The 461,373-nt window shown below is 64.5% G+C and carries 365 protein-coding genes, 1 tRNA gene and 2 pseudogenes (2 of these 368 cut by a window edge); 174 read left to right on the forward strand and 194 right to left on the reverse strand.

Annotated elements, in window-relative coordinates:
* The 6 genes from ABCR88_RS15755 to ABCR88_RS15780 all read left to right on the forward strand — a co-directional run.
* A protein-coding gene (locus ABCR88_RS15755) for an AraC family transcriptional regulator (protein WP_041120647.1) crosses the window boundary here: on the forward strand, positions 1 to 437 show its final stretch. The gene continues 586 nt to the left of window position 1, outside the view; 437 of the gene's 1,023 nt are visible here — the last part of the coding sequence; its start codon lies off the left edge, out of view; the stop codon is at positions 435 to 437.
* 242 nt (positions 438 to 679) lie between these two features.
* Positions 680 to 2,344, forward strand: a complete 1,665-nt coding sequence (locus tag ABCR88_RS15760) for an AMP-binding protein (RefSeq protein WP_041118247.1) — start codon at positions 680 to 682, stop codon at positions 2,342 to 2,344.
* 14 nt (positions 2,345 to 2,358) lie between these two features.
* Positions 2,359 to 3,120 carry an SDR family NAD(P)-dependent oxidoreductase gene (locus tag ABCR88_RS15765; protein ID WP_011061354.1) on the forward strand — a complete coding sequence of 254 codons (762 nt, stop codon included), beginning with the start codon at positions 2,359 to 2,361 and terminating at the stop codon, positions 3,118 to 3,120.
* A 12-nt stretch (positions 3,121 to 3,132) separates the two neighbouring features.
* On the forward strand, positions 3,133 to 4,323 hold the full coding sequence (locus ABCR88_RS15770; RefSeq protein WP_041118245.1) for an acetyl-CoA C-acyltransferase: 1,191 nt from the start codon (positions 3,133 to 3,135) through the stop codon (positions 4,321 to 4,323).
* Between the two features lie 12 nt (positions 4,324 to 4,335).
* A complete protein-coding gene (locus ABCR88_RS15775) occupies positions 4,336 to 5,463 on the forward strand; it encodes an acyl-CoA dehydrogenase (protein WP_011061352.1) in 1,128 nt (375 codons plus the stop codon).
* A 20-nt stretch (positions 5,464 to 5,483) separates the two neighbouring features.
* Positions 5,484 to 6,257 carry an enoyl-CoA hydratase gene (locus tag ABCR88_RS15780; RefSeq protein WP_041118243.1) on the forward strand — a complete coding sequence of 258 codons (774 nt, stop codon included), beginning with the start codon at positions 5,484 to 5,486 and terminating at the stop codon, positions 6,255 to 6,257.
* 160 nt (positions 6,258 to 6,417) lie between these two features.
* Here the strand turns inward: ABCR88_RS15780 and ABCR88_RS15785 are convergent, their stop codons facing one another.
* A complete protein-coding gene (locus tag ABCR88_RS15785) occupies positions 6,418 to 7,569 on the reverse strand; it encodes an acyl-CoA dehydrogenase family protein (protein ID WP_337153187.1) in 1,152 nt (383 codons plus the stop codon).
* A gap of 4 nt (positions 7,570 to 7,573) precedes the next feature.
* On the reverse strand, positions 7,574 to 8,680 hold the full coding sequence (locus tag ABCR88_RS15790) for an enoyl-CoA hydratase/isomerase family protein (protein ID WP_350404853.1): 1,107 nt from the start codon (positions 8,678 to 8,680) through the stop codon (positions 7,574 to 7,576).
* 460 nt (positions 8,681 to 9,140) lie between these two features.
* Here ABCR88_RS15790 and ABCR88_RS15795 point away from each other — a divergent pair, with 460 nt between their 5' ends.
* From ABCR88_RS15795 to ABCR88_RS15830, 8 genes are all read left to right on the forward strand, one after another.
* Positions 9,141 to 9,920, forward strand: a complete 780-nt coding sequence (locus ABCR88_RS15795) for a transporter substrate-binding domain-containing protein (RefSeq protein ID WP_011061348.1) — start codon at positions 9,141 to 9,143, stop codon at positions 9,918 to 9,920.
* Between the two features lie 72 nt (positions 9,921 to 9,992).
* On the forward strand, positions 9,993 to 10,718 hold the full coding sequence (locus ABCR88_RS15800; RefSeq protein ID WP_011061347.1) for an ABC transporter permease subunit: 726 nt from the start codon (positions 9,993 to 9,995) through the stop codon (positions 10,716 to 10,718).
* Positions 10,715 to 11,425 carry an ABC transporter permease gene (locus ABCR88_RS15805; RefSeq protein ID WP_015635652.1) on the forward strand — a complete coding sequence of 237 codons (711 nt, stop codon included), beginning with the start codon at positions 10,715 to 10,717 and terminating at the stop codon, positions 11,423 to 11,425. The genes ABCR88_RS15800 and ABCR88_RS15805 overlap by 4 nt, the downstream gene beginning before the upstream one ends.
* A gap of 64 nt (positions 11,426 to 11,489) precedes the next feature.
* Positions 11,490 to 12,251: an ATP-binding cassette domain-containing protein gene (locus ABCR88_RS15810; RefSeq protein ID WP_053151704.1), complete on the forward strand. Its 762-nt coding sequence runs from the start codon at positions 11,490 to 11,492 to the stop codon at positions 12,249 to 12,251.
* Between the two features lie 12 nt (positions 12,252 to 12,263).
* A complete protein-coding gene (locus ABCR88_RS15815) occupies positions 12,264 to 12,743 on the forward strand; it encodes an Lrp/AsnC family transcriptional regulator (RefSeq protein WP_011061344.1) in 480 nt (159 codons plus the stop codon).
* A gap of 258 nt (positions 12,744 to 13,001) precedes the next feature.
* Complete coding sequence (gene ctlX / locus ABCR88_RS15820; protein WP_011061343.1) at positions 13,002 to 13,940, forward strand: citrulline utilization hydrolase CtlX; 939 nt, start codon at positions 13,002 to 13,004, stop codon at positions 13,938 to 13,940.
* Positions 13,937 to 14,971: an arginine N-succinyltransferase gene (gene astA, locus ABCR88_RS15825; protein WP_015635649.1), complete on the forward strand. Its 1,035-nt coding sequence runs from the start codon at positions 13,937 to 13,939 to the stop codon at positions 14,969 to 14,971. The genes ctlX and astA overlap by 4 nt, the downstream gene beginning before the upstream one ends.
* A gap of 59 nt (positions 14,972 to 15,030) precedes the next feature.
* A complete protein-coding gene (locus ABCR88_RS15830) occupies positions 15,031 to 15,894 on the forward strand; it encodes a LysR family transcriptional regulator (RefSeq protein WP_015635648.1) in 864 nt (287 codons plus the stop codon).
* Positions 15,895 to 15,985: 91 nt separating this feature from the next.
* Here ABCR88_RS15830 and ABCR88_RS15835 read toward each other — a convergent pair whose 3' ends face one another.
* The 11 genes from ABCR88_RS15835 to arnB form a co-directional block, all read right to left on the reverse strand.
* The gene (locus tag ABCR88_RS15835; protein WP_053151700.1) at positions 15,986 to 16,690 is read right to left on the reverse strand and encodes an HPP family protein; all 705 of its coding nucleotides are present in this window, start codon (positions 16,688 to 16,690) and stop codon (positions 15,986 to 15,988) included.
* A 291-nt stretch (positions 16,691 to 16,981) separates the two neighbouring features.
* Positions 16,982 to 17,497, reverse strand: coding sequence for a GNAT family N-acetyltransferase (locus ABCR88_RS15840; protein ID WP_350404858.1), 516 nt, complete (start codon positions 17,495 to 17,497; stop codon positions 16,982 to 16,984).
* A 41-nt stretch (positions 17,498 to 17,538) separates the two neighbouring features.
* A complete protein-coding gene (locus ABCR88_RS15845) occupies positions 17,539 to 19,164 on the reverse strand; it encodes a phospholipid carrier-dependent glycosyltransferase (RefSeq protein WP_350404859.1) in 1,626 nt (541 codons plus the stop codon).
* Positions 19,165 to 20,529 carry a UDP-glucose/GDP-mannose dehydrogenase family protein gene (locus tag ABCR88_RS15850; protein WP_011061338.1) on the reverse strand — a complete coding sequence of 455 codons (1,365 nt, stop codon included), beginning with the start codon at positions 20,527 to 20,529 and terminating at the stop codon, positions 19,165 to 19,167.
* On the reverse strand, positions 20,526 to 20,939 hold the full coding sequence (arnF, locus tag ABCR88_RS15855) for a 4-amino-4-deoxy-L-arabinose-phosphoundecaprenol flippase subunit ArnF (RefSeq protein WP_015635644.1): 414 nt from the start codon (positions 20,937 to 20,939) through the stop codon (positions 20,526 to 20,528). The genes ABCR88_RS15850 and arnF overlap by 4 nt, the downstream gene beginning before the upstream one ends.
* Positions 20,936 to 21,280, reverse strand: a complete 345-nt coding sequence (arnE, locus tag ABCR88_RS15860; protein ID WP_015635643.1) for a 4-amino-4-deoxy-L-arabinose-phosphoundecaprenol flippase subunit ArnE — start codon at positions 21,278 to 21,280, stop codon at positions 20,936 to 20,938. Before arnE ends, arnF begins: the two co-directional genes overlap by 4 nt.
* Positions 21,277 to 22,926, reverse strand: coding sequence for a lipid IV(A) 4-amino-4-deoxy-L-arabinosyltransferase (gene arnT / locus ABCR88_RS15865; protein ID WP_350404860.1), 1,650 nt, complete (start codon positions 22,924 to 22,926; stop codon positions 21,277 to 21,279). The genes arnE and arnT overlap by 4 nt, the downstream gene beginning before the upstream one ends.
* Positions 22,923 to 23,807, reverse strand: a complete 885-nt coding sequence (gene arnD, locus ABCR88_RS15870) for a 4-deoxy-4-formamido-L-arabinose-phosphoundecaprenol deformylase (RefSeq protein ID WP_015635642.1) — start codon at positions 23,805 to 23,807, stop codon at positions 22,923 to 22,925. The genes arnT and arnD overlap by 4 nt, the downstream gene beginning before the upstream one ends.
* Positions 23,807 to 25,813, reverse strand: coding sequence for a bifunctional UDP-4-amino-4-deoxy-L-arabinose formyltransferase/UDP-glucuronic acid oxidase ArnA (arnA, locus tag ABCR88_RS15875; protein WP_350404861.1), 2,007 nt, complete (start codon positions 25,811 to 25,813; stop codon positions 23,807 to 23,809). The genes arnD and arnA overlap by 1 nt, the downstream gene beginning before the upstream one ends.
* Complete coding sequence (arnC, locus tag ABCR88_RS15880) at positions 25,810 to 26,829, reverse strand: undecaprenyl-phosphate 4-deoxy-4-formamido-L-arabinose transferase (RefSeq protein WP_053158563.1); 1,020 nt, start codon at positions 26,827 to 26,829, stop codon at positions 25,810 to 25,812. Before arnC ends, arnA begins: the two co-directional genes overlap by 4 nt.
* A 5-nt stretch (positions 26,830 to 26,834) precedes the next feature.
* The gene (gene arnB / locus ABCR88_RS15885; RefSeq protein WP_350404862.1) at positions 26,835 to 27,974 is read right to left on the reverse strand and encodes a UDP-4-amino-4-deoxy-L-arabinose aminotransferase; all 1,140 of its coding nucleotides are present in this window, start codon (positions 27,972 to 27,974) and stop codon (positions 26,835 to 26,837) included.
* Between the two features lie 462 nt (positions 27,975 to 28,436).
* Between arnB and ABCR88_RS15890 the strand changes: the two genes are divergently transcribed.
* Entirely contained in the window at positions 28,437 to 29,378 is a 942-nt protein-coding gene (locus tag ABCR88_RS15890; RefSeq protein ID WP_011061330.1) for a tyrosine-type recombinase/integrase, read from the forward strand.
* Positions 29,379 to 29,390: 12 nt separating this feature from the next.
* Here ABCR88_RS15890 and ABCR88_RS15895 read toward each other — a convergent pair whose 3' ends face one another.
* From ABCR88_RS15895 to ABCR88_RS15910, 4 genes are all read right to left on the reverse strand, one after another.
* Positions 29,391 to 29,603 (reverse strand): DUF4880 domain-containing protein, encoded by a 213-nt coding sequence (locus tag ABCR88_RS15895; protein ID WP_011061329.1) that lies wholly within the window; start codon positions 29,601 to 29,603, stop codon positions 29,391 to 29,393.
* A gap of 109 nt (positions 29,604 to 29,712) precedes the next feature.
* Positions 29,713 to 30,777 carry an ABC transporter ATP-binding protein gene (locus ABCR88_RS15900; RefSeq protein ID WP_041118227.1) on the reverse strand — a complete coding sequence of 355 codons (1,065 nt, stop codon included), beginning with the start codon at positions 30,775 to 30,777 and terminating at the stop codon, positions 29,713 to 29,715.
* Complete coding sequence (locus ABCR88_RS15905; RefSeq protein ID WP_041118225.1) at positions 30,774 to 32,384, reverse strand: iron ABC transporter permease; 1,611 nt, start codon at positions 32,382 to 32,384, stop codon at positions 30,774 to 30,776. Before ABCR88_RS15905 ends, ABCR88_RS15900 begins: the two co-directional genes overlap by 4 nt.
* 4 nt (positions 32,385 to 32,388) lie before the next feature.
* Entirely contained in the window at positions 32,389 to 33,402 is a 1,014-nt protein-coding gene (locus ABCR88_RS15910) for an iron ABC transporter substrate-binding protein (RefSeq protein ID WP_041118223.1), read from the reverse strand.
* Between the two features lie 302 nt (positions 33,403 to 33,704).
* Here ABCR88_RS15910 and ABCR88_RS15915 point away from each other — a divergent pair, with 302 nt between their 5' ends.
* Together ABCR88_RS15915 and ABCR88_RS15920 are read left to right on the forward strand one after the other, a co-directional pair.
* A complete protein-coding gene (locus tag ABCR88_RS15915) occupies positions 33,705 to 34,160 on the forward strand; it encodes a glucosaminidase domain-containing protein (protein ID WP_015635634.1) in 456 nt (151 codons plus the stop codon).
* Positions 34,154 to 34,624 carry a hypothetical protein gene (locus ABCR88_RS15920; protein ID WP_011061324.1) on the forward strand — a complete coding sequence of 157 codons (471 nt, stop codon included), beginning with the start codon at positions 34,154 to 34,156 and terminating at the stop codon, positions 34,622 to 34,624. Before ABCR88_RS15915 ends, ABCR88_RS15920 begins: the two co-directional genes overlap by 7 nt.
* A gap of 44 nt (positions 34,625 to 34,668) precedes the next feature.
* Here the strand turns inward: ABCR88_RS15920 and ABCR88_RS15925 are convergent, their stop codons facing one another.
* The 4 genes from ABCR88_RS15925 to ABCR88_RS15940 form a co-directional block, all read right to left on the reverse strand.
* Positions 34,669 to 36,159, reverse strand: a complete 1,491-nt coding sequence (locus ABCR88_RS15925; protein ID WP_041118221.1) for an aldehyde dehydrogenase family protein — start codon at positions 36,157 to 36,159, stop codon at positions 34,669 to 34,671.
* Between the two features lie 137 nt (positions 36,160 to 36,296).
* Entirely contained in the window at positions 36,297 to 36,731 is a 435-nt protein-coding gene (locus ABCR88_RS15930) for a hypothetical protein (protein ID WP_041120646.1), read from the reverse strand.
* Between the two features lie 177 nt (positions 36,732 to 36,908).
* Positions 36,909 to 38,381, reverse strand: coding sequence for an alpha/beta hydrolase (locus tag ABCR88_RS15935; protein WP_202945056.1), 1,473 nt, complete (start codon positions 38,379 to 38,381; stop codon positions 36,909 to 36,911).
* The gene (locus ABCR88_RS15940; protein ID WP_041118219.1) at positions 38,381 to 39,157 is read right to left on the reverse strand and encodes a metalloregulator ArsR/SmtB family transcription factor; all 777 of its coding nucleotides are present in this window, start codon (positions 39,155 to 39,157) and stop codon (positions 38,381 to 38,383) included. The genes ABCR88_RS15935 and ABCR88_RS15940 overlap by 1 nt, the downstream gene beginning before the upstream one ends.
* Before the next feature lie 108 nt (positions 39,158 to 39,265).
* Here ABCR88_RS15940 and ABCR88_RS15945 point away from each other — a divergent pair, with 108 nt between their 5' ends.
* The gene (locus ABCR88_RS15945; protein WP_350404863.1) at positions 39,266 to 40,681 is read left to right on the forward strand and encodes an MFS transporter; all 1,416 of its coding nucleotides are present in this window, start codon (positions 39,266 to 39,268) and stop codon (positions 40,679 to 40,681) included.
* Positions 40,682 to 40,729: 48 nt separating this feature from the next.
* Positions 40,730 to 42,046 carry a DUF6687 family protein gene (locus tag ABCR88_RS15950; RefSeq protein WP_123473406.1) on the forward strand — a complete coding sequence of 439 codons (1,317 nt, stop codon included), beginning with the start codon at positions 40,730 to 40,732 and terminating at the stop codon, positions 42,044 to 42,046.
* A gap of 33 nt (positions 42,047 to 42,079) precedes the next feature.
* On the opposite strand, the gene ABCR88_RS15955 is transcribed toward ABCR88_RS15950, so the two are convergent.
* Both ABCR88_RS15955 and ABCR88_RS15960 read right to left on the reverse strand, forming a co-directional pair.
* Positions 42,080 to 45,352: a carboxyl transferase domain-containing protein gene (locus ABCR88_RS15955; RefSeq protein ID WP_350404864.1), complete on the reverse strand. Its 3,273-nt coding sequence runs from the start codon at positions 45,350 to 45,352 to the stop codon at positions 42,080 to 42,082.
* A gap of 31 nt (positions 45,353 to 45,383) precedes the next feature.
* The gene (locus ABCR88_RS15960; RefSeq protein WP_350404865.1) at positions 45,384 to 47,075 is read right to left on the reverse strand and encodes an AMP-binding protein; all 1,692 of its coding nucleotides are present in this window, start codon (positions 47,073 to 47,075) and stop codon (positions 45,384 to 45,386) included.
* Positions 47,076 to 47,237: 162 nt separating this feature from the next.
* Here ABCR88_RS15960 and ABCR88_RS15965 point away from each other — a divergent pair, with 162 nt between their 5' ends.
* Together ABCR88_RS15965 and ABCR88_RS15970 are read left to right on the forward strand one after the other, a co-directional pair.
* A complete protein-coding gene (locus ABCR88_RS15965) occupies positions 47,238 to 48,155 on the forward strand; it encodes a LysR family transcriptional regulator (RefSeq protein ID WP_011061315.1) in 918 nt (305 codons plus the stop codon).
* A gap of 71 nt (positions 48,156 to 48,226) precedes the next feature.
* A complete protein-coding gene (locus ABCR88_RS15970; protein WP_350404866.1) occupies positions 48,227 to 48,844 on the forward strand; it encodes a class I SAM-dependent methyltransferase in 618 nt (205 codons plus the stop codon).
* A gap of 3 nt (positions 48,845 to 48,847) precedes the next feature.
* Here ABCR88_RS15970 and ABCR88_RS15975 read toward each other — a convergent pair whose 3' ends face one another.
* The 7 genes from ABCR88_RS15975 to ABCR88_RS16005 form a co-directional block, all read right to left on the reverse strand.
* The gene (locus ABCR88_RS15975; protein WP_350404867.1) at positions 48,848 to 49,789 is read right to left on the reverse strand and encodes a hypothetical protein; all 942 of its coding nucleotides are present in this window, start codon (positions 49,787 to 49,789) and stop codon (positions 48,848 to 48,850) included.
* Positions 49,776 to 51,641: a hypothetical protein gene (locus ABCR88_RS15980; RefSeq protein WP_325984663.1), complete on the reverse strand. Its 1,866-nt coding sequence runs from the start codon at positions 51,639 to 51,641 to the stop codon at positions 49,776 to 49,778. Before ABCR88_RS15980 ends, ABCR88_RS15975 begins: the two co-directional genes overlap by 14 nt.
* Before the next feature lie 31 nt (positions 51,642 to 51,672).
* Entirely contained in the window at positions 51,673 to 52,152 is a 480-nt protein-coding gene (locus tag ABCR88_RS15985) for a copper chaperone PCu(A)C (protein ID WP_325984662.1), read from the reverse strand.
* Positions 52,152 to 52,757 (reverse strand): SCO family protein, encoded by a 606-nt coding sequence (locus ABCR88_RS15990; RefSeq protein WP_011061312.1) that lies wholly within the window; start codon positions 52,755 to 52,757, stop codon positions 52,152 to 52,154. Before ABCR88_RS15990 ends, ABCR88_RS15985 begins: the two co-directional genes overlap by 1 nt.
* A gap of 135 nt (positions 52,758 to 52,892) precedes the next feature.
* Complete coding sequence (locus ABCR88_RS15995; protein WP_011061311.1) at positions 52,893 to 53,309, reverse strand: NUDIX domain-containing protein; 417 nt, start codon at positions 53,307 to 53,309, stop codon at positions 52,893 to 52,895.
* Positions 53,310 to 53,467: 158 nt separating this feature from the next.
* Positions 53,468 to 54,103: a LysE family translocator gene (locus tag ABCR88_RS16000; RefSeq protein ID WP_350404900.1), complete on the reverse strand. Its 636-nt coding sequence runs from the start codon at positions 54,101 to 54,103 to the stop codon at positions 53,468 to 53,470.
* A gap of 84 nt (positions 54,104 to 54,187) precedes the next feature.
* On the reverse strand, positions 54,188 to 54,994 hold the full coding sequence (locus tag ABCR88_RS16005) for an AraC family transcriptional regulator (RefSeq protein ID WP_350404868.1): 807 nt from the start codon (positions 54,992 to 54,994) through the stop codon (positions 54,188 to 54,190).
* 329 nt (positions 54,995 to 55,323) lie between these two features.
* Between ABCR88_RS16005 and praB (ABCR88_RS16010) the strand changes: the two genes are divergently transcribed.
* A complete protein-coding gene (gene praB / locus ABCR88_RS16010; RefSeq protein ID WP_015635617.1) occupies positions 55,324 to 55,821 on the forward strand; it encodes an alkane oxidation protein activator PraB in 498 nt (165 codons plus the stop codon).
* 80 nt (positions 55,822 to 55,901) lie between these two features.
* On the opposite strand, the gene ABCR88_RS16015 is transcribed toward praB (ABCR88_RS16010), so the two are convergent.
* On the reverse strand, positions 55,902 to 56,975 hold the full coding sequence (locus ABCR88_RS16015) for a linear amide C-N hydrolase (RefSeq protein ID WP_041120644.1): 1,074 nt from the start codon (positions 56,973 to 56,975) through the stop codon (positions 55,902 to 55,904).
* 187 nt (positions 56,976 to 57,162) lie between these two features.
* On the opposite strand from ABCR88_RS16015, the gene ABCR88_RS16020 reads away from it, so the two are divergent.
* Both ABCR88_RS16020 and ABCR88_RS16025 read left to right on the forward strand, forming a co-directional pair.
* A complete protein-coding gene (locus tag ABCR88_RS16020; protein ID WP_015635615.1) occupies positions 57,163 to 57,996 on the forward strand; it encodes an enoyl-CoA hydratase-related protein in 834 nt (277 codons plus the stop codon).
* Positions 57,997 to 58,518: 522 nt separating this feature from the next.
* On the forward strand, positions 58,519 to 59,139 hold the full coding sequence (locus tag ABCR88_RS16025) for a hypothetical protein (RefSeq protein WP_350404869.1): 621 nt from the start codon (positions 58,519 to 58,521) through the stop codon (positions 59,137 to 59,139).
* Between the two features lie 761 nt (positions 59,140 to 59,900).
* Here ABCR88_RS16025 and ABCR88_RS16030 read toward each other — a convergent pair.
* Together ABCR88_RS16030 and ABCR88_RS16035 are read right to left on the reverse strand one after the other, a co-directional pair.
* Positions 59,901 to 60,608 carry a response regulator gene (locus ABCR88_RS16030; RefSeq protein WP_236186040.1) on the reverse strand — a complete coding sequence of 236 codons (708 nt, stop codon included), beginning with the start codon at positions 60,606 to 60,608 and terminating at the stop codon, positions 59,901 to 59,903.
* A gap of 158 nt (positions 60,609 to 60,766) precedes the next feature.
* Positions 60,767 to 60,940, reverse strand: coding sequence for a hypothetical protein (locus ABCR88_RS16035; protein WP_350022684.1), 174 nt, complete (start codon positions 60,938 to 60,940; stop codon positions 60,767 to 60,769).
* 26 nt (positions 60,941 to 60,966) lie between these two features.
* Between ABCR88_RS16035 and ABCR88_RS16040 the strand changes: the two genes are divergently transcribed.
* The 5 genes from ABCR88_RS16040 (at position 60,967) to ABCR88_RS16060 (ending at position 65,604) form a co-directional block, all read left to right on the forward strand.
* Positions 60,967 to 61,800, forward strand: a complete 834-nt coding sequence (locus ABCR88_RS16040; protein ID WP_063430774.1) for a phytanoyl-CoA dioxygenase family protein — start codon at positions 60,967 to 60,969, stop codon at positions 61,798 to 61,800.
* A gap of 20 nt (positions 61,801 to 61,820) precedes the next feature.
* Entirely contained in the window at positions 61,821 to 62,237 is a 417-nt protein-coding gene (locus tag ABCR88_RS16045; protein ID WP_236185890.1) for a RidA family protein, read from the forward strand.
* Between the two features lie 252 nt (positions 62,238 to 62,489).
* The gene (locus ABCR88_RS16050; protein WP_350404870.1) at positions 62,490 to 63,152 is read left to right on the forward strand and encodes a TetR/AcrR family transcriptional regulator; all 663 of its coding nucleotides are present in this window, start codon (positions 62,490 to 62,492) and stop codon (positions 63,150 to 63,152) included.
* A 293-nt stretch (positions 63,153 to 63,445) separates the two neighbouring features.
* Positions 63,446 to 64,933: an FAD-dependent oxidoreductase gene (locus ABCR88_RS16055; protein WP_236185894.1), complete on the forward strand. Its 1,488-nt coding sequence runs from the start codon at positions 63,446 to 63,448 to the stop codon at positions 64,931 to 64,933.
* Positions 64,933 to 65,604: a c-type cytochrome gene (locus ABCR88_RS16060; protein WP_350022682.1), complete on the forward strand. Its 672-nt coding sequence runs from the start codon at positions 64,933 to 64,935 to the stop codon at positions 65,602 to 65,604. Before ABCR88_RS16055 ends, ABCR88_RS16060 begins: the two co-directional genes overlap by 1 nt.
* A gap of 276 nt (positions 65,605 to 65,880) precedes the next feature.
* On the opposite strand, the gene ABCR88_RS16065 is transcribed toward ABCR88_RS16060, so the two are convergent.
* The 12 genes and pseudogenes from ABCR88_RS16065 to ABCR88_RS16120 form a co-directional block, all read right to left on the reverse strand.
* The gene (locus tag ABCR88_RS16065; protein WP_236185897.1) at positions 65,881 to 66,546 is read right to left on the reverse strand and encodes a hypothetical protein; all 666 of its coding nucleotides are present in this window, start codon (positions 66,544 to 66,546) and stop codon (positions 65,881 to 65,883) included.
* Positions 66,547 to 66,589: 43 nt separating this feature from the next.
* Positions 66,590 to 67,240 carry a c-type cytochrome gene (locus tag ABCR88_RS16070; protein ID WP_350022681.1) on the reverse strand — a complete coding sequence of 217 codons (651 nt, stop codon included), beginning with the start codon at positions 67,238 to 67,240 and terminating at the stop codon, positions 66,590 to 66,592.
* A gap of 9 nt (positions 67,241 to 67,249) precedes the next feature.
* Complete coding sequence (locus ABCR88_RS16075) at positions 67,250 to 68,746, reverse strand: FAD-dependent oxidoreductase (RefSeq protein WP_236185901.1); 1,497 nt, start codon at positions 68,744 to 68,746, stop codon at positions 67,250 to 67,252.
* 225 nt (positions 68,747 to 68,971) lie between these two features.
* On the reverse strand, positions 68,972 to 70,342 hold the full coding sequence (locus ABCR88_RS16080) for an FAD-dependent oxidoreductase (RefSeq protein WP_236185903.1): 1,371 nt from the start codon (positions 70,340 to 70,342) through the stop codon (positions 68,972 to 68,974).
* 11 nt (positions 70,343 to 70,353) lie between these two features.
* Positions 70,354 to 71,592, reverse strand: coding sequence for a thiolase family protein (locus ABCR88_RS16085; RefSeq protein WP_350404871.1), 1,239 nt, complete (start codon positions 71,590 to 71,592; stop codon positions 70,354 to 70,356).
* A gap of 17 nt (positions 71,593 to 71,609) precedes the next feature.
* Positions 71,610 to 73,169 (reverse strand): AMP-binding protein, encoded by a 1,560-nt coding sequence (locus ABCR88_RS16090; RefSeq protein ID WP_236185907.1) that lies wholly within the window; start codon positions 73,167 to 73,169, stop codon positions 71,610 to 71,612.
* A 10-nt stretch (positions 73,170 to 73,179) separates the two neighbouring features.
* A complete protein-coding gene (locus tag ABCR88_RS16095) occupies positions 73,180 to 74,313 on the reverse strand; it encodes a DUF5938 domain-containing protein (RefSeq protein WP_009049048.1) in 1,134 nt (377 codons plus the stop codon).
* Positions 74,314 to 74,368: 55 nt separating this feature from the next.
* A complete protein-coding gene (locus ABCR88_RS16100) occupies positions 74,369 to 75,652 on the reverse strand; it encodes an acyl-CoA dehydrogenase family protein (RefSeq protein ID WP_236185909.1) in 1,284 nt (427 codons plus the stop codon).
* Positions 75,653 to 76,084: 432 nt separating this feature from the next.
* Positions 76,085 to 76,830, reverse strand: a pseudogene (locus ABCR88_RS16105) (glycosyl hydrolase).
* A gap of 10 nt (positions 76,831 to 76,840) precedes the next feature.
* Positions 76,841 to 79,255, reverse strand: a complete 2,415-nt coding sequence (locus ABCR88_RS16110) for an efflux RND transporter permease subunit (protein WP_350022678.1) — start codon at positions 79,253 to 79,255, stop codon at positions 76,841 to 76,843.
* 8 nt (positions 79,256 to 79,263) lie between these two features.
* Entirely contained in the window at positions 79,264 to 80,910 is a 1,647-nt protein-coding gene (locus tag ABCR88_RS16115; protein WP_350404872.1) for a DUF1302 domain-containing protein, read from the reverse strand.
* 22 nt (positions 80,911 to 80,932) lie between these two features.
* Positions 80,933 to 82,357, reverse strand: a complete 1,425-nt coding sequence (locus tag ABCR88_RS16120; protein ID WP_350404873.1) for a DUF1329 domain-containing protein — start codon at positions 82,355 to 82,357, stop codon at positions 80,933 to 80,935.
* A gap of 419 nt (positions 82,358 to 82,776) precedes the next feature.
* On the opposite strand from ABCR88_RS16120, the gene ABCR88_RS16125 reads away from it, so the two are divergent.
* Complete coding sequence (locus tag ABCR88_RS16125) at positions 82,777 to 83,358, forward strand: TetR/AcrR family transcriptional regulator (protein ID WP_236185919.1); 582 nt, start codon at positions 82,777 to 82,779, stop codon at positions 83,356 to 83,358.
* A 26-nt stretch (positions 83,359 to 83,384) separates the two neighbouring features.
* On the opposite strand, the gene ABCR88_RS16130 is transcribed toward ABCR88_RS16125, so the two are convergent.
* Both ABCR88_RS16130 and ABCR88_RS16135 read right to left on the reverse strand, forming a co-directional pair.
* On the reverse strand, positions 83,385 to 83,951 hold the full coding sequence (locus ABCR88_RS16130; protein ID WP_350404874.1) for an SDR family oxidoreductase: 567 nt from the start codon (positions 83,949 to 83,951) through the stop codon (positions 83,385 to 83,387).
* A gap of 158 nt (positions 83,952 to 84,109) precedes the next feature.
* Positions 84,110 to 86,209, reverse strand: a complete 2,100-nt coding sequence (locus ABCR88_RS16135) for a 3-hydroxyacyl-CoA dehydrogenase NAD-binding domain-containing protein (RefSeq protein WP_350404875.1) — start codon at positions 86,207 to 86,209, stop codon at positions 84,110 to 84,112.
* 615 nt (positions 86,210 to 86,824) lie between these two features.
* Between ABCR88_RS16135 and ABCR88_RS16140 the strand changes: the two genes are divergently transcribed.
* Complete coding sequence (locus ABCR88_RS16140) at positions 86,825 to 87,397, forward strand: transcriptional regulator (protein WP_236185926.1); 573 nt, start codon at positions 86,825 to 86,827, stop codon at positions 87,395 to 87,397.
* Positions 87,398 to 87,547: 150 nt separating this feature from the next.
* Here the strand turns inward: ABCR88_RS16140 and ABCR88_RS16145 are convergent, their stop codons facing one another.
* From ABCR88_RS16145 to ABCR88_RS16155, 3 genes are read right to left on the reverse strand one after another with little or no spacing between them, the layout of a single operon-like run.
* A complete protein-coding gene (locus ABCR88_RS16145; RefSeq protein ID WP_236185928.1) occupies positions 87,548 to 88,972 on the reverse strand; it encodes an efflux transporter outer membrane subunit in 1,425 nt (474 codons plus the stop codon).
* 4 nt (positions 88,973 to 88,976) lie between these two features.
* Positions 88,977 to 92,108 carry an efflux RND transporter permease subunit gene (locus ABCR88_RS16150; protein ID WP_236185930.1) on the reverse strand — a complete coding sequence of 1,044 codons (3,132 nt, stop codon included), beginning with the start codon at positions 92,106 to 92,108 and terminating at the stop codon, positions 88,977 to 88,979.
* A gap of 27 nt (positions 92,109 to 92,135) precedes the next feature.
* Entirely contained in the window at positions 92,136 to 93,293 is a 1,158-nt protein-coding gene (locus tag ABCR88_RS16155; protein ID WP_236185932.1) for a MexC family multidrug efflux RND transporter periplasmic adaptor subunit, read from the reverse strand.
* Positions 93,294 to 93,448: 155 nt separating this feature from the next.
* Between ABCR88_RS16155 and ABCR88_RS16160 the strand changes: the two genes are divergently transcribed.
* Positions 93,449 to 94,051 carry a transcriptional regulator gene (locus ABCR88_RS16160; RefSeq protein ID WP_236185934.1) on the forward strand — a complete coding sequence of 201 codons (603 nt, stop codon included), beginning with the start codon at positions 93,449 to 93,451 and terminating at the stop codon, positions 94,049 to 94,051.
* A 10-nt stretch (positions 94,052 to 94,061) separates the two neighbouring features.
* On the opposite strand, the gene ABCR88_RS16165 is transcribed toward ABCR88_RS16160, so the two are convergent.
* Entirely contained in the window at positions 94,062 to 94,208 is a 147-nt protein-coding gene (locus ABCR88_RS16165; protein ID WP_236185935.1) for a hypothetical protein, read from the reverse strand.
* Positions 94,209 to 94,422: 214 nt separating this feature from the next.
* On the opposite strand from ABCR88_RS16165, the gene ABCR88_RS16170 reads away from it, so the two are divergent.
* Positions 94,423 to 95,427, forward strand: coding sequence for an AraC family transcriptional regulator (locus ABCR88_RS16170; protein WP_236185937.1), 1,005 nt, complete (start codon positions 94,423 to 94,425; stop codon positions 95,425 to 95,427).
* Between the two features lie 12 nt (positions 95,428 to 95,439).
* Positions 95,440 to 96,501 carry an AraC family transcriptional regulator gene (locus tag ABCR88_RS16175; RefSeq protein WP_236185938.1) on the forward strand — a complete coding sequence of 354 codons (1,062 nt, stop codon included), beginning with the start codon at positions 95,440 to 95,442 and terminating at the stop codon, positions 96,499 to 96,501.
* Between the two features lie 254 nt (positions 96,502 to 96,755).
* Here the strand turns inward: ABCR88_RS16175 and ABCR88_RS16180 are convergent, their stop codons facing one another.
* The 4 genes from ABCR88_RS16180 to ABCR88_RS16195 form a co-directional block, all read right to left on the reverse strand.
* Complete coding sequence (locus tag ABCR88_RS16180; protein ID WP_350404876.1) at positions 96,756 to 97,004, reverse strand: Imm15 family immunity protein; 249 nt, start codon at positions 97,002 to 97,004, stop codon at positions 96,756 to 96,758.
* A 103-nt stretch (positions 97,005 to 97,107) separates the two neighbouring features.
* Positions 97,108 to 97,506 (reverse strand): hypothetical protein, encoded by a 399-nt coding sequence (locus ABCR88_RS16185; protein WP_337153225.1) that lies wholly within the window; start codon positions 97,504 to 97,506, stop codon positions 97,108 to 97,110.
* A gap of 108 nt (positions 97,507 to 97,614) precedes the next feature.
* Complete coding sequence (locus tag ABCR88_RS16190) at positions 97,615 to 98,760, reverse strand: AAA family ATPase (protein ID WP_350404877.1); 1,146 nt, start codon at positions 98,758 to 98,760, stop codon at positions 97,615 to 97,617.
* A 14-nt stretch (positions 98,761 to 98,774) separates the two neighbouring features.
* Positions 98,775 to 99,635: an RNA ligase family protein gene (locus ABCR88_RS16195; protein WP_041118191.1), complete on the reverse strand. Its 861-nt coding sequence runs from the start codon at positions 99,633 to 99,635 to the stop codon at positions 98,775 to 98,777.
* Positions 99,636 to 99,973: 338 nt separating this feature from the next.
* Between ABCR88_RS16195 and ABCR88_RS16200 the strand changes: the two genes are divergently transcribed.
* Complete coding sequence (locus ABCR88_RS16200; protein ID WP_041118190.1) at positions 99,974 to 100,633, forward strand: hypothetical protein; 660 nt, start codon at positions 99,974 to 99,976, stop codon at positions 100,631 to 100,633.
* 72 nt (positions 100,634 to 100,705) lie between these two features.
* Here ABCR88_RS16200 and ABCR88_RS16205 read toward each other — a convergent pair whose 3' ends face one another.
* Positions 100,706 to 102,397, reverse strand: coding sequence for a SulP family inorganic anion transporter (locus ABCR88_RS16205; RefSeq protein ID WP_011061293.1), 1,692 nt, complete (start codon positions 102,395 to 102,397; stop codon positions 100,706 to 100,708).
* Between the two features lie 609 nt (positions 102,398 to 103,006).
* Between ABCR88_RS16205 and tssI the strand changes: the two genes are divergently transcribed.
* The 9 genes from tssI (at position 103,007) to ABCR88_RS16250 (ending at position 113,194) form a co-directional block, all read left to right on the forward strand.
* On the forward strand, positions 103,007 to 105,256 hold the full coding sequence (gene tssI, locus ABCR88_RS16210) for a type VI secretion system tip protein TssI/VgrG (RefSeq protein ID WP_350404878.1): 2,250 nt from the start codon (positions 103,007 to 103,009) through the stop codon (positions 105,254 to 105,256).
* A gap of 11 nt (positions 105,257 to 105,267) precedes the next feature.
* Positions 105,268 to 105,714 (forward strand): DUF6484 domain-containing protein, encoded by a 447-nt coding sequence (locus ABCR88_RS16215; protein WP_041118187.1) that lies wholly within the window; start codon positions 105,268 to 105,270, stop codon positions 105,712 to 105,714.
* 14 nt (positions 105,715 to 105,728) lie between these two features.
* The gene (locus ABCR88_RS16220) at positions 105,729 to 106,841 is read left to right on the forward strand and encodes a DUF2169 domain-containing protein (protein ID WP_350404879.1); all 1,113 of its coding nucleotides are present in this window, start codon (positions 105,729 to 105,731) and stop codon (positions 106,839 to 106,841) included.
* Positions 106,841 to 107,881, forward strand: coding sequence for a 3-oxoacyl-ACP synthase (locus ABCR88_RS16225; RefSeq protein WP_041118185.1), 1,041 nt, complete (start codon positions 106,841 to 106,843; stop codon positions 107,879 to 107,881). The genes ABCR88_RS16220 and ABCR88_RS16225 overlap by 1 nt, the downstream gene beginning before the upstream one ends.
* Complete coding sequence (locus ABCR88_RS16230; RefSeq protein ID WP_080774194.1) at positions 107,881 to 108,993, forward strand: PAAR-like domain-containing protein; 1,113 nt, start codon at positions 107,881 to 107,883, stop codon at positions 108,991 to 108,993. The genes ABCR88_RS16225 and ABCR88_RS16230 overlap by 1 nt, the downstream gene beginning before the upstream one ends.
* Positions 108,994 to 109,020: 27 nt before the next feature.
* Positions 109,021 to 109,902, forward strand: coding sequence for a hypothetical protein (locus ABCR88_RS16235; protein ID WP_041118184.1), 882 nt, complete (start codon positions 109,021 to 109,023; stop codon positions 109,900 to 109,902).
* Between the two features lie 24 nt (positions 109,903 to 109,926).
* On the forward strand, positions 109,927 to 111,177 hold the full coding sequence (locus tag ABCR88_RS16240; protein ID WP_350404880.1) for a TIGR02270 family protein: 1,251 nt from the start codon (positions 109,927 to 109,929) through the stop codon (positions 111,175 to 111,177).
* 98 nt (positions 111,178 to 111,275) lie between these two features.
* Positions 111,276 to 112,256: a response regulator gene (locus ABCR88_RS16245; protein ID WP_325984646.1), complete on the forward strand. Its 981-nt coding sequence runs from the start codon at positions 111,276 to 111,278 to the stop codon at positions 112,254 to 112,256.
* A gap of 20 nt (positions 112,257 to 112,276) precedes the next feature.
* A complete protein-coding gene (locus ABCR88_RS16250; protein ID WP_325984645.1) occupies positions 112,277 to 113,194 on the forward strand; it encodes a LysR family transcriptional regulator in 918 nt (305 codons plus the stop codon).
* On the opposite strand, the gene ABCR88_RS16255 is transcribed toward ABCR88_RS16250, so the two are convergent.
* The 6 genes from ABCR88_RS16255 to ABCR88_RS16280 form a co-directional block, all read right to left on the reverse strand.
* Positions 113,191 to 116,418 carry an ATP-binding protein gene (locus ABCR88_RS16255; RefSeq protein WP_350404901.1) on the reverse strand — a complete coding sequence of 1,076 codons (3,228 nt, stop codon included), beginning with the start codon at positions 116,416 to 116,418 and terminating at the stop codon, positions 113,191 to 113,193. The two genes, ABCR88_RS16250 and ABCR88_RS16255, sit on opposite strands and share 4 nt — an antisense overlap.
* Before the next feature lie 79 nt (positions 116,419 to 116,497).
* Positions 116,498 to 117,967, reverse strand: coding sequence for a TolC family outer membrane protein (locus tag ABCR88_RS16260; protein WP_041118180.1), 1,470 nt, complete (start codon positions 117,965 to 117,967; stop codon positions 116,498 to 116,500).
* Between the two features lie 78 nt (positions 117,968 to 118,045).
* Positions 118,046 to 127,048 carry a TcdA/TcdB pore-forming domain-containing protein gene (locus tag ABCR88_RS16265; protein ID WP_350404881.1) on the reverse strand — a complete coding sequence of 3,001 codons (9,003 nt, stop codon included), beginning with the start codon at positions 127,046 to 127,048 and terminating at the stop codon, positions 118,046 to 118,048.
* A gap of 121 nt (positions 127,049 to 127,169) precedes the next feature.
* Entirely contained in the window at positions 127,170 to 129,329 is a 2,160-nt protein-coding gene (locus tag ABCR88_RS16270; protein ID WP_350404882.1) for a type I secretion system permease/ATPase, read from the reverse strand.
* Positions 129,330 to 129,331: 2 nt separating this feature from the next.
* Complete coding sequence (locus ABCR88_RS16275) at positions 129,332 to 130,720, reverse strand: HlyD family type I secretion periplasmic adaptor subunit (protein ID WP_350404883.1); 1,389 nt, start codon at positions 130,718 to 130,720, stop codon at positions 129,332 to 129,334.
* Complete coding sequence (locus tag ABCR88_RS16280) at positions 130,717 to 132,858, reverse strand: type I secretion system permease/ATPase (protein WP_041118177.1); 2,142 nt, start codon at positions 132,856 to 132,858, stop codon at positions 130,717 to 130,719. Before ABCR88_RS16280 ends, ABCR88_RS16275 begins: the two co-directional genes overlap by 4 nt.
* Positions 132,859 to 133,383: 525 nt before the next feature.
* Here ABCR88_RS16280 and ABCR88_RS16285 point away from each other — a divergent pair.
* Complete coding sequence (locus ABCR88_RS16285; RefSeq protein WP_232642134.1) at positions 133,384 to 134,151, forward strand: transporter substrate-binding domain-containing protein; 768 nt, start codon at positions 133,384 to 133,386, stop codon at positions 134,149 to 134,151.
* Between the two features lie 57 nt (positions 134,152 to 134,208).
* Here ABCR88_RS16285 and pelG read toward each other — a convergent pair whose 3' ends face one another.
* The 9 genes from pelG to ABCR88_RS16330 all read right to left on the reverse strand — a co-directional run bounded on the left by pelG (position 134,209) and on the right by ABCR88_RS16330 (position 148,274).
* Entirely contained in the window at positions 134,209 to 135,579 is a 1,371-nt protein-coding gene (pelG, locus tag ABCR88_RS16290; protein ID WP_011061266.1) for an exopolysaccharide Pel transporter PelG, read from the reverse strand.
* Positions 135,580 to 137,112 (reverse strand): GT4 family glycosyltransferase PelF, encoded by a 1,533-nt coding sequence (gene pelF, locus ABCR88_RS16295; protein WP_350022657.1) that lies wholly within the window; start codon positions 137,110 to 137,112, stop codon positions 135,580 to 135,582.
* The gene (locus ABCR88_RS16300) at positions 137,109 to 138,098 is read right to left on the reverse strand and encodes a HEAT repeat domain-containing protein (RefSeq protein ID WP_011061264.1); all 990 of its coding nucleotides are present in this window, start codon (positions 138,096 to 138,098) and stop codon (positions 137,109 to 137,111) included. The genes pelF and ABCR88_RS16300 overlap by 4 nt, the downstream gene beginning before the upstream one ends.
* Positions 138,076 to 139,446 carry a PelD GGDEF domain-containing protein gene (locus ABCR88_RS16305; RefSeq protein ID WP_015635591.1) on the reverse strand — a complete coding sequence of 457 codons (1,371 nt, stop codon included), beginning with the start codon at positions 139,444 to 139,446 and terminating at the stop codon, positions 138,076 to 138,078. Before ABCR88_RS16305 ends, ABCR88_RS16300 begins: the two co-directional genes overlap by 23 nt.
* Positions 139,447 to 139,451: 5 nt before the next feature.
* On the reverse strand, positions 139,452 to 139,973 hold the full coding sequence (locus ABCR88_RS16310) for a transporter (protein ID WP_011061262.1): 522 nt from the start codon (positions 139,971 to 139,973) through the stop codon (positions 139,452 to 139,454).
* A gap of 28 nt (positions 139,974 to 140,001) precedes the next feature.
* On the reverse strand, positions 140,002 to 143,598 hold the full coding sequence (locus ABCR88_RS16315) for a tetratricopeptide repeat protein (protein WP_350022656.1): 3,597 nt from the start codon (positions 143,596 to 143,598) through the stop codon (positions 140,002 to 140,004).
* The gene (locus tag ABCR88_RS16320; RefSeq protein ID WP_350404884.1) at positions 143,576 to 146,386 is read right to left on the reverse strand and encodes a bifunctional glycoside hydrolase 114/ polysaccharide deacetylase family protein; all 2,811 of its coding nucleotides are present in this window, start codon (positions 146,384 to 146,386) and stop codon (positions 143,576 to 143,578) included. The genes ABCR88_RS16315 and ABCR88_RS16320 overlap by 23 nt, the downstream gene beginning before the upstream one ends.
* Positions 146,387 to 146,466: 80 nt before the next feature.
* The gene (locus ABCR88_RS16325; RefSeq protein ID WP_350022654.1) at positions 146,467 to 147,399 is read right to left on the reverse strand and encodes an NAD-dependent epimerase/dehydratase family protein; all 933 of its coding nucleotides are present in this window, start codon (positions 147,397 to 147,399) and stop codon (positions 146,467 to 146,469) included.
* Between the two features lie 674 nt (positions 147,400 to 148,073).
* The gene (locus tag ABCR88_RS16330; protein WP_232642140.1) at positions 148,074 to 148,274 is read right to left on the reverse strand and encodes a hypothetical protein; all 201 of its coding nucleotides are present in this window, start codon (positions 148,272 to 148,274) and stop codon (positions 148,074 to 148,076) included.
* Between the two features lie 429 nt (positions 148,275 to 148,703).
* On the opposite strand from ABCR88_RS16330, the gene ABCR88_RS16335 reads away from it, so the two are divergent.
* Together ABCR88_RS16335 and ABCR88_RS16340 are read left to right on the forward strand one after the other, a co-directional pair.
* Positions 148,704 to 150,251, forward strand: coding sequence for a cryptochrome/photolyase family protein (locus ABCR88_RS16335; RefSeq protein ID WP_350022653.1), 1,548 nt, complete (start codon positions 148,704 to 148,706; stop codon positions 150,249 to 150,251).
* Complete coding sequence (locus ABCR88_RS16340; RefSeq protein WP_080774193.1) at positions 150,248 to 150,391, forward strand: DUF2256 domain-containing protein; 144 nt, start codon at positions 150,248 to 150,250, stop codon at positions 150,389 to 150,391. Before ABCR88_RS16335 ends, ABCR88_RS16340 begins: the two co-directional genes overlap by 4 nt.
* A gap of 14 nt (positions 150,392 to 150,405) precedes the next feature.
* On the opposite strand, the gene ABCR88_RS16345 is transcribed toward ABCR88_RS16340, so the two are convergent.
* Positions 150,406 to 150,747 (reverse strand): hypothetical protein, encoded by a 342-nt coding sequence (locus ABCR88_RS16345; RefSeq protein ID WP_041118166.1) that lies wholly within the window; start codon positions 150,745 to 150,747, stop codon positions 150,406 to 150,408.
* A 218-nt stretch (positions 150,748 to 150,965) separates the two neighbouring features.
* On the opposite strand from ABCR88_RS16345, the gene ABCR88_RS16350 reads away from it, so the two are divergent.
* A complete protein-coding gene (locus ABCR88_RS16350) occupies positions 150,966 to 151,226 on the forward strand; it encodes a hypothetical protein (RefSeq protein WP_350022652.1) in 261 nt (86 codons plus the stop codon).
* A gap of 9 nt (positions 151,227 to 151,235) precedes the next feature.
* Here the strand turns inward: ABCR88_RS16350 and ABCR88_RS16355 are convergent, their stop codons facing one another.
* Positions 151,236 to 151,679 carry a nuclear transport factor 2 family protein gene (locus ABCR88_RS16355; RefSeq protein WP_350022651.1) on the reverse strand — a complete coding sequence of 148 codons (444 nt, stop codon included), beginning with the start codon at positions 151,677 to 151,679 and terminating at the stop codon, positions 151,236 to 151,238.
* A 137-nt stretch (positions 151,680 to 151,816) separates the two neighbouring features.
* On the opposite strand from ABCR88_RS16355, the gene ABCR88_RS16360 reads away from it, so the two are divergent.
* From ABCR88_RS16360 to ABCR88_RS16390, 7 genes are all read left to right on the forward strand, one after another.
* Positions 151,817 to 152,437, forward strand: coding sequence for a TetR/AcrR family transcriptional regulator (locus ABCR88_RS16360; RefSeq protein ID WP_041118163.1), 621 nt, complete (start codon positions 151,817 to 151,819; stop codon positions 152,435 to 152,437).
* Positions 152,438 to 152,549: 112 nt separating this feature from the next.
* Positions 152,550 to 154,292: an N-6 DNA methylase gene (locus ABCR88_RS16365; RefSeq protein WP_350024112.1), complete on the forward strand. Its 1,743-nt coding sequence runs from the start codon at positions 152,550 to 152,552 to the stop codon at positions 154,290 to 154,292.
* Positions 154,289 to 155,944 (forward strand): restriction endonuclease subunit S, encoded by a 1,656-nt coding sequence (locus tag ABCR88_RS16370; RefSeq protein WP_350024111.1) that lies wholly within the window; start codon positions 154,289 to 154,291, stop codon positions 155,942 to 155,944. Before ABCR88_RS16365 ends, ABCR88_RS16370 begins: the two co-directional genes overlap by 4 nt.
* On the forward strand, positions 155,945 to 157,819 hold the full coding sequence (locus tag ABCR88_RS16375; RefSeq protein ID WP_325984634.1) for a hypothetical protein: 1,875 nt from the start codon (positions 155,945 to 155,947) through the stop codon (positions 157,817 to 157,819).
* A 31-nt stretch (positions 157,820 to 157,850) separates the two neighbouring features.
* Positions 157,851 to 158,951, forward strand: a complete 1,101-nt coding sequence (locus ABCR88_RS16380) for an HNH endonuclease signature motif containing protein (RefSeq protein WP_325984633.1) — start codon at positions 157,851 to 157,853, stop codon at positions 158,949 to 158,951.
* Between the two features lie 59 nt (positions 158,952 to 159,010).
* Complete coding sequence (locus ABCR88_RS16385; RefSeq protein WP_325984632.1) at positions 159,011 to 159,391, forward strand: RidA family protein; 381 nt, start codon at positions 159,011 to 159,013, stop codon at positions 159,389 to 159,391.
* 123 nt (positions 159,392 to 159,514) lie between these two features.
* Positions 159,515 to 161,515: a U32 family peptidase gene (locus tag ABCR88_RS16390; protein WP_236185976.1), complete on the forward strand. Its 2,001-nt coding sequence runs from the start codon at positions 159,515 to 159,517 to the stop codon at positions 161,513 to 161,515.
* Between the two features lie 115 nt (positions 161,516 to 161,630).
* Here the strand turns inward: ABCR88_RS16390 and ABCR88_RS16395 are convergent, their stop codons facing one another.
* Both ABCR88_RS16395 and ABCR88_RS16400 read right to left on the reverse strand, forming a co-directional pair.
* Complete coding sequence (locus ABCR88_RS16395) at positions 161,631 to 162,167, reverse strand: hypothetical protein (RefSeq protein ID WP_011061248.1); 537 nt, start codon at positions 162,165 to 162,167, stop codon at positions 161,631 to 161,633.
* A 38-nt stretch (positions 162,168 to 162,205) separates the two neighbouring features.
* Positions 162,206 to 162,424 (reverse strand): PLDc N-terminal domain-containing protein, encoded by a 219-nt coding sequence (locus ABCR88_RS16400; protein ID WP_015635581.1) that lies wholly within the window; start codon positions 162,422 to 162,424, stop codon positions 162,206 to 162,208.
* Between the two features lie 246 nt (positions 162,425 to 162,670).
* On the opposite strand from ABCR88_RS16400, the gene ABCR88_RS16405 reads away from it, so the two are divergent.
* Complete coding sequence (locus tag ABCR88_RS16405) at positions 162,671 to 163,366, forward strand: peptidoglycan DD-metalloendopeptidase family protein (protein ID WP_026020258.1); 696 nt, start codon at positions 162,671 to 162,673, stop codon at positions 163,364 to 163,366.
* Positions 163,367 to 163,588: 222 nt separating this feature from the next.
* Here the strand turns inward: ABCR88_RS16405 and ABCR88_RS16410 are convergent, their stop codons facing one another.
* On the reverse strand, positions 163,589 to 164,344 hold the full coding sequence (locus ABCR88_RS16410; RefSeq protein WP_236185978.1) for a response regulator transcription factor: 756 nt from the start codon (positions 164,342 to 164,344) through the stop codon (positions 163,589 to 163,591).
* Positions 164,345 to 164,566: 222 nt separating this feature from the next.
* Entirely contained in the window at positions 164,567 to 164,992 is a 426-nt protein-coding gene (locus ABCR88_RS16415) for a response regulator transcription factor (protein ID WP_041118158.1), read from the reverse strand.
* A gap of 435 nt (positions 164,993 to 165,427) precedes the next feature.
* Here ABCR88_RS16415 and ABCR88_RS16420 point away from each other — a divergent pair, with 435 nt between their 5' ends.
* Together ABCR88_RS16420 and ABCR88_RS16425 are read left to right on the forward strand one after the other, a co-directional pair.
* The gene (locus ABCR88_RS16420; RefSeq protein WP_015635577.1) at positions 165,428 to 166,054 is read left to right on the forward strand and encodes a response regulator transcription factor; all 627 of its coding nucleotides are present in this window, start codon (positions 165,428 to 165,430) and stop codon (positions 166,052 to 166,054) included.
* Positions 166,055 to 166,139: 85 nt separating this feature from the next.
* Entirely contained in the window at positions 166,140 to 169,271 is a 3,132-nt protein-coding gene (locus ABCR88_RS16425) for a transporter substrate-binding domain-containing protein (RefSeq protein ID WP_350404885.1), read from the forward strand.
* Between the two features lie 30 nt (positions 169,272 to 169,301).
* Here ABCR88_RS16425 and ABCR88_RS16430 read toward each other — a convergent pair whose 3' ends face one another.
* A complete protein-coding gene (locus ABCR88_RS16430; protein WP_011061242.1) occupies positions 169,302 to 170,216 on the reverse strand; it encodes a helix-turn-helix domain-containing protein in 915 nt (304 codons plus the stop codon).
* A 163-nt stretch (positions 170,217 to 170,379) separates the two neighbouring features.
* Here ABCR88_RS16430 and ABCR88_RS16435 point away from each other — a divergent pair, with 163 nt between their 5' ends.
* From ABCR88_RS16435 to ABCR88_RS16445, 3 genes are read left to right on the forward strand one after another with little or no spacing between them, the layout of a single operon-like run.
* A complete protein-coding gene (locus tag ABCR88_RS16435) occupies positions 170,380 to 171,738 on the forward strand; it encodes a glutamine synthetase family protein (RefSeq protein WP_011061241.1) in 1,359 nt (452 codons plus the stop codon).
* 47 nt (positions 171,739 to 171,785) lie between these two features.
* A complete protein-coding gene (locus tag ABCR88_RS16440; RefSeq protein WP_350404886.1) occupies positions 171,786 to 172,874 on the forward strand; it encodes a polyamine ABC transporter substrate-binding protein in 1,089 nt (362 codons plus the stop codon).
* A complete protein-coding gene (locus ABCR88_RS16445; RefSeq protein WP_350404887.1) occupies positions 172,871 to 174,184 on the forward strand; it encodes an FAD-binding oxidoreductase in 1,314 nt (437 codons plus the stop codon). Before ABCR88_RS16440 ends, ABCR88_RS16445 begins: the two co-directional genes overlap by 4 nt.
* A gap of 118 nt (positions 174,185 to 174,302) precedes the next feature.
* Here the strand turns inward: ABCR88_RS16445 and ABCR88_RS16450 are convergent, their stop codons facing one another.
* Complete coding sequence (locus ABCR88_RS16450) at positions 174,303 to 175,250, reverse strand: alpha/beta hydrolase (RefSeq protein WP_041118150.1); 948 nt, start codon at positions 175,248 to 175,250, stop codon at positions 174,303 to 174,305.
* Between the two features lie 122 nt (positions 175,251 to 175,372).
* Complete coding sequence (locus tag ABCR88_RS16455) at positions 175,373 to 176,116, reverse strand: TetR/AcrR family transcriptional regulator (protein ID WP_011061237.1); 744 nt, start codon at positions 176,114 to 176,116, stop codon at positions 175,373 to 175,375.
* A 355-nt stretch (positions 176,117 to 176,471) separates the two neighbouring features.
* On the opposite strand from ABCR88_RS16455, the gene ABCR88_RS16460 reads away from it, so the two are divergent.
* The 4 genes from ABCR88_RS16460 to ABCR88_RS16475 are packed head-to-tail and all read left to right on the forward strand — an operon-like array spanning position 176,472 to position 181,140.
* Positions 176,472 to 177,176, forward strand: coding sequence for an ABC transporter ATP-binding protein (locus ABCR88_RS16460; RefSeq protein ID WP_041118149.1), 705 nt, complete (start codon positions 176,472 to 176,474; stop codon positions 177,174 to 177,176).
* On the forward strand, positions 177,173 to 178,372 hold the full coding sequence (locus ABCR88_RS16465; RefSeq protein ID WP_053158448.1) for an ABC transporter permease: 1,200 nt from the start codon (positions 177,173 to 177,175) through the stop codon (positions 178,370 to 178,372). Before ABCR88_RS16460 ends, ABCR88_RS16465 begins: the two co-directional genes overlap by 4 nt.
* A complete protein-coding gene (locus tag ABCR88_RS16470) occupies positions 178,365 to 179,855 on the forward strand; it encodes a TolC family protein (protein WP_011061234.1) in 1,491 nt (496 codons plus the stop codon). The genes ABCR88_RS16465 and ABCR88_RS16470 overlap by 8 nt, the downstream gene beginning before the upstream one ends.
* Positions 179,845 to 181,140 (forward strand): efflux RND transporter periplasmic adaptor subunit, encoded by a 1,296-nt coding sequence (locus ABCR88_RS16475; RefSeq protein ID WP_015635570.1) that lies wholly within the window; start codon positions 179,845 to 179,847, stop codon positions 181,138 to 181,140. Before ABCR88_RS16470 ends, ABCR88_RS16475 begins: the two co-directional genes overlap by 11 nt.
* A gap of 81 nt (positions 181,141 to 181,221) precedes the next feature.
* On the opposite strand, the gene ABCR88_RS16480 is transcribed toward ABCR88_RS16475, so the two are convergent.
* From ABCR88_RS16480 to praB (ABCR88_RS16510), 7 genes are all read right to left on the reverse strand, one after another.
* Positions 181,222 to 182,925 (reverse strand): AMP-binding protein, encoded by a 1,704-nt coding sequence (locus ABCR88_RS16480; protein ID WP_350402705.1) that lies wholly within the window; start codon positions 182,923 to 182,925, stop codon positions 181,222 to 181,224.
* Between the two features lie 19 nt (positions 182,926 to 182,944).
* On the reverse strand, positions 182,945 to 184,243 hold the full coding sequence (locus ABCR88_RS16485) for an acetyl-CoA C-acetyltransferase (protein ID WP_350402707.1): 1,299 nt from the start codon (positions 184,241 to 184,243) through the stop codon (positions 182,945 to 182,947).
* Positions 184,243 to 185,133: a MaoC/PaaZ C-terminal domain-containing protein gene (locus ABCR88_RS16490; protein WP_350402709.1), complete on the reverse strand. Its 891-nt coding sequence runs from the start codon at positions 185,131 to 185,133 to the stop codon at positions 184,243 to 184,245. Before ABCR88_RS16490 ends, ABCR88_RS16485 begins: the two co-directional genes overlap by 1 nt.
* A 3-nt stretch (positions 185,134 to 185,136) precedes the next feature.
* Positions 185,137 to 186,489, reverse strand: a complete 1,353-nt coding sequence (locus tag ABCR88_RS16495) for a 3-oxoacyl-ACP reductase (protein ID WP_350402711.1) — start codon at positions 186,487 to 186,489, stop codon at positions 185,137 to 185,139.
* Positions 186,490 to 186,519: 30 nt separating this feature from the next.
* On the reverse strand, positions 186,520 to 189,069 hold the full coding sequence (locus tag ABCR88_RS16500; RefSeq protein ID WP_350402713.1) for an acyl-CoA dehydrogenase: 2,550 nt from the start codon (positions 189,067 to 189,069) through the stop codon (positions 186,520 to 186,522).
* Positions 189,070 to 189,347: 278 nt separating this feature from the next.
* Entirely contained in the window at positions 189,348 to 190,796 is a 1,449-nt protein-coding gene (locus ABCR88_RS16505) for an outer membrane protein transport protein (RefSeq protein ID WP_015635564.1), read from the reverse strand.
* Between the two features lie 122 nt (positions 190,797 to 190,918).
* Positions 190,919 to 191,425 (reverse strand): alkane oxidation protein activator PraB, encoded by a 507-nt coding sequence (gene praB, locus ABCR88_RS16510; RefSeq protein ID WP_011061226.1) that lies wholly within the window; start codon positions 191,423 to 191,425, stop codon positions 190,919 to 190,921.
* Between praB (ABCR88_RS16510) and ABCR88_RS16515 the strand changes: the two genes are divergently transcribed.
* Positions 191,361 to 191,549 carry a hypothetical protein gene (locus ABCR88_RS16515; RefSeq protein WP_350404923.1) on the forward strand — a complete coding sequence of 63 codons (189 nt, stop codon included), beginning with the start codon at positions 191,361 to 191,363 and terminating at the stop codon, positions 191,547 to 191,549. The two genes, praB (ABCR88_RS16510) and ABCR88_RS16515, sit on opposite strands and share 65 nt — an antisense overlap.
* A gap of 8 nt (positions 191,550 to 191,557) precedes the next feature.
* Here the strand turns inward: ABCR88_RS16515 and praA are convergent, their stop codons facing one another.
* The 3 genes from praA to ABCR88_RS16530 form a co-directional block, all read right to left on the reverse strand.
* Complete coding sequence (praA, locus tag ABCR88_RS16520) at positions 191,558 to 192,049, reverse strand: alkane oxidation protein activator PraA (RefSeq protein WP_350402715.1); 492 nt, start codon at positions 192,047 to 192,049, stop codon at positions 191,558 to 191,560.
* Between the two features lie 141 nt (positions 192,050 to 192,190).
* Positions 192,191 to 193,483, reverse strand: a complete 1,293-nt coding sequence (locus tag ABCR88_RS16525) for an alkane 1-monooxygenase (RefSeq protein ID WP_011061224.1) — start codon at positions 193,481 to 193,483, stop codon at positions 192,191 to 192,193.
* 295 nt (positions 193,484 to 193,778) lie between these two features.
* Positions 193,779 to 194,774 carry an alpha/beta hydrolase gene (locus ABCR88_RS16530; protein ID WP_015635560.1) on the reverse strand — a complete coding sequence of 332 codons (996 nt, stop codon included), beginning with the start codon at positions 194,772 to 194,774 and terminating at the stop codon, positions 193,779 to 193,781.
* Positions 194,775 to 195,042: 268 nt separating this feature from the next.
* Here ABCR88_RS16530 and ABCR88_RS16535 point away from each other — a divergent pair, with 268 nt between their 5' ends.
* Genes ABCR88_RS16535 through ABCR88_RS16550 form a run of 4 tightly spaced genes read left to right on the forward strand, consistent with a single transcriptional unit; the run spans position 195,043 to position 198,591 of the window.
* Positions 195,043 to 196,611, forward strand: a complete 1,569-nt coding sequence (locus ABCR88_RS16535; protein ID WP_350402717.1) for an NAD(P)/FAD-dependent oxidoreductase — start codon at positions 195,043 to 195,045, stop codon at positions 196,609 to 196,611.
* The gene (locus ABCR88_RS16540) at positions 196,598 to 197,497 is read left to right on the forward strand and encodes an SDR family NAD(P)-dependent oxidoreductase (RefSeq protein ID WP_011061221.1); all 900 of its coding nucleotides are present in this window, start codon (positions 196,598 to 196,600) and stop codon (positions 197,495 to 197,497) included. The genes ABCR88_RS16535 and ABCR88_RS16540 overlap by 14 nt, the downstream gene beginning before the upstream one ends.
* A gap of 39 nt (positions 197,498 to 197,536) precedes the next feature.
* Positions 197,537 to 198,376: a metal-dependent hydrolase gene (locus ABCR88_RS16545; RefSeq protein ID WP_169891661.1), complete on the forward strand. Its 840-nt coding sequence runs from the start codon at positions 197,537 to 197,539 to the stop codon at positions 198,374 to 198,376.
* Positions 198,373 to 198,591 (forward strand): hypothetical protein, encoded by a 219-nt coding sequence (locus ABCR88_RS16550; RefSeq protein ID WP_350404924.1) that lies wholly within the window; start codon positions 198,373 to 198,375, stop codon positions 198,589 to 198,591. Before ABCR88_RS16545 ends, ABCR88_RS16550 begins: the two co-directional genes overlap by 4 nt.
* On the opposite strand, the gene ABCR88_RS16555 is transcribed toward ABCR88_RS16550, so the two are convergent.
* The 5 genes from ABCR88_RS16555 to ABCR88_RS16575 form a co-directional block, all read right to left on the reverse strand.
* Entirely contained in the window at positions 198,567 to 199,769 is a 1,203-nt protein-coding gene (locus ABCR88_RS16555; RefSeq protein ID WP_065364012.1) for an MFS transporter, read from the reverse strand. The genes ABCR88_RS16550 and ABCR88_RS16555 overlap by 25 nt on opposite strands.
* A 247-nt stretch (positions 199,770 to 200,016) precedes the next feature.
* Positions 200,017 to 200,877, reverse strand: a complete 861-nt coding sequence (locus ABCR88_RS16560) for an NAD(P)-dependent oxidoreductase (protein ID WP_350402720.1) — start codon at positions 200,875 to 200,877, stop codon at positions 200,017 to 200,019.
* 149 nt (positions 200,878 to 201,026) lie between these two features.
* Positions 201,027 to 201,608, reverse strand: a complete 582-nt coding sequence (locus tag ABCR88_RS16565) for a TetR/AcrR family transcriptional regulator (RefSeq protein ID WP_350402722.1) — start codon at positions 201,606 to 201,608, stop codon at positions 201,027 to 201,029.
* Between the two features lie 112 nt (positions 201,609 to 201,720).
* Positions 201,721 to 202,797, reverse strand: a complete 1,077-nt coding sequence (locus ABCR88_RS16570) for a sigma-54 dependent transcriptional regulator (protein WP_011061215.1) — start codon at positions 202,795 to 202,797, stop codon at positions 201,721 to 201,723.
* A 65-nt stretch (positions 202,798 to 202,862) separates the two neighbouring features.
* Complete coding sequence (locus ABCR88_RS16575; RefSeq protein WP_172681997.1) at positions 202,863 to 203,075, reverse strand: hypothetical protein; 213 nt, start codon at positions 203,073 to 203,075, stop codon at positions 202,863 to 202,865.
* Positions 203,076 to 203,247: 172 nt separating this feature from the next.
* On the opposite strand from ABCR88_RS16575, the gene ABCR88_RS16580 reads away from it, so the two are divergent.
* The 7 genes from ABCR88_RS16580 to ABCR88_RS16610 all read left to right on the forward strand — a co-directional run bounded on the left by ABCR88_RS16580 (position 203,248) and on the right by ABCR88_RS16610 (position 213,951).
* Positions 203,248 to 204,321, forward strand: a complete 1,074-nt coding sequence (locus ABCR88_RS16580; protein WP_325984616.1) for an ABC transporter substrate-binding protein — start codon at positions 203,248 to 203,250, stop codon at positions 204,319 to 204,321.
* A gap of 22 nt (positions 204,322 to 204,343) precedes the next feature.
* Positions 204,344 to 205,567: a lipase family protein gene (locus ABCR88_RS16585; RefSeq protein ID WP_041118125.1), complete on the forward strand. Its 1,224-nt coding sequence runs from the start codon at positions 204,344 to 204,346 to the stop codon at positions 205,565 to 205,567.
* Positions 205,568 to 205,582: 15 nt separating this feature from the next.
* Complete coding sequence (locus ABCR88_RS16590; protein ID WP_041118123.1) at positions 205,583 to 206,791, forward strand: LLM class flavin-dependent oxidoreductase; 1,209 nt, start codon at positions 205,583 to 205,585, stop codon at positions 206,789 to 206,791.
* A gap of 4 nt (positions 206,792 to 206,795) precedes the next feature.
* Positions 206,796 to 208,379: an ABC transporter substrate-binding protein gene (locus tag ABCR88_RS16595; protein ID WP_041118121.1), complete on the forward strand. Its 1,584-nt coding sequence runs from the start codon at positions 206,796 to 206,798 to the stop codon at positions 208,377 to 208,379.
* A 133-nt stretch (positions 208,380 to 208,512) separates the two neighbouring features.
* A complete protein-coding gene (locus ABCR88_RS16600) occupies positions 208,513 to 211,092 on the forward strand; it encodes a TonB-dependent receptor plug domain-containing protein (protein WP_325984615.1) in 2,580 nt (859 codons plus the stop codon).
* 36 nt (positions 211,093 to 211,128) lie between these two features.
* Positions 211,129 to 212,211, forward strand: a complete 1,083-nt coding sequence (locus tag ABCR88_RS16605; protein ID WP_325984614.1) for an LLM class flavin-dependent oxidoreductase — start codon at positions 211,129 to 211,131, stop codon at positions 212,209 to 212,211.
* A 486-nt stretch (positions 212,212 to 212,697) separates the two neighbouring features.
* Entirely contained in the window at positions 212,698 to 213,951 is a 1,254-nt protein-coding gene (locus ABCR88_RS16610) for a ferredoxin reductase family protein (protein ID WP_015635548.1), read from the forward strand.
* Here ABCR88_RS16610 and ABCR88_RS16615 read toward each other — a convergent pair whose 3' ends face one another.
* Entirely contained in the window at positions 213,952 to 215,490 is a 1,539-nt protein-coding gene (locus ABCR88_RS16615; protein ID WP_350402727.1) for an MFS transporter, read from the reverse strand.
* A gap of 128 nt (positions 215,491 to 215,618) precedes the next feature.
* On the opposite strand from ABCR88_RS16615, the gene ABCR88_RS16620 reads away from it, so the two are divergent.
* The 4 genes from ABCR88_RS16620 (at position 215,619) to ABCR88_RS16635 (ending at position 221,024) form a co-directional block, all read left to right on the forward strand.
* Positions 215,619 to 216,527, forward strand: a complete 909-nt coding sequence (locus ABCR88_RS16620; RefSeq protein WP_350402729.1) for a LysR family transcriptional regulator — start codon at positions 215,619 to 215,621, stop codon at positions 216,525 to 216,527.
* 292 nt (positions 216,528 to 216,819) lie between these two features.
* Positions 216,820 to 218,301: an APC family permease gene (locus ABCR88_RS16625; RefSeq protein WP_041118111.1), complete on the forward strand. Its 1,482-nt coding sequence runs from the start codon at positions 216,820 to 216,822 to the stop codon at positions 218,299 to 218,301.
* Positions 218,302 to 218,400: 99 nt separating this feature from the next.
* Positions 218,401 to 219,597: an iron-containing alcohol dehydrogenase gene (locus tag ABCR88_RS16630; protein ID WP_053151554.1), complete on the forward strand. Its 1,197-nt coding sequence runs from the start codon at positions 218,401 to 218,403 to the stop codon at positions 219,595 to 219,597.
* Positions 219,594 to 221,024 (forward strand): aldehyde dehydrogenase family protein, encoded by a 1,431-nt coding sequence (locus ABCR88_RS16635; RefSeq protein ID WP_350402732.1) that lies wholly within the window; start codon positions 219,594 to 219,596, stop codon positions 221,022 to 221,024. Before ABCR88_RS16630 ends, ABCR88_RS16635 begins: the two co-directional genes overlap by 4 nt.
* A gap of 9 nt (positions 221,025 to 221,033) precedes the next feature.
* On the opposite strand, the gene ABCR88_RS16640 is transcribed toward ABCR88_RS16635, so the two are convergent.
* Complete coding sequence (locus ABCR88_RS16640) at positions 221,034 to 221,930, reverse strand: LysR family transcriptional regulator (protein ID WP_019093986.1); 897 nt, start codon at positions 221,928 to 221,930, stop codon at positions 221,034 to 221,036.
* 144 nt (positions 221,931 to 222,074) lie between these two features.
* On the opposite strand from ABCR88_RS16640, the gene ABCR88_RS16645 reads away from it, so the two are divergent.
* Entirely contained in the window at positions 222,075 to 222,626 is a 552-nt protein-coding gene (locus tag ABCR88_RS16645; protein WP_350402734.1) for a GNAT family N-acetyltransferase, read from the forward strand.
* Here ABCR88_RS16645 and ABCR88_RS16650 read toward each other — a convergent pair.
* Positions 222,619 to 223,539, reverse strand: coding sequence for a carbon-nitrogen hydrolase family protein (locus ABCR88_RS16650; protein WP_350402736.1), 921 nt, complete (start codon positions 223,537 to 223,539; stop codon positions 222,619 to 222,621). The two genes, ABCR88_RS16645 and ABCR88_RS16650, sit on opposite strands and share 8 nt — an antisense overlap.
* An 84-nt stretch (positions 223,540 to 223,623) precedes the next feature.
* Between ABCR88_RS16650 and ABCR88_RS16655 the strand changes: the two genes are divergently transcribed.
* Complete coding sequence (locus tag ABCR88_RS16655; protein ID WP_015635541.1) at positions 223,624 to 224,559, forward strand: LysR family transcriptional regulator; 936 nt, start codon at positions 223,624 to 223,626, stop codon at positions 224,557 to 224,559.
* Here ABCR88_RS16655 and ABCR88_RS16660 read toward each other — a convergent pair.
* A complete protein-coding gene (locus ABCR88_RS16660; protein ID WP_011061196.1) occupies positions 224,531 to 224,785 on the reverse strand; it encodes a hypothetical protein in 255 nt (84 codons plus the stop codon). The two genes, ABCR88_RS16655 and ABCR88_RS16660, sit on opposite strands and share 29 nt — an antisense overlap.
* Before the next feature lie 197 nt (positions 224,786 to 224,982).
* Here ABCR88_RS16660 and ABCR88_RS16665 point away from each other — a divergent pair, with 197 nt between their 5' ends.
* Positions 224,983 to 225,303, forward strand: a complete 321-nt coding sequence (locus tag ABCR88_RS16665; RefSeq protein ID WP_011061195.1) for a DUF883 family protein — start codon at positions 224,983 to 224,985, stop codon at positions 225,301 to 225,303.
* Between the two features lie 58 nt (positions 225,304 to 225,361).
* Here ABCR88_RS16665 and ABCR88_RS16670 read toward each other — a convergent pair whose 3' ends face one another.
* Both ABCR88_RS16670 and ABCR88_RS16675 read right to left on the reverse strand, forming a co-directional pair.
* A complete protein-coding gene (locus ABCR88_RS16670; protein ID WP_011061194.1) occupies positions 225,362 to 226,399 on the reverse strand; it encodes an Ldh family oxidoreductase in 1,038 nt (345 codons plus the stop codon).
* Between the two features lie 201 nt (positions 226,400 to 226,600).
* On the reverse strand, positions 226,601 to 226,870 hold the full coding sequence (locus tag ABCR88_RS16675; RefSeq protein WP_011061193.1) for a PepSY domain-containing protein: 270 nt from the start codon (positions 226,868 to 226,870) through the stop codon (positions 226,601 to 226,603).
* A gap of 151 nt (positions 226,871 to 227,021) precedes the next feature.
* On the opposite strand from ABCR88_RS16675, the gene ABCR88_RS16680 reads away from it, so the two are divergent.
* Positions 227,022 to 228,035, forward strand: coding sequence for a FecR family protein (locus ABCR88_RS16680; protein WP_011061192.1), 1,014 nt, complete (start codon positions 227,022 to 227,024; stop codon positions 228,033 to 228,035).
* Positions 228,036 to 228,085: 50 nt separating this feature from the next.
* Here the strand turns inward: ABCR88_RS16680 and ABCR88_RS16685 are convergent, their stop codons facing one another.
* Positions 228,086 to 230,419 carry an acylase gene (locus ABCR88_RS16685; protein ID WP_350402741.1) on the reverse strand — a complete coding sequence of 778 codons (2,334 nt, stop codon included), beginning with the start codon at positions 230,417 to 230,419 and terminating at the stop codon, positions 228,086 to 228,088.
* 296 nt (positions 230,420 to 230,715) lie between these two features.
* Here ABCR88_RS16685 and ABCR88_RS16690 point away from each other — a divergent pair, with 296 nt between their 5' ends.
* Positions 230,716 to 231,096, forward strand: coding sequence for a hypothetical protein (locus ABCR88_RS16690; RefSeq protein WP_011061190.1), 381 nt, complete (start codon positions 230,716 to 230,718; stop codon positions 231,094 to 231,096).
* Between the two features lie 17 nt (positions 231,097 to 231,113).
* Here the strand turns inward: ABCR88_RS16690 and ABCR88_RS16695 are convergent, their stop codons facing one another.
* Positions 231,114 to 231,302, reverse strand: coding sequence for a hypothetical protein (locus ABCR88_RS16695; protein ID WP_015635538.1), 189 nt, complete (start codon positions 231,300 to 231,302; stop codon positions 231,114 to 231,116).
* 171 nt (positions 231,303 to 231,473) lie between these two features.
* Between ABCR88_RS16695 and ABCR88_RS16700 the strand changes: the two genes are divergently transcribed.
* On the forward strand, positions 231,474 to 231,602 hold the full coding sequence (locus tag ABCR88_RS16700) for a hypothetical protein (RefSeq protein WP_011061188.1): 129 nt from the start codon (positions 231,474 to 231,476) through the stop codon (positions 231,600 to 231,602).
* Positions 231,603 to 231,696: 94 nt separating this feature from the next.
* On the opposite strand, the gene ABCR88_RS16705 is transcribed toward ABCR88_RS16700, so the two are convergent.
* The gene (locus tag ABCR88_RS16705; protein WP_174394743.1) at positions 231,697 to 232,611 is read right to left on the reverse strand and encodes a LysR family transcriptional regulator; all 915 of its coding nucleotides are present in this window, start codon (positions 232,609 to 232,611) and stop codon (positions 231,697 to 231,699) included.
* A 118-nt stretch (positions 232,612 to 232,729) separates the two neighbouring features.
* Between ABCR88_RS16705 and ABCR88_RS16710 the strand changes: the two genes are divergently transcribed.
* A complete protein-coding gene (locus tag ABCR88_RS16710) occupies positions 232,730 to 233,725 on the forward strand; it encodes an aldo/keto reductase (RefSeq protein WP_011061186.1) in 996 nt (331 codons plus the stop codon).
* A 44-nt stretch (positions 233,726 to 233,769) separates the two neighbouring features.
* Here the strand turns inward: ABCR88_RS16710 and ABCR88_RS16715 are convergent, their stop codons facing one another.
* Positions 233,770 to 234,303, reverse strand: coding sequence for a hypothetical protein (locus ABCR88_RS16715; RefSeq protein WP_015635535.1), 534 nt, complete (start codon positions 234,301 to 234,303; stop codon positions 233,770 to 233,772).
* A 442-nt stretch (positions 234,304 to 234,745) separates the two neighbouring features.
* On the opposite strand from ABCR88_RS16715, the gene ABCR88_RS16720 reads away from it, so the two are divergent.
* From ABCR88_RS16720 to ABCR88_RS16820, 21 genes are all read left to right on the forward strand, one after another.
* Positions 234,746 to 236,740 carry a methyl-accepting chemotaxis protein gene (locus tag ABCR88_RS16720; protein ID WP_350402745.1) on the forward strand — a complete coding sequence of 665 codons (1,995 nt, stop codon included), beginning with the start codon at positions 234,746 to 234,748 and terminating at the stop codon, positions 236,738 to 236,740.
* 79 nt (positions 236,741 to 236,819) lie between these two features.
* Positions 236,820 to 237,275: an SRPBCC family protein gene (locus ABCR88_RS16725; protein WP_232642183.1), complete on the forward strand. Its 456-nt coding sequence runs from the start codon at positions 236,820 to 236,822 to the stop codon at positions 237,273 to 237,275.
* A gap of 85 nt (positions 237,276 to 237,360) precedes the next feature.
* On the forward strand, positions 237,361 to 239,109 hold the full coding sequence (locus ABCR88_RS16730) for a copper resistance system multicopper oxidase (RefSeq protein ID WP_350402747.1): 1,749 nt from the start codon (positions 237,361 to 237,363) through the stop codon (positions 239,107 to 239,109).
* Complete coding sequence (locus ABCR88_RS16735; protein ID WP_350402748.1) at positions 239,099 to 239,998, forward strand: copper resistance protein B; 900 nt, start codon at positions 239,099 to 239,101, stop codon at positions 239,996 to 239,998. Before ABCR88_RS16730 ends, ABCR88_RS16735 begins: the two co-directional genes overlap by 11 nt.
* Positions 239,999 to 240,152: 154 nt before the next feature.
* Positions 240,153 to 240,602 carry a DUF411 domain-containing protein gene (locus ABCR88_RS16740; protein WP_015635530.1) on the forward strand — a complete coding sequence of 150 codons (450 nt, stop codon included), beginning with the start codon at positions 240,153 to 240,155 and terminating at the stop codon, positions 240,600 to 240,602.
* Complete coding sequence (locus ABCR88_RS16745) at positions 240,599 to 241,036, forward strand: YqaA family protein (protein WP_015635529.1); 438 nt, start codon at positions 240,599 to 240,601, stop codon at positions 241,034 to 241,036. Before ABCR88_RS16740 ends, ABCR88_RS16745 begins: the two co-directional genes overlap by 4 nt.
* Before the next feature lie 179 nt (positions 241,037 to 241,215).
* Positions 241,216 to 242,226: an alpha/beta hydrolase gene (locus tag ABCR88_RS16750; protein WP_123430817.1), complete on the forward strand. Its 1,011-nt coding sequence runs from the start codon at positions 241,216 to 241,218 to the stop codon at positions 242,224 to 242,226.
* 15 nt (positions 242,227 to 242,241) lie between these two features.
* On the forward strand, positions 242,242 to 243,195 hold the full coding sequence (locus ABCR88_RS16755) for a D-2-hydroxyacid dehydrogenase family protein (protein ID WP_350024099.1): 954 nt from the start codon (positions 242,242 to 242,244) through the stop codon (positions 243,193 to 243,195).
* 550 nt (positions 243,196 to 243,745) lie between these two features.
* Positions 243,746 to 245,314 carry a glycogen synthase GlgA gene (gene glgA / locus ABCR88_RS16760; protein ID WP_011061176.1) on the forward strand — a complete coding sequence of 523 codons (1,569 nt, stop codon included), beginning with the start codon at positions 243,746 to 243,748 and terminating at the stop codon, positions 245,312 to 245,314.
* Between the two features lie 13 nt (positions 245,315 to 245,327).
* Entirely contained in the window at positions 245,328 to 247,124 is a 1,797-nt protein-coding gene (gene treZ / locus ABCR88_RS16765; protein ID WP_350402750.1) for a malto-oligosyltrehalose trehalohydrolase, read from the forward strand.
* On the forward strand, positions 247,121 to 249,202 hold the full coding sequence (malQ, locus tag ABCR88_RS16770) for a 4-alpha-glucanotransferase (protein ID WP_350402752.1): 2,082 nt from the start codon (positions 247,121 to 247,123) through the stop codon (positions 249,200 to 249,202). The genes treZ and malQ overlap by 4 nt, the downstream gene beginning before the upstream one ends.
* Positions 249,199 to 251,979 (forward strand): malto-oligosyltrehalose synthase, encoded by a 2,781-nt coding sequence (locus ABCR88_RS16775; protein ID WP_350402753.1) that lies wholly within the window; start codon positions 249,199 to 249,201, stop codon positions 251,977 to 251,979. The genes malQ and ABCR88_RS16775 overlap by 4 nt, the downstream gene beginning before the upstream one ends.
* Positions 251,980 to 252,000: 21 nt before the next feature.
* On the forward strand, positions 252,001 to 252,300 hold the full coding sequence (locus ABCR88_RS16780; RefSeq protein WP_015635523.1) for a DUF2934 domain-containing protein: 300 nt from the start codon (positions 252,001 to 252,003) through the stop codon (positions 252,298 to 252,300).
* A gap of 113 nt (positions 252,301 to 252,413) precedes the next feature.
* Positions 252,414 to 254,573: a glycogen debranching protein GlgX gene (glgX, locus tag ABCR88_RS16785; protein WP_350402755.1), complete on the forward strand. Its 2,160-nt coding sequence runs from the start codon at positions 252,414 to 252,416 to the stop codon at positions 254,571 to 254,573.
* 2 nt (positions 254,574 to 254,575) lie between these two features.
* Positions 254,576 to 255,592 carry an acyl-CoA dehydrogenase gene (locus ABCR88_RS16790; RefSeq protein ID WP_041118084.1) on the forward strand — a complete coding sequence of 339 codons (1,017 nt, stop codon included), beginning with the start codon at positions 254,576 to 254,578 and terminating at the stop codon, positions 255,590 to 255,592.
* A complete protein-coding gene (locus tag ABCR88_RS16795) occupies positions 255,589 to 256,347 on the forward strand; it encodes a PIG-L family deacetylase (RefSeq protein ID WP_041118082.1) in 759 nt (252 codons plus the stop codon). Before ABCR88_RS16790 ends, ABCR88_RS16795 begins: the two co-directional genes overlap by 4 nt.
* Positions 256,344 to 256,943: an SAM-dependent methyltransferase gene (locus ABCR88_RS16800; protein ID WP_011061168.1), complete on the forward strand. Its 600-nt coding sequence runs from the start codon at positions 256,344 to 256,346 to the stop codon at positions 256,941 to 256,943. The genes ABCR88_RS16795 and ABCR88_RS16800 overlap by 4 nt, the downstream gene beginning before the upstream one ends.
* Positions 256,940 to 257,605, forward strand: coding sequence for a glycosyltransferase (locus ABCR88_RS16805; protein ID WP_041118080.1), 666 nt, complete (start codon positions 256,940 to 256,942; stop codon positions 257,603 to 257,605). Before ABCR88_RS16800 ends, ABCR88_RS16805 begins: the two co-directional genes overlap by 4 nt.
* A gap of 282 nt (positions 257,606 to 257,887) precedes the next feature.
* Complete coding sequence (locus ABCR88_RS16810) at positions 257,888 to 258,646, forward strand: PIG-L family deacetylase (protein ID WP_011061166.1); 759 nt, start codon at positions 257,888 to 257,890, stop codon at positions 258,644 to 258,646.
* 83 nt (positions 258,647 to 258,729) lie between these two features.
* Positions 258,730 to 259,536: an endonuclease/exonuclease/phosphatase family protein gene (locus ABCR88_RS16815; protein WP_232642193.1), complete on the forward strand. Its 807-nt coding sequence runs from the start codon at positions 258,730 to 258,732 to the stop codon at positions 259,534 to 259,536.
* A gap of 80 nt (positions 259,537 to 259,616) precedes the next feature.
* The gene (locus tag ABCR88_RS16820; RefSeq protein WP_350024096.1) at positions 259,617 to 259,877 is read left to right on the forward strand and encodes an alpha/beta hydrolase; all 261 of its coding nucleotides are present in this window, start codon (positions 259,617 to 259,619) and stop codon (positions 259,875 to 259,877) included.
* Positions 259,878 to 259,995: 118 nt separating this feature from the next.
* Here ABCR88_RS16820 and glgB read toward each other — a convergent pair whose 3' ends face one another.
* The 3 genes from glgB to ABCR88_RS16835 all read right to left on the reverse strand — a co-directional run bounded on the left by glgB (position 259,996) and on the right by ABCR88_RS16835 (position 267,680).
* Positions 259,996 to 262,227 (reverse strand): 1,4-alpha-glucan branching protein GlgB, encoded by a 2,232-nt coding sequence (gene glgB, locus ABCR88_RS16825; RefSeq protein WP_350402758.1) that lies wholly within the window; start codon positions 262,225 to 262,227, stop codon positions 259,996 to 259,998.
* Positions 262,224 to 265,571: a maltose alpha-D-glucosyltransferase gene (gene treS, locus ABCR88_RS16830; RefSeq protein ID WP_350402760.1), complete on the reverse strand. Its 3,348-nt coding sequence runs from the start codon at positions 265,569 to 265,571 to the stop codon at positions 262,224 to 262,226. The genes glgB and treS overlap by 4 nt, the downstream gene beginning before the upstream one ends.
* A gap of 120 nt (positions 265,572 to 265,691) precedes the next feature.
* Positions 265,692 to 267,680: an alpha-1,4-glucan--maltose-1-phosphate maltosyltransferase gene (locus tag ABCR88_RS16835; RefSeq protein ID WP_065363987.1), complete on the reverse strand. Its 1,989-nt coding sequence runs from the start codon at positions 267,678 to 267,680 to the stop codon at positions 265,692 to 265,694.
* A gap of 201 nt (positions 267,681 to 267,881) precedes the next feature.
* Between ABCR88_RS16835 and ABCR88_RS16840 the strand changes: the two genes are divergently transcribed.
* Complete coding sequence (locus ABCR88_RS16840; RefSeq protein ID WP_015635515.1) at positions 267,882 to 268,046, forward strand: hypothetical protein; 165 nt, start codon at positions 267,882 to 267,884, stop codon at positions 268,044 to 268,046.
* 57 nt (positions 268,047 to 268,103) lie between these two features.
* On the opposite strand, the gene ABCR88_RS16845 is transcribed toward ABCR88_RS16840, so the two are convergent.
* On the reverse strand, positions 268,104 to 268,607 hold the full coding sequence (locus ABCR88_RS16845; protein WP_072450474.1) for an MgtC/SapB family protein: 504 nt from the start codon (positions 268,605 to 268,607) through the stop codon (positions 268,104 to 268,106).
* A gap of 276 nt (positions 268,608 to 268,883) precedes the next feature.
* Here ABCR88_RS16845 and ABCR88_RS16850 point away from each other — a divergent pair, with 276 nt between their 5' ends.
* The 6 genes from ABCR88_RS16850 to ABCR88_RS16875 all read left to right on the forward strand — a co-directional run bounded on the left by ABCR88_RS16850 (position 268,884) and on the right by ABCR88_RS16875 (position 275,069).
* Positions 268,884 to 269,117, forward strand: coding sequence for a DUF3203 family protein (locus ABCR88_RS16850; protein ID WP_011061159.1), 234 nt, complete (start codon positions 268,884 to 268,886; stop codon positions 269,115 to 269,117).
* Between the two features lie 208 nt (positions 269,118 to 269,325).
* Complete coding sequence (gene ccoG / locus ABCR88_RS16855) at positions 269,326 to 270,741, forward strand: cytochrome c oxidase accessory protein CcoG (RefSeq protein ID WP_011061158.1); 1,416 nt, start codon at positions 269,326 to 269,328, stop codon at positions 270,739 to 270,741.
* A 157-nt stretch (positions 270,742 to 270,898) separates the two neighbouring features.
* Complete coding sequence (gene mapR / locus ABCR88_RS16860) at positions 270,899 to 272,308, forward strand: GntR family transcriptional regulator MpaR (RefSeq protein WP_011061157.1); 1,410 nt, start codon at positions 270,899 to 270,901, stop codon at positions 272,306 to 272,308.
* A gap of 295 nt (positions 272,309 to 272,603) precedes the next feature.
* Positions 272,604 to 273,659, forward strand: a complete 1,056-nt coding sequence (locus tag ABCR88_RS16865; protein ID WP_325984597.1) for a hypothetical protein — start codon at positions 272,604 to 272,606, stop codon at positions 273,657 to 273,659.
* Positions 273,660 to 273,673: 14 nt separating this feature from the next.
* Positions 273,674 to 274,471 carry a PoNe immunity protein domain-containing protein gene (locus tag ABCR88_RS16870; RefSeq protein ID WP_041118074.1) on the forward strand — a complete coding sequence of 266 codons (798 nt, stop codon included), beginning with the start codon at positions 273,674 to 273,676 and terminating at the stop codon, positions 274,469 to 274,471.
* A gap of 43 nt (positions 274,472 to 274,514) precedes the next feature.
* Positions 274,515 to 275,069 (forward strand): hypothetical protein, encoded by a 555-nt coding sequence (locus tag ABCR88_RS16875; RefSeq protein ID WP_236187278.1) that lies wholly within the window; start codon positions 274,515 to 274,517, stop codon positions 275,067 to 275,069.
* Positions 275,070 to 275,184: 115 nt separating this feature from the next.
* Here the strand turns inward: ABCR88_RS16875 and ABCR88_RS16880 are convergent, their stop codons facing one another.
* The 9 genes from ABCR88_RS16880 to ABCR88_RS16920 form a co-directional block, all read right to left on the reverse strand.
* Positions 275,185 to 275,931: an SDR family oxidoreductase gene (locus ABCR88_RS16880; RefSeq protein WP_015635506.1), complete on the reverse strand. Its 747-nt coding sequence runs from the start codon at positions 275,929 to 275,931 to the stop codon at positions 275,185 to 275,187.
* Positions 275,932 to 276,138: 207 nt separating this feature from the next.
* Positions 276,139 to 278,214 (reverse strand): EAL domain-containing protein, encoded by a 2,076-nt coding sequence (locus ABCR88_RS16885; protein ID WP_232642200.1) that lies wholly within the window; start codon positions 278,212 to 278,214, stop codon positions 276,139 to 276,141.
* 267 nt (positions 278,215 to 278,481) lie between these two features.
* Positions 278,482 to 279,975 (reverse strand): efflux transporter outer membrane subunit, encoded by a 1,494-nt coding sequence (locus ABCR88_RS16890; RefSeq protein ID WP_015635504.1) that lies wholly within the window; start codon positions 279,973 to 279,975, stop codon positions 278,482 to 278,484.
* On the reverse strand, positions 279,972 to 283,079 hold the full coding sequence (locus ABCR88_RS16895; RefSeq protein ID WP_350402764.1) for an efflux RND transporter permease subunit: 3,108 nt from the start codon (positions 283,077 to 283,079) through the stop codon (positions 279,972 to 279,974). Before ABCR88_RS16895 ends, ABCR88_RS16890 begins: the two co-directional genes overlap by 4 nt.
* Before the next feature lie 37 nt (positions 283,080 to 283,116).
* Positions 283,117 to 286,215 (reverse strand): MdtB/MuxB family multidrug efflux RND transporter permease subunit, encoded by a 3,099-nt coding sequence (locus tag ABCR88_RS16900; protein ID WP_350402766.1) that lies wholly within the window; start codon positions 286,213 to 286,215, stop codon positions 283,117 to 283,119.
* Positions 286,212 to 287,531 (reverse strand): MdtA/MuxA family multidrug efflux RND transporter periplasmic adaptor subunit, encoded by a 1,320-nt coding sequence (locus ABCR88_RS16905; protein WP_350402768.1) that lies wholly within the window; start codon positions 287,529 to 287,531, stop codon positions 286,212 to 286,214. The genes ABCR88_RS16900 and ABCR88_RS16905 overlap by 4 nt, the downstream gene beginning before the upstream one ends.
* A 177-nt stretch (positions 287,532 to 287,708) precedes the next feature.
* Positions 287,709 to 288,209 carry a thiol peroxidase gene (gene tpx / locus ABCR88_RS16910; RefSeq protein ID WP_011061148.1) on the reverse strand — a complete coding sequence of 167 codons (501 nt, stop codon included), beginning with the start codon at positions 288,207 to 288,209 and terminating at the stop codon, positions 287,709 to 287,711.
* A 333-nt stretch (positions 288,210 to 288,542) separates the two neighbouring features.
* Positions 288,543 to 289,226: a type 1 glutamine amidotransferase domain-containing protein gene (locus ABCR88_RS16915; protein ID WP_019095224.1), complete on the reverse strand. Its 684-nt coding sequence runs from the start codon at positions 289,224 to 289,226 to the stop codon at positions 288,543 to 288,545.
* A 43-nt stretch (positions 289,227 to 289,269) separates the two neighbouring features.
* Positions 289,270 to 289,713 (reverse strand): polyketide cyclase, encoded by a 444-nt coding sequence (locus tag ABCR88_RS16920; RefSeq protein ID WP_350024091.1) that lies wholly within the window; start codon positions 289,711 to 289,713, stop codon positions 289,270 to 289,272.
* A gap of 369 nt (positions 289,714 to 290,082) precedes the next feature.
* Between ABCR88_RS16920 and ABCR88_RS16925 the strand changes: the two genes are divergently transcribed.
* Both ABCR88_RS16925 and ABCR88_RS16930 read left to right on the forward strand, forming a co-directional pair.
* A complete protein-coding gene (locus ABCR88_RS16925) occupies positions 290,083 to 291,720 on the forward strand; it encodes a molecular chaperone DnaJ (protein WP_350402770.1) in 1,638 nt (545 codons plus the stop codon).
* Complete coding sequence (locus tag ABCR88_RS16930) at positions 291,717 to 292,694, forward strand: DUF3829 domain-containing protein (protein WP_350024089.1); 978 nt, start codon at positions 291,717 to 291,719, stop codon at positions 292,692 to 292,694. Before ABCR88_RS16925 ends, ABCR88_RS16930 begins: the two co-directional genes overlap by 4 nt.
* Positions 292,695 to 292,745: 51 nt before the next feature.
* Here the strand turns inward: ABCR88_RS16930 and ABCR88_RS16935 are convergent, their stop codons facing one another.
* The gene (locus tag ABCR88_RS16935; protein ID WP_015635495.1) at positions 292,746 to 293,417 is read right to left on the reverse strand and encodes a DUF3313 domain-containing protein; all 672 of its coding nucleotides are present in this window, start codon (positions 293,415 to 293,417) and stop codon (positions 292,746 to 292,748) included.
* A gap of 212 nt (positions 293,418 to 293,629) precedes the next feature.
* Here ABCR88_RS16935 and ABCR88_RS16940 point away from each other — a divergent pair, with 212 nt between their 5' ends.
* Positions 293,630 to 293,995 (forward strand): hypothetical protein, encoded by a 366-nt coding sequence (locus ABCR88_RS16940; RefSeq protein WP_350402772.1) that lies wholly within the window; start codon positions 293,630 to 293,632, stop codon positions 293,993 to 293,995.
* Positions 293,996 to 294,060: 65 nt separating this feature from the next.
* On the opposite strand, the gene ABCR88_RS16945 is transcribed toward ABCR88_RS16940, so the two are convergent.
* Positions 294,061 to 294,555 carry a DUF934 domain-containing protein gene (locus tag ABCR88_RS16945; protein WP_025127516.1) on the reverse strand — a complete coding sequence of 165 codons (495 nt, stop codon included), beginning with the start codon at positions 294,553 to 294,555 and terminating at the stop codon, positions 294,061 to 294,063.
* The gene (locus ABCR88_RS16950) at positions 294,552 to 296,225 is read right to left on the reverse strand and encodes a nitrite/sulfite reductase (protein WP_350402775.1); all 1,674 of its coding nucleotides are present in this window, start codon (positions 296,223 to 296,225) and stop codon (positions 294,552 to 294,554) included. The genes ABCR88_RS16945 and ABCR88_RS16950 overlap by 4 nt, the downstream gene beginning before the upstream one ends.
* Positions 296,226 to 296,492: 267 nt before the next feature.
* Here ABCR88_RS16950 and ccoN point away from each other — a divergent pair, with 267 nt between their 5' ends.
* Together ccoN and ABCR88_RS16960 are read left to right on the forward strand one after the other, a co-directional pair.
* Positions 296,493 to 297,920 carry a cytochrome-c oxidase, cbb3-type subunit I gene (ccoN, locus tag ABCR88_RS16955; RefSeq protein WP_011061125.1) on the forward strand — a complete coding sequence of 476 codons (1,428 nt, stop codon included), beginning with the start codon at positions 296,493 to 296,495 and terminating at the stop codon, positions 297,918 to 297,920.
* Between the two features lie 62 nt (positions 297,921 to 297,982).
* Positions 297,983 to 298,201 (forward strand): hypothetical protein, encoded by a 219-nt coding sequence (locus tag ABCR88_RS16960; RefSeq protein WP_011061124.1) that lies wholly within the window; start codon positions 297,983 to 297,985, stop codon positions 298,199 to 298,201.
* Between the two features lie 126 nt (positions 298,202 to 298,327).
* Here ABCR88_RS16960 and ABCR88_RS16965 read toward each other — a convergent pair whose 3' ends face one another.
* Both ABCR88_RS16965 and ABCR88_RS16970 read right to left on the reverse strand, forming a co-directional pair.
* The gene (locus tag ABCR88_RS16965; RefSeq protein ID WP_350402778.1) at positions 298,328 to 298,819 is read right to left on the reverse strand and encodes a hypothetical protein; all 492 of its coding nucleotides are present in this window, start codon (positions 298,817 to 298,819) and stop codon (positions 298,328 to 298,330) included.
* A gap of 155 nt (positions 298,820 to 298,974) precedes the next feature.
* Complete coding sequence (locus ABCR88_RS16970; RefSeq protein ID WP_350402780.1) at positions 298,975 to 299,775, reverse strand: helix-turn-helix transcriptional regulator; 801 nt, start codon at positions 299,773 to 299,775, stop codon at positions 298,975 to 298,977.
* A gap of 78 nt (positions 299,776 to 299,853) precedes the next feature.
* Here ABCR88_RS16970 and ABCR88_RS16975 point away from each other — a divergent pair, with 78 nt between their 5' ends.
* Positions 299,854 to 300,546, forward strand: coding sequence for an aspartate/glutamate racemase family protein (locus tag ABCR88_RS16975; RefSeq protein ID WP_325984587.1), 693 nt, complete (start codon positions 299,854 to 299,856; stop codon positions 300,544 to 300,546).
* Positions 300,547 to 300,645: 99 nt separating this feature from the next.
* On the opposite strand, the gene ABCR88_RS16980 is transcribed toward ABCR88_RS16975, so the two are convergent.
* The 11 genes from ABCR88_RS16980 to ABCR88_RS17030 all read right to left on the reverse strand — a co-directional run bounded on the left by ABCR88_RS16980 (position 300,646) and on the right by ABCR88_RS17030 (position 311,756).
* Positions 300,646 to 301,158, reverse strand: coding sequence for a GNAT family N-acetyltransferase (locus tag ABCR88_RS16980; RefSeq protein ID WP_325984586.1), 513 nt, complete (start codon positions 301,156 to 301,158; stop codon positions 300,646 to 300,648).
* Positions 301,159 to 301,526: 368 nt separating this feature from the next.
* Positions 301,527 to 302,504, reverse strand: a complete 978-nt coding sequence (locus ABCR88_RS16985) for a LysR family transcriptional regulator (protein ID WP_350402782.1) — start codon at positions 302,502 to 302,504, stop codon at positions 301,527 to 301,529.
* Positions 302,505 to 302,589: 85 nt separating this feature from the next.
* Positions 302,590 to 303,546: a peptidylprolyl isomerase gene (locus ABCR88_RS16990; RefSeq protein WP_350402783.1), complete on the reverse strand. Its 957-nt coding sequence runs from the start codon at positions 303,544 to 303,546 to the stop codon at positions 302,590 to 302,592.
* Positions 303,543 to 304,028: a YbjN domain-containing protein gene (locus ABCR88_RS16995; protein WP_011061117.1), complete on the reverse strand. Its 486-nt coding sequence runs from the start codon at positions 304,026 to 304,028 to the stop codon at positions 303,543 to 303,545. Before ABCR88_RS16995 ends, ABCR88_RS16990 begins: the two co-directional genes overlap by 4 nt.
* A gap of 20 nt (positions 304,029 to 304,048) precedes the next feature.
* Positions 304,049 to 304,696, reverse strand: a complete 648-nt coding sequence (locus tag ABCR88_RS17000) for a hypothetical protein (RefSeq protein ID WP_041118048.1) — start codon at positions 304,694 to 304,696, stop codon at positions 304,049 to 304,051.
* A 17-nt stretch (positions 304,697 to 304,713) separates the two neighbouring features.
* On the reverse strand, positions 304,714 to 306,408 hold the full coding sequence (locus tag ABCR88_RS17005) for a putative porin (RefSeq protein ID WP_041118046.1): 1,695 nt from the start codon (positions 306,406 to 306,408) through the stop codon (positions 304,714 to 304,716).
* 40 nt (positions 306,409 to 306,448) lie between these two features.
* Positions 306,449 to 307,165 carry an energy transducer TonB gene (locus ABCR88_RS17010; RefSeq protein WP_011061114.1) on the reverse strand — a complete coding sequence of 239 codons (717 nt, stop codon included), beginning with the start codon at positions 307,163 to 307,165 and terminating at the stop codon, positions 306,449 to 306,451.
* A gap of 3 nt (positions 307,166 to 307,168) precedes the next feature.
* Complete coding sequence (locus ABCR88_RS17015) at positions 307,169 to 307,594, reverse strand: biopolymer transporter ExbD (RefSeq protein WP_011061113.1); 426 nt, start codon at positions 307,592 to 307,594, stop codon at positions 307,169 to 307,171.
* 11 nt (positions 307,595 to 307,605) lie between these two features.
* Positions 307,606 to 309,423 (reverse strand): DUF2341 domain-containing protein, encoded by a 1,818-nt coding sequence (locus ABCR88_RS17020; protein WP_350402786.1) that lies wholly within the window; start codon positions 309,421 to 309,423, stop codon positions 307,606 to 307,608.
* A gap of 21 nt (positions 309,424 to 309,444) precedes the next feature.
* Positions 309,445 to 311,157, reverse strand: coding sequence for a ShlB/FhaC/HecB family hemolysin secretion/activation protein (locus ABCR88_RS17025; protein WP_350402787.1), 1,713 nt, complete (start codon positions 311,155 to 311,157; stop codon positions 309,445 to 309,447).
* Positions 311,154 to 311,756 (reverse strand): transposase, encoded by a 603-nt coding sequence (locus tag ABCR88_RS17030; protein ID WP_047286332.1) that lies wholly within the window; start codon positions 311,754 to 311,756, stop codon positions 311,154 to 311,156. Before ABCR88_RS17030 ends, ABCR88_RS17025 begins: the two co-directional genes overlap by 4 nt.
* A gap of 321 nt (positions 311,757 to 312,077) precedes the next feature.
* On the opposite strand from ABCR88_RS17030, the gene ABCR88_RS17035 reads away from it, so the two are divergent.
* Positions 312,078 to 312,284, forward strand: a complete 207-nt coding sequence (locus tag ABCR88_RS17035) for a hypothetical protein (RefSeq protein WP_053151374.1) — start codon at positions 312,078 to 312,080, stop codon at positions 312,282 to 312,284.
* Between the two features lie 177 nt (positions 312,285 to 312,461).
* On the opposite strand, the gene ABCR88_RS17040 is transcribed toward ABCR88_RS17035, so the two are convergent.
* On the reverse strand, positions 312,462 to 313,673 hold the full coding sequence (locus ABCR88_RS17040) for an MFS transporter (RefSeq protein ID WP_041118036.1): 1,212 nt from the start codon (positions 313,671 to 313,673) through the stop codon (positions 312,462 to 312,464).
* 14 nt (positions 313,674 to 313,687) lie between these two features.
* Positions 313,688 to 314,005 carry a hypothetical protein gene (locus ABCR88_RS17045; RefSeq protein ID WP_350402789.1) on the reverse strand — a complete coding sequence of 106 codons (318 nt, stop codon included), beginning with the start codon at positions 314,003 to 314,005 and terminating at the stop codon, positions 313,688 to 313,690.
* A 99-nt stretch (positions 314,006 to 314,104) separates the two neighbouring features.
* Between ABCR88_RS17045 and ABCR88_RS17050 the strand changes: the two genes are divergently transcribed.
* Entirely contained in the window at positions 314,105 to 314,998 is an 894-nt protein-coding gene (locus ABCR88_RS17050) for a LysR family transcriptional regulator (protein ID WP_325984579.1), read from the forward strand.
* A 123-nt stretch (positions 314,999 to 315,121) separates the two neighbouring features.
* Here ABCR88_RS17050 and ABCR88_RS17055 read toward each other — a convergent pair whose 3' ends face one another.
* The 6 genes from ABCR88_RS17055 to ABCR88_RS17080 form a co-directional block, all read right to left on the reverse strand.
* Positions 315,122 to 315,661 carry an AAA family ATPase gene (locus ABCR88_RS17055; RefSeq protein ID WP_325984578.1) on the reverse strand — a complete coding sequence of 180 codons (540 nt, stop codon included), beginning with the start codon at positions 315,659 to 315,661 and terminating at the stop codon, positions 315,122 to 315,124.
* Between the two features lie 265 nt (positions 315,662 to 315,926).
* Positions 315,927 to 317,300: an IS1182 family transposase gene (locus ABCR88_RS17060; protein WP_350402792.1), complete on the reverse strand. Its 1,374-nt coding sequence runs from the start codon at positions 317,298 to 317,300 to the stop codon at positions 315,927 to 315,929.
* A gap of 87 nt (positions 317,301 to 317,387) precedes the next feature.
* Positions 317,388 to 317,798 (reverse strand): VOC family protein, encoded by a 411-nt coding sequence (locus ABCR88_RS17065; protein ID WP_350402793.1) that lies wholly within the window; start codon positions 317,796 to 317,798, stop codon positions 317,388 to 317,390.
* Positions 317,799 to 318,092: 294 nt separating this feature from the next.
* Complete coding sequence (locus ABCR88_RS17070) at positions 318,093 to 318,689, reverse strand: hypothetical protein (protein ID WP_325984577.1); 597 nt, start codon at positions 318,687 to 318,689, stop codon at positions 318,093 to 318,095.
* A gap of 55 nt (positions 318,690 to 318,744) precedes the next feature.
* Positions 318,745 to 319,416, reverse strand: coding sequence for a DUF998 domain-containing protein (locus tag ABCR88_RS17075; RefSeq protein ID WP_350402794.1), 672 nt, complete (start codon positions 319,414 to 319,416; stop codon positions 318,745 to 318,747).
* Between the two features lie 77 nt (positions 319,417 to 319,493).
* Positions 319,494 to 320,288, reverse strand: coding sequence for an NYN domain-containing protein (locus tag ABCR88_RS17080; protein WP_041118028.1), 795 nt, complete (start codon positions 320,286 to 320,288; stop codon positions 319,494 to 319,496).
* Positions 320,289 to 320,813: 525 nt separating this feature from the next.
* Between ABCR88_RS17080 and ABCR88_RS17085 the strand changes: the two genes are divergently transcribed.
* Together ABCR88_RS17085 and ABCR88_RS17090 are read left to right on the forward strand one after the other, a co-directional pair.
* The gene (locus ABCR88_RS17085) at positions 320,814 to 321,284 is read left to right on the forward strand and encodes a hypothetical protein (RefSeq protein ID WP_350402795.1); all 471 of its coding nucleotides are present in this window, start codon (positions 320,814 to 320,816) and stop codon (positions 321,282 to 321,284) included.
* Positions 321,281 to 321,712, forward strand: coding sequence for a hypothetical protein (locus ABCR88_RS17090; RefSeq protein ID WP_350402796.1), 432 nt, complete (start codon positions 321,281 to 321,283; stop codon positions 321,710 to 321,712). The genes ABCR88_RS17085 and ABCR88_RS17090 overlap by 4 nt, the downstream gene beginning before the upstream one ends.
* 123 nt (positions 321,713 to 321,835) lie before the next feature.
* On the opposite strand, the gene ABCR88_RS17095 is transcribed toward ABCR88_RS17090, so the two are convergent.
* Both ABCR88_RS17095 and ABCR88_RS17100 read right to left on the reverse strand, forming a co-directional pair.
* Positions 321,836 to 323,020 (reverse strand): contractile injection system protein, VgrG/Pvc8 family, encoded by a 1,185-nt coding sequence (locus ABCR88_RS17095; protein WP_350404902.1) that lies wholly within the window; start codon positions 323,018 to 323,020, stop codon positions 321,836 to 321,838.
* A 164-nt stretch (positions 323,021 to 323,184) separates the two neighbouring features.
* Positions 323,185 to 324,288: a polyamine ABC transporter substrate-binding protein gene (locus ABCR88_RS17100; RefSeq protein WP_350402797.1), complete on the reverse strand. Its 1,104-nt coding sequence runs from the start codon at positions 324,286 to 324,288 to the stop codon at positions 323,185 to 323,187.
* A gap of 139 nt (positions 324,289 to 324,427) precedes the next feature.
* Here ABCR88_RS17100 and ABCR88_RS17105 point away from each other — a divergent pair, with 139 nt between their 5' ends.
* On the forward strand, positions 324,428 to 325,219 hold the full coding sequence (locus ABCR88_RS17105) for a helix-turn-helix transcriptional regulator (protein WP_232642237.1): 792 nt from the start codon (positions 324,428 to 324,430) through the stop codon (positions 325,217 to 325,219).
* 120 nt (positions 325,220 to 325,339) lie between these two features.
* Positions 325,340 to 326,122, forward strand: a complete 783-nt coding sequence (locus ABCR88_RS17110; protein WP_350402799.1) for a hypothetical protein — start codon at positions 325,340 to 325,342, stop codon at positions 326,120 to 326,122.
* Between the two features lie 30 nt (positions 326,123 to 326,152).
* Here the strand turns inward: ABCR88_RS17110 and ABCR88_RS17115 are convergent, their stop codons facing one another.
* Positions 326,153 to 326,740, reverse strand: a complete 588-nt coding sequence (locus ABCR88_RS17115) for a TetR family transcriptional regulator (RefSeq protein ID WP_350402801.1) — start codon at positions 326,738 to 326,740, stop codon at positions 326,153 to 326,155.
* Between the two features lie 149 nt (positions 326,741 to 326,889).
* Between ABCR88_RS17115 and ABCR88_RS17120 the strand changes: the two genes are divergently transcribed.
* The 5 genes from ABCR88_RS17120 to ABCR88_RS17140 all read left to right on the forward strand — a co-directional run bounded on the left by ABCR88_RS17120 (position 326,890) and on the right by ABCR88_RS17140 (position 331,378).
* Positions 326,890 to 327,990 carry an alkene reductase gene (locus tag ABCR88_RS17120; protein WP_350402803.1) on the forward strand — a complete coding sequence of 367 codons (1,101 nt, stop codon included), beginning with the start codon at positions 326,890 to 326,892 and terminating at the stop codon, positions 327,988 to 327,990.
* A 54-nt stretch (positions 327,991 to 328,044) separates the two neighbouring features.
* Complete coding sequence (locus ABCR88_RS17125; RefSeq protein WP_232642241.1) at positions 328,045 to 328,833, forward strand: SDR family oxidoreductase; 789 nt, start codon at positions 328,045 to 328,047, stop codon at positions 328,831 to 328,833.
* 75 nt (positions 328,834 to 328,908) lie between these two features.
* Complete coding sequence (locus ABCR88_RS17130; protein ID WP_350024068.1) at positions 328,909 to 329,778, forward strand: alpha/beta hydrolase; 870 nt, start codon at positions 328,909 to 328,911, stop codon at positions 329,776 to 329,778.
* Positions 329,779 to 329,846: 68 nt separating this feature from the next.
* Complete coding sequence (locus ABCR88_RS17135; RefSeq protein ID WP_350402806.1) at positions 329,847 to 330,845, forward strand: NADP-dependent oxidoreductase; 999 nt, start codon at positions 329,847 to 329,849, stop codon at positions 330,843 to 330,845.
* A 338-nt stretch (positions 330,846 to 331,183) separates the two neighbouring features.
* Positions 331,184 to 331,378: a hypothetical protein gene (locus ABCR88_RS17140; RefSeq protein WP_350402808.1), complete on the forward strand. Its 195-nt coding sequence runs from the start codon at positions 331,184 to 331,186 to the stop codon at positions 331,376 to 331,378.
* Between the two features lie 116 nt (positions 331,379 to 331,494).
* Here ABCR88_RS17140 and ABCR88_RS17145 read toward each other — a convergent pair whose 3' ends face one another.
* From ABCR88_RS17145 to ABCR88_RS17170, 6 genes are all read right to left on the reverse strand, one after another.
* A complete protein-coding gene (locus tag ABCR88_RS17145; protein ID WP_171820709.1) occupies positions 331,495 to 332,094 on the reverse strand; it encodes a LysE family transporter in 600 nt (199 codons plus the stop codon).
* Positions 332,095 to 332,165: 71 nt separating this feature from the next.
* Complete coding sequence (locus tag ABCR88_RS17150; RefSeq protein ID WP_350402811.1) at positions 332,166 to 333,674, reverse strand: efflux transporter outer membrane subunit; 1,509 nt, start codon at positions 333,672 to 333,674, stop codon at positions 332,166 to 332,168.
* An 11-nt stretch (positions 333,675 to 333,685) separates the two neighbouring features.
* Complete coding sequence (locus ABCR88_RS17155) at positions 333,686 to 334,804, reverse strand: ABC transporter permease (protein WP_011061090.1); 1,119 nt, start codon at positions 334,802 to 334,804, stop codon at positions 333,686 to 333,688.
* A 4-nt stretch (positions 334,805 to 334,808) separates the two neighbouring features.
* Complete coding sequence (locus ABCR88_RS17160; RefSeq protein WP_019093651.1) at positions 334,809 to 335,957, reverse strand: ABC transporter permease; 1,149 nt, start codon at positions 335,955 to 335,957, stop codon at positions 334,809 to 334,811.
* A 3-nt stretch (positions 335,958 to 335,960) separates the two neighbouring features.
* Positions 335,961 to 337,730: an ATP-binding cassette domain-containing protein gene (locus tag ABCR88_RS17165; protein WP_041117996.1), complete on the reverse strand. Its 1,770-nt coding sequence runs from the start codon at positions 337,728 to 337,730 to the stop codon at positions 335,961 to 335,963.
* Positions 337,727 to 338,740, reverse strand: a complete 1,014-nt coding sequence (locus ABCR88_RS17170; protein ID WP_123473307.1) for an HlyD family efflux transporter periplasmic adaptor subunit — start codon at positions 338,738 to 338,740, stop codon at positions 337,727 to 337,729. The genes ABCR88_RS17165 and ABCR88_RS17170 overlap by 4 nt, the downstream gene beginning before the upstream one ends.
* A gap of 111 nt (positions 338,741 to 338,851) precedes the next feature.
* On the opposite strand from ABCR88_RS17170, the gene ABCR88_RS17175 reads away from it, so the two are divergent.
* Positions 338,852 to 339,487: a TetR/AcrR family transcriptional regulator gene (locus ABCR88_RS17175; protein ID WP_026020031.1), complete on the forward strand. Its 636-nt coding sequence runs from the start codon at positions 338,852 to 338,854 to the stop codon at positions 339,485 to 339,487.
* A gap of 5 nt (positions 339,488 to 339,492) precedes the next feature.
* Here ABCR88_RS17175 and ABCR88_RS17180 read toward each other — a convergent pair whose 3' ends face one another.
* Genes ABCR88_RS17180 through ABCR88_RS17215 form a run of 8 tightly spaced genes read right to left on the reverse strand, consistent with a single transcriptional unit; the run spans position 339,493 to position 359,012 of the window.
* Positions 339,493 to 340,275: an alpha/beta fold hydrolase gene (locus ABCR88_RS17180; RefSeq protein ID WP_053151325.1), complete on the reverse strand. Its 783-nt coding sequence runs from the start codon at positions 340,273 to 340,275 to the stop codon at positions 339,493 to 339,495.
* A gap of 3 nt (positions 340,276 to 340,278) precedes the next feature.
* Positions 340,279 to 341,775: an L-proline--[L-prolyl-carrier protein] ligase gene (pltF, locus tag ABCR88_RS17185; RefSeq protein ID WP_350402816.1), complete on the reverse strand. Its 1,497-nt coding sequence runs from the start codon at positions 341,773 to 341,775 to the stop codon at positions 340,279 to 340,281.
* Positions 341,772 to 342,914: an L-prolyl-[peptidyl-carrier protein] dehydrogenase gene (pltE, locus tag ABCR88_RS17190; RefSeq protein WP_236186695.1), complete on the reverse strand. Its 1,143-nt coding sequence runs from the start codon at positions 342,912 to 342,914 to the stop codon at positions 341,772 to 341,774. Before pltE ends, pltF begins: the two co-directional genes overlap by 4 nt.
* A gap of 1 nt (position 342,915) precedes the next feature.
* Positions 342,916 to 344,550, reverse strand: coding sequence for a hypothetical protein (locus tag ABCR88_RS17195; protein ID WP_015635459.1), 1,635 nt, complete (start codon positions 344,548 to 344,550; stop codon positions 342,916 to 342,918).
* Between the two features lie 50 nt (positions 344,551 to 344,600).
* On the reverse strand, positions 344,601 to 349,925 hold the full coding sequence (locus tag ABCR88_RS17200; protein WP_350402819.1) for a type I polyketide synthase: 5,325 nt from the start codon (positions 349,923 to 349,925) through the stop codon (positions 344,601 to 344,603).
* A 48-nt stretch (positions 349,926 to 349,973) separates the two neighbouring features.
* Complete coding sequence (locus ABCR88_RS17205; protein ID WP_350402821.1) at positions 349,974 to 357,350, reverse strand: beta-ketoacyl synthase N-terminal-like domain-containing protein; 7,377 nt, start codon at positions 357,348 to 357,350, stop codon at positions 349,974 to 349,976.
* A 32-nt stretch (positions 357,351 to 357,382) separates the two neighbouring features.
* Positions 357,383 to 358,732: a tryptophan 7-halogenase gene (locus tag ABCR88_RS17210; RefSeq protein ID WP_011061079.1), complete on the reverse strand. Its 1,350-nt coding sequence runs from the start codon at positions 358,730 to 358,732 to the stop codon at positions 357,383 to 357,385.
* Between the two features lie 13 nt (positions 358,733 to 358,745).
* Positions 358,746 to 359,012, reverse strand: coding sequence for a phosphopantetheine-binding protein (locus ABCR88_RS17215; protein ID WP_011061078.1), 267 nt, complete (start codon positions 359,010 to 359,012; stop codon positions 358,746 to 358,748).
* 485 nt (positions 359,013 to 359,497) lie between these two features.
* Between ABCR88_RS17215 and ABCR88_RS17220 the strand changes: the two genes are divergently transcribed.
* From ABCR88_RS17220 to ABCR88_RS17230, 3 genes are all read left to right on the forward strand, one after another.
* The gene (locus ABCR88_RS17220; protein ID WP_041117978.1) at positions 359,498 to 360,529 is read left to right on the forward strand and encodes a LysR family transcriptional regulator; all 1,032 of its coding nucleotides are present in this window, start codon (positions 359,498 to 359,500) and stop codon (positions 360,527 to 360,529) included.
* The gene (locus ABCR88_RS17225; protein ID WP_350402824.1) at positions 360,526 to 362,034 is read left to right on the forward strand and encodes a tryptophan 7-halogenase; all 1,509 of its coding nucleotides are present in this window, start codon (positions 360,526 to 360,528) and stop codon (positions 362,032 to 362,034) included. The genes ABCR88_RS17220 and ABCR88_RS17225 overlap by 4 nt, the downstream gene beginning before the upstream one ends.
* A gap of 150 nt (positions 362,035 to 362,184) precedes the next feature.
* Positions 362,185 to 364,404 carry an OsmC domain/YcaO domain-containing protein gene (locus ABCR88_RS17230; protein ID WP_350402826.1) on the forward strand — a complete coding sequence of 740 codons (2,220 nt, stop codon included), beginning with the start codon at positions 362,185 to 362,187 and terminating at the stop codon, positions 364,402 to 364,404.
* Between the two features lie 108 nt (positions 364,405 to 364,512).
* Here the strand turns inward: ABCR88_RS17230 and ABCR88_RS17235 are convergent, their stop codons facing one another.
* Together ABCR88_RS17235 and ABCR88_RS17240 are read right to left on the reverse strand one after the other, a co-directional pair.
* Complete coding sequence (locus tag ABCR88_RS17235) at positions 364,513 to 364,950, reverse strand: HIT domain-containing protein (protein WP_011061074.1); 438 nt, start codon at positions 364,948 to 364,950, stop codon at positions 364,513 to 364,515.
* 74 nt (positions 364,951 to 365,024) lie between these two features.
* The gene (locus tag ABCR88_RS17240) at positions 365,025 to 365,384 is read right to left on the reverse strand and encodes a hypothetical protein (protein WP_041117973.1); all 360 of its coding nucleotides are present in this window, start codon (positions 365,382 to 365,384) and stop codon (positions 365,025 to 365,027) included.
* Positions 365,385 to 365,454: 70 nt separating this feature from the next.
* Between ABCR88_RS17240 and ABCR88_RS17245 the strand changes: the two genes are divergently transcribed.
* The 5 genes from ABCR88_RS17245 to ABCR88_RS17265 all read left to right on the forward strand — a co-directional run bounded on the left by ABCR88_RS17245 (position 365,455) and on the right by ABCR88_RS17265 (position 369,735).
* Complete coding sequence (locus ABCR88_RS17245) at positions 365,455 to 366,420, forward strand: suppressor of fused domain protein (protein ID WP_232642258.1); 966 nt, start codon at positions 365,455 to 365,457, stop codon at positions 366,418 to 366,420.
* A gap of 20 nt (positions 366,421 to 366,440) precedes the next feature.
* Positions 366,441 to 366,908: a hypothetical protein gene (locus tag ABCR88_RS17250; RefSeq protein ID WP_350402830.1), complete on the forward strand. Its 468-nt coding sequence runs from the start codon at positions 366,441 to 366,443 to the stop codon at positions 366,906 to 366,908.
* Positions 366,909 to 367,086: 178 nt separating this feature from the next.
* Entirely contained in the window at positions 367,087 to 368,799 is a 1,713-nt protein-coding gene (locus ABCR88_RS17255) for an amidase (RefSeq protein WP_350402832.1), read from the forward strand.
* 166 nt (positions 368,800 to 368,965) lie between these two features.
* Entirely contained in the window at positions 368,966 to 369,136 is a 171-nt protein-coding gene (locus tag ABCR88_RS17260; RefSeq protein WP_144404858.1) for a YhfG family protein, read from the forward strand.
* The gene (locus ABCR88_RS17265; RefSeq protein WP_041117964.1) at positions 369,136 to 369,735 is read left to right on the forward strand and encodes a putative adenosine monophosphate-protein transferase Fic; all 600 of its coding nucleotides are present in this window, start codon (positions 369,136 to 369,138) and stop codon (positions 369,733 to 369,735) included. Before ABCR88_RS17260 ends, ABCR88_RS17265 begins: the two co-directional genes overlap by 1 nt.
* A 69-nt stretch (positions 369,736 to 369,804) precedes the next feature.
* Here the strand turns inward: ABCR88_RS17265 and ABCR88_RS17270 are convergent, their stop codons facing one another.
* The gene (locus ABCR88_RS17270; RefSeq protein WP_350402835.1) at positions 369,805 to 370,335 is read right to left on the reverse strand and encodes a hypothetical protein; all 531 of its coding nucleotides are present in this window, start codon (positions 370,333 to 370,335) and stop codon (positions 369,805 to 369,807) included.
* Positions 370,336 to 370,471: 136 nt separating this feature from the next.
* Between ABCR88_RS17270 and ABCR88_RS17275 the strand changes: the two genes are divergently transcribed.
* Both ABCR88_RS17275 and ABCR88_RS17280 read left to right on the forward strand, forming a co-directional pair.
* On the forward strand, positions 370,472 to 371,371 hold the full coding sequence (locus ABCR88_RS17275; protein ID WP_350404903.1) for a serine hydrolase domain-containing protein: 900 nt from the start codon (positions 370,472 to 370,474) through the stop codon (positions 371,369 to 371,371).
* A 132-nt stretch (positions 371,372 to 371,503) separates the two neighbouring features.
* The gene (locus tag ABCR88_RS17280) at positions 371,504 to 372,001 is read left to right on the forward strand and encodes a hypothetical protein (RefSeq protein WP_019094881.1); all 498 of its coding nucleotides are present in this window, start codon (positions 371,504 to 371,506) and stop codon (positions 371,999 to 372,001) included.
* 32 nt (positions 372,002 to 372,033) lie between these two features.
* Here the strand turns inward: ABCR88_RS17280 and ABCR88_RS17285 are convergent, their stop codons facing one another.
* The 4 genes from ABCR88_RS17285 to ABCR88_RS17300 form a co-directional block, all read right to left on the reverse strand.
* Positions 372,034 to 374,160: a TonB-dependent receptor gene (locus ABCR88_RS17285; protein ID WP_350402837.1), complete on the reverse strand. Its 2,127-nt coding sequence runs from the start codon at positions 374,158 to 374,160 to the stop codon at positions 372,034 to 372,036.
* 229 nt (positions 374,161 to 374,389) lie between these two features.
* Complete coding sequence (locus ABCR88_RS17290) at positions 374,390 to 375,964, reverse strand: FGGY-family carbohydrate kinase (RefSeq protein ID WP_011061061.1); 1,575 nt, start codon at positions 375,962 to 375,964, stop codon at positions 374,390 to 374,392.
* A gap of 23 nt (positions 375,965 to 375,987) precedes the next feature.
* Positions 375,988 to 377,577 carry a glycerol-3-phosphate dehydrogenase/oxidase gene (locus tag ABCR88_RS17295; RefSeq protein ID WP_065363926.1) on the reverse strand — a complete coding sequence of 530 codons (1,590 nt, stop codon included), beginning with the start codon at positions 377,575 to 377,577 and terminating at the stop codon, positions 375,988 to 375,990.
* Positions 377,574 to 379,178, reverse strand: coding sequence for an FAD-binding oxidoreductase (locus ABCR88_RS17300; protein ID WP_011061059.1), 1,605 nt, complete (start codon positions 379,176 to 379,178; stop codon positions 377,574 to 377,576). The genes ABCR88_RS17295 and ABCR88_RS17300 overlap by 4 nt, the downstream gene beginning before the upstream one ends.
* Before the next feature lie 179 nt (positions 379,179 to 379,357).
* Between ABCR88_RS17300 and ABCR88_RS17305 the strand changes: the two genes are divergently transcribed.
* Both ABCR88_RS17305 and ABCR88_RS17310 read left to right on the forward strand, forming a co-directional pair.
* Complete coding sequence (locus tag ABCR88_RS17305) at positions 379,358 to 380,062, forward strand: hypothetical protein (protein ID WP_350402840.1); 705 nt, start codon at positions 379,358 to 379,360, stop codon at positions 380,060 to 380,062.
* A gap of 169 nt (positions 380,063 to 380,231) precedes the next feature.
* Positions 380,232 to 380,306, forward strand: a tRNA-Gln gene (locus ABCR88_RS17310).
* 13 nt (positions 380,307 to 380,319) lie between these two features.
* Here ABCR88_RS17310 and ABCR88_RS17315 read toward each other — a convergent pair.
* A complete protein-coding gene (locus tag ABCR88_RS17315) occupies positions 380,320 to 381,228 on the reverse strand; it encodes a LysR family transcriptional regulator (protein WP_015635442.1) in 909 nt (302 codons plus the stop codon).
* Between the two features lie 124 nt (positions 381,229 to 381,352).
* On the opposite strand from ABCR88_RS17315, the gene ABCR88_RS17320 reads away from it, so the two are divergent.
* Entirely contained in the window at positions 381,353 to 382,558 is a 1,206-nt protein-coding gene (locus ABCR88_RS17320) for an MFS transporter (RefSeq protein ID WP_350402842.1), read from the forward strand.
* Positions 382,559 to 382,767: 209 nt separating this feature from the next.
* On the opposite strand, the gene ABCR88_RS17325 is transcribed toward ABCR88_RS17320, so the two are convergent.
* The 11 genes from ABCR88_RS17325 to gspG form a co-directional block, all read right to left on the reverse strand.
* The gene (locus ABCR88_RS17325; RefSeq protein ID WP_053158213.1) at positions 382,768 to 383,484 is read right to left on the reverse strand and encodes a class I SAM-dependent methyltransferase; all 717 of its coding nucleotides are present in this window, start codon (positions 383,482 to 383,484) and stop codon (positions 382,768 to 382,770) included.
* Positions 383,485 to 383,648: 164 nt separating this feature from the next.
* Positions 383,649 to 396,212, reverse strand: coding sequence for a filamentous haemagglutinin family protein (locus tag ABCR88_RS17330; protein ID WP_350402845.1), 12,564 nt, complete (start codon positions 396,210 to 396,212; stop codon positions 383,649 to 383,651).
* 200 nt (positions 396,213 to 396,412) lie between these two features.
* A complete protein-coding gene (locus ABCR88_RS17335; RefSeq protein WP_077934022.1) occupies positions 396,413 to 397,591 on the reverse strand; it encodes a substrate-binding domain-containing protein in 1,179 nt (392 codons plus the stop codon).
* 125 nt (positions 397,592 to 397,716) lie between these two features.
* The gene (locus tag ABCR88_RS17340; protein ID WP_015635437.1) at positions 397,717 to 398,895 is read right to left on the reverse strand and encodes a substrate-binding domain-containing protein; all 1,179 of its coding nucleotides are present in this window, start codon (positions 398,893 to 398,895) and stop codon (positions 397,717 to 397,719) included.
* A gap of 542 nt (positions 398,896 to 399,437) precedes the next feature.
* A complete protein-coding gene (gene gspF, locus ABCR88_RS17345) occupies positions 399,438 to 400,649 on the reverse strand; it encodes a type II secretion system inner membrane protein GspF (RefSeq protein WP_011061051.1) in 1,212 nt (403 codons plus the stop codon).
* Positions 400,649 to 402,070: a type II secretion system ATPase GspE gene (gene gspE / locus ABCR88_RS17350; protein ID WP_015635436.1), complete on the reverse strand. Its 1,422-nt coding sequence runs from the start codon at positions 402,068 to 402,070 to the stop codon at positions 400,649 to 400,651. The genes gspF and gspE overlap by 1 nt, the downstream gene beginning before the upstream one ends.
* Positions 402,071 to 402,293: 223 nt before the next feature.
* Positions 402,294 to 404,672, reverse strand: a complete 2,379-nt coding sequence (gene gspD, locus ABCR88_RS17355) for a type II secretion system secretin GspD (RefSeq protein ID WP_350402849.1) — start codon at positions 404,670 to 404,672, stop codon at positions 402,294 to 402,296.
* A complete protein-coding gene (gene gspM / locus ABCR88_RS17360) occupies positions 404,669 to 405,235 on the reverse strand; it encodes a type II secretion system protein GspM (RefSeq protein ID WP_350024056.1) in 567 nt (188 codons plus the stop codon). Before gspM ends, gspD begins: the two co-directional genes overlap by 4 nt.
* Complete coding sequence (gspL, locus tag ABCR88_RS17365; RefSeq protein WP_350402852.1) at positions 405,228 to 406,442, reverse strand: type II secretion system protein GspL; 1,215 nt, start codon at positions 406,440 to 406,442, stop codon at positions 405,228 to 405,230. The genes gspM and gspL overlap by 8 nt, the downstream gene beginning before the upstream one ends.
* Entirely contained in the window at positions 406,439 to 407,419 is a 981-nt protein-coding gene (gene gspK, locus ABCR88_RS17370) for a type II secretion system minor pseudopilin GspK (RefSeq protein WP_236186657.1), read from the reverse strand. Before gspK ends, gspL begins: the two co-directional genes overlap by 4 nt.
* Before the next feature lie 8 nt (positions 407,420 to 407,427).
* A complete protein-coding gene (gene gspG, locus ABCR88_RS17375; protein ID WP_011061045.1) occupies positions 407,428 to 407,877 on the reverse strand; it encodes a type II secretion system major pseudopilin GspG in 450 nt (149 codons plus the stop codon).
* Positions 407,878 to 408,025: 148 nt separating this feature from the next.
* On the opposite strand from gspG, the gene gspI reads away from it, so the two are divergent.
* A complete protein-coding gene (gspI, locus tag ABCR88_RS17380) occupies positions 408,026 to 408,412 on the forward strand; it encodes a type II secretion system minor pseudopilin GspI (protein ID WP_011061044.1) in 387 nt (128 codons plus the stop codon).
* A gap of 3 nt (positions 408,413 to 408,415) precedes the next feature.
* Here the strand turns inward: gspI and ABCR88_RS17385 are convergent, their stop codons facing one another.
* Positions 408,416 to 408,856: a type II secretion system protein N gene (locus ABCR88_RS17385; protein WP_015635431.1), complete on the reverse strand. Its 441-nt coding sequence runs from the start codon at positions 408,854 to 408,856 to the stop codon at positions 408,416 to 408,418.
* 118 nt (positions 408,857 to 408,974) lie between these two features.
* On the opposite strand from ABCR88_RS17385, the gene ABCR88_RS17390 reads away from it, so the two are divergent.
* Positions 408,975 to 409,436 carry a GspH/FimT family pseudopilin gene (locus tag ABCR88_RS17390; RefSeq protein ID WP_011061042.1) on the forward strand — a complete coding sequence of 154 codons (462 nt, stop codon included), beginning with the start codon at positions 408,975 to 408,977 and terminating at the stop codon, positions 409,434 to 409,436.
* On the forward strand, positions 409,433 to 410,044 hold the full coding sequence (gspJ, locus tag ABCR88_RS17395; RefSeq protein ID WP_015635429.1) for a type II secretion system minor pseudopilin GspJ: 612 nt from the start codon (positions 409,433 to 409,435) through the stop codon (positions 410,042 to 410,044). Before ABCR88_RS17390 ends, gspJ begins: the two co-directional genes overlap by 4 nt.
* Positions 410,045 to 410,170: 126 nt before the next feature.
* Here gspJ and ABCR88_RS17400 read toward each other — a convergent pair whose 3' ends face one another.
* The 3 genes from ABCR88_RS17400 to ABCR88_RS17410 are packed head-to-tail and all read right to left on the reverse strand — an operon-like array spanning position 410,171 to position 412,357.
* Positions 410,171 to 411,121, reverse strand: coding sequence for a FecR domain-containing protein (locus ABCR88_RS17400; RefSeq protein ID WP_015635428.1), 951 nt, complete (start codon positions 411,119 to 411,121; stop codon positions 410,171 to 410,173).
* A gap of 37 nt (positions 411,122 to 411,158) precedes the next feature.
* Positions 411,159 to 411,704, reverse strand: a complete 546-nt coding sequence (locus tag ABCR88_RS17405) for an RNA polymerase sigma factor (protein ID WP_011061039.1) — start codon at positions 411,702 to 411,704, stop codon at positions 411,159 to 411,161.
* Entirely contained in the window at positions 411,701 to 412,357 is a 657-nt protein-coding gene (locus ABCR88_RS17410) for an STN domain-containing protein (protein ID WP_077935012.1), read from the reverse strand. Before ABCR88_RS17410 ends, ABCR88_RS17405 begins: the two co-directional genes overlap by 4 nt.
* A gap of 244 nt (positions 412,358 to 412,601) precedes the next feature.
* Between ABCR88_RS17410 and ABCR88_RS17415 the strand changes: the two genes are divergently transcribed.
* From ABCR88_RS17415 to ABCR88_RS17425, 3 genes are all read left to right on the forward strand, one after another.
* Positions 412,602 to 412,916 (forward strand): hypothetical protein, encoded by a 315-nt coding sequence (locus tag ABCR88_RS17415; protein ID WP_011061037.1) that lies wholly within the window; start codon positions 412,602 to 412,604, stop codon positions 412,914 to 412,916.
* A gap of 286 nt (positions 412,917 to 413,202) precedes the next feature.
* Positions 413,203 to 414,567, forward strand: a complete 1,365-nt coding sequence (locus ABCR88_RS17420; RefSeq protein WP_350402857.1) for a hypothetical protein — start codon at positions 413,203 to 413,205, stop codon at positions 414,565 to 414,567.
* A 366-nt stretch (positions 414,568 to 414,933) separates the two neighbouring features.
* On the forward strand, positions 414,934 to 415,656 hold the full coding sequence (locus tag ABCR88_RS17425) for an META and DUF4377 domain-containing protein (protein ID WP_350402859.1): 723 nt from the start codon (positions 414,934 to 414,936) through the stop codon (positions 415,654 to 415,656).
* A 97-nt stretch (positions 415,657 to 415,753) separates the two neighbouring features.
* Here ABCR88_RS17425 and ABCR88_RS17430 read toward each other — a convergent pair whose 3' ends face one another.
* Positions 415,754 to 420,613 (reverse strand): NAD-glutamate dehydrogenase, encoded by a 4,860-nt coding sequence (locus ABCR88_RS17430; RefSeq protein WP_077934015.1) that lies wholly within the window; start codon positions 420,611 to 420,613, stop codon positions 415,754 to 415,756.
* A gap of 547 nt (positions 420,614 to 421,160) precedes the next feature.
* On the opposite strand from ABCR88_RS17430, the gene ABCR88_RS17435 reads away from it, so the two are divergent.
* The 21 genes from ABCR88_RS17435 to ABCR88_RS17535 all read left to right on the forward strand — a co-directional run bounded on the left by ABCR88_RS17435 (position 421,161) and on the right by ABCR88_RS17535 (position 446,677).
* Positions 421,161 to 421,517, forward strand: a complete 357-nt coding sequence (locus tag ABCR88_RS17435) for a hypothetical protein (protein ID WP_236186651.1) — start codon at positions 421,161 to 421,163, stop codon at positions 421,515 to 421,517.
* Positions 421,518 to 421,914: 397 nt separating this feature from the next.
* Positions 421,915 to 422,874, forward strand: a complete 960-nt coding sequence (locus ABCR88_RS17440; RefSeq protein ID WP_003218556.1) for a MoxR family ATPase — start codon at positions 421,915 to 421,917, stop codon at positions 422,872 to 422,874.
* A 5-nt stretch (positions 422,875 to 422,879) separates the two neighbouring features.
* Positions 422,880 to 423,821, forward strand: a complete 942-nt coding sequence (locus tag ABCR88_RS17445; protein ID WP_011061032.1) for a DUF58 domain-containing protein — start codon at positions 422,880 to 422,882, stop codon at positions 423,819 to 423,821.
* Positions 423,818 to 424,312: a DUF4381 domain-containing protein gene (locus ABCR88_RS17450; protein ID WP_232642285.1), complete on the forward strand. Its 495-nt coding sequence runs from the start codon at positions 423,818 to 423,820 to the stop codon at positions 424,310 to 424,312. Before ABCR88_RS17445 ends, ABCR88_RS17450 begins: the two co-directional genes overlap by 4 nt.
* A complete protein-coding gene (locus ABCR88_RS17455) occupies positions 424,305 to 425,381 on the forward strand; it encodes a VWA domain-containing protein (RefSeq protein WP_015635422.1) in 1,077 nt (358 codons plus the stop codon). The genes ABCR88_RS17450 and ABCR88_RS17455 overlap by 8 nt, the downstream gene beginning before the upstream one ends.
* A complete protein-coding gene (locus ABCR88_RS17460) occupies positions 425,378 to 427,123 on the forward strand; it encodes a tetratricopeptide repeat protein (protein WP_350402866.1) in 1,746 nt (581 codons plus the stop codon). The genes ABCR88_RS17455 and ABCR88_RS17460 overlap by 4 nt, the downstream gene beginning before the upstream one ends.
* Positions 427,120 to 428,754, forward strand: coding sequence for a BatD family protein (locus ABCR88_RS17465; protein ID WP_053151237.1), 1,635 nt, complete (start codon positions 427,120 to 427,122; stop codon positions 428,752 to 428,754). Before ABCR88_RS17460 ends, ABCR88_RS17465 begins: the two co-directional genes overlap by 4 nt.
* Before the next feature lie 256 nt (positions 428,755 to 429,010).
* The gene (locus tag ABCR88_RS17470) at positions 429,011 to 430,255 is read left to right on the forward strand and encodes an exonuclease SbcCD subunit D C-terminal domain-containing protein (RefSeq protein WP_350402869.1); all 1,245 of its coding nucleotides are present in this window, start codon (positions 429,011 to 429,013) and stop codon (positions 430,253 to 430,255) included.
* A complete protein-coding gene (locus tag ABCR88_RS17475) occupies positions 430,252 to 433,896 on the forward strand; it encodes an AAA family ATPase (protein ID WP_350402871.1) in 3,645 nt (1,214 codons plus the stop codon). Before ABCR88_RS17470 ends, ABCR88_RS17475 begins: the two co-directional genes overlap by 4 nt.
* Complete coding sequence (locus ABCR88_RS17480) at positions 433,893 to 434,513, forward strand: glutathione S-transferase (RefSeq protein WP_041117907.1); 621 nt, start codon at positions 433,893 to 433,895, stop codon at positions 434,511 to 434,513. The genes ABCR88_RS17475 and ABCR88_RS17480 overlap by 4 nt, the downstream gene beginning before the upstream one ends.
* 356 nt (positions 434,514 to 434,869) lie before the next feature.
* The gene (locus ABCR88_RS17485) at positions 434,870 to 436,828 is read left to right on the forward strand and encodes an HAF repeat-containing protein (RefSeq protein ID WP_350402874.1); all 1,959 of its coding nucleotides are present in this window, start codon (positions 434,870 to 434,872) and stop codon (positions 436,826 to 436,828) included.
* A 137-nt stretch (positions 436,829 to 436,965) separates the two neighbouring features.
* The gene (locus tag ABCR88_RS17490; RefSeq protein ID WP_041117903.1) at positions 436,966 to 437,607 is read left to right on the forward strand and encodes a DUF1345 domain-containing protein; all 642 of its coding nucleotides are present in this window, start codon (positions 436,966 to 436,968) and stop codon (positions 437,605 to 437,607) included.
* An 80-nt stretch (positions 437,608 to 437,687) separates the two neighbouring features.
* Positions 437,688 to 438,527 (forward strand): AraC family transcriptional regulator, encoded by an 840-nt coding sequence (locus tag ABCR88_RS17495; protein ID WP_041117902.1) that lies wholly within the window; start codon positions 437,688 to 437,690, stop codon positions 438,525 to 438,527.
* A 50-nt stretch (positions 438,528 to 438,577) separates the two neighbouring features.
* On the forward strand, positions 438,578 to 439,189 hold the full coding sequence (locus tag ABCR88_RS17500; protein WP_350402876.1) for a LysE family translocator: 612 nt from the start codon (positions 438,578 to 438,580) through the stop codon (positions 439,187 to 439,189).
* 126 nt (positions 439,190 to 439,315) lie between these two features.
* On the forward strand, positions 439,316 to 440,257 hold the full coding sequence (locus ABCR88_RS17505) for a choline ABC transporter substrate-binding protein (protein WP_065363901.1): 942 nt from the start codon (positions 439,316 to 439,318) through the stop codon (positions 440,255 to 440,257).
* A gap of 86 nt (positions 440,258 to 440,343) precedes the next feature.
* On the forward strand, positions 440,344 to 441,276 hold the full coding sequence (locus ABCR88_RS17510; protein WP_350402879.1) for an alpha/beta hydrolase: 933 nt from the start codon (positions 440,344 to 440,346) through the stop codon (positions 441,274 to 441,276).
* 142 nt (positions 441,277 to 441,418) lie between these two features.
* Positions 441,419 to 442,435, forward strand: coding sequence for a LacI family DNA-binding transcriptional regulator (locus tag ABCR88_RS17515; protein ID WP_350402881.1), 1,017 nt, complete (start codon positions 441,419 to 441,421; stop codon positions 442,433 to 442,435).
* 66 nt (positions 442,436 to 442,501) lie between these two features.
* Positions 442,502 to 443,284 (forward strand): TIM barrel protein, encoded by a 783-nt coding sequence (locus tag ABCR88_RS17520; protein ID WP_015635409.1) that lies wholly within the window; start codon positions 442,502 to 442,504, stop codon positions 443,282 to 443,284.
* Positions 443,277 to 444,239 carry a sugar kinase gene (locus ABCR88_RS17525; RefSeq protein WP_053151199.1) on the forward strand — a complete coding sequence of 321 codons (963 nt, stop codon included), beginning with the start codon at positions 443,277 to 443,279 and terminating at the stop codon, positions 444,237 to 444,239. Before ABCR88_RS17520 ends, ABCR88_RS17525 begins: the two co-directional genes overlap by 8 nt.
* Positions 444,240 to 444,376: 137 nt before the next feature.
* Positions 444,377 to 445,672 (forward strand): MFS transporter, encoded by a 1,296-nt coding sequence (locus tag ABCR88_RS17530; RefSeq protein WP_041117890.1) that lies wholly within the window; start codon positions 444,377 to 444,379, stop codon positions 445,670 to 445,672.
* 18 nt (positions 445,673 to 445,690) lie between these two features.
* The gene (locus ABCR88_RS17535; RefSeq protein ID WP_041117888.1) at positions 445,691 to 446,677 is read left to right on the forward strand and encodes a D-glycerate dehydrogenase; all 987 of its coding nucleotides are present in this window, start codon (positions 445,691 to 445,693) and stop codon (positions 446,675 to 446,677) included.
* Between the two features lie 163 nt (positions 446,678 to 446,840).
* Here ABCR88_RS17535 and ABCR88_RS17540 read toward each other — a convergent pair whose 3' ends face one another.
* From ABCR88_RS17540 to ABCR88_RS17590, 11 genes and pseudogenes are all read right to left on the reverse strand, one after another.
* A complete protein-coding gene (locus ABCR88_RS17540; RefSeq protein WP_350402884.1) occupies positions 446,841 to 447,545 on the reverse strand; it encodes an NAD(P)H-dependent oxidoreductase in 705 nt (234 codons plus the stop codon).
* Positions 447,546 to 447,554: 9 nt separating this feature from the next.
* Complete coding sequence (locus ABCR88_RS17545; protein ID WP_350402886.1) at positions 447,555 to 448,763, reverse strand: pyridoxal phosphate-dependent aminotransferase; 1,209 nt, start codon at positions 448,761 to 448,763, stop codon at positions 447,555 to 447,557.
* Between the two features lie 26 nt (positions 448,764 to 448,789).
* Positions 448,790 to 450,397: a 5-guanidino-2-oxopentanoate decarboxylase gene (locus tag ABCR88_RS17550; RefSeq protein ID WP_350402887.1), complete on the reverse strand. Its 1,608-nt coding sequence runs from the start codon at positions 450,395 to 450,397 to the stop codon at positions 448,790 to 448,792.
* 10 nt (positions 450,398 to 450,407) lie between these two features.
* A complete protein-coding gene (locus ABCR88_RS17555) occupies positions 450,408 to 452,507 on the reverse strand; it encodes an acetate--CoA ligase family protein (protein WP_350402889.1) in 2,100 nt (699 codons plus the stop codon).
* Between the two features lie 21 nt (positions 452,508 to 452,528).
* Complete coding sequence (locus ABCR88_RS17560; RefSeq protein WP_011061007.1) at positions 452,529 to 453,689, reverse strand: acyl-CoA dehydrogenase family protein; 1,161 nt, start codon at positions 453,687 to 453,689, stop codon at positions 452,529 to 452,531.
* Positions 453,690 to 453,906: 217 nt separating this feature from the next.
* Complete coding sequence (locus tag ABCR88_RS17565) at positions 453,907 to 454,698, reverse strand: enoyl-CoA hydratase-related protein (RefSeq protein ID WP_011061006.1); 792 nt, start codon at positions 454,696 to 454,698, stop codon at positions 453,907 to 453,909.
* 593 nt (positions 454,699 to 455,291) lie between these two features.
* A complete protein-coding gene (locus ABCR88_RS17570) occupies positions 455,292 to 456,695 on the reverse strand; it encodes an amino acid permease (RefSeq protein WP_350402892.1) in 1,404 nt (467 codons plus the stop codon).
* Between the two features lie 208 nt (positions 456,696 to 456,903).
* Positions 456,904 to 459,159: pseudogene (locus tag ABCR88_RS17575) on the reverse strand (ATP-binding protein).
* The gene (locus tag ABCR88_RS17580) at positions 459,156 to 459,941 is read right to left on the reverse strand and encodes a transporter substrate-binding domain-containing protein (protein ID WP_350402894.1); all 786 of its coding nucleotides are present in this window, start codon (positions 459,939 to 459,941) and stop codon (positions 459,156 to 459,158) included. The pseudogene ABCR88_RS17575 and the gene ABCR88_RS17580 overlap by 4 nt, the downstream one beginning before the upstream one ends.
* Before the next feature lies 1 nt (position 459,942).
* On the reverse strand, positions 459,943 to 460,659 hold the full coding sequence (locus ABCR88_RS17585) for a response regulator (RefSeq protein WP_011061002.1): 717 nt from the start codon (positions 460,657 to 460,659) through the stop codon (positions 459,943 to 459,945).
* Between the two features lie 74 nt (positions 460,660 to 460,733).
* Positions 460,734 to 461,373 carry the 3' portion of a TetR family transcriptional regulator C-terminal domain-containing protein gene (locus ABCR88_RS17590; protein ID WP_350024041.1) on the reverse strand. Its footprint extends 8 nt past the window's final position, so only the last 640 of its 648 coding nucleotides appear in the window; its start codon lies off the right edge, out of view — the gene reads right to left on this strand; the stop codon is at positions 460,734 to 460,736.

A 461,373-nucleotide genomic window follows, 5' to 3' on the forward strand; every position in this document is an offset into this window, starting at 1 on the left:
CCGCCGACTGCCTGGACCTGCCGATCAAGCGCAGCGAGGAAGAGCTCAAGCGCTTCCTGGCCCATGCCCCGGCCAACATCCTGGTCAAGTACCGCGACCCCGAGAGCCTGGCCAGCCGCATCAAACAGCAGTTGCGGCAACTGCCAGGGGAGCAGTGGCCCGAGAGCGAAAGCCTGGCCCAGAGCCTGTGCATGTCCGCCTCGACCCTGCGCCGGCGCCTGGCCGAAGAGGGCCAGAGCTACCAGGCGCTCAAGGACAGCGTGCGCAAGGAACTGGCGATTGTCTGGCTGGCCGAGCCGCAGATCAGCTTTGCCGAGATTGCCGGGCGCCTGGGGTTTGCCGACACCAGCTCGTTCTACAAGGCCTTTCGCAAATGGTCCGGTTCCAACCCCGGGCATTACCGCAGCCTGATCCTCAACGACCCGCACCTCTCGTAGGCGCCGGCTTGCCGGCGAAGAGGCCCGCAAGTCTTGCACCGCCCGGGCCGATGCCTTCGCTGGCAAGCCAGCGCCTACGGCAATTTCAGGTGCCGCCGCCAACCGTGGCGGGGCGTGCTCTTGGCCAAACCGGTCACGCAACTTGATAGCTTTGACCATTGTTCCGCGAGGGCTCTGGCGCCAGTATTTCCCTGATTTTCATGAGGTTCCCATCCTAATAAGAACAGTGAGGGATTCTGGCAATGCGCAACTACCTGTCTGCTATCAAGGAATTCGATTATCAGCACACCATGGAGTCGGCCCTGGCGGGCTCGCTCTCAGCCCTCAATGCCTGTGTCGAGTGCTGCGACCGGCATGCCTTGCCCGGGCGCATCGCGCTGTTCTGGGAAGGCCGGGACGGCAGCAGCGCCAGCTACACCTTCACTGAACTGCAGGACAAGGCCGGGCGCCTGGCCAACTTCTTCCTGGCCCAGGGGGTCGGCAAGGGCGATAAGGTCGCCGGGCTGCTGCCACGCAATGTCGAACTCTTGATCACGGTGCTGGCCACCTGGCGCATTGGCGCGGTGTACCAGCCGCTGTTCACCGCCTTCGGCCCCAAGGCCATCGAGCACCGTCTCAACAGCTCCAAGGCCAAGCTGGTGGTCAGCGACGCGGTGAACCGACCCAAGCTGGCGGAAGTCGCCGAATGCCCGACCATCGTCACGGTCGCAGGCGCCAAGGGCCAGGGCATCGTGCGCGGTGACTTCAGCTTCTGGGCCGAGCTGGAACAGTACCCGGCCCAGTGCGAGCCCGTGCTGCTGACCGGCGAAGACCCATTCCTGCTGATGTTCACCTCGGGCACCACCGGCCCCTCGAAAGCCCTGGAAGTACCGCTCAAAGCGATTGTCGCGTTCCAGGCCTACACCCGCGACGCCGTGGACCTGCGCCCGGAAGACGCCTTCTGGAACGTCGCCGACCCGGGCTGGGCCTACGGCATCTACTTCGGCGTCACCGGCCCCTTGGGCCTGGGCCACCCGATCACCTTCTACGATGGCCCCTTCACCCTGGAAAGCACCTGCCGGGTGATCAACAAGTACGGCATCACCAACCTCACCGGTTCGCCCACTGCCTACCGCCTGCTGATCGCTGGCGGCGACCAGTTCGCCCGTTCGATCAAGGGCCGCCTACGTATCGTCAGCAGCGCCGGCGAGCCGCTCAACCCCGAAGTCATCCGCTGGTTCGCCGAACAACTGGGCGTGGTTATCCACGACCACTACGGTCAGACCGAGCTGGGCATGGTGCTGTGCAACCACCACGGCCTGGAGCACCCGGTGCATGTCGGCGCCGCCGGTTTCGCCTCGCCGGGCCACCGCATCGTGGTGCTGGATGAGCACTACCAGGAACTGGGCGTCGGCCAGCCGGGGATTCTGGCCATCGACCGCAGCCGGTCGCCCATGTGCTGGTTCGCCGGTTACGCCGGGGTGCCGACCAAGGCCTTCGTCGGCCACTACTACTTAAGCGGCGACACCGTGGAGCTGAACCAGGACGGCAGCATCAGCTTCGTGGGCCGCAGTGACGATGTCATCACCACCTCCGGCTACCGGGTCGGCCCGTTCGACGTGGAAAGCGCGCTGATCGAACACCCGGCCGTGGTGGAAGCGGCGGTGGTCGGCAAGCCCGATCCGGAGCGCACCGAACTGGTCAAGGCCTTCGTGGTGCTCAGCGAGCAGTACCGCGCCACCGATGAGCTGGCAGAGGAGTTGCGCCAGCACGTGCGCAAGCGCCTGGCGGCTCATTCCTACCCCCGTGAAATCGAATTTGTCAGCGAATTGCCGAAGACCCCAAGCGGCAAATTGCAGCGCTTTATCTTGCGCAACCAGGAAATCGCCAAGGCTCAAGAGGCCGCGGCGTCAACAGCTACCGCATGAACAGGATTTGAATGATGGACATTGCAAACCAGGTGTTTCTCGTCAGTGGCGGCGCTTCCGGCCTGGGAGCCGCCAGCGCCGAAATGCTGGTCGCCGCCGGCGCCAGGGTGATGCTGGTGGACCTCAATGCCGAGGCCGTGGCGGCCAAGGCCCAGCAGCTGGGCTGCCAGAGCGTGGTGGCCGACATTAGCCAGGAAGCCGCGGCCGAAGCGGCGGTGCAGGCCACGGTCAAGGCCTTTGGCGGGCTCAACGGCCTGGTCAACTGCGCCGGCATTGTGCGTGGCGAGAAAATCCTCGGCAAGAACGGCCCCCACGCCCTGGCCAGCTTCAGCCAGGTGATCAACGTCAACCTGATCGGCAGCTTCAACCTGCTGCGCCTGGCAGCAGCAGCCATTGCCGAAAGCCCGGCCAATGCCGACGGCGAGCGCGGGGTGATCATCAACACGGCGTCCATCGCCGCCTTCGACGGGCAGATCGGCCAGGCGGCCTACGCCGCCTCCAAGGGTGCCATCGCCAGCCTGACCCTGCCGGTGGCCCGGGAGCTGGCACGCTTCGGCATCCGGGTGATGACCATCGCCCCGGGTATTTTCGAAACCCCGATGATGGCCGGCATGAGCGACGAAGTGCGGGCCGGCCTGGCCGCCGGCGTGCCATTCCCGCCACGCCTGGGCAAGCCCGCCGAGTACGCCGCGCTGGTGCGGCACATCATTGAAAACAGCATGCTCAACGGCGAGGTGATCCGTCTCGACGGCGCCTTGCGCATGGCCGCCAAATAAGGAGGATTCATCATGTCCATTGCCCAAGATCCGATTGTCATCGTCAGCGCCGTCCGTACCCCCATGGGCGGTTTCCAGGGGGACCTCAAAGGCCTCAGCGCGCCGCAACTGGGGAGCGAAGCCATTCGCGCCGCAGTCCAGCGCGCCGGCATTGCACCGCAGGCGGTCGAAGAAGTGCTGTTCGGCTGCGTGCTGTCCGCCGGCCTCGGCCAGGCCCCGGCCCGTCAGGCCGCCCTGGGCGCCGGCCTGGACAAGGGCACCCGCTGCACCACCCTGAACAAGATGTGCGGTTCCGGCATGGAGGCCACCATCCTGGCCCACGACATGCTGTTGGCCGGCAGTGCCGAGGTGGTGATCGCCGGTGGCATGGAAAGCATGTCCAACGCCCCGTACCTGCTGGACCGTGCTCGCAGCGGCTACCGCATGGGCCACGGCAAGGTGCTGGACCACATGTTCCTCGACGGCCTGGAAGACGCCTACGACAAGGGCCGCCTGATGGGCACCTTCGCCGAGGATTGCGCCGAGGCCAACGGCTTTACCCGCCAGGCCCAGGACGATTTCGCCGTGGCTTCCCTGACCCGTGCCCAGCAGGCGATCAAGGACGGCCTGTTCAAGGACGAGATCGTTCCCCTGCAGGTGATGGTCGGCAAGGAGTCGAAGCTGATCAGCGACGACGAGCAGCCGCCCAAGGCCAAGCTGGACAAGATCCCCACCTTGAAACCGGCGTTCCGCGACGGTGGCACCGTGACTGCGGCCAACTCCAGCTCGATCTCCGACGGCGCCGCGGCCCTGGTGCTGATGCGCCGCTCCGAAGCTGACAAGCGCGGCCTCAAGCCCCTGGCAGTGATCCACGGCCACGCGGCCTTCGCCGATACCCCCGGGCTGTTCCCGGTGGCCCCGGTGGGTGCCATCGAGCGGCTGATGAAGAAGACCGGCTGGTCGTTGAACGAGGTCGACCTGTTCGAGATCAACGAAGCCTTCGCCGTGGTCAGCCTGGTCACCATGAGCAAGCTGGAAATCCCCCACGCCAAGGTCAACGTGCACGGCGGCGCTTGCGCCCTGGGCCACCCGATCGGCGCTTCCGGTGCGCGGATCCTGGTGACCCTGCTGTCGGCCCTGCGCCAGCAAAGCCTCAAGCGTGGCGTGGCCGCGATCTGCATCGGCGGTGGTGAAGCCACGGCCATGGCCGTTGAATGCCTGTAACGAGGAATCCCGATGTTGCCCAATGACGAACAACTGCAGATCAGCGACGCGGCCCGGCAATTCGCCCAGGAGCGCCTCAAGCCTTTCGCCGCCGACTGGGACCGCGAGCACCGCTTTCCCAAGGAAGCCATTGCCGAGATGGCCGAGCTGGGTTTCTTCGGCATGCTGGTGCCCGAGCAGTGGGGCGGGTGCGACACCGGCTACCTGGCCTATGTCATGGCCCTGGAGGAAGTCGCCGCCGGTGATGGCGCCTGTTCCACCATCATGAGCGTGCACAACTCGGTGGGCTGCGTGCCGATCCTCAAATTCGGCAACGATGACCAGAAGGAGCGCTTCCTCAAGCCCCTGGCCAGTGGCGCCATGCTCGGCGCCTTCGCCCTGACCGAACCCCAGGCCGGCTCCGATGCCAGCAGCCTGAAAACCCGGGCCCGCCGCGACGGCGACCACTATGTGCTCAACGGCTGCAAACAGTTCATCACCTCCGGGCAGAACGCCGGGGTGGTGATCGTGTTCGCGGTCACCGACCCGGCGGCCGGCAAGCGCGGCATCAGTGCCTTTATCGTGCCCACCGACTCGCCGGGCTATAAGGTCGCGCGCATCGAGGACAAGCTCGGCCAGCACGCCTCCGACACCTGCCAGATCCTCTTCGAGGATGTGAAGGTGCCGCTGGCCAACCGCCTGGGCGAGGAGGGCGAGGGCTACAAGATCGCCCTGGCCAACCTTGAAGGCGGGCGCGTGGGCATTGCCTCGCAATCGGTGGGCATGGCCCGGGCCGCATTCGAAGCGGCACGGGATTACGCCCGCGAGCGCGAAACCTTCGGCAAGCCGATCATCGAGCACCAGGCCGTGGCCTTCCGCCTGGCGGACATGGCCACCCAGATCGCCGTGGCGCGGCAGATGGTGCACTACGCCGCGGCCCTGCGCGACAGTGGCAAGCCGGCGCTGGTGGAGGCCTCGATGGCCAAGCTGTTCGCCTCGGAAATGGCCGAGAAGGTCTGTTCCGCGGCCTTGCAAACCCTGGGTGGCTATGGCTATTTGAGCGACTTCCCGGTGGAGCGGATCTACCGCGATGTGCGCATCTGCCAGATCTACGAAGGCACCAGCGACATTCAGCGCATGGTCATTTCGCGCAATCTCTGACTTTTAGCAGGAGCTGATTCATGAGCTACGAAACCATTCTGTTGGACATCAAGGGCCGGGTCGGCCTGATCACTCTCAACCGCCCCCAGGCGCTGAACGCCCTCAATGCACAGATCGTCGGCGAGGTGAACCAGGCCCTGGATCGCCTGGAAGCCGACCCGCAGATCGGCTGCATCGTCATCACCGGTTCCAAGAAAGCCTTCGCCGCCGGTGCCGACATCAAGGAAATGGCCGAGCTGAGCTACCCGCAGATCTACCTCGACGACCTGTTCAGCGACAGCGACCGCGTGGCCAACCGGCGCAAGCCGATCATCGCCGCGGTCAACGGCTTCGCCCTGGGCGGCGGTTGCGAACTGGCGCTGATGTGCGACTTCATCCTGGCCGGCGACAACGCCAAGTTCGGCCAACCGGAAATCAACCTCGGCGTGCTGCCGGGCATGGGCGGCACCCAGCGCCTGACCCGCGCGGTAGGCAAGGCCAAGGCCATGGAAATGTGCCTGACCGGGCGTTTTATCGACGCCGTGGAAGCTGAGCGCTGCGGCATCGTCGCACGCATCGTGCCGGCCGATGAACTGGTGGAAGAAGCCCTGAAAGTAGCAACGGTGATTGCCGGCAAATCGATCCCGGTGAGCATGATGATCAAGGAAAGCGTGAACCGCGCCTTTGAAGTCAGCCTGTCCGAGGGCGTGCGCTTCGAGCGCCGGGTATTCCACGCCGCCTTCGCCACCCAGGACCAGAAAGAAGGCATGGCCGCCTTCATCGCCAAGCGTGACCCGCAGTTCAAGGACCAGTAACCGCAGCGTCCTAGCCACGTAGGAGCTGGCTTGCCAGCGAAGGCGTCCCCGAGGGCAGCGCATGACTCAGGGGCCTGTTCGCCGGCAAGCCGGCTCCTACGAGGGAATAGCCAAAAAAATCGCAGCCCCGGCTGCGATTTTTTGTTTTCGGCGTCAATGCCTACAACTGGTAATGCTTCAACTCGCGAGCAATCAGCAGGCGCTGGATCTCGCTGGAGCCTTCGTAGATCTGGGTAATTCGCGCATCGCGGTAGTAGCGCTCTACCGGATAGTCCTCCAGATACCCATAACCACCATGGATCTGCATGGCCGAGGAGCAGACCTTCTCGGCCATTTCCGAGGCGAACAGCTTGGCCTGGGAAGCCTCCGACAGGCACGGCTGGCCCGCGCTGCGCAGGCGCGCGGCGTGGAGGATCAGCAGGCGGGCGGCATTCAGGCGGGTGTGCATGTCGGCCAGCAGGTTGGCGATGCTCTGGTGTTCGATGATCGGCTTGTCGAACTGCACCCGCTCCCGGGCGTAGGCCAGGGCGGCTTCAAAGGCAGCGCGGGCGATGCCCAGGGCCTGGGCGGCGATGCCGATGCGCCCGCCTTCGAGGTTGGACAGGGCGATGGCCAGGCCCTTGCCCCGTTCACCCAGCAGGTTGGCCTCGGGGATGGTGCATTGGTTGAGGGTCACGGCGCAGGTGTCGGAGGCGCGGATGCCCATCTTGTGTTCGGTGCGGTCGACGATGAAGCCCGGGGTGTCGGTGGGCACCAGGAACGCCGACAGGCCTTTCTTGCCCAGTTCCGGGTCGGTCACTGCAAAAACGATGGCTAGCTGGGCGCGCTTGCCGTTGCTGACGAACTGCTTGGCGCCGTTGATTACCCAGTGGCCGTCCCGCAGTTCGGCGCGGGTGCGCAGGTTGTGGGCTTCGGAGCCGGCCTGGGGTTCGGTCAGGCAGAAGCAGCCGATGGCTTCGCCAGCGGCCAGGCGCGGCAGCCATTGCTGCTTTTGTTCCTGGCTGCCGTAGTTGAGGATCGGCCCGCAGCCCACCGAGTTGTGGATGCTCATCAGGGCACCGGTGGCGCCGTCGCCGGCGGCGATTTCTTCCACTGCCAGGGCATAGGCCACGTAGTCCAGGTAGCTGCCGCCCCATTCCTCGGGAACCACCATGCCCAGCAGGCCCAGTTCGCCCATCTTGCGCACCAGGCCATCGTCGATCCAGCCGGCCTTTTCCCAGGCCTGGGCATGGGGGGCGATCTCGCCTCGGGCGAAGTCCCGGGCCATGTCGCGGATCATCACTTGCTCTTCGGTCAGTTCAATGTCGTGCATGAGTTCAGCTCCCGCTGCCGTCAAAACCGCTGAAGAAGCTCGCCACCCGATCGGCGTCGAGGGCCGCCAGGGTGGGCGGATTCCAGTGCGGAGTCTTGTCTTTGTCGATGATCAGGGCGCGTACGCCTTCCATCAGGTCGCCACGCTCGAACCACTGCCGGTCCAGGTGCAGTTCCAGGGCGAAGCATTGTTCCAGGCTCAACTGGCGGCCGTGGCGCAGCATTTCCAGGGTCACGGCCATGGCCAGGGGAGAGCGGGTTTCCAGCAGGTCGGCGGTGCTGCGCGCCCATTCATGGCTGTCGGCAATGGTGACGGTACGCAGTTGCTCGACGATGCTGGGTACGTCCGCCTGGGCGAAGAAGTGGTCGATGACCGGGCGCAAGGCTTGCAGGGGCGCATCGGGCAGGGTCTGCACCGCGAGCCTGGCCAGCAGGCCTTGCAGGTCCTTGAGGGGCGAGTCGCTCCAGTGCAGGCGGTCCAGGCGCTGGTTCAGCAGGTCCAGCTTGCTGCTGTCCAGGTGCCAGTCGGCCAGGCCGCAGTACAGGGCATCGGCGGCGCGGATCTGCACGCCGCTGACTCCGAGATAGATCCCCAGCTCACCGGGTATGCGCGACAGGAAGTAACTGCCGCCAACATCCGGGAAGTAACCGATGGCCACCTCCGGCATCGCCAGGCGGCTGCGCTCGGTGACTACCCGCAGGTCGGCGCCTTGCACCAGGCCCATGCCGCCACCCAGGACAAAACCGTCCATCAGCGCCAGCACCGGCTTGCGGTAATGGTGGATGGTCAGGTCAAGGGCATATTCCTCGACGAAGAAGTCTTGGTGCAGGCTGTCGCCGCTGTGGTAGCTGTCGTACAGCGAGCGGATATCGCCGCCGGCGCAGAAAGCCTTGTCCCCCGCGCCACGCAGGACGACGGCGTGGATCAACGGATCCTGGGCCCAGTGGTCCAGGTGCTGCTGCAAGGTGCGGACCATCGACAGGGTGATGGCGTTGAGGCCGTCGGGGCGGTTTAGGGTCAGGTAGCCGATGTGGTTGCGCACCTCGACCAACACTTCGTCCGGGGTGGCGTCGGGGGCCCGGCTCGCCTGGGATGAAACCTGAGCAGTCATCACTAACTCCCTGCTTTTATTGTTTTTTATATGAGGCTCGCGCGCGAGCATCGGCGGATCGTAGCAGTGCAAATTTGCCAATTACAACCCGGAAAGCTGCAGGTCGACTGTGCATTTTTGCATGACAAAAAAACACCCCCTGGCCTTGCGCAACCGCTCTGGACCAAGGTGTAGAGCCTTGACGACAGAATCGGCTGTGAAATAGCCGTGATCAGCCGATCCCGGCTGTTTCAGGCGCCCCTTACGACACCTGGGCCACTTCGGCAGTTGGCATTCTGGCGCTCCGTTGCAGCGTAGACCGCGGCGACCAGGAACGGGTTCGGCTCTGCGCGCCAAACCCGGCCAATAACAACAAGAACCCGACTGCGGCGACCCCGCATCCACTCTCTGCCCCTGTCACAAGTGGGGCCTGGCATTGCTGCCGGGCCGCTATAAATCCAAATAATCCGGGACTCTGAAGATGACTAAACACTGGCTGGCTGTGCCGTTACTGGCAATTGCGTGCGTTTCCATGGGCGCCAGCGCCAAGGAATGGAAAGAACTGCGCTTTGGCGTCAACCCGAGCTATCCGCCCTTTGAATCCACCACGGCAGGCGGCGGCGTGCAGGGCTTCGGTGTCGACCTGGGCAACGCCATCTGCGCCGAGCTCAAGCTCAAGTGCGTGTGGGTCAGCAACGACTTCGACGGCCTGATCCCGGCACTCAAGGCCGGCAAGTTCGACGCCATCGAGTCCTCCATGACCGTTACCGATGCGCGGCGCAAGCAGATCGACTTCAGCGACCGGCTGTACGCCGGCCCCACGGCCATCGTCACGCGCAAGGGCTCGGGCCTCGAACCCACCGGCGAATCGCTGAAGGGCAAGACCCTGGGCTACATGCAGGGCACCGTCCAGGAAACCTACGCCAGGGCCAAGCTGGGCCCGGCGGGGGTCAAGCTGCGGGCCTACCAGAACCAGGACCAGGTCTATGCCGACCTGGTCTACGGCCGGCTGGACGCCTCGATCCAGGACAAGCTGCAAGCGCAGATGAGTTTCCTCGCATCACCCCAGGGCGCCGACTTCGAGAACAGCGTCGGCATCAGCGACCCTCTGGTGCCGTCGGAGATCGCCATTGGCCTGCGCAAGGACCAGGACGAGCTCAAGGCCATGCTCAATGGCGCCATCCAGGCGCTGCATGAGAAGGGCATCTACGCCCAGATCCAGCGCAAGTACTTCGGCGACCTCGACCTCTACAACAACTGATCGCCCACGGCGGGCCCCGGGACTGTTACCCAGTATCCCGGGCCCGGCCGTGGCCCGAGCAAGGTGATTGGCGTGAATACCTTTCTGACTCTGTTGGGCCTGGACCTCGAGGTCCTGCAAGGCTATGGGCCGCTGTTGCTGCACGGCGCCTGGATGACCCTGAAACTCTCCGCCCTGGCGCTGCTGGTGAGCATGCTCCTGGGGTTGCTGGGGGCGGCGGCCAAGCTTTCGCCGCTGCGCCTGCTGCAGATCCCGGCGACCTGCTACACCACCTTGATCCGCGGCGTACCGGACCTGGTGCTGATGCTGCTGATCTTCTACAGCCTGCAGGGCTGGCTCACGGCCCTGACCGAACTGCTGGACTGGCCCTATATGGAGATCGACCCCTTCGTGGCCGGGATCGTGACCCTGGGCTTCATCTACGGCGCCTATTTCACCGAGACCTTTCGCGGGGCAATCCTCAGCGTGCCCCGGGGCCAGCAGGAAGCCGCGGCGGCCTTCGGCCTGAGCCGCATGCAGCGCTTTCGCCACGTGGTGTTCCCGCAGATGATGCGCTTCGCCTTGCCGAGCCTGGGCAATAACTGGCTGGTGCTGCTCAAGGCTACGGCGCTGGTGTCGATCATCGGCCTCACCGACCTGGTCAAGGTGGCCCAGGAAGCCGGCAAGAGCACCTTCAACATGCTGGATTTCCTGCTCCTGGCGGCGGCCCTGTACCTGCTGATCACCAGCGCTTCGAACCAGCTGCTGCGGCGCCTGGAACGGCACTACAACCAGGGCGTGCGAGGGCTGTCGCGATGATCGAACTGATCCAGGAATACTGGCGGCCGTTTCTGTTCACTGACGGCGAGAGCCTTACCGGGCTGGCCATGACCCTGTGGCTGCTGGTGGCCAGCCTGGCCATGGGGTTTGTCCTGTCGCTGCCCCTGGCCATTGCGCGCACCTCGCACTGGGCGCTGCTGCGCTGGCCGGTGCAGTTGTTCACCTATGTGTTTCGCGGCACGCCTTTGTACATCCAGCTGCTGATCTGCTACAGCGGCCTGTACGGCATCGCCGCGATACGCCAGCAGCCGTTGCTCGAAGCCTTCTTCCGCGATGCCATGAACTGCACCTTGCTGGCCTTCACCCTGAACACCTGCGCCTACACCGTGGAGATCTTCGCCGGGGCCATCCGCAGCATTCCCTATGGCGAGATCGAGGCAGCCCACGCCTATGGCCTGAGCGGCTGGCGCCTGTACTGGCGGCTGATCCTGCCTTCGGCCCTGCGCCGGGCGCTGCCGTACTACAGCAACGAGGTGATCCTCATGCTGCACGCCACCTCGGTGGCCTTCACCGCCACCATCCCGGACATCCTCAAGGTGGCCCGGGACGCCAATGCCGCCACCTTCATGACCTTCCAGGCCTTCGGCATCGCCGGCCTGTTGTACCTGGGGCTGTCCTTCGGCCTGGTGGCGGCCTTCCGCCTGGCGGAGCGGCGCTGGCTGAGCTTCCTCGGCCCGGCTCACTGACGCTCCTTTCCTCTTTTTCCTATCCAGAACCTTGCTGCCAGCGGCGGGGTTCCAGGAGTCTGCGATGTACAAATTGACCGTTGAAAATCTCTACAAGCGTTTTGGTGACAACGAGGTGCTCAAGGGCGTCTCGTTGAAGGCCCGGGCCGGAGACGTGGTGAGCATGATCGGCGCCAGTGGCTCGGGCAAGAGCACCATGCTGCGCTGCATCAACTTCCTGGAGCGGGCCGATGCCGGGGCCATTGCCCTGGACGGCGAGGCGATTGTCACCCGCGAGGCCCCTGGCGGCATGCAGGTGGCCAGCCCGGCCCAGTTGCAGCGCCTGCGCACGCGCCTGGCCATGGTGTTCCAGCACTTTAACCTGTGGAGCCACCTCAGCGTGCTGGAGAACATCATGCTGGCGCCGTGCCGGGTGCTGGGCATTGGCCGCAAGGAGGCCGAAGCCAGTGCCCGGGCCTACCTGGACAAGGTGGGCTTGGCGCAACGGGTGGCCGAGCAGTACCCGGCGTTCCTGTCCGGTGGCCAGCAACAGCGGGTGGCGATCGCCCGGGCCCTGGCGGTGGAGCCGCAGATCCTGCTGTTCGACGAGCCGACCTCGGCGCTGGACCCGGAACTGGTGGGGGAGGTGCTGAAGGTGATCCAGGCCCTGGCCGAAGAGGGGCGGACCATGCTCATGGTCACCCATGAAATGAGCTTTGCCCGACAAGTGTCGAGCCAGGTGTTGTTCTTGCATCAAGGGCGGGTCGAGGAGCAGGGTAGCCCGGCGATTCTCGACCAGCCGCAGAGTGAACGTTTGCAGCAGTTTCTATCCGGCCGTTTGAAGTGAGGGAAGACATCCATGGCGGACATCCGCGACCTGTCGATCGTGCTTGATCGAATCGACCAGGCGATCATCGAGGTTCTGCGCCACGAAGGGCGCATCACCTACCAGAAACTCTCCGAGCGCGTGCACCTGACCCCCCGGCCGTGCCTGGAACGGGTGCGCAAGCTGGAGCAGCTCGGGGTCATCCGTGGCTACGGGGCCATCCTCGACGAAAAGAAACTCACCCCGGGGCTGTCGCTGCTGGTGCTGGTGGCCTTGTCCAACCAGAGCGGGCGGGCGGCGCAGAAAGCCTTCGAGGCCAAGGTCCGGGCCTGCCCCCAGGTGCTGGAATGCCGGCTGATCAGCGGCGCCTTCGACTACAGCCTGCGCATGCGCTGCCGGGACATGGAGCACTACCGGGTGCTGACCGAAGTCTGGTTCGACGACCCGGATCTGCACATCGACAAACTGGTCAGCCACCCTGAACTGGCGATGGTCAAGACCGGCATGGAATAACCCCCTGTACGCCCCCCGCCGCAGGAGCCGGCTTGCCGGCGAACAGGCCCGCAAGCCTTGCACCGCTCGCAAGATCGCCTTCGCTGGCAAGCCTGCTCCTGCAGGTCGCATATCGATGTTTTTCAGGGGGGGCGAAATCGGCTGGGGCAACCCGTGCTTTCAGCCATTTCCTGCCGTGCAGGCCCGCCGTTCAGCCGGGTTTTGTCCCGACAAAAAAACACAATGGGCCCCTCTGAAACCTCATTGATTGCGTGCCCCATGCAGACTACCCATAGCGTTTTGATGATTCGCCCCACGCGTTTTTCGTTCAACCAGGACACTGCCGGCAACAACCATTTCCAGCGCCCGCCCGGTGCCGCCGAAGACGTGCAGGCCAAGGCCCTGCAGGAGTTCGACGGCTACGTCGCGACGCTGCGCGAGCATGGGGTCCGGGTGCTGGTCCATGAAGACGGCGCCGCACCCCATACCCCGGATTCGATCTTTCCCAACAACTGCTGGAGCAGCCACCCCGACGGCACCCTGGTGCTGTACCCGATGCAGGGCCGCAACCGCCGCCTGGAGCGCTACAAGGGGGTACTGGCGCACCTGCACGAGCAGTACCAGGTGAACCGCACCCTGGATCTCACCTCCCTGGAGCAGGAGGAACTGTTCCTCGAAGGCACCGGCAGCATGGTCCTGGATCGCCAGCAGCGCATCTGCTACGCCGGCTACTCGACCCGCACCCACGCCCGGGCCCTGGACCAGCTGGTGGCGCACCTGGGTTACGAGCTGTGTGCCTTTCATGCCCGGGACCGCCAGGGTGAGCCGATCTATCACACCAACGTGATGATGAGCGTCGGCAGCCAGCTGGCGGTGGCCTGCCTGCTGGCCCTGGACGATGCACAGGAGCGGGCGGCCCTGCGCCAGCGCCTGGAAAGCAGCGGCAAACAACTGCTGCCCTTGACCTGGGCCCAGCTGGAGTCCTTCGCCGGCAATATGCTGGAAGTCCACAACAGTGCCGGCGAGCCGCTGCTGGTGATGTCCCGCAGTGCCTGGCGCTCCCTGGATGCCGAGCAGCGCCGGCTGATCGAACGCCATGTGCAGCCGGTGCCGGTGAACATCGACACCATTGAACGCATCGGCGGCGGCAGCGCCCGCTGCATGCTGGCGGAAATCTACCTGCCCGAACGTCAACCTCAGCTGGAGCTCTCGCGATGATCGTCCGTCCCGCCACCCTGGCCGATTTGCCGGCGCTGCTGGCCCTGGCCCACAGTGCCGGTGCCGGCCTGACCACCTTGCCGGCGGACGCCGGGCGCCTGCGGTCACGCCTGCAATGGGCCGAGCAGACCTTCGCCGGCCAGGCCTCGCGCGCCGATGCCGACTACCTGTTCGTGCTGCAAAGCGCGCAGGGCGAGGTGGTCGGCATCTGTGCCCTGGCCGGCGCCGTTGGCCTGCGCGAGCCCTGGTACAACTATCGGGTCGGGCTGTTTGTCGCGGCCTCGAAAAACCTGGGGATCAACCAGCAACTGCCGACCCTGTTCCTGGGCAACGACATGACCGGCCATTCGGAACTGTGCTCGCTGTTCCTGCATGCCGACCACCGCCAGGGGCTCAACGGGCGCCTGCTGTCCAAGGCGCGCTTCCTGTTCCTGGCCGAGTTCCGCGAGCTGTTCGGCGACAAGGTGATCGCCGAGATGCGTGGCTATTCCGACGAGCAGGGTGTGTCGCCGTTCTGGGAAGGCCTGGGGCGGCACTTTTTCAAGATGGATTTCGCCGACGCCGACTACCTCACCGGCCTTGGCAACAAGACCTTTATCGCCGAGCTGATGCCCAAGTTTCCCTTGCCCACCTGCCTGCTGCCAGAGCCGGCACGGGCAGTGATCGGCCGGGTGCACCCCAATACCGAACCGGCCCTGGGCATGCTCAAGGCCGAGGGTTTTGCCTTCAAGGATTACATCGACATCTTCGACGGCGGGCCCCTGATCGAATGCGCCACCGGCGACATCCGCGCAGTGCGCGACAGCCAGGTGCTGCAACTGAGCATCGGCACCCCGGGGGAACAGGCCCAGCCCTACCTGGTCCACAACCGCCAGTTCGCCGACTGCCGGATCAGCGTGGCGGCAGCGCGGGTCGCCGCCGGCACCCTGATTGTCAGCCGTGACAGCGCCCGGGCCCTGGGGTTGCCGGCCGGGGCCTCGGTGCGGGCGGTGAGCCTGGCGGTGCCGGCGCGGCAAATGTCCGCAGCCTAGAAGCGTCGTGGCGCGAGCGCCGCTACAATGGCGCTCGAATTTTCTGCCGGCGAGGCACCATGGACATCGATCTGGCCCGCACCTTCCTGGAAATCGTCCGCAGCGGCAGCCTGATCGCTGCTGCCGAGCGCCTGCACCTGACCCAGACCGCCATCAGCGCCAGGGTGCAGAACCTGGAAGGCCAGCTCAACTGCAAGCTGCTGGTGCGCAACCGCGCTGGCGCCCGGCCCACCGCCGACGGCGAGGCCTTCATCAGCTACGCCAACCAACTGGTGCAGACCTGGGAAGCAGCCCAGCGCGACCTGCCGCTGCTGGCCGGCTACCGCAATGTGCTGCACATCGGCGGCGAGCTGAGCCTGTGCAACCCGCTGATGCTCAACTGGGTGCGGCGCCTGCGCCAGGCGTTGCCCAACCACGCCGTGCGCACTCAGATCGGCGAAGGTGCCAGCTTGCAACGGCAACTGGAGTTGGGCGTGCTGGACGCCGCGCTGGTGTTCCAGCCGCTGTACTCGCCGGGCTTGCAGGTGGAGCAGTTACTGGAGGAAAAGCTGATCCAGGTGCGCTTGGCGGGGCGCCCCGAGCCCTATGTGTACATCGATTGGGGCGAGGACTTTCGCCGCCAGCACGACGCCGCGCTACCTGCGCAGGCCAAGGCGGCAGTGGGCTTCAACCTCGGGCCGCTGGCCCTGCAGTTCATCCTCGATGCCGGTGGCAGCGGCTATTTCCGCACACGGGTGGTGCAGAGCTACCTGGACAGCGGTGTGCTGGAGCGGGTGGAAAAAGCCCCGGAGTTCAACTTCCCCACCTACCTGCTGTACGCCCGCGAGCGCGATACCCCAGAGCTGCAACAGGCGTTCGCGGTACTGCGGGAAGTGATCGAAAGCGACACCGACTGGTCCCAGCGCTGGTCGCCGATGGTCTGAAACCCGGCAACCTGGCAGGCGAGGAGGCCCTTGAGTGATGGGTTGTCCTTGAGGGCGCCTTGGCGGGCAAGCCGGCTCCTGGCGCTGGCTGTCAGCGGCGTGAGGCGAGCACCTGGCCGATGCTGCGGCGCCGGGCGTGGGCTTCGCTGGCATGAATCAGCTGTTCGAGGTCTTCGGGGGTGACGTCGAAGAACTCCTCCATCTCCGCCAGGGCCAGTTTCAGGTCCTGGGCCGTGATCGCCAGGCTGTCGCCGGCAGCGGTTGCTGGCAGGAGCGCCGGAGCTTCGCTGGGGCCCTTGGGGTAACGGGTGCGCGTCAGGTTGTTGTAGGCCAGGGCGCTGAGCAACAGGCTGGCAGCGGCCAGCATCACCGGCCCCAGCTCGTACCAGTCCAAGGCCACGCTGGCCGGGTCCGCCAGTACCAGGGTCAGGGCCAGGGCGCCGGCCGGCGGGTGCAGGCAGCGCAACCAGCACATCAGCACCAGGGCCATGCCCGCCGCCAGGCAGGCACTGCCCAAGGTACGGCCCAGTACATGGGCCACCGCCAAGGCCATGACGGCGGCACAGAGGTAGCCGCCAAGAATCGACCAGGGCTGGGCCAGGGCGCCTGAAGACACCGCGAACAGCAGCACCGCCGACGCGCCCAGAGGGCCGATCAGGTGCAGGGCCACCGGCATGCCGAAGACCTGGGCACAGAGCCAAACACTGAACAGGGTGCCCAGGGCCATGCCGATGGCGGCGCGGCTCCATTCCAGTGGGCGGGTATTGATGGCGGCGGGTTTCCAGCGGGCGAACATCGGTAAACGCTTTCCAATCCAGAACGACAGGCAAAAAGAAGGGCTTGCCTGGATGACCAGAAAGCCCTTGAACGTTCCAACATTTGGGGGAGGAACCGGCACAGTGTGCCGAGGAATCTTGCGCCTGACAAATTCATAATAATGCTGCTTCAGTGCATTTATTTTGCACTGAAGTACGACGGCCCTTGTAGGAGCCGGCTTGCTGGCGAAGAGGCCTCTGGATTTTGTGGTGCACTTGAGGGCGCCTTCGCTGGCAAGCCAGCTCCTACAGCCAGCTCCGCAACCGGCTTTTTACAGGGGCAGGCGCATGGCGCAGCGGCGCGCCGCGGGCAGGCCGTACCGGGCTTCATCGGCCAGCACCTGGCACAGCCGTGGGCCCAGTTGCGCCTGTTCGAGGGTGACAAAGCCCTGGCGCTGGTAGAAGGGTTCGTTCCAGGGCAGTTCGCGGAAGGTGCTCAGGGTCAGGGCTTCAAGCTGCTGCTCCAGAGCGTATTGCCGCGCCGCCTGCAGCAGGCGCTTGCCGATGCCCTGGCCCTGGTGGCCGCGGGCGACGGAAATCTCCCACACATGCAGTTCCCGGTCGCAGGCTTCGGCGTTGAGAAAGGCGCAAGGGATGTCATCCGCCGTCACCGCCACCCAGACCGGGTGGCGCTGGATATTGGCACGGTGGCTCGGTGCGTCGGCCACTGCGGCGTCTGCCAGCCAGGCCAGTTGCGCATCGGAGCGAAACAGTTCGGCAGCGCAGGTTTCAATGGCGGGAAGAAAGTCGGCGTCGGTCACCCGCGCCCGGCGGATCTCAATAGTCATGGGCGCGAGTGTAGGCAGCGGGCAGGGGCCGTGCAACGCTTTCAGCGGGGCGCGGCGGTTGGCCCGGGCAGGTGCAGGAGGACGAAGTCGTTCTTGTCGAAACGCCCGCTCAGCACTGGCTCAAGTGCCACCAGCGGCGTGCCTTGCAGGCTGGCCAGGTCGCTCTGATCGAGGATGACCCAGGCCGGGCCGGGTACCTGGGCCAGGGCGCCTGGGCTTTCGGTGAACTGCGGTTGCAGATCCCGGTCCAGGTTGACCATGAACTTGATGGCCTTGGCGTCCTTGCCCATGCGGTGCAGGACCACCGGTGCCGGGTCGGCCTCGATCAGTTGCATGGCGCTGTGGCTGAAGGTGCGCGTGTCATAGAGACGGTGCTCCACCGGTTCGAAGACTCCGATGTAACAGGCCCAGACTGCCAGCACTGCGCTGTAGGCCAGGCCCACGGCGCGCCACTGGCGCTTGAACAGCAGCCCCAGGGACAACAGCTGCAACAGGCCGAGCACCAGCAGCATCGGCGTCAACGAGTCGAGTTGCTCGGGGAATTTGCGCCGCAGCACCAGCAAGCCGATGATCAGCAGCCCCGGCAGCAGCAGCCACAGGCCCTGGATCGCCCCGCGCAGCCAGGCCAGCAGCCGTCCGCGGCCGGCCTGGAACGGATAGGCGGCAATGATCGCCGCCATGGGCAGCATCGGCAGCAGGTAGCGAGCCTTTTTCGCCTGGGGAATCGACAGGCCGATCATCACGATCAACCCGGCCGCGGTGCACAGGCGCAACAGTTTCAGGCCCGGGCCCTGTTCCGTGGCGCGGGTCAGCAGCACGGCCAGCCACGCCAGGATCGCCAGGGGGTAGGCCAGGGCGTAGTTGCCCAGGGAACTGGTGAAGTAATAGAAGACATCGCTGGAGCCTTCGCTGCCGTCCATGCGCCCCATGAACTGCATGCGGATGACATCGTCGACGAAGGCCTGGCCGCCACTGAGCTTGGCCAGCCACAGCAGCAGGCCGACGCAGGCCACCAGCAGCGCCAGGGCGCTGAAACCGACGCTGAACAGCCGCCGCCACTGGCCATTGAGCAGGTAGTAGCTGCACAGCATGCCGGTGGGAATCACCAGGCCGATGGGCCCGCGAATGGCAAAGCCCAGCACCAGCAGGAGGAAGATCCAGCCCAGGCGCCGGTGGGTACCGAAATGGTCATGGGCGTAGCCCAGGTAGAACACGGCCAGGGACACCGCAGCCAGCATCTGGTCCAGGGACACGGCGCGGGTTTCACTGATAAAGGTGTTGCTGAGCAACAGCAGGGCAACGCTAAGCAGGGCCCAGGTGCGGGAATAGGGCGCCAACAGGCGATAGATCAGGCTGACGATCAAGGCCGAGGCGATGGCCGTGGGCAACCAGGCGGTGAGGCTGGTGACTTGCCCCCCTGGCAGGGAGAACAGCCAGACCAGCAGGGTCGAGGCGCTGGAGTAGTCGGCGTAGGGCTGGCCGTAGGTGGTGGGGAAGAACCCCGGCCCGTGGCGCAGCATTTCCTTGGCAAACAGCACGAAGCGCGAATCGAAGCCGATCGCCGACTGGTGGTCGGCGCCGACGCAGAACAGCAGCAGGGCCAGCAACCCCAGCCCCAACGATTGCCAAAGAAGAGTGTTCGAAGGGGAGGAGTGACTGGTGTTCATTCAGGCCTCAGCAGACCACTGCTGGTGGGGGATCGGCAGGTTGCGCGATTCACCGCGGCCAATCGGGAAGTAGGTGAAGCCGTTGCGCGCCAGGCGCTCGGCGTCGTACAGGTTGCGCCCGTCGAAGATCACCGGCGCCTTGAGACGCTGCTGGATCAGGTCGAAATCCGGTGCCTTGAACTGCTGCCACTCGGTGCAGATGACCAGGGCGTCGGCGCCCACCAGTACCGATTCCGGGGTGCCCATGAGCATCAGGCGCGACTCGTCCGGGTACAGGCGCTGGGTTTCCTGCATGGCTTCCGGGTCGAAGGCCCGCACCTGGGCACCGGCGGCGAACAGCGCATCGAGCAGCACCCGGCTCGGGGCGTCGCGCATGTCGTCGGTGTTGGGCTTGAATGCCAGGCCCCACAGGGCAAAGGTCTTGCCTTTGAGGTCGCCCTTGTAGAACGCCTTGATGCGTTCGAACAGCTTGTGCTTCTGCCGCTCGTTGATGGCTTCCACGGCTTGCAACAGGTCGCTGGAGCAGTGGGCTTGCTGGGCACTGTGGATCAGCGCACGCATGTCCTTGGGGAAGCACGAGCCGCCGTAGCCGCAGCCCGGGTAGATGAAGTGGTAGCCAATGCGGGTGTCGGCGCCGATGCCCAGGCGCACCGCTTCGATGTCGGCCCCCAGGTGCTCGGCCAGTTCGGCGATCTGATTGATGAAGCTGATCTTGGTCGCCAGCATGCAGTTGGCGGCGTACTTGGTCAGCTCGGCGCTGCGCAGGTCCATGAACATGATGCGGTCATGGTTGCGGTTGAACGGTGCGTACAGGTCGCGCATCACATCGCGCACTTCTTCGCGCTCGCAGCCGATGATGATCCGGTCCGGCCGGCGGCAGTCGGTGACCGCCGAGCCTTCCTTGAGGAATTCCGGGTTGGAGACGATATCGAATTGCAGCGCACGGCCATCCAGGACCTTCTCGATGTGGGCCTTCAAGGTGTCGCCCGTGCCCACCGGTACGGTGGATTTTTCCACCAGGATTACCGGCTGCTCACGGTGGCGGGCCACCGCGTCGCCCACTGACAGCACGTAGCGCAGGTCCGCCGAGCCGTCTTCGCTGGAAGGCGTGCCCACGGCGATGAACAGCACCTGGCCATGCTGCACCGCGAGTTTTTCATCGTGGGTGAAGTGCAGGCGCTTGGCTTCGAGGTTTTCCTTGACCAGGCTGGCCAGCCCCGGCTCGAAGATGCTCACGTGTCCCTGTTGCAGCTGTTTGACCTTTTGCTCGTCGATGTCCATGCAGATGACATCGTGGCCGACTTCAGCCAACACGGCAGCCTGTACGAGGCCGACGTAACCACTTCCAAATACACTGATTTTCATGGGGTATTCCTGGGACTTGTCGCGGGTGCAGATCGAGAGTTGATGGTGATGACCCCGAGGATGACCAGGGCCACCCCGAGGGTTTTGGAAAGCGTGAAAGGTTCGTTGAACAACGGCAGGCTGGCGGCCAGCAGGTAGACCAGGGCGTAGCTGATGCTGAGCAGCGAATAGGCCCGGCCCAGCGGCAGGTCGCGCAAGGCCAGCAGCCAGCAGAGCATCGACAGCGCATAGGCGGCGATGGCCGCGGCCACCACCGCCAGGGCGGCCAGGTCGACGCTGCCGGCACTCAACGCCGGCAACCACTGATCCGGAGCGGGCAGGCGGGTCATGCTCCAGCGCATGCCCAGCTGGGCGCCGCTGACCAGGGCCACGCTACCCAGGGCGAAGGCAAACCCCTTGGCCCGGCTCATGCGTGGCGACTCAACAGCAGCACGCCGCCGATCACCAGGGCCACGCCGAACCAGTGGCGCCGGTCGATGTGCTCACGGAACACGAAGTGGGCAATCAGGGTAATGAAGACGAAGTTCAGGCTGAGCATCGGGTAGGCCACGCCCACCTCCATGCGTTGCAGCACCAGGAGCCACACCAGCAGGCCCAGGCCGAGGCTGAACAGAGCCAGCCACAGCCAGCCCGAGCGCAGTTTCTGCAGGGCGCTGGAAGGCCGGCCGCGCCAGCTTTCCACGGCGAACTTCTGCGCCACCTGGCCCAGGCAGGTCAGCCCGCAGGCCAGCAACAAAAGCAGCAGGCTCATGGCTGGCCCTGGGGAATGATGAAGATCACGATATTGCCTTGCTCGTAGCGCTTGGCATCCTTGGGCAGCAGCTCGACTTCATGTTCCTCGTCGCTGCTCTTGACCCGCATCACCACGCCGATCGAGCCCTGCTTGCGGGCCTCGGCGATCCACGGCTGGACCTGATTGAGGTCGACCTTGCGCGCGGCAGCGTCTTCGTAGCCCAGGCCGTATTTCACTTCGCCTTCGGTGTTGTACAGGGTCACGTCGGGGCGACGCAGGCGCCAGGCCAGGGCGGAAGCAGCTCCCAGGTCGTTGCTCAGCAGGGCCTTGGCCTGGCCCAGCTCGGCCACGTGATCGATGATGAACTGGTCGGGGATCTTGTTGTAGACCACCGAGTTGGGCAGCGCTGCCGGGGCCAGGGCCACCAGCAGGAAGCTGCCCAGGGCCGGCGCCGCCCACAGGGTCAGGGGGCGCATGGCTTGCAGCAGGTTGCTGAGGATCCAGCCCAGCAGCAACACATACACCAGCACCAGGTGCTGCGGCTCGTCCACATACACCGGCTTTTTCATCTGGAAGTACACCAGGGCCAGCAGCCCCAGCAGGCCGGCCACCAGGTTGAGCACGCCGTTGAATGCCAGCAGCCGGGTCTTGCCGGCAGCCAGGCGGTCCACCAGGGTGTTGCCCATCAACAACGCCAGGGGCAACAGGCACGGCAGGATATAGGCCGGCAGCTTGCCCTTGCTCAGGCTGAAGAAGGCCAGGGGCAGCACCAGCCACAGCAGCAGGAAGCCGCTGCTGTTCTGGCGCCGCTGTTGCCAGGCCTGCTTCAGGCCGGCCGGCAGCAGCAGCACCCAGGGCACGCTGAACCCCACCAGCAACGGCAGGTAGTACCACCAGGGCGAGGCGTGCTGGGCATCATCACCGGCAAAACGGCGGATGTGCTCGTGCCAGAAGAAGAAACGCCAGTAGTCCGGTTCCTGGGAGTGCACCGCCAGGGCCCAGGGCAGGCTGATGAGAATGGCCACCAGCACACCGATGCCGCCATAGATCAGCAGCGAGCGCAGGCGCTTCTGCCAGATGGCGTAGGGCAGGGCCACCAGCACCGGCAGCAGCCAGGCCAGAAAGCCCTTGGTCATGAAGCCCATGCCGCAGGCCAGGCCCAGCGCCACCCAGGCCAGCACCTGGCCGCGGGTTGTCCGGCAGTCGAAGGTGAACCACAGCGCCACCAGGCTCAGGTTGACCCAGAAGGTGAATTGCGGATCGAGGTTGGCGTAGCCGGCCTGCAGCGCGACCACGGTAAAGCTCATGTAGAGCAGGGCGCTGGCCAGGCTCTTGCGCGGATCGTTCCACAGGCGCCGGGCCAGCAGGTAGGCCAGGACCACGCTCAGGCCGGTGCTCAGGGCCGAGGCCCCGCGCACGCCGAACAGGTTGTCGCCAAACAGCGCCTGGCCGATGGCGATCATCCAGTAGCCGGCCACCGGTTTCTCAAAATAGCGGATGCCCATGAAGTGCGGCGACGCCCATTTGCCGGTCAGGAGCATTTCCTGGCTGATCTGCGCGTAGCGGGTTTCATCGGGAATCCACAGGCCGTGGGTGGCCAGGGGCAGCAGGTAGAACAGGCCGAACGCGATCAGCAGCAGCGGCAGAGCCCAACGTCTGGTCATGCGCCTTGCACTCCCAGCCAGCCTTCACGGCCTTCCAGCGCACCGCGCACCACCTTGCCCGCGGGCAGGCTGGCCAGATCCGCCGGGAGCATGTCGCCCAGGGGTTGGAAGTGGATGTCGCGCTGCCTGGCGCTGGCCAGCAGCTGGCGAAAATCGTTGGCCATGAGAATCCCTTCTACTTCTGCATGCACGGTATAGACGTTGAGTTTGTCCGGGCTGAACCGGTCGAGGATGTAACTGTTGAAATCCTTGGCGGCCACCACCGGCCCGACCACTTCGTCGAAGGTCGGCAGGTCCACCGGAATCTGTGGTGCGCCCAGGCTGCCGTCCGCCAGGCGTGGCAGGAACAGGCTCTGGCCGCGGCAGTCGCTGTTGTAGCGAAAGCCGAATTGCTGTTTGGCTTCGATGACGCGTTCGTCGGCGCGCCAACCGGCGGACGCCGAGCAGCTCACCGCTTGCCCGAGAATATCGTTGAGGCTGTCGACGCCACGGCGGATCTGTTCGACCAGCTGTGCCTGGCTCCAGCGCCCGGTATTGGCCTGCCAGCCGTGGTGATCCCAGGCGTGCAGGCCGACTTCATGACCGGCGGCCAGGGTCTGGCGCATCAAGTGCCCCAGGTCCCGGCCAATGGGTTTACCCGGCCAGGCCGTGCCGGCCAGGAGAATGTCCCAGCCGTACAGGCCCGCGGCATTGGACCGCAGCATTTTCCAGAGGAACTGCGGACGGATCAGGCGCCACAGGTGGCGCCCCATGTTGTCCGGCCCGACGCTGAAGAAGAAGGTGGCCTTGACCCCGGCTTCATCCAGCGATTCGAGCAGCCGTGGCACCCCCTCCCGGGTGCCGCGGTAGGTATCGACATCAATGCGCAGACCTGCCTGCATCAGCGTGCTTCTTGCTTGGCGCGGTCGGCGATTTCCAGCATCGCTTCACGCAGGAAGAAGTCCAGGGTATTGCCGATGGTTTCGCTCATTTCCACGGTCGGCTCCCAGTTCAGCAGGCGCTTGGCGTTGTCGATGCTTGGCTTGCGGTGTTCCACGTCCTGGTAGCCGGCACCGTAGAACGCCTTGCTCTCCACATCGCGGAAACCGGCGAACGGCGGGAAGTTGCCGCGCAGCGGGTGAGCTTCGAACTGGCGCAGCAGCTCTTCGCCCAGCTGACGGATGCTGGCTTCGTTGTCCGGGTTGCCGATGTTGATGATCTGGCCGTTGCAGCAGTCGTTTTCGTTGTCGACGATGCGTGCCAGGGCTTCGATGCCGTCGGCGATGTCGGTGAAGCAGCGCTTCTGCTCGCCACCGTCGAACAGACGGATCGGGGTGCCTTCCACCAGGTTGAGGATCAACTGGGTGATGGCCCGGGAGCTGCCGATGCGTGCCGAGTCCAGGCGGTCCAGGCGCGGGCCCATCCAGTTGAAGGGACGGAACAGGGTGAAGTTCAGGCCCTTGGCGCCGTAGGCCCAGATCACCCGGTCCAGCAGCTGCTTGGAGACCGAGTAGATCCAGCGCTGCTTGTTGATCGGGCCGACGATCAGGTTGGAGGTGTCTTCGTCGAAGTTCTTGTCCTGGCACATGCCATAGACTTCCGAAGTCGACGGGAAGATCACGCGCTTGTTGTACTTGACGCAGTAGCGAACCAGCTTGAGGTTCTCTTCGAAGTCCAGCTCGAACACGCGCAGCGGGTTGCGGGTGTACTCGATCGGGGTGGCGATGGCCACCAGTGGCAGGACCACGTCGCACTTCTTGATGTGATATTCGATCCACTCGGAGTGAATGCTGATATCGCCTTCGACGAAGTGGAAGTTCGGATGGCTGCGCAGGCGCTCGATGGCGTCGGAGCCGATGTCCAGGCCATAGACGTCGTACTTGTCGTCACGCAACAGGCGCTCGGACAGGTGGTTACCGATAAAGCCGTTGACGCCCAGGATCAGTACGCGGGTGCGACGTGGCTTGCGCCCCGATTCGGCGCCGCGCAGCAGGGAACCGTCCACCAGGCCCAGTTCGTTGGCCAGTTGCGGGCCACCCAGGAACAGGCCGTTGGCGTTGCGCTGGCCGGAGGTGATCACCAGGGAGTCCTGGCCACAGGCGATGCGCAGCGGGTCGACGCTGATGACCCGGCCCGGGGCCTGGCCTTCGTTGCCCTTGGCGACTTCGGCGCTCCAGACGATCAGCTTGTGCTCGCCCACGGCGCAGAAGGCGCCCGGGTAGGGTTGAGTCACGGCGCGCACCAGGTTGAACAGCTCTTCGGCCGGGCGCTGCCAGTCGATCTTGCCGTCCGCCGCGGTGCGACGACCGAAGTAGCTGGCCTTGGACTCGTCCTGGGCGGTTTCGGTGATCTTGCCCTGGGCCAGTGCCGGCAGGGTGTCGCGCAGCAGGCTGGCGGCCGCGTCACGCAGTTTGTGGTGCAGGCTCAGCGCGGTGTCGCTGCGCTCGATGGCCACACGCTCCTGGGCAATGATGGCGCCGGCATCGGCAGGCTTGACCATGCGATGCAGGGTCACGCCGGTTTCGGTTTCGCCCTTGACCAGCACCCAGTTGGCCGGCGCGCGGCCACGGTAGCGCGGCAGCAGCGAGCCGTGCAGGTTGAACGCGCCCTTGCTGGCAGTGGCCAGCAGCGGCTCGCTCAGCAGGTTGCGGTAATAGAAGGAGAACAGGTAGTCGGGGTTGAGCTTGGCGATGCGCTCGATCCACAGCGGGTGGTTGGCATCTTCCGGGGCATGCACGGCAATGCCCTTGCGGGCGCAGAGCTGGGCCACCGAGCCGTAGAAGGTGTTTTCCTTGGGGTCGTCGGCGTGGGTGAACACGGCGGCGATCTCGTAACCTGCGTTGAGCAGGGCTTCGATGCCAGCACAGCCAATATCGTGGTAGGCGAAGACAACAGCTTTATTGCTCATGGCGAAACCTGATCAGTATGAGTGGAAGTTAAACCGTCGACAGTCACAGCAGGGGCCGGGGCCGCAGGCTGGCTGCGCAAGACTTTTTCGATGAAGAAACGCGGGCGGGCCCGCACGTCGCTGTACATGCGTCCCAGGTATTCACCCAAAAGACCCATGCCGATGAACTGGCCACCGGTGAACACGAACAGCACCGCGAACAGCACGAAGGTGCCGTCGCCGGCCCAGGTGGCGCCGAAGATCAGGCGCAGCACGATCAGCATCAGGGCAAACAGCGCGCCGAGGCCGGCCATGCCGAAACCGATGATGCTCAACAGTCGCAGGGGCGTGGTGGTCATGCAGGTGATCAAGTCGAACATCAGGTTGATCAGGCGCATCGGGCTGTACTTGGAGTCGCCGTGCTCGCGCTCGGCGTGCTCCACCAGCACCTCGGTGGTGTGCCGGGCAAAGCTGTTGGCCAGGATCGGGATAAAGGTGCTGCGCTCGGTGCAGGCCAGCATCGCGTCGATGATGGTGCGGCGATAGGCCCGCAGCATGCAGCCGTAGTCGCTCATGGCAACCCCGGTGGAACGCTGCACGGCCAGGTTGATCAGTTTTGACGGCCAGCGGCGGAACGCCGAGTCCTGGCGGTTGTTGCGCACGGTGCCGACCACGTCGTAGCCCAGCTCGGCCTGAGCCACCAGGCGCGGGATTTCCTCGGGCGGGTTCTGCAGGTCGGCGTCGAGGGTGATCACCACATCGCCACGGCACTGCTCGAAGCCGGCCATGATCGCCGCATGCTGGCCGTAGTTGCGGTTGAGGATCACCGCCACTACCGGGCTGCCTTCGCGCTCGGCGGCAGCTTGCAGGATGTTCGCCGACTCGTCACGGCTGCCGTCGTCCACCAGGACAATTTCAAACTCGTGCTTGAGCTGGCGGCAGGCCGCTTCGGTGCGCCGCAACAGCTCGGGGAGGCTCTGTTCTTCGTTGTAGACCGGGATCACGATCGACACGAACTGAATCGGATAAGGTTTCAAAGGCTTCAGTCCAAAAGGTTTGCAATGGCACCGGTCACCCGCTCGACATCGTCGAGGGTCATGTCCGGAAACAGTGGAATCGAGCATAGCCGCGCCGAATTCCATTCGGTATGGGGCAGCTGCACTTCAGGGAAGCGCTGTCGGTAATAGGTATGCAGGTGCGTCGCAATGAAGTGGATACCGGTGCCGATACTCTGTTCCTGCAGGCCTTTCATGAAGGCTTCGCGGTCCAGGCCGCAGCGTTCGGCGTCGATGCGCAGGATGAACAGGTGCCAGGCATGCTGCTGCGGGTACTGGGGCAGGAGCAGGGGCTGTACCGGCAAGCCTTCCAGGCGCTGCAGGTAGGCCTTGGCCAGCACTTCACGCTTGGCGTTGATCTCGTCCAGGCGTTGCAGTTGCACCAGGGCAATGGCCGCGTTCATGTCCGCCAAGTTGTACTTGAAGCCGGGCTCGATGACCTGGGCCTGTGGCTTGCGGCCATGGGTCAGGCGGTCGTAGGCGTCCACTCCCAGGCCGTGGAACTTGAGCATGCGCACGCGGTTGGCCAGGGCTTCGTCATCGCTGACGAACATCGCGCCTTCGGCGCACGTCATGTTCTTGATCGCGTGGAAGGAAAAGATCGCCGTGCCCCGGGCGCCGATGGCGCGGCCGCGGTAGGTGGTACCGGCGGCGTGGGCGGCATCTTCGATCACCGCGATGCCGTGCTTGTCGGCCAGGGCATAGAGCGGGTCGAGGTCGAAGGCTGCGCCGGCGTAGTGCACCGGGATGATCGCCTTGGTCCGCGGGGTGATGGCGGCTTCGATGGTGGCGGCGTCGCTCATCAGGGTGTCGGGGTCGACATCGACGAACACCGGGGTGGCACCCAGCAGGCAGATCATGTTGGCGGTGGAGACCCAGGTCTGCGACGGGGTGATCACTTCATCCCCGGGGCCGATGCCCAGGGCCAGCAGGGTGATGTGCATGGCGCCGGTGGCGGAGGACAGTGCCACGGCGTGGCGGGCGCCGACGCGTTCGGCGAACTGCTGTTCCAGTTCCTGGTTTTTCGGGCCGGTGGTGATCCAGCCGGAGCGCAGAACCTGCTCCACTGCAGCAATCTCTTCTTCGCCAATACTCGGGCGCGAGAAAGGAAGGAAAGCCTGGTTCATGGTTACCTCGGGTTTACACAATGCGAATTACTGGAATACGGGTTGCTGCGGGTGAACGGACAGTTCATGGAAAGCGGGGAGGTCTTGCAGTCATCAAGGCGCATCCAGTTATTGAGCCAACAGGGCATTCCATGCAGCGAATCAGTAAAGACTAGGTTTGTGAAAAGTAAAGGTGGATCAAGGTGTTATCTTTACAACCTGAGAACAAACTGCACTCGGACGGTTGTCTGTCGGGGGCTGAGATTAAGCCGAAAATTGTGAAACGAATATGAAAAATAAGGTAAAAGTCCGTTTTTCTGCGAGCCAGACAGCTAGTGTTCAGTTTGTTTCCAAAGTTATCGAAGTGCGCAGGCCTGGCGGCTTTTGTAACCAGTTTTCAATGGGTATTGAAGGGGCCTGCGGGAGTGTTTTTTTCACCTCGCCAAGGTGCTACCCGGTACAACCTTGCCCAGCGGAGCATCCATGAACCCGCCGGGCCATGACCGCGCCGCCGGCCTTGACGCGCCCAACCCCTTGAGCCTGTACCTGAAGCGCTTGGCCCCCTCCAGCCAGTCGACCCTGCGTTATGTGCTGCAGGACGCCGCCGACCGCCTGGGCTACGCCGAGCAGAACCTGGAGGAAATCCCCTGGCACCTGCTGCAACCCGAGCATGTCACGGCTCTGGTGGCCACCTTGCGCGAAGACGGCTATGCGCCCAATACCTCATCGCTGTACGTCAATGCCCTGCGCGGGGTGATGAACGAGGCGTGGCGGGCCAGCCTGATCAGCCAGGACCACCTGCTGAAGATGCGTTCGGTCAAGGCCATCAGCGGCACGCGCCTGGCCCGCGGACGCAACCTCAAGCGCGGCCTGATCCATGAACTGATGGCCGTGTGCGCTTCCGACCCGCGCCCCCAGGGCGTGCGCGATGCAGCGCTGATTGCGCTGCTCTATGGCTCGGGCATGCGCAAGTCCGAGTCGGTCAACCTGGACCTGGCCCAGGTGGATTTCAGCGAGCGCAGCCTGCAGGTGCTGGCCAAGGGCAATCGTCAGTTGATCAAGTACGCACCCACCTGGGCTTTCGACAAGCTGCAGGCCTGGCTGGAGCTGCGCCGCCGGCATCTGCCCGCGGGCCTGGTAGACGACCCGTTTCTGTTCAACCGCATCCGCCGGGGCGGGCACATCACTCGCGAGCGCATCACCAAGCACGCCATCTACTACATTGCCCGGCAACGCGGGGCCCAGGTGGGCGTGCGGATCATGCCCCATGATTTCCGGCGCTCGTTCATCACCCGGGTGATCGAGGAACACGACCTGTCGCTGGCGCAGAAACTGGCTCACCACAGCAACATCCAGACCACCGCCAGCTATGACCTGCGCGATGACAACGAGCGGCGCCGGGCCATCGACCGCTTCGATCTGTAGGCCGTGGCAGGGTCAGAGCGAGGGCAGGGTGGGCGACAACTGCCCGGTGAGGTCCCAGGCTTCCAGCATCTTCGCGTACTCGAAGGCATGGCTCGGGTCGCTCTGCAGCCAGTCCTCGAATGCCCGGCGCTCGGCCAGGCTGCAATCGGCCTCGCGCAGGCGCATGCACCAGTGCGCGGCCTGCATCATCAGGTATTCCTCTGCTTGGCTGGCAGAATCAGTCATGGTTCATTCCTTGTTCAAGGTGGAGCCGGTAGCCACGCTGTACAGCGGCATGGCTGAAGTATCGGAGCGATTGCCGCGCGTGACCATGATCAAGGGCAGCATCCTTCACTCAAGCACCAGGGGCCGCCCCCAGCACATGGGCATGCCCCAGGGTGCGGATGCGCACCCGGCTGCCGACCGGTAGCGCATGCAGGCCGGAACTGCGGACCGGCACCAGCTGTTCATGGCCCCCGGCACCGGCCACGCCGATGCTCAGGGTGCAGGTGTTGCCGGCAAAGTCGCAGTCCCTGACCACTCCCGGGCAACTGCCGGCGCCATCGCCGTCGTCTGCCAGCACCTGCAGCTGCTCGGGGCGCAGCATGATCCGCGCCGAGCCCTTGAGCGAGCGATCGCGGATCGGCACCTGCCCCAGGTCACATTGGGCCAGCCCCTGGTCCAGCTGCGCCGGCAGCAGCACGGCCTCGCCGAGAAACAGCGCAGTCTGGGCATCCCGCGGGTGCTGGTACAGCTCCAGCGGCGCACCGGCCTGCACCAGCCGGCCCTGGCGCATCACTGCCAACTGGTCGGCAAAGGACAAGGCCTCGGCCTGGTCATGGGTGACCAGAATAGTGGTCACCCCGGCCTCAGCCAGGAGCCGCGCCACGGCCTTGCGCATCGAGGCCCGCAGGCCGGTATCGAGGGCGGAAAAGGGCTCGTCCAGGAGCATCAGCCGCGGGCGCTGCGCCAGGGCCCGGGCCAGGGCAACCCGCTGCTGCTGGCCGCCGGAAAGCTCGTGGGGCCAACGGGCGGCCAGGCTGCTATCCAGAGCCACCATGTCCAGCAGCTCGGCAATGCGCTGCTGCCTCTGCGGGTTCTTGCCCGTCAGGCCGAAGCCGATATTGGCCGCCACGTTGAGGTGCGGAAACAGTGCGCCGTCCTGGGGTACATAGCCAATCAGCCGCTGATGGGCCGGCACCGCGCCCTGAGCGTCCGCCAGCACCTGGCCATTGAGGCTGATGCGCCCGCGATCGGGAAACTCGAAGCCGGCGATCATTCGCAGCAAGGTGGTCTTGCCCGAGCCCGAAGGGCCGACGATAGCCGTGCGGCTGCCGGCGGGCACGCTGAGGCTGATGTCCTGCACCGCCGGCACGCCGCCGAAGGATTTGTGCACTGCGTGGAGTTCGAGAGCGTTCATCGGCCCGCCGTACGTCTGGATTGATGGTAGAGGAGGCCGGTCAACGGCAGGGACAGCAGGATCATGATCAGGGCATAGGGCGCCGCGGCGGCGTAGTCGATCTCGCTGGTCCTGGCCCAGAAGCCGGTGGCCAGGGTGCGGGTGCCGTTGGGCGCCAGCAGCAGGGTCGCGGTCAGTTCATTGCTGATGGCCAGGAATACCAGCGCCGCGCCGGCTGCGGCTCCCGGTGCCGCCAGGCGCAGGGTGACCCGCCACAGCGCCTGGAGCGGCGAGCGGCCCAGGCTGCGGGCGATGTTTTCCAGCTCCACCGGTGCCTGGGCGATACCCGCCCGCAGGCTGACCAGGGCCCGGGGCAGGAACATCAGCAGGTAGGCCAGGAGCACGGTGAAGCTGGTCTGGTAGATCGGCCTGGCAAATTTCACCGTGACCGTCACCAGGGCCAGGGCCACCACGATGCCGGGCAGGGAACTGGTGATGTAGTTGCAGCTTTCCAGTAGCCGCAGCAGGCGCCCCGGGGCACGGATCGACAGCCAGGCCACGGGGATCGCCGCACAGGTGGTCAACAGCGCCCCCAGGCTGGCCAGCATCAGGGTCTGGCGCAGGCTGGGCAGCAGCTCCGGCACCTGCCAGACCTCTAGGCCGCCGGCCAGCAGCCAGTTGCCCAGGGTCAGCAGGGGTACGCCCAGGGCCAGAGCACTGGTCAGCACCGCCAGCAACAGCCCGGCGGACCGGGCCACGCCGCACAAGGCCTGGATGCGCTGGGGCCGCGGGCTGCCCGAGCCGACCCGGGCATAGCGCGCCTGGCCACGGCTGGCGGACTCCCCCCCCAGCAGCACCAGGCAGCACAGCACCAGGATGCCCGCCAGCATGTTCGCCGCCGGGCCGTTGTAGGTGGATTGGAACTGGTCGTAGATGGCGGTGGTAAAGGTGTCGAAGCGGATCATTGCGTATAGGCCGTACTCGGCCAGCAAATGCAGGCCCACCAGTAATGCGCCGCCGCCCACGGCCAGGCGCAACTGTGGCAGCACCACCCGCAGGAACAGGGCCCAGGGTTCGAGCCCCAGGGCCTCGGCCACGTCTTCCAGGGCCGGATCCAGCCGCCGCAGGGTGGCCGCCGCCGGCAGGTAGACAAAGGGGAAGTAAGCAATCACCGACACCAGCACCGCCGCCGGCAAGCCGTGCAGCGCGGGCGCCAGGCTGACCCAGGCATAGCTGTGGACGAACGCCGGCACGGCCAGGGGCGCCACGGCCAGCAGCGACCAGATGCGCCGCCCGGGCAGGTCGCTGCGTTCTGTCAGCCAGGCCAGCGCAATCCCCAGCAGCACGCACAGCGGCAGGGTCAGCACCAGCAGCAACAAGGTATTGCCCAGCAGCTGTGCGACTCGCGGGCGCAGCACCAGCTCGGCGATGGTCGACCAACCGGTCTGGATCGAGATGCCGACGACAAATCCCAGGGGCAGCAGCGCCCACAGCGACACCAGCAGCGCCGCGCCCAACAGCCAGGGAGCGGCCCGCCGCCCCGGCCCGTGGCGGCGATAGCCGGTGTGGGTCGCCGCAGCGACCCGGGTCGTGTCCCCGGCGGGCAAGCGTGAGAGGTCGTCGGCCATGGCTTTACAGGAGGCCGGCCTGGGTCATCAGGTCCACGGCTTTCTTGCTGTTGAGCCTGGCGGCGTCAACCTTGGGCGCGTCCAGCTCGGCCAGGGGCACCAGCTTGGGATTGGACTGCGCGCCCAGGCCGACCGCGTATTCGAAGGACTTGCCGCTACCGAGCACTGCCTGGCCCTTGGCGCTGGTGATCCACTTGAGGAAAGCCTGGGCCTGCTCCTGGTGCTTGCTGGAAGCCAGCACCGCACCGCCGGAAAGGCTGACAAACGCCCCTGGATCCTGGTGCTTGAAGTAGTGCAGGGCGGTGTTCTTGCTGTTTTCCCCCGTCTTGGCCTGGTCGACGAAGCTGTAGTAGTGATAGATCACACCACTGTCCACCTGGCCGGCGTTGACCGCCTTGAGCACCGCGCTGTTGCCCCGGTAGAGGCTGGCGTTGCTCTTCATCCCCTTGAGCCATTCCAGGGTGGCGGCTTCGCCCTTGAGTTCCAGCACTGCGCTGACAATGGCCTGGAAGTCGGCTCCGGCAGGGGATGCGGCCCAGCGGCCTTTCCAGGCTGGGTTCGCCAGGTCGAGCAGGGACTTGGGCAGGTTGGCCTGCTGCAGCTTGGCCGGGTTGTAGACGAACACCGTGGAGCGCGCGGCGATGCCCACCCAGTTGCCGTGGGTTGGACGATAGGCAGCGGCCACTTGCTCCAGGGTGGTCGGCGCCACTTTGGCGAACAGCCCGGCGTTGTCCACCAGGGCCATGGCCGGCGAGTTCTCGGTGAGGAACACGTCCGCCGGCGAAGCCTGGCCTTCCTGCACCAGCTGGTTGCCCATTTCGCTGTCATCACCGTTACGCAGGGTGACCTTGATCCCGGTGTCCCGGGTGAAGCCTTCGACCCAGGCCTTGGTCAGGCTTTCGTGCTGGGCGTTGTACACCAGCAGGCCGTCGGCATCGGCCGCATAGGCATGGCCGGCAGTCAGCAAGGCACCGACCAGCAGGCCGGCTTTCAAGCGTGAGGGGATACGTGGGGTCATGGAGAAGGCAGCTCCTGCGGTGGTTTTTGGATGCATCAAGCCGGAAGAATCGAGCCGTCGGGCAGCTCGAACAATAGGAATCATTTGCAAATGAAAACTGCGCGCAATGTAGAGCGGCAAACAAGAAAAAATCGTCAAATTTATGGTGAATTCCCGTGATGCCAGGAGGTTCTCGCAGTAGCCGGTCAACGCGTCTGCCTTCAGGCTGTGACGCACTCGACAGCGTGGGCCCCGGGTTGCTTTATAATCACGCGGCGAAAACCGCAGTAAATGGAATTGACCGGTCAACCGAGGGAACAAACGTGAGCGCCAGACTCTGCAACAACATCAGTGCCGTGACCTTTGTCAGCAAGTACAAGGCGGTGTGCCAGCCGATTGCCGACCAGCTGGACCTGCCGGTGGAAAACCTGCTGGGCCTGGCCGCCCAGGAAAGCCAGTACGGCACCGGGCGCATTGCCCGGGAACTGAACAACTACTTTTCCATGCACGCACCGGCCCCCCTGCAGATCGGCGCCGAGGCGCCCCTGGGCAACGCCAGCATCAAGGTGGCCAAGTTCGACTCCTTCCAGAAGTCCGCCCAGTCCTTTGCTTCGAGCTTTGGCACGGCAGTACGTGGCCAGCGTGACCCCATGGCATTCGCCCAGGCGCTGGTACGCAGCGGCTACAACACCGGCAACGCCAAGACCGGCGGCCGGGATGGCTTCGCCCGCTACCTGGCGGACATCATCATCGCGGTCAGAGGGCGCATGGCGTGCTGAAACTCAAGAGTCCTTCCTGGGTGCTTGGCCTGTCCCTGGCCTGCACCACACTGGTGGCCTGCGCCACCGATAGCCTGCAGCCGGCGCGGATCAAGGACAGCGGCCTGACCCGCGAACAGGCGGAGCAGGTCCTGCGGGTGGCCCTCAAGCACCAGGACTATCAGTTGCAGCGCCCCGGGGTGTTCATCGACGGCGACCTGCAGGACGAAAACGGCAAGCCGCCCCATCCCGGGTACTACGACTTCAGCCTCGGCTACAACGACCCCAAGGCCGGGGCCACCGAGTACTGGGGCCTGTTCTCGGTCAGCCTGAACACGGGCGATACCTGGGAAATCAACAGCTGCAAGCGCCTTGATGGCGCCGAGCTGCGAGCCTTGCAGCGGCGGGTCATGGCCCGCACCGGCAAGAGCCTGGCGGATGAAAAAAGCCAGCGCGAGGGCCTGGGCTGCGAAGACCAACAATAAGCCTAGGAGCACCGTCGCCGCGTGCTCTTCCAACCTCTGGCTCATCACTCGGGCAGCCCTGCGGCAAAGGCTTGCACCGGCGCCTGCTGCGTGGCCGGGGCCGCTGCAGCACCGAGCAATAGGCGCTTGGGCCGCCGAAAAGCATCCAGGGCCCTGGGAGACAGGTCGCCGGCCAATTGCGACAGGGTCCAGTGGTGCTCGCTGTCGGGGTGGTTCGGCACGGGCGGCGGGTTGATCCGCACCCGGGCGCTCAGTAAGCGTTGGGCCAGCTGCACCGCGTGCGCCGGATCTTTACTGAACAGGGTCACCTCAAAGCTTGCCGGGCAATCGTTGGCCAGTTGCGCGGCTGCGCCAAGGTCACTCACCCGTCGGATGACAGCCACCGGGCCCAGGCACTCTTCCTGGGTGATGACCATGTCGTCGTCGATCTCGGTGAGGATCACCGGCGGTTGCAGGCTGCCGGGCAGCGGGTTTTCGAGTGCCTGTTCTCCGGCCAGCAGTGCGGCGCCCTTGGCCAGGGCGTCACGCACCAGCCGCCGGACTTTGTGCCGTGCGGCCTGGCTGATCAGCGGCCGCACAGCGCTGCTGGAGTCGTGGCCCGGGTGGCGGGTGTGCTCGATGAAGTGCCGGACGAACTGGTCATGAACCTGCGCCTCGACGAAAAAATGCTGGATCGACAGGCAACTCTGGCCACCGCGGCTGAAGGCGGCGCGAGCTCCGTAGGCGGCGGCGAGCGCGACGTCGGCGTCCTGGGCAACGATCATCGCGCCGCGGCCGGTGCTCTCGATCGCACAGGGCTTGAGCAGTTCGGCGCAGGTCACCGCCACCGCGCTGGCAGCGCCGACACTGCCGGTGAAGGCTACGGCATGGGTGCCGCTGGACTGCAGCAGCCATTGCCCGGTGGCGGCGTCCCCGGGAATGCACGAGACCAGCCCCGCCGGCAGGCCAGCGAAGTGCTGCATGAAGGCCAGGGTGGACAGGCTGGCGTTCTGCGCCGGCTTGACCAGGCAACTGTTACCGGCCGCCAGGGCCGCGGCCAACGTGCGCCCCAGCAGGGCAATGCCCAGGGTGAACGGCAGGATATGCACGCTGACGCCATAGGGCTCGTACCGTAGCCGGCACTGCGCTGCACCGCTCGGGCTCGGGGCCGGGACATCGCTGTCGGCCAGTGCCCCGTAATAGCGGAACACGGCTGCGCAGTGATCCAGCTCGGCCCGGGCTTCGGCCACGCAAAGCGCCAGTTCCCGAGTCATCTGCCGGATGATCTGCCGGTTCAGTTCGCTGTCGGCGGCCATGCTGTCCGCTAGTTGCAGCAACAGCGCCTGACGCTGATCCGTATCCAGCAGGCGCCACAGGGTGTGGGCAACGTTGGCCGCCGCCACCGCGGTGTGCACATCGTCCTTGGTACAACTGGGGTTGAGCCCGATGGGCTCGCGGGTGTCCGGGTTGAACACCTGGTGCGGGGCATCGCCGGAAGCCGGCAGGTACAGCGGGTTGATATAGAACTGCGGGTTCCAGGGTTGAAAACCGTGCATTGGAAGATCCCTTTCCAAGTGTGCCGGGACTGGCAACGATGGCAACGCCGGGCCACCGCGGCGCGGTGGTCATTCAGCGGGGAGTCTAGGAAGGGGAGTGCAGAGGCGTCTTGTACGATTGTGCGAGGGCCGGGTGCTCAGAGGCGGTAGCCGACGTTGACCATCACCGCCGCGGCCCCCAGCACCACCAGCTCTGCGCCCAACGGGCCGTAATGGGTGCCGATGGCCGGGATCAGCACCGGCGCCACGCCAAAGTGGTTCAGCGGGATCTTGTCCTTGTAGTCGCCCTTGTAGCCCTGGATCAGGCCGCCACTGAGCTTGGCGTAAACCGGCCAGTCGGCATTTTCCCAGGCCTTGCCGACATAGGCGTAGTAGGAACGCTGGGAGAAGGAGTTGCGAAAGGTGCTCACGCCCCACAGTTCACCGTCGGCGTAGTTGCGCTCCAGGCCGATCAGGTCCTGGTGGTTGTTGTGGTCGGGGTCGTTGCTCCAGTGGTTGGTGTACACGCTGGTCTGTACGTACCAGAAGTCCTGTTGCTGGTCGGCCTGGGCACTGGCGGCCGCGCCCAGCATCAGCAGGGCCACAGCGGCGGCTTTCAGGGTGCGGTGCTTGGGCGTTGGCAGGCCCAGGGCCGGAGATTGAAGCATGTAGATCATGGGCTTTCCCTGCCATGGCGGCAGTTGCGCCCCCTCGGAAATCAAGGAGGGTAGGGGGCGGCGAAACTACCACTCGGGCATTCACGGGATCAATCAATGAACTGTTGCTTTATCTATCTGCGCCTCGATGCGCTGGATCAGGTAGGGGTAGAACGGGTTCGCGCTCAGGCGCATCAGCTCATCCATGGGCACCACCAGCACACCCCGTTCGCCACGGGCGGCAATGGTGCCCAGGTGCACGCCAAAATCCTCATCGGGGCTGGGCTGGGTGCCGTACAGGCCGTCATCGACGGGGAAGGGCAATGCCACATGGGACAAGGAAAACACCCCCGGCGGGTAGGCCAGGCCAAGGGGCCGCCGGCTGCTGTCCGGGCTCAGGGCGGGGGTGCTCACTTCTTCCAGTGCCGCGCTGCCCGTGCCTTCGTTGCTGAGGATGCGGGTGGTGTAGTTGCGTGGCGCGGGCGGTAGCAGGCTGGCCAGGGAGGTGACGCTGGCCGGGTCCAGCAGCCCTTCGAAATCGCGCTCGCGGTTGAGGTCGAAGATCACCAGTTCACTGCCGTTGGCCGGCAGCTGCCGGTACAGCCCACTGACCAGGGCCGGGGTGCTGACGGTGGCATCGGTCAACGACTGGAAGCTGAGGATAGGTGGCAACCGGGCCAGCCGTGGATCGCCCACCAGGGCCAGCAGCTGCTTTTGCAGGGTGTCGGTCAGCAGCCAGGACTGGCGCGCGGCATTGGCTGGAAACGAGTTGTACTTGAACGGGTTGTATTCGGGCCGCAGGTTGAGCCACGCCGCCTTGCTGAAGGCCGGGAACACTGCAGGCAAGGCGGCCAGCCCGGCAAAACGGGCGGACGAGGCGACGCCGATCATCGGGGAAATCAGTACCAGGCGCTGGGCCTGGGGCAACTGCGGGTCGCTCAAGGCATCCAGGGTGTACTTGACCGCCAGTGCGGCGCCGTTGGAGTAGCCCACCAGGTGCAGCGGAGCCGGCGCCGGCACTTCGGCCCGGGCGGTACGCAGGGCCAGGCGGGTGGCGGCCAGCCAGTCCTGCCACTGGGCATCGGTCAGCCCCGCCGGCACCGTGCCATGGCCGGGCAGGCGCAAGCCGATGGCCAGGTAGCCGTGCTCGACGTAGCGCTGGGCGACATGCCGCAGGCTGTAGGGCGAATCGGTCAGGCCGTGCAGCAGCACCACCACGCCCCGGGGCGTACCCGCCGGGCGCAACAGGTAGGAACGGTTCCAGTTCGTGGCAAAGCGTGGCGGGTAGGCCCGGCTGTCCTGGCGGTAGCGGTTGAAGGGCGGTACCTGCCCGGGGTCCAGGCGCTCGCTGACCTGCTGCCGGACCTCGGTGAATACCCGGTCCTCGGCCTGCAGCCAGGCGCCCCAGTCGGCGTGGTCCAACTGCTCCACGCTCAGTTCATGGGGCACCTTCAGGTGCCAGGGCTGCAGCGCCGGGCCGCGCTCGCTGTCGTAAGCCCGCCAGGCCAGCAGGGTCAGGGTGGCGACGCCGAGGATCAGCGCGCCCTGTTTGAGCAGGCGGGACAGGACTGGCAGGGGCACGGGCATCAACTCACTGGGGTGGCACGGATGCGATAGACGCAGCGTCGATCGCCGGTAATCAGGTGTTCCACGCGCTGTACCTGGCCCAACTCGCCGATGGCGGCCTGGAACACTTGCAACTCGGAACGGCAGAAGCCCTGGCACTGCTGGGCCGCGACGCAGATCGGGCAATGGCTCTCGATCAGCAGCCAGGCATCGCCGTCGGCTTCGACACTGGCCATGTAGCCGGCCACTTCACGGATCTGCGCCAGGGCCCGGACCCGCTGCTCCAGGGTCGGCAACGGCGCGCAGACGCTGAGGTACTCGGCGCTGTTGGCCCGCTCCATATCGCTGACGATGCGCTCCACGCCGTCGGCGCCATACACCGCGCGGATCGAATCGATCAACTGCAGGGTCAGGTTGGCGTGGGTGTCGGGAAAGCGCGCCTGGGCCAGCTCGGTGAGCACCCATTTCTGTGAGGGCCGCCCGGCGCCCTGGGCCGGCATCAGTTGGCCGACGATCAGTTCGCTGTCCACCAGCTTCTGCAATTGCTGGCGCGCGGCTTCCTGGGACACCTTGAGCAGCGGCGCCAGATCGGCGGTTTTCAACGGGCCGCGGGTTTTCAGCAGAAACAGGATCCGCTCGGCGGTAGCCCCGGGGCTTTTCTTCTCTGTGGAGGGGGAAATCAAAGACATCTGGGCCATTAACCAATGCACAGGTGGGGTATCAGGAGCGTCCATGACGCCGGCAACCACGCAAGCATAACAGGCTCGGGCGCAGGGGCTCGCAGCTTGTCGATCCAATGCCTGCTGTTGGGGGGAATTGCCGGAACGGCTGGAAAAAACAATTATCAAAGTATTTGCTTGTGTATTACATTCGCCCAACAGCGAACAACACACATGGAGAACGGCATGGCATCGACAAGCGGATGGTCGGCACTGTTACTGGGCAAGAACGGGCTGCGTTCTGCGGCCCTGGCTGGTGGCGTGGCCCTGCATGCAATCAACGTCTACCTGGTAACCACCCTGTTGCCCTCGGTGGTCAAGGACATTGGCGGCCTGGACTACTACGCCTGGAACACCACCTTGTTCGTGGTGGCCTCGATCATCGGCTCGGTGCTCTCCACCCGGGCCCTGGCGCTCCTGGGGCCCAAAGCCGCGTACGGCCTGGCGGGCCTGGTGTTCATGCTCGGTTGCAGCCTGTGCGCCCTGGCGGCGGACATGGGCGGGCTGATCCTCGGGCGCAGCGTCCAGGGGCTGGGGGGCGGCCTGCTGTTCGCGTTGCCCTACGCCATGATCCGCCTGGTGTTCGACGAGCCGCTGTGGCCCCGGGCGATGGCGTTGATTTCCGCCATGTGGGGCGCAGCGACCCTGATCGGCCCGGCGGTCGGCGGAATTTTCGCCGAACATGGGGCCTGGCGCGCGGCGTTCTGGGTGCTGCTGCCCTGCACCTTGCTGTTCATGCTGCTGGCCGTTGCACTGTTGCCGGGCAAGAGTCGGGAAAGCGCGCTCCGTAGCCCGATTCCCGCCCTGCAACTGCTGTTGCTGACCGCCGTGGTACTGGCCATTTCCATCGGCAGCATCACCCCATCGCCGCTGTACAACGCCCTGGGGCTGGGAGCCGGGCTGGTTCTGCTGGTGCCGGTATTCGCTCTGGAGAACCGCGACGGCGCGCGCTTGTTGCCGCGCAATAGCCTGAAGGCCGGGAGTGCCTTGCTGGCGCTGTACATTTCCATGGCCCTGCTGGTGGTGGGCATGACCAGCGAGGTCTTCGTACCGTTGTTTCTGCAGGTGCTGCATCAGCAGACGCCGTTGCTGGCAGGTTATATCGCCGCGCTGATGGCCGCCGGCTGGACCCTGGGGGCGATCTTCAGCTCAGGCCTTGGCCCGCGGGGCGCGGCCCGGGCGATTGCCATCGGACCGTTCCTGGTGGTGGCCGGGCTGCTCCTGGCCTGCCTGTTCATGCCTGCCACCGCCACCCCGGCCCTGAGCCTGGGGGCGGTGTGCCTGGCCATGCTGCTGGTGGGCGTCGGTATCGGCCTGGCCTGGCCGCACCTGCTGTCCCGGGTTCTGGAACAGGCCCCGCAGGATCAGAAGGAACTGGCCGGCGCCTCGATTACCACGGTGCAACTGGTGGCCACTGCCCTGGGGGCGGCGCTGGCGGGAATGATCGTCAACCTGGCAGGCCTGACCTCCACGGGCGGGACTGCTGGCGCGGCCCAGGCTGCGGCCTGGCTGTTCGGCCTGTACGCCGGGCTGTCGGCGCTGCTGTTTGTCTCGGTGCGCCAGGTACGGCGCAACGGTTCACCGCACCTGGCCCAAGCCTGAACCCTGTCGGGCGTGCGCCTGGCGTCATTGACCTGTAAGGAAACCACGATGAACAGCCTTGCCACTGATGCGCCGCAACCGGCCTTGATCCTCGATCCGGGGCTGGCCCCGCACTTGCACCACCTGCAGCTCAGGCAGTTGGGAGGAAGGGTGATCGGCATTGCCGACAACCGCTTCACTGACTTGCTCAGCGTTGTCGGCGGGCCCGGCTGCGCGGTGCGCAACGGCAACCCCTGGGACCTGCGCCGGGAGAATATCTGCCAGCTCGGCTATCGCCTGGGCGGGCAGGGCGAATTGACCCGTGCAACCGCGCCTGCGCCGGCGGCGCCCCCAGGGCCGGTGGCAACGCCGGCCCCGCCCCTGGAGCTGGATTTGCCAGCCCTGCGCCTGGGCCGGCAAAGCCGCTATGGCTTCCTGCCCCTTGGCCAGAGCACACACCGCGAGAACATCTCCCTGGATTCCATCGATACCCCGGCGACCCTGTTGACCCTGTCCCATTGGCCGGCGAACAAGACGCCTGTCGAGCACAAGGCCAATCTCTCCACCACCAGTGCCCTGGGCTTTCTCCAGCAGGGGTTGACGGTGGACCGGGCGCAGGTGATCACCAGCGATCATTTCGACCTCGACGGGCTGGCCTCGGTGTATGCCTTCCTGACGCCGGAGCATGCCCTGGGGCACCGCCAGTTGCTGATCGACATTGCCCGCCTCGGTGATTTCTCCCGGGGCACTTCGGCCCAGGCCCTGCACTGCGCCTTTGCCCTGCATGCCCTGGCGGCCCGGGTGCGCGTCGACCCACAGGCCAGCAACGACCGGCAATTGCTGACACGCTTCGCCGCGCTGCTGCCGCAGATGGCCGATGTACTCGACAACACCCGGCGCTATGCGCCCCTGTACGCTCCCGCCATGCTCGCGCTGCAACGCAGCGAGGCGCTGCTGGCCGATCCGGGCACGGTGATCGAGGAGTACCCGGCCATTGATCTGGCGGTGTTTGTCCTGCCCGAGCAGGGCTGGGACGGTTTGGGCGAGTATTGCGGCCTGTCGCCGGTGGCGGTGCACAACCGCAGCCGTTGCGGGGTGCTGGCCATGGTCCGTCAGGGGCGGGTGGAGATTCGCCAGCGCTACGAGAGCTGGGTCGAGCGCATCAGCGGCATTGCCCGGCCCCGGCGCGACCTGGCGATCTTCGCCCGGGCCCTGCAGGAAGCCGAACGCACCCCGGGGCAATGGCACTACGACGGCGTGCAGGAAATCATGCCGGCCCTGAGGTTTGTCGCCAGCCGGCCCAGCAGCCACGCCAGCAGCACCCTGCTGGCCGAACTGCGCCAGTTCCTCGAACAAGCCCCTGTCGCCTGGGATGCCAACGCCTGAGCAGCGGCCTGCTCCTACGATGGAGAGGCAGGGCTACCAGGTATCGACAAAACCCTGGGCGCGCTCGGCCCAGGGCACCGGGCGCGGTGCGGCCTGCAGGCCACGCAGCAGCCACGCTCGGCTTTCCAGGGGGTCGATCACCGCGTCTATCTCCAGGTAGCTGGCCATGTTCAGCGCCTTGCCCCGGGCGTAGGCCTTGGCCACCAGTTTGTCGAACAGCGCCTGTTGCGACTGCGGGTCGGGCTGGGCCGCCAGTTCCTTGGAGAAGCCCAGGCGCACCGCACCTTCCAGGCCCATGGCGCCGAATTCGGCGCTGGGCCAGGCGACGGTGAACAACGGGCTGTGAAAACTGCCCGCCGCCATGGCCTGCGCGCCCAGGCCATAGCCCTTGCGCAGCACCAGGGTGAAGAACGGCACCGTGAGGCTGGCGGCACTGACAAACATCCGTGACACATGGCGCACCGTGGCCTGCTGCTCCGATTCCGGCCCTACCATGAACCCCGGGGTGTCGCACAGGGACACCAGCGGCAGGCCGAAGGCTTCGCACAGGCGCATGAAACGTGCGGCCTTGTCCCCGGCCGCGGCGTCGATGGCGCCGCCCAGCACCGCCGGGTTGTTGGCCAGCAGGCCGAAGGCCCGGCCTTCGACGCGGATCAGCGCGGTAATCAGCCCCGGGGCGAATTGCCGGCGCAACTCCAGCACGCTGTCGCGGTCGGCCAGGGTCTCGATGACCCGGCGGATGTCGTAGACCCGCAGGCGGTTTTCCGGAATCAAATGCCGCAGCTCACGCTGGTCGGCGCAGCGCCAGTCCTTGAGCGGCCCCTGGAAATAGCTCAGGTACTGCTTGGCCACCTGCACGGCCTCGGCTTCGTCGGCCACCAGCACGTCGATCACTCCGTTGGGGCCTTGTACCGACACCGGTCCCACCTGTTCCGGGGTGAAGCTGCCCAGGCCGCCGCCTTCGATCATCGCCGGGCCTGCCATGCCGATGCTGGCGTTCCGGGTGGCGATGATCAGGTTGCAGCAGCCGAGCAGGGCGGCATTGCCGGCAAAGCAGCGCCCCGAGGCGATGCCCACCGTGGGCACCCAGCCGGACAGCCGGGCCATGGCGGCGAAGGTATGGCAATCCAGGCCGGCGACCCCGACAAAGTCGCTGTCGCCGGGCCGGCCACCGCCGCCTTCGGCAAACAGCACCACCGGCAGCCGCCACTCCTGGGCCAGGCTCAGCAGGCGGTCGGTCTTCTTGTGGTTCATCACCCCCTGGGTGCCGGCGAACACCGTGTAGTCGTAGGCCAGGGCCAGGCAACGGGCGTCCTGGCCGTCGAACAGCCCGGCATTCACCGTACCTATGCCTCCCACCAGCCCATCCGCCGGGCTCAGGGCCTGCAACTCCTCGACGCTGCGCCGACGCCTTTGGGCGGCCAGGGCCATGGCGCCGTACTCCATGAAACTGCCCGGGTCCAGCAGGTGCTCGAGGTTCTCCCGGGCGGTGCGCTGGCCGTTGCGGCGACGCTTGGCCAGCGCCTCCGGACGCTGGGCATCCTCCAGCAAGGCATGGCGTTCGCGGACTTCGGCCAGGTCGGCGCGAATCAGTGCCAGGTCCAGTTGCTCTTCGCTGTGCTGGCCCTGGTCGGCAAACTCCGCCGGCTCCAGAAAGAGCAGGGGCTGGCCTTCGCCCAGTGCCTCGCCAACCTGGACGGCCAAGGCCCGGACGATACCGCTGCTCTGCGCCTTGACCTCGAACTCCATCTTCATCGCTTCCAGCACCGCAACCCGCTGGCCAATCCGCAACTCATCACCCACGGCCACTTCCAGGCTCACCAGCACCCCGGTGCTCGGGGCGTTCAGCGCCGCCGTGCCCGGGGGCGCCTGGACATCGCTGCGAGTGCTCTGCGCAGTGGCGGCCTGCCGGGCAAAGAACATCGGCCGGTGTTGCCCGGCGCAATCTTGCAGCAACTGGGCCCAATGGGCTTCGACGAACCTGGTGTCCACCTGATAGTCCAGCACCGCCGGATGGCGCAACAGGTTCAACAACAGCCCCAGGTTGCTCGGCACGCCCTCCAGGCGAAACTCGCAAAGCCCACGATAGGCCCGGCCCAGGGCCGCGGGAAAATCCGTACCCTGGGCGATCAGCTTGGCCAGCAGCGAGTCATAGCCGGGGTTCACCGGGTAACCGGCATAGCCGTAGCCGTCGACCCGCAGCCCGGGCCCGCTGGGGGCTTCATAGGCACTGAGGGTGCCGGCCACCGGTCCCATGCCGCCATCGGCCAGGGGCTGTTCCAGGTTGATCCGCGCCTGCACGGCAAAGCCTTGGGGCTCTGGTGGCCGGCTCAGGCCCAGGCTGGCCAGGGAGGCGCCCGCGCCAAGGCGCAGTTGGGTGTGCAGCAGGTCGACGCCGGTGATGGCCTCGGTCACCGTGTGCTCCACCTGGATCCTTGGGTTGGCCTCCATGAAATAGAAGCGCTCCGGGTGTTCCTGGTCGAGAAGGAATTCGAAGGTGCCAATGCCCTGGTAACGCACTCGCGCGGCCAGGGCCAGGGCGGCGTCGATCAACTGCTGGCGCAACGGCGGGGCAAGGTCCGGGCTGGGGGCGATTTCCACCAGCTTCTGGTGCCGGCGCTGCAGGCTGCAATCGCGCTCCCACAAGTGGCTGACCGCGCCGCTGCCGTCTCCCAGCACCTGGATCTCGATGTGCCGCGCCCGCTGCAGCAGTTGTTCGACATACAGCGCGCCATTGCCGAAGGCCGCCTGGGCTTCGGACTGGCAACGGATGAACGCCTGCTGCAGTTGCCCGGCCTCGGTGACTGCGCGCATGCCCCGGCCACCGCCACCGGCCAGGGCCTTGAGCATCACCGCGCCATGGCGTTCGAGAAAGGCTGCGGCCTGTTCCAGGCTGACTGCTCGGTTGATGCCCTCCAGCAAGGGCACCCCACAATCTTCGGCCAGGGCACGGGCCGCGGCCTTGTCGCCAAACAGTTGCAGCACCTCGGGGCCGGGGCCGATCAGGGTCAGCCCGGCTTCCAGGCAGCCCCGGGCAAAGTCGGGGTTTTCCGCGAGAAAGCCGTAGCCCGGGTGAATCGCCTGGCAGCCCTGTGCCAGGGCCAGGGCGATCAGTTGCTGGCGGTCGAGGTAGGCCGCCACCCCGCGGCCCTTGAGGGGCAGGGCCAGATCGGCCTTGCGCGTGTGCAGGCTGGCGGCGTCGTCCTCGGCGAATACCGCGACGCTGCGAACGCCCAGGTCGGCGCAGGCCCGGGCGATACGGATGGCGATCTCGCCGCGATTGGCGATCAACAGACTCTGGAACATGGCAATTCTCGCAATGCTGAAAAGGAAGGGCTCAGAGCTGTTGTTCCAGCTCGTTCTTCTTGACCTTGCCGGTGGCGGTCATGGGCAGGCTGGCCACCAGGCGGATCTGCGGCACCTTGTAGGCGGCCATCACCTCCTGGCACCAGGCTGCCAGGGCATGCGGGTCCTGGGGCGCATCGGGCTTGAGCACAACGAAGGCCACCGGCTGCTGGCCCCGACGTTCATCGGCGCGGCCGATCACTGCGCTGGCCAGCACCTGCGGGTGCTGGCCGAACAGCGCCTCCAGCTCGCTGGGAAACACGCTCATGCCATTGACCTTGAGCATTTCCTTGCGCCGGCCCAGGTAGCGGATAAACCCTTGTCCGGTGATCTGCCCCAGGTCACCGGTGTGCAGCCAGCCGTCGCGCAGGGCCGCCGCGGACGCCTCCGGGCGCTGCCAGTAACCCTGCAGCAGGGAAGGGCTGCGCACGCACAACTCGCCCTCGGAGCCCAGGGGCAGCAGGGCGCCGCTGTCGAAGTCGCAGACCTTGAACTCGGTGCCCGGCACCGGCAGGCCGACGAAGGTTGGCGCGCTTTTGAGGTCGAAGTCGTCGGTCTGCAGGCCGGCGGTAAAGGTGTCGCAGGTGTGGGTTTCGGTCATGCCGAAGCTGAACTCGAACAGGGTGCAGCCGGTTTGCGCGCGCCAGCGCTGGCGATAGTCCGGGGTGAGCTTCTTGACGAAGGAGATGCAGCCGGTGGCCTTCAGGGAGCTCAGGTCGTAGTCGGTGACGCTTGGGTGCTCCAGCACTTCGGCGGCGCTGTCCACCAGCAGCCCGCAATGGCTGACCCGGTAGTGCGCCACCGCCGCCATGAAACCCAGGGCGTCCCAGCGCGCCAGCAGCACCAGGCGGCAGCCGGCGTAGATGGGAAACAGCAGGCCGGCGTTTTCCCCGGCGATCCAGAACTCGGGAAGGAAATTGAGCAGCACGCTGTCCTGCCTCAGGCCCAAGGCCACCGGCACGAAGCTGGCGCAGGTGTAGAGCATGTCGCCGTGGCTATGAATGCAGCCCTTGGGCATGCCGGTGGTGCCACCGGTGTAGTTCAGTGCGGCCATATCGCCCAGGGCAGGACGGTGGGCCGGGGTGGCGGCGCGACAGGCCTCCAGGGCGGGGAAAAAGTCGGTCACCCCCGGGGCCAGGCGCTTGGGCGTCCGCAGCAGGTCCGGCAGGGGAATGCTCGGGGTGGCCGGGCACAACTCGCTGAGGCTGGTGGCCAGGATCGCGCTCAACTCGCAGGCGTCGCTGACCGCCTGCACCACATCCAGCAGTTGGTCGAAGCACAGGATCACCCGGGCGCCGCTGTCCTTGAGCTGATACTCCAGCTCCAGGGTGCGCGCCAGGGGGCTGACCGGCGCGTACACGGCGCCGCACTTGAGAATGCCCCAGAAGCCGATATGCAATTGCGGGCAGTTGGGCAGGTACACCGCCACCCGGTCCCCGGGGCCGATTCCCAGCTCGCCGAGCAAGGCGGCGCACCGGTCGGACAGCCGGTCCAGCTCGGCAAAGCTCAACTGATAGCCATAGAAGTCCAGGGCCACGGCACTGGCTTGCGACTGCGCCCAGGCCCGCAGGTATTCGGTAAGGGGCTGCTGGCCCAGGGGGTACTGCGGAGTACGCGGCGCGCCTTCGGGCCAGGCGGCCTGCTGCAGGGCGTGAAGGTGCTGCTGATAGGCCGCAAGGTCCATGGTGCCTCCTGAATTGTTGTTATCGGCACGGCCATCTTAGGCAGCGCCCGGGGCACCACAGAACCGACGGTTATTCATCGAGATTCATGAATGCGCTACATGGTTCTGCCGGCGCCGGCCCGCTGCTAGCCTGCTGCGGGTCGAGACTGCGAGGGCACAACCATGAACTCACCGCATGAATGGTCAGGGCTGAGCCGCCTGGACCTGAACCTGTTCCGGGTCTTCGAGGTGGTGTACCAGGAGCGCAACCTGACCCGCGCCGCCTCGGTGCTGCACCTCAGCCAGTCGGCCATCAGCCACGCCCTGGCGCGCCTGCGCGCCCAGCTGGACGACCCGCTGTTCGTCCGCGAGGGCTATGGCGTGGCCCCCACGCCGCTGGCCAAGCAACTGGCCCCGGGGATCCAGGACGCCCTCAGCGGTCTGCGCCGCAGCCTCAACCCGGCCCAGGCCTTCGACCCGTTGCGGGACCGCCGGCGTTTCACCCTGAACATGCCCGAGCAACTGGAACCGGTGATCCTGCCCTTGATCCTGGCGCACCTGAACCGTGTTGCCCCGCACCTGGAAGTGCGTAGTACCAGCGTGCACTGGGCCGACCTGAAGCTGGAGATGATTGCCGGGCGCATTGACCTGGCCATCGAACTGTCGCGGCTCACCGACCCGCAACTGCAACAGCAACTGCTGCTGCAGGATTCCTTCTGCGTGATGGCCGGCCCCGGCTTCAGCGGCGAACTGACCGTGGAACGCTACCTGGCGGCCGAGCATGTGGCGGTGACCTCCAGGCGCCGGGGCATCTGCGTCGAAGACCTGGCCCTGGGGCACCTGGGGGTGGTACGGCGCATCCGCCAGCACTGCCAGCACTTTCTCACCGCCGCGCAACTGGTGGCCCAGGGCGATGGCCTGCTGACCCTGACCCGCAACAATGCGCAGTTGATCAACGCCGGGCTGGGCAACCGGATTCTCGACATGCCCCTGACCCTGCCTGAGGTCTGCCTCAACCTGTACTGGAGCAAGCAAGTGCAGAACGAGTCGGCCAACCGCTGGCTGCGCGGGCAGTTGCTGGAGCTGGCAGGGCGCAGTTGAACGGTTTGGCGCCCGGTCCAAGCGCCGTTGTGCTGTAATTCGCGGCCACACACGCACAAGGAAACCTGTGGATGCACGAGTCCGCCCGTCATATCGTCGATCTGTACCAGCGTCATGCTCGGGCCTGGGACCAGCGTCGCAGGGCCAACCCCGAGGCCTTCGAGGGAGAGCAAGTATGGCTGGAGCGCTTTTGCCGGGTCATGGGGCAGGGCGGCCAGGTGCTGGACCTGGGTTGCGGAGGTGGCGAGCCGATTGCGCGCAACCTGATCGAACACCAATGTGCAGTCACCGGCGTCGACAGCTCTGCCACCTTGCTGGACCAGTGCCGCCAGCGCTTTGCCGGGCAGCAATGGATCCACGCTGACATGCGCAGCCTCGCCCTGGACCAGGATTTTGCCGGCATCCTCGCCTGGAACAGCTTGTTCCACCTGAGCCCGGATGATCAGCGCGCCATGTTCGCCGTTTTCGAACGCCACGCCGGCCCGGGTTGTGCCCTGATGTTCACCAGCGGCCCCGAGGCAGGGGAGGCCATCGGCGAATTCGAGGGCGAAGCCCTGTACCACGCCAGCCTCTCCCCGGGGGAATACTGCACCTTGCTCGACACCCATGGTTTCGAGGTGGTGCAGCACATCAGCGAAGACCCGGACTGCTGCGGGTTCACCGTTTGGCTGGCGCGGGCGATATATTGAGGCTCAGAGCACCTTCAGGTTTTTGGCGATGTCCCGCAGGCAGATGCCCAGGGCACGTTTTTCGAAGTCGTGCGGGGCAAACCCAAGGATGAAATTCGCACGTATCAACGACTGAACCACCGCATCGCTCTCATCCCGAAACTGCTTGCGCTTGAGCATGTCGGTCACCTCCGGGGCGTACCACTGGTAGCGCTCCTGCAGGTGGAAGAATGTGGTGAACTCGCCCCAGGCCCCGTTACCAGTGACGGTCAGCTCAAGTTCTTCCTCGGTGATTCCAGAGACCCCAAGCGCCGACCCCTTGAGGGTAAAACTCATGTCCAGGGGGGCGGTGGGGTCAAAAGGATGGGGGATTGTATGGGCGGGGTCGTCATCCCCCTTGATCGAGGAGTTGCACGGGTGACAAGAGGGCACCAGGTTGTACAGTGACACCGCCAGATAGGGGTAGATCGACTTGGGCAAGAAGTGATCAAGGGGAGGCCGCATTTCCAGTTTCCTGGGGGTGCCGACACTCTGGCCGTGGTAATTCACATGGTGCAGGTGGCAGTAAGGGCAGATGCGCAGTGCATAACTGGCTACCAGCTTGTAGGCGTTCCAGCCGACGCCCTTGTAGATGAAATTGCTGTAGTCGAAGATTTCGCCCAGCTTGGTGATCAACTTCTCCATATCGGCCTGCCGAGCGCCGGACTTTGCGCTGGGTCGATTTCGCAAGTAATGATCAAGGGGCCCAGCTTTGTGTTTGACCTGTTGGATCACCCCGTGTAGCCGGCTGACATCGCCGATAAGTATGAAATCGCGCTCGCTCTGCAACACCTTCTTCAAGTCTGATGTGAAGGGCGGATAACCGGCGAAGGGTGACTTCCAGGCACTCATGGCCTTGTCAAAACGCTCGCCCAAGGTTTGCAGGTGCCGCTGTTTAGCGGTCGGATCCACCTTAAGCTTGAGCATGCGGGCCTCCGATCAGCACGCTCAACTGTTGTTGTACATGGTGCCTGAGCTCATCGTTGGCCAGTGTGTCGGCGATCTGCCAGGCGTGCCTGATGCTTTCCAAGTCTTGATCCTTGCGGTTCAACACATCTGAGAGTTTGGTAAGCAGGTTCAGGTTGAACTCGCCCGTGAAATCTCCCACCGCGAATACCGAGTTCAAGGTTTGCTTGGGGGTGTAGCCGAAGGCATTGGTCAGTTGCTGGTTGTCCAGGTCGAACAGGCGGCCGGCGGGTGTATCGGCGGCGACGATCAGTGAATGGGTGGAAATGAACACGTGGGTTCTTTTCGCCAGGGAACCGAATTGCCCGATGAATTTCAGCAGGCTGTCGATGTACATGCGTTGCCACTTGGGGTGCATGAACATCTCGCCTTCATCGATGCACAGCAGCATCAACCTATCCTGCGACTCGCGCTCGAACTCGCCGAAGGCCCGGGCGGTGGAGCAGTACAGCGACATCATGCTGGCCTGGCCGGAGCTCAGTTGCTTGAAGGAGAACTTGAGCAAACCGAGTGCAGCCACTTCGGAAAACACACCTTCATGTTGACGGATCTGGTGACCGGCTTGCTCATCCAAATAGGCCAAAGAGGCCAGTCGCCTCCAAGTATTGACGTTTTTGAACAAGGGACGGACTACATCCAGCGCGTTGCGGGCCTTGAGCAATTGCTCGGCCAAGAAATCGTTTCCTGCCAGCAGAAGCAGTTGAGGGAAGTCAACCAACAGCAAGTCGTTGAGCCACGGGCCGTGAACTTTGATCATTGCCAGCAACGTATCAATCAACAGATGAAGCTGTTCATCAGTTACTCTGTCCAGGCATTCCAGGACGGCAAAGGAGCAGATAAACCTCGTCTGTACTGATGAGCGCCTGTCGATCTCATGAAGCCGGGTCTTCATTTCCGGCTCCAGGGCCTTGTAGGTTCTGGCTCCGTCCGCGGAATATGACTTCACCAAGTCAACCAATGAAGCCGGCTTGAGTTTTATTTCCGCCGTCGCCTCGGAGACGAAGGTGGCTTTGTCCTTGAGAAAGGGATAGGCATTAAATGCCGCAACCATCTCCGACTCCACGACCAGACCAAACCTTGGGCTGACATCTTTTACTTTTCTACGACGCAAGAGTGCGCGTCTGACCTTTTCAAACGGAGAGGTCGAGTAGAAAACTGCCGAAAATTCGGGCGGTACGCAAAACTTGTCTTGAGTGATCTGCAGGCTGGAGAGCAGCCTGGTCTTGTTAAGCGAAAGACCTTTCGATAGGTACAGCCCCTGTTCCGTTTCCCAAAGAATGCTGACTTTGGATTTAGACTCCCAATCAGCCAGTCCTTCGCACACCCCCAGCAACATCTCGGTCTTGCCACTGCCATTCTCGCCGTAAAGGGTAGTGAACGAGGCTACGTCCAACTGCTGTCGGCTGGAGGTGCTCGATGAAGGGGCTATTTCCAGAGTGAAAGGGGGGATGTCAGGCGGTCCCTCGGAGGGATAGACCACCACCTCATAAGCATCGGTTAATGGCAATACGGTGGGCTGTCCCGATTTTCCGACGAAAAAAAGAACATGGATCACAGTGCGGTCTGGCGACATATCGAATCCTTGATAATTGTTTTTCAGCTCTTGCTTTGAATCCTGGCTAGCAGGCCAGCGCACCGGCAAAAAATAGCTATGTGCCATTAGTAAAAAATGGTGCGTAGATTCGCACATGAGTCGGTTGCGGGAAATAGTCGGCCAAGCATTCAAGAGATTGGCGACTGTCGGGTTTTCCAGATCGGGACGTTTGCCTCGGACAAAAAAAAGCCGCGTCCTACGAGAACGCGGCTTTTTCAACTGGCCCTGGGGCCATTTGCGCTACTTGTTTTCAGTGTTTCATCATGCTGTGGTCCGGCGCATTCAGCGCTCGGGCCTCGGCTTCGACCTTGATGGTTTCCTTCTCGCCCTTGGCGTTTTCCACGGTCAGGGTCAGGGGCACTTTGTCGCCGGCCTTGATCTGGCCGGTGAGCTCCATGAGCATCACGTGGTAGCCGTGGGTGTCCAGGCTGACTTTCTGCCCGGCTGGCAGGGCCACGGCGTCCACTTGCTGCATGCTCATCACGTCGTTGTGCATGCTCGACTGGTGGATCTGCACGTTCTTGGCCACTGGCGATTGCACCTCAACCAGCTTGCTGTCGCTGCTGGCGGTGAGGTCCATGAAGGCGCCGCTGGCGTGCTGGCCGGCTACGGTGGCGCGGACCCAGGCGTTGTCCACTTGGGTCGCGGCGCTGGCGGTGCCGCCCAGGCCCAGCAGGGAAACCAGCAGCAGGGCAGTGTTGAGACGGGATGGGCGCTGTAGGGAATGCATTAACAAACCTCCATGACGGTGAGCAGGTCTTCCGCGCACTCTTGGGCGGTAAGGGACTGGGAAAGCCCCAGGCGCAAGGTGCCCCGGGAGTCGAAGACGAAACTGGTGGCGGTGTGGGACAGGGTGTAGGTCGAGCCGCTGGGGATCTTTTCGTAGAACACGCCGAATTCCTTGGCGGTGGCAGCGGTCTGCTCCAGGGTGCCGTACAGCGCCTCGAAGCTGGGGTCGAAGGACTTGACGTAGGCGTCCAGCACTTCGGGTGTGTCGCGCTCCGGGTCCAGGGTGATGAACACCACTTGCAGGCGGTCGCCATCACGACCCATCAGCTTCTTGGCCTGGGCCGCGCGGGCCAGGGTGGTGGGGCACACGGCCGGGCACTGGGTGAAGCCGAAGAAAATCATCGGCATCAGGCCGCGGTAGCTGGACAGCGACTTGGTTTCGCCCTGGGAATCGGTGAGTTTGAAGGTGCGGCCAAGAATCTGATTGCTCAGGTCCTTGCCGTATTTGAAGGACAGTCGGGGACTGTTGTCGCAACCGGCGAGCAGGCCCAGGCCGAGCACTCCGGCGCTGGTGAGCAGGGTGCGGCGAGTCAGCAGAACACTCATGAAATAACGCCCTTTGAACAGCCAGACAGGCAAAAACCCGCGCATGGTAACAAACAGACGAAAGCGGCGGCGGGCTAATTAGACCAATGCCTGCGGCCATCGGTCGCAGGTCGGGAAGGGCCGGGGCGTGGCTGCTCAGCTTTCCAGGGCGGCCATCTGCACCAGGGCGCGCACGGCGCTTCGGGTGGCCTGGGTCAGGGGTTGGGGCAGGCGGTCGAGCTCGAACCAGGCCACATCGCTGTGCTTGTGCGGCTCGCAATTGCGCGCCGGCATGGCCGGGGCCGAGGCCAGGTACACCGGTGATACCCAGTGCTCCTGGCGCTGCGGGTCGATCTGGTCGACCACGCACAACAGGCTCACGCCTTGCAGGGTCAGCCCCAGTTCTTCGTGGATTTCCCGGCGCATGGCCTGTTCCACCGGTTCCAGCCAGTCGACCTTGCCTCCGGGCAGGCCCCAGCAACCGGCTTCCGGGTCGCGCAGGCGCTTGACCAGCAGCAGCTGGCCGTCCCGGACAATCGCGACACCGCACCCCAGGCGTGGCTGTTGTTGCATGGCAGGTCCTCCTTGCACTGTTTCGGCGGGGCAGATACCGGGCAATGCCCGGCAGGCCCGTTCACCGTTGCGACAATATCGGCAGCGGCGCTTTCGGCAGATTATTGCTTTGTTGTTTATTTGTAATGACAGTCGGAAGTCACTGCCCGGGGCGTGGTTCAGTGACGCCACACAGTGGCGCCGATCACCAGCAGCGCCAGCAGGATCAGCACCACCCCGGTGCCCCGTTCCAGCCAGGGCAGGGCCCGGGCAAAGCGCTCGCGCACCCGGCGGTTGCCAATGGCCAGGGCCACCAGCACGTCCCACAACAGCACGGCGCTGAACATCCACAAGCCATAGACCAGCTTCCAGCCGGCACTGGTCTGGGCCCCCACCAGGGACGCCAGGCTGACATAGAACAGAGCGTTCTTAGGGTTGAGGATGCCGGAGAGAAAGCCCATGCCCAGGCCACGCCACCAGGTGGCCCGGCCCAGCGGCCGGGCTTCGTCGTTGCCGTACACCGCGGCCAGGGAACTGGCACCGGCATGACGGATAAACAGCCAGCCCATATAAAGCAGGTAGCCGCACCCGGCCAACTGGATCGCCAGGAACAGCGGGCTGCCTGCCCGAAACACCGAGACCCCGGCAAACGCCAGGACGATAAAGGCACCATTGGCCAGGGCGATGCCCAGGCAGGCGCCGGTGGCCGATTGCCACCCCGCGGCCATGGACATGCGTGCTACCAGGAAGAAATCCGGGCCGGGGGAGAGCAGGGCGAGAAAGTGCGCGGCGGCGACCAGCAGGAACTGTTGAATCATGTGTAGAGCCTTCCAGTGACGTGAAAGCCTGGAAGTCTGCGGCGCCGAGAGAGCCGGGGTATTGAAGAAAATTGCGCGGCCTCAGGCCTTGTACAGGCCCGGGGTTACGCCGACATGAGCCTTGAACACTCGCTGAAAATGCGCCTGATCGGCAAAGCCCAGGCGCTGGGCCAGAGCTGCCGACGCTTCCCCGGCCTGCAGCGAAGCGCGGGCCTGGATGATCCGCTGGTTCAACTGGTAGGCATGGGGCGTCATCCCGGTGGCCGCGCGAAAGGCGCGGATCAACTGGTAGCGGCTGATTCCCGCCAGTTCCGCCAAGTGCTCCAGAGGCCCAGCCTGCTGCGGATCACACTGGAGGAAATCCACGACCCGGCGCACACCTGCGCTGGCCCGGGCCGGATCGGCCGCCAGGGCAATCACCGGTTGCTCCCGGGTGGCCAAGCCACCGATGAACTCGATCAGCGCGGCCTCCTTGTGCTGCCAACCGGCGCTGGAAAACAACAACTGGTTGAGCCGGCAAAAAGCCTGGTAGAGGCCACTGTCGTGGCTCAGCACGACCTGGGAAAGCGCCGCCCCATGCTGCTGAGCTTCCTCGCGCACAGCGTCCACCCAGCGCGGGTCCAGGTGCAGCATCTGGTAGCTCCAGGCGCTGCCTTGCAGGGGATTGCAGGCATGGGCGCAATCGGCCGGGACAAACACCACGCTTCCAGCCTGGATCCGGGTCGGACCCTGGGCGCCGCCGCTGAACACACTGACACCCCGGTCCACGGCACCGATGGACACCGTCGGATGGCTGTGGGCCTTGTAGTTGGCGCGGCTGTCACAGGCCCGGCGGCTTTCGACGTAAGGCAGGTTCGGGTCGCGCCAGAATTGGGCGGTGGAGGACATGGTGCGGTTCCGCGAAGGGCTGTAGAGACCGCGGCGACGCGGTGGGCGGGTTAGCCTAACAGGCCCCCTGGCAGGCTTGCCACAGGGTTGAAGGCCGATGGGGAGCCTTGACCGATCGGAGATTGCCAGCTATTTGATTCAAAAAAATATTTCAATGCTGTTTTTGAATTTCGCCCAGGGCGGAGGACTTTCCTTGGCGCCTTGGCCGCTCCCGTGAAATGCAACCGACCTGAAGCTTGGCTGGAAAGGGACGTCCTGCCGTTTTCATGACCTCTCGATCATGGCCATTACCCCGGCGAAACACTTCGCCCTATGCGTGAGGAACAACAATGAAAAGCTTGAATAGCCTGATGATCGCAAGTGCGCTTGTCATAGGGTTGTGCTCCACGACCCTGGTGGCCGCTGCACCACACTTTTCACCCCAGGGCCCGTTCTACGGCAACAATGGCACCCTCTCGATAAAACTGCCGTCGTCGTTTCAGGCACAGGTCACCTGTGGCATCAGCCTGAGCGGTTCGATCAACACTCAGGATGAAGCCAAGATCCACAGTGTGTTCATCAGCGGTAGCGGAATCTGCAAGTCCTTGCAGGCAAAGAATCTGCCCTGGATCTTGAAACCGGAAAACGTATTTTCCTTGAAGCTGGAGGGCGTCAGCTTTGTCGTCTCCAATTTCGTACCTGCCAGCAATTGCGGGGCCAATGACATATTCGTGACCTGGAACGGTCCCCTTCAAAAGTTGAGTGCCTTCAACCAGGCCCTCACTGGCAATTGCACACTGGCCACGCTGGATATCACCCTGCAGCCGCCACTGACCCTGGTCCCGTAGCCCCCTCGCGATACCCCGAGCTCCCGGGCCTTGTGGCCTCGGGCGCTCGGGGCACATTGCCTCGGCAGCGTAGAAACCGCTCAGGCACCTTGAAACTTGAAGGCGGGGGTGACCTTGAAGTCGCCGGAGACTTCGCCGGAATAGGTGGTGGATTGGTCCTTGCCCAAGTCGAGCTTCTTCACCTGGCCCGTAGTGCTTGCGAAGTCGATCTTCTTCAGGTCGACCCAAAAGGTATTGGGGGTCAGTGCCGACTCGAAAAAGTACAGCTTGCGTTGATGGTCCACTACAGTGCGCCAGCGAGTGGAGGAGATATTCGGTTCACCCGGGGTGGAGATGCCGTAAGGCACAGAGACGTTTCTGATCACGCTGAACACGCTGGCCAGGGAGACCTGCGGGCTCTCGTCCTTGGGAATAGCGTTGACATAGAAGGAGGCCCGGGCGAATCGATCCGCGGCGCGGTTGGTGCCCGGCAACATGACAGTGCCGCCAATGGATTTCCAGTAGGCATTGAGGGCCAGCTGTTCATCAAAGGTCGGGGAATTGGTCATGACCTGGAATTCCCGGCCATGGTGAATCACCGGTTTGCCCTTGATGTACTCGATGATCGCGCTGTCCCCCGTGGCGTCGGAAATCGACAGGTGCAGGGTCGCCAGGCGCGTGTCCCCGGGGACATTGGCCGTCACCAGGGTAAAGGGCTCTTTCTTCAGCGCGTCCACGGCCTCCGCCACGGTGGCGTAGTTGTCCAGCACATACTGGGCCCAGGCGGCGATGCTGAGGCCCGGCTTGCCGTTGTCGGGTACCGGGTACTGGGACTCCACCAGCCACAGCAGGTTGGTCACCAGGCCTGCCTGGTTGACGCCGTCGGTAGTCGCGATGTCATAGCCCGAGGCAATCACACTGCCGTAGCGCGAGGTCCACTTGATCGAGTTGGCTCCCACCTCACCATTACGCTGCATGCCCTGCGGGAAGATCCACAGATGGGTCGCCACGTCGGTTTTCCAGTCCATGGAACGGGCGGTGATCACGCTCTGGTTGCTTCCCAGGTAGGTCAGCCGGGTGCAGGCCTGGGCGAGGGGCAGGGACAGGATGATACTGCTGAGGGCCAGGACTAAGGCCCTAGGCACGGCTTTCCTGGGCAGTGGCAATACCTTCATTACCTTCATGGTGCTGATTCCTGTTTTATTCGGTCGAGAAGGCGCGGGTCTCTGAATTCATACCAGTCTTTTTCCTTGTCAAGAAAGCCCGGAGTGACCTGAAAATCGCCATAACCTCACTTTTAGCACTGCCTATACTGGATTGCGCAGCCGTTTCACCGCAGGACACACATAAACAGGAGCGTTTATGACTTTCAGCGAAATAGCCTATGAGCAGTCCGGGCCCGTGGTGATCATCCGCTTCAATCGTCCCGAGCAGCGCAACTGCATCGGCCCGGTGACCCACCGCGAGCTGATCGAGGCCTGGACGCGTTTTCGCGAGGATGACAACGCCCTGGTGGCAATCATCACCGGCACCGGCGACCGAGCCTTCTGCGCCGGCGGCGATCTCAAGGCGGCCGCGCAACTGGTGCCCAGCAGCGCCGAGGAAATGGCAGCCCACGACCGTGGCGAACGCCCGGGCATCATCGGCCCCAGCCGCTGGACCGAGATCTACAAGCCGATCATTGCCGCGGTCAACGGCGTGGCCTATGCCGGTGGCCTGGAGTGGGCCTGTTTTGCCGACATCCGCATCGCTGAAGAACACGCCTCGTTCGGCGTTACCTGCCGGCGCTGGAATATCGGCCTGGCGGATGGCGGCACCCAGCGCCTGCCACGGATTATCGGCATGGGCCGGGCCATGGAGCTGATTCTCACGGGCAAGGTGATCGACGCCCAGGAGGCGTACCGCATCGGCCTGGTCAACGAAATAGTGCCCAGTGGGCGCTCTCTGAAACGGGCACTGGAGCTGGCCCATGTCCTGGCCGGCCTGCCGCAACCGGCGATGCGTTCGGACAAGGAAGCAGCCGTGCGCGGCTATGGCTTGCCGTTGGCGGAGGGCTTGAAGATCGAAGCGCAGTGCTTCAACCGCTCGATCCATCAACCGGAAACTCAGGAAGGGTTGCGGCGGTTCATCGAGCGCGATCATCCGGATCGGGCCAGCCAGCAGTCGCCCGGGACGCCGGGTATTGTCAGGAACTAACCCCCCAGGACGTGGCGGCCTGATGCTTCCAGAAGCGTTCGTTCTGCCCTAGGTAACGTGAGCCGCTGGCAGAGCTGGCCTTTATATAAGGCGGTGAGGGAGGGCGGTTCGGTCTGGAAGACGGTGACACTGATGGCGTCGCGATAAATAGTGGCCAACTTGCGGTCCAGTGCCGCGAGACCAGGGTTCTGGCAGATCAGTGCGGCTATCGACCCGGTCATCTTCTCACTGCAGTTGAATGAAGGACCTTGTTCGGCCGTTGCCAGAGAAGTGGCCAGTAGGGCCGATAAAGCGACACTGCTCACCATTGTTCGAAGGGGAAAGGTCATGAGTAACTTCTGACATCCAATATAACTAAACTAAATATTCATTCCGCGAGCCATATCTCGACACCCGGCAGCACTCGGCAAGACCCGCGGCGAGGTGTATTTGATAAAGGGCAGATCGAAGCTATCCTCACCAGGGGCAGCAATACCGATTATTTAAAATACATATTGAACAACCGGGCAGGAGCCAAGAAACATGACAGGGGAAGATCTGGTCAAGGCAATAGAAAACAACGCAACACTCATGGGGCTGAAGGATTGTCCTTCCGTGCCCATTCAAATGAGCTGCGCTGTCTACGGGAAGGTGCAAAATGATGTTGGAAACGATGTCATTACAAATAACGGAAGCATGAAGTACCAAATCGATCAGGCTCTTTTATTTCGCGGCCTGCACTCGGAGACAGCTGTTTGGCACTTTAGTACGGGACCAGTGGTTCATCATTTTGTCGTGATCCCTTGGTACAGGCAGTCAGCCCCTCAAGGGACCGTGTATACGGTATTTATGGCCTACGAAGGAAAGTACCTGCTGGTTAATTATGTAAAACATAACAGCCCGGCCCCTGGTGAGGTTAAAGGCTACAAGACAGCCTGGACGGAAAACGATTTGAGAACCATGCTCTCTGACTTGCTCACCAAGAGTAATGCCTGGGAAGAATACTTCGGCAATGTCGGACCGGCCCAGGCGAATATAATCCACTACTACAAATACAAAACAACAACGCTAGACTCTGCAGTTTCCAACGTGAATCGATACAGAGAGCTCTGTCGGCAGATTTCTTGGCCGTCCCGGCAATTACCCAAAGCCCACCTTCAATAGTTTGATATGCAGGTGGGCCACAGTCAGCAACCACCTGAGTTTGAAATTCTCCCGCTCGAACTTTGACAGGCGTTACGAATCTCGAAAGACACACACCACGTGTTCATCCGCAGTCGGAATCCGCGAGAGTCACGCAGCTGGAAATTTTTCGGCCCTGGGCCGGTGAAGTCCTGGGTTGGCTACAAGGAGCAAAGGAATCAGGATTCGTTTGTCCAGGATGTCATTGCGAAGGCCCAGACGCGAGCGACAGCAGAGTGATCGAAGCCTGGCTTCAGAAGCTGTCCTGAGGGTAGGAAGCGTTGCAGTTGAGCCTGGGTAATTCTTGGGTAGCGTGACCCACATGAATATGTCATATCTACGCATAATGTATATTATGTTAAATTAAAGACTACGTCATATCCTCGCTCCCCATCTTTCCGAGCACTGCAGAAGCCGATTATGCATGGATGCTTGTCAACCAGGCGAATGCCCGGTCTGGTGGAAAAGTGCCTCGACCATGACCGTGCTGTGTACATGACAAAGCCGGTGATCATTGATGAGGTTCTGGGACACAACATACCGAACTCTGCTGCTTCAGTCCTACTCCCTGCATCGAACAACTATCCGCCATTTTCCAGCAGTAAAGCGAATACACAGATGTCGGAATCCAGACAAAAAACAGCAAAAATAAAAAAACCTTTTTCATGTCCTACCTTGCATCTATTAATGGTTGAGCCAAGTCTCTCTCGCCAAGCCAATAGCCATGATTGGCGTAGCGCTATCTAGACTTCCCACGCAAACGGATTAAAAACGTAGCCCTTGCCCCAGATAGTCTTGATGCATACCGGGTCCCGGGGGTTGTCATTGAGTTTGCCGCGCAACTTGCTGATGTAGACATCGACACTACGGTTGAACCCATCGAACGGGATCCCGCGAATACGGTTGAGGATGTCGTCGCGAGAAAGAAGCTTGCCCTCCGCACTGGCCAGCACCCACAGCAATTCGAACTCCATGGTGGTCAGGTTGATTTTTTCATCGGCCAGGCTGACCACCCGGCAACCGCGGTCGATCGATAACCGTCCGAACTCCAGGACATCGAGTGTCGTTGAGTTTTGTGCCAACCGGCGTTGCAAGGCGCGTAGCCGAGCCAGCAACACAGAGGGTTTGAAAGGCTTGATCATATAATCGTCGGCACCGGACTCCAGGCCGAGAACATGGTCTTGGTCATCCCCTTTTGCGGTCAGGATGACGATGGGAGTATCGGACAGGTTGCGAATCTCGCGGCACACTTGCAGCCCACTCTGGCCTGGGAGCATCTGATCAAGCAGCACGACGTTCGGCTTGAACTCGATAAATGCCGCCAGCGCCTGGTCGCCCCGGTGGACCACCCGCACCTCAAAACCGTGCCGGAGCAAAAACTCTGCGATCAGCGCCGCCAGCTTCCGATCGTCTTCAACGAGCAAGACATTAACGAGATCTAAATTGTCCATAAAAACCGGGTAAGAGTCCTGATTAAAATACGGTTGTCCGCCTGGGCTATCGCTTCCATCCAGTGCATGCATCCCAGTGCCCTCGGCTACCCGCTCCGAATTCGCGACATCTTCGGCACCTTGCAGCCGAACCCGCCTTCCCTCTGACAGCGTTTGCGTTACCGCTCAGAATCGCAGCAGGTTTCGTACTCCGAGCCGCCGAAGGTCAGCGGGCCGATGAACTCGACAAGCATTAGCCAGGCCTGGGAATCTGCTCTTGTCGACGCCTTTTTCAAATTATAATAACACTCGTTGCGCAAAATAAAGCGGCTTGCTAGGATCCAGAACGCCAAGTGGCATTTCCTAGGAGGAAGCTCTCATGCAAGACTCTGTGCGCAAGGCGTTCCTGGAAGACGGGGCCGTCCTGATCAAAGGTTTTCTGAACGAAGAACAGTTGGCCCAGTGCCGGGCCGCCTACGACTGGGCTGTCGAGAATCACGGCCCGCATGCTTTCAGGATGTTCGACGGGACCGAGCAGCAATCGCATGTCGACAATGCCAACCCCAAGGCCAAGGCCCGGCTCGAGGAACTGGTCGCTTCCCTGCCCTTCGGCAAGCTGTTTGCGCAGCTCTGGGGCTCTGAACATGTCTGGTATTTCGCCGAGGAAGTGTTTCTCAAGGCGGGCGGCCGCGGCTCCCGTACGCTCTGGCACCAGGACACGTCCTATCTGCCTTGGGCTGGCCTGCATTGGGGCAATGCCTGGATCAGCTTCGAGTCGGTGCCCAAGCGCAATGCCCTGGAGATCGTTCGCGGCTCGCACAAAGGGCCACGTTACGACGGCACCACCTTCCTCGATCCGAACGACCCGACCCAGCCCCTGCATGGCGGCAACGCACTGCCTCGGCTTCCCGATGTCGAGGCCCAGCGCAAGCAGGATCCCGATGCTTACGAAATCCTCTCCTGGGCGACCGAGCCTGGAGACATAGTCGTGCTCCATCCCGGCGCGCTGCACGGTGGCGCTCCGGTCGATGAGACCTTCCCGGATCGTCACACCTTTGTCTTCCGCTTCTTCGGCGACGACGCAACCTTCCGCCCGCTGCCGGAACACAGCGCAGCCGGTTATCCGCAGCAAGGCGTGCTCTTCACCCAGGAACTGGCAGACCTGAAGGCTGGGGATTCCTTTCGCCACACCACGTTCCGGCAAATCGCCTAAGCCTAATAAGGAGATCGTCCATGATCACCCAAGACTTGCGTCGACAGTCCATCAACCCTGGCCATACCCAGGCCATTTACGACAACTTTCACTTCTCCCAGGCGACCCGCGTGGGGAACATGATCTGGGTGTCCGGCCAGGTTGGCGTCGACGCAACCATGACTCCGGCCGAAGGCATCGAGGCACAAACGCACCTGGCGTTCCAGGCCTTGAGCGGCATTCTCGAGGAAGCGGGTGCAAGCCTGGCCGACGTGGTCGAGCTGATGACCTTCCATATCGATCTGCAGGGCGAGATCCATACGTTCGGACAGATCAAGGACAAGTATTTCCCCGATCGTTACCCATCCTGGAGCGCGGTTGGCGTCACGCAACTGGCCCTTCCCGCATTGCGCGTGGAAATACGCGCGGTGGCGGTCATCGGCTGCGGGCAGGATTGATCCGAGGGCGTCGATGCCTCAAGAGACCAAGGGGCGGCGAAGTATCTTCGCGCCCTTTCGAGTTCACCGATATCACCCCGACGATCTTCCGCGCGGATGACGAATAGTCGTCGGACTCCAGCCCTGGCCGCTGCGCTGCTTTCCCGTGTGCTTTCTGCGAGCAAATTCCCTATGCTGCTCCACAGCCAGAAGGCACCATTTTCAAACCGATGGTGCTCCAGATAATCGAGCCAGCGAAGTTACCCATTTCCCATGCATGATTCTCACCTCTCCCCACCCAAGCCTGCCGTACGGCGCGGGCGCCCTGTTGGCAACCGCGACGAGAAAAGAACCGAGTTGCTCACAGCGGCGATCGCCGTGATCGCCCAGGAAGGCTACGCCGGCGCTTCGATGCGCAAAGTGGCGCAGCACGCCGGATGCACCACGGGTGCGGTGACCTACTACTTCGCCAACAAGGAAGAGATGGTCACGGCTGTCGCCCAGAGCTTGTTCGACCAGATCGACACCTTGCTGGAAGGCAGCCAGGAACAGGTCGACATCAAGTCGCTCATCGAACAATGGCTGAACTGGATGCGCCTCGATGAACCAAATGGCTGGCTCGCCTGGTTCCAATTGCTGGCCCATGCCAGGCACGAACAAGCGTTCGCGAGCATCATCAAGCAACGCTACGCACTGTTTCGCCAGGTACTCACGTCGATGCTGGAGAAGGGACAGAAACAAGGCAAGATCCGCAGCGACATCGAAGCGGATCTGCTCGCCGATCAGATCAGCGCCATGAGCGACGGCTGGATGATGATGTTGCCGATCGAGCCCGAAAGGTTCACCCCCGCCAGAAGCCAGGCCCTGCTCGATGCGGTCATCACCCTGATCTCACCGGCGGTGCCATCGAACGGCAAGAACGCCCGGAAGCAATGAGGCCGTAACCTTGCCGGAATCGCTCACGGAGCTTCCTCAGAACCAGCACAAGGCCGGCACGCTTCCGGCCTTGTGCAGGCTTTGCGCCTCGAAATAGCGCTGCCATCCAGGTCGTTGCGGCCCCTCCTCCCCCCTTGCTCCATCACGCCTACTCAGTCAAGGCTTCAATAGCTCGACGCCCCTTGCCCTGTCCCTGATTCGCGGCGATTTTCCCCTTTGTCCGGATCAGATTATGCGCTATTTTGCATAACACCTGTTTTTAATAATAAAACTCAGATCTGGCAGGGACAAACATGCATTCGACCGACAATGAATCACCCCTTCAATCACCGCAGCGGCGCTTGCTGCTGCAAGCGCTTGGCAGCGCGGCAGTGGTTGGAGGCCTTGCGCTGAGCACGCGTGCCGCGGCGCAGGCGCTACAAGACAATCGCGACGGCATAGTGGACGTAGCGATCATCGGTGGCGGCCTGGCGGGCCTGACTTCGGCACGGGACCTGCTCAGCGCCGGCTGCGAGTCTTTCGCCGTGCTTGAGGCCCGCGATCGCGTCGGCGGACGTACCTACAACCATGACCTCGGCCATGGCGTGGTCTCTGAAGCGGGCGGCCAGTGGATCGGGCCAGGACAAACAGCCATCGCCGACCTGGCACGCCAGCTTGAGGTCGGCACCTTCCCCACCTATTACCAAGGCAAAACCGTCTATCTGCTGGATGACACCAAGGTGGAAGAGGACGTGACCGACGGCCCGAACTCCAACACCGAGCTGGTCGGCAAGCTAAACGAGCTGGCCAGGGGCGTCCCCAGCAAAGCACCCTGGAAGGCAGCGGATGCCGCCGCCCTCGACAAGCTTTCGGTTGGCGAGTGGCTGGTCAGGCAAGGCATCAGCAACCAGGACCAGATCGGATTCAACATGTCCGTGAGCCTGACCTTCGGCACCACTCCAGCCGGTATGGGACTGTTGCACTACCTGTCGATGATCAACTCTTCCGATTGCAGCCTGGAGAAACTCGAGGGGATAAAGGGCGGCGCCCAGGAGACACGTTTTGTTGGCGGCTCCCAGGTACTCAGCCTCAAGATGGCGCAAGCCCTGGGGGACAAACTCAAGCTGTCTTGCCCGGTGCGCAAGATCGTCGGTTGGGACCGCGACGTCGTCGAACTGCATACGGACCGCGGCATCATCCGCGCCCGGCAGGTCATTGCGGCAGTCAACCCGGCCCTGTGCAACCAGATCACCTTCGACCCGCCCCTCCCCACCGGGCGTGCACAGCTGCAGCGACTCTGGCCGGCCCACGCGCCCATGCGCAAGACCGTGCATGTCTATGAACGCCCCTTCTGGAGAGACAAGGGCCTGAACGGCCAGATCATCCAGGTCGAAGGGCCGCTGATCCTGGCCTATGACAATTCGCCTCCGGATGGCAGCCTCGGGGTCCTCAGCGGTTTCGTCAGGACCGGGCAACTGCCCAATGATCCGCAAGCCGCGCAGAGCACCTTGTCGGCGATCTACGCCCAGGCCCTGGGGGGCGAAGCCTTGCACCCAGTCCAGTTCCACGACCAGGACTGGGGCAAGGTCGACCCCTGGACCCTCACCTGTATCTCGCCAATGCCGCCCGGTTTCTGGACGCAATGGGGCGAGCATCTGAACCCCGCGACCGGTCGCTTGATTTGGTCCGGCACTGAAACCGCGGATCTCTGGGCCGGCTCGATGGACGGCGCGGTCCGTGCCGGCCACCGGGCCGCGCTGGAAGCGCTCCAGGCCCTGGTCCAAGACCGGAGGAGCGCCTGATGAAACGAACAATAGTGATCGGCACGGTGGTGGTGGCCACGGCGCTGGCTGGGGCTGGTGCACTCTACGGCCCGGAGTTGGTGGCCGGCTACCGCTTCATGAATACCCTCGACGAGCATAATGCCAGGTACCTGGCCAACGGCGGCGCCTGGCCGCAGCTTCAGGACACCTGCGCCCTGTGCCATGGCGCGAGGGGTCAGCCGGCAAACACCCGATATGCCTCCCTGGCGGGACAATCCGCAGCCTATATCGAGGCGCAGTTGCAGGCCTTCGCGCAAGGGCGCCGGCACAGTGCGCAAATGAGCCCGCTTGCGGCGAATCTGACGCAAGAGCAGATCAAGTTCCTGGCGGATTATTTCTCCCGGCAGACAGCCGGCCAGACCGAGGCCGCGGCAAGCGACCAGCTCCTCGAGCAACGGGGAAAGGCCAAGGTTGCCACCACTGGCTGCGTGGCCTGTCATGGTGAAAGCCTCTCGGGCGGTCCGTCGGCGCCGCGGATCGCCGGCCAGGGGCAGCTCTACCTGACGGATCAGCTTACCGCCTTCAAACAGGGCCAGCGCAAGGACCCCACCCAGGCCATGAACGCCCTGGCCAGTACGTTGTCGGAGGACGACATCAAGGCAGTGGCCCACTACCTGGGCACCCTGGCACCCGCACCAGGGGCCAAGTAGTCCGCTGTGGGTGAGCGTGGGCAAGGATGCTCACCTCTCCTTGCCTTCCTCCCTGCCTTCCCTCCTCGACTTCCGCCCTGCCCTGACGTTCCTGCGGGCACAAAACATCATGGATATCCGCGCCCCACGTTGCCCCGAGCTCAGGCTCAGGTGGCTGCATGCGGACAGACGCGACCAGCTTCACATCCAACATGCTCGCGCCCCACGTGCCGCGGTGGGTCTGTCACACCGCGGCACGTGGGGCGCCAGCAGGCCCGTTCTTGAAAAAACGACCCGTCAGCGTGGCTGCAGAAGCGGCATCGATTCCTTGGTGCGCTCCAGGGCGCTATAGGCGTAGTACATCAGGACCAACAGGCAGGCCCAGCTAAGCAGCGCCAGCACATAGAAGTTGAGCAGCACGTTGGTCTCGTCCCCCGGGATCTTGTAGAAATCGTAGATGCAGGCAATCGTCTGCGCCGCCAGCATGCCGAGGAACAGGCCCAGCGCCAGGATGTGTTCCCCGGCACTCAGCAGACGCAGGACCAGGTAAACGAGATAGAGGGAGAAGGCAGTCCACATGACGACGTAGAAGTACGCCAGCAACCCGCCCAGGGCATGGGCAGAGAGGACAAGAGCAAGGGTGACCAGCATACCGCCCGCGAACAGCATGACATCCTTGAAGACCGACGGTTTGTAATCATGGGTGACCGCCATGAAGCCAATGATGGTGATGACTGGAATTCCGACGCCCCTGGAAAACGCATCGCAGAAATACGAAAACAAATAAGCCGTTTCCGATCCCAATGAGAAGTACAGCAAAGCATTGGTCGCCGAGAACGCAACGACCAGCCATTCCAGGCCAAGCAGATAGTTACGCTTGCGCAGGAGCTTGAGCCCATAAACCAGTCCCGCCGAAACCAATATGAAACAAGCGGCGCATATAACAATATTCCTGAGTTCCATGACACATACTCTCAATGTTTTTATTGATGTTCGATTCGTTGTCTTATTGCGCAGGCAAACTTGTGAGATAGCTGGCAATAGCCTTGCGCTCGTCTGCTGACAAGGTCGAGGCAATGGCCCCCATTGCCCCGGTCAGGTCCTTTCGCCGGCCGTCGGCGAAGGCATCGAGCTGCACCCGGAGGTAGTCGAACCCTTGCCCGGCAAGACGCGGGAACTGTTCGCGGCCCATCAGGCGCTCGCCATGGCAGGCCACGCAGCCGCCTGTGGCGACCAGTTTCTGCCCCTTGTCCCGCAGGCCTGGCTCGGGCTGAAAGGACGAGTCGCGGCTCAAAGGCTGTTTGGCGTAGTAGTTGGCCAGTCGGTCGATCTCCTCCCGGCTCAGGGTCATCGCCAGCGGCGCCATGTTCGGGTTGATCCGCTGCCCGCTGGCGAAGTTGTGCAACTGCGCCGCCAGGTACGGGGCCGGCTGCCCCGCGAGGCTGGGGTAGCGCTGATGTTGCGAGCTGCCTTTGGTTCCATGGCAACCGGTACAGACGTCGGTCAGTTGCGGCCATGGGCCTCCGTCGGCCTCGTAGGTCTCGGTCGAGGCGCTGATGTAGTTCTGCAAACGATAGAGGTCGAGCAAATCCCGGCCATACAGGCCCAGCAAGACGGCAACGACGGCGACAACCCCCAGCACAATCTTTCTTTTCATCTTCGCCTCCTACGCCCGACGCAGGGCATTGAGCACCTGCAAGGCACTCTGATGGCCTGAGCGCACGGCCCCGTCCATGTAGCCCGCCCAGATATCGGCGGTCTCCGTACCCGACCAGAAGAGATTGCCGCAGGGAGGACGCAGGGCCTCGCCATGGGTACTCCAGAAACCAGGCGGAATGGGGGAAACGCAGGTGAGGGTCCAGGGGTCGGCCTGACCCCAGTCATGCTCGCGATACGACACCGGCTTCAACGCCTCGTCGCCCAGTGCTCTGGCGTAAATCTGGGCCAGCACGCGCTGTGCTTCCTTCAGGTCGGAGGACACCATGGCGTTGGTGACAAAGGCATTGATCACGCCGATTTCGCCCCCCGGCGGGGAATTATCGTAGGCCCAGATGACGGGGCCGCCCGCCTGTATGACATGTCCGTTCAAGCCTTTTTCCCGCCAGAATGGACGGGAATAGACCATGGACGTCTTGCGCGCCGGGGAGTGGGCGGGCCAGGCGCGTTGCAGCGCCGCGCGCCCTTCGGGCAGCGGCGGATCGAACCGCAGCTGATGGCACAATGCGGGGTGGATGGCCATGATCACCCGGCGAGCACGGATCTCCCCCTGGTCCGTTTGCAACCGGACGACTTCGCGGTCCCAGTCGCAAACCTGCCGGACCGGGCACGACAAGCGCAGCCGGTCACCCAGTTGCTGCGCCATCTTGATGCAGAGAATCTGCGAACCACCGACAAACCGGGTGCCCTGGGCGCTGTCCTTGATCGAGTCGAGCTGCATGTACTCACAGTTGGCCGAGTTGATCATCGACAGGAAATGCAGGAACCCCATCTTCGCTGGCGCCACGCCGCAAGTCAGGAGGAAGCTGGCATTCCACCCCGCCCGGTCCTCGGGCTTGATGGCCTGCCTGGACAGCCAATCGCCTGCAGAAAGCTTGTCCAGCTCGGCCACCTTCGAAGACTTCCAGGGCGCGCCGCAAGGCACGTCGCGTGACAGTTCGCTGAGCTTCGCAGCGAGCGTCTCATCGGTGCCGAAGGTACCTTTCAGGTCGATCTCGACCCGCCCGTCGCCGCCAAGAATGACCGTGCTGCCCTCGTAATAGGTGGGGAAGGTACCCACCTCCAGTTCGCGGGCAAGGTCCGCCACGGCGGTCTGTCCAGGCCCGATCCACTGGCCGCCGGCTTCGGACACATAACCCGAGCCCAGGTCGTGATTGAGGGTTCGGCCCCCTACCCGATCCCTGGCCTCGAGGACCGCGAATGAGCGGCAACCTGCCTGTTGCAGGTCGCGGGCGGCGGTCAGGCCGGCCAGCCCGGCGCCGATGATGACGACGTCCAGAACATCTCCCCTGTCAGTGGCGGAGTCTGTTTTTCCTGGCCCTTCAGCGGCATTTGCCAGCCCCGCTTTCAGGCCGAGGCTTCCTACCGCTGCCGAGGCGCCGACAAACTTGAGCAGTTGCCTTCGTCTTAAATCGAGCGGAGTGTCAGGGGTGGGCTTCTTGTTCATCCAGGGTGCCTCACGTATTTTTTATTAAAGTGATCACTCTTTGATGAGTGTCATTTCGGCAATAGAAGAGTGACAGTGGCGTTGTACCCGACAGCAACTTTCAGTTCGCCAGAACACAACAGGCGAAGTCATCAAGTTAAAAACCAGGGTGCGCAGCCAAGTGCATCAAGTAGTTGTTATATGTCCAGCCATCTGTCGAATCTTGAACATCGACAAGTCTGTTAGTTACTGATTGGAAACACGGCGTGCTTTGCGATTGACGTGCTCGTCCATCCTTTGCACCAGGCCCAGAGCCAGGTTGATGGCGCACCACTGCAACGGCTCGGGCAGCGTCGAGGGGGTCTTGTGGCGCAGGGCCGCGAGCAACGGATGCTCGATGCCGCCAATTCGCTCGGCCAGCAGGTGGCCCATGAGTGATTGGGTGGCGACGCCATGCCCGGAGCACCCGGCGGTGTAGAGAATATTGCCCTGTTCTCCCGTTTCACCGACTACCGGCAGTGCGTCGTAGGCAAGGCTGATGTAGCCACTCCAGCATGACTGGATACCCAGGCCGCGCAAGGTTGGGAAGCGGTCTTCGAGTGCTGTTGCCAGTGCGTGATAAGCAACACTGTCCGGCACATTCGGTGTCTGGGATCCATACACATAGCTGAGTCGCTTGGTCGTGACAACCAGCGTATTGCGAGCGGTCAGACGATGACTTTCCATGGTCCAGTGAGGCGTCACCAGACCTTCGCGGCCTGGCCAGCCCAACGAGGCCAGCTGCGTGGGAGACAGCGGCTGGGTCTCGATCGCCGATACCCGCAACGGCACCACCTTGTCACGCAGCAGGCCAAGCTGCGGTGTATAGGCATTGGTGGCGAGCACCAGATACGGGGCGCTGGCACTGCCCCGCGCGGTGTTGCACTGGATGATCGGGCCTTCGCTGTAGGACAGCAGCTCAGTGTTCTCATAAATCTTCACACCGGCCTGAAGCGCCTCGCGACGCAGTCCCATCACGTACTTGCCGGGATCCAGCGTACCGCCGTGTCGCTGCAGGCAGCCGAAGAGAAACGCCGGGGGTATGCCACGAGCGCGCATCTCGGCCTGGTCGAGGAAGCACGCGGACGAGCCCAGCTCGAGACCGATCTGCATGCTCTCGCGCAACTTCTTTTCCTGTGAGGGATGAACCGCCGCCCGAATGATCCCGGAGGCGTTGTAGTCGCAGTCGATACCGAGTTCGCGCAGCCTTCTTTCCACGTAGGCAACGCCCTCGTCATAGAAGGCGACGACTTTCTTCGCCTTCTCATGACCTACGCGCTTGAGGAACATCTCGAACTCGATCCCCAGGCTACCGGCGAGATAACCCGCATTACGGCCACTGGCGCCAAAACCGGCGCACTCTCGCTCGAGAACGATCACCCTGGCGCCAAGGGCGGTAAGCTCCAGCGCGGTGGACAGGCCGGCGAAGCCGGCGCCGACCACGATGACGTCGGCGCTGACATTACCCTCCAGTTCCGGTTGCAGATCGTCCGGTCGCTCCATCCACCCGCCGAGACTGCGAAACTGCCCCGGGCCAGAGGTGGCCTTGATTTCATCGCCCCGACGGGTCGTGGACATGGACTGTTCTCCTATCGACTCAAGATGTGAATGGCGACGGCAGCTTCTTCGACCCCCAGAAGCCCGCCACCGTTTTCCTGGATTGCATGACGCGCGCCCTCGACCTGACGCGCACCCGCCTCGCCCCGCAACTGGGTAGTCAGCTCATACAACTGGCCGATGCCCGTGGCGCCCAGTGGGTGGCCCTTGGATTCCAGCCCGCCAGAGGGATTGATCGGGATCCGCCCACCTACGGTGAAATCGCCGCGCTCGGCGCACACACCACCCTGCCCCAGGGGCGCCAGTCCAAGGTTTTCCGACTGGATGATCTCGCCCATCGCCGAGGCGTCATGCACCTCGGCCACGTGCATGTCCTGCGGCCCCAGGCCGGCGATCTCATAAGCCTGGCGGGCGGCAAGGAGGCTGACATGCTTCTCCGGTTCGCTCAGGTCTCGCAGGGTGAAGCTGCGGATCACGCTGGCGGTGATCCGCACGCAGCGCTTGGGATCGGCACCGATGCGCTTGAGGCCCGCCTCCGTGCAGAGGATGGCGGCGGCCGCGCCGTCGGACAGCGGCGCGCACATCGGCAAGGTGATCGGATACGTGATGGGCGGCGCGGCCAGCACCTCCTCGATGCTGAAGGTCTTGCGGAACTGGGAATAAGGGTTGTGTACCGAATGCTGGTGGTTCTTGGCGCACACCGCTGCGATCTGCCGCTGAGTGGTGCCGTAAGTCTTCATGTGCCAACGGCACATGGCCGCATAGATGGCCATGAACTTGCTGTATGGACGATCGGATTCCGACCCTGCCGGGGGCACGATGCCCTCTCCCATTTTCACCAGGATCTCGTAGTTCTCCTTGGCGGTGGAAACGTCCCAGCCCGTCTCGAACAGTGACAGGGCCTTGAGCTTGTCCGGTACGTTCATCTTTTCGACGCCCAGCGCCAGCGCCACATCGGTGGCGCCGGCGCGCAGGCTCTGCACCGCCAGGTGCACCGCGGTACTGCCGGAAGCGCAGGCGTTCTCGACGTTATAGACCGGCACCCCTTCGATGCCGATCTTGCTGCATACCACCTGCCCCGGGATGGAAAACTGGCCTTGCAACGGGCCGTTGGTGATGCCGGCGTAGAAAACGGCGCCGATGTCCGAGCGCTGTGCGTTGGCATCCGCCAGCGCGCCCTGCAGAGCTTCCAGGGCCAGGTTCTGCAGGCTGCGTTCCGGATGCCGCCCGAACTGGGTCATAGCGATACCGGCAATGTAAATGGGTTCCATCAGATAACTCCTCGACTTCAGATCTGACGATCGACGCTTTGCCAGTAACGGGTACGCAGATCCTTCTTCAATACCTTGCCGACCGGACTCCGTGGCAGCGCATCGATGAAATCCACGCTCTTGGGAGCCTTGACCGAACCGAGCCTGGCCTTGCACAGGCTGATCAGTTCTTCGGCGCTGACGCTTTGGCCTGAACTCAACTCGACCACCGCCTTGACGCTCTCGCCCCAGGTTTCGTCCGGCACGCCGATCACCGCGCAGTCCTGCACCGCCGGGTGGCCCCAGAGCACCTGCTCGACCTCACTCGGATAGACGTTGAAACCACCCGAGATGATCATGTCCTTCTTGCGATCGGTGATGTGCAGGTAGCCATTGGCGTCGAGGTGGCCGATATCGCCGGTGTGCAGCCAGCCATCGATGATGGTTTCGGCGGTCTTTTCCGGGGCCTTGTAGTACCCCTTCATCACCAGGTCGCCGCGCACGCAGATCTCGCCGGTTTCGCCCTGGGCCAGGATCTTGCCCGCGTCGTCGATGATCTCGACCCGGATCAGCGGATTGGGACGCCCCACCGAAGAAAGCCGCTCGTCCGACGCCAACTGGCCGCCATGCAGGTGCTCGCTCGGCGGCAGGTTGGAAATCGACGCCGGCGCTTCAGTCTGGCCGTAGCCACCCGCCATCACCGGACCGAAGGTCTCGATCGCTTGCTTGAGCTTCTCCACCGACATCGGCGCCGCGCCGTAGAGGAAGTATTTCAGCGAGCTGAAATCGACCTTCTGCGCCAGATCGGGCACATCCAGCAGGCGATAGATGACCGTGGGCGGCAGGAAGGTCTCGGTGACCTTGTACTTGGGAATCATCGCCAGCATCAGCGCCGGGTCCGGCTTGGTGATCACCACCACGGTGCCGCCCCGCGCGGAACACGGCAGAGACAGCGTGCCGGCGGTATGGGTCATCGGCGCCGCCGCCAGGTTGATGGGACGATGCTCGTCTTCATAAGGGAAGTTGATCATGAAGTGGGCACAGAACGTCTGCACGCTCCGATGGGTGTTCATCACCCCCTTCGGCATCCCCGTGGTTCCCCCCGTGGGCGAGATCGCCACCACGTCGTCCATCTCATAGTCGACCTGGGGCACGCTGCTCGCCTGGGCATCGCTCCAGGCCGAAAGAGAAGTCGCGCCGGGCAGGTCGCCGTCGAGGCAGATCCACAACCTGATCTTCGGCAGGCTCGCGCGCAGCGAGTCGATGACCGCGGCAAACTCTTTCTGGAAGAACAACACCTCACAGTCGAACGCATCGAGCACGTAGCGATTCTCTTCGGCGCTGTTGCGCGCGCCGACGGGAATCCAGCACAGGTTGGCGCGCCAGAGTCCCAGCGTGCAGGTCCAGCCCACCACATCGTTGGTTGACCAGATCGCCCCCTTGGTGCCCTTGGGCAAACCCTCGGCCAACAGGGCGTTGGCGATACGGCATGACCGATCGCGGACTTCGGTGAACGTGAACACACGATCGTCCTGGATATAAGCCGCGCCCTGCGGATTGATCCGCCAGCCACGGTCGAAGAAATCAATAATCGCCATGTCTGTCACTTCAGAGTTGGGTGATGGTTGCGCGGGCCAGGCCACGCTGCTCGAGGAAACCCAGCAGGTAGCGATGGCCGAAAGCCTTCGAGGCCGAGGCAAAACCAACCTTGGCGGTGTCGTTGTCCAGCAGCTTGGTCACTGCCGCGGCATGCAGGGCGCCGGTGGCGATGTAGGGGGTGATGCCGTGCACGGTGGCACGCACCGCCGTCAACTGACCGCGGCCGATGGCGAAGTCCACGGTGCGCTGCAAGGTGCCGCGTTCACGAGGGGGCATGCTCGGCGTTGTCGAACTCACCAGGCTCTGGATGACGGCGTCCTGTTGTTCCTTGGGCAAGTGTTTGTATTCGGCATCCCACTTCTCGTTCAGTCCATGGACTACTTTCATCACCGGGTTGTCGTAGAAACCGACACAGGACATGCAGCTGCGAACGCGTGCGTCGCGCTCGAAGTACACGGGCAGCGAAGTGCCGCCCCAGGGCAGGCAGAACACCGACTCCATGAGGTCGGGCGAAACGACATTGAAGCTGGCATTGGGGGCGTACATGACCAGCTCTTTCTCCCACAGGTAAAAGGAGTCATGGCGGCAGCCCTCGAAAATCGTGGCGGTCGATCCCACGGTGACACCGGCGCCACGGCCACGAGGCCCGCGGGTCAGGGTCGCGGTTTCCAGGGAGTCGACCCCCGGGGTTTCCAGCGCCAGTTCGGCGGCAATTTCAGCGAAGGTGTACATGTAGGCAAGAGAGGGAGAAAGCAGCAGCCCGGCCTGACGGAATTTTTCGCCAAACTGATCGCGCAGGGCAAGGATATGCTGCTGCTCGCCGGCGGGATCCAGGTAGTGGCAGCCGGCATTCAACGCCGCCTCGACGGCCGTCAACCCGAAATTGACGAATGGGCCGACCGTGTTGCAGACCACGCGCGCGCCCTTGAACACGGCGCTCAGAGCCTGGACTTCGTGCGGGCACTCGAGGATTTCGTAAGTGGCCGACTCCAGTCCGACTACACGTTGCGCCATCATTTCCTGGGCACGGCTGGCGTTACGTGCGACCGCGGTAAACGGAATGTTCTGGTCGATCAACCAGTCCATCATCAACATGCCGGTGTAACCACTGGCGCCATAGACAACGACAGGATATTTAGCCATTGGAGTGTTCCTCATTGTTGTTATTGGATGAGTGTTGCCGGGTGATCCTTCAGGATCAGTTGTTCGCCCAGCCTTCGGCGTAGAGCTGCTGGGCCAGCAGCCCCAGGCGCATGGTCAGGACACGGTTCTCGCCGTCCTCGATCAGCGCGGACTGTGTGTCGCGCAACAATTTCTCGATCGGGTATTCCCGGGTGGTGCCGTTACCGCCGAACAGGCGGAAGGTTTCCTCGACCACGGCCATCGCTTCTTCGGTCACCGTGACTTTGGCGGAGGCAGTGGCGTAAGGATGGGTCTGCGGTGACAGGCGCGCGAAGCTCAGCGAACGCCGGGCGACTGCGCGGGCGATTTCGACCCTGCGCAGCATTTCGCCGAGGCGCAGGCGGGTCATCTGGTGGTCGATCAACATCCGCCCGCCCTGCCGGCGCTCGTGGCAGTACTGCAGCGCATATTCGAAGGCCGCCCGGGCGACGCCGGTGAACACCTGGCTCATGTGCGTACCGGCATAGGACCAGGAGGAGCTGACGGCACCGTAATAAGCATCGCGCTCGGCGATGGCATAGCGCCGGGGCACCCGTACGCTGTCGAAATAGATCTCGCCCTGGGGCAGAGAGCGCTGACCGATCTTGTCCAGCGGCTTCCCCTTGGACACGCCTTTGAGATCCAGCGGGATGATGACGGCAATGCCATGGGGCAAGCCGTCACGGTCGTAGAAACCATCCCCGTAATCGGCGCACATCAAGCCGAAAGCCACCTGCGCCACCGCACCGTTGGAGACCCAGGCCGAACTCTGGCCGTTGATGATGATCTCGTCGCCGACCACCTTGGCGGTGAGGTTGCCGATGTTGGCCTGCTGCCCCGCGGGCCAGTCGCGCGCTATATCGAAGAGTTGGTTGTCACTGCCGCGATCGGGCTGGGTGGCCATCCAGCAGCCGATCCGCCCCTGGCAAAGCTCTATCAGTTCGGTATTACCGGCGGCGAGGGCCATCTGCAGCGGAAAGCCGGCGCAGCCGAGAGAAACCGCCAGGCCGGCATCGCCCCAGCCGAGTTCTTCGCCGATCAGCGACTCGATCCGCACCGCCATCTCCGGCGGCAGCTCCGCCAGCAATGCCGGGTCGAGCCCCAGCTTGGCGAACTCGCCGAACAACGAATAGTAAGGCGAGCCTGGGGCGACGACTTCCTCGGAACTCATGCGATCGAGCTCGCGACCCAGCGGCCGCAAGACGTCCTTGGCAAAACGATGCACGGAAGCCTGGATCGCAGCTTCTTCCTCGCTCAGCGGGGTTTCGAAACCGGACAGCCCGGCAGCGGGCAAGGTCAGGGTGGGCTTGAGCGAGATCATCAGAGCACCTCCAGCGAGAACGTGTTGCGAGCCGCCGCGCGACGCGCGCCGGGACGATTGAAGCCGAGCGATCCGCCGGGGAGTGCTCCCGAGCGCGATCCAGTGATGCGAGCTTTCATGTGCAACCTCCTGCGTCTTGTTATTTGAGATCGACTCTAACAAGGTGATTTATTTAACGCAACATGTGTTACGTGAATTAATCGCGGGTGCATTTACGGGCAATCTACAAGCGCGAAATGCCCGCGAAATCAGACCGGAAAAAGAGCCTGGGCCCTCGTCGACACAGGCAGAAAAGCCCTACCTGGCAAGGTTTAAAAAGAAGGGGACACGCCTGCAGTGGAGTACTGCACGGGCCCCTTGAAGGATGAAGATCAGGACCTGGCTCGACGCCTGAAGCGCCGCGCCGGTCCACCTGGAACAGGTACCGCGGAGTCACTCACTCGGGTGTATCGCCCTCTCCTCCTGGCCTTGCATGGACACCACCCCCCGTCGCGAAAACAGGATGGGCGAGCCGTTGCCGTTCAACAGCGCAGCCGTCAGCGAAACACCCTCGGCACTCTGCTGTTCCTGGAAGTTCAGCCCGCCGTCGCTGCTGCTCACCATCAGCCCATCAAGGCCGACCACGACGACCTGCTGCCCCGCTACCGCGATGCCGGTTATCGAGCTCTTGCTCTTCAGGGGCACGCGCTTCCAGTTCAGTCCGTCCGCGGAGCCCTGCAGCAGCGTACCCCGCTGGCCGCCGACCAGCAGCGACCCATCGGCCAGCACCGCTCCCGTCCAGAGGGTGCCGGCATAACCGCTATCCAGGTAACGCCAGTGCTTGCCCTGGTCATCGGAGCGCAGCACCTGGCCGCGCTCGGCGGTGGCGTACAGGCGCCCCAGTGGCCGACCGCCCATCCCTGCCTGGCATCGACGAACGAGACACCGGTCAGGGGCGTGGACAGCGGCACGGCCGCCGCCTGATGAAAGCTGTGGCCCTTGTCGTCGGACAGCAACACCGTGCCATGGTCGCCAACGGCGACCAGGCGTTCCTGGGCCCAGCTGGCACCCAGCATGGTGGCCGCCGTGGCGTTGGCTGTCCGGGTCGCCGGCTCTGGCTGTACCGGTGCGGCTTGCACTGTGGCCAGCGGTAGCGCGCTGGCGAACAGGGTCGCCATGAGGCAAATCAGGTTTCGCATAGTGCTCTCCTCAGTGCGCCAGGGCGCCGATCATGCGCACGGGGCGCCGGCGCGGAAATACCCGCTCGAGCCAGACGGCGAACGCTGGCAGCACGGTCATGGCCATGACCATGTTGACCAGGAACATGAAGGCCAGCAGCTTGCCCATGTCGGCCTGGAACTTGAGGTCGGAAAACGCCCAGGTCGCCACCCCCACTGCCAGGGTGATCGCAGTGAAGATGGTCGCCACCCCGACCTCCAGCAACGCATGCTCGACCGCCTTGGTGATCGGCTGGCCGAGGGCCTGGTGCAGTTGCAGGCGGTTGTAGATGTAGAAGGCGTAATCCACGCCGATGCCGACGGCCAATACCATCACCGGCAAGGTCGCGATGGTCAGGCCGATCTGCAGCTCCTTCATGAACCAGTAGCCGATGAAGGTGCCCAGGGTCAGGGGCAGGCAGCACACCAGGACCGCGCGCCAGTCGCGGTAGACGACAAACACCAGCAGAGCGATGGCGCCATAGACGTACAGCATCATCGGCAGCTCGCTGTGCTCCACTTCCTCGTTGATCGCGGCAATCACCCCGGCGTTGCCGGACGCCAGGCGCACGCTCACGCCGGGCTGCTTGAACTCGGCACGGAATGCTTTGGCGGCGGCGATCACCCGGTGGATGGTCGTGGCCTTGTGGTCCGCCAGGAACAGGTGCACGGCGGTCATGCTGCAATCGGGGCGCATCATCCCGGGGACACGGGCCACCTCGGCCGCCATCGATGAGTAGTTCGCCGGGTCGATGGGCACCGCGTTCATTTTCGGATTGCCCTCGTTATAGCCCTCGTTGAACTGGCGCATGCTGTTGGAGAACGAGGTCACTGACAGCACCCCGGGCACGCCCTGCATGGCCCAGACAAAACGATCCTGATATTGGCCCAGGGCAACGTCTTCGCAGGCGTCCGCCGGACTTGCGCCGGACGTGTCGGGAACGACCTCGAAGACCACGCTGAGCCAGTCCAGGCCGATGTCGTAATTGCTGGCGATAGCCACCGCATCGCGGTTGAAGCGGGCTTCCTCGCGTAACTCCGGGGCCCCGGCCTGCAGGGAGCCGACGACCCGGTCATGGCTCTGCCAGGCTGCCGTGAGAAAGATCAGCAAGGCCATGCCCAACACCCAGCGCACGTTGTGCCATTCGGACAGTCGGGCAAAGCCTCGCAACCAGCGGGCCCGGCGCTGGCGGGAAAGCTCCTCGGCGGCGGCATAACCGCCGTCGACCCGCAACATCGAGGCCACCACTGGCAGCATCACCAGGTTGGTGATGATCTTGTAGGCCACCCCAAGCGACGCAGTGATCGCCAGCTCGCGGACCATCGGGATCGGGATGAGCAGCAGGGTCACGAAGGACACGAATGCCGTCACCAGGGCCAGCGTGCCAGGGATCAGCAAACCGCGGAAGCTGGCACGCGCCGCGCTCTCAATGGACTTGCCGCAGGCGATTTCGCGGACGATGAAGTTGATCTGCTGCACGCCATGGGACACGCCGATGGCGAATACCAGGAACGGCACCAGCACCGCCAGCGGGTCAAGACCGTAACCGAGCAGGCGCAGGCTGCCGAATTGCCAGACCAGCGACACCAGCGAACAGCCCAGGGCCAACAGGGTGAAACGCAGCGAGTGGCAGTACCAGTAGACCGCGAGTGCCGTCAGCAGCAGGGCCAGCAGACAGAACTCCAGTACCGCCGAAGCCCCGTCGGCGATATCGCCGATTTGCTTGGCGAAACCGATGATCTGGATGTCGAAGTTGCCGTCCTCGAATTTCTCACGGATCTGCTGCTCCAGCACCCGGTTGTAGGCCACATAGTCCAGGCGCTCGCCGTTGGCATCGAACTCATTGAGATCGACGGTGATCATCGCGCTGCTCTGGTCACGGGCGACCAGGGTACCGATGAAGCCGCCCTGGGCCGCTGAGTCGGCGATCATCGCAATGCTCGCCTCATCGAGGTTTTCCGGGGTTACCGTGCCTGGCACCAGCGGATCGGCACGGAAACCTTCCTCGGTGATCTCGTTGACGAAGGCATTGGGTGTCCACAACGAACGCACGCTGCTGCGCGAGACATTGGGCAGGAAGATCAGCGCCTGGGTGACGTCGTACAGGCGCTTGAGTCCCTCCTTGCTCCAGATCGTGCCCTGGCGTGCCTTGACCACCACCGTCAGGCGATTGGCCCCCAGCAGGTCGTTGCGATAGGCCTCGAAGGTCTCGATGTATTCGTGACCGATCGGCAGCTGCTTCTCGAAGCCGGCCTCCATGCGCAACTGCACGGCGAACCAGGCCATGGCCAGGGTGAAGACACCCAGGCTCACCAGCGTCAGCAGCCGATGGGTAAACAACCACTGTTCGATGCGTGGCAGCACGCCACGCACCTTTTTCTCCGACATCTTTACGGAATTGTTCACTGCACGCCTCACAGAGTTCGGGAAACCACAAGACCGACGTAGTCACGGTCACGCAACAGTTGGTCGTAGGGAGTCTTGCCCCCCGAGAACTTCGCGTAGTTGAAGGAAACCTGCCAACTCGCCGGGTTGCGCACAAAGTTGAGGTACAGGTTCATGCTGCTGGCATCCTCGGTGAAAGTCGCCGACAGGTTGGGCGTGCGGCCCTTGAGCGACTGCGAATAGAACACCCCCGGCGTGACCTGCCAGCCCGGGATCAGCGTGTTGTCGTAGGTCAGGCTGAAGTCGAGGCTTATCCCCGAAGAGGTCTTGTTGCCCTTGGCCGTCGGCGCCGTGGCCGGATCCAGCTGCCAGGTGTTCAAGCCGGCGGAGATCGGTTCGCCGTTGTAGTTGTCATGCAAGCCCGGGTATTTGACGACGACCAGTTCGGTCAGCAGCGTGCCGGTGCTGGCGCCGCTGAAGTCGAGCAGTCTCGGCGAGTTGGAGGGGGTCAGGCTGTAGATACCGGTCAGGTGCCACTGGAACTTCTTCTCATCCTTCCAGCATTTGCCACCGTTGCTGGTGCAGGCATCGATCACAGGGTTGAGCGGTACCGCATCCTTGGGGCGGTACGACAGCTCGGTGCCCACGGCCCAGTCGCCGATCGGCATGTTGGCGCTGATGCCATAGAGCATGCGGTCTTCCGGGTACTCCCACTTCTGCGCCAGGGCGAAGGTGTCCGGGTCCAGCACCTGCATGGTCAGGGACGGCAGCTTGTCGTGATAACGCATCACATAGAGGCCGAGGTTCAGGTCGCTGTCCTGGGGCTGCCAGCGCAGCGAGATACCCCACTGGCCGCTGTCGCGGGCGTCCTTTTCGTCGTACCCATAAGCCCCCCTGCCCTCGCCCAGCGCATGGGTGGTGGACCAGTAGCTGCCCACTGGCGGCATCTCGCTCTTATTCCAGCCGAACTGCCAGTAAGCCTCGATGTTGACGCCAGCTCCCAGGCCCGAAGCGAGGCTCAGCATCGGCGCTGGCAACAAGGCTTCCTTGAGCTGGGTGCCCGGCCGCGACAGGGCCATGACATCGTAGGAGTTGGTGTTGTTGATGCCGCCGGCGGCAAACAGGCTCTCGCCCCAGTTGATCACCTGGTTGCCGAGCCTGGCCCGGACGTGCTGCTTGCCGACGTCGAAACTCTTGCTCACCCACAGGTCCAGCAGGCGCGCCTTGAACTTGAGATCGTCGCGGGCGCTGCTGGTGAGGCCGTCGCTGCCCACGCTCTCCGGGCTGGTGGCCGACAACGCACCACTGGTGTCGGTCGCGGCGAAGTCACGGATCCAGCTTCCGCGCGCCATGAAGGTGTAGTCCTCGGGAAACTTCAGCAGCAGCTCATGGGTGCCCTTGAGGTAGTTGGTGAACAGGTCGCCCTTGTCGTAGTTCATGTTGCCCTGGTCGCCGATGCCCGCGCTGGGCGACAGGCAGCCGCTGGGCGGATGGTGTCCGCTGGCGCCACTGGTGATCAGGTTGCAGCCTGGGGACTCGGTACGCAGGCCCATGCCCATGGCGATGGTGGAGTCGAACGAGCCCCGGATGTTTTCGGTTTCAAACGTGAACCCCATGGCCAGAGGGGTTGCACACGCAATGACAAGACCTGAGACTTTGGTAATTATTCTTTTCATGTCAGTTCTCGATAGGCCGCGGTTAGCGTTCGCTGGTGGCGCGCAGATTGTCGGAGGTATAGAAGTCACGCTTGAGTCGCGGGTTGCCGGTACTTTCGGTGAGCCAGCGGTGGTCGTTCTTGCCCACGCCTATGGAGGTCATGTCGTACAGGTAGCGACCGTCGACCAGGTTGTATTGCGCCTGAGCTTCCATGTCGCAGGTACCGGTCTCGTAGACAGGAATGGTGTAGCCTTCACGGACTTTCCATATTTGCCCCTGTTTGTCGTAATCGACCGCCATCAGGGCGTTCCAGCTGTCCTCATCGATATAGAACAGGCGCTTCGGTGCCTGGTGGCGCATGCCCGGACGCACGGTGGCCTCGACCACCCAGACGCGATGCAATTCATAGCGACGGGATTCGGGGGCGATGTAATCGCGCTTGGCCACATCCTCGATTTTCGCCAAATTGTCGTAGGGGCCGAAGGCGTTGTAAGGCACCAGCAACTCCTGCTTGCCGACCAGCTTCCAGTCGAAGCGATCCATCGGCCCGAAGAACACGTTCGACTCATCGATGGTGTACTGGTTGTCCAGGCCGATTTGCGGCGCGTCATAGGAATAGGCCGGCATGCGACGCACACGGCGCTGACCGGGGAAGTAATAGAAGGTGCTGGCCTGCTCGCCGGCCTTGGTCGTCACCACGCCGGCCTGCCCGGCAAGGGCGGCGGGATCGTAGTAGGAGAAGTAGGTGGCGACTTCCAGGCGATCGACCGAAGAGAACAACGCGCTGCCCTTTTCTCCCCACGGCGTATACATGAACCAGTCGGTCGAGGTACGCAGCCAGTCCTCACTGCCTTTGCGCGGCGAGATGCCGGAAACGGTCTTGGACATTTCAAAGCCAACGCCGCGGTAACGCATCTTCATGTTCCACATCACCTCGGCGCCGTTGCTCGGGAACGGGAACGGAATGCCGGGTACGTAGGCTTCCTGCAGTGCCAGGCCATCGGCGTCCAGCTTGGCGAAGCCGACATTCTTCTTGGTGTTGTCCGCGACGAAATCCGGTACGCCGCAGCTGCGACGGGTCGGGTACACGTCCATGCGATAACCCAGGATCTTTTTGAACAGCTCCACCTGGCCCGGAGAGAGCTTGCTCGCGTATTTCGCGACATTGCCCGAATCGATGCTGAAGAGTGGCTTGTCGCCCTTGAACTTCCAGTGTTGGCCCCGCGGCTGGCCATGGCTCCAGCCAACCGCCTGCGGGCCCGGTGCCGTCCAGGCCGGAATCACCCCATCGGCGCTGGCCGCGACCTCCCCACCCAAGGGCGTCAGCTTGCTGCCCAGTGACGCCGGATCCTTGTCCGCTGCCTGAGCGCTGCACATGACAGCCGATACGGCCAATGCCAGGATCAATTGCCTGGTTCCACCACCGATGGAAATCCCGGCACCCGGGTACTCAATCACGTCTTTCATTGGAAGATCCTCATGGGCCTCGAGCGGCAGCGTGCGCTCCGGGAAAGCCGCAACACGTTGCCGGGGCTAATCTAGTCAACCGACTTGATCAAATGACCAAGTCCATTGATCAAGAGGCAAACCTGATGCCAAGATTCCATGGCTTTGGATTCCTCTTTTCGTATCAAGTGTTTAAGTTCGGGTAATGGAGACGGCGGACGAAATGCTGTCCTGCCCTGCCACGGTTTGTTTCGTCGGATCGCACCATAATGGGAATTCACGAAACACTTGTTACCTAAATTGGTTCAAACAGGCATACACATCACTGTGATGCTCCGCAGGCCCTGACGCGCCCGGAGCGCTTGCTGTAGCATCCGCCAGCACTGACACCGCCAAAGCCGCAGGTACGGCGCGAGCGAACGAGGGGAGATTGCTGATCCATGACCAGAATGGGCGCTGAATTACGCAGGCAGGATTTCGTCGAGGCGACGGTCAAGGTGATTGCCGAACACGGCGTCGCCAATGCAACCACGCGGCGCATCGCCGCTGCCGCCGGCTGCCCGCTGGCGTCGCTGCACTACGTGTTCCATACCAAGGACGACCTCTTCTATGCGGTCTATGAGTCGCTTTTCGATCTGCCCCATCAAGCCCTAGAACACGTACCCACGGGTACCACGGCCGCGGAAAAGGCTGCCGAGGTGCTTCGCCAATTGATCGCCTGGCTTACCAGCCACCCCGACGTGGCCAGGGCGCAAACCGAGCTGTTTTTCTGGGCCATGCGCAACAATCCCGAGCTGGCGAACAAGATCTACTCGGTTGCCATAGACGCGACGGAGCAGGCCCTGGAGCGCGCCATGGGGGCGCAGCTCGAAAAGCCCTTTCTACAGGCCGTAAGCCGCCTGCTCATTCACCTGGTCGATGGCATGATCATTGCCTGGTCCGCCCATGACGACCTGGCGCGCTTGGAGAGCGAAACCGAGACAGCCTGCAAGGCGCTGGCACTGTTGGTGGCCAGTCACTGAGTCCTGTTCGAACATCAACAGGCCTATCAAATGCTGCTGACCAGATGGCCTCCATCCACGGTCAGTACGCTCCCGGTCATGAACCCACCGGCATCGCTGGCGAGCAGCAGGAACGGTCCCTCCAGCTCATGAAGCTGGCCCAGGCGGCGCATGGGAATCAGGTCACGGATGTAGCTCTTGGCCTTGTCACTCTCGAAGAACGCGGCATTCATCTCGGTCTTGAAGTAGCCCGGGGCAATGGCGTTGACCCGGATCCGGTAGCGCGCGAGCTCCAGCGGGCGCTGGCCGTTACCGATGCCAGCGTTGTTGAGCACCACATCGACCACTCCGAAACGCGCCTCGGCAGCGTCGAAAGCTGCCTCGACGCTGGCCCGATCGGTGACGTCGAGAGCGACCGACAGCACCTGGGCGCACTCCCACTCGACATCCCTGGCCACTTGCTCGAGCCGATCGACGCGCCGCGCCGCCAGTACCACGCGGGCACCGGCGCGAGCGGCTATCCGCGCCAGGTGCGCACCGATACCGCTCGATGCGCCGGTGATCAGCACGGTTCGGTCAGCGAGAGAAAAGTTCTGGGCGAAATCGTGACTCATCGGTACACCTCGATAAAGAATGGCGGCACGTCTTGCGCAGACAATGCGCAGGGTGCTGTGCAGGCAGGTTGGACCCTCTTCCTTCGGGATCGGGCCAGGCTGAGGTTGATGCGTGGTCGCCCCCAGGCCTCACCCTCCCCCGGAGAAAGGGGGAATCTTCAGATTCGTTCGATGCGGGTCTTGCCAGCGGCGACCAGGCGCTCCAGCAGCGCCGCCGGGCGGAACCACATCTGGCCGTACTCACCGAGAGCCTGGCAATAGTGGAGGATGCCGGAAAGTACCTGGTCCAGCCCCAGTTGCTCGGCGTAATGCAGTGGGCCGCCAAGATGGGCGGGAAAACCGTAGCCGTTGATCCACACCAGGTCGATGTCGCTGGCCCGCAGGGCGATACCCTCGTCCAGTAGCTGGATGCCCTCGTTGATCAGCATTAACAGGCAGCGATCATGTATTTCCAGGTCTCCGATGGCGCGCCGGGGAACGTCAAGCTCACCGGCAAGCTGTTCTGCCAGCGCGGTTACCTCGTAGTCTTCCTGGCGGTTCTGGCCCTCGTAGAGGTAGAAGCCCCGCCCGGTCTTCTGCCCGTAGCGCCCCAGGGCGCACAGTTCCTGCGCGATACAGCAGTAGCTCTGATCTTGGGCCGTGGCGGCGCGCGTCAGGAAGCCCACGTCGATGCCGGCCAGGTCCAGCATGCTGAACACTCCCATGTTCAGGTCTAGGCCGGTGAGTACGCTATCGACCTGCGCCGGCGTTGCGCCTTCCAGTACCAGGCGATGGGCTTCGCGGGCATAGGGCTCGAACATGCGCTCGCCGATAGCACCCTGGCCGGCGCCGGAGATCACCGGCAGTTTGCCGATCCGCTTGGCGATCTGCATGGCGCTGGCCAGCACCTCTGGCGCGGTGGCCTTGCCGCGCACGACTTCCACCAGGCGCATGACATTGACCGGGCTGAAGAAATGCAGGCCGATCACATCCTGCGGGCGATCGAGGCTCGCCGCGATGGCATCGATATCCAGCGACGACGTGCCGGTTGCGAGAATCGCGCCTGGCTTGCAGACCTGTTCCAGGCTGAGGAACACCTGCTGCTTGACGTCCGGCTTCTCGCACAGCGCTTCGATAACCAGGTCGGCGTCGGCCAGATCTTCGTAGTCAAGGGTGCCGAACAGCAGGTCCATGCGTTGCTGCAGCTGTGCGGCGCTCATTTTTCCGTGCTTGACGCTGGCCTGGTAGAGCTTGCGGATCTGCATCAGGCCGCGATCCAGCGCGCCACCCTCGGGGTCCAGCAAGGCCACGGGGATACCGACGTTGGCAAAGCTCATGGCAATGCCGGCACCCAGGGGGCCGGCGCCGATGACCGCAACCTTGTCCAGCTTGCGCGGGGTAATGTCCGGCCCGATACCTGGAACGCGCCCGGCCTCGCGCTCAGCGAAGAATACATGGCGTAGCGCCTTCGACTGGCGGGACGCTTCGGCCTGCTTGAACAGCGCCAACTCGCGGGCGAGCCCCTCTTCCAGTGGCAACAGGCAGGCGGCCTCCAGCGCCGAGAGCACCAGGCGCGGGGCCAGGCGGCTTTTCCAGCGAGGTTCGTGCTCGGCGCGGTAGCGCGCGAGGAAGTCGTCCGGCAGGTCCTCGGCCGGCTTCGGCCAGGCCTCCGCCGGTCGCGCCGGTGCACCGCACTCGATCAACTCTTTGGCATAAGCGCATGCCTCATCCAGCAACTGCTCGGCGCTGCTGGCGATGCGGTCAAGGATACCCAGCATGCGGGCGCGTTCGGCGTCTATCTGTTCACCCGAAAGAATCAGGTTCAGCGCCGACTCGGCACCGATCAGCCTGGGCAGGCGCTGGGTCCCGCCGGCCCCGGGCAGCAGGCCCAGGTTAATTTCCGACAGGCCCACCCGGGTGCCCGGCTCCCCCATCCGGTATCCGCAGGCCAGGGCCAGCTCCAGGGCGCCGCCCAGCGCCAGCTTGCCCATGGCGGCAACCAGGGGCTTGGGGATTTCGGTCAGGCGGACCAGGGTGCTGGGCAGGTCCGGCTCGGCAAAACAGGCCTCGGTGCCGAATTCGCCGATGTCGGCACCGGCACTGAACAGGCCATGCTCGCCATAAAGAATGATGGCCTGCACCCTGATGTCAGCCGCCGCGCGCTCGCACGCCTCAATGATGGCGGCGCGCAGCGGTTGGCTGAGTGCATTGACCGGCGGACGGGACAGGCCGATCAAGGCCAGGCTACCTTCGAGACGGAAGTGGATCAGGTCGCACATGGGAGATCCTTAATTGGCGTTACCAGGATTGCGAACGGGTGTTGTGCATTTCATCGGGGCTATCGCCGCGCATGCGCTCGTGGGCTCATGGGGCCCTGGTCGTCAAAAGTTCCTGAAGACTTCGCCGATGCTGGCAACGGGGTAATTCTGCGGGGAGCCGGCGGCGGCCCCCGAAGCCACAGAGCCAAAGGAAGCCAGCGAGTAAGACGAGTGAATGGAGTAGACGGCGAGTGAAACCAGCATCACGACCAGGCAGGAAAAAAGGAATGGGCGCATCGAAAACCTCCGTCATTCGGCCGGGGCCAAATGCAGTGTCTTTTGTTATTGAGGGTTTCGATTCTGGGGGCTGGTACAGGCAAAAGCTTTGCAGATCACGCCACAGAATATGCAGATCATGACGCTCAAAAAAACTGACCATGGCAATTGTCCAGCCGCGGCGAAACCGCGCCCTGGAGGTCAGTGCGCGGTTACGGGTACGGGAACGAGAGGAGAGATTTCCTTATGGATGGTCTGAGGAAATAATGTCTCAGATGAAGTATCTTCATCGCTTTTGGTTGAAGCAATGAGCTTTTCCTGCACAATACCAGCCATTGAAATTTGATCCGAGACCGACTGATGTCCCTGACTCCTCAAGACGAACGACTCATCAAGGCGCTGGCGCTGGCCATTGTCGACCACCCTCGGGCGACGCTCAAGGAACTGGCTGAATCCGCCGGGGTGAGCAAGGCCACCCTGCACCGCTTCTGCGGCACTCGCGACAATCTGGTGCAGATCCTTGAAAACCACGGCGATACGGTGCTCAATCGGATCATCGCTGCCACCAATCTGCAGCAGGATGAACCTCAGGAAGCACTGCGTGGCCTGATAAACGAACACCTGGCCCCGGCGCACCGCGAAATGCTGGTATTCCTGCTGTTCCAGTATCGCCCCGACACCTTCGGCATAAGTGGTGAAGCTACAGGCTTGCAACCCTATATCGATGCCCTGGATGCGTTCTTCCTGCGTGGCCAGCAAACGGGCGCCTTTCGCATCGACATCACCGCTGCGGTCTTCAGCGAACTGTTCCTGACCATGGTCTTCGGCATGATCGATGCCGAACGACGCGGCCGCGCGGCCAGCGCCAACTCAGCCAACGTACTGGAGCAGATGTTCCTGCATGGCGCAGCCGCGGCGGTGAGTCCCAAGTAGCCTGCTCCAGGCTTATCAATCGACATCGCTGCCCCGCTCTACTGCGCCATTCTCCAGCCATGGCGCAGGCAAAAAAAAGCCCCGCGACCTGAAGGTCCACGGGGCTAAAGCTCGGTTGGATGCGCCAACCGAGGAAATTATTGCCGACCCTTATCTGCTGGCCTGCTCGGCCTGGTGTTGTGCAGACGGCCAGCCCCCGCCCAGGGAGCGGAACAGGTCGACCAGGGCAATCTGCCGCTGAGTGCTGGCTTCAATGAACAGCGTCTCGTTGACGAAGCTGCTGCGCTGGGCATCCAGATAACGCAGGTGACTGTCCACGCCCCCTTCATACCGGGCCTTGGCCAGCTTCAGCGACTCGCTGCTGGTGTCGGCCAGGGCACGTCGGGCCGCCTCTTCCCGACGCAGGGTATCGGTGGCCGCCAGGGCGTCCGCCACTTCGCGAAACGCCGTCTGGATGGTGCCTTCGTACGCCGCCACGGCGGAGTCCTTGCGGGCTTCGGCGAGGCTCAGGCCGGCGCTGTTGCGACCGGCGTCGAACAGCGGCAGGGACAGGTTCGGCACAAAGCTCCAGGAGCGCGAACCGCCATCAAACAGACCGGACATCTGCGCGCTGGAGGTGCCGAAGCTACCGGTCAGGCTGATACGCGGAAAGAACGCCGCGCGCGCCGCGCCGATATCGGCGTTACGCGCCTGCAGGCGGTGCTCGGCAGCGAGGATGTCCGGGCGCCGCTCGATTAGCGCCGAGGGGGTGCCCGGCGCGATGTCCTGGACCAGCATCGGTTCCTTGCGCACGCCTTGAGGTATCGACTTCGCGGCGTCCGCGGTGCCGAGCAGCAGAACCAGCGCGTTGAACGCCTGCTGCTTCTGCCGTTGATTGCTTTCCTCTTCGGCGCGGGACTGCTCCACCAGACCCAAGGCCTCCTGGTAGTCCAGCGCGGTCGCGGTACCGGCCGAGCGACGCTGGCTGATCAGGGCGAAAGAATACTCGCGGCTGACCAGGGTCTGTTGCGTCAGGTCCAGGCGGCGCAGGGCGCCATCATGAATCAGGTAAGCCTGGCTGACCTCGGCGATCAGGGCGATCTGCGCAGCGCGCGCGGCTTCTTCGGTGGCAAGGTATTCCTGCAACGCGGCATCGCTGAGGCTCTTCACCCGACCGAACAGGTCCAGCTCGTATTCAGGCAGCGACAAGCCCACCTGATAGCTGCTGACCACGCCCGACCTGCCGTTGTTGGACAGGTCGGCCGGTACTCTCTGGCGATTGCCCGAAGCACCCGCGTTCAGCCCCGGCACCCGGTCGGCACGCTGGATCCGGTACTGCGCCCGGGCCTGCTCGATGTCCAGCAGCGTCTGGCGCAGCGAGCGGTTGTTGTCCAGCGCGGTCGTGACCAGGCGGCGCAGGTCGGGGTCGACGATAAAGGTCTGCCAGACCATCTCGTTGACTGCACTGCCCCGCTGATGGGCCTGGCCGCTCCAACTGTCGGCCACCGGCGCGACAGGACGTTCATAGGTGGGCGCCAGCGAACACCCGCCCAGCGCCATGGCAATCAGAAGCGTAGAAAAGGCTGATATACGCATGGAATCACTCCTGGGCCAGGGCCGGTTGTTCGATGGGGGCCGGTTTGCTTCGCAGCAATGACAGCACCCAGACAAAGCAGATCGGTACGAAGAGCACACCCAGCAAGGTCGCGCTGAGCATGCCGCCGATCACCCCGGTACCGATCGCGCGCTGACTCGCCGCGCCGGCACCGGTGGCCAGCGCCAGGGGCACCACGCCGAGAATGAAGGCCATGGAGGTCATGATGATTGGCCGGAAACGCAGGCGAGCCGCCTCGATCGCCGCGTCGCGCAGGCTGTAGCCCTGCTCCCACAGTTCCTTGGCGAACTCGACGATGAGGATCGCGTTCTTCGCCGCCAGGCCGATGATGGTGATCAGGCCGACCTTGAAGTACACATCGTTGGGCAGGCCGACCACCATGACCGCGAGCACCGAGCCGATCGCGCCGATCGGTACGATCAGCATCACCGTCAGGGGGATCGCCCAGCTCTCGTAAAGAGCCACCAGCAACAGGAACACCACCAGGATGGCGAGGGCGAACAGTTGCGTCGCCTGGCCGCTGGAAACCTTCTCCTGGTAGGACAGGCCGGTCCATTCGTAGCCGATACCGGCCGGCAACTGCGAGGCCAGGCGCTCGATTTCTTCCATGGCCTGGCCGGTACTGAAACCGGGCCCGGCGTCGCCAACGATGCGGATCGACGGATAGCCGTTGTAGCGCACCAGTTGGACCGGCCCCTCCTCCCACTTCATGGTCACGAAGGCGCTGAGCGGTACCAGGTCGCCCTTGGCGTTGGGCACATACAGCTTGAGCACGCTCTCCGGAGTCATCCGTGCGTCCTGCTCGGCCTGGATCACCACGCGCTGCTGACGCCCGGCGTTGGTGAAGTCATTGATCACGTCCGAGCCGAAAGCCGAGGACAGCGTGCCGCTGATGGTCTCGAAGTTCACACCCAGGGTGCGCGCCTTCTCGCGGTCGATCACCAGGCGCAGCTGTGGCGCCTCGGCCAGGCCTTCCATCATTGCGTAGAGGAACTTGGGGTTGCCATAGACCTGGCTGAGCAGCGTATCCCGGGCTTGCAGCAACGCCTCGCGGCCAAGGCCGCCGCGATCCATCAAGCGCAGCGCGAAACCGCCGGAGTTGCCCAGGCCATCGATGGGCGGTGGCGACACGGCCATGATGGAGCCATCGCCAGGCACTGCGAAATGTTCGTTGACCGCCGCGATTTCCGCCTCGGCCGACTGTTGCGCACTGCGTTGCGACCAGTCCTTGAAGGTCGGGAAGGCCAGCGCAGCGTTGTCACCCTGGCCGGAGAAGCTGAAGCCCGAGACCAGGAACATCGAGGCCACCGCCTCGCGGGACTTGAGGAAACGCTCGAGTTCTTCACCGGTGGCGTCGGTACGGGAGCGGGCTGCGCCGGGCGGCAGTTGCACGTCGACCACCATGTAGCCCAGGTCTTCCGAAGGCACGAAGGCTTCCGGCAGGCGCAGGTAGAAGTAGCCGAGTACGGCGATGATGCCGACGTACACCAGCATGAAGCGCGAGGTACGCGCCACCAGCTTCGTGTTCAGGAACGAGTAGCGTTCGGTGGCGCGGGCGAAACCCCGGTTGAAGGCGCCGAAGAAGCCGCGCTTCTCGTGGTGCCCCTCGGGAATCGGCTTGAGCAGCGTGGCGCACAGCGCCGGGGTGAAGGTCAGGGCAAGGAAACCGGAGAACAGGATCGATACCGACAGCGATACCGAAAACTGCTGGTAGATGACGCCCACCGAACCGGCCATGAACGCCAGCGGCAGGAACACCGCCGACAGCACCAGGGTAATGCCGATGATGGCCCCGGAGACCTGCTGCATCGCCTTGATCGTGGCCTCGGCCGGAGAGAGCCCCTCTTCCGCCATGATCCGTTCGACGTTCTCCACCACCACGATGGCGTCGTCCACCAGGATACCGATGGCCAGGACCATGCCGAACATGGTCATCATGTTCACCGAGAAGCCCAGCAGGTACATCACCAGCAGCGTACCCAGCAGGCACACCGGCACCACGATCGATGGAATCAGCGTATAGCGCACGTTCTGCAGGAACAGGAACATCACCAGGAACACCAGGACCATCGCCTCGATCAGGGTGTGGATCACCTTCTCGATGGCCACGTCGACGAAGCGCGAGGTGTCGTAAGGTACGGAATACTCCATGTCGTCGGGGAAGAAGGCCGACAGCTCGGCGAGGCGCGCCTTGACCAGGGTGGCGGTCTCGATGGCGTTGGCGCCAGGCGACAGCTGGATCGCGCCGCCCACGGTCGGCTTGCCGTTCAGGCGCGAGGAAAGGTTGTAGCTCTCCTTGCCGACTTCCAGGCGCGCGACATCGGCCAGCTTCAGCAGGGAGCCGTCTTCGTTGGCGCGCAGCACGATCTGGCCGAACTCATCCGGATTGTCCAGGGTCCCCTTGACCGCCAGCGTCGCGGTCAGCTCCTGCTGGGAGCTGCCCGGAGCGGCGCCGAAGGCACCGGCCGGCACCTGGACGTTCTGGCCACGAATGGCATTGCTCACGTCGTCGATGGACAGCCCGTAGCCCACCAGTTTCTGCGGGTCGATCCAGACGCGCATCGCCGCTTCGGAGGAAAAGAACTGCAACTTGCCGACGCCGGGCAGGCGCCGCAGCTCGTTGTTGATGTTGCGCGCGGCGTAGTCACCCAGCGCCGTGGTATCGCTCCGCTCCGCATCTTCCTTGTAGCTGAGCGCGTAGATCAGCAGGAAGCCGGCACTGGACTGCTCGACCTGCAAGCCCTGGGTCAGCACGGCTTGCGGCATGCGCGCCTCGGCCTTCTTCAGGCGGTTTTGCACGTCCACCTGGGCCAGGTCCGGGTCGGTCCCGGGCTGGAACGTGACCACGATCTCGGCCACGCCGTTGGAGTTGTTGGTCGACTCGAAGTAGAGCAGGCCCTTGGCACCGTTGAGCGACTCCTCGAGCACGGTTGTGACCGAGTCCACCAACACCTTCGCCGAGGCGCCGGGATAGGTGGCAGTGATGGTGATCTGCGGCGGCGCGACGCTGGGGTACTGCGCCACCGGCAGCTTGGAAATGACCAGCAGGCCCGCCAGTGAAATGAACAGCGCCACGACCCAGGCGAAGTTCGGGCGCTTGATGAAGAATTGAGACATCGGAAAATCCTCGCGGCGAACTCGGCCTTACTGTTTCGACTCAGGCAACTGAGCGTGGGCCTGCGACTGGCTAGGCGTGACCTTGGCACCCGGTTGCAGGCCGGCCAGACCACCGACAATGACCTGGTCCCCCGCCTTCAACCCTTCACTGATCTGCCAACGAGAACCCTGCATGGTGCCGGTACGCACCGCGCGCGCCTCGACCCGCTCGTCCGCGCCGACCACCAGCACCTGGGCGCTGCCATCGCTGGTGCGTTGCACCGCGCGCTGCGGCACGAGGATCGCCTGGTTATCCGTTCCCTGGGGTGTGCTCACCCGCACGTACATGCCCGGCAGCAGAGTGCCGTCGGCGTTGTCGAATTTGCCGCGCAGGACAATCTGCCCGGTGCCGCGATCCACGGCCACATCGGTGAATAGCAGTGAGCCCTGGCGCTCGAAAGGCGTGCCTTCAACGCGGATCGACAGCACCTTGTTGTCGTCGCCGGAGAGTTTTCCGTCCTTGAGCAACTCCCGCAGGCGCAGCGCATCCGCCGCCGACTGAGTGAAATCGACATACACCGGGTCGAGCTGCTGAACCCGCGCCATCAGCGTGGCGTCACCCTGGCCGACCAGAGCGCCTTCGGTTACCAGTGCGCGGCCGACACGGCCGGAAATCGGCGCGGTGACCGAGGCATAACCCAGGTTCAGCCGGGCGCTTTCCAGATCGGCCTGGGCCGAACGGGTCGCGGCCTGGGCACTGCGCAGGTCGGCGGTGGCACTGTCGAAGTCCTGCTGGCTGACCGCCTCGATCTTCACTAGCGGCTCGTAGCGCTTGACTCGCGCCTGCGCCTCCTGCACCGCGGACTGGGCACGCGCCAGCTCGCCTTCGGCCCGCGATACCGCCGCCTTGAGCGGCGCCGGATCGATCTGGAACAGCAGGTCGCCGGCCTTTACATCAGCTCCCTCCTCGAAACGTTTTTTCATGACGATCCCCGCCACCCGTGCACGCACTTCCGCCACACGCATGGGCTCGACCCTGCCCGGCAGCTCCGAGGTCAGGGCCAGGGGTTCGGTCACCGCCGCTACCACGTCTACCGGACGCGCCACTTCGGCCACGCTCTCTTGTTCATTCGCCGGACCGCATCCGGCCAGCGCAATGGCTGCTGCCAACGAGCCAGCCATCCCTATTGCACGCAAATTGCCCATAAATCACCCGAGGCTTGATTGAAAACGACTCGAATGCTACTTTCCAAATCCTAATGAGTCAATAATGACTCATATGGATTGTATTTGTCATATTTCAGAACCTGGATAGTGACCTGCGCAGGTGCCCATCCGGAAAATCCATCCGAGGCTTGGTGATGACCCCGACTTCCCATGATGAACATCTGCTCAAGACGCTGACCTTGGCGGTGGTCAATCGACCGCGTGCCACCATGAAGGAGCTGGCGCAATTGGCGGGGGTAAGCAAGGCGACACTGCATCGCTACTGCGGCACACGGGAAAACCTGGAACACCAGTTGGAGGCGTACGCCGAGGGCGCGCTCGAGCGGATCATCAAGAGCGCCAGGTTGCAGCACGCCGAGCCGCTGGAGGCACTGCGCCGCTTGATCAGAGAACACCTGGCCCATCGTGAGCTGCTGGCGTTCCTGATGGTGCAATACCGCCCCGACTTCCTCGACTTCGAACGCGGCGACGCGCGCTGGCGGCCTTACATCGAAGCGCTGGACGCGTTTTTCCTGCGCGGCCAGCAAAAAGGCGTGTTTCGTATCGACATTACCGCGGCGATCTTCAGCGAGCTGTTCATCACCCTGATCTACGGCATGGTCGATGCCGAACAACGCGGCCGCGCGGCCAATGCCAATTCAGCCCGCACACTGGAGCAGATGTTTTTGCATGGAGCCCTGTGTTCCGGCGTGTCGAACGAGTGTACGCCCACGTCGGAAACGGCTCTTTGGGTCTGAGTGCGCGCCCTCAGAAATGGCCGAGCGCTTCGCTGATGCTGGCAACCGGAGGGTGCTTGGATTGATGGTGAATCGTCTTGTTCGAAGGCTGAAACTGAAAATAGACGGCGCCCGAGATCAGGGCGGCAACCAGGAAAGCGGACAGGAACCGGCGCATCGAATACCTCCATCATCCAGCCTCGGGCTGAACGCAGGTCTTTTGTTATTGGTGATTCGAGTCTGGTCGCCGGCAGGGGTAAAAGCTTTGCAGATCGCGCCAGTTATTGTGCAAATCCTGCCAGGTGCTCGGGTCGCGCGCTTTGGCAACAGACGGGAGTCGGGCCGGCAACCGCGCGCCTGGCCACGCTCCATGGCTCATACGAGGGCTTGAGATGACATCTACTGTCCGTGGCACCGCCCTGCTTGGGTTCACTGAGTTTGTCAGCAGCCTGGGGCTCGATCCGGCCCGGGCCCTGGCTGAGGTCAAGCTGCCCGCAGACCCACTACCCGGGCAGCTTTCCGGCGTGCAGTTCAATGCCTTGATCGAGTTGTGCGCACAGCGTGCGAACAATCCCCTGTTCGGCCTGCAGTTCGGCCTGCGCCAAGGGCCGCAAGGGCTGGGGCCGCTGCTGTATGCAATGCGCAGCACCGGCAGCCTGGGGGAAGCGCTGACGTTGCTGACGCGTTATTTCCATGTCCATAGCGATGGCGCGGAAGTGCGTCTCGAACGACAGGCCGGCAGTGCCCTGCTGTTGTACGACATCACCGACGGCGATCTGACCTCGGTGCGGCAGACCGTGGAGCTGGCCATGGGCGTGGCCGCGCACTTGCTGCATGACTTGCTGGGGCACACCTGGAAGCCGCGAGCCTTGATGTTGCGCCATTCTGCCGCCGCGGACCGTGGAGCCTACCGGGCCCTGCTGGGTGTGCTTCCGCGCTTCAACAGCCCAGTCAATGCCTGGGTGTTCGATGAGTCGCTGCTGGCGACCCCACTGGGCCCGACGGATGCCAGATGCCAGCAACTGGTCCAGCAGCATATCGACGAGCTGGCCCGGGTGACGCTGCAGGAGCTGCCGTCCTACGTGCAGAAACTGTTGCGCAGCCGGCTTGCCGGCGGCCAGGTGACGATACGCCAGGTCGCCGAGTACATGATGATCAGCCCGCGTACCCTGCAGCGCTATCTTCAGGCCCAAGGCACTGGCTTTCAGGAGCTGCTGGACAAGACGCGCCAGGCAATGGCCGCGCGCTATATCTGCGACTCGTCGATCAGCCTGACGCAGCTGGCCAGCCTGCTCGGCTACGCGGACCTGAGCGCCTTCTCCCGGGCCTTCCACCGCTGGAACGGCATGAGCCCGCAAAAGTGGAAGCAGCGTCTACAACACCCTTATCGGCAATAGAAGTGGCGGAACATGGCGATCAATCCTTTCATTCGCGCACTCGGCCTTGCGGGTTTCGACAAATTCGCCGCCCGCCAGGGGCTGGATCCGACCCATATGTTGCGCTGCGCTTCCCTGCCGCCGGCATCCCTGCGCCGTCCGGAAGATATCTTGTCCTTCCGTCGCTACTGCGCGTTGCTGGAACTCTGCCAACAGAGCTCCAGCAACGCGTTGTTCGGCCTGGAGTATGGGCTCTACCAGGGGATCGATGTCTTTGGCGATATTTTCTACCTGATCCACAACACCAGGACCGTCGGTGATGCGCTGTTCGAACTGCGGACCCACTACGGGGTTTACAACGGCGCGGCGCAAATCGGCCTGGATGTCGTCGACGGTATGGCACTCCTCAGCTATCGGGCCGGTGAACAGACCGTACCCGGGCTGCCCCAGGCAGAAGAGCTGGCCTGTGGTGTCGGCCTGCGGCTGATGCGTACCTTGGCAGGTGGAGACTGGCAACCCAAGGCCGTGTTGCTTCGCCACCCTCCCCTTGGCGATGAGTCGGCCTATCGGCGGGCGCTGGGTATTACGCCAACCTTCGCCGCGGCCCACACCGGGCTGCTATTCGACGCCTCGGTGCTGACGCTGCCACTGAGTCTTGCCGATGAAACCCTGCACCAACTGATGGCTGAACATCTGAGCGGCATGGAGCGCCTGGCCGCGGACGAAATGCCGGGCTACGTCAGGCAATTACTGCGCAACCTGTTGCCCAGCGGTAGGGCCACGATCGAGCGGGTTGCCGACTGCATGGCGATAAACCCACGCACACTGCAACGCCGCCTGGCCCAGGAAGGCACCTCCTTCCAGCGACTGCTGGATGAAACCCGCCAGGGAATGGTGCACAACTACCTGAAAATCCCCTCGATCAGCATGACCCACGTGGCGCAACTGCTCGGCTACGCCGACGTCAGTACCTTTTCCCGAGCATTCAATCGCTGGTTCGGCATGTCCCCGTTGGAATGCCAGAAGCAGTTGGGGTTACGCAGACAGCCATTTCTGCTTCAGAGCCGGTTGAATGATCGTCAAAGCCGACTGTGAACTGGGTACAGCAAAGACCCTTACAATTTCTTCAGCGCAAGCTGCGTCATAAGATCGACTTTCATAAAAATCAAAAGCAGTTTCTGCCCCACAGGTGGAAAAATGTTTTTTCACTTCCTTCATCTCCTTTGACGAAAGTCCTCTATCATGTTCTCGTACTTTTTCCAAAAAGCTGACTGAGGCTGGCTTTGCGTAAATAAAAATATTGGGTATGAGAACACCTTGTTGCTCCAGTCCTTCAAAGTCTGTAAAAGTCACGGCGAAAAAATATCTTTACCTGTTGAGGTCTCCAAGACTTTTAAAGTATTTAAAACAAACAAAGCGAGCCCTGTCAGGAAGTCAGATACCCCATCGTTGCTCATTTCATCCATCAAGTGCTTTAAGCGACCATACCTTGATACGAGCGGAATCTCCTCAAAGCTTTCATAGCTCTCGAAGAACACGTCCATATCATTATACGGTTCTTTACTGATTACCTTGTTATAGAGATCGGTAAGCTTCATTTCCAGGGGATACTCCATCCGTTGCAGGATGTCCGGGTGGAACGTCAGGAAGTTCAATCAACGAGGGTACGTTCTTGGCTACAACCACTTTCACTGGGATCGCCTAGCCCTCAAGCTCATAAACCTCAATATCACGACCAATAACATATAGACCCCCTTCTTGGCGCACTTCATCAATAGATGCTGGATCGGCATCCAACGCGTAATTCCCATCAATATCGACACACCAGTACTCGTCAAATTTCAACAACCGAACCCCCGAGCAAATTGAATTGAATTGATGACCGCTAACTTTCGCACTCAGCTCTTCGACGCCACGGACAACCACTCTGACTCTCTTCCAAACATTCCCATCAATACGATGATCTCTGGCATGAAATACAACCTGTGCTGCGAGTCGCTCGCCTGGCGCATAATTAAACTCGAACGACAATAGCAAGCCATCTTCAAAACTGTGAAAAGCTTGTAATACCTCACTTATTTTTTCTGCAGTTTCTGACATTTTTATTTACCTGGTGATTTCTGGCGGTAACTTTCAAGTTTGTTGTTTTTCAAGCGGATAGGGTTTGAAACGCTTCATGTCTCGCGTCGCCATGTCCCCCTGGACCACTCACCCCGTCACCGCCTGATAAACAACCCGATGCGCCTCGGTCGGCAGCGGCACTTCCCACTTGAACAGCATGCGACGGATATCATCGTTGCGCAGCGAGGTGTCGCGCTGCTGGTTGCGCCGCATGATCTCGCCCTCGGGGCGCTCCAGGTAAAGAATCTCCACTTGCGCGCCGTAGCCGTAGAGTAAGTCCAGGGTGCGGTTGCGCATCTGCGCCGACAGGTGCGTCGAGTTCCACACAAAGGGTTTGTGCTCTCGCAGCAAGACCTTGGCCCGGTCGATGGCGTAATGCGCAGCGGCGCCTTCATTCTGTCCATGGCGCAGGCCCAGGGCCTGGCGGGCGTCGTCGAACGACACCACCGGCAGCTCCGGGTGATGCTGTGCGGTCCAGGTGTCCTTGCCACTGGCCGGTAGGCCCGAGAGCATCACCACCGACGAACCCTGGGGCGCGTGCAACGGGTAGTCGGGATGTACCCGGGCGCCACGCAGGTACTGAATGCGTGTGTAGTCGTCGGCAAAGGCCCGCGGTCCGTGCAGGCAGCCCTCCTCCTGCGCCAGTTCGCGCCACAGTTCGATGGCGTCCAGTACATCGGCCTTGCCGGCGTAGTTGCGGCCCTGCATATCGGCCTCGGCGATGGCACAGAGCATCCACAGCGGCAGTTCCCAGGACAGTTTGTGCAACAGGAACTCAGGGCTGCGGCCGCTGCGATCACCCTGCAGGGCGAAGAACGGCACTTGGTGCACGGCGATGATGCGGCAGATCTGCTCGCGCAGCTCGAACGGCACACCGGCGCGCCACAACAGCAGCCGCGCATCCACCGCCCCCCGGCGTGAATGACCGGGCTGGCCGATACGCCCGGTATCTGGGTCGATCACCGTGGTGTCGGGCTTGGCGATGTCGTGCAACAGGGCCGCGAAGAACAGCACAAAGCGTTGTTCGGCGCTGGCCTGCTGGTAGGCGGGTTGGGCCAGTAATGCTTCGACCACCAGGCAGGTATGAATCCATACATCGCCCTCGGCGTGGTAGATCGGGTCTTGCGGTGTGTCGGCCAGGCGCGCCAGGGCCGGAATGGCCGACAGGCAGGCGGCGGTGTCCATATCGCGCCCCGGCTCAGGCACCAGTTGTCGCAGTTGTTGAATATCCATTTCGGGATGCTCCTTCAGTAGCCGTGGCGTGGGCCCTGCCAGTCCATGGACAGGCGCGGGGCATAGAGATCGACGCCGGCGGCCAGTTGATTGGGGATAAAGGGTTGGTTGGCATGGTGCTGGTCGGCATCGAGGATGGCCTGGACGAAGTCCTGGCGTACCCACTTGAGCCGGCCGAGGGTCTGCTGCTCGTCCTCGAGCTTCAGGTACAGGCCCTCCATGCGGCTGGAGCGGTCGCACTGGCGCCAGGCACGGGCCAGGTCGAGGCCTTCGCGGTGCACCACCTGCTCGAACACCTGGCGCCAGTGCGCGGTCTTGGCCAGCGAATCGCCCACCAGCGCTAGCAGCTCGGCATGCCGGCGCGGTGCCGGGCCTTCGTACAGCACAGGCACCGACAGCACCGGCCCACCTTCTAGCAGGCGCCGGCGCGCCGCGGTGGAGAGGAACAGCCCTGTGGCGCGGTCCCACACATCGAACTCGCAGAAGTAATGTGGCAAGTGGTCGTAGAACACCGAGTGCTTCTTGTGCAGCCACTCGCCATACAGCACGAAGCGATCTTCCAGGCGTTCCAGCAACCAGTGCTCATGGGCCGAGGCCCACTGCTTGAACAGATTGAACTGGCGCTCGCGCCCACCGCCGGTGAGGTAGTGACCGCGAGATTGCAGGAGCAACTCGCCGCCTGCGCCAAAGCTGATGCCCGCGTTGGCACCATCGAGTTTTTCTTCCACCACCAGCCACTGTCCGGCCAGAGCGCCATAGCGCACCTGGCCAGTGTCAGTGTCGCCATCTTGCAGGCGCGAGCCTTGCAGGTGGGGCGTACGGGGGTATTTGAGCAGTTCCAGGTTGTGCGCGGTGGCACGAATATCCGTGTGCATGGGTTTGTCCTCGAAAATAGAGAAAAACCAACGACAGGATCAGGCAGGCATGGCAATGAAGCGCCGCCGTGCATAGGCACGGGCAGCCATCAGGCAGGATGGACCGTCGTCGGTATCAGGCGTGTTGGCTGGCGTAGGGCACTGGCTTCACCACTTGGAGAAAAGGTTGCAGAGGCTTCAGGGCGCGCATTCAACAGCAGATAGCGGCATCAGGTCAAGCCCCGAAAGGACAAAACCCCAGCGCCCCTGCTTGCGCGAAACACCCGAGCTTTTGTCATGAAAAAAACCGCCTGGGACTCATAGGGTGCAGCCAGTCATAACCCGATAAGGAATCGATCATGAAACGTTCAAGCGTGCTGATGGCTGCAGTCATTGGCCTGGCACTTGCACCTTTGGCCCAGGCCTCGTCCATGGCTGAGAGCGAAGAAAAAGCCCAGTTGCGCAAACTCTTCTGCGAGTCGAAGGGCGGCGCCGATATCACTGCGCTGGGTGAGTTGAAGAAGTCCGACGACGTCGGCGCCGTGGTGGTGTGCAAGCTCCCGCCGTCCCCCACCACGGTGGTGGAAAACCAGGCGGCATCGAGCCTTGCCGCGCTGCCATTGACGCCTGTCACGGCAACGCTTGCGCCACCGTCGGGGGTCTACAAGCTCGCCCCGGGAGCCAGCAGCGTCAACACTTCATGCTCGGCCAACCTGGCCATCGCCAAATGGGCGGGCTTTCCCAATACCAGCAACGGCAACGCCACCTTGAACTGTCGTGGATACAATGCCGGCGCAGCAGGCGGTACGCTGGGTTGCAAGATCGAATGGACCGGGCCGACCCAGGTCGCCATCGGAGTCACTCCTTACGGCGGCCAGGTCGCGGTGAACTTCAATTGCCAGGCCCTGTACTTCGGTTCCGTCGGCACGGTGATGGATTTCAGCTACGCCGACCCGACGTATCCGCGCATCCGCTATGGTTCGGTCCAGGCCACCAGCAGCATGACCATCACCCAGTGATGCCGTGCCAGCCTGGCTGAGCCTCGATCAAGCGCCGGCAGGGCCGCTCCCTGCCGGTCACCCTCCTCTGCTTCATTGCTTGCCGCGCATGCTGTTGCGCCATATGCGGTAGGTCCTGATGCCCGAACGTACCGAACCGAACAGCAACTGGCTGTCCATTTCCCGGGTCATCCCCGAACGTTCCAGCATCGCCAGGAAAGTACCGCGGGCACGGGCGATAGCGAAGTAGATGCCCTGGGCGGCCAGGGTCTCGCGGATTTCCCGCAGCACCGCGATGCCGCTGACATCGATATCGGTCACCGCCTCGGCATCGAATAGCACCACCTCGGGTTGGCTCTCGCGCTGCACGGTGTCCAGCAGGCGCATCTTGAAGTAGTCGGCGTTGAAGAACAGGATCGCGTCGTCGAAGCGATACACCACCAGGCCGGGCACAGTGCGGGCTTGCGGGTACTGGCGGATGTCCACCTGGCCTTCGATGCCCGGCATCCAGCCCAGCACCGCATCGGTGGGTTGGTAGATGCTGTACAGCAGGCGCAGGATGGCCAGGGTCACGGCGAACATGATGCCCGGCAGCACGCCCAGCCCCAGCACACTGACGGTGGTCAGCAGGCACAGCCAGAACTCGAAGCGGCTGAGTCGGTAGATTTGCTTCAGGGACTTGACGTCGAGCAAGCCCCAGCCCGCCATCAACAGCACCGCGCCCAGAGCCGGCTGCGGAATCCACGCCATGGGCGCGGTGAAAAACAGCAGAATCAGCGCAATCGCCAGGGCGGCGATGATGCCCACCAGTTGGCTCTTGCCTCCGGCCATGTCATTGACCGCGGTACGCGAATCCGCACCGCTGATGGCAAAGCCCTGGGAGGCACCGGCGGCCAGGTTGCTCAGGCCCAGGGCGATGAATTCATGGTTGGCGTTGATCGCGTAGCCATGGCGCGCGGCGAAGCTGCGGGCAGTGAGCATGGCGCTGCAGAAACTCACGGTAGCGATGCCCAGTGCGTCGCGCAGCAGGCTCTTGCTTTCCTCCAGGGTGGTCTTGGGCCAGGACAACTCCGGCATCCCGGCCGGCACATGACCGAGGATCGCCACTCCGAGGCGGTCGAAGCCCAATAGCCCGGCCAGTAAGGTGAACAGCGCCACCGTCAGCAGCGCCGCAGGTACGCGCGGATAGCGTCGCGGCAGCCAGATCAAAAGGCCCAGGCTGGCCAGGCCGACGGCCAGGGTCAGGCCATGGATCTCCCCCAGGCGCTGGAGAAAGTCCGCCAGCCCCAGGATGAAGCCGTCGCCTTCGATCTTGAAACCCACCACCTTGCCCATTTGCCCGGCGATCAGGCTCAGACCGATGCCGTTGAGGTAGCCGATGAGGATCGGCCGCGAGAAGAAGCTGGCGATAAAACCCGCCCGGGCGATCCCGGCGGCAATCAGCATCAGGCCCACCAGCACGGTGACGATCATCGACAATTCGACGGTACGCTGCAGGTCGCCCATGGCCAAAGGCGCCACGGCCCCGCCGAGCATGGCGCAAGTGGCGGCATCGGGGCCGACCATCAGTTGCCTCGAGCTGCCGATCAAGGCATAGACGATCATCGGCAGCACACAGGCGTAAAGCCCGTACTGCGGTGGCAGGCCGACAATCTGCGCATAGGCGATGGCGATCGGGATCTGGATAGCCGCCACGGACAACCCGGCCCGCAGGTCGGCGCGCAACCATTCGCGGCGGTAGTGCAGCAAGTTGGACAGGCCAGATAGACAGCGGGATAACGACATGCCGGGTCCTTTCGAAATATTCCGTTTTATTCTTTGGCTGCGCACTTGTTTGGCAAGGCGACGCGGGGCGTTATTCAAGCGAATCGGGCAACTTAGCGCCATGAGCTGGAGCAGCTTTTGCTTCGATTCACCCAGGTGCTTGGCCATGGGCAACCCGCTGAGGCGCAGATGGTGGTGAGCTTGGGCCGCTATAGATGAACAACCCCTCCCATTCATGGGCCGCCAAGCCAGCTATAACGGCGAGTTGCCTTGATGACGCGCCACCTCCCGGTGCATGTCGTCGCGCTCGTAGCCAGGTAAAAAATGACCGTCGGTCACCTATCTTGAAACGGCTCGGTGTTCGCTCCATTGGTCGGAGAGTTTCTTGACTAGGATTAAACCGCGCTAAGACTTTAACCGGAATTGTTAGAGGTGATGCCCAAGTGGCTCTGGACAGAAGGTTAATCCGCAGGAGCCGGATTGACTCGTACGTTCGCTTTGACTGAGTGCCTATGAGGCCGATATGGAGATCATCTCTGTGGTGGATGTACCGCGATGGATGGACACGATTTCCCCTGACCCCGCGAGACGGACGACTGACGCCCGAACACGAGCCAGAGGAAGTCGTTTATGGCAATAACGCAAAACAACCGTTTGGTGCAGGTCGACAGTCCCCTCGGCGGCGATGTCCTGTTGCTGCAGAGCATGGAAGGCAACGAAGAGCTGGGGCGGTTGTTCCACTACGAATTGGACCTCACCTCCGAAAACCGAGCGATCACATTCGACCAGTTGCTGGGCAAGCCGATGGGCCTGACCCTGGAGCTGCACGACGGCAGCAAACGCTATTTCCACGGCATTGTCTGCAGCTGCCGGCAAGTGAACGGCCACGGTCAGTTCGCCGGCTACCGCGTCAACCTACGGCCCTGGTTATGGCTGCTCACGCGCACTTCGGACTGCCGGATTTTCCAGAACAAAACGGTGCCGGAGATCATCAAGCAGGTGTTCCGCGACCTCGGCTTCTCCGATTTCGAAGACAGCCTGAGCGGCAGCTACCGCGAATGGGAATATTGCGTGCAGTACCGTGAAACCAGCTTTGACTTCGTCAGCCGGTTGATGGAGCACGAAGGCATCTATTACTACTTTCGCCATGAGCAGGCGCGTCATGTACTGGTGCTTGCCGACGCCTATGGCGCCCACTCCACGGTGGCCGACTATGACTCGGTGCCCTTCTACCCGCCCGATCGGCAAATGCGCGAGCGCGACCATTTCTACGATTGGCAACTGGAGCGGGAAGTCCAACCCGGTTCTCTGGAGCTAAACGACTACGACTTCAAGCGCCCCCGCGCCAGACTGGAGGTGCGCTCCAGTGTGTCGCGCAGTCACAGCAACGGCGACCACCCGCTCTACGACTACCCCGGTGAATATGTTCAGAGCAACGATGGCGAGCACTACGCGCGTACCCGCATCGAAGCCATTCACAGCCAGTTCGAGCGCGTGCAGCTGCGCGGCCGCGCCCGCGGGCTGGGCTGCGGCCATTTGTTCAAGCTGACCGGCTACGAGCGCGAGGACCAGAACCGCGAATACCTGGTAGTGTTCGCACGCTATCAGATCCGCCAGGAACTCTATGAAAATGCGCAGCTGGACCTGTCCGAGCAGTTCACCAGCGAGCTGGACTGCATGGATGCCAGCCAGGCCTTCCGCCCTCTTCCCCTGACCCCCATGCCCATTGTTCGCGGACCGCAGACCGCCGTGGTGGTCGGCCCCGATGGCGAGGAGATCTGGACCGACCAGTATGGCCGGGTCAAAGTGCATTTCTACTGGGACCGCCACGACCAGTCCAATGCCAATAGCTCCTGCTGGATGCGCGTGTCCCAGGCCTGGGCCGGCAAGAACTGGGGGGCGGTGCAGATCCCGCGGATCGGTCAGGAAGTGATCGTCAGTTTCATCGAAGGCAACCCGGATCGGCCGATCATCACTGGCCGCGTCTACAACGCCGAACAGACCGTGCCCTACACGCTACCGGCCAATGCCACTCAGAGCGGGGTGAAAAGCCGTTCGAGCAAGGACGGCTCACCGGCCAACTTCAATGAAATCCGCATGGAGGACAAGAAAGGTGCGGAGCAACTGTTTATCCATGCCGAGAAGAACCAGGACATCGAGGTCGAGAACGACGAGACCCACTGGGTCGGCCACGACCGCAGCAAGACCATCGATAACGACGAGACTGTGCATGTCAAACACGACCGCACCGAAACCGTCGATCACAACGAGACCATCACCATCGGCGTCAACCGCACTGAAAGCGTGGGCAACAACGAGGACATCAGCATTGGCGTCAACCGTACCGAAAGCGTCGGCAGTAACGAGACGATCAGCATAGGCCTCAACCGCACCATCAGCGTGGGCGCCAGCGAAACCGCGACCGTGGCCCTGCAACGCACCCATGCGGTAGGTATCAACGAGACGATCGCCATCGGCGCCGCGCAGGAAGTTGTCATCGGCGCCTTTCAAACGGTGAATGTCGGGGCCTACCAAAACGTCAACGTGGGCCTCTACCAGTCGACCAATGTGGGCACCAACCGCTCGGTGGACGTCGGAGCCAATCTTTCAACGACGGTAAAAGACAACGAATCGCGCCAGGTCGGCGCAGGACGCACGACCGATATCGGCAAGGACGATGAGCTGAGGGTGGGCAAGAACCTTGTCATCGATGCCGGTGACTCGGTGACCATCATGACCGGCAAAGCCAGCATCGTCATGAAGAAGGACGGCACCATCAGCATCAGCGGCAAGGACATCACCATAGACGGCTCTGGCGCGATCAACATCAAGGCCAACAAGAACGTGGTGATCAAGGGACGCAAGATCCTGCAAAACTAGGAGTAACGCGTATGACGGTTCAATACTCACTGCCCACGCAGGCCCGTATCGATGGCGTAGTCGTCGGTGTACTGCTCGACCTGCCACAGGCCAGTGCGCCCTGGGTGACCTACCCCGGCTGCTCCGAGCAACAGAGCATCGCCGCCCGCAGCACCACCCTGCTCTCCCCTGAAGACATCGGCAGCCAAGTGGCGCTGATGTTCGAAGATGGCGACCCTTCCCGCCCGCTAGTGATCGGCCGCCTGCTGAGCCAGGCCATGGTGCCCGAACCGGTTGCCAGCGTGCAACTGGACGACCAGCGCCTGGAACTGCGCGCCGAACGCGAGATCGTGCTGCGTTGCGGCAAGGCCAGCATCACCTTGACCCGCGCGGGCAAAGTGATCATCCAGGGCGCTTACCTGTCCAGTCGCTCCAGCGGGGTCAACCGCATCAAGGGTGGTTCGGTGCAGATCAACTAGACAGGTAGTCGCCTATGGAACTGCTCAACGCCAGCAAACTGCTTGCTGCCTATACCCAGGGCATGGAGCCCGATGGCCGCGAATCCCTGGTGGTGGTGGCCAAAGGCACGTTTAATCTGCCGCTGGACGGCCGCACGGCGACCCTCGCCGAGACCCAGCAACCGCTGCTGATGGCCGATACATTCCTCGGCGAACCCGGTCTCAGCGCCCCGCTGCAGGAAATGGACTTCGCACCGGTCAAGCCGTTCTGCGACGTGCTGGTGCGCGGCAAGGCCTATGCCCCAGGCGGGCGACCCGTTAGGCAGCTGGCAGCGGGCATTCGCGTCGGTCAGATGAGCAAGGCCTTTTCCGTCCTCGGCCCCCGACAATGGCAATTGGGGCTACTGGGCGTTTCTCCCGGCTTGCCGCAGCCCTTCAGCGAGCAGGACATCTCTTATGCCCAGGCCTTTGGCGGCAGCCATCCGATGGCGAAAGACTCCGAATTGCGTCACTGCTACCTGGACAATCCGACCGGTTGTGGCTGGTTCCCAAGTAGCATGGGGAGTGCTGCCATCGTCGGCATGCCGATGCCGAGCACCGAGGAATTGGGCAAGGCGATCGACAGTCCCTCTGGCGACTTCCGTCCTATGGCCCTTGGCCCCATCGGCCGCAGTTGGCCGCAACGTGCTCGCTTCGCTGGCACTTACGACGATGCCTGGCTGGCCGACCGCTTTCCGTTTCTGCCGGGAGATTTCGACCGTCGCTACTTTCAGGCGGCCCCTGACGATCAGCAGATTCCTTACCTGCGTGGCGGCGAGGATGTGTTGCTGCTCAACCTCACACGCCAGGAGCGCGCGGGCTTTCGCATCCCCGAAATGGACGTGCCGGTGACCTTCTTTCTGAAAAAAGGCGGTCACGAGACTGTGCAAGCGGTGATCGACACCCTGCTGATCGACACAGATGCACTCCAGGTGCAGCTGACCTGGCGTGTCTCCCGTGCGCTACGACACAACATGTTCGAGATCGCTCAGGTGCTGGTCGGCACTGTGTCCACTGGCTGGTGGCGCGCCCACGAACTGGGCAAGGATTACTACCCGTCGCTCTCCTCCCTGGTAAAAGCCAGGCACGCCCCCGAGGAGACAGACTGATGACTACTGCACTTTGCATCATCGGTTCCGGCATGGTCAGCGCCGTTGGCCTCAGCGCACCCGCGAGCTGCGCGGCGATTCGCTGCGCTATCGATAACTTCCAGGAAACCCGCTTCATCGACTGCGGCGGCGAATGGCTGATCGCTGCCAGCGTGCCTCTGGAACAGCCCTGGCGTGGGCGCAGCAAGCTGATCAAGATGGCCGCCTGTGCCATCGCCGAGGCGCTGCAAAGCACCCCTAACGTCGACCCGGAAAAGACCCCGCTGCTGCTGGGGGTGGCGGAAGTCGAGCGCCCCGGCCGCCTCGACGGCCTCGATAAGGGGCTGCTGCACGCCATCGAAACCGAATTGGGCCTGCGCTTTCATCCCAGTTCCAACGTCATCGCCTATGGGCGGGTCAGCGCTGCCGTGGCCCTGCTTGATGCGCGTACGCTGATCTACCAGGGCGGCCATCGCCACGTGCTGATTGCCGGCGTCGACTCCTTCTTGAATGGACCGACGCTGGCCGCTTTCGAAGCACGCGAACGCCTGCTCACTAGCCAGAACTCCAACGGATTTATCCCCGGCGAAGGCGCCGCCGCCGTGGTGCTGGCCGCCCCCGTTGCCAGCGAAGAACCGCAATTGGCCTGCCTCAGCCTGGGGTTCGGCGTGGAGAAGGCCACCGTGGAGGCCGAAGGTACTCCCCTGCGTGCTGAAGGCCTGACTCAAGCCGTACGCGCTGCCCTGAGCGAGGTTGGCTGTGGGTTGGAGCAAATGGATTATCGGCTCACCGACATCTCCGGCGAGCAGTACTACTTCAAGGAAGCCTCCCTGGCCCTGAGCCGTACCCTGCGGGTGCGCAAGGAGTTCTTCCACCTCTGGCACCCGGCCGACTGCATTGGCGAAGTCGGCGCCGCCATTGGCCCGACGATGCTGGCCGTGGCCTTGGCCGCCAGCCGCAAGGGCTACGGTGACGGCCCGAATATCCTCTGCCACCTCGGCAACGACGCCGGCCAACGCGCCGCCGCCCTGCTCAGCTACCAGACCGTGAGGGCTGCCTGATGGCCAACGAGGTGTATGCCAACAATATGGAGATTTCCTGCAAGGCGGCCGATGGCAAGTCCGTCGCCTGCTTTCCGGATGTCTGCTTCACCCCGCCTGTGGCTCCGCCGACACCGATAGGGGTACCCATTCCCTACCCCAATACGGGTATGTCCAAGGACACCACCCGGGGCACACGAACGGTCAAGATCACCCGCAAAGAGGTGATGCTCAAGGACAAGAGTTACTTCAAGACAAGTTATGGGGATGAGGCTGGGAATGCGCCCAAGAAGGGGGTCATCACTAGCAAGATCAAGGGGAAGGTGTACTTCACTTCCTGGTCGATGAATGTGAAGTTCGAAGGTCAAAACGTAGTACGGCACCTTGACATGACGACGCATAACCATGCTTCACAGCCAGGTAATACCCCTCCCTGGCCTCACCTTTCCAAGATGTCGCCGAGCACCCAGGGAAAATGCAAAAGGGAGAAAAAAAGAGAAAGAAAATCCTGCCAGGAATACAAACCGTACGGTGAAAAGAATGTTTGTAAAGAGGCCGAGCTGAGCGGTGCAATGGTCAATGAAAGCGCTTGGGCCAGCAAAGCAGCGACAAGAGCCAAAGCAAACAAATGCTTGTCGGCTCGCCGCTGTCAGTTAGTACCCTACCGCCCTAAGGACGAAGCAGGTATAGCCGGATGCTGTCCAGCACAAACACCTGACCATGTCATACCGAAAAGCTCATTTTCTGTAGGAGCGTTCAGTAACAACAAGCGCCAGCCCGGCTGGGAAGAGTATTCGAAAGATACAGCGCCTTGTATGTGCGTTGAGGGCTGGGGGAACACTCATGGGAGCCATGGTGTACGACACAGCGAGCATAAAGCTCTGGGGGTTATCGCTGGGGTCAAGAAAGGTGATATGCGCGAATTCAGTAAAGAGGCCTCCATGGCGGCCCAAAGTACTCGTGGCGCGTTTCCCGAGTCAAACTGTAGCGAACGCTGCCTCACGGCACAGTTGGCCGACGGGCATAAAAAAATGCTACCGCCAAATACGCAGCCCCCTAAAGTAAAACATTCACCAAGCGGAAGAAGTAAACCAGCGGTATTGAACCGTACCGCGAGAAGACCCTCCCCTTGAGCCACCACCCAATAAACGGATATTCATATGGCTGACGAATGGCTGGAAGATTATTACTACGCTTATGTTGCCGCCGTAGACGCACAGAAATCTTTTTTCGCTTTTCGGGAAATCGGACTAGAAGCCCAGGACGTTTCGCACACTATTTTCCTGGAGTACAACTCTGGAAAGTGGCGAGAAGTTGGCGAGGCGACTTGGGATACCGTTGCCATGACCACCGACCGGTCACAACAGATGCTGGCAATATCCGAAGAGGGTGAAATTGGGGAAGGCTATCTCGGCTCGACCCTCAGCTTGTCGGAAATGGATCCGCCACCGCTAATGCTCAGAGGGATAAGCTCGATAGGCGAATATACCTACTTGTGCGGAGTGTCCCGAGAAGTGTATGTACGCCATGGATCTTCTGCTTGGCAGCCTATACATGCCCCAAAGCCTACAAGTAAAGACAGTGTTTTTGGCTTCGAAGCACTGGGCGGTTTCTCCAATGATGAAATCTATGCCGCCGGCTGGAAGGGAGAAATATGGCTGCGGGAGCAAGGCAACTGGCGGCAAGTCGACAGTCCAACCAACTTTAAAATAACTGCATTGATATGCGCCTCTGATGGTTATTGTTATTTATGTGGCCGCCAAGGCACTTTGCTGCGTGGTAGAGCGGATACATGGGAAATCATCGATCTCGACGAGTTCACCGATGATTTCTGGAGCATTGCTGAACACCAAGGAAAAATATATTTAGCCACCTTGTTCGAAGTATACGTTCTCGATGAAAGTTCTTTGCGGCCAGTCAACTGGAACATGCCAAAGCCCAATACTTGCTACTGTCTTTCCGCTAAAAACGGGGCGCTTTGGTCTGTTGGCCAAAAGGATATCTTGGTACATGACGGGCAGAGCTGGAGGAAACTTGCTTAACGCACTATTTCTCAAGACCTTGAAATGTACTCGAACTTGATTCCGCTGATTTTGGATCAACATGTCGAAGAAGCCAGCTTCCTCGCCGTCCTGCGGGACTATGCCCTGGGCGCACCGCACTACGACTTCGACCACCTCAGCCAACTCGACGAGCGCATCGACGCCCACCTTGACGGCCTTCGCGTCGCCGGCACCTGCGGCCTGGAAACCCTGTTGGCTCAACTTGGGCCACACGCCATTGGCGAGCTGTTCGCCAGTGTGGTGCTGGCCTTCGAGGCGGGTAACGCACAGGTGTTGTCACGGCTCAGCGAGCATTTGCGAAGTGCCGTAGAAACGGAGAGCGGCTACCTGATGGCCTTGGGTTGGCTCGACTGGAAGTGGGTATCGCCCTGGGTCGATCGCCTGCTCGCCTCCCCCGACCCCCTGTTTCTGCGCCTCGGCCTGGCCGCCTGTGGCATGCACCGCCACGACCCCGGCCCAGCCCTGCTTACCGGACTTTCCCACGCCGACCCAAGCGTGCTGGCACGTGCCGCCCGCACTGCCGGCGAGCTGCGCCGTCGTGACCTGATGCCGACCATTCGAAGCCATCGGCAACACCAAGACACCGCCACGCGCTTTTGGGCCAATTGGGCCACCGCGCAGATGGGCGACGAGGAAGCGCTGGAGCCGCTGCGGCAGTTCGCCGAGCAACAGGGCCAGTTCCAGTACCGCGCGCTCTGTGTACTGCTGGCCTGGCAAAGGCGTGAGCACAGCATCGCCTGGATACGTCAGTTGATACAGAACCCTGAGCAACAGCGCGTCGGCATCCAGGCCGTTGGGCTGCTGGGCGACCCGGTCAGCGTGCCCTGGCTGATCCAGCAGATGAGCGACCTGCCGCATGCCCGCGTCGCCGGCGAGGCCTTCAGCCAGATTACTGGGGCAGACCTGGCGTTACTCGATCTGGAATTGCAGGACCTGCCGGATTTCGATGCAGGCCCGAACGACGACCCTGAGGATGCCAATGTCGCCATGGACCCCGATGAGAATCTACCCTGGCCCGACCCGCAGTTGATCGCAGCCTGGTGGCAGGCCCATGGAGGTGATTTCCAGACGGGCGTGGGCTATGTGCTGGGGCTGGCGCAGCGCGAAAGCAGTTTTCAGCAAGCGCTTGTCCGGGGCCAGCAACGCCAGCGTATTGCCGCTGCCTGCGGCATCGCCCGCTTCCGGCCGAGCGAAGTGCTTTTTCCCACCAGCGCACCGGCCTGGCGGCAAAAACGGTTGTTGTTCGGAGGATGAGCAGGCGATTCATTCTCTTCGACTGCGGCAGCTGGACGCTAGGTGCCCATAAACCAAATACGCTAGACTGCCGGCCTATTTTGTTCAGGCCCCTCGTCATGCCCGCAGAGCATGTTCCCAAGCCCTATACGCTCCTGGCCATCGACGATGATCCGCAATCGTTGATCGTGCTGTCGAAAACCCTGACCACCGAGTATGAAGTGCTGCTGGCGAAGAACAGCGAGCGCGGCCTGGCCCTGGCTCGCAGTGCCAGCCCCGATCTGATCATTCTCGACATCCTGATGCCCGAGATGGATGGCTTCCAGGTGCTCAGCGAGCTCAAGAGTCACCCGGCGACTGCAGCCATTCCGGTCATTTTCCTGACCTCGCGCAGCAGCGTCGAAGACGAACGCCTGGGGCTGCTGCTGGGCGCCGCCGATTACATCGCCAAGCCGATTTCGCCACCGGTGGTACTGGCCCGGGTGGCAACGCAACTGGGCTACCGCAACAAACCCCTGCATGGCCTGCAAGCCGTTGCCGGACCTTGCGCCGGCAGCGACATGCGCGACGGTTTTGTCAGTGCATTGACCCTGCAACTGGCCGGCAATCCGCAGATTCGCCTCCAGGCCCTGCTCGATACCCTGTCGATTCTGCTGCGCAGCAGCCCGAGCCGGCGTGACCCCGCGGCCTTGCGTAGCGCTGCCTGCCTGGCGCTGATGGGCCTCAATCAGCCGGGCAGCCGTATCGATCAGGCCCTGGGTCACAGCAGGCTGCTGATTGAGGAGATTCTCGCCCACGCCGAGCCGGAAGACCCGATCCTCAACCTTGCCTGGAAAATCACCCACGCCGATGCCTTGCTCAAGGGCCCTGGCGAGCTGCACACCTGCGAGCAGTTGTCCCTGTCGGCCCGTCTGTTCGCCCTGGCGCTGAACTACCACCTGAGCCTGCTCCAGGCCAGCACCGAGGACCTCCACAGTCGACATGCGCAAGCCGTGGGCCAGATGTATCGCCAGCCCGGGTTCGAGCAATGCATCGCCGGCGACCCGGAGCTACTGTCGGCGGCCTTGCTGAGTTCGTCACAGAGTTTTCTCGGCCGGTGAACGGATGGTGAGCCTGGCCAATGCCTAACTTCGCAGATCTGGAGCTGTTCATTCTGATCGCCGAGCTTCAGGGCCTGTCCCCCGCCGCTCGCGTCATGTCGATCACCCCGGCTGCCGCCAGCCTGGGGCTCAAGCGCCTGGAAAACCGCCTCGGCGTGCGGCTGTTCACCCGCTCCACCCGCACCATGAAGCTCACCCCCGAAGGCGCACGCTACCTGGAAAGTGCCCAGCACGCCTTGAAGATCCTGGCCAACGGCAAGCGCTCGTTGCGCCACGATGACGGCATGCTGGAACTCACGGTGTCTTCCGACCTGGGCCGCAACCTGCTGCTGGACATGCTCGCCCGGCTCAAGCAGGAACGGCCGCGCATGTACATCAAGCTGGCGCTGAGCGACAAGGAAGAGGACCTGCTCAAGGGCCGCTTCGATGCGGCGTTGCGCTACGGCAAGAACCAGGCCCTGGATCTGGTCGAGCTGCCGGTGCTCAAGCAGCATTACTTCATCGCCTGCGCCGCGCCCGATTACCTGGCCGAGCATGGCCAGCCTGAGTCGCCGGAACAGCTGAGCGAACATGAATGCATCATCTGCCACAGCATTGGCCGCCCGGAGAGCCGCTGGCGTTTCCATGGGGCCGGCAAGGTCGAGGACGTGCCGGTGCAAGGGCATTTTTGCTGTGATGATGGCGATGCAGCGCGGCGCTGGGCCGTGGCTGGCCATGGCGTGGTCAACCTGCCGCTGCTCAATGTCGTGGAGGACCTGCTCGCCGGGCGCCTGTTGCCGCTGCTGCCCGGTTGGCAGTCCGACGCGGCGCCGCTGAATCTGGTGGTCTCGCACCGCTCGCAGATCACTTCGTCGTTGCGCGCCTTGCATCAATGCCTGGTCGAGCACTGCACCGACCGCATGGCCCGCTATCAGGCCCTGACCCAGGACACCCGCTAGCCCTGGAAGTCGACAAGCAGGTCATGGGCCTGCTGGAACTCCAACCGGTAGATCCGCTCTTGAATGGCCCGCAGAGGACCACAGGGGTATTGCTCGTACAATTCATCGATCAGCGCCAGGGCCTGGGCATTATGACTGCGCAGCAGCTTGGCCAAGCGCTCCAGTGCCAACACCTGCTCAGCGTCCAGCCCCAGCTGCTGCGTTGCCAGATCCCCGCCAGCTGCCACTGGCAGGGACGCCAGGCCGGCCAGCACCGGTTCCAGGCACCGCGCCAGCTGCTCGATCAGCGGCCCCAGCGCTGCCGGCCCGCCCGCCTGTTCCTCCAGTTGTCCAGCGGCCTCTTTGACCGCCGTGGCACCGATGCTCCCAGCGTTGCCCTGCAGGCTGTGGGCCAGAAAGCCGATGGCGGCCAAGTCGCCTGCGGCATGGGCTTGCCACAAGCGCTCGATGACCTGCTGCTGGCTGTCACGAAAGTCGGCCAGGAGTTTGCGGTGCAGGGCCAGGTCCTGGTTCACCACCGCCAGCCCGCGCGCGGTGTCGATGCCTTCATAAATCGAGTTCAAGACGCTGGTACCCGCAGGCGCCGGAACTTGCGCTAGCGGCATGTCCGTCGCTTTGATCCAGCGCACCAGGGTCCGATAGAACGCCGCGACCTCCAGGGGCTTGCTCAGCAGATCGCTCATGCCGGCCGCCACCGCCCTGCCCTGCACATCGGTCTGGTTACTGGCGGTCACGGCAATGATCGGCAGCCACCGCAGGTGCGGATACCCGCGAATCTTGCGGGTCGTGGCGAAGCCGTCCATGACCGGCATCTGACAATCCATCAGCACAGCGTCAAAGCGCCCCTCCTCAAGCAACAAACGCAGGGCCTGCGCACCGTTCGCCGCCAGCACCACCTGGACCCCAACGCGCTGCAGCAGGCCCTGCAACACTTCCTGGTTGAGCCCGTTGTCCTCGACCACCAGCACCCGCGTCCCCGCCAGCCAGCGTACCGGGTCATTGATAGCGCCCTGCCCCGCTGCGGCGCCGTTCGCTGGCGCCGTAGGCGCGGTGCAGTTTTCCTCAAGCGGTAACGGCGGCAGGCTCAACCGCACGCTGAACTTGAATGTTGCGCCCTGCCCTGGCTGGCTTTTCACCCAGATATCACCTTGCATCAGTTGCACGATTTTCTTCGAGATGGTCAGCCCCAGGCCGCTGCCGCCGTAACGCCGGCTGATGGACCGATCGGCCTGGACAAAGACATTGAACAAGCAGGCCTGCTGCTCGTCGCTGATGCCCACCCCCGTGTCGGTGACGCTGAAGCACAGCAGGACCTGATGATCCCACTGCCGCACCAGGCATACCCCAATACAGACATGGCCGGCCTCGGTGAACTTGATCGAGTTGTCCACCAGGTTGGTCAGCACCTGGGCCAGGCGCAGTGGATCACCGACATAACGGCACGGCAGTGAAGCGGGAATATCCAGTTGCAGGCGCAGCGCCTTTTCTTCCGCGCGCTGGCGGACCAGCAGCAACACATCGTCCACCAGTTCCCGCAGATCGAAGCCCACTTGTTCCATGCTCAGCTTGCCGGCTTCGATCTTCGACAAGTCGAGCACGCCGTTGATGGTGCCCACCAGGTGTTTGGCCGCACGGTCGATCTTTTCGATGTAGTCGCGCTGCACCGGCTCCAGCGGCAGGTCCAGTGCCAGGTGGGCCATGCCGATGATCGCGTTCAGCGGCGTGCGGATCTCATGGGACATGCAGTCGAGAAACTCCGACTTGGCCTGGGTGGCCCGCTCGGCATCCCGTCGTGACTGCTGGATTTGCGCTTCCACCGCCTTGCGCTCGCTGATGTCTTGCAGCACCCCGGTGACCCGCGTCGGCGCCCCATTGGCGTCGCGCTGCATGACCTTGCCGATGTCTAGCACCCACAGCCATTGCCCTGCCTTGTTGCGCATGCGGTATTCGGCGCGGTACTCGCCGACTTCATCGTTCAGGTGCGCCTTGAGCCGGGCCATGACCGGCTCGTAGTCGTCCGGATGCACCAGAGCGGTCCAGCGCTCCAGGCCATGGCCGAAAGCCTGTTCCATCTGCTGTTTGCTGTAGCCAAGAATCTGCAGCCAGACATCGTTGTTGATGACCGTTCCCAGGCTGAGGTTCCAGTCCCACAGCCCCAGGGCCCCGCTTTGCAGGGCCATGTCCAGGCGCTGTTCGCTCTGCTCGATCTGCGCCACGTCGCGCTTGTGCCGCCGGGCATCGGCCAGACGCCGCAGGCCGCCCCACAGCAACAGCAAGAACACCAGGGCACTCAGCCCCTCGATCAGCAGCACCTGTTCCCCCGGCAACAGCGTATCCAGGTCGCCCAGGGTGATCAGGGTCCAGGGACCGCTGGGGTCATTCCAGTCGAAATCCACCCGGGACAGGCTATAGCGCCGGCCGTCCAGCTCGATCACCGACTGATGGGCATCGAAGGGCAAGCGTTCGGGCACCCCGTTGGCAAACGGATAGTCGCTGAACTGGCGGCGGATCTCCCCCGTGAACCGGTTCCAGGGCCAGGCCCGATCGGACTTGAGGATAAAGGCCGGGGAACTGGCGGCCAGCACCACGCCGCTGGGGGACAGAATCATCTTCAGATCGTCGCTGTACGGCTTGCTCAGGCTGGCATCGAGCCTGTCGGCATCAAAACGCGCCACCAGCACCCCGATCACCTTGTCCTGGCGCGTACGCGACTCGAAGATCGGTACCGCCATGTAGAACATGCGAGTGCCGGTGGTGGCGCTGATGGCACCGTAGACACTGCTGCCGCCATCGAGGGCCACCTTGAAGTAGGGGCGGAAGGCGACGTTCAGCCCCAGGGGCGTCTGCCCCTGCTGGTCATGGGCCGCTACCACCACCCCTTCCCGGTTGAGAACAAACGCATGGTTGGCGTCCACCACCAGGGACAGGGTCTTGAGGGGAATAGTGGCCCGCTCCATCAGATCCGCAGAGGGCTTGGGCTCCAGGACAATGCGCTTGAGCGAGGGGTTGTGACGCCCGAGGATCGACAGTGCGCCAATGGCAAAACCGTTGGATTTCCATTGTTCCAGGTCCTGGGCCTGCTCCCGGGTCTGCATCTGGATGCTCGCGCGGTAGACGTCTTCGACCTGCACTCGGTAGTAGTTGCCCAGCGCCACTGCGGCGCCGACCGCGATCACCACGCCCAGGGCATAACAGCAGCGCCTGTGACTGTCGAAGAAGTCCAAAAAACCGTACAACCGTTTGCCCCTTTGCCTTAAAAAAACCGTGCCCGCCAACCCTTGCCTGGGGCGTTGCCAGGTCCTGTCAGCGCTTAGCCAGCCGGCGTGGAAACTCCGGCGGCAGAAAATCGCGGTCCGGATCGTAGTCGGCCTTGAGGTAATCACAAAGCGCCTTGAGGTCCTGGGGCGACAATGTCCCCACCGCCTGCTTGAGCCGCAGGGTGTCGAGAATGTAGTCATAGCGGCTGTTGTTGTACTGGCGCACGGCGTTATAGAGCTGACGCTGCGCCTCCAGCACATCGACGATATTGCGGGTTCCGACCTGAAAGCCCATCTGCGAGGCCAGCACGGCGCCCTGGTTGGAGATGATCGACTGGCGCCGCGCCTGCACCTGATCGACACCACTGTTGAGACCGCGATGCAGGTTGCGGGTCTGCTCCACGACTTGACGCCGCAAGCCGTCGTTGAGGTACTCGCGCTGGTTCATCCGCTGGTGGGCTTCGCGCACCTGGGAGCGGGTCTGGCCGCCACTGAACAGCGGAATGTTCAACTGCAGAGCGACCGTGCGCTGCTCGACATTGCCACCGTAGCCATTGCCACGGATATCGCTGTTGCCGTAGCCCAGGGCGTCGTTGTCCCCGGTCTGGTAGCGCAGCACCGCGTCCAGGGTCGGCGCGTGCCCGGCCTTGCGTGCGCTTAGGGTCTGCTGTGTCGCCTCCAGGGCAAACTGGCTGGCCTGCAGGGTCAGGTTCTGGCGCACCGCCGTGTCCACCCAGCGCCGGGCGTCGTTGGGTTCGGGCAGCAGCACCGGCATGTCGTGGCGCAGCCCCTGGACTGCCTGGTACTGCTGATGCGTCAGGGTGTCCAGGGCTTCGAAGGCATCGTCGGTCTGCTTCTGCGCCACGATGCGGTTGGCCCGCGCCGTGTCATGCCCGGCCTGGGCCTGCAGCACATCGGTGCGGTCCGACAGGCCCAGCTGCAAGCCCCGTTCGGCCAGTTGCTGCTGGCGCTTGAGCGCCGCTTCTTCGGCCTTGGCCGCCGCCAGGGCGTCCTGGGCCTTGAGCAGGCCGAAGTAGGCCTGGGCGCTGTCGAACATGAGTTTCTGCTCGGCGGCGGCCAGCTCCAGTTGGGCCTGCTGGTCTTGTGCTTGCGCGGCCTTGAGGGTGAACCAGCGATCGGCGCGAAATATCGGCTGGTTCAGCACGGCCTGATAACTGGTGGCACTGCGTCGGGTGTCCTGCCGCGGCTGCTGCAGGGAGGTGCTGGTGGCATTGAGATCGGCACTGGCGGACAGCGTGGGCAGCAGGCCGGCCCGGGCCTGGGGCACCGCCTCGGCACGGGCCGCCTGATCGGCCTGGGCGGCTGCCAGCTCGCTGTTGTTCTGCCGGGCATCCAGGTACACCCGCCACAGGTCGCTGGGCAGTGCCTCGGGTCGGGGTTGTGACAGGTGTTGCAGGTGCTGTGAGGTCGCCTGCGCCAGAGGCGCCACCAGCAGCGGGACGGCAAGCAGCCAGCCGGCAAGGGCTCGCTGCCGCGAAATCATGGGTTTGCTCATGGTTGGATCTAACACCGGGAAAAGAGGGCGCCGCAGACAGGAGGGGCTTTGCGCCCCTCCCGTGTTTCTCCTGCGAGGTCAGGTCAGTGAAGGCACCAGCACCGCCTGCGCGGCCTGATGGTTTTTCGGCAGCTGTTCGCGAGCGCCGCCGGTGTCAGCGAAGGCCGCCATGGCCCCGCTGAGTTTTGCCAGGCTGGGGCCCCGACCATCCGTCGCCGAGTCCGGCACATCCGCCGCCGAGCTCAGAGCGTTCGCCGCCGGCAGCGTCTCGCGCTGGCTCCAGGCCAGTTCGAACACGCTGTCCCCGGCCGATCCACTCGGGCCAAAGCCCTTGAGCAGTTGCTCGACGCTGAGCATCGACGAGTCGCCTTTGAGCTCGATCAGCAAATGCCCATGGGCGGCCGCCTGGCTGCCCAGCACCTGGCGCAGCACCAGGGCGGTGCCATTGCCCGTGTCGGTCAGTTGCACATCCTCGCCCCGACGGCTGACGAGGATATTCTTGCCATCGGCCACCGGCAGGATCACCCGATCCAGGGCCAGGCCCGGATCATCGTTGTCGATGACCACCGAGCGGTAATGCGCCCACATCGCCGGGCTGAAACGATAGGTGTCATCCCCGGCGCCGCCGTGCAGCACCACGCTGTCGACCCCGGCAATCAACGGCGGCGCCAGGTCATCCTGACGAGCATTGCCGCTGGCTCCCTGAAGCAGCAGCGAGGAGCCGATGCGCTCGACATTTGCGTAATGGCCCAGCTGCAGCGCCTTGCCGTCCTTGACCTGATACAGCGCCTGCGCCGTCGGGCTGTAGACATAGGCCGAGTTCGGCGTCCCGGCAGCGACGCCGATAAAGCGCAGGTCGCTGCCACCAGGGATGCCGTTGCTGGCGAACATCTGCCCACTGGCAATATCGAACCAGCCGCGGGTGTCGCCGTCCTGCAAGCTCAACACGCCTTTGGCGCCCCACTGGCCAGCCACCGTTGCCAGGGCCTGGGGCAGATTGCCCAGATGTGCCTGTTGCCAACCCTTGTCCACGGCCACCAGTTGCACATCGCCGTTGTTGCTGCGCAGCAGCACTTCGCCTTGCACCGTGGTCAGGCGCAACCCGGCATCGACCTGGACTGCCGAACGCAGTGGCTGCTTGGGCATCCAGTCAATGGCGGCCGGCAATTGCGCCGAGGCCTCAAGCACCTCGTCGCTGCCAAACGCGGTGGCCAGTGCTTGCGCTGTCAGCGGCGGCTGCAGATAGAGCTTGCCGCTCTCGGGCTCGAACAGCCGGGCACTGGCGCTGGCACTGTCGAAGCCGAGAAACTGCAGCGGCTTGCCTTGCAGCGCGGACGATGCCACCACCACCTGACCGTTGTGGTACCACACCGGCAGCGCACTCTTGCCGTCGGCGGCCTTGACCCCGAATACCGCCAGGGTGGCATTGCTGCCGGCGACCTCGGCGAGGTTTTTCCACCAGTTACTGTGGGCCTTGAGCCAATGCTCGTTGACCGCCTCATAGCTCAGCCGTCCCGTCGCCTCGATCCGGGCCATGCGCCCGTCGTTGGTCACGGCCAGCAGATGGCCATTGAGATTGAGCACATTGGCCAGGGGCGGCGTGCTCAGCCGCAAGGCGCTTGGCTGGCCGGCATCGAGCACCTTCTGCCCCGGCCCTTCCTGGCGGAACAGCACCTGCTGCGCCTTGCTGTAGAAGTAAAACACTTCCTGGCCACCGGGCTGCGCCTGGCTGCCCGCCAACACCAGGTCGGCCGGAATCTGCCAGGCGCTTTGCACCTGCCCCGGGGCATCGGCACGTGGCGCCTGCCCGGCCGGTGGCGCCAGGTTCGGCTTGATCACGATGCCGTCGCTGCTGCGCACCCAGTAGCGGTGCGCGACCTTGGCGTTATCCAGACCAAACACCGTGATCAGTTCTGCCGCAGTCGGTTCCAGCATGGGGGCACCCAGGCTGTACAGCGGGGTATCGCGCTCGGTGGCCTGCGTCTCGTAGCCCTTGAGCAGGGTCTTGAGGCCGTCGCCATGCTGGTCGGTGCGCGCCGACAGCTGCAGCAGCGACTCATCGCCGACCACCCCCACCAGCTCCATCCGGTCACCGAGGATACGGAAGCTCAGTTCGGCTTCCCGCTCCTTGAGTTGATAACGACGGGCCAGATACACCGCATCGCCCTCTTGCCAGAACCGGCTGATCTGGCCGGCGCTCTGGTTGAACGAAGGGGCGAACTGCGCATCGACCTTGCCGCTGGCAATATCGACCCGCCACGCGGCGGCGTTCTCGGCATCGACGAAGTAGGCATGCTCGCCGATGACCGCCCCCAACTGGGCGTTGCGAGCCTGTTGCACATCGGTGTCGGTGAACAGCATGCGGTCCTTGGCGACGTCGTAGTACGCCCGACCGACATTGCGCTCACCGTGCTTGTAGTTCTCCACCAGCACGTATTGGCCGTGCAACTGATGGGCCTGGGCCAGCTCCTTGAGGTGCTGTTCGATGCACTGCCCGGGTACCTGCCATTGGCTGGCGTCTTCCTTCACCACGTAAGTGGTCTGGCCGGCAAAATCGGCTGCCCGTACTTCGCCCTTGGCGTTGACCAGCAGCACCTGCCCGCTCTGGGCCGGATCGAGCTTGACCTTGACCCCACCCACCAGCAAGTGGTCCTTCGCCACGGTGATGCTGTCGCTTTCAAGCTGGCTGCTGTCGATGATCCAGCGTGACGGCTGAGTGCCGGCCTCGTTGCTGAGCCTGACCTCGGTGCCTTCGTTGAGGCCGATCAGGTATTCGCCGCCTGCGCCCTGGATGTCGTAGCGCAGGTAGCCGTACAGCTCCTTGGGCAGCTGCGGTATCACCAATTGCCGGCTGTGCCCATCGAGCAGCACTTCTACCGGCGTCTCGACGTACTCCTGGTGAATGCGCCGGATCGTCTCCTCGCTCGGGAAGATGTAGAAGTCGTAGTCGAAGCGCCGGTCCTGCTCGAGCTTGCGAATCACATCGAAACCCGTGTCATGCCGGGTGGTGGCCCCCGGCAGGATCATGTACTCGTAGCTGATGTAGGACTTGGGCGTGCCCGGCAGTATCACCGTCCTGTTGTCGCCGTGTTCGAGTTTCGGCGGCTTGGCGCCGTGGCCAATGCCGCTGCGCACCTCGATCGCCTGGGCGCGGTCGTGGATCATCCGCGGAAAGTCCCCGACCCAGAAGAAGTAGTTGATCGCCCCGGAACCGGTGGAGCCGTGGTGGGTGCGGTAAATGTACTGGCTGTCGAAACCGACCTCGTTGGTCCGCAGATCGAGGCGCTTGACCACCGCCCCGGGCAGCGGCACCAGCACCTGCTGTTTCTCGTCATAACGGTAGCCGTTGCCCTGGTAGGCCTTGTCCAGGGTGTCGAAGTAACGTCCCACCGCCTTGGCGTCTTCGGCCACCGCGCCAAAGGCCTGGGCCAGTGCCGTGAAGCCTACCGCCAGGCCACCGAGGATCACCCCAGCGCCCCCCAGCACCGCGGCCGTTGTCGAGGCACCGATCAGCCCGGCACCGATACCCGCCGCGCCACTGACAAAACTCGCCGAGTCGAACGCCAGCTGGGTGCCGAATACGGCTTTCTGCACATCGTTCTCGGCATGGGCCAGCTCATAGGCATCCAGGCCGACCATGGCCCCGCCAAACAGCACGCCTGCGCCCTCGTTGACCGTGTGCCCCAGGGTCGAGGCAAAGTCCTTGAGCGAGGACTCGGCGGCCAGGGCTTCGCCGCGCAACGCGGTTTGCACCAGTTGGGTGACCTTGGCCACATCTTGCAAGGTGCCATGGCCAATCTGCGCCAGGCCCAGGTAGCTATGGATCTTCAGGGCGGTGGCCAGGTCCGGTGAAACCACGCCTTGGGCCGCATCCTTGCGGTTCTTGTCGGCAAACCACTGGATCAGCGTCTGGACCGCAAAGCCCGCGTTCAGGCCGTCCACATGCGCCACTTCGCCGACACCGCCGCGGGGCCGGATCTGCCCATGCTCCAGGGTGAAGTGCTCGTTGAGCACGCTCATGTGCTCATCGACGAAACGACGGAATTCGACAAAGGTGCCATCGTCGGTGCTCAGCCAGCGGGTCTGATCGGGCTGGTCGCGGTTGATGAACTGCACCCGATAGCCGCCCTCCGGCTGTGGCTCGGTGTTGGCGATGATCGGTATCCACTGGCTGCTCAGCTGGTGTTCCCGGGCCAGCCGGGTGCTGGCGGCGTCGAAGCGAGCCCCCCATTGCTCGGCGTCGAACGTGGTCAGCGCCGCGCCCAGGCGCAGGTCCTGGCTGACGCGCTGCTGGGCACCCACCGCCTGCTCCACCTGGCGGCGTTGGCCGATGACGCCGGCCAACTCCTCGGGACGGGACAGATCGGCAACGTTCAGCCCGCTGCCCACCGGCACCTCGGCCATCTTGTGGGTGTCGATCTCGATCAGGTTGAAGGCCGGCTGCGACTGGCTGCCGAACGAGCCGTAGTGCGCCGCCAGTTTGCGGCGTACCAGGTGCTGCTCCATGGCCTTGGCCAAGCCCTTGCTGGAGTCGAAAGCGAAGATCCCCACATTCGGGTCATAGAAGTAGTAGCGACGGCCTTCGGGGCCCTGGGTACTGCCCACCATCATCGAGTGATTCTGGGTGTTGAGGGCAAACATCGAGTCGCTGCTGCTGTTGGCCAACCGTGCCACCACGTCGGACAACTGGAACTGCCCCAGCGCCTTGGAGGCCTGGACCGCGTCGACATTGGAATGCAGCCGGATCAGGCTGTTCTTGAGCAAGGTCGAGCTGCCCGCCTGGGGATCGGCCGAGGCCAGGAACAGCTTCTGCACCAGGCTGTTGACCCCCGCCTCACCACCCCTGGCCAGGGCGACGGCCATGGCCCTGACCAGCGGGTAGCAGCGGCCTCCGGAGCGGTCCCCCACCAGCGACAGGTAGAAGTCCTGGGGCGCCAACTGGCCGAAGACACTGCCGGCGCCCCGGAAGTCCTCACTGAGGGTCGCGGTCTGGCGCAGCACTTTGTCGATGTATTCGGCCAGGCTGGTCTCGCTGATGCGGGCACTCAGGGCGCCACGCTGCCCAGGCGTGAGCTGGCCGTCGAGAAACAGGCGCTTCATCTCCAGGGCCGACTTCTTGTCGTCCAGCCCGGGGATCTTGATCTCGCGAAAATCCCGCACGCCGTCACTGAATGCCGTGCCCCGGGCCCCGCGCTGATAGGCCTCGGCAATGGCGTAGCGCTCGCCCACGCTGGTGCTGCGCTCATCGCCCCCGCCCTGGATCGCCGTGTCGTCGGTGCGCACCACCGCAGCACTGCCCTGCTTGGCCTGGATCTGCTGCCAGAGCCAGGTCTTTTCCACCGAAGCGGCCTCACGCAACACCGGTTCGTACTGCGCCCGATAGAAATCCTGCGTGAGGTTGAGCTGCTTGATCTGCTGGTCGATCAGGCGCTTGTCGCTGGCCTCGCGCCGCTGCTCCTGGAGTTGATAACGCTGGTTGCCGAGCTGTTCGATGTCGGCGCTGACCTTGGCCTGGACCGCATCGCGCAGCCGATTCCAGGCGGCAATGGCCGGGTGCTCGGGAGAAAAGTCGCCGCCGCTGTAGACGCCATCGGCCACCCCTTCAGTGGACACGCCGAACTGGGTCGCCACCTTCTTCAGGTTCTGGTGCACCTGTTCGCGGTACTCGGCGAACTGGGTCCGGTTGCGTTCCTGCACCTGGCTGTCGGCGGTCTGGATGGAAAGAGGCTCTGCACCCTCGCGCAACTTCAGCCAGACCATCTGCCCTTCGCGCTGGTACTCCTGGCGCTGGAACACCAACTGCCACTGGCCGTCGACGACCTGCATGTACGCCGCAGCCAGGCCCTCGGCGGTGCCGGCCACTTGGTAGTCCTTGTAGTCGACCGCCATCACCACGTTGTCGTACAGCAGCGAACTGTTGACCCGACCGTCGTGATAGACCCGATAGGTAGTGGCGTCCAGGCTGGTCACCACCAGCGAGCAGCCCGACAAGGTGCCGGTAAAGAGGAAGCTGCCCGCGCGCGCCTGCTTGGGAATGTCCACATAGGCCGGCGCGGCGTTGGCCTGGTTCGGCCCGTTGTAGCCGAGGAAATACGCCGGCACGCTGTCCGGGCTCCCGGCGCTCACGGAGTTGGCGCTGTGCTCGGTGTATTCGAGCTCATACAGCCTGGGCGCGACTTCCACCAACTGCACGTTGCCCTGGGCCGGCAAGCGCCCCGCCTTGACCAGGGCCTCGGCACTGAGGGTGTGAGTCTGGGCGAACTGCACCGGGTCGGCGGCAAACTGATGAATGTCGGCGCTGCCCTGGCGCGGTTCGAAGCCTGCCCCGTGCCCTGCCAGTCCACTCTTGAGTTGCTGGTCCCTGGCGGCCTGCCCCAACAGCGCGGGCAGCGGACCCAGGTCGGTGAAGCGCGGTGGATGGAACTCCTCGCTCGGCGCCAAGCCTTGATTGACGATAGGCAACACTCGGGCCATCACGGCGTCGTACAGCTCCCCATGCAAAGCCTCCCGGCGCCCTTGGGCACGGTAGCGGTCGAAGGTCTGCAGCAGGTCCTTGCCGATGCTGTCCGGCCCTTGTGGTTCATAGCGGGCGGCGACATACAGGGTTTCGAAGAACGAGTGATAGCCGTTGCGGATCATGAAGGCCGCGTTGGCCATCTGGAACTGCCAGTACTGCTTGACGCTCGGCGCACTGCCGAACAACTCCGGCAAGGCATTGCTGACGGTCTGGGTGGTCCCGGAGATGCCCCCCACGAACGGGGTGTCCAGGTCGTTCATGTAGCGCGTGGCTTCATTGTTCGGATCGGGACGGAACTGGCTGTAGCTGCGGTACTTGTCGTCCTGGATCAGCAACGCGGCATCGGTCCGGGCCTGCTCCGGGTGGGTATTGAGGATCAGGTAAGGGTCGGGCTGGTTCAGCCGGTTGTTGATCATGACCTTGTCGGCGCCGGTTTTTGGCGCAAGCGCGACATGGGCATTGACAGGCACCGCGGCCTTGGAAAAGCTGTCGGCCACGGGGCGCAGGGCATGGAACAACGCCTGTTTGCGCAGGCTGCGGCCCTGGTCGCCGGACAACAGCGCCTCGACCGTCGGCCGCAAGGCACCGTCGGCCGGCGCCAGGCCCTGGGGGCCGCTCAACAACAGGTTCAGCAGTTTGCTGTCCAGGCCGCGCTCCACTGCCACCTGATCGAAGACATGCACCTTCGGGTTGCCTGGATGCTGCCCGGCGTTGGCGCTGGCCACTCGCTGTGTTTCCACCTCGATCGCCTGGGCACGCCACTGTTCGTACAGAGGGGCCAGCAGCAGTTTGGCCTGGGCAATGTCGCTCTGCAGATAACCGCCCTGCAGGACCTTGTCCAGTGCCTGGTTCTTCAGCAGATTCTGCCCCAGGCCGAACAGCAGCTCATCGTTGTCGTGGCTCTGCCACACCGACGCGGCGAAGGCCTGTTCCCACAGCACCTTGTTCAGGTTGTTGCCCTTGATATCCCGCAGGCTCGGGCGGCTATGTTGCGCCAGCAGCACCCCGGCCGGGGTGATGTGGTTGCGTTCGAGCAGGCGCGTCAACTGTTGCACGAAGGTGGCGCGCTCGCTGCTGCCTTCGAACAGCCGGCTGGCCTTGAAGCCCTCGCCGCGCAGTTGTTCCAGGCGCTCGAAAAACGCCGCGTTGTATTGATACAGAATCTCGGTCTGGGCCTTGCTCAGGTGGCTGCTGCTGACCTTGTCGCCCTCGACGGTCATCACGGCAAAAGGCGTCGCCGAACGGTAAGCGTCACCCTGGGGCATTTCCAGCAGGTACTGGTGCTCGGCAAAGCCGACCGAGCGCTCCAGCTCGTGAATATTGACGAACAGGCCGTCGCGGTCCGGGTGGTAGCTGTTCTGCCGATAGTCTTCCACACCCAGGGTCTGGAAGCTGGTGATGTCCGCGTTCTGATTGATCAGCTCGCTCAAGGCGCCGGCCAAGGGCACTTCGCGACTCACGCTGGTGCCGGGCGACTGGCCCGAGACCTGGATACCGACCTGGTTGGGCACTTTGCGATCGACGTTGGTCAACAGCAGCTTGCGGCCGTTGCTCAGCACCTGGGCCTTGAAGCCTTCGCGCAGGGAGCTTTCCGACACCAGGTGGTTGGCGAAGTACTGCTCGACGAACCCGGTCTTGACCAGCACCGAGCGAATCGGTGCATAGGTCGGCGAGCGCATGGACGGTGGCTCGCTCTTGAGCCGGTACTGTTGCTGCCAGGCCAGGGAACGGGCAGCGGTGCCAAAGGAAAAATTCAGCACGCCGTCGGTGGGCACCACCAGCCGACCGTGCTCCAGGTAGAAGTCCTTGAAGCGGCCATCGGTGCTGGCATTGACCAGCGCCACGTTCATGCGGATATAGCCCGGGCGTTCTTCCATCATCAAGAGTGAAAGGTTCACCGGCAGCTCGTCGGAGGCCCGGGGCGCCTTGGCCAGTGCGTCCAGGCTCGCGGTCTGCTGCTGCGGGGCGGCCTTGAGCCAGGCGTTGTAGCGGGTACTCACCTCCTTGTAGGCCTGCAGCTCGGAGAACAGGGTCACATAGGTCTGGCTGAAGGTGGAGTCGGCCACCTGCAGGCTCAGGTGCTTCTCCAGGCGATTGATTCGGCCCTTGAGCTCTTTCTGCTTGGCCGGCGCATCGGCTTGCAGGACCTCGGCCTTGGCGCCACCGGGACTGAGCAGTCGCAGGGCCTTGTTCCAGGTGCTGTCATAGTGGCTGATCGCCGTGTGCTGGCGGCTGTACAGCGCAATGTCACGGTCCAGTTGCTGCTTGTAGGCAATGGTGGCCGGCGTGTCGGCGATGGTGTTCATTTCTTTGCGGCGTTGTTGCAGCACCTGCAACTGGTCGCCCACCGAGACCGGGTTGTCCTGCATCTGGTAGTGCTGGGCGGCCAGCACGCTCAGGGTGCTCTGCTGCATGTCCAGCAAGCGGTCGCCGACCTGGCCGATGTACGCGGCACGCTCGTCGGCGCTCATGTTGAACCATTCGGTTTGCCGCCCTGCCGTCTTGATCTGTTGGTCGATCAGGGAATTGAGCAGGCGCGTGAAGTCCTTGGACATAAAAGCCATTGCAATGATCCTTTGTCTGTTTTGAGCCAAGCCCTGCGTCTCGCGAAGGGCTGCCTATGGGTATGGAACTGCGGGGTGGGGAGACATGACGGGTGGGCGAGTCCTCCTGCCGTCGGTGGGGTCAATCCTTCATCTGCAGCGCCCACTGCCGGGCATACAACCCGTCCAGGGCGAGCAGCTGTTGGTGTGTGCCTTGTTCGAGCACCCGGCCCTGATCGATGACCAGAATCCGGTCCGCATGGCGCAGGGTATTGAGGCGATGGGCGACGCTGATCACCGTGCGGCCGCGGACGATGCCCTGCAGGTTGGCCATCACCGCCGCCTCCGACTCGTAGTCCAGGGCACTGGTGGCTTCGTCCAGCAACAGGATGCCGGGGTTGGTCAACAGGGCCCGGGCCAGGGCAATGCGTTGACGCTGGCCGCCGGAGAGCTGGCCGCCACGCTCGCCCACCTCGGTCTCGTAGCCCTGGGCCAGGGCCTCGATAAAGGACGTCGCCCCGGCCAGACTGGCGGCGTGCCGCACCTCGGCGTCGGTGGCTTGAGGCCGGCACAGGCGGATGTTCTCGGCAACGCTGCCGGCGAACAGCACGCTTTCCTGGAGCACCACGCTCATGTTGCGGCGCAGGGCCACCGGGTCGGCGATGGCCAGGTCGATGCCGTCCACCAGCACCCGGCCGTGCTGGGGCACATATAGGCGCTGCAGCAGGCGGGTCAGAGTCGATTTGCCGGAACCGGAGGGCCCGGTAATGCCGACGAACTCGCCCGGCCGGATCTCCAGATCCAGCTGGCGCAGCACTTCCTGGCCGTCTTCCTCGTAGCGAAAACGCACCCCCTGGAAGCTCACCCCGCCCTGCAACGCCGGCACCGAAGCCAGACCGCCGCTGCCGCTTTCACAGTCGCTGTCGAGAATGTCCCCCAGGCGGCGCAGGGAAATCAGCGTGTGCTGGAAGTCCTGCCAGACCTGGGCCAGACGCAGGATCGGCTCCACCACATGCCCGGCCAGCATGTTGAAGGCCACCAGTTGGCCGGGGCTCAACTGGCCATCCAGCACCAGCATCACGCCCCACCACAGCAACAGCGCCGCGGTCAGCTTCTGGATCAGGCCGATGCCCTGACCGGCCCAGATCCCGACGATGCGGGTGTGGAACGCCGCACGCACATAAGCCGCCAACTGGCGCTGCCACTGCTGCTGGAAGGCGCTTTCGATGGCCCCGGTCTTGATAGTCTCGATGCCGGTCACGGTCTCGGTGAGAAACGCCGTGTTGGCCGCATTCAACTCGTATTCGCGCAAGGCCCGGCTGCGCAGCAAGGGGCCCACACACAGCCAGAAGAGGAAATACAGGGCCAGGGAGCCCACCACCACCCAGGTCAGCAGCGGTGCGTAGCTGTACATCACGGCGATGAACAACCCGCAGAACGCCAGGTCCAGCACCAGGGTCAAGGCCGAGCCGGTAAGAAACTGGCGGATCTGTTGCATCTCACCGACCCGGGCGATGATCTCGCCGCTCTGGCGCCGCTGGAAATAACCCAGCGGCAACTGGATCAGATGCTGGTACAGGCGCGCGGACAGCTCGGCGTTGATCTTGCTCGCCACATTGCTGAACAGCCAGGACCGCAACAGGCCGAACAAGGGCTCGAACAGCGCCAGGGCCAGCATGGCGATCCCCAGCACTTGCAGGCTCGACAGGCCGCGACTGACCAGGACCCGGTCGATGATGTTCTCGAACAGCAGCGGCGTGACCAGCGCTACGCCTTGCAGCATCAGCGACACCAGCAGCACGCTGCGAAACTGGCGCCCATGCTTGAGGATCGACGGCAGGAACCAGGAGACGCCGAAACCACCCGTCTTCAGCTGCACATGCCGCTCCGCCAGCAGCAACACCTCTCCCTGTCCCTGATCATGGCCTTGCCAGAGCGTCGCCAGCTCCTGGCGCGACAGGGTCTGGCATTGCCCCTGCAGCGGCCAGAACACCCGGACCCGGTCGCCCTCCACCGCGTCCAGCACCGCCCAGCCCCGAGTGGTGTCCAGCAGCGCCGGCAGCGGCAGGTGATGCAAGCGCTGCACCCGGCTCTGCACTGCCCGTGCGCGCAGGCCGATCCAGCCGGCGCAGCGCCGCAGGTCAAGGCTGTCGGCCGGACCTTCAACCCGTCCCAGGCGGTGAGTCAGTTGCGCCACGCTGATGCTCAGGTCGAAGCGCCGGGCGGCCCAGGCCAGGGCGTGCAGGCCGGTGTCGAGCATTGTCGGTGAGGGTTCAGAAGCGGCATCGAAAGCGCGGGTCATGCTCAACGCTCCCGCAACGCTTCGGACTGATACTCGCGAATCGGGCTCAGCAGGTAATTGATCACCCGCCGCTCGCCGGTGCGAATCTCGCCGGTCACGCTCATCCCCGCCTGCAAGGGCATCCAGCCCTGCCCTGCGGCAATGGCCGCACGCTCCAGGCGAATCCGCGTGGGGAACACCAGCCCCAGCTGTTCGTCCTTGATGGCGTCACCGGAGACATGGGCCACGGTGCCGCGCAAGGTGCCGTAGCGGGTATAGGGAAACGCATCCACCTTGATCTCCACGGGCTGGCCGGCCCTGACGAAACCGACGTCCTTGTTCAGCACCATGACCTCGGCATCCAGCTCGGCCCCCTCGGGCACGATCACCAGTAACTGCTGCGCCGCTTGCACGGCGCCGCCCAGGGTATGCACCGCCAGTTGCTGGACCACACCGTCCACCGGCGCCAGCAGGGTTTGCAGGCGCTGCCGGTCGCGGCCACGGATCAGTTGCTGCTCGAGCACGGCGATCTCCTGTTGGCTGCGGTTGAGCAATTCATGCTGTTCGCGCTGGGTCCTGGCCATGAAGCTGTCGCGCTGCTCCCGACGGTTCTGCGCCTGGGCCTTGAGCACCTGCAGTTCGGCCTGCTGCTGGGCCAGCGAACGCTCGACGTCCAGTTGCTCCTTTTCCTGCTCAAGCAATTCCACCAGGGGCATCAGCTGTTCGGCGGCCATCGCCCGGCGTGCATGGAGCCGTTTGCGCACATTGCTGGCCAGCTTGCCCAGGGCGCTGATCTCGCTGCCCCGAGCCCTTTGATTGGCCTGGTTGATGGCGATTTCGGCGTTGAGGCTGTCCAGGTTGGCGCTGATTTCCTTCCAGGTACTGAGCAGTTGCTCCCGGGCCGCCGCGACCTGCTGTGCATCCAGGCCAGCAGGCGTCTGGTAGCTGTGCAAGGGGTCCGGGGTCAGCAGTGCACGGGCCCGGGCCAGTTCCAGACGCTTGAAGTCCAGTTGCGTGCGCAACTCGCTCAACTCGGCGTCGATGCCGATCGGGTTCAGCGCCACCAGCACCTCGCCGGCCTTGACCCGCTGCCCGTCACGCACATGGATGGCCCGAACTTCACCCGCCTCGTGCGCCTGGATCACCTTGGTGTAGCTGGAGACCATGAGGCGCCCGGCGGCACTGGCATGAATGTCGAGAAAGCCGAGGATCGCCCAGCCCAGGGCCAGCAGGATCGCCAGGATCAGCAGCAGTGCCGTGCCACGTGCCCAGGGCGCGGGTGGCCGCTCGACAATTTCCAGGTAGCCGGGTTGGAACTCGTATTCGTCGCGGCTGCGCTTGAGCAGCGTCCGCGCGTCACCCAGGCGCTGCCAGGCGCGGCGCCAGCGAGACAACAGTGCACCGTACCTCATGACGCCTCCTTGCACAGCGCCTGTTGCAGCGCCCACAGGCGCGAGTAGCAACCGCCGTTGGCCAAGAGTTGCTGGTGGCTGCCCGATTCACTGATACGCCCCTGTTCCAGGGCGATGATGCGTTGGCAATGCCGTACCGCAGACAGGCGATGGGCAATGATGATCACCGTGCGTCCCTGGGCGATGCTCGCCATGTTGTCCTGGATCAGCGCCTGGGATTCGTCATCCAGGGCGCTGGTGGCTTCGTCGAAAATCAGGATGCGCGGGTCGCCCATCAGTGCGCGGGCTATGGCGATGCGTTGCCGCTGGCCGCCGGACAAGGAGCTGCCGGCTTCGGCCAGCACCGTGTCGTAGCCCAGGGGCAGGCGCAGGATGAAATCATGGGCACCGGCCAGGCGCGCCGCGGCGATCACGCTTTCCAGGGAGGCGGTGGGATGGCGCAGGGCGATGTTGTGGCGCACGCTGCGGTTGAACAGGTAGTTTTCCTGGAGCACCACGCCAATCTGGCTGCGCAACCAGGCCGGCTGCAACTGATCCAGGGGCAAGCCGTCGATCAGGATGCGCCCGCCATCGGGGGTGTAGAGTTTCTGCAGCAAGCGGGTCAGCGTGCTCTTGCCGGACCCGGACGGCCCGACGATGCCCAGGGTCTGCCCCGCGGCGATCTGCAAGTCCAGGCCGCGCAGCACCCACTCAAGTTCCGGACGGTAGCGGAACACCAACTGTTCGATGCGCACTTCGCCACGCAACGCCTGTGCCGGGCGCAGATCCCCCTCGGCCTGCTCCACCGGCAGGTTGAGCATGTCGCCCAGCTTGTCTACCGACACCCGCACCCGGACGAACTGCTGCCAGACCTCGATCAGCTTGGCTACGGGCTGGCTGACGTGGGACAGCATCATGTTGAAGGCAATCAACTGGCCGATGCTCATTTGCAGGTCGATGACCCGGCTAGCGCCCCAGCAGATCACCGCCACCGCAGTGACTTTCTGCAACAGCATCACGGTCTGGCTGATGGCACTGCCCAGGGTCTGGCTGGCAAACCCGGCCTCGACCATCTGCGCCGTCTGCGACTCCCAGCGACGCTGCATGCGCGGCTCCACCGCCAGGCTCTTGATGGTTTCGCTGCTGCTGACGCTTTCGTTGAGAAAGGCGGTGTTGCGCGCCGCGCTGTAGAACTGGCGCTCGATGCGCTTCTCCAGCGGGCCGGTGCTGAACCAGGCCAGCAGCGCATACAGGGGCAAGGTCAGCAGCACCAGCAGGGTCAACGGCCAGGAAATCCAGGCCATGACCGCAAAAAACACCAGGGTGAAGGCCACGTCGACACACAGGGTCAGCAGCGAGCCGGTGAGGAACTCGCGGATGCTGTCCAGCTCCTGGACCCGGGTGATGATCGCCCCCACCTGGCGTTGCTTGAAGTACAGCAGCGGCAGGCCCAGCAGATGGCGCAAGAGCTTGACCCCAAGGCCGATGTCGATGCGATTGGCGGTGTGCGCCGCCAGGTATTCGCGCAAGCCCTTGAGCAGCACCTCGAACAGGCCCACCACCACCAGGGTCATCACCAGCACGTCGAGGGTCGACAGCGCCCGGTGCACCATGACCTTGTCCATCACCGCCTGGAAGAACAACGGCGTCGCCAGGGCCAGCACCTGCAGCAACAGCGAGCACAGCAGCACTTCGCCGAGTATCCGCCGATGGCGCAGCAGCTCCGGTACGAACCAGGACAGATCGAAGCGCAAACCACTCTGGCGCAGGCGAATCACCTCCCCGCTCCACTGCTCGGCCAACTGCAGGCGATCGAGCATGTCCGGGGTCGGCATCAAAGGTCGCTGCACCAGCGCCTGGGTGTCCGAGAGCCGCGCCAGCAACATGAATTCGCCGCTCTGGTTGCGCCAGACAAGGGGCAGCATCTTCGGGGTCAGCCGGGTCAGTGCCAGGCGTTCAAGGCGCAGATCGACACCGGCGTTGCGTGCATAGTCCCTGACCGCCTGGCGCAGGTCCCGCGAAGGGTCAGGGTCCAGGGATTGCGGGGCCGCGGCTTGCGGTACGCGTTCCTGGGTCAGTTGCAGCAGCAGATGGCAGCAGGCCAAGGCTGAGTGAACGGCCGTATCGGCCGCGGATGATGGGGCAGACAGCGCCGTCATAGCGGAACATCCGCTGAGGACAGGCTGCGGGTTGTTGCAGTATTGACTGGCATAGACCGCTCGTTGCTTGCTCCAGGGGGCGTGGAGACACGAACGCAGTCTGAGTCAGCCAATTACGAATGATAATCAGCAGTTTGATTGAAGCGTTTTAACTAAAACTTAAGGCTGTCCCGTAAAACCCCTGCATGCGCATCAGGCGCATGCGCAGAGCCTGACCCCTGACCCCTGGCTGGCGAGGTGGCGAGGTGGCGAGGTGGCGAGGTGGCGAGGCTACTGATACAGCGCTGCCCACGGCTGTTCAACCTGAGTATCAGCGCACCAGTCAATGCCCTCACCGGTTGTGCGCGCCCTGAACCGTGATGGCTATCAGAGGTCAAAAAATCCGTCGACCCCATCCATCTCTGCGCATAACCCTCTAATCTTGGCGGCACGTTTTGCAGGTCGTTGCGGGTTGGTCTCTGTACGTGTCGAATACGCAGCGTTAATCCGAGAGCATGAAATGCCACTGTTTGTTGAGTTACTGCCATGAGTCATAGGAGTCAATCGTTGCGCCAGCGGGGGGCGCTGATCCTGACGACGCTGCTCGTTCTGACGGCCTGGGTGCCCTCAGTGTCTGGCGCCGAGTCCCGTAGCTTCGACCTGTACATCGCCGAAGCGCCGCCTTTATCGATGCTGGACCCGTCCGGCCTGCATGGCATCCTCGGCGACGCGACGCTGGAAGCGGCGACCCGAGCCGGATATACGCTGCACTTTATAGAAGTGCCTTGGGCACGAGCCCAGCAAAGCGTACGCAAAGGCGTCGACAAGCTGATCATTCCCCTGTCGCGCACGCCAGAAAGAGAGGCTGATTACACCTGGATCGCGCCCATCATGACCATGGACAGAGCGTTTTTCAGCCTCGATAAACGCGTCCAGAGCATGCAGCAAGCGCGGGAAACCTTTGCCCGTATCGCCGTTGGCCGCGGCAGCGCCCAAGAGCAAAAACTGCGGGCAGAGGGCTTTAGCGATACCCAGATTTATCCGTTTGAGATTGGTGAGAATCCGGCGCAGTTGCTGCTGATGGGGCGTGTCGATGCCTGGTTCAATGGCATTCCTGAAACGCAAGCTATCTGGCGCAAGGTGTCAAGCAGGAAGTTACAGGTCAGTCCATCGTTGATGAAGACCGATCTGTATCTGGCCTGCTCCAAACAGTGCAGCGCGGTGTTGGTGCGCCAGTTGAAGGCGGCAGTCGAGACGCTGCGCAAGGACGGCACGCTGGAGCGAATAAAAGACGCTTACCTGAAACAGCCGTGACCCGTTGCCCCGGCGCAGGTCCATCAACGCGAGCCTGGATGGGTGATCGTGCACGCCTCAACGCGAGAGCATGAACGTCTCGTACTCCAGGTCATCCAGCGCCGTCGACAGCCGCGTCAGCCCCAGCAGCACGCAGATCAGCAGCGACAGGGTAAAGCCATAGCCGAAGAAGCTCGGCCCCAGGTGCAGGCTGAGCAGGGTCAGGGCGGCATTGAGGGCCACGAACAGCAGGCACAGCTCCAGCACGATGGCGCGTTTGTCGAGGTAGAAGAACACGTTGAGAATCGCCATGAACACCACCTGGATGCTCACCCCGATCAGGTCGATGTAGAACAGCGGCAGGTAGTAGCTGGACATCCCCAGCCACTCCAGCAGGCGCGGGCCGAAGAGGAACAGCAGGACCACCGTCAGCCCCTGGACCTTGCAGATTTCCAGCAGGCCCTGGCGGATAGAGAAGGTCATCTCGGCCTTCAGCGAACCGATGTGCTGCAAGGTCTCGCCATCGCGCACGGCACGGAACAGGCGGTCGTACCATTCGGCGAAATCGGTTTCGATGCGCACCAGGAACACCGCCATCCCGGGAATGATCGCCAGGTAAGCGAGGAAGATCGGCAGGTCGTAGAGAATTGACGCGCGCATCGGCCCGATCACCTGGCTCGAAGTTTCCGGGTTGAACCAGAAGATGAACTTGTCGATCCAGATCCCCAGGTTGTAGCAAAGCCCGGTCAGCAGCAGGCTGACAAACACCTGGCGGCGGTCGAGAAAGTCGAAGGCCACCAGCTTCTCGGCCCGGTACTCGCGCAGGATGTCGTAGAGAAACAGGAACAGCAGCGTGCTGTGCCCCAGCAGCAGCGCCAGCAACAGCCCTTCCATGCCCATGTAGCGCAGGTAGAAGGCGCTGCCGACCATCAAGCCATACCCCACCAGCATCACCAGGAGGATGCGGTTATAGGCCTTCATCCCCGAGAGGAAGATGATCACCAGCCACAGGTTGCACAGCACCACGAAGTTGGCCAGGGTCAGCAGGCGGTAGATCAGCGCCTGGTCGAACAGCGTCACCAGCAGCAGGATGCCCAGCGCCCCGGAGCCCAGGGTCACCAGCAATAGTACGCCCACCAGGTTCGGCAGGATCTGCTCGTACTTGCGCTCGAACAGGCGGTCGGACACGAAACGGGTGAAAAACAGCTGCAGGCCGCCGGTCAGGATCAGCGACGTGGCCATCAGGTAGGTGACGGTGATCAGGAACTGGCGGATCAGGACCTCCGGCACCACCAGCCCGAGGCTGATCACCCCCACCAGCATCACGCTGAGGATCGACAGCACCCAGGGCCCGGAACTGATCAGGCCGGCATAGACATAGGCGTGCAGGGTCGCCGTGTAGGAGTCGCGGGAGAGAATCTTGCGCAGTTCGAAACCGATGCCGGCCATTTACACAGCCTCCTTGTGTGGGGTGCCCATGGCCGTGTGATAGAGCGTGCGATAGCGGTCGAGCATCAAGCGCTCGCTGTAGTAGCGATGTACCCGCAACAGGCCCGCCGCCTGGGCCGATTGCCAGCGTTCGGGGCTGCGCAGCAGGTCGATGATCGCCTGGGAGGTGGCCTGCGGATCGGCGATCGCCACCACTTCCCCGGCCCGCCCCAGGTCCCGGTCGGCCGCCTCGCCGCCCTCGATCAGCTCGCGGCAGGAGCCCACGTCACTGCTGACCACCGGCGTGCCGGCAGCCCAGGCTTCGAGAATCACCAGGGGCTGGGCCTCGCTGATGGAGGTCAGCACCATCAGGCCCAGTTGCGGCAGGATGTCCTGGATTTTCTGGAAGCCCATGAACAGTACCTTCTGCTCCAGCCCCAGGCTCGCCACCAGGCTGCGGCACTCGGCGACGTACTCCGGGTCTTCCTCTTCCGGCCCGACGATCCAGCCTTCGACCTCGGGCATCACGCTGACCACCCCGCGCATGGCCCGCAGGAAGGTCTTGACGTCCTTGATCGGCACCACCCGGCCGATCAGCCCGACCACCGGCGCAATGCCTTCGGCCCGGGCCTCCAGGGCCTGGGTCCAGAGCTGCAGGTCGATGCCGTTGGGGATCACCTGGGTGCGCTCGGGGGGCGCGCCGTCCTTGATCTGGCGTTGGCGGTTGCCGTCGTACAGGGCAATGATCTGGTCGGCGCTTTCATAGACCAGATGCCCGATGCGTTCGAAGAAACGCACCCAGAGCATGCGGATATAGCCGGAGCCGGAATCCATGCTGTCGTTCAGCGCCTGGTTGCTGCTTTCGGCGATCCAGCTGGCCTGGGCCAGGTCGATCTTGCGCTCCTTGGTGTAGATCCCGTGCTCGCTGAGCAGGAACTGGCAGCCCCACAACTGCTTGAGAATGCAGCCCACCAGCCCGGCGTAGCCGGTGGAAATCGAGTGCAGCACCCGGGCCCGCGGCATGTGCCGGGCGGCATTGGCCAGCATCAGCAAGGGCGACTGCATGGTGCGCAGGGTCCAGAAGTAGTTGACGAAGGACGGATCGGCGCAGTGCTGCTCGTAGCCTTCGGTCAGCGCTTCCCAGCTGGGCCGGCTGTAGAGCACGTCATCCAGGGTGATGCGCCCCTGGGCCAGGGATGCCAGCACTTCGATGCCCAGCTCGGCGGCGGGCTTCTGCGGGTTGTGCAGGTAGCGGTACAGGTTGCTCAGTTCCTCCAGGGACGCGCTGTGGGCCTCGCGCTTGTGCCTGGGGTTGCGCCAGGCCTCTTCCAGGTACACCTCTTCGATATGCACGACGTTGGCCGGAATCTCATAGCGGCGCTGACCATAGGCCTCGCGCTGGCCACCAATGAACAGCACCGAAAACTGCAGCTGCGGCAGGCCGAGGATCATCTGGTGGATCCAGCTGGACACGCCACCACGCACATAGGGCCAGGTGCCCTCGAGCAGCAGGCAGACATCGGCGATGGGGGTAGAGTCGGGGGTTTTCTTCATGTCCAGGTCCTTACCAGCCCGGCAAAGGGCGGACGTTGCTGCATTTGCGCCGGCAGGCTTCGCAGCAGCCCGGGAATCTCGGCATAGCGGCCGGTTTCAAAGGCGATTTCGGCGCGGAACGGCAGGACCTTGGCCGGGTCCATGCCCGCCTCCTCGGCCTGGTGCATGTGCAGGCGCGCCTTGCCGACGTCACCGCGTTCAAGGGCGATGCGCCCGGCCAGCAACAGCAGCTCGCCGCCCTCCCCCAGCTTCAGCGCCTGTTCGGCATGCTCGCCGGCCTGGCCCAGCACGTGCTGCTGCACACTGCCCTGGGCCAGGCCCAGGTAGGCCAGTTCCCAGTACCAGCGGGCCAGCGTCGCGTGCAAGGCTCCGGCCTTCTGCGGCGCCGCGCCAGGCAGTTGTTCCAGGGAGGACTGGATCCGCTGGTTGATGTCGGTTTCCTGCTTGTCGAGCATCGAATACGCCAACAGCCGCACATCGTCGCTCGGGTCGCCCAGGGCCAGCTTGAGGATCGGCACCGCTTCCTTGCCCGGCATCCGCCGGGTGGCGAGCAATGCCGCCAGGCGCTGGTCGGGGTCCGGCGCATGACGCAAGACATCCTGCAGCCCGCTGTCACCGAAGGTGGGCGAATGCAGTTGAGTCTGAGCGCGAAACGGCAGGTCGGGAATGCCCACCGCCTGCCACGTCTGCGCCTCGCGCTTGCGCGGCAGGTACAGCGCCGGAAAGATCGCGGCAATCACCCCGACGGCCCCGATCAGCGGCACAAAGAACGCCAGGCTGAAGATGAACAGCGGGCTCCATGGCAACGGCCGGCGATAACGCGCCGGCAGCAGCAGCCAGACCGCCGCGGTCAGCAGGCCACAGGCGATGCCATGGGTCATTGCATACAGCAGCGCGGTCTGCAGGTCGGGCAACTGCGCCGTCAGGCTGGCCCAGCTGCCGATCTCGAAAAACAGCGCTCCGCTAAACAGCCACTTGCTGATCATTCAGGCCACACTCGTTGTACAGGAAGTTACGCAGCCCATCGCGTTGCCGGGCCGACTCCAGGTCGTAGGGCAGTACCTTGACCCCCAGGCCGGCCAGCTCCACGCTCATGCCGAAGTGTTCGTGGACCAGCTTGCCCAGGCGTGCCAGGTAGCCCTGGGCGCCCTCGGCGCTGGTCAGCGGCAACAGCACCAGCAACAGTTCGTGCCCGCGTGCATTGGCCAGGCTCAGGTGCAGGTCCAGGCCACGCTGGCTACGCTCGAACAGCCGCGCCAGTTCATCATTGGGCTGGGTCAGCTCGAAGGCATAGAGGCAACCGGACAGGCCGTGGCGCTCGACATCCACCAGTGAACGCTTGAGTTGGCGGGTGAAGTGCTGGGCATCGGCGCTCTGCAGTTGCAAAACCTGCGGGTCCGGGTGCAACAGGTCGGCGATATGTCCGGCCAGCAGGGCCAGCAGGCTGAGGGTGCGTTCCTGGAAGGCAAAGAACGGCATCTGCCGCACCGCCAGAATCGCCAGCACCTGGCCCTGGGTGTCCACCAGCGGAACACAGGCCTGCAAGGACGACACCGAGGCCTGGGCGCCGCTATCCAGCAGCTCCTCACGCACACTCACCAGCTCCTCGCGCTCCAGGCACATACGCACCAGCAGGTCCTGGCTGTCCAGGGGCCCCATGGTGCCGATCGAGGCCAAGAGGCTCAGCTGTGGCGCCGCACTGGCGCCCTGCTCCACCCGGTACAGCCCGGCCACCCGCAGCGAGCCGTACTGGCCGAGCAGGGTCAGCACCGGCTCGGCCAGCAGGCTCAGCGGGTCGCCGCCATTGGGCGCCGCACGCAGCCGATCACGCAAGCCCAGCAGGGAACTGCGCAAGCTCTGGTCGCTGCCCGCCAGGCGCTGCTCCAGGCGGTCATGGGAGACCCGCAGAATCTGGTGCGCCCGGGTGAAATCATCGAGCCGGTACTGGCGGTACTCGTTGGCCATCTGCAAGCGCAGCAAACGCCGCTCCCAGAGGTCGCGCACCTCGCCCACCAGCATGCCGCAGACCAGTACGCCGACAATGTAGGACGGCGCGACCTGGGCGTAGCTCGCCAGCCCCGAATGACGCAGGGCAAAGAACGCCGCTACCAGCAGGCTGGCACTGATCAGGCCGCGGACAAACCCGTAGCGCACCCCCAGCAGCAGCGGCGCCAGCACCGACCAGGGAAACTCGCCCTGCACCTGCAAGGGGTCCTCGGGGGCCAGCCACAGGCCGACGCCGATGACCAGGGCGGTCACCAGAAAGGTTTCCAGCCAGGACGCCGGACCGCTGGCGCGGGGCGCCAGCGCATAGTCCATGTGTGGAGAGTTCATGGCAGTCACTCGATCCGAAGGCCACCGACAAGCTTGTCGAGAACCTTCTGGGCGGCCCCGGCCAGGCTTTCCCGGGACCAGCCGGCGCGGGCCCCGCTATTGCTCCACAGCACCTTGCCGGTACCGGCCTCGACCACCCGCAGGCTGATGCCCACCGCCGGTTCGCCATCCAGGCCGTTCTTGTACTGCCACTCCTCGACGCTGCCGGACACCACATAGTCGAGCTTCTGCTCCCGGGCCCAGTCCATGGCCCCGGCCAGGCGCTCGTTGTCGTCGAGCAGGGCCTGTTCGCCCTGCCCCGCCGTACCGGTGTAGACCTGGGGTTGCAGGCCGCGGCTGCTCAGCACGCTGAGCAGAATCTGCTCACTGCGCTCGCCGGCCTGGGGTGTCTGGGAATAGTTGACCAGCGGCAGCACGCCCCAGCGCGCACTCTTGGACAACTCGGGGCTGCTTTGCCCGGTGAAGCTGCTGCACCCGGCCATCAGCAAGGCGACCATTGCCAGACTCACGCAACGAATGGATTGCATAAGGTTTACTCCTCTTTGAATTCCATGATCAGCGTCCGAAACGCACGCTGTAGCTGACACCTGCAGTGCCCCCGGACTTGCCTGCCCCGCCTTGCGGCGCGGACTGGTAGCCAAGGGTCACTGCCAATTCGTCATCCCCTATCACCTCGGTGCCGACACCGGTACTGATGGCGTAGTTGATGGTGTTGTCGGTCCACTGCCAGCCGGTGCTGACATCCACCAGCCAGGTGTATTGCCCCCGCGTGCGGTTCAGCGCCCCCGGGAAACCGCGCCGCCAGGAACTGCCGAAGAACAGCTGGCCGTAGCGCTTCTGCAGCAGGGTCTGGCTGGTGATCTGCTCCGGATTGTCGAGATCGGCCCCGGCCAGATCGATGCCTCCGCCCAGGGTATTGGCCAGGTCGGGTAGCGAGCGGTTGTTCAGGCTGTTCTGCTGGTAGTCGATACCGCTGCGCAATTCCCAGTTCGGCCCTTCGAACTGCAAGGTGTGGTCGAACTCGATCTTCAACGCCTGGCCGCTGCCCAGGTCATCGCCGCCGCGGGTCGAGAACCAGCGCTGGGCCAGGCTCCAGGACAACTGGTCACGGGCCGAATAGCGATGCCGGCCGCCCACCCAGACATCATCCTGCTGGCCGAAGGTGCGCATGTATCCGCTGTCCTCGTTCTTGCGGTGCCAGTCGGCACCGACGTCCAGCTCGTTGCCGCTGTCCAGTTGCCAGGTGCGGCTGGCACCCAGGCCGTTGCGGTCATCGTCCTTGCGCAGGCTGCTGTCGAAGATCAGCTTGTAGTTGCCGTTCTCCAGCTGGCGCTGCAAGGTCAGTTCGGTGTTGGTCTCATTGCCCAGGCGCGACTCATCCAGCACATCGCCGCTGTAGCGGCCCTGCTCCAGGACCAGCTTGGCGTACCAGTTGTCGTTCAGATAGCGCGCCGCGGTCAGGCGCGGGCCGTTGAACACCAGGCCGCCGTAGTCCTGGCGCTCCCAGGCGATTTGCATACCCTGGGGCGTGCGCTCCGTCATCTCGATGGCCTGGCGGCGCAGTTGCTCGCGCAGCGCCGCCGGTTGCTCGTCACCCAGTGCCGAAAGGCCCACCGCCAGCGCTTCGCCGCTGCGGCCCAGGCTGTTCAAGGCCTCGACCTGCTGCGCCGGGTCCAGATCGCCGCTGGCCACCAGGCGCTCCAGGGCCTGGCGATTGCTGCCGCGCAGGGCTTCCTGGATCTGCTCGTAGCGGCTGACCTTCAGGCCGCGGCTGCGGGCCCAGGCCAGCCACTCATCCTTTTGCGCCGACTGATTGAGGTCATCCAGGCGCGCGAGGAACTGATCGAACCACAGCTGCAGCATCGGCTTGGAGCCGTCCTGCCATTGCATGGCCTTGTTCTGCGCCTTGCGTGACGAATAGCTGCTGGCCAGCAGGCGCAGCCAGGTGGCATAGCCCTGGGGCGTGGCGCGGATCTGCTCCGGGCTGACCTGGCGATCGAGCCGCAGGCGCAAGCGCTGGGCCGAGTCGGCATAACCGGCGCCCTCCAGGGCATCGGCATAGGCGGCCTGGACCATCCAGTCCCGGGGGTTGGCCTGCAAGTACAGGCGATACCAGGCCAGGGCCTCGGTATTGCGCCCGAGTAACTGGCTGGCGGCGGCGAACGGCAGCCACAGGCTGCTGTCACTGCGGGCCAGGGAGCGCCATTGCTGCAACAGCGGCTTGATCTCGCCCGTGCGGCCCAGATCGACATACAGCCACAGCAGCCGCTCACGGAAGGTGTTGTCGTCCGGGAAGCGGCTCAAGCCCTGTTGATACAGGTGCAGGGCCAGATCGGTCTGGCCCTGCTGCACCGCCAGCGCGGCGCGGGCGGCCAGCACCTGGGACTGGTCGCTGGCACCTGGGTACTGCTCGGCTTCCTTGAGCAAATCGGCCACCAGAGGCCAGTCCTGGAGTTCCTGGGCCAGTTGCAGGGCGGCCACCAGGCGCTGCGGGCTGTGGCCCTGGCGCCAGCTGTCGACGGTCAATTGCAGGGCCTTGCGCGGATCGCGGGTGCGATACAGGGCAATCAGCTCGCTTTCGTCGCCTGTATTGAGTGAGCCCTTGATCGCCAGCATCTTCTCCAGCGCCAGCTGCAGCTCGTCGTCCAGTTCCAGGTCCCAGGCCAGGGCGGCGCGGGACTGCCAGTAGTTGAAGTCCTTGATCTTGTTGCCATCCACCGCGGTGATGACTTTCCAGGCCCCCTGGCTATCGAACAGCTTGAGGTGGTTGTTGGCCCAGTCCACACGTTCGGTGCTGGTCAGCCGATAGCGCTTGGCGAACTGGTTCCAGACCACCAGGCGCTGCGGGTACTGCTCGGTGTTTTCCAGGTTCTGCAACAGGCGCACCCAGGCCAGACGCTGTTTCGGGTATTTGGCGACATAGCGGCGCAGCCACTTTTCTGCCTCCTCGGGTGTCCCCCTGGACTCTTGCGCGTAGACCAGGGCATCGAGCTCGACGTTGGTCAGGGCGCGGCTGTCCATGATCCCCGCCAGCAGTGGGATGCCCCGGTCGAAGTCGTAGGTCTGCATCGCCAGGCGCCAGGTGTGCTCGAACTGCGCCGGGTCCTTGCTTAGCGTGCTCAGGCTGATCCAGTAGCCCAGGGCGGCGGCCGAGTCGCCCTGCCATTCGGCGAGATGGGCCATCTGCTCCAGCAACTGCGGGTCATCCGGCCGCTGTTCGAGCAGTTGCAGGCCCACCGCATGGGCGCCGGCCAGGTCACCGAAGGCCAGGCGCTGCTTGAATTCCTTGGCGAGGATTTCCGGGCTGTCGGGCTGCACCTTGCGCCAGGCACTGAAGAACTGTTCCGCCAGGTCCACGCGGTTGTGCGCCACGGCCACATCCACGCCGCGGTCCAGCAGCGCCGGTTCGAATTCCACGTCCGGCTGTGCGGCCAGCTCTCGGGCCAGCAGCTCCACTGCCTGATCGCCGCGATCGGCCGCCACCAGGGTGGTGAAGGCCTGTTGCAGAAACTGCCGACGCGCCTCGGGGGTCTGGCTGGCATCGAGCAACTGCACATAGAGATCGGCCGCGCGCCCCGGCTGTTCGCTGGCCTGGTACCACTTGGCGGCTTCAGGCAGCCACTGCTCGCGCCGTGTCGGGTCGCGCCGCGCCAGCTCGGCATAGGCATCCGCCGCCAGCCCCGGGGCCTGGGCGCTCAGGGCCAAAGTGGCCAGGCGCTCCAGTTGCGGCGATGGCAGCGGCTTGTAGTCAAAGGCCTTGAAACGTTCGGCCAGGGCCTGCAGGGCCGCGCTGTCGGTGCTGTTGTTCAGCGCCAGGGCATCGAGCTGCAAGCGGTAGTAGGCCTTGAGCGCCGGATCGGGCCGCTGCCACTGGGCCAGGTGTTTTTCCGCCTTGGGGTAGTCCCCCAGCTGAATCAGCAGGTCGAGCAGCTGGGTGCGCAGCTCATTGTTTTCCGGGTGTGCGGCCAGCAGCACCTCGGCGTAGCTGGCCGACACTTCGTCCGGCTGCCCGCCCTTGGGGCGGAACGCCTCTTCATTGCGAAAGGTTGCCCACAGCAGCACGCCGACGGCGATTGCCACCAGCAGCAAGGCCCAGGGGTTGAGCAGCCGCGCGCTGGGCGCCTTGGCCTTAGTTGCAGAGGAGTTGGGCATCACTCACCTGCTTCATGGGAAGTTGGAAATGCCACAGGCCCTGTTCGGACTTGCCGGCGTAGCGTTGGCCCTGGACCTCGACCCGACAGGCGCTGGCCGAACGCACCGAGAATTCCAGGTTGAACTGGCCGGCAAAGGAGAAGCTCACCTGCCGGTCATTGACATAGCGCCAGTCGCGCAGGGGAATATTGGCCAGCTCCAGTGCCGGGCGCGGATCGCGCTCGGGGCGCAGGGCCAACAGCGCATGATCGCTGCTCAAGGCTACATAGCGCCCCTGGGGCAAGTCGCGCACCCCGGCCACCCCCACCGAGCGGCCGAGGTCCGGCCAACCCAGCGCCGGGTCCAGGCGCAAGGTACGCAGGCCGTCCATGCCGCGTACCTGCCAGTCGCCATTGGCGGTCCGCGCCAGGCTTGCCTGGTACAGGCCGTGGACCCGGTCCAGGTAGTCACTCATCCACAATGACAGCGGCTGCTGGCCACGCATGAACTGGTAGATGTCAGTCATGGCCTTGATCGACGCCTGCTTGGTGCCCGAATAGAAGTGGTAGTACAGGTGGATGCCGCGCAGGCGCCGTGGGCTGTCGGTCAGCTCGAAGGTGTCGATCACATCGCGAAAGCCGTAGTACGGGCCTTTCCAGAGGTTGGTGTACATGTTCTCGTTGATCACCGGAGCGTAGTACTGCAAGCCGCCCGAGGTCGGCCGCAACAGCGGGTACAGGCCGGTGAGCGATGAGTTGGCCTTGGTCAGGATGGTCTGCCCGCCGTTGACGTTTTTCAGCCCGGCGTCGTAGGCCAGCTTGATGGTCTCGGCGCTGGGCAGCGCATCCCCCGGCCAGAAGACCAGCTTCACCGGTTTCTGCGCGGTGGTCAGGCGGCTGTTGATGTAGTCCCGCGAGCCGAGGATCTCGCGCTTGTAATCCAGGGTCTTGTACCCCGGGATATTCAGGCGCAGGCCGTATTCGGCGTGGAAATCCTCGTCCTTCTTGGCCTTCTCCGGCTGCATGTAGAACGGGTGGCTGTAGGTGTGGGTGGCCACTTCGACCTTGGGGTCGGCGAAGATCTCCTGGGCGATGGGCTCCAGCTCTCGCGCCAGGAACGGCGACATGCCCTTGGGCCCGACTTCGCCTTCGATGATCGAGACCGAGGTCAGGAACGGGTTAGGACGAATGTAGTCGTCCAGCACCTGGCGCCCGGAATACGGGGTGCCACGCACTTCGGCATGGGACGGGAAACCGTCACCGTCGATATGCACCGTGGCGATCCGCCGCCCGTTCTCGGTGGTGGTGTCCGGGCGTGGCTGGGACGGCAGGCGCAGGGCCTTCTGGATAAAGGCGAACGGGTCGAGGATCCAGCGGCTGCGCTCCACATTGGCCTCCACCACATAGGGGGCCAGGGCCATGCCGCCCCAGGCGGCGGTGGCCACCGGGACGTACTTGCCGCCCTTGTCATCGCCCAGCACCATGGCTGGTTTCGGCCCGTCGGGCAGCAGGCTCACGCGGGTCAGTTCGCGGCTGCGCGCCACCACCGGGGCCTCGAAGGCGCCGATCAGGCTCTTGTCCTGGCTCAGCACATGCAGGGCATCGCGAGCCCCCGGCGCCGCCAGGTTCAGCCCCAGGCGCTTGAGCAGCGCCCGGTCCTCGATCGGCAGGCCGGCCATGATCGCCAGGGGCACCTGCTCATCCAGGCGCTGGCCGACCCAGCTATAGAAGGCACGGCTGTCCTCGGGCGGGCCGCTGGTCATCCACAGCAGCACCCCGGCGTAAAGGCCGGCAAAGCTGTAGGCAGGCAGGCTGTCGTCCACCGGGAAGTAGTCCACCCGGTAACCCAGGTATTCCAGCAGGCCACCGAGCATGCGGTGCCCAGCGTGATCGTAGAGTTCCCCTTCGCGCGGGTCATAGAGCATCGCGATGCGCCGCGGCTGGACTTCCACGGTGCTCATGCTCAGGGCGTTGAGGTCCGGGGTGGTGACCACCGGGATAAAGCCTTCCTGGCTCAATTGCCGGACCAGCTTGCGTGCCTCTTCCCGACGGTTGGCCGGCAGGTAATCGATGGCCACCAGCGGGATGTTGCGTGCGCGCAGCGGCTTGAGTTCGCCTTCAAGCCAGGTGCGGTCGGCTTCGGAAACCGGGCGGTAACGCTTGGCCGAGGCATCCCAGCCGGCGTGGATGGATTCCACCGCCACGGCCGAGGCGACGCCATCGAGCTCGCCCAGTACCTCGAAGCCCCGGTTGAAGAACAGCTTGAGGTTGGGCAGCCGGCTGTGCAGTTCCCGCAGGAACGAGGCCAGGGCCTTGCGTTGCGGTTCGCGATCGGCCTCGGGGAGCAACTGGAAACTGTCCAGGGTGTCCAGGAACAGGCCGGCGTAGCCCTGGTCCTGCAGCGCCTTGGCACGCTTGAACAGGTGTTCGCGCCAGGCCGGGGTGGCGATGTCCATCACCTGGCTGTCCCAGGCCTTGTTGCGCACGGGGCTCGCGCCCTGGGCCAGGGCCTGCTTGGCCAGGGCAGCGCGGTTGCCGTCGAACTCCCCTACCGACAGGTAGGCGAACGGCTGGCTGCCGAGCTTGCGCAAGGTGGCGACATCGGCGCTGGCCATATGGCCGGGCTCGACCACTGCCCATTCGAACTGCGCCAGCTCCTGCAAGGGTGGCTGCTCGGCGTACCAGAACCCGACGCTGGCGGGCGCCGTGGGCGCGGCCTGCACCAGGGTGTTGGTGGCACACAGGGCCAATGCGGTAAACAGGCGTCGAACCACTTTGCAGACATGCCCCCTGCGAAACTCGATATCCATAACTCACTCTTCAGTAGATCAATCTGCACAACATCAGGCTCTAGGGCAGCCGCCATGGCGGGCGCCCCGAAGGCAACGAACTAAAGGCTGCGGTAAAGCCGTTCCAGGCCTTCGGCCAGGCTGCTGGGCGTGCCCAGGTCGAAGCGCTCGCGCAAGCGGCGGTTGTCGGCCTTGGAATGGCGGATATCCCCGGAGCGGGTCGCGCCGTGGCTCACCTGCAACGGCTTGCCGCTGATCTGCTGCAGGGCGCCAATCAGATCGTTGAGGGTGGTCACCCCGCCGAGCCCGACATTGGTGGCATCGGCTGCCGGCGTGGGGCATTTCAGGCCCTGCACCAGGATCTTCACCAGGTCCGCGACATAGACGAAGTCGCGGGTCTGCCCGCCATCGCCGAACAGGGTGATGGGCCGCCCGGCCTTGGCCCGCTCGCTGAAAATGCTGATCACCCCGGAGTACGGCGATGAAGGGTCCTGGCGCGGGCCGAAGATATTGAAAAAGCGCAGGATCACCGGTTCCAGCCCATGCTGGCGGCGGTAGAAGTCCAGGTAGTACTCGCTGGCGAGCTTGTCCGCCGCGTAGGGTGTGAGGGGAGATTTAGGGGTGTCTTCGGCAATCGGCGTGCCCTCGCCGTTATTGCCATAGACCGCCGCACTGGAGGCGAACACGACTCGGCGGATACCGGCAGCGACCATGGCCTCGCACACCCGCAGTGTGCCGATGAAGTTGCTCTGGTGAGTACGCACCGGGTCTTCGACCGAAGCCTGGACCGATGCAACAGCTGCCAAATGCACCACCGCACCACAGCCCTGCATGGCTTCAGCCAGGGTCGCGACCTCGGCGACGTCGCCGACGACGAGCTCCAAAGCCGCATTGTCCATCGGCAAATTGCTGACCTTGCCGGTGGAAAGGTCATCCAGAACCCGGACCCCATAGCCTTTGGCCAATAGCGCATCGACCAGGTGGGAACCGATAAAGCCCGCGCCCCCTGTCACCAGTATCCGTTCAGTAGACATAGATCATCCCGAAGAAAAATATCGCTGCTGCGCCGTTTGAGGCTAGCGCACCCACTGAATACGCCATGGCTATTAGCCTCTATGGCCAATATCTCCCTGGGTACTTGCTCTATTTCAAAGGCTAAACCGCCTTTTTGGCAGAACTTTCGAAACGTTGACGTCAAAAAAACATCAATGAAATCAAGCGCTCAGGGCCGGGATACTGGGATAAAAATGCCATTTCGTCAATATTACGTCGATTTACTGTTGTTCAGTTACACAGCCAAAAATAGGCCAATATATTGACGACTAGGGGTTTCAAGGCTCTGGATCAAGGCGATCAGCCCTGAGGGTGATGGCCCAGGCGAGCACCACAACGGGTATGGGGGGGGAATAAATCACTCACCAGGGGCAGAATCACCAGGAAGCGACTGCCAGCGCCGGACGCTCCGGCGTCGCATCACTTCACCAAAAAACAGTGCCTCGGCCGCCTTTGCCCAATGATTACCGACTTCAGGGCCGCCAGGTTCAACTCGCCCTGGAGCCCGTCATAGAGGCTGGCCAAGCGCGGTTGCGCCGAGGTACACAAATGAAGACTGCGGCAGTAAAGAGCAGCCCCCCCTGCTCGCCGATGATCGGCGTGAGGGCTATATCCGCGTATAGAAGCGCTATTGGCTGCGGCCCCGTTCCGGCCCTTACAAACAGGGCTCCGAGGCCCGACTTTCGAGAAACAGCGTCCACGCCTCATAAGCCTGCTGATGCCTGCGGGTTGCGTTCGCCCACTCAGGTCCGCAGGCCTGTCGTGCGGAAACCAGCATCATCATGCTCGTCGTTGCGGCATCCAGCTCAAGTAGCAGCTTGTACGCTTCAAGCCGGAAATCGTCGTCGGACTTCATGGTTTTTCCCTGGTGGCGACCCATCTGCACGAAGAAATCTTGTCCCTTCTGCCGTTGAGTGCCTGCAAAACCACTAGTTCAAATCGATGCTGTTCGGTGACCCGGTGTCAACGGCAGCACCTCCAGATCCTTCACTGCCATCATTGACACTCTCAACATCCTGGTTGAGTAACCCGGAGCCGACTACAGCGGCGACCTCACCCTGGAAAGTTTCCAACAGAAAATCGCTCAAAAACCTGTACAAAATGAGATCTTATGTACAAATATAAATCATGAATTTTGCCTGCAAGCGCAAGGAATCAGACCCGCTGTGGCGGGTGCCTGCGAGAACAACACAATGAGCGACTACCTGAACATGAACGTCCTGAGCGATGGCCTGACGCCGGCCGACAGCGGCCGGCTGTTTGCCTGTGATAGCGAGCGTCTGCCGTGGTAGCCGTTTCCTCTGCCGGGCGGCTGGGCCTGGTGCTCGGCGACCAGTTGTCGTTCGACCTGGCTTTGTTCGAGGCGCTTGACCCAGCCCGCGACGCCCTGCTGATGGCCGAGGTCGACAGCGAAGCGCGTTATGTCCGTCATCATCCGCAGAAAATCGTGCTGATCTTCAGTGCCATGCGCCACTTCGCCGAGCGCTTGCGCGAGCAAGGCTGGCGGGTGATCTACGTGAAGCTGGACGATCCCGACAACAGTGGCAGTCTCCCGGGCGAGCTGCGGCGCTGGCAGGCAGCCCTTGGCCTGGATCAGGTGCATGTCACCGAGTGCGGCGAATGGCGGCTCGAACAGGCGCTGCGCGATTGCGGCCTGCCCATGACCTGGCATGTGGACCGACGTTTCCTCTGCTCACGGGAGCAGTTCCGCCACTGGGCCGCCGCTCGCCCGTCGTTGCGCATGGAGTTCTTCTACCGCGAGATGCGCAAGCAAAGCCGCCTGTTGCTGGAACCCGATGGCCGCCCCTGCGGCGGCACCTGGAATCTCGACGCCGACAACCGCAAGGCCCTGCCTCGCGGCCTGCGCGGGCCCTTTCAGGCCCGCTTCGCCCACGACCGGATCACCCGCGAGGTGCTGCAGCTGGTGGGCCAACGCTTCAGCGATCACTACGGCGACGTGGAGCAGTTCGACTATCCGGTGACTCACGAGCAGGCACAGGAACTCTGGCGGCATTTCCTCGACTTCTCCCTGGCCGCCTTCGGCGATTACCAGGACGCCATGGCCGAGGGCGAGCCCTTTCTGTTCCACGCGCGCATCAGTGCGGCGCTGAATATCGGGCTGCTGGATGTGCGCCTGCTGTGTCGTGATGTCGAACGCGCGTACCGCGAGAAACGGGTTGCCCTGAATGCCGCGGAAGGGTTTATCCGCCAGTTGATCGGTTGGCGCGAATATGTGCGGGGGATCTACTGGCTGCGCATGCCTGAATACGCCGAACTCAACGGTTTGGGCAATACCCGGGCGCTGCCGGAGTTCTATTGGAGTGGCGCCACCGACATGCGCTGCATGTCCCAGGTCATCGGGCAGACCCTGGAACTGGGCTATGCCCACCATATCCAGCGGCTGATGGTCACCGGCAACTTCGCGCTGCTGGCCGGGATTGCGCCCAAAGCCATCTGCGACTGGTACCTGGCGGTCTACCTGGATGCGTTTGATTGGGTCGAACTGCCCAATACCCTGGGCATGGTGATGCACGCCGACGGCGGCTACCTGGGCTCCAAGCCCTACTGCGCCAGCGGTCGCTACATCCAGCGGATGTCCGATTACTGCGGCGGCTGCCGCTACCGGGTGGACCAGGCCACCGGCAACGATGCCTGCCCGTTCAACGCCCTGTACTGGCACTTCCTGATGCGTCACGAAACACAACTGGGCGGCAATCCACGCTTGGCCATCAGCTATCGCAACCTGCAGCGCATGGACGAGCCACGCCGGGAAGCCATCTGGCAACGCGGCGAGGAGTTGCTGGCGCGTCTGGATGCAGGGCAAGCCCTATGAAGAAGTCCGAACTGCCAAGAAAGGACTGCGCCGCGTGCGGCCGGCCCTTCACTTGGCGAAAACGCTGGGCCCGTTGCTGGGACCAGGTGCGTTGGTGTTCCGAACGCTGTCGGCGGACCGCCCGCGCCAGGACGCAATGAGCCCCAGGGGCGGCTTACAGACAGTCTTGTGCGGTCTGTTCGAAGCTCGACGGGGCGAAGCTGGAGGCCAGCAAATGCCGCTCGTAGAGGAACACCTTGCCGCCATTGGGCGCCTTGTAGGCTTCCAGTACGTTGTCTGCCGCCACCTTGCTGGCAACGACGATGCGAAAACCGCGCTGGGTCTGGGAAACCGTCGGGCTCTGGGCGTTGCCTTGCAGCTTGGGCACCACGCACTCGGCATATTCGGCCGGGGTTTTCCGGGTCTGCATGACCAGGGTCGGGTCGTTGGGCGCGGTGGCGCAACCGGCCAGCAGCAAGGTGGCCAGGGTCATGGCGGGAGCAAATAGAGGGCGCATCGGTAAGTCCTGAAAATGTACAGCCTGGTTCGGTGCGCAACGGTGCAGCGTCACGGGCGCTGCCGTTGCGGTCATGGTTTTGGGTCGGGGGCGATTGTCCATGGTTAGCGCCCAAAGCAGAACTTGCGTTGCTTGATTGTCACTATTACTTGAACCGATAGTTGCCCCCCGGGCAGACTGCCTGACAGCCCGACTACAACTAAAAAAAGGAATTCCCCATGCGCACCTTTGACTTGATTCGCGACGCCGTCCTCCCGGAATTCCGTGAGCGGGTGGCGGACTACCTGGTGGAGTACGAACAGGTGCTGGGTGACAGCAGCGCCGAACCGCAAAGCCTGCGGATCGCCGCCTATCAATTGCGTGGCTACCTGCGTGGCCTGAACACCACCCGGGTCCTGGGCATGGCCGACTGGGAAGAGCTGGACCGGCGGGTGCTGGCGACATGGCTGACCCTGGACGCCGGTGAAACACTCGAATAACCCGCAGTATCAGGGCGCCGGCAGCGCGCCCTTGCTGACGGCAAGATAGCTGGACAAACGCTTGCCCATTTCCTCTCCCAGGGCCTGCAATCCGCTCATGGGGCGCACCATGACTTCGAATTCGACAATCTTGCCGCCCTCGTCAAAGCGGATCATGTCGATGCCCTTGACCTGTTTGTCGCCGACTCGAGCACTGAACTCCAGCACCACGTTCAGGCCATCGGTGCTGGCCAGCTCGCGGTGATAGGCGAATGCCTCGAAGACATTGAGCACCGTGCCAAGGATGGTCGCCACGACCTGGGCTCCCGGGTAGGCGGTATGAGCCATGGGCGAGCGAAACACCACCTTGGGGTCCAGCAGTTCGGGCAAGTCACGCAGGTCTTGCGCGGCAACCATGGCGTGCCAGCGTTGCAAGGAGGCGTGGGCATGAGGCTGAAGCTTGAGTTCGGGCATGGGGTTGATCCTGGGGTTGTCTTGTTGTTGTGGCGCCCAGCCTACGAGCCAATCTTAGCATCGTCAAGATTGTTACCTATGATAGGATTCCGGCGTTTTTCCGCCATCCAGTCGAAGCCATTCGGGGCCCTCCAGACATGACCAAGCACTCCCCGCGGTCGCGGGACGCCTACCACGTGGGTAATCTGGCACCGCAACTGCTCGATGCGGCCCGGGACATGCTCGAGGAAGTTGGCCCGAACAAGCTGTCGTTGCGGGCGGTTTCCGAACGGGTCGGGGTCAGCGCCACGGCGGCCTACCACCACTACGCCAATCGCGCGGAACTCATTGGCCACTTGGCGGCTCAAGGGTTTCGCGAGCTGGCCCAGGTGCTGCCCAGGCACGGCTGCGAGAGCGGCTTGCAGGTATTGCGCAGCACCTGCCTGGCCTATTTCAGCTTCGCCCGCGCCAACCCGGCGTTGTACCAGCTGATGTTCGGCCCCGAGTTTGCCGAGGGCCAAATGCCCCTTGAACTGCATGGTGCCCGCGACCAGGCTTTCGGCGAACTGCGCCGGATTATCGCGGACATCCTCGAGCTGGACATGGAACAACCCGAGGTCCGTCGAGCCGCCCTGGCCGGCTGGTCCTATACCCACGGCCTGGCGTCGCTGGTAATCCATGGCGTCCTGAGTTTTCCCGCCGGCACCACCGACCAGCGCTTCGTCGACAGCACCCTGCAAGGCTTACTGCAACTGTTCCAGGTCGAAAAAGGGAAATAGACTGCCCTGGGCCTGGTACGAAACACCCACAACTTACCCCGCTCATTGCATTGCCCCCTCTTATACTTGTCGCCGTTTTGCTGCACAGCAGCCCCTATCGCAAAGGACTACGATGCTGCCTCTTGAGATCAAGAATAAAGTTGCCTCGCTCTGGGACCTGGTTTCCGGGGCCGGATTGGCCTCCTCGCCCTACGTGGCGCTGGAACAGATTGCCTGCCTGATATTTCTCAAGCACCTGGATGGCATTGCCTCTGCGGACAATGAAGATGGACGGTCGTCGGTCTTCCAACGGCTCATACCTGATGAGATAGCTCCCCCGAACAAGCACCGCTCGTTCTGGAAAGCCTTGCTGCTGCACCCAGACCCTGGCACTTACTTGAATGACCAGATTTTTCCGTGGCTACGCAGCCTGGAAATGCGAATCGGCAAATACTCATCACTGGCCGAGCGTCTGGGTTTGAATGGCATGCTGAGTGACGCCTACTTTCAGCTCGACCCGAGCAAAAGCCAGGCTCTCACGGGCTTGGTGCACGCCATTGACGAGCTATTCCCCTACCCTGGGCAAGAGCGCCCGGAAGGGTTTTTATCCGGGGAAGTGTTCGAGTATCTGTTTACCCAAGGCTCGACCAGCAGCAACATCGGCCCTCTTGTAACCGCGCGACATATCACCCGGTTCATGGTAGCCCTGCTGGATCCCAGGCCCGGACACCGGATTATCGACCCGGCTGCTGGCACCGCCGGTTTTTTGGTAAGTGCCCAGCAATACATGCTGTCCAGGCATGCCAGGCTAACGGCCGCCACCCAAAAAAAGATCCATGACGGCCATTCCCTGGTGGGCATCGACCTCAGCCACTCCCTGGCTCGGATTGGCTGGGTCAATCTTCTGCTGCATGACATCGAGTCGCCACAGTGCATGCAAGGCAACAGCCTGATCATCGGTGGCTCTCAAGGGGCGGCGGAGCCCTGGTTGAACGAGCGTTACGACTTTGTCCTGAGCGACCTGCCATTTGGCGGCCGGATCGACCCGCAGGAAGCTGCTGGCGCGAACTACTTGCCCTTTTACGCCAGGGACGATCAGGGCAAGCGTTCCGATAAGGTTGAGCTGCTGTTTGTCTGGCGCGCCTTGAACCTGTTGCAGGTTGGCGGCAGCACGGCGCTGATCATTCCTCAGAACCTGTTGGTTGGCCGTTCGCAAGCCCAGATCGACCTGCGCCGCGAACTGCTTTCCAGGCATTCAGTGGAAGCCGTGATTCTATTGCCGGGAGCGATTTTCAATCCTTACACCGGGATCAAGGCGGCAATACTGGTGGTGCGCAAGGTGGCCGACCATCAAGCGCTGGCCACGCCACACGTTGCACCACCACAAACTGACGCTGTCTGGTTTTATGAAGTGACTCAGGATGGGTATTCGATAGACCACAAGCGCAAGGAGCTGCCCGCTGACGCGGACAATGACTTGTTCGATGCCTTCGTGCATTTCCGAAGACGTCAAAAGGACACTAGGCTCTGGGAGCTCAGCAAGGAGCGATATTTCCAGGCCAGTACCGAACAAGATCCTTATTGGGCGTCCCTCCAAAACGTAATCGAGCGCAGCAGCACCCAGGTCAAACAGTGGCTGGTTCCTGTACGTCGCAAGTTAAGAGGTTCCGAAGCTCTACTTCCCAATACGCTGGACCCGGACTGCATCGAGGCCAAGGACTGGAGCCTGGACATTGATGATTACAAGGTCATTGAACAACCCAAATCCGCCGGTGAGAACACAGCCTTGCAGTTGATCGATGAGCTAGAGCAGTTGGAACTTAAAGTCATCGAACAACTGCGCCAGTTGCGAGACGAGATCGGAGAGGTGCAATGACCCTGCCCCCCTCCTGGAAAGAAGTCGGGCTACTGGACGTTTGCGAGCTGAATCCGCGCATACAGCGCCCGGAGCCAGAGACCCCAGTGACCTTCTTTCCCAAGTCACTCATCACCGAGTTGACTGGTCCCAGCCTGAATTCCAGCATTCAGGCCTATGGCGAGACTTCCCGCCAGGGCGTGCTGTTCAAAAATGGGGATGTGTTGATCGCCACCCGTGGCCGAGACGCCATGCAAGCGACAATAGTCTCGGGGCTGGTCACCGAACTGGGCCTTGCTCAATACTTCCTGGCCCTGCGCGCCGGTCCGCAGATACGCCCTGCCTTCTTGCTGCACTTCATCCAGCAGCCTTGGGTCCAGAAAGCAGCGGTGAACACCAATAGAGGCACGCAAAGCCAACTGAGCATTCCGCTCAGTTTTTTCAAGAACCTGTCCATTCCAGTCCCCCCGCTGCATGAGCAGGACTATCTTGTCCAACTGCTGCAGAAAGCCTCGCTGGAGCCTTATCAGGACGCACTGAACAAAGTCATTGACCTATCCGATGCTCTGGCCTTGCAACTGTTGGTTTCAGGAGAAAAGGCTCAGGCCTGGCCCAGGGTCAAGTTATCTTCCATCTGCGGGTTCAGTCCTCCTGGCGCCCATCCCAAGAAGTACCAGGGGCCTTCCAGGACAGAACTGTTTTCCCCGCGAAGCCTTGACCACATAACCGGTCAGATAGAGTCACAAAGGCTCCGGCTCGAAGAACTGCCCCCCACCTGTGCCGAAGTCCAGGCCGATGACGTGCTGTTTACACTCACTCAGAGCTTCAGGTCGCAGGGCATTGCCTTCGCAGTCCCCCCTGATGAGTACACAACGCCTCTCGCCACGGCGTCCTTCCAGGTGCTGCGCCCTAATACCAAGGTTCTACGGCCAGACTATCTGGCCTGCTTCATGAGGTTGTCGTGGCTGCGCCAGCACGTGCCGGCATCAGTACTCAGAAGCATCCCCGGACGGATCTCCCGCTCTTTCTTTGAGCGCCTTGAGCTGCCATTGCCACCGCTCGACCAGCAACAGCTGATCGTCAACCTGCTGTGTAAAGTCCCGATCGAGCGGATCAACGATGCCCTGGAAACGGCTCGGCGGCTTGGCGAGGCCATGCTGACGGAGGCCTTTTCCTCCAGTCTTTCGGCTAAATGGCGGGCTCAGCAGCGAACCCGGAACGTTGCGCAGCCATTGTCGCCAAGCCAGGCGCGCCCTGTGCTACTCGAGGCTCTTGAGCCCGTGAGCACTGTCTCGCGCGGTGCACGCTCGACCGTCGCTGCCCAGCTCTCGGGCTTCCAGGGCCAGGTGTGGAAGGCGTTGGGTGAAATGCCGTTCCCCTTGGTGATCGATGATCAGGATGCGGTCGAGGCCTTTTGCCACAGCCTAGCGTCTGCGCAACATCAATCAGGGCTATCGACGGTGTCCCTGCACCGAACCCTGGAGCAGATCGCAGCGCTGGGGCTGATCCGCAAAATGAGCATTCCGGGAGCAGGTACAGGCACCGAGGGTGAGTTCATGACGGCATTCAGGAGCTATCGGATCAACGACTCGGGGCGCGTCGAGGAAGACAGCGCCATGCAGGATGCAAAGCGCTTTCGCGACAGCGTCAGCCGTTCGAACAAGGGACAATAAATGCGTTTGCGTTATTTGAATCTGAACCTCTACGCCCCCCTGAGCCAGCTCAAGGTGTGTTTCGCTCAGGACGCGCCCTGGGAAGCCCTGGTCCAGGATCAGCCACAACCTTGCGCCATCCATTTCGTGGTGGGCCTCAATGGCAGTGGTAAAAGCCATCTGCTGCGCGCCATCGCCTCGATCTATATCGCCCTGGCCGATGGCCGGCTGCCTGGCTTCGCCTTCACCTTGGTCTATGAACTGGGCACGGCCACCAGCGGCAAGCTGCGCAGCGTGATTTTCAAGAGTTCAGGAACTGCTGCGTCCACCAGCCTGTGGCAGTCAGAAGGCGAGCCCATTGCAAAAAACGCAGGAAGCGCAGATTTCGAGGCACTCATCGAACATCTAGGTACAGAGCGGTTGCCACTGTTCACGCCACGAATCAAGGAAGGGGATTATCCGCAAACCGTGACGGACCTGCTGCCCAAGGTGCTGGCCTACACCTCCGGCTCCTGGAGGCCATGGCAGGACATCTGGCGCCCGCCCCTGGAGCAGGTGGCTAGCGCCTTGCGCTTCAAGCCCGATGAGCAATACCCCTTCGAACTGGAACGTCCTGTTGGCTGGACCTACCAGGACGAGGCGTCATTGAATGGCACCGAGTCTGCACCGCAGGATCAGTCTCCCCTGCCCCATGGCAACGACGAGGCCAGTGACCAGCTCGATCGTCCGATCCTGCTGAGTGACGGCCGTCCGGATGCCGCGCTGCTGGCCGTGGTCCTGCAGGACCTAATGCAGCAACGCCCGCAGGAAGGTGACGATCGCGGGCTAAGCGGGTTATTCGCAAAGGCCGGCTGGCATCGGCTCGTCAGTGTGCGCTTGCGATTGAACCTGCACCGGGCCCTGGCGGCACCGCGGGCCTTGCAAAGCAAAATGCACGACCTGCTGCTGGTGGCCGGCGAGGTGCTTGCCCTACCCGATCCCGGCGATCGCCTGCGGGTATTGCACTTTGATGTGGACGCCCCGGTTCCAGCCGTAGATAAAAGCCAGTACCTGAACCCGCAACTGTCGCAGGCGGCCACTCAGGATCAGGCCCTGACCCTGATGCTGGGAGAGGCAAACCAGAGTGCGTTCAGCCGTTTCAACGAGTTGTCCCGGTGGCTGGCCGTTGGCCTGATCGACGACATCGAAATGTCGTTGCGGCGTAATGAAAAGCCTGAGGACGAGTTCGCCAACGACAGTGGGGTCATGAGCTACTCCGACCTTTCCGATGGCGAGCAGATGGTGCTACGACGCTGGGCGCTGTTCCATCTGCTGGCGGGCCAGCAGGATGCCCTGCTGCTGCTCGATGAGCCGGAAACCCACTTCAACGACGCCTGGAAGCGCGAGATTGTCAGCAATATCGAGCAAGCCATGGGCGAGGATGCCAGCAGTGTGCTGATTGCCAGCCATTCGGCCATCGTGCTGTCGGATGTGTTCGATGAAGAAATCATCTTTATCAAGAAGGGAGCGGACGGCAGTTCTTCAGCCAATCAGGTTGGCACCCGCACCTTCGCCACCGATCCCGGGGCGCTGATGATGAATCTGTTTCACACGCAAGACAGTATCGGTAGCCGTGCGCAGCGGCGTATCGAGGCCTTTCTCGAGTATGTCAAACAGGTGCAGACCCCCACCGACCAGGACGTGGAACAGCTCAAAGCGGTGATCAATCGGCTGGGCACCGGTTTCTATCGCTCCGAACTACGCACCCGGCTCAACCGCTGGGAAGAGAATCAGGATACTCGGACCATCCATGCTCTGATCGAAAAGGTCGGGGCATCCGACCTGAAAGCGGGTTTGCAGGATCTGATCGACAAACACAAACTCAGCAAATCCAACCCGGATGGTGCCCTTGATTAAGCCGATATCTCCCATCGATTGCTCCAGGGCCTTGAGCGCCTGCCAGGTCCTGATTCAGGAGTTCGCCTTGTGGCTGTGCCGGCCCACCACTGGGGTGACAGATCTGACCCAGGCACAGCTGGAAGCAGAGATGCCCAGTAGAGAAGAAGGCCTGTGGCTCTGGGGCTTTCTGAACAAGAAGCTCAAGGAGCGCAAGCTTCTGGAGCGCGCCGAACATCTGGCTGGACTCGACACCACTCAAAAGGCTCGCTTGCAGGAATGGATTCATGCGACTACCCGGATCGGAGCATATTTCGAGTCGCCACCCATCACCGCGACCATTCCCTTGGAGTACCCCTTTACCGGCGATCCCCAAGGCGATGCCCACAAGAAAAATCTCCAGGACCTGATGGAGGCCTTTTACAACAAGGGGCTGAAGGACGGGCTGCCCTATCTGTCCAACGGCACGCCGACCAGCGACAAGAAGCAGTTACTGAAATATGAAGATTTCCGCGATGAGTTTCTCAAGTTTCACAAGGGCGACAAGCACTTGGACGCCCGGCATGTCTGCGTGATGTGTGGTGGCGAACTGCGCAATATCTCGGTCGATCACTGGATTCCCAAGAGCGCCTACCCTTTGCTTTCGGTGTGCGCGGAAAACCTGGTGCCCATCTGCGGCGAGTGCAACGGGCCGCAGAACAAGGCTGCACGTGCGGTACACAGCGCTGGTTCGTTCCAGGAGTGGTTCCACCCCTACAAGCGCAACCCTGCCGGAACCTTGAAGCTGGAATTCGATGACGACAAACTTGGCATCACCCTCAGCAGCACTCGCACCGCCGACACACAAAGAGTGGCCAACCTGAACACCCTCCTGAACCTCGAAGATCGCTGGACCCGAGAGCTCAAGGGCGAGAACCGCAAGCTGTTCAAGTCCATCCTGACCCGGCAGCGAAAAAACGATGCCCCAACGACGATCCAAGGTATCTATCAACAGGTGAAGGACTGGACCGACGGGCTCAGTGAAACCGAGCCCAACTATGAAGTGCACCAGGCCTTGGCCAAGGCTTTGTGTGACCCACGACGAATTGCCGCCTGGAAGCGAGACCTGGACGATGCATGGAATGAGGACCGCAAAAAGCCCCTCACAACTTGAACTTCAGTCGACACCCACTCATCCTTGCGAACCTTTTTCCCCTCGAACAAGAGACCCCCATGGCCAACCAAGACCTCGTCTTCACCCCCGACCCGGACGCCGATTCCATTTCCTCCGACGTGGTCGGTTTCAACGGCATCCTGGTCTCCACCCAGATCCCCACCCGCGCCGACGGCAGCCTGGAACTGGGGGACATCACCCTGCAGAGCGAATGCACGCTGCAGGCGCTGAAAGTGGCCCTGGAGCGCGCCGGCAGTTCCATGGACCGGGTCATGCACCTGACCATCTACCTCACCGACATGGCCGATCGTGCGGCATTCAATGCGGTCTACCAGCGTTTCTTCGCCAAGCCCTGGCCGGTACGTGCCGCGGTGGGCGTGGCCGCCCTGGCGGTGGAAGGCATGCGCGTGGAAGTCACGGCAATGGCCGCAAAGGCCTGAGGCAGCGCTTCAATCGGCGGCCACGCGCAAGGCGTGGCCGCCACCTGGCAGCACACGGGTGCCGGGCAAGCGTTTCGCCGCTACAATGCGCGCCTTGACCCTGATAAGCCTGACTAAAAAAACATGTCCTTGCCCAAACATCACCTGGAACTGCTCAGCCCTGCCCGCGATGTGAGCATCGCCCGCGAAGCCATCCTGCATGGCGCCGATGCGGTGTACATCGGCGGCCCGAGCTTCGGCGCCCGCCACAACGCCAGCAACGAGGTGGGCGAGATCGCCCAGTTGGTGGAGTTCGCCCGCCGCTATCACGCCCGGGTGTTCACCACCCTCAACACCATCCTCCACGACAACGAGCTGGAACCGGCGCGCAAGCTGATCCATCAGCTGTATGACGCGGGGGTCGATGCGCTGATCGTCCAGGACCTGGGGGTGATGGAGTTGGATATCCCGCCCATCGAGCTGCACGCCAGCACCCAGACCGACATCCGCACCCTGGAGCGGGCGAAGTTCCTCGACCAGGCTGGTTTCTCCCAGCTGGTACTGGCCCGCGAGCTGAACCTCAAGGAAATCAGTGCCATCGCCGCTGAAACCGATGCCGCCATCGAGTTCTTCATTCACGGCGCTTTGTGCGTGGCCTTCTCCGGCCAATGCAACATTTCCCACGCCCAGACCGGCCGCAGCGCCAACCGTGGCGACTGCTCCCAGGCCTGCCGCCTGCCCTACACCCTCAAGGACGAGCACGGCGGCGTGATCGCCTATGAAAAGCACCTGCTGTCGATGAAGGACAACAACCAGAGCGCCAACATCCGCGCCCTGGTGGAAGCCGGCGTGCGCTCGTTCAAGATCGAGGGGCGCTACAAGGACATGGCCTATGTGAAGAACATCACGGCCTACTACCGTCAGCGCCTGGATGACGTTCTCGAAGACCGTCCGGACCTGGCCCGCGCTTCCAGCGGCCGCACCGCGCACTTCTTCGTCCCCGATCCGGACAAGACTTTCCACCGCGGCAGCACCGACTACTTTGTCAGCGAGCGCAAGATCGACATCGGCGCCTTCGACTCGCCGACTTTCACCGGGCTGCCGGTAGGCACCGTGGAAAAGGTCGGCAAGCGCGACCTGCAGGTGGTGACCTTCGAGCCGTTGTCCAATGGCGATGGCCTGAACCTGCTGGTCAAGCGTGAGGTGGTGGGTTTCCGCGCCAACATCGCCGAGGCCCGTGGCGAGTTCGAAGAAGATGGCGAGAAACGCTACCGCTATCGGGTCGAACCCAACGAGATGCCCGAAGCCCTGAGCCGTCTGCGGCCCAACCACCCGCTGAGCCGCAACCTCGACCACAACTGGCAGCAAGCCTTGACCCGCACTTCCGCCGAGCGGCGCATCGGCCTGTCCTGGCTGGCCCGCCTGAGCGAAGCACGGCTGGAACTGACCGCCACCAGCGAGGAAGGCATCAGCGCCAGCGTCGCCCTGGATGGCCCGTTCGGCGTGGCCAACAAGCCGGAACAGGCCCTGGGGCAACTGCAGGATCTGCTGGGCCAGCTGGGCACCACCCATTACCATGCCACGAGCATCAAGCTGGACGTGCCCCAGGCTTACTTCATCCCCAACTCCCAGCTCAAGGCCCTGCGCCGGGAAGTCATCGAAGCCCTGGACGCCGCACGCATCGCTGCCCACCCACGGGGCTCGCGCAAGGCCGAAAGCAGCCCGCCGCCGGTCTACCCGGAATCGCACCTGTCATTCCTGGCCAACGTCTACAACCAGAAGGCCCGGGATTTCTACCACCGTCACGGGGTGCAACTGATCGACGCGGCCTTCGAGGCCCATGAAGAGCACGGCGACGTGCCGGTGATGATCACCAAGCACTGCCTGCGCTTCTCCTTCAACCTGTGCCCCAAGCAAGCCAAGGGCGTGACTGGCGTGCGCACCAAGGTGGCACCGATGCAACTGGTACACGGCGATGAAGTGCTGACCCTGAAATTCGACTGCAAGCCGTGCGAAATGCATGTGGTGGGCAAGATCAAGGGTCATATCCTCGACCTGCCGCTACCGGGCAGCGCCGCCGAGGCCGTGGTCGGCCATATCAGCCCCGAAGATCTGCTCAAGACCATTCCCCGCGCTCCGCACTGAGTGACCGGCGAGCGTGGCACCCAGGTGCCGCGTTCGCTTGCGCGGCACACCGGCCAGCTGGCGCCCATAAGCCGGTAGCGTTGTGTCCCGCAGCGCAGGCAGCGAGCCTGCGCCCTCAGGAGCCCGGATTGGTCACCTGGATATACACCGCCCAAATCCCCAGCAGCAGCCAGAACGCCGCGAACAACCAGGGCGAACGCATGGAGAACAGCAACGACTTGCGATAGCCCTTGTGGCTCGACTCGCTTTCGCAGAACAGCGGCGATTCGTCATAGGCCAGGCCCATCACCGGTTCGCTGTGCAGCAGGTGACTCTGCTTGAAATGCCAGTGATCGATGATCTCGTAGGCGGCCCTGATGCCAGGCCAGGCATTGAGAGAGCTGAGGATCCCCAGCAACGCCAGGAAAGGCGGCACGGACAGGGTAAACAGCTTGCCCCATTCCGGATTGAGATTGGCCATGCACGAAGCGAAGGCGATTACCAGGAATGCCTGGGCCGTCAGGTAGGCATCGGTGCGGTTGGCCAGGATGCTGGTTTCGTATTGGATCTCCCGGCGATAGAAGTCCAGCCGTTCCTTGGGCGAGCCGAACATCTTGGCGTTGTGCTCGGTGAGCTCGGCTTCGTCCACATGGGATGTAAGAATTCTTGGCATGTCGTGATCAACCCTTGCGCGGGTTTGCTCCCCCGTTTTCAGCTTCTGCCGCGCTCGGCCGGCGCGTCCCGGTTCAGGGCCTTGGGGCCGACCATCAGCCATAGCAACAGCCCCAGCAGCGGCACGAAGATGATCACCACGATCCACAGCCCCTTGTTTTCTGCCCGCGCGCCGCTGCGCAGCAGGCTTCTGATGGCCCAGATCTCGGCCAGCAGCACGATCACGGCCAGTACGATCAACAGGTATTGCACTTGCATAAGATTCCTCCCGGTCTGTACTGCCTTAGTGCGGTGCAGGCGACGAGGGTTCACAAAGATTGCCGTGGGCGTTCATGGCGCAGGAAAGATCAGCGTCCTGTGACATCCGGATTGAATTTAACCGCTGTGGCAGCGGTCTATAACGCGCCTCTTCATCGGCAAACAGGTATAGTTGCCGGCTTTATCGGCCTGGCTAACGCCGAAGTTTCGGGCCCCTTGGCCCCGTCAAGACATAGTGGATGTCGCGTGTTCGCAAGATTGCTTTTCATCGCATTGCTCCTGACCCTGTCAGCCTGCAGCTCCAGCCCTTCCAACTCCGGCCCCCTCAAGGCCGGCGAGTACCGGGTCAAGCGCGGCGACACGCTGTATTCCATTGCCAGCCGCAACGGCACCAACTGGAAGGAGGTGGCGCGGCTCAACGGCCTCAAGGCGCCTTATACCGTGGAGGTCGGCCAGGTGCTGCGGGTGGGCGGCGCGGCCAGGACCACCCGGGTGGTCAGCAGCAAGTCGCGAACCACCGCCAGCAAGGGCCGAACAGCGCCCCCGGCCCCTGCCCCCATGCCCAAGGTCACCCTCAAGGGCTGGAGCTGGCCGTTGCGCGGAGTGCTGATCGGGCGCTTCTCCCCCACCGGCAAGCTCAACCAGGGCATCCGCATCGCCACCACCCAGGGCCAGCCGATCCACGCCACCCTGGGCGGCAAGGTGGCGTTCGCCGGCTACATGCGCGGTTACGGCAACCTGATGATTCTCCAGCACGGCCCCTCCTACACCAGCACCTACGCCTACAACAGCCGGCTGCTGGTCAAGGAAGGGCAGATGGTGATCAAGGGCCAGAAGATCGCCGAAGCCGGTTCCCAGGACACCGACCGCGCGCAGCTTTACTTCGAGATCCGTGCCAACGGCGTGCCGGTGGATCCGCTGCGCTTGCTGCCGCCGGGCTGAGTGAGTGACTGGCCCCGCAGCGCTCCTGCCCTCGATGTGCTCGAAAACCGCGGTCGCGCTGAATGCTGGGGTTTGAAGCAGGACGGTGAGCGCAACCTTCTTGATGCTTGCCGTCGCGGCTCTGTAGTGGACGATGAGTTCGGCGCAAGCAAGGGACACGGGGCGCCTCAATAGCTCAAGGCCAGGAAACGAGCATCAGTGCTCACGCCTGTCGCTGCCACTCTAGAGGGTGCTGCGGGTGGGCGGCAGCGTCGGCTCGCTGGCCTCATCATGAAAGGCGTCCTGCGCCGGCTCGCGGGAAGCAATATGCAGGTCCAGCTTGCGCTGCACCTTGAACAGCTCGGCGTCGGTGCGGATCCCCAGCTTTCTGAATGCGGCCTGCTTCTGCCCGCTGATGGTCTTGATGCTGCGGGAAAACTTGCTGGCAATCTGCGAGATCCGCAGGCCATCCAGAAAGCAGCGCAAGACTTCGTTCTCCTTGGGGGACAGGGTCTCAAGGCTGGTCAATGGCGGACTGCCCGGCTCGGCGGCGGGACCGATTGGCGGGTGTTGCAGGGCGAAAGCCAGCAACGGCGACAGATAGAGCCGCTTGCTGGCTACCGTGCGGATGGCCGGAATCAGATCATCCAGGGACTGTGATTTTCCGAGAAAGCCATTGGCTCCGATATCGATGATCTGCTTGACGAAAAACGGCGTCTCGGTGGCTGAGGACACCAGGATCAGCAAGTGCGGGTATTTATTGCGCAACAGGCGGATCAGGCGCAGGCCATCCAAGTCGCATTCCTGCAGCTGGTAATCGAGCACCAGCAGGTCCAGTTCGGTATCACGCAGAGCCGATATCAGCTCGCCGCTGCTGGCATACAAACCCACCAACTGGAAATCCGCCACGCTCTGCAGCTGTAGCTGCATCGCCATGCGAATCAATGCGTGATCGTCCAGCACTGCGATGCGCAAGGGTTTGTTGACGGCAAGTGACATAGCGCCTCCAGAACGTTCGATGGTGGTCTTCAGAACTGGATATTCCATCCGCTCAAGTCTCTAGTCCGAGTGGACCTTGCCCACCGACTGTCACGGCCTTGCGACAGTCTTTCAGGTCACCAGTGCCGGGTACTCTAGAGCGCCGGCCGCCTCGCCATAACAAGAAACGTCTTGAAGTTTTCCAAAGAAAATCTTGAATCGTGGGCTACGCAGTCTGTTCGGCTAGTCGTCGTTGGAGGGCTTTTCCATGCTTGCCTGGCCATCGCTGAGCATGGCATAGCGCTCGCCACGGGCCAGGCTTCGCAGCGCATCAGCATAGTCCGGCAAAGATTGCGTCTTGGCCATCACCCCATGCGCGCCCACGGCCTGTAGCTGCGAGGCAATTACAGGGTCGGGACGGTTCAGCAGCACGAGAATTTTCAGATTGGGGTAGCGGGTGATCAAGTTTCGTACCAGATGAACCGGGTCGCGATCCATCAGGTGGCCGATCATCAGCACGTCCAGTTGGTTTTGTTCCAGGGCCTCCAACATGTCGGCGAAATTGAAGAACTCGCTCAGGCACAGAACCGACTGCCCGGACAGATGCTTGAACAGGCCGTGGCGGACAATATTATGTTGCTCCAGTACCCCTACCCTTAACTTCAACATCGCTTGGTTCGACCTCAGGAAAATAGTGGGCCATCACACTGCTGGCACAGTGCACTAGAATGCCGCCCGCCACTCAGGCTCGCCCTGTGCCTGGCTGAATGCCAGGGCAAGATAGGCTCTGCGTTGTGGATGGGCTTTAGGAATAGTCTTGAATTGCATTTACCCAATCGAGATCGGCGCCAAGAGCCCGTCAACCCGAAGCAATGGATTCGAAAACAGGAATTTTCTTGGCAGTACTCAGGTTGCTTCCTGCTAGCCTGCCAGTGACATTCTGATGACCCTGAAGGGCTTATTCGGCATCATTTTCTTATTTGAACTTTCCGCAAATCCGCCCTAGGTCAGAGAAAATTCTCAACCAGCCTCAGATTTCATCAAGGCGCTGACCGTTATTGGCTCACTTAATTACCTAGATATTTTGATTCTGGATAACCTGGCATGAGTAAAAGTGTACTGATCGTCGATGATCACCCGGTCGTCTGTGAGGCGATTCGCAAAACCCTGGAGACCCAGGGCTACACCATTGTTGGCGAAACGGCCGACGGTATCAGCGCTCTGAACATGATCCTGTCGCTGAGGCCCGACATCGTGATCCTGGATGTCAGCCTGGAGAAAATGGACGGCCTTACGGTGCTCAAGCGCATCGCCCAGGCGAACCTGGATGTGCGAGTGCTGGTGTTCACCGCCCAGTCCGTCGACACCTATGCCATGCGCTGCCTGCAGGCCGGAGCCAGTGGTTTCGTGAGCAAGAACGAACCCCTGACCAAACTGCTCAAGGCAGTGGACACCATCGTCGAGGGCTATGTTTTCTTCCCAAAGAAGTCGATGCCGTTCAGCGATGGCGGCCGCGGCAAACACAGCAGCGACGTCCTGGCGGCGCTGACCAATCGCGAACTGGAAGTCCTCAAGCTGCTCGCTGAGGGTCTGACCAATCTTGAGATCGCCGAGAAACTGCACCTGAGCAACAAGACCGTCAGCGGCCACAAGATCAATATCTTGAGCAAGCTTGGGGTCACTTCGGTGGTGGATCTGGTGAACATCGCCAGGCAGAACGAACTGGTCTGAGTAACCTGATGTGAGGTTACTGCCACGTCCGCTGTTTTTCATACTGATATTGTGGTTGGCCCTGCCGGTATTCGCGCAGGACAGGGTGAAGATCCGTGCCCGCCAGCCGCTGGACTTCCTCGATATTCGCCCCAGCATCGATGAACAGACCTGGCTGCGTAACAAAGAGGCCCTGTTGGTCGGCATCGTCAGTGGCGACCTGCCCCCCTACCGGGAAATCAATCAGCGCCATGAACTCGAAGGCATAGGAGCGGACTATCTGGGGGCATTGCAGCGCGAGCTGGCGATCCCCGTGGAAGTCCGCACCTACCCCAATACGGATGCCGCCTATCACGCCTTGCGCAGGGGCGAGGTCGATCTGGTAGACAGCGCTACCCAGGTGGAAGCAGAGGATTACCAGGTCCGGCTGAGCCCGAGCTACGCGGTCACCGAACTGGCCCTGTATGCCGAGAGCGGTGACCTGCGGGACTACCGCGCGAACATCTCCAGAACACGGATCGCCGCCACCCGCGGCATGGCCCTGGAGCTCTATCTGCGCACCGGCGGACGGGGCCTGATCCAGCTGTACGATTCCCCCCGCGCCGCCATGGGCTCGGTACTCGATGGCGACGCAGATATCTACCTGGGGGACTCGCTGTCTACCGGCTATCTATCCAGCCAATTGTTCAGCGACCAGTTGGTGATCAGCCACAGTGCACGGTTGCCGGAAATCCGGGTCGGGTTTGCCGTGGCCCGTGACAATACCCACCTGCAACAGTTGCTCGAGCGAGCCCTGGGCGGCATCAAGCGCTGCCAGGTGATATCGGCGCTGCAGATGTGGGGCGGTACGGGTAACTGCGACTCCAACAGTTTTCGCGAACGCCTGGACGCCGATCAGCGTCTCTGGCTGGAGCATGCACCGCCGGTGCGGCTGGTGATCAGCGACGACCTGGCGCCCTATGCGTTTTTCAACAGCCGCGGGCTGTTCAACGGCATCGCTTCGGACCTTCTGGACCTCATCCGGCGCAAGAGCGGGCTGCGCTTCGAGGTCTCCCGGGTCGGCTCGCTCAAGCAGGTCGACACCCGCCTGCGCGAAGGCCGTGCGGACCTCAGCATACTGGCCCGCGCCAACCCCAGGCGTGCGTCCTACCTGTACACCCGGCCCATCGTCACTACGCCCTATGTGATTGTGCGCAAGACCGACGCACCGCCCCTGGCACCGCTGAACCGCGACTCCATCGGCTCCGTGGCGCTCGCCTCCGGCTACCTGCAGAGCGAGGACCTGCGCGAGCGCTATCCACGGCTATGGGTCCAGCAGACATCCACCGTTGCCGAGGCCCTCAACCGGGTGCGCCAAGGCAAGGCGGACTTCACCCTGGCACCAGCCAACCTGGCCAACTACTACCTGTCCTTCAGGCTCCAGAACAGCCTGAAGATTCACGGCATGATGCAAGGCCAGGAAGCCCGGATCGCCTTCGCCGCACCGCAAAGCCAGCAGCAACTGATCGCCATCATCGACCAGGCCATGGCCGAGATCAGCCCTCAGGAATACCTGCAGATCCTGGGTCGCTGGCGCGCCAGCGGCAGCACCGACGACAGCTACTGGAAAGGTGTGACGGCCTTCACCTGGAAAATCCTGGGCAGCCTGGGCCTGATGCTGGTGCTGGCGGCCTGGTGGATTCTGAGCCAGCGACGACGGATCATTCGCAAGCGCCTGGACCTGCTGCAGCGCCAGTTGATCCTCGACCAGTTGCGCGATGCCAAAGAAGCCGCCGAGCATGCCAGCCGCAGCAAGACCGTGTTCCTGACCACCATGAGCCACGAGATCCGTACCCCCCTGAGCGCCATCGTCGGCATGCTGGAGCTGGTGCTGACCCGTGACAACGACCGCGAACTCAATACCCGTTCCGTGCATATCGCCTACGAGTCGGCGCAGAACCTGCTGGCGCTGATCGGCCATATCCTGGATATCTCGCGGATCGAATCCGGGCGCCTGACCCTGCGCCCGGAAGCCGCCAGCCTCAAGGACCTGATCGAATCGGTGGCCAATGTCTTCGATGGCCTGGCCCGCCAGAAGCACCTGGACATCCACCTGCAGTTCGATGCCTGGGCCACCGCGCAAGTGTGGATCGATGGCCTGAAGTTCAAGCAGATCATCTCCAACCTGCTGAGTAACGCGATCAAGTTCACCGAACAGGGCGAGATCCATATCCGTTGCGTGGGCCAGGTGAAAGATCAACACTTTCTCGACTTCCATGTCGAAGTGATCGACACCGGCCCGGGCATTCCGGCTTCGCAGATCCAGAAGATCTTCACCCCGTTCTTCGAGGTCGACAGCGTGGTCAGCAACCCCAACGCCGGGTCGGGGCTGGGCCTGTCCATCAGTCATTCGCTGACCCAGTTGATGAACGGCAGCCTGCAGGTCCAGAGCGAACTTGGCGTAGGTACCCGCATGACCTTCAAGGCCTGTTTTCAGCGCGTTGCCGACGAGCGCAGCAGCGCCACCGACAGCGCGGAACAAGCGGTGCTCAACAGCACCGACCAGCCCCTGTGCGTGTTGATCGTCGAAGACCACCTGCCCAGCCAGTACCTGCTCAACCAGCAGATCAACTACCTGGGACACGAGGCCCTGATCGCCTACAACGGCCTGGAAGGCCTGGCCATGTGGCAGGAGCATGACGTGGATATCATCATCACCGACTGCAACATGCCGCAGATGAGCGGCCATGAGATGAGCCAGGCGATCCGGCGCATGGAGGGCCAGATGGGGGTGCGCCCCTGCACCATCATCGGCCTGACCGCCAGCGCCCAGCTTGAGGAACTGGAACGCTGCCTGGCTTCGGGCATGGACAGTGCCCTGACCAAGCCGATCAGCCTTGCCGGGCTGAACCGCCTGATCCCCAAGCTGAGCCTGACGCCCCCCCAGGCGCAGAGCGCGGTGCCGTCGTTGAACGGCGACATCCACGCCGCTCTGGCCGAACACGTGATCAACAGCAACAACGAGGAACTGCAGGCCTTGAGCAAGGCCCTGGCCAGTGGCAATCGCCAGGCCCTGAAAGCCATCGCCCACAAGCTCAAGGGCACGGCCTACCTGCTCAATACCCAAGGTTTGCTGGAGCTGTGCGTCAGCCTGGAAGAGCTGGTGGCCGAGGCGGCCCAGGAGCAGCAATTGTCCACCGCCGTGGCCCGGCTGGATCAGGCCCTGCGCGACCTCAACCAGTCATTGCAAGTGTACTGAGGGCTTGCCCGCAAGGCCCGGGCGCACGCCCTAGCGACGCGCCACGGCACTGCGTTTCAAGGTCTGGCTCGGCAGCTCCTTGAACAGCGCCCGGTAACTGCTGGAAAACCGCCCCAGGTGCCAGAACGACCAGTGCATCGCTACCTCGGCCACCGTGGTCTCAGTCGGCCCTCGGCTGAGCAGTTCGCGGTGCGCGCTGTTGAGCCGGCGCAGGCGCAGCCATTGGCTGGGGGCCATCCCGGTAAAGGCCTTGAACGCACTCTGCAACTGGCGCAGGGACACTCCGGCTACCTGGGACAGCTCCAGCAGGTTGAGGGTTTCCTCGGGCACGTCGGCGGCCCACTGCGCTACCCGTTGCATGATCCCCCGCTCCTCGCTGCGCCGTTGCAGGCCGCCGCGGTCCAGGCGCACGCAGGCGTTGTCGAGGATGTACAGGCAGTCCTCCAGGAGTTGCTGGGTCAGGGCTTCGCGGCTGGGCGGGTCGAGTGTCTGGGACAGGCGGGTCAGGGTCGAACTCAGCCAGCGGCAGAACAAGGCGTTCTGCTGGCTGTTGAGGGGCGCCATGAACAGCCCGTCGAGGCGCTCCACACCCAGGCCGTGGCCGCGGACGAACTCGGGGCCGAACACCACCGCCACTTCCTGGTAGTTCTCGGGGGTGATCCAGATGTTGCGGCTCTCGCCGTTGAGCACGTACAGCGCGTTGTCGCTGCGGTCGAAACAGAACGCCAGGGCGCCTTGGGGGGCACTGAAATTCTGCTCGACCCGGGTGTTCATGCATTCCTCGTAGATCTCCACGCCCTGCAGATCCAGGTAGCGCACCAGGCCGTTGAAATGGCCAGGGGACATCTGCTGGTAATGCTGGACCCAACCCGGGGTGGCACGGATCTGATCGGCGACATCGAAGGTGTTGAACGCTTGGACCTGAAGCGGATTGGACGCTGTCATCGGGGGACCTTACGCACTCGTTTGGTGCGTTTTGGTTCTGCTTAAAGTGGATAGATGGAACAACAAGGCTCGCCCAAGATAGTCGCCAATGCGCCGCAGGGGAAGCCTTGCCGGGATACTCCCGCTCACCTCGGAGCAGATAAAACCAATAATCGAGGTCTTTATGAACGCCCCTTTCGATCAGCTTTCCTCCTGGCTGAAAGATCACAAGATTACCGAAGTAGAGTGCGTGGTCAGCGACCTGACCGGCATTGCCCGCGGCAAGATCGCACCCACCAACAAGTTCCTGCATGAGCGAGGCATGCGCCTGCCGGAAAGTGTCCTGCTGCAAACGGTAACCGGGGATTTTGTCGACGACGACCTGTACTACGAACTGCTGGACCCGGCCGATATCGACATGGTCTGCCGCCCCGACTCGTCATCGATCTACCTGGTGCCCTGGGCCATCGAACCCACCGCCATCGTCATCCACGACACTTTCGACAAATTCGGCAACCCCATCGAACTGTCGCCGCGCAACGTGTTGAAGAAAGTGCTGCAGCTGTACACCGACAAGGGCTGGAAGCCGATCGTCGCCCCGGAAATGGAGTTCTACCTGACCCAGCGCTGCGAAGACCCGGACCTGCCGCTCAAGGCTCCCCTGGGCCGCTCCGGCCGCGCGGAAAGCGGTCGCCAGTCGTTCTCCATCGATGCCGCCAACGAATTCGACCCGCTGTTCGAAGATGTCTACGACTGGTGCGAAGCCCAGGGCCTGGACCTGGACACGCTGATCCACGAAGACGGCCCGGCGCAGATGGAAATCAACTTCCGCCACGGCGACGCCCTGGACCTGGCGGACCAGATCACCGTGTTCAAGCGCACCCTGCGCGAGGCGGCGCTCAAGCACAACGTCACCGCCACCTTCATGGCCAAGCCGGTGGCCGACGAGCCCGGCAGCGCCATGCACCTGCACCAGAGCGTGGTGGACATCGACACCGGCAAGCCGATCTTCGTCGATGCCAACGGTGAGAAAAGCAAGCTGTTCCTGCACCACATCGGCGGCCTGCAGAAGTACATCCCCAAATTGCTGCCGATGTTCGCCCCCAACGTCAACTCGTTCCGCCGCTTCCTGCCGGACACCTCGGCCCCGGTGAACGTCGAATGGGGTGAGGAAAACCGCACCGTGGGCCTGCGGGTTCCGACCGCAAGCCCCGACGCCATGCGCGTGGAAAACCGCCTGCCCGGCGCCGACGCCAACCCCTACCTGGCCATTGCCGCCAGCCTGCTGTGCGGCTACCTGGGCATGGTCGAGGGCATCGAGCCCAGCGCCGCGGTGGAAGGCCGGGCCTACGAGCGGCGCAACCTGCGCCTGCCGATCACCATCGAGGACGCCCTGGCACACATGGAGGACTGCCCGACCATCGAGCAGTACCTGGGGCGCAAGTTCGTGCGCGGCTACGTGGCGGTCAAGCGTGCCGAACACGAGAACTTCAAGCGCGTGATCAGCTCCTGGGAACGCGAGTTCCTGCTGCTCAGCGTCTGACAACCCGCATTCTGCAATCAACAAAAACAACCCGAAGAGGTGTCGATATGCGTCTTTTGAAAGCAGTGATCCCGGCAGCATTGGCGGTCTTGTGCAGCACCGCCGTCCAGGCACAACCCAGTGTCAGCGTGTACAACTGGACCGACTACATCGGCCAGACCACCCTCGCCGACTTCCAGGGCAAGACCGGGGTCAAGGTGATCTACGACGTCTTCGACTCCAACGAAACCCTGGAGGGCAAACTGCTGGCCGGGCGCACCGGCTACGACGTGGTAGTGCCCTCCAACCACTTCCTGGCGCGCCAGGTGAAGGCCGGCGCGTTCCTCAAGCTCGACCGCTCGCAGTTGCCCAACTGGAAGAACCTGGACCCCAAGCTGCTGGCCCTGCTGGAGCAGAACGACCCCGGCAACCAGTACTCGGTGCCCTACCTCTGGGGCACCAACGGCATCGGCTACAACGTCGACAAGGTCAAGCAGGTACTGGGCATCGACCACATCGACTCCTGGGCGGTGCTGCTGGAGCCTGAGAACCTCAAGAAGCTGCAGCAGTGCGGGGTGTCGATGATGGACTCGCCGGATGAAGTGTTCCCGGCGGTGCTCAACTACCTGGGCCTGGACCCGCGCAGCGAGAACCCCGAGGACTACAAGAAGGCCGAGGCCAAGCTGCTGACCCTGCGCCCCTACATCACCTACTTCCACTCCTCCAAGTACGTTTCGGACCTGGCCAACGGTGATATCTGCATCGCCTTCGGTTACTCCGGCGACGTGTTCCAGGCCGCCAACCGGGCCAAGGAAGCCAAGAACGGGGTGAACATCGCCTATTCGATTCCCAAGGAAGGCAGCAACCTGTGGTTCGACCTGCTGGCGATTCCCGCCGATGCCGGCAACGTCAAGGAAGCCCACGCCTTCATCAACTACCTGCTGGACCCGCAAGTGATCGCCAAGGTCAGCGCCTATGTCGGCTACGCCAACCCCAACCCGGCTTCCCAGCAGTACATGGAGGCCGACCTGGTGAACAACCCCGAGGTCTATCCACCTCAGGCCGTGCTCGACAAGCTGTACATCTCCACCACCCAGTCGCCGGCCATCATGCGCTTGATGACCCGCTCCTGGAGCAAAGTGAAGTCCAACAAATGATCCAGCCAAACCTTTCGGGCAGCGCCAACGGGCATGCCCGCTCCTACTACGCCGCCTCGGGCGGCAGCCTGCCCGGCTACCCATCGCTGGAGGGCCAACCGAGCGCCGACGTCTGCGTGATCGGCGGCGGTTTCACCGGGGTCAACACCGCCATCGAGCTGGCCCGGCGCGGGCTCTCGGTGATCCTCCTGGAAGCCCGGCGCATCGGCTGGGGCGCCAGCGGGCGCAACGGCGGCCAACTGATCCGCGGCATTGGCCACGAGGTCACAGGCTTTGCCCGCTACGTCGGCCAGGAAGGGGTGAAATACCTCGAGCAGGCCGGCATCGACTCGGTGGAGGTGGTACGCCAGCGCATCAGCGAACATGCCATCGACTGCGACCTGCGCTGGGGCTTCTGTGAGCTGGCCAACACCCCGGCCCAGTTCGCCGCCTTCCAGGCCGAGCAGGACAGCCTGGTCAGGCTGGGCTACCGCCACCCCACTCGGCTGGTGGCGCCCCAGGACATGCAGCAGGTGGTGGCTTCCTCGGTGTATGCCGGGGGGCTGGTGGACATGGGCTCTGGGCACTTGCACCCGCTCAAGCTGGTGCTGGGCGAAGCGCGGCTGGCAGCGTCCCTGGGGGTAAGGATCTTCGAGCAGAGCCCGGTGCTGGAACTGACCCACGGCGAGAGTGTGAAGGTGCGCTGCGCAACCGGCACTGTCACCGCCGGGCACCTGGTGCTGGCCTGCAATGCCCACCTGGAAGACCTCGAGCCGCGGCTCAGTGGCAAGGTACTGCCGGCGGGCAGCTACATCATCACCACCGAGCCGCTGGCCGAGGCCCGGGCCAGGCAACTGATCCCGGACAACCTGGCGCTGTGCGACCAGAAAGTCGGCCTGGACTACTACCGACTGACCGCGGACCGGCGCTTGCTGTTCGGCGGTGCCTGCCACTATTCGGGGCGTGATCCGGCGGATATTGCCGGCTACATGCGACCCAAGATGCTCAAGGTCTTCCCGCAGTTGCAGGATGTGGCGATCGACTTCCAGTGGGGCGGCAAGATCGGCATCAGCGCCAATCGCTTCCCCCAGGTCGGGCGCCTGTCGCAGTACCCCAATGTGTACTACGCCCAGGGCTATTCCGGGCATGGCCTGAACGTCACCCACTGGACTGCGCGGCTACTGGCCGAAGCCATCCATGCCGGCCACAGTCGCGGCCTGGACGTGTTCAGCGGCGTGCCGCACATGACCTTCCCCGGCGGCCCGGCCCTACGGGCACCACTGCTGGCCCTGGGCATGCTCTGGCACCGGATGCGGGAAATGCTCGGTTGATCGGCCCCCTTCGCTGGCACCACCCGGCCTCGTAGCAGCCGGCTTGCCGGCGAACACCTTGCGCCGCACCTGCTGGCGCGTTCGCTGGCACGCCAGCTCCTGCGGGGCGGCGGGCTCCCTAGGTGAACCGGCGCTGCAGGAAATCCAGCAACAGGGTATTGACCTGCTGCGGCCGTTCGTTCTGGATCCAGTGCCCGCAGTCCGCCAGCAGGTGCTGCTCAAGGTCCGCCACCTTGCCCGGCATGCGCTTGAGGGTATGGGCTTCCAGTACACCAACCGGGTCCTGGTCGCCCAGCAGGAACAAGGTCGGTTGCTGGATCCGGGCATCGGCCAGGAACTCGGTGCGCTTCCAGGTTCGCTCGAAATTGCGGTACCAGTTCAGGGCACCGCGAAAGCCGCGCCCGGCGAAGGTCTGGCGATAGGCCTGGAAATCCTCCTCGCTGCACCACTGCGGCAACCCTGCGGGCACCGTCACCCCGTCGAACAACCGGGCATCGGCCGGCTTGGGTTGCAGCAATGCACCGACATTGCCCATGAACAGCCGCAGGCTGGCGTCTATATCGGCGTCCAGTTCCGCCTCGGCCACTCCCGGCTGCTGGAAGTAGAGGATGTAGTTGAAATGCTCGCCGTGCACCTGGCGCATGATCTCGCTGGCCGGGCGCTTCGGCCGCCCGGCAAAGGGCACCGACAGGGTCACCAGCGCCGCCACCCGCTGCGGCTCCAGCAGCGCCAGGTGCCAGGCCACGGGGGCGCCCCAGTCGTGGCCGACGATGCACACCCGCTGCTGGCCGAAGGCGTGCATGGCCTGCTGGATATCGGCGCACAGGGTCAGCAGGTCGTAGGCCTGCACCGCCTCGGGAGCCGAGCTGCGGCCATAGCCACGCATTTCCGGGACGAACACCCGGAATCCCGCTGCCACCAGGGCCGGCACTTGATGGCGCCAGGAATGCCAGCACTCGGGAAAACCGTGCAGCAGCCATACCGGCTGCCCGTGTTCCGGGCCGCTGACCCGCACACTGAGTTCGATGCCGTTGACGGCCAGAACATGCTGTTGGGAGGAACTCATGGCGAATGCTCCAAGGCAGATGCAAGGAGCAGAACCTAGCAGATGTGGGCACCTGCCCCGAGAATCATTGACGCTCCGAATGATCCTGCTGCGCTGTCGGGGCCGGGCGGCTCAGCCGGGAATCAGCCGGCCAGGGAATGGGATTGCTGACGGATCAGGCGCTGGGTATCGAGGACTTTCTCCAGGGCCTGCTCGGAATCGGGGTCCTGCATGGGGGCGCGAATCGCCGCCGACACCAGGCTGATGAGCTTGGCCATGACTTCAGCATCGGTGGCCGGGCGTCCAAGGCTCATGGCCTGCATCAGCAGGCGCAGCTCGGTGCCGGCCATGACGCCGGAAATTGCCTTGAGGGCAAATTGCAGGCGCACCCCCAGCTCGTTGCGCGGCAGATCCGGCAAAGCCAGGGCAAAGGCCTTGAAGAAGCGCTCGAACACCGGCTGGTAATGCTCCTTGAGGTATTCCTGGATAAAGGGCGAAGTATCGCTGTAGACCCGACCAAGGAAGCGGATGAACGAGCGCCCTTCCACGCCGCCACTCTCGTCGCTGCGCTCGAGGCCCATGGCCGGGGCGAACAGCACCCCCAGCAGGGTTTCGCAGTCCAGCGGGCCCTCGGCCTGCTCCTCGCACTTGGCCAGCAGTTCCAGGCGCTGATCATTGAGTGGCCCCAGGCGCTGCATCAACAGGGCCTTCATCAGCGAATCCTTGTCGCCGAAGTGGTAGTTCACCGCCGCCAGGTTGACCTTGGCCCGCTCGGTAATCTGACGCAGCAGCACCGCGTCGTAGCCGTACTTGATAAATAATGCCTCGGTCGCTTCCAGCAGTCGGGTCTTGGTGACATTGGGGGCACTGAGTTTCTTGGCGACCATGGAGGACTAACCTTTGCTGGGATGAAAAACTGACCGTTCGAACAGTGTTTTAAAAAAAAATTTGATTTTTTATACCTGCGAGAAGCCCTAAAAGCAAGCGCCCGAGGGACCGTCACGGTGGCCACCGGCCTTTTTGTGACCCACGGGTTTCTCCGCAAAAAAACCTGGAAAAAGCCCTCAATTACCCGGTTCAGACGGCTGGCGTGGCAGGATGAACGCAGTTACTATTCAAACAATGTTTTTAAAATAATAAATAAAACCAGAGCTTGGCCCTGCCCCTGAATACCCCTGTTGCGTGATCCCTGCGCCCCGTGGTTGTTCAAGCAGCCAGTCGAGCCAGCCGGCGCGGTAAGCGATGACAGAGACGATAATCGACCAAGGTTTTATCTCCCTGCAGGGCATAGGCAAGAGCTATCGGCTGGCGGAGCAACCGCTCCACATTCTCAAGAACGTCTCCCTTTGCATCGACGCCGGTGAAAGCTGCGCCATCCTGGGTGCCTCCGGTTCCGGCAAGAGCACCCTGCTGAACATTCTCGGCCTGCTGGATCTGCCCGACAGCGGCGACTATCACTTTGCCGGCCACGATATCTTCCGCGCCAGCCCCGACCAGTTGGCGGCGATCCGCAACCAGCAGATCGGCTTCGTGTTCCAGAGCTTCAACCTGCTGCCGCGTCTCAGCGCCCTGGACAACGTCGCCCTGCCCCTGAGCTACCGCGGCGTGGCCCGGCGTGATTCCCTGGAGCGGGCCATGCACATGCTCGACCAGGTAGGCCTCGGGCAACGCGCCGACCACCGCCCGGCGGACCTTTCCGGCGGCCAGCGCCAGCGGGTGGCGATCGCCCGGGCACTGGTGGGCGAACCCTCGGTGATCCTCGCCGACGAACCCACCGGCAACCTCGACAGCCACACCGCCCAGGACATCATGGACCTGCTGCTGGCGCTGAACCGCGAGCGCCGGGTGACCCTGATCATCGTCACCCACGACCCCAATATCGCCCAGCGCCTGGAACGGCAGATCCGTGTCACCAATGGCGTGGTGCAGGAGGTCTGCCCGGCATGAGCCTCAAGGTCGAGCAAAGCGCCAGCCAGCTGCTGCACGAAGCCTTCGTCAGCCTGCGCACCCTGGGCAAGCGTTCGATCCTGGCCCTGCTGGGCATCGTCATCGGCAGTTCCTCGGTGGTGGCACTGATCAACATCGGCCACAACGCCGCCGAGGACGCCGCGGCGATCTTCCAGAACATGGGCACCGACACCCTGGTGGCCCGCTTTCCCGCCAGCGCCGACAGCCGCACGCCGCTGCCCGCGGCCCTGGACACCCGGGCGCTGAGCCAGGCGGTGCCGAGCCTGATCAACATTGCCCCGACGGTGTTGCTCAGCGCCACGCTGATCCGCAATGGCCGCTCCGCCAACGCCAGTGTGGTGGGCGCGACCGCCGAGCTGGCGCCGGCCATGCGCCTGCAGTTGCGTGAGGGGCGTTTTCTCTCGGACTTCGATCAGAACGAAATCTATGCGGTGATCGGCCATCAGGTGGCTCAGACCCTGGGCGCCGCCGGGGCCCCGCTGCAACTGGGGGACCGGGTGCGGATCAACGACTACCTGTTCCTGGTCATCGGTATCCTGCAGAACCAGCCCAGCGCGGTGCTGGTGCCAATCCAGGCCAATGACTCGGTGTTCCTGCCCCAGGGCAGCATGCGGCGGATTTTCCCTTCGCCACAGATCGACAATGTGGTGACCCGGGTCGCCGGTGGCCAGAACATGGAGCAGGTCGCCGCGGCCATGACCCAGGCCTTGAAAAAGATCCTGCGCGGACGTGAGGTGGAAGTGCAGGTACCGCAGCAGATCATCGACGGCATGACCCGGCAGAGCCGCACCTTTGGCTACCTGCTGATGGCCCTGGGCGGCATTTCCCTGGTGGGGGGTGGCGTGGGGGTGATGAACGTGATGCTGATGAATGTCTCGGAGCGCCGCCGCGAGATCGGCATCCGCATGGCCCTGGGCGCCCGGCAAAAGGACATCCGCAACCTGTTCCTGCTGGAGGCGGTCAGCCTGACCGCAGTTGGCGCCCTATCGGGGGCGATACTGGGGGTCGCCTCGGCCTTTATCTACGCCCGGATGTCCGGCTGGCACTTCTCACTGGCGGGAGCCGCACTGCCGCTGGGGATCGGGAGCACCCTGCTGGTGGGCCTGTTTTTCGGCCTGTACCCGGCCATTTCGGCATCCAGACTGCAACCGGTGGAGGCGTTGCGCGATGAATGACTGGCGCCTGCGAACACTCGCCTGCCTGTGCCTTTTGTACTTGCCGGCGCTCAGCGCCGATGAGCGGGTGGATCGCCCTTCCGCTCCCACCATGCGCAGCGACTATTCGCGCAGCGCCCTGCTCAGCCAGCAGGTCACCGACCTGACCCTGGGAGACGCGGTCTACCTGGGCTTGCGCAACAACCGCAGCATCCGCAGTTCGTACCTGCAGCGGGTGGCGCAGAAGTTCGACCTGCGGGTGGCCGAGGATGTGTTCAACCCCAAGCTGCTGATCACCGGCAACTACCGCACCACCCGGGGCAGCAGCGACACCACGCAGAACCTCAACATGGCCCCGGCCACCAGCCTGTTGAGCGAGTACGGCACACGCCTGAGCATGGCCTGGATCCAGGACCTGAACAAAGCCGATCGGGCCGGCCGCCAGCGCAGCGACGGCCTGGACCTGGCGATCATCCAGCCATTGCTGCGCGGCGCCGGCTGGGACGTGACCACCGCGCCCTTGCGCCTGGCGCGCATCACCGAACAAAGCAATCGCCTCAACCTCAAGGCCGGGGTCGCCCAGACCATCACCGCGATCATTACCACCTACCGCGAGCTGCTGCGTTCCCAGGAACAGCTGACCATCGCCCAGGAAGCCCTCAAGCGCGCCAATGCCCTGCTGGAAGTCAACCGCGCGCTGATCAGCGCCGGGCGCATGGCCGAGTTCGAGATCGTGCAGACCGAAGCCGACATCGCCAGCCAGGAGCTGGGGGTGGAGGAAGCGCGCAACCAGGTGGACGTCAACCGCCTGTCGCTGCTGCGTCTGCTGGCCCTGGACATGTCCAGCCGGATCCACGCCAGCGAGGCCCTGCAGGCGGCCAAGATCAGCATCGACCAGCGCGAGGCCCTGCGCCTTGCGCAGATCCAGCAACCCGAATACCTGGCTACCCTGCTGGGCAGCCAGCAGGCCGACCTGAACCTGGTGATCGCCAAGGACCAGTCGCGCTGGGACGTATCCCTGGTGGCCGGGGCCAACCAGACCCGCAGCCGCTATGACAATGACACCAGCAACGGTTCGGACCGGCGCTGGGACAGCTACGCCGGGGTCCAGGTGCAGATTCCCATTGGCGACCTGAGTACCCGCCAGGCCGAGGTCCACGCCCGGGTCAATGTGGAGAACCAGGAAATCCTCCTGGCCGATGCCCGCCAGGTGCTGGAGCGTGACGTCAACAACGTGGTGCGCGACCTGGGCACCCGCTGGCGCCAGTACGAGATTGCCCAGCGCGCCAGCGAACTGTCCAAGCGCAAGCTGGACATCGAACGGGAAAAGCTCAGTGCCGGCCGTTCCAGCAACTTCCAGGTGCTGAGTTTCGAGGGTGACCTGCGCAACGCCGAGAATGCCCGGCTCAATGCGCTGATCGCCTACCTGAACGCCCAGACGCAACTGGACCTGACCCTGGGCATGACTTTGGAGAGCTGGGACATTGCGCTCAATGACTTCTGACAAGCCGCAGGCGAGCAAGCGCCGTCGCCATACCCTGCAAGCGCTGGCCCTGGCCGTCGCCCTCGCCGTGGGCGCCGCGGCCCTGGTCACACTGCAGTCCCCCGCCAGCACTCCGGCCAGCGAGGCCCGCTGGGTCAGCGTGCAAGGCACGGTACTGACTCACCAGATCGGCCTGGTGGGCAAGATCGAACCCCAAAAGACCGTGGTCCTCACCGCCCCGTTCGAAGGCAATGTGCAGGCCAGCCTGGTGGAACAGGGCCAGCGCGTAGAGGCCGGCCAGGTCCTTTTGCAGATGGACCCGGGGCTGGTGGAGATCCAGTCGCGCGAAGCCCTTTCCACCTTGCTCAAGGCCCGCCGCACCGTCCAGGAGCTGCAGGACTGGAACAACGGCGCCGTGGTCACCCGGGCCCGCCGTACCCTGCGCAACTCGCAGATGTCCCTGGCCAATACCGAACGCAAGCTGCGGGAAAGCCAGAACCTGTTCCAGCGCGGAATCATTCCGCGCAACGAGCTCAACGACCAGGAGCAACAGGCACAGATGCAGCGCCTGGACCTGGCCGCCGCCCAGAGTGAATTGCAGCAGGCGCTGAACCAGGGCACGGGGGAATACCGGCAGATTGCCGAAATGGAGTTGACCAACGCCACGGTCAAGTACGACGCCCTGCGCAAACTGCTGGAGCACAAGAACGTGGTCGCCCCCTTTGCCGGCATCGTGGTGCCGCCACCCAATGGCGGCGCGGGCCCGAACACCGCCGGTGCCGCCAACGGTCCGGTGCAGACCGGTTCACGCCTGAGCCCGGGGCAAGTGCTGTTCGGCCTGGCCAACATCGAACAGCTGAAGATCGTCAGCAAGGTGTCGGAGCTGGACATCAACCAACTGCACCAGGGGCAGCGCGTGGAAATTCTCGGTGACGGCTTTGATGGTGAACGCCTGGAGGGCGTGGTGGATATCGTCAGCAGCCTGGCCCTGCCCAACGAAACCGCAGGTGCCGGAGCGCAATTCCCGGTGACCCTGTCGGTGCCCAAACTGAGCCGCGAACAACTGCAACGGGTGCGCCTGGGCATGAGCGCGCGGCTGACCATCGTCACCTACCGCAACGACCAGGCCATCGTGCTGCCGCCTGCGGCGATCCAGCGCGACGCCGACGGCATGAGCGTGGAATACCGGGCAACGGCCGATCAACCAGGCCAGCGGGTGCCGGTGACCGTGGGCCAATCGACCCCGGAGGGCGTGGAAGTGTTCGGCCTGCAACCGGGCCAGGTTCGCCTGCCCAACGCCTTGTAGGCGCTGGCCTGCCAGCGAAGGCGCCCTCGGGAACGGCGCAAGGCCCAGGGGTTTCTTCGCCGGCAAGCCGGCTCCTGCGGGTCAGCGCAGGGCGCGGCGCAGGACTTTGCCCACGGTGGTCTTGGGCAGCTCTTGGGTACGGAACTCTACATAGCGCGGCACTTTGTAGCCGGTGAGGTATTCCCGGCAGTGGGCCAGCAACTGGTCCTGGGTCAGCGCCGGGTCCTTGCGCACGACGAAGATCTTCACTTTCTCGCCGGTCACATCATCCTCGACGCCAATCGCCGCCACTTCCGCCACCCCGGGGTGCAGGGCCACCACATCCTCGATCTCGTTGGGGTACACGTTGAAACCGGAGACCAGGATCATGTCCTTCTTGCGGTCCACCAGGCGAATGAAGCCCTGCTCGTTCATCACCCCGACATCCCCGGTGGACAGCCAGCCATGGCGGTCCAGAACCTTGGCGGTTTCCTCCGGGCGCTGCCAGTAGCCCTTCATCACCTGCGGCCCGCGTACCTGCAGCTCGCCCTCCTCGCCCAGCTCGGCCAGTTGGCCGTCCTCGCGCACGAAGCGCACCCAGGTCGAAGGCAGCGGTACGCCGATGGTCCCGGTGAAATCGCCTTCGCGCATGCGCGCAATGTCGATCGGGCTGATGCTCACCACCGGCGAGCACTCGGTCAGGCCGTAGCCTTCGATGATCGGCACCCCGGTGACTTCCTTCCAGCGCCGGGCCACCGAGGTGTGGGTGGCCATGCCGCCCGCAATCGCCAACTTCAGGTCGGAGAAATCCCGGCCGCGAAACTCCTCGTTTTCCAGCAGGCCGTTGAACAGGGTGTTGACCCCGACGATGCCGCTGAACTTTTCCTTGCGCAGGATCATCTGCACCCGCTTCACGTCCCGCGGGTTGGCGATCAGGATGTTGCGCCCGCCCAGGCACATGAACATCAGGCAGTTCACCGTCAGCGACAGCACGTGGTACAGCGGCAACAGGGTGACGTTGGTTTCCTGCTGGTTCTCGTCCAGCTGGTCACCGACCCAGGCCTTGGCCTGCATCAGGTTGGCGAGGATGTTGCGGTGCGTGAGCATGGCGCCCTTGGCATCGCCGGTGGTGCCGCCGGTGTATTGCAGGAAGGCGATGTCGTCCTGCTTGAGTTCCACCGGGCGGTGCTCCAGTACGCTGGCCAGCTTCATCATCGCCGGAAAGCGGATGGCCCCCGGCAGGTTGAATTTCGGCACCTGCTTTTGCACATGGCGCAAGGCGAAGTTCAGGGCTGCGCCCTTGAAGGTGCCCAGCAGGTCACCGATGGCGGCCACCACGATGTTCTTCAATTGGCTGCCCGGCATCGCCTGTTCCAGGGTGTGGGCGAAATTCTCGAAGATCACCACGGTCTCGGCGCCGCTGTCTTTGAGCAGGTGCCGCAGTTCGTGAGCCGTGTACAGCGGGTTGACGTTGACCACCACGGCCCCCACCAGCAGGGTGCCGAACAGGCAGATCGGGTACTGCAGGCAGTTGGGCATCATCAACGCCACCCGGTCGCCCTTCTTCACCCCCTTGGACTGCAACCAGGCGGCGAAAGCCAATACCCGCTTCTCCCACAGGTCGTAGCCCATCTCGGTGCCGATGCTCACATAGGCCACCCGTTGGCGATACTTTTCCACGTGTTCGAGGAACACTTCCCGCAGCGACGGGTAACGGTCGATCTCGGCTTCGATATCGCTGGGCACTCCCGGCAGGTAAGCGTTCAGCCAGATACGCTCGACGGGTTGCAGGCTCACGACACTCATTGGCAGTCTCCTTGTTATTTTATTTTTCGACGATGGCGGTTACGCCCAGCCCGCCTGCTGCACAGATGGAAATCAGCCCGCGGCCGCCGCCGCGCTCATGGATCGCCTTGGCCAGGGTCGCCAGTTGCCGCCCACCGGTGGCGGCGAACGGATGCCCGCAGCCCAGGGAGCCACCGTTGACGTTGAGCTTGCTGCGCTCGATGCTGCCCAGCGGTCCGTCTAGGCCGAGCTTGTCCCGGCAGTAATCAGCGTCCTCCCAGGCCTTGAGGGTGCACAGTACCTGGGCGGCAAAGGCTTCGTGGATCTCGTAGAAGTCGAAATCCTCCAGGCTCAGGCCCTCCCGGGCGAGCATGCGCGGCACGGCATAGGCCGGGGCCATGAGCAGCCCTTCACTGCCGTCGACAAAGTTCACCGCGGCGGTTTCCCCGGTACGCAGGTAGGCCAGCACCGGCAGGTTGTTGGCCGCCGCCCAGTCTTCGCTGGCCAGCAGCACCACCGAGGCGCCATCGGTGAGCGGGGTCGAGTTGCCGGCGGTCAGGGTGCCGTTGTGGCGGTGGTAGGCCGGGCCCAGGCCGGCGAGCTTCTCCAGGCTGGCGTCGGCCCGCAGGTTGTTATCGCGTTTCAGGCCGCGGTACGGGGTGATCAGGTCATCAAAGAAGCCGCGCTGGTAGGCCGCATTCAACTGGTGGTGGCTGGTGAGGGCCAGTTCATCCTGGGCCAGGCGCTTGATCTGCCAGCGCTTGGCCATTTCTTCGCAGTGTTCGCCCATGGACAGCCCGGTGCGCGGCTCGCCGTTGCGTGGCAGCAACGGCTTGAAGAACATCCCCGGGCGCACCTTGAGCAGGCTGCGCAGCTTGTTGCCGGTGCCCTTGGCGCGATTGGCCTGGAGCAAGGTGCGGCGCAGGCCTTCGTTAATACCTATGGGCGCGTCGGAGGTGGTGTCGGCGCCCCCGGCAATGCCCACTTCGATCTGCCCCAGGGCGATCTTGTTGGCCACCAGCAGCGCCGCCTCAAGCCCGGTGCCGCAGGCCTGCTGCAGGTCATAGGCCGGGGTCTGCGGCGACAGGGTGGTGGACAAGAGACTTTCCCGGGCCAGGTTGAAATCCCGCGAATGCTTGATCACCGCCCCCGCGGCGAACTCCCCCAGGCGCTGGCCCGACAGGCCGTAGCGATCCACCAGGCCCTGCAACGCCGCCACCAGCAGGTCCTGGTTGCTGTCATTGGCATATACCGTGTTGGAACGGGCGAATGGAATCCGGTTACCGCCCAGGATCGCCACCCGGCGTACCGGCGCCGGATTGAAACTGTACTCAGCCATCAACGAGCTCCCCAGATAAATAGACCGCGCATGTGGGGCTTGTCCCCCGCGTTGTTGCGCACTTCAAACTCATGGCGCGGGCCGTCCGGCAGGCGATTCCACAGGGTCACCGCCGCCGGCAGGAAGATCGGCAGCTTGAACTCACAGTCCAGTTGGGCCGCCGCCAGTGGATGGGGCGGTTGCTGGGCCGCCAGGGCCCGGCCCAGGGTCCACATGCCGTGGGCAATGGGCCGGCGGAAGCCGAAAAGCCGGGCGCCCAGCCATGAGGTATGGATCGGGTTGAAGTCGCCGCTGACCGTTGCAAAACGCCGTCCCAGGTCGCCCCCCAGGCTCCAGCGCTGAGTGCGCACCAAGGCCTGCTCATCCCATTGCAACAAGCCCTCCCAGGGCTCGCCGATGGGCCCGGCTACACCGCGGCGCAGGTACAGGCTGTCGCTTTCCCAGACTAGGCTGCCGCCACTGTGGGCCCGGGTGGCAATCGACAGCGCCTGGCCCTTGGGATGGGCCAGCCAGCGCTCGGCGAACACTTCCAGGCGCAGGGCCTGGCCCTCCTCCAGCCGTTGGTACTGGCGGATGCGGTTGGCCAGGTGGACCATGCCGCTGGCCGGGTAGGGAAACGTCGGGCGGGTCAGCAGCAACAGGTGCAGCGGGAACGCCAGGGTGTGGGGAAACGCCAGCGGCACCCCATGTTCCCGGCGAAAGCCGCAGGCCTGGGCGTAGCGGGCTATTTCGTCGGCCTTGAGCTCTACCGCCGGGCGCACCAGGCGCTCGCTGGGCAGCTTGGGGGCAGCGTCTGGTTTGGGCTTGCGCAGGCTGCGGATGCCGTCGTAGAGCAACTGTCCCCGGGACGGAGGCGGCTCGATGATGCGAATGGCAGAGTCGGCATTCATGCTTCAGGCCCCCAGCAGGCTTTGCCCGCAGACGCGGACCACCTGTCCATTGATCCCGCCGGAGGCCGGATGGGCCAGCCAGGCGATGGTTTGCGCCACATCCACGGCCTGCCCGCCCTGGTTCATGGAGTTCATGCGCCGTCCGGCCTCGCGGATCATCAGCGGGATCTTCGCGGTCATCTGGGTTTCGATAAAACCCGGGGCCACGCCATTGACGGTGATCTGCTGGCGCGCCGCCAAAGGGGCGAGGTTCTGCACCAGGCCGATGACCCCGGCCTTGGAGGTGGCGTAGTTGCTCTGCCCGAGGTTGCCGGCGATCCCGGAAATCGACGAGACGCAGACGATGCGCCCGCCGGGATTCAGGCCCTGGCCTTCCAGCAGCGCCTGGCTGAGCAGCAGCGGCGCTTCCAGGTTGACCGCCATGACCTTGCGCCACGCTGCCTCGGTCATCTTCGCCAGGGTCTTGTCCTGGGTGATGCCGGCGTTGTGCACCACGATATCGAAGGCGCCGTGCTCGCCGACGAACTCCAGCAGGCGTTGCCCGGCGTTGGCCGCGGTGATGTCCAGGGCCAGGGCGCAGCCCTTGATCCCGGCAGCCGCCTGCTGCAGCTCGGCCTCGCTCTGGGGAATGTCCAGGCACACCACCTGGGCGCCCTCCCGGGCCAGGACCTTGGCAATGGCCAGGCCGATGCCGCGGCAGGCCCCGGTGACCAGTGCCCGGCGCCCGCCCAGGGGCTGTTGCCAATCGATGTGCCGGGGCACTTCCACCGGCTCGCCGATGCGCACCACCTGCCCCGATACATAGGCCGAGCGGCGCGACAGGAAGAACCGCAGGCTGCTGTCCAGCTCGGCTTCGGCGCCGGGCTCGACGTACAGCAACTGCACCGTGATGGCCCGACGCAGCTCCTTGCCCAGGGAACGCACGAAGCCTTCCAGGGCCCGTTGCGCCACCGCCTGGGCTAGTTCCTTGCAGTGCTCCGGCGGCGTACCCAGCACCAGCACCCGGCCGTGGGCAGTCAGGCGCCGCACATTGGCGTGGAAGAAGCGGTACAGCTCGTCCAGCTGGGCGATGTCGGCCACCCCACTGGCATCGAACACCAGGCCCTGGACCTTCACCGTGGAAGGCGCGGTGATGCTTGCGGCCTGGGCCGCCACGGTGTCGGTGGCGGCGAAGATCCGTTGCAGCTCGCCCAGCAGGCGCCCCTCGGGCGCTGCGGCGAGGACCACCGGGTTGAGCAGGTTGCCGCCCTGCCCCTCGCGGTGCCGTTGCAGCGGCACCGGTTGCGGCAGGCCGGTGCGCTGGGCCAGCCAGCGGCCCCAGCCGGAATTGACGAACGAAAGATAACCGTCAGACATAAAGAGATCCCGATCCAATCCTGTAGAGGGTCAATAGGCCGAATCGCTGGCGGCCACTGCGTCTTCGCTGCTGGCCGCGCGTTTGCGCGAGGCCGGCTTGGCGCTTTGCTCGAAGTGCGCCTGACGCTGTTGCAGGGCTTCGAGCAGACCGAAGTCCTGGGGGAAGTCGTCGACCTGGATCGCGTGGTCGCCGTATTCCACATAGCGCCCCAGCAGTTCGTCCTCGTCCGGGCTGATCAGCTGCAGCTCCAGGGCCTTGACCCGCCAGATCACGAAGGCCTCGCGGGAGATCGGCAACGGCGCCAGGCTGCCCTGCTTGATCGCCGGCTTGAGCCGCGCTTCGATCAGGTCCACCTGTGGCTGCAGGCGGAACGCCAGTTCGCCATAGGCCAGCTTGTCGATGTCCGGCTGCGGGATGTAGGAGTCGGCCAGCAGGCGGTCGCGGGTCGGGCCCGGGGTCTGCACCAGTTCGGCGACTTGCGCCAGCAGGCGGTCCGACGGCTTGCGCTGGGGAATGCCCAGGGGAAAGCTCAGGCCACGGATGATCCGCGCGGCAGCCTTGGACGGATAGTTGTCCAGCACTTCGGCCAGGGCTTCATGGGCCCGCAGCAGGCAGTCCTGGGCGGCCCAGTGCACCAGCGGCAGGTCGGCCTGCGGCCGGCCATCGTCCTCGAAGCGCTTCAGTACGCAGGACAGGATGTACAGCTGGGACAGAATGTCCCCCAGGCGCCCGGTGATGCTTTCCTTGCGCTTGAGGGCACCGCCCAGCACGCCCATGGAAATGTCCGAGGCCAGGGCCAGCACCACCGACAGACGCTGGATCTGCCGGTAATAGGCGGCCAGGGCCTTGTCAGTGTTGCCCGGGGCCTTGATCAGGCGCCCGCCAGTGACCGCATGCACCGCGGCGCGCACGGTGTTGGCGAAGACGAAGCTGATATGGCCGAACATCGCGCTGTCGAACGCTTCCAGGCCCTTGCGCCCGGTATCCCGGGCCGCTTCCATCTCGCGAAAGACGTAGGGATGGCAACGGATCAGCCCCTGGCCGTAGATGATCAGGCAGCGGGTCATGATGTTCGCACCTTCCACGGTAATGGCGATCGGGCTTTGCTGGTAGGCCCGGGCCAGGAAGTTGTTGGGCCCCATGCAGATCCCCTTGCCGGCAACGATGTCCATGCCGTCATTGACCATGGCCCGGGCGCGCTCGGTAACGTGGTACTTGGCGATGGCCGAGATCACCGAGGGCTTCTCGCCGGCATCCAGGGACGCCACCGAGACCTTGCGCACCGCGTCGCAGGCATACAGGTGCCCGGCCATGCGGGCCAGGGGCGCCTGCACCCCTTCGAACTTGCCGATGGGCAGGCCGAACTGCTTGCGCATCGCCGCATAGGCCGTGGTGCCGCGCACCGCCACCTTGCCCAGGCCGACGTTGGCCGAGGGCAGGGAAATGGCGCGCCCGGCGGCCAGGCATTCCATCAGCATGCGCCAGCCGTTGCCCACCTGGTCGCCACCGCCGATCACCCATTCCAGGGGGATGAACACATCCTTGCCGGTGGTCGGGCCATTCTGGAACACCGCGTTCAGCGGCCAGTGGCGCCGCCCGGTATTGACCCCGGGATGAGTGGTGGGAATCAGCGCGCAGGTGATCCCCAGGCTGCCCTTGGTGCCCAGCAGGCCGTCCGGGTCCTCGGCGCGAAACGCCAGGCCCAGCACCGTGGCGATCGGGCCCAGGGTGATGTAGCGCTTGTCCCAGGTAACCCGGAAGCCCAGCACTTCCTGGCCCTCGAACTGGCCCTTGCAGACCACCCCGACATCGGGGATCGCCCCAGCGTCGGAACCGGCATAAGGGCTGGTCAGGGCAAAGCAGGGAATGTCTTCGCCCCGGGCCAGGCGCGGCAGGTAATGCTGGCGCTGGGCCTCGGTGCCGTAGTGCAGCAGCAGTTCGGCCGGGCCCAGGGAGTTGGGCACCATCACCGAGATTGCCGCCGCCGAGCAGCGGGTGGAGAGCTTCATCACCACCTGGGAATGGGCATAGTGGGAGAAACCTTTGCCGCCGTACTGCTTGGGAATGATCATCCCCAGGAAGCCGGCGTCCTTGGTGTATTGCCAGGCCTTGGGCGACAGGTCCTGCCAGACCTGGGTGGTCTCCCAGTCGTTGGCCATATCGCACAGGGTTTCCACTTCGTTGTCCATGAACGCCTGCTCTTCGGCGCTCAGGCTGGCCGGCGCGGCGCCTATCAGGCGCGACCAGTCGGGCTTGCCGCTGAACAGCTCGGCATCCCACCAGACCGTGCCGGATTCGATGGCCGCGCGCTCGGTGTCGGACATGGCCGGCATGATCTTGCGGAACATGGCCAGGGCACGACGGGTGAGCAAGGCCCGACGCAGCGGCTTGACGCTCAGCAGCGCTGCCGGCAGCACCACCAGCAGCGCCGCGAGGGTGATGCCCAGCGAGCCCACCAGGCCCAACCAGTGCCCTGCCCCCAGCCAGACCAGGGCCGAGCCCAGCCACCAGGATGCCGGGGCCTGCCGATAGGCCAGTGCGAACGCAGCGGCGAGTCCCACCAATAACCAGACAATCATGGAATACCTCTCTTGTTCTATGCAGACAACCACTTGGAGCCTGGGCGTTGTGCCGGCCCCTCGAAGATCACCCTACAAAGGAAATTGCCGCGTTTCAAATTTTATTTTTAAATATTGTTTTGAGTGATTTCAGCAACGCACAACGGCCGAACGATGTCAGCCAGGGCTTGGGGAAATGGCAGGTCAAGACGGGTCCTGGGGTGACCCGTCCCGCCGACGGCAGTAGCACAATCCCTTTGTACTGCCGTTATCTCGAGGCGTGGGTAAAGCCTTTACCCTCAGAAGTGATAGGTCGCGGAGAGACTCACCACCTCGCCCTTGGCGTCGACCTTGCCATCCAGGCGCGAAGCACCGAGACGGTCCACGTTCTGGGTCTTGATCTTGGCTTCCTTGACGAATTGCCGGGAATAGGCGCCGTCGATGGTCAGGCCGGGGATCGCCCTGATGTCATAGCCGAAGCCCAGGGAAGTGAACCAGCGATCGTTGTCGGGAATCCGCGGGTCACGTGTGCTGTTGCGGGTTGGTGTCTGGTCGTACGCCACACCGGCCCGCAGGGTCAGCTGGTCGGTGAAGCGGTAGTCGCCACCCAGGGAATACATCATGGTGTCTTTGTACTTGTACGGGATGGAGACCAGGGTATTGCCATCGGACTTCAGGGTCAGGTCCTTGAACGACGACCATTGGGTCCACAGCATGCTGGCACCCAGGGTGAAGCGGTCATCGAACACATGCACCCAGTCCAGCCCGGCGGAGGCTGGAATGTCCAGCTGGGCACTGGCGTTGGCGCCATCCGGGTTCAGCTTCAGGCCGGGATAGGCCAGTTCCACCAGGCTTTCACCATTGGGCCCGGCCGGTTGGGTCATGTACTGGCGGCCTACCGCGTCGGCACGCACGTTGTACTTGCCGTCCATCTTGTTCTTGATCTTGGCGTGGTAGTTCAGGCCCAGGGTGTCGCGGTCGGTGGGTTTCCAGACCACGCCGGTGAACCAGCCTACCGAGGTATTGTCCACCTTGACCCGCATCAGGTTCGCCCCGACGCCGGATGGCAGCGGAATCCCGCCCAGGCCGGGAGATACCGCCGCGGCACCGGTCAGGTTGAGGTTCTGGCTGACAAAGCCCTTGCTGTGCTGGACGATGACCCCGGCACCCAGGGAGAAGTCGTCATTGACCTTGAACGACAGCGAGCCGGTCAGGCCCACGGTCTCGATCTTGGTATCCACCGAAAAGTCGCGGATCTTGGAATTGTCGTTGTCCCAGGTGCTGCGCATGCCCATGGGCACGACCTGGCTCAGGCCGAAGGCAAACTGATCGTTGATCGGCATTACCATGAAGCCGGTCGGCAACCAGGCGGTGAAGCCGCCCTGGCCACCATTGCCCTCCAGGGGCACCGGGCCACCGGTGGGGACGCCGGACGCATCCACCGGCAAGGTGGTGGCCGGATTCCCTTGATAATCGTAGGCATCGCCTTTGTATTTCATCTTGATGCGGGCGTAGTCGACCGTCATCTGTGCCACGTTCTGATCGATAAACGCCATGGCCGCCGGGTTGTTGTAAGCCGCACTGGGGTCGTTCTTGAACAATGAACCACCACCGAAGGCCCGGCCCCATCCGGGAGCGCCGTAGGTAGGCGTGGTGAAGCCGCCTGCCTGAACAGTGCCGATCGCACCAAAGCCCCCCAACAGGGCGAGTGCCACCGCGATCTGCAACTGTTGTTTCTTATTATTCATGCCCCACTCCTTATTATTATCGATAGCAACCGACACTACAGGGCCCTCCTGATCTGCAGATCACCGCCTCTTGCGAGGCGGTGTCCTTCAGCGGGTGATCAGCCCTTGGTTCCAGATAACGCTTAAATCACGCTGACCTGTGGCGACGGCTTGGCGTTCAGTACATCCACGGAGCAGCCACCGCTCAGGGTCTGAGGCGTGCTCAGGCTCAGCGAGTGAGTCACGTTGCTCCAGGCCACGTTGATGGTGGTCGGACCGCAGTTGGTGGCAGGGAAGAAGGAAATGGTGTAACCCACATTGGTCACGGTACCGGCGGTGGTGCTGGAGGCACTCAGGGTCCATGGCAAGCCAGTGATCTTCGGCAGGTTGCACAGCGCGTTGCTGCCGCTGACGGTGGCGCCGGTGATGCTGGCCACGCCGCCGGCGATGTTGCCGCTGAAGTTGATGTTGCAGGTCACGGGCTGGTTGAACGAGGACGGCGAGCGCACGGTGATGGTGCCGCCTGGGGTAGTGAACGGACCATCCGGGTTCGCACCATCAATGGCGATGGATGCAGCGCTGGCCATGGAAGCAGCTCCCAAGCAGGCAACGATGGCGGTGGCGGACACGAGAGTTTTGATGCCTTTCATTGTTGTTTTTCCTCACATGTATGGCGATTCATTTCGCCGGGGTAATGGCCTTGAGCGAGACAACACGGAGAACAGCGACCGAGCTTCCCTTTCCAGCCAAATCTTCAATTCGATAAAGGTGTGACGTGCGCGTCAGGGTGCAACCCGGAACGTGGGTGGCATCTGGATCGATACGGTCTTGATGGTGCAGCCACCGTCGAGGCTGACCTGGGCCGCTTCGAGTTTTCCGGTGCTGTTGTTCCAACTGCCTTCGGCGGTGGACGGCCCGCAGTCGCCGCCCACCAGGGGCGCGTGCACGGTGACCTGGATACCCGACATGGCGCCGCTGGTTTCGTCCTTGGCGATCAGCTTCCAGGGCAGGTGCGTGGCTTCCACCTGGCCGCACTTGAGGCCACCGCTGAAGTCGACTTTCTCGACGCTGGCGAAGCTGCCGTCGGGGCTGACCTTGCCGCTGACCTGGATGGTGCAGTCGGCATTGATGATGCTCTTGGCAAAGCTGATGGGGCCCTTGGCGGTGAACTCGGTATTGGCCGGTTCAATGCGCGCGGCTTCGACGGCGCCCATCAGGGAGATCCCCACCAGGACCACGAACAACTGGGCAGTGAATAGCGGTGAAATAGACATCCGTGACTTCCTTACAGTTGCTTATTGTTGTTGTCGGTCAACTTGCTTAAGGACTGCCTACTGCGTTGCTCACCCTTCAAGCGGGCACATCACAGGCGAACACGACCGGTTCACCAGCACTTGAAGGGGTGAGCGGTACAACTAAAGAGCGGTGTCTGAATCGGTGTTGCTGAAGCCGTAGCGCTTGAGCAGCTCGTCACGCTTGGCCGGGTGCATGTTGGCCAGGCGTACATCACCCGAGTAGTGCGCCAGCACCCGGTGGTCCATCAGGCGCCGCCAGAGGGCCGGCACATAGGCCCAGACGATCATGGTGGCGTAGCCATAGGGCAGCTGTGGCGACTCGTCGAAGTGACGCAAGGCCTGATACGCACGGGTCGGGTTGGCGTGGTGGTCGGAGTGGCGCTGCAACTGGAACAGGAAGATGTTGGTGACGATCCGGTTGCTGTTCCAGGAGTGGCGCGGCGAGCAGCGTTCATAGCGGCCGTTGGGCTGTTTCTGGCGCAGCAGACCGTAGTGCTCGACGTAGTTGACCACCTCCAGCAGAGAGAAACCGTAGATCCCCTGGATCACCAGGAAGGGAATCACCGCCGCCCCCAGCCAGGCGATCAGCACGCCCCACAGCACCACGCTGTACAACCAGGCGCTGAGCACGCCGTTCTTCCAGTGCAGGGTCGGCAGGCCGAGTTTTTCCAGGCGCTGGCTTTCCAGATGCCAGGCCGAACTCAGGCTGAACCACACGGTGCGCGGCAGGAAACTCCAGAAGGATTCGCCCAGGCGCGAACTGGCCGGGTCCTCCGGGGTGGCCACCCGCACATGGTGGCCGCGGTTGTGCTCGACGAAGAAGTGCCCGTAGAAGGTCGAAGCCAGGGCCAGCTTGGCCAGGAACTTGGCCATCCCGCGGTTCTTGTGCCCCAGCTCATGAGCGATGTTGATGGCAATGCCGGTGGCCGCGCCAGTGGACATCGCCATGCCCAGGTAGGTGAACCAGCCGATACTGCCGTGCAGTTGCGCACGCTCGGTGAGGAAGGCGGCGAAACTCGCCAGGCTGCCTTGCAGGTGCAGTTGTTCACTCAGTTGCAGCAGGCCGCCGGCGATGATCCAGTCCACCCCGCTGATGGCCATCCAGGCGGTCACCACCAAAGACAGTACCGAGAGCACGGCACAGCTGTAGACGATAAAGCGGTAGTAGGGTTGTTTTTCCAGATCGGGAACGGCGGATTCAGGCGGGTTGCTGGCATCTTCCCCCATCAGGCCGTCAATCAGCGGGATCAGGCCGAAGATCACCAGGACCCCGCTCCACCAGAACACTTGCACCCCGGTGGTGAGGGCGAAGATCCCCGACAGCAGAGGGGTGATCATGGGCAAGGTGCCCAGCCACCACAGGTGACGCTTGCTATCGGTCCAGACGCCGGGTGCCGCCACGGAAACAGTCATGGCAGCCTCCGCAGGGTGGCAGTCGAAACAGGTGCTATAAAGGACAGCGCGGCTGCGCTGTGCAGAGCGTGAAGGGATGAAAAAACAAAAGCGTGAAATGGCGTTATTTTCATTATTTTTAATCGCTCAATTGCACTTTCAAAAAAAACATTCAAAACATTTTTTTAAAAAAATAGCTCGGGTTCGTTAGCTCGTCAACTATTTTTTCGGCTTGTTTCGAATGTCGCCCGTGAAGCATTTACAGCTGCTGTCGACGCCGCGGCAGGGGCGCTCGAAACCGCCCCCCACCACGCCCTCAACTTGCTCTTGAAGCCGCGAACGGCGGGTGCAGGATGGTTGCGCTGCGTTGTGGCGCAGCCTGGGAAGCGACGTGCTGGACCATGGCCACCACCCGCTCGACTGCGCTGATGGGCAACATGTGGCCCCTGCCCTGGACGATCTCCAGGGACAGCCCCGGCACCTTGCCGACCATTGACTCACCGTGCCGGCGGTAACTGAGCACCGGGTCCGCCGAGCCATAGATCAGCCCTACCGGCAGCTTCAGGCTGGGGTAATGCTTGACCATGCCCGGTAGCGAACGGTTGACCACGGCGATTTCGCTGGAGGCGTTGTAGAAGCTGTCCGAACGCATCCCCAGCAACCCGCCGCCACGCTCGGCGAAATCCTCGGGCACCGGGTCCGGGGCGAACACCGACTTGACCAGGCCACGGCGCCCGAGCATGGCCATGGGCGCCGCCAGGGTCAGGGACATCCAGCGCCGCAGGAAAGCCGGGCGCACTGCCAGGGACAGGAACACCAGCGGCAACATGCGCTGCGGATGGGTCAAGGGGGCCACCAGGATCAGTCCGGACACCGATTGCCGATGGTCCAGGGCCAGGGACAGCGCCACCGCACCGCCCAGGGAATGCCCCAGCACCAGCGGCTGGCCCAGGTCCAGGGTGCGAATGAACCTGGCCACCAGGCTGGCCTGGGCCGGCAGGTCTGCCGCGGCGCCCCGGGCCCGGGTGGAATAGCCCGAACCGGGACGATCGATGGTGATCACTCGGAAGCGTTCGCGCAGCTGCGGGGCCAGGGAGTGGGTCAGGTTGCGCCCGCAGCCGGTCAGGCCATGGATCATCAATAGCGCCGGGCCCCTGCCCTCATCGGTGTAGTGAATGCGCTCGCCACCGACTTCGAGAAAGCGTCCGTTGATCGGAACCTGGCTTTCAATCCGGCGGTTGATACGAAAACTCACCACCCAGAGCACCGCACTGACCGCCAGGAATACCGCTGCCGCTACCAACCACTCCATAACCCGCCCCCTCAGCTTCCCTGCGCCGTTCGCCCGTGATCGGAATGACCTGGCGGTGTGGCGTGTCGCCCTGGCCTGGTGCCGCCTGTGACGCCTCACCCATGGCCTGGATGAGCCCCGCAAAATCCACAGGCGACCAGCGCAGGTGACATTTTCAGGCAATTTATTTAAATTAATTTTTAAAACATTATTTTAAATTGTGCAATCCTGAGTTTTCACCCACTGACGAAAGTCACCCAGCAGCATCATTACAATCGAGGTACACACCATGAATGCGTACTCGCCACCCAACGACCCCGAGGTCGTTGACATCGCCATCATCGGCGCCGGCTTCGCCGGGCTGTGCATGGCGATCAAGCTCAAGCAAGCGGGGATAGAGGATTTCTTCGTCGCCGAACACGCCGCGTCCCTGGGGGGCACCTGGCGCGACAATCACTACCCCGGCTGCGCCTGCGACGTGCAATCCCACGTTTATTCCTTCTCTTTTGCGCCCAACCCGAACTGGACCCGGCAGTTCGCGCCCCAGCCGGAAATCCGCGAATACCTGGAAAACTGCGCCCGGGATTTCGCCCTGGCGCCCTACCTGCACTTCAACATGGGCCTGCAACAGGCGGTCTTCGATGAAGCCCGGGAGCGCTGGCACCTGCGCTTCAGCAATGGTCGGGAAGTCAGTGCGCGGGTACTGATCTCCGGCATGGGTGGCCTGTCGCGCCCGGCGATACCGGACATCCCCGGGCTCGACACTTTCACCGGCAAGCGGTTTCACTCCCAGCAGTGGGATCACCGCTACGCCCTGCAAGGCAAGCGGGTGGCGGTGATCGGCACCGGCGCCAGCGCCATCCAGTTCGTGCCGAAAATCGCCCCGCGGGTAGCTCAACTCAAGCTGTTCCAGCGCACCCCGCCGTGGATCATGCCCAAGCCCGACCGCGAGCTCAGCGCGGTGGAACGCTGGGCCTTCAAGCACCTGCCCTTCACCCAGCGGCTGGTGCGCTCGGCGCTGTACTGGGCCCTGGAAAGCCGGGTGATCGCCTTCGCCCGCCGGCCCAGACTGATGAAGGTGGTGCAGCGCGTGGCCCTGCGTCATCTGCGCAAACAGGTGCCCGACCCGGTGCTGCGCCAGCGCCTGACCCCGGACTACACCATCGGCTGCAAGCGCATCCTGATCTCCAACGACTACTACCCGGCCCTGACCCGGGGCAACGTGCGGCTGATCACTGATGACATCCAGCGCATCGACGGCGACGCGGTGATCACTGCAGACGGCAACCGCCACCCCGTGGACTGCATCATCTTCGGCACCGGTTTCCAGGCCACCGACCCGATTCCCCGAGGCCTGCTGTTCGGCCGTCATGGCCAGGACCTGATGGACAGCTGGGCCCGGGGCGCCCACGCCTACCTGGGCACCTGCCTGCCGGGCTTTCCGAATTTCTTCATGATCGTCGGCCCCAACACCGGCCTGGGGCACAACTCGATGATCCTGATGATCGAGGCCCAGGTGGACTACATCCTCAAGGCCCTGGGCCAGATGCAGCGCGAACGTATCGCCAGCATCGAAGTCCGGCCCCAGGTCGAAAGCCAGTACAACCAGCGCCTGCAGCAGCGCCTGGCCGGGGCCATCTGGTCCACTGGCGGCTGCCGCAGCTGGTACCTGGACCCGCGCAGCGGGCAGAACACCACCCTCTGGCCGGGCTCCACCTGGAGCTTCAAGAAGACCTTGCAGCACTTCGAGCTGCAGGACTACCAGGCCAGCCACCTGCCCCACGCCCAGCCCGCCGCCGCACCGGCCGCCGCGCGTCCCCTGCACCTTGAAGAGGCCGCTCTCAATGAAAAACTTTAACGGTAAAGTCGCCGCCATCACCGGCGCCGCCTCCGGCATGGGCCGCGCCCTCGCCGTCGCCCTGGCCCGTGAGGGCTGTCACCTGGCCCTGGCCGACAAGAACCCCCAGGGCCTGGCACAGACCGTGGCCCAGGCCCGGGCCGCGACCCTGTTGCCGCTGCGCATCAGCAGCCAGGAACTGGACGTCGGCGACCGCGAGGCGATGTTCGCCTGGGCCGCCGCCAGCGCCGCCGAACACGGCCAGATCAACCTGATCTTCAACAACGCCGGGGTGGCGCTGTCGAGCACCGTGGAAGGTTCGAGCCTGGCGGACCTGGAGTGGATAGTGGACGTCAACTTCTGGGGCGTGGTCCACGGCACCCAGGCCTTCCTGCCCTACCTCAGGCAATCCGGCGACGGCCATATCATCAACACCTCCAGCGTCTTCGGGCTGTTCTCCCAGCCCGGCATGAGCGGCTACAACGCCACCAAGTTCGCCGTGCGCGGCTTTACCGAATCCCTGCGCCAGGAGCTCGATCTGCAAGGCCACGGGGTCTCCGCCACCTGCGTGCATCCGGGGGGCATCCGCACCGATATCGCCCGCACCAGCCGCATCAGCGACAACGTCAAGGGTTTCCTGATCGACAACGAACAGCAGGCCCGGGACGACTTCGAAAAACTCTTCATCACCTCCGCCGAAACCGCCGCCAAGGTGATCCTGCTGGGGGTGCGCAAGAACAAGCGCCGGGTGCTGATCGGCCGCGACGCGCACTTGCTCGACCTGTTCATCCGCTTGCTGCCCAGCGCCTACCAGGCCCTGGTGGTATGGGCCAGCCGGCGCATGGCGCCCAAGCCGGGCAAGACGCGGCCGGCGGTCTACGAGCCCCAGGACGAACGCGGCCTGTAGCGCCGCCCACCCTTTTTCATGTCTAGAGGAGCGACAGCCATGCTGCCCATCCGCCGCGACATCAAGGTCGAACTGCCTGCCGAACGCGCCTGCGACTGGCACGAGCAAGGCAGCCACGTGACCCACTTCTTCAATGCGTTGTCCCTGCTGTTTCCTTCCGGCGAGCTGTTCTTCATGGACAGCGTGCGCCACTACCGCGAACAGATTCACGACCCCGAACTCAAGCGCCAGATCCAGGGTTTCATCGGCCAGGAAGCCATGCACAGCCGCGAGCACCTGCGCTACAACGACCTGCTGCAGGACGCCGGGCTGCCGGCCCATCTGCTGGACCGGCGGTTGCGCTTCTTCCTCGATTTCCAGAAGAAGCACTTCCCGCCGGCCTTCAACCTCGCGATCACCGTAGCCCTGGAACACTACACGGCAATCCTCGCCGACCTGCTGCTGCGCGACCCCAGCCGTTTCGGCAATTCGGTGGCGGGCTACCGGCAGATGTGGCTGTGGCACGCCCTCGAGGAAACCGAGCACAAGGCCGTGTCCTACGACGTCTGGAACAGCGTGATCAAGCCCGGGCCCAAGCGTTACCTGATCCGCACCGCGAGCATGCTGTTCACCACCCTGGGCTTCTGGCTGGTGGTGTTCGACTTCCATGTGCGCATGCTGATCGCCGACCGCCGTCGCGGCGGCCACTGGCGCGGGTTGTGGCAGGTGGTCAAGTACCTCTACGGCCCCAAGGGGGTGTTCCCGCGGATCGCCCTGCCCTGGCTGCAGTTCTTCAAGCCGGGCTTTCACCCCTGGGACCACGACAACCGCGAGCAACTGCAACGCATCGACGGCCTGGTGCAGGACATCGAACGCACCCGCGCCGCCGCGGCCAAGTGACAAATGCCGGCACGGCGCAACAGCGGCGTGCCGGCATCCCCTGGCTGCCCCGCCGGGATTCGGCAGAGCACCCCGAGCGCGGTTTTGTGGTCCGCGACCGCAATCTGCTGACCGCACGCTGGCCCGGGGACTGCCACCGCTTCGCCAATGAATGGGCGAGCCTGCTGCAACAGGCTCGCGACGCCCAACCTCAGGCGCAGCAGGCAGAGCGCTGACCCGGCTTGAAGGCGTGGCTGCGCGCGCCCCAGACCAGCATCAGGCCCACCAGCGCCAGGGCGGCCATGGCCCAGGGAAAAGACGCCGCGCCATAGCGTTGCAAGAGCAGGCCGCCGACCATACCCCCGCAGGCAATGCCCAGGTTGAAGATGGTCACCAGCATCGATTGCGCGACATCCGCCCCCTCCCCGGCCACATCCGCCACGGCGGTCTGGAGCAAGGTCGGGGCGCCACCGAAGGTCAGGCCCCAGGCGCCAATGCCGAGCCAGGCCAGCCAGGGCTGGCTGGCAGCGATCCCCAGCAGCAGGCACGCCAGGGCGAAACCGGCGAGGCTGCACAGGGTCAGCCCGCGCAGCCAGCGGTCGACCCCGAGCCCGGTGAACCAGATCCCCACCAGGGAGGCCAGGCCGAACACCAGCAGCGCCCGGTCGAGAGAGGCCGCCAGGCCCAGGGACGCGAGGAACGGCGCGATATAGGTGTAGAGGATGTTGTGGGCCAGGATCCACACGAAGATCACCAGCAGCGCCTGGGGCAGGCCCCGGGTGAGAAAGATCCGCGCGATCGGCTGGCGCTGGTGGGCCGGCTGGCCGGGGTAGTCCGGCACTGCCAGGCGCACCCAGAACCACAGCAGCAGAGCCAGTAGCGACAGCCCCCAGAAGATCTGCGGCCAATCCATGCGGGTGCCCAGCCAGGCCCCCAGGGGCACCCCCAGGCACAGCGCGATCGGCTGGCCAACGCCCACCACCGCCAGGGCCCGGCCCTGCAACTCGGGCACCACCAGACGCCGGGCATAGCCGGCCAGCAGGCCCCAGACCAGCCCCGCCGCCATGCCCGCGGCAAAGCGCGCGGCCAGGGTCAGCAGGTAGTGGGTCGACAACGCGGTCAGGCTGTTGAACAGCAACAGGCCGCCGATGGCCAGCAACAGCAAGGGCCTACGGCGCCAACTGCGAGTGGCGGCGATCAGCGGAATCGCCGCCGCCACCGAGCCCAGGGCATACAGGCTGATCAACTGCCCGGCCATGGCCTCGCTGATGCCCAGGCCCTGGCTGATCTGCGGCAACAGCCCGGCAGGCAGCGTCTCAGTGACGATGGCGATGAAACCGGCCAGGGTAAAGGCCAGCAGGCGCCAGACCGGCAACCTGCTGGAGGCGGTCGGCAAAGGTACGCAAATGTTCATGAAAGAATGCTCACACAAGAAAACCAGAGATCACCGCAGGAACCGGCTTGCCGGCGAATGGGCCTCAGACCCTGCGCCCGACTCACGGGCGCCTTCGCTGGCAAGCCAGCTCCTACAGCAGGCAGATACACCGCGCAGGCTCCCGTAGGAGCCGGCTTGCCGGCGAAAAGGCCCTCAGACCCTGCGCCCGACCCACGGGCGCCTTCGCTGGCAAGCCAGCGCCTGCATCAGCGCTAGAAGAAACCGCTCAGCCGAGGTAGGAGGCCGCCATGTCCTTGTCGCCATGGCCCTGCTCCAGGGCGCGCTGGAAACGCTGGATTCCGGCCTCGGCCAGATCCAGCCGGACCCCGACTCTGGCGGCCGCCGCCACCATCAATTCGGCGTCTTTCAGGGCGTTGGCCAGGGTAAAGCTCGGGCTGTAGTCGCCACTGAGCATGGCCCGGGTCTTGGCCTGGAAATAGCCGCTGTCCAGGGGCCCGCCGCTGACCAGTTCCACCACCAGCGCCGGGTCCAGCCCCAGCCCCTTGGCCAGGGCCAGGCTTTCCGCGGCGCCGTGGGTCAGGGCCAGCACCCAGCTGTTGAGGGCCAGCTTCAGGCGGCTGCCGGCTCCCGGCTGTTCGGCAACCCAGAGCACACGCTTGGCGATGGCCTCCAGCAGCGACTGCAACGCCGGCCGATGAGCCTCGGGGCCCGCGCCCAATACCACCAACTGGCCCTGCTCCGCAGGCTGGCGCGTGCCCAGCACCGGGGCATCGTAGAAGACCAGCCCGCCATCCCGGGCAAAGCCTTGCAGTTCGTCGTTGGCCTCGATCCCCACGGTGGCCATCTGCAGCCAGAGCGCCCCAGGCTCGAAACCGTCCCGTGCCTGCTGCATGGCTTGCAGCACGGCGGCGCCGTCCTTGCCCAGGGTGATGATCACTTGCGCCCCGCGTACCGCCTCGGCGGGCTCGGCAAATACCTGGATATCGTCCGCGATCAGCGCCTGGGCCCGTTGCAGCGTGCGGTTCCAGGCCCGTACCGCAAAGCCCTTGCGCCGCAGATTGCGCGCCACTGCGGCGCCCATGATGCCGATGCCTAATACCGCAATGGATCCTGGTTGCTTGGCCATCTGTGTCTCTCCCGTGTTCAATTAATTATGGAATGATCATTCCAATAAAAGGCAAAAAAAAGCCCAGCCCTTTAGGAGCTGGCTTGCCAGCGAAGACGCCCTCGAACCTGATGCAGATTGTGAGGGGCCCTTCGCCGGCACGCCGGCTGCTACAGGCTGGCCAGGACCACCTCGACCACATCCAGCAGGCGCTGGCGTCGTTGCTCCGCCAGGCTGCCCTTGGCCAGCACCCGCAAGCCCTGCACGGTGCACACCACAAAGCTGGCCAGGGCCCGGGGATTCTTCTGCGGATCGATCTCCCCCTGCTCCTGGCCGCGACGCAGCACCTGCTCCAGGGCCGCCTCGATACGCTGGAAATTCTGCGCCACGAGCTGACCCACCGCCGCGTCCTGCCCGGCCATTTCCAGGGAGGCATTGGCCGCCAGGCAGCCCAGGCGCCGGGTGTCTTCCAGCTCGTTGTCGACGATGCGCATCAGCAATCGCCGGACCAGTTCCCTGGCGGGTGCGTCGGCGCCCAGCAGCTCGATATTGGCGCTGGTCATCTGCTGGTAGCGCTTGAGGGCACAGGTGTACAGGCCGTGCTTGCTGTCGAAGGCGTTGTACAGGCTGCTGCGGCTCAGGCCGGTGCCTTCCACCAGGTCCTGAATGGACGTGGCGGCGTAACCGCGCTGCCAGAACACCTGCATGGCCGCATCGGCAATCTGCTCGGGGTCGAACTCCTTGGGACGCACGGCTATTACCTTTCTGGAATGATCGTTCCAAAGACTAAAGATCAAGCCGGCAGGCGTCAACCGGGCCGTGCAAAAAAAGCCCCGGGCCGGTTCTCGGGTCCAGGAAGCGGATCTAGGAAGCGGAAGTCGCCAGGGGCTTGTTCAACTCGCCGATCTTTTCCAGCCGGGCGCGCACGATGTTGCGGCTGATGTTGAGCAGGCGCCCGGTCTGCAACTGGTTGCCATGGCAGTAGCGATAGGCCTCGCGAAAGATCGTTTCCTCGATGTGCTCGTACAGGTCGGGAATGTTCTGCTCGAACAGCGCCTGCAAGGCCCGGCCCAGGTCTGCCGGCGCCTGAGGCCCCGGGACGGCCAGGGGCGCCTGTTCCTGGCGGATGCCGGAGGAGCGCATGTCCACCAGGTGCAGATCCCCCGGTGCCACCCGTTGCTGGCGGCACACCAGCAAGGCGTGGTGGATGGCATTTTCCAGTTCGCGAATGTTGCCCGGCCAGCTGTGCTCCAGCAGCTTGCGTTCAGCCTCTTCGGTCAGCGAGGCACGGTTGTAGCCCAGGCGCTGGCAGTGTTCCTCAAGGAAGAATTCGGCCAGGGGCAGGATGTCCCCCGGGCGCTCGCGCAGCGGCGGCAGGCGGATGGTGGCCACGTGCAGGCGGTAGAACAGGTCTTCACGAAAATGCCCGGCCACCACCGCATCGGCGAGGTTGACGTTGGTGGCCGCCACCAGCCGCACATTGATCGGGATCGGCGTGCGCGAGCCCAGGCGCACCACTTCTCGCTCCTGCAGCACCCGCAGCAGCTTGACCTGCATGTTCAGCGGCAAGTCGCCGATCTCGTCGAGAAACAGCGTGCCGCCGTTGGCCGCTTCGAACCAGCCGGCCTTGTGGGTGGTGGCACCGGTAAAGGCGCCTTTCTCATGGCCGAAGAGTTCGCTTTCCACCAGGGTTTCGGCAAAGGCCCCGCAGTTCACCGCGACAAAGGGCTCGCGCCCGCGGCGGCTCAGGTGATGGATGTGGCGCGCCACCAGTTCCTTGCCGGTGCCGGTCTCGCCAATGATCAGGGTATTGGCCTCACTGGGGGCCAGGCGCTCGATGCGACTGAGCAATTCCTGGGAGCGCGGGTCCTTGAACACCAGAACGGTGGCCCGTACCGACTTGGTCAATTCACGGGCGTTTGGATGAGTGATCAGCGACATGGTGCATTCCTGGCAGTAAAAGCGCGGGCTCAATAGTGCACGAAGATATTTAGACTAAATAATTATTAATTAATCTTTAGATATTCCTTTTGTGAATATGTCTGGAGGGTGCTCCCCACCTGCTGCTGGAGCAGCAATCGGCCAGCACCTGCCTGTTCGCAGATCAGCAGCGGCGGCTTGGGCCAGGGCCTGTCGATCTGCCTGAAGCCCTTGCCAGGCAAGGCCTGCAGCGCTTTGTAGCGGCCCTGGCATGCAATCTGCTCTATCCCTTCCGACACCAGTACCCACCACCGCCCTTCGTAGGAGCTGGCTTGCCAGCGAAGGCGCTCGCAAGGGCGAGGCAAGGCTCAAGGGCCCTCTTCGCCGGCAAGCCGGCTCCTACAGGAGAACACCGCGATATCTGTCGCAGGGCTGGCGGGGCTGAGGGCTTATTTTTTGAGGGAGAGTGCAATGCAAGGTTTATGGCGCAATACCCTGGCCGTTATGGCCGGGCTGCTGATCAGTGTCACGGCCCTGGCCAACCCGGCCCCCGAGTCGGTGAAGATTGCCATCGTCGCCTTCACCCAGGGCGGCAAGCCGGTGTTCGGCGGCATCGCCGGGCGGGTGATCGAGGATGGCTGGCTGGAACAGCAACTGAGCCAGCGCGGCATCAAACTGCAGTGGATCGCCCTGCCCCACGCCGGCGCCGGGCCGCAGATCAACGAAGGCTTCAGCAACAACAGCATCGACTTCGCCGTGCGTGGCGACCTGCCGTCGGTGATCGCCGGCGCCGGCGGTGTGCCCGGCAAGCTGATCGTGCCCGGCGGCAGCGGCAACAATATCTACCTGGTGGTGCCCACCCAGTCCACGGCCGAGAGCATCGAGGACCTCAAGGGCCAGCGCCTGGCCCTGCATCGCGGCCGGCCCTGGGAGTTTGCCTTCAGCAACTTCCTGGCCAGCAAGGGCTTGAAGCTCGACGACTTCAAGATCGCCAACCTCAACCCCCAGGTCGGCGCGGCGGCGGTGTCCGCCGGCAAGGTCGACGCGGCGGTGCTGCTCAGTGAGGCCTATGCCCTGGAAGACAAGGGCGTGGGCCGGATCATCTGGTCCACCAAGCAAGGGGCCAACGACTGGCGCCTGGTCTCCGACCTCTGGGGCACCGACAGCTTCATCGAACAGCACCCGGAAGTTACCCAACTGCTGGCCACCGCCTGGGTCAAGGCGGCCTGGTGGATTTCCCAGGAACAGAACCAGGACGCCTATTACCAGCTGTCCTCCCGGGCCGGCACTGCCGAGAGCGTGCTGCGCCGCGACGACCAGGGCGACCCGGTGGCCTGGAAGGAGCGCTGGGCGCCCAAGAGCGACCAGCAGCTCAAGGCCCACTATCAGGCACTGAGCGACTACGCCCTGACCAACCAGCTGATCCGCACGCCCTACGACATCACCCCGGCCCTGGCCACCGGTTTCACCAACCAGGCACTGATCGATCTGCACCTGAGTGATTACTGGCCCGCCCTGCGCGGCCAGGTCGCCACCCATCCCTGAACCCTGAGCACGAGTCTTCTTGATGAAACTGTCCGCAAAATTCACCTTTGGCCTGAGCCTCCTGGCGCTCTCCCTGTCGGCCCTGGCCGGCCCGACCTACGCGCCCAAGCCCGATCCGTTGCAAGGCGACGGCCGGGTCTCGGCCTTCTACACCTGGCAGGACGCGATTCCCCCGACCCCGGGCAAGCTGCTGCGCAGCGAACCCCTGGAAGCCACCCTGAGCCTGCCCAACGCCGCCAGCGCGCAACGGATTCTCTACAGCTCCACCGACGGCATCGACGGCAAGACCCCGGTGGTGGTCTCCGGCACCTTGTTCCTGCCCAAGGGCAAGGCCCCGGCCGGCGGCTGGCCGGTGGCCTCCTGGGGCCATGGCACGGTGGGCGTGGCGGATGTCTGCGCGCCGTCCTGGCAAGGCCGTTCCTACCGTGACGTGCAGTACCTGAGCCGCTGGCTGGACGAAGGCTTTGCCATTGTCGCCACCGACTACCAGGGCCTGGGCGTGCCCGGCGGCCATCCGCTGCTGAACAACCGCATGGCCGCCTACGGCATTCTCGACGCCGCCAAAGCCGTGGTCGCCGGGGTGCCCGGGCTGGCCAACAAGGTACTGATCGTCGGCCAGTCCCAGGGCGGCGCCGGAGCCTTCGCCTCGGCCGCCTACGCCTCCACCTACGCACCGGACCTGGGGGTCAAGGGCAGCATCGGCACCGGGGTGATCTACACCATCGGCGCGAAGAATGTCGGCGAGCAGGACCCGAACAAGGTCGATGCCTCCCTGGCCTACGGTTTCTACACCCTGTTGGCCGCCCAGCAGTACGACCCGAGCATCAACCCCAAGGACTTCTACACCGACAAGGCCCTGCCGCTGTTCGAACAGGCCCGTACCAGTTGCCTGGCGTCCCTGGTCAGCGACGTGGTGGGGGTCGGCCTGACCCCGGCCAACGCCAAGAAGGACTATCAGGGCAGCCAACTGGCGGCCTGGCAGAAACAAGTGTCCTACCCGACCCTGAAAACCGCCCAGCCGGTGTTCATCGGCACCGGCGCCGAGGACAAGACCCCGGCCGCCGCCACCCAGGTGGCCCTGATGCAGGACGCCTGCAAGGCCGGCTCGGTGGTCGAGGGCCACTTGTACAAGGGCCTGGGCCACAGTGAAACGGTCAATGCCTCCCTCAAGGACTCGGTGCCGTTCGCCCACAAGGTGATCAACGGCCAAGCCATTACCCCCATCTGCAACCCCAGCGTGCAATAGCCAGGAGGCCCTGCCATGAGCATCGAATTCTTCACCCGCCTGCCCCTGCATGGCGAAACCCAGTTCCTCCCCGGCGACCCGCGCAACCGCGGCGACTGGCACCGCGGCGGGCCCAGCACCGGTGCCGTCTCAGGCTTCAGCGTCGGCGACCACTTCACCTACATCGACTACCTGGGGCAGATCGCCCGGGCCGCGGAAATCAACGGCTTCGGCGGCGCACTGATGGTCAACGCGCCCTCCGGCGAAGAGCCCTGGACCGTGTGCTCGCTGCTGGCCCGGGAAACCCGCACCCTGAAGTTCGTCACCGCCTTCCAGCCCTATCACTACACGCCCTGGGTTGCGGTGCAGCAGGCCGCCACCTACCAGCGCGCCACCGGCAACCGCCTGGTGTGGAACATCATCAACGGCGGCTCGGACGCCATTCAGCGCCAGGTCGGCGACTTCAGCGACCACGATGAACGCTATGCCCGCGCCACCGAGTTCATGGACGTGGTCAAGGGCTACTGGCACAACGAGAACTTCCACTACCAGGGCCAGTTCTACCGCGCCGAAGGCGGCGGCCTGCGCGGCCCCTTGAAGAAGGCCGAGCTGCCGCTGATCTGCACCGCGGGATCGTCCATCGCCGCTCGGGAATTTGCCGCCAAGCATGCCGACTTCTACCTGATGCGCGCCGAGCACCCGGACGAGATCGCCGCGTTGATCGCCGATATTCGTGAGCGCGCCTTGCAGTACGGCCGCAGCGATATCCGCTTCGGCCTGTCGATCGACGTCATCACCCGGGAAACCGAGGAACTGGCGCGCACCGAGGCCAAGCGTTTCTTCGACGAGGGCATCGCCAAGGGCGCGGTCAAGGCCGTGGCCGCCCATGCCGGGCTGCGCACCGCGCGCAAGCTCAGCTACGAGAACGGCTTCGCACAGAAGAACGAGACCCAGGGCTTCGACGACTTCTTCATCCACCCCAATGTCTGGACCGGCTTCGGCTACATCGGCATACCGCCGGGCTGCGCCCTGGTGGGCAGCTACGAAAACGTCGTGGCGCGTATCCGCGAGTACCACGCCATCGGCATCGACCTGTTCTTCCTCGCCGGCTACCCGCACCTGGAGGAAGCCTACCGCCTGGGCGAGCACATCCTGCCGCACTTTCGCGCCGAGCGCGCCGCCTTGAGTCGTCAGCCGCAAGCGCCGCTGGAACTGCGCAGCGCCAACGGCCCGGCTGGAGCCTGATGTCATGAGCCAGGATTACTCGGGTTTCAGTCGCCGCCGCTTTCTGAGCCACAGCGCGCTGTTCGGCGGTGGCCTGCTGCTGGGCAGCGGCCTGCTGGCCGGTTGCGACGCGGACAATGCCAGCGCCCCGGGCACGCTCGCCAGCGATCAACCACGCTACGGTGGGCGCCTGCGCCTGGGCATTCTCGACGGCAACCAGAGCGGCAACCTGGATGCCCACAAGCCCATCGGCAGCGGCATCGTCCGAGGCTTTGCGCTGTACAGCAAACTCTGGGAATGGGACGAGCAGATGCAACCGCGCCTGGCCCTGGCCGAGTTCGCCGAACCCAATGCCGATGCCAGCAGCTGGACCCTGCGCCTGCGCCAGGGCCTGGAATTCCACCACGGCAAAAGCATCGACGCCGATGACCTGATCTTCTCCATCCGCCGCCTCACCGACCCGCAACTGGCCTCACCCTACGCGGCGCTGCTGCACTGGGTCGATCGCGACAACCTGCAAAAGCTCGACGAGCGCACCGTGCGCCTGAGCTTTCGCGAGGGCCGCAGCTACATGCCGCTGGCGGAAACCTGGGTCAACTTCGGCGGCATCGTCCCGGTGGACTATCACCCGGTGACCAACCCGGTGGGTGCCGGCCCCTACAAGCTGAAAAGCTTCACCCCCGGCCAGCGCTCGCTGTTCACCCGCTTCGACAACTACTACAAGGACGGCCAGCCCTACGCCGACGAACTGGAGATCATCGACTTCAAGGATCAGGTGGCGCGCCTGGCGGCCCTGCGTTCCGGGCAGATCGACATGGCCAACGTGATGCCCACCGAGCAGTTGCAAGTCCTGCAGCGCGACCCGCGGGTGCGGCTGTTGAAATCGGTGACCGGCAACTGGCTGTCCTTCGACATGAACCTGGACAAGCCGCCGTTCAACGACCCCAGGGTGCGCCAGGCCTTCCGCCTGCTGGCGGATCGCGAGGAGCTGGTGCGCCGCGCCCTGAACGGCCAGGGCCGGGTGGCCAACGACCTCTATGCCCCCAGCGACCCGACCTTCAACCACAGCCTGGGGCCCCGCCCCCACGACCCGCAGCGTGCGGCGCAACTGCTCAAGGAGGCCGGCCAGGAAAACCTCGAGCTGGAGCTGGTGACCACCCCGGGGCCGGCCCTGACCTCGGCCCTGGTGCTGGCGGAACAGGCCAAGCGCATTGGCGTGACCCTCAAAGTCCGCCAGGTGGACCTGGCGACCTTCCAGGGCCCGCAACGCAACGACTGGACCCTGAGCACCGGCGGCAGCATCGGCGCGCCGTTCCTGGCCAGCGCGATCCACACCGACGCGCCCTTTGCCGTGTCCAACAAGACCCACTTCAACGACCCACAGTTCAGCGAGGTGTTTCTCGCGGCCATGGCCCAACCCGACCTGCAACGACGCACGGCCCTGGTGCACCAGGCCCAGCAGATCCAGTACGAACGGGGCGGCATGCTGATCTGGGGCTACGCCGACCTGCTGGACAGCGTCTCCACCCGTGTGGGCGGCGCCCGGGAAGAACAGTCGCTGTTCAGCACCTGGCGTTTCGAAAGGTTGTGGCTCAACAACAGCGCCTGACCCACCGCCCGACCGTAGGAGCTGGCTTGCCAGCGAAAGCGCCCGCAAGAGCACCGCGAGCCTCCAGGCCCTCTTCGCCGGCAAGCCGGCTCCTACAGAACATTCATGCGATTCAATATGAGGCTCATGTGCCATGCCCTCCAACGCCTTCGCTCGCCCCGCATTCGGCCCGGCCCTGGCCGTAGTGGTGTTTTCTTCCCCGGCGCCGCCGCTCTTCGCCGCCGATACCCAGTTGCAAACCGTCACCGTCCAGGCCAGCAGCCAGGCCGATGACGATGCCCTGCCCACCCGGCCACCGACCTCGGTGTATGGCGGCACCGAAACCAAGGTCCTGGACACCCCGCGCTCGGTCACCCAGGTCAACGCCGAACAACTGGCCAACGACCCGATCCGCAGCGCCGACGACCTGGTCAAGTACGCCCCGGGCATCACCCGCGGTGGCGGGCAGAACGCCGGTATCGCCCCGCAGTTCCGCGCCCAGGGCTCGGAAGTGTTCCAGGACGGCCAGCGCGCCTATGGCGTGCGCCATCCGGCCAACTTCAACGCCTACGAGGGCGCGGACATCGTCGCCGGGCCTTCTTCGGTGACCTACGGTTCGGTGTCCGGCAGCGGCGGCTACGTCAACTACCTGAGCAAGAAACCCAACTTCAGCGAATTCAAGACCCGTCTGAGCGGCGAGCTCGGTGCCTGGGTGCCGGACGGCCAGTCCCGGGACTCGCGCAAGTTCAGCATCGACAACACCGGCCCCCTGAGCGACCAGCTGGCCTACCGGGTGAGCATCACCCAGCAGCGCCAGCAGGACTACTACGACAACGTCGACAACAATTTCGATGCCTTCTACGGGGCCCTGGCCTGGCGCAACGACAACCTGCGAGTGGACTGGAACGCCAGCTACGACAACTACTACGACTACAACATCACCCACGGCTGGAACCGCGCCACCCAGCAACTGGTGGACAGCGGCAAGTACTATGCCGGCCGCGCCACGCCGATTATCCAGAACGGCAACAGCCTGTGGTCGCCGGTGCTGGCCTCCGGTGCCGCCAATGCCCCGACCCTGGGCTGGGTGCAGCGCCAGCGCAACGCCCAGGGCCAGTACAGCGTCGTGGATGGCAGCTTCCAGGCGGCCTCGCCCAACACCCAGGCCAGCCCCGGCACCCTGCGCGGCTGGGTCTATGACCCGAGCCTGGCGGGCAACGGCTTGACCTCCCTGTCGCCACAGGCCGGCCAGCGCGGCGAAGACCAGAGCAGTTCACGGCGCTTCACCACCCAACTGCGCATCGAGGGCGACCTGTCCCCCAGCGTGACCCTGGCCAACAGCACCTTCTACCAGCGCTCCCGGGACCTCACCGACGCGGTCGGGGCGTTCCAGGTGCAATCCCGGGACAACCTGCTGGACAACCGCTTCGAGCTGCGCTCGGGCAATGAAACCCGGATCGGCGGCCTGGCCCTGCGGGACGACAGCAACAGCGGGCTGATCTACCGCCGCGAGTTCAACCAGTCGATCGCCGCCAACAATCATTTCGGCTCCACCATCAACGCCTACGACCTGACCCTGGACCCTTCGGGCAAGAACCCCGGCGACCTGCTGGGGCTCACCGGCAGCAACCCGGCCGGCGGCAACGGCGCCTGGATCGGCCAACCCGGGGTGCCGCAATACTCCAACTACTACGGCTGGCTCAACCTGGCGGCCATGTACCCCGCCGGCCACGGCCTGTACGCCGAACCCCTGGCGCCCTACACCGCCGAAAGCACCTGGACCACCAAGACCCTGTTCAGCCAGCACAACCTGCGCCTGGGCGAGCGGGTGGGCCTGAACATCGGTGCCAGCCGCAGCTGGATCGACGCCCGGATCGACAACCCCTTCGTCCTTGCAGGTGGCAGCGACCGGCGCGACAGCCACAATTACCGGCTGTTCGCGTTCCAGGTCAGCCCCTACGTCAAACCCAGCGAGAACAGCACGCTGTACTACACCTTCGACCGCTCCCTGGCGGTCAACACCGGGTTCTTCTCCAACGGCCTGGGCTGGGGCAGCGGCAGTGGCGCCAACCAGCTCAACCCCCTGGCGTTCCAGAGCCTGAGCGTGCTGCATGAACTGGGGCTGAAGGTCGAAGCCATCCCCGACCAGCTGTTCATGACCCTGGCCACCTTCAAGCAGGCCCGGGACCAGTCCCCGGACAGCAACAACAACATCGCCCGGCTGATCATCAAGGGCACCGAGGCGACCCTGCGCTACCAGCCAGACCCGCACCTGCGCAGCGGCCTCAACCTGTCCCGGCTCAGCGCCTACAACGAATTCACCTCCCAGGCCGGCTTCGCCTCCGCCGGGTTCATCCCCGACAACGGCACCGTGTTCGGCGACAACAACAGCCTCAACCAGCGGCCCTCCGGGCGCTTCGACGCGGTGCAGATCCCCGAGTACACCGCCAGCGGCTACCTCGACTACCGCTTCGACTCGGGCTTTGGCGCCGAGCTCTCCGGCTGGTGGACCAGCAGCTGGTACCTGAACCTGAGCAAGACGGTGAAGGTCCCCGACGAATACAACCTCGACCTGGCCCTGTACTACCGCCAGCCCCAGTGGAGCACCACCCTGCGGGTGCTCAACCTGACCAACGAACTGAACTTCGTCAGCGGCCTGGCCGGCTCCACCAATACCTTCCTGCAGCCCATGCCCGGACGCACCGTGCTGGCCCAGGTGGACTACCGCTTCTAGGCACTTTCCTTCTTCTGCGACCTCAGGACACTCCCCATGAGCATTGAATTCGTCGGCATGATCTTTCCCCGCCAATGGTCCGAAACCCGCGGCGTGCGCAGCCCGGACTTCGACCTGGCATTCATCCGCGAGCACGCGCGCGCCCACGAACACGCGGGCTTTGACCGAGTGCTGATCGCCAGCGGCCCGGGCAGCGCCGACAGCCTGCAGATTGCCGCCTACGCCGCGGCCCACACCGAGCGCCTGGGCTTCATGATTGCCCACCGCCCGGCCCTCAGCGCCCCCACCGTGGCGGCCCGGGCCTTCGCCACCCTGGACCACACCACCGGCGGAGGGCGCATCCGCCTGCATGCCATTACCGGCATCACTGCCGAGCCCCAGGAAGGCGACACCCTGCTGGACAAGACCGAGCGCTATCGACGCACCGACGAGTACCTGGAGATCGTGCGCCGCACCTGGACCGCCGAAGAACCCTTCGACTTCGAAGGCCGCTACTTCAACCTCAAGGGCGCGTTTTCCCCGGTCAAGCCGCTGCAGCAGCCGCACATCCCCATCTCTTTTGGCGGCTCCTCGGACATCGCCTACCAGATCGCGGTCAAGCACGCCGATCTCTACGCCCTGTGGGGCGAGCCCCTGGAGGGGGTAGCCGAACAGATCGGCAAACTCAAGGCCGCGGCCAGCGCCGCGGGGGTGGCCGCGCCCCGGGTCAGCCTCTCGGTGCGACTGATCCTGGGGGCCACCGAGAAATTGGCCTGGCAACGGGCCGAACAGATCCTGGCGCAGATCCGCGCCAACCCGCAGTTCGCCGCCGGCAGCCCCTGGCAGAAGCGCCTCAAGGGCACCGGCTCCGAACGCCTACTGGCGGCCGCAGCCCGCGGCGACCGCCATGACCGCGCCCTGTGGATGCCCACCGCCAGCGCCGTTGGCGCCTACGGCGACACCACGGCCCTGGTGGGCACGCCGGAGACCGTGGCCCAGGCCCTGCTGGACTACGTCGACCTGGGCGTGACCACCTTCCTCAACCGTGGCTACGACCCTTATTACGACACCATCGACTATGGGCGCTGGATCATCCCCGCCGTCCGCGAAGCCGCCACCCGCCGCAAGCAACACCTGTAGAAGGCGTTTACGAGGCTGGCATCCGGCTTGGAGGCCCTTTCGCCGGCAAGCCGGCTCCTACAACTGCGTTGACCTTTCCCACAATCCTGTAGGAGCTGGCTTGCCAACGAAGGCGGTTAAGAGGCTGACGCCCGGCTCAGGGGGACTTTCGCCGGCAAGCCGGCTCCTACAAGCGCGTTGACCTTTCCCACAACCCTGTAGGAGCTGGCTTGCCAGCGAAGGCGCCCGCAAGAGCACTGCCCGGTTCAGGGGCCCTTGGCCGCCTGCCAGCGCCTGCGCAAGCGGTGGCCGGGGAATCGGAATGCGAGTGATAGTCGATCATTTTCAACACTTTATCGGCGCCAGGCCGATGACCCAGATCACCACGAATACTCGCCAAAGCGTTAACATTCCACCCAGCCTTTGGCTTTGAACCTGTCATATCCACTTTATGCATCGCGCCCTTTGCTGCGCCATGACGGCATTTCCTCACCGGAGTCATGCACTTTGAAAACCTGGCACACACTTGTCGGCATCCTGCTGATCACCACGGTCACCCTGCTGCTGGAGATCCCTTCCGCCACCTGGCTGACCTCGGCCACCCTGAGCATGATCCTGGGCACCGCAGCCCTGGCCTACATGGCGATGTCCTGCCTGCTGGCAAGCCGCTGGGGCTGGGTCGAACGGCTGTTCGGCGGCCTTGACCGGGTCTACGAGGCGCACAAATGGCTGGGCATCTGGGCCCTGGCATTCGCCAGCTACCACCTGGTGTTCAAGGCCAACCTGGATGAATGGAACAGCGTGCCGATCCTCGAACTGTCCAAATACTGGACGCGCCTGGTCCGCCAGCTGAGCTACGTGGCCCTGGGCCTGATCGTGCTGCTGGCACTGAACCGCAACATTCCCTACAGCCAGTGGCGCTGGTGGCACAAGCTCTCCGGCCCGCTGTTCCTGATCGTCATCCTGCACTGGCTGAGCTTCAAATCGCCCATCACCCTGGATTCGCCCTCGGGTATCTGGCTGGCTCTGCTCTGCGTCCTCGGCGTGCTCGGCGCCCTGTACAAGCTGCTGCTCTACCCCCTGGTGGCCAAGGCCGGCGAATACCAGGTGACGGCGGTCCGGGTGGAGAAGAACTCCCTGCACCTGGAGCTGATTCCCCAGGGCCGGGGCTTTCCTTTCAAGGCCGGGCAGTTCGCCTTCCTCTCGATGCAGGAAAAAGGCCTGCGCGAACCCCATCCGTTCACCATCGCCAGCGCCCAGGCCCATGACGGGCGCATCGAATTCGTGATCCGCGCCCTGGGGGACTACACCCAACGCCTGCGCCGCCAGGTCAAGGTCGGCATGCGTGCGGACATCTACGCGCCCTATGGGCGTTTCAAGCGGCCGCAGGCGGCTGCCCGGGAAATCTGGATCGGCGGTGGCGTGGGCATCTCGCCATTTATTTCCTGGCTGCAGGATGAAGCTGCCGGGCAGTTCGACAAGGCCACCCTGGTGTACTGCTACAACCCGTCCCGGGCCTTCCCCAGTGTCGACACCCTGCAGGGCATGGCCCAGGCCCGGGGAGTGAACTTCGTGGCCAACTGCGGCGGCACCGAGCCCCTGGCCCAGACCCTCAAGCGCACCGCGGCCGAAACCGATCCGCAGCAGATCCAGGTCAGCTTCTGCGGGCCCAAGGGCTTGCTGGGCCAGGTCCGGGAACTGATGAGCGAGTGCCGGATTCCCCAAGGCAACCTGCACTACGAATTCTTCGAGTTCCGCTGATCAAGCCGCTGGCGGCCCTGGCTGGCGCGGCTGGCGCAGCGTCACCCAGACCACCAGCGCCGCTAGCAGGGTCATCAGGGTCAGCACCTGCAACAACTGGCTGAAAGCCTGCCCGTACAGGGCCAGCAACCCCTCCCGGCCCAGCGCCGGCAAGGCCGCCAGAGTACCGGGCAGGTCACCCCCGGCCAGTTGCCGGGCAGCCCCCATCAACGTCTCGGCGGGCAGCGCCTGATCCGCCAGGGCGTGCTGCAGCAGCCCCGCCAGCAGCGCCACCACCAGGGCCAGGGCAATGCCCTCGCCGGCCACCCGGGTGGTGCTGAAGATGCCGCTGGCCATGCCCGCGCGCTCCTTGGGCACCACACTCACCGACAAGCCGTCCATCAGCCCCCAGGGCAGCCCGCTGCCGAGGCCGATCAGCAGCAGCGGCCAGATCCGATCAGCCGGCGCCTGGCCCGCAGCGATCCGGCTCAGCCACCACAGCCCGGCGGCAGCCAGCAACAGGCCCAGGCTCGACAGGTTGCCGGCGCTGCACCAGCGGCTGAGCCAGCCCGCAGCGAACGGCACCACCAGCATCGGCGCCGACAGGGCAAGCATCAGCAGCCCGGCATCGATGGCGCTGTAGCCTTCGACGCCGATAAAGCGGATCGGCAACAGGATCAGCAGCACCACGTAGCAATAGCAGGTGGCGATGGGCAGCACCTGCACCCCGACAAAACGCGGATAGCGAAACAGCGACAGATCCAGCATCGGCCGCGCTGCACGCCGCTCGACGACGATGAACAGCCACAGCGCCAGCAGCGCCCCCGCCAGCAACAGCAGAACCCAAGGGTTGCTCCAGCCGTTTTGCGGGGCCTGCAGGATGCCCCAGGTCAGCAGCACCAGCGCCAGGGTGAAACTCAGGGTGCCCGGCCAGTCCACGCCCTGGGCGTCGGGGTCGCGGGACTCTTGCATGCGCGGCACGCCAAAGGCCAGGGACAGGCCGCCGATCAGCGCCCCGGAGACAAAGATCCCGCGCCAGCCGGCCTGTTCCACCAGGATCCCGGCGAGGATCGGACCAAACGCCAGGCCGACACCAAAGGTGGTGCCCAGCAGGCTGAAGGCACGGGTTCGCGCCGGGCCGTCGAAGGCCTGGGCCAGGGCCGCCGAACCACCGGCCAGGGCGGCGGCACCGGCCAGCCCCTGGACCCCGCGCAGGAGGTTCAGCCACAGCAGCGACGGTACGAACACCAGGGCCAGGGAGCTCAGGCCGAACAGCGCCACGCCAAGGCTGAACAGGCGCTTGCGGCCAAATTCGTCGGCCAGGGTGCCGGCGGCCATCAGCACGCTGCCAAAAGTCAGCATGAAGGCATTGGTGGTCCAGCTCAGGGCCAGCGGGCTGCCCCCCAGTTCATGGCCGATGGCCGGGGTCGCCACCGCTACCCCGACAAAGGTCAGGGGCAGCATCAGGGCCGCCAGGCACACCGCGGCCAGCACGCCATGGGCGGACTGCCGGCGACTTTGGGCGGCCTGCCCCAGGGGTAATTCGAGTTCGGGATTCACACGGACCTCTCAAGCCCTGGCAACCAGGGGTGGGCTAAGAAAAATCCATGGTAGGTATGCCGCAATCACTGAAAAACAGGGCACTCTTCCGCTCTTTACGGACAAAAACGCTGCAATCGAGGTGAACGATGGACAACCTAAACGGCTTGCAGGTGTTTGTCAGCGTGGTCCAGAGCGGCAGCCTGGTGGGCGCCGGCGAGCGCCTGGGGCTGTCTGCCTCCGCGGTGGGCAAGGCCCTGGCGCGCCTGGAGCAGCGCCTTGGCGTGCGCCTGCTGAACCGCAGCACCCGGCGCATCAGCCTGACCGATGAAGGCGCGCTGTTCTATGAGCGCGGCCAGCGCATCGTCGCCGAAGTCCAGGAGGCCGAGGCCGAACTGGCGCGGATCAGCGACAAGCCCCGGGGCCGGCTGCGGGTCAGCCTGCCGGCCATCGGCTATCGGATGCTGCTGCCGATCCTCCCGGAGTTTTCCGCGCGCTACCCGGACATCGAGCTGGACCTGGACTTCAACGACCGGCTGATCGACGTGATCGCCGAAGGCGTGGACGCGGTGATCCGCAGTGGCGAGCTGCCGGACTCGCAATTCAAGTCCAGGAACCTGGGGCCCTTCGGCTTCGTGCTGGTCGGCGCCCCCGGCTACTTCGCCCGGCGCGGCACCCCGCGCACGCCCCGGGACCTGGAGCAGCACGCCTGCCTGCGCTACAAGTTCCCCGGCGGCAGCTTGCTGCAGCAATGGAGCCTGCGCCTGCCCGACGGAGCCCCGCCGCTGGTGCTGGGCAGTGCCCTGACCAGCAACAACCTGGAATCGCTGATCCACGCCGCCACCCAGGGCCTGGGCATCGCCTACGTGCCCGAGTTCGTGGTCTGCGGGGCCCTGGCCGATGGCAGCCTGGTCGCGGTGCTGGACGACTACCAGCAAGAGCGCGGCAAGTTCTCCATCCTCTGGCCCAGCAGCCGTCACCTGCTGCCCAAGCTGCGGGTGTTCGTCGACTTTCTCGGTGAACGGCTGGAGCTGGGCAAGCACCACGCTTCCCGCTGATATCCCCTCGATGCCTGGCGCTGGCCGGGCAGTCGCCGGCCCCTGCAAAACATCAGCAAATGCAGATGCCAGCTTACCAATCCATGTATTCATCTTGATGTTTGCCCGCCGTAAGCTCGTCCTGGCCTGCTGCTGCAGGCCAGGCAATGTCGGTACGCCAAAAACAACAGCTAAAGGCCATCCCAATAACAATCTGATCTGCCGACTCCAGGAACCGCTATGTCAACTACCCCATCACGCCGCCCTTGCGTCGGCCTGCATCGTGGCGCCCGCCCCTTGAACGAGGTGCGCCATGACTGACTTCCTGCCCGCTCCGGGCACCGATGAACACTTGCTGCACCACCAGGGCTATCGCCAGGAGCTGCACCGCGGCCTGTCCCTGTGGTCGTCGTTCTCCGTGGGCTTTGCCACGGTCTCGCCAGTGGTGGGGATCTATTCGGTGATGGCCCTGGGCGCCATGAGCACCGGCCCGTCCTGGGTCTGGATCGTGCCCCTGTGCCTGGCCTTGCAGATGCTGGTGGCGCTGGTCTATGCCGAACTCGCCTCGCAGTACCCCCTGGCCGGCGGTTGCTATCAATGGGTCAAGCGCCTGGCTGGAGACCGCTGGGCCTGGTTCACCGGCTTCATGTACCTGGCCTCGGCCCTGGCTTCCCTGACCACCGTGGCCTACCTGGGCGGGTTCTGGCTGTGGCTGTTCGTCACCGGCACGCCGCCTTCGGCCAATGCCCAGGTGGCCAGCGGCGCCGTGCTGCTGGCGTTGGGGCTGGGGGTCAACCTGTTGGGGATCAACCCGCTGAAGTACTTCGTCAACGCCGGGATCATCGCCGAAGCCATCGCCTCCATCGGCATCGGCGTGCTGTTGCTGCTGTTCTTTCGCAACCACTCCTGGTCGCTGCTGCTGGAAGGCCTGGGCAACAGCGTCAGCGGCGATGGCACCTACCTGAGTGGCTTCGTCACCGCCATGGCAGTGGGCGGCTGGGCCTTTCTCGGCTTCGATGCCTGCTCCCAGGTGTCCGAGGAAACCGCCGATGCCCGCACCTCCACGCCGCGGGCCATCCTGCGCTCGATGCTGCTGGTGGGGCTGACGGTGATGCTCACCGCCTTTGCCGTGACCCTGTCGTTCACCGACACCGCGGGCCTGGTGGCCGGCCAGGTGGTGGACCCGGTCACCCCGGCGGTGGTGGATGCCTTTGGCGCCTGGGCCGAGCGGCCCTTCGTCGGCGTGGTGCTGGTGGCGTTCATTGCCTGCGTGGTCTCGGTACAGACCTATATCGGCCGCGCGGTATTCGGCATGGCCCGGGACTCGATCCTGCCCGCCTCGGCGTTCCTGCGCCGGGTGGATGGGCGCAAGGTACCCTTCGCCGCCATGCTCGTTTGCACCCTGTTCGCCAGTTTCGGCCTGGCCCTGGGCCTGAACGCCACGGCCGTGGGCACCCTGATCGCCTTCGGCAGCGGGGGCTTCTTCATGGTGTTCCTGATCGTGATCGGTTGCGCCCTGGTCCATCGCCTGCGTGGCCGCTGGCGGCCCGACGCCGGGGTCTTCAACCTCGGCCGCTGGGGCCTGCCGGTGAACCTCGCGGCCTTTGTCTGGCTGCTGTTCGAGAGCGTCAACGTGGCCTGGCCGCGGGAATCCCTGGCGCCGCCCGGAGCGCCCTGGTTCCAGGTCTGGGCAGTGGTGCTGGTGTTCTCGACCCTGGCCGTGCTGGGCCTGATCTACATGGTCCTGGCCAAGCCCTACCTGCGCCGCGACAGCAGCGCATCCGACCGCGGCTGAATCCTCATGCGCTGTCAGCGACAGCGCATTCCCTCCCCGCTACTGGCCCGGCGCCTGCTGCGCCGGCCGCTTCACGCCTGATGTTTCTGGAGACCATCGATGCCCCCGTCCATCCACTACTGGAACTACCCCACCGAGATCTTCTGCGGCGCCGAGGCCCTGCACGGCCTGGCCCAGCGCTGCGCCCTGCTGGGCATGGCCAGGCCCTTGCTGGTCACCGACCCGGGCATGCTCGAACTGGAACCCTTTGGCCTGTTGACCGCACACCTGGAGCAGAGCCGCCAGGGCTTTGCGGTATTTGCCGAACTGGCCAGCAACCCGAGCCTGGACGATGTGCAGCGCGGCGTCCAAGCCTTCAGGGCCGGCGGCCACGACTCGCTGATCGCCCTGGGCGGCGGCAGCGCCATGGATGCCGCCAAGGGCATCGCCCTGGCCGCCGTGGACCCGCAAGGGCTGCAGCGTTTCGAGTGGTCCCGGGTGATCGAGCATTACCCGAGCCTCAGTGACTTTCCGCGCCTGGGCCTGCCGCCCCTGATCGCCCTGCCCACCACTGCCGGCACCGGCTCCGAACTGGGCCGCGAAGCGGTACTGACCGACAGCCAGCAGCAGGTCAAGCGGGTCATCAGCCACCCCGAACTGCTGCCCGCCTGCGTGATCCTCGACCCGCTGCTGACCCGCGGCCTGCCGCCCGCGCTGACCGCCGCCACCGGCATGGATGCCCTGACCCACCATATAGAGGCGTTCTGCTCGCCCCTGTACCACCCGATGTCCAGCGCGATTGCCGTGGAAGGCATGCGCCTGGTGCAGCAGCACCTGCGCCGGGCAGTGAGCCACGGCCAGGACCTGGACGCCCGGGAAGGCATGCTGGTGGCCTCGGCGATGGCTGCGGTGGCCTTCCAGAAGGGCCTGGGTGGCGTCCACGCCCTGGCCCACCCGCTGGGCGCCCGCTATCACCGTCACCACGGCCTGCTCAATGCCGTCCTCCTGCCCTATGTGCTGGTGGCCAACCAGCCGGTGATTGCCGAGGAGATCGGGCGCCTGGCCCGTTACCTGGACTTGCCCCGGGGGGATTTCCAGGGGTTCCTGGACTGGATCCTGGCCCTGCGCGCCGAGCTGGGCATCCCCCACTGCCTGGCGGATATCGGCCTGGACAGCCATGAAGCCGAGTGGGTCGGGGCCCAGGCCCTGGCGGATATTTCGTCCTCCGACACCAATGCCCGACCGCTGAGCGCCGCCGACTACAGCCAGATCTTCCGCAACGCCGTGCACGGCGTCCTGCCAGGAGCCCGCCCATGAAACCGGCCCTGTTTATCGACGGCCACTGGGTCGATGGCGACGGTGCGCCGATGCCGGTGCATGACCCGTCCCTGGGCCAAATCATGGCCCAGGTACCGGCGGCCACCGCCCATCAGGTGAACCTGGCGGTGCAGGCCGCGCGCCGGGCCCTGCCCGGGTGGCGTAGCCTCAGCGGCGCCCGGCGTGCCGAGTACCTGCAAGGCTTCGCCCGGCACCTGCAGCAACGCCGCGAAGGGCTGATCGCCCTGCAGATGCGCAATAACGGCAAGCCGCGGCACGAAGCCGAACTGGACCTGGACGACGCCATCGCCACCTTCGACTACTACGCCGGCCTCGCTGCCCAGCTGGACGCCCGCCAGGATCAACCGGTGCCCTTGCAGGCTCCGGGCTTCAGTGCCCACTGCAGGTTCGAGGCCCTGGGCGTTGTGGGGCTGATCGTGCCCTGGAACTTCCCCCTGGTCACCAGTGCCTGGAAGCTGGCCCCGGCCCTGGCCGCGGGCTGCACGTTGGTGCTCAAGCCCTCGGAAGTGACGCCTCTGATCGAACAGGTCTACGGCGAAATCGCCGACGCCCTGGGCTTGCCGGCGGGCGTGTTGAACCTGGTGGCCGGCGCCGGAGAAACCGGCGCAGCCCTGAGCCAGCATCCGGGGCTGGACAAGCTGTCGTTCACCGGCAGCACTGCCACCGGTCAGCGAGTGATGGCCAGCTCCGCCGCCTTCTGCCGGCCACTGACGCTGGAGCTGGGGGGCAAGTCGCCGATCCTGGTGTTCGCCGACGCCGACCTGGACCAGGCAGTGCACTGGATCATCGGCGGCTTTTGCTGGAACGCCGGGCAGATGTGCTCGGCCACCTCGCGGCTGCTGGTCCACGAGTCGATTGCCGATGCTTTGCTGCAGCGGTTGCGCAGTGCCCTGCTGGCCCTGCGGGTCGGCAACCCCCTGGAGCAGGAAGTGGACATGGGCCCCCTGAGTTGCCAGGCCCAGTGGCGTACGGTGTGCACCTACCTGGAACAGGCCAGGAACGAGGGCCTGGAATGCCTGGTGGGCGGCCATGCCCTGCCCGGGCCGGGCTGGTTCGTGGCGCCCACGGTGTACACCGATGTGCCCACCAGCAGCAGGTTGTGGCAAGAGGAGATCTTCGGCCCGGTGCTGTGCATGCGCCGTTTCAGTGACGAAGCACAGGCCCTGGCCCTGGCCAACGACAGCGCATTCGGCCTGGTGGCCACTGTGATCAGCGCCGATCTGCCGCGCGCCGAACGGGTCGCCGCCGCTCTGGACGTGGGCCACGTGTGGATCAATTCACTACAGGCGGTGTTCGTCGAAACCTCCTGGGGCGGCACCAAGGGCAGCGGCATCGGGCGGGAACTGGGCCCCTGGGGGCTGGCTGCCTATCAGTCGATCAAGCACCTGACCCGCTGCCTGGGCTGAAGCGCGGGATCAGCCGCCATGCTCTGCCAGCAGGTCGGCGATAAAGGCCTTCAGCGCTTCGCCACGGGCATGCCCGGCGTGGGTGATCATGCTGTGCTGCACCTCGTAGCGCAGCGTCTCGGGGTGCAGCACGCGCATCTGCCCGGCCGCGACCCAGGGCTGGGCATAGTGGCTGGGCAGGTAGCCCAGGTGGGTGCCCGCCAGTACCCCGTGGACCACCGCCTCCATGTGGTAGGCGGTGGCCGAGGCGCGCTGGGGCGTTACCGGCAGCACCTGGTTGGCGGGCAGGAAACCGTGCTTGATCCAGTCACAGGCCTTGATGTGCGCAAGCTCTGGCTCCAGGACAGGGAACAGCGGGTGCGAGGCGCCGCAGAACAGGGCGATTTCCTCGGCGTACAGTGGCTGATAGTCGAGGGTCGGCAGGCTGCGGCTGAAATAGGAAATGGCCAGGTCCAACTGGCCGTCGATCACCGCCCGCTCAAGCTCGGTGGGCGAATTGATGAACACATGCAGGTGCAGGTCGTGCTCGCGGCGATAGAAGCGCGCGATGGCCGCGTCGATGCGTGCCGCGGGCAAGGTGGCGATGTTGTCCGCCAGCCCCAGGTACAGATCCCCCACCAAACGCCCGGACAACTCCTGGGCTTCGCTCTTGAACGCCTCCACCGCGCCGAACAGCGCCTGGGCCGCCGCCAGGATCCGCTGGCCCTTCTCGGTCAGGCGAAAGCCGCCCTTGCCGCGCTCGCACAGCCGATAGCCGAGGCGTTTTTCCAGGCTGGAGATGTGCATGCTGATATTGGACTGGCTCATGTTCAGTTCGGCCTGGGCCGCGGTGAAACCGCCGCACTTGACCACTACGGAGAAAATCCGCAGCAGGCGCAGGTCCATGTCGGTGACGTTTCTAAGCACAGAGGGTTTCCAGGAGTCGCGGGGCTGAACCAGGGGGCTATTCAACGGCAGCGCCCGGGCCGCGTCAAATCCATCACGGCTTGCGTGATCGATGACATTGCAGGGACTATGCAACGCCTTCTTGCCACCTTGGATCGCTTGCCAATGGACTCACACCCCACGCCCGCGCTGTGCACCGAACGCTTGCTGCTGCGCCCCCTGGAACTGGCGGACGCCGACGCCATCCAGCAGCTATTCCCCCAGTGGGAGGTGGTGCGCTACCTCAACGCCCTGGTGCCCTGGCCCTACCCGGCCGACGGCGCCCTGAGCTTCCTGCGGGACATGGCGCTGCCGGCGATGGCCCTGGGTACGCAATGGCACTGGACGCTGCGCCTGCGCAGCAACCCCGGGCAGATGATCGGCAGCATCAGCCTGATGGACGAAGCCGACAACAACCGCGGCTTCTGGCTGGCCCCGCCGTGGCAGGGCCAGGGCTACATGAGCGAGGCCTGCAAGGTGGTGGACCACTATTGGTTCGAGGTACTGCAACGGCCCTTGATGCGGGTGCCCAAGGCCGCGCCGAACCAGGGCTCGCGGCGGATTTCCGAACGCGCGGGCATGCGCCTGATCCGCTCCGAGGACGGTGAGTTCGTCAGTGGGCGATTCCCCGTGGACATCTGGGAAATCACCCGCGAGCAATGGCGCCGGCTCAGGTAAAGCGCACCCCGGGACGGGGGCGCTGGTCCACCGTCAGTTCGAACACATCCGGGCGAGCGTAGTGGCCGACCACGTCGTAGTCATAGCGCGCCCGCACCAGGTCGGCGGTATCGATCTGCGCGCTGATCAGCCCGGCCCGGCCCACCAGGGGGCCGGCCAGTACGTCCCCCGTGGGCCCGACGATCACGCTGCCGCCGGCAATCAACGGCCGTTGGGCCGGCCAGTTGGCAATCTCCAGCCCCAGTTCTTCGGGCGAGGCCTGCACCTGACAGGCGCTGACCACGAAGCAGCGCCCCTCGTGAGCGATATGGCGCATGCTCACCTGCCACATTTCCCGCTCGTCCACCGTGGGCGCACACCAGACTTCGATGCCCTGGGCGTACATCGCGGTACGCAGCAGCGGCATCATGTTTTCCCAGCAGATCACCGCGCCCACCCGGCCGACCTGGGTGTCCAGTACCGGCAGGGTCGAGCCGTCGCCCTTGCCCCAGATCAAGCGTTCGGTCCCAGTGGGCATCAGTTTGCGGTGCTTGCCCGAAAGCCCCTGCTGCGGGTCGAAATACAGCGCAGTGCAGTACAGGGTGCTGCCACTGCGCTCGATGACACCCAGCACCAGGTTGGCGCCGGTACGGGCGGACAGCGCGGCCAGGGCATCGGTTTCCACCCCAGGCACCTCGATGGCATTGGCGAAGTAGCGGGCAAAGGCTTCGCGGCCCTCAGGCAGGCGATAGCCCAGCTGGGTGCCGAAGCCTTCGCCCTTGGGGTAGCCCCCCAGCAGCGCTTCGGGCATCACCACCAACTGCGCGCCGGCTTCGATGATGGCGGCCTCGTACGAGAGGATCTGTTCCAGGGTGGCGGCCTTGCCTTCAGGCAAGGCCCCGATCTGCAGGGCAGCGACAACGGACTTGGGCATGGGATGACTCCTTGAGCAATCAGGTGTTGCCCATTCTGCTGCGGCCCCTGATCATCGATAAACCCCACTCCAGTGCTTAATGATATGAACCAGATGAATATCGCCAGTGTCGACCTCAACCTGCTCAAGGCTTTCGAGGCGCTGCATGACGAGTCCAGCGCCAGCCGCGCCGCCTTGCGCCTGGGGGTGACCCAGTCAGCCATGAGCGCTGCCCTGCGCCGGCTGCGCGAGCTGTATGGCGACCCGCTGTTCGTGCGTACCGGGCGCGGGCTGGCGCCGACCCTCAAGGCCAATCAGTTGAAGCCCGTGGTCAGCGAAGCCTTGAACAAATGCCGCCAGAGCCTGGCCATGGTCGCCCCCGACACCGCCGACTATCAGGGCCGTTCGGTAACGCTGGGGCTGTCGGATGATTTCGAGATTGCCTATGGCCGGCAGATGATCGAGGCCGTGGCCCGGCGGGCGCCGAAGCTGCGGCTGATCTTTCGCCAGAGCCACAGCCAGATCGTCGCCGAGGCGCTGTTGCAGCGCAGCGTCGACCTGGCCATCAGTGCCGGCGGCTTTGCCGAACGCCTGCTCAGCCGCCAGGTGCTGGGGGAAGGCCATTACCTGTGCCTGGCAGACCCGGCCAGCCTGGCCCCCGGGCAACAGCAGATCAGTCTTGAGGAGTTTGTCGCACGGGAACACCTGCTGGTGTCGTCCCAGGGGTTTATCGGGATTACCGATGAAGGCTTGGCCAACCTGGGGCTGAGCCGCCAGGTGTGCGCCTCGACCACGCACTTTGCCGCCTTGCCCTTTCTGCTCAAGGGCAGCCAGGCGGTGGCGACCATTCCGGCCCATGCCGCCCGGCGCATCGCCGAACTCACCGGGCTGCAGTTGCTGCCCTGCCCCCTGGCCCTGCCGCGCTACCCGATCGAGCTGGGCTGGCGCACCAGCCCGCAGACCGACCCGCTGCTGGTGAAGGTACGCGAGGCGATTGTCGAGAGTTTTGCCCTTACTTGTTCGCCGCCATCAGGCGATTGACTTCACTGCGCACCATGTTCGAGTACTCCGGCGGCGACATGCCGTCGAGCTCGGCGCGGACCCACTCGGCCCACTTGCCCTTGCGCTTGCCACGCTCGCCGAACAGCCGCGCGGCCTCGCCCTTGGCCTTGCCCAGGTTGCTCTGCCACAGGTCGAACAGACGGGACTTCTCGTCCTCGATGGCGGCGCGCTCGGCCAGGGTCTTGTTAGCCAGATTGAAACTCATGGGAAATTCCTGCTGCGTAAAATAGGCGCCATCTTACACTGTAGGGGCTACGGGTTTTACCCCGGGGTCGCCAACGGGGCGTAAAACAACTGCAACTTTTGCCCCCGCGCCGGACTCCATTGCTTGCTACCCATTCACCTGTAGCCGCTGGCGGATGTGTTGTGCACCAGCGGCGATATTTCCAAGGAAAAAACTTCATGGCTCGTAAATCTGCCGCGCAAGCGGAAAACGATCAAATCAAGGACCAGGCCTTCAGCGAACTGCAGGCGCTGATCGAAGAATCGGAAAAGCTGCTCAAGGGCAGCGCCAGCCTGGTGGGCGAAGAAGGTGAGAGCCTGCGCCAGCAAGTCAGCCTCAAGCTCAAGCAGGCGCTGGATTCGGTCAGCAATGTGCGCGAGCGCAGCAAGCCGGTGGTGGATGCCACCGAGCAGTACATCGGTGGCCACCCGTGGCAGACCGTGGCCATCTCCGCCGGTTTCGGCCTGGTGGTAGGCCTGTTGCTGGGCCGTCGTTCCTAAGCCCCCGCGCAACGTTGAGGCCAGGTACGCCAATGGCGGCCTGGCCTTTTTCATGCCTTCAGTCCTGGGCCAGCGCCCGCAATTGCTGCAGCTGCTCGGCGGGAATGGCGATGCCCGCGTGCTGCGAACGCTCGCGCTGCTGATGCCGGCGATCCCCCGGCAGGCGCTTGAGCCCCACCGCATGCATCTGCCGCACCAGCTCCTGGCTGCGCTCGGCAAAACTCTGCCCGGCAGCCTTGCTTGGGTCGATGACGATCAGCAACTGGCCGGTCCAGGGCGTCTTGGCCCCCGGGTGGCCGGACCAGTCGAATTCGAAGGAGAAGTTGCCCCCGGTCAGGGCTGCCGCCAGCAGCTCCACCATCATCGACAGAGCCGAGCCCTTGTGCCCGCCAAACGGCAGCAAGGCGCCACCTTCAAGAATCGCCCTGGGGTCCTGGGTCGGCTGGCCCAGGCTGTCGACACCGATGCCCGGCGGCAGGCGCTCACCCTTGCGCGCGGCGATCTGCACGTCGCCATGGGCAATGGCGCTGGTGGCCAGATCGAAGACGATCGGCTGGCCCTGGGCCTGGGGTGCGGCGAAGGCGATCGGGTTGGTGCCGAACAATGGCCTGTCGGCGCCGTGGGGCACGACGCAGGTCATGCTGTTGACCACGCTCAGGGCCACCAATCCTTCCTCGGCGAAGGGTTCGACATCCGGCCAGAGTGCGGCGAAGTGGTGCGAATTGCGGATAGCCAGCACGGCGATACCGGCGCTGCGGGCCTTGCTCACCAGCAGCTCGCGGGCGGCAGCCAGGGCCGGCTGGGCAAAGCCGTTGCCGGCGTCGACCCGGACAAAGGCCGCCGCCACATCCTCCACCACCGGCACGGCCTGGCCGTCGACCCAGCCACTGGCCAGGGTCGAGACATAACCGGGAATGCGGAACACGCCATGGCTGTGGGCTCCGTCGCGCTCGGCGCCGGCACAGTTCTCGGCCAGGCAGCGGGCCACTTCGGCGCGGCAGCCGTGGCGTTGGAAAATCGTTTCCAGCAACTGCACCAGGGCCGGTAAAGAAAGGTATTGGGGCGGTGTTTCAACAACCACGGACGATGCAGACATCTGAAGCTCCAGAGTAATTATTGGAGGGGGCGACAGCGTGTGAACCTGGCGATTAAACAACGCCGCACTCCAACCCTGTCAACCACTGCCGGCGCCTTGCAGGGAAGGTGCCAGGATGGCCGGAACAACCATCCCCCTGGAGCAAGAAAAAGCCCCCTGTGCGCTGCCGTGGCAAGGCACAGGGGGCTGTATCAGCCTGGCTCAGTCCTTCTGGTCGCGCAGCACATTGCCCGAGGCGCCGTCGATGCGAAACTCATAGACACTGCCATCGGACTTGCGCCCTTCGCCTTCCCAATAGCCATCGTTGTCCGCTTCGATCTTGTAGATCTCCACGTAGCCGGCTTTGGTCTTTGCGGTTTCAATGGCTTTTTCAATGGTGATCCAACCGGCCCCCGGACGGTCGGCCAGGGCCGCTCCAGCGCCCAGCAGGCTGGCGGTGGCAAGCAATGCGGCAAGCGTCTTCTTCAACATGGTCCATCTCCTTGTGTATTCACTTTCGATACAGAGCCTGGTTTTAGGGCGTGCCAGATGAAAATAAGTTCACTTTGATGCTCATTAGCCATGACGGTTGTTCTCCAAGACTTGCCGCGGAGGGTAGAATGCGGGAAATCAGGAAGAGTCAATGAGCGAACAGATCCTCTCAGAAGCCGAATACGACGCCATCACCCAAGCGGCAGCCCAATGGTGCATGCGCCTGCATGAACCCGACTGCAGCGACGCGGAGCGTCTGGCCTTTCAGCAATGGCATGATGCCGACCCCCTGCACGCCTTCGAATACGAGGCGATGCGGGAAATTTGGGAAGTGGCCGATCAACTGCCCCCTTCCACCCTCACTGCCGCACCAGCCCCCGCACCGGTCAAGCTCGTTCCCCGGCGCACCTGGCAGCAGTATGGCGTGGCGGCGGCCATCGCCCTGTGCGCCCTGCCCCTGGCCGCCTACAGCGGCTGGGAACTGGGTTGGGTGCCGTCCTCCTACCAGCGATTCGAAGCCGGCGACAGCCTGCGCAGCGTGACCCTGGCCGATGGCAGCCAGGTGCAACTGAACCTAGGCAGCACCCTGACCTACAGCAACTACAAGGACCAGCGCCGGGTCACCCTGAAAAAAGGCGAAGCCTTCTTCAAGGTCAGCCACGACGCCAGCCACCCGTTCGTGGTCAAGGCCGCCAATGGCCAGGTCAAGGTCACCGGCACCCAGTTCAATGTGTGGATGTACGAGGACCAGGTGCGGGTCACCCTGCTCCAGGGCTCGGTCCTGGTGAGCAGCAACACCGCCCTGCCCGGCGAAGGTTTCCGCCTGGAGCCGGGCATGCAGGCCAGCTACAAGGCCGGCGACTACCAGCCGCAGATCAGCCAGACCTACAGCAACGACAGCTCCCTGGCCTGGCGCGAAGGCAAGCTGGTGCTGGACAACCTGGCCCTCACCGACGCCCTGCCGCTGATCAACCGCTACCTGGACACTCCGGTGCAGGTCGCCGACGCCAACACCGGCAAGATCCGCGTCGGCGGCATCTACAACACCCGGGAAATCAAGAGCCTGCTGACCTCGCTGCCCAAGGTGCTGCCGGTCTACCTGACGCGCAATCGCGATGGCAACCCGGTAATCAACTCACTGCCCCAGTCCCCGCCAAAAAGCTGAAGGCCGCCCCGTTGCCGGGGCGGCCTCCTCTTGATGCTCACGCTCAATCGTTACTGGCGCGCCAGTACCGCCTCCTTGCGCGGCTCTTCGATCACCTGCAACTGATACTGGCCATCGGCACGGATCTGCGCTTCGGTAAAGGGCAGCACGCTCCACTGGTTGCGGGCGAAAGCAGCCGTCTGGTCGCGAAAATGCGCTGAGGCCGGGTCGCTGGACAGGGAGAACGCCAGCAGCCCCAGGGCGCGCGGCCCCTGCTCGTCGAAGCTGACCACGTTCAGGTAGCTGGTACCGCTGACCACTTCACGCTTGCCATCGGCCGCCGGCACGCTCTGGATGGCGTTGTACACCCCCAGGCTTTCAGGGCCGCCGGGCACCGGGGTCGGCTGGCCGCCCTGGCTGACTTGCTGGATATCGCCCCAACGAACGTCACTCCCCAGCCCGGCCTCGGCGACCTGCTGCGCCGAAGCCAGCATCGACTCGCGCAGTGCCCGGGCCACCGCTGGCCGGCCAATGGCCAGGCCCCGTGGGGTGTGCTGGGGATCTTTCGGGTCAAAGGCCACGCGCCACACGCTGGGGTCCTGCAACAGCGGCTGCATGATGCCCTGGAAGTGCACGAAGCCCAGGCCGGCCTGCAACCCTGCGCTGCGGTCCCAGACTTTCAGGCTGGCGCACACCGGTCCCAGGCGCTGGGCATCCGCCCCCAGGTCCTGCTCACAGAACTGCAGCAGATCGGGCATCACCTGGCCGGCCAGGTACACCTGATCGTCCGTGACCAGGTGTTGCAGGTCACTGACCTGGGCCTTGTGCATCCGGCTCAGGCGATCCAGAGCAAAGCGCGCGCGCATCTTCAGCGGCACGTCCTGCTCGCTGATCACCGGCGAAAAGCCTTGCAGCGGCGCCGCCGGGTTGACCATCCAGGCCGAATCGTTGGAATGCTGCAGGTAGTCGTTGCGCGCCAGTTGCGGCAACTGGCTGGCGGCGAAGATCCCCGGTTGCGCCGCTGCCGGGTCGATATCCCAGGCGCAGGCACTGCGCGAGCCATCCAGAACGATGACCCGGGTGCCGGCCCGCGGATCACTGCACTGCGCCAGCTTGGCCTGGGTGACGTTGGGCACCACCGACTGGTTCATGTACAGCGCCCGGCCCTGGTCGTCCACCGCCAGGGTGTTGACCCAGGGAATGCCCTGCAACTGGTGCACGCTGTCTTGCAGGCCGGCCACGCTGCTGGCCTGGTTCATCGCGTACCACTGGGCCAGCACCCGGCTGTTGTCCAGGTTGGCGTCGCGCAGGCTGTAGGCATATTGATGATCCCAGTCCAGTTCCCCCGGCCACTGCACGATCGGGCCGAAGACCGAGCTGTAGAGCGTGCGCGTACGCGGCTGCAACTGGCCGTCCGGGCCCTTGCTCTGCACGGTCAGGGTCTGGCGCTCCAGGGGCAGCGAACGGCCGTCCAGCAGGTAGCGGGTCGGGTCCTTGGGGTCCAGTTGCAAGCGGTACAGGGTGAAGTGCTTGGAGGCGTCCACGGTGTGGGTCCAGGCCAGGTGCTGGTTGAAGCCGATATTGATCAGCGGCAGGCCGGGCAAGGCCGCGCCCATCACATCCAGTTGCCCGGGAATGGTCAGGTGCATCTGGTAGAAGCGCATGCCGCCGACCCAGGGGAAATGCGGGTTGGCCAGCAGCAGCCCACGGCCGTTGAACGAACGCTCGCTACCGATGGCCACCGCGTTGCTGCCACGGTCCAGGGCGAAACGCTGCTGGCGTGCCGCCGCCAGTTGCCAGTGCTCGGCCGGCAGCCCGGCCTGGGCCGTGGCTCCAGGTGGCGTGGCCCCGGCCAGGGCCTCGGCGAACTGCCCGGCACCGCCTTCCACCAACAGGCGTCGGGTCAGTTTCACCAGGTCCGAGGTGGCCAGCGGCCGCACCCAGTCACCCCGGCATTGCTCGGGCAGGCCCTGGGCCTGGCGCTCCGCCAGCTGGCGGTTGTAGCCCTCCACGTAACCCTGCATGCGCTCGCGCATCGCCGGGGTCTGGGCCTGCCAGAAGGCCGCCACGGTCTGGGGAGTGTTGAGCCAGCTGAAGAACAGGTCGCTGCTGAGGTTGTCGCGCTGTTCCAGGGTCTGGCCCTCGGCGCCGAAGTATTGCGAGCGCTGGGCGTTGACCGTCAGCACCTCATTGGCCATCAGGCACAGGTTGTCCTGGGCGTAGGCGTAGCCGATGCCGTAGCCCAGGCCGCGCTCGTCGTCGGCATGGATGTGCGGCACACCAAAACTGGTGCGGCGAATCTCGGCGCGGGTCTGCTCGGGCTGCGCCAAGGCATGGGCGCCACCGCTGAAGCTTAGAAACAGGGCTGCAAGGCAAAAACTCGGTAACTGCCTGGAAATGATCACGCCGACTCCTGATGCAAAAATACAGAACCAGGACTGGTGTGCAGGAGCGGTTGGCAACGCCGCCAGTCTGGGAATCCAGCCGCGCACGGATCACCCGACGCCTGCCTGCCCATAAAGACGAAATGCTTGAAAAAAATTTAATCCGCAAAGGCCAAAAGCCCCGCCATCACATGTCAGCGACCTGATACCGACAAATTTTCTACATTCAGGACTTCATGATTTGCCGTGCTCGTTCGTCTAGTTACTAGAGCATCCATCATTCTTTTCCTGATCAGGCTCTGATAAGGAGTTTTTGCATGTACAACCCGCAACTGCCAATGGACGGCAACACCGTGAACAGCACGCCTTCCCTGAATGCCGGCGCCGGTGTCTTCGGCAAGAACGCCGAGCGCAACAGTAATGAACGAATCAAGCACCTGCTCAAAAGCTTCGGCCTGCGTACCAGCCTGATTCGCCTGAAAGTCATCGACGCCCTGCTCACCGCGGCCCAGAGCGACCGCTCCCTGGGGGTGCGCGGCATCCACAGCCAACTGCTGGAACTGGATATTCCCCTGTCCTTTCTCAGTGTGCGGGAGGTGCTCAAGCGGCTGTGCAGCGAGGGTGTACTGACCCTCAATGCAGACAAGAGCTACAGCCTGCACCAGCAGGCCGCAGCGGTGCTCGACGGTCTCTCCTGAGGCCGTCGAGCCCGGGCTCAGGGCTTGACCTTGCGGCGCATCACGCCGTTGATCACCACCACGACCACCGCCACGCCAATGGCGATGTACTGGAACAGCTTCTCGCTGATGATGCCGTTGTTCTGCAGGTAGGAAAGGCCAAGCATGATTCCCAGTACCACCAGGGAAATCAGAATCGAGTAGATCAAGCGTTGTTTCTGAGTCATTGCCGGGTCCTGAAGCTGAAATTGTATCTGCCGTGTATCAAGATCGATGCCAAGCACATACCCGGATTCGGGGATGTGCCGGGCAAATCGGGGTCACATGGTACAGGCGCGAAGGAGTTTTTTCTTCCTTGTCGTCCTGCCGTGTTCCCCGTGCCCTTTGAGGATTGATCCATGTTTCGTCGAATCACGCTGCTGATTCCCCTGCTGGCCATGCTGACCCTGTCGGGCTGCATCATCATGCCCCACGATGGCGGGCACCACCGCTACTACGACGGCGGCCCGGGCTACTATCACCGCTGAGTCATCCGGACAGCCCATCGGCCCCATGAGCCGCCCGATCTCGCCACCAGCGCCCGCCTTGTCGCGGGCGTTTTGCTGTCTGGCGCCCGACCATTCAGGGGCAAGAAATGTGATTGCCCGGGCGGGCGAACAGCTCCACCAGCCAATCGATGAATACCCGCAGGCGGGTCGACAGGTGCCGCTGGGGCGGGTACAGCGCGGTCAGCGGCAATGCAGGCAGCGGGTAGTCCTCCAGCACCCGCTGCAGGGTCGCGTCCTGCAACTGCCGGGCAACGTGGTAGTACGGGGTCTGGATCAGCCCGTAGCCGGCTTCGCAGGCCGCCAGGTAGCCATCGGCGCTGTTCACCGCCACCCGCTTGGGCAACTGCACCGGCTGCAACTGGCCGGCGAAGAAGAATTCCAGGCCATAACGCTTGCCGCTGACATTGGAGAAATACTCCACCATCTGATGCCCTTGCAGCTCTTGCGGAGTACGGGGAACCCCCCGCTGGCGCAGGTACCCGGGGCTGGCACAGGTGACTTGCTGCAACTGCGCCAGCGGCCGCGCCACCAGGCTCTCGTCCAGGGCCGGGCCGCCGCGCAGCGCACAGTCCACGCCCTCGCGGATCAGGTCCACCGGGCGGTCATTGAGGCCGATCTCCAGTTCGATCTGCCGATAGCGCGCGGAAAACTCCGGCAGCGCCGGTATCACCAGCAACCGGCCGATGCCCACCGGCATATCGACACGCAACAGGCCACGGGGGTTGTGCCGGGCCAGGGAGAACGCCGCCTCACTCTCCTCCAGGTCCGCCAGCAAGCGTACGCAACGCTGGTAATAGGCGGCTCCGTCCAGGGTCGGGCTGACCTGGCGGGTGGTGCGGTGCAACAACTGCACCCCCAGATGGGCCTCCAGTTGCTTGATCAGAATGGTCACCGAAGCCGGCGGCATCTGCAGACTGTCGGCAGCCTTGGCAAAGCCGCCCAGCTCGACGATACGGGTAAAGACGCGCATGGCGTTGAAACGATCCATGGAGCAAACCTGCCGATTATTTAGAATTTAATAATAGTGATAGCGCTTTTAGCCTGTTTATCGGTTTTTTGTCGAGTAGCACACTGCAGGCTCTTTCCCCTTACCGGAGCATTCATCGATGCGCACTCGACAACTGGGCCAGGACGGCCCGCAGGTTTCCGCCATTGGCCTGGGCTGCATGGGCATGAGCGATTTCTACACCACCGGCAACGATCCCCGGGAAGCCGTCGCCACCTTGCATCGGGCCCTGGAACTGGGCGTCAACCTGCTCGATACCGCCGACATCTACGGCCCCCACAGCAACGAAGAGCTGATCGGCCGGGCCATTCGCGGCAAGCGCGAACAGGTGTTCCTGGCCAGCAAGTTCGGCATTGTCCGCGACCCGGCCAACCCGGCGGCCCGCGGGGTCGACGGCCGGCCGGAATACATCCGCGCCGCCATCGACGGCAGCCTGCGGCGCCTGGGGGTGGACACCCTGGACCTGTACTACCAGCACCGGGTCGACCCGGACGTTGCTATCGAGGAAACCGTCGGCGCCATGGCCGAGCTGGTCCAGGCCGGCAAGGTGCGCTACCTGGGCCTGAGCGAAGCCTCGGCGGCAACCCTGGAGCGGGCGCACAAGGTGCATCCGATCAGCGCCCTGCAAAGTGAATATTCGCTATGGAGCCGGGATCAGGAAGACAACGGCTGCCTCGCCGCCTGCCAGCGCCTGGGCATCGCCTTCGTGCCCTACAGCCCGCTGGGCCGGGGGTTTCTCACCGGGGCCCTGAAAAGCCCGGAAGACTTCGCCGCCGACGACTACCGGCGTTTCAACCCACGTTTCCAGGGCGAAAACTTCCAGCACAACCTGCGCCTGGTGCAACAGGTGCAGCAGTTGGCGGCGGACAAGGGGGTGAGCAGCGGACAACTGGCCCTGGCCTGGGTGCTGGCCCAGGGCGATTACCTGATTCCGATTCCCGGAACCAAACAACGGCGGTATCTGGAAGAGAACGTGGCGGCGCTGGAGGTGAGGCTGAGCGCCGAGGAACTGGCGTCACTGGAGCAGATCTTCAGCCCGCAGACCACCGCCGGAACCCGGTATGCCGAAGAGGTAATGGGCTTGCTGGGGCGTTGAAGGCAGCTATGGCGCGCACCGGCAGGCAGTGCGCGCCATGGGGATCAGGCCTTGGTGGAGACGTTCTTGTCAGTCACCGTGGTGCCGTTGCCCTTGCCATAGTTCTGCAGCCCCTGAAGTACATAGATGGCTTTCTTGTACTCGGGGATCAGGTAGTTGGCGTACTTGTTGCCCTTGAGGTTGTTGTTCTGGATGTCATCGAGCTTCATGGCGAAATACTCGAGGGCATTGAACGGCTGATCGGGGTTCTTCGGAATCCCGAAACGGTCGAACTGATCGCCCGCGTTGATCAGGTTCAGCGCCGTGACATCGGAAATCAGGCCATTGTTCTTGAGAAAGGTACTCATGCCGCCCAGGGACTTGGCGGTGACGTTGGTCGGATCGAAACCCTTGATCTGCTTGTGCAGCTTCAACTGATCCATCTTGCGGATGTCGAGCACGGTAGGGTTCTGGCCTACCAGGCTGAGCATCTGCCGTACCTTGGCGCTTTGGGAAACCGGCTTGGACGAGCTGCCCGGGCTTTCCTGCACCAGCAGCCCAGCCTTGCTGGTCCATCCGCCGACGTATCCGATTGCCATGCTGTAACTCCTGTAGTCCGGCCTTCCAATCACCTTTTTCAGCACCATGAAACTTCTGACAAGGTGCCTGTACAAGGATGTAAGCCGTGTTGAAACATCTGAATGGGCGCAAGTATCAACGCCGTGGCAAGCACCAACAACGCTTTATTTCCTGAATTTACAATTTTTGTACAAACTCGACACAATTACCGCAAAGGCCCTGTTTAAAAGGCCCGGGAAGTTTTCCCGCACATCAAGGCGTCATCTTTTCATGCCTGGCCTTGCCCTTGACCGGGCGCCTTTGCCCTACCCCACCATCCCTGGGCGCAGTTTTTTTTCCAGGGCATGCCTTTTTTTGGACGATCGTACTAAAGAGCGGAAAAACCGCGCCGACATCCTGTGGATGCCCTGACAAGGCATCGCATTCCCGAATAATAAAAATCGCTCGGTAAGGACAGGTCCCATGCCCGCTTTGCGCACGATTCAAGCCCGCTACACGCTGTTTCTGGTCCTGTTCATTGTCTTGATGCTGATACTCACGGTGGTGGGCATCAGCCAACTGGTAGCGCCCAAGCTGCGTCATACCGAAGAACAGGTAGCCCTCAACCGCATCGCCGAAGTGGCGCAGCGCATCCAGGGCGAACTGAACAAGGTCCAGGCCCAGCAACGCAGCATCACCCAGACCATTCCCCTGCTCGACAGCGACAGCATCGACAAGGTCCTGCCGGGCCTGGTGGACCAGTACGGTGAACAGAAAGTCTTCGGCGGCGGCATCTGGCCCCTGCCCGGCCAGCGCACCCCGGGGCGCAACAAACACAGCACCTTCTGGCACCGTGACGCCTCCGGCAAGCTGGTGGTCAACACCTTCTGGAACAGCGACCCGGCGCCCAACTACTACGAGCAGCCCTGGTACCTGGGCGGCATGCAGACCGCCCCCGGCCAGTGCGCCTGGGCTGCGGCCTACAAGGACGATGCCAGCGCCGAGCCGCGCACCAACTGCGCCATGGCCATCCGCCGCGACGGCCAGCCCTGGGGCGTGGCCACCATCGACGTGACCCTGGGTTTCTTCAACGACCTGGTGGCACGCCAGGAACAGGCACTCAAGGCCGAGATGCTGATCGTCGAAGCCGACGGCAAGATCATCAGCAACAGCTCGCGGATCAACGGCCCGATCGTGCTCAAGAACATCCGCGACCTGAGCCCCGGCTCCCCCTTCGCCGCCCAAGTCCAGGCCGCCCTGCAGCAGCGTGACCAGGGGGCACAGCGCGTCGAGTTCGACAACGCCGGGGTGCCCAGCACCTTCTTCATGCGCGCCATCGAAGGCACGCCCTGGTTTCTCGCCAGCGCCCTGCCGACCCAGCTGATCACCGCCCAGCGCGACGACGTGCTGAGCACCCTGAGCCTGTTGCAGATCCCCATGGTGATCCTGCTGGTGTTGCTGCAGGTCTATGCGATCCGCCAGCTGGTGCAGCGTATGAAGATCCTCAAGGGCAATATCGACGCCCTGGCCACCGGCGACGCCGACCTGACCCGGCGCATCGTGATCCGCGCCGAGGACGAACTGGGGGCCATCGGCCACTCGGTGAACCGCTTTATCCAGTACCTGCAGCAGATGATCGGCGAGGTCACCCAGGCCACCGAGGCCATGGCCGGGAGCCTGGGGCAGTTGCAGCAGAGCTCGGCCCACAGCCAGCAGATCCTGTTGCGCCATGCCTCGGAAACCGATCAGACGGTGACCGCCATTACCGAAATGAGCAGCACCGCCGACAGCGTTGCCGCCAACGCCGCCCAGACCGCAGACTTCACCCGCCGCGCCAACGAACACGCAGAACGTTCCCGGGTGGTGGTGGGCGAAGCTTCCGGCAGCGTCATCGCCTTGATCGACGAAGTCGCCGATGCCACCCACAAGGTCGAGGCCATGCAAGCCGACGCCCAGCGCATCACCGAGGTCCTCGGGGTGATCGGCGCCATCGCCGGGCAGACCAACCTGCTGGCCCTGAACGCCGCGATCGAGGCCGCCCGGGCCGGAGAACAGGGCCGCGGCTTCGCCGTGGTCGCCGATGAAGTGCGGGCCCTGGCCGCGCGGACCCAGGACAGCACCTCGCAGATCAACGAAATGCTCGCGCGCCTGACCCAGGGCGTGAGTTCCTCGGTCAGCGCCATGGAAAACACCCAGGCCAGCTGCCAGTCAGCGGCGGACGCCACAGCGCGGGTCAACAGCGGGCTCGACGAAATGGCCGACTCGGTGAGCCAGATCAACAGCCTGAGCACCCAGATCGCCACCGCCGCCGAACAGCAGAGCGCTGTGACCGAGGAGATCAACCGCAGCATGGTGAGCATCCGACACATGGTCGAGGAGCTGGTGGACAGCGCCCGGGCCGGGGAAAGTAACACCCAGAGCCTGTTGCAGGCCAATGCCCAGGTCAGCCACCTGATGAGCCGCTTCAAAGTCCGCTGAACGGTCTGCCCCCGCCCCTGGCAGCCCGCCGGGGCGGGGCTATATTTCAGGCTCCGGTCACAAGGACGTGAGGTGCCTCATGGGGCAGCGCCAGACACATCTGTTGCATGAACAGATCAGCCACGAACTGTTTATCCAGGCCAGTATCGACACCGTCTACTACTACGTGACGCAGCCGGACCGCTGGCCGGAGTGGCAACCTTCCAGCCTGCGTGCCGATACCGGCCTGTGCGGTTCATTGCCCGCCGGCCACCGCTTCAGTGAAACCATGGACTTGCTGGGGGTGCAGTTGCCCATCAGCTACCGGGTGCTGGTGGCGGTGTTTCCCAAGGAGTTCAAGACCCTATTCAGTTCCGCCGCGCTGGACGGTTCGATCCACTACCAGTTGAGCAAGCAGGGCGACGGCACACTGTTCCGGCGCACCCTGGAATACGCCACCGACCTGCAGCTCAGTGGCCTGCGAGCACGCATGGAGCAGCTTTCGAGCCAGGCCCTGGGCAACCTCAAGCAGCGTCTGGAACAGCCCGACGACTGACAAATCTGTAATGCCCACCTCAGTTTCCTGACAGCCAGCGCCGATTAGAGTCCGCTCCAATCCGCTGACTGACTGGAAGCCTCCGATGCCGCGCCCCTCCTCGTTCCACAGCCCCTCCCGCCGCACCTTCGTCAAGGCCCTGGCTGCCGGTGGTGTACTCGCCGGCTTCGGCCTGTGGCGCAACCCGGTCTGGGCCGTCAGCAGCCCGGGCCAGCCCGAGGTCCTGGCCGGCAGCGACTTCGACCTGTGCATCCAGCAGTTGTCGGTGAACTTCAGCGGCCGGCCACGCAAGGCCATGGCCATCAACGGCAGCCTGCCCGGGCCCCTGCTGCGCTGGCGCGAAGGCGACCGGGTGACTGTGCGGGTGCGCAACCGCCTGGACCAGCCCAGTTCCATCCACTGGCACGGGATCATCCTGCCGGCCGACATGGACGGCGTGCCCGGCCTGAGCTTCGAGGGCATCGAGCCCGGCGGGCTCTACCGCTACAGCTTCCCGGTCAAGCAGCACGGCACCTACTGGTACCACAGCCATTCCGGGCTGCAGGAGCAACTGGGGGTGTATGGCCCGCTGGTGATCGACGCCCGGGAACCGGAGCCCTTCAGCTACGAACGCGACTACGTGGTGCTGCTCTCGGACTGGAGCGACGAGGAGCCGGGGCAGATCCTGCGCACCCTGAAGAAACAGTCCGACTACTACAACCAGCACAAGCGCACCCTGGGCGACTTCATCGAGGACGTCGGCCGCGACGGCTGGGCGGCCACGCTGGCCGAACGCAGCATGTGGGCGCAGATGAACATGACCCCCACCGACCTCGCCGATGTCAGCGGCGCCACCTATACCTTCCTGCTCAACGGCCAGGCCCCGGGCCAGCCATGGTGCGGGCTGTTCCGCCCCGGCGAACGCCTGCGCCTGCGAGTGATCAATGCCTCGGCCATGAGCTATTTCGACCTGCGCATTCCCGGGGTGCAGATGACCGTGGTCGCCGCCGACGGCCAGCACGTGGTGCCCGTGACCGTAGATGAACTGCGCATTGCCGTGGCCGAAACCTTCGACGTGCTGGTGCAACCCGGTGCCGGAGCCCACGCCTTGTTCGCCCAGGCCATGGACCGCAGCGGCTATGCCCTGGGCACCCTGGCCAGTGCCCCCGGGCTCGTGGCCGAGGCACCAGCCATGGACCCGCGACCGCTGCTGAGCATGACGGACATGGCCATGGGTGCCATGGATCACGGGGCAATGCCGGGCATGGACCATGGCGCCATGGCCGCCATGGATCACGGCGCGATGAACGCCACGATCAGCCACCCGACCTCGGAAACCAACAACCCCCTGGTGGACATGCAGGCGGTGAACCCCATGCCGCGCCTGAACGATCCGGGCATCGGCCTGCGCGACAACGGCCGCCGGGTGCTGCGCTACGCCGACCTGAAAAGCACCTTCGCCGACCCCGACGGCCGCGAACCGAGCCGGACCCTGACCCTGCACCTGACCGGGCACATGGAAAAGTTCGCCTGGTCCTTCGACGGCATTCCCTTTGCCGAAGCCGAACCCCTGCGCCTGCGGTATGGCGAGCGGCTGCGCATCGAACTGGTGAACGACAGCATGATGGCCCACCCCATCCACCTGCACGGGCTGTGGAGCGACCTGGAGGACGAACATGGCCGCTTCCAGGTGCGCAAGCACACCATCGACATGCCGCCGGGCACCCGCCGCAGCTACCGGGTCACCGCCGATGCCCTGGGGCGCTGGGCCTATCACTGCCACCTGCTGTACCACATGGAAAGCGGCATGTTCCGCGAAGTCCGGGTCGAGGAGGAACGCCACCATGAAGCTTGATTACCTCCGCTTCACCCGGCAGCCCGGCGTTGGCCTGGCCCTGCTCCTGCTGGCCTGGCCCTGGGCACCGGCACAGGGCGAATCGATGCCGGGCATGGACCATTCCAGCGTGCCCGGGATCGCCATGGGCGTCATGGACCACTCACAGATGCCCGGCATGCAGGCGCCAGCCCCCACACGAAGCCGCACACCGATCCCGGTGCTGACCGATGCCGACCGGGCGGCGGTCTACCAGGGCCCCGGTGGCCACATCCACGGCCCGTCGCTGAACACTTTCCTGCTGGTGGACCAGTTGGAATGGCAGGACGCCGACCCGGGTGGCAGCGTCGCCTGGGAGGTCGAGGGCTGGGTCGGTGGCGACCGCGACCGGCTCTGGCTGCGCAGTGAAGGCGAACGCACCCGGGGCGTCACCGAGCACGCCGAGCTGCAAGCCCTGTGGGGCCATGCCATTGGCCCCTGGTGGGACCTGGTGGGCGGCCTGCGCCAGGACTTCAAGCCCGGCACGCCGCAGACCTGGGCCGCCCTGGGGCTGCAAGGCATGGCCCTGTACAACTTTGAAAGCCAGGTCACCGCCTACCTCGGCGAGGACGGCCAGGCCGCCTTGCGCCTCAAGGGTGACTACGACCTGCTGCTGACCCAGCGCCTGATCCTCCAGCCCTCCGCCGAGGTCAACCTCTATAGCCGCAATGACCGGCAACGGGGCCTGGGCGCAGGCCTGGCGGACAGCGAGATCGGCCTGCGCCTGCGCTACGAGATCCGCCGCGAGTTCGCTCCCTATATAGGGGTGACCTGGAACCGCAGCTACGGCCGCAGCGCCGACTACGCCCGGGACGAGGCCGAGCTGGACAACGACCCGCGCCTGGTCCTGGGCCTGCGCCTGTGGTTCTGAAGGCCACAACCGCTGGCCGGCCTTGGTATCACCTTGAAACAAAAGCCAGCGGCGGCCAGCGAAAAAAACCGCAAAATGCACCACCCCGAGCGTGCAACCGCGGGTGGCCGGCCATGCCACCCTTCCTTATTGATCAGCGACAAAGAGACTTTCGATGAACACCTCACTGCGTCTGGCGGCCCTGTCCGCCCTGCTGATCAGCTCCCTGGCCCAGGCTGGAGAACTGATTCCCATCGACGTGCACCGCGACGCCAACTGCGGCTGCTGCAAAAAGTGGATCGAGCACCTGCAGGACAACGGCTTTGCCGTGACCGACCACGTGGAAAGCAACATGAGCGCGGTCAAGCAGCGGCTCGGCGTCGCCCCGCGCCTGGGCTCCTGCCATACCGCGGTGATCGACGGCAAGTTCGTCGAGGGCCACGTGCCGGCCGAACAGGTGCTGGCCCTGCGCAAGCGCGATGACCTGCTGGGCATCGCCGCCCCGGGCATGCCCATGGGCTCCCCCGGGATGGAAATGGACGGCATGGGCGCCGATGCCTTCCAGGTCATCGGCCTGACCCGCGAGGGCAAGGACGTGGTCGTCGCGGACTACCCGGCCCGTTGATCTTCGGCGCCTACTTCGGCCTGTTCCTGGCGGCGTTCGGCGCCGCCACCCTGCTGCCCCTGCAATCGGAAGCGCTGCTGGTGGGGTTGCTGCACAACAGCCAACTGGCAGTGCTCGGGCTGTGGCTGGTGGCGACCCTGGGCAATGTCCTGGGCTCGCTGGTCAACTGGTGGCTGGGCCAGCGCCTGGAACACTACAAGGAGCGCCGCTGGTTTCCGGTCAGCTCGCGTCACCTGGAGCGGGCCCGGGGGCCTTACCAACGCTATGGCCACTGGACGCTCCTGCTGAGCTGGATGCCGCTGATCGGCGATCCGCTGACCCTGGTGGCCGGCGTCATGGGCGAACCCCTCAAGCGCTTCCTGCTGCTGGTCACCCTGGCCAAGGGCGCGCGCTACGCCGTGCTGGCGTGGCTGACCCTGGGCTGGATCGGCTGAGCGCCCGCAGCTCCCCATCACCGCGCAGGAGCTGGCTTGCCAGCGAAAGTGCCCGCCCCCGCAACCACCTGCCTCAAGGCCTTCCTTGTCGGCAAGCCGACGCCCAGGGTTTGCCTGTGGCTTAACGTCGCCCTAATCCGGCGGCTACAGCATCGCCCGCAACCTTGCGGAGTGTCCTTATGCCCCTTGCTACCCCTCGCTGGCTCAGTGCCTTGCTGCTGCCCCTGGCCCTGCCTGCCCTCGCCGCCCAGGGGCCGGTCTACGGTCCCGAACTGCAGGGCTTCGACTACCCCTATCCCTTGCAGCATTTCAGCTTTGTGTCCCAGGGCCAGGCACTGCAGATGGGCTATATGGATGTACCGCCCCAGAGCCCGGCCAACGGGCGCAGCCTGGTACTGATGCATGGCAAGAACTTCTGCGGCGCCACCTGGGAGGGCTCGATCAAGGCCCTGAGCGCCGCAGGCTACCGGGTGATAGTCCCGGACCAGATCGGCTTCTGTACCTCCAGCAAGCCCGAACACTACCAGTACAGCTTCCAGCAACTGGCGCAGAACACCCATCAACTGCTGGCCAAACTTGGCGTCAGCCAGGCCAGCCTGCTGGGCCATTCCACCGGTGGCATGCTGGCCACCCGCTACGCCCTGCAATACCCCGATCAGGTACGGCAACTGGCCCTGGTCAACCCCATCGGCCTGGAAGACTGGAAAGCCCTGGGCGTGCCCTGGCGCAGCGTCGACCAGTGGTACCAGCGCGAGCTGAAGCAGACCGCCGAGGGTATCCGCCGCTACGAGCAGCAGACCTATTACGCCGGCCGCTGGAAGGCCGAGTACCAGCGCTGGGTGGACATGCTCGCCGGCCTCAACCAGGGCCCCGGCAAGCGCCTGGTGGCGTGGAACTCGGCGCTGATCTACGACATGATCTTCAGCCAGCCGGTGTACTACGAATTCCAGGACCTGAAGATGCCGACCCTGCTGCTGATCGGCACCGCCGACACCACCGCCATCGGCAGCGATATCGCGCCGCCCGAGGTCAAGGCGCGCATCGGCCACTACCAGGACCTGGGCAAGCAGGTGGCGCAGCGCATCCCCCATTCGACCCTGGTGCAGTTCCCGGGGCTGGGCCACGCACCGCAAATGGAACAACCCGAGCCTTTCCACCAGGCCCTGCTGGACTGGTTGAAGCAACCCTGAGCCAGGAGCCCGAACATGGCACTAGAGATTGCGGTAATCGATGATTGGCAGGACGTAGCGCGCGAGGTAGTGGACTGGTCGGTGCTCGATAGCATCGGCCGGGTCAGCTTCCTTCACGACTACCCGGCAGACCCCGCCACCCTGGCCCGGCGCCTGCAACCGTTCCAGGTGATCTGCGTGATGCGCGAGCGCACCCGGTTCGATGAAACCCTGCTACGCAGCCTGCCGCAGCTCAAGCTGCTGCTCACCGGCGGCATGCGCAACGCCGCCATCGACCTCAAGGCGGCCAGCGCCCTGGGGATCCAGGTGTGCGGCACCGACAGCTACAAGCACGCCGCGCCGGAGCTGACCTGGGCCCTGCTCATGGCCCTGAGCCGCAACCTGCTGAGCGAAGCCTGCGCCCTGCGCGCAGGCGATTGGCAACAGGGCCTGGGGGGTGATCTGCACGGCAAGACCCTGGGCATTCTCGGCCTGGGCAGCATCGGCCAACGGGTGGCGCAATTCGGCCAGGTGTTCGGCATGCGGGTGATTGCCTGGAGCGAGAACCTCACCGCTGAACGCGCGACCGCCGCCGGCGTGACCTATGTCGACAAGCAGCAACTGTTCGAACAGGCCGATGTGCTCTCGGTGCACCTGGTGCTCAGCGAGCGCAGCCGTGGCCTGGTGGACGCCCAGGCCCTGGCGTGGATGAAGCCCGGGGCGCTGCTGGTCAATACCGCCCGCGGGCCGATTGTCGATGAAGCCGCGCTGATTGCCGCCCTGGAACAGGGCCGGCTGGCGGGGGCCGCACTGGATGTATTCGAGCAGGAACCCTTGCCTGCCAACCACCCCTTGCGGCGCTTGCCCAATGTTCTGGCCACGCCCCATGTCGGCTATGTCAGCCGGCAGAACTACCAGCAGTTCTTCGGCCAGATGATCGAAGACCTGCAAGCCTGGCACGCCGGCCAGCCGATCCGCCTGCTCAACTGAAAGCCCCCCGTGGCGATCGCCAGGCAAGGTCCTGCGCAGCTTTTCGCAGGCTTGGCGGCGACCAGGCTCGCAGGGACGCTGGGCGCAGGAGCCCGCCTGTGCCCGTTCTTTGGGCGGCGCCGCACCACAACGGCACCGGCCCCCGGCAGCCCCTCCCCATTTTCGCCCCCGGGCCGCAACGGCCCCGCTCCCGGGCAGTGCATGGCCGACCTTTCGTCGGGACGCATTCGCCACCCGCCCTGCCAACCCCGGGAAACGCCCACCTCCCCCGGCACCGCTCTAGGTTCTGTCCTAGACTGAATTTCGCACTGTGACCGGGCAGTCACACTCACCGAGAAAAAGTCGAAACTTTTCGCTTCGGCCCAAGGTCAGGTTAAAGGTAGGGTCGCTGCCACTGGTGCATTCCTTGCAACGGCTCCTCCACCCTTTCTGCTTCCACGCTCGAGCAGCGCAGGCTGATCGACGTGTGGCGCGTTTGCGCCCGGCCACAGGAATTGGCCACGCGCGGCGCTCGAGACACCAGAACAGATCAATAAAACGGGAGAGACACATGATCAGCGCCGTATTGGACACTCAGGGAGATCACCCTCAACAGCAGGCCGGCGACCGCGCCGCCCCCTCGGTTCCGGTCCCTGGGAACAAGACGGTGCTGCCGCTGGCGCGGCCCAATCCCAACCGCAAGCGAGTGCTGTTCGTCACCTCGGAAATCGCCGACCTGGTGAAGACCGGCGGCCTGGGCGACGTCTCTGCCGCCCTGCCCAGGGCCATGGCCCACCTGCACGATGTGCGGGTACTGATCCCCGGCTACCCCCAGGTGCTGCATAGCGAGAACCCGATCCACATCATCGGGGAGCTGGGTGGCCACGCGGCACTGCCGGCCTGCAAGATCGGGCGCATGGACATGCCCGACGGCCTGGTGATCTACGTGCTGATCTGCCCGGAACTCTACGAGCGCGAAGGCACGCCCTACGGCGCCAACAACGGCCGCGACTGGCCGGACAACCATATCCGCTTCGCCCGCCTGGGGCTGGCCGCCGCCGACATCGCGGCCAACCTGGCGCAGATCCACTGGTGCCCCGACCTGGTGCACGCCCATGACTGGCCCGCCGGGCTGGCGCCGGCCTACATGCACTGGCGCGGGCAACGCACGCCGACCCTGTTCACCATTCATAACCTGGCCTATCAGGGCGTGGTCAGCCTGGCCTCGTGCCCGGAACTGGGCATCCCCGAGCATGCCCTGCAACAGGAAGGCATGGAGTTCTACGGCAAGCTGTCGTTCCTCAAGGCCGGCATGGCCTACGCCAGCCACATCACCACGGTGAGCGCCACCTATGCCCAGGAAATCACCACCCCGGCCTTCGGTTGCGGGCTCGACGGCTTCCTCGCCAGCAAGACCCAGCAGGGCCTGCTCAGCGGCATCCCCAACGGCATCGATGAAAGCTGGGACGCCGCCACCGACGCGCACCTGCTCACGCCTTTCAGCATCGGCGACTGGGACGGCAAGGCAGCCAACGCCGCCCATGTGCGGCAGATGTTCGGCCTCGACGCCTCCAGCGGCCCACTGTTTGCCGTGGTCTCGCGGCTGGTCTACCAGAAAGGCCTGGACCTGACCGAAGCGGTGGCCGAGTTCATCGTGCAGTCCGGCGGCCAGATCGCCATCATCGGCCGCGGCGAGCCGGAGGAAGAACAGTCCATGCGCGCCCTGGCCCGGCGCTTCCCCGGCCGCATCGGGGTGCACATCGGCTTCAACGAGACCGACGCCCGGCGCATGTTCGCCGGCAGCGATTTCCTGCTCATGCCCTCGCGCTACGAGCCCTGCGGCCTGAGCCAGATGTATGCCCAGCGCTTCGGCTCGCTGCCGGTGGCGCGCAACACCGGCGGCCTGGCAGACACCATCGAGAATGGCGTCACCGGTTTCCTCTTCGACGAATCCACCGTGGCCAGCTACCAGGAAGCCCTGACCCGGGCCTTCAAGGTGTTCGCCTACCCGGCGCTGCTCAATGCCATGCGCTGCCGGGCCATGGCCGCGCCCTTCAACTGGTGCAAGGCGGTGGAACCCTACGCCGAACTCTACGAGCAACTGGTGGCCAAGGCCCTGGGACAGGCCGCCCGACAGTAAGAGGCAAGGACCGATGCCCTCAAGCACGCTGCACACCTGGACTCATGGCGCGCGGCTGCTGGATGCCGAGCACACCCGGTTCGCCCTGTGGGCGCCGGATGCGCGCTGCGTCAGCGTCGAACTGGCGGACGGCCAGTCGCTGCCCATGCAGCCCCAGCCCGAAGGCTGGTTCATGACCCAGGCGCGCTGCCCCGCGGGCAGCGCCTACCGTTTCAATATCGACGAGCGGATCCAGGTCCCCGACCCGGCATCCCGGGCCCAGCTCGGTGATGTCCACGGGCCAAGCCTGGTGGTGGACCCCGAGCGCTATCAATGGCAGCACCCGCAGTGGCGCGGCCGGCCCTGGCACGAGGCGGTGATCTACGAACTCCACGTGGGGGTCATGGGCGGCTATCAGGCGGTGCAGCAAGCCCTGCCGGCCCTGGTGGAACTGGGGGTGACCGCCATCGAGCTGATGCCCCTGGCGGAGTTTCCCGGCGAACGCAACTGGGGCTACGACGGCGTGTTGCCCTACGCCCCGGAAGCCTCCTATGGTTCGCCCGACGAGCTGCGCGCGCTGATCGATACCGCCCATGGCCTGGGCCTGGCAGTGATCCTCGATGTGGTCTACAACCACTTCGGCCCCGACGGCAACTACCTGCAGGAGTACGCCCAGGGCTTCTTTCGCCAGGACCTGCACACCCCCTGGGGCGCTGCCATCGACTTTCGCCGCCCGCAGGTCAGCGAGTTCTTTATCGACAACGCCCTGATGTGGCTACTGGAGTACCGTTTCGACGGCCTGCGCCTGGACGCGGTGCACGCCATCGACGATCCGGATTTCCTGCGGCAACTGGCGCAGCGGGTCCGCCAGGCAGTGCCATCCGATCGCCATGTGTGGCTCAACCTGGAGAACGAGTTCAATCAGGCCAGCCTGCTGCAACAAGGCTTCGACGCACAGTGGAACGACGACGGCCACAACGCCCTGCATGTGCTGCTGACCGGCGAAACCGACGCCTACTACGCCGACTTCGCCGAGCAGCCCACTGAGCAACTGGCCCGCTGCCTGAGCCAGGGTTTCGCCTTCCAGGGCCATGCCAACCGCCATGGCGAGGCCCGCGGCGAACCCAGCGGGCACCTGCCGCCCAGCGCCTTTGTGCTGTTTCTGCAGAACCATGACCAGATCGGCAACCGGGCCTTTGGCGAACGCCTCAACCAACTGGCGCCGACCCAGGCCCTGCACGCGGCCACGGTGCTGTTGCTGCTGTCACCGATGATTCCGCTGCTGTTCATGGGCGACGAAGTAGCCGCCCAGGAACCATTCCTGTTCTTCACCAGCCATCAGGGCCAGTTGGCCGAAGCGGTGCGCGAGGGCCGGCGCAACGAATTCGCCGCCTTCAGTGCCTTCGCCGACGCCGGGCAGCGCCAGCGCATTCCCGACCCCAACGCCGCCTCGACCTTCCAGGCCTCGCGCCCACGGGCCCAGTCCCGACAGGCCGAGGCCACCCGCGAGCTGTACCGCAGCCTGTTGCAGATCCGCCACCGCGAGCTGGTTCCGCGCCTGCCCGGCGCCCATGCCCTGGGCTGCCAGGTACTGGCCGAGGGCGCCCTGAGTGCGCGCTGGCGCCTGGGGGACGGCAGCCTGTTGCGCATCGACCTCAACCTCGGCCCGCACCAGGTCGAACTGGCCGCCGAGGCCGCGCCGCAGCTGTGCTTCGAATACCCGCCGCACACCCTCAACTACTGGTGCCAGGGCCAACTGCCCGCCTACAGCGTGCTGGTGCTGCTGGCCCCCACCTCTTCCCCGACCGACCCAGATGGAGAATGCCTATGAGCGATGCGCAACTGAAACTGCTTGCCAGCCGCGCCGGCCTGGCAGTGGACTGGATCGATGCCAACGGCCGTGCCCAGAAGGTCGAGGACCGGGTCCTGCGGGCTGTCCTGGCCGGCCTGGGGCATCCGGCCGAAGACCCGCAGCAGGTCGAACAGAGCCTGCTGCAATTGCAAGGGGTGCAACAGAGCCGGCACCTGCCACCGCTGCTGACCGCCGACCACGGCCAGAGCCTGGACCTGGCGCGCTACTTCCCCCCGCACACGGCCTGTGTCCTGCGGCTGGAGGATGGCAGCCCGCTGCACCTGGACCTGGATGCCGAGAGCCGGCTGCCGGGCTCGATTCCGGTGGGCTACCACGCCGTGAGTATCGACGACGAACACTTTGTCCTGGCAGTGGCCCCCGAACGCTGCTTCAGCGTGGCCGACGCCGTGCACCAGCCCACCCCGCGGGCCTGGGGCCTCAGCGTGCAACTGTACGCCCTGCGCCGCCCCGGCGATGATGGCTTCGGCGATACCCAGGCCCTTGAAGAACTGGCGCGCCAGGCCGCCGAACGCGGCGCCGATGCCCTGGCCATCAGCCCGCTGCACGCCATGTTCAGCAGCGACCCACTGCGCTACAGCCCCTATTCGCCTTCCAGCCGGCTGTTCCTCAACAGCCTGTATGCCGCCCCTGGCGCGATCCTCGGCGACCGCGCCTGGCGCACCGCGATCGAAGCCTGTGGCCTGGGCGAACAACTGCAGGACCTGGAACAGTTGCCGCTGATCGACTGGCCCATGGCGGCCCAGGCCAAGTTGCGGGCACTGCGGGCGCTGTATGAAGGCTTCTGCCAGGGCGAGCACCCGCTGCACGAGGACTTCGCCAGCTACCGCCGGGCAGCCGGCGAGGCCCTGGAAAACCACTGCCGCTTCGAAGCCATCCAGGCCCAGCGCGCCGCCCGTGGCGAGGACCTGGACTGGCGTCACTGGCCGCCGCAGTGGCGTGATCCAGCCAGCCCGGCCCTGGCTCATTTCGCCGAGGAACAGGCCGACGAAATCGGCTTCCATGCCTTTTGCCAGTGGCTGATCGCCCGCAGCCTGGAGCGAGCGCAAAGCGCGGCCCGCAGCGGCGGCATGGGCATCGGCCTGATCGCCGACCTGGCGGTGGGCGCCGACGGCGGCGGCAGCCAGGCCTGGAGCCGGCAGGAGCAGTTACTGGCCAACCTGACGGTGGGCGCGCCACCGGACATCCTCAACCGCCAGGGCCAGAGCTGGGGGATATCGGCCTTTTCCCCGGAAGGCCTGCAACGCCACGGTTTCCGCGCCTTCATCGAAATGCTCAGGGCCAACTTCGCCCATGCCGGGGGCCTGCGCATCGACCATGTGATGGGCCTGCAACGGCTGTGGGTGATTCCCCTGGGCGCGCCTCCCAGCGATGGCGCCTACCTCTATTACCCGGTGGACGACCTGCTGCGCCTGCTGACCCTGGAATCCCATCGCCACCAGGCCATAGTGCTGGGCGAAGACCTGGGCACAGTGCCCGACGGGCTGCGGGAAAAACTTGCCGCCCGGGCCATGCTCGGCATGCGTGTGCTTTTGTTCGAACAGGACCACGGCTGCCACTTCAAGCCCATCCTCGACTGGCCGGACAATGCCCTGGCCACCACCAGCACCCATGACCTGCCGACCCTCAACGGCTGGTGGCATGGCCGCGATATCGACTGGAACCAGCGCCTGGGCCTGGTGGACGAAGCGGCGGCGCGGCACTGGCGCGAACACCGCCAGCACGAACGCAACGGCCTGCGCCACGCCCTGGCCCAGGACCCGCAGAACTTTCGCGAGGAAAGCCACGAGGCCGACCAGGTGGTAGACGCCAGCGTGCGTTTCCTCGGCCACACCCGGGCGCCCCTGGTGCTGCTGCCCCTGGAGGACGCCCTGGGCATCGACGAACAGGCCAACCTGCCCGGCACCCTCGACAGCCACCCCAACTGGCGCCGGCGCCTGGCCACTGCCAGCCGGCGCCTGCTGGACGACAGCGACGCGGCGCGGCGCCTGGAGCTGCTGGCCTGTGCCCGGCAGCAGGCCCTGGAGCGTGACCGATGAGCCCGCCAGCCACACCAATGCCACGGGCCACCCTGCGCCTGCAATTTCACCAGGGCTTCACCCTGGATCATGCGCTGCCCCTGGTGCCCTACTTCGCCGGCCTGGGCCTCAGCCACCTCTACGCCTCGCCACTGCTCTGCGCGCGGGCCGGTTCCATGCACGGCTACGACGTGGTGGACCCCACCCGGGTCAACCCCGAGCTGGGGGGCGAGGCGGCCCTGGTACGGCTGGTGGATGCCCTGCGCCAGCACGGCATGGGCCTGATCCTGGATATCGTCTCCAACCACATGGCGGTGGGCGGCAATGACAACCCCTGGTGGCTGGACCTGCTGCAATGGGGGCGTCTGAGCCCGTACGGTGAGTTCTTCGATATCCAGTGGCATTCCCCGGACCCGCTGATGGAAGGCCAGTTGTTGCTGCCCTTCCTCGGCAGCGACTATGGGCAGGCCTTGCAGGAAGGCAGCCTGCAACTGCAGCTGGACGACGATCGCTGCGGTTTCCATGTTCGCCACTATGAACACTGTTTCCCCATCTGCCCCGCCGACTTCGGGGAACTGCTGCGCCTCGCCGGCCCGCCGGATGCCGCCCAGGCCCTCAAGCCCCTGGCCGACAGCTTTGCCGCCCTGCGTTTCAGCGGCGACGCCCACGCCCAGGCACAACCGCTGCAGCAGGCCCTGGGCCAACTGTTGCAGCAACCGGCGCTGCACCAGGCCGTCACCGCCCACCTGCAAGGCTACGACTCACGCCACGACGAAGGTTTCCAGCGCCTGCACCATCTGCTGGAGCAACAGAGCTATCGCCTGGCCAGCTGGCGCACCGCCGCCGACGACATCAACTGGCGACGCTTCTTCGACGTCAACGAGCTGGGCGGGCTGCGGGTCGAGCGCCCGGCGGTGTTCGAAGCCACCCACGGCAAGATCTTCGAGCTGATCCAGCGTGGCCTGGTGGACGGCCTGCGCATCGACCATATCGACGGTCTGGCCGACCCTCGCAGCTATTGCCGCAAGCTGCGGCGCCGGATCGACCGCCTGCGCCCGGGCCAGCACCTGCCGATCTACGTCGAGAAGATCCTCGGCGCCGGGGAAACCCTGCACCGCGACTGGGGCGTGGATGGCAGCACCGGCTATGAGTTCATGAACCAACTGTCGCTGCTGCAGCAGGCCCCTGCAGGCCAGCCGGTGCTGGCCGAACTGTGGAGCCGGCACAGCCAGCGCCCCGCGGCGTTCGCCGAAGAGGCACTGCTGGCCCGTCAGCAGATTCTCAACGGCTCCCTGGCCAGCGATTTTGAAAGCGTGGCCCAGGCCCTGTTGCAGGTGGCGCGCCTGGACCTGATGAGCCGCGACCTGACCCTGGGGGCCATCCGCCGCGCCTTGCAGGAACTGATCGTGCACTTCCCGGTGTACCGCACCTATATCAGCGCCTGTGGCCGCGGGCAGCAGGACCAGCAGTTGTTCCAGCAGGCCCTGGACGGCGCGCGACAGAGCCTGGGCGAGGCCGACAGGCCGGTGCTCGACTGCCTGGAGCGCTGGCTCGGCGGCCAGGGCTGGCGCCAGCAGCCACCGGGCCGTGGGCGCAAGCTGCTGCGCCACGCCTGCGTGCGTTTCCAGCAACTGACTTCGCCCGCCGCGGCCAAGGCCGTGGAAGACACCGCCTTCTACCGCTCGGCGGTACTGCTGGCGCGCAACGACGTGGGCTTCAACAGCGAACAGTTCAGTGCGCCGATCGCCGCCTTCCACACGGCCTGCCAGCAACGCCTGGCCAGCTTCCCCGACAACCTGCTGACCAGCGCCACCCACGACCACAAACGGGGCGAGGACAGCCGCGCGCGCCTGGCAGTGCTCAGCGAGCGGGCCCCCTGGTATGCCGCCCAGGTGGAGCACTGGCGCACCCTGGCCGCGCCCCTGCGCCAGCAGGCGGATGCGCCTTCGGCGGGGGACGAACTGATCCTTTACCAGACCCTGCTGGGTAGTTGGCCCCTGGAACTGGCTGCCGAGGATCAGGCGGCCCTGCAAGACTATGGACAAAGGATCTGGCAATGGCAGCTCAAGGCCCTGCGCGAGGCCAAGCTGCAAAGCAGCTGGGCGGCGCCCAACGCAGAATACGAAGAGGCCGTGCAGGCCTTTGTCCAGGCCCTGCTGCTGGCGCCCCAGGGCCTGGCATTGCGCCAGTCGATTGCCGCGGCGGCCCGGGCCATTGCCCCGGCGGGCGCCCTCAACAGCCTGGCGCAAACCTTGCTGCGCATGACCGTGCCTGGGGTCCCCGACCTGTACCAGGGCAACGAGTTCTGGGATTTCAGCCTGGTGGACCCGGATAACCGCCGGCCGGTGGATTACCCGGCCCGGCAGGCGGCCCTGGAGCGCGGCGGCGAACCACGCCAGTGGCTGGCCCAGTGGCACGACGGACGCATCAAGCAAGCCTTGATCGCCCGCACCCTGAACCTGCGTGGCCAGTACCCGGAGCTGTTTCGCCGGGGCCGCTACCAGCCGCTGCCGGTGCTTGGCCAACATGCCGGGCGGGTCCTGGCGTTCATGCGCGAGCACGGTGCACAACGGGGAGTGGTGATAGTGCCGGTGCAGGTCGCCGGCCTGCTGGGGGATCGCGCAATGCCCTTGATCGAGGCGCCGCTGTGGGGCGATACCCGGGTGCAGCTACCGTTCGACGCCTCGGGGCAAAAGCTGAATGGACTTTTTTCCACGGTGGCAGTCACACCCCACAGGGAGCTGATGCTTAGCGCCGCACTGCAAGACTTTGCGCTCAACCTTTTGATTCAACCTTGAATTCAGTCCAGGAGCATTGCGATGAGTACCGACGACAAACGCATTCGTGAATTCGCTTATCAGATCTGGGAGTCGGAAGGTAAGCCAGAGGGCCAGGAAGCCCGGCACTGGGACATGGCCCGCAAGCTCGCCGAGGCCGAAGCCCTGGCTCCAAGCACGCCACCCAAGGCCGGCAAGGCCAAGCCTGCGACCGGAAAGCCCGCCGCCAAGAGCGCGGCCAAGCCCAAGGCCAAGTCGGCCGCCGCCGTGGTAGTGCCCCCGGGAGAAAAACCCGCGGCGGCGAAGAAGCCCCGGGCGCCGCGCAAACCGCCGGCCAACTGACACCCGCCGGCCATCTCGTCCTCGTCAACCCGTGGCGCGCCCACGCGCCATAAGGGTCGCGTTCGCCCTGAAGAAAGGGCCCGGCCCGTCACCGTCTCACTGCAGGAGCAACCATGAGCAGATCCAAGCAGCCCGCCGCCACTCCCGAGAGCGAACCCTCGCGCATTCGTGAAGGCCTGCCCTTCCCCCTCGGCGCCACCTGGGACGGCCTGGGGGTCAACTTCGCGCTGTTCTCGGCCAATGCCACCAAGGTCGAGCTCTGTGTGTTCGATGATGCCGGCGAAGTGGAACTCGAACGCATCGAACTTCCGGAATACACCGACGAAATCTTCCACGGCTACCTGCCCGACGCTCACCCGGGGCTGATCTACGGCTACCGCGTGCACGGCCCCTACGACCCGGCCAACGGGCACCGTTTCAACCCCAACAAACTGCTGATCGACCCCTATGCCAAGCAATTGGTGGGCGAGCTGAAATGGTCCGAGGCGCTGTTCGGCTACACCATCGGCCACCCGGATGCCGACCTCAGTTTCGACGAGCGCGACAGCGCGCCCTTCGTGCCCAAGTGCAAGGTCATCGACCCGGCCCACACCTGGGGCAACGACCAGCGGGTCAGCGTGCCCTGGGACAAGACCATCATCTACGAGACTCATGTGCGTGGCTTCACCATGCGCCACCCTTCGGTGCCCGAGAACCTGCGGGGCAGCTTCGCCGGTCTGATGGTGGACGACGTGCTGGAGCACATCCGCAAGCTCGGGGTGTCGTCGGTGGAGCTGCTGCCGATCCACGCCTTCGTCAACGACCAGCACCTGCTGCACAAGGGCATGACCAACTACTGGGGCTACAACAGCATCGCATTCTTCGCCCCCGACCCGCGCTACCTGGCCAGCGGCAAGATCGCCGAATTCAAGGAAATGGTCGCCCACCTGCACGAAGCCGGGCTGGAGGTGATCCTGGACGTGGTCTACAACCACACCGCCGAAGGCAACGAGCAAGGCCCGACCCTGTCCATGCGCGGCATCGACAACGCCTCCTACTACCGCCTAATGCCTGACGACAAGCGCTTCTACATCAACGATTCGGGCACCGGCAACACCCTGGACCTGAGCCACCCCTGCGTGTTGCAGATGGTCACCGACTCGCTGCGCTACTGGGCCACGGAAATGCACGTGGACGGCTTCCGCTTCGACCTGGCGACCATTCTCGGGCGTTACCACGACGGTTTCGACGAGCGCCACAGCTTCCTCGTGGCCTGCCGACAGGACCCGGTGCTGCGCCAGGTGAAGATGATCGCCGAACCCTGGGACTGCGGCCCCGGCGGCTATCAGGTGGGCAACTTCCCACCGGGCTGGGTGGAATGGAACGATCGCTTTCGCGACACCGTGCGCGCCTTCTGGAAGGGCGATGACGGCCAGCTGGCGGATTTTGCCGGGCGCATGACCGCCTCCGGCGAGATGTTCAACCAGCGCGGCCGCCGGCCCTACGCCTCGGTCAACTTCGTCACTGCCCACGACGGTTTCACCCTGCACGACCTGGTGTCCTACAACGACAAGCACAACGAAGCCAACGACGAGAACAACCAGGACGGCAGCAACAACAACCTGTCCTGGAACCACGGCGTCGAAGGCCCCAGCGACGACCCCGAGATCAACGCCCTGCGCCTGCGCCAGATGCGCAACTTCTTCGCCACCCTGCTACTGGCCCAGGGCACGCCGATGGTGGTGGCCGGCGACGAATTCGCCCGCACCCAGCACGGCAACAACAACGCCTACTGCCAGGACAGCGAGATCGGCTGGGTCAACTGGGAGCTGGATAACGACGGCAAGTCCCTGCTCAAGTTCGTCAAGCGCCTGATCAAGCTGCGCCTGAGCTACCCGATCCTGCGGCGCGGGCGCTTCCTGGTGGGCAGCTACAACGAGGACATCGGGGTCAAGGACGTCACCTGGCTGGCCCCCGGCGGCAGCGAGATGACCACCGAGCACTGGCAGGACCCCCATGGTCGCTGCCTGGGCATGCTGCTGGACGGCCGCGCCCAGGAAACCGGGATCCGCCGCCCCGGGGCCGACGCCACCCTGCTGCTGGTGGTCAACGCCCACCACGACATCGTCAACTTCCGCCTGCCTGAGGTGCCCGCCGGGGAGTTCTGGACCTGCATGCTCGACACCAACCAGCCGGCGGTGCGCGGCCAGGAACGCTTTGCCTTCGGCCACGAGTATTCGGTGACCGGGCGCTCCCTGCTGCTGTTCGAACTGCAACATGAGGAAGAAGACTGAACATGGACCTGCAAGGCTTCCTGCATCACGCCCCCGACCTGGGGCACGCCGACACCCGCGCCCTGGGCCTGTGCCTGGACGCCCTGGTGGGCGCCGGGCTCGACCGCCTGCCACTGCCCGCCGGGGGCGCCACCCTGCAACGCTGGCAGGCCCTGGCCAGGGTCGCCGGCCATGACCTGGGCCTGTGCAAGCTCTACGAGGGGCACACCGACGCCCTGGCGATCATGGCGGAACTGGGCTGCCCCGGGCCACCCGGCACCACCTGGGGTACCTGGGCCGCGGAGCCGCCCCAGGCCCGGGTGCACGCCGTTGCCAATGGCCCGCACTGCCGGCTCAGCGGCACCAAGGCCTGGTGCTCGGGGGCCGAGGTGCTCAGCCATGCCCTGCTCACCGCCTGGGACGCCGATGGCCACCAACGCCTGGTGGCGGTGGCCCTGGACCAGCCCGGGGTGCAGGTCGAGAGCGGCAGCTGGCAAGCGGTGGGCATGGCCAGTACCGGCAGCCAGCGGGTTGACTTCCACGAGGCTCGTGGCCAATGGGTCGGCGGGCCGGATGACTACCTGCAGCGCCCAGGCTTCTGGCAAGGCGCCATCGGCATCGCCGCCTGCTGGCTGGGGGCCGCCCAGGCCATCGCACGCCCCCTGCGCGAACACTGCGCCAAACGCGACGAGCCCCATGCCCTGGCCCACCTAGGGGCAGTGGACAGCGCCCTGCATCAGGCCGCCTGTGTGCTGCGCCACAGTGCCCGGCAGTTGGATCAGGCGCCCCAGGCTGAGTGCCAGTTGCTGGCCCGGCGCGCCCGGGCGGTGACCGAGGCCAGCGTCGACAGCGTGCTGCACCACGTCGGCCGGGCGCTGGGCGCCGGCCCCTATTGCCTGGACCGGCACTTCGCCCGGCTGCTGGCGGACCTGCCGGTGTTCATCCGCCAGAGCCATGCCGAGCGTGACCTGGCCATTCTCGGGCAACAGCTCGCCAACGCCGCCCACGCTGCAGCGGACCCGGGAGGATGGCAACTGTGAAAGCCAATCCGATTGTCGGTCGCGGCACCTCGCTGCGGGCCTGGCAGGCTTCCTCGCAACTGCAGGCCATGGCCGCGGTGGATATTCGAACCCTGGTCCCGCAAGGAGCGCGGGCGGTGATTGTGGCCCCGCACCCGGACGATGAAATCCTCGGCTGTGGCGGCCTCCTGCAACTGCTGGCGGCCGAAGGGCGCGAGCTGCTGCTGATTTCGGTCACCGATGGTTGCGCCAGCCATCCCGGCTCCCTGCGCTGGCCGGTACAGCGCCTGAGCCAGGTACGGCCCCAGGAGTCCGCCGAAGGCTTGCGCCGCCTGGGCCTGCCGCTGCAGCGCTTCACCTGGCTGCGCGCGGGCTTCGAGGACAGCCGCGTCGCCCGGGACGAAGCCGCCCTGACGCAGTTCATCCAGGGTTGCCTGCGCGCCGGTGACGTGCTGTTCAGCACCTGGTGCGAGGACGGCCACTGCGACCACGAAGCCGTGGGCCGGGCCAGCGCCCTGGCCGCCCGGGCCGCGGGTGCGAGCCTCAAGGAACTGCCGATCTGGACCTGGCACTGGGCCGATCCCGAGGGCCGGCAGCTGCCCTGGGAGCGGGCCCGCAAGGTGCTGCTCAGCCCTGCCCAGGTGGCCCGCAAGCGCCATGCCATCCACGCCTTTGCCAGCCAACTGGAGGGCGACCCGCAGATCGGCCTGGCGCCCGTGTTGGCACCGCACATCATCGAGCGTCTGCTGCAACCTTTTGAGGTGGTGTTCCTATGAGTGTCGACAGTCGCTATTTCGAAGGGCTGTTCGCCCGGGACCAGGACCCCTGGGCCTTTCGCCAGCGCTGGTATGAACAGCGCAAACGTGCAATCACCCTGGCCAGCCTGCCGCGCCGCCACTACCGGAGCATTTTCGAACCCGGCTGTGCCAACGGCGAACTCAGCGCCGAACTGGCCAGCCGCTGCGACAGCCTGCTGGCCTACGACACCGCGCGCAACGCGGTGGACCTGGCCCGGCAGCGCTTGCGCTCCTTCCCCCACGCCCGGGTGGAACACGGCCGCCTGCCCCAGGACTGGCCCAAGGGGCCCTTCGATCTGATCGTCATCAGCGAGATCGGCTATTACCTGGACGCCGCCGACCTGGCGCAACTGGTGGCACGGGCCCTGGGCTCCCTGGCCGCGGATGGCCAGCTACTGGCCTGCCACTGGCGCCCGCCCATTGCCGAGTGCCCCCTGGATGCCGGACAAGTGCACGAACTGCTCCATCGCCATTTGCAACTGCCACGCTTGCTGGAGCACCAGGAAGCGGACTTTCTCCTCGACCTCTGGGGCCGCGAAGCGGATTCGGTCGCGACCCTGGAGGGCCTGCGATGATCGGAGTGGTGATACCCGCCCATAACGAGGAGCAACTGCTGGCCGAGTGCCTGCGCTGCGCCCTGAAAGCCGCCAGCCACCCCGAACTCAATGAGGACGTGGCGATCCTGGTGGTGCTCGACAGCTGCTCCGACGGTTCTTTGGACATTGCCCGCCAGTTCGCCGTGCAACACCTGCAGTTGCAGGTGCGCAATGTCGGACGGGCACGGGCCGCGGGCGCGCAGTTGCTGCTGCAGGCCGGCGCCCGCTGGCTGTCTTGTACCGATGCCGACAGCCGCGTACCCGAAGACTGGCTGGTGGCCCAACTGGCCCTGGGCGCCGACGCCGTCTGCGGCACCGTCACCGTCGACCGCTGGAGCGAAGGCTTCGAACCCCAGGCCCGGATCCGCTATCACGACGCCTACCAGGACAGCGATGGCCACCGGCACATCCATGGCGCCAACCTCGGCATCAGCGCTGCAGCCTATGTCCGCGCCGGCGGCTTCGAGGCCCTGACCTGCCACGAGGATGTGCAGCTGGTGCGACAGTTGCAGCGCTGCGGCGCCAGCATCGCCTGGAGCCGGCATCCGCAAGTGATTACCAGCGGGCGCCTGGATTCGCGGGCCAAAGGTGGGTTCGGCGATTACCTCAAGCGCCTGAGTGAACCTTGCGCAGGGCTGTGAAGTACGGCATGGCATTGGTCGGTGCGCCTCCCCGGGGGGAGAATTGCCGTCTACCCTGTGACGGGCTTGGTAATCAGCAAATAAGCCTGGGCTGGCACTGCGTGGAAAGCTCCAGGCTGTGTATGATTACCCCCGAATCGCGGTGCTCCAAAGGTATGGGGCACCGGTACTTCACGCTGAGGCAGGTGCCAAGGAATCAGCGTGCGTGCAAACCCAGGGTCGCGACTGAACGGAGGTTCAACCGCTCTTGCCGTGGCCCGGAAAACAGGGATGTGACACCCCATGAAAGCCATACCCGCAATCGACAGCAACTGGCCCAGCCAAGTCTGGAACAGTGCCCGCAGCCTGGCCGAGGTGCCGGCCATCAATCTGGCCAACCTGGTTCCGGCCGGCTCCCGGGCAGTGATAGTCGCCCCTCACCCCGGTGACGAAGTGGTCGCCAGCGGCGGCCTGCTGCAAGTGCTGGCCCACCACGGCCACCCTCTGCAACTGATTTCCATCAGCGACGGCAGCGCCAGCCATCCCGGGTCGGAGCTGTGGCCCAAGCGCCGCCTGAGCGTGTTCCGGCCCCAGGAAAGCGCCGAAGCTCTGCGTCGCCTGGGCCTGCCCCTGCACAGCCTGAAGTGGATCCGCGGCGGCTTTGCCGACAGCGCCTTGAGCGAACGGGAACAGCAGTTGGTGCCCTTCATCTGCCGCTACCTGCGCGACACCGACGTGGTGTTCAGCACTTGGCGCGCCGATGGCAACCTCGACCACGAAGCCGTGGGCCGGGCCACGGCCAAGGCCGCGAGCCTGGTGGGTGCGCGTTTTCATGAGATTCCGATCTGGGCCTGGCACTGGGCGGCCCGCGAGGAGCACCAGATCCCCTGGCAGCGTGCGCGCAAGCTGCGCCTGGACACCTGGACCGTGGCCCGCAAGCGCCACGCCGCCCACGCCTATGCCAGCCAGTTGCAGGGCGAGCCGGAGATCGGCCTGGAGCCGTCGCTGTCGCCGGTGCTGCTGGAGCGCCTGCGCCTGCCCTACGAGATCATCCTGATGTAGGCCTGCGCGGGTGGAAAATAAGCTGAACGCACGCACCGGTCGCCAGTCCCATCTGTAACCGCCACTGATTCCAAGGAGCCCGCGTGAGCAGCGATTCCACCCGCCAGCCCAACCCCGAGGCGGTCCAGCGGTTACGCGTTCTGACCGTCAACACTCACAAGGGCTTCACCGCCCTGAACCGCCGCTTCATTCTTCCGGAACTGCGCGAGGCCGTGCGCAGCACCCAGGCCGACCTGGTGTTTCTCCAGGAAGTACTGGGCGAGCACGAGCGCCATGCCTCGCGCCTGGACAACTGGCCTCAGCAGTCACAGTACGAGTTTCTCGCCGACAGCATGTGGAGCGACTACGCCTACGGGCGCAACGCGGTGTACCCCGACGGCCATCACGGCAACGCCCTGTTGTCGAAGTTTCCGATCCGCCAGTACCGCAACCTCGATGTTTCGATCACCGGCCCGGAGCGCCGGGGCCTGCTGCACTGCGTGCTGGATGTGCCCGGCCATGCCGAGGTCCACGCCATCTGCGTGCACCTGAGCCTGTTGGAAAGCCATCGCCAGTTGCAGCTGGCGCTGCTGGGCCAGTTGCTCGAATCCCTGCCCGAGGAGGCGCCGGTGATCATCGCCGGCGACTTCAATGACTGGCAGATGCACGGCAACGCCACCCTGGGCCGGCGCAACGACCTGCACGAAGCCTTCGAACGCCATCATGGCCGCCCGGCCAAGACCTACCCGGCCCGCTGGCCACTGCTGCGCCTGGATCGGGTCTACCTGCGCAACGCCCACAGCCACCGCCCGCAGATCCTCGGCAACAAGCCCTGGACCCATCTCTCCGATCACCTGCCACTGGCGGTGGAAGTGCACCTGCCGCCTGGGGCCGCACATCAGAGTTCATGAATAAATAGCCGTATTCCCGCCAGAGTCGACCACGCTTTTCCCCGAACCCGAGCCTGGGGGCGCCCGCCTGCGGCCCAACCTTGCGCCCAGAGAAGGAATCAAGCGATGAGCGAGCAACCCACGATTGTCCTGGTCCCCGGTTTCTGGGGCGGTGCCGCCCACTGGAACCGGGGCCGGTGCTGCTGGTGGGGCACTCCTACGGCGGCGCGGTGATCAGCCAGGTCGGGCATGCGCCAAACGTCGCGGGCCTGGTGTACATCGCCGCCTTCGCCCCGGACCAGGGTGAAAGCCCCGGTGGCCTGACCCAGGCGTTCCCGCCTGAGGCCGCCGACTCCCTGTAACGGGTTGACTGGGCGATCTCCAGACGAGCCGTTGGCGTCCTCGCCCCCCCCTCGCCCCAGCGACAAACTGCCGCCCAGACCGTTCGCAACCTTCGGCAGCGGCTACAGGACGCCTGGGTCAACTGTCAGGGCGCAGGATCAGTACGGCCAGCGGCGGCAGGTTGAGTACCAGGGACAGGGCCTGGCCATGGCTGCTCTGCTCTTCGCTGAAGGCCTCGCCACCGTTGCCGTAGTTGGAGCCGGCATACAGTTGCGAATCGCTGTTGAGCAACTCGCTCCAGCGCCCCGCCACCGGTACGCCGACGCGATAGCCCTGGCGTGGCACCGGGGTGAAGTTGGCCACCACCAGCAGCGGTTCGCCGCTCTTGCTCCAGCGCAACCAGGCATAGACGCTGTTGATCGCATCGTCGCCGATCAGCCATTGGAAACCCTGGGGCACGTCGTCCTGGTCGTGCAGCGCCGGGTACTGGCGATACAGGCGGTTGAGGTCCCCCACCAGTTGCTGCACCCCGCGGTGCTCGGGGTACTGCAGCAGGTACCAGTCCAGTTGCTGGTCGTGGTTCCACTCGCGCCATTGGCCGAACTCGCAGCCCATGAACAGCAGCTTCTTGCCCGGATGGGCCCACATGAAGCTCAGGTAGGCCCGCAGGTTGGCGAACTTCTGCCAACGATCGCCGGGCATCTTGTCGATCAACGAGTGCTTGCCGTGCACCACTTCGTCGTGGGAGATCGGCAGGATGAAACGCTCGGACCAGGCGTACACCAGGCCAAAGCTCAGTTCGTTGTGATGGTGGGCGCGGTACACCGGGTCCTGCTGGATGTAATGCAGGGAATCATGCATCCAGCCCATGTTCCATTTATAGGCAAAGCCCAGGCCGCCCTGGTCGGTGCGCTGGCTGACCCCGGGCCAGGCGGTGGACTCCTCGGCGATCACCAGGGCGCCCGGGGCCTCCAGGGCCACGACGTCGTTGAGGTGACGCAGAAAATCGATGGCTTCGAGGTTTTCCCGGCCGCCGTGGCGGTTCGGCACCCATTCCCCGGCCTTGCGCGAATAGTCGCGGTAGAGCATCGAGGCCACGGCATCTACCCGCAGGCCGTCGACGTGGAAATGCTTGAGCCAGTGCAGCGCCGAAGCCAGCATGAAACCGTGCACTTCGGTACGCCCCAGGTTGTAGATCAGGGTGTCCCAGTCCTGGTGGAAGCCTTCCAGGGGGTTGCCGTACTCATACAGTGCAGTGCCGTCGAACTGCGCCAGGCCGTGGTTATCAGTGGGAAAGTGCGCCGGCACCCAATCGAGAATCACCCCGATGCCCGCCTGATGGCAGGCGTCGACGAAGGCTGCAAAATCCTGCGGGCTGCCGTAGCGGGCGCTGGGGGCGAACTGCGACAGCGGCTGGTAGCCCCAGGAGCCGCCAAACGGGTGCTCCATGATCGGCATCAGTTCGATATGGGTAAACCCCAGGTCCTTGACGTAGGGAATCAGCCGTTCGGCCAGTTCGGCCCAGCTGTACTGGCGGGCCACTTCTCCAAGGTCGTCCACTTCGCACTGCCAGGAACCGGCATGCAGCTCATAGATCGACAGCGGCGCGTCCACCCGCTGGCGCTCGCCTCGGGCCAGCATCCACTCCTGGTCCCGCCACTCGATGGTCAGGGGCGGCGCGACTCTGGAGGCGGTGTCCGGCGGCAACTGGGTGGCCAGGGCCATGGGGTCGGCCTTGAGCGGCAGGATGCCCTGGGGCCCGAGGATCTCGTATTTGTAGGCCTCGCCCGCTTGCAGGCGCGGGATGAACAGCTCCCAGATCCCGGAGGGATGGCGCAGGCGCATCGGGTGCCGGCGCCCGTCCCAGATATTGAAGTCGCCCACCACCGAGACCCGCCGGGCATTCGGTGCCCAGACCGCAAAACGCACGCCGTCGATGCCGTCCACGGTGGTCAGTTGCGCCCCCAGGCAGGAACTGAGGTCGCGGTGATTGCCTTCGGCAAACAGGTACAGGTCCATCTCCCCTAGCAGGGGGCCGAAGCTGTAGGGGTCTTCACTGACCTGTTCGCCCCCGGCCCATTGAATGCGCAAGAGATAGGGCCGGGCCTCGGGAAAGTGCCCGACAAACAGCCCCGGCACCTCACCGGCTTGCAGGCTGCCGAGCACCTGCTGCTGGTCGCGGTCGAGCACCTGCACACTCAGCGCCCCGGGCAGGAAAGCGCGGATGAATTGCCCGCCGGCGCCATCGCCGTGGGGCCCGAGAATGGCGAATGGATCGCGGTGTTCGGCCCGTACCAGGGCGTCGATGGCCTTGGCCGAAGGAAGCAATGCCGGTTGCTGCTTTCCCTGTTCCTTGTTCGAGAAACTCATGACTGCTCTCCACCACTCTCAATATCGGAAAAGGGTTTCAGTTCACGTAACAGCCCCACCAGGCCGTGCAATGGCACAGGCAACCAGGCGGGACGGTTCTCCGCTTCATAGGCCAGCTCGTAGGCGGCCTTCTCCAGGCTGAACAGTGCCAGGGCGGCATCCGCGGCCGCCGGGTCCTGCCAGCCATGGGCAAGATTAGCCGTCGCCAGCCGATACGCCTGGACAAAGGCGTGGCGCGCCTCGGTCAGGTAGCGCGTGACCACTTTGCGCCGCCCCGCCGCCGCGCCTTGCGCGCCGTCCACCGCCGGTGCCTCCAGGGCCATGGCCGCCGCGTAGTCGAAGGAACGCAGGACCCCACTGACATCCTTGTACGGGCTGTGCTTGCCGCGGCGCTCGGCCAGGGGCCGGGCCGGCTCGCCCTCGAAGTCGATCAGGTAGGCATCGCCCTTGATCACCAGTACCTGCCCCAGGTGCAGGTCGCCGTGGACACGAATCCGCACGCCCCCCACCAACTGTTTGGCCAGTTGCTGGATGTGACCCAGGATCAGCGCCTTATGCTGCAACAATTTGCCGAGCAATTTCTGTTCCCCTGCCGCGAGTTCGGCCTGGCGCTGTTGAAGCAGTTGCAACCCGCGCTCCAGTTGCTCGGCAACCTGCTGGTTCCAGGCCTGGGCATCCTTGGCGGTGGCGTGCTCGGGAGCGAAATCCGGATTGTCGCTGGGGGCCGCCAGCAGCAGGTGCATTTCCCCCAGGCGCTGGCCCAGCAGGCCGGCGAAATCCTGGAGCTCGCCCAGGGCGTTGTAGTGCTGCTCCTGCTCGGACATGGCCTCGGCCAGCTCGTCGCGGATCGCCCGCTCGAGGTTGTTCTGGGTCCACTCCCAGGCATCGCCCTGATTGTTCAGATAGCCCTGGGCGATCATCAGCAGATGGTCTTCGCCCTGGGCATCGCGGCGCAGCACCGAGCCCAGCAGCGGCGAGATGTGGGCAAAGCCGGCAGCGGTGAGGAAGGCACCCATTTCCAGTTCCGGGTGAATGCCCCCCGCCACCTTGCGGATCAGCTTGAGCACCAGGCTGCCGCCCACCACCACCGAGCTGTTGGATTGCTCCGCCGACAGGTAGCGCACCTCGGCGTCGGCCCCCAGGCCCAGCGCCGCCAGCTGCGCGGTGGCCTCGAAACGGATCTGGCCCTGCTCGCTGTCCAGGCAGGTGGCGCCCTGCAGTGCCAGCAGCACGTTGCGCACGAAACTGTCGAGGGCGAAGGCGTCGGTGATCAGCCCCACCTGGCGCCCGCGACGCACCCGGGCCATGGCCAGTTGCTGGGGCAAGGCGCTGTTGATCTGCTCTTCGGCCAACAGGCCGAACGGCAACTGGTAGCGCTCGCTGCGCCCGGCGCTGGTGACTTCGATCTCGCTGAGCAGCACCGGGTGCTGCGGGTCGCCAAAGCGTACGCCGTAGGCGATCCGCGCCTGGTCGATGGCGCTGTCCTTGCCGGCGAACCAGCGCCGCTTGGGCAGCCAGTTGGGCAGTACTTCCTGCTCCAGGGTGGTGCGCGATGGCGCTTCGAGCAATTCTTCGAGGCGTTTCTTCAGCACCAGGGTGGTGAAGTCCGGCAGGCTCTGGGCCGGTTCCACGTGCCAGCTGGGCATCTGGTTTTCCGCCGCCAGGACGAACCAGTAGAAACCGTAGGGCGCCAGGGTCAGGAGGAAATTCAGCTGGCCGATGGGCGGAAAGGCGTTCCCGCCGAGCATCTCCACCGGCACCATGCCCGCGAACGCCGAGAGGTCCAGCTCCGCGGCCTGGGCGCTGCGCGAGACGTTGGCCACGCACAGGATGATCTCCTGCTTGCCGTCAGGCCCGGTGTATTCCCGGGTATAGGCCAGGATCCGTCGGTTGCTCGGCGACAGCATCTTCAGCGTGCCGCGGCCAAAGGCCTTGGACTGCTTGCGCACCGCCAGCATGCGCCGGGTCCAGTTGAGCAGCGAATGGGGATCGCCGGACTGGGTCTCGACGTTGACTGACGGGTAGCCATACAGCGAATCCATGATCGGCGGCAGCACCAGGCTGGCCGGGTCGGCCCGGGAGAAACCGCCGTTGCGATCGATGGACCATTGCATCGGCGTACGCACGCCATCCCGGTCCCCCAGATAGATGTTGTCGCCCATGCCGATCTCGTCGCCGTAGTACAGGGTCGGGGTACCGGGCATCGACAGCAGCAGGCTGTTGAGCAGCTCGATGCGCCGCCGGTCACGCTCCATCAGCGGCGCCAGGCGCCGGCGGATCCCCAGGTTGATCCGCGCCCGGCGGTCGGCGGCGTAGTAGTTCCACAGGTAGTCGCGCTCGCGGTCGGTGACCATTTCCAGGGTCAGTTCATCGTGGTTGCGCAGGAAGATCGCCCACTGGCAGTTGGCCGGGATCTCCGGGGTCTGGCGCAGGATGTCAGTGATGGGGAAGCGGTCCTCCTGGGCCAGGGCCATGTACATGCGCGGCATCAGCGGAAAGTGGAAGGCCATGTGGCACTCGTCGCCGTCGCTGCCTGTGACATCGCCAAAGTACAGCTGGGTGTCTTCCGGCCATTGGTTGGCCTCGGCCAGGAGCATGCGGTCCGGATAGTTGGCGTCGATTTCAGCGCGGATCTGCTTGAGCACCTGGTGGGTTTCCGGCAGGTTCTCGTTGTTGGTGCCATCGCGCTCGATCAGGTAGGGAATGGCGTCCAGGCGCAGGCCGTCGATGCCCATGTCGAGCCAGTAGCGCATCACCGAGAGCACGGCCTTCATCACCTGGGGGTTGTCGAAGTTGAGGTCTGGCTGGTGGGAGTAGAAGCGGTGCCAGAAGTACTGGCCGGCCACCGGGTCCCAGGTCCAGTTGGACTTCTCGGTGTCGAGAAAGATGATCCGCGTGCCGTCGTATTTCTGGTCGTCGTCGGACCAGACGTAGAAATTGCGCGCCGCCGAACCCGGCTTGGCCTTGCGTGCCCGCTGGAACCAGGGGTGCTGGTCGGAGGTGTGGTTGATCACCAGTTCTGTGATCACCCGTAGTTCGCGCTTGTGGGCCTCGGCGATAAAACGCCGGGCGTCAGCCAGGGTGCCGTAGTCGGGGCTGACCCCGCGGTACTCGGCGATGTCGTAGCCATCGTCACGCCGCGGCGAGGGGTAGAACGGCAACAGCCAGATGGTGTTGACCCCCAGGTCCTTGATGTAGTCGAGTTTGGCGATCAGCCCGGGAAAATCGCCGATTCCGTCGTTGTTGGAATCGAAGTAGGACTTCACATGTACCTGATAGATCACCGCGTCCTTGTACCAGAGCGGGTCCTTGATAAAGGTCGTGGGGCGAGGTTTCTTGGCCATGTCGGGCTCCTGAAAAAATTGAATTCGCAGCTGCCACAAACCACGCCCCACCGTGGGAGCTGGCTTGCCGGCGAAGGCGTCGGCCGGGCCTGCACAAGGCCCATGGGCCCAAGCCGGCTCCTACGTGGCGGTGATGCGCCAGATGCCGAAGGGCTGCGCCGGTTCGATGCGCATGAACTGGGTCTTGCCGTACCAGGTCCAGCGGTGGCCGTTCATCAGGTCCTCGCCCTGGGTCTGGGCGTCATCGGCCAGGCCCATTTCCCACAGCGGCAATTCGAAATGCGCCTCCTGGGGGTTGAACGGGTCGAGGCTGACCGCCACCAGCACGAAGTTGTCGCCGCTGCGCTTGCCGAAATACAGGATGTGGTCATTCCAGGCGTTGTACAGCTTGAGCCCCAGGTGGCTGTGCAGCGCCGGGTTCTGCCGGCGGATGCGGTTGAGCTGGGCGATCTCGGCAATGATGTTGCCCGGCGCCGAGAAGTCCCGGGGGCGGATCTGGTATTTCTCCGAATCCAGGTACTCCTCCTTGCCCGGCACCGGCGCCGATTCGCACAGCTCGAACCCGGAGTACATGCCCCACAGCCCGGATCCCATGGTGGCCAGCACCGCGCGGATCAGAAACCCCGGGCGCCCCGAGTCATGCAGGAACTGCGGGTTGATGTCCGGGGTGTTGACGAAGAAGTTGGGACGGAAGCAGTCGCGCCACGGCGGCTGGTTGAGTTCGGCCAGGTAGCTGGACAACTCGCTCTTGGTGTTGCGCCAGGTGAAGTAGGTGTAGCTCTGGGTGTAACCGACCTTGCCCAGGCGCGCCATCATCGCCGGGGTGGTGAAGGCTTCGGCGAGGAAGATCACCTCCGGGTACTGGCGGCGCACTTCGCCGATCAGCCACTGCCAGAACGGCAGCGGCTTGGTGTGGGGGTTGTCCACGCGAAAGGTCTTGACCCCCTCCTCGACCCAGCCGATGACGATGTCCCGCAGTTCCAGCCACAGGCTGGGAATGGCCTCGGCGGCATAGAAGTCGACATTGACGATGTCCTGGTACTTCTTCGGCGGGTTCTCGGCGTATTTGATGGTGCCGTCCGGGCGCCAGTTGAACCAGCCCGGGTGCTGCTTAAGCCAGGGGTGGTCCTGGGAGCACTGGATGGCGAAGTCCAGGGCGATCTCCAGGCCGTGGTCGGCGGCCGCCGCCAGCAGCCGGCGGAAGTCCTCCCGGCTGCCCAGTTGCGGGTGGATGGCCTCGTGGCCGCCCTCCTCGCTGCCGATTGCATAGGGGCTGCCGGGATCGTCCGGGCCTGCGCTCAGCGAGTTGTTGGGCCCCTTGCGGTGGCTGCGGCCGATGGGGTGGATCGGCGGGAAATACAGCACGTCAAAGCCCATGTCGTGAATCATCGGCAGCCGCGAATGAACGTCGTTGAACGTGCCGTGGCGGGCCGGATCGTCGGTGATCGAGCGGGGAAACAGCTCGTACCAACTGGCGAACTGCGCCTGTAGCCGCTCCACATCCAGCGGGTACTCGGGGCTCAGGCTCAGGTAGGGCCGGTGATCGGCCTCGGCCATCAGGCGCGCGCTGGACTCGCTGAGAAACAGCGCCACCTGCTCGGCCTCCAGCAACCCGGACAGCTCGCGCTGCAACGCCAGCAACTGCTCGCGCAGCGGCCCTTCGCTGCGCTCGGCGGCCTGTTGCACATGGCTGCGGCCCTCCTGCAGCTCCAGGCTGACCGCAACCCCAGCCAGGTGCTTTTTCTCCAGCTCGTAGCAGAAGCTGGCGAACTGATCGATCCAGGCTTCGATGCAGAAGCGGTAGCGCCCCACTTCGGGCACCGTGAAACGCCCCTGCCAACCGTCGTTGCCCTGGTCTTCCAGGGCCTGGCTGGCCCAGCTGTCCTGTTGCTCGTTGTGCCAGCGCACCCGCACCGCCAGTTTGTCGTGGCCGTCGGCGAATACCTTGCACGCCACCTCTACCTCCTGGCCGGCCACTGCCTTGACCGCGAACTGGCCGCCGTCGAGCACCGGGCGGATGCTCTCGATGGCAATGCGCGGCAGCAGCAGGGCCTGGGACAACGGCAGGTGCGCCTGGTATTGCTGTTCGGTCGGTTTTTCTACAGTCATCGAGCATCACCCCTTTTTCACGTCTTCGACGCTCTGGTGGCGGGGCCGCGGCCCCGGTGAATCAATGCACTTAGGTTCCGAGCCAAAGCCTGCGGCGAAAGTTCACCGCGATTGGTCGGCCAAGCGGCGGGAATCAAATCCGCGCCGCTGCGGTCCACCAGAAGAGCCCGTGCATCTGCAAGCACAAAGGAGGCCAGCGCGATGAATATCCCGATCCCGGCAGAAACCCCCGACCCCAACATCGACCAACCGACCCTGCCCCCCAGCGAGCCTGAACCGATCCCGGAGCAGGAACCGCCGGAAACCACCCCGCCACCCAAGGGCGACCCGCCCACTACCATGCCGCCGGTGGTGGTCAGCGCCTGAGCCCGGGCGCCCGCCCAGTCAGCAAGCATAGACAGCCGCGTGGAGAGGCCCGGAGCATCAGCTGTCCTGGCGCTTTTCCAGGCGCCGGACAATCAGCGGCATCAGGCTGAAGACCATCAGCGCCAGCAAGGTACTGAGCACCGCCGTGGCCTCGCGGCCCATGCCGGCGGCCACACCGATGGCTGCGGTCATCCACAGCCCGGCGGCGGTGGTCAGGCCCTTGACGTGCTGGCCCTGGTCTTCTTCACGGCCCTTGAGGATGGTCCCGGCGCCGAGAAAACCGATCCCGGCGATGACCCCCTGGAGCACCCGGCTCATGGCATCGGCCTGGGCCCCGGACAGGCTCGGCACCAGCACGAACAAGGCCGCGCCCATGGCCACCAGCATATGGGTGCGAACCCCGGCAGCCTTGCCCTGGTGCTCGCGTTCAAAGCCCAGAATGCCCCCCAGCAGGGCCGCCACCAGCAGCCGCAGGGTGATCTGGGTCAGTTGCCGGGCATCGCCGATATCGGCGAATTCGTCTTGCAGGGTCAGCCAGACTTCTTGCCACCAGGTGTTCATGCGATCGCTCCTCGTCCCTTCGCGGGTTCCTGAGCGATGGACCGCGCCCGCCAGCAAAAGGTGCCGCCATCACCACCACCGCAGGAACCGCTTGCCGGAGAAGAGGCCCAAGAGCCGGCTGCCAACCCCACGGACGCCTTCGCTGGCCAGCCAGTTCCTGCACAAGCCTGCGCCCCCACCCGCCAACGTCTGCCCAGCCACCGTTGATCGCCGTGGTCGAACCCTGGCCAGCCCCTGCGCCCTAACCTGTATAGCCATTGCCTTGAGGTAACCACCATGAGCCTGCGCATCGAAAACCAGACCTGCTATTTCGACACCGAAACCCTGCACCAGCACCTCCCGGCCAGCGCCGTGACCATCATCACCGACAGCGCCAAGTCGATGTCGGCGGTGGACCTGGGTGGCGAGCGGGTCTACATCACCGAAGCAGAAGCCGACGCATTGACCGTAGCAGGCGCCACCGACGGCCGGCGCCATCTGAAAGCCAGTGAAGGTGATTCGGTGATTTGACTGACCTGGATCAGGGCCCGCCCCGCGGCCCTGTGCCGGCACGGCCTGCAGCCCTCCCTGGTGGCACCTGAGGGGGTACGGCAAGTTGTCGCAGGGGCGCTGCAAAGGGCCATCTGATCCGGTTTTTTATCAAATACCTGAGTCTGTTATGCAAACAGATCCGTGGTCATAGTTGCCCGGCCTGATGGAGGCTGATGAGCGAACGACCATGAGCGAAAGAATCCCCGTCCGATTAGTAGAAACCTTCGAACCTTCACGCCCTACACAGATGAAGACGAAGACCACTGACAAACACGTCTACACCCGCAGTTTCAGCGGCCTGTTCCGCACCCTGCGCATGAGCGGCGCAGGTTTCCTGTTCCTGCTGTTCTTCGGCACCGTGTGGCTCAACTGGGGTGGCCGCCAGGCCGTGCTCTGGGACCTGGCCGAAAGCAAGTTCCACATTTTCGGCGCAACCTTCTGGCCCCAGGACTTCATCCTCCTCTCGGCGCTGCTGATCATCTGCGCCTTCGGCCTGTTCGCCATCACCGTGTTCGCCGGCCGCGTCTGGTGCGGCTACACCTGCCCGCAAAGCTCGTGGACCTGGCTGTTCATGTGGTGCGAAAAGGTCACCGAGGGCGAGCGCAACCAGCGGATCAAGCTGCAGGCCGCGCCCTGGGGCCTGAACAAGCTGGCCCGCCGGGCCATGAAGCACACCCTGTGGCTGGGCATCAGCCTGCTCACCGGCCTGACCTTCGTCGGCTACTTCACCCCCATCCGCCCCCTGGCCCAGGAACTGCTGACCCTGCAGATCGGCGGCCTGAGCCTGTTCTGGGTGCTGTTCTTCGCCGCGGCCACCTACATCAACGCCGGCTGGCTGCGCGAGGCGGTGTGCATGCACATGTGCCCTTATGCGCGCTTCCAGAGCGTGATGTTCGACAAGGACACCCTGACCATTTCCTACAACCCGGTGCGCGGCGAAAGCCGTGGCCCGCGCAAGCGTGATGTGAAGCCTGCCGATGTCGGCCTCGGCGACTGCATCGACTGCCAGCTGTGCGTACAGGTCTGCCCTACCGGTATCGACATCCGCGACGGCCTGCAGATGGAGTGCATCGGCTGCGCAGCCTGCATCGACGCCTGCGACTCGATCATGGACAAGATGGGCTACGCCCGCGGCCTGATCGCCTACACCTCGGAACACGAGTTGCAAGGCGGCAAGACCCACCTACTGCGTCCTCGCCTGGTGGGCTATAGCCTGGTGCTGCTGGTGATGATCGGCGCCCTGGCCCTGGCCCTGGTGCAGCGGCCGATGGTGTCCCTGGACGTGAGCAAGGACCGCGGCCTGTTCCGCGAGAACGCCCTGGGCCAGATCGAGAACATCTACAGCCTGAAGATCATCAACAAGACCCAGGAACGCCAGCAGTACCACCTGGCCCTGGTGGATGGCGAAGGCTTCGAGCTGCAGGGCAAGACCGAGCTGAGCCTGGCCCCCGGTGAAATCACCGACCTGCCGGTGTCCGTGGCGATGACCCAGGACAAGGCGCAGAGCAGCTCCCAGGCCATCAGTTTCAAGGTCAGCGACAGCGATGACCCGGGCGTCTACGCCGTGGCCAAGAGTCGTTTTGTCGCGCCGATGAACCGCTGAGCCTCTAGAATGCCCTGGCGAGGGAGCCGGCTCCCTCCGGGGCCGGCCCCGGAGCCAATGAACCGGACACCCGCCGCCAGCCCGCTGGCGGCGCTCGTCACTCCCTCGCCACCGCAGATATGTCGACCCGATGACCAGACTGGATCCTCAACCGCAGATGAAACGCTACGAAAAATTCGCCGATGACATCGCCGAACTGATCCGCTCCGGGGTCCTGGGGCCGGGCCAGCGTGTGCCTTCGGTGCGCTACGCCAGCCAGACCTACGGGGTCAGCCCGTCGACGGTGTTCCAGGCCTATTACCTGCTGGAGCGTCGCGGCCTGATCCGCGCCCGCCCGCGCTCCGGCTACTTCGTCAATGCCCACGCGCCGAGCCCGTTCTCGGAACCGGTGATCAGCAGCGAAGTCAATGAATCCACCGAAGTCGATGTCAGCGAACTGGTGTTCTCGGTGCTCGATTCGATCAAGGACCCGAGCACCGTGCCTTTCGGCTCGGCGTTCCCCAGCCCGACCCTGTTCCCCCTGCAGCGCCTGTCGCGCTCCCTGGCCAGCGCCAGCCGCGAGATGGACCCGCGGGTGGTGGTCACCGACATGTCGCCGGGCAATCCGCAGCTGCGTCGGCAGATCGCCCTGCGCTACATGGTGGCCGGGCTGATGCTGCCCATGGAGGAGTTGCTGATCACCAACGGCGCCCTGGAGGCGCTGAACCTGTGCCTGCAAGCGGTGACCGAGCCCGGCGACCTGGTGGCCATCGAGGCTCCGGCCTTCTACGCCAGCCTGCAAGTGCTGGAGCGGCTCAAGCTCAAGGCGGTGGAAATCCCCGTGCACCCGCGCGACGGCATCGACCTCGGGGTGCTGGCCCAGACCCTGGAGCGGCACCCGATCAAGGCCTGCTGGTGCATGACCAACTTCCAGAACCCCATGGGCGCGAGCATGCCCGAGGCGAAGAAACAGGAGCTGGTGGAGCTGCTGCGCCAGCACCAGGTGCCGCTGATCGAAGACGACGTCTACGCCGAGCTGTACTACGGCCAGCAGGCGCCGAAACCGGCCAAGGCCTTCGACACCGAGGGCCTGGTGATGCACTGCGGCTCCTTCGCCAAGAGCCTGGCGCCGGGCTACCGCATCGGCTGGGTCGCGGCGGGGCGCTATGCGCAGAAGATCGAACGGCTGAAACTGATGACCTCGCTGTGTGCCTCGATGCCGGCCCAGGCGGCGATTGCCGACTACCTGCAACACGGTGGCTACGACCGCCACCTGCGCAAGCTGCGCTATGCCCTGGAAGAACAGCAGAGCGCCATGCTGGCGGCGATCGCCCGCTACTTCCCGGCCCAGACCCGGGTCAGCCAGCCGGCAGGCGGCTACTTCCTGTGGCTGGAGCTGCCGCCGCAGATGGACTCGCTGAAACTGTTCCAGATGGCCCTGGCCCAAGGCATCAGCATTGCCCCGGGGCCGATCTTTTCCCCGACCCAGCGCTTTCGCAACTGCATCCGCCTGAACTACGGCAGCCCGTGGAACGAAGCCGCGGAAAAGGCCATGGAAACCCTGGGACGGATCATTCGGTCCTTTTAAGCACAACCGCCCCATCCACACCTGTAGGAGCCGGCTTGCCGGCGAAGAGGCCCGTGAGCCATGCAGCGCCTGAGCGGACGCCTTCGCGGGCAAGCCAGCTCCTACGGGGCGCTGCACACCACCCAATCTCCAGGCCGAGTGAGTCGATGCAAGAGCGGAACCGCAAGTAGCCGCACCCGCCGGAATGGATAGGTACCCCATCCCACGCGCCCCATGAAAGAACCAAATCCCCTTGCCACCTCCCCTCAACTCATTCAGCATCCGCGCTCCAATTTTCCAGGGAAAGGAACACGTCATGGTCGAAGACCTGTATTACGACGACTACCCAGAGGCCAAGGCCGAACTGCTCAAGGCGATCGAACGCGGCCGTCTGCCACTGCTGACCCAGGAACTCAACGCCTACGACTGCATCCAGGCGATCTTCGAGCTGGACGCCATCAACAACCCCAAGGACGAGGAAGACGCCTTCTTCGACCTGGCCCTGGCCCTGATCGGCTGGATCCCCGGCCCGGGACAAGGCCTGAAGACCCTTCTGCGCCTGATCAACCGCGCACCCCAGCGCCACGCCGAAAAGCTCTTCGACATGATCCGCTACACCCTGCTGGCCTGCCGCCTGAAAACCAGCCCCGAACAGCTGCTGGAAAAGTGCCTGGACCCCGTGCGCCTGGCCGAAGAACTGCCCGAGATCATCCGCGGCGTGAGCGCCTCCAGCACCTTCAACGGCCTGACGCCCCAGCAGCAGCGCCTGGTGCTGCACAACCTCAACGAAGCCTGCGAACACACCGAGTTCCTCATGGTGTCGGTGCAAGAACGCATAGCCCCCTGGATCGCCGAGCAACGCAACAACTCGGCCGCCGCCCACAGCCGCGGCCCGGCCCTGGCACCCAAGCCGCAGTCCTCCCTGGAACCGCGCCCAACGACCCTCACCGCCGCGCCACAACCCGGCGCCCACGACGCCGCGAGCATCGCCCAGGACATCAACCAGGGCCTGGAACACCTCACCGGTGAGGGCCACTGGCTGGAGCTGAACCTGCACTACCCCAACCTGGAACCAGTGTCCGGCGCCGCCTACCGAGCAGTGTTCAGTGATGGCTCGCAAGCCGAGGGCAACCTCGACGAAGAGGGTTTTGCCCGCCTGGAAGGCATCCCCGAGGGCCCGGTGAAGATCTACTACGGCGAAGACCCGCGGCCCTACCTGCGCCTGCCGATCGTTGCCCTGCCCGCCGATGCGCAGCAACTGGTAGAAGAGCTGGAGCAGCTTGACCTGGAGCCCGCCGAAGTCGACCTGGCGACCCTGCTGCTGGAAGCCTCGCAGCGCAAGGCGCCCTTCACCCTGATTCCCGTGTACTGAGACAAGGCACCGACATGAACCGCAGACAGGTGTTTCTCAGCCACAAGCAGTACCACGACTTCCTCGAAAGCCTGGCCGGCGAAGAGGCCCACTGGCAGACCCACTCGATGATGGCCGACAGCCCCGAGCAGGAAGCCTCCCTCAAGGCTTCCAGTGTGCGCAGCGCGCGCCTGCACCACCTGATCCTGGGCTACACCGGCGGTGCGCCCATGGAGCAACTGGCCCGGGAGCTGGATGGGGTGATCGAAGGCTACGAAGATTACCAGCGCAAGATGGAGGTTTATGAAGAACGACCGGATATCGCGCCGCTGAACATCGAAGACTACCCCGACGAGTACGAGGAATATGTCCAGGTCATCAGCCTGTGCATCCTGCTGCAGCGCAGCGACCTGCTGCCGCGCATGGCACTGCTGCAGGACCGCGCCGGCTTTAACGGCCAGGACACCCTGATCGAGGATCTGCTCAAGGCCTACCTGCCGGACCGTGAAAACGTTGATGAGTGGTTCCACCCCGTCTACACGCCCCTGATCTGGGCGATCTACAGCGAAGACCCGAACGAGCCTCGGGAGCTGCTGGTGGAGTACTGCAACCAGTGGTACGAAGCGTTCGAACAGGCCCCCTGGCACGACTCTCACATGCAAGGCGACGAGGGTTCCTACTTCGGCTACTGGGCCTTCGAGGCTGCGGCGGTGGCCTACCTGTTCGGCCTGGACGACAGCGCGGTGAAACACATGATCTTCCCCCGGGAGATGCTCGAATACGCCCGGCGCTTTACCCCGCCGCCGATACCCGAGCTGGCCGCGCAGGACTGATGCGCACACTTTGCCTCCCCCTCACTAGAACGATGAAGTCGCCATGAAATCCTGGATCAAGACCCTGCTGATCACCCTGCTCGCGGCCGCCCTGTGCCTGCTGTTCGCCCGCGCTGTGCTGCCCCCGCTGCTGGTGCAGTTAATACCGCCGAGCTGGGAAGGCGGCCCGTGGTTCTGGGTCAATCTGCTGCTGGCGGGTTTCCTGGCCGGGCTAGTGGTAGCGCCCCTGCTGCGGACCCGGCGTTATTACCCGGTGCCGCTGCTACTTCTGCTGTCCGCCCTGGTGGTGGTCGGCAATTGGGCGCAGAACCGCTGCAACGACGCCCAGTTGCAGGCCATCGAACAGCTGGAAAGGCGCAGCGCGAGCCATTCGAACCTGGGGATTTCCAATGAGGAACCTGCACCTTCGGCGCCCGTGGACGTGAGCGCCACACCGGGCGTCTGGGCCCATGAACAAGGCGATGGATATGGCTACAGCTGCAACCGCCCGGGGGAAACCCTGGGGTTCCTGATGCCACAGTTGATGAGCTTTGGCATCAGCGTACTGGGGCTATTGCTGGCCCTGCTGATCGGCCCCGGCCGCCGCCGCGCCCGTTGAGGAAACCTTAGGAGCTGGCTTGCCAGCGAAGGCGTCCGCAAGCGCGGCACAAGACTCAAGGGCCTCTTCGCCGGCAAGCCGGCTCCAACGGGATAGGCCGCGGACTTGCGAGGGCTCAGCGCCCGCCGCCCAGGTCGACGAAGGTGCCAGTGGCGTAGGAGGCCTTGTCCGACAGCAGCCAGACAATCGCCTCGGCCACTTCGTCAGGACGCCCGCCGCGGCCCATGGGGATTGCCGATTCCAGCTTGCTGACCCGGTCGGCATCGCCACTCAGGGCATGAAAGTCGGTGTAGATATAGCCCGGGCGCACCGCGTTGACGCGGATGCCCTCGCCCGCCACTTCCTTGGACAGGCCGATGGTGAAGGTGTCCAGGGCGCCCTTGGAGGCGGCGTAGTCGACGTATTCCCCCGGCGAACCCAGGCGCGCCGCCACAGAGGAGACGTTGACGATGCTGCCGCCCTGCCCGCCATGGCGCGGCGACATGCGCAGCACCGCGTGCTTGGCGCAGAGGATCGGCCCCATGACATTGGTCTTCATGATCTTCTGGATGCGAAATTCGGACATTTCATCCAGCCGCGACTTGTGGCCCACGGTCCCGGCATTGTTGACCAGGGCCGTGACCCGCCCCAGTTCGCTGTCGACCCGCTGAAACAGACCGATCACTTCATCCTCGATGCTGACGTCGGCGCGCACCGCGATGGCCTGCACGCCCAGGGCGCGAACCTGTTCGAGCACCTGCAGGGCGGACTGCTCATCGGCCTGGTAGTTGATGCACACCTTGAATCCCTGCTGCGCGGCCAACACTGCCGTGGCGGCGCCTATACCCCGTCCGCCACCGGTGATGACGATGACTTTATCCATGCTGCCGACTCCCTCACTGAACATTTCAACGCGAGCCATTAAACACCGCGCGGGCGGCGATGAAAACTGCGCAAATGTGCCACATCAAGCCAGTAGAAGTGCACGGTACCCCGCGCACCGACGGCGCAAACCGGCTGGAGCCTCGGCGGCGGCCATATCCCTGCGAACTGCCGCCAGATCGCGACCGCAACCGGCAAGGCGAGAGGCTCAGGCTTTTTCTTCGCCCCGGTGGATGCCCTGCATGAAACCTTCGGGCGGCAGCGGATGGCCAAGGAAATAGCCTTGCAGGGAATCACAGCCCAGTTGGGTGAGGAAGGTCTGCTGCACCCCGGTTTCCACGCCCTCGGCGACGATCCGCAGGCCCAGTGCCTGGCCCAGGGCGACAATGGCCGAGACGATGGCGGCATCGTCGCTGTCGTGCTCCAGGTCGCGGACGAAGCCGCGGTCGATCTTCAGCTCGTTGGCTGGCAGGCGCTTGAGGTACATCAGGCTGGAATAGCCGGTGCCGAAATCGTCGATGGACAGGTCCACCCCCATGTCCGCCAGCTGTTGCAGGACAAGCATGCTGACATCGGCGTCGTTCATCGCCGTGGTTTCGGTGATTTCCAGGGTCAGGTTGTTGGCCGGCAGGTGATAGCGTTCCAGGGCACTGGCCACGCTCCTGACCAGCCCGGCATGGCAGAACTGCAAGGCCGAGAGGTTTACCGCGATGCGCCAGTCGGTGTAGCCCTGGACGTACCACTCGCGCATCTGCCGGCAGGCCTCGTTGAGCACCCACTCGCCGATGGCAATGATCAGCCCGGTCTTCTCCGCCAGTTCGATGAACTTGTCCGGCAGCAACAGACCATGCTGGGGATGCTCCCAGCGCAGCAGCGCCTCGGCCCCCACCGGCAGGCCATTGGCAGCGTCGAACTTGGGTTGGTAGTGCAGGCGGAACTGATGATGCTCCAGGGCATTGCGCAGATCCTGCAGCAATTGCAGCTGGCGCCGGGCATTGCTGTTCATCGAGGCATCGAAAAAGCTGTAGCCATTCTTGCCGGTGCCCTTGGCGTGGTACATCGCCGCATCGGCGTTCATCAGCAGTTCCTGGGCACTCAGGCCATTGCCCGGGTACACCGCAATGCCGATGCTGGCGGAAATCTGCAGGTCGTGCTCGGCCACCCGGAACGAGCGCGATACCAGCCCCACCTGGCGTGCCGCCAGGCGCAGGGCATCGTCCGGCTCGGCCAGTTGCACCAGCAGCACGAACTCATCGCCGCCGATCCGCGCCAGGGTGTCTTCGCTGCGCAAATCCTCGCGCAGGCGCTGGGCCACTTCGCGCAGCAACTGGTCGCCCATGTGGTGGCCAAAGGCGTCGTTGACCGGCTTGAAACCGTCCAGATCGATGAACATCAGCGCAAAACAGCCCCCATGGGCAGTGACCCGGTGCATCGCCTGGTCAATGCGATCGGCCAGCAGAATGCGGTTCGGCAGCCCGGTCAGGGTGTCGTGCAACGCCAGTTGGGTCAGTTCCTTGTTGGCTTCGGTCAACGATTGCGCCAGCACCGCGGTGCGGGCTTCCAGCCGCGCATCCAGCACCGAGGTCAGCAAGGCGATGATCAACACCGCCAGGGTGGTGATCAGCACCAGGTTGTCCAGGCCCTTGCCGCTCAGGCCGTTGCCCAGGGCGCCGCAGAAACTGCCATCGGCGAAACGCGCCGCGGCCATGCCGGTGTAATGCATGCCGACGATGGCAAAGCCCATGACAATCGCCGCGCCGGTCCGGGCCAGACGTACGTAAGGGGTGTTCTGGCGCAGGCGAAAGGCAATCCACAGCGCCGCCAGCGACGCGCCGAAGGCAATCAGCAGCGAGGCGCCGAACAGGCTCGGGTCGTAGTCGATGCCCGGCTGCATGCGCATGGCCGCCATGCCGGTGTAGTGCATGCCACTGATGCCCGAGCCCATGACCAGTGCGCCGAACAGCAACTGCCACAGCGGCAGCCGCGGCTGGCTCACCAGCCACAGGGCAAAGCCGCAGGACAGGATGGAGATCAGCAACGACAAGGCGGTGAGCTGGATGTCGTAGCCCAGATCGATGGGCAGGCTGAAGGCCAGCATGCCGATAAAGTGCATGGACCACACACCGACGCCCATGGCCAGGGCTCCGCCCATCATCCATAGATAAGCGGCACGGCCGGTGGTGATGGCAATGCGCCCGGTCAGGTCAAGGGCAGTATAGGAAGCGAGGATCGCCACGAAAATGGAGATCAGGACCAGTGCGGAGGAGTAGCTACCGATGAGCATGAGGCGTCTCTTGGCCGTTGTGCCGACATCCCTGCGCGGCGGGCAAAACCGCAGATTGTACTGATTGCGTGGAAGAACGCATCTACAAAGTTAGCAAAAAGCCATTAGTCGGACAGAACGCCGTTTTCGGCTGTCTCATATCCCTACAAGCCCTGTGGGTATGGGCTTTGCGGAAAGTCGTGAGCAGTTGCAAACGGCTCCGGATGCACTCTGCCTGCGGCTGTCGAGCAGGCCTTGCAGCCACCTTGCTGCAAGGCCTTCAAGGGCCTATTTCTGCTCGCTGGCCTGCAGTTGGCCATCCCAGCCACCGCCCATGGCGGCGATCAACTGCACGCTGGCGATCAGCCGGCTCTGCAACAGGCTGAGCACGCTGCGCTCGTTGCTCAGGGCTGTGGTCTGGCTGGTGACCACATCCAGGTAGGCGATCAGCCCGGCCTTGTACTGGTTCTCGGTCAGGCGCAGGGCCTCGCGGGCCGAATCCAGGGCCTGCTGGCGCACCCCCGCCTCGTCCTCCAAGACCTTGAGCTGGACCATGTAGTTCTCCACCTCGCGGAAACCGTCGAGCACGGTCTGCCGGTACTTGGCCACAGTCTGGTCGTACACCGCCTCGGTGCGGTCCACTTCCGCCGAACGCTGGCCGCCGTCGAACAGGGTCATGGCCAGTTTCGGCCCTACCGACCAGAAGCGGTTGGGCAGGCTGATCCAGTCGGCGTAGGTGCTGCTGCTGTAGCCGCCGGCCAGGCTCAGGGTCAGGTCCGGGTAATAGGCGGCCTTGGCCACGCCGATCTTGGCGTTGGCGGCAATCACCGAACGCTCCGCCGAGGCGATGTCCGGGCGCCGCTCCAGCAGTTGCGACGGCACGCCCAACGGCACCTGGGGCAGCACGGGGATGGTCTTGCTCTCGGCCAGGTTGAACTCTGCCGGCGGCACGCCGATCAGCACGGCGATGGCGTTCTCGAACTGCGCCCGCTGCCAGATCAGGTCGATCAGGTCGGCCTGGGTGCTTTTGAGCTGGGTCTGGGCCTGGGCCACCGCGTCCTTGCCGGAGACCCCGGCCTGGTACTGGTTCTGGGTCATGGTCAGGGAGCGCTGATAGGCCGCCACCGTGGCCTCCAGCAGGCGCTTCTGCTCATCGATCACCCGCAGTTGCAGGTAGTTCTGCGCCAGCTCGGACTGCTGGCTCAGGCGCATGGCCGCCAGGTCGGCGAAGCTGGCCTCGGCGCTGGCCTCGTTGGCTTCCAGGTCACGGCGCAACTTGCCCCACACGTCCGCTTCCCAGCTCACCCCCAACTGGGTGTTGTAGGTGTCGCGAATGCCGCTGCTGGAACTGCTCAGGGCCGAACTGCTGCTGCCGGTGCCCTGGCTGGCGCGGGTCTTGCCGGCGCTCAGGTCGACACTGGGAAAGAACGAACCCCGGGAGCTGCGCACCAGAGCCCGGGCCTGACGGAACTGCGCCTCGGCCTGGGCCACGCTCTGGTTGGAACTGTTGAGCTTGTCGATCAGGCCATTGAGCTGGGCATCGCCGTACAGCTCCCACCAGGCGCCACGGGCCAGGGCGTCGCTGGGGTTGGCCTGGCGCCAGCCTTCGGCTTCCTTGTAGTGCACCGGCTCGGCCACCTGGGGCCGCTGGTAGTCGGGACCGATGGCGCAGGCGCTGAGCAGCAGCACGCACAGGCCCAGGCTCAAGGCCCGCGAGCCCCGGGCCATGGCCAGGCGCTGGGCGGACAGCAGAGTAACGGGACGGGACGATTGGTCGGTCATAGCGGCGTTTCCAGAGCAGCATCGGTACGGACCCCACGCCAGTGGTTGAACTTGTGGCGCAGGCGATCGAGATAGAGGTAGACCACCGGGGTGGTGTAGAGGGTCAGGACCTGGCTGAAGACCAGGCCGCCAATGATGGTCAGGCCCAGGGGCTGGCGCATTTCCGAGCCTTCGGCACCGCCCAGCAGCAACGGCAAGGCGCCGAGGATCGCCGCCAGGGTGGTCATCAGGATCGGCCGCAGGCGTTGCAGGCAGGCGCTGCGGATCGACTGCAGCGGGTCCAGGCCCTGGTGACGCTCCAGTTGCAGCGCCAGGTCGATCATCAGGATCGCGTTCTTCTTCACCACCCCGATCAGCAGGAACAGCCCCAGCAGCGAGATCAGGCTGAACTCACCGCCCAGCACATAGATCGAGAGCAAGGCGCCAACCCCGGCCGAGGGCAAGGTGGAGAGGATGGTCAGCGGGTGAATGTAGCTTTCATAGAGCACCCCGAGCACCAGGTACACCGCCAGCAGCGCGCCGAGGATCATGAACGGCTGGCTCTTCTGGGTGGCGGCGAAGGCATCGGCGGTGCCGGCCATCTTGACGATCACGTCTTCGGGCATGCCCAGCTTGGCGATCGCCCGTTCGATGGCGGCGGTGCCCTGCTCCACCGTCACGCCCTCGGCCATGTCGAAGGAAATGCTTTCCGAGGCGAACTGCCCTTCATGGCTGACCCGGTCGTCTTCCAGGCTGTTTTCATAGTGGGCGATGGCCGACAGCGGAATCCGCGCGCCGTCGGCGGTGATCACCTGCACTTGATTCAGGGTAATCGGGTCCTGGGCGTATTTCGGGTTGACCTCCATCACCACCTGATACTGGTTGAGGCTGTCGTAGATGGTGGAGATCTGCCGCTGGCTGTAGGCGTTGTTGAGCACCGCGGTGACCATGTCCATGTCCACCCCCAGGCGCTTGGCCTGGTCGCGGTCCACCATCAGGGTCACTTGCTGGGCACCGCGGCCTTCCCGGGCGTCGATGGCGGTCAGCTCAGGCAAGGCGCGCAGCGCCGTCACCACTTTCGGGTACCACTGGCGCAACTCGCCCAGGTCACCGCTTTGCAGGATGTAGGAATACTGCGAGGTGGTCTGCTCGCGGCCGCCGCCGAACTGCAGGTCCTGGTCGGCCATCAGCATCAGTTGCGCGCCGGGCACCTTGGGCATTTCCTTGCGCAGGCGCTCGATGACCTTCTGCGCCGAGATATTGCGTTCCTTGATCGGCTTCAGGCGTACCAGCATGAAGGCGTTGTTGGTGCCGTTGTTGCCACCGATGAAGCCGGCCACGCTTTCCACTGCCGTATCCTTGAGCACGGCGCGGCGGAAGATTTCCATCTTCGGCTGCATCACGCTGAAGGACAGGCCGTCGTCGCCGCGGACAAAACCGATCAACTGGCCGGTGTCCTGCTGGGGCATGAAGGTCTTGGGCACCACCACGTACAGGGCCACGTTGACGCCAATGGTCAGCAGCAGGCTGAGCAGGGTCAGGCGCCTGTGCCGCAGCACCCAGTCCAGGCTGGTGGCGTACTTGCCCATCATCCAGTCGTTGCTGCGCCGGCTCCAGCGTTGCAGGCGGTTCTCCTGGCCCGGGGTGTGGGGCTTGAGCCAGCGCGCGCAGAGCATCGGGGTCAGGGTCAGGGACACCACCAGCGATACCACGATGGCCGCGGCCAGGGTGATGGAGAATTCGCGGAACAGGCTCTCGATGATCCCGCCCATGAACAGGATCGAGAGAAACACCGCCACCAACGACACGTTCATCGACAGCAGGGTGAAGCCCACCTCCTTGGCCCCCAGGTACGCCGCTTTCATCGGCGCGATACCTTCGTCGATATGCCGGGAGATGTTCTCCAGCACCACGATGGCATCGTCCACCACCAGCCCGGTGGCAAGGATCAGCGCCATCAGCGACAGGTTGTTCAGGGAAAAACCGTAGAGGTACATGATGGCAAAAGTGCCCACCAGGGATACCGGTACCGCCAGGGTCGGGATCAGCGAGGCGCGGAAATTGCCGAGGAACAGGTACACCACCAGGATCACCAGGGCCACGGCGATCAGCAGGGTCATCTCGGCCTCGTGCAGGGTGGCCTTGATCACCGGTGAGCGGTCCATGGCCAGGTTGAGCTTGACGCTGGCCGGCAGCACCGCCTGCAACGCCGGCAACTGAGCCTTGATCTCGTTCACCGTCTCGATGATGTTGGCCCCGGCCTGGCGGTTGATCACCAGCAGCACCGCCGCGTCGTCATTGAAGAAGCCGCTGTTGTAGCGGTCCTCGACGCCGTCGCTGACCTTGGCCACGTCCTTCAGGCGCAGGGCCGCGCCGTTGTTGTAGTGGATGATCAGCGGCTCGTAGTCACGGGCCTTTTCCAACTGGTCGTTGGCCTGGATCTGCCACAGCCGCTGGTCATCCTCCACCGAGCCCTTGGGCCGGCGCTGGTTGGCATTGGCGATGGCATTGCGCACATCGTCCAGGGCCACGCCGTACTGGTTGAGCAACTGCGGCTCCAGCTCGATGCGCACCGCCGGCAAGGAGCTGCCACCGACCTGCACTTCGCCCACGCCCTGCACCTGGGACAGGCTCTGGGACAGGATGGTCGAGGCCAGGTCGTAGAGCTGGCCCTTCTCCAGCACATCGGAGGTCAGCGACAGCACCATGATCGGCGCCTGGGACGGGTTGACCTTCTTGTAGGTGGGCATGCTGCGCATGCCGCTGGGCAGCAGGTTGCGCGAGGCGTTGATGGCTGCCTGCACCTCCCGTGCCGCGCCGTTGATGTCGCGGTCCAGGTCGAACTGCAGGATCACCCGGGTCGAGCCCTGGCTGGAACGGCTGCTCATGGTGTTGACCCCGGCGATGGCGCCGAAGGAACGCTCCAGGGGCGTGGCCACGGTGGAGGCCATGACCTCGGGGCTGGCCCCGGGCAGGCTGGCCTGGACCACGATCACCGGGAAATCCATCTGCGGCAGCGGCGCCACCGGCAGCAGGCCGAAGCTCACGCCGCCCAGCAGCATGATCGCCAGCGACAACAGCATGGTCGCCACCGGGCGCTTGATGAAGGGGCCGGAGAGGTTCATGCCGACACGCTCCAGGCTTGAGGCAGGCTGCGGCCCTTCATGCCTCCACCTCTTGGGCGTCTTCACGCTTGCCGAAGCGCCGGCCCAGGCGGTCGAAGTACAGGTAGATCACGGGCGTGGTGAACAGGGTCAGCACCTGGCTCACCAGCAGGCCGCCGACCATCACCAGGCCCAGGGGCTGGCGCAGCTCGGCGCCGGAACCGGTGGCCAGCATCAGCGGCACGGCGCCGAACAGCGCCGCCAGGGTGGTCATCAGGATCGGCCGGAAACGCAGCAGCGCCGCCTGGTAGATAGCCTGTTCCGGGGCCATGCCCTGGTGGCGTTCGGCGTCGAGGGCGAAGTCGATCATCATGATCGCGTTCTTCTTGACGATGCCGATCAGCAGGATGATGCCGATGATGGCGATCATGCCCAGGTCGTTGCCACTGAGGATCAGCGCCAGCAAGGCCCCTACCGCCGCCGAGGGCAAGGTGGAGAGGATGGTAATCGGGTGGATATAGCTCTCATAGAGCACGCCGAGCACGATGTACATGGTCACCACCGCCGCCAGGATCAGCAGCAAAGTGCTCGACAGCGAGGCCTGGAAGGCCTCCGCCGCGCCCTGGAAGCGGGTCTGCACCCCTACCGGCATGCCGATCTCCTGCTGCACCTGCTCGATGACATTCACCGCCTCCCCCAGGGCTACACCGGGCGCCAGGTTGAAGGACATCATTACCGCCGGGAACTGGCCGATATGGGCGATGGCCAGTTGCGCCTGGCGCTCCTCGACATGGGCCAGGCTCGACAGCCGCACTTGGCCGCCGTCGGTGGTCTTGACGTGGATCTGCTCCAGGGCCTGGGGCCCGATGCGCTCGCCGGCCTGGGCCTGGAGCACCACCCGGTACTGGCTGGCCTGGGTGTAGATGGTGGAGATCTGGCGCTGGCCGAAGGCGTCGTACAGGGCGTCGGTGATGTTCGACACCGAAACCCCGACCCGGGACGCGGCGTCACGGTCGATCACCATGAACACCTGCAGGCCCTTGTCCTGCAGGTCGCTGGCCACGTCGGTGAGCTCCGGGCGCTGGGCCAGGGCCTGCACCAGGCGATTGCTCCACAGGCTCAGCAGCTCGGCATCCGGCGACGACAGGCTGAACTGGTACTGGGTGCGGCTGACCCGGTCCTCGATGGTCAGGTCCTGTACCGGCTGCATGAACAGGCGGATGCCCAGCAGCTTGTCCACCTCGGGCTGGATCCGCGCGATCACCTGGGCTGCGCTCAGGTCGCGCTCGCTGTGGGGCTTGAGGTTGATCAGCAGGCGGCCGCTGTTGAGGGTGGCGTTGTCGCCGTCCACCCCGATGTAGGACGACAGGCTTTCCACGGCCGGATCCTGCAGGATGATCTTGGCCAGGTCTTGCTGGCGTTGGCTCATGGCGGCGAAGGACACCGACTGCGGCGCCTCGGAAATGCCCTGGATGACCCCGGTGTCCTGCACCGGGAAGAAGCCCTTGGGCACCACCATATAAAGGAACACGGTCAGGCCCAGGGTGCCGATGGCCACCATCAGGGTCAGGAACTGGTGCTTGAGTACCCACTGCAACTTGCGCCCGTAGCTTTCGATCAGCCAGTCGATCCAGGCCCCGCTGGCGCGGTAGAAGCGCCCCTGCTCTTCAGGCTTGGGCTCACGCTTGAGCAGCCGCGCGCACATCATCGGGGTCAGGGTCAGGGACACCACCAGGGAAATCAGGATCGCCACCGCCAGGGTGATGGCGAACTCGCGGAACAGCCGCCCCACCACGTCCGCCATGAACAGCAGCGGGATCAGCACCGCGATCAGCGACAGGGTCAGGGAGATCAGGGTGAAGCCGATCTGCCTGGCGCCCTTGAGCGCTGCCTGCATCGGGCTGTCGCCCTCCTCGATGAAGCGCGAGATGTTCTCCAGCATGACGATGGCATCGTCCACCACGAAGCCGGTGGCGATGGTCAGGGCCATCAGGGTCAGGTTGTTCACCGAAAAACCGGCCAGGTACATCACGCCGAAGGTGCCGATCAGCGACAGCGGCACGGCAATCGAAGGAATGATGGTGGCGCTGGCCCGGCGCAGAAAGAGGAAGGTCACCATCACCACCAGGGCAATGGCGATGAACAGTTCGTGCTGCACATCGGTGACCGAGGCGCGAATGGTCTGGGTGCGGTCGGTGAGCACGGTGACGTCCAGGCCCGCCGGCAGGTTGTCGGTGATGCTCGGCAGCAGCGCCTTGATCCGGTCCACCACCTCGATCACGTTGGCCCCGGGCTGGCGCTGGATATTGAGCAGCACCGCCTGGTTCTCGTTGGCCCAGGCCGCCAGGCGCTCGTTCTCCGCGCCATCGACGATCTCGGCCACATCCTTCAGGCGCAGCGGCGCGCCATTGTTGTAGGCCAGGATCAGCTCGGCGTAGTCCTTGGGCGAGGTCAACTGGTCGTTGGCGTCGAGCATCGAGACCCGGGTCGGGCCGTCGAAGTTGCCCTTGGGCTGGTTGACATTGGAGGCACCGATCAGGGCACGCACGTCCGCCAGGTTCAGACCGTTGGCCGCCAGGGCCTCGGGGTTGACCTTGATCCGCACCGCCTGGCGCTGGCCACCGGCAATGCTGACCATGCCCACGCCGCTGATCTGGGCGATCTTCTGCGCCATGCGCGTATCCACCAGGTCATTGAGCTTGGGCAGCAGCATGGTCTTGGAGGTAATGGCCAGGGTCAGCACCGGGGTATCCGCCGGGTTGACCTTGTTGTACACCGGCGGCGCCGGCAGGTCCTTGGGCAACAGGTTGGTGGCAGCGTTGATCGCCGCCTGCACCTGCTGCTCGGCCACGTCCATATTGATATCGAGGCTGAAACGCAGGGTCAGCACCGAGGCCCCGCCGGAACTGGTGGAGGCCATCTGGGTCAGGCCGGGCATCTGCCCGAACTGGCGCTCCAGGGGCGCGGTGACCGCGCTGGTCATCACGTCCGGGCTGGCCCCGGGGTACAGGGTCATGACCCGGATGGTCGGGTAGTCCACCTGGGGCAAGGCCGACACCGGCAGCAGGCGATAGGCGATCAGGCCGGCCAGGACAATGGCCAGCATGCTCAGGGTGGTGGCTACCGGACGGAGGATGAACAGCCGCGAGAAATTCATGCGCCGACCTTTTGCGCCTTGCCATCAACCGGCTTGCCGTCTGCGGCCGGTGCCCCGGCGGGCTGCCCTTGCAGGTGTTCGGTGGGGGTGGTGGGCACGTCGATGCTGTCGTTGACCACTTCCACTTCGCTGCCGTCCTTGAGGCGGTCGGTGCCTTCCATCACCACCCGGTCACCGGCCTTGAGGCCGTCCTGGATCACCGTCGAGTCGCCGTTGCTGGCGCCCACCTTGAGCTGGCGGATCTTCACCTTGTTGTCGCCATCCAGGGCGTAGACGAAGGTGCCGTTGGTGCCGAACTGAATCGCCGCCGAGGGCGCCAGCACCACGTTCTTCAGGGTATCGGCCAGCAGCCGCACATTGACGAACTGGTTGGGGAACAGGCCCTGGTTGCGGTTATCGAAGCGCGCCTTGAACTTCAGGGTGCCGGTGGTGGTGTCGATCTGGTTGTCCAGGCTCTGCAGCACGCCTGTGGCTTGCAGCTTCAGGTCACCGCGGTCCCAGGCTTCCACCGCCAGCCTGGCGCCGCTGTGGTAGCGAGCGAGCACGGTTTCCAGGCTGTTTTCCGGCAGGGTGAAGGCCACGCTGATGGGCTGGGTCTGGGTGATGATCACCAGCGCGGTGGTGTCGTTGGCCGCCACCAGGTTGCCCACGTCCAGCTGGCGCAGGCCCAGGCGGCCGGCGATCGGCGCGCGGATGTTGGTGAACTCCAGGTTGAGCTTGGCGTCGTTGACCGCCGCCTGGTTGGTCTTGACCGTACCCTGGTACTGCCCCACCAGCGCCGCGGCGGTGTCCAGGGTCTGTTTGGCGATGCTGTCCTGGGCGTACAGCCCGCGGTAACGCTCAAGGTCGACTTGGGCGTTCTTCAGTTGGGCCTGGTTCTGCAGCAAGGTGCCTTCGGCCTGGAGCAAGGCGTTCTGGTACGGACGCGGATCGATCTGTGCCAGCAGGTCGCCGGCCTTGACCATCTGCCCTTCCTCGAAGTTGACCTTGACCAGTTCCCCCGCGACCCGGCTGCGCACATTGATGGTGTTCAGAGCCGTCACCGTGCCCAGGGCCTTGTAGTACACCGCGAAATCCCCCTGGGTCACCGGTGACACCCGCACCGGGATTGGCCCGCTGGCGCCGCCGAAACCGGGGCGCATGCTACCGCTGCGCCCGGTATGCCCGGCCGCGGCTTTCTGCCCGGCGGCCTCCTGGTGGGTACTGGCCGGCCAGAATTTCCAGCACAGGCCAACGACCAGCAGCAGGACGAACAGGCCGAACAGCCAGCGACGGGAGTTGCGGGAGACAGAGGATTGCATGGAGTGATCAACCATTGGGCGCGTGGGAGGCTTCTTTGAGAAGGCTGAAAGATAAGCACTGGAACCGTTTTAGCAAAGCGCCTTTACCGGCAATTTACCTTTGACTGACGTTTCAAGGAGCGGTGCTAAGCCACTGAAGCACAAATAAAAACGGCCTGGACAGAGCCAGGCCGTGAATAATTGTAAAACCTGTTACTTGAGCACGGCCAGGGCCGCGTCGTAGTTCGGCTCTTCGGCGATTTCCTTGACCAGCTCGCTGTGCAGCACCTTGTCGTTTTCGTCCAGCACCACCACGGCGCGGGCAGTCAGGCCGGCCAGCGGGCCGTCGGCGATGGCCACGCCGTAGTTCTCGATGAACTCGCGGCCACGCAGGGTCGACAGGTTCTGCACGTTTTCCAGGCCTTCTGCGCCGCAGAAGCGTGCCTGGGCGAATGGCAGGTCGGCAGAGATGCACAGCACCACGGTGTTGGCCAGTTCGTTGGCCTGGGCGTTGAACTTGCGCACCGAGGTGGCACAGGTCGGGGTGTCGACGCTTGGGAAGATGTTCAGCACCTTGCGCTTGCCGGCGAGGCTGCTCAGGGAAACATCGGCCAGGCCTGCGCCCACCAGGGTGAACGCTGGGGCTTTGGAACCGACTTGCGGCAGTTGGCCATTAACCTGCACCGGGTTGCCTTTGAGAGTGACTTGAGCCATGAACGGAGTCCTTATTGAACAGTGATGATGGAACAGCAATGAGAAATTCCTGAGAGGCCGAAGTTAAGCATGAAACGGCCCGGGCACCTATGCCCCACGGGCAAATTGTCCAACAACCCGCCCCGACACCGGCATTACCGGATGCAGGGGCTGGCTTGCCAGCGAAGGCGCTTTCAAACCTTGCGCAAGCCTCAAGGGCCCCTTCGCCGGCAAGCCGGCTCCTACAGGGGTGAATTTGGGTGTTTCGGTGTAGGAGCTGGCTTGCCAGCGAAAGCGATTTCGAGACTTGCGCAAGCCTCAAGGCCGCCTTCGCCGGCAAGCCGGCTCCTACGGTTATTTGTTGAGGTGCGCCAGGAGCAGATCGGCCACCGGGCCACCGGACGCCGGGTTCTGCCCGGTGATCACCCGCTGATCCTCCACCGCGAACGGCGCCCAGGGTGCGGCGGCCTTCTGGTAAAGGGCACCGCGCTTGACCAGTTCGGTTTCCGTCAGGTAGGGCACGTACTGGTCCAGTTCGGCGAGTTTCTCCTCTTCATTGGAGAAACCGGTGACCTGCTTGCCGGCGATCAGCAGCCTACCGTCGCCCAGCTTGATGTTGAGCAAGCCCACCGCGCCATGGCACACCGAGCTGACATAGCCCCCCTGCTCATAGATCTCCCGGCTCAGGGCCTGCAGTTCCGGGTTATCGGGAAAATCCCAGACCACGCCGTGGCCACCGGCGTAATAGATCGCCACATAGTCCCCGGCCCTGACCTGGGAAGGCTTGAGGGTCGAGCCCAGGCGGCTCATGAAGGCACTGTCCTGGTACCACTGCCAGTCGGTGTCGTCGGCCATGGCCAGGCTATGGGGGTCGATGGGTACGTAGCCACCCTTGGGGCTCACGTAGTCCACCTCGAAGCCCGCCGCCTCGACCTTCTTCACGAAATGCACCGCCTCACCCAGCCACAGGCCAGTGGCGCGGGCCAGGTTGGGGTATTTGGCCACGCTGGTCAGGACCACCAGTATCTTCTTGCTCATGGGCATGCTCCTTGGCATTGGAAAACAGGGCAAGGCACGGCAATCAACTGAGCAACCGCAGCATGTTGCGGTGCCGGACATCGAAAATCCGCGCCATGTAGGCATTGACCATCAACCACTCCAAAGGTGCACCACCGATGGCCCTGTAGGTCACCCGGTCGGTGTACAGGGTGCCCCCTTCGGCGGCCTCGACCCGGTGCTCATGGCGAAAGGCCCGCAGCGTCCCCTTGAGCATCTCGTCGACAAAATGCCGGTCGCCGACCTCACGTATAACCACCGTCCATTTCGCCGGTATGACACCGAACATCCAGTGCAAGAAGCTGAACTGGCGCCCGACACTGATGCGCAGGTCATTGATATCGAGCCCCCCCAAGGGCGTGACACGCTCGGGGAAAATCTTTGGAAAGTTGGCGCCTTCGAGGCAGAAATCCAGTACCTGAGCCGGGCTGTAGCCGGCGAAAGAAGTCGTACGCTCTACTACGGGCATTCGGGGCATTCCTCCCTGACATCAGTGCAAGAAGCTCATAAGAAACAATAAATAACTTCATTTCTTAACTGTATCTATATGTTTTATATAGTTTTTTAAAATCAATAAATCACACAATCTTAACCACTTAAACTTTGCGGAAATAATCATAAGTAACATTAACTGACAGCCCATCCCCAAATGCGCCGGCCTCGCCCGCTCTAAACCAATGGTAGTTCTCTACTGACTCCACCGGTGCGCCGACCACAGAGACGAAGCCGAGCCGGGCCTCATCCGGCCTGGGACTTTTTTTCAGGAAACCGGTAGGGTGCGCAGTTTCAGCGCGCCACTGCCCGGGCGCGGCGGTCTTTCATGGAGTCGTACCGCACAATGAGTTGCTGGACCCTGCTCGGCCTGCCGGCCACTGCCGATACCCGCACCATCAAACGCCACTACGCCAGGCTGCTCAAGCAGACCCGCCCGGATGAAGACCCGGTGGCGTTCCAGCGCCTGCGCGAAGCCTATGAATCGGCGCTGGAGCAGGCCCGGTGGTTGGGCATGCAGGAGCAGGATCCACACCCGGACGAAGACCCGGCGCCGCTGGCCGGGCAGGCGCCGCGGGGCCCAAAGCCGCTGTCGCCGGCGCAGCGAGTCGCCCCGTTGCTGGAGGGCATCCGCATCGAGCAACTGGACCTGCTCTATCAGCAGGCGATCCAGAGCGACTGCCTGCTGGAGTTCGAGCTGGGCCTGTTGCGCCACTGCGTGGAACGCCCGGACCAGTCGCAACAGCTGCTGGCCTGGGCCTTTGCCACATTCCACTGGCTCAGCGCCTGGCAGCGCCTGGAACTGCCGGAGTACCTGATCGATGCATTGCTGGAACAGTGCCAGGAAAAGCTCTTGCAGCCCCTGCAGGACGCCCTGACCCAGCGCGACGACCAGGCTCTGCTCCAGGCCTACGCGCAACGCCAGCAGCAGCCCTGGCTGAACAGCCTGGACCAGGGCCAGTGGTTCAACCTGCAACTGGTGGAGCTGCTGCTCAACAGCCCCTACTGGTCCAGCCCGGGATTCGCCGCGGTGTGTGCCGGCCAGGGCTGGCACAACGGTGCGGACAACTCCTGTCCGGCGCTGGAATGGGAGCGCCTCAAAGCCCGTGACGAAGCACCGGTATTCATTGCCCGCCAGCAAGCCCTGGCCACCCAGGCGCCGGCCAGCCCGCAACAGCGCGCCGCCTACCTGCTGCTGGCGCCCATCAGTTTCACCCGCCGGCGCAACTTCGCCCGGCGCCTGCGCCCCGATGACTGGGCCTGCTGCCGCCAACTGAGCTCGCGGCTGCACGCCAATCACCCCGAGGTTTCGGCCGGCATGCCCGGCGGCACGCCGTTCTTCTGGCGCGAGTGGGAGTTCGCCTTCAACGCCTGGCCCAGGTACCTGGGCATTGTCTTCGCCTGCCTGGCGGGGGCCGTGGCCCGCTATGCGCCGCAAGCCGGCAGCCTGGGGGAAATCATTGGCGTGACGCTGTTCTGGAGCACCTGTTTTGCCGGTGCCGGGGCCCTGCTGGGGTGGCTCTGGCAGCCTCTGGCTCACCGCCTCTGGGTACGCGACCAGGCACTCGGCGCGCGCCTGCCGCACTGGCTCGACCCGGACCGTGAGGTGCTGATCCTGCGCGACCTGCTGCCGGCCCTGCTGATCAGCAGTGCCCTGGGATATTTCTGCGGCCCGGTCAGCGCCGCCACTTACCTGGCCGTGCTGCTGGGGGTGGCGAGCCTGCGGCGCCGCGAACTCAAGGCCCAGGCTTCCTGGGAAAAACCCGCTCCCTGGCGCCGGCGGCTGTTGATCGGCCTGGGCTGCATGGTGCTGGTGGCAGGCCTGGGCAGCCTCCAGCTGTTCACCAGCCAGCGCACGCTCAACCCCAACCAGGGCCTGCAGCAATGGAGCGAACGCCTGTGCGCGCGCATGCCCGCCAATGCCGAGGGCTGCGCGGCCCCGGCCACCGCCCGTCAGTGGTACGGCCAGGAGGGGCCGCCATGAACCCCAATTGGTTGCTGCCCATCAGCCTGGTTCTGGGGTTGACGCTGGTCGGCCTGGCCGGGGCCAGCAAGCCCCTGGGGCGCCTCGACCTGTGGCTGGACCACCAGGACAGCCCGAGCACCGCCCAGGCCAATGCCCTGGCGCCGATCGTCAATTGCATGAACCAAGTGGATGTGCCCTGGCGCCTGGCCCACCAGGCCTTCATGGCCGAGGGTGCGCCCCGGGCCAAGGCGCCCGAAGCCTACGACCTGTATCACTACAGCCACCAGGACATCGACGCGCTGTACCGCCTCAACTGCCCCGGCAGAATCATCGACAAGCTGCAGGTCCTGGCCCCGGACAGCCCTTTGCTCCCCGCCACCGTGCGCTATGTGCAAGTGCTCGGGCCCTTCGCGGCCCTGACCAAGGATTCCTTCGTGCGCAAAATGGGCATCGGGCGCCCCCTGACCGAGGCGCAACTGGATGAGTTTGCCCGCCAACTGGCGCAACAGAGCGAGGCTTACCTGGAAGCTTCCAATGCCGTGCGCCGGCTGCTCCCGGCCCTGGATATCGAACCGCGCAGCCAGCAACTGCTGCGCCTGGAGCAACGCCTGGGGCGCAATGCCCACTGGGCATTGCTCGATTACATGATCCAGGCCCGCAGCACCGTGGAATTTGTCGAGGCTGGCGTACGCCAGCAAAGCCTGACCCCGGACCAACTGGCGCAGGTCACCCGGCAGTTGCGCCAGACCTGGGACGCTCGGCAGCAGTACCTGAAAACAGGCCAGCCGGACAAGAACACCGAGCAGGTGCTGTACCTCTGGCAACTGATCGCCCAGCCCGGCGAACAGTACCTCAAAGCGCTGGACACCCTGCACCGCGACTGGCAGCAACATGCTGAGCCGCAACGCCTGAGCGACGACTACCACGCAGTGACCCAGGGGTATGACCAGATGCTCTACCACTACAACAAACTGGCGCGCAGCCAGTACTGAAACCGAACGACGGCCACGGCACTTTCAAGAGCCGCGGCCATCAACGGTCGGTCACTTTTTCTTCAGTTGCAGGTAGGACTGGTGCATGTCATAGGCCCAGCCGTCGATGACGTTCTTCACGTCGCTGGCCTGCATCACCTGGGTGTCGTTTTCCAGGGGCTTGCCGGTGCCTTTGCGGACCACTTCGGCAATCACCGCGTGGGTGCTGCCATCCAGGAACGCCGCCTCGGTGGCCAGGGTGGTTTCCTGGTCGCGGATGCCACTGGCGGTGCTCACCGCCGCCGCCACCAGGGCCACGGGAATGATTTCATAGGGCTTCAGGCCCTCGGTCTTGCTGGTGACTGCGGTAATCGCCGCGCGCACCACGATCACCCCCGGGCCCGGGCCGGTGGCCAGTGGCAGGGATTTGCTCACCTCGCGCTGCAGTGCCTGGTCGTAGTAACGGGTGATGGCGGTCAGGGTGCTCTGGGGGATCTTCGCCGTCGGCTGCGGCTGCGGGTAGAACTGGGTCGGTTCGATGTACACGCTGCTGTAGTTGCTCAACTTGAGCTTGGGATCGATCCAGCGCATCACCTCCACGCCGGAGGGCGACTTGGCTTCCTTGAGCTGGCTGTAGTCGCTGAGAAACCCGGAGTACTCGTCAGGCTGGGGCACTTTGCTGGAACAGCCCACCATCCCGAGGGTGGCAAGGCACAGCATGCTGAGGGTCAGAGCAAGCTTCATGTGTAACTCCTGTAGGTGCAGCAGCCAGGGACTGGCTAGGGGAAATTAAGGTATAGCCAAAAGCCGGCGCTTTGCCCCGCCGGCGCGGGTTGTTTGTCACGGCTTGCGGGCTGATTCACAGCCCGGATTTGACAGACCGGCAGCTGCCGTTAAAGCTCCATCGAGCCTGAGAGTGCCGATCAAGGCACCGCATTCTGGATACGGACGTCGCAATGCCCAAGCCGAAGAAGAATAACCCACGCTCGACACCCCCTGCTTCAACTGCACCTTCGCCCCACCGCTACCTGTTCCCCTTCGGCGCCCTGCTGTTGCTGCTGGTGCTCGGCGGGCTCGCCTGGTTCCTGCTGGCCGAACCGCCCCGGCTGGCGGCCGCCCAGGCGTTGCAGGAACAACTGCAGCGCAGCGATCTGCCACCGATCCGGCGTACCGGCCAACTATCCCAGCGCCCAGGCACTGATACAGCAATGGAAGCAACTCAACCCCGGGGACCCGGCGTTGCAATAGGCAGGATGGCGAGGAGGGCTCGGTTACCCAAGCCCCACCAAAACCAATCAAACAGGATTAACTATCAATTTTAATCTATTGATTTTAAACGACTATTTATTCTAGAAATTACATTAACCAGCGCAACCGCGCGCCACCTTCAGCGCCGACGGAACAGCGGCCGCGGCTCGATCACCGAGCGCCCATACAGCACGCTCATCCCTGCCAACCCTTTGAGTGCGTCCAGCGCGCACTTGTCTTCACGCACGGCAAAACTGTCGAAACCGCATTGGCGCATATGGCTCAACTGGTCACGCAGTACATCGCCAATCGCTCGCAGTTCGCCCATCCAGCCCAGGCGAGTGCGCAGCAGGTAGGCCTGGCTGTAGCCACGGCCATCGCGAAAGCTCGGGAAGTCCACGGCGATCAGCGGGATCAGCTTGAGCCAGGGCTTGAGGCTTTCCACCTCGTCGTCCGGGCCGATCCACACCCCGTCCCGGGCCGGGTGATGCTCGATGCGGCGCATCAGCCACAGGGCCAGGGGCAGAATCAGCGGCCCACCCGGCAAGGCGTCGTCGACCCCGCGCACCAGGCTCCAGGCATCGTCTTCCACCAGTTGGGCCTCGCCTTCGTGCAAACGCAGCAGGTTGTTCATGCCAGCGCCTCCAGGGCCTTGGGGTAGACCCGCTCCTTGAACGGCTCCAGGCCGATGCGCTGCAGGGTCTCGACGAAGGGTTCGTCGCTTTCCCGGTAGCGTACGAAGGTGGCGATGATGCGTTCGATCACCTCGGGGATTTCCTCGGCGCTGAAGGACGGGCCGATCACCTTGCCCAGGGCGCTGTCACGGCCCTTGGCCCCGCCCAGGGTGACCTGGAACCACTCGCTGCCGTTCTTGTCGACGCCGAGGATGCCGATATTGCCGATGTGGTGGTGGCCACAGGCGTTCATGCAGCCGGAAATGTTCAGGCTGATGTCCCCCAGGTCGTGGAGGTAGTCCAGGTCGTCGAAGCGCTGCTGGATGGCCAGGGTAATGGGGATCGAGCGGGCGTTGGCCAAGGCGCAGAAGTCACCGCCCGGGCAGGCGATGATATCGGTCAGCAACCCGGCGTTGGCGGTGCCCAGGCCGTGCTCGCAGGCCCGCTGCCACAGCTCGAACAGGCGCGACTTGGGTACATCCGGCAGGACGATGTTCTGTTCGTGGGCAATGCGGATCTCGCCAAAGCCGTAGTCCTCGGACCATTCGGCCACCGCGTCCATCTGCTGGCCGGTGACGTCCCCCGGTGGCGAAGCCGGGCCCGGTTTGGTCGACAGCACCACGCAGGTGTAGCCCGGCACCTTGTGCGGGTGCACGTTGCGCGCCACCCAGCGGGCAAAGGCCGGGGACTCGGCCAGGTGGCTGCCGTACTCCAGGTCGGTGTCCGCCAGGCGCTCGTAGATCGGCGGCACAAAGGCGCTGGCCACCCGCTGGAATTCGTCCTCGGTGAGCTGCGCCGGGCCGTCCCTGAGGTGCTGCCACTCCTCCTCCACTTCCCTGGCGAAGGCCTCGATGCCCAGGGCCTTGACCAGGATCTTGATCCGCGCCTTGTACTTGTTGTCCCGCCGGCCGTAGCGGTTGTAGACCCGCAGCACCGCTTCGACATAGGACAGCAAGTGCTGCCAGGGCAGCCCGTCGCGGATCTGCAGGCCGAGGATCGGCGTGCGCCCCAGGCCGCCGCCGACTATCACCCGCAGGAGCATCTCGCCGTTGCGGGCACGGTAAAGATAGAGGCCGATGTCATGCATCATGATCGCCGCGCGGTCCTGCTTGGCCGAGCAGATGGCGATCTTGAACTTGCGCGGCAGGAACAGGAATTCCGGGTTGATGGTGGACCACTGCCGAAGGATCTCCGCCAGCGGGCGCGGGTCCAGGTATTCGTCGGCGGCGACCCCGGCGAAGGCCTCGGTGGTGATGTTGCGCACGCAGTTGCCGGAGGTCTGGATGGCGTGCATCTCCACTTCGGCCAGGCGCTGCAGGATATCCGGCACCTGGGCCAGCTCGATCCAGTTGAACTGCAGGTTCTGCCGGGTGGTGAAGTGGCCGTAGCCGCGGTCGAAGTCCCGGGCGATGCTGGCCAGGGTACGCATCTGCCGGGCACTGAGGGTGCCGTAGGGAATCGCCACCCGCAGCATGTAGGCGTGCTTCTGCATATACAGGCCGTTCTGCAGGCGCAGGGGCAGGAACTCCTCCTCGCTCAGTTGGCCGCCCATGAAGCGCTCGACCTGGTCGCGAAACTGCGCCACCCGCTCAAGCACCAGGGCCCGGTCATAGTCGTCGTACTGATACATGTCCCTACCTCATCGAAGCTAATCGTGCTCTAAACGGCGCGTGTTGTGAGGGGGCGACTATGCGCGTACGGCGCAGAACGTTACAGATTCAGGTAAAAACTAAAAAACCATATCAGCCAAGGCTGCACCACCGTAGGCATGAGGAAAATCTGATCCGTATTAATGTGGTTTTTCTGAGCCTGTTTTGTTTCCCCGCTGATTCCTACAGTGCACCCCGTGCCAGACCGGGTGGCCTGGCAAGACTTTGCAACCGTGGAAGCATTGACCATGAACTCAGCAACAATCGGACAGGCCTACAACTACAAGGTGGTTCGCCAATTCGTCGTCGCAACAGTGGTATGGGGCGTGATCGGCATGGCCATGGGGGTGTGGATTGCCTCGCAGCTGGTGTGGCCGGAGATGAACCTCGACCTGCCCTGGAGCACCTTCGGCCGGCTGCGGCCGCTGCACACCAGCCTGGTGATCTTCGGTTTCGCCGGCAGCGCGCAATTCGCCGCCAGCTACTACGCGGTACAACGCACCTGCCAGGTGCGGCTGTACTCCGACACCCTGGCCGCCTTCACCTTCTGGGGCTGGCAGTCGGTGATCGTGATCATGCTGATCACCCTGCCCCTGGGCTACACCACCACCAAGGAATACGCCGAGATCGAATTCGCCGGCGCCGTGTGGATGGCGGTGGTCTGGGTCGCCTACGCGATTGTGTTCTTCACCACCGTGGTGCGGCGCAAGAGCCAGCACATCTACGTCGGCAACTGGTTCTTCGGCGCCTTCATCCTGGTGATCGCCATGCTCCACGTGGTCAACCACCTGTCGATCCCGGTGGACTGGTTCAAGTCCTATCCGGTGTATTCCGGGGCCACCGACGCCATGGTCCAGTGGTGGTACGGGCACAACGCCGTAGGCTTTTTCCTGACCACGGGCTTTCTCGGGATGATGTACTACTTCGTGCCCAAGCAAGTCGGGCGCCCGGTGTACTCCTATCGCCTGTCCATCGTGCACTTCTGGGCGCTGATCACCCTGTACATCTGGGCCGGCCCGCACCACCTGCACTACACCGCGCTGCCCGACTGGGCCCAGTCCCTGGGCATGGCCATGTCGCTGATCCTCCTGGCCCCCAGCTGGGGCGGCATGATCAACGGCATGATGACCCTCTCCGGGGCCTGGCATAAGCTGCGCACCGACCCGATCCTGCGCTTCCTGGTGCTGTCCCTGGCGTTCTACGGCATGTCCACCTTCGAGGGCCCGATGATGGCGATCAAGACCGTCAACGCCCTGTCCCACTACACCGACTGGACCATCGGCCACGTTCACGCCGGGGCCCTGGGCTGGGTGGCAATGATCACCTTCGGGGCCATCTACCACATGGTGCCCAAGGTCTTCGGCCGCGAGCAGATGTACAGCGTGCCGCTGATCAACCTGCACTTCTGGCTCGCCACCATCGGCACCGTGCTGTACATCGCCTCGATGTGGGTCAATGGCATCACCCAGGGCCTGATGTGGCGCGCGGTGAACGAAGACGGCACCCTCACCTACTCCTTCGTCGAGGCCCTGGTGGCCAGCCATCCGGGGTTCGTGGTGCGTTTCGCCGGCGGCGTGTTCTTCCTCAGCGGCATGCTGCTGATGGCCTACAACACCTGGCGCACCGTGCGCGTTGCCGATGAGCGCCTGGCGCTGAGCGACGCCCGGATCGCCTGACCCACCTGCCCCACGCCGGCCCCCGTGGCCGGCGTGTGGCGTTTCAGGGAGCCTGAAAACCCATGGATATACTGCTCAACCTGCTGGGGGTGGCGTTTCTCTACCTCTGCATCGAGTACTGCCTGCGTCACCAGAGTGCCAAGAGCCTGGACGACGCCAGCCTGATCCCCTTCGCCGACGACCCCGACGTAGCCCGCCGGGTGGAGCTGGCCACGGGCAAGAAAATCAACGCCGTGGCACCGGAGGAAGCCAAGCCGGGTTGGATCAACCTGGACATGTAACCCACTTTCTCCTGCAGGCTGCCGCCGGTAGGAGCCGGCTTGCCGGCGAAGAAGCCCGCACGCTTTGCACCCCCTCAACCAACGCCGACGCTGGCCAGCCAGCACCGGCCCCGGAGCCATGCCGGGTCAGGCGCGCTCGCGGGGGATCAGGCTCTGCAACTGAGCGGCGAGGAAATTGCCATCAAAGGAAAAAACGTCAGGGTCCTTCAAGCCATTGGTCTTGCGCCATTGCCAGCCGCCCGAAGCCTCGCCGACCAGGGACACGCTGCCCAGGCGCGCAGCAGTCAGGCCGATCACCGCCAGGGAAATCTGCCCTTGGGGGCCCATCACATCCGGCACGAACTCCACCGGTTTGCCGGCGATATGGATGGTCAGCTTCTCGCTCTTGAAGGTCGAGACCTCCAGCGGCACCGCCGGGCTGAAGGCCACATAGGGCTCGCGTTGCAACGCCAGCAGGTCCGGCAGCAACACCGGCGCCAGCCAGTCTTCGATCTGCCCGAACAATTGATGAATGCGACGCGCCCAGACCACCGACTGGCTGTCGAACAGCTGCTTCTTGTGGGCTTCACAGGCCGCGTAGTGGCGCAGCATCTCGCCCAGTTGCTGGATATCGTCCATTGTGCTGTGTCCCAGGCTTCGACCTTTGCGAACAGCAGGTCGCCGGCCCTGAGCATGGCAGATGCCGGTGTCGGGCGTTGAGTTGTTTGCCCGCCGGCTCGCCGAGCCCTGTAGCTGCGCCCACCGATGATGATCCTGCGGGAGGCTGGCGACGATCACCGGCGAGGCGTTACCAGGGTATCCGCCGCTCGGCACTGAAACTGCAGCCGGTACTGACGCGGCGTCAGGCCGGTGGCTTGGCGCAAGGCGCTGCCCAGGTGGGACTGATGGGCAAAACCACAGTCCTGGGCAACCGCCGCCAGGGACAGGTCCGTGTGCTCCAGCAGCCGCCGGGCCGCTTGCAGCCGCACCTCGGTGATCCAGGCATGGGGCGTGATGCCTACAGCACGACGAAAGTCGCGCAGCAGGCGCAGTTCGTTGTGGCCGTAGGTCAGGGCCAGTTGCGCCAGTGACAGGGGCCGGGCGTATTCATCGGCCATCTGTTGCAGCACCTGCCCCAGATCCGGGGCCGGGGCTGGCGCCGCCCGACCGGGCTGCCCCAACCCCAGAAACGCCAGCGCGCATTGCTCCAGAGCCAGCTCATCGGCCTCGGGCGCCAGCAGCAGGCGCCTGGCTTCGCGCCCCAGGGCCAGGGCGCAGGCATGCCCCGGGCTCTGCATCCGGCGCTGGCCAGGAACCAGCGGCGTCGCGCCCTGCCAGCGCAGCAGCAGGTATTCGCCGCCCATGGCGGATTCGGAAAACACCTCAATGCCTGCGGGCGTCAGGGCCAGGGTGCCGGGCCAGGTATCGAAATCCTCGCGGCGGTCGGAGTCGATGGCATGCACCCCGCGCTGACGTTCCAGGGTCACCCCCAAGGTCTGCCACTGGGCCGGATCGCGGGCGCTGTAGGCCGCGGCCGGCAGCAGTTGCAACAGCAGGCGGCCGTCCAGCAGGCGATGTTCGAGCACCTGGGGCATGTGAAATTTCCTGATAGATCGCCACCCGTGGCGGCGTGAAACTGGGGCTTACCCAACCGCACCACAGAGGAGTTGCCCATGCGCACCATCGGCCTGATCGGCGGCATGAGCTGGGAGTCCAGCGCCGAATACTATCGCCTGATCAATCAGCAGGTTCGCGATCGACTGGGGCCGCTGCGTTCAGCACGGCTGTTAATGTACAGCGTCGACTTCGGGCCTGTCGAACAGGCCCAGCATGCCGGGCGCTGGGACGACGCGGCGGCGATCCTGGTGGAGGCAGCCCGGCGCCTGGAAGCCGGCGGCGCCGAATGCGTGGTGCTCTGCACCAACACCATGCACAAGGTCGCCGGGCAGATAGAGGCCGCCATTGGAGTGCCCTTTGTGCATATTGCCGACCCCGTGGTGCAGGCCGCCCAGGCAGCCGGCACCCTGAGCGTGGGGCTGCTGGGCACAGCCTTCACCATGGAGCAGGCGTTCCTCAAAGGCCGCCTGGAAGACCAGGGCCTGAAGGTACTGGTGCCCGATGCAACGCAGCGCCAGGCGGTGCACCGCATCATCTATGAGGAACTGTGCGTGGGCGTTGTCAGCGAGAGCTCGCGGCGGCTATACCAACACGTGATCGACGGGCTCCAGGCCCGTGGTGCCGAGGCGATCATCCTCGGCTGCACGGAAATCGGACTGCTGCTCAAGCCCGAGCACAGCGCCCTGCCCCTGTTGGACACCACCGAATTGCATGCCCGGGCGGCGGTGGATTTCGCTTTGCTGGAGTGAACGTCAGGGCCCGCAGGGCCTTGCATGGCGATCGCCTGGATCCCTGCCTCTGCTGCGGAGCCGGTCGCAGCCTGCGGCAGCGGCTACACGAACCCGGCCTCAACGACGCAAGCGCGCCATGCTCAGCACATCGACATAACCGCCGTCGCGTACGGCGTAGTCGCGCAGTTGGCCTTCGGCTTCGAAGCCGAACTTGCGGTACAGGCCGATGGCGGCCTGGTTGTCGGCATACACCGTCAACTCCACCCGGCGCAGGTTCATCCAGTTGTCGGCCACCTCCAGCACGGCCGCCAGCAGGCGGCTGCCGATGCCCTGGCGTTGCCAGGCCGGGGATACGCCTATGCCGATATCGGCGCAATGGGCCCGGCGCACCCGCGCCACCTGCAGCAGGCTGCAACTGCCGATCACCGCACCCTGGTGCAGGGCAACCAGGGCCACCAGCCCCTCGTTTTCCTGCCCCAGCCCGACACGTTTGCGCCACAACTCGCGGGACTGATAAGGCAGTTGCAGGGTCTGGGCCGCCACACTGGGTTCGCTGTACAGCGCCGTCAGGCCGTCGATATGAGCTTCGTTGCACCGCTCGATGACGATGGTGGGATGGGCGTTGGGCATGGCGAGGTCATCCTTGAAGTCGAAGTGGCCATCGAGTGTACGGGCATGCGCCTCTGGATGACGAGGGCAATGGTGCTCGTTCGCCGCCAAGGAACCGTCGCGCAGGCACACCCGTAGGAGCTGGCTTGCCAGCGAAGGCGTTTCCGGAACCGGCGCAGGGCTTGCGGCCCCCTTCGCCGGCAAGCCGGCTCCTACATGGAATAGCGGTGGGTGCCCCTGGTAGGGGCTGGCTTGCCAGCGAAGGCGTATCTGGAGCCTGCGCAGGGCTTGCGGCCCCCTTCGCCGGCAAGCCGGCTCCTACATGGAATAGCGGTGGGTGCCCGCTCGTGGGCGCGGGGGTGAATCTCTGCAAGAGCGGGCGGGTCCGTTCAGACGAACCAGTCCTGGCGTTCGCTGAAGGTGTTGAGGATCAGTTCCACCAGTTGCTGTACCTGCTCTTCATGCTCCACCTGGGCATTGACCGCCAGCCAGGCGCGGCGTTGCATGCTTTCCTCGAACAGGCCCGGCAAAGCGGTGAGGCCGCGGTCGAAGCGGCTTATGTACTGCGGCAGCAGGCCAATGCAGGCGCTGCAGCGGATCATCTCCAGCATCAGTTCATAGGAATGCACCTGCACCACCCCGGCCAGGCGCTGTTCCACCAGGCTGTTCCAGGGCCGGAACGGCTCGATATGACGGTCGTGCTGCCACTGCACCAGCATGTAGTCCGCCAGGTCGTCCAGGCTGTCGGGGCGGGCCGCGACCCGGGAGTAGCGCTTGGCGATGTGCGGCAGGTAGTCGATGCGCGCCAGGGGCATGGGCTCGCGGGTGGCGAAGCTGGGGCCCGGCAGGGGTGAATCCTCGGCCGCCAGCCACAGCACCAGGTCGGCGCTCAGGGCCTGCAGGGACAGGTCGCTGTCGATGGAGATGATTTCCAGCCGGGCGCTGGCGTTGCGCCGCAGCAAGGCGATCAGGTCACGGCCAAGGATGTCGTGGAGGAGGGTTTCCGCCACGGCCACGCGGATCAGGGGTTGCTCGATCACCGGCAGCCGCCGCTGGTGGGCCAGGGCAATCAGCTGGGCCTGCAGTTGCAGGCCTTCGCGGCTCAGGCTCAAGGCATTGCCCTGGTAGCAGAACAGCGAACGACGCAGGTGCTCCTCCAACTGCGCCAGTTGCTTGCGCAGCAGCGTGGCCTTGATGTTCAGGCTGCGGGCCGCCTGCATGAAGCAGCCGCAACGGGCGCTGACCAGAAAATACTGGGCCACCGCAGGTTCGATGCCGGCGGCCAGGGCCAGCCAGGCTTCCCGGGGTTCCTGGGGCGCGGTGTATGGCGCAAAGCCCTGGAGTGGAGCTGGTTCGAGAAATGACATCGGTGACTCCCTGTCTTGTTGAATGTTGCTTCCTTGGCGGGCGGACGGCGAGGCCGTGGGATCGCCTTCGCTGGCAAGCCAGCTCCTACAGCTTGTCCTCCAGGACCTGGTTCAACACCGCGCCATCGATGCTCAGGGTCGCAGTGTTGAGCATGCCTTCCAGGTAGGCCTTGGCGATCTGCTCCTGGCGCTGGGCGCGCAGGGCCTGGGTCAGGCGATCACGCAGTTCGTCCAGGCTGGCGGTCCGTGCCGGCTGCTGTTCGGTGAGCTTGAGCACGTGGAAACCCGCCGCACTCTGCACCACCTCGGACACCCCGCCCACCTTGAGCCGGGCCACCGCGCTGCGCGCCTCCGGCAGCAGTTGCTGCAAGGGCTGCAGGCCGGAGTCGCCACCGCGCTGGGCGCTGTCCCGGTCCTGAGAGTACTGCGCCGCCAAGGCGGCAAACTCCCCCGGCGCGGCCTGGGCCTTGCGGCTCAGCTCCTGGGCCTGGCGGCGTACCGGCTCGACGGCCTGCGGGTCGGTGACGCCAAGGAAGATCTGGCTGACCCGGTACAACGGCGGTGTCATCCACGCCGACTTGCCGCTGTCATAGGCCTGCTGCAACTCCGCCGGGCTGGGGTAGTCCGCCGGCACCTGGCTGACCGACTGCAGATAGTCGCGAAACACGATCTGTTCGGTGGCGGCGCGGGTCTGCTGCTCCACCTCCGGGCGCTGGCGCCAGCCCTGGGCATCGGCCTGTTCCAGCACGGCCTTTTCCGCCAGCCGTGAACGAATCCAGGCTTCCAGCGCCGGGCGATTGCCGCGCAATTGCCCCCGGGATTCCTCGGGCAGGCTGGCGAACAGGCTCTTGAGCTCCTCGGCCGCCACCTGCTGATTGCCCAGGCGCGCCACAGCGGGCGTAGACGCCACTTGTTGTTGCAGCAGGGTCGGGGCCGGCTGCTGCGCCGCCACCGGCTCGTTGCCCGGGCGCAGGGCCAGGCCCAGCGCCAGGCCGAGCAAGGTCAGTGCCCCGGCACCGACCACCAGGGTGGGCTTTTTCACAGGGTGGCCGCCTCTTCCCGGGGTTGGCTTTGCGCCGCCTGGGGCGCTTCGGCCTGGGCCTGCAACTGGGCCGCCTGCTGGCTGTATTCACGCAAGTAGACGATGAACTCCTGCAGCAACCGATCCCACAGCTCCAGCTGGCTGCGCAGGTGGGTCTCGCCGACGCCGGCCACCACCACGTCCATCTCCATCACCAGGAATTCGCCCTGCAGCGACAGCCGGGCAAAGCGCCGCGAGGCGTTCCACAGCTCCGCCAGCCCGGCCGGCAATTCGCCCTGCACCCGCAGCGCGCAGCTGTAGGTGAAGTCCACGTAGTGCCCGGCTTCGCTGCCCGGGTTACCGAAGCGCACGGCGTAGCCGATGCCCTGGCTGGCGCTGAGCAGTTGCACGATGCCGTTCTGTTCAGTCTGGTTGACCCGGTAGCCGGCGCCCTGCAGCAGGTCGGTGAGGCTTTCGGTGGTGACGCTGTTAATCAAGGTCATGGTCATCTCTTCCCTGGTGATCAGTGGGTGCTCGCCGCCCGCGGGGCGTCGAACTGGGTCTGGTAAAGCTCGTCGCCAAAGCCCTGGGCCAGTTCCTCGAACTTGACCCGGGCGCTGCCGGCGAAGGGCTGGCGGATTTTCACCACCTCGGCCACGTCGATGTTTTCGTAGGCCGCCAGGATCTGCTTGGCGATGCCGTACATCTGCTGATTCTTGACCGCACATTGCTGCACTTGTGTGTCACGCTCGCTCAATTGCGCCTGCAATCTGGCCCGTTCGGCTTCCTTGCCCCGGGCCAGCACCAGCAGGTCCTCATAGGCCTTCTTGAACTTGCCCAGTTGCTCGCTGCTGGCGGCCGCCTGGGCCTGGGCCTGGTTGTGCAGGTTCTGCTGCTGGCCGGCCAACTGCTCTGCCACACCGCGCGTCTTGGCCAGCTCGGCCGTCAGTTGCTTGACCTGGGCCTGGGCCTCCCTGGCCGCGTTCTCGGCGGCAACCCGCGCCGCCGCGGCCTGGGCCTGCTCGCTTTGCAGGGCCTGCAGCTGCTGGGTGGTGCTGCGCAACTGGGTGCGCAGACGCTCCTCCATGCCTTCGGCGCTGGCGCCGACACTGGCCAGCACGCCCCAGACCAGCAACAGGCTGACCGCCCCTGCCCTCGCTCGGCTGTTCATAACCTTCCTCCTGACGCTTAGAAGCGCGTGTTGAGTTCAAGCTGCATCACGTCCACCTCGTAGCGCGGCCCGTAGACTTCCGAGGCGCTCATGTAGCGGGCCGTGGCATAGATGTTCTTGTCGATGCCGTAGTTGCCGCCCAGGAAATAGCCCTTGGCGTTGGTGCCCCCCAGGTGGAACGAGGAGTCGTTGAAGCCGTCGGGCAAGGCGTCGGGCTGGATGTACTTGTAGCCAGCCAGCAGGTTCCAGTCGCCGGACTTCTTCATCTCCAGGGCGTTGCCCAGGGTGAACTGCACCATCAGCGCGTTGCCGCCGCTTTCGAACTGGCCCTGGCTGTTGATGTTGTTGACGATCTCGCCTTCGCTGCGCTTGAGCATCTCGCCCTTGTCGTAGGCCAGGTTGCGAATGAAGTTGGTCTGGCTGCGCAGGCGCAGGTCGTCCGGCAATTCGGTGTCCCAGGCCAGGTTCAGGTCGAGCACGTCGAACTTCGAGGCCAGGCCCACGAACTGCGGCTGCGGGGTCAGGCCCGGCGTGGCCGGGTTGGGGGTGATGTCGCGCAGCAGGAACACGCTGTTGCCCTTCTGCATGAAGGCGACCCGCGAGCCATCGGTGTCGCAGCCCGGGGCCCCAGCCCAGGGCGCGCAGGGGCTTGAGCGCTGGCCCTCGATGTCGTCGAAGCGGTAGTAGGCCAAGGCACCTTTGAGGCTGTTGCTGCGGTTGATCTTCCAGTTGGCGCCGACCTGCCCGCCGAACAGCCACTTGGTGTCGCTCTCGTTCTTGTCGAAACCGTTGCTGGTGGCGGTGTCGTTGGTGTACTCCACCGGGAAGGCGCCGAGGGTGCCGAACAGGCCCCAGTCGCTGCTCAGCTTGTGGTTGAAGATCGCCGCCACGCCGTCGAAGTTGAGGTCGTTGGAATACAGCATGTCGGTGGAATAGAACGGATTGGCGATCCGCCCGCCGGTCAGGGTCAGGTCCTGGGTGGCCTTCCAGGTCAGGTAGCCCTGGTCGAGCCAGATGTCCTTCTTGCCAAAGCCGCCGCCCAGGGTCTGGGTGGTGGACACCGGGTTGTTGTCCGAGCCGGTGCCGATGCGGATGCCGGCGGTCCATTCCGGCGAGATCACCGCCTTCATCCCCAGGCGTGCCCGCAGGCGGAACAGGTTGTCACGGTCCTCGCGGGTGTTGAGCAGCGGCGGCAGCTTGCTGTTGGTGTCCTTGTTGACGTCGTAGGGGCCACTGTCGTTGAGCTTGGCGTAGTCGACGATCTCGTTGCTGTTGTTGTCGGCGAAGAACCGCGACTCGTCGCGCAGGCGGATGTCACCGTCGAAGCTGATGCGCGAGATCCAGTCCGGGAAGGTGTTGGGCTGGGCCCAGTTTTCCTGCTTGGCAGTGGCCATGACCTCGGCCTTGACCTGATCACGGATCTGGTCGCGGACGATGGCCGGCACGTATTGCACCCGCACATCACCGGGCGCCGCAGCCGCGCCGGTTGCCGCCACGGCGGTGGCCGCGCGGGCCTGCTGGGCTTCTTTCTCGGCCTGGGCGATCAGCCCGTCGGCCTGCTCCTGCTTCAATACCCCCTGCTGCACCAACAGACGGATCAGGTTGATCGTGGCGTTCTCCGAGGGCGCGGCCGCGGCGGCCGTGGCCTGTCCGGCCAGGGTCAGGGCGACCATGCCGAGCGCCAGGGTCAATCGATTCACGGTGGAAATCATCTGCACACAACTCCTGTAGAAACTGCAAATAGGGGTTCGCTCATTCCGGTCGCCGGCCCTTGAGGGACAGGCGCACCGGCAAGGTCAGGGAGGCCGGCATGCGCTCTTTCAGGCGCGGCGTGGCCCGCAGCGCCGCCAGCACTTGCTGGTCGGTCTCGGGGTTGCCACTGGAGCCGGCCAGCTCGGCGCGGGTCACCTGCCCGTCGGCGCCCAGCCACAGGTCCACCTGCAAGGCATAGGCTTTCTTGCGCAACTCCGGGTCTTCGCGCAGCGCGCGCTGGAAGGTCGCCGCCAGGTACTGCTTGTAGGTCCCGGTGCCCAGCCCGCCGCCACCGGCGCCGGCCATGCCGCCGCCCTTGCCGGCACCGACGTTGAAGCCGTCGTTGCCGGACTGGGCGTCGCCATCGATCTGCATCGGGTTGGCCAGATCGTCCGCCGGCGATGGTGGTGCTTCCTCCTCCGGCTTGACCTCCTCGGGGGTGGGCGTGGGTTCGGGCTCCGGGATCTTTTCTTCCACCGGCTCCGGCTCCTTGGGTTTCTCCGGCGGCGGTGGGGGTGGAGGCGGCGGAGGCGGCAGCGGGATGATGGTCGGCACCTTCGGCGCTTCCCGGCGCACCCCGGCCATGTCATTGGCCCACTGCCACAGCAGCCAGGCCGCCACGGCACCCAGCAGCAGCCCCGCGCCCCACTTGAGCAGGCGCAGGGCGCGCGGCTTGTTCTGTACCGGCGGCAGCTCGAACGGTTGATGTGCGCTCATGGCTCAGCCCTGGCTCGGTTTGCCGGTGACCAGGCCGACCTGGGACAACTCCAGGCGGCGCAGCAGGTCGAGGACTTCGATGACCTTCTGGTACTGCACCGTGGCATCGCCGCGGACGATGATGGGGAAGTCCGGGTTCTGCGCTTTCTCGATGCGCAGGCGCTCTTCCAGCTCGCCCAGGGTCACCGGGTAGGCGTCGAGGAACACCTGGCCGCCATCGTTCACCGAAATGGCCTTGGTCTTGGCCTCGGAGAGCGACACCGAGGCGCTGGCCTTGGGCAAGTGGATCTGGATGCCCGAGACCTGGGCGGTGGCGGTGAGGATGAACATCACCAGCACCACCATCAGCACGTCCACCAGGGGCGTGATGTTGATGCTGTCGACGGCGGCATCGTCTTCGTCGTCATGGGAGGCATTCACGGAAGCCATGGCAGTTCTCCTCAGGCCGGAACCGACGCGTTGCTGTGGCTGACCCGCCAGTGGGCGTTCTCGCTGTGCTGGCTCTCGCCATGCAGCTCCGCCAGCCGGGTGATGAACTCGTCGACGAACACCCGCATGTCGGCGCCGACTTCCTTGTTGCGGGTGATCAGGCGGTTGTAGCCAAACAGCGCCGGAATCGCGACGAACAGGCCCATGGCGGTGGCCAGCAGGGCCGCGGCCATGCCCGGGGCGATGGCGTTGATGTTGACGTCACCGGCCATGGCGGTGCCGAGGAACACCACCATGATCCCCAGCACCGTGCCCAACAGGCCGATGTAGGGGCCGCCGGCAATGGCGTTGGACAGGGTCGAGAGCTTGGAACTCAGCTGCTGGTTTTCCCGGGTGCGCACGCCATCCATGGAGCAGCGGATGGCTTCGATGGTGGCCGCCGACACCGACGAGGTATCGGCGCCCTGCTCGCGCCGGGTGCGAATTTCTTTCACCGCCACCAGGTACAGGCGCCACAGCGAGGAATGCTCCAGGCGGCTGGCCAGCACCTGGTCGTCGGCGAACATCTCCAGGCGGGTGCCGACCTTGGCGAACTGCTCGCGAAACAGCGCATTGGCAGCGCTGACCCGGCTGACCATGCGGTTCTTGCGCAGCATGATCACCCAGGACTGGATCATCATCCCCACCAGCACCAGGATGATCACCCAGGCATCCACCGGCACCGCCTTGAGCAGGAAGCCCAGGCTGCCGAAACCAAAACCCGACTGTTCTTCATCGACGCCATAGGCCACCAGCTTCGACTCCGCGCCCTGGGCGCTGGCATCGGCCAGGATCAGCGCCGCCGGACGCGCCACCTTGGACAGGCGCAGCTCGTCCAGGGCCCCGGTGAGGGGCTGGAAGTGACTGGCCTCGGTCCCGGCGGCCGCTGGCAAGTCGGCGCCGATGGCCAACGGTGAATTGAAGGTTGGAATGGCTTGGGCCAGGCTCGCGGTTTCGCGGCCATTGACATACAGCGCCAGTCGGCTGCCCTCGCCGCTCAGGGCCAGGTGCTGCCACTGCCCCGGGTTCAGCGGTTGGGTGGAGGCGGCGCGCTGGCCGTCCACTTCAACGAAGGGCATGCCCTGGTTGATACCGATCAGCAGGCTGCCGGCACCTTCGCGGCGAGCCAGCAGCAATTGTTCGCCGCTGGCCTGGTCCAGGCGCACCCAGGCACTGAAGGTGAAGGCGCCGCCGGCGTTGTGCTGCAGCGACGGGCTGGCCGGCAGCAGCAGCGGCTGGCCGCTGAACTGCAGGGCGCGGCCGATCACCCCGTCGATCGCCGCGCCGGTGGCGTTCTGCGCGGTGTTGCCGTAGGCGGTGGTGTCTTTGGCCGGCGTACCGTTGCTGCCGTCGAAGTGGTAGATCGCGGTGTAGCTGGGGTCGAAGGTCAGTTGGCCATTGGCGGTGCTCGGGGCCTTCTGGTTGCCGTAGTACATCCAGATGTCCTGGCGCTGGCCGCCCTCGACCTTGGGCACATCGACCCAGATCAGCGCCATGCCCATCAGTGGGTCGAAGCTTTCGATCTGGTGGTTGAGCACGGTCTTGTCATCGGCGGCGACAAAGCGCAGGTCGGCGCCGTCTTCCTTGACCCCGTCGAAGGTGAAGTTGCCGGTGTGCAGGCGCACCAGCAGCGCGGTGCGGCCCAAGGCCTCGTTGATGGCCGCGCCTTGCGGGGTGGTGTCCACGCTGATCTGCTTGCGGTAATGCCAGTCGTCCTGCCACCAGGCATGGGCCGTGGCCGGGAGCACGAAGCCCAGGCAGATCAACAGGCTCAGGAATAAGCGTTGCATGTGAAGGGTCTCCGTAAAAAGTCAGAACGTCGCTTGCACGCTGAAGTGCAGGCGCGGGTCGTATTTCTGGGTGTTGGGGCCGTCCTTGAGCGGGTAGCCCCAGTCCAGGCTGCCGGACAGCCACTTGCTCAAACTGACGCGGGTGCCCAGGCCGACACTGGCCAGGCTGTATTCGTCCTCCTGCTCGGGCAGCGGGTCGTGCAGCGACAGGTGCGCGCCTTCGGCAAAGGCATAGAAGCGCCACTCCTGCACGTAGCTGCCGAGGAACTTGGCCAAAGACGGCGTGCGCAGCTCCTGGGAAAACAGGTAGCCCTCGTCCCCGGTGCGTTCGGCGGCCAGGTAGCCGCGCACCGAGGTGGCGCCGCCGGCGGAATACTGCTCGTTGGACACCAGCGGCCCCGAGGCCAGCTGGAACGCCGCCTTGGACGCCGACTGCCAATCGTTGGCGAAGGTGTAGGTGAAATTCAGGTCGCCCTTGAGCACCGAGAAGCTGGCGCTGGCCTCGTCGCGCTTGTAGTGAAACTCCTCGGCGTCGCTGCCGTAGCCGAAGAAGCGCCGGGTGCCGACGATCAGGTTCAGGCCCAGGCCCAGCTGGGCTTTCTCGCTATAGCGATAGCCGTTGTAGCCAAAGGTCACTGGGGCGTACTTCAACGGAATCTGGTCGCTGCTGCGGCCAAAGCGCATCTCTTCGTCGAAGTCCTTGAAATCCACACCCACCGACAGCGAGTTGGCCCAGTTGCCCGCGGCGGGCAAGGTGTAGATCGCCGACACCCCGTAGGAATGGCCCTTGCCCAGCACGTTGCTGCCGCCGATGGTGGCGATGTTGCTGTCGGACTGGTAGCCGGAGAACTGCAAGGCCCAGCGATCGCTCAGCGGCGCGGTGTAGGAACCAGACCAGACCTTGGCGTTGTCGGTGTCCTGGGGCGCGGTGAAATAGGTCAGGGAAATGCTGTGGCCCAGCTGCCAGAGGTTGTCGTAGCCGACGTTGACCACCGTGCGCAGCTTCTCGGTGTCGGCGCTGTAGTCGTTGTTCAGGCCGACACTGGCGTGCCAGGGGTTCTGGTCTTCCACTTGCAGGTCCACATCCATGGTCCCCGGGCGCTGGCCTTCGCGCACCAGCGGCATGACCTGGCGCCCGGCGCCGCGGTTGAGCCCGGCCAGCTGGCTTTGCACCGTGGCAAAGTCCGGTACCTCGCCTTCTTTCAGCGCCGGCACCTGGTCGCGGATCTCCACCGGCGAATAATGCTTGGCCCCCACCACCCGCACCCGGCCGACCTTGGTTTCACTGACCTGCAGGTAGACGATGCCGTCCTCGACCTTCTGCTCCGGCAGCTCGACGAACACCGACTGGTAGCCGCGCTCCTGATAGACCTTCTGCAGCGCATCCCGGGCGCCTTCGATATCGGCCAGGGCCTTCTGCGGGCCAAGGAAGGGATACACCGCCTCCTCGATGGCCCGGGCATCGAGCACCGTATTGCCACGCACGAAGTACTCATTGACGTCCACCAACCGCGCCGCGGCCGAGGCTTCGACCGGGGCCGGCTCGCCCTCCTCGGCCTGCACCGCCGGCACCAGCGCCGCCAGTGCCAACCAACCGCACAACGGCCACCAGCGCCCGCCACTGCCCGGTCGCCCTGATTTGCCCAGATGCTCCACACCGCCCCCTAAAAAACTGAAAATTGGCGCGCGCACGCGCATTGCCGTCGCCGTCTGCACAGCGTTTGGCCGCTTCAATTGCTGGTGATCGAGGTGTTTTCGTGGCGAGCCAGCCAGGTGTGCAACAGCGCGAAGTTCAACGAGAACTCGGGCATTTGCAGCAAGGCACCGCAGAACACTTCACCGATGATTTTCTGGATCAACTGCACCGCCCGCGGGTTGTTCAACAGCGTGGCGATATCGCGACTGAGGACGCCGAAGCTCCAGACCTTCTGATTCAGGTCCAGGCCGACGAACCAGCGAAACAGCAGGTTGTAGCTGAGCTGCTCATAGAGTTGCTGCTCGCTGGGCACCGAATACAGCAACTGCAACAACAGAATGTGCATCACCGTGCGCGGCGCAATCAGCATCCCCGGCTCGGCGTTGAGGCCCTGGAGCAGGTCGCGGTGCTGATCCAGCAACTCATCGATCTGCGGGCGCAGCAGCACCAGCGAATGCCCCGGCGGGATATAGCTGGCCACCTCCTTCAAGGCGCCCTGCCAATCATCCTGGGAGACGATCCAGACCCACGGCGCGCCGTAGCGATAGACCGACACCGGCTTCTTGCGCGCGGCCTCGACAATCTTCGATAGCCGTTGATCCAGCTCCTGCATGCCCACTTTCGAGTAGCGTTCCATAGTCCCCATAGCCTCACTCCCGGCGTCCCGCCTCGGCTTAAAAAAGTGGCCTGGCGGCCCCCTCAAGCGCGTTACATACCCAAGACGCGCGTGGCCATGTGCTACCGAACTTTTGTCATAAAAGCTTCATTCACGAGGGAAGCGCGCGAGCGTTGTAGGAGCTGGCTTGCCGGCGAAGACAGCCGCCAGTGCAGCGCTGGGCTGTCGTTATTCCGCGCACGACCAGACCGCCCTCTTCGCCGGCAAGCCGACTCCTGCGGGAGGGAATTGTTGTAATGGGGAAGGCTTGAAAATGCGCCGCCCGGACGGGGGCTCTGTTTCATAAGCAAGAGCGCACCATTGGACGTGCTCCATGCCAAGGGTGCGGCACCTTTACTGGCCGTGACTCAACTGCTGGAAAGCCTCTCCCGCGCAGAGCCGAGGAATGCTGACGACGCCAATCTGCAACAGATCTCCAACGTAGCGGCAATCGTGCTGCGTGATAGTTGCGCCCTGTTGGGTGTGATGAGCTGGCGGCTGCAAGCCTGATGCGTTGCACTCCGTACTGCTGGGCGGCGCGGAGCGCTTCAAATGGGCGCGATGATTTGTTTTTTAGGGGGAAAGAAGTCTTTTAAAAGTGGTTGAAAACGGCCAATAGCGGATGTTGGATCAAATTCGATCTTACAAATTGTGGACAGTTGCCTGCCTTACTCAATCTGCCTTCTATTAAACCTGGTTTCGCGATGTGAAAAAGGCCATCACTGCCGCGAGTACCAGCAAGACAGAGCTTGCGAGAAATGTCATGCGATAACCGCTGCCGTCGAACAGCAGCCCACCGAGGGTAGAGCCCAGCGCAATGGATAGCTGAATGACTGCCACCATCAAGCCGCCACCGGCTTCAGCATCCTTGGGCAACGCCTTGGCCAACCACGACCACCACCCCACAGGTGCCGCCGTCGCGATCAGGCCCCACAGCCCAAGCAGTACAAAAGCTGCCACGACTCCGCCGCCAAGGACAATCAAAGAAAGTGCAATCGCGGCCATCAAGAGTGGAATGCAGACCAGGACGCGGTACATTCCGGTTTTCAGGAAAGTGCCGATCAGCATAGTCCCGACAAAACCCGCCACGCCGATGACCAGCAGGACCATCGACAACAGGGATACATCTACACCTGTGACGGTTTCCAGGAACGGGCGCAGATAGGTGAACAATACAAACTGCCCCATGAAGAAAATGCCCACACTCAACATGCCGAAACTGACCAATGGGCTCTTAAACAATCGGAAGACATTGCCAGCGCCCGGTTTGCGCGGCGCCGGCGCCATGGCTGGCAGGCTGATCCACTGCCAGATCAACGCGATAATCGCCACCGGAATAAGGCAGAAAAAAGCACCCCGCCAACCGATGACACTCCCCAGATAGCTTCCCAGCGGAGCGGCCACTACGGTTGCCAAAGCATTGCCGCCGTTGAAGATTGCCAGAGCCTTGGTCACGCTATGGGCAGGTACCAGGCGCATGGCCATTGCCGCCGACATCGACCAGAATCCACCGATCACCACGCCGATCAGCGCACGACCAATCATGTATACCGTATAGTTCGGCGCCAGACCGACCACCAGCCCCGACACACACATAATCCCGGTCAGTACAAGCAACAGCGTCTTGCGGTCCATTGAACCCACTAGCCTGGAAATCGCAAGGCTTGTCAGCACCGCGAAGGCGCCGGAGATGGCGATCCCATACCCGGCCAGTCCTTCACTGATTTGCAGATCCGATGCAATCGGCGTGAGCAAACTGACAGGCATGAACTCCGAGGCGATCAACGCGAATACGCACAGTGTCATCGCAAAGATGCCACTCCAGTAAGCCGGCAGTTCACCAGTCCCCGGCGTGCCGAGGGCCTCACCTGCCGGGGTGTCGAATACTTGAGCCGTCATTCAAAAACCTCTCATCAAACAATTGCAGGCGCTTTAGCGTTTCTATCCAGATTTTTGGGCGTTACAAGATTGACCACAATTTGAAGACTGTATGAGCTCTTGAAGGTCACCTTTTGCACAGTGACCTTGTCACTTTTGTAAAAATTGTTGGCGCCTTCCGGCGGGCTGACAGCGCTTTTCGAGTCAGTTGCTAAGGCAGCACCGCCTGCGGCTGAAAGGACGCCCAGGGCCGCAATGCTGACGCCGCCGGCCTTTACGAATGCGCGCCGATCAAGCCCTGGAGAGTTCAAGGCTTCTGCAGCTTCGAGGAGGGTTACAGGTGTCTCGCTCATCATCAGTACTCCGTTCCAGATATGTGACAGAGCTTGACGGATTCGAAATATCTTGATTAGTAGGCGTAATCTTCATGTGGTTTTGAGAAAAACTCAGCAATGGCCAGTACTAAAGTCAACGATCTCCAAGCTTTTCTTGCGGTGGCGCGGGATCAAAGCTTTACGAAAGCCGCCGCTAAACTGGGCATTACTCCCTCTGCGCTGAGTCATACGATCCGGGCACTTGAACAAAGACTGGGGATAAGACTGCTGGCCCGCACGACACGCAATGTGTCGCCCACAGAGGCGGGAGAAAGATTGATGCGCTCGATCGCTCCGCTTTTTGATCAGATCACCGCCGAGCTTGAAGCGCTGGGCGAGCTGCGGGACAAGCCCAGTGGCACGATTCGTATTTCCTGTACTGATGATCAGATTGAGTTGTGCATTCGGCCGATGCTTGCAAGCTTCCTGAAGAGCTACCCGGATATCACACTGGAGTTCTACATCGACTATGGATTCACCAACGTGGTCGAGGAACGATTCGATGCTGGCATTCGCATGGGCGAATCGATCAGCAAAGACATGATCGCCGTTCGCATAGGCCCAGATTGGCGGTTGGCTGTAGTGGGCTCTCCAGAATATTTCGAACGCAACCCGGCACCAACAACCCCCCATGAGCTGACCGGGCATGACTGCGTGAATATCCGACACAGACCATCAGGGGCGATCTACGCATGGGAATTTGAAAGTAATGGCCAGGCTTTTACCGTCAAGGCAGATGGACAACTTGTTTTCAACAGCATCATGCACGTACTCAATGCCGCCGTGGATGGCGTTGGCTTGGCCTACGTACCAGAGGAATTGGTAGCACCCTATCTGGCTGACGGCCGGCTCAAAGAAGTCTTGGCCGACTGGTGCCCTGAGTTTCAGGGTTACCATTTGTATTACCCGAACAGGCGACAAACGTCTCCCGCCTTTTCTGCATTGGTGGAGGCGCTGAAATATAGAAGCTGAGCCCTCTGCATTCGACGCGCGAAAACGTCTGCTATGGATCGATTGCGGCCGATCGTGACAGGTAACAATCGGCCAGGAGCTGCCGCTCGTAAGCGGCAGTTTCCGCAGTCAGTCAACCGTCGATCAATCCTGCAGAGCTTGGACAGTCGAACTTCCCATACTCGCGAGAAAAATGCCGATGTCCCGATTAGACCGCAGACAAACCACGCGGCAAGCTGATGGCGCTGTTGCTACAAGATGCTGCATTTTTTCTCGCGCTGATTTTTTCGTCCGCCACATGAATCTAAAAAACTCCGGCAGGTTCGCCAGCAGCTCGGGACAGTTCTCCGGCAAGTCGGGCCGAGACTGACCGCGTTGGAACAGCGTTCTGCGCAGTACGCGCAAGAATCGAAGCGTCGCCGAACGATCAATCCATATCAAAAGATCGGCACGGGCCACCCGGTTGTCCCAAGTGGCTGAATGGCCGCCTTCGAATATCCAGCGATCTCGAGCCTCTACATCGAGACAAAGCCGCGTCTTTTCGTCCGGGCTTCGTTCGATCCACCCTGGCTGCCAGTGGATAGTGTCGATATGAACGACCGGCAAGCCCGTGCGCTGACCAAGCTCACGCGCCAAAGTGCTTTTGCCTGATCCAGGTTGACCAACAATCATCACCCGTTGCATCGAAGCTCCTTCTCGCTATGCAAGCTGATTTTTTGGGGCGGCGATTTTACGTCAATGCTTACCTCGGTCAACAACAGGCGGTCAGCACGACAGGCAACTTCTGACCGATTCTGTTGAAAAAGTCGGATTTTCAGATCGCCTGAATTCAGGCTCGACCACCACTGGAGAACCTACTCACCACATTGAGTGGTTTTTCGGACCTTCGGTGACCTTTGCTGCTCTGTTATTGGGTTATTTTGAGGTTTTTTGCTTGGTGCAGGCGCACCTATCCCGTGACTGGTGGCCCTTGAGATGAAAATTTGGCCAGCCGTCGCAGGTTCTGCACCGCAGCGGCCAGCGTGAATTCATCCGTCGCGCCACTCATGCCACGTAGTCGCAAGCGATCCAATTTCAGGATGCGCTTGAGGTGGGCAAACAACATTTCGACCTTTTTACGTTCGTGGCGAGAGCGCTGATACGCCGGTGTTGCTGCAATGCGCCGAGCCACATCGCGAGCAGCTTCATGGACGCTGCGGGCGATCTTGCGAAACGCAGTGTTCGGGCAGCACTTGGCTTTCATCGGACACGTAGCGCAGTCGGTCTGTCTGGATCGGAAGATGATGGTGTTGGCTTTGGTGACGTGTGAACGCTCATTTTTGAAGGCTCGCCATTCGCTGCGCAATGGGTTGCCGGCCGGGCAGCGGTATTCCTCAGCCTCTTCATTCCAGTGGAAATCGGTGCTCGAAAAACTGTCGTTCTTGCGCTCGGTTTTGTCCCACACCGGCACATGCGGCTCGATGTCTTTTTCCTCCACCATCCAGGCCAGCATCGGCGCCGTACCGTAAGCAGTGTCGCCGATGAGGCGATCTGGCTTAATGTCGAATTGTTCTTCGACCCGATCAATCATCGTCTTGGTACTTTCGACCTCGGCCGTTCGATTGGCAGGTGTTGGTTCCACATCCATGATCACGCCATGCTCAGTGTCGATCATGTAGTTCGTGGAGTATGCAAAGAAGGCGGGGCCACCCGGAGCAGCCGTCCATCGGGCTAGAGGATCAGTCAGCGATAAGCGCTTGGGAGGTGCTTCAGCCAGCGCCTCTTCATCAAGTGCTTCGAGGTATTCACGTACGGCACGCGTACTGAGCGTTGGATCGCTCCAGTTGACCTCTCCATCGCCTGGTACACCACGCTGCCGACTCGCGTCCGCCTTGATGATGCTGGCGTCCACTGCAAAGCCTTCGCCCTTGACCAGACCTGCGTCCATGCAGCGACGCAGCACCTCATTAAACAGCCACCGAAACAAACCGCTGTCCCGGAAACGGCCGTGTCGATTCTTGGAAAACGTCGAGTGATTGGGGACTTCATCCTCAAGGCTCAACCGGCAGAACCAGCGATACGCCAGGTTCAAATGGGCCTCTTCGCACAACCGCCGCTCGGAGCGAATGCCATAGCAGTAACCCACGACCAGCATGCGAATCATCAGTTCAGGATCAATTGAAGGGCGCCCAATCGGGCTATAGAAATCGGTGAGATAATGGCGCAGGTCGCCCAGATAGAGACACCGATCAATGCTGCGCAGAAGATGATTTGCTGGGATGTGATCTTCAAGGTTGAACGAGTAAAACAGTCGATCCTGCCCACTCGATAACTGTCCCATCATGCTGCGTACGCTCCCGCTGGCCGATGTGTATATTTTGCCGCAAGCCCGGTAGGAGAGCTACTTGCTCAATAAATCGATCGAAAACTGTCAGTCAAAGAACTCCATACCTGCGTATGGATGGCGCCGACATTGCTCAAGCCGCGAAGCCAGACTGCCGACATGCACTTCCAGTCGGTGCCCGTCGGGGTCTGAGAAATAAAACGAGTCACCCTCGCTCGAATTGGTTTTCCACTCGATAACGTTCCGTAACCGCAAGCAAACAGTTACTCCTTCAAAATCGTCCTGCCCCACCGAAAACGCATAGTGAGTGTAATCAGGGTGTTTTTCCGATGCATAGTTCTCATCGAAAGACAAACAAAGCCAGAGATAGCCAAGGGTAAGATAGGCCCCCGTTTCCCAGCGAGCAGCCAGCCTAAAACCGAGTAGCCCCACATAAAATTCGATACTGCGAGGAAGGTTCGCAGTCGCCAACGTAAGGTGATTCAAGCCAGTCAACATGAGCACCTATCCAAAACAAGTCGATGAGAGGGGGTGAGCATACCAACGTCGATTTTTTCAACACAATCGACCAAAAGCGGTCAGCCCAAACGACAAAGCATCGACACAGGTGAGTCCAAACGGTTAGCCGCCAAGGGCCACAGATACTTAGGTCAGGCCCCGACCAAGGGATAGAGCATTGGCCCTCTCCGTCGATCTAGAAGCATCTCATCGAGCAGCGCCCGTTCACGCAGTCAAACGCCCTTTCAGCGAAAATCGCTGGCCTGGCCGTTGCTTTCGATAGCGCCATCTCCCCTACCCCAACTGCAAAAAAAACCGACCAATCCCCGCGCCTATCCGCTCTGAAAAATCCTCATCCAGAAACAGATACCCCATGCCATCCGAAAGCACGCCTTTGTGCTCAGGCAGCGCTCTATCCAGATCGCCCCCATAAATGGATACCCTTCTGCGCCCTGCCTCCGCTGAAACAGGCGCCTGCAGCCAAGCGTCCACGCCATCCAACTTCGAGGCCAGGTTCTCGTCATCGTCCACGTCGCAGTTCACCCCCAGCCGTACCGCCCCGCGATCTGAAATCGGCTGAAGAGCGTCATTCCGCTCGGAACCGGCTCGAACATAGCCCATGACAACCGCTTGCGAGCGTCCCTGGACGGCACGCAACTTTCGATAGTGGCCGACCTCGCCCGGCAAGTACGGTACAAAAACCGAAACCCAATAACTCCTATCGATCAGGGCCTCTGAAAACCAACGTCCAGGAAAGGCCACCAGGTGTGTCAGCGGCACTCCATCAGGCGAACAGGGCCAAGCCAGCTCCTTGGGCAGGCAGGCCCCACCACCGGCATAGGCATCATCTTTTGCAGGCGTTTTACCGGTAAATATCAGCTCGTCAAACATCCGTTTCTTTCCGCGTAGTTAATGATTCCAACATGTGACTTTCCAACTGAAAAGTCTATTTAAATGGATGAGTCCTCTCGTCGACCGCAGAAATGACCGGAAGCAACTTACTGGCGGTCAACCAGGATATGCCGAATGCGATCAGACCGACCCGCTCACAATAAAAAGTAAGCCTCGAGTTAAAGCCAGACAACGCTTCATTAAAAACATGATCAACAACCATCACCAGCATTGACAAAACTATTGCGACGCCACAGAAAGTATAAATCACCGATCGCCGCCTTGCCTCAACATGCCCCTTGGACTCAGCACGCCCACGAAACAAGTAACAAAAATAAGCCAATATGGAAAACATCACAGCAGCAGAAACATAGTGCACATGAGGTATGGTTTCTATATATCCATTACACCCGCATGGAAATGTTGCAACACCAAATGCGGCAACGGCCGCCACTTTACTAAGCAACATCTCTTTTCGCGAAAAGCCATTGTACGCGAGCATAAAAGCAGATATCGCAAAAAGCAATCCAACAAACAAATTGCGCCCCCATTCACTCTCATGATACGAAGCACTTATAGAAGTTATGTCCCCTCCCGAAAGAAAGTCCGTTACATTCGCAAGCACCATAGCTATTATGCCCACTTGCAACTTTATCGTATTGTTATCTATTTCAGGACTCTGAGGCGTTGAAAACATAACCTGTCCCTCACATAGTTTGATATTCATCAGAGCTTTTCAGGTATACCGTTGCCCCAGCGTGGACTCCATTGACAAACCTGGGCGCCGGGGCATTTAAAATACATCTACAGGTATTCCATTAGTCTTGTCGACACTGCGGAAATTACATCTTTGTCAGACCAATACTCACCATGGCTCGCGACGTTCCATGACGAAAGTATGCCACCGGCATTAATCGAATGATCATGAACAATATTGTAATTCTTTCCAAGTTGGCGTAATGGCCAGCCTAATACGTCATCCTGATCATAGTAGTTATCCCAGGTAAAATTGGGGCTTGGCGGATCAAAGCAAACCCTTGCGTCCAGACCTGAAACGAAGATGGGGATATTGCACCCCGTTGTAATTAGATTATTGAGCGACTTCAGCTTAAGAAAATTCGCCTCCGGACCGGTATTGGGCGATGAAAATATATACCTTCCATTTTGGGCATCCCATAGATAATTCGATATGACTTGGCAGCCCAAAGACTGAGCAATCAAGACTATTGGCGTATTCGGATCACTACCGCACTCTTTGAATGCAGACAGCAAAACATTTTGGATTTCTTTTTGGACATCAAGATATTTTCGAGGGTCCTTTTGCGCACTGTATTCCAAAGAGCCGGCATCCCCAAAACCAAACAGAAAAAACTGTCGTATTTTCAGTGCATCAAGCTCATTGGTTTTCTCCTTCAACATGGCATCCCATAATTTATCCTGAGGGCCTTGTAAAATAGGGGCATACTGTATGTTCTTGAAGGATACTTTATCCCACCGCTTACTCCCGAGCTTCTCGATGACCCCCTCTTCAAGATCTCGAAAATACCCCGGTTTAATTTTCCCCATGCCATGAATCGTTATCAGTGCGACGCTTTTCATGAATGACTCCTTTCTTCGGAAGGTACATCTGACGCTTGGCCACATAGCTGCAAGAGTGACCTACATATAAATCAGATTGAGCATACATCACCCGTAAAGTAATATTCCTGACTAGCCATTATGTAATCAGGGAGCATATCGCCGACTAGTATTTGATCTACTATGGCTGCCGGGGAAAGCATGGCGGTTAGAACAGAACAACCGAAAAGTTCAATTTGATATGGCGAAATGTTGAAACTCGGGATTGTCGACGTAGTGCTACTCATTGGTAGATCCCTCTAAAACACTCTCCATTGAGATGTTTATAGCTCAGATAATGGCAATGTGCTCCGAGCCCACCAATGAACCAAAAAACTCATCACTGAAAGATGCAACCCATAGATAGAGGCCAGGCACCCCAAGGTCGATTCTCAGGGTATGTCAAAATTGGCTGCGCTGCCGGTACTACAACGTGATGCAGGAACTGATCAAGCGCTTCTGGGGAAAACCAGGCTCCCCGCCCCTTCAACCTCGACGGGAATGCCCATGAACCCGCACCTCGCCCATCTTGTTTCCGACTACCAAGCCAGCATCCGCACGGCTGTCGAACTGATGCAACAATCCGCCATTCCCCTCCCTGCCAGCAACGCCGATTGGGTGGGAACCGATATCCCGGATCAAGGAGAACTGGCTGGCGGTATTCGTTACTTCAAGCACGGCTATGGCTGCGCCGTTCACCTGCCAACGGCAACGGTGAGCTTTGACTTTGGCGAGCAGGGCGAAATCGACGGCGTAACCCTATCGAGGCTGGCCGGCTTTGCCGAGAACAGGCTCGTGGAATACGGTTTTACGGATGAGGATGAACTAAAGCAGTGCTTCGACAACGAAGTGGCAGCAGGCTCGCTGGTGTATTCGGGCTATATCCTTTACTACGTCGCAACCGTTAGATCCCAAGCGCGCACGCTCGAAGATAGCGACAGTCCTTCACCCCCCGAGCCCCCCGGAAGCCCATCATGAAGTTCACCTCAGCCGGCCAAATCATCGACCCACAAACCGTCGGCTATCGCAACCTGGGCTTCGGTGAGGCACTGACGATCCCGGTAACACCCTATGAACTGCGCATCCACCACGGCGATCTGCCGCAACGCTTTCTTGACGGCGCGGACACCTTTGCCGCCGAATGCAAAACCGACGATATCGACCAGGGTTTTGTCGACATCCCGGAGCTTGCAGCGCTGGGCTACCCAAGCTTCAGGACGCTGTTGAAGGACCATCCCGATCTGGCGGCGCGCCTGGTCCAGGACTACCTGTATTTCGAGTTGCTGTTTTCGCTGTTCCCGCATTCCAGCGGCCTTAACGTCGTGATCAACAGCATCACCCGCGTCTGCTCAACAGAAGGCGTCATGCTGCTGACGGGCGATACCTACGCGGCCAGACACTCATGAGAAAGCCCTGCCGTCAGGACCGAGGCCTGGGATCAGCCCACTGATGGCAACCGACGATTCACTATCGAGCGCGGTTCGGGAATGCTCCCTGGCGGCTTGATGCGCGCTCAGGGCAATGGTGTATCAGCCGCAACACAGGCAACCGCTGATCAGCGGTTGATCGGGGTCGTTTTCAAGAAATGCGACTTTGACCTCCACACCGGGTCGCAGCGGCGTCACTTCACAACGCCAATTGGCAGTACCAGCCAGCCAACAACTGCTTTTGTCGTCGAACCGACCTTCGCGGTCCCAGGGAAACTTGACCTTGACCCTTTCGAAGCGCTGACCACGCGAGTTCGCCTGGTCTTCCAGGGCAATGACCAGCGCCGTCTGGTTGCCTGGCGCCAGAGGCTTCTCATGAGCCAAAGGCGGGCGATAGCAAAGGTCCAATGCAAGCGCAGTGAAACGGTTGCGATACCCCTGACGCAGTTGATCCTGGTTGTCAGGGCTGACATTGGCGACGCTCTCACCCGCAACCTGTGGTTGCTTGCCCTCATGAATGACCTGAGTCAGTAGCCAGAGGTCGCTGCCCTGGCCCGAGGTTTCCAGGACATGACCACTGAGCAGCCCGCTCTGCGTACCTTGTCCTTCAACCTGGCGCGACTCCCTGGCACGCAGGCTTGTCGGCGTGCCGTGACCGACCGGTAACAGGGTGGCGAGCCCATCGTGCCCGGGGGCAAAAGCCGTGGTCGGCCCGATCGGAGGGAATACTGCCTGCTGATCGCCAAAGACCAGTACGTGGCCTTGAGTGCTGTGCTGGAAGTGGAAGTGAATTCCCTCTTCCTCGCACAGGCGCTGAATAAAATGCAGATCAGTTTCATCGTACTGGGTGCAGCAGTCACGCTCGGGGTAACTCGCCCCGAGCTCAAAGCGGTAGGCATCCCCCAGAATCCCATGCTCCTCCAGGACCAGGGCGACGATAGCGGGCACCGAGAACTGCTGATAGATCCTCTTGTTGATACGGTGACGCAAGTAGGACAGGTGCGGCACCAGGGCCAGGTTGTAGTGCGTCAAGCCTTGAGCGTCTGGACCTCGCGCAATGTGATAGATGCGCCCATGAATGCCATTGCCCCAAGTGTCGAATGCCAGAAAAGCCGGCACATCGAAGAGGCATTGCAGATCCAGATCCGGTCGCTCGCTCACACACTCCACATTGAAGAAATAAGGCTTGCTGATCGCCTCTTCTCCGGTGAATGCGCGCACCTTGAAGTCGTGCGCAAAACCGTCGATTGTCAGGCTGAACCGGGGTGCATTGGCTGGGCTGAACATCCACTGTTCTCTTATTGCATAACCTGTTGAATGGGCACGGTCGTGCAGCGCCTTGCGCAAAAGTTCATCTTGCACAAGACGCGTACATGTCTCCGAGTGTTTGAACAATACGCTCACACACAATGAAGATGTGCATGAAGCAGCAAGCGAAGAGTCAACTCAGATCAGATACTGCTCTTCACCTTGGTCCAGACCCGAGTACGGATTCTTTCCAGTTTCAAAGGTAGCGGCTCAAGCGGAACCAATGTGGCGATGGTTTGCTTGTCTGGATAAATCCAGGGGTTATCGCGCAACTTCTGCTCGACAAACTCGGTGGCATCTTTATTGCCATTAGGATAAAGCGTGTGATTCGAGGTCTTGGCAATCACTTCCGGGCGCAACATATAGTTGATGAAGGCCAGCCCTTCCTTGGGGTGAGGAGCATCTTTCAACAGCACCAGGTTTTCCGACCAGACCAGCGCACCTTCACGAGGAAGGCTGTAGTTGATCCTGCGCCCGGTATTGGCACTTTCATTGGCGGCTTGCGCAGCCAGGGCGCCATTGGCCCAGCCCACAACGACACAGATGTTGCCGCCCGCCAAGTCGGTGTCGATTCTGGAAGAGTCGAAATAAAGGATATAGGGGCGAATCTTCAACAGCAGCGCTTGCGCCTTCTGGTAATCATCCGGGTTCTTGCTATTGCTGGACAGCCCGAGGTAATTCAAGGCAATCGAGATGATCTCGCTGGGCGAGTCGAGCATGGCCACACCACAAGACTGCAGCTTGCTGATGTTCTCTTCCTTGAAGATCAGGTCCCAACTGTTGACCGGGGCATTGTCGCCCAGGGCCGCCTTGACTTTATCAACGTCATAACCAATGCCGGTGGTGCCCCACAAGTAGGGCACGGCGTAGCGATTGCCCGGGTCATTGACCGCCAGTTGCGCCAGGATAGCGGGATCGACATGGGACAGGTTACTGAGTTGACCTGAATCAAGTGGCTGCAGGACTCCAGCCTGGATCAGGCTGGGCAGTACATTGGAGGTCGCCACCACCACGTCATACCCCGTATGCCCGGCCATGACCTTGCTCTGCATGATATCGGCGCTGTCGAAGGCATCCATGTGGATACGGGTGCCGGTGGCCTGTTCGAACTCCTTTGGAGTCTCTGGTGCGAGTAGCCCGAACCAGTTGTAGAGGTACATGGCAGGCTCTGCGGCACCCGCCGTTGTGCTTATTCCGGCATAGAGAAACGCAGCCGAAAAAATGGTTCGCAAACGTGACTTTCTCATGCAACATCCTTGTCCAGACGACGTGCCCTCATGGCGGTCGTAAACCTGTGCCAGCGAATATACCGGGCATCAGCCAATAGTAAATACCTACGATTACTTAGCTCCGGCCGACCATTCCCTAACCCTAAAGGGGTAGAAAATGCCACTCGATCTTCATAGCCTGGCCTGGCACCGTTCGATTGGAAAACTGATTCTGCAGTTGAATCGCCCAGAGTTCTGGAGCTCACTTATCCGCACACTCAATGAATATGTGCAGATTGATAACTGGGTGGTTTTGATCTTCAGCAATCAACAAGTGCAAGTTGTCAGCCTACCCGAGGTGGCAGATGCAGAAGAAGTGGATGCGTTCATTCACCTCTATGTAAAAGGCCTGTATTTGCTGGACCCCTTCTATATCGCCAATCGAGAAAACCCGCAGAGCGGCTTCTTTCATCTACTGGATATAGCGCCGGAGTACTTTGTTGAAACCGAGTACTACCACAAGTACTTTGCACAATATATTTGCGTAGATGAAGTGCAATACAACATCCAGCTCGATGCTGACAGAACACTGTGCATTTCCATTGGCAGCAACGCCCATTTCAGCCAGGAACACATCACCATGCTGGACATCATCAAGCCGTGGGTCACGGCACTCATGCATCAGCGTATGTGCTTCGAAGTCGATGTGGAAAAAAGCCTCAGCGAACCGCCGCAATGGCCGGAGACGATCACCCAGTTTGGTACCCAGATAACCACGCGGGAACGTGATGTGCTCAGGCTGCTGCTCAGTGGCTTTTCCAACAAGGAAATCGCAGGAAAGCTCTCCCTCTCCACAGAGACGATCAAAGTGCACCGCCGCAACATCTACGCCAAGTTGAACATCAAATCACAGTCCGAACTCTTTGCACGCTTCTTCATGCCCAGGCAGGATGTGCTCTCTTTAAGCTAGGCCCCGGGCTTGAAATGAACTCACAGGCCTGGCACGAACAGCGAGAGCAGCAGGCTCACGTACGTTCGACCGAGCGTTGCTCATTCGCCTGAACACCCACATGGAGCCGGTAGCCATTCGATGGATATCCAATTTCGCGGTAACGCAATGCCTGGCAACCCCGCCGCTGGCACCTGCGATGAATACAGCCTGAGCGCCATTTCCAGCCTGGATGAGCTGATCGACGCCTACCGCAAGATCGCTGGCGACCACCCGGGTTTCCAGCCCCTTCTCTCGCTGGATGATCTGCCCCAGGCCCGCTACACCTCCGGGCATGCCCGCAACAACCTGGGGCTGGACGATGCCTCGGAGCAGGAGATCGCCCAGCTACCTGCAGAGTGCTTCGAACAGGGTGAATACCTGGGCTACCCCACCACCAAGGCCGAGTTCGCGATCTGCTTGCGCAACTTCACTGACCTGGTGGCAGGCAGCTCGTTCGAAGACGCTTGCGCCCACGGCCTGACCCTTGATGAGCCAGCCCTGCGCGAATGGGTGGACTATCAGCAAAACCCTGTATCACTGCTCGACCAGCCCCTCTCGGCACTCCTGGTGCCCGTCGAGCAGTCCTATCAGGCGCTCGCCGCTTTTCCCAACGGCTACTTCAGTTGCGACCTGGGCCCCGCGCAAAACTTTGCGGTGGCCCGCCATTTCGCCCAGGCCCATGGCTATGAGTTGATCGGGGTGGGCGCGTCTTACCTCGGCTTCCTGCGTGCAGGGCCTGCCGACCTTTGCGTAGCCAGCGCGGTGGCGAGCGATTTTTGTGCGCTCTACAACACTACCGAGGAGGACCGGCAAGCCGTGGTTTCAACGGTTGTCGAGGCTGTTCACGGTCGCACCCATTTGTGGCTGCGCTACGTGGAATGACGTTCGGAGAAAAGACGTGTGCGGCCCCCTTTATGCCGGCTTGCCTTTATCAACCGGCAACGACGCCAACATCTCAGCGCGGCACACCTCAAGAATCTCATCCGCCAGCGCTGAATCATCCGGGCAGGCACGCGACAACATAATCGCACCCACCGCACGGGACAGCAGGTCGATCATTTTCCGTCTGCCCTCCTCCGCAGCGGCATCCGGCCGGGCCGGGTATTTGTCCCCCAGGGTTTGCAGGGTGTGCTCGACCCCTTCGGCAAATGTCGCTTTCACATCCTCCGATTGGCGCGCCGCATCGCCACACAACGCGGCCATGGTGCAACCGCTGCCACGTCCGTCGCGATGTTCTCTGGTCACATAGACGTCGATGAAGCCAGGCACATCCAGCGCCTGCACGCCTGCCAGCGACTTGGCAAGGCTGCAGGCCGAGGCCTCGGCCATGAGGTCGGCCTTCGAGCCGAAATGCTTGTAGAAGCCGCCATGGGTGAAACCGGCCGCCGCCATCAGATCCGACACACCCACACCGTCAAAGCCGCGCTCACGGAACAACTCTGAGGCCGTTTCAACGATGTGCTCTCGATTGGCCTGCGCCTGGGCCTTGCTCACTCTCACGTGCAATACCTCATGTTCATTGGGAAATCATGGGGCCAATGATACATAGATGTCGATCATAATCAAAACCGTTGACAGTTTAGATTTCGATCATCATCATAATTGCACGCACCACCGACCTCCACCCACGGGCACGGAAGAGACACCAGATGACCGATCAGAATCTGTTCACCCCTTACACCCTTGGCGCCCTCACGCTGTCGAACCGCATCGTCCTCGCGCCACTGACCCGCAACCGCGCGGGCGCAGGCTTTGTTCCCAGCGAATTCGCGGCGATCTATTACAGCCAACGCGCTAGCGCAGGCTTGCTGATCAGCGAAGCTACGCAGATTTCCCAACAGGGCCAGGGCTATCAGGACACCCCCGGGATCTACACCCAGGCGCAGATTGATGGCTGGCGCACGGTGACCGACGCCGTCCACGCCAAGGGCGCAAAGATCTTTGTGCAACTGTGGCATGTCGGCCGCGTGTCCCACGTTGATCTGCAAGAATACGGCGCCGCCCCCGTGGCCCCTTCCGCGCTGCGTGCGGCCACCAAGGTGTTCGTCAATAACCGCTTTGAAGACGCCTGCGAGCCCCGCGCACTGGACATCAACGAACTGCCGGGGATCGTCGCCGATTTCCGCCAAGCCGCGGCAAACGCTATCGCTGCCGGGTTCGATGGCGTGGAAATTCACGGCGCGAATGGCTATTTGCTGGATCAGTTCCTCAAGGACAGCGCCAACGTGCGCACCGATGCTTACGGTGGCTCGATTGAAAATCGCGCCCGTCTGTTGCTTGAGGTGACGGCAGCCGTGATCGACGAAATCGGCGCGGATCGCACTGGGGTACGCCTGTCACCGGTGTCGCCAGCCAACGACGTTTCCAGCCGCGATCCGCAGGCGCAGTTCAATTACCTCGTCGATCAACTTGATGCCCTGGGTGTGGTGTACCTGCATGTGGTCGAAGGGGCGACCGGCGGTCCGCGCGAGGTGGCGCCATTCGACTTCAGCGCCCTGCGCCAGCGCTTCAAAAACACCTACATCGCCAACAACGGCTATGACCTGGAGTTGGCGACGTCGAGGCTGGCCGAAGACCAGGCCGATCTGATCGCCTTCGGTCGCCCGTTCATTGCCAACCCGGATCTGGTGGAGCGCCTGCAAAGCGGCGCGCTGCTGTCCGCCTTCAATCCCGCCACGCTCTATGGTGGCGGCGCGACGGGCTATATCGACTACCCGACCTTGGCTGAATCGAGCGCCAGCGCAAGCTGAGCAAGCAGAAACCGAGCTGTCCGTTTTCACCCATTCTGAAAGAGAGATGATCCCATGAACACTCGCCCTACCGTTCTCATCACTGGCGCCTCCACTGGCATCGGAGCCATCTACGCCGAGCGCTTCGCGCAACGTGGCCATGATCTGGTCCTGGTTGCCCGCGACCGGGCACGCCTGGACGCACTTGCCGCCCGCTTGCACAGCGAACACGGGGTCGCCGTCGATGTCATGACGGCGGACTTGACCCAACTCAGCGATCTGACAACCGTTGAAAGCCGCCTGCGCGACGACGCCCGTATCGGCATCCTCATCAATAACGCCGGCGCCGCGCTGTCCGGCAACTTCGTCGAGCAAAGCACCGACAGCGTTGCGCAACTGGTTGCCCTCAACACCACGGCACTGGTGCGGCTGGCCAGTGCCATTGCCCCGCGCCTGGCCAAAGCCGGTGACGGCGCGATCATCAACATCGGTTCGGTGGTCGGCCTGGCGCCGGAGTTCGGCATGACGGTCTATGGTGCAACCAAGGCTTTCGTGCTGTTCCTGTCCCAGGGCCTGAGCCTGGAACTGTCGCCCCGGGGCGTGTACGTGCAGGCCGTGCTGCCGGCCGCCACCCGCACGGAAATCTGGGACCGCTCCGGCGTCGATATCAATACCCTGGACGAAATCATGGAAGTGGGCGATCTGGTGGATGCCGCACTGGTCGGTTTCGATCGGCGCGAACCGGTGACCATCCCGCCACTGCAACAGGCTGAACGCTGGGATGACCTGCAGAGCGCACGTCAGGGCCTGCTGGGGCACATCCGTCAATCCGAGGTTGCCCAGCGTTACCAGACCCAAGAGTGATCTTCAGGTAGCGAGCATTCGCGGCGGATTCGCGGCAGGCACTGCGACGAATCCGGCCCGCTGTTCGGAGTAGCAATGAATCCAACACAGACAACCTTCCCCCCGGCTTTGCAGACGTCGTTCATCAACGCGACGAACCAGTCGATCATGGTCAGGGGCATTCCCTTCGCCTATCGCGATACCGGTCCCGCGGGCGGCGTGCCCCTAGTGCTGTTTAACCACTGGGGCGCGGTGCTGGACAACTTCGACCCGGCAATAATCGATGGGCTGGCACAGACCCGGCGAGTCATCACCACCGACTATCGCGGCATCGGCGGCTCGGGTGGAACCGCCCCCCTGACGGTCGGCGACATGGCGCAAGACGCCATTGACCTGATACAGGCCCTGGGGTTCAAGAGCGTCGATATCCTGGGCTTCTCACTCGGCGGTTTCGTCGCTCAGGACATCGCCCTGCAAGCCCCCCAATTGGTGCGCCGCTTGATTCTCACCAGCACCGGACCGGCCGGCGGCACCGGCATCGACAAGGTCGGCTCGGTGACCTGGCCCTTGATGCTCAAAGGCTTGCTGACCTTGCGCGATCCCAAGTACTACCTGTTCTTTACCTCGACGCCCAATGGTCGTCGAGCCGCCTCGGAATATCTGCAACGCCTGAAAGCCCGCAGCAAGCATCGCGACAAGGGCCCAACGCCCGGCGCCTTCCTGCGCCAGTTGCAAGCCATCACCGCGTGGGGCAGACAGGCGCCGCAGAATCTCGGGCGCTTGCGTGCGCCGACGCTGATCGTCAATGGCGACAACGACATCATGGTGCCCAGCGTCAACTCCCATGCCCTGGCCAAGCGTGTCCCCAACGCACAGCTAGTGATGTATGAGGAGGCCGGGCACGGCGGCATTTTCCAGTACCACGCGGACTTCGTGGCCAAGGTCCGGGTGTTCCTTGACGACTGAGCCCCCATGACAGCAACCCCACCCAAGCACCGCCCACACCTATTCCAACTGACAAGAGCCGCACCACGATGAAAGCCTTTCTGATTGATCGCTATGGCCAGCACAGCGGGCGCATTGGCGAAGTGCCCACGCCCGCGGTGGGTGCCCACGACGTGTTGATCGAGATCCACGCCAGCAGCGTCAACGTGCTGGACTCGAAGATCCGCAACGGAGAATTCAAGCTGATCCTGCCCTATGCATTGCCGCTGATACTGGGTAATGACCTGGCGGGCGTCGTGGTTGAGGTGGGTCCTCAAGTACAACGCTTCAAGCCGGGAGACGAAGTCTATGCGCGCCCGCCTGAAACACGGATCGGGACGTTCGCCCAATGGATCGCCGTGAACGAACAGGCAGTCGCCCTGAAACCTGCCAACACCAGCATGATCGAGGCCGCGTCGATCCCCTTGGTCGCGCTCACCGCCTGGCAGGTGCTGGTGCAAACCGCCCAGCTGAAAAAGGGCCAGAAAGTGTTGATCCACGCCGGTGCAGGCGGAGTCGGCAGCATTGCCATCCAGCTGGCCAAACACCTCGGCGCCTTCGTCGCGACCACCACCAGCACGGCGAATGTCGAATGGGTCAAAGCCCTGGGCGCCGATCAGGTGATCGACTACAAGCAGCAGAATTTCGAAAGCCTCTTGCATGACTACGACCTGGTGTTGAACAGCCTCGGTGCCGACGTACTGGAAAAATCCCTCAAGGTCCTCAAGCCCGGCGGCCAGCTGATTTCCATCTCTGGGCCACCCACTGTGCAGTTCGCCCAGCAGCAAGGGCTGGCCTGGCCGTTGCAGCAGGTCATGCGCCTCTTGAGCTTGGGTATCCGGCGCAAGGCGCGCCAGCGGGACATCCGCTACGCCTTTGTGTTCATGCGGGCCGATGGCGCCCAGCTGCAACAGATCACCGCGCTGATCGAGGCCGGAATCATCAAACCTGTGGTTGACCGCAGCTTCGCCTTTGATGCAACGGCAGAAGCACTGCAGTACGTCGAGCAGGGACGAACCAAGGGCAAGGTGGTGGTCAGGATCCAATGACCACACCACCTACCGATGACCCGGCTGAGTCGACAAGAGCGCCTGGGCCCAGCGAGGCAACGCCAGCCCAGGCACCGGAAAAGCTGGAGCCGCAAGCGCCGGCCGATGCTGTCGCGCCGCCGATTCTTTGGCGCCGCTTGATGCTGGAGCCGTAGCGAAACCGCGTGGGTTCGCCGGCGGTTCTGGCCGCGACCCAGGCCGGCTAAACCTCGGCCGACGCCCCCTCATCGGCTGCGCGCAGAATCCGTTCAAGCGCCGGCCGCGTCCACTTTTCCCAAGGCCATTCATCTTGCCCATCCCCCGGGTGACGATACTCTCCGGCATCAAACGCGAGGTAGATGGAAAAGGCCGGCTCGGGCATGTCAGCGTTCAAGGACACATCAACAATGTCACTGAACAGGGTAGCCAGCGCGGTGGAGAGCGATTTTTGTGCGCTCTGCAACACCCCCGAGGAAGATCGGCAAGCCGTGGTTTCAACGGTTGTCGAGGCTGTTAGCGGTCGCACCCATGTGTGGTTGCGCTACGTGGAATGAGCCCCCCGGGTGCTGGCGACAACAGAGCGGTGCTGGAACACGGGGGTACAAGGGCCTCTCTCAACAGCGCCATTGCCCTAGCCTCACTTGGGCGCTGAAAGCCGCGGCAAAAACACCTACACCGCACGAACCACGGTGTAAGTGAGGGTGGCGGAAAACAGCGCCAGAACGACGGCGGTGCCCCGGGAAAACAGCGGTCCAGAAACCCGCCCCAGGTATTGGGCTCGAATACCCGCCCCCAGCGAGACCCAGAGCAAGGCTATTGGCGCCAGTGCCAGGAAGAAAGCGCTTAATGACGGCAGGAAATCCCCCAGGCTGGCGAACGAGCTGGCCGGGAAGATCACACTGGCGAAGATCAGCCCCTTGGGGTTGAGCAAGGTCGCAATCAACAGGTGCCGTGGCCAGCTCTCAAAGCGCTCGGTGTGCTGGGCTCCGATGGTGGAGGTCTTCCAGGTCTTCAAGGCCAGCGCCGCGATGTACAAGGCGCACAGCAGCTTGATCAGGTGGATCAGCCACGGGTAGTCGTGGGACAGCAGTACAAGCCCCCAGCCCCAGGTGCAGATCGAAACGGTGTAGCCGAGCATTTCGATCAACACCAGTGGCAGCGAGCGCAACACGCCGAACTTGAAGCCCGAGGCCAGCAGCAAGGTGTTTGAGGGCCCCGGCACTACCAGTATCAGGGACGAAAAAAGCGCGATCTTGTAGAGGTCATCCATTTGCATGGCTTCCTATTCCGTTAGGAAAGTGGGTCTGTGGGGAGTGCTGCCAGAGGCAGCGTTTCAGGGGCTCAGGTGGAATGCCCACCCATGGATTTGTAAATGCTGATCAGGTGAGTACGCAGTTGACTGTCGCTATTGACCAGGTCGCGCTGCGCCTCCAGCACGGTGCGCTGCGCTTCCAGTTCCTCCAGGTAGCTGGCCTCCCCGGCCGCGTACCGGACGCGGGTCCACTCATAGGTGCGGGCCTTGCTGTCATAGCTGTCCTTGAGGTGCGCGGCACGCTGGTATTCGTTGTGGTAGCGGCTCATCGCATCGTCCACTTCCTGCCAGGCTGCCAGTACGGTCCGGTGAAATGCCACGGCCGCCTCTTGCTGTTCGAGTGTGCGCAGGACCACGGTCTTGCTGCGCCGCCCACGGTCGAACAGCGGCAGGTCCAGGCGCGGCCCTACCGACCAGGTGCGGCTGCTCCAGTCGGCAAACTGGCCGCTCTTGTAGGATTCGAAGCCGAAGTCGGCCCCCAGCATCACGCTCGGGTACAGTTCGGCCTCGGCCACTCCGATGCCCGCCGTCGCCCGGTGCAAGCGGGCCTGGGCCGCACGGATGTCCGGACGCTCCCGGGCCAGGTCGCCAGGCAGGCCCAACTGCAGGTTGGGCAGCGGGCGGCTCAAGGCATTATCAGGCCGCTCCGCGAGCAAGGTTTCCAGGGCTCCGGGATGCTCCCCCAGCAACAGCGCAATACGGTTGCCCGCCTGGGTGTGCAGCGCCTTCCAAGCCGGTATCTGTGCATGCAGCGAGGCCAGCCGTGCCTCTTGGCGTTCCACCGCGAACCCGTCTTCCTCGCCCTCCCGGGCCTGGACGGCAATCACTTGCAGGTGCGCGGCCAGGATCTGTGCCTCCTGCTCCAGAAGACGGGTCTGGCGCTGTGCGGTACGCACTTCGAAGTAGTTTCGCGCCAGCTCGCTGGAGACACTGAGCAACACGTCGTCCAGGGTCGCGGCCGCACCATCGACCTCGGCCTGGGCGGCTTCACCCAGGCGTGACACCCGCCCCCAGAGATCCAGCTCCCATGAAACGTCGAACCCGGCCTGGTACAGGCTATAAGGGTCGGTCAGCACCTTTTCCAGGGCATCACTGTCGCTGCCCAAGGCTTCAAGCATTCGATTGTTCGGCGCATACCGGCTTTGCCGGTTTCGCGAAGCCGCCGCGGAAAAGGACACTTCGGGCGTTTCCAGGGAAGCGACTATCTGGCGTTGCAACCGCACCTGGGCAAACCGCAGCAAGGCCGTGTGCAGGTCCGGGCTGCCTTCGCGCACCTGGGCCTGCAGCTGGTCCAGCACCGGGTCGCCAAACACCTGCCACCAGTTGCCGTCTGCGGTTTGCGAGGTGGTCGCCGGGGCTTTGCCCGGCACCGAAGACGATGGCGGGCCACTGTGCCAATCCGTCCAGCGTTCCGGGCTGGGAACTGCCGGTGCCTTGAAATCGGGCCCGACGGTGCAGGCGGTGATGGCCAGCAGCATGGCCAGCAGCATGGCCAGCGTCAGCCCATTACGCAGGTATCCATAGTGAGTAGTTTTCATGACGTTCCTTATCACACCAATCGATTGCGAAACAGCCACGCAGCCAGCGGCAGGGTCACCAGCGCAACGGCAAGCATGGGCACCAGGTTCCAGGACACATCCGCCAGCGTTGCCCCCTCCAGGTAGATCCTCCTGACCAGGTCGATGGCAAAGCGCAGCGGATCGAGATAGGTCAGCAGTTGCAGGGCCTCGGGCATGCTGTGCACCGGGGTGATCAGGCCGGAGAGCAGGATCAGCGGCATCATCAGCACGAAGGTGTACACCATGGCCTGCTGCATGTTGGCCGACAGCGCCGAGATCGACAGCCCGATGCCCACGCAGGCGCTGGTGAAGACGAACAGCCCCAGGTACAGGTCCAGCACGGAGCCGATCATGGGGATCTTGAACCAGAACAGGCCGATGAGGAGGATCAGGCTGGACTGCAAGAGACCGATCAGTACCGACGGCAGGGCCTTGCCCAGCAGGATCACGAAAGGCGTCAGCGGAGTCACCAGCAGTTGGTCGAAGGTGCCCTGCTCGCGCTCCCTGGCTACCGACAACGCCGCCAGCATCAGGGTCTGGATCATGCTCAGCGCGGCGATCAGGCCCGGCACTATGTTCCAGCGGGTTTGCAGGTTGGGGTTGAACCAGGCACGGGTCTCCAGGCGTACCGGCGCGTTGTCCACCGCCAGGAACTGCTGGTTGAAGTCAGCCACCAGGTTGGCGATATGCCCGGCCGCCATTCCCGCGGTCGTCGAGTTGCGCCCATCCAGGATCAACTGCAAGCCGGCGTTTTCATGCCGGCTCAGGCGCTCGTCGAAGTCTGCGGCGATATGCAGCACCAGCAAGGCACTGCCCCGGTCGATCACCGGGGCGATCTCATCGACGCTGGTCAGGGTCGACACTCGGGCAAATACCCCGGAGGCATCGAAGCGTGCCAAAAGCTCTGTCGAAGCGCGCCCCTGGCTCTGATCCAGCACGGCATAGGGCACGTAGTTCAGGTCGTAGGTGGCGCCGTAGCCGAACAGCAATGACTGGACGATCGCCGGGGCAATCAGGATCACCCGGTTGGCCGGGTCCTTGACGATGGCCAGGAACTCCTTCTGAAACAGGAACAGCAACTCGCGTAGGAAATTCATCAGCTTGTCCATGGCTTCAATCCAGCTTCTTGCGGGTGCACAGGCGTGCAGCGTTCAACAGGAACACGGCGTAGGCCGCGAGGATTGCGAGGTTCTTGGCAATCAATGGCCAGTTGTTGCCAGCCAGGAACAGGGTCTTGACCAGCTCCATGAAGTAAGTCGCCGGCAGGATCGAGCCCACCACGCGGATGAACGTCGGCACATTGCGCAGATCGAAGAGGAACCCCGAGAGCATCAGCGCCGGCAGGAAGCTGAAGATGATCGCGATCTGGCTGGCCAGGAACTGGTTGCGTGTCTTCGCCGAAATCAGCAGGCCAATGCCCAGGGTGACCAGCAGGTAGAGCATGGAGCTCAACAGCAGGAGCACCAGCGAACCCTGGATCGGTACCTCGAACAGCAACCGCGCCGAAACCAGGCACATCACCAGGCCCAGCAGGCCCACCAGGAAATAGGGAATGATCTTGGCCAGGAGTATTTCGATCGACCTGACCGGGGTGACGAACAGTGATTCGAGCGTGCCCCGCTCCCACTCCCGGGCCAGTACCAGAGAGGTCAGGAAGGCACCCACCAGGGTCATGATCAGGGCGATGAGCCCGGGCACCAGGTACCAGGTACTGCTGTTGGCGGCGTTGAACCACATGCGTTCGACGACCAGCACCCGACCGGCCGACTGGGGCTGCCGGGAGCGGTCGAACTGCTGCTGTTGCCAGACATTCAGCGCGCCCCTGACATAGCGTCCAAGGGTCGCCGCGCTGTTGGCATCGGCGCCATGCAGGAGCAATTGCAAGCGCGCATCCTGCTGTTCGAGGCGCCTGGAAAAATCCGCCGGCACGCGCACGATGCCGTCGACCCGACGCTTGTCCATCAGCGCTTGGGCCTCGGCCATGCTGGTCACCTGGACCACCGAGAAGTAGTCCGAACTCGCAAGCTTCGCCACCACGCTGCGGGCGCTGGGGGAGCTGTCTTCCAGGACCACGGCCAGCGGCGTGTTGCGAATGTCCAGGGACAGGCCGTAGCCAAATATCAGGATCAGCACGATGGGCAGGACAATGCCTATCGCCAGGTTGCTCTTGTCACGCATCAATTGGCGCAACTCCTTTCGGGTGAGCGCAATGAGCCTGCGCCTGAACCCTGAGGCGGATCGATTGGAGTCAGTCATGGTCATTCCTCACTGCACCGGGGCGCTGGCCTGGGCCCGAGCACGCTCGACCACGGCAATGAAGGCGCTGTTCATGTCGGCAAGCGACTCGCTGCCCTGGTGGCGTACCTGTTCCGGAGTGCCCAGGGCCAGCAGCCGTCCGGCATCCTGGATGACGATACGGTCGCAGTACTCGGCCTCTTCCATGAAGTGGGTGGTGATCACGATCGTCGTGCCGCTTTGCGCCAGGGCGGTGATACGGCGCCAGAATGCCCGGCGGGCCAAGGGGTCGATACCGCTGGTGGGTTCGTCGAGAAACAGGATCTGCGGCTCGTGCAGCAACGCGACCGCCATGGCCAGGCGCTGCTTGTAGCCACCGGGCAGCTCGCCGCTGCGCAGGTGCTTGTGTTCGTCGAGGTCGAACTGTTCGAGCATCAACGCCACCCGCGCTTTCAGCTTCGCGCCGTGCAGGCCATAGGCGCCGCCGAAGAAGCGCAGGTTCTCCAGGGCCGACAGGTTCGCGTACAGGGCGAACTTCTGCGAGACGTAGCCGATCTTGCGCCGCGCCGCCGCACGTGCGGTGCGCAGGTTGACGCCAGCCACCTCAAGGTGCCCGCTGGAGGCGGGAAGCAAACCGCAAAGCATGCGAAACGTGGTGGTCTTGCCGGCTCCGTTGGGGCCCAGCAAGCCGAATATCTCGCCCTTCAACACCTCGAACGAGGTGCTGGCAACCGCGGTGAAGTCCCCGAACTTGCGCACCAGGTCGCGGACCTCGATGACCACCGCACGCCCAGAGGCAGCGTCGCCCTGGCCGTCGCTGGCGGGCGCCTGCGCCGGCTCGTCCAGGCTTGCAACGCTGCCAACCTGTTGCCGGAGCAACACCATGAAGCCATCTTCGAGGCGGGCCTCCAGCGCCTGGGGAGAGGCCTGGCCAGCCAGGGATGGAATGGCCTGCAGAGGCACCTGGGCGCTGCGGATAAAGCGAACCATGCCGCCTTCGGGCACGGCATCGATGATGTGTTCATTGTCGTCAAGCAAGCGCGCCTGCAACAGCCTGGCCGGGGTGCCGGCCTCGGGGCCGACGCCATAGCACAGGCCCTGCGCCAGATGGCACAACTGCGCCGGTGGCCCCTGGGCGATCAGCCGCCCCTGGTACAGCACAAAGACCTGGGCGCAACGCTGGGCCTCGTCCATGTAGGCAGTGCTGATCAGCACCGTGAGGTTTTCCTGCTCGATCAGTTGTTCGATGATGCTCCACAGTTCCCGCCGCGACAGCGGATCCACCCCCACGGTGGGCTCGTCCAGCAGCAACAGTTGCGGTGAACGGACCAGGGTACAGGCCAGCCCCAGTTTCTGTTTCATGCCGCCGGAAAGCTGTCCGGCCAGCCGGTCGCGAAAACGCGTCAGGTCCATCATCTGCAGCAACCGGGAAAAGCGCTCCTCGCGCTGCTGGGCGCGCACGCCATGCAGGTCGGCGTAGAGTTCGAGGTTTTCCTGGATCGTCAGGTCTTCGTACAGGCCGAACTTCTGGGGCATGTAGCTGATAAGGTCCTGCACCTGCTGCGGATCTGCGGCGACGTCCAGCCCCAGCACCTTCAACAGCCCTTCGTCGGCCTTGAGCAAGCCGGCAATCATCCGCAACAGGGTGGTTTTTCCGGCCCCGTCCGGCCCCACCAGGGCACTCAACTTGCCACTGGGCACCTCCAGAGAAACCTGCTCCAGAGCCAACTGTTCTCGCGTTCCACTGCGAAAGCGCTTGACCAGTTCAACAGCCTGAACCGTTACCGCTGGCGCACTCATGGCGTGGCCCCGGCCACCGGTGCCTGGTCAAGGTAGACGGTCGCCGGCATACCGAGCCGCAGGCGATCGTCAGGGTCCTTGACCAGCACCCGGATCTCGTAGACCAGGCTGGTGCGCAGGTCTTCCGTTTCCACCGACTTGGGGGTGAATTCGGCAACCGAGGAGATGTAGCCGACTTTGCCGTCGATCGCCTGGTCAGGAAAGCTGTCGGTGTAGACCCGCGCCATCTGGTCCGCACGTATGTGGCCCAACTGGCGCTCGTTGACATAGGCCCGTACCCACTTGGGGTCGGTCAGGGCCAGGGCAAACACCGGGCGCTGCGGCGAGGCCATATCCCCCGGCTCCAGCAGGCGCGTGCGGATCCGGGCCTGGGTCGGCGCCTTGAGCTGAGCGCGCGCCAGGTAATGTTCCAGCAGGTCCAGGTCGGCCCTGGAGGCTTGCAGGTCGGCCGTGGCCTGCTCGATGTCTTCATTGCGTGGGCCGATCTTGGCCAGGGTCCAGGATTCGCGCTGCTCCTGCGACTGGGCCTTGGCCACTTGCAAGCGGGCGGCTGCCTGGTCCAGGCGTTGCTGGCTGACGCCCTTGCCCTGGGTGTCGTCGGCGATCCTGCGCAGGCGCTGCATGTGCAGTTGAGCCAGCTGCATTTGCGCCTGGGCGGCATCAAAACGTGCCTTGGACTGCTCGACCTCTTGAGGCCGTGTGCCATTTTTCAAGCGCAGCAGCGCCTGTTCCTGGGCGCCGATCCTGGCCTTGGAGCGATTTATTTCCAGGCGCAGTGTGCGTGTGTCGAGTTCCGCCAGGACCTGGCCTGGCTGCACCAGGTCGCCCTCTTCGGCATACAGCGCGGCGATTCGCTCACTGCCGTCGAACGCCAGTGACACCTGGCGAATGTCGACGTTGCCATGGAGCTTGAGGTGGTCGTTCTGCTTCTCGGGGCGAAGGAGAAACCAGGAAACACCCGCTGTGGCCACCAGCAGTACGGCAACCCCTACAATCAACTGCTTCTTCATCCATGAGTCCTTTGTTTGCCAAGGCCTAATTAAAATTCAATTTGAATTTAAATTAGAAAATAACAGATACTGGCCATGAAGCAACCCCCCGCTCAGACCACGAGGAACATCATGAACACGCGACGCAGAACCAGCAGAAGCGACGGCGAACACACTAAAATCCGCATTCTCGAAGTGGCTGCCCGCCTGTTTGCCCAGCATGGCTATGCCAACACCGCGAGCAAGCTCATCTGTGAAGAAGCCGGCGCCGACCTCGCCGCCATCAACTACCACTTCGGTAGCCGGGAAGCCCTGTACAAGGCGGTGCTGATCGAGGGACACAAGCAGCTGGTGAGCTTCGAAGCCCTGTCGCAGCTGGCGCAAAGCGAAGAGCCGGCGCTGATCAAGCTCGATAGCTTCATCGATGCCATCGTCACCCGGGTGCTCGATGAGCAGAGCTGGCAAAGCAAAGTCTGTGCACGGGAAATACTGGCGCCCACTGTCCATTTCACCAGCCTTGTGCAAGAAGAAGTGATGCCCAAATTCCGTCTGCTGGAAGCGCTCATCAGCGAGATCACCGGCTTTCCGATCGGTGACCCGGCGCTGGCGCGTTGCACCATCAGCATCATCGCGCCCTGCCTGATGCTGGCGGTGATAGATCGCCAGCAGCCCAGCCCGCTGCAAGCCGTCCTGCAACACGACGCCAACGCCCTGAAAGCCCACTTCAAGCTGTTCGCCAGGTCCGGCCTCGCGGCCATTGCCCAATAGTCGGCTCACACCGCCAGACTGCCAGGCTGATTGTGCAGGGCGCTGCCCAGCACTGTTTTGACCCGCGACATGACCTGGGCGTCGAGAAAGAAATGGCCACCGGCAAACACGAACTGCTCGAAGCCGCACTGGGTGTAGCGCTGCCACTGCTGCATCTGCGCAGGCGGCGCAATCAGGTCCTGGGCGCCGCTCAGGCAGATCATGCGGGTGTCCAGCGGCTGCGGCTGGGCACCGGCGTAGGAGTAGACCATCTGTATGTCGGCCTGAATGATAGGCAGGTACATCTGCATCAGGTCCTCCTCGGCCAGCACCACCGCCGGCACGCCCCCCATGGCCTGCAGCGCGGCGATGGCCTGCTCTGCCGGCAGCTGGTGCAGCGGTGCTACCCGTTGCCGCACATGGGGCGCAACCATGCCCGAGAGCATCAGTTGCTGCGGCATCGGCAACCGCCGCTCCTGCAGCACACCGGCGACCGCAAAGGCCAGCAAGGCGCCCATGCTGTGGCCGAAAAAACAGCAGGGGATGTCATCGCCAAACTGCTCCAGGCAGTCGGCCACGTCGTTGGCCGCCGCCTGCATGTCGCTGTAGCAGGCCTCCTGGCTGCGACCTTCGCGGCCCGGCAACTGCAAGGCATACAGGTCGACCTGGTCGTACAGGGGCAGGAACCAGCGATGAAAGACCGAGGCCCCGCTCCCGGCATAGGGAAAGGTGAACAGGCGCATCTTGCCCCGAGGCCGGCTGGCATAGGGAAACCAGGCGTCCTTGGCCACGCGTGATGGAGTTCCCATGGGTCAGCCCTCCACCTGCCTGGCCAGGGCGAAGCGATCGACCTTGCCATTGGCGTTGCGTGGCAGTGCGTCCAGGCACAGCACCTTGTCGATGATCATGTAGCGAGGCAGGCGCTGGGCGCAGTGGCGCTTGAGGTCGATCAGCGAAAGAGCGTCCCGGGTGTGAGCGACCAGCACGCCCCACAACTGCGCGTTCATCCCCTCCCCGACCACCAGCACGGCGGCCTCGCTGACCTGGGGATGGGCCAGCAGCGCGGCTTCGACTTCCCCGCGCTCGATCCGGTTGCCACGCACCTTGAGCATGTCGTCACGACGCCCCAGGTATTCGTAGTTGCCGTCCGGCCGCTGCCTGACCATATCGCCGGTCTTGTAGGGCCCCTCCTGAGCCGGCTTGGCGAAATAGCCCAGCATGACCGTAGGTCCCTGCACCACTAGCTCACCTTCTTCACCCACTGCGCAGCGGCTGCCGTCAGGCTTTTGCGCCCACACCTGGTTGCCGGAGGCGGCCGTGCCGATGGGCACCGGGAGCACGCGCTCGGGATCGATGGCGCCGACCTCGAATGCGGTGCACACATTGGTTTCCGTGGGGCCGAAGAGATTGGCCAGACGCACATCGGCATAGGCCGCGCGCAGGTCACGCAGGTGCTTGATCGGAAAAGGCTCGCCGGCGAACAACAGTACCCGCAGGGTGTCCTGGATATCGCTGAGCAAGTCGCCGTCTTGCATCATCATCATGAGTACCGAGGGCACCGAGTACCAGATGCTGATTTCGTGCTGGCGGATGAAGTCGGTCAGCAGCCGCGGCGAGAACGCGATCGACTCGGGAACCAGGCACACCGTCGCGCCCACATTGAGCGCGCAGTAGATGTCCAGGACCGACAGGTCGAAATGCAGGGGGGCATGGTTGGCGAAACGCTCGCCAGGCTGGAAGCAATAGCGCTCGCACGCCCAGTCGACGAAGGCCAGGGCATTGCCGTGGCTGAGCGCAACCCCTTTGGGCACGCCGGTGGACCCGGAGGTGTAGAGGATGTAGGCCAGATCGTCCGGCTGGATGTCCAGCATCGGCACTACGCTGGAGCCGGTATCGATGTTGCGCCAGTAGCCGGCGCTGGCCGGGTCGTCCAGAACCACGCTGCGCACCTGGGCAAGCGCGGAGCCGGCGAGTTCTTCCTGGCGTGCTGCGGTGCAGAGAACCAGCACGGCCTGGGAATCCCCGGCGATCTTTTCCAGGCGCGACACCGGGCTCAGAGGGTCCACCGGCACATACACCACCCCCAGCCGCAGGGCTGCCTGCATGACCGCCACCAGGTCCACCGACTTGTGCGCCCAGAGCAGGATCCGCTGCCCCTGGCCGACCCCCAGGGCACAGAGCATTGCCACGAATTCCCGGGTCCTGAGCTCCAGCGCCTCGTAGCTCAAGGCATCCTGCTCGTCCACCACCGCCGTCTGCCGCGGGTAGCGGGCAAGGCTGTGCATCATCCGTTCATGGAGCAGCTTCATAGCTTCAGCTCCCGGGCAATGATCTCGTGCTGCATGTCGCTGGTGCCGGAAAAGATCGTAGTGCCGATGGAATCGCGCAGCATCGCCTCGATCCCGAAAGACTCCAGGCAGCCCCGGCCGCCGAAAATCCTCACCGCATCGATGCTCGATGCCAGCGCCCCTTCACTGATGGCCAGTTTCGACAGGGCAATGTTGAGCTGCCCCGGATCGCCCTGGTCCATGCCCCAGCACGCCCGGAACAGCAGCAACCGCGCCGACTCCAGGCGCAGCTTCATTTGCGCGATACGGTGCGAAACCGCCTGGTTGTCGCCAATCGGCTTGCCAAACTGGCGCCGGGTGCGCGCATGCTCGATGGTCTGTTCCAGTTGCCGCTCCATCATCCCCAGGAACGCTGCGAACAGGCAGGCACGCTCCCAGCCCATGGAACTCTGGAACACCTGCCGGCCCTGCCCTTCCTCACCCAGGCGGTTGACCTCAGGAACCCTGCAATCGTCAAAGAACACTTCACCCGCGGGGCAGCTTCTCAGGCATACCTTGTCCAGGGGCTCACTGACCCTGAGCCCCGTACTGCTGCGGTGGACGATAAAACCGCTGACCCCCAGGGCACCGTACTCGGGCTGGGTGGTGGCATAGGTCACGAAGATGTCGGCAATCGGCGCATTGCCGGCAAAGCTCTTGTGGCCGTCAAGGCGATAACTGCCATCGGCCTGGGGCCAGGCACGGCTCTTCAAATTGCTGGAGTCGGAGCCGGCCTCGGGTTCGGTGATCGCGTTGGAGCCGATGAATTCACCGCTGGCGAGTTTGGGCAATACATCGCGTTTGGTTTCCGCTGTTGCGAACTCGACGATCGGCATCGCACAGGCAAACTGGTGGGCCGCCGCCGCGAACACCAGGCCCATGTCTGTGCAACCCAGGCCAAAGGCGTGCATGGCAATGGCCGTCGACAGCGCACCCAGGCCCTGGCCACCGTATTCCCGGGGAATCGACAGCCCCAGCAATCCGGCCTCGCCGCAGATCGCCCATTGCCGGGCGGTGAAATACCGCGAGTGTTCATTGCCACAGGCCGCCAGTTGCTCGGCACACACCTGGGCGATCATGGCCGCATGTTTTTTCTGGGTATCGTCGTAGTTGAAGTCCATTTCAACTCTCCTTGCGCAGGGAAGGTTTTCTGAAGGATCGATAGAAAATCAGCCGTCCGACCTCTGAGGGCACTTGCATCAGGCCCCACCAGAGCGCCTTGAGCTTTCTCAAGGTGGTCAGTTGATAGACACGAGCGTGAGGATTAGCAAAATCAAAAATAGGCGGAACAAAACTGGCGTTGGCAAGCTCCGCAAAGATGCTGCTCGCCGCGTGCGCAGCAGAGACCTTGGCGCTTTTGACGTCATCACAAAGGCCCAGCGTAGTGTTGAGAATATCCTTGTACCCCTGATACAGAGGCATCCAGAAACCGTCCTCTGCGAGCTGGTCGATTTCATCGAACACTCGCGGGTCCAGGTCCTTGGCAAAGGCATCGTTGATCTTGCGCGCGGTGATGGTGGCGGCAATCGACTGCAGCAGCCAGACACGGGCGAAGGCATTCCACAGCTCGGGGTCGCGAAACGACACATAAGCCGCTGAGGCGATCCGGTCACTCAAGCTGATGATGCTGTCCTGGGTCAGGACAAAATCATTCAGGGCCGGGCTGCGGTAGTCACCGCTGTGCGCCGCCTTGATCAGCCGGTGCGCCAGGGCCAGAACCAGTTCCGCAGCATTGGACAGCTTGCGCGAGAACAACAGATCGTTGCTCGCGGCGCCCTCATCGAACATCAGGCAGCGGCGTTCGAGCGCCGTGCGATAGACCTGCCGGGGCGGCTGGCGCAACGCCCACTCGCGCACCCGCCGGGCGCCGGACAGGTGCCGCCCCAGGCCGGGGTACAGCTCGATCAGGCCGGCCAGGACCTGGTCGCCGTCCATGCTCGGGCAGAGGTCCTCACGCAGTGAAACCAGTACGCTGACCAAAGGGTTGCGCGAGTGCTGATGGTTGTTGAACGGGATGACCCCCACCCAGCCCCCGTCGAACACGTGATGCAGAGTGCCGCCATGCCACTGGCCGGGAAAGTCGCCCTGCACGCACTCATCGAACGGCACCACCCCGAGCATATGAGTGGAGAATTCCAGGGTCCGGGTCTTCTGCGTCGAAGCCTGGCTGACCAGGCCCGCCTGCCGCGCCAGCACCTGGCCGCCCTGGCTGCCATCAACCATGAAATCGGCAGTGACCCAGCGCCCCAGTGCCGTAGCTACCTTGACCCCGCTGTCCTCGACCAGCACCTCGGGGCTGTTGTCGATCTCCACCAGCTGCGCGCCATAACCGATGGCCGCCGCCAGCAGATAGGCATCGATATCGGGCCTGAACAGATGATTCTCGCCATGCTCGGAGGGCACGTTGAATTGCAGCGCCTGGCCCAGGTCCACCGCCCGGCTGCGCTGGTGATAGATGAACCCGAGGTTCTTCTTGACCCCGGAAGACGGCATCACCTTCTGCTGGATATCCCGGGTGCGGGCGATATTCTTTATTTCCGGCACGCCATAGCGGTCGGCAATCAGCTCGAAAATCATCGAGGTATAGGGAATCGTCGCCTCACCGGTAAGGTCGGGGGGCATCTGCCGGTTGCGCAACAAACCGACCCGGACCTTGTTCCGGGCCAGGCAGGCGGCGAGCATGATCACGCTGATGCTGTTGCCCGCCAAGAGAATGTCGTAATGCTCTGGCGCCTTGCCAGACTGCACATCGTTCATAACCACCTCAATCACAGATCATGGGTCTGGGTTGCACTGCCCGCGGCCCGTCAGGCCTCGGCCACGCAGCCCTGTTCCTTTATCGAACGGGCCAGGAAGTCCGGCCACATCAGGCCCGGACACTCAAGAAACTCGCGGGCCTTGATCTCCAGCTTCAGATCGCGCCGGCAGCGGGCGACCATGTCCATCACCAGCAGCGAGTCCAGGCCGTAGTCCATCAGGCTGCCGCCATCCTCGAGCTTGGCCCGCACCTGTTCGGTCTTGACCCCGAGCAACTGCGCGTACTGCTCCCACACGTAGTCATCCAGCAATGCCAGGGCAGCGGCTTCGTCGGCGCCCGCCAGTTGCTGCAGGATCTCCACGTTGCTGCTGTCGCCGGCCCTGGCGGTCGGAGCCTGGCTGCGGATGTACTGCAGCAGCGGTTGCGGGCCGCGGGATTCGAGCAGTGGCTTGAAGCGATTCCAGTCCACCCCTGACACCACCATCTGGGGCAGCTCGCTGGCCAGAATCCGCGACAGCAGGCCGACGTTCTGTACCGGGGCGATCTGTTTCAAGCCAACGCTGGTGAGGAAATTCAGCACCTGCTCGTCGAACAGGTGACTGCCGCCGGCCCATAGCCCCCAGTCGATCACCAGGGCACTCAGGCCCATGGCCCGACGCTGCCACGCCAGGCTGTCGAGGAACTGATTGGCGGCTGCGTAGCTGGCGACATGCTGCGAACCCCAGACACTGGCGATGCTCGAACACAGGACAAAGAAGTCCAGGTCCAGCCCCAGGGACAGTTCGTGCAACAACCAGGTGCCCTCGACCTTGGGCCGCATCACCTGGTCGAAACTGTCACGGTCGACGTCCTTGAGATCCTGCGGAATTGAAATCCCGGCGGCATGAAAGATGCCCTTCAGGCTCGCGCCCGACGCCTCCAGACCGCAGAACAGCCGCTGCATGTCCTGGGGCGAGGTGATGTCGGCCTGGACGTAACTCACCCGCGATGCCGCAGCGCCGAAGCGCTCCAGGCCCGTGGCGACATCCTCCAGTGGCCGCCGGCCGGTGATCAGCACAGCGCCCGCGCCTTTATCCAGAAGCCACTGGGCCATGGCCAGGCCAATTCCACCCATGCCGCCGGTAATCAGGTAACTGCCCTGCGGGCAAGGTGCATAGGCCTGTGCTGGCAACTGCGCAGCGCTGAAATGGTTCAGGCGCTGGACATAACGCTTGCCCGGGCGCAGGCAGATCTTGTCCTCGCCATCGGGGTCGCTGACTTCTTCGGCCAGCGCCCTTGCCCAGTGAGGATCGTCGGGGGCCAGGTCGATCAGCCCGCACCAGTGTTCGGGGTGCTCCAGGGCGAGCGTCTTGCCCAGCCCCCACAACGGCCCGGTCGCCACTTGCAAGGGCTGGTCGCGATCCAGGCCAACGGCGTTTGCCCCTTGGGTCACCAGCCACAACCGGCCACCGCGCGGGCCCAGTTCGATGAGCGCCTGGACCATCTCCAGCAACGGGTGGAACAGCGTCGCCTGCAGGCTCGACAGGCTCTGCAGCGTGGTCGAGCCGGCATCCTCGATGTCTTTGCCATCGAGCACGATGATATCGGCGGCCAAGGCCTCGCCTTCATCGGTCAAGGGCTGGCTCGGGTCCTGGGCCAGCACCCTCCGCGCGCTATCGAGCAACTGCTGCGGGCACAGGACCCGGGCACGATGCCCGCCACGCTGCAGGTGTTCGACCAGGGGAGCGGCGGTTTCCGGCGAGCGGCTGACCAGGGTGAACAAGCGGCCCTGCTGCGGCACTTCGGCGCGCTGGCGAGGGCGTTCGAGCCAATCCAGGCTGTAGAGCACGTCGGGCTGGTAAAGCATGCCACGCAGCGCCTCCTCACTCGGGGCGGCAGCCAGGGTCAGCCCTTCCAGGCTGCCTACACACTGGCCGTGCGCATCGTACAAGGCGCAGTCGAACTGCTGCGGATGTGCCTGGCTCGTGGCAATCACCAGGCTTTGTGCCCGGGGCGAAGCGGACCGGCTGGCGACCCAGCGGCGGATGCCGCTTATCGAGCCCGGCACATCGCCCGGCACCGCCTGCCCCAGGTACTCGAGGACCTGCCCAAGGCGATTGCCGTGCGGATCGGGTTCTGCCGGCAACTGCATGTGGTAGACAAAGCCTGCGTCCTGGGTGGCGGCATGGCCCGGGTCCGGCAGGCCGCCCCGGACAGCCGCCGGCAGGCCTTCCAGGGTCAGCGACAGGACCGGCTGCCAATTGGCACCGGCAACCTTGGCCGCTGCGGTCAGGGCCGAGCAGTTGACCTCCCAGGCCGCCCCGGACAGCGGCTTGAGTTCGGTGAACAGATGCAACTGGTCATCGACATGGAACGCCAGGGCCGGGGTGATACTGGCGAGGCTCACCCCATAGGTGTCCAGCTGCAAGTGGCCGGCCAGCTCATCGCTCAGGGCTGCCAGCAACCGGTCAGGACGCAGCAGCGCCAGGTCATCGCGGATCTCGCCGCCCACGGCCTGCAGGAGCGCGCTATCGAGCGTCGACTCGAATGCCGGAGTGGGTGCGTTGACCGAGTGCCCCAGCAGCCGGCCGACCGCTCCCGCAGCGACCTGTTGCAGGGGCGAGCCGCTAGCGTTGTCGAACCAGTAGCGCTGGCGCTGAAACGCATACCCGGGCAAGGCCTGGCGCAAGGCCCCGTCATGCTCGTGCAGCCGGGCCCAGTCGAGGTTATGGCCGCCCACGTAGAGCTGCGCGGCGGCCAGGCGCAGGTCCCTGGGCGGATCGCCGGCCCGGCGCAGGCTGGCCAGGACCAGGCTGTCGTCCGCCAGGGGGTGACGGCCGATCAGCGGCGTCAACACAGCATCGGAGGCCACTTCAAGGAAGGTTTTCACCCCCAGCTCTGCGATCAGGGTGTTGACCCCTTCGCTGAACCTCACGGCCTGGCGGGTGTGCGTACACCAGTAATCGGGCGAGCTCAGGCTGGAGAGCGTATGCACCCGGCCAGTGACACTGCTGATGACCGGCAAGCGCGGCTCGCTGAAGGTGATCTGCGCCACCGTCTGGCGGAACGCTTCAAGCATCGGCTCGGTGGCTGCGGTATGGAAGGCATGGGAAACCGCAAGCTTCTTGACCTTGCAACCGCTGGCGAGCGCCGCTTCGGCCAGCGCCTGGACCTCGGCCTGCGGCCCGGCCACCACCACGTCCTGCGGGCTGTTGACCGCCGCCAGTTCGATCGCGCTGCCGGGCCGGTCCTTGAGCAGCTCCAGCAGTTGCGCCTCGCTCATGCCCAGTGCGTACATCACGCCGCCGGCCGTCATCAGTTGCTGGGCCAGGCGCCCACGCGCCTCCACCATACGCAGCGCGTCAGCCAGGGATACCGCCCCGGCCACACAGATTGCACTGATCTCGCCGAAACTGTGTCCGAACAGCGCATCGGCAGCGACCCCCCAATGCATCCACAACCGCGCCAGGGCATATTCGACCGCGAATATCGCCGGCTGGGCATAACGGGTCTGTTGCAGGTAGCTGTCACTGGCCGCACCCGCGTCCAGCACCAGGGTCAGCAGGTCCACATCCATCAGCGGCTGCAACAGGGCGCGGCATTCATCGATCTGCGCCTTGAAGAATGGTTCGCTGTCATACAGTGCCTGGGCCATCGCCCGGTACTGGCAGCCCTGCCCCGGAAAGAGCATCACCAGCGGCGCCGCCGCTCCCTGGCAGGGCCCTTCGAATACATGGCCCACCACCTTGCGTGACGCATAGGCTGCCAGTTGCTCGCGCAGCCCCTCACGGCTATCGGCCACGGCCGCGAAACGATGGCCAAAGTGCGCCCGCCCGACGTTCGCCGTGTAGCACAGGTCCTTGAGTTCGAGCTGGCTGTTGTCGGCGATAAAACGTTCATAGCGTCCGGCAATCTGGCGCCGGGGCGTCTCGCCCTTGGCCGACAGAGTGATCAGCTGCCAGGGGTTGTCGCGCCCCTGGGCACGTTCGCGCAGCGGCGCGTCGCCCACTAGCACATGGGCGTTGGTGCCGGTGACACCAAACGAACTGACACCGGCGTGCCGCGCCTTGCCCTGGCGTGGCCAGGGCGTGGGTTCGGTGACCACCTTCAGGGCCAGGCGATCCCATTCGATCCGCGGGTTGGGCGTGTTGAAGTGCACCTGGGGCACCAGGGCCTCTTGTTGCAGGCACAGCAGGACCTTGGCCAGCCCGGTCACCCCGGCGACCGGTTCGAGATGCCCCATGTTGGCCTTGATCGAGCCCACCAGCAGCGGCGCATCCACGGGCCGCTGCTTGCCCAGTACCGCATGCAGGGCGTGCAGTTCGATCGGGTCGCCCAAAGCGGTGCCGGTGCCATGGGCCTCGACATAGTCGACCTCGCTGCCCTGGAGCCCGGCCTGGCCGAGCGCCAGCCTGATCACCTCTTCCTGGGCGTGGATGTTGGGCACGGTGATGCCGCTGCTGGCACCGTCGTTATTGACCGCACTACCCTCGATCACGGCCAGCACCGGGTCCTGATCGCGTACCGCATCGCTCAGCCGCTTGAGCGCAAGGATCACGCAGCCTTCGGCGCGCCCGTAGCCATCGGCCGCCGCGTCGAAGGTCTTGCAGCGGCCATCGGGGGCCACGGCCCGCAGCTTGCTGACCAGGATGAAACCGTAGGGCGACAGGATCAGGTTGACCCCACCGGCCAGCGCCAGCTCGCTCTCGCGGCTGCGCAGGCTGTTGCAGGCCTGGTGCAGGGCCACCAGGGATGAGGAGCAGGAGGTGTCGAGCACCACCGCCGGGCCCCTGGAGCCCAGGGTGTAGGCAATGCGCCCGGCCACGAAGCTGGTTTCGCCATAGAACTGGTAGGCGTTGACGTCCTCGACCGCGCCCAACTGCTGGCGCAGACGCACGTAATCATTGGTACTGACCCCCATGAACACGCCGAGCTTCTTGCCATGCAGGCTGTCGGGGGCAATCGCGGCGTTCTCCAGGGCCTCCCAGGCAACCTCCAGGGCCAGGCGCTGCTGGGGGTCCATGCCTTCGGCTTCCTTGGGCGAAATGCCGAAGAAGCCCGGGTCGAACTGATCCACCCCCTCGATGAAGCCACCGCGCATGACGTAGGCCTTGCCGGGTGCCTGGGGATCAGGATGGTAATAGTCGGTGCCGTACAGACGATCGCGGGGCATGTCGCCCACCGCATCGGTGGCATTTTTCAGCAGGCTCCACAGCCGCTTCGGTGTGTCGGCACTGCCCGGCAGCCGGCACCCCAGGCCCACTACGGCGATCGGTTCGACAGGCGCCGAGCTCTTGCCGGCCACCTTTTCCTTGAGCGCACGGATGGTGGTGATTGCCTGAGCAAGACTCTCTTGCAGCTGTTCCTTGCTTACATCGCGGACATCGTTATCCATAAAGGCCTCGATCAGTGATTCTCTGGCAGTTGTCATCCAGCCCCAGGGCTAGTAATTGGCGATATCGCGCAGCTCGTCTTCGAGAGCACCAATCAGCTCGGCCCGCGACAGTTCATGCAGGTCCTGATGCCGCGACGCTGGCGACACAGGTTCGGGCGCCGCCACCGGCTCCCGGGTTTCAGGCACCAGGAGCTGGCCCATGAGGTAGTCCGTGACCTGTTCGATGGAGGTGTATTCGAAGCCGAAGGTCGAAGGCAGGTCGATGCTCAACGCCCGGCCCAGCCGTGAGCGCAGGTCCAGCGACATGACCGAGGACATGCCCATGTCGAAGAAGCCCTTCCTGACATCGAGCTCCAGGCCATCGGCAACGCCGAACACTTGCCCCACTACCTCGCAGACCAGCGCCTGCATGGCCCGGCGCTGCTGCAGCGGTGGCAGGCCAATCAGCTCGGCCAGACGCTGATCCACTGCGCTATCCGCTACACCCAGGTGTTCGAGCAAGGGCCAGGGCAGCACGCTCAAGTACAGCCCTCTGAGTTGTTGCCAGTCGACATTGAGCAGCCCGCACTGGCCCTGGCCACCCAGCACGCGGGCTATGGCTTGCACTATCTGCGAGCGCTGCAAAGGCTGCAGGCCGCTGCCTTGCATGGCCGTGCGGGCTGCGGCGTCCTGCTCAAGCTCCTGTTCGCTCTGCGTCAGGTGCAGCAGCTGGCAGTTCAACCCCTGACGCCGGCGCTGTGCATGCACCCACGAGGCATACGCATCGGCAATCGCCGAGCGGGCGAAGCCGGCCCCGCCAAGCAGGGAAGACACGCTGCCCAGGATCAGGAAGAACGCTTCGGGGTCTTCGATCAGCTGGTGAACCTGCTGCAAGACCTCAAGCGGCCGAACGCCTTCCTGCATTCGCACGACAAACTCTGGCTCCTTGAGCGCAACCGTGCGCCAGTCAAGATCGAGGTGGATAAAGCCGGCGATGCGGTCTTGCGCTCGCAGCGTCGCGAAGGTGTCAGCCAGGCTTTCCCGGCTCAGGTCCGAGAGGCTGCTGATCGCCATCGCTTCGGGCATCCGCTCAGGCATGTGCAGTTGCCCGGGGGCCTCGCAGAGCAGCAGCAGACGCTGCACACCCCGCTGCCCGAGCGCCGTCAGCACAGGCTCCAGGTCAGATCCCGGGACGGCATGCAGCACAACGGTTCCGTTCAGCGCCGGCGGCTCCAGGCGCTGTAGCGGGTCGGCTTGATCCTCCACCAGGTATTGCACCTCGACCCGGGCGCCGCTGATCGCAAAGTGATCATGGCCAGGTTGGCCGTGCAACAGCCGGCAGAGGCTGGCGTAGCTTCTTCTGTCGCGGCCCTGCAAAGTCACCAGGCCGCCCCACCAGGCAGGATGCTCCAGGGCGAAGATATGCGCGGCGCCCTGCCAGGTGGCCTGGACAGCGGCCATGGCCGGCAATGCAGCATCCCTGGCATGAAGGGCGAACCAGACCGGCTTTGCCGGTGTTCCGACGCTGGCAATAGCACCGGCGAAGGCCTGTACCAGCGCCGCAGAGGCCACCAGGGATATACCGAGGCCGTCGGCCTCCTGAGCATCAACGCCGGCAACGATCACCCCCAGGCAGGACGGATCGGCCACTGCCCCGCGCAACGCCGAGGACAGTTTGCGGGCCAGAGGTTGTTGCCCGGCGTGCAGCTCGATGACTTCGACCGGACGCTGTTCAGCCGCAAACGCCGCAGCCAGTGGCTGGACCTCGGCGGTGCTCCAGGCCAGCACCATCCAGTAGCCCTCGCGTTGCCGAGCGCCCTCGCCCGGCATCGGATAGTCCTGCCATTGGCGAGCGATCATCGGCAGGTCGAGGGGTGCGGTCTGGAGGTCGGGCAAGTACCACGAACCAGGATGGCCAAACTGCGGACCTTCGAACAGTGCCAGCTGGCAACCCCGGGCATCCACTACCTGCAGGCTGTCGGGTTTGTCGAGGTCATGGCCGGCCAGCACAATCCATACCTGCGCCGGCAGGTCTGCCCATACCTGGAGCCCGGAGAACCCGACCAGCGCGGCGGCGTGGGCGCCTTCAAACAGCTCGACCACACTGGCCAGCAACTGGGTCTGGCGCTCGGCCGCCGTCAGGGAGTGGGCAAAGCGGTACAAGGCCCGCTGCCCGCCCGTGGCCGCACACCCGGACCATGGGCACAGGCCAACGTCCGGCGCCGGCGGTGAAGGCTCATCGAGCATCGACACCCCGCGCAGGGTTTGCTCCTGCAACTGCGCTGTACAGTCAACCAGGGTTCCGCTCATGCAGACCTGGCGGCGCTCGTCGCCGGCCCCTTGCAAGGCCAGTTCGAAGCAGGCGTCAGGGGCCTGGGTGAGGTGGATGCTCAGGTGCGAAGTGAGGTGCTGTTCGCCGCGCAGACGCAGCTGGGCAATCTGCAAGTCGCGGATCTGCTGCACGCCCCGCGGTGTTTCCCGCACCGCCTGGAGCACGGCATCCAGCAACAGGTGAGTCTTGACCCTGTACCCCTGTTCGCCCAGCGGGTCGTAATGCCCGGCCTGGGGAGCCAGAGCCCCCGACCAGTACCAGAGCTGCCCGGCCGGCCGTACCAGCCTCTGCAGGCAAGGATGGCCCGAGGCTGCCCGGGCGGGCTGCACCGCCGTAGCCGGCTGGCCAGCATCGATCCAGTAGTCGTTGAGCTGCCAGGGATAGGTGGGCAACACGATGGCCTGACAGCCATCCGGCAAGCGCTCGGGACCCGGCGACTGGGCGCCGCGGCCAAAGGCCTCGGCCAGGGTTGCCCAGGGTTCGCCGGCCGCGGGTTTGCGGTCATTGGCGATGGGGCTGCCGGCCAGCCAGGCCCGTAGCGCCTGAGCCAGCTCGCGGCAATCCTGGCCGTGGACGACCAGGCGTTCCTTGAACGCCGTGCGCCGCATCAGCGCGTTGTAGCAGATGGTCTGTGGGCAGTGCTCGGTAGCGCCCAGGAAGGACACATAGCGCTGGGCCAGCTCCGCCAATGCCGCCGGGGTGGCCGCGGACAGGCACAAGGCCACTGGCGCTGTGGCGGGTGGCAAAGGCGCTGTCGCGGGCGCCGTATAGCCCTTGAGCAGCACATGCACGTTGGTCCCGGTGAAACCAAAGGCACTGACCCCGGCCACCCGCGACTCCGGCCGGCCCGGCCAGTCCATGGCCTGATGCGCCAGCTTGAGGTTCATGGCCGCCCAGTCGACACGGGTGTTGGCCCGCTGCAGATGGGCTTGCGGGGCAATCCGGCCGTGCTCCACCACCAGGCAGGCCTTGATCAGCGAAGCGATGCCCGCTGCCGCCTCGAGGTGCCCGATATTGGCCTTGACCGAGGCCACCGTCAGCGGCGGACTGTCGGGGCCGGCCTGGCGATAGGCGTTGTGCAGGGCGTTGAGCTCGATGGGGTCACCCAGCACCGTGCCGGTGCCATGGGCCTCGACGTAGCTGACTTGCCCCGGATGCACGCCGGCGTTGGCCAGTGCTTCGCTGATCAGCGCCTCTTGCGCCGGACCATTGGGCACTGTCAGCCCGGCACAGGCACCGTCGTGATTGACCGCCGAACCTAGAATCGTCGCGACAATCGGGTCACGCTCCCGCTCGGCCTGGGCCTGGCGCTTGAGAATGACCACGCCGCAGCCCTCCCCTCGACCGTAACCGTCGGCACTGTCGTCGAAGGCCTTGCTGATGCCGTCCGGGGCCAATGCGCCGGCCTGCCCCATGGATTGAAAGATCGACGCCGAGGCGATGACATTCACCCCACCCACAATCGCGATGTCGCACTCCGCGGCACGCAAGCTGTTGCACGCCAGATGGATGGCCGTGAGCGATGACGAGCATGCGGTGTCCACCGTCAGGCTCGGCCCACGCACGCCGAGAAAATGCGAGAGGCGCCCGCAGATCGCCGAAAACGAACTGCCAGTGCCGTAGTGGGCATCCACGCCTTGCGCGCTACCCAGGACCCGGGTTTCGTAGTCGTGGGAGTTGGCCCCGACAAACACCCCGACCCTCTGTTCCAGCAGCTTCTCCTGAGGGATACCGGCCCGTTCCAGAGCCTCCCAGGCCACCATCAGCAACAGCCGTTGCTGGGGGTCCATGCTCCGGGCTTCCTTGGGGGAAATGCGGAAGAACGCTTCGTCGAACCCTTCGGGGCGCTGGATAAGGCTGGCAAACCGCGGGAATGTTTCCTCCGGCTTGGCGCCGGCGAGCCGGGACGGCGGTACCGGCCCCACGGTGTCCGTCTGTTCCAGTATCAGCTTCCAGAGTGCCTCGGGGCTGTCGGCCTGGGGAAACCGGCACGCCATGGCCACCACGGCGACGCTCCCCGCGGCGTCGGTCGCCCCGGCATCGACCGTTACCGGGGTGCTGGCCGGCTCCCGGGACAGCAGCCCTTCCAGGTACTGGCCCAGCCGGTTGATGGTGGGATAGTCGAAGCCCACGGTCGCCGACAGCTTGAGGGCGAACTGGCGCTCCAGCATGCGCTTGAATTCAACCAGGGAAATCGAGCTCAGGCCCAGTTCGAAGAAGCCTCGATCCGGGTCCGGGTCGGCACAGGCCACGCCGATGATCTGCGTCAGCAGTGCACCAATCTGCGCCCGCACATCCCCCACCGGCTGCGCCGCTGCGGGCACCTTGGCCGGTGCCGGCACAGCGATTTGTGCCAGCTGCGGCACGCTCAGCGCCACATCGTTGGCCTGGGCGCAGAGATTGCCCTGGGCGTCATACACCAGTACCTGCGCCCGCAGCTGGGACACGAGCCCTGCCGGCTGCGGCCGCGGCGCCGGGGCAAACCAGAAACGCTCCTGCTGCCAGGGATAGGCCGGCAGCTCCAGCGCCGCCTCCCTGGGTTGGAAGGCTTGCCAGTCGGGACCCGCGCCCCACTCGTACAAGCGGGCAACAATACTGGCCAGCTCCAGGGCGGCGTCGCCCTGCTTGTGCAAGGCGCCGCACACCAGCCCCTGGGTTCCCTTGTCGGCCAGGGCCTGGTTGATCGACGCCGCCAGCACGGTGTGCGGGCCGATCTCGACGAACAGCCGGTGCCCCTGCTCGATCAACTGTTCGATGGCGCGATCGAAGCGCACAATGCCACGGGCATTCCTCGCCCAGTAGTCGGCATCTGCCAGGATCGGCTCCTCGGGCATCGCGCTGGTGGAAACCCAGGGCGTGTGCGCGGCAACCACCGGCAAATCCTCCAGTCCCGCGCGGATCTGCGTCAGGCACTCATCCATCTGGCAGGAGTGGAAGGCATATTCCGCCGGCATCAGGTAAGTGAAGATGCCTTCGTCACGCAGTTGCTGATCCAGAGCCTGTACAGCCTGTGGGCTGCCGGACACCACACAGCTGTTTCGACTGTTGACCACCGACAGTTCCAGTTGCGGGTTGTTCGCCAGACGCGACTGGAGCGTCGGCGCGGGCAAGCCCACCACCAGCATCCGCCCCTGCCCCAAGGTGTCCTTCATGGCCTGGGCCCGATGGTGGATGACCCGCACCGCCGACTCCAGGTCCAGTGCTCCGGCGCAATAGGCCGCGGCCACTTCCCCCATGGAGTGGCCGACCACCGCCGCCGGGATCACACCCCACTGGCGCAGGCATTCACTGATCGCCACCTGGATGGCAAAGATGCAGGGCTGGGCAAATTCGGTCAGGTGCAGGCGGGACCCACTGGCGTCGCTGCGCAGCTCGGCCTCCACCGACCAGCTTGCCCACTGGGCCAGCGCCTGGTCGCAACGCCGGATCATCGCCAGGAAGGCCGGTTCCCGTTCAAGCAGGTCGCGGCCCATTCCCACCCACTGGGCGCCCTGCCCGGTAAACACCAGCACGGGCCCGCGCCGATCCTCTTCGTCCGTCGTGCAGGCCAAGGTCGGGGCCGGCAACTGCTCCAGCTGGCTCTTCAATTGCGCGGCGTTCGCACCCACCACGGCCGACCGGTAGGCAAAGTGATCACGACGATGAATGGCGCTGGCGACAAAGGCTTGCAATTGCCCATCGTCTTGCTGCGGCAGATGAACGGCATAGGCCCTGGCTTGCTCCACCACGGCCTGCGCGGACCTGGCCGATACCGGCAGGACCCAGGGCCGGCCCTGTGCCGAAGGTTCCTGCTGCGGCTGTGCCTGCCGATAGGCGCTGGCATCTTCGAGAATCATGTGGACGTTGGTGCCACTGAGCCCGAAACCGCTGATTCCAGCCAGGCGCGGCCGGTCGGGCAACGACTCGATCGCCGTGGGCACCGCCAGCCGGGAACGCTTCCAGTCCACCAGTGGGTTCAACTGTGCGAGATGCAGTTGCGCAGGCACCTCGGCGTGCTTGAGAACCATCATGGTCTTGATCACGCTGGCCATTCCGGCGGCCGCATCCAGATGGCCCATGTTGGCCTTGACCGAGCCCACCCACAGCGGCCGCCCACGCCCCTGGAAGGCACTGTCCAGCGAAGAGAGTTCGATCGGATCGCCCAGGGGCGTACCGGTGCCGTGGGCCTCGACATAGTCGATGTCGTCCACGCTCAAGCCGGCCACTTTCAGGGCCTGGCTGATCACCGCAGCCTGGGCATTGGCGTTGGGCACGGTCTGGCCGGCACTGGCGCCATCCTGGTTGATCGCCGAGCCCCTGATCACCGCCTGGATCGGATCGCCATCGCGCAGGGCATCTGCCAGGCGCTTGAGCACCGTGACCCCGCAGCCTTCGCCTCGGACGATCCCGTCGGCCGCCGCATCGAATACCCGGCAGCGGCCACTGGGCGAGATCGCCCTGATCTGGCTCATGTAGATCGTCAGGTCCGGCGCCAGCATCAGGTTCACCCCTCCGGCCAGGGCCATGTCCGCCTCCCCTGCCTGCAAGGCGCGACAGGCCAGGTGCATGGCCACCAGGGAAGAAGAGCATGCAGTGGTCACGGTCATTGCCGGCCCATGAACACCCAGGTGGTAGGCAATACGCCCGGCGGCGAAGCTGAATTCCTTGCCGGCGGCATAGTAGGGATTGATCTGTTCGATGCCGGCCTCGCGGGAATGCAGTGCCAGGTAATCCATGCCCAGCATGCCGACATAGACCGCGGTCCTGCTGCCTTTGAGCTGCTCGCGGGTCAGGCCGGCACGGGCCACGCTTTCACAGGCGACCTCCAGCAGCAGGCGCTGCTGGGGGTCCATTTCCTTGGCTTCAGAGGCCGAGATGCCAAAGTAATGCGCATCGAAGCGGTCGATGTGCTCGAGGAACGCCCCCACCTTGCAGTAGGTCGTACCGGTTTCAGCAGCGCTCTCATCGTAGATCGCCGCTGTGTCCCAGCGCTCTGCGGGAACCGGTCCGACAAAATCGGTCCCAGCACGAAGGAGCTCCCAGAATGCCTCGGGGGTCGATGCACCTTTGGCAAAGCGGCATCCACTCCCGATGATTGCAATGGGTTCAAAATCCATGGGCGCACGAGCATCCATTCAGTCATCTCCTTCGACTGGGTGTTTAGTGTTTAGAACGCGGGTTTGGCGGTAGGAACCTGCATGTCGCCCAGGTACTTGTGCCAGAGGTGTTCCGGGTCGCTTTCAACGGCAGCGATGATTTCGCGCATCTTGTCCAGCACTTCCAGGCGCTTGCCGCTGTAGACGTCCCCTTGCAGCAATTGCAGGATGTCCAGGCGGTAGCGTGGGTCTTGAACGAACGCGGTGAAGAGGATGTTCAGGCGGTAGTAGAGCGTGATGAACTCATACCAGTTCTTGATGCCATTCCTGATCATGCCTTCGTAGTGAGTGAAACTGGACTTGCTAAAGTCGTTGTTCTTCACCGCCTCGATGATGTCGCCGCTGGCGATGCGCGCACTGTTGAGTGCAACGCTGACGCCGCTGGAGAAGATCGGGTCGACGAACCGCGCGGCATCGCCGATCAGCACGAAGCTGTCGCCACAGACTTCTTTCATGCCGTAGCTGTAGTCCGCCTCTTTCTTGAACGGGCGGACCTGCTCCGATGCCTTCAGCGCGTCATGCAGGTTTTCCCGGGTCTTCACCGCTTCCCAGAAGAACTCTTCATAGGTGAGGTCGGAGTTGGTGTAGTTCTGCTTCTGCGTAACCACGCCCACGCTGGTAATGGTTTCGGTGATCGGGATCTGCCAGACCCAGGTATTGGTCATCGGCAGGAAGTGAATGAAGATGTAGTCGACCTTGTCCGGGCTTTGCGTCGCCGACTTGCGGTCGAAGTTGTCGAACCAGGAGTGAATCGCGAACTGGTTGAAGACCGGGTCCTTTTCTCGCAAGCCCAGCCGGCGCCCCAGCAGCACGTTGCGACCGCTGGCATCCACCACCATCTTCGCCTTGATCTCGACGCTGCGCTTGCCCAGCTTGGCATTGACAATGACATTGCCCGGGCTGAGAAACTCGACGTCAGCGATCTCCACGCCCTGGAAGACCTTGGCCCCCAGCGAACCTGCGTGCTCCAGAAGAATGCGGTCGAACTTGCCGCGGTCGACGTGGAACGTGAAGTCGCGATCGACCCCTTCCTGCTTGCGCTCGTTGAAGAGGATTTCCGCCGAACGGAAATCGTGGTCCAGTCCCTGGAAGCCCATCTTGTCTTCGGGGCCGGAATCTGCCGAGGTCCAGGCAGCGCCGAACTTCTTCGGGAAGTTGGCTTTCTCGATCTTTTCCATCACCCCGATTTCCAGCAGCACCGGAGTGGTGGCCGGTACCAGCGACTCGCCAACATGCTCGCGCTCGAACAGTTCTTTTTCGAACACCGCGCATTTGACACCGGCTTTTGCCAGGTAGGAGGCCATGGTCGAACCCGCCGGCCCGCCACCGATAATCACTACATCATAATCATGATCGCTCATTGCCCACTCCCTGTTAGGCGCACTCGGCCTTTAGTTGCTCGACAGTCCTGGATATTGCATTCAGGTCTTTGAAATATTTTCCGGTGATATGGGTACTTGGAATCGAGACACCCATTTCATCCCTGATGTAGACCATCAGCTTGACGATATTCATCGAGTTGAGAATGCCCCACTCCAGTAGTGGAGTCTGGTCATCAAGCTCATCTTCCTTTGCACTTGGCCCGATCAAATCTTCCATGATGTAGCGACGAATCTTTTCTTTAACTTCCTCTCCGTCCATAGACGTACGCTCCTGCACTCGACAATCGTGGGTTGGGAAAACCCGTCTACAATCCTCAATAAGAATGCACTTGTGAATAGTCGATTTTGCAAAAGGCCTTTGCATATCCGCAAAGGCAAAACAGCCCCGACAACATCGAAACCAACACAACTTAACGATGTTCCACAGGCCTATATGACGGCCTTCAGAAAGTCATCTTCGAGCGCCCAAGCATAGTTTTGACGCTCTGCGCAATTAGCCACTAGAACTATTTTTGTATCCAGATAGTGCAAACCAAGCCTTGCACTTGGACGGTGTTCCGCTCTGCGCCGGGTAGAGCTGTGGCGCCTGAAATGTTATGAATCAATTTTCCCAAAGCCAACTAATCATGGCCCCAGCACTGCTTGACAAACAAAAAGCCTAGCCGTACTAAGGAGGCTGTCATGATCTCTTTGTAATTTGCCTTTACAAAAATAAGACACTAAAAATTCTAAAAGGATTTAGGAATGAAGGCGCTAGGCGTTGTCAATGACATAGACCTTTATATATCCGTAACTAAAACGGGTAGTTTCTCCGAAACAGGAAGACTACTTGGCATCCCACCTTCTTCAGTGATGCGCAGAATCAATAGCCTCGAAAAAGAACTTGAAACTTGTCTATTCAATCGATCGACAAAATGCTTGATACTTACCGAAACAGGCCTGCTCTTTCTCGAACATGCAAAGAACATCTCGAGATGCATTGGGCATGCTAGATCAGAAGTAAAAGAACACACTGCATCGACCCTTGGCGTTCTCAAGGTTTCAGCACCCGTGGCCTTTGGACGGCGCCATGTAGCGCCTTTATTGAGCAGAATACTGAACCATCATCCCGGTTTGAAAATTGAATTCTCGCTTAACGACAAAGCTCTCGACCCCAGCATCGATAACGTCGATATCTGTATCAAGCTGGGCATATTGCCGGACAGTAATCTGATTCCAACGAAACTTGCAGATATGCGGCGCGTGCTCTGCGCAAGCCCGGAATACATCCGGCAACACGGCTGTCCGCAAACTCTTGAAGACCTGTACCAACATGCCTGCCTGATCCACAGCACCTGCAGCAACTTCTCACTGACCTGGCAATTCAAGGTCGATGGCCTGCTCAAGAAGCTCATGCCCAGCAGCCGGCTATCGGTCAACAGTTCCGAGTTGCTGGTGGACGGCGCCCTTCAGGGCATAGGAATCATCCACGCGCCCACCTGGCTGGTGCATGAACAGATCGCCAGCGGCCAACTGGTGTCGCTACTCGATGAATATTGCGAGGCCGATCCGCAACAGGGAGCGATCTACGCACTGAGGGCACGCAGCAGCGTTGTCCCGGCCAAGACTCGCCTGTTCATCAATGAGTTGAAACGCTCGATCGGCAGCACGCCTTACTGGGACGTGCCGTTTGAAAAGGAAATACCACAGACCCTGGCCACCCTGCATTTCGATACCGCAATGCATTCAGCGCTTTCCAGAGCCACCACCTTGCAGGACAAGAGCCAGACATCATGAATCAGTACGACGTCATTATCATCGGTAGTGGTATCGCCGGCGCGCTGACCGGCGCCGTCCTCGCGAAGTCCGGGTTGAACGTTCTGATCCTCGACTCGGCCCAGCACCCACGATTCTCCGTCGGCGAAGCGGCGACACCGGAAAGCGGTTTTCTGCTGCGCTTGCTCTCAAAGCGCTTCGACATCCCTGAAATCGCCTACCTCTCGCACCCCGACAAGATCATCCAGCACGTCGGTTCGAGCGCCTGCGGGATCAAGCTGGGCTTCAGTTTTGCCTGGCATCAAGAGAATGTGCCGTCGTCCCCCGACCACCTTGTGGCCCCGCCTCTGAAGGTGCCGGAAGCCCATCTTTTCCGGCAGGACATCGACTATTTCGCCCTGATGATTGCCCTGAAACACGGCGCCGAATCCAGACAGAACATCAAGATCGAGTCGATCAGCCTCAACGACGACGGGGTCGAGGTGGCATTGTCCAACGCCGCCCCCGTCAAGGCCGCGTTCATCATTGACGCTGCTGCCCAGGGCTCTCCGCTTTCCCGCCAACTGGGCTTGCGCACCACCGAAGGGCTGGCGACCGACACCTGCTCATTCTTCACCCACATGCTCAATGTGAAGAGCTACGAAGATGCCCTGGCTCCGTTGTCCCGCACTCGTTCCCCCATCGAACTGTTCAAGAGCACCTTGCACCACATTTTCGAAGAGGGCTGGTTGTGGGTCATCCCCTTCAACAACCACCCGCAGGGCACCAATCAGTTGTGCAGCATCGGCTTCCAGTTCAACAACGCCAAGTACCGTCCCACCGAAGCGCCAGAGATCGAGTTTCGCAAACTGCTGAAAAAGTACCCGGCCATCGGCGAACACTTCAAGGATGCGGTCAATGCCCGGGAGTGGATCTACGCGCCGCGCATCAACTACCGCAGCGTGCAAAATGTCGGGGATCGCTTCTGCCTGCTGCCGCAAGCCACAGGCTTTATCGACCCGCTGTTCTCCAGGGGGTTGATCACCACCTTCGAGTCCATCCTCAGGCTGGCCCCCAAGGTGCTGGACGCCGCCCGCAGCAACCGCTGGCAACGGGAACAGTTCATCGAAGTCGAGCGCCATTGCCTGAACGCGGTGGCAACCAATGACCAGTTGGTTTCCTGCTCCTATGAAGCCTTCAGCGACTTTCACCTGTGGAACGTATGGCATCGGGTCTGGCTCAGCGGCTCCAACCTGGGCAGTGCCTTTCTGCAAAAGCTGCTGCACGACCTGGAACACAGTGGCGACGCCCGCCAGTTCGATGCAGCACTTGAGGCGGCGCGCTTCCCTGGCTGCCTGTCCCTGAACTCGCCCGCCTACGAAAACCTGTTCAGGCAGTCGTGCCAGGTCATGCAACAGGCCAGGGAGCAAGCCAGGCCGGTGGCCGAAACCGCCAACGCGCTGCATGAGCTGATCAAGGAGCACGAAGCCGAGTTATTGCCCCTGGGCTATTCGCGGATATCCAATCGTTTCATCCTCAAAGTCTGAATGCCTGAGTGATGCCCGGGGCCGGGCGCCGGTGTCTGCGACCGGCAGCCAGCCCTGGCGATCCACCCGTCCGCCGAAAACCACAACACTTCCCGCGCAAAAACCCGGATAATGCCCGCCATTTTTTGCTTTGTGATGCCGGTGCCCCCCATGGAAATCAAGGTCAACTTTCTCGACAACCTTCGACTTGAAGCCAAGTTCGACGACTTCACGGTGGTGGCCGACCAACCTATCCGCTACAAGGGCGATGGTTCGGCGCCGGGTCCGTTCGATTACTTCCTGGCTTCTTCGGCGCTGTGCGCGGCGTACTTCGTCAAGCTGTACTGCCAGACCCGCAATATCCCCACCGACAATATCCGCCTGTCGCAGAACAACATTGTCGATCCGGAAAACCGCTACAACCAGATCTTCAAGATCCAGGTCGAGCTGCCGGCGGACATCAGCGACAAGGACCGCCAGGGCATCCTGCGTTCCATCGACCGTTGCACGGTGAAGAAGGTGGTGCAGACCGGCCCCGAATTCATCATCGAGGAAGTGGAAAACCTCGACGCCGATGCCCAGGCGCTGTTGATGCCGCAATCGGGCTCCAGCGAAGGCACCTACATTGCCGGCAAGGACCTGCCCCTGGAGCAGACCATCGCCAACATGTCCGGGATCCTCGCGGGCCTGGGGATGAAGATCGAAATCGCTTCGTGGCGCAATATCGTGCCCAACGTCTGGTCGCTGCATATCCGTGATGCGCAGTCGCCGATGTGCTTCACCAACGGCAAGGGCGCCACCAAGGAAAGCGCCCTGGCCTCGGCCTTGGGCGAGTTCATCGAGCGCCTGAACTGCAACTTCTTCTACAACGATCAGTTCTGGGGCGAAGAGATCGCCAACGCCGAGTTCGTGCATTACCCAAACGAGCGCTGGTTCCAGCCGGGGCGCAAGGATGAGCTGCCCAAGGAGATCCTCGACGAGCACTGCCTGGCCATCTACAACCCGGATGGCGAGCTGCGCGGCTCCCATCTGTACGACACCAACTCGGGCAATATCGAGCGCGGTATCTGCTGCCTGCCCTATGTGCGCCAGTCCGACGGCGAGGTGGTGTATTTCCCCTCCAACCTGATCGAGAACCTGTACCTGAGCAACGGAATGAGCGCCGGCAACACCCTGGCCGAAGCCCAGGTGCAGTGCCTGTCGGAGATCTTCGAGCGGGCGGTCAAGCGCCAGATTCTCGAAGGCGAGATGGCCCTGCCGGATGTGCCTCAGGAAGTGCTGGCCAAGTACCCGAGCATTCTGGCCGGCATCCAGGGCCTGGAAGAACAAGGCTTTCCGGTGCTGGTCAAGGATGCGTCCCTGGGTGGTGAGTTCCCGGTGATGTGCGTGACCCTGATGAACCCGCGCACCGGCGGCGTGTTCGCCTCGTTCGGCGCCCACCCGAGCTTCGAGGTGGCGCTGGAGCGCAGCCTCACCGAACTGCTCCAGGGCCGCAGTTTCGAAGGCTTGAACGACCTGCCGCAGCCAACCTTCGAAAGCCAGGCGCTGATGGAGCCGAACAACTTCGTCGAGCACTTCATCGACTCCAGCGGCGTGGTGTCGTGGCGTTTCTTCAGTGCCAAGGCGGATTTCGAATTCGTCGAGTGGGACTTCACCAGCCAGGGCAGCAGCGGTGAAAGAGCGGCGGCCAACGCCGAGGAGGCCGCGACCCTGTTCGGCATCCTCGAGGGCCTGGGCAAGGAAGTCTACATGGCGGTGTACGAACACCTGGGGGCCACGGCCTGCCGCATCCTGGTGCCGGACTACTCGGAAATCTACCCGGTGGACGACCTGATCTGGGATAACACCAACAAGGCGCTGTTCTTCCGTGAAGACATCCTCAACCTGCACAGCCTGGACGAAGACGGCCTGCGCTCGCTGGTGGAGCGCCTGGAAGAAAGCGAACTGGACGACTACACCGACATCACCACCCTGATCGGCATCGAGTTCGACGACAACACCGCCTGGGGCCAGTTGACCATCCTGGAGCTGAAGCTGCTGATCCACGTGGCCCTGGGGCAGTTCGACCCGGCCAAGGAGCTGGTGGAGATGTTCCTGCAATACAACGACAACACCGTCGAGCGCGGGCTGTTCTACCAGGCCCTGAACGCGGTGCTGGAAGTGGAGCTGGACGACGAGCTGGAGCTGGGTGACTACGAGGCCAACTTGCGGCGCATGTTCGGCAACGAACGGATGGACGCGGTGATCGGCTCGGTGCAAGGCAGCGTGCGCTTCTACGGCCTGACCCCGACCAACCTGCAGCTCGAAGGCCTGGACCGCCACCTGCGGCTGATCGACAGCTACAAGAAGCTGCACGCAGCGCGAGCCAAGTGGAGCGCAGTAAACCGCTGATCAACAGCCCCTTGTAGGAGCGAGCTTGCTCGCGAAGCACTCAAGCACGCCGCGTTCCCCCAGTGAACGCGGCGTTTTCGTTAGAGGCCATCGCGAGCAAGCTCGCTCCTACAATTGGCCAGCCAGTATCCGGGCAAGCTGCTGGCGCAATGGGCCGTGCTCGGCCTCGACATAGGGCGGCGCGGTCTTCCAGTCGTAGAACCACACCGGCATCCGGCGCTTGCCTTCCGGCTCCGAGGCGTAGCGGGGAAAGATATGGCAATGCAACTCAGGCTCCGAGTTGCCGAGGATTTCATAGTTGATGCGCAGCGCTCCGGTGGCCTCGAGCAGCGCATCGCCGATGCGGGCCATGTCCAGCAGGTAGGTGGCCCGGGCCTGGGCATCCAGGTCGTTCAAGCTGGCCACCACCGGGTCCGGCAACAACAGGCAATAGCCCTCAAGAAACTGCACATCGCCCATCACCGCCCAGCCCGAGGCCATGCGGCAAATCACCTTGTCGTTGGCACCCTGGCGGGCCAGCTCTACACGTTGCGAAATCAGCGACATTCATAATCCTTGATGAGGGGGGTCGTCGTTTCGACGCCATAGTGCCCGAGGCTTGTATCCAGCCGTCGAAAAACCTAGGCCACACCGGCTGGCCAGGGCTTGCTGTCGTCCCGGTCGGGCGGGCCGTACAGCTCCTGCTCCCAGTCCTCGAACGCCGGCTGTGCCCGGTAGCCCGGATCGCAATACTGGCGGATGTACTGCGCCGCCCGGTGCTCGGCGTACTTGGCATTCACCGGTACGCCCTGCTCGTCCAGCTCCAGCACATTGGCAAAAATGGCATAGGCCATCTCCAGCATGCTCGGCTCGTCCCCGAGGCAACTGCGGTAGTCGACGCCTTCCAGCAACGGATAGCCCAAGGTGCCGTTGGCGACCCAGAAACTGAAGGTTCTCAGTGCCCCGGAAAACTCCGGACTTAGCTTCTTCGGGTAAGACATGCTGATCACTTTCCTTAGGTAGCGGACCGGGGCGGATTCTCGGGCAGCCACACCGGCAAGGCAAGGCTTCGTGCAACTTGCATCCGTCGGTTTCCATGGGCACGGCAAACCCGTCACAATGTGCCCCCTCTCTCTACCCCTGTGCTGCGCGCCTTGTGCAACGCACTTGCCCCGCAAGGATCGCCCGATGAATTTCCTGGAAAAACTGCTCAGCGTCTTCAAAAAGCCGGCGCCACAAAAGGCCGAGCCCACCCTGCCCGCCGGCGAGCCGGCCGCCGCAGAGGAGCCCTACGCCCAGTACCAGCCAACCCAAGCAGAGCTGGCCGGCATTGCCCTGATGGAGGCCGGTGCCGCCTGCCTCGATCGCCACTGGCAAGCGGTCGGTCACTGTGAGCAAGACGTCCTGGGCTTCGCCATCAGCCCCAGTTTCATGGGTGGCTCGCACTGGCCCTCCACGCGCCAGGCCTATCGCATCGTGCGTCGCAACAACGGCATCATTCTCGCCACCGAGGGCCTGTCCGACCCGTTCGATGGGGTCACAGGTGATGATCTGGGCAATGGTTTCGAGATGGAACTGTTCGTCGAAACCCCGGACATCCCACCCCATGCCCAGGGCGCGGTGGGTGATGTCTACCCGTTCGCCGATAGCTGGGCTTTCGAACTGCTGCGCTGCGTGGCCAACACCACGGCCGATGCCGGTGGCCTCACTGCACGCCTGCAGCGCTACGGGGTGCTGTCCCTGGAACTGCCCGGGGTCAGCCAGTCCCGCGCCATGAGCGAGCAACTGCCAGCGCATTTCATCAGCGCCGACGACTGCGCCGGGGTACTGGTGGGCGGCCCGGCCCCGGACTTCCCGACACGCCTGGAAGACATGCCGCTGTCCCCCGTAACCCTGGTGCCGGTGGTGCTGATCACCGCCGCGGAGCTGGAGTACGTGCGCAGCGGCGGGGCCCAGGCCCGGGAAGACCTGGCCGCGCGCTTGAGCGCCGCCGGCCATGGTCATGTCAGCCAGTTGCAGCGCGCCAGCCTGATCTGAACCAAGGAGCCTAGCCGTCCATGTCAGAAGCCGATCCCTACTTTCCTTTCTACCTATTCGCTGCCCGGTTCCCGGACCAGGCAGAGGCCGAACGGTTTGCCTTCGAACAGTGGGAGCCCGAACCCGCGGCTGATGTCAGCGATGCCGAGTTCAGCGCCTGGGAGGCACGCAACCCCAGCTGGCGCCTCAAACAGGAGCTGGGGTACTACATGGACTCCGATTTCGTCGAGCTGATCGGCAGTGAAGACGGCCCGCAATACCTGGAATCGCTGATCCGCAGCGACGCCGAAAAACACCAGCTGCGCACGCGCATCGACTCCGGCTACAGCCATTTCATCATCGTTGGCTGCGAGTCGATTTACGGTGACCGCAAATCGATCTCCGGCGGCGCCAATCAACGCCAGCCCGCCAGCACGGCAACCCTGGACTACCTTGGCGAGTTCAACGTGGAGCCCGCAGGCCCTGGCGCAGTTGGCCTGAAGCAATAATCCATCAAGCCGATTCCTCTGCCCCGCACTAGATGCTAAAAAGGCCCACAGTTTTCCTTGCCACCCTTGTCGTGCCCAGCCGTACCACGAGAATCACCATGCACAGCCAATACCCGAAAACCCGCGCCCCGTTGCGCCCTCTGCACCTCATCACCCACCAGCCAACGGCGGTAGCAGCATGATCGAAGTCACCGAAGTTTCCATTGCCGACCTGCGCGCCGCCCTGGAATCCGGGCAGACCACCTCGGTGGAACTGGTCCAGGCCTATCTGGCGCGGATCGAGGCCTATGACGGCCCGAACACCGCCACCGCCCTCAACGCCGTGGTGGTGCGCAACCCCGAGGCGCTGAACGAGGCACGGGCCGCCGATGAGCGCCGCGCCAAGGGCCAGACCCTGGGCCCGCTGGACGGTATTCCCTACACCGCCAAGGACAGCTACCTGGTCAAGGGCCTGACGGCTGCTTCCGGCAGCCCGGCCTTCGCCGAGCTGGTGGCCTACCGCGACGCCTTCACCATCGAGCGCCTACGGGCTGCCGGGGCCATCTGCCTGGGCAAGACCAACATGCCGCCCATGGCCAACGGCGGCATGCAGCGCGGCGTGTATGGCCGCGCCGAAAGCCCGTACAACGCCGCTTACCTGACTGCGCCCTTCGCCTCGGGCTCGTCCAATGGCGCCGGCACCGCCACCGCCGCCAGCTTCGCCGCCTTCGGCCTGGCCGAGGAAACCTGGTCCAGCGGCCGTGGCCCGGCCTCCAACAACGGGCTGTGCGCCTACACCCCGTCGCGCGGGGTGATCTCGGTGCGCGGCAACTGGCCGCTGACCCCGACCATGGACGTGGTGGTGCCTTTTGCCCGGACCATGGCCGACCTCCTGGAAGTGCTGGATGTGGTGGTGGCCGAAGACCCGGACACCCGCGGCGACCTGTGGCGCCTGCAGCCCTGGGTGCCGATCCCCAGCGTCGCTTCGGTGCGCCCGGCCTCCTACCCGCAGCTGGCGGCCGGCGCCGCGGCGCTCAAGGGCAAGCGCCTTGGCGTGCCGCGCATGTACATCAATGCCGACCCTGAGGCCGGCACCAGCGAGAAACCGGGCATCGGCGGCCCCACCGGCCAGCGCATCCATACCCGGCCCTCGGTGATCAGCCTCTGGGAACAGGCGCGCCAGGCCCTGGAAGCCGCCGGCGCGCACGTGCTGGAAGTGGACTTCCCCCTGGTGTCCAACTGCGAGGGCGACCGCCCCGGCGCGCCGACCGTGTACAACCGCGGCCTGGTCAGCAAGGAGTTCCTCCACGACGAGTTGTGGGAACTCTCGGGCTGGGCCTTCGACGACTTCCTGCGGGCCAACGACGATCCCAAGCTCAACCGCCTGGCGGATGTCGACGGGCCGCAGATCTTCCCCCACGACCCCGGCACCCTGCCCAACCGCGAAGACGACCTGGCCGCCGGCATGGACGAATACGTGAACATGGCCAAGCGCGGGCTCAAGACCTGGGACCAGATCGCCACCCTGGCCGACGGCCTGCGCGGCCTGGAGCAGACCCGGCGCATCGATCTGGAAGACTGGATGGACCGCCTGGGGCTGGACGCCGTGCTGTTCCCCACCGTGGCCGACGTTGGCCCGGCCGATGCCGATATCAACCCCGAGTCGGCAGACATCGCCTGGAGCAATGGCGTGTGGGTCGCCAACGGCAACCTCGCCATCCGCCACCTGGGGGTGCCCACCGTTACCGTGCCCATGGGCGTCATGGCGGACATCGGCATGCCGGTCGGCCTGACCTTCGCCGGCCGCGCCTATGATGATTCGAGCCTGCTGCGCCTGGCGTCGGCCTTCGAATCCACCGGCAGCAAGCGCCTTATCCCACCACGGACTCCGGCCTTGCACAGCGGCCAGTGACAAACCGGGACCGGGGCCGCAACGGCCCCGATTCACGCCGCGGGTAATCCACTTGCCATTTGACTGACCTGCACCAGGCTCGGACAACTGATTGCAAAGGGCTAGCGCTGCGGCCCTCTAGCGAGATCGACTATAATTCGTCCACTCACGCCATTGAGACCTCCCCATGGGAACCATCAGCCTGGAAGCCAAGAAGGCTTACGCCGCCAAGACCCGCAAATCCAACTACGCAGCCAGCCTGCGCCTGGAAGGCTTCAAGGTCTCTCCCGCAGACGCTGAGCGTGCCCTGCCTTCGCGAGAGGAACTGCTGAAGGCCTTCACCAAGTCCAAAGCCTGATGTCCGACAAATATGGAGTTGGCCAGGATCCCTACTGTTACCCCAACTCTGTTGTGCTGCGTAACAAACTCGGCATTCGCAACGATCTGAGCCTGAGCACCGCTGAACAGCTGTTCTCCACCCTGGCTGCAGAAAGCCTCGAGTTCAGCCCTCCACCCTATGACCTGAACTATCTCAAGAGCATTCACCTGACTCTGTTCGCGGATCTGTATGACTGGGCCGGAGAACTTCGAACAGTGGGCATATCCAAGCAGGACACACGCTTCTGCCAACCGGCCTACATGGAGAAAGAAGCCGGCAAGATCTTCAAGATCATGGCCGCGGCCAACTGGTTCGACGGCATGCAGCGTACAGAACTGATAGCCGCTGTTGCCCAGGCCTATTCCGAACTCAATGTAGTGCATCCATTTCGCGACGGTAATGGCCGAGCACAACGCATCCTGTTCGAACACCTGATCATGAATGCCGGATTTGAAATCAGCTGGTGGAGCATCGAGAGCGATGAGTGGATCCTGGCCAATATCGCTGCCTACAACGGCCATCTGGAGCCTATGGAACAGCTCTTCCAGCGCTGCATCGGCCAGCCGATTCAAGCCTGATCCGGGCGTTTCCCCCCTCATGCCGGCTCCGGCCCAGGGTCTGCAAACCCTGGACTTAACCTCACTCCCTCACTGCTCATCCTCTGGTCGCAATGGCGAGTGCTGCCAATCGAAGTGGGTGAGCAACTGCCGGCACAGGTCATCCAGCTGCGGGTGGTAGTGGTGGGTATGGGGCACGGGCAACTGCGGCTCGCCATGGTCGAAGCCCAGTGCGCGCAGGGCCGTGGCGTAGTCTTCCAGCGGCCCGTAGCCATAGATCAGGTTGTGCCGGTCCCAGACCACGGTGGCCTGTTGCTCGGGCGAGTGGACCCACAGGTCGAAACGGCTGTCGCCACAGAGCAGTGGCTTGAAGTCGTAGATGAAATCCTGAACGTCTTCACGCGACAGCTGCGGGCTCCAGTAGCGTCCGGCTTGCGATTCGTCCCGGGGCGTGTGCAGCACGAACAACAGCACCAGCGGTTCGGCCAGGCAGCCCAGCAGGCTGAGCAGGACCTGCGGGTCCGAGCCTGGAACGCCCGCCACCACGCGCTGCCCCTCGCCAATGGGGGCCAACACGAATACCGGCGGATAGCTGTGCTCAACCCACTGGTTGTCTATCATGTGCCCAAGTCTGTACATAGCCAGCCTGATCCTCCTGATCAATTCCTAGGTTTAGCCAAAACGGCCGCGCATTATGCCGTACCCTGCAGGGCCGCTCACGGCCTGATTGCCCCAACAGCGCGCATCAACACAGCCCATCAAGGACATCCCCTCCGTGCTTCATGCCCTGATCCACAACGGCCAACCGCTGGCCCCACAGCAACCCCAGCCACTGGTGCCCTGGTGGAGCTTCACCAAGACCGTGCTTTGCGCAGCGGCCCTGACCCTGGTGCGCGACGGCCTGCTGGGGCTGGATGAGCCGCTGCCCCAGGGCCCCTTCACCCTGCGCCAGTTGCTGCGGCATCAGGCCGGGCTGGCGGACTACAGCGAGCTGAGCGACTACCACAACGCGGTTTTGCGCAACGAGGATGCATGGCCCGGTGCACAGATGCTGCAGCGCCTGGACGCCAGCCGCCTGCGCTACGCCCCCGGCAGCCAGTGGCGCTACTCCAATGTGGGCTACCTGTTCGTGGCGCAGCTGATCCAGCAGGCGACGGACCTGCCCCTGCACCTTGCCCTGCAACAACGGGTACTGGCGCCCCTGGGCGTGTCTCGCACGCGCCTCGCCGTGACCCGCGAAGACCTGCGGGATGTGGACCTGGGCCAGTTGGGCGACTACCACCCCGGCTGGGTCTACCACGGCCTGCTGGTGGGGCCCCTGGCGGAGGCGGCGCTGCTGCTGGATCGGCTGTTGAGCGGCGCGCTATTGCCCCCGGCACTGCTGGCAGGCATGCAGCAGGCCCAGGTTCTGGGCGGGCCGATGGCTGGCCGGCCCTGGGTCGCTCCCGGCTATGCCATGGGCCTGATGGTGGGCAGTGTCGAGTCTGGCCTGACGCTCTACGGCCACACCGGCAGCGGCCCCGGCAGCACGCTGGCGGTCTATCGCACCAACGTCGCCGGCACCAGCGCCTGCTGCGCGGTCTTCAATCCGGGGAGCGACCAGGGCCAGGTCGAAACCCGGGCCCTGGCGCATCTGCGCCACGCACTGGCGAACTAGCCAGGGCACGGCCACAGTCACAGGACAGCTCGCATGCTGGCATGACTGACCGGGCGCCACGGGCCCTGCCGTTTCGCACAGCGGCTGACGTACAATCCCCAGCCTTCAGGGACAGCCATCACCAGGACGACAATGACCACACACAGCATTACCCTTGCCAACGGCTGGACTGCCGAATATACCGAGCAGGGCGAGTTTCGCATGGGCGCCGTCGGCTGGAACCTGCAGTTGCGCGGCCCCGAGCAGCAGGCCATCCGCTATTTCGAAAGCCAGATCGTGCTGGTCAACGATGAGGATGGCGTACAGGCACGAAAAGCCATCAGCCTCTCCGAGGATGGGGTCTACGGCTACCTGGGCAGCGACATGAGCCATGGCTGGGTGATCGACTTCTCCCGCTGCATGATCGCGCCCCATCGGGTGACGATTTCCCACTACCACTACGCCTATGACGAATACATCTCGCTGCTGGAACAGCCGGCGTACAAGCGGGTGCGGGAGTACATCAGTGTCAGCGGTCGGACTTACTACCTGACCTTCCCCCTGACCCGGGACGAGGATTTCCCCAAGGTCTGGGAGGAGTACCTGGTGATACGCCGGCGGCAGCTGGACGAGCTGTATTTTCGCAACTGAGCCTGGGGCCGAGCCCGCTCGCGGCCCTGCTTTCAGCGCAGGCTCCAGGACACCCCCAGGTACACCCCCAGTCCTTCCCCCGGCGTCGAGCGCGCCAGATCCTGCCCCTTGTCGTCGTAGCCTGGAGTGACGGTGGCGGCGTAGCGCTTGTCGGTCAGGTTGCGCACATCGACCCAGGTCTGCCAGTCGTTCTTCGGCGCGTTGTAGCCCAGGGTGGCGCCGAACAGCGCATAGGGATCGGCGTAGTAGCTGTTGGCGTAATCCACCGCCACCTTGGACACCAGCTGGGTATTGACCGCGGCGAAGAAGCCCAGGGGCCAGTCGTAGCGCAGCTCGCCCTGGTAGTAGTGCATGGGCAGGCCCGGCAGGCGGTTGTCGGCGAAACGCTGATCGTCGCGGTAGTGGAAATCACTGAAGGTATAGGCCTGGCGCAAGCTCAGGCGGCCGACGCCCGGGCGCGACCACAGCTCGCTGTGCAGGCTGGCCTCCACGCCCTGGTGCACGGTGGGGCTGGCGTTGAGTTCGTAAGGCGTGATGGCGTTGGCATCCGGCAGCACCGAAAGCAGTTCGTGGCGCACCTGGGCGTAGTACCAGGCCAGGCTCCACTGGCCCAGGCTGCTGTCGCCACGCCCGCCCAGTTCCAGGGTGGTAGCGGTCTGATTGCGCAGCTTGACCGGGTCGCGCTGGGCGCCGGTGGCGACGCCGCTGCCGGCCGGAAAACGCTGGTTGGCGCTGTAGATCAGCGACCAGGGGTGTGGCGCTTCCACCGAGCGGCTGAGGTTGGCGAACAGTTGCAGATCCGGGTTCAGTTGGTAGCGCAGGCCCAGGCGCGGCGCGTAGTCCCAGTCGCCAAGGCTGGTCTTGCCGCCGCCCTCGGGGTAGGTCACCGCGCTTTCGCGGCGGGTGTAGATGGCCGCCAGCCCGGTGGTCAGCCACAGGTCGTCGGCGATCTCCAGGTCATTGCCAACGTGCAGGACGGTGTCCGAGCCCTGGTAAGTGAAGTTGCGGATCCGCGTGCCCGGCGCGTAGTTCGCGGTATTGCCGGTGGGAATGCGCACGAACTCGCTGGCACCGTCATTGGGCAGGTGCTTGGTCACCCGCAGGCCCAGGGTGCTGCGGCTTTCCAGGCCCCAGAGGCTGTCGCGGCGCTTGTAGTCCAGGGTGCCGCTGACGTCGCTGTAGGCCACCTTCAGACGGTTGGGGCCTTCGCGCAGGTCCATGGGGTAGTCGTGGTACACCAGCCCGGCCTGGATACTCGAATCGTCGTCCAGGTAATAGGTGGTCTTGTTGCCGACAAAGGTACTGCCCGGCTGCTTGCGCCGGTCGTCGCGGCTGACGTAGGCCGGGTTGGCCGCCCGCGGGTCGTGTTCGATGGAGCGCTTGGTCACGCGCCCGGCCAGATCGTTGTCGGTCTCGCGGTAGCGCAGGTAGAAGCGGGTTTCCAGGTTCGGGTTGAAGCGGTAGCCGAAGTTGCCGATCAGCCCCTTGCTCTGGCTGCGGGTGTGATCCTGGTAGCCGTCGGCATTGGAGTCGGTCAATGACACGTAATAGTCGAAATCCCCCAGCACTTGCCCGGAACTGACCTGACGCTGCTGATAACCGTGGCTGCCAGTGGCGTAGCGCACCTGCAACAGCGGTGCGTCATAGCCGGTGTGGCTGACGTAGTCGATGGCCCCGCCCAGGGCCAGGGCGCCACGGTCGAACCCGTTGGCGCCGCGCAGCACTTCCACGTGGTCGACCCACAAGGGCTCCAGCAATTCATAGGGCGTGCCACCGGGGCCGGTCAGGGGCAAGCCGTCGAGCATCGTATACAACCCCGAGGCATGGGCACCCGGCGCGCGGTTGATGCCCGAGCCGCGGATCGAGATCTTCACCCCTTCGTTGCCCGCCGACTGGGCATAGACCCCCGGCTGGTAGGCCAGCACATCCTGGTTGCTGGCCACCCGGCCCTGCAGCGGGCGGCGCATGTCCACCACATTGGTGCCGCCGGGCACCTGGGCCAGCCGCGCCGCGGCTTCCTGCGCCGGCTGCCCCTCACCGCCCTGTTCCTGGCCCAGGACCTGCGCCGGAGCCAGCTCCAGGGCACGGTTTTCGGCAAATGCCGGGCAGGCCAGGGCCAGGCCCAACAGGGCCGTAGGCAAGGATTTTGGGGAAGACATCGAGAAAACTCCGACCGGCAGAAAGAGGGCAATGCAAGGTGCGACGTAGGAAAGAACGAAGAGAACACAGGGGAATTTGGCTTTTTTCGCCAGGAAACATGCTCGTCTCGCAGGCGTGGGGGGCGAAGGGGCCCTGCCCCTTGATCACGATAGATCAGCCCTGGCGCCTGGAAGGACTTTTTACCCCGCAGAGGTTCGCCCCCCTGCCGGCCACTGGCCGGCGCTTTCGCTAAGCCGGGTAACCGGTGATCTCGCGAATGCTCTGGTACAGCGGCTTGAGCTGGCGGTACATGCGCAGGTAGACCTCGCTGTACAGCCGCTGGTACATCTGCTGCGCCTGGGGCTGGGGCTCGAACACTGCGCCAACCCGGGTCATGGCACTGATGGCCGTGGCGAAGTCCGGGTACAGCCCCAGGCCCACTGCGCAGGCGATCACCGCACCCAGCCCGGAGGCTTCATAGACATGGGGCCGCTCCACCGGCAGGCCGAAGATGTCCGCCGTCAGTTGCATGGCCGCGTCGCTCTGGGAGCCGCCGCCGGCCACCCGCAGGCGGCTGATCTTCAGCCTGGAGCGCTTTTCGATGCGCTCCATGCCCTGGCGCAGGGCATAGGCCAGGCCTTCGAGAATGGCCCGGTAGATGTGCGCCCGGGTGTGCACGTCGCCAAAGCCGATCATCGCCCCCTTGGCTTCCATGCCCGGCTCGCGGATGCCCGGCGACCAGTAGGGTTGCAGGGTCAGGCCCATGGACCCGGGCGGCACCGCCTGGACCAGGGCGTCGAACAGCTGCTCCGGCTCCAGCCCCTGCTCCGCCGCCTGCTGCACTTCGCGCAGGCCGAACTGCTGCTTGAACCAGCTGACCATCCAGTAGCCGCGAAAGATCATCACCTCGCAGTTGTAGTGGTCCGGCACCGCCGCCGGGTACGGCGGTATCAAAGGCACCACCTCCAGGTAGCGCGAACGGGTGGTGGTGATGGTGGCCGTGGTGCCGTAGGACAGGCAGGCGGTGGTGGAGTCCTGGACGCCCGAGCCCAGCACTTCGCAGGCCTTGTCGGCACCCGCGGCAATCAGCGGCAGGCCTTCGGGTATGCCGGTATGGCGGCTGGCCTCGGCGGTGATCCGGCCCAGGGTCTCCCCGGGCTTGAGCAGGGTCGGCAACTGCTCCTGGCGCACCGCCAGGGCCTGCCACTTCCAGTCACTGGGGGCGGCCCAGCGCAGGCGCTTGTAGTCGAACGGCAGGTAGGCCACGCAGCAGCCCACCGAGTCGACGAAATTGCCGGTCAGGCGATGGGTGAGAAAGCCCGAGAGCAACAGGAACTTGTCGGTGGCGGCCCACACCTCGGGCTGCTCCTGAGCCACCCAGTTGGCCTCGGCCTGGGCGCGAAAATAATCCACCGTGGCCTCGGCGCCGATCAACTTGAACAACCAGCCCCAGGGCCCCTTGATCTTGCCTTCGACCTCGGCCTGGCGCTGGTCGAGCCAGAGGATCGCCGGGCGCAGCGCGCGGCCCTGGGCATCGACGTTGATCAGGGTGCCGCGCTGGGTGGTCAGGGACACGCCGCGGATCTGCGAACGGTCGATGCCGGTCTGCTGCCAGAGCAGTTGGCAGGCTTCGCCGAGCTTGGCCCAGTAGTAGTCCGGGTGCTGTTCGGCCCAGCCGGGCCGGCTGGAAAAATAGGCTTCAAGCTCCACCTTGCCCTTGCCCAGCAGGTTGCCTTTGAGGTCGAACAGCAGCGCACGAACGCTCTGGGTGCCATTGTCGATGGCCAGCAGGTAGTCCTGCTTATTGTTGTTGTGGTTATCCATGGGGCTCTCTTGGTTGAGCATCGTTAGGCGAGTGGCGGCAGGCTGTGATGGCGTTGCCACAGGGCCCGGTAGCGCTGTTCCTCGGCCTGCCAGCGCTCGTCGTCCCAGCCCAGCTGTGGCTGGCACAGGCGGCGGATGGCCGGCAGGTATTGGGCGGCGCCCTCGGCCAGCAGCAAGCCGATGCGGGTGCGGCGCAGCAGCAGGTCGTCCAGGTGCAGGACCATTTCCGCCTCGGCGGCAAACGCCAGCTCGGCCCACAGGGTGTCGCTGGCGCCGACGCAATCGCCGCCCAGGGTCGCCACCCACTGCGCCAGCCGCGGCAGATGGCGGCCGTGGCGGCCAGCCAGGCGCCGCACCTGGGCGCCGCTCAGGCCGGGGATCTCCAGGGGCGCCACAGGCGTGAAGACCGGGGCGCCGTCGTCCACCACTTCACGCCCGAGCATCGCTCCGCAGGCCTGCAGCACTTCGATGGCCTGGGGCCGGAAGGTGGTGAGCTTGCCGCCGGCCAGGGTCACGCAGCCGGGTTCCTGCCACAGCACATGCTCGCGGGTTTCATTGGAAGGCTTGCCCTGCTGGCCGTCGCTGCTGGCCACCACCGGGCGCACCCCGGCCCAGGTCGACAGCACGTCGCCGGCAGTGATCAGGGCCTGGGGAAACTGCTGGGCGCAGGCGGCCAGCAGGTACTCAAGCTCTTCCTGGCTGATGCTGGCGCTCTGGTCCAGGTCATCGCGGTGATCCAGGTCGGTGGTGCCGACCACGGTGGCGCCCTCCCAGGGGAAGACGAACACCGGCCGGCCATCCTCGGCATGCATGAAGCTGAAGGCCTGGGCCACCGGCAAGCGCCAGCCCGGCAGCAGCAGATGGCTGCCGCGCAAGGGCCGCAGCTGGCGCACGCGGTCCGCCGGGCGCAGGCGCTCGGCCCAGGCGCCGGTAGCGACCGCCAGGGCCGCGCAGCGCACCTGCTGCGGCTGCCCGCCTTCGCTGTCCTCGATCTGCACCCCGCAGACCCGCCCGTTCTCGCGCAAAAGGCGGGTGACCCGAACGCCGTTGAACACTTGGGCGCCATCGGCCCGGGCCTCGGCCAGCACGCGCATCACCAGCCGCGCATCGTCGGTCAGGGCGTCGAGAAAACTGGTCCCCCCCAACAGCCCCGGCTCCTTGACCCCCGGGGCCAGGAAAGCCAGCTGCCGGGCATCGTGGAAGCGATGGTTGCGCCGCCCGGCCAGGGCGTCATACACACCCAGCAGGCCGCCGAACACCCTGGGCCCGGGAAACTTGCCGCGGTAATGGGGCATCAGGAAGCTCATGGGCTCCACCAGCCCCGGGGCCTCCTGCAACAGGCGCTGGCGCTCGCGCACCGAATCCCGGGTCAGGCGCCACTGGCCCTTGGCGATATAGCGCAAGCCGCCATGGACCATCTTCGAGGAGCGGCTGGAGGTGCCCCAGGCAAAGTCTCGCTGTTCCAGCAGCAGGCAGCGCCAGCCACGCCGCGCCGCTTCGCGCAGGATGCCGGCGCCGCTGATGCCGCCGCCGATCACGATCAGGTCCCAGGCTTGCGCCGCCAGCCCGGGCAGCGCCTGTTGGCGCCACTGGGCATTCCAGTCCTGGCTCATGGTTCACGGGGCTCCAAAAGGGTGCCGGGGTTGAGGCGCCCGGCCGGGTCGAAGTGGCGGCTCAGGGCCTGCAGCGCATCGATGGCCAGCGGGCCCTTCTCCCGCAGCAGGTACGGCGCATGGTCCTTGCCCACGCCGTGCTGGTGGCTGATGGTGCCGCGGTGGTTGACGATGGTCTGGCTGGCAGCGTGCTTGAGCGCCTGCCAACGGGCCAGGGTCGCCGGGTACTGGGCATCCGGGCGGAACACGTAGGTGGTGTAGATGCTCGACCCTTCGCCATAGACATGGGACAGGTGGGTGAACACATGCACCTGCTCGCCCTCGGCGGCCAGGCCGTCACGCAGGCTCTGCTCGATGCGTTGCAGCAGGCGGTCGACATTGCTCCAGTCGGTGGCGGTCTCCAGGGTGTCCACCAGGTAGCCGGCGTTCCACAGGCTTTCGCGCAGGTAGGGAAAGCGAAAGCGGTTCTGCGCCCATTTCTTGCCCAGCAGGGTGCCGGTGAACACCCCGCCGAAAGCCTTCAGGTGCTGGCGCGCCTGGCGCAGGGACAGGGCATTCTGCCGGCGGTTGCCGGTCACGCCGAAGGTCAACAGGCACTTGCCCGCCCCGGCGCCGCGCAAGGCCAGGTACTTTTCCAGCCAGGCGATCTGCGTCGGGTGGCCGGCCAGGGCCAGCTGGGTTTCGGTCTCCAGGGCATTGGACAGGCGCAGCATCGACAGCGGCACCCGGGCCTGGGCCAGGGCGCGCACCGCCTGCAGGGCCTGCTGCCAGTCGGGCAGGAACACCCCGTAGAAACGTTCGTCATCGGGCAGGCGGCTGACCCGCACCTTGACCTCGGAAATGATCCCGAAGCGCCCTTCGCTGCCCAGCACCACCTCGCGCAGGTCCGGCCCGGCTGCGGACGCCGGAAAGGTGGCGATGGGCATTGGCCCGGCAAAGGTTTCCAAGGTGCCGCCGGCGAACAGCTGCTCGATGCGCCCGTAGCGCAACGACTGCTGGCCGCTGGAGCGGCTGGCGACCCAGCCACCCAGGGTCGACAGTTCCCAGGACTGGGGAAAGTGCCCCAGGGTGTAGCCCCGGGCCCGCAGCTGGCTTTCCACCTGAGGGCCACTGGCCCCGGGACCGAAGGTCGCCAGCAGGCTGTCTTCGTCCAGGTCCAGCAGGCGGCTCATGCGCGCCAGGGACACCGTCAGCACCGGCCGCTCGGACCAGCCGGGGTTGATGTGTCCGGCCACCGAAGTGCCCCCGCCGTAGGGAATCAGGCACAGGTCGCGGTCCTCGGCCAGGGCCAGCAACTGGCGGATCTGTTCGGCGGTTTCCGGGAACGCCACGGCGTCCGGGTAGGCCCCCAGCTCGCCCTCGCGCAGTGCCAGCCAGTCCGCCAGGCTCTGGCCGCGGGCGTGCAGCAGCCGGTCCTCGGCGCTGATGCTGTACAAGTCATGGGCTTGCAGGCGCGACGCCGGCACCCGGGCCAGGGCCTGCTCCAGGGTCGCCTCCGGCAACCTGCGTCCCGGCCCCAGGCGCTCGGCGAGAAACCCCGCGCCCTGGGCCGGCAATTCGACCACCGTGGATGCATCCCCCCAGCCGTTCCAGCGTCGCATGCGTGTGTGTCCTTCTGCTGTTCTTATAGGTCTTGCCCAAGGCTCCCTATACTAATGCGCGGCAGCGGCCTGTCACGGTCACATTGAGCCAGCGGATGTAGCCGATTGAGTCAGACAGAGGTGACATCCGGCGCCAGTTACCGAAGAATCCTCCCCCTCCCCATCACAGGCTCGTGTCCATGCCGGTAACCCTGAAAACCTGCGCCCCGCTGTTCTGGTCCACCGACCTGGGCATCGACTACGGCGCGCCGACCTTGCAGCTGCGCGACCTGCTGCCAGTGGTGGGCGAGCAAAGCTCAGCCTTCTTCCAACGCCAGGACGGCATCGTGCTCGGTGAAACCCTGCAACTGATCTGGTGCCCGCCGCTGGCGGACCTCAATGGCTGGAACGAGCAACCCTCGGAAATCGCCCTGAGCCACCTGCTGCACGTGCGGATCACCGGCCCGGCCGCCAAGCCGCCCGCGCCACGGCATGCCAACCACCATGGCAGGCTCAGGTACCGCTTCCAGGTGCTGTCCTGCCAGCCGCTGCCGGAGGCCCTGCGCGCCCAACCGCTCGCACCGAACGCCTGGCACCTGCCGCTGATCAGTGGCGAACAGGGCAGTTGCCTGACCTGGGATGACATTCACGAGTGCGAGCGCGCCGAGGTCCAGGGGCTGATCTACCTGTGCGCCTACGGCCGTTACGAAAGCTATATGGAAATGTTCATCGAAGCAGTGGGCGAGCAGCTGTTCGGGCTGCTTTCGGTGCACCTGGGCCCGGGGGGCGACGACTATCAATTTGGCCGGCGCGCCCTTGAAGGGGCGGAGTTGCGGGCCATCCGCCGCGCACTGGACATGGCCCGGCCGCTGAAGGATTCACAGCCCGGCTACCTGGTCCCTTGAACCCCGGGACGGATAAAATCGCCCTGAAAAAGACTAAGCAGCTGTTTTCAAACTCATTTTTTTGCATGGGGGGCTTCACAGCCGGCACATAAGTTGATAAATTTGCGCCCGTTCTTGCAGCGGTCCTCCCCGGGCCGGCAGTTCAGGCAAGTAACGTCGCAACAGCTACAGGGGCGTCGCCAAGCGGTAAGGCAGCAGGTTTTGATCCTGCCATGCGTTGGTTCGAATCCAGCCGCCCCTGCCATTTTTTCTCATCGTTATCCCCGCAGATTCCGTTCCAGCATCTCCAGCAATGCACTGACCTTGGGCAACCCCTGCCGGCTTTTCAGCCACAGCAGATGGATCGCCTGCCCTTCGCTGGCCCATTGCGGCAGCACCTCCACCAGACTTCCGTCCTCCAACTGGCGCTTGACCAGCCAGGAAGGCAGTTGCGCAATGCCATAGCCTTGCTGCACCGCCATCAACAGCCCCTCGCCATCGCCCACCACGCAACTGGCGGACATCACCCGGCGCTCACTCTCGCCCGGGCGGCCGCTGGCGAAGTTCCAGGGGCTGACCCGGCCATCCACCCAGCCATAGGCAATGCACTGATGGCGCTCAAGGTCCTGGTCGGTCAGCGGCACGCCATGGCTGCGCAGGTAATCGGGCGAGGCGCAGAACAGGTGCCATTCGCGGCCCAGGCAGCGGTGCCCCAGCGCCGCCGGCCACTGTCCCGAGCCGCCAAGGCGCACGGCGATGTCCGCACCGGCTTCAAGCGGCTCGACACCGGGAGCGGAAAAGGTGATGTGCGGCTGCAAGCCCGGATGCTCCCGGGCAAAGCGCAGGACGGCGCCCAGCACCTGGGAGCGGCCGAAGGTCCCGGGCAGGTCGATGCGCACCCGCCCCCGCAGCTCGGAGTTTTCCGCGTTCAGCGCCAGCTCGGCCTCTTCCAGGTCTGCCAGCACCCCGCTGCAGGTGCGGTAGAAGGCCGTGCCCGCGTCGGTCAGCGCCAGGCTGCGGGTGGTGCGCTGGAACAGCCGCGCCTGCAGGCGCCCTTCCAGCCGGGCGATGGCCTTGCTGACGGCGGAAGCCGTAAGGTTGAGCCGTTCGGCGGCGGCCTTGAAGCTGCCGCAGTCGGCCACGCAGACAAACACATCGATCCCCTTCAAGCGTTCGGAAGAAAACATCGGCGCCTCTTATTCATGAATCTGATTCCATTCACTGGGTAAAAAACATCATAAAACAGAACCAGATTCCCCAGTAAGCTGGCTGCCATTCTCAAAAACGCCGTTACAGACCGATGAGGCACGGATGCTGCGCACCCTGAAAAGCTACCCGAAAGCAATCAACCTGCTGCTGGCCGGCACCCTGGTGCTGACCCTGGCCCGGGCAATCACCCTGCCCTACCTGGTGATCTACCTGAGCAGTGCTTTCGGCCTGCAAGTGAGCGACATCGGCCTGGTGATCGGCAGCAGCATGATCCTCGGCTCGCTGCTGAGCCTCTACGGTGGTTTCCTGGTGGACCGCACGCCCAGCTACCGGCTGATCCTGGCCTGCTGCGCGCTGTTCACCCTGGGCTTCATCGGCACCTTCGGTGCACACCAGCTGTGGCTGTTCTACCTGTGCCTGGTGCTGGTCAACCTGGCCTATGCGGTGATCGACATCGCGATCAAGGCCGGCTTTGCCCAGCGCCTGTCGGTGGAACAGCGCAGCGAAGCCTTCTCGATCAAATACACCCTGACCAATATCGGCTACGCCGTGGGCCCGTTCCTCGGCGCCGGGCTGGCGCGCCTGGACATCAGCCTGCCGTTCCTGATCTCCGCCGCCCTGGGCGCCGGGTTCCTGGCGATCCATATGCGCTGGGGCGACAGACAGCTGAACGCCGCCGGCCCGACGCCAGCGCCGCTATCCTTCGCGGCCCTGGGCAAACAGCTGCTAAGGGATTACCGCCTGGTGTGCTTCACCCTGGGCGGCCTGCTCAGCGCCGTGGTCTTTGGCCAGTTCTCGGCGTACCTGTCGCAGTACCTGGTGGTCACCACCTCGGCGGAGGCCACCTATCGCATCATCAGCACCCTGGTGGCGACCAATGCGCTGCTGGTGATCGCCCTGCAATACGCCATCGGCCGCAGGATTACCCAGCGCCACCTGAGCCGCTGGCTGGCGCTGGGGCTGGGCCTGTTCCTGCTGGGGGTCAGCGGCTTCGGCCTGGCCACCAGCCTGGCGCTGTGGGTGCTGTCGATGGTGGTGTTCACCCTGGGGGAAATCATCGTATTTCCCGCCGAGTACATGTTCATCGACCTGATCGCCCCCGAACACCTGCGAGGCCTGTATTACGGCGCGCAGAACCTCTCCAACCTCGGCGGCGCACTGGGCCCGATACTCTGCGGCATGCTCCTGGCCAGCCACCCGGCGCACTGGATCTTCTACATGCTGGGAGCGTTCATAGTCGCCGGCGGGCTGTTCTACTGGCTGGGCGCGGCCAACCTGGAACAGGCCAGGAGCAGGACCGGCGCGTGATCATTGATGCCCAGGCGCGCGGCAATCTGCGCCTGGGCTGCCCGACAGGGGGGCGAGGCCGCCAGTGGCGGCACATTGCTCATGCACAGCAGATGCTCAAAGGCGATACCGGCCTCGCGGGCTGGCCCGGCATGCGGCGACACTCCATGAGTGATGACCTTGTGGAACTTGCCGGCCTGAAGGCGTGCCAGGCATGTTCGAGCGGCCCCTCAGCGACTCTTGCGGCTCAGCCAGGCGCCCCAGAACAGGCTGCTGAAGAAACGTGTTCCCGCGCTGAAACCGCCCTCTTCGAGCAACCGTTGCACCGCCGCCTCGGAATGGGGCGGGTCGGCGCCCTGAAGGATTTTCCCCAGCTTGGCTTGTACCTCATCCGCCGTCGCGCCCTGCTGGCGCCAGCGTTGCCCCCAGGCCGCCAGCAGCAGGGGCTGGCTGGCGTAGGCGTAGTGATTGCCGGCGACGATCAGCGGCGCGCCGGGTTTGAGGCGCCGGGCGATGGCCCGCAGCAATTGCCGCTTGGCTTCATCACCGGGCAGATGGTGCAGCACGCCGATCAGCGTGGCCCCGTCGAAGGGTTCGTCCGCCGCCAGTTCGTCCACCGTGGCCAGACGCACTTCGGTCCTCTCCAGCAAACCCTGCGCCTGCAACTGCTGGCGCGCTGTCTCCAGCATCGGTGCCGAGGGGTCTACAGCGGTAAAGCGCCAGCCCGGTTCCAGGGAAGCCATGGCGATAATCTCCTGGGCCGTGCCACCGGCCCCCACGGCCAGGATGTGGGCCGCACGCCCCTCACCCAGGCTGGCCGCCAACATGCAGGCGGCAAGGTCATGGCAGGCGTCGTAGCCCGCCAGGGCGATACGGCTCTGGCGGGCGTATTCGTCGGCCCGCGAGCGGTCGAATTTTTCAGCCGGGTTTACCGAGGATGAGGTCATGGCAGGGCTCCATTCAAAGGATCGGGACAGGCTAGGCCCTGCGGTTTGATAATTAAAATTCATTGTTTTTATTCATTGCATTCCCACCTGGAATAGCACCTCCCCTGCTTCAAAAAAAAGGGGCGATCAACGATCGCCCCCAAGCCTTGCTACCACGAGAGAACCTACAGCGTCAGTTGCCCGCGCTCCTCGTCGGTCAAACGCGCCCGGGCCTGGTCGCTCAAGGGCCCGGCGCCCAGCACCTGCACCGGGCTGTCGGGGTTGTAGCCCGGGGCGCGGCTGGCGTCTTCACGGGGGCGTTGCACCGGTTCGCTACCAAAGCCCAGCACTTCCACGGTGACGATGGACGCCCGGCCCTGCTTGGCCGCCGCCTGCTGGTTGCGGGCCGCATCTTCCGCGGCCTGGGACGCGGCGGAGCCGGCGGCGCTGGCCGAGGTCATGGCGCCGGTGTTGACCGCCGCCGTGACCGGCACCCCGCTGGACTTGCCCTGGGTCTGGATGTTCGCCGCGTTGACCACCCGCAAAGCGGCGATGTTGACGTTGCCCGAGACCCGGATCCCCGCCTCGCCGGCATCGATGGTGCCCAGGGGCGCGATCAGGTCGATGTCGCCGGCCGCCACTTCGGGTATCGGGTTGAGAGTGGCGATCCCCGCCCCGGTGCTGGGCACCGACGGCGACAGGCTGACGTTGCCCCAGTTGTCGTAGACCCGCTTGGGCGGTGTATAGACCACGGTGGTCTTGGAACCGCGGCCGGCGTTGATATCGCCCGCCGCCGACCAGCCCATGATCGAGCCGCCGAAGGTGGTCATGATCCGGCTCTGGCCCAGCAGGATGCTGCCCAGGGAGTACAACTGGATGTCCCCCGCGCCCTGGGTGATGATCCCCGCCGAGGCCGGTGGCGCCGTGCCCTCGATGCCGAAGGTCTGGTTGCCGCCGGGGGTCAGCATCTGGATGTTGCCGCCAAAGTCGGTGTGCACCCCGGCACCGCCGAACAGGGTGATATCGCCCTGGTAGGTGATCGGGTTGCCCGCCACGTCGGTGCTCGGGAACAGCCCGGCAATCGCCGCACGGCCACGGGCATAGCTGCCCTGGCGCATGCCGCCTTCCTCGGTGTACTCGCGGCCGGCGGCCTTGAGCTCGGCAAAATACACATTCCGGGCAAACACCCGCTGTTGTTCCGCGGGCAGGGCCGCGTAATAGGCCCGGGCCTGGGCGCTGTCGCCGACAAAGCCGAAGCGCTCGGCCAGCCAGTCCAGCAGTTCGCCCTCGTAGGTCTTGGCCACCCTAGCGCCCGACAGGCTTTCGCCCGGCTGGGCGAGGTTGGCCGGGTCCAGGTAAGCCTCGACGAAGCGCCGGTAGTCCGGGCCGTTGGGGCCGAACCCGGCCTGCATCACGATGCTCGCCCCAGGCCGGCGGTCCCCCGGCGCCACGGCACCGATGCTGGTGACGCTGACCTTGTCCTCCATGAGGATGTTGCGCCCCGCGGTCAGTTCCAGGGTGCCGGGGCCGGCGACGTTGAAGTTGCTGTAGAGGATGTCGCGCCCGGCGCTGACGACGGAGATGTCGCTGGGGTTGTTGTGCACGAACAGGTTGCCCTGGGAGGTCGAGCCATTGACCGGGTCCTCGACGCCGAAGGTCCGGCCACTGCTGACGATATCGCGCCCGGCCATCATCCACACCGGGCGGCTGCCCTCGTACCAGGTCTGCCCCGAGTGCAACTGGGAGGCCGCCTGGCCGAAGGTGATGATCCGGCCGCTGTTGACCCCCATCAGGTCGCCGTTCACCGCATAGAAACGCGCCGGATCGGCCGGGCCGGCAACCAGCCCGGAGACGCTGCCGGAACCGAAGGCGAACAACGGCAGGATCGAGCCGATGACCGGGTTGCCGTTGACCGACAGGTTGCTGGCCACCACTTCACCCTCGATGCTGCCGACAAATGCCGGACGCCAGGGCGTGGCCACCGAAGCGGCCGCGGCGCCCGACTGGCTGACGGTGAAACCGCCCGCGTAGATCGAGTCCTGGGCCAGGAACTGCAACTGCCCTGCGGCGCCCGGCGCCAGGAACAGCGGCACCCGGTAGTTGAGGTCGCCGACTTGCGCGCTGGCGGCCTTGCCATAGTAAAGGCTGCCGCTGGCTGCCACGGCCCTGAGGATCGACGGATAGACCACCGCCAGATCGGTGCTGCCAGGGCTGGTGAGCGGGGTCAGGTTGCCGCCCAGGGACATCAGGTCGATGGCGGTACGCTCGGTCCACAGGGTGAACCAGCTCAGGCCGCTGCCTTGCTGGCTGCCACGGCTGAAGAGCGCGGTGTTGAACTGGCGGACCCGGCCCGGGTCCTCGACGTTCTGCACCACCAGGTCGCCGCGGCTCTGCAGGTTGAAGGTGGCATCGCCGGGCACCAGGGTCAGGCCGCCCTGGGCCAGGCCACGGGTGGCGCGCAACGGGTCGAAGGCCCGGGCTTCGCTGGGGTTGTGGTCAACGGCGGTGCCGCCATAGTGCAGGTCGATGCTGCCCAGGGAGGCACTCTGCAAATGGCTGCTGCCACGCAGGTTGACCACCACCCCGTTGCGATGCTCGATGACCAGGTTGCTGGCCGGGTTCAAGGCGCCCGCAATGTTCACCCGCAGGTCGCCACCGCCGGTCAGTTGCAGGCTGCCATCGCTGGCGACCCGGCCGGTACTGCCCACGGCCAGCACCAGCCCCTGGCTGCGGGGCGCCACGGTGGAGGCGCCGGCGCTGTCCGTCAGGCGCTGGAGGATGCCCGCGTCACCGCCGACATTCAGCTCCAGGTTGCCGCCGCCCAGAGTGCCGAACCCGGTAAAGCCCAGCATCCGGTCGGCGCTGCCGTTGGCCGCATAGGTGCCGAAGTTGATCCACCAGGCGCCGGGTTGCGCCGAACCGCCGGTGGCGACATCGCCGCTGCCCTGGCGCCACAGCCAGTTGCCCACTTCGGCCGAGTCCTGGCCGTTGTCCTTGGGGTTGGGCCAGGCACGGCTGTCGTTGGCGGTACTGCTGATGTTGCCGGTCAGGTCGCCACCGGCACTGACCCGCAGGTTGCCCCCCGCCTCCGGGTACCAGGCGCGGTACAGGCTGGTGCCGCTGCCATTGACGAACTGCTCGAAGTAACTGCCCGGGTCATTGAGCACCGTGGCTCCCGTTCCCAGGGCCCGTGGCTGGTTGTAGGGATCGCCGGCCGTCGTCGCCGTGGAGGAGGTACCGGCGGTGTAGACCCCGTACAGCGAGTCCATGCTCAGGTTGCCGGCGCTGAGCAGTTCAAGGTCGCCGGTGCCGGTGCGGATCACGCTGAAGCGACTGCTGGACGGCGTTGCGCCATAGGTCTTGCTGTCCAGGGCCATGCAAAAGGCGGGCGACTCTTCACAGAAGGCCGCGACGGACGACTGCCCCAGGTCCAGCAGGAGTTGCTCATCGATCGGATCGCCGGCCTTGACCACCACCCCGGCGCCCGCCAGCTCGTCCACCGCCAGCTGGGTCCAGGCGTAGCTGGCCTTGATCGCGCAATAGGCCGGGCTGTCGGCACAGAACTGCTCGATCGAGGTCTGCCCCAGATCCACCAGCAATTGTTCGTCGATCGGATCGCCGGCCTTGACCACTATCCCTACGCCGGCCAGGTCATCCACCGCCACCTGGGTCCAGGTCCGCACCACCTGGCTGGGCAGTTCCTTGGCGAACATCCCGTAATGGCTGTCCGCCAGATGCAAGTCACCGCTGCGAGGGTTGGCCTGCACGATGCGGCTGTCGGCTGCGCTGGTATCGGCCCCGGCCACCAGGCGCAGGGACCAGGATTGCGAGCCTTCGGCAAGCATCGGCGCAATGGCCCAGAGCTTGCCCTGGCGCCCGACGTCTTCGGGCCGCAACTGCACCGAGTCGACGCCGCTCGGCAGCTTGACGTGGGTGCCGGCCGGGATCAGCCCGCCCTTGGGCAGGGCCTTGCTGCCGTCGAGCATGACGATATTGTTGTTCACATTGGCCAGGTGTACTTGCGGCAGCGGCACGCCCTTGGGCCAGGTCATGGACCGCAGCTGGGTGCCCTGGGTCAACAGCGTCCCGGCCTCCAGACGGGTGCCGGCGACCAGGGTCCGGGGCTCGCCGAGCAGGGTCCCGGCGGCGAACAGCAGGTTGCCCGAGGCATCGCGAATCGCCGCCGCCAGTACCGTACCCGCCGGCAGTACCAGGGTCTGGTCCAGGGTCGCCGTGACCGGCAGGCGCGTGCCCGCGGCCACGGTCAGCCCCTTGATCGGCAGGTCGTAGTTGAGGGTGCTGCCCGCCGGGAAGGCGGTGCCGTCGGCGAGGGTCACGCCGTTGCCCGGCACGATGATAGTGCCACCGGTGAAGTCCACGCCCGGCAGCAGCACCCAGCCCTTGTCGTCCACGGTGGCAGGCGGCGGCGCGAAGCCGTCGTTGATACTGCCATAGACATTCAGGTCGCCCCCGGCGCGCAGCGTCAGGCTGCCGACCTCGCCGGAACCGTAGACCGAGGTCTTCTGGCTGTGGGGGTTGAGGCTGGCATAGCGATAGCCCGACAGGTCCAGGTCGCCCTGCACCACCAGGTCGCCGTCTGCGCTCTTGCTGGCGATCTCGACCCCGGGCCGCAGATGGAAGGCGTCGGCATAGCCGGCGTTGTTCAGGCCGGCCAGCTTGTTCTGCAGCAGGTCGCTGTTTTGCAGGGCCGCGTTGATAAAGGCCGTGCTCTGGGCATGCTTGGCATCCAGGTAGGCCTGGGTGATTTCCTGGTAAGGGCGGCCGCTGGCGGTGGCGTCGGTTTTTTCCGGAGCATCGTCGTAGCGGAGCATGCCGTTGACCGCAATCGAGCGCGCGCCCTGGATATCCAGCGGGCCGCGGGCATCGATGTCGATGTCGTTGCTGCTCTGGTCCGCCTGGACGAGGCGCGGCGCGTTCAGCTCCAGGGTGCCGCGGCTGCGGCCGTCGTTCTGCCCCGCCGCGCTGCCCACTGCCACGTCGGTGCCGTGGCGCAGGTCGATACGCGCACCGTCGGCCAGGGTCAGGCGGCCCTGGCCCGAGCTGAGCATCACGCTGGCGCGGTTCGGTGAGTCGATGATCTTGCCGTAGCTGTCCACCCGCAGCTTGCTGCCGTGGGCATCGAGCACCGCGCTGCCGTCCAGGGTCAGGCCCTTGCCGGCCGCCAGGTTGATACTGCCGACTCGTTCGCCGCTGGCGTCCACTCGCCCGGTAACCCGCAGGCTGCCGTTGTCCACCGAGACGTTGACGGTGCTGGCCCTGACCCCGTCGCCGATGGTCAGGTCGCCCTGCTTGAGCTGGAAGCTGCGTGCGCCAAAGACCTGGCCCTGGTTCAGGCGCTGGTTGAGGGCGGCGAACTGCTCGTCCAGGGTGCCGCTGCTGCCCAGGTGCTGGGCCTGGATTTCCACCGTGGCGCCGAGGAACGGCACCAGGGTGCCGCCGGCATCGTAGTAGCCGCTGCTGCCGCCAAGGACCTTGCCCGCCAGGTCTACCCGCCCGGCCGCACTGTCCAGCGCCACCGCCCGCAGCTTGCCGGCCTGGTTATGGGTGGCCGAAAGGTCGATGGTCGAGCCCGTGGCCTGCAGCACATTGCCGATAGCACTCTGCAGCAGCACTTCGCCGCCGGCGCCGTATTTGCTCAGGTCATTGAAGGCGATGGTGCGGCCAGCCACATCGATCAGCGCCGCATCGGTCAGGCTGACATCACCCCGGCCCCCCAGGGTCACCTTGCCGCTGGGCAGCACCACGGCACTGGCCAGGCGGATGCTGTCGCCCTGCAGAGACAGTTCCGCGCCCTGGCCATTGGCCTGGCCACGAGGGCCGGCCGAGGCGCCGATATCCATGGCGCCGCCAGAGGTGATGCGGTTCACCGAGCCGGCCTCGCCGGTCATCAGTGGGGTGAGGATATTCAGGTTGCCGCCGCTGTAGGCAAACCCCTTGAGCGGATCGAAGGCACCCTGGCTCTGGTAGACCGACAGGCTGCCCTTGTGGTTGGCGGTAATGCGCTGGCTGGCATTGAGGTCGACGTTGGCAAAACCCAGGGCCAGGCGGTCGAAACTCTTGGTGGTGCTGGGCTGGGCAAAGGCCCCGTAGCCGAACTCGATGCGTTCGGCATTGATTTGCAGGCGGCCGCTGCCGGTTCCGGCACCGCCGGCCACCACCGCGCCTGCCGGGGTCTCGGAACCCTGCCAGATCAGGTTGGCGGTGTGGATGCTGGCCACATCATTGGCGCCCCCGGCACCGTAGATCGCCGGGGTGGAGAGCATCAGGTTGCTCAGCAGCGACTTACCGGTCGCCGGGTCGTAGGTGTCCAGGCTGGCGCTGCCGTAGAAGTTGAAGCCGTCCCGGGCCGAGAGCTGCAAGGTCTCCAGGGCCGGGGCGCCGAACTGGGTATCGCCGCGCAGCAGGCGGTCGAGCAGTTGCTGGGTCAGGGTCATGCCGCTGGGCAGGCGATTGCCCGCCGCCGCTGCCGCCAGCGCCTCCGGGCTGCCGACGTTGATGTTGTTCAGGCCCAGGTTCAGGTGGCGGGTGCCGTAGCGCACCTGGTCACCCAGCTCGAAGGCGTTGTCGGTCAGGGCAACGAGGCTGCCATCGGAATACAGTGCGGTCTGCCCGCTGCACGGCGCGCTGGCGCACACCCCGAGCCGGATGCCACCGCTGGTCTGTCCGCCGGCCTGGGCCTTGCTGATCACGTTGAGCAGGCCGTTGGACACCGCCAGCATATTGGCCACCTGGTAGGTGAAACCGTCACGGGCGTCATAGCTGGCCTTGCCTCGGCCCAGGGTATTGATCGAGGCGCCCTGCTCCAGGACGATCTCGCCGGTGTTGCTCACCAGGAACACTTCCGGCGCGGCCAGGGTGGCGCCCTCGCGCAAGGTGATCGAGCCCTTGGGCGTGTTCACGCCTTCGGCCACGGTGATGTAGTTGCCGCCCTGGCCGTACTTGACCAGCGTCAGGCCGCCCAGCATCAGGCGCGCTGCGCCCATGGCGTTGAGGCTGTCGGCATCCAGGGTAACGCCGTTGAAACCCTGGGTGGCCGACTTGCCGGCCGCCACCACTTCGATGTTGCCACTGCCCATGTTCAACACCGCGACGGTGCCGCCATAGCCCCCCGCAGCGGCATCGAAACGGCCAATGCCCTTGAACGAGAAGGCATCCGCACCGGCCCCCGGCTCCAGGGCCAGCTTCAGGGTCTTGGCGTCCACCGGCAGCATCGGCCGTGGCACCCCGAGCTTGGCGGCATCGGCCAGGGCGAACTGGGCATAGCCGGTTTCGTTGTACTGGGAATAGCGGCGCAGGGTGTCGGCCGAGGTCAGGATCAACTGGCTGGCGACGCTGTTGCTGATCCCGGTATGGGCGATCGACAAGCGCCCGGCGGTGGACCAGGAGCCATTGCGCAACGGCTGGGTCGCGCCTTCGGTGCCGAGCCCGGCCAGGCCGTTGATCTCGACGCGAAAGGCCCCCGGCATCAGCGCATAGGTGGACGGCATCAGGGTGTAGGTGCCCGCCGCCAGCCCCGGAACCCCGGCGCCAATGGTGATCTGCTGGCCGATCAGCGGGTCCACCGCGCCGCCCTCCGGTGCCACCGGCGCATAGCCCGGCTGCACCCCGGGCACTATGGCGTAGATCGGGTTGCTGCCCAGGCCCGGGAGGATGAAGCTGCCGTTGGCGCCGATCTGCACCAGCGGGCTGTAGCGCGCATCGGTGGAGCCGCCGCGCCCGGAAATGAACCCGGCGCCCAGCAGTTCGCCACCACCGGACAGGTCCACGGTGGCATCGGGCTGTACCTGCACCGACTTGCCGCCCAGGATCACCCCGACGCTCAGGTCGCTGTTCTCATTCACCAGGGCGCCCTGGCCGAGGAAGGTCACGGTCTTGCCGTTGTACTTGTAGACCTGGCCATCGACGGTGCCGCCGTAAGGCAGTACCAGGCCCTTGCCGCTGACCGAAGTCAGGCTGCCGGGCAGCAGCTCGACCTTGCTCGCGCCCAGGTTGCCGATCTCGATCAGCCCCAGGGGCGCACGGACCACCCCGCCCTGCTGGATGTTGGCCGCGCCCAGCTGCAAGCGGCCGAAGGCCGAGTACGGCACAGGCGCCTCGCCCTGGCCGGTGCGGCCGATGGCCAGGGTGCGCGTGGGGTCGAAGTTGATGCTGGTGCCGGAAATATCGTTGAGGTAGCCGGCAATCACCCGGGCCCCGACCTCGGTACCCGGGTACAACTGCGCGGCCCGCAGGGTCATGTCGCCCTGGGTCAGCAACTGGGTGCTGATGCCCTTGGCGATCACATCGGCCCCGGCCCCGGCGAGAAAGCGCAGGTCGCCCTGGCTGGTCAGTTGCACATGGTCGAACCCGCGGCGCTCGACGCTCAGCAGGCTGTTGTCGGCCTGGCGCAACGTGCCCTTGCTGCCGAACACCACGTTGCCACGCACATCGATCAGGTTGCCGCTGGCATTGAACTGCGCCTGGGTGGCCTGTTGCGACGGCGTGCCGGTGGAGACCGGACGCACGTACTGGTCCTTGGCTTCCAGCGGCGCGAGGATGCCCGCCAGCAGCAGGTAGGGTGCCGACAGGTCGACCCGGCTATTGGCCGCGGCGCTTTCGCTGAGGTTCAGGGCACCGCTGTACAGGCGCAGGCTCTGGCCCATGTTCAGCGACACATCGCCATCGAAGCTCAACAGGCCGTTGCTCAGCAGTGCCAGGTTGTCGAAGCCGCCGGCGGTGACTTGATCCACCCCGAGGCGGCCGTGGCCATACTCCAGACTGGCGGCTGCGGCGTCGGCGCTAGCGGGCAGCGCACTGCCCTGGTGGGTCTGGCTGAGCACCAGTTCCCGGGCCTTGAGCACCCGGTCGTTGACCGCGTTCTTGATGTAGTACGGGCTTTCCAGGGCCAGGGACAAAGTACCCCCGGCAGCGCCGGCGCCCCCGGCCCGGGCGACGAAGCTGCCGTCCAGGTACAGGCCGTTGTTGGACGCGAAGCTGATGCTGCCACCGTTGCTGGCCACCTGCACCCGGCCCTGGCCGGGAATGTCCAGGGCCGCCTGGGCGCCGGAAGCGTCGAGACGCGCACCCTCGCGCACCACCACAAACAGGTCGCTGGCCTTGGCGATACCGGTGGCCAGGTCGATCTCGCCGCCGATGGCGATCTTGCCGCCATTGCGCACCTGGCCATAACGGCGGCCACGGTTGTCCACGGCGCTCACCGCCCGCGCCGCCACATCAATCACCGCCTGCTCGCCGACCCAGATCGAGCGCCCGTGACCGGCGGCATTGGCGGCCTCGGAACTGGCCACCGTCAGGCCGCCCAGACTGACGCTGCCGCCCCAGGCATTGAGCGTGCCGTTCAGGGTCAACTGGCCGACGCTGCGCAGGTTGATGGCCTGCCCCGGGTCGACACTGATCACCGCGCCCTGCCCCACGTTCAGCGCCGTGGTGGCCAACTGGGCAGCCGTGGAGTACTGGTTGCCGGCGCTCAGGGTCAGCCCGGCGCCACGGCGCTGGGTCAGCACGCCCTTGGCCGCGTCCTGCGGGTAGAGCTCCGGCAGCCATGGCTGCAGAACGCTGGCCAGATCGCTGCCAGTAGCACTGCTGCCAGCCTGGGCCGCGAAGCGGTAGACCGGCATCTTGACCTCGACCTGGGCGCCCTCGGCCACGGTCAGCCCTTCGTTGCCGGTGATGTCGTAGGCACCGAAGCCCTTGTTGAAGAAATCCCCGGCCAGTTGCAGGGTGCCGGCCTCGGGGGCCGGATCATGGGCGCCAATCAGCACCTTGTGCGCCTGCAGGGCCAGGGTGCCACCTCCGTTGACCCCATACCCGCGCAGCTCGCCATCGAGGTCGAGCTTGCCGTCGGCGGCCAGGGTCACGTCGCCGCCCTTGCCACCGCTGGTCTTACCGTCATAGGCAATGCTGGCGCCGGAGCTGGCATCCACCAGGGTGCCGTTGGCCAGGTTGAGGTCGCCGCTGCTGCGCAGCGACACCTTGCCCCCGTTGATAAAGGCCAGGCCGCTGCTGTCCGAGGGGTCCAGGGCCAGGTTGTTCCAGCGCCCGCTGGCATCCAGCTTGACCCCGCTGGCCACATCGACCCGGGCCTGGGCGCCGCCGGTGGGCGCGAGGATCACATCGCCGACCACGAAATTGCGGTTCACATCCACCTGGTTCAGCACGTTGCCGGCGTTGATGCTGCCACCGTGGGCGGTGAGGTTGGCGTTGATCTTGACCTCTGGCCCGAACAGGGTGATGTCGCCGCCATCGGCCACCTTCAGCGCGCCGTTGACCTGGATCTGTTGCCTGGCGCCGACCTTGATCGCCCCCAGCTGGAAGCCGTTGAGCTGGTCGCTGTCCAGCACCAGCTGGCCCTGGCGGTTGGCCGGCAGGGCTGTGGCGAGGTCCAGGCCGTCGGCGATCTTCTGCTGGTTGGCCTCGATCAGCACCTTGTCCACGCTGGGGCTCAGGGCGTAGCGCAGGGTGCCGCTGGCCTTGTTGTAGATCGGCGTGTAGTTGCCAATGATCAGTTGCGCGCGCTGGGCCGCGGCCTTGTGCGATTGCTGGTAGCCGTCCAGGTTGATGTTCGGCGCCTGGGTCTGGCGGTCGCCCTTGAACACTTCGCTCACCAGCTGGCCTTCGAGCACGGCGTTGCTGGTGCCGATCACCAGCTTGCCGGCGTCGCGGCCCACGCTGTAGCCGGCCTCGTAGCGGCGCTGCTGGGCGATCAGCGGGTTGTAGTAGTAATCGGTGCGGCCCCAGCGCGGGCTGCTGTCCACATAGCCCTTGTAGATGCCGGTGTAGAGCAGGTCCCCCGGCGCCCTGGAGAGCTCGTACAAGCGCCCGTCGGCGCCTTTGAGCCAGGTCTGCTGGATGTAGCCGCCCTGCACATCGACGGTGCCGCCGGAGAGGTTCAACTGGGCGCCGGACTGGGTCACCACGTCCTTGCCGGTGAAGGTCAGGGTACCGCCCTGGGCCATCCACTCGCCGATGTTGTGGCCCTGGGTGCCCAGGTAGCCGCCCACTTCCAGCAGGCCGCCGGCGGTGTACCAGCGATCGGTGGCGTAGCCGTTGGTGCCTGCCGGGACGAACACCAGCTCACGCAGGTCGACCCAGACGTCGTTGTTGATCAACTGGCCGCTGTCGCGGTTGCCCGCCGAATCGCGCTGCTCGTTGCCCTGGACGTTGATCTTGATGTTGTTGGACTCCATCGCCACCTTGACCCCGACGGCGCCGGCCACATCGATCACCGCGCCATCGCGCACCAGGCTGCGCTGCCCGGCACTGACCGTCACCTGGCCACCGGTGGCCAGGGTGATGGAGCCATCCTGGAAATCCACGGTGCCGCCGCTGACGATCTCCACCCGGGACTGGTCGCTGCGGTCGGCCACGCTGCTGAGGTTGTTGAACTGGCCGGTGATCAGGTTGGTCGGGGTGCCGTCGAGGTTGATCAGGCCGTTGTTGCGCTGGCTGTCCAGAGCGCTGCTGCCACTGCTGTCCAGAAGGATTGCGGTGGTGCTGCCCTGCCCCAGGGTCACGCTGGCGGTGCTGTCGCTGGCGGAGTTGAGCAAATGGATGGTGCCGCGGGTGTCCACCGAAGTGCTGGCCAGGGCCACGCCGTTCTGCGCCACCTGGTGCCCGGTGAGGGTGATGTCGCCCGTGGAGGCCATGATCAGGCCGCTGTTGCTGACCTTGCCGGCGCTGCTGCCGGCCTTCAGCGAAGTGGCAACTTCATTGCCCCGGGTCGTCGAGTGCTGGTTGCCGCTGGTGCCGACCCCGCGGCGGATGTAGAAGCTGTCGCCGGCCGCCAGGGTGGTCTGGCCCTTGGCAGTGACGATGGTGCCGGCGTTCTCCACTTCCGAGCCCAGCAGCAAGGCATAGCCGCCGGATTCGGTGGAGGTGGCCGCCGGGTGGGTCTGGATCAGCGCGCCGCGCTGCACCTGGACCTTGCCCAGGGCATCGCTGAAGGTCGGCTGGGTGCCGTTGGCGTCCACATAGAGCCCGCGCTGGGTGAACTGCTCGTCGCTGATGGTGGCCGCGGCCGCCACCAGGTTGCGCACATTGACCTGGCTGGTGCCGCTGAAGATCACCCCGTTGCGGTTCATGATCATCACCGTACCGGCGCCCTTGATCTGGCCCTGGATTTCGCTGGGCCGTCCATTGGGGTCGTTGACCTTGTTCAACAGCGCCCAGTTGGACTGCTGCTGGAAATCGACGGTGGTGTTGCGCCCGACGTTGAAGGTCTCCCAGTTGAGAATGGCCTTGTCGGCGGTCTGCTCGATGGTCACCGTGGTCTTGCCACCGGACTGGCTCTGCACCGGCCCTTTGGCATTGAGCCAACCCTGGGTCAGGCTGTTGTCGACCTTCAGCCCGCCTTCGCCGAGGCCATCGGGAATGGTGCTCACCGTGCCGAATGCGGCCTGGCGTGCGGCAGCCTGGGCCGCTTGCTGGGCGGCAATGGCGGCAACGCTGGAATTGAGGTTGCTCAGGGAGCGCTGCAACTGCTGGTTGGCGCGGGTCTGCTGGGACAGCGGCGGGATCCCCGGTACCTGGCCGTTGGTGCGCGCGGCGGTGGCGGCCTGGGACGCGCCCTTGTCGGCGAACCAGCCGGAACTGAAGGCCGTGGCGCCATGGGCACTGCCCGCCACCATCAGCAGGGCGATGGCCTGGGCCAGGGGCTTGAGTCGCAGGATCGGCAGCTCGCCATCAGGGCGCAGCGCGGGGGATTTGACCGGTGGTTTGCAGCGAACCATTACTACTCATCCTTTGTTATGACGCCCACGGGAGCGCGACGCTTGTAGGGCCCAGGGCGCGCGTCACTGCTTTAGGGGATAGGCCGTTGGCGCGAGGCGCGACCGAACGGATGTCACGGAAAATTCATCTTTGGGGTGCAGGGTGTCGCCCCTGCCCCTGCGTGCCACGGCGGCAGGCAGGGGCAAGCGGCGCTGGCCGGCTAGAAAGGTCGGCCAATGGCGTTGCAGATATTGGGGTTGCCGATACTGCGCAGGCTGGCGGGCGTCACGAAGGCGTTCCGTATCGCAGCCTTCCAGATCGCCGGCAAGGGTTGCAGGTTGTTGTTGAGCAGTGCCGCATCGTTAGTGACCAGCGAACCGTACTGGCGGGCAAAGAACGCCCGCACCTGGGCGGTTTGCGTCGCATCGGCGTAGCACTGGCTGAAAATCGCGGTGCTAAAGCCCAGGATCGGATACCCGACGCTGGGAAATGGCACCACCGAGGGGTCATTGCCATCGAACGAAGCGGCGAACACCGGTACCCACCTGATGGGGTCGCTGAACGGGCCGGTCGATAGGTTCGCCGTCGGCGGGCTGATCAGGCTGATGGCGTTGACGATGTTCGCCGGTGTTGGGGCTATCCCCCCTACCCGCGCTACCTTGCTGCCATCTTCCAGCCCGGCAAGGGTGCTGGATGCGTGGCTCGAACCGATGAAGGTCACACTCCCCGGGGTTGCATTGAGCACTTCCATGATCTGGGGGCTGCCCTGCGCGCTCTTGGCGGTCTGTGGCACCGAGGCTGGATAAGCGTTGGCGAAGAACCGGGTCACCGCGAAAGGCCCGGCCGGTTCAGAGCACTTGGCATTGAGAAAACGGGTAAACAGCTCGGTGGTGCCACTGGGCCCTTGCGGGTAGACCACCGTCAGTGGTCCGTAAGTGCCTGCACCGCTCGACAGGTACTCCCAACGGTCCAGCCGGCCCGAGAAGATCCCGCACACGTCATTGACGCTCAGGTCCAGGTTGCCAATGCCGGCCTTGTTGAAGCGGATCGCCACCGCCGTGGCGGCGACGGGCACCTGGATCAACGGCCCCCAGCTCGCGCCATGGGCCATGGAGTAGCCGTCGAGCTCGCTGCCTCTCAACTTCGATTCAGTGGCCACCCAGTGCACGTTCCGGGCAGGGGCGCCCGGAATCAGGCGGTTGTAGTCGTTGTTCAGAAAGGCTTCCTTGTCCCCGAGATCAGAGCCGATGTAGGGCGCAAAACCCGCCGTCAGTACCCCGGGCGCCAGGTAGTACGACTGCGGCAGCGTCGACCCGCCACCGTTGATATCCGCCAGGGCCAACTGGGCACATAAGGCGCTGCCCACCAGTGACGTGGCTAACCAATGCATTTTGAACATGACATGACTCCTGTCGTATCAGGACGGGCGAGCACTCGTGCCGGACCGTTGTGCCGAGCATGAAAAAAATCAGCAACGGTCGAAACCGTTGCTGATCCGGGTGCTGCAGGTATCGGACGCGAGAGTTACAGCGGACGGCCGATGGCGTTGCAGACGCTGGCGTTACCGATGCTCAGGCCACTTGAGGCAGTGACGAACGAGTCACGTACTGCGGTTTTCCAGGCAGCTGGCAGAGGCACGAAGCGGTTGTTGTTGATGGCGGTGTCGTTGTTCACCAGGGCACCGTAGTGACGGCTGAAGAAAGCCCGTACTTGCGAAGTCTGGTTAGCGTCGGCGTAGCACTGGCTGAAGATCAGGTTGGTGAAGCCCAGGATTGGGTAACCGCTGGTTGGGTACAGGCGCAGGCTCTTGTCGCTTGGGTTGGCGTCGATGTTGGCCTGGGAAGTGAAGACAGGAACCCACAGGTTCTGGTCGCCACGAACAGTGGTATCAGGCACGGCAACCGCGGCGATAGCCGAGGAAACGTTGGCAGGCGCCGGGGAAACGCCAGCCACCTTGGCCACCTTGGTAGCGTCGTCCAGGCCGGCCAGGGTCGGCGCGGCGTAGTCCGGGCTCATGTAGGTGATGCGACCGTCGCCAGCGTTCAGCGCGTCCATGACGCCTTGGCTGGTAACAGCGGCAACCGCACCGGCAGGCAGGCCGCCGGAGTAGCTGGAAGCGAAGTTGGTGGTCACGGCGAAGGTGCCGGTCTCGGCGCACTTGGCGTTCAGGAAGCGGGTGAACAGCTCGGTGGTGCCGCTGCTTTCATTGCGGTAAACCACGGTGATGGCGCCGGTACGGCCCGAACCTGCAATCTGGCTCCAGTCGGAAACACGGCCCGAGAACACGCCGCACAGGTCGTTGACGCTCAGGTTAACGGCAGCAGTGCCGGCCTTGTTGAATGGAACGGCAACCGAAGTGGCTACCGAAGGCACCTGGATCAGCTTGCCCCAGGCCGCTTGGTGATTGTCTTGATAACCTTTGAGCTCTGCTGCGCTGAGCTTGGAATCGCTACCGGCCCAGTGCACGTTCTTGCCAGTGGTGCCGGCCACGAACTTGGTGTAGTCGTTGTTCAGGAAGGCAGCCTTGCCGTTGCCGCTGCCTACGCCGATGTAGGGAGCGAAGCCGGCGGTCAGTACGCCAGCGGTCTGGTACAGCGGTTGTGGCAGGGTTGCGCCACCGCCGTTGATATCAGCCATTGCAGCCTGTGCCGAGCACAGGGCAGCCAGGGTCAGGGATGCCGCGAGAACGTTGCGCTTAAACATGAAGAATCTCCTTTCGTCGTGTTCGTACGTTGGGTGAATAGCTCTTGCATGACGCCATGGCACTCGGGCCAGAAGCCTTGATCCAGACGGCTTGATGGGTGAGGCCATGGGGAGAGAAGTTCGCAGTTTCCGGTGACAGATAAAGGAAAAAACCTCGGGAGAAAGCGGCTGTTTTTGCAAAAGATTCTCGGGTGTTTGCCGGAGGTTTTCGCGCCTTTCCCGGGAAAATGACCGCCAGGTTGCCGGGGCTGGAAGCGGCATTGCCCTGCAAGCGCCGAGGGGGCTGGCCACCGGGTCTGAACATGACAGAACGAGGAACCCGAGGTTGGCCCGTTGCCCGGTCGGGAGTGAGGCAGGCGGCGCGAAATTTTATGGCTGCCCTGCCCTGTGCTTCGGACCACCGCTGCGCTCTCGTAGGAGCCGGCTTGCCGGCGAAGAGGCCCGCCAGCCTTGCATCGCCGCTGCCGACGCCTTCGCTGGCAAGCCAGCGCCTACGGACCGGGCCAGACCGGGCCGGACCGGGTCAGGTCGGGTTGTGCGGTTCAGGTGACCAGTTGGTTGATCTCGATGATCGGCAGCAGTACCGCCATCACGATCACCAGCACCACACCGCCCATCACCACGATCATCAAGGGTTCGAGCAAGGCGGTCATGCCCATGGCCCGACGCTCGATATCCCGCGACAGGGTCTGCGCCGCCCGTTCCAGCATCGGCGGCAAGGCGCCGGTCTTCTCGCCGCTGGCGATCAGGTGGATCAGCACCGGCGGAAAGACTTTCTCCACCCGCAGCGCCGCCGCCAGGTTGGCGCCTTCGCGCACCTTGGCCGTGGCCTCGCTCACGCTCTGGCTCAGGCGGTCGTTGGACAGGGTCTGGCGCGCCGCTTCCAGGGCCCGCAACAAAGGCACCCCGGCGCTGCCGAGGATCGCCAGGGTCGAGGCAAAACGCGCGGTGTTCAGCCCCAGGACAAAGCGCCCGATCAGCGGCAGGCGCAGGATCCGGCTGTGCCAGTTCAAGCGCGCCCGGGGGTTGCGCAGGTACACCCGCCAGCCCCAGAACCCGGCGACCATGGCGGCAAAGCACAGGCCGCCCCAGGCACGGATGAAATCACTGGCATTGAGCATGGCCAGGGTCAGCCCCGGCAGGTCCTGGCGCGCCTGGGAGAAGGCACTGACCACCTGAGGCACCACATAGCTGAGCAGGAAGATCACGATGCCGATGGACACCAGCCCCACCACCCCCGGGTAGATAAAGGCGGTGAGGATCTTGCCCCGCAGGCCGTTGCGCTCTTCGATGTAGTCCGCCAGCCGCTCCATGACCTGGGCCAGGTCGCCGGACTCTTCGCCGGCGGCAATCAGCGCCCGGTAGATCTCCGGAAAATCCCTGGGCCGCGCCGCCAGGGCCTCGGCCAGGCGCATGCCGCTGCGCACATCCGCGCGCACCGCGCTCAGGGTCTGGGCGATGTGCTTGCGCTCGGCCTGCTCCACCGTGGCGCTCAGCGCGGCCTCCAGCGGCAGGCTGGCCCCCAGCAGGCTGGCCAGCTGGCGGGTGGCCCAGGCCAGGTCGTTGTCCGAGAGCCTGGGGCGCAGCAGCCCCCCTGCTCCGCCGTCGCCGCCGTTGCCATCGAGCTGCACCAGCAAGGCGGTCAGGCCGCGGCTGCGCAGGCTGGCGAAGGCCGCGCCCTGGCTGTCGGCTTCCAGGTGCCCGGATTCGATCTTGCCGAGGGCGTCGGCGGCTTCATAGCGATAGCGATTCATCAGGCGTCCCGTGTCACACGCAGGATTTCTTCCGGCGCGGTGGCGCCACTGCGCACCCAGCGTTCACCGTCCTCGCGCATGCTGAACATCCCCGCCCGGCGCGCGGCGGCACGCAGGGCCTGCTCCTCGGCGCCCTGGTGGATCAGGCTGCGCACATCGTCATCAATGCAGAACAGCTCATGGATCCCGGTTCGCCCGCTGTAGCCGATGTGGTTGCAGGCCGGGCAGCCCACCGGGCGCCAGGTGCCGGGGTTGGCCGGGTCCTGCTCCTTGCACTGGCTGCACAGGCGCCGCACCAGGCGCTGGGCCAGCACCCCGAGCATCGACGAGGCCAGGAGAAACGGCTCCACCCCCATGTCGATCAGGCGGTTGACCGCCGACACCGCGTCGTTGGTGTGCAGGGTCGCCAGCACCAGGTGCCCGGTGAGCGAGGCCTGGACCGCGATCTGCGCGGTCTCCAGGTCGCGGATCTCGCCGATCATGATGATGTCCGGGTCCTGGCGCAGGATCGCCCGCAGTGCCAGGGCGAAGGTCATGTCGATCTTGGCGTTGACTTGGATCTGGCTGATGCCCGGCAGGTCGTATTCCACCGGGTCCTCGACGGTGAGGATATTGCTGGTGCTGGCATCCAGCCGGGCCAGGGCCGCGTAGAGGCTGGTGGTCTTGCCGCTGCCAGTGGGCCCGGTGACCAGGACGATGCCGTGGGGCTGGCGGATCAGGGTATCCAGGCGCGCCAGCAGGTCCGGGTCCATGCCCAGGGTTTCCAGTTGCAGGCGCCCGGCCTGCTTGTCCAGCAGGCGCATCACCACCCGCTCGCCATGCCCGGTGGGCACCGTGGACACACGGATATCGATGGGCCGCCCGGCCACCCGCAGGGCGATGCGCCCGTCCTGGGGCAGGCGTTTTTCGGCGATGTCCAGCTGGGCCATGATCTTGATCCGCGACACCAGCGCGCCGTGCAGCGCCTTGCGTGGCGACACCACGTCGCGCAGGGTGCCGTCGACCCGGTAGCGCACCACCGAATGGGTCTCGAAGGGTTCGATATGGATATCGCTGGCCTCGTCCCGCGCGGCCTGGGTGAGCAAGGCGTTGATCATGCGGATTACCGGGGCGCCGTCCTGGGTGTCCAGCAGGTCGGTGATTTCCGGCATGTCCTGCATCAGGCGGTCCAGGTCCACCTCGTTCTCCGCCGCCCCGACCACCGCTGCTGCGCTGCCGGTGTCGGCGTAGGCGGTGGCCAGCAGGCCGTCGAGTTCCTCGTCGCGAATCCGCTCCAGGCGCGCCGGGCCGAACTGGCGGCGGGCTTCGCTGATGGACCAGCCAGGCGTCGAGGGGCACACCAGCAGTACCGCGCCCTGCTCGGTGTGGCGCAGGAGGATGCGCTGGGACTTGGCCCAGGCGTAGGGCAACTGGGTGGTCATGGCTGTGGCTCCTTGTGGGGTGCGGCGCCATTGCGTGGGTTGCCACGGTGAAACCCGCGATGCCCGCCGGCCTGGAAAAGAATGGGGGCATCCTCCATAAGGAGGCGCTGGCTTGCCAGCGCAGGCGCCAGCAAGATCAGCGCTCGATCCACGGGCCTCTTCGCCGGCAAGCCGGTGCCTACGAAGGGCTTGGCAGCCCGGATTTGGGGCCCCTTTGCCCCGTTCATTGCACCGGCACCGCGCGAATCGGCGCCCGCGGCGTCTGCGGTACGCCCTGCAGGGACACCGGCACTGCCCCGGGGATCGCCTTGCTCGCCGCCGGCAGTTGCGGCGCCTGGATATCCGGCATCACCCAACTGCGCTCCGGCTGCAACTGGCCCTGTACCCGGCGCATGAAGTCATAGCGATTGAGGGTAATGCTGCGCCCCGCGCCACTGTCGCGAATGATGTAGGGCCGCAGGAACACCATCAGGTTGGTCTTGGTCACGCTGCGCTTGTCGTTGCGAAACAGCACCCCGAGCCCGGGGATGTTCGACAGCCACGGCACTGCGTCGTTGCTCTGGCTGTAGCCGTCCTGCAGCAGGCCGCCGAGCACCATGATCTGCCCGTCATCCAGCAGGATGCTGGTGTCGATCGCCCGCTTGTTGGTCACGGTGCCGGCGTCCACCGAAGCCCGCTGGTCGACGCTGCTGACCTCCTGGTAGATGTCCAGCTTCACCGTGCCGCCTTCGGAGATCTGCGGCCGCACGTTGAGCTTCAGGCCCACCTCTTCCCGCTGCACGGTCTGGAACGGGTTGTTGCTGGTGCCGCCACCGCCGGTCACATAGCTGCCGGTGACAAAGGGAATGGTCTGGCCGACGAAGATGCTCGCCGCCTCGTTGTCCAGGGTCAACAGGTTGGGCGTCGACAACACGTTGGTGCCGCCCTTGCTCTTCAGGGCCCGGGCCAGGACCTTGAGGTCCAGCACCTTGCCGATCCCCGGGATGTCCACCGTGCCGCTGACCACGCCGACGTTCAGGCCCTTGGGCAACACGTCGATGCTGGTCTTGCTCGCCGGCGTGCCCACCAGCCCGCTGCCGCCGAGGTTGACCCCGCCAAAGCCGCCGCGCCCGCCGAGATTGCCGGCCTGCCACTGCACGCCGAACTCGCTGGCATCGTCTTCGCTGACTTCGACGATCAGGCTCTCGATCACCACCTGGGCGCGACGCTGGTCGAGCTGGTCGATGACCTCCCGCAGGTTGCGGTACAGCGGGTCCGGCGCCGAGATCAGCAAGGTGTTGGTGGTGGCATCGGCCTGGATGGTCACGCCACCGGCACTGAAGGCGGTGTTCTGGTCATTCTGCTGGCCCGTGCCGCCCTGGCCGGCGCTGCTGCCCTGGCCGTAGGCTCCACTGCCGCTGCTGTTGTTGAGGTTGCCACTGGCGGTGGGCGTGCCGCTGCTGTTCTGGCTCGCACCCTGGGCGCCCTGGCTGTTGCCGCCCATGCCGCTGAGCATGGCCCGGGCGCCGTCGCTGCCGGCACTGTCGCTTTCCCCGGTGAGCAGCCCGCGCAGGGCCTGGGCCAGCTTGCCGGCCTGGGCGTTGCGCAGGTACACCACGTGCAGGTTGCTGGGGTTGCTCTGGGCGTTGTCCAGTTTGTAGATCAGGTTGCGCGCCAGTTCGGTGCGCTCCGGGCTGCCGGCACGGATGATGATGGAGTTGGAGCGCGGGTCGCCGATCACGCTGATCTTCTGGGTCTGGTCGGCGCCCTGGGTTTCCAGCAGTTCGGCGACCATGGTGGCGATGTCCACGGCGATGCCGTTCTGCACCGCCACCACATCGGTGTCGATGGCGCTCGGGGTGTCGATGCCGTTGATGATCTGCGCCACCCGCTGCAGGTTCTCCGCGTAGTCGGTGACCACGATGGTGTTGTTGCCCGGGTAGGCATTGATCGGGTTGTTCGGCGAGACGATGGGCCGCAGCACCGGAATCAGGTTCACCGCATTTTCATATTGCAGGCGGAAGGTGCGGGTCAGCATGCCGTTGCCCGCCGGCTTGTCGGCGCTGTAGATCGGCCCGCCCAGCAGCTTGGCGTCGGCTTCGGGCACTACCTGGGCCACCCCGCCCACGTCCACCACGGAGAAACCCTGCATGCGCAGGGCCGCCAGCAGCATGTCGTAGGCCTGGTGCGCCGGCACCTGGCCTTCGCTGACCAGGGTCAGGTTGCCCTTGACTCGCGGGTCTACCAGGAACTGCTGGCCGGTGGAACGGGACAGCGCGCGCACCACCGCCTGGATATCGGCGTCGACGAAGTTCAACTGCACCGGCTGGTCACCCAGTGGATTGCGCGGCACGCTGGTGCTGCGCGACGTGCCCTGGGCGCGGCTGCTGGTCACCGGGTGCAGGACTTTCGGCCGCTGCGCCTGTTGCGCCTGCAAGCGCTCGCGGTCCGCCAGCAGATCGCCGCTGCGCCGGGTGTCGGCCAGGGGCTGGCCCAGCTCGCTGTCCACCAGCAAGGGCGGCGGCGTGGTGGAGGTGGTGTTGCTGCAAGCCCCCAGCGCCAGCAGCAGAAAAGGTGCGGCCTTGCGACACTGGCGCACGTAGTTGGAACCTGACCACTTCATGAAGCTTCCTTAGCGCCCTGCGCCTGATCCATGCGAACGGTCCCGGACAGTGTGCCTGCCGAGTCTTGGGCGGCGGCCGCGTCTGCGCGTTGCAGACGAGCCTCCACCACCTGCAGTGAAAACTGCCGGGGAGCCCCCAGCAGCCAGCCGACCACGGCATCCGCCGGGGCCTGCTCAAAGGTCAACCGCCAGCTCTCGGGGCCGGCTTGATCCGCGTGTTGCAACTGGTAGCGACCCTGGAGCCCGGCCGCATCCAGGGCCTGGCGCAGGGCCTGTTCCAGGCTTTCGCCCGGGGCATTGCGAGGGCCCGCCGCGACCTCGTGCAGCAGCACTTCCAGGGCCTCGGCCTGGGAGCGCAGCTTGGGTGTCTCGGCTTGCCAGTAGTCGATCTTCTTCAGCGGCGGCTGGATCAGCAGCAACCACAACAACAGCCCCAGCAACCCCAGGGCAGAGGCCCCCAGCAAGCGCTTTTCCCGCAGGGCCAGGCCGTTCCAGTGACCCAGGGCCTGGGCCTGCAGGCGCGACCAGCGCGCCCGATACGGCGCCAGCATGGCCTTATTCATTGTCTTCTCCCGTTGCCTCGCCAGTGCTCTCTTCGGCTGGAGCCTGCCCCGGGGCCAGGCTCCAGCCATTGCCCTGGGCCTGCACGCTGTAGCCGGCCTGGATCAGGGTCCCCTGCCAGGCGCTGTCGGCGGTTTTCGGGGTGTCTGGCAACAATTGGAGCTGCAAGCGCTGCCCGGAAAAATCCAGGCTTTGTACGCTGCCCACCATGAACGGCATGGCCAGCCCCGCCTGGGCCAGCAGGTGGGCGAAGCCCTGGCTGGGGTCCGCCGCAGCGCCGCTCTGGCGCGCCGCCAATTGCTGGCGAGCCTGTTGCAGCGGGTTGAGCACCACCGGCAATTCGGGGAATACCTGCTTTACCCGCTGGCTCATCTGCGCCTTGAGCCGCTGCCCCTGCTCTGCCTCGCGGGCGGCGTACAGGTTCAGGCCCAGCACCCAGACCGCCACCGCCAGGGCACAGCAGCCCAGGGCCCGGCCCCAGCCCTGGGGGGCGCGGGTGCCGGCCAGCGCGCCGCTGTGCAGGCCCCAGGAAGGCGGCGTGCCGCTCCAGCGCAATTGCGCCGGCAGGGGTTCTGGCGCTGGCAATGGTTGCCCCGGCAGCGCTGGCACTTCGCCGATCCAGCACAGCTCGCTGGCGCTGGCGCGCAACTGCTCCAGGGTCTCGGCCACCAGGGGCTGCACGCTGCCCTGGGTGGCGCTGTGGCGCACCAGCAACTGCTCGTCCAGCAGGCACAGGTTGACCTGCCCCGGGGGCGGCACCGCCAAGGCGTAGGGCGCCGGGTACAGGCCGGCGAGCTTCAACCCGGCCTGCTCCAGCAGCCGCCCCAGGGCCTGCAGGCGTTCCCGGGGCAGCCAGCTCAGCGCCACCTGACCCTCTGCATCGCGGGGGCCGTGGGCCACATGCATCTGTTCACCGGGGCCGAGGATCAGCGCCTGGGCAGCGCAGGCCACCGCGGCCTTGATCCGCGCAGCGGACAATTGCGGCAATGGGATCTGGGTCAGCAGGCTGTCCAGTGGGTGCAGGAAACACTCCACTGCGGGGGGCTTGTCCCCCTTGCCCGGCAACCCCAGCTGGCCCAGGGCACAGCAACCGGTATCCGTGACCCGCCCGCCGCGATCGAGCCTTGCAAAATCCACTCGGCACTGCTGCGGCTGCTCGGTGCCGAGCAACAAATCCAGGGGCGGCAGGCCGATGCGCAGGCGGCTCATGCGCCCACCCGCGACCAGATCACCTGGGGCATGCGGTCCTCGGGACGGTGCAGCAGCGCTTGCAGGCTGACCCGGCGCTGATCACGGCGGGCCTGGCCCTGAAGCAGGAACCACTCGCTGGTGATGCCGACCTTGATCTGGTCCACCTGCAACTGCGGCAGGCGCAGGCGATTGACGAAGTCGCCACGGTTGATGAACCAGTGCCCGGCGTCACGCTCGGCCACCAGGGCCCGGGCCCGGGACAGATCCAGGCCCGGCACCGCCGCCACCAGCACCTCGGCGCTGGCGGTGTTGCCGTTGATCCAGGTATTGCCCGGCAGGATGCTCACGTACGGCTCCAGGCGCGCCAGCAGTTCCGGGGTCACGCCCTCAAGGCCCAGCAAGTCGTCCAGGCTGCGCAGCATCGGCTGCCTGGGCGCCAGGGTCTGCGCCGCAGCGCCTGCCGAGGTCTGGCGACCGCTGTTGAAACTGCCATGGCTGCTGGTGGCGGCTGGCGCCTGCAGGCGCTGGGGGTAGGAAGCGATCACCCGCTGGCTGATGCGCCGTCCCAGGGCGCCGTCGATGCCGATCAGTTGGCACAACTGCTGGAAGCTCTGCAGTTGCCCCGCATCCACCTGCTGGTTGAACACCAGGTTGCGCAGGTTGAACTTGCCCTGCAGGTCTTGCAGGTGGCCCTGGAACCCGACGTTGAATCCACCCAGGGCCTGGTCGCCGATGGGCCGCGCCCAGGCCTGGTCGAGGCGTGTCAACACATCACGCTGGCGCGCATCCCAGAGCAGTTGCCGGCTGTACTCCAGGCCGCCCTGAAGCACCCCGGCAGCGACGATACGCGCCTGTTCGGCTTCCACCGCGCGGGTGAAAGAGGTTTGCCGGGTGAGCATGCCCCCGGCGATCACCGCCACCACCGCGGCGATCAGCAAGGCGCTGATGATGGCCATGCCACGCTGCTTCGCCGCACTGGGCGAATGGGCTTTCACGACCGGCCCTATAGTTGCCAAGAGCCGATATCAGCATTCACGCCGTCGCCGTCGGGCTGGCCATCGGCGCCGAGGGAAAACACATCCACTTCGCCGTTGGCACCGGGGTTGAGGTAGTGATACGGGCGGCCCCAGGGGTCATTGGGCAGACGTTCCAGGTAGGAGCGCCAGTTGCTGTCCTTGGCATTGGCCGGGCGCTCCACCAGCACCTTCAGGCCCTGGTTCATGTTCGGGTAGCTGCCGTGGTCCAGGCGATAGAGCTTGAGGGCCTGCATGAGCCCGGCGATGTCCTGCCTGGCCGCCGTGGCCCGTGCCTGGTCCGGGCGATCCAGGACCTTGGGCACCACCATGGCTGCCAGGATCCCGAGGATCACCACCACGACCATGATCTCGATCAGGGTGAAGCCACGCTGGCCGCGCAGGCCTCGGGGCGGGGATGTTACAGGCGCGATATCCATCTCGACATTCCTTGGCGTAAGTTCGATTCGTCGCGCAGTGTTGCAAGAAGATATGTCAGTGGTATTGAAAAACCTCGGGAGTTTCGGTCGCCATTCGGTCAAGCCCGCAGGCTAGTCTGCGAGGCTGTTTCCCGGTCTCGAGCGGCCCATGCAAGCCCTGCGCAAACAAGCTGGTTTCACCCTGATCGAAGTGCTGGTGGCCCTGGCCATCATTGCCGTGGCGATGGCTGCGGCGGTGCGCGTGGCGGGCCTGATGACCCAGAGCAATGGCCTGCTGCGGGACAAATCCCTGGCCTTGCTGGCGGCCCAGAGCCGGGTCGCCGAAGTGCGCCTGGAAGGCCGCCTGAACAGCGGCGTGAAGAACCTCGACTGCGACCAGGGACGGCTCAAGCTGCGCTGCGAAACCCGCATCGCCCCGGGCAGTGCGCCGGGGCTGGTGCGGGTGCAGGTGCAAGTCAGCGACCGCAGCCGCGAGGCGCCGCCGCTTGCGCGCCTGGAAACCCTGGTCAGCCGGCCGCAGGTACAACGCCAATGAGGCTTAGCGGGTCAACCGCGGCAGCTCCGGCGAGTCCGGCAGCTTGCTGACCTTGATCCGCGATTGCTCGGCGCCGCGCTCGATCAGCACGCCGTCGGCCTCGATCGCAGCCAGGCGCACACCCTGGGTCAGGGTTTCCCCGGCCAGGAAGCTGCGCGGCGGGCCATCGTTCAGATGCAGGATCGCCACCGCGCCACGGGCCCCGGCCATGACCCCGGACACCTTGATCTGCACCTGGGCCGGCTGGTTGGCAAACCACTGCAGGGCCGGGTTGTCGGAACGCGCGGCCAGCACCTGGGGCGCCACCGCCGGGGTCTGGGATTCGGCCGGGGTCAGCAGCAGCGACGACCAGGTGGCGACCCCACCCAGGGCCGCCAGCAAGGCCGCGTACTGCAGCAGTCGAGGGGCATCAAGGCGCGGGGCGAATGACATGGCACGTAGCATCGGGGGGACCTCCTGTTTGTCCGTACCCCCAGCCTACCGCTCAATTCTCACGGTTTTATTTCACCGGACGATCATCTGCGTCTGGCAGGCTGGTCCGAGGGCCAAGGAGTGCAATCCGATGCAGGCAGGCAAGCAACAAGGCTTCACCCTGATCGAGCTGATGGTGGTGCTGGTGATCATTGGCATTGCCAGCGCGGCCGTGGGCCTGAGCATCAAGCCCGACCCGCTGCAGCTGCTGCGCAAGGACGCCGAGCGCCTGGCGCAACTGCTGCAAGTGGCCCAGGCCGAAGCCCGCGCCGATGGTCGGCCGATCACCTGGCGAGCCACGGCCAAGGGCTTTGCCTTCAGCCGCCACAGCGAATCCGGAGGCGGCATCGATGACTTGCGTGGCGACCCCCAACTGCGCCCCCGGGCCTGGGAAACCCCGGCGCTGCAAGTGCGCATCGAACCCAGGCAGCGCCTGGTATTGAACGCCGAATGGATCAACCCGCCGCTGCGCCTGGTGTTGTCCGACGGCCAGCACAGCCTGAGCCTGGAACGCAGCGCCGCCGGCCAACTGCGGGTGGTGACCCAGCCATGAAGCGTCGGCAGCAGGGGTTCACCCTGATCGAAGTGATGGTGGCGATCATGCTGATGGCGGTGGTCAGCCTGATTGCCTGGCGCGGCCTGGACAGCGTCACTCGGGCCGACAGCCATCTCAAGGCCAGCACCGAACAGACCGAAGAACTGCTGCGCACCCTCAACCAGCTGGAACGTGACGTGGCCCTGCGTGCCGGCACCCAGCTGCGCGAGCCGGCCCTGGGCGACAGCGAAGAAGCCGAGCCCGACAGCCCGGCCCCGCTGAGCGTGCGCAGCTCCGACAGCAAGGGCTTTCGCCTGGAGGTGATACGCAGCGCCGCCACCCCGGGGGATGGCTTGCAACGGGTGCGCTGGTGGCTCAAGGGCGACACCCTGTACCGCGCCGTGGCCGAGCCCCGCGACCGCTACCCTTTGCCCGCGCCGCGCGACGGCGTGGCGGTGCTGAACCGGGTCAGCGACCTGCAAGTACGGGTCTGGGATGCCGACAAAGGCTGGCGCCAGCTCAGCGGCAACCGCCAGGACAGCCCCCTGGGCCTGGAGATCCGCCTGGTGCGCCAGACGCCCCAGGGCGAAGAGCGCTACCGGCAAGTGCTGGGGCCGTTGCAATAACCCTCTCCCGTAGGAGCCGGCTTGCCGGCGAACCGCGTAGCGGCCAGGCCCTGAGAATTCGGCAAATAGCGCCGGCCCCTTCGCTGGCAAGCCAGCTCCTACAGGGGGCTGTTGGTGTTTCGCGGATCAGCTCAGGAGCACCACGCCGCCAGGCAGTTCGGTGCACTTGGCGCCGTAGGCGTCGCGGATCAGCAAGGCCACGCCGGCCAGCTGGTTGAGGTTGAAACGCGCCTGGACCTTGCGCTTGCCCAGTTCGGCATTGAGCAGCACCAGCATTCCCGGGCGGTAGCGGTTGATCTCGCTGATCACCGTGTTGAGGCTGGCGTTGTCGAACACCAGGACCTGTTCGCGCCAGGCGATCACGCTGTGGATGTCCACCACCTGGGGCTCGCCGATGCTGCGCGGGTCGTAGGTCAGCTGGCGGCCGCTGTCCAGGCCAATACTGCGCCCGGCCACGTCCACTTGCAGGCTGCCTTCGATGCAGGTGACGCACACCTGGTGGTCGGTGTTGCGCAGGTTGAAGCGCGCCTGGCGCGCGCTGAGCCAGCCCTCGCCGGCCTGGACCTTGAGCGGCTGCAGGCGCTGGCTGAAGACTTCCACTTCGCCTTCCAGCAGTTCGATGCCCTGCTCGCCCGCGCCCAGGTCACGCCGGCTGATGCGGGTCTGGGTGTTGAGCTCCAGGCTCACGCCCTCGGCCAGATCCACCCGGCGCTGTTCGCCGACTTCGGTGGCAAAGTCGGCGGTCAATCCGGCAAAGCCGCCCGGCACCGTGAGCCGCACCATGAACAGCGCCGCCGAGGCCGCCAGGGCGCCGCCAAGAAAGGCCCGGCGGCCAAAGTGCCGCGGCCGCGCTTGCTGCTCCAGCAGCGCCGCTGCCGGTTGCAGGCAATGCCACAGGGCCTTGGTCTGCTCGAAGGCGGCCGCGTGCTGCGGGCTTTGCCCACACCATTGGCGCAGCGCCCGGGCATCGGCGGCGGTGGCCCGCCCCGACGTCAGAAGGACCAGCCAGTCCCGGGCTTCGCTCAGCAACTGCTGGTCCGCCGAGGCCTGGGGTGTGGAGATGCTAAAAATGTTCAAGCGCGCAGGTACTCACGGATTGATCAGGGCTCTTTGTCTAGGACGGTTTTCCGGCCCCGGGACCGAACCGCTGAATGACTTTTCTTTCCAGGCGCAGGGCGCAATGGCCGAGGGCCGCCTTGAGTTCCTTCTCCACCATCCGTGTGGAAATGCCGAAGCGCTGGGAAATTTCCAGGTGCGGCGCCTCTTCCAGGCGCGCGGCAATGAAGATCTTGCGGCGCCGCGCCGGGAGTTCGTAGAGGGCCTTGAGCAGGGTCTGGATTTCCTTCTGGCCACCCACTACCCGCGAGGGGTCCTGGGCTTCGTCGGCGATCTGCAACAGCTCCTCGACCTCATCGCCGGTGAGCAGGCGGGCATCGGACTGGCGCCGGTCGGCGGCAATGTTCAGCGCCATGCGGTACAGGTAGGCATTGGGTTGCGCCAGGTTCGGCGGCTCTTCCATGCGGTCGACCCGCAGGTAGGTTTCGTGCAGGACGTCGTTGGCCAGGTCCTCGGACCCCAGGCGCCTGCGCAAGCGCACCCGAAAATCCTCGTAGGACGTCAGGAACAGCCTGACCATCGCACTGTGTCCGGTATTTTTCATACCCCGGAAGCTCCTTCCCATTCCTTGCAGTCCATGCGTTTCCCTGTCGTGTCCGGTATCAAGAGTAAGGTCAGCGGCTGGCGCAACGAGCTCGGTGCCTGGCGCTCGACCCGGGTCTGGGCCAGGCGCTGCACCAGCGCCTCATCCCGTTGCAGGTCGCCGGTGGAACTCACCAGGCGGCTGTGTTGCACCGCTCCGTCGCCGCCGATCCACAGTTGCAGCAAGGCGCGAAAGCTCCCCGGCCGAGTCAGCGCCGAGCCGCACAGGCTGCGTTCCACCGCCCGTTGCAGGGCGCTGGCGTAGCTGCTGTTGAGCCGCGCCGCACGACTGCCCGCCGCGCCGGGCTGCACGGCCGGCTGTGTGGCCTGCGGCACCTGCAGGGTGAAAGCATCGCTGCGGGCGTAGCGGGCCATCAGGCCACTGCCGGCCAACAACCGGCTCAGGCCTTCCCGGGCGCTGTAGTGACCGTTGATCCCCACCGAGCGCCGGCCCCGGGTCAGCTCCCGGTCCACCAGCACCGCCATCCCGGTGGCGCGGCTGAACAGCTCCAGGGCATCCGCCAGGTTCTGCGCCGGTATATCCAGTGCCAGCAGGGCCTGTGAATCCACCCGCGGCGGCCCGCCGGGAGGGCCCTGGGCCCAGCCCGCCGGCATCCACAGCAGCAGCCCGAGCGCCACCACACAGGTCGCCAAGCCCCCGTGCAATGAAGTCCATCGCCCGACCTGCGCTCTGCGTCGCTGCACTGCGGTCCAATCCCTGAAAAGCGTCATCCTGAGGCCAGTTTATGAATCTGGTGTTACGGCCACGGCAAAAAAACCATCACTTTTTCAGGCCGGGCTTTGCACTACACTCGGCCGGCATCGAAGCCCGATTCCCCGGGCCAGCCAGGAGGCCAGGATGAAACGATTAAGCCGATACAGCGCAGCCCTGTGGCTGCTCAGCGCCCTGCCCTGGACGCTGCATGCCGAAGAAGCCAGCGAGGGCTGCGTGGAAGTCAGCGTCGGCGGCTACAAGGCCCCCGACTACAACTGCCTGAGCAAACAGATGGGCAACAACCCGGACGCAGTGAAGGCGGCCCAGGCCAACCAGCAGGCCCTGGAGGACCCGGTGAACAAGCGCCCACCGAATCAGGTCGGGCTCTCGACGCCGGCGGCCACCGGCGTGCGCATGGGCAACACCTTTGGCACCTCGGTCAAACCGCAACGGCCCTGAACGGCGCCGCGGGCGGCCGATTGCCGGGCCGCTACCCGCCACCGGGCCCGTCCCAGGGCCCGCCTGGACAGCGGCGAAGGCAGCGGGCGACGGTCGCCCCGTGGCCAATCGCGCACTGCGCCGCGCCCCCTTGATCAGCCCCTGCCCGTATACCGGGCGTTAACCCCGGGCGCGCTAGATTGCCGAGCCTTGAACCCCGGTGCCGGCAACGGCCCCGAACACGGCGCGTGGATGGCGTTCGCCTGCCGGCCACCCTATCATTGGTGTTTTTTTGCGTGTTGGACGCATGGAAGACTATAAAAAGCTGATCCTGCAGCGCCCCTGCCAAAGCATTTTCCTGATTGCCCTCGCGCTGTTCATGGCGCTGCAGTACAAACCGGCAGTCCTCAACTACACCACGCGCTTCGTCGACTTTGCCGACTACATGCTGCAGCACGGCATGACGCTGTTCCCCATTGCCGACGATCTGCAGCCCTACCCCGACTACACCATCGCCAACACGGTGCTGGTCTATCTGGCGTCGCTGCCCTTCGGCCAGCTGTCCGTGCTGTCGATGGGCCTGCCCTTCTGCATCGCTGCGTCGCTGATGCTGGTGTTCATCTACAAGCTGGGGGCCCTGCATGAGCGCAAATGGGGCCTGTGCGGCGTGCTCTTTGCGCTGTTCACCTGGGCCTTCGTGGATAGCGTCAACTCCCTGGCCCTGGACATCTACCCCGCCCTGATCACCGCGGGCTGCTTCTACCTGGCCTACTCCGCCGACCTCAAGCAGCAACGCGGACGCCTGGCGCTGGTGTTCCTCGGCCTGATCCTGGGCTTTGCCCTGCGCGGCCCGATCGGCATGATCGGCCCGGCACTGGTGGTCGGCAGCTATTACCTGCTGAGCCGGCAGTGGCGAACCCTGGTCGGGTTCTCGCTGGTGAGCGGCCTGCTGTTCGCCGCCGGGGTCGCGCTACTGGCCTGGGCCGCCCACGTGCAGGGCGGCGATGCCTTCATGCAGCAAGTGCTGGAGATGCAGGGCCTGGGCCGGATCGCCAGCGATCACTCGCCGCGCTACTACTTCTACTTCAGCGCCGGGCTGATCACCTACAGCTTCACGGCGTTCTACGCCCTCTGCGTGATGGCCAGGAGCGGCCGCCAGTGGCTCGGCGCCCCGTCGCTGTCGGCGCCGCGCCTGCTGCTGCACCTGGGCGCCTGGTTCGTGGTGCTGATTGTGTTCTTCACCATCCCCAACTCGAAGAAGGCGCGTTACGTGCTGTCCATCACCCCGGCCATTTCCCTGCTGGCGGCCTACATCTTCATCGACCCCAACGGCCTGTTCAGCGCCACCCGCAGACGCCTGCTGCGCCTGAGCCTGAACCTGCCGACCATCGGCGCGTTCCTGGCGCTGCTGGTGCTGGGCTACAACAGCTTTGCCGCCCGGCCCCTGCAGCCCGACTTCGCCGGGGTGTTTTCAAGCTTTGCCCTGCTCAGCGGCGTACGCTACTGGATCGGCCGGCAGTACACCGGGCACCGGCATTACGAGGTCATCGTCCTGGCATTCGGCGTGGCGGCCTTTCTCTTGCTGGATGGGTTCTTCTTCAACGCCATCACCTATCATCTGGAACTGGCCAAAGAACCCACTCCCAAATTCCTGCCTTACTGGTTCTGGTAAGGCGGGCGTCCACACCTGGCCCGCAGCGCCCGGCCGGAAGCAGGCAACGGCGCTCATCGGCAGCGTGCAAGATTTGGTAACACTCCCGGGCACCCCCGACGATGAAACCGAACTGGCACAGTGCTGTCACATCGCAATCGGTAACGGCGGAGGTCGCCCTGCGGCGGCTTTCGGCCCACGCAGCACTGGCCCGACGACCTCACTGCCACAGGTTACCGGCCTGGGCCTGCCCCCCATGCGGCAGGCCATACTCCATCAAGGCTGAAAGAGCGAACCATGAAGCAAAACATCCTCCTCGTATCCGTCTGTGCCGCCCTGCTCCAGGCCTGTACCCCGGCTTCCACCACCCCTGAAGGATCTTCTTCCATGCCCGTCAGCTCTGCCTCCGTCAGCGCCCAGCCTGCGCTGTCCGCCTACTACTGGCAGCTGGTTGCGGCCCGCGATGCGGCGGGCAAGCCCGTCGCCGCCCTGGACAAGGGCATCGAGCGCCAGCTGCGCCTGACCTTCGCCGGGCAGAACCTGAGCATCAGCGGCGGCTGCAACCGCCAGTTCGGCGGCTTCCAGCATGAAAATGGCGTGCTCAAGGTACAGCCACTGGCCGCCACCCTGATGGCCTGCGAGCCGAAACTGATGGCCCTGGACGCACAAATCGCCAACCTGCTCAAGGGCGACCTGCGCACCACCTTCGGCGGCGACCAGTCGACCCCGACCCTGCAACTGGCCACCCAGGACGGCACCCTGCTCACGTTCGAAGGCCAGCCCACCCCGCAAACCCGCTACGGCAGCCAGGGCCAGACCCGCTTCCTGGAAGTGGCGGCCAAGACCGTCAAGTGCAGCCACCCGCTGATCCCCGACTTCCAGTGCCTGCAAGTGCGTGAGCGCCGCTACGACGACGCCGGCCTGCAACTGCCGACCCAGGACACCTGGCACCCGCTGTACCAGTCCATCGAGGGCTACGAGCACCAGGACGGCGTGCGCAATGTGCTGCGGGTCAAGCAGTACGAGTGGAAGAATGCACCCGCCGATGCCCCGTCCAGCGTCTATGTGCTGGACATGGTGGTCGAGCAGGACGCCTCGGCGGCCCACTGAGCCGAGCCACCCGCCAGCCGGCACAAACCGGCAGGCAATAAAAAAGCCCCGTATCGCAAGATACGGGGCTTTTTTGGTTCTGGGCGGGGTCAGGCCGTTACAGCACCGACTGACCGCTCATGGCCAGGTCCAGCAACTCGCGGTTGGCCACCGCATACATGGCGTAGTCGGTGCCGCTGGCGGCACGGATTTCCACCATCATGGCGCGCCAGCGATCGGCCATGCTCGCGTTCTGCTCCAGCCACAGAGCCACACGGGCCTCCATGTCATCCGGCGCATCGGCCATCTGCAGGACCTTGATGGTGATCGCCCGCTGCTGCCAGTCCACGTCATCGCGGAAGGCTTCACGCGCCGCCGCCTGCCAGTTGTTGGCCACCGGCAGATCGCTGATCTGCTGCAGGTACCACGGCAAGTCGAGGGCACTGCCCACGGCGAAGTAGGCCTTGGCCACTTCCGCCGCATCGTGGCCGGTCACATCAGCGGCCTCGATGATCGGCAGCAGGGTGTACAGGTGGGTAGTGCCTGCAACCATGCGCGCCAGCAACTCCGGCACACCGGCTTCGACATAGGCGGTGTAACGGGCTTGCCAGCCCTCGCGGGTCGGGCCTTCGAGCAGTTCGTCGAGCTTCAGGCCCAGCGCCGCCAGGTGCGGACCGAAGTGCGCAACGTCGCGCGCCGCATCCTGCTCGTTGCGCCGGCTGCGCAGGAACCAGCGGGTGGCACGACGGCCCAGGCGCATCAGCTCGTCCATCAATGCCAGTTGCACTTCAGCCGAAACCTGGTGGTCCAGGGCTTCGATCTGACGGAACCAGTGCGGAAGGTGGAAGATGTCCCGCACGATCACATAGGCACCGGCGACGTTCGCCGGGCTCATGCCGGTGGACTCCTTCAGGCGCTGCACGAAGGTGATGCCCATGTGGTTGACCAGGTCGTTGGCGATCTGGGTGCTGACGATCTCGCGCTTGAGACGATGGCGACGCATGGCCTCGGAGAACTTGGCCACCAGGCTTGGCGGGAACGCGGTCTCCATGTCACGGGTCAGGTAGTCGTCATCCGGTACCAGGGACTTGAGCAGGGCTTCCTTGAGGTCGATCTTGCTGTAGGAAATCAGCACCGACAGTTCCGGACGGGTCAGGCCCTTGCCGGTGGCGGCGCGCTCGGTGAGCTGCTCCTCGGTCGGCAGGTACTCGATGGCGCGGTCCAGCTTGCCACGGCCTTCCAGGTCGCTCATCAGGCGCTTGTACTCGGCGGCACGCTCGTAGGCACGGCGCGCAGCCAGGGACAGGGCCTGGGTCTGCTTGTAGTTGTTGCCCAGCACCAGGCCGCCGACTTCGTCGGTCATGCTCGCCAGCAGCTGGTTGCGCTGCTTGTCGGTCATGTCACCGGCCTGCACCACTTCGTTGAGCAGGATCTTGATGTTCACTTCGTGGTCGGAGCAGTCCACGCCACCGGCGTTGTCGATGAAGTCGGTGTTGGAACCGCCGCCATTGAGGCCGAACTCCACACGACCCAGCTGGGTCATGCCCAGGTTGCCGCCCTCGCCCACCACCTTGCAGCGCAGCTCGTTACCGTTGACGCGCAGGGCGTCGTTGGCCTTGTCGCCGACATCGGCGTGGCTCTCGGTGCTGGCCTTGACGTAGGTGCCGATACCACCGTTCCACAGCAGGTCCACCGGCGCCTTGAGCAAGGCGTTGAGCAGCTCGGTCGGGGTCAGCTTGTCGGCCTGGATGTCGAAGCGCTCTTTCATCTGCGGCGAGATGGCGATGCTCTTGGCGCTACGGGAGAAGATACCGCCGCCTTCGGACATGATGCTGGTGTCGTAGTCGCTCCAGGCCGAACGCGGCAGCGCGAACATGCGCTGGCGCTCGACGAAGCTGGTGGCCGGATCCGGGTTCGGGTCGATGAAGATGTGCAGGTGGTTGAACGCCGCCACCAGTTGCAGCTTGTCGGACATCAGCAAGCCGTTGCCGAACACGTCGCCGGCCATGTCGCCGACGCCGACCACGGTGATGCTGTCTTCCTGGACATTGATGCCGCGCTCGCGGAAGTGGCGCTGCACGCCAACCCACGCGCCCTTGGCGGTGATGCCCATCTTCTTGTGGTCGTAACCGGCCGAACCACCGGAGGCGAAGGCGTCACCCAGCCAGAAGCCGTAGTCGATGGCAATGCCGTTGGCGATGTCGGAGAAGGTCGCAGTGCCCTTGTCCGCCGCGACCACCAGGTAGGGGTCATCGTCGTCATGGCGCACGACGTTGGCCGGCGGCACCAGGGCGCCGTCCTTCAGGTTGTCGGTGATGTCCAGCAGGCCGGAGATGAAGATGCGGTAGCAGGCGATGCCCTCGGCCGCGATCTCGTCCCGGCTGCCGCCCAGTGGCAGGCGACGGGGCAGGAAGCCGCCCTTGGCGCCCACCGGCACGATCACCGAGTTCTTCACTTGCTGAGCTTTGACCAGGCCCAGGACTTCGGTGCGGAAGTCTTCTTCACGGTCGGACCAGCGCAGGCCGCCACGGGCAACGTTGCCGAAGCGCAGGTGCACGCCTTCGACACGCGGCGAGTAGACGAAGATTTCGAACTTGGGCACCGGTTTCGGCAGCTCTGGGATCGCGTGCGGGTTGAACTTGAAGCTGAAGTACGACTTGTTCTGGCCGTTGGCGTCGGTCTGGTAGAAGTTGGTGCGCAGGGTGGCCTTGATCAGGTCCAGGTAGCGCCGCAGGATGCGGTCTTCGTTGAGCACCTGTACGTCGTCCAGGGCGGTGAGGATCGCCTGCTCCAGACGCTGCTGCTTGTCTTCCAGGTCGTCGCTGGTGAGCTTGCGCGCCAGGTAGAAGCGGGTCTTGAACAACCGGGTCAACTCGCGGGCGATGTCGGTGTGGTTGTTCAGGGTGCTGGCGATGTAGCCCAGGTCGAAGCCCAGGCGGATCTGCTTCAGGTAGCGGGCGTAGGCACGCAGCAGCGCCACGTCGCGCCATGGCAGGCCGGCGGTCAGCACCAGGCGGTTGAAGGCATCGTTCTCGGCATCGCCACGCACGATATGGACGAAGGCGTCCTGCAGCGTGTCGTTGAGCTGCTGGATATCCAGGTCCAGGCCTTCGGCGGCGGTGAAGGCGAAGTCGTGGATCCAGAACTCACGGCCATTGTTGTGACGCAGGCGGTACGGGAATTCGCCCAGCACGCGCAGGCCGAGGTTTTCCAGGATCGGCAGCACGTCGGACAGCGCCAGCGGGGTGTCGGCGTGGTACAGCTTGCAGTGCAGCTCGCGCTGGCCGGAGACCTGGCCCAGGGGCTGGTAGAAGCTCATCACCAGCGGGTTGGCTTCGGTGAGGCTCAGCAGGTGCTGCATGTCCACCACCGCCGAATGGGCAGCGAAACGCTCGCGGTAGCCGGCCGGGAAGCCTTTGGGGAAGTCCGCCAGCACGTTGGTGCCGTGGGCTTCGCCGAAGCTTTCCACCACCAGGCTGGCGTAGTCGTCCTGCCAGCTGCGGCAGGCCTGCACCACTTCTTTTTCCAGCAGCAGCGGATCGATGTCGATGCGCTGCTTCGGGTCCACCCGCAGGATCAACTGCACACGGGCCAGTACCGACTCGGAGAAGAAGGTCCAGAACTCGCAGTCGGTGGCTTGCAGGCGATCCATCAGCACTTGCTGGATCTTCTGCCGCACTTCGGTGGAATAGATGTCGCGCGGCACGTAGGCCAGGCAGTAGCAGAAGCGGCCGTAGGGGTCTTTGCGCAGGAACACGCGGATCTTGTTGCGTTCCTGGATCTGCACGATGGACATCACGGTGCTGAACAGCTCGTCCACCGGGGTCTGGAACAGATCGTCCCGGGGCAGCACTTCCAGGACCTGAGCCAGTTCCTTGCCCAGGTGCGCCTTGGCCTGGAAGCCCGAGCGCTGCTCGATGGCTTCGACCTTGCGGCGGATGTAAGGAATCACCCGCACGCTCTCGCCGTACACCGAAGAGGTGTACAGGCCCATGAAGCGGCATTCCTTGATGACCTTGCCGTCGGCATCGATCTGGCGGATCGAGACGAAATCCGGGTAGGCCGGACGGTGCACACGGCTCGGGTGCGCGGCCTTGGCGAAGGACAGCGGCGTCGGTTCGCGCAGGTAGTTGACGGCGTAGTCTTCGATGCGCAGGTCATCGCTGGTCAGGCCGGCGCGCAGCAGCTTGGCCAGGCCGAGAAAGGAGTTCGGGTCATATTCGATATGCCCGCCGTCCTGGTCGGCGCCGACCACGAATTCTTCATAGCCGAGGAAGGTGAAGTGGTTGCCCACCAGCCATTCGAGGAAGCTCTTGATCTCGGTCTTTTCTTCGGCGGCGATCGGGAACTGGCTGTTGTCGATGCTCTGGATCAGTTCCTGGACCTTGGCCTTCATCGGCTCGAAGTCGGCCACGGCGACCCGCACTTCGCCCAGTACCTGTTCCAGCTCCTTGCCCAGCACGCTGAGTTCGGCGGCGTTGGCGCAACGGTCGATCTCCAGGTACATCAGCGACTCTTGCTGGATGCCTTCGCCCTGGGTGCCCTTGGGCAGGATTTCCAGCAGCTCGCCCTTGCTGCCACGACGTACGCTGAGCACGGTGGTCTGCAGGGTGTGGATGCTGTAGCCGCGACGGTTGAGCTCGGTGCGTACCGAGTCCACCAAAAACGGCAGGTCGTGGTGCAGGACTTCCACAGCAGTGTGGGTCGACTGCCAGCCATGGCGTTCGTAATCGGGGTTGTAGACGCGGACCTGCGGTTGCCCGTGGTCGAAGCGCTCAAGCAGGCGCCAGGCAGAAAGGGTGCAGCCCGCCAGGTCGGACATGCGACGCTGGGTGAGTTCGTCCAGGGAAATGATGCCGAAGAATTGTTCAGCGAACAGCGCCACTTGTGGCAGTGCCTGTTCACTGATGTGCTGCGCCAGTGCCGCTTGCAGTTGGTGCTGGAAGTCGGCTTTGCTGGCTGCGGTGAAGAACGCCATCTGTGGTACTCCGCTTGGGCTTGTTATTGATGGAAGCGTCGCGTGCAAACCCCTCGCGGGGCGGTGCTGCATCCTGCTCCTGGTCTCGGGCAGAGGTAGCAGGATGACAGGTGGGTGAAGCTGGACGAGACGCACAGGTCACATTCACCTTCCGGGGATGGGCATCTGCAAAAACGACTGACGCTAGCCGGGAAACCGAGCGCAATGCCTTTACAGGTGACCATCACAAATCAGACGCAACCTATTGCACTAAGAACAAATTGTCCGCTGCGCAGCTTAACGAGTGCGATGTGACAGCTGCTTGCGATGCTGCGACATATTCGGTCAACGGCACGCAGCAGAACGCTCACGCTTTGAGCAACACTAGCAGCCGCGGTGGAAAAACCGGTTTTTTTCCCCGGATTCACGGTACTTGCGTACCAAAAGTGACTGCCGCAGCGATTGTGTTCACGACCTGTTCTCTGACAGACAAGCCAGCAGAAATTCCATCGGGCTGGCAGAATTGTTTCCTTTCTGCCCGCCCGGCCACTCTCTCAGGAATGCCCCCATGCACATGACCACCGCCCACCTGATCGCCAACCCCTGTGACGACGAAGAAGACAACATGGCCATGCTCTGCTGCCACAGCACCCAGGGCGAGATGTTCCTGATGAGCCGCTACCCGGACGAAGACGAACTGGAGATCACCCTCGACGGCGAGCCCTCGACCCTCGATGGCGTCAAGGTGACCCTGAGCCCCACCACCCTGCTGATCGAAATCGCCGCGGCCGACGCCGACGCCCTGAACGGCGCCGACCACCTGGAGATCCGCCACAGCACTGCTGCCTCGGACCTGGCCGAAGTGGAGGAAACCCTGCAGAACATCCTCAAGGGCACCGGCACCTACATCAGCCTGCTGTCCTGACCCGCCGCCCTTCCCGGTAGGAACCCCAACACCGCGCCCGAGCGTAGGAGCTGGCTTGCCAGCGAAGGCGTCTTCGGCTCCGCCGCAAACCTTGCCGGCCTCTTCGCCGGCAAGCCGGCTCCGACCAGAACCCCAGCACCGCGCTCGACCGTAGGAGCTGGCTTGCCAGCGAAGGCGTCTTCGGCCCCGCCGCAAACCCTGCCGGCCTCTTCGCCGGCAAGCCGGCTCCTAGCGGGGCGCACGCGTGGTGCTGAATAAAACACGGATTTTTTTCGACTAATTCGCCAAATCAGGTTTTCCCCGTTAGTCGCCGACCCCCGCTATGGATTAAAGTATCGCCCCCAGCCCCGACGTTCCCTCAACGCCCGGGGCGCACCCTCTCCAGGAACAGTCACCGATGGAACATCGTGAAGCGCTTTTGGCGCTGCGAACCTTTCTTTCAACGCAGATTCTCGGCCAGGAAAAACTCATCGAGCGCTTGCTCATCGCCCTGCTCGCCGACGGCCACATGCTGGTCGAGGGCGCTCCGGGGCTGGCCAAGACCAAGGCCATCAAGGAGTTGGCCGAAGGCATTGAAGCGCAATTCCATCGGATCCAGTTCACCCCCGACCTGCTGCCCGCCGACATCACCGGCACCGAGATCTATCGCCCGGAAACCGGCAGCTTCGTGTTCCAGCAAGGCCCGATCTTCCACAACCTGGTGCTGGCGGACGAAATCAACCGCGCTCCGGCCAAGGTCCAGTCGGCCCTGCTCGAAGCCATGGCCGAGCGCCAGGTCAGCGTCGGGCGCAGCACCTATGAACTGTCGCCGCTGTTCCTGGTGATGGCGACCCAGAACCCCATCGAGCAGGAAGGCACCTACCCGCTGCCCGAAGCCCAGCTCGACCGCTTCCTGATGCACGTCAAGATCGGCTTCCCGGACGCCGCCGTGGAGCGGCGGATCCTCCAGCAGGCCCGCGGCGAAGCCCTGAACGGCGAGACCAAGCCCGAGCGCCGGGTCAGCCAGCAGGCGATCTTCGCCGCGCGCAAGGAAATCCTCGGCCTGTACATGGCCGATGCGGTGGAGGAATACCTGGTGCAACTGGTGATGGCCACCCGCACCCCGGCCAAGTTCGACCCGGAGATGGCCGAGTGGATCGCCTACGGCGCCAGCCCCCGCGGTTCCATCGCCCTGGACCGCTGCGCCCGGGCCCACGCCTGGCTCGCCGGCCGCGACTTCGTCAGCCCCGAAGACATCCAGGCCGTGCTGTTCGACGTACTGCGCCACCGCATCATCCTGTCCTTCGAGGCTGAAGCGGCCGGCATCGACCAGGACCGTGTGGTACAGCGCATCCTCGACGTCGTTGCCGTCGCCTGAAGCCCATGACCCAGCCCGTTGCCGAACCCGGCATTCGCATCACCCTCGGCGAGCTGATCGAGATGCGCCATCGCGTGCGCGAGGTGCAGCTGTTCTCCACCCCCAGCCAGCGCAGCCCGCTGATCGGCCTGCACCACTCCAAGCTGCGCGGGCGCGGCGTGGACTTCGACCAGGTGCGGGTCTACCAGGCCGGCGACGACGTGCGCACCATCGACTGGCGGGTGACCGCGCGCACCCAGGAACCGCACACCAAGCTGTTCCACGAAGAGCGCGAGCGGCCGATCTTCATCATGGTGGAACAGAGCCGCCAGCTGTTCTTCGGCTCGGGGCTGATGTTCAAGTCGGTGCTCGCCGCCCAGGCCGCAAGCCTGATCGGCTGGGCCGCCCTGGGCCATAACGACCGGGTCGGCGGGCTGGTCTACGGCGACGACGAGCACTACGAGATCAAGCCGCGGCGCAGCAAGCAGAGCCTGTTGCAGCTGCTCAACCGCCTGGTGCGGGTCAACCAGTCGCTGCACAGCGAAGCCCGGCCCCAGCGCGACGCCCTGGGCACCGCGCTGCTGCGCGGGCGCGAAGTCCTGCGCCCCGGCAGCCTGGTGATCGTGATCTGCGACGAACGCGCCCTGAGCGACGCCGCCGAGCAGCAACTGAGCCTGCTGTCGCGCCATTGCGACCTGCTGTTGATGCCCCTTTCCGACCCGCTGGACCACGCCCTGCCCGCCGCCGGCCTGCTGCGCTTCGCCGAACGCGGCGCCCAGCTGGAACTGGACACCCTGAACTACGACCTGCGCCAGGCCTACCGCGCCATGAGCGAAGCGCGCATCGCCCGCTGGGAACGCCTGGCGCAAAAGCTGCGGGTGCTGCTGATGCCCCTGAGCACCCAGAGCGAGATGGTCGAGCAGCTGCGCGAATACCTCAACCCGCAGCGCCCCGGAGCCGGCCGATGAGCAGCCTGGAACAACTGCAACCGCTGCTGCCGCCGCCCGCGGTCAGCCTGTGGCCGCCGGCCCCGGGCTGGTGGTTGCTGGCGCTGCTGCTGCCGCTGCTGGGCCTGGCCCTCTGGCACTGGCGCCACCTGTGGCCGCGCAAGGCCGTGCGCGCCCGCAGCGAGCAGCCCCTGGACCCGGTGCGCCTGGCCGCCCTGGCAGAGCTGGCGCTGCTGCCCAAGCCCTATGACGGTGCCCCCGCCGGCGCCTGGCTGCAGGCCTTGAATGCCCTGCTCAAGCGCCTGTGCCGCAACCATTACCCCTACAGCCAGAGCCACACCCTGAACGGGCGCAAATGGCTGGCGTTCCTCGACAACCGTTGCCCGGCCGCCGGCCTGACCCGCTGGATGGTGCTGGTGGAAGGCGCCTACAAGCCCGAGTGCAAGCTCGACGACAAAGCCATCGCCGGCCTGACCCAGGCGGTGGACACCTGGATTCGCAAGCATGTTTGAGTTCGCCTGGCCCTGGGTCTTCGTCCTGCTGCCGCTGCCCTGGCTGCTGCGCCTGGTGCTGCCGGTGGCCGACAGCGGCGAGCCGGCGCTGAAAGTGAGTTTTCTCAGTGACCTGGAAGGCCTGTCCAAGCGCCGGGCCCGCGCCCACCTGCCAGCCTGGCGCCAGCAGGTGCGTTTCATCCTGCTCTGGCTCCTGCTGCTGTTGGCCGCCGCACGCCCGCAATGGCTGGGCGAACCCTTGCCGGTGGCCGCCAGCGGCCGCGACCTGCTGGTGGCGGTGGACGTTTCCGGCTCCATGGATTTCCCCGACATGCAATGGCAGGACGAGGACGTCAGCCGCCTGAACCTGGTCAAGCACCTGCTGGGGGACTTTCTCGAACACCGCGAAGGCGACCGGGTGGGCCTGATCCTGTTCGGCAGCAAGGCCTACCTGCAGGCGCCCCTAACCTTCGACCGGCACACGGTGCGGGTCTGGCTGGATGAAGCGAAGATCGGCATCGCCGGCAAGAACACCGCCATCGGCGACGCCATCGGCCTGGCCCTCAAGCGCCTGCGCCAGCGCCCGGCCCAGAGCCGGGTGCTGATCCTGGTCACCGACGGCGCCAACAACGGCGGCGAGATCGCCCCCATCACCGCCGCCCGGCTGGCCGCCGAGGAAGGGGTGAAGATCTACCCCATCGGCATCGGCGCCGACCCGGAACAGAGCGCCACCCTCGGCGTGCTGGGCATCAACCCGAGCCTGGACCTGGACGAACCGGCCCTCAAGGAGCTGGCGCAAGTCACTGGCGGGCGCTACTTCCGCGCCCGGGACGGCCAGGAGCTGCAAGCGATCAAGCAAACCCTCGATCAACTGGAACCGGTGGCCCAGCAACCGACCCAGGCACGCCCGGCCCAGGCCCTGTACCACTGGCCCCTGGCCACGGCGTTGCTGCTCAGCGTGCTGCTGGTGCTGCGCGAGCGCTGGCCGCAGAACCCGCTGCAACGCTTCTTCACCCAGTCGAACTTCCTGCTGCCTGCCCATGACTGGCGCCAGCGGCTCAAGCGCCTGCGCTTGCGGAGGCGTCGATGATCAGCCTCTGGCCCCATTGGTTCCGCCCCGGCTGGTTGCTGGTGCTGCCCCTGCTGGCGCTGCTGCTGTGGAAGCTCTGGCACCGGCAGAAACGCGCCGGGCGCTGGCAGATGATCCTGCCCCCGGCCTTTCACGCCGCCCTGCTCAGCGGCGGCAATGGCCGCGAAAGCAAGCTGCCCTGGGTGGCCCTGGGCCTGGCCTGGCTGCTGGCAGTGCTGGCCCTGCTGGGCCCCAGCTGGCAGCGGGTGGAACAGACCAGCCAGAAACCCGCCGACCCGCTGGTGGTGCTGCTGGAGCTGACCCCACAGATGCTCGCCAACGACGTGCCGCCCGATCGCCTGGAGCAGGCCCGGCACAAGCTGCTGGACCTGTTGCAACTGCGCAGCGACGCGCAGACCGCCATCGTGGTCTACGCCAGCAGCGCCCACACCCTGGTGCCGCTGTCCGATGACCTGGCCACCAGCCGCAACCTGCTGGACGCCCTCAAGCCATCGATCATGCCCCAGGCCGGCCAGCGCGCCGACCTGGCCCTGCTCAAGGCCCTGAAGCTGCTGGACCAGGGGGCCCTGGGCCAGGGCCGGGTGCTGCTGATGGCCTCCTCCCTCAACGAAGAGGAACGCCAGGGCATCCGCCAGGCGCTCAAGGGCGACGCCCCGCAGTTGCTGATGCTCGGCTTCGGCAGCCGCGACGGTGCCCCGGTGGCCCTGGAAGACGGCAGCTACCTCAAGGACGACCAGGGCGCGATCCTGGTATCGCGCCTGGACAGCCCGGACCTCAAGCACTTCATCGGCGACGTGGGCGGGCGCTACCGCCAGGCGCGCCTGGACGACAGCGACCTGCGCGGCCTGGGCCTGCTGGGCGGCCCGCAAGGCCTGCGCAGCGACGGCCAGACCCTGCGCCTGGATACCTGGGCCGACCAGGGCTACTGGCTGCTGCTGCCGCTGTTGCTGCTGGCCGCCTGCGCCGGGCGCCGGGGCTGGCTGTTCTGCCTGCCCCTGCTGCTGTTCGCCGTGCCACAACCGAGCTACGCCTTCGACTTCAATGACCTGTGGCTGCGCCCCGACCAGCAGGGCCAGCGGCTTCTGCAACAGCAGCGCCCGGCGGAGGCCGCGCGGCATTTTCAGGACCCGCAATGGCAAGGCGTGGCCTTGTACGAAGCCGGCAACTACACTGCCGCCGCCGAGCGTTTCGCCGAGGGCAACGACGCCCGCGCCCACTACAATCGCGGTAACGCCCTGGCCCGCAGCGGCGAGCTGGAAGCCGCCATCGACGCCTACGAGCAGGCCCTGGAACGCCAGCCGGACCTGCAACCGGCGTTGCAGAACAAGGCCCTGGTGGAGAGCCTGCTGCAACAGCAACAGGCCCAGGCGCAAACACCGCCACCGGCGAAGAAGCCGGACACCCCCGAAGGCGACGACACCCGCCCGGGCCCCAGCGGCGCGGCCACCCAGCCACCACCGGGCAGCAATGGCCCGCAGGACCCTGCACAGACGCCGGCCAACGAAGGTGACACGCCGCCGCCGGATCCACAGGCCGCCGGCCACAGTGAAGTGCCCGGCAGCGAGCTGGACGACCAGCACACCACCACCCCGCTGCGCCCGGTGGAGGACAGCCTGGACGCTGAACACCAGCAGGCGCTGGAACAATGGCTGCGCAAGATCCCCGACGACCCGGGTGAATTGCTCAGGCGCAAATTCTGGTACGAACAGCAACAACATCAGGATCAGGGAAAAACTCGATGACCCGCTGCACCGCCCTACTGCTTGCCCTCGCGTTCTGCACTGGCCAGTCCCAGGCTGCCGGCCTGCTCGCCAGCCTGGACCGCAGCCAGGTCAATTCCGGGGAAACCGTCGAGCTGACCCTGGAGTCCACCGATGTCACCCAGTTCGGCAAGCCGGACCTGGCGCCCCTGGAGGCACAATTCGAGGTGCGTGGCACACGCCAGGTCAACCAGCTCAACGGCCTGGGGGACAACCACGCCAGTACCCGCTGGATCGTCACCCTGCTGCCGCGCCACACCGGCACCCTGGAAATCGCCCCGCTGCAACTGGGCAGCCTGCAGAGCCAGCCCCTGAGCCTGCAGGTCAACACCAGCCCGGCCCAGGACCAGAACGCCCGCCTGGAACCGGTGTTCATCGAAGCCGAGCTCGACCAGCCCAGCGTCTATGTCCAGGCCCAGGCCCTGCTGACCCTGCACATCTACCACTCGGTGCCGCTGTTCGACGACAGCAGCCTGAGCCCGCTGCTGCTGAGCGACACCCGGGTGGAACAGCTGGGCGAGCCGCGTACCTACGAAAAGCTCATCAATGGCGTGCGCCACGGGGTGATCGAGATGCGCTACGCGCTCTATCCCCAGCGCAGCGGGCCGTTGCAGATTCCCGCGCTGACCTTCAGCGCCACCCTGGCCAACCCGGACCCGGGCCAGGAAACCAGCTCGCAGACGCCCCGGGCCGGCAAGCTGATCCACGTCAGCTCCAGTGACATCAGCCTGCAGGTCAAGGCCAAGCCCGCCACCTACCCGGCCGACGCGCCCTGGCTGCCGGCCCGCAGCCTGAGCCTGAGCGAAAGCTGGAACCCGGAGCCCGAGCACCCTCAGGTAGGAGACTCCCTGACCCGCAGCCTGACCCTGCGCGCCGAAGGCCTGTCCAGCGCCCAGCTGCCGCCGCTGCCCCTGGCCGACGTCAATGGCCTGCGCAGCTACCCGGACCAGCCGCAGTTGAGCAACCAGCACGTTGAACAGGGCCTTTTGGGCATTCGCGAAGATCGCCAGGCGCTGGTGCCCACACGCCCCGGCAACGTCGAACTGCCCGCCATTGAAGTGACCTGGTGGAACACCGTCGAAGACCGCCTGGAAAGCACCAGCCTGCCGGCCCGGGCCCTGCAGGTGGCGAACAACCCGAGCCTGGTGGTGGACACCCCGGCAGGCAACGCCCCGGCCGGGCCCGACAGCGGCAACCTGTGGCTGTGGCAACTGAGCACCCTGCTGCTGGCTTGCACCACCCTGCTGGGCTTCGGCCTGTGGTGGCGCGCCCGCTGGCAGCCGGCGGTGCTGCGCGCCACCCAGACCGGCCCCAGCCCGCGCTCGCTGCTGGACGACCTCAAGCGTGCCTGCCAGGCCAACGACCCCCAGGCCACCCGCCAGGCCCTGGACGCCTGGGCCCGGCAGCAGCCCGAAACCCTGGCCGAAATGGCCGCGCGCTTCGTGCCGCTGTCCGACGCCCTGGACGGCCTCAACGGCGCGCTCTACAGCGAGACCGGCCAGTACTGGCAGGGCGAGGAACTATGGCGAGCGATACGCGCCATCCCGATCGACGAACGGGTCCAGGACCCGGTGGCGGACACCACCAGCCTGCCGCCGCTGTACCCCAAGTGACAGCAGCCGCGCAGCCCCCTGCCACGTAGGAGCCGGCTTGCCGGCGAAGAGGCCCGTAAGTCATGCAGCGCCCGGGCGGGCCCTTTCGCTGGCAAGCCAGCTCCTACAGCCACCTACCTGGAGCCAAGCCGTTGGGCCAATCTCGCCTGCATTTACCGCAGCGCCGGGCATGAACACGCATTTGCCAGTAAACTCTCTGCCCTTTCGCCGCGGTCACCCTTATGTGCGGCCAAGCCTTTTGCATGCGGAGCCTGCCTTGCGTCTGTTTCACACCTCCGACTGGCACCTGGGCCAGAACCTCCACGGCCAGGAACGCGACTTCGAACACGCCTGTTTCCTGGAGTGGCTGCTGCGCCAGCTCAAGCACGAACAGCCCGATGTGCTGCTGATCGCCGGCGATATCTTCGACACCGTAAACCCGCCGGTCAGCGCCCAGGAGCGGCTCTACGACTTCATCGTCAGCGCCCACGAGCAGCAGCCGGCCCTGACCATCGTGATGATCGCCGGCAACCACGACTCCGGCTCGCGCATCGAGCTGCCGGCGCCCTTGATGCGCCGCCTACGCACCCACGCCCTGGGCCGGGTGCTGTGGCTGGACGACGGCCAGCTGGACGCCGAGCGCCTGCTGCTGCCGCTGCCCGACGCCAGCGGCCAGGTCTCCGCCTGGTGCCTGGCCCTGCCGTTCCTGCGGCCGGCGGAAGTCACCGGCCGCCAGCTGGGCGACGACTACCTCAAGGGCATTGCCCAGGTCCACGAATGGCTGATCGCCGCGGCCAACGCCAAGCGCCAGCCGGGCCAGGCCCTGGTCGCCGTCAGCCATGCGCACATGGCCGGCGGCTCGGTCTCGGAAGATTCCGAACGCAGCCTGATCATCGGCAACGCCGAGGCCCTGCCCGCCAGCCTGTTCGGCCCGGACATCAGCTACGTGGCCCTGGGCCACCTGCATAAGCCGCAGAAGGTCAACGGCGAGGAGCGCATCCGCTACAGCGGCTCGCCGATCCCGCTGTCGTTCTCAGAGATCGGCTACCAGCACCAGATTCTCGACGTGCGCCTGGACGGCGAGACCCTGGTCAGCGTCGAACCGCGGCTGATTCCCCGCGCGGTGAACCTGCAACGCCTGGGCCCGGCGCCCCTGGGAGAACTCCTGACCCAGCTCGGCGAGCTGCCGGACATCGACCTGTTGGCCGAGGAGCAGCGCCAGCCCTGGCTGGAAGTGCGGGTGCGCCTGGACGAGCCCCAGCCGGACCTGCGCCAGCAAGTGGAAAGCGCCCTGCAAGGCAAGGCCGTGCGCCTGGTGCGGATCGCCGCCGAATACGCCGGCAAGGGCGCAGGCGACGGTGAAGAGGCCAGTGCCGAGCTGATCGAGCTGGACCAGCTGACCCCCGAAGAGCTGTTCCGCCGCGCCTGGCGCGACGCTTACGCCAACGAGGTGGACGAAGCCACCCTCAAGGATTTCGCCCTGCTGTTGCAGGACGTCCAGCAAGAAGGTGAACAGCCATGAAGATCCTGGCCATCCGCCTGAAGAACCTGGCCTCCCTGGCCGGCCCCTTCGAGATCGACTTCACCGCCGAGCCCCTGGCCAGCGCCGGGCTGTTCGCCATTACCGGGCCCACCGGCGCCGGCAAGAGCACCCTGCTGGATGCCCTGTGCCTGGCGCTGTTCGGCGCGGTGCCGCGGCTGAACAATATCGGCCGCGAGACCAAGGTCCCCGAGGTCGACAGCGAGATCCTCACCAGCGACCCGCGCACCCTGCTGCGCCGCGGCACCGGCAGCGGCTATGCCGAGGTGGATTTTGTCGGCATCGACGGCCGTCGCTACCGCGCCCGCTGGGAAACCAACCGCGCCCGCGACAAAGCCACCGGCAAGCTGCAAGGCAGCCGGCAGAACCTCACTGACCTGGACAGCGAACAGCTGCTGAGCAACCAGAGCAAGAGCGAATACAAGCAACTGATCGAGGCCCGCCTGGGGCTCAACTTCGAACAGTTCACCCGGGCGGTGATGCTGGCCCAGAGCGAGTTCAGCGCCTTTCTCAAGGCCGACGACAAGGAACGCAGCGAGCTGCTGGAAAAGCTCACCAACACTGCGGTCTACAGCCAGTTGGGGCGCCGCGCCTACAGCAAGAGCAAGGAAGCCGAAGACGCCCACAAGGAGCTCAAGGCCCAGGCCAGCGGCATCAGCCCGCTGGAGCCCGAGGCCCGGGCCGAGCTTGAACAGCAGTTGAGCCAGGCCCAGCAACAGCTCAAGGAGCAACAGGCCCAGCTCAGGCAGTTGGAAGCCCAGCACGTCTGGCTCAAGGAACTGCGCCAGTGGCAGGAAGCCCGGCAGAGCGCCGCCGAACAACTGCAAGCGGCCGAACAGGACGCCCAGGCCCTGGCCCCGGAGCGCCTGCGCCTGCAACGCCTGGAGCAACTGGCGCCGCAGCGGCACCAGTTCCTGCGCCAGGCAGAGCTGGGCGCCAGCCTGCTGCCGTTGCGCCAGCAGATCCAGCAGCAGGTCGAACAGCAAGGCGCCCTGCAACAACAGCAGGAACGCCTGCAACAGCAACTGCAGGACGCCGGCACGGCCCTGTCCCAGGCCCAGGAACAGCACAGCACCAGCGCCCCGTTGCTGCGCGAAGCCTTTGCTGAACAGGCCAACCTGGAGCGCCTGGGGCAGAGCCTGGCCCAGGCCGAGGCCCAACGCAGCCGCGCCGAGCAGGCCAGCACCGAGGGCCAGCAAGGCATCCAGCAACTGCTGGAAAAACAGCGCCTGGTGGGCGAACGCCTGGAGCGGATCGCCGGGCAACTGGCCCACAGCGTCGCCCTCGCCCCCTTGAGCGACGCCTGGAACGCCTACCGTGAACGCCTGCAACAGCTGATGCTGATCGGCAATCGCCTGCACCAGGGCCAGGCCGAACTGCCGGCCCTGGAACAGCGCGCCAGCAGCGCCGCCCAGCAACTGAGCGAGCAACGCACGCAGCTCGAACTGCTCTACAGCGAAGCCGGGGCCGAGCCCCAGGCGGTGGCCGAGCAGATCCAGTTGCTCGGCACCCTGCTCCAGGACAACCGCAAGCAGCAGCGCGCCGTCGAAGAGCTGGCCCGGCTCTGGGCCCAGCAGCGCGAACTGGACCAGCGCGGCCAGGCACTGCAGGACAGGCAGCAGGCGGTGGCCGCCCAGCGCGAGGAGCTGAACAAGGTCGGCCTGCAGGCCAAGGCCGAGCTGGTGCTGGCCGAGCAGACCCTGAGCGTCACCCAGGCCCTGCTGGAGCGCCAGCGGCTGGCCCGCAGCGCCAGCGTCGAGGAGTTGCGCGGGCAATTGCAGAGCGACCAGCCGTGCCCGGTGTGCGGCAGCGTCGAGCACCCCTACCACCAGCCTGAAGCCTTGCTGCAGAGCCTCGGGCGCCACGACGAGAACGAGGAAGCCAGCGCCCGCAAGACGGTGGACAGCCTCAAGGAACAGCTCAACGAACTGCGGGCCCAGGTCCAGGGGCTGATCGCCCAGCAGAAGGAATTCCTCCAGCAGCAGGAACAGCTGGCGAGCCAGCAGCAGGCCCTGGCCCCGAGCCTGCAAGCCCACCCCTTGAGCGCCAGCCTCCTGGACCAGGACCCGCCCAAGCGCGACGCCTGGCTGCAACAGCAACTCGCCCAGCTGCAGCAGAGCATCACCCAGGACGAAAACCGCCAGGGCGCCCTGCTGACCCTGCAAAAAGATGCCGCGCGCCTGCAAAACCAGCTGCAGGCGGCAATCGACGCCAGCCAGCAGGCCGCCCAGCACCTGGACAAGCAACAGCAGCAACTGAGCGCCGACCGCCAGCGCCTGGACGAGGAACTGGCCAGCTTCAGCCACCTGCTGCCGGCAGAGGTCCTCGACGGCCTGCGCCGCGACCCGGCCAGCACCTTCATGCAGCTCGACCAGCAGGTGCTGCAACGCATCGAGCAACTGCGCGAGCAGCAGGAAGAGGCCGAAGAACAGCAACAGCGCCAGCTGACCCTGGAAAAGGAACAGGACCGCCAGTTGACCCGCCAGCAACAACTGGCCGAGGCCCAACAGCAGTTCGACACCCTGCACCAGCAGCAACAGGCCTGCCAGCACAGGCTCGCCGAACTGCTGGGCCAGCAGCCCAGCGCCGAGCACTGGCAGCAGCACCTGGAGCAAGCCGTGGACCAGGCCCGCAGCGCCCAGGCCCTGGCCCAGCAACAGCAGCAGGCACTGCACCAGCAAGCGATCGAGTTGGGCGCCGAGCTCAAGGCCCGGGAAGAACGCCTGCAAGCCCTGGAAAGCGAACAACAGCAACTGGCCGCCAGCATCGAGCAGTGGCGCGCCGGGCACCCCGAACTGGATGACGCCGGCCTGCAACAGTTGCTGGAGCTGGACGAAGAACAGGTGCAGCAACTGCGCCAGCGCCTGCAAGACAACGACAAGGCCATCGAGCAGGCCAAGGTGCTGCTGCAGGAACGCCAGCAGCGCCTGGAACAGCATCAGGCCCAGCACAACGGCAACCTGGAGACCGAGCAACTGGCCCAGGCCCTGGAACAGCTGCAGCAACAGGCCCAGGCCAGCGAACAACAGGTGGCGGACCTGCGTGCACGGCAAAGCGAGGACCAGCGCCGCCAGGCCGCCAACCAGGCCCTCAACCAACGCCTTGAACAGGCCTACGCCCAGTGGCAGCGCTGGGCCCGGCTCAGCGCCCTGATCGGCTCGGCCGAAGGCGACAAGTTCCGCAAGATCGCCCAGGCCTACAACCTCGACCTGCTGGTGCACCACGCCAACGCCCAACTGCGCCAACTGGTGCGCCGCTACCGCCTCAAGCGCGGTGGCAGCATGCTCGGCCTGCTGGTGCTGGACACCGAAATGGGCGACGAACTGCGCTCGGTGCACTCGCTGTCCGGCGGCGAAACCTTCCTGGTGTCCCTGGCCCTGGCCCTGGGGCTGGCCTCCATGGCTTCCAGCACCCTGAAGATCGAATCGCTGTTCATCGACGAAGGCTTCGGCAGCCTCGACCCCGAGTCCCTGCAACTGGCCATGGATGCCCTCGACGGCCTGCAGGCCCAGGGCCGCAAGGTGGCGGTGATCTCCCACGTACAGGAAATGCATGAACGGATTCCGGTACAGATCAAGGTCAGCCGCCAGGGCAATGGCCTGAGCACCCTGGAGGTGAAATGAGCACGCTGCAAACGCCGGGGGCGACCCTTTACTCCTTCCGCCGCTGCCCCTACGCCATGCGTGCGCGGCTGGCACTGCGCTATGCCGGGGTGCCATTGCGGATTGTCGAAGTCAGCCTCAAGGCCAAGCCGGCCGAGATGCTCGCGCTGTCGGCCAAGGGCACGGTACCGGTGCTGGCACTGGAGGATCGGGTGATCGATGAAAGCCTGGAGATCATGCACTGGGCCCTGGCCCAGCATGACCCCGAGGATTGGCAGCTCACGGCGGACCCGACGGCCCAGGCGCAGATGGCGGCACTGATTGCCGAGAATGACCAGGTGTTCAAGGTGCACCTCAATCGCTACAAGTACGCCGAGCGCTACCCCGAGGCGCCCATGGAGCACTACCGGACCCAGGGCGAGGCGTTTCTGGCGCGCCTGGATACCCTGTTGCAGCAGCGCCGCTATCTGCTGGCGGCGCATCCGAGCCTGGCGGACATGGCGCTGCTGCCGTTTGTTCGCCAGTTTGCCCATGTGGACCGGGAGTGGTTTGCCCAGACGCCTTACCGCTCCTTGCAGGAGTGGTTGCAGGAGCAACTCGAATCAGAATTGTTCCTGGCAATCATGGCCAAACAATAACTTTCACAAGATGCGTGTATCGGCAGCCTAAAATAGATTGAGCTGCCGAAATAACCAGCTTTCAGAATTTTCCTAAAGACTTCATCCGCAACTAATAACTAAACTAATTCAACACACAAAGTTCATATCCAACACAGCAATTAGTTAAACACCCAGTTACTAATCGCATGTAAGCAAGACAACTTCGACTCACGCCATCGCGCCCCGCCCGGCCCCAAACCCCAAGCCATCCGGGCATCACGCCCTCATCACTGCGTAAACCAAGCCTTTACCTCGGCAGTAGCCTGCTCGCCCATAAAAAAACTTCGATTACTCAGGCCGCTGTAATCACTTCCTTTATCGCCAGGTTCATTACATTGAAATCGCCTTTTGCAACAGCCGCACTAACACTGATCTATGGAATGATTTATTCAGCACAGTCCTGTGCCGACCTTACTATCGACCTGAGTTCTTTGGGCGCTGATGGCTCGGTAGCCTATGGCGTATCGGCTGACGGCCATTTCATCGTCGGCACGGCGTTCGCGAACGGCAATCAATATGCGTTCAAGTACAGCGATGCGACCGGCATGGTCAATCTGGGCACACTGGGTGGCGTTCAATCCTATGCCAAGGCCGCATCCGCTGATGGCAAGGTGGTCGTGGGATTCGCCGGCGTCTCCAGTAACAACGCTCACGCCTTCAAGCACACCGACGCCACCGGCATGATCGACCTGGGCACCTTGGGAGGACTTACCTCACAGGCCACGGGCGTGTCCGCTGACGGCTCCGTTGTCGTAGGCGATTCGACTACCACCAATGGCGACTATCGTGCGTTCAAGCACACCGATGCGATGGGCATGATCGATCTGGGCACCCTGGATGCGGGCAACAGCGGCTACTCCTTTGCCACCGCCGTGTCCGCGGACGGCAGCATCGTCGTGGGATACGCTGATATCGATGCCAGCACAGACACGCAACACGCCTTCAAGCACACCGACGCGAACGGCATGATCGATCTGGGCACCCTGGGAGGGCAGACCTCACAGGCATTCGGCATCTCCGCTGACGGCCATGTTGTCGTGGGAATGGCCCAGACAGCTACAGGCGGCACTCAAGCGTTCAAGCACACTGACGCTGCCGGCATGGTCGGCCTGGACTCCTGGGGTAGCGATTCCTTCGCTTATGGCACTTCCTCCGACGGTAGCGTCATCGTAGGTGTAGCCGCGACGGCCACTGGCTATGTCCATGCATTCAGGCACACCGATGCCAGCGGCATGGTCGACCTGGGCACCCTGGGCGGTGAAACGTCAGCGGCGACCGGCGTCTCCGCTGACGGCAATGTTGTCGTGGGCCTCAGCCTTACGGGTGAAGGAGCCATGCACGCCGCGCTATGGAAAATCACCGAAACAGGCTCCCACCTTGTCGACCTGGACAACACCCGCACCGCCATGGCCAAGAACGCCGATCGGGCCTGGGGGATGCTCGATTTGCGCAGCGAACAGCTGGCTCGATTGATGAGCCAGGAATGCCAGATCGACAGTGGCTCGTTCTGTATCGGTGTGGGCCCAAGCTACAGCCGCAACAGCGTGGCCAGGCAGACCAGCATGAGCCTGACCCTGGGGGTTCGTCCCACCGAGCATCTGCGCCTTGGCGTCACCCTGGATCAGGACCTCGATCGGCAACTGCCGGACAACTACACCAAGGCAGGGTCGGTAGCACCGGCGGTCGCCCTCTTCGCCGCCGTTGATGAAACAGGCCACGGGCTGGGTTGGCAGGGCCGTGTGGCCGCAGCCTATGTGTCTTCCAAGGTCGACATCACACGCGAACAACTGGCTTACACCGAGGCCGGCCAAGGGCGTTCGAGCCTGCGCGGCAAGTCCTTGAGCATCGAAGGCGCCTACGGCGTGATGCTCAATGCAATGACCCTGACGCCGTATCTGGGCCTCAGCCAGACTCAGGTCAGCCGCCAGGGCTATCGTGAAAACAGCGGCGCGGTGTTTGCAGCCAGCTACGCGAAAATGGGCCGCACGACCACCAGCCTGAACCTCGGTGTGCGGGGCGCCAAAAAGCTCACCCGGCAGCTGGAACTCAGTGCCAACCTGGAGCTGACCCAGGACCTGCGCAACAAGCGCGATGCCTTTCAAGCCCAAATGGAGTACCTGGGGCGCTACACCTACCAGGCCGAAAAACAGCACGACGCTCGCCTGGGCGCAGGCACAGGAGTGAGCTATGCCCTGAACGAACACAGCGCCGTGCATACGGGCGTGTTCTGGGCGCAGCAGCCAGGTGGCAATGATGTGACCGGCATTCAGACAGCCTTCACTTATCAGTTCTGATAGCAGCCTGCCCCGCCGGCCTGAGTTCGAGGGCGGCCGGGGATGCGGGTGCACGTTCGCCATTCCGTGATTCGGGCGGGCCCGGGAGCCAGGCGTCATGCTAAGGTTTGGCCACTTCCACTCTCGCGAAAATGCCCATGTCCGTCGTCATCCGCACCCACCCCCGCTTGACCATCGGCGTCCTGATCGGCTGCGCCATTGGTCTGCTCGCTCCTGCCCAGACCCTGACCGGCAAGATCCTCATTGGCTGGAACGCCGCTGTCTGGAGCTACCTGGCAATGATGTTCTGGCTCACCGTTCGGGCCCGGGCCGATGAAGTCAGGCGCATCGCCGAAGCCGAGGATGAAAACGCCGGCCTGGTGCTGTTGATCGTCTGTGTGGCGGCCATCGCCAGCCTGGTGGCGATCACCCTGGAGCTGGTGGGCAGCAAGGACCTGGACAGCACCCAGCGCCTGGTCCACTACGGCTTCACCGGGCTGACGGTGATCGGCTCCTGGCTGCTGGTGGGGGTGATCTTCAGCCTGCACTACGCGCGCCTGTACTACACCTGGGACGGCAAGGAGCCGGCGCTGCGCTTCGCCGAAGGCCCGACCAACCCGGACTACTGGGACTTCCTGTATTTCTCCTTCACCATCGGCGTCGCGGTGCAAACCTCGGACGTCGGTGTGGCCACCCGCGAGCTGCGCAAGATCGTCCTCGCCCAATCGCTGATCGGCTTTCTGTTCAACACCGCAATCCTCGGTTTCTCGATCAATATCGCCGCCGGGCTGTTCAGTTGAGGCTGCACAAAACTTCTAGACCCCAGCCCTGGCAGCGGCGTTAACTGCCAGGGTTGCCGCCACGCCCCACGGACCGCCCCATGACCACGCCCAACTGGATCGACCTGGCCCAGGATGCCGACACCGGCATCGAGACCCTGAGGGCCCATTTCACCGGCCACGCCTATGACCCGCACTGGCACGACAGCTACCTGGTGGGCGTCACCGAGCAAGGGGTGCAGCAGTTCAACTGCCGCCGGGCCCGGCACCAGAGCACGCCGGGCAAGGTGTTCCTGCTGGAACCGGGGGAGATCCACGACGGCGAGGCCCCCACCGAGGGCGGCTTTACCTACCGCATGCTGTACCTCGACCCGCCGTGGCTGGAGCGCGAACTGGGGGCGCTGTTCGCCGAGGCGCCGGCCAATGCCCAGCTGGCATTCGGCAGTACCCTGGCCAGCGATCCGCGCCTGGCCCGGGCCACCAGCGCGGCCTTTCACAGCCTGCACCATGGCGAGTTGCGCATCGTCCGCCAGAGCGCCCTGGACCAGTTGCTGGAACAACTGACCGGGCACTTGCACTGGCGCCGGCGCTACAACCAGGACCCGCGCCTGCCGCTAGTGGCGCAACGGGCCCGGGACTACCTGCATGCACACCTGGCCCAGGACCTGAGCCTGGAAGCCCTGAGCCAGGCCTGCGGAGTCGACCGCTTTCGCCTCAGCCGCGCCTTCAAGGCCGCCTTCGGCCTGCCACCCCATGCCTACCTGGTGCAACTGCGCCTGAGCCGGGCACGCCGCCTGCTGGCCGGAGGCGCAGCGCCGGCCGAGGTCGCCACAGCCCTGGGCTTTGCCGACCAGAGCCACCTGGGGCGCTGGTTCATGCGTGCCTACGGGCTGAGCCCGGCGTTGTATCGCAAGCGCTGCACAAAGCTTCCAGACGCCTGAAAGCACCTGGGCCAGGATCAACTGCCGATCACTTCCCAAAGTTGCCCGCCATGCCCCTGCCTCTCTCGACCCTGCTGCCCTTTGTGCTGTTTGCCTTCGTCGCCTCCATCACCCCGGGGCCGACCAATATCCTGGTGCTGAACAACAGCGCCCGCCATGGCCTGCGGGCGGCGCCGCCGATCATCCTCGGCGCGGCGCTGGCCGCGGCCGGGATCGTGCTGCTGGTGGGCGCCGGCCTGGGCGACTGGCTCGCCGGCAGGCCCAAGGTGCAGCAGGCCATGCAGTGGCTCGGGCTGCTGTGGCTCAGCTACCTGGCCTGGCAGATCTGGCAGGCCCCGGCCAGCGCCCTGGATGCCAGTGCCGGGCAGCCGCGCCGCCTGGGGCTGGCCGGCGCCGCCGCGTTGCAACTGGTGAACCCCAAGACCTGGATGATGGCCCTGGCGGTGGTCAGCGTGTTCGCCGGTACCGAGGCCGACCGACAGTGGCGGGCGCTGTGGCTGTCCCTGGTGTTTTTCCTCATCGCCCTGCCGTGCCTGGGCGCCTGGGCACTGCTGGGGGCCGGTTCGGCGCGCTGGCTACGCTCGCCCCAGGCGCTGAAGGCATTCAATCGGGGCATGGCCCTGCTGTTGCTGGCATCCACCTGGATGAGCCTGTGGGCCTGAGGTCGCCACAGTGCAACGGGCGGTCGCTCCAGTGCCTTTGGCTCGGCACCGGGGCGCTGTAGGGTGGCGCACACGGCGCAACAAGACGCCGCCCGAACAAAAACCACTGCCCCACGAGAGCCTCCGATGAAAACACCGTTCAAGCGTTGTTTCCTGGCCTGTTGCGCCAGCGCCCTGCTGAGTGCCCCGACCTGGGCCGCCGAGCCCGCCGCCTGCAAGACCGTGCGCATGGGCGTGGTCAACTGGACCGACGTGATCGCCACCAGCGCCATGGCCGACGTGCTGCTCGGCGGCCTGGGCTACGACAGCAAGCAGACTAGCGCGGTGCAGCAGATCATCTTCGCCGGCATTCGCGACCGGCGCCTGGACATCTTCCTCGGCTACTGGAAACCGGCCATGGACCAGAACATCGCGCCCTTCCTGGCCGCCGGGCAGGTCAGGGTCATGGCCCAGCCCAGCCTGGCCGATGCCCAGGCGACCCTGGCAGTGCCGGACTACGTGGCGCAAGCGGGCCTGAAGACCTTCGCCGACATCGCCCGCTTCAAGGAGCAGCTGGGGGGCAAGATCTACGGCATCGAACCCGGCAGCGGCGCCAATACCACAATCAAGACCATGATCGACACCGACCATTTCGGCCTCAAGGGCTTCAAGCTGATCGAGTCCGGCGAGGCCGGGATGCTGGCGGCGGTGCAGCGGGCGATCAACCGCAAGGAGTTCGTGGTGTTCGTCGGCTGGACCCCGCACCCGATGAACATCAACCTGGCCATCACCTACCTCACCGGCAGCGAGGACGTGTACGGGCCCAACGAAGGCGCGGCCACGGTGTCCACGGTGACCGCCCCGGACTATGCCGAGCGCTGCCCCAACGTCGACCGGCTGCTGAAGAACCTGAGCTTCACCGCAGCCCAGGAAAGCCAGCTGATGGTGCCCATCATGCAGCGCCAATCGCCCCAGGAGGTGGCCCGGCAATGGTTGCGCGAGCATCCCGAGGACCTGCAGCGCTGGCTGGCGGGGGTGACCACCTTCGACGGCCGCGATGGCGTGGCAGCGGTCAAAGCGAGCCTGTAGCCCCCTCTGCAGGAACCGGCTTGCCGGCGCAGGCGGTCTCACGGGCCCTTCGCCGGCAAGCCGGCTCCCACACTCCAGGACTGTCCATGAACCATTACCCGCTTTCTGCCGAGCTGGCGGCCTTTGTCCAGCGAACCCTGAGCTACACCAGCGTCGACAGCAGCTTCCAGGGCCTGCGCGACAGCTACGAGCGCATGTGCCGGGCCTTCACCCCGCCTCGCCCTGCCGGGCTGGCGGTACAGGAGCTGCAACTTTCCGGGGTGCCACTGCGCCTGTATCACCCCGAGCGCCCGGCTGCGCCTTCGGGCTGGCCCTGGCTGTTGTACCTGCACGGCGGCGGCTGGGTGCTGGGGGGCCTGGACTCCCACGAGTTCATCACCGCCCGCTTGGCCAGCGAGCTGGGAATACTGGTGATCGCCGTGGACTACCGGCTGGCCCCGGAGCACCCGTTCCCCGCCGCCTTCGACGATTGCCTGGGGGTCTGGTGGGCCCTGGAACAAGGGCTGCTGCCCCTGCCACTGGACCCGCAGCGCCGGGTGCTGATGGGCGACAGCGCCGGCGGCAACCTGGCGGCGGCGCTGTGCCTGGCCCTGCGCGATGCCGGCGAACCCGGGCCGGCGGCCCAGGTGCTGGTCTACCCCGGCCTGGGTGGCGCCGCCAACCTGCCCTCACGCAGCCAGTGCGCCGACGCGCCCTTGCTCAGCAGCAGCGACCTGGATTGTTTCCAGGCCCTGTACCTGCCCGGCCCGCAGCAGCGCTCGGCCTATGCCCGGCCGCTGCTGGCGCAACAGTTCGCCGGCTTGCCGGCGGCCTTTATCGCCCTGGCACAGTTCGACCCGCTGCGCGATGACGGCGAGCGTTATCACCAGCACTTGCTCGCAGCCGGTGGGCAAAGCCAGCTGTACCCGGGCCTGGGGCTGGTGCACGGCTGCCTGCGTGCCAGGGGCCTGGCCCCTGAAGTGGATGCCCTGTACAGCGCCCTGCTGGCCTACCTGGAACAGTACCTGGGCCGCCGCTGAACGCGACCGTTGGTCAGCCACCGACCTGCGTGGATGCTATTTCCTGCCTCTGCACTATTGACGGCCGAAGCGCTTTTGCGGTTTCCTGAAACCGGTTTCAGCACAACTGGAACCCATAATTCCAAAAACAAGGTCGTCGCCCGTGAATCAGTTTTCCGCCGCCCAGCGCAGCCGCGTCACCATGCTCGATGTCGCCCGCCGCGCCGGGGTCTCCAAGGCCAGCGTGTCGCGCTTTATCGGCGAGGACCGGGCCCTGCTCTCCGATGCCATTGCCCTGCGCATCGATCAGGCCATCAGCGAACTGGGCTACCGCCCGAACCAGATGGCCCGCGGCCTCAAGCGCGGGCGCACCCGCCTGATCGGCATGCTGGTGGCCGATATCCGCAACCCCTATTCGATTGCCGTGATGCATGGCGTGGAAACCGCCTGCCGCCAGCACGGCTACAGCCTGGTGGTGTGCAACACCGACCGCGACGACGAACAGGAAGCCCGGCACCTGGCCAACCTGCGGGCCTACAACATCGAAGGCCTGATCGTGAACACCCTGGGCCACCACCTGGAACAGTTGCAGCAATTGCAGGAAGAGATGCCCATGGTCCTGGTGGACCGTAAGCTCTCGCAGTTGCAGGCCGACCTGGTGGGCCTGGACAACCCGGCGGCGGTGCGCAGCGCCCTCGACCACCTGCAACAGCAGGGTTATCGCGACCTGCTGCTGGTCAGCGAACCCCATGACGGCACCAGCTCGCGGCTGGAGCGCAGCGCCAGTTTCCAGGCCGAGATCGAGCGCCGTCCGGCCTTGCGCGGCCAACTGCTGGAAACCGGCAGCCACCTGACCAGCCAGTTGCAAGCCTTTCTCGCCGCCCCCGGCCCCGGGCCCAAGGCGCTGTTCTGCGCCAACGGCGTGGCGACCCTGGCCGTCACCCGCGCCCTGCGTGAGCTGGAGTGCCCGCTGTTCGAAGGCGTGGGCCTGATCGCCCTCGACGACCTGGACTGGTACCCCCTGGTGGGCAATGGCATCACGGCCCTGGCCCAGCCCACCGAAGCCATAGGCACCAGTGCCTTCGAATGCCTGCTCAAGCGCCTGCGGGGCGACGATGCCCCGGCGCGAGTGGTGGATTTTCCGGCGCAGTTGATCGTGCGCGGCTCCACCCGGTTGTAACAGTGGGGGCAAAGCCCACCACTTTTTTCTCGAACAAAAATGAAACCGGTTTCAGAGGTCAGGAACATGCAGCAATCCCCCGTCTCCATCAGTTTGTCCAGCTACGGCGCAGACCTTGTGCGCGCACAGGGTCAGGCGCATTTCATTCCCCTGGTGGCCGCCGCCGGCGCGTCCTGCATCGAATGGCGCGAAGAACTGCTGACCCATGAGCAGCCCGCCGAGCTGGCCCGCAGCGCTGCGGAGCACGGCCTGGAAAGCGTGTTTTCCTCGCCCCTGGAGTTGTGGCAGGCCGAGCGCAGCGAGCCCAACCCGGACCTGAGCGCCACCCTGCAACGGGCCCGGGAGTTCGGCGCCAAGCGGCTCAAGGTGTCCCTGGGGCACTTTCGCGAACACCACGACCTGCGCAGCCTGGCCAGCCTGCTGTTTCGCCAGCCCCTGGCCCTGCTGGTGGAGAACGACCAGACCGCCCACGGCGGGCGCATCGAGCCGTTCCAGCGCTTTTTCAGCGCGGTAGAGGCGCTGAACCTGCCGCTGCGCATGACCTTCGACATCGGCAACTGGCAATGGCAGGAGCAATCGGCGCTCAACGCCGCGCGCCTGCTGGGCCGGCACGTGGCCTACGTGCACTGCAAGGCGGTGCGCCTGCGGGTCGACGGCAAGCTGGTGGCCATACCGCCCGGCGCCCCGGAGCTGCATCAATGGGAACAACTGCTGCGGCACATGACTCAAGGTATTACCCGGGCCGTGGAATACCCCTTGCAAGGCACCGACCTGCTGCAAGTGACCACCGAGCAGGTCAGCCTGCTGGCCCACCTTGGCCAATCGCGCCTGGAGCATGCAGATGCCTGATATCGATATCCTCTCGTTCGGCGAAACCATGGCGATGTTCGTTGCCGAACACGGCGGCGACCTGGCCCAGGTCCAGCACTTCCACAAGCGCATCGCCGGGGCCGACAGCAACGTGGCCATCGGCCTGGCACGCCTGGGCTTCAAGGTGGCCTGGCTGAGCCGGGTAGGCAACGACTCCCTGGGGCGCTTCGTGCTCGACACCCTGCGTGCCGAAGGCCTGGACTGCCGTTTCGTGCGCTGCGACCCGATCCATCCCACCGGCTTTCAGCTCAAGTCCCGGGAAGACGGCGGCGACGACCCGCGGGTCGAGTATTTCCGCCGCGGTTCGGCGGCCAGCCACCTGGCCATCGGCGACGTCGACCCGGCCCTGCTGCGGGCCCGCCACTTGCACGCCACCGGCATTCCCCCGGCGCTCTCGGACTCGGCCCGGGAGCTGTCCGGCCACCTGATGCACACCCAGCGCAGCGCCGGGCACAGCGTGTCGTTCGACCCCAACCTGCGCCCCGCCCTGTGGCCCAGCGAAGCGCTGATGATCCGCGAGATCAACCGCCTGGCGGCGCTGGCCCATTGGGTACTGCCGGGGCTCGCCGAAGGCCGCCTGCTCACCGGCCGCGACGACCCGGCGGACATCGCCGCCTTCTACCTGGACCAGGGCGCCGAAGCCGTGGTGATCAAGCTCGGCGCCCACGGCGCCTACTACCGCACCCAGCTGGATGCCGGCTTCGTCGACGGCGTGCCGGTGGCCCAGGTGGTGGACACCGTAGGCGCCGGCGACGGCTTTGCCGTGGGCCTGATCAGCGCCCTGCTGGAAAGCCGCGGCATCCTCGAAGCGGTGCAGCGGGCCAACTGGATCGGCAGCCGCGCGGTGCAGAGCCGTGGCGACATGGAAGGCCTGCCCTTGCGCCACGAACTACCGGAGCACACGCCCAGCCTGAAAACCGCCAGCGCCCTGTAGGCGCTGGCTTGCCAGCGAAGACGCCCGCCCGGCGACACACGCCCCAAGGGCCCCTTCGCCGGCCAGCCGGCTCCTGCAGTGACCGAACACCACGAACCACCTGCTGCGACAAAAACAACAAGCTCAGGAGAACTTTCATGGACACGCTCAAACTCGCCACCCGCCGCTGGTGGTACATCATGCCCATCGTCTTCATCACCTACAGCCTGGCCTACCTGGACCGCGCCAACTACGGTTTCGCCGCGGCCTCGGGCATGGCCGACGACCTGCAGATCACCCCCGGCCTGTCCTCGCTGCTGGGGGCGCTGTTCTTCCTCGGCTATTTCTTCTTCCAGGTGCCCGGGGCGATCTACGCGCAAAAGCGCAGCGTGAAGAAGCTGATCTTCGTCAGCCTGATCCTCTGGGGCGGCCTGGCCACCCTCACCGGGATAGTCGCCAACGCCTACATGCTGATCGGCATCCGCTTCCTGCTGGGGGTGGTAGAGGCCGCGGTGATGCCGGCGATGCTGGTGTACCTGTGCCACTGGTTCACCCGCGCCGAACGCTCCCGGGCCAACACCTTCCTGATCCTCGGCAACCCGGTGACCATGCTCTGGATGTCGGTGGTCTCCGGCTACCTGGTGCAGCACTTCAGCTGGCGCTGGATGTTCATCATCGAAGGCCTGCCGGCGGTGATCTGGGCCTTTATCTGGTGGCGCCTGGCCGACGACCGGCCCAACCAGGCGCAGTGGCTGAGCCAGGACGAAAAACGCGACCTGGAAAGTGCCCTGGCCGCCGAACAGCAAGGGATCAAGGCGGTGAAGAACTACGCCGAGGCGTTCCGCTCGCCCAAGGTGATCATCCTCGCCCTGCAATTCTTCTGCTGGAGCATCGGGGTCTACGGCTTTGTCCTGTGGCTGCCGTCGATCCTCAAGCACGGCGCGCAGATGGACATGGTGGAAGCCGGCTGGCTCTCGGCCCTGCCTTACCTGGCGGCGGTGATCGCCATGCTGGCGGTGTCCTGGGGCTCGGACCGCACCCAGAAGCGCAAGCGCTTCGTCTGGCCGCCGCTGCTGGTGGCGGCCATCGCTTTCTACGGTTCCTACCTGCTGGGGGCCGAGCACTTCTGGTGGTCCTACAGCCTGCTGGTGATCGCCGGGGCCTGCATGTATGCGCCCTACGGGCCATTCTTCGCCATCGTTCCGGAGATCCTTCCGGCCAACGTCGCCGGTGGCGCCATGGCCCTGATCAACAGCATGGGCGCCCTGGGCTCCTTCGGCGGCTCCTACCTGGTGGGCTACCTGAACAGCGCCACCGGCTCCCCCGGCGCCTCCTACCTGCTGATGAGCGGCGCGCTGCTGCTCTCGGTACTGCTGACCCTGTTGCTCAAACCCGGTGCCGACCAGCCGCAGGCCAAGGCCCTGCCCCTGCGCCGGCGCCTGGCCCACCCTTGAAACGGTCTAGAGAACCCCATGAAAAAACACCTGGTGCTGTACAAGAAACTCTCCCCAACGCTGATGGCGCGCCTGCAGGAGCAGGCGCAGGTAACCCTGATCGAAACCCTCGACGCGGCGGGGTTGAATGCCCTGCGCCAGGCGCTGCCAAGCGCCGATGGGCTGCTGGGCGCCAGCCTGCGCCTGGACGCCGAACTGCTGGACCTGGCGCCCCGGTTGCGGGCGGTGGCCAGCGTTTCGGTGGGGGTCGACAACTATGACATCGACTACCTGACCCAGCGCCGCATCCTGCTCAGCAACACCCCCGACGTGCTCACCGAGACCACCGCCGACACCGGCTTCGCGCTGATCCTGGCGACCGCCCGGCGGGTGGTGGAACTGGCCAACCTGGTGCGCGCCGGGCAATGGCAGCGCAACATCGGGCCGGCGCACTTTGGCACGGATGTCCACGGCAAGACCCTGGGCATCATCGGCATGGGGCGCATCGGCGAAGCCCTGGCCCAGCGCGGGCATTTCGGCTTCGGCATGCCGCTGATCTACCACAGCACCCGGCCCAAGCCCGCGGTGGAGCAACGCTTCAATGCCCAGTACCGGAGCCTGGATCAACTGCTTGAGGAAGCCGACTTCATCTGCTTGACCCTGCCCCTGACCGAACGTACCCAGGGCCTGATCGGCGCCCGGGAGTTCGCGCTGATGCGCCCCGAAAGCATCTTCATCAATATTTCCCGGGGCAAGGTGGTGGATGAAGCGGCGCTGATAGAAGCCCTGCAACAACGGCGGATTCGCGGCGCCGGGCTGGACGTCTTCGAACGCGAGCCGCTGGACCACGACTCCCCGCTGCTGCAAATGCCCAACGTCGTGGCCACCCCGCACATCGGCTCGGCCACCCACGAAACCCGCGAAGCCATGGCCCGCTGCGCAGTGGACAACCTCCTGGCGGCCCTGGCCGGCCAGCGCCCACCGAACCTGGTCAACCCCGCGGCGTGGACCGGCCCGCGCCCCTAACGGCCAGCCTGCGCAGCGCCCCCGAAGAACGCCCTATCGCCGGGAATGCCCATGTAGGAGCTGGCTTGCCAGCGAAGGCGGCCACAAGAGCAGCGCAAGGCTCAAGGGCCTGTCCGCCGGCAAGCCGGCTCCTACGGAGGAAGGCGTATCGGCGGTGGGGATTTCAGGTCGGCAAGGGGTACAGGGCTTCGTCGAACTGGTCCAGGCGCGGGAAAACCAGGGGTTGGTCGTCCGCCAGGTGCTGCAGGCGCTGGCGGTAACTGTGCAGGAAGGCTTCACGAGCCTCCTGGCTGATGTAGGGCACGTGCCAGGCCACGAAGGGTTCCAGCACGTCATAGCCGACATAGGCCAAAGTGCCGCGCAGCAGCGGGCGCAGCATGTCTTGCAGCGGGCCGTGAATCGCGCCTTCGCCGAACATGTGCTCGCGCCCGCCCAGGGTCAGGGTCACCAGGGCTTTCTTGCCCGCCAGCCCGCCCTGGTCATAGAAACGCTTGCCGCCATAACACACCCCCGACACCAGCACCCGGTCGATCCAGCCCTTGAGCATGGCCGGCACCGAGAACCAGAACACCGGGAAGTTGAGGATCAACAGGTCGGCCCACAGCAGCTTGTCCAGCTCGGCCTGGATATCCGCGGCAATGCTCTGGTTCTTCACCCCCAGGCGCTGTTCCAGGGCATACACCAGGTATTCCGGATTATCCCGGGAGGCAAAATCCGCGGCGCTGGCCACCGGGTTCCAGTTCATGGCGTACAGGTCGCTGACCTGCACCTGGTGCCCCTGGGCCTCCAGGGTGCTGCGGGCCTGGTCGCGCAAGGCGGCGGTGAAGGACTGCGGTTCGGGGTGGGCGTGGACGATCAACACATTCATGAAGCTTCCTCAGACAGGTTGCACAGTAACAGGGGCATCGCGTTCAGCCAGGCACTGCCGGGCGCACAAGGCGATGCGCCGACAGGCTTCGCGCAAGTCATCCGGCTGCAGCACCAGCCCCAGGCGGATATGCCCGGCGGCGCTGGGGCCGAAGGCTTCGCCGGCCAGCACCGAGACGCCCTGCTCATCCAGCAGGCGCTCGCTGAAGGCCTGGGCGCTGAGCCCGGTGGCGCGGATATCGACCATGACGAACATGCCGCCATCGGGTTTCAACGGCCGGGCGCCGGGGCAATCGGCCAGGCAGTCGCACACCAGGTCCCGGCGCTGACGATAGGCCTTGGCCATGTCCCGCAACTGCGGCAAGGGCTGTTCCAGGGCCACCACGGCGGCGTCCTGGATGAATTCCGGTGAACCGTAGAGCATGCACAGGGCGAGGTTTTCCAGGTGCGCGGCCAGGGCCGTCGGTGCCACCACCCAGCCCAGGCGCCAGCCGGTCATGGCATGGGACTTGGACAGGCTGTTGAGGGTCGCGGTGCGCTCGGCCATGCCCGGCAGGCTGGCCGGGCTGACATGCTCGCCCTCGTACAGCAGTTCGCTATAGACCTCGTCGCAGATCAGCCACAGGTCATGTTCGATGCACAGCGCCGCCAGGGCCTCCCAGGTGGCCCGGGGAATGCTCGCGCCCGTGGGGTTGTGCGGGCTGTTGAGCACCAGGGCCCGGGTCTTGCCGGTGATGCGCGCGGCCACCGCCTCGGGCTGCACCCGAAAGCCGTCCTCGGCCCGCACCGGCAGCGGCACCACCTGGGCATTGCAGGCGCCGAACACCGCTTCATAGGTGACGTACATCGGCTCGGCCACTATCACTTCGTCACCCGGGTCCAGCAGGCACTGGGCCACGCTGTACAGGGCGCACTGGGCACCGGCCAGCACCACCACTTGCTCGGCATCCACCACTTGCCCGCTGCGCTGCTGATGACGCCGGGCAATGGCCTGGCGCAAGGCGCGCTTGCCGCGCACATCGGCGTAATGGGTGTGGCCGGCCTGCAGGCTGTCGATGGCCGCCTGGACGATGGGCCGGGGGGTGTCGAAATCCGGGTCGCCCACCGACAGCAGCCAGACTTCCTCGCCACGTTCGCGCTTGGCCAGGGCCCGGTAATGAATGTCCCAGGCGGCGGCGCCGTCTCCGGCAATACGTTGGGTCAGTCGAGAAAAGCGCATGCACAAGCTCCAGGAAAAAGGGATGTTCAGCGCGCGCAGGCGTGCTTGAGTTCGATCAGGGTCACGCCGTTGCGGGCAAAGCCGCTGCGCAGTTCCTGTTGCAACTCATCGAGGCTGGCGGGCTGGCTGACGCTGCAACCAAACGCCCGGGCCAGGGCGGCAAAATCCGGATTGCGCGGCAGCACGCCAATGGGCTCGATGTTCAGGTCCAGCATGTCATCGCGGATCTGCCCCAGGGCATCGTTGTTCCACAGCAGCACCACCAGCGGGCTGCGCAGTTCCTCCACCGCCGTGGCCAACTCCTGCAGCGTGTAGAGAAAACCACCATCGCCCACCAGCACCAGCCCGGGACGCTCGGGGGCACCGAGCTTGGCGCCGATGCCCGCCGGCAAGCCGTAGCCCAGGGTGCCGTAACCGGTGGGATGCAGCCAACTGCGGGTCGCCCGGGTCGGGTACAGGTAGTTGCCGCTGTAGGCCAGCTGGGTCATGTCGCTGGCGATAAAGCCGTGCTCTGGCAGTTCGGCGGCAATGCGTTGCAGGATCGAGCGGTGAATCTGCTGCAAGGGCCCCTGCCCGTTCTGCACCGCCTGGCGCAGATTGGCCACCGCATGAATCGCCGCCCCCGCGTCGGCCGGTGTGGGTGGCAAGGTCTGGAGCAAGGCATCCAGGGTGGCGCGGGCATCGCCGTGCAAGGCCACCGCGCACGGATAGAAGTCATTGAACTTGCGCGGGTCGATATCCAGTCGCAGCAGCTCGCCGTTCAGCGGCAGGCGCTCGCGCCAATAGTCGGTGTCGGCCATCTCGGTGCCCACCGCCAGCACCACATCGGCCTGACTGATCAGCTGCCAGCCGGGCTCCACGCACAAGGTCGCCCCGGCGTTGAGCGGCGCTTCATCCGGCAGCAGGCCCTTGCCGGCGACGCTGCTGAAAAACACCGCGCCCAGGCGCGTGCTCAGGGCCCGCAGTTGCTCGGCGGCGTGCAGCGCGCCGCCGCCGGCAATGATCATCGGCCGCTTGGCCTTGCGCAGTGTGTCCGCCGCTTGCTGGATATCCGCCGCCGCAGCCGGGCCGCGAGCGGGGCGTCGCCGCACTTCACCGGTCCAGTCCCGGGCGACCTTGGCCGCCAGCACATCCAGGGGCACGCTGATGTGCACCGGGCGCGGGCGCTGGCTGTCGAACACGGCAAAGGCCCGGGCTACCAGTTCCGGCAGGTCTTCCGGGCTCAGGGCCAGGGCCGAGAAAGCAGTGATGGGCGCGGTGATGGCGCGCTGGTCCTGGGTTTCGTGCAGCGAGCCGCAGCCCTTGCCCAGGCTGGCACTGTGGTTGACGCTGGAAATCACCAGCAGGGGGATCGAGTCGGCATAGGCCTGGCCAATCGGCGTGGCGACGTTGGTCACCCCCGGGCCGCTGATGACAAAACACACCCCGGGCTTGCCACTGACCCGGGCGTAACCGTCGGCCATGAAGCCCGCGCCCTGCTCGTGGCGGGTCAGCACATGGCGGATGCCGCTGCCGGGCAGCCCGCGGTACAGCTCCAGGGTGTGCACCCCGGGAATGCCGAACACCGTGTCGACGCCGTAGCCGGCCAGCAGCCGCACCAGGGCCTGGCCACCGGTCAAGGTCTGATCGTGCATGTCTCTCTCCTCAAGCCTGGCCAAGGCGAATCAACGCATCGACCGCGACGGTGCCTTCGGCACCGACCAACAATGGGTTCACATCCAGTTCCAGCAGTTGCCCGGCGTGTTCGCAGGCGTAGTCCGCCACCGCGCCGATGGCCGCCACCAGGGCTTCAAGATCGGCCTCGGGGCGCCCGCGAAAGCCTTGCAGCAAGGCGGCGCTGCGCAGGCTCAACAAGGCCTGGCGGATCGCCCCTTCGGTGGTGGGCAGCAGCAGGCTGCGGCTGTCCTTGAGCAGTTCCACCAACACCCCGCCGGCGCCGATCACCAGGGCCAGGCCGAAGTCGTTCTCGCGCTTGATGCCGACAATCAGTTCCGCCAGGGGCGCCGCGGCCATGGGCTCCAGCAGGATCTGTTCAAAGGCCAGCCCCGGCGCATGCTCGGCAATCCGCGTGCGCATCAGCCGCAATGCGGCGCTCAGGGCTTCAGGGTCCTTGAGATTGAGGGCCACCGCCCCGGCCTCGGTCTTGTGCGGTAGCTCGGCGCTCACCGCCTTGAGCACCAGCGGGTAGCCAATGCCCGCCGCCGCGCTCAGGGCCTGCCCAGGGGTGGTCAACACGCCGTCCGGGGTGCGAAGACCAAAGGCGCGCAGGGCCTGCTTGGACTGCCACTCGTCCAGCAGCACAGCGCTACCGTCCAGAGCCTGCGGGCACAGCGGCACCAGGGCCGACTCCCCCAGGGCCAGCAACGCCGGGCGCCGCTGTTGATAGGCGACGATCCGGCCCCAGGCCGCCAGGCCATCCTCCACCCCTTGCAAGGCGGGAATGCCGTGGCCGTGCAAACGCTCGCGGGCGCTGGCCGGCAGCAGTTCGGGAAAGGCCGAAGTGACAAAACCGCGCTTGCCGTGGCGTTGCAGCGCCGCGCAGAACAGCTCCAGCAGCAGGTCGCATTCCTCGCGCTCGCCGGTGAACTCGGCCGGGTAATCCAGCACCAGCATGGCGCTGTCGGCCTCGGTACGCAGGGCCGTGTCGAGCATGGCTTGCAGGGCCGTAGCGTCGCCCCAGATGGCGGTGGTGAAATCCAGCGGGTTCACCAGGTTGGCGTAGCCCGGCAGCACCTGGGCCAGCTCGGCGCATTGCCCGGCATCCAGCTTGGGCAGCTGCAGGGCGTTGCGCTCGGCGTAGTCGGCGATCAGCCCGGCATCGCCCCCGGAACAGGCCAGGGCCATCAACTGCGGGCCAGCCGGCAACTGCCCGCAGGAGGCGGCCTTCAAGGTCTCGACAAAACTCACCGGGCCGCTGACCCGGATCACCCCCAGGCGCTGGAACAGCGCGTCGTACAAGGCATCGGAACCCGACAGCGAACTGGTGTGACTCAAGGCCAGTTCGGCGCCGATCTGCGACACCCCGGTCTTCAGGGCGATGATGGGTATGCCCTTCTCCAGGGCTTTATGCGCCGCCCGGGCAAAACCCGGCACGTTCTTCAGGCCTTCCAGGTGCAGGCCGATGGCGGTCACCCGTGGTTCGTCCAGCAGCACGTCCATCAGCTCGGCAATGCCCAGCTGCGCCTGATTGCCCACCGATGCCATGTAGGCCACCGGCAGCGAGCGGTCGCTCATGGACAGGTTGTAGGCGAAGTTACCGCTCTGGGTCAGCACTGCCACCCCACGCGGCACCGGCTGGCCGCCATGGGCCACCGGCCACAGCGCGGCGCTGTGCAGGTAGTCCAGCAGGCCGTAGCAGTTGGGGCCCAACAGCGCCATGTCGCCCGCGGCCTGCAGCAGTAGCTGTTGCAGGGCCTGGCCCTCGGCGCCGGTTTCGGCAAAGCCCGAGGCGTAGCAGATCGCCCCACCCGCGCCCTTGGCCGCCAGCGCCGCGACGCAGGTCAGGGTCAGCTCGCGGTTGGTGGCGACGAACACCGCATCCGGGCCGCAGGGCAGCTGTTCGATGCTGGCCACGCACGGCACGCCATCGAGCTCGGCATGCTGCGGGTTGACCAGCCACATGGGCCCGGCAAAACCGCCTTCGGCGCAGCGCTTGAGGGCCCGGGCCATGCTGCGCCCGCCGACAAAGGCCAGATGCCGGGGCGCCAGCAGGCGCTTGAGATTGTCACGCAAAGTCTGGGACATGACGGCAATTCTCCAGGGCGCTCAGCGCATCAGCGGCCGCAGCAGTTCACGGGAAATGATGTGGCGCTGGATCTCCGACGTGCCTTCCCAGATCCGCTCGATCCGCGCATTGCGCCAGATGCGTTCCACCGGGCCTTCGTCCATCAGGCCCATGCCGCCGTAGATCTGCACCGCCTCGTCGGCCACCCGACCCAGCACTTCACTGGCGAACAGCTTGGCCATGCCGGCCTCGCCGTCGGTCATGCTGCCCTGGTCCATCTTCCACGCGGTGTGCAGGGTCAGCAGCTCGGCGGCGCGGATCTGCGTGGCCATGTCCGCCAGCTTGAACGACACCCCCTGGTAGCTGCCGATGGCCTGGCCGAACTGCTTGCGGTCCGCCGCCCATTGCAAGGAGGCATCCAGGGCGCGCTGGGCCTGCCCGACGCAGTTGGCGGCGACCATTACTCGCCCGGCGGTGAGCCAGGCGTTGGCCACTTCCCAACCCTTGCCCACCTCCCCCAGCACCTTGCTGGCCGGTACCCGGCAGTCATCGAAGAACATCTCGAAGGTGTGGTAGCCGCGGTTGCTCACGCACTTGGGACCACGGCGGATGGTCAGGCCCGGGGTGTCGCGATCCACCAGGAACGAAGTCACCGCGTTGCGCTGGCGGCCGTTGTGCTCATAGGTGCCGGTGACCGCAAAGACAATGGCGAAATCCGCATGCCCGGCGTGGCTGATGAAGTGCTTGCTGCCGTTGAGCACGAAGTCGCCGCCATCGCGCACGGCGCGGGTCTTGATCGCATTGGCATCGGAACCGGCGCCGGGTTCGGTCAGGGCGAAGCAGTCGACCTTGCGCCCCTGCACACAGGGAAGCAGGTAGTCGCCGATCTGCGAGCCGGTGCAGGCCATGAGGATTTTCGACGGCCGGGCAACGAACACATGCAGGGCCCAGGAACACTTGGCCAGCTCGCGCTCGATCAGCGCCTGGGACAGGTAGTCCAGGCCGCCGCCGCCCACTTCTTCCGGCATGTTGAAGGCATAGAAGCCAGCGGCGATGGCCTTGCTGCGGATCTCCCCGGCGAGGTCGGCGCTGACCTCATCGGCGCGGTCCACCGCCTCTTCGTGGGGCAGCAACTCCTTGCTGACAAAACTGCGAACCGCGTCCACCAACATTTCTTGTTCTTGGCTGAGTTGGAAATTCATGGCGCTACCTGTGAGTGATTGACGGTGCAAAAAAACCAGTGATCTGGCAGGACGATCTGGCAAAAAAACCTTCCCGTAGGAGCCAGCTTGCTGGCGAACAGACCCTTGAATCAGGCGCTGTTCTTGCGGGCGCCTTCGCCGGCAAGCCGGCTCCTACAAAATGGGCGCATGGCCCAGGGGCCCTTTCGCCGGCAAGCGGAACGCCGCCCGACCGCCCCTACAACCCTTGGAAACGTGGCGGGCGTTTTTCGCTGACGGCACGCAGGGCTTCGGCGCCGTCGGCGCTACGCCCGCAGAGCAGGCCGGCGGCCAGTTCGGCGGCCAGTTGCTGCGCCAGGCTGCGATCGGCGCCCTGGCGGATCAGCTTCTTGGTCTGGGCAAAGGCGAAGGTCGGGCCCGTGGCCAGGCGCGCGGCCAGCTCGCTGACGCTGCCGATCAATTGCTCGTCGGCGCACACCTCGCCGACCAAACCGGCGGCCAGGGCGCGTTCGGCGCTCCACAACTCATCGAGAAACAGCAGGCGCTTGGCCTGTTCGCTGCCGATCAAGCGCGGCAGGTGCCAGCTGGCCCCGGCGTCCGGCGAGTAGGCCATGCTGGTGTAGCCGGCCTTGAAGCGCGCCGACTGCCCCGCCACCCGCAGGTCGCAGCACAGCGCCAGGTCCATGCCACCGCCCACCGCCGTGCCGTTGATGGCGGCGATGGTGGGTTTGTCCAGGCTGTGCAGGCAGGTCATCAAGGCGTGGGCGGTTTCGGTCCAGCCGTAGCTTTCCAGGGCACCCCGGGCCTCGGCTTCGGCCCATTCCGCCAGATCGGCCCCGGCGCAGAAGCTGCGGCCGCTGCCGGTCAGCACCAGCACCCGTACCGCCGGGTCGCTGTTGCAGTGCTCCAGCAAGGCATGCAGTTGCTTGAGGGTGGGGATGTCCAGGGCGTTGCGTTGCTCCGGGCGATTGAGGGTGATCCAGGCTACACCGGCTTCGACCCGGCTGAGCAGCGACGATGAAGGGGTCATGTGCGTCCTCGAATTATTGTGGTTGGCGTGAGGGAGGTGACGTGAGGGCCATACTAAACGAGTGTTCAACAAGGCGGCAATTGCTTGTGCGAGTGCCTGGGTGCAGCCGAAAAATCGATCTATCTAATTGTTTTTACTTGTAAAAATAAGCGCCATGGAGATGGTGACGAGGTTGCTGTTACAACTTCGAACAACCCTCGACAAAGCCATACGGTGCAGAGCCTGTGTGGCGACGGAGCTTGCTCCTGTTCGGGTATTGCGGCCGGCCTGATTCCTGCGTGGTACGCGCGCCCTGTAGGAGCTGGCTTGCCAGCGAAGACGTCCGCCCAGACGCTGCATGGCTCACGGGCCCCTTCGCCGGCAAGCCGGCTCCTACAGGGAACTGCACGGTATATCTGACTGCTGTAGGAGCTGGCTTGCCAGCGAAGACGTCCGCCCAGACGCTGCATGGCTCACGGGCCCCTTCGCCGGCAAGCCGGCTCCTACAGGGAACTGCACGGTATATCTGACTGCTGTAGGAGCTGGCTTGCCAGCGAAGGCGCCCGCCCAGGCGATGCAAGGCTTCAAGGGCCTCTTCGCCGGCAAGCCGGCTCCTACACAGCGGCTGCAGGTTGCAGTTGGCGTTTGCGCTGCATCAGGTAGTAGGCGCCATAGCACAGGAGAATGAAGCCGGCCCCCCAATACAGCGACGGACGCTGGGTTTCATCCAGGGCCAGGAACACGAACAGCGAACTGCACAGGACGATGCACAGCAGCGGCACCAGGGGGAACCAGGGCGCGCGGTACTTGAGCTGCTCCAGTTGCCCGCCTTCGCGCAGGAACTGGCGACGGAAGCGGTACTGGGCCAGGGCGATGACGATCCAGGTCACGGTGCCGGCCATGCCGCTCACCGCCATCAGCACCATGAACAGGGTGTCGGCAGCGATGAAGCTGGTCATCAGCGAGATCAGGGCAAAGCACAGGGTGATGAACAGGGCGCGCAGGGGGACGCCTTGTTTGCTCAGGGGCGACAGGGCCTTGGGCGCCATGCCGGATTTGGACATGGCCCAGAGGATGCGCGTGGAGGCATACAGCCCGGAGTTGCCCACCGAGAGGATCGCCGTGAGGATCACGAAGTTCATCAGGTCGGCGGCGTAAGGAATGCCCACCATGTCGAACACCTGGACGAAGGGGCTCTCCACCAGCCCGGCCTGCTGCCAGGGAATGATCGCCGCCAGCACCATCACTGCCAGCACGTAGAAGATCAGCACGCGAAACACCACGTTGCGCACGGCGCGGGGGATGCTTTTTTCCGGCTGGTCGGTTTCACCGGCAGCCACGCCCATGATCTCGCAGCCCTGGAAGGCGTAGACCACGGTCATCATCACCGCGAACACCGCCGGCAGGCCGTTGGGGAACAGGGAGTCGCCCTTGAGGTTGTCGAACATCGGCGCCGGGGCGCCGCTGGGCAGGTCGATGACGCCGAAGATCACCAGCGCGCCCACCACGATAAAGCTCAGGATCGCCAGCACCTTGATCCCGGCAAACCAGTATTCGGCCTCGCCAAAGGCGCGGGTGGCCAGGGCGTTGATGCCGAACAGCAAGGCCACGAACAGCGCCGACCAGTACCAGATCGGCACGCCAGGGAACCAGCGCTGCATCAGCATGCCGGCCGCGGTGAACTCCAGGCCCACGGTGGTGGCCCAGCTCATCCAGTAGACCCAGCCGATCATGAAGCCGGTGGCCGGGCCAATGTATTTGGTGGCGTGGGCCTGGAACGAGCCGGACACCGGCATCTGCACCGACAGCTCGCCCAGGCAGACCATCACCAAGTACATCAAGAAGCCGGCCACCAGGTAAGAGAGGATCGCCCCCCAGGGCCCGCCCTGGTTGATGGTGACCCCGGAGCCCATGAACAGCCCGGTGCCGATCACGCCGCCCAGGGACAGCATGAAAATGTGCCGGCTCTTCAGCGAGCGCGTCAGTTGGATGCCTTTGCGTTCAGTACTGGTCGTCATGGTGCACCTCAGCAGTCGGTGAGGCGCAGGGCGCGGGGCGATGGGACGGGACGTGGGGTACAAGCAGCTTGCAGGCAGTTCATTATTATTATCTCCAATAAGCTTCGAAGGCCGCGGCGGGCGCGGCTCAAGCGATTATTGGAAAGCCATGTAAGTTCGGGTTGAAGCAAAAGATCGAAGATGTAAAAAGTCGTAAGGATTTTGTACGTCAGGCCGCCAGCAAGCGCTGCAGCAAGGCCCGAGACTCTTGCCAAGGCCGCTGCAGCCTCGCCGCCAGGGACGCCAGAGCCGGGCGATCCGCCTGCTGCGCCGCCTCCTCCAACTCCCGCAGCACCCGGGCCAGCGCGCAAAACCCCAGGGAGTCGGCACTACCCGCCAGCCGATGGGCCAGGTGCAGGACCTCGGTGCAGTCTTCGGCGGCCAGAGCGTCGGCCAACAGTGGTTGTTGCTGATCCAGGGCATCGGCCAGGATCTGGAGCAGGTCCTGCAACTTCTGCTCGCCCAACAGACTGCGATGAGTGTCCAGCAAGCCCTGGTCGAGCAAGCCTTGCGGGGCCTGCAACGGCGGTGGCTGCAACTGCCCGGCCAGCGCCTGACGCAGGCTGGCCAACTGCAACGGCTTGCCGAGAATGCCTTGCATCCCGGCCTGCAGATAACTGCGCACCACAGACGGCTGGACGCTGGCGGTCAGGGCGAAGATCCGCACCTGCCGATTGGGCCCGGGACGGCGGCGGATGTCCCGGCACAACTCGACCCCGCTGATGCCCGGCAAGTGCACATCCAGCAGCAACAGGTCGAAGGCTTGCTGCCGGCACAGGGCCAGGGCCGTTTCACCGTCTTGCGCCAGCCACACCTGATGGCCGTCACGCTCAAGCAGGCCGCTGGCCACTTCGCGGTTGAGGGCCACGTCTTCGACCACCAGGATCTTCAAACCCTGCGCCGGCACCTGAAGCTGTGGCGACGGCAAAGGCTCTTGACCCACCCCCAGCACCAGCTCGAACCAGAAACAACTGCCCTGCCCCAGCTCGCTGTCGACGCCGATGCGTCCGTCCAGTTGCTGCAGCAGGTGCTTGCAGATGGCCAATCCCAGGCCAGTGCCGCCATAGCGGCGGCTGACTTCATCACTGGCCTGGACGAAACGCTCGAAGATCTTTTCGCGCATCGACGCGGCAATGCCGATGCCGTTGTCGCGCACGCAGCAACGCAGGCGCTGGCCCTCGGCGGCGCTGTGCAGCACCTGCACTTCGACCCGCACCCAGCCGTCTTCGGTAAAACGAATGGCGTTGGCCAGCAGGTTGCTCAGCACCTGGCGCAGGTACTGCTCGGCGCCCTGCTGGCGCGGTGCCAGTTGTTCGTCGATGTGCAATTCCAGGCGGGTGCGGTTGGCCTCGGCCCGGGGCTGCAACAAGGTGGTGACTTCTTCCAGCAACTGACGCAGGGAGAAGTCCCGCACTTCCGGGCGGCTTTCGCCCTCCTCCAACCGGGCAAAGGACAGCACTTCGTTGAGGATGCTCAGTAGCCCCTCCCCGGCCTGGTGCAGGGCCTGCAAGCGCTGGCGATCCTGGCTGCCCAGGGGCGCCGAACGCAGCAGTTCGGCCATGCCGAGGATGCCATTCAAGGGGGTGCGCAGTTCATGGCTCATGGTCGCCAGAAAGCGCGACTTGGCCAGGTTCGCAGCTTCGGCCTCGTCCTTGGCGTGCATCAGGCTGGCGGTGCGGCGCTGGACCATTTTCTGCAATTCGTCGCGCTTGTCCTGCAGGGCCAGGCGGTCGGCTTCGCGGCGCTGTACATCATCGAGCACCGCCCGGCGCATGTCGTCCAGGGCCCGGGCTACGGTGTCGATCTCGTCGCCGCCGGGGCGCTGGCGCTTGTCCAGGTGCAGGGGCTCGCGCAGCTCGCCGGCGGCCACGCGCCGGGCAAAATCGGCCATCACTTGCAGGTGCCGGGTCACCAGCCGGTAGAACAGCCCGGACAAGGCCACCGCCAACCCGCAGAGAAACACGCTCATCCACAACAGGCTGGCCAGCCCGGTGGCGTACAGGCGCCGGTACACCGCCCCCAGGTCGGTGCTGACCTGCAACTCGCCCAACTAGCGCAAGGGCCCGGACGGCGGTTGATAGCTCAAGGGGAAACGCTCGACCCGCAACGGTCCGATCAGCTCGGCGCTGCCCTGCTGCAAGTCGAAATCGTTGCTGATCAGGTGCACCCGAGCCACATCGGAAAAGTCCACCAGCCCCTGCAACTGCACGGTCAGCTGCTCCTGGTTGAGGTCCCACAGGTTGCGTTCCAGGCTGCCCAGGTAACCGGCGCGGATCAGCTCCATGCGGCTGTCGATGTCGCGCATTTCCCGGCGGTATTCGAAGTACAGCTGCACGCTGCTGGCGAGCACGGTGAAGCACAGGCTGAACAGCAAAATAAACAGCAGCAGGCGGCGCAACAGGCCGCTGGGCCGCAGCGCAATCATGGCCGGCCCTCGACCTGGGCCTTGAGCATGGCGCGGTAGTCGTCCTGGCTTTGCGCCAGCCAGCGCTGGATCGCCCCGCTGTCCACCTGGCGCTGCAACTGGGTGTCGATCTCGGCCATGCGCGGCGCCAGGGGCGAGTGGCGCGACACCGCCAGGCGCAGGTAGTCGACGCTCACCGCCTGGGGCAAGGCGATGATGTCCTGGGCCCCCGGCAACTGCTCGATGAACAGCTGCCCGGTGCGGCGTTCATGGGGGATGAAATCGATGCGCTGGCGGATCAGCTTGCCGAAATTCTGCTGGCTGCTGGAGACCCATTCGATATTGCCGTGCTGCACCACTTCGCGATCGAAATCCTGGCCGTAGCTCTCGCCGAACAGCAGGCCGCCGCGGTAGGCGGTCAGGTCCTGCAAGTGGGTAAAACTCGGCAGGTTGCGGCGGTTGACGAACAGCGCCACCTCCTCACGCAGCACCGGCACCCGGGAAAACAGCAGGTCCTGCTGGCGCTGGCCGGTGCTGTAGGCCAGCACCACATCCACCCGGCCTGCGGCGGCGTCCAGCAGGCAGCGCTTCCAGTTGCCCAGCACCACCACCTGCACCTGATAGCCCAGGTCCCCCAGCACCTGGCGCACCACCGTCGGTGCCAGGCCACGCACCTGGCTGCCGTCGCTCCAGGAAATCGGCGGGTACACCGGGTAGTCGCAATAACGCAGCACGGGCTGGGGTTCAGCGAACGTCGGGCCGGCCAGCAGGATCAGGCACAGGCTCAGTGCACGGCGCAGCAATTCAGGCGGCCACGCTGGCGGTGAACAGGTAACCGGCACCGTGGATGGTGATGATCAGCTCCGGCTCGGCCGGGTCGTCGTGCAGCTTGCGCCGCAAGCGGCCCACCAGCACGTCGATGGAACGGTCGCTGGGCACCCATTCACGGTTACGGATCTGGTCCATCAACTGGTCGCGGCTCAGGGTATGGCCGCTGTTGCGCAGGAACACGCTGAGCAGTTGGTATTCGCCGTGGGTCAGCAGGGTTTCAGCGCCCCGCGGGTCGATCAGCCGGCGGCGGTCGGTGTCCAGGGCCCAGTCGGCGAACTGCTTGACCGGGCTCGGGCTGTTGGCCGGGGCCTGGGGCGGGCTGGCCTGGCGCACCCGACGGATCAGGTTCTTGGCCCGGGACACCAGCTCGCGGGGGTTGAGGGGTTTGATCACGTAGTCGTCGGCGCCGCATTCCAGGCCGACGATGCGGTCGATGTCATCGTTGCGCCCGGTGATCAGGATGATCCCCACTTCCGAACGCACCCGCAGTTCCCGGGTCAGGGTCAGGCCGTCCTTGCCCGGCAGGCGGATGTCCAGCATCAGCAGGTCCACCGTGTGCTGGCCGAGAAAGCTCTCCGCCTGCTCCGCGGTGGCGGCGCAATGCACGTCGTAGCCTTCCTGAGAGAGATAAGCCTGAAGCAGCTCGCGAATCAGCGGATCGTCGTCGACGATCAATACCCGAGGAGTCATCGCCTGTGTTCCTGATTATTTTTATTAGAGAAACCACCTACAGCGCAGCAGCCTAGCCATTACTGAACAACCGATCAACAGCCCTCTGTCCGAGCACTGAAACCACGCCCCTGGCTGGCCAGCAAGCCCTCGACCCAGGCTTCGCAGATCTGCACGCCCTGCTGCGGGCTGAAGGTCCCCGGGTTGAGCCCGGACTCCAGCCACAGGCCGTCGAGCAAGGCGCTGAGGCTGATGGCCGCCAGATCGGCGTCGAAGTGTTCCCAGCCCTGCTCCGCGGCCAGCCGGGTCAGCAGGCTGGCCAGCTCGTTGCGGTACTCGCCGTAGGAATGTTCATGGGCCAGATTGATCGCCTCGGCGGTCTTCACCGCGCCCCAGAACGCCAGCCAAGCATCCAGCAGCCGCGGGTCCAGCAGTTCGGCGCAGAACGAGGCGCGAAAGAACGCCGACAGCCGCTGCCGGGGGTCGGGCGCGGCCTGCTCCATGGCCTCGCGCAGCAGGGTCATGACCCGCCCGGTGATGGCGCGGTAGGCCTCGGCCACCAGCTCGTCCTTGCCGGAATAGTGATGGCTGATCAGCCCCACCGAAACCCCGGCCTCGGCGGAGATCTTGCGGATCGACGCGCCCTGAAAACCGTGGAGCTTGAGGCAGGTCAGCGTCGCCTCGATCAGCTCGGCCTTGCGCAGGTCGGGTTCCAGGCGGGAAAAGCGCGCTTCC

The organism is Pseudomonas sp. W17, from assembly GCF_040268305.1.
GTDB lineage: Bacteria > Pseudomonadota > Gammaproteobacteria > Pseudomonadales > Pseudomonadaceae > Aquipseudomonas > Aquipseudomonas protegens.

Bases quoted from the DNA above. Each gene is read 5' to 3' on its own strand.
- ABCR88_RS15760 (WP_041118247.1), top strand. From the start codon at position 680: ATGCGCAACTACCTGTCTGCTATCAAGGAATTCGATTATCAGCACACC.
- ABCR88_RS15765 (WP_011061354.1), top strand. From the start codon at position 2,359: ATGGACATTGCAAACCAGGTGTTTCTCGTCAGTGGCGGCGCTTCCGGC.
- ABCR88_RS15770 (WP_041118245.1), top strand. From the start codon at position 3,133: ATGTCCATTGCCCAAGATCCGATTGTCATCGTCAGCGCCGTCCGTACC.
- ABCR88_RS15775 (WP_011061352.1), top strand. From the start codon at position 4,336: ATGTTGCCCAATGACGAACAACTGCAGATCAGCGACGCGGCCCGGCAA.
- ABCR88_RS15780 (WP_041118243.1), top strand. From the start codon at position 5,484: ATGAGCTACGAAACCATTCTGTTGGACATCAAGGGCCGGGTCGGCCTG.
- ABCR88_RS15785 (WP_337153187.1), bottom strand. From the start codon at position 7,569: ATGCACGACATTGAACTGACCGAAGAGCAAGTGATGATCCGCGACATG.
- ABCR88_RS15790 (WP_350404853.1), bottom strand. From the start codon at position 8,680: ATGACTGCTCAGGTTTCATCCCAGGCGAGCCGGGCCCCCGACGCCACC.
- ABCR88_RS15795 (WP_011061348.1), top strand. From the start codon at position 9,141: ATGACTAAACACTGGCTGGCTGTGCCGTTACTGGCAATTGCGTGCGTT.
- ABCR88_RS15805 (WP_015635652.1), top strand. From the start codon at position 10,715: ATGATCGAACTGATCCAGGAATACTGGCGGCCGTTTCTGTTCACTGAC.
- ABCR88_RS15810 (WP_053151704.1), top strand. From the start codon at position 11,490: ATGTACAAATTGACCGTTGAAAATCTCTACAAGCGTTTTGGTGACAAC.
- ABCR88_RS15815 (WP_011061344.1), top strand. From the start codon at position 12,264: ATGGCGGACATCCGCGACCTGTCGATCGTGCTTGATCGAATCGACCAG.
- ctlX (WP_011061343.1), top strand. From the start codon at position 13,002: ATGCAGACTACCCATAGCGTTTTGATGATTCGCCCCACGCGTTTTTCG.
- astA (WP_015635649.1), top strand. From the start codon at position 13,937: ATGATCGTCCGTCCCGCCACCCTGGCCGATTTGCCGGCGCTGCTGGCC.
- ABCR88_RS15830 (WP_015635648.1), top strand. From the start codon at position 15,031: ATGGACATCGATCTGGCCCGCACCTTCCTGGAAATCGTCCGCAGCGGC.
- ABCR88_RS15835 (WP_053151700.1), bottom strand. From the start codon at position 16,690: ATGTTCGCCCGCTGGAAACCCGCCGCCATCAATACCCGCCCACTGGAA.
- ABCR88_RS15840 (WP_350404858.1), bottom strand. From the start codon at position 17,497: ATGACTATTGAGATCCGCCGGGCGCGGGTGACCGACGCCGACTTTCTT.
- ABCR88_RS15845 (WP_350404859.1), bottom strand. From the start codon at position 19,164: ATGAACACCAGTCACTCCTCCCCTTCGAACACTCTTCTTTGGCAATCG.
- ABCR88_RS15850 (WP_011061338.1), bottom strand. From the start codon at position 20,529: ATGAAAATCAGTGTATTTGGAAGTGGTTACGTCGGCCTCGTACAGGCT.
- arnF (WP_015635644.1), bottom strand. From the start codon at position 20,939: ATGAGCCGGGCCAAGGGGTTTGCCTTCGCCCTGGGTAGCGTGGCCCTG.
- arnE (WP_015635643.1), bottom strand. From the start codon at position 21,280: ATGAGCCTGCTGCTTTTGTTGCTGGCCTGCGGGCTGACCTGCCTGGGC.
- arnT (WP_350404860.1), bottom strand. From the start codon at position 22,926: ATGACCAGACGTTGGGCTCTGCCGCTGCTGCTGATCGCGTTCGGCCTG.
- arnD (WP_015635642.1), bottom strand. From the start codon at position 23,807: ATGCAGGCAGGTCTGCGCATTGATGTCGATACCTACCGCGGCACCCGG.
- arnA (WP_350404861.1), bottom strand. From the start codon at position 25,813: ATGAGCAATAAAGCTGTTGTCTTCGCCTACCACGATATTGGCTGTGCT.
- arnB (WP_350404862.1), bottom strand. From the start codon at position 27,974: ATGAACCAGGCTTTCCTTCCTTTCTCGCGCCCGAGTATTGGCGAAGAA.
- ABCR88_RS15890 (WP_011061330.1), top strand. From the start codon at position 28,437: ATGAACCCGCCGGGCCATGACCGCGCCGCCGGCCTTGACGCGCCCAAC.
- ABCR88_RS15895 (WP_011061329.1), bottom strand. From the start codon at position 29,603: ATGACTGATTCTGCCAGCCAAGCAGAGGAATACCTGATGATGCAGGCC.
- ABCR88_RS15900 (WP_041118227.1), bottom strand. From the start codon at position 30,777: ATGAACGCTCTCGAACTCCACGCAGTGCACAAATCCTTCGGCGGCGTG.
- ABCR88_RS15905 (WP_041118225.1), bottom strand. From the start codon at position 32,384: ATGGCCGACGACCTCTCACGCTTGCCCGCCGGGGACACGACCCGGGTC.
- ABCR88_RS15910 (WP_041118223.1), bottom strand. From the start codon at position 33,402: ATGACCCCACGTATCCCCTCACGCTTGAAAGCCGGCCTGCTGGTCGGT.
- ABCR88_RS15925 (WP_041118221.1), bottom strand. From the start codon at position 36,159: ATGCACGGTTTTCAACCCTGGAACCCGCAGTTCTATATCAACCCGCTG.
- ABCR88_RS15930 (WP_041120646.1), bottom strand. From the start codon at position 36,731: ATGCTGGGCGCGGCCGCCAGTGCCCAGGCCGACCAGCAACAGGACTTC.
- ABCR88_RS15935 (WP_202945056.1), bottom strand. From the start codon at position 38,381: ATGCCCGTGCCCCTGCCAGTCCTGTCCCGCCTGCTCAAACAGGGCGCG.
- ABCR88_RS15945 (WP_350404863.1), top strand. From the start codon at position 39,266: ATGGCATCGACAAGCGGATGGTCGGCACTGTTACTGGGCAAGAACGGG.
- ABCR88_RS15950 (WP_123473406.1), top strand. From the start codon at position 40,730: ATGAACAGCCTTGCCACTGATGCGCCGCAACCGGCCTTGATCCTCGAT.
- ABCR88_RS15955 (WP_350404864.1), bottom strand. From the start codon at position 45,352: ATGTTCCAGAGTCTGTTGATCGCCAATCGCGGCGAGATCGCCATCCGT.
- ABCR88_RS15960 (WP_350404865.1), bottom strand. From the start codon at position 47,075: ATGGACCTTGCGGCCTATCAGCAGCACCTTCACGCCCTGCAGCAGGCC.
- ABCR88_RS15965 (WP_011061315.1), top strand. From the start codon at position 47,238: ATGAACTCACCGCATGAATGGTCAGGGCTGAGCCGCCTGGACCTGAAC.
- ABCR88_RS15970 (WP_350404866.1), top strand. From the start codon at position 48,227: ATGCACGAGTCCGCCCGTCATATCGTCGATCTGTACCAGCGTCATGCT.
- ABCR88_RS15975 (WP_350404867.1), bottom strand. From the start codon at position 49,789: ATGCTCAAGCTTAAGGTGGATCCGACCGCTAAACAGCGGCACCTGCAA.
- ABCR88_RS15985 (WP_325984662.1), bottom strand. From the start codon at position 52,152: ATGCATTCCCTACAGCGCCCATCCCGTCTCAACACTGCCCTGCTGCTG.
- ABCR88_RS15990 (WP_011061312.1), bottom strand. From the start codon at position 52,757: ATGAGTGTTCTGCTGACTCGCCGCACCCTGCTCACCAGCGCCGGAGTG.
- ABCR88_RS15995 (WP_011061311.1), bottom strand. From the start codon at position 53,309: ATGCAACAACAGCCACGCCTGGGGTGCGGTGTCGCGATTGTCCGGGAC.
- ABCR88_RS16005 (WP_350404868.1), bottom strand. From the start codon at position 54,994: ATGTCCTCCACCGCCCAATTCTGGCGCGACCCGAACCTGCCTTACGTC.
- praB (WP_015635617.1), top strand. From the start codon at position 55,324: ATGAAAAGCTTGAATAGCCTGATGATCGCAAGTGCGCTTGTCATAGGG.
- ABCR88_RS16015 (WP_041120644.1), bottom strand. From the start codon at position 56,975: ATGAAGGTATTGCCACTGCCCAGGAAAGCCGTGCCTAGGGCCTTAGTC.
- ABCR88_RS16020 (WP_015635615.1), top strand. From the start codon at position 57,163: ATGACTTTCAGCGAAATAGCCTATGAGCAGTCCGGGCCCGTGGTGATC.
- ABCR88_RS16025 (WP_350404869.1), top strand. From the start codon at position 58,519: ATGACAGGGGAAGATCTGGTCAAGGCAATAGAAAACAACGCAACACTC.
- ABCR88_RS16030 (WP_236186040.1), bottom strand. From the start codon at position 60,608: ATGGACAATTTAGATCTCGTTAATGTCTTGCTCGTTGAAGACGATCGG.
- ABCR88_RS16040 (WP_063430774.1), top strand. From the start codon at position 60,967: ATGCAAGACTCTGTGCGCAAGGCGTTCCTGGAAGACGGGGCCGTCCTG.
- ABCR88_RS16045 (WP_236185890.1), top strand. From the start codon at position 61,821: ATGATCACCCAAGACTTGCGTCGACAGTCCATCAACCCTGGCCATACC.
- ABCR88_RS16050 (WP_350404870.1), top strand. From the start codon at position 62,490: ATGCATGATTCTCACCTCTCCCCACCCAAGCCTGCCGTACGGCGCGGG.
- ABCR88_RS16055 (WP_236185894.1), top strand. From the start codon at position 63,446: ATGCATTCGACCGACAATGAATCACCCCTTCAATCACCGCAGCGGCGC.
- ABCR88_RS16060 (WP_350022682.1), top strand. From the start codon at position 64,933: ATGAAACGAACAATAGTGATCGGCACGGTGGTGGTGGCCACGGCGCTG.
- ABCR88_RS16065 (WP_236185897.1), bottom strand. From the start codon at position 66,546: ATGGAACTCAGGAATATTGTTATATGCGCCGCTTGTTTCATATTGGTT.
- ABCR88_RS16070 (WP_350022681.1), bottom strand. From the start codon at position 67,240: ATGAAAAGAAAGATTGTGCTGGGGGTTGTCGCCGTCGTTGCCGTCTTG.
- ABCR88_RS16075 (WP_236185901.1), bottom strand. From the start codon at position 68,746: ATGAACAAGAAGCCCACCCCTGACACTCCGCTCGATTTAAGACGAAGG.
- ABCR88_RS16080 (WP_236185903.1), bottom strand. From the start codon at position 70,342: ATGTCCACGACCCGTCGGGGCGATGAAATCAAGGCCACCTCTGGCCCG.
- ABCR88_RS16085 (WP_350404871.1), bottom strand. From the start codon at position 71,592: ATGGAACCCATTTACATTGCCGGTATCGCTATGACCCAGTTCGGGCGG.
- ABCR88_RS16090 (WP_236185907.1), bottom strand. From the start codon at position 73,169: ATGGCGATTATTGATTTCTTCGACCGTGGCTGGCGGATCAATCCGCAG.
- ABCR88_RS16095 (WP_009049048.1), bottom strand. From the start codon at position 74,313: ATGGCTAAATATCCTGTCGTTGTCTATGGCGCCAGTGGTTACACCGGC.
- ABCR88_RS16100 (WP_236185909.1), bottom strand. From the start codon at position 75,652: ATGATCTCGCTCAAGCCCACCCTGACCTTGCCCGCTGCCGGGCTGTCC.
- ABCR88_RS16115 (WP_350404872.1), bottom strand. From the start codon at position 80,910: ATGAAAAGAATAATTACCAAAGTCTCAGGTCTTGTCATTGCGTGTGCA.
- ABCR88_RS16120 (WP_350404873.1), bottom strand. From the start codon at position 82,357: ATGAAAGACGTGATTGAGTACCCGGGTGCCGGGATTTCCATCGGTGGT.
- ABCR88_RS16125 (WP_236185919.1), top strand. From the start codon at position 82,777: ATGACCAGAATGGGCGCTGAATTACGCAGGCAGGATTTCGTCGAGGCG.
- ABCR88_RS16130 (WP_350404874.1), bottom strand. From the start codon at position 83,951: ATGAGTCACGATTTCGCCCAGAACTTTTCTCTCGCTGACCGAACCGTG.
- ABCR88_RS16135 (WP_350404875.1), bottom strand. From the start codon at position 86,209: ATGTGCGACCTGATCCACTTCCGTCTCGAAGGTAGCCTGGCCTTGATC.
- ABCR88_RS16140 (WP_236185926.1), top strand. From the start codon at position 86,825: ATGTCCCTGACTCCTCAAGACGAACGACTCATCAAGGCGCTGGCGCTG.
- ABCR88_RS16145 (WP_236185928.1), bottom strand. From the start codon at position 88,972: ATGCGTATATCAGCCTTTTCTACGCTTCTGATTGCCATGGCGCTGGGC.
- ABCR88_RS16150 (WP_236185930.1), bottom strand. From the start codon at position 92,108: ATGTCTCAATTCTTCATCAAGCGCCCGAACTTCGCCTGGGTCGTGGCG.
- ABCR88_RS16155 (WP_236185932.1), bottom strand. From the start codon at position 93,293: ATGGGCAATTTGCGTGCAATAGGGATGGCTGGCTCGTTGGCAGCAGCC.
- ABCR88_RS16160 (WP_236185934.1), top strand. From the start codon at position 93,449: ATGACCCCGACTTCCCATGATGAACATCTGCTCAAGACGCTGACCTTG.
- ABCR88_RS16165 (WP_236185935.1), bottom strand. From the start codon at position 94,208: ATGCGCCGGTTCCTGTCCGCTTTCCTGGTTGCCGCCCTGATCTCGGGC.
- ABCR88_RS16170 (WP_236185937.1), top strand. From the start codon at position 94,423: ATGACATCTACTGTCCGTGGCACCGCCCTGCTTGGGTTCACTGAGTTT.
- ABCR88_RS16175 (WP_236185938.1), top strand. From the start codon at position 95,440: ATGGCGATCAATCCTTTCATTCGCGCACTCGGCCTTGCGGGTTTCGAC.
- ABCR88_RS16180 (WP_350404876.1), bottom strand. From the start codon at position 97,004: ATGAAGCTTACCGATCTCTATAACAAGGTAATCAGTAAAGAACCGTAT.
- ABCR88_RS16185 (WP_337153225.1), bottom strand. From the start codon at position 97,506: ATGTCAGAAACTGCAGAAAAAATAAGTGAGGTATTACAAGCTTTTCAC.
- ABCR88_RS16190 (WP_350404877.1), bottom strand. From the start codon at position 98,760: ATGGATATTCAACAACTGCGACAACTGGTGCCTGAGCCGGGGCGCGAT.
- ABCR88_RS16195 (WP_041118191.1), bottom strand. From the start codon at position 99,635: ATGCACACGGATATTCGTGCCACCGCGCACAACCTGGAACTGCTCAAA.
- ABCR88_RS16200 (WP_041118190.1), top strand. From the start codon at position 99,974: ATGAAACGTTCAAGCGTGCTGATGGCTGCAGTCATTGGCCTGGCACTT.
- ABCR88_RS16205 (WP_011061293.1), bottom strand. From the start codon at position 102,397: ATGTCGTTATCCCGCTGTCTATCTGGCCTGTCCAACTTGCTGCACTAC.
- tssI (WP_350404878.1), top strand. From the start codon at position 103,007: ATGGCAATAACGCAAAACAACCGTTTGGTGCAGGTCGACAGTCCCCTC.
- ABCR88_RS16215 (WP_041118187.1), top strand. From the start codon at position 105,268: ATGACGGTTCAATACTCACTGCCCACGCAGGCCCGTATCGATGGCGTA.
- ABCR88_RS16220 (WP_350404879.1), top strand. From the start codon at position 105,729: ATGGAACTGCTCAACGCCAGCAAACTGCTTGCTGCCTATACCCAGGGC.
- ABCR88_RS16225 (WP_041118185.1), top strand. From the start codon at position 106,841: ATGACTACTGCACTTTGCATCATCGGTTCCGGCATGGTCAGCGCCGTT.
- ABCR88_RS16230 (WP_080774194.1), top strand. From the start codon at position 107,881: ATGGCCAACGAGGTGTATGCCAACAATATGGAGATTTCCTGCAAGGCG.
- ABCR88_RS16235 (WP_041118184.1), top strand. From the start codon at position 109,021: ATGGCTGACGAATGGCTGGAAGATTATTACTACGCTTATGTTGCCGCC.
- ABCR88_RS16240 (WP_350404880.1), top strand. From the start codon at position 109,927: ATGTACTCGAACTTGATTCCGCTGATTTTGGATCAACATGTCGAAGAA.
- ABCR88_RS16245 (WP_325984646.1), top strand. From the start codon at position 111,276: ATGCCCGCAGAGCATGTTCCCAAGCCCTATACGCTCCTGGCCATCGAC.
- ABCR88_RS16250 (WP_325984645.1), top strand. From the start codon at position 112,277: ATGCCTAACTTCGCAGATCTGGAGCTGTTCATTCTGATCGCCGAGCTT.
- ABCR88_RS16260 (WP_041118180.1), bottom strand. From the start codon at position 117,967: ATGAGCAAACCCATGATTTCGCGGCAGCGAGCCCTTGCCGGCTGGCTG.
- ABCR88_RS16265 (WP_350404881.1), bottom strand. From the start codon at position 127,048: ATGGCTTTTATGTCCAAGGACTTCACGCGCCTGCTCAATTCCCTGATC.
- ABCR88_RS16270 (WP_350404882.1), bottom strand. From the start codon at position 129,329: ATGACCCGCGCTTTCGATGCCGCTTCTGAACCCTCACCGACAATGCTC.
- ABCR88_RS16275 (WP_350404883.1), bottom strand. From the start codon at position 130,720: ATGAGGTACGGTGCACTGTTGTCTCGCTGGCGCCGCGCCTGGCAGCGC.
- ABCR88_RS16280 (WP_041118177.1), bottom strand. From the start codon at position 132,858: ATGACGGCGCTGTCTGCCCCATCATCCGCGGCCGATACGGCCGTTCAC.
- ABCR88_RS16285 (WP_232642134.1), top strand. From the start codon at position 133,384: ATGAGTCATAGGAGTCAATCGTTGCGCCAGCGGGGGGCGCTGATCCTG.
- pelG (WP_011061266.1), bottom strand. From the start codon at position 135,579: ATGGCCGGCATCGGTTTCGAACTGCGCAAGATTCTCTCCCGCGACTCC.
- pelF (WP_350022657.1), bottom strand. From the start codon at position 137,112: ATGAAGAAAACCCCCGACTCTACCCCCATCGCCGATGTCTGCCTGCTG.
- ABCR88_RS16300 (WP_011061264.1), bottom strand. From the start codon at position 138,098: ATGATCAGCAAGTGGCTGTTTAGCGGAGCGCTGTTTTTCGAGATCGGC.
- ABCR88_RS16305 (WP_015635591.1), bottom strand. From the start codon at position 139,446: ATGAACTCTCCACACATGGACTATGCGCTGGCGCCCCGCGCCAGCGGT.
- ABCR88_RS16310 (WP_011061262.1), bottom strand. From the start codon at position 139,973: ATGCAATCCATTCGTTGCGTGAGTCTGGCAATGGTCGCCTTGCTGATG.
- ABCR88_RS16315 (WP_350022656.1), bottom strand. From the start codon at position 143,598: ATGCCCAACTCCTCTGCAACTAAGGCCAAGGCGCCCAGCGCGCGGCTG.
- ABCR88_RS16320 (WP_350404884.1), bottom strand. From the start codon at position 146,386: ATGGATATCGAGTTTCGCAGGGGGCATGTCTGCAAAGTGGTTCGACGC.
- ABCR88_RS16325 (WP_350022654.1), bottom strand. From the start codon at position 147,399: ATGTCTACTGAACGGATACTGGTGACAGGGGGCGCGGGCTTTATCGGT.
- ABCR88_RS16330 (WP_232642140.1), bottom strand. From the start codon at position 148,274: ATGAAGTCCGACGACGATTTCCGGCTTGAAGCGTACAAGCTGCTACTT.
- ABCR88_RS16340 (WP_080774193.1), top strand. From the start codon at position 150,248: ATGAAGAAGTCCGAACTGCCAAGAAAGGACTGCGCCGCGTGCGGCCGG.
- ABCR88_RS16345 (WP_041118166.1), bottom strand. From the start codon at position 150,747: ATGCGCCCTCTATTTGCTCCCGCCATGACCCTGGCCACCTTGCTGCTG.
- ABCR88_RS16350 (WP_350022652.1), top strand. From the start codon at position 150,966: ATGCGCACCTTTGACTTGATTCGCGACGCCGTCCTCCCGGAATTCCGT.
- ABCR88_RS16355 (WP_350022651.1), bottom strand. From the start codon at position 151,679: ATGCCCGAACTCAAGCTTCAGCCTCATGCCCACGCCTCCTTGCAACGC.
- ABCR88_RS16360 (WP_041118163.1), top strand. From the start codon at position 151,817: ATGACCAAGCACTCCCCGCGGTCGCGGGACGCCTACCACGTGGGTAAT.
- ABCR88_RS16365 (WP_350024112.1), top strand. From the start codon at position 152,550: ATGCTGCCTCTTGAGATCAAGAATAAAGTTGCCTCGCTCTGGGACCTG.
- ABCR88_RS16370 (WP_350024111.1), top strand. From the start codon at position 154,289: ATGACCCTGCCCCCCTCCTGGAAAGAAGTCGGGCTACTGGACGTTTGC.
- ABCR88_RS16375 (WP_325984634.1), top strand. From the start codon at position 155,945: ATGCGTTTGCGTTATTTGAATCTGAACCTCTACGCCCCCCTGAGCCAG.
- ABCR88_RS16385 (WP_325984632.1), top strand. From the start codon at position 159,011: ATGGCCAACCAAGACCTCGTCTTCACCCCCGACCCGGACGCCGATTCC.
- ABCR88_RS16390 (WP_236185976.1), top strand. From the start codon at position 159,515: ATGTCCTTGCCCAAACATCACCTGGAACTGCTCAGCCCTGCCCGCGAT.
- ABCR88_RS16395 (WP_011061248.1), bottom strand. From the start codon at position 162,167: ATGCCAAGAATTCTTACATCCCATGTGGACGAAGCCGAGCTCACCGAG.
- ABCR88_RS16400 (WP_015635581.1), bottom strand. From the start codon at position 162,424: ATGCAAGTGCAATACCTGTTGATCGTACTGGCCGTGATCGTGCTGCTG.
- ABCR88_RS16410 (WP_236185978.1), bottom strand. From the start codon at position 164,344: ATGTCACTTGCCGTCAACAAACCCTTGCGCATCGCAGTGCTGGACGAT.
- ABCR88_RS16415 (WP_041118158.1), bottom strand. From the start codon at position 164,992: ATGTTGAAGTTAAGGGTAGGGGTACTGGAGCAACATAATATTGTCCGC.
- ABCR88_RS16420 (WP_015635577.1), top strand. From the start codon at position 165,428: ATGAGTAAAAGTGTACTGATCGTCGATGATCACCCGGTCGTCTGTGAG.
- ABCR88_RS16430 (WP_011061242.1), bottom strand. From the start codon at position 170,216: ATGACAGCGTCCAATCCGCTTCAGGTCCAAGCGTTCAACACCTTCGAT.
- ABCR88_RS16435 (WP_011061241.1), top strand. From the start codon at position 170,380: ATGAACGCCCCTTTCGATCAGCTTTCCTCCTGGCTGAAAGATCACAAG.
- ABCR88_RS16440 (WP_350404886.1), top strand. From the start codon at position 171,786: ATGCGTCTTTTGAAAGCAGTGATCCCGGCAGCATTGGCGGTCTTGTGC.
- ABCR88_RS16445 (WP_350404887.1), top strand. From the start codon at position 172,871: ATGATCCAGCCAAACCTTTCGGGCAGCGCCAACGGGCATGCCCGCTCC.
- ABCR88_RS16450 (WP_041118150.1), bottom strand. From the start codon at position 175,250: ATGAGTTCCTCCCAACAGCATGTTCTGGCCGTCAACGGCATCGAACTC.
- ABCR88_RS16455 (WP_011061237.1), bottom strand. From the start codon at position 176,116: ATGGTCGCCAAGAAACTCAGTGCCCCCAATGTCACCAAGACCCGACTG.
- ABCR88_RS16460 (WP_041118149.1), top strand. From the start codon at position 176,472: ATGACAGAGACGATAATCGACCAAGGTTTTATCTCCCTGCAGGGCATA.
- ABCR88_RS16465 (WP_053158448.1), top strand. From the start codon at position 177,173: ATGAGCCTCAAGGTCGAGCAAAGCGCCAGCCAGCTGCTGCACGAAGCC.
- ABCR88_RS16470 (WP_011061234.1), top strand. From the start codon at position 178,365: ATGAATGACTGGCGCCTGCGAACACTCGCCTGCCTGTGCCTTTTGTAC.
- ABCR88_RS16475 (WP_015635570.1), top strand. From the start codon at position 179,845: ATGACTTCTGACAAGCCGCAGGCGAGCAAGCGCCGTCGCCATACCCTG.
- ABCR88_RS16480 (WP_350402705.1), bottom strand. From the start codon at position 182,925: ATGAGTGTCGTGAGCCTGCAACCCGTCGAGCGTATCTGGCTGAACGCT.
- ABCR88_RS16485 (WP_350402707.1), bottom strand. From the start codon at position 184,243: ATGGCTGAGTACAGTTTCAATCCGGCGCCGGTACGCCGGGTGGCGATC.
- ABCR88_RS16490 (WP_350402709.1), bottom strand. From the start codon at position 185,133: ATGAATGCCGACTCTGCCATTCGCATCATCGAGCCGCCTCCGTCCCGG.
- ABCR88_RS16495 (WP_350402711.1), bottom strand. From the start codon at position 186,489: ATGTCTGACGGTTATCTTTCGTTCGTCAATTCCGGCTGGGGCCGCTGG.
- ABCR88_RS16500 (WP_350402713.1), bottom strand. From the start codon at position 189,069: ATGATTGTCTGGTTATTGGTGGGACTCGCCGCTGCGTTCGCACTGGCC.
- ABCR88_RS16505 (WP_015635564.1), bottom strand. From the start codon at position 190,796: ATGAATAATAAGAAACAACAGTTGCAGATCGCGGTGGCACTCGCCCTG.
- ABCR88_RS16515 (WP_350404923.1), top strand. From the start codon at position 191,361: ATGGAAGCAGCTCCCAAGCAGGCAACGATGGCGGTGGCGGACACGAGA.
- praB (WP_011061226.1), bottom strand. From the start codon at position 191,425: ATGAAAGGCATCAAAACTCTCGTGTCCGCCACCGCCATCGTTGCCTGC.
- praA (WP_350402715.1), bottom strand. From the start codon at position 192,049: ATGTCTATTTCACCGCTATTCACTGCCCAGTTGTTCGTGGTCCTGGTG.
- ABCR88_RS16525 (WP_011061224.1), bottom strand. From the start codon at position 193,483: ATGACTGTTTCCGTGGCGGCACCCGGCGTCTGGACCGATAGCAAGCGT.
- ABCR88_RS16530 (WP_015635560.1), bottom strand. From the start codon at position 194,774: ATGGAGTGGTTGGTAGCGGCAGCGGTATTCCTGGCGGTCAGTGCGGTG.
- ABCR88_RS16535 (WP_350402717.1), top strand. From the start codon at position 195,043: ATGAATGCGTACTCGCCACCCAACGACCCCGAGGTCGTTGACATCGCC.
- ABCR88_RS16540 (WP_011061221.1), top strand. From the start codon at position 196,598: ATGAAAAACTTTAACGGTAAAGTCGCCGCCATCACCGGCGCCGCCTCC.
- ABCR88_RS16545 (WP_169891661.1), top strand. From the start codon at position 197,537: ATGCTGCCCATCCGCCGCGACATCAAGGTCGAACTGCCTGCCGAACGC.
- ABCR88_RS16555 (WP_065364012.1), bottom strand. From the start codon at position 199,769: ATGAACATTTGCGTACCTTTGCCGACCGCCTCCAGCAGGTTGCCGGTC.
- ABCR88_RS16560 (WP_350402720.1), bottom strand. From the start codon at position 200,877: ATGGCCAAGCAACCAGGATCCATTGCGGTATTAGGCATCGGCATCATG.
- ABCR88_RS16570 (WP_011061215.1), bottom strand. From the start codon at position 202,797: ATGTCGCTGATCACTCATCCAAACGCCCGTGAATTGACCAAGTCGGTA.
- ABCR88_RS16580 (WP_325984616.1), top strand. From the start codon at position 203,248: ATGCAAGGTTTATGGCGCAATACCCTGGCCGTTATGGCCGGGCTGCTG.
- ABCR88_RS16585 (WP_041118125.1), top strand. From the start codon at position 204,344: ATGAAACTGTCCGCAAAATTCACCTTTGGCCTGAGCCTCCTGGCGCTC.
- ABCR88_RS16590 (WP_041118123.1), top strand. From the start codon at position 205,583: ATGAGCATCGAATTCTTCACCCGCCTGCCCCTGCATGGCGAAACCCAG.
- ABCR88_RS16595 (WP_041118121.1), top strand. From the start codon at position 206,796: ATGAGCCAGGATTACTCGGGTTTCAGTCGCCGCCGCTTTCTGAGCCAC.
- ABCR88_RS16600 (WP_325984615.1), top strand. From the start codon at position 208,513: ATGCCCTCCAACGCCTTCGCTCGCCCCGCATTCGGCCCGGCCCTGGCC.
- ABCR88_RS16605 (WP_325984614.1), top strand. From the start codon at position 211,129: ATGAGCATTGAATTCGTCGGCATGATCTTTCCCCGCCAATGGTCCGAA.
- ABCR88_RS16620 (WP_350402729.1), top strand. From the start codon at position 215,619: ATGGACAACCTAAACGGCTTGCAGGTGTTTGTCAGCGTGGTCCAGAGC.
- ABCR88_RS16625 (WP_041118111.1), top strand. From the start codon at position 216,820: ATGACTGACTTCCTGCCCGCTCCGGGCACCGATGAACACTTGCTGCAC.
- ABCR88_RS16630 (WP_053151554.1), top strand. From the start codon at position 218,401: ATGCCCCCGTCCATCCACTACTGGAACTACCCCACCGAGATCTTCTGC.
- ABCR88_RS16635 (WP_350402732.1), top strand. From the start codon at position 219,594: ATGAAACCGGCCCTGTTTATCGACGGCCACTGGGTCGATGGCGACGGT.
- ABCR88_RS16645 (WP_350402734.1), top strand. From the start codon at position 222,075: ATGGACTCACACCCCACGCCCGCGCTGTGCACCGAACGCTTGCTGCTG.
- ABCR88_RS16650 (WP_350402736.1), bottom strand. From the start codon at position 223,539: ATGCCCAAGTCCGTTGTCGCTGCCCTGCAGATCGGGGCCTTGCCTGAA.
- ABCR88_RS16655 (WP_015635541.1), top strand. From the start codon at position 223,624: ATGAACCAGATGAATATCGCCAGTGTCGACCTCAACCTGCTCAAGGCT.
- ABCR88_RS16660 (WP_011061196.1), bottom strand. From the start codon at position 224,785: ATGAGTTTCAATCTGGCTAACAAGACCCTGGCCGAGCGCGCCGCCATC.
- ABCR88_RS16665 (WP_011061195.1), top strand. From the start codon at position 224,983: ATGGCTCGTAAATCTGCCGCGCAAGCGGAAAACGATCAAATCAAGGAC.
- ABCR88_RS16670 (WP_011061194.1), bottom strand. From the start codon at position 226,399: ATGTCTGCATCGTCCGTGGTTGTTGAAACACCGCCCCAATACCTTTCT.
- ABCR88_RS16675 (WP_011061193.1), bottom strand. From the start codon at position 226,870: ATGTTGAAGAAGACGCTTGCCGCATTGCTTGCCACCGCCAGCCTGCTG.
- ABCR88_RS16680 (WP_011061192.1), top strand. From the start codon at position 227,022: ATGAGCGAACAGATCCTCTCAGAAGCCGAATACGACGCCATCACCCAA.
- ABCR88_RS16690 (WP_011061190.1), top strand. From the start codon at position 230,716: ATGTACAACCCGCAACTGCCAATGGACGGCAACACCGTGAACAGCACG.
- ABCR88_RS16695 (WP_015635538.1), bottom strand. From the start codon at position 231,302: ATGACTCAGAAACAACGCTTGATCTACTCGATTCTGATTTCCCTGGTG.
- ABCR88_RS16700 (WP_011061188.1), top strand. From the start codon at position 231,474: ATGTTTCGTCGAATCACGCTGCTGATTCCCCTGCTGGCCATGCTGACC.
- ABCR88_RS16705 (WP_174394743.1), bottom strand. From the start codon at position 232,611: ATGGATCGTTTCAACGCCATGCGCGTCTTTACCCGTATCGTCGAGCTG.
- ABCR88_RS16710 (WP_011061186.1), top strand. From the start codon at position 232,730: ATGCGCACTCGACAACTGGGCCAGGACGGCCCGCAGGTTTCCGCCATT.
- ABCR88_RS16715 (WP_015635535.1), bottom strand. From the start codon at position 234,303: ATGGCAATCGGATACGTCGGCGGATGGACCAGCAAGGCTGGGCTGCTG.
- ABCR88_RS16720 (WP_350402745.1), top strand. From the start codon at position 234,746: ATGCCCGCTTTGCGCACGATTCAAGCCCGCTACACGCTGTTTCTGGTC.
- ABCR88_RS16725 (WP_232642183.1), top strand. From the start codon at position 236,820: ATGGGGCAGCGCCAGACACATCTGTTGCATGAACAGATCAGCCACGAA.
- ABCR88_RS16730 (WP_350402747.1), top strand. From the start codon at position 237,361: ATGCCGCGCCCCTCCTCGTTCCACAGCCCCTCCCGCCGCACCTTCGTC.
- ABCR88_RS16735 (WP_350402748.1), top strand. From the start codon at position 239,099: ATGAAGCTTGATTACCTCCGCTTCACCCGGCAGCCCGGCGTTGGCCTG.
- ABCR88_RS16740 (WP_015635530.1), top strand. From the start codon at position 240,153: ATGAACACCTCACTGCGTCTGGCGGCCCTGTCCGCCCTGCTGATCAGC.
- ABCR88_RS16750 (WP_123430817.1), top strand. From the start codon at position 241,216: ATGCCCCTTGCTACCCCTCGCTGGCTCAGTGCCTTGCTGCTGCCCCTG.
- ABCR88_RS16755 (WP_350024099.1), top strand. From the start codon at position 242,242: ATGGCACTAGAGATTGCGGTAATCGATGATTGGCAGGACGTAGCGCGC.
- glgA (WP_011061176.1), top strand. From the start codon at position 243,746: ATGATCAGCGCCGTATTGGACACTCAGGGAGATCACCCTCAACAGCAG.
- treZ (WP_350402750.1), top strand. From the start codon at position 245,328: ATGCCCTCAAGCACGCTGCACACCTGGACTCATGGCGCGCGGCTGCTG.
- malQ (WP_350402752.1), top strand. From the start codon at position 247,121: ATGAGCGATGCGCAACTGAAACTGCTTGCCAGCCGCGCCGGCCTGGCA.
- ABCR88_RS16775 (WP_350402753.1), top strand. From the start codon at position 249,199: ATGAGCCCGCCAGCCACACCAATGCCACGGGCCACCCTGCGCCTGCAA.
- ABCR88_RS16780 (WP_015635523.1), top strand. From the start codon at position 252,001: ATGAGTACCGACGACAAACGCATTCGTGAATTCGCTTATCAGATCTGG.
- glgX (WP_350402755.1), top strand. From the start codon at position 252,414: ATGAGCAGATCCAAGCAGCCCGCCGCCACTCCCGAGAGCGAACCCTCG.
- ABCR88_RS16790 (WP_041118084.1), top strand. From the start codon at position 254,576: ATGGACCTGCAAGGCTTCCTGCATCACGCCCCCGACCTGGGGCACGCC.
- ABCR88_RS16800 (WP_011061168.1), top strand. From the start codon at position 256,344: ATGAGTGTCGACAGTCGCTATTTCGAAGGGCTGTTCGCCCGGGACCAG.
- ABCR88_RS16805 (WP_041118080.1), top strand. From the start codon at position 256,940: ATGATCGGAGTGGTGATACCCGCCCATAACGAGGAGCAACTGCTGGCC.
- ABCR88_RS16810 (WP_011061166.1), top strand. From the start codon at position 257,888: ATGAAAGCCATACCCGCAATCGACAGCAACTGGCCCAGCCAAGTCTGG.
- glgB (WP_350402758.1), bottom strand. From the start codon at position 262,227: ATGAGTTTCTCGAACAAGGAACAGGGAAAGCAGCAACCGGCATTGCTT.
- treS (WP_350402760.1), bottom strand. From the start codon at position 265,571: ATGGCCAAGAAACCTCGCCCCACGACCTTTATCAAGGACCCGCTCTGG.
- ABCR88_RS16835 (WP_065363987.1), bottom strand. From the start codon at position 267,680: ATGACTGTAGAAAAACCGACCGAACAGCAATACCAGGCGCACCTGCCG.
- ABCR88_RS16840 (WP_015635515.1), top strand. From the start codon at position 267,882: ATGAATATCCCGATCCCGGCAGAAACCCCCGACCCCAACATCGACCAA.
- ABCR88_RS16845 (WP_072450474.1), bottom strand. From the start codon at position 268,607: ATGAACACCTGGTGGCAAGAAGTCTGGCTGACCCTGCAAGACGAATTC.
- ABCR88_RS16850 (WP_011061159.1), top strand. From the start codon at position 268,884: ATGAGCCTGCGCATCGAAAACCAGACCTGCTATTTCGACACCGAAACC.
- ccoG (WP_011061158.1), top strand. From the start codon at position 269,326: ATGAGCGAAAGAATCCCCGTCCGATTAGTAGAAACCTTCGAACCTTCA.
- mapR (WP_011061157.1), top strand. From the start codon at position 270,899: ATGAAACGCTACGAAAAATTCGCCGATGACATCGCCGAACTGATCCGC.
- ABCR88_RS16865 (WP_325984597.1), top strand. From the start codon at position 272,604: ATGGTCGAAGACCTGTATTACGACGACTACCCAGAGGCCAAGGCCGAA.
- ABCR88_RS16870 (WP_041118074.1), top strand. From the start codon at position 273,674: ATGAACCGCAGACAGGTGTTTCTCAGCCACAAGCAGTACCACGACTTC.
- ABCR88_RS16875 (WP_236187278.1), top strand. From the start codon at position 274,515: ATGAAATCCTGGATCAAGACCCTGCTGATCACCCTGCTCGCGGCCGCC.
- ABCR88_RS16880 (WP_015635506.1), bottom strand. From the start codon at position 275,931: ATGGATAAAGTCATCGTCATCACCGGTGGCGGACGGGGTATAGGCGCC.
- ABCR88_RS16885 (WP_232642200.1), bottom strand. From the start codon at position 278,214: ATGCTCATCGGTAGCTACTCCTCCGCACTGGTCCTGATCTCCATTTTC.
- ABCR88_RS16890 (WP_015635504.1), bottom strand. From the start codon at position 279,975: ATGACCGACCAATCGTCCCGTCCCGTTACTCTGCTGTCCGCCCAGCGC.
- ABCR88_RS16895 (WP_350402764.1), bottom strand. From the start codon at position 283,079: ATGAACCTCTCCGGCCCCTTCATCAAGCGCCCGGTGGCGACCATGCTG.
- ABCR88_RS16900 (WP_350402766.1), bottom strand. From the start codon at position 286,215: ATGAATTTCTCGCGGCTGTTCATCCTCCGTCCGGTAGCCACCACCCTG.
- ABCR88_RS16905 (WP_350402768.1), bottom strand. From the start codon at position 287,531: ATGGTTGATCACTCCATGCAATCCTCTGTCTCCCGCAACTCCCGTCGC.
- tpx (WP_011061148.1), bottom strand. From the start codon at position 288,209: ATGGCTCAAGTCACTCTCAAAGGCAACCCGGTGCAGGTTAATGGCCAA.
- ABCR88_RS16915 (WP_019095224.1), bottom strand. From the start codon at position 289,226: ATGAGCAAGAAGATACTGGTGGTCCTGACCAGCGTGGCCAAATACCCC.
- ABCR88_RS16920 (WP_350024091.1), bottom strand. From the start codon at position 289,713: ATGCCCGTAGTAGAGCGTACGACTTCTTTCGCCGGCTACAGCCCGGCT.
- ABCR88_RS16925 (WP_350402770.1), top strand. From the start codon at position 290,083: ATGAGTTGCTGGACCCTGCTCGGCCTGCCGGCCACTGCCGATACCCGC.
- ABCR88_RS16930 (WP_350024089.1), top strand. From the start codon at position 291,717: ATGAACCCCAATTGGTTGCTGCCCATCAGCCTGGTTCTGGGGTTGACG.
- ABCR88_RS16935 (WP_015635495.1), bottom strand. From the start codon at position 293,417: ATGAAGCTTGCTCTGACCCTCAGCATGCTGTGCCTTGCCACCCTCGGG.
- ABCR88_RS16940 (WP_350402772.1), top strand. From the start codon at position 293,630: ATGCCCAAGCCGAAGAAGAATAACCCACGCTCGACACCCCCTGCTTCA.
- ABCR88_RS16945 (WP_025127516.1), bottom strand. From the start codon at position 294,555: ATGAACAACCTGCTGCGTTTGCACGAAGGCGAGGCCCAACTGGTGGAA.
- ABCR88_RS16950 (WP_350402775.1), bottom strand. From the start codon at position 296,225: ATGTATCAGTACGACGACTATGACCGGGCCCTGGTGCTTGAGCGGGTG.
- ccoN (WP_011061125.1), top strand. From the start codon at position 296,493: ATGAACTCAGCAACAATCGGACAGGCCTACAACTACAAGGTGGTTCGC.
- ABCR88_RS16960 (WP_011061124.1), top strand. From the start codon at position 297,983: ATGGATATACTGCTCAACCTGCTGGGGGTGGCGTTTCTCTACCTCTGC.
- ABCR88_RS16965 (WP_350402778.1), bottom strand. From the start codon at position 298,819: ATGGACGATATCCAGCAACTGGGCGAGATGCTGCGCCACTACGCGGCC.
- ABCR88_RS16970 (WP_350402780.1), bottom strand. From the start codon at position 299,775: ATGCCCCAGGTGCTCGAACATCGCCTGCTGGACGGCCGCCTGCTGTTG.
- ABCR88_RS16975 (WP_325984587.1), top strand. From the start codon at position 299,854: ATGCGCACCATCGGCCTGATCGGCGGCATGAGCTGGGAGTCCAGCGCC.
- ABCR88_RS16980 (WP_325984586.1), bottom strand. From the start codon at position 301,158: ATGCCCAACGCCCATCCCACCATCGTCATCGAGCGGTGCAACGAAGCT.
- ABCR88_RS16985 (WP_350402782.1), bottom strand. From the start codon at position 302,504: ATGTCATTTCTCGAACCAGCTCCACTCCAGGGCTTTGCGCCATACACC.
- ABCR88_RS16995 (WP_011061117.1), bottom strand. From the start codon at position 304,028: ATGACCTTGATTAACAGCGTCACCACCGAAAGCCTCACCGACCTGCTG.
- ABCR88_RS17000 (WP_041118048.1), bottom strand. From the start codon at position 304,696: ATGAACAGCCGAGCGAGGGCAGGGGCGGTCAGCCTGTTGCTGGTCTGG.
- ABCR88_RS17005 (WP_041118046.1), bottom strand. From the start codon at position 306,408: ATGATTTCCACCGTGAATCGATTGACCCTGGCGCTCGGCATGGTCGCC.
- ABCR88_RS17010 (WP_011061114.1), bottom strand. From the start codon at position 307,165: ATGAGCGCACATCAACCGTTCGAGCTGCCGCCGGTACAGAACAAGCCG.
- ABCR88_RS17015 (WP_011061113.1), bottom strand. From the start codon at position 307,594: ATGGCTTCCGTGAATGCCTCCCATGACGACGAAGACGATGCCGCCGTC.
- ABCR88_RS17020 (WP_350402786.1), bottom strand. From the start codon at position 309,423: ATGCAACGCTTATTCCTGAGCCTGTTGATCTGCCTGGGCTTCGTGCTC.
- ABCR88_RS17030 (WP_047286332.1), bottom strand. From the start codon at position 311,756: ATGGAACGCTACTCGAAAGTGGGCATGCAGGAGCTGGATCAACGGCTA.
- ABCR88_RS17040 (WP_041118036.1), bottom strand. From the start codon at position 313,673: ATGACGGCTCAAGTATTCGACACCCCGGCAGGTGAGGCCCTCGGCACG.
- ABCR88_RS17045 (WP_350402789.1), bottom strand. From the start codon at position 314,005: ATGAGCGAGACACCTGTAACCCTCCTCGAAGCTGCAGAAGCCTTGAAC.
- ABCR88_RS17050 (WP_325984579.1), top strand. From the start codon at position 314,105: ATGGCCAGTACTAAAGTCAACGATCTCCAAGCTTTTCTTGCGGTGGCG.
- ABCR88_RS17055 (WP_325984578.1), bottom strand. From the start codon at position 315,661: ATGCAACGGGTGATGATTGTTGGTCAACCTGGATCAGGCAAAAGCACT.
- ABCR88_RS17060 (WP_350402792.1), bottom strand. From the start codon at position 317,300: ATGATGGGACAGTTATCGAGTGGGCAGGATCGACTGTTTTACTCGTTC.
- ABCR88_RS17065 (WP_350402793.1), bottom strand. From the start codon at position 317,798: ATGTTGACTGGCTTGAATCACCTTACGTTGGCGACTGCGAACCTTCCT.
- ABCR88_RS17070 (WP_325984577.1), bottom strand. From the start codon at position 318,689: ATGTTTGACGAGCTGATATTTACCGGTAAAACGCCTGCAAAAGATGAT.
- ABCR88_RS17075 (WP_350402794.1), bottom strand. From the start codon at position 319,416: ATGAATATCAAACTATGTGAGGGACAGGTTATGTTTTCAACGCCTCAG.
- ABCR88_RS17080 (WP_041118028.1), bottom strand. From the start codon at position 320,288: ATGAAAAGCGTCGCACTGATAACGATTCATGGCATGGGGAAAATTAAA.
- ABCR88_RS17085 (WP_350402795.1), top strand. From the start codon at position 320,814: ATGAACCCGCACCTCGCCCATCTTGTTTCCGACTACCAAGCCAGCATC.
- ABCR88_RS17090 (WP_350402796.1), top strand. From the start codon at position 321,281: ATGAAGTTCACCTCAGCCGGCCAAATCATCGACCCACAAACCGTCGGC.
- ABCR88_RS17095 (WP_350404902.1), bottom strand. From the start codon at position 323,020: ATGTTCAGCCCAGCCAATGCACCCCGGTTCAGCCTGACAATCGACGGT.
- ABCR88_RS17100 (WP_350402797.1), bottom strand. From the start codon at position 324,288: ATGAGAAAGTCACGTTTGCGAACCATTTTTTCGGCTGCGTTTCTCTAT.
- ABCR88_RS17105 (WP_232642237.1), top strand. From the start codon at position 324,428: ATGCCACTCGATCTTCATAGCCTGGCCTGGCACCGTTCGATTGGAAAA.
- ABCR88_RS17110 (WP_350402799.1), top strand. From the start codon at position 325,340: ATGGATATCCAATTTCGCGGTAACGCAATGCCTGGCAACCCCGCCGCT.
- ABCR88_RS17120 (WP_350402803.1), top strand. From the start codon at position 326,890: ATGACCGATCAGAATCTGTTCACCCCTTACACCCTTGGCGCCCTCACG.
- ABCR88_RS17125 (WP_232642241.1), top strand. From the start codon at position 328,045: ATGAACACTCGCCCTACCGTTCTCATCACTGGCGCCTCCACTGGCATC.
- ABCR88_RS17130 (WP_350024068.1), top strand. From the start codon at position 328,909: ATGAATCCAACACAGACAACCTTCCCCCCGGCTTTGCAGACGTCGTTC.
- ABCR88_RS17135 (WP_350402806.1), top strand. From the start codon at position 329,847: ATGAAAGCCTTTCTGATTGATCGCTATGGCCAGCACAGCGGGCGCATT.
- ABCR88_RS17140 (WP_350402808.1), top strand. From the start codon at position 331,184: ATGGAAAAGGCCGGCTCGGGCATGTCAGCGTTCAAGGACACATCAACA.
- ABCR88_RS17145 (WP_171820709.1), bottom strand. From the start codon at position 332,094: ATGGATGACCTCTACAAGATCGCGCTTTTTTCGTCCCTGATACTGGTA.
- ABCR88_RS17150 (WP_350402811.1), bottom strand. From the start codon at position 333,674: ATGAAAACTACTCACTATGGATACCTGCGTAATGGGCTGACGCTGGCC.
- ABCR88_RS17155 (WP_011061090.1), bottom strand. From the start codon at position 334,804: ATGGACAAGCTGATGAATTTCCTACGCGAGTTGCTGTTCCTGTTTCAG.
- ABCR88_RS17160 (WP_019093651.1), bottom strand. From the start codon at position 335,957: ATGACCATGACTGACTCCAATCGATCCGCCTCAGGGTTCAGGCGCAGG.
- ABCR88_RS17165 (WP_041117996.1), bottom strand. From the start codon at position 337,730: ATGAGTGCGCCAGCGGTAACGGTTCAGGCTGTTGAACTGGTCAAGCGC.
- ABCR88_RS17170 (WP_123473307.1), bottom strand. From the start codon at position 338,740: ATGAAGAAGCAGTTGATTGTAGGGGTTGCCGTACTGCTGGTGGCCACA.
- ABCR88_RS17175 (WP_026020031.1), top strand. From the start codon at position 338,852: ATGAACACGCGACGCAGAACCAGCAGAAGCGACGGCGAACACACTAAA.
- ABCR88_RS17180 (WP_053151325.1), bottom strand. From the start codon at position 340,275: ATGGGAACTCCATCACGCGTGGCCAAGGACGCCTGGTTTCCCTATGCC.
- pltF (WP_350402816.1), bottom strand. From the start codon at position 341,775: ATGAAGCTGCTCCATGAACGGATGATGCACAGCCTTGCCCGCTACCCG.
- pltE (WP_236186695.1), bottom strand. From the start codon at position 342,914: ATGGACTTCAACTACGACGATACCCAGAAAAAACATGCGGCCATGATC.
- ABCR88_RS17195 (WP_015635459.1), bottom strand. From the start codon at position 344,550: ATGAACGATGTGCAGTCTGGCAAGGCGCCAGAGCATTACGACATTCTC.
- ABCR88_RS17200 (WP_350402819.1), bottom strand. From the start codon at position 349,925: ATGGATAACGATGTCCGCGATGTAAGCAAGGAACAGCTGCAAGAGAGT.
- ABCR88_RS17205 (WP_350402821.1), bottom strand. From the start codon at position 357,350: ATGGATGCTCGTGCGCCCATGGATTTTGAACCCATTGCAATCATCGGG.
- ABCR88_RS17210 (WP_011061079.1), bottom strand. From the start codon at position 358,732: ATGAGCGATCATGATTATGATGTAGTGATTATCGGTGGCGGGCCGGCG.
- ABCR88_RS17215 (WP_011061078.1), bottom strand. From the start codon at position 359,012: ATGGACGGAGAGGAAGTTAAAGAAAAGATTCGTCGCTACATCATGGAA.
- ABCR88_RS17220 (WP_041117978.1), top strand. From the start codon at position 359,498: ATGAAGGCGCTAGGCGTTGTCAATGACATAGACCTTTATATATCCGTA.
- ABCR88_RS17225 (WP_350402824.1), top strand. From the start codon at position 360,526: ATGAATCAGTACGACGTCATTATCATCGGTAGTGGTATCGCCGGCGCG.
- ABCR88_RS17230 (WP_350402826.1), top strand. From the start codon at position 362,185: ATGGAAATCAAGGTCAACTTTCTCGACAACCTTCGACTTGAAGCCAAG.
- ABCR88_RS17235 (WP_011061074.1), bottom strand. From the start codon at position 364,950: ATGTCGCTGATTTCGCAACGTGTAGAGCTGGCCCGCCAGGGTGCCAAC.
- ABCR88_RS17240 (WP_041117973.1), bottom strand. From the start codon at position 365,384: ATGTCTTACCCGAAGAAGCTAAGTCCGGAGTTTTCCGGGGCACTGAGA.
- ABCR88_RS17250 (WP_350402830.1), top strand. From the start codon at position 366,441: ATGTCAGAAGCCGATCCCTACTTTCCTTTCTACCTATTCGCTGCCCGG.
- ABCR88_RS17255 (WP_350402832.1), top strand. From the start codon at position 367,087: ATGATCGAAGTCACCGAAGTTTCCATTGCCGACCTGCGCGCCGCCCTG.
- ABCR88_RS17260 (WP_144404858.1), top strand. From the start codon at position 368,966: ATGGGAACCATCAGCCTGGAAGCCAAGAAGGCTTACGCCGCCAAGACC.
- ABCR88_RS17265 (WP_041117964.1), top strand. From the start codon at position 369,136: ATGTCCGACAAATATGGAGTTGGCCAGGATCCCTACTGTTACCCCAAC.
- ABCR88_RS17270 (WP_350402835.1), bottom strand. From the start codon at position 370,335: ATGATAGACAACCAGTGGGTTGAGCACAGCTATCCGCCGGTATTCGTG.
- ABCR88_RS17280 (WP_019094881.1), top strand. From the start codon at position 371,504: ATGACCACACACAGCATTACCCTTGCCAACGGCTGGACTGCCGAATAT.
- ABCR88_RS17285 (WP_350402837.1), bottom strand. From the start codon at position 374,160: ATGTCTTCCCCAAAATCCTTGCCTACGGCCCTGTTGGGCCTGGCCCTG.
- ABCR88_RS17290 (WP_011061061.1), bottom strand. From the start codon at position 375,964: ATGGATAACCACAACAACAATAAGCAGGACTACCTGCTGGCCATCGAC.
- ABCR88_RS17295 (WP_065363926.1), bottom strand. From the start codon at position 377,577: ATGAGCCAGGACTGGAATGCCCAGTGGCGCCAACAGGCGCTGCCCGGG.
- ABCR88_RS17300 (WP_011061059.1), bottom strand. From the start codon at position 379,178: ATGCGACGCTGGAACGGCTGGGGGGATGCATCCACGGTGGTCGAATTG.
- ABCR88_RS17305 (WP_350402840.1), top strand. From the start codon at position 379,358: ATGCCGGTAACCCTGAAAACCTGCGCCCCGCTGTTCTGGTCCACCGAC.
- ABCR88_RS17315 (WP_015635442.1), bottom strand. From the start codon at position 381,228: ATGTTTTCTTCCGAACGCTTGAAGGGGATCGATGTGTTTGTCTGCGTG.
- ABCR88_RS17320 (WP_350402842.1), top strand. From the start codon at position 381,353: ATGCTGCGCACCCTGAAAAGCTACCCGAAAGCAATCAACCTGCTGCTG.
- ABCR88_RS17325 (WP_053158213.1), bottom strand. From the start codon at position 383,484: ATGACCTCATCCTCGGTAAACCCGGCTGAAAAATTCGACCGCTCGCGG.
- ABCR88_RS17330 (WP_350402845.1), bottom strand. From the start codon at position 396,212: ATGGTTCGCTGCAAACCACCGGTCAAATCCCCCGCGCTGCGCCCTGAT.
- ABCR88_RS17335 (WP_077934022.1), bottom strand. From the start codon at position 397,591: ATGTTCAAAATGCATTGGTTAGCCACGTCACTGGTGGGCAGCGCCTTA.
- ABCR88_RS17340 (WP_015635437.1), bottom strand. From the start codon at position 398,895: ATGTTTAAGCGCAACGTTCTCGCGGCATCCCTGACCCTGGCTGCCCTG.
- gspF (WP_011061051.1), bottom strand. From the start codon at position 400,649: ATGAATCGCTATCGCTATGAAGCCGCCGACGCCCTCGGCAAGATCGAA.
- gspE (WP_015635436.1), bottom strand. From the start codon at position 402,070: ATGACCACCCAGTTGCCCTACGCCTGGGCCAAGTCCCAGCGCATCCTC.
- gspD (WP_350402849.1), bottom strand. From the start codon at position 404,672: ATGAAGTGGTCAGGTTCCAACTACGTGCGCCAGTGTCGCAAGGCCGCA.
- gspM (WP_350024056.1), bottom strand. From the start codon at position 405,235: ATGAATAAGGCCATGCTGGCGCCGTATCGGGCGCGCTGGTCGCGCCTG.
- gspL (WP_350402852.1), bottom strand. From the start codon at position 406,442: ATGAGCCGCCTGCGCATCGGCCTGCCGCCCCTGGATTTGTTGCTCGGC.
- gspG (WP_011061045.1), bottom strand. From the start codon at position 407,877: ATGGATATCGCGCCTGTAACATCCCCGCCCCGAGGCCTGCGCGGCCAG.
- gspI (WP_011061044.1), top strand. From the start codon at position 408,026: ATGCAAGCCCTGCGCAAACAAGCTGGTTTCACCCTGATCGAAGTGCTG.
- ABCR88_RS17385 (WP_015635431.1), bottom strand. From the start codon at position 408,856: ATGCTACGTGCCATGTCATTCGCCCCGCGCCTTGATGCCCCTCGACTG.
- ABCR88_RS17390 (WP_011061042.1), top strand. From the start codon at position 408,975: ATGCAGGCAGGCAAGCAACAAGGCTTCACCCTGATCGAGCTGATGGTG.
- gspJ (WP_015635429.1), top strand. From the start codon at position 409,433: ATGAAGCGTCGGCAGCAGGGGTTCACCCTGATCGAAGTGATGGTGGCG.
- ABCR88_RS17405 (WP_011061039.1), bottom strand. From the start codon at position 411,704: ATGAAAAATACCGGACACAGTGCGATGGTCAGGCTGTTCCTGACGTCC.
- ABCR88_RS17410 (WP_077935012.1), bottom strand. From the start codon at position 412,357: ATGCCGGCGGGCTGGGCCCAGGGCCCTCCCGGCGGGCCGCCGCGGGTG.
- ABCR88_RS17415 (WP_011061037.1), top strand. From the start codon at position 412,602: ATGAAACGATTAAGCCGATACAGCGCAGCCCTGTGGCTGCTCAGCGCC.
- ABCR88_RS17420 (WP_350402857.1), top strand. From the start codon at position 413,203: ATGGAAGACTATAAAAAGCTGATCCTGCAGCGCCCCTGCCAAAGCATT.
- ABCR88_RS17425 (WP_350402859.1), top strand. From the start codon at position 414,934: ATGCCCGTCAGCTCTGCCTCCGTCAGCGCCCAGCCTGCGCTGTCCGCC.
- ABCR88_RS17430 (WP_077934015.1), bottom strand. From the start codon at position 420,613: ATGGCGTTCTTCACCGCAGCCAGCAAAGCCGACTTCCAGCACCAACTG.
- ABCR88_RS17435 (WP_236186651.1), top strand. From the start codon at position 421,161: ATGCACATGACCACCGCCCACCTGATCGCCAACCCCTGTGACGACGAA.
- ABCR88_RS17440 (WP_003218556.1), top strand. From the start codon at position 421,915: ATGGAACATCGTGAAGCGCTTTTGGCGCTGCGAACCTTTCTTTCAACG.
- ABCR88_RS17445 (WP_011061032.1), top strand. From the start codon at position 422,880: ATGACCCAGCCCGTTGCCGAACCCGGCATTCGCATCACCCTCGGCGAG.
- ABCR88_RS17450 (WP_232642285.1), top strand. From the start codon at position 423,818: ATGAGCAGCCTGGAACAACTGCAACCGCTGCTGCCGCCGCCCGCGGTC.
- ABCR88_RS17455 (WP_015635422.1), top strand. From the start codon at position 424,305: ATGTTTGAGTTCGCCTGGCCCTGGGTCTTCGTCCTGCTGCCGCTGCCC.
- ABCR88_RS17460 (WP_350402866.1), top strand. From the start codon at position 425,378: ATGATCAGCCTCTGGCCCCATTGGTTCCGCCCCGGCTGGTTGCTGGTG.
- ABCR88_RS17465 (WP_053151237.1), top strand. From the start codon at position 427,120: ATGACCCGCTGCACCGCCCTACTGCTTGCCCTCGCGTTCTGCACTGGC.
- ABCR88_RS17475 (WP_350402871.1), top strand. From the start codon at position 430,252: ATGAAGATCCTGGCCATCCGCCTGAAGAACCTGGCCTCCCTGGCCGGC.
- ABCR88_RS17480 (WP_041117907.1), top strand. From the start codon at position 433,893: ATGAGCACGCTGCAAACGCCGGGGGCGACCCTTTACTCCTTCCGCCGC.
- ABCR88_RS17490 (WP_041117903.1), top strand. From the start codon at position 436,966: ATGTCCGTCGTCATCCGCACCCACCCCCGCTTGACCATCGGCGTCCTG.
- ABCR88_RS17495 (WP_041117902.1), top strand. From the start codon at position 437,688: ATGACCACGCCCAACTGGATCGACCTGGCCCAGGATGCCGACACCGGC.
- ABCR88_RS17500 (WP_350402876.1), top strand. From the start codon at position 438,578: ATGCCCCTGCCTCTCTCGACCCTGCTGCCCTTTGTGCTGTTTGCCTTC.
- ABCR88_RS17505 (WP_065363901.1), top strand. From the start codon at position 439,316: ATGAAAACACCGTTCAAGCGTTGTTTCCTGGCCTGTTGCGCCAGCGCC.
- ABCR88_RS17510 (WP_350402879.1), top strand. From the start codon at position 440,344: ATGAACCATTACCCGCTTTCTGCCGAGCTGGCGGCCTTTGTCCAGCGA.
- ABCR88_RS17520 (WP_015635409.1), top strand. From the start codon at position 442,502: ATGCAGCAATCCCCCGTCTCCATCAGTTTGTCCAGCTACGGCGCAGAC.
- ABCR88_RS17525 (WP_053151199.1), top strand. From the start codon at position 443,277: ATGCCTGATATCGATATCCTCTCGTTCGGCGAAACCATGGCGATGTTC.
- ABCR88_RS17530 (WP_041117890.1), top strand. From the start codon at position 444,377: ATGGACACGCTCAAACTCGCCACCCGCCGCTGGTGGTACATCATGCCC.
- ABCR88_RS17535 (WP_041117888.1), top strand. From the start codon at position 445,691: ATGAAAAAACACCTGGTGCTGTACAAGAAACTCTCCCCAACGCTGATG.
- ABCR88_RS17540 (WP_350402884.1), bottom strand. From the start codon at position 447,545: ATGAATGTGTTGATCGTCCACGCCCACCCCGAACCGCAGTCCTTCACC.
- ABCR88_RS17545 (WP_350402886.1), bottom strand. From the start codon at position 448,763: ATGCGCTTTTCTCGACTGACCCAACGTATTGCCGGAGACGGCGCCGCC.
- ABCR88_RS17550 (WP_350402887.1), bottom strand. From the start codon at position 450,397: ATGCACGATCAGACCTTGACCGGTGGCCAGGCCCTGGTGCGGCTGCTG.
- ABCR88_RS17555 (WP_350402889.1), bottom strand. From the start codon at position 452,507: ATGTCCCAGACTTTGCGTGACAATCTCAAGCGCCTGCTGGCGCCCCGG.
- ABCR88_RS17560 (WP_011061007.1), bottom strand. From the start codon at position 453,689: ATGAATTTCCAACTCAGCCAAGAACAAGAAATGTTGGTGGACGCGGTT.
- ABCR88_RS17565 (WP_011061006.1), bottom strand. From the start codon at position 454,698: ATGACCCCTTCATCGTCGCTGCTCAGCCGGGTCGAAGCCGGTGTAGCC.
- ABCR88_RS17570 (WP_350402892.1), bottom strand. From the start codon at position 456,695: ATGACGACCAGTACTGAACGCAAAGGCATCCAACTGACGCGCTCGCTG.
- ABCR88_RS17585 (WP_011061002.1), bottom strand. From the start codon at position 460,659: ATGACTCCTCGGGTATTGATCGTCGACGACGATCCGCTGATTCGCGAG.